Here is a 329,209-nt window from a genome sequence, read left to right as displayed (position 1 = left end):
GCCTCAGAAGCCGAACGCCGCGCCGCCCTTGACCCCTGGCTACACATGTACAACCATCACCGCGGACACACCGCGCTGAAAGGCCAGCCACCCATCAGCCGCGTCACCAACCTCCCAGGGCAGTACAGCTAGGTAACCCCTGCCAGCGACTCACTCGTCAACCGATCGGAACAGCGACCACCCTGCGGAGGCAAGAACATGTTCCGACCGTCTGTCATGGCCGCACTGCTCGCAGCCGCACTACTGACCGGCTGCAGCGACTCCACCGGCACAGCCCTGGCCACCTCACCGCCCACCTCGGTCTACACCCCGAGTTCCTCTCTCACCCCGATCCCGAGCGAGACGCCCGCCCCGACCCCGGTAGCGGCCGTCGCCTCCCATACGCCGGCACCCCCCAGGCTGAAGCCAATGAAAGCCCGATCAGCACCGAAGCCGAAGAAGACCCGATCGGCACCGAAACCGACGCCAAGGAAAACCAGGCGCCCACCCCAGCCATCTGTACGCTCCAGTGTCCACCCCGGAGCCTTCTGCTCCCCCGAAGGGGCACTGGGACGCACCAGCGCGGGCACCTCGATGCGTTGTACGTCCCGTCCCGGGGATCGGGCCCGCTGGCGCAGAGCCTGAGTCGAGTCGCCCCGTCGGCGTGATGCTACAAGCGCTGATCGACGCGCACGCCCTCATCCGGACCGAACGGCGCTCAGGAGATCGGGCGGCAGCGGAAATCACGCGTCCCTGCTGCGCGGTCGCACAGATAGGGCGGTCACGGCGACGGTCACGTGCCGACGCGGTCCTGCACGAGTCGCACGCACGCGGCCGCGACCCGTCGCGGCCAGGTCGGCTCACCCAGGTCGGCTCACCCAAGATGGCCGCGGAACCTCGGCCGTCGCGGCCCGGGCCCCAGTTCACGTGATCGTCACATCGCTCCCCTACAGTAGCCTCGTGCGCCCCCCACTGGCCGTGGCCGGCCACACCGACGATGTGCTGGACATGGTCTCCGGCACACTGAGCGAGGCCGAGCGAGAGCGCGCCGAACGTTTCACCCGCAAACGGGACCGCCTCGACTTCGTCGCCGCCCACCTGCTCGTACGGCACTGCGCCGCGGAGCTGCTCGGCGCCCGCGTCCGCACGCTGACCGTGGTGCAGCGCTGCGAGGGGTGCGGGCAGGCCCACGGACGGCCCTGGCTGGCCGAGGCACCCGAGGTGTCGATCAGCCTGGCGCACACCTCGGGCTACGTCTGCGCGGTCGCCGGGTTCGGCCGGGTGGGCGTGGACGCCGAGCACGCCACGAACGGCCCGGCCGACGAGAGGCTGGTGGAGCTCGCGCTGACCCCCGCGGAGGCGAAGCTCGTCGGTGACGACAACCGCAGGCTGATCCGGCAGTGGGTACGCAAGGAGGCGCTGGTCAAACGGGGAGAGCTCACGCTCGACCGGCTGCGCGAGGCGGACCTGTCGGCCCTGTCGCTGGAGGACGGGCTGTCGATCACGCTGGAATGGCGGGGCCGTCACTTCGTCGAGTGGACGGCCGGCACCGTGATCGCCTCCGCGGTCACCGACGAGCCCGCCAAACTACGCCTTCTCGGCGGCTGACCGCCCCGGGGTGGGGTCGAGGAAGACCTGCCGGATCTCCGGGAACCGCTCGGTGAGCCGTCGCTCCACCTGGTCGGAGGCGAGTTCGAGCCGCTGCCCGGACGTCTCGTCGCGGAAGTCGACCTTCGCCGCCACCATGACCTGGCCGGGGCCCATCATGACCGTGACCAGCTCGACGACGGCCTCGACCTCCGGATGGGCGACCAGCTCGCCGCGGATCTCCTCCTGCAACCCGCGCGGCGCCGCCTGGCCGATGAGCAGCGAGGCGTTGGTCCTGATCAGGGTCAGCGCCACGCCGAGCAGCAGCAGCCCGATGACGATCGAGGCGATGCCGTCCCACACGGCCGAGCCGGTGAGCTGCGACAACAGCAGGCCGACGGCGGCCGTCGCGATGCCGATCAGCGCGGCGGAGTCCTCCAGCACGACGGCCTTGAGCACGGTGTCGGAGGTGCGCCGCAGCAGCCGCCCGGGGCTCACCCGCCAGCGACCGGCCTCGCCGCGAAGCTGCCGCAGGGCCTTCCACAGGGAGACCGACTCGATCGCGAAGGACACCGCGAGCACGAGGTACGACACGCCGATGTCACCCAGGCTCTCCCCCGCGGTGATCGTGTGCCAGCCGTGCGTCAGGGAGAACCCGGCCCCCACGACCAGCGTGAAGCAGGCCGCCACGATCGCCCACAGGTAGGCGGCCCGTCCGTGGCCGAGCGGATGGCGGGAGTCGGCGGGGCGCTCACCGTGCCGGACCGCGGCGAACAACACGACTTCGGTGGCCGTGTCGGCCGCCGAATGCGCGGCCTCCGACAGCATCGCCGAGGAGGAGCTCATCAGACCGGCGGCCAGCTTGGCCAGCGCGATGGCGAGGTTGGCCGCGCCCGCGACCACGACGGTGCCGAGGCTCTCACCGTTCTCGCTGTCAGGCATTCCGCTCCGTTCGTTCAAGTGATCTTATGCTGGGCATCATGGACGCCCCTCATTGGCTCACCCCGCAGGAGCAGCGCGCCTGGCGGGCACACCTGGCCGCTCATCGCCTGCTCTTCCACCAGCTCGACCGGGAGCTGCAGGCCATCGGGCTGTCGCTGAACGACTACGAGATTCTCGTGAACCTCTCGGAGAGTCCCGGCCGGCGCATGCGCATGAGCGAGCTGGCCGACGCCACGATCCAGTCGCGCAGCCGGCTGTCCCACCAGATCTCCCGGATGGAGGCCGCCGGCCTGGTGACCCGGCAGGACTGCGAGGACGACCGGCGCGGCACGTTCGCCGTGCTGACCGACCCCGGCTGGGAGATGATCCAGCGGGTGGCGCCGGACCACGTGGCGAGCGTCCGCCGGCACTTCGTCGACCTGATGACCCCCGAGGAGGTGTCCACCCTGGAGCAGATCTACACGCCGATCATCGATCGTCTCCAGGCGCTCCGCGGCATCAGGTGAGGAGGCTGCGGGGCGGCACGGGGTAGGCACCCGGTCCCGACTTCCCGCGACCGGCCGCGCCAAACCGATTCCCGAGGGAGCGCGTACCGGCCACGCCCGCTCGCTACGATCCGGCTGTGCGAACAATCCTCGGGCTCGTCGTGGCCGGCCTGCTGCTCGTGACCGCGTGCAGCGCGAAGAGCGAGGCCGCCCTGCCGGACGGTCCCGCGTTGCTGAAGCGCTCGGCCGAGGCCATGCGGACGGTCACGACGGTCGCCTTCACGATCGCGACCAAGGGCAAGCCCGCCGTACCGGTGCGGCACGCCGAGGGCAGCCTCACCCGGGAGGGCGACGCCAAGGGCACCCTGCAGATCGAGATCGCTGGACTGCAGGAGATCGAGTTCGTGCTCGTCGGCGACAAGGTCTATTTCAAGGGACCCACCGGCGGCTTCCAGACGATGACCCGCCAGCAGCTCCTGGCCCTTTACAACCCCTCCGCCGTGCTGACCGGTGTGCCCGGGCTGCTGTCCACCGCGAAGGACGTACACACGCAGGCGGAGGAGAAGGTCGGCGACGCCACCGCCTACCGGGTGGCGGCCACGCTGTCGCAGGATGTGCTGGCCACGCTGGTTCCCGGCATTCAGCAGGGAGTCACCGGCACGCTCTGGATCGACAAGGCCACCAGCCGCCTGCTCAAGCTCGACCTGCCGCTCACCGGCGGCTCCGTGGCCGTGACCCTGGGGGACTACGACGCCCCCGTGACCATCGCCCCGCCCGCGTCGTGACGGACGCCACCGACGCCACCGACGCCGGCGACGCCACGGACGCGGACGGCGCGGCCGGGCAGACCCGGGCGACCGGAACCGCCGGGCCCTCCGCCCGGCACCGGCGTCTCGCGCTGAGCGTCGGCGGCGCCGCCGTGCTGCTCGCCGCACTCGACGCGTACGTCGTCGTCACCGTGCTCGTGGACGTCGCCGCCGACGTCGGGGTGCCGCTGAACCACCTGGAGCGGGCGACCCCGGTCGTGACCGGGTTCCTGCTCGGCTACGTCGCGGCGATGCCGCTGCTCGGCCGCCTGTCCGACCGGTACGGCAGGCGCGCGCTGATCCACGCCTGCCTGGCCGGGTTCGCCTCCGGTTCCCTCGTCACCGCCCTGGCGGGGAGTGTGCCCGCGCTGGTCGCGGGCCGTACGCTGCAGGGCGTCGCGGGCGGCGCGCTGCTGCCGATCACCATGGCCCTCATCGGTGACCTGTGGGACGAGCGCGCCCGGCCGGTGGCGCTCGGGGTGGTCGGCGCCGCGCAGGAGCTCGGCAGCGTGCTCGGCCCGCTTTATGGCGCGGGCCTGGCCGCGCTCGCCGGATGGCGCGGCATCTTCTGGGTCAACCTCCCGCTCGCGCTGCTGGCCGCCGTCGCCGTGCAGGTGGCCGTCCCCGGCGGGCGAGAGCCGTACGGCCGGCCCTCCGGCGAGTCGGACGCGGGGACGGCGGACGCGAGGACGGTCGACACGGGGACGGCGGGCGCGAGGAGGGCGGACGCGGGGACGGCCGACGCGCGGAAGGCGAACGCCGGGACGGTCGACGCGGGTGGCGGCGTCCTGCTCGCGCTGGCGCTCGGCCTGCTTGTCGCCGGGCTCTACAACCCCTCCCCCGACACGGCCGTGCTGCCGCCGTGGGGACTGCCGTGCGTGGCCGCCGGGGCGGTCGCGGCGGTGCTGTTCGTGCTGTGGGAGATCCGCTCCCCGGTCCGCCTGCTCGACCTGACGGGCGTGCCCAGGACACCGCTGCTCGCCACGCTGGCGGTGAGCCTGCTGGCCGGTGCGGCGCTGCTGGTCACGCTGGTCGACGTACAACTGGCCGCGCAGACGCTGCTCGGTGAGGACGCGGTGGGCGGCGCCCTGGTGCTCACCCGGTTCCTCGCCGCGCTGGCGGTCGCGGCGTTCCTCGGCGGGATCCTGGTGCGGCGGTTCGGCGAGCGCCCGGTTGCCGTCGCGGGGATGGCGGTGGCCGCCGCCGGCTACTGGCTGATCTCCCGGTGGCCGCTCGACCTGGCGTCGGCCGGCGTGCGGATGGACGCCGACCTCGTGGTCGCCGGCCTCGGCCTCGGGGGGGTGATCGCCCCGGTCTCGTCGGCGGTGCTGCGCCTGGTCCCGGCGGCGCGGCACGGCGTGGCGTCGGCGGCGGTCGTGGTGGCCAGGATGATGGGCATGCTGCTGGGCGTGGCCGCGCTGTCGGCCTGGGGCTTCCACCGGTTCCAGTCGCTCACCGCGCACCTGGACACGCCGCTGCCGTTCGGGGTGGACGCGGCCGAGTACGCCCGCAGGCTCGCGGACTACACGGCGCAGGTCCAAGCGGCGCTGCACGCGGAGTACACCGAGATCTTCCTGATCACGTGCGGCCTGTGCGTGCTCGGCGCGGCCACGTCCCTGGCCCTGCCCCGCCGCCGCTCCTGATCCCTGCCGCTCCTGATCCCCGCCTTGGATCCCCGCCGCTGGATTCCCGCCGCTCCTGATCCCGGCCTTACCGCTCCCGCTCCCGCCGGCCGCCGCCCCACCGCGCCCGATCCCGCACCCCTGCCGGGTCAGGCGCCGAACCAGCCGGGCACGTCGAGGCGGAAGACGTCCTGCGGCGTCACCTTCCGCAGGTCGGCCTCCAGGTCTCTGAGCCGCTCGTCCCCGATGACGGCGGCCCAGCGCGCCCGCAGGTCGTCGAAGATCCGGGCCGAGCGCGCCAGGACGTCCACCCCCGACGGCGTGAGCCGTACGATCTTGCGGCGCGTGTCGCGGGAGTCGCGGGCGCGCTCCACGTAGCCGAGGCGTTCGAGCGTCTCGATGGTCTTGCCCGCCGCCTGCTTGCTGACGCCCAGCGTGCGGCCCAGGTCCACCGCGGTCGTGCCCTCCGTGCCGATCGCCTGCATGACGAAGCCGTGCATGGGACGGGCATGCGGATGCCCCTGACGGGCGAGCTCGGCGTGCAGTTCGTCGATGAGAACGCGAAACCCCAGGAAGAGCCGCAGGGGCAGCTCGAAGCCGGGCGGGTCGATTGACACAGATAGACAACCTGGTTCACTATTACCGACAACAACGTTGTCTATCTTAGGAGACGCCGACGATGTCTGTCATCCGTCATGCCCAATCCCGCAGATCCGAGACCCCGGCCGGGGTCATGACCACCTTCGCCTCGCCCACCCTGGGCGGCGCCACGCGGGCCGTGTGGCGCGTCGAGGCGACCCCCGCGACGAGCGGGCCGCCGCACGACTTCGACGCCGAGCAGGTGTGGACGTTCCTCGACGGCACCGCCACCGTCGAACTCGGCGGCGAGACGTTCACGGTCGCGCCCGGCGACACCGTGGTCATGCCGCCCTCGACCCCACGGCGCGTCACGGCGGGCGCCGACGTGGGTTTCACCGCCGTCGTCACCGCCCCCGCCGGGGCCAGGGCCATCCTGCCCGACGGCACGGTGCACGGCGTGCCGCCCTGGATCGCCTGACCTCTGCCCCTCCTCCTTCTCTCGCCCTGCCCCCCGTGGACCGGCCCGGCGACCCGTCCGGCACCCGGCCACCGCTCCGTCTCCAAGGAGTCACGCATGCCTGTCATCCGTTCCGCCGACAGCCGCAGGAGCACCACTCCCAACGGCGTCATGACCACCCTCGCCTCGCCCACCCAGGGAGGCGCCACCCAGGCCGTCTGGCGGGTGGACATGCCCGCCGGGAACAACGGTCCCCACCACGCGAGCGACGGCGAGCAGGTGTGGACCTTCCTCACCGGCGGCGCGACAGTCGAACTCGGCGGCGAGACCGTCGCCGTCGAGGCCGGGGACACCGTCGTCATGCCCGCCGACGTCAGCCGCCGGGTGCGCGCCGACGCGGAGGCCGGCTTCAGCGCGATCGTGGCCGCGCCGGCCGGCTGCGAGGTCTACAACCCCGGCGGGATCACCGCCGCGGACGCCTGCGACCTCGCGCCCAAGGGGACCGACCGGCTCGTGCCGCCCTGGGTCCGTTGACCGGCCCGTGACCGGCCCGCGCGCCGGCGGGCGCGCGGGATCGGCCCGCCTCTGACGGGCCAGGGCCGGCCCTACCGGGTCGACTCGATGAAGCGGTTGACGATCGCGGCGAGTTCGGGGCCCCGATCTTCCTGGACGAAGTGGCCCGCGTCGGCGATGGTGGTGTGCGGTTGACCTTGGGCGCCCGGAATGCGCTCGCGTAGCCACTGGTCCGGTTGGGGGACGGCATAGCTCGGGTCGTCGGTGTTCGGCGCCTGCGGCAGCAGGATCACGTGGTCGCTGAACGCGCACAGGAACGGCACGGACAGCGTTTGCAGCACAGCCCACGCGTTGCGGTTGGGAACGGTGGCCTCGTCCCATGCCGTGATGGGCACCAGGAGGGGGAACTGGCGGGCGCCCTGCCGATAAGTCTCGTCGGGGAACGGTGCGTCGTATCCGGCCTTCACCGCTGGACTGAGCTCGCTGATCGTGCCCGCCTCGACGACGGTTCCGGCGTCGAACGGGTCGGCCCGCTGGCTGTACTGCGTCCACGCGTGGAAGGCCCGGCCGACGTCCTGATCCCCGGTTGGAAGATAGGTGTTCGTCGCCACCACGCGGCGGAACCGGCCGGGATGTTCGGCCAGCAACCGCAGCCCCAAAAGGCCTCCCCAGTCATGACACACCATGGTCACGTCGAGCAGGCCGAGCCTTTCGAACACGGCTTCGCGCAGCCAGTCCACATGACGCTGGTAGGTATACGCGAAACGGGACGCGGGCTTGTCGGAGCGGCCGAAGCCGATCAGGTCGGGGGCGATGCAGCGATGCCCGGCGGCCACGAGCGGCGGGATCACGTGCCGGTAGAGGTAACTCCAGGACGGTTGCCCGTGAAGAAGCAGGATCGTCTGCCCGGACGGCTTCACCGCGCCCGCCGGCCGCTCGTCGACGTAGTGCATCCGCAGCCGGGCACCGGTGCCGTCGCCGGCGTCGACATGGACGTAGCGCGGCTCGAACGGGTAGTCGGCCAGGTTCCGGAATCGGGACTCCGGCGTACGCAACACCTTCATGTGGGGGTCCGGCGCCGATTGCGGCTGCCCGTTGTGCACCGGGGGCGGGAAGCGGAGCAGACCGCTCGCCGCGGCGGCGGTCCCGACGCCGAGCATGTGGCGGCGAGTCAGGAAGGCCGGCGCGGGAGCGTCGTCACGGTCGTCAGGGCCGTCTGCGGTCATCGGTAGTCCTCGCTGTCGTGGCCGATCCGTCGGCCGGGTTGGGGTTGTGGCAGTGCGGCAGGAACGCCCCCTGGTAGTCGGCGAACCGCCCAATCAGCCGTCAACCTGAACAAACGTGTTCGAGTTCTGACACTACCATCAACTCGAACACAAGCGTTCGACTTAGCGTTCGCACGGCACGGCGGCAACGTGAACTAAACTGTTCGAGTTACTCGGGAACGTCGGCTCAGGGAGTGCAGGAGCGGAAATGGCAGCCACACCGCGCGGCGCCGGCGACAGGTCGCGGTCCGCGCAGCGCCCCGCGCCGCAGGCCGAGCGGCGAGCCGACGCCCGGCGCAACATCAAGTCCATCCTGGACGCGGCCCAGCTCTGCCTGGCCCGCGACGCCGACGCCAGCGTCGCCGACATGGCCAAGGCGGCGGGGGTCGGCCGGGTCACGCTCTACGGGCACTTCAAGACTCGGGCGGATCTCGTCGACGCCGTCCTGACCCGCACGATGGAGCAGTCCGACGCCGCGCTCGACGCGACCGACACCACCGGTGACCCGCGCGAGGCGCTGACCCGGCTCGTCGGCGCCTCATGGCGGATCGTCCACCAGCTTCACTCCGTGCTCCGGGCCGCCCACCGCGAACTACCCCCGGAGCGAATCCGGGCCGTCCACGACCGGACCCTGCAGAGGGTCCAGACGATCATCGATCGCGGGCGGGACGCCGGCGCCTTCCGCGACGACCTGCCCCAGAGGTGGATGGTCACGACCGTGTTCAGCCTGATGCACGCCGCGGCGGAGGACACCGCCGCCGGCCGGCTGGACGCCGACGATGCCGCACGGGTCATCTCGGCGACGCTGCTCGCCGCCCTTACCGCGCCCGGCACGGCCGTACCCGCACCGGCTCCTTAACCGCCGACCTCACCGTCCGCCCTGCACGCCCACGCCGCACGCCCACGCCGCACGTCCACGCCGCGGCGGCGCGGCTCGGCATGGGCTCCGCCAGGTGAAATCTGAAGGCGTCAGACCTCCTCGCCACCGCGTCGCCACCGCGTCGCCACCGCGCCGCGACCGCCGACGCCTCTTTCCGGTGACAGCGACCTGGAGACTTCGCCGTACCAAACCCGAACACCTATGTACGAATTAGATGTTAGCCTGAAACCCGAACACGGCTGTTCAGGTTGATTCGGGAACCGTGAACACCACCCACCGACTCGGCGGCACTCGGGGTCGCCGTCCCGTCCGCCGTCACCGCCGACGGCCGACCGGCGTCACCCTGGCCTCGGCTTTCCGCGCCGTCGTCGCGCCGGCCGCCCCGCCGAGCCACGCACCGGACGGGCACCGCAAGGCAACAAGATCCAGGAGAACGACGATGAGCAGCCACCGCTCGGCACACGATGACGCCGGCACGACGACACCGCCCCCACCCCTCCGCCACCACAACACCGAGGACGGCACCCGGAGCGTACGGGTGACGGTGAAGCTCACCGCGATGATCGGGGGCCCGCTCTTCCTGCTCACCGTCATCCTGCACCCGGCCCGCGACGGGCACGACATCGCGGCGGGCGCCCAGTGGTACGCCTTCACCCATTCCATGGAGGCCATCAGCCTGCTGGTCCAGGCAACCTGTCTGGCCGGTGTCCTGGCTCTGGTCATGAACAGGTTCGGTTCGCGCGCGGTCACCACGCTGTACACCGCCCTGGCCGGGACCATGCTCTGGTTCGGCCTGATCGTCTTCGACGGCGGCCACAACCCGGTGACGGCCAAGTACGCGCCCGACCTCGTGCACACCCCCAAGGACATCGACGTCGAGGGCGGCATCATCGTGCTGGCCGCGAACATCGTCTTCCCTCTGGGATGCGTGCTGCTCACCCTGCTGCTCAACCGGTACGGCCAACGGTGGGCCGGCCTGCTCCTGGGATTCGGCGGCGTCGTGTACGCGATCGGCGGGACCGCGTCCCTGTTCGGATTCGGACCGCACTCCATGATCACATCCGTCTTCGAGATCATCGGCGCCGCCCCGTACGCGTTGGGCTACGTGCTGCTCGGCCGCACCTTCGGACGGGCCCGCCAACTCTCCACCTGATGCACTCCGGCGCGCTCGCCGAGCCGCCGGCCGACCTCACCGACGCGGAGCTTCCGGGCACAGGCATCACCACCATGCCCGGCGGCGAGACCGTCACCGGCCCCGGCAACGGACTCTTCTCCTCTTTGGAGCGACAGCGCACTATGACCGTCGTCACACAGCAATCCGAACACCGATGTACGACTTAGTGCTAGAGTGAAACTCGAACACAGTTGTTCAGGTTAGTCGCGGGTCATCGCTCCCGCGACCACCCTCAGCCTCCAGGACTGCCTACCCATAGGGAGGTGAATTTCCAATGACCTCGATCCCCAAGGGCTGGTTTCCCTAATAGACAGGCATGACCCAAGAAGTTGATCTCGGTCCGACTCGGTCACGAGATCGTCGTACCGGGTCCGAGGGGCAGGATGCCTCGGCTGTCGCGCCGCCCCCGGACCCGGCTTCGGCGCCCGCGGACACCTGCTGTGACCGCGATGACAGGGAAAAGCGAATCTCCGCATGGCAGAACCCTCCTCCACGACCGAATCGCCGGACGCCCCAGCGGCCGCAGGAAGCCGGGCACGCGTCAACGCCGGATACGGCGCCGTGTTCGTGGTCAGAGAATTCCGGGCGATTTTCGCGGCCCATGTCCTTTCCATGCTGGGAGGCGTCTTCGCCGACGCGTCGCTGGCCGTGCTGGTATTCCAGCGGACCGGTTCGGCGCCGCTGACGGCGCTCGTCTTCGCCCTCGGCTTCCTGCCCTACGCCCTCAGCGGGATCCTGCTCTCCGGCATCGCCGACCGTTACCCCGCCCGCCGGGTGCTGGTGGCCTGCGACCTGCTCTCGGCCGGCTGCGTGACGTTGATGGCCGTTCCGGTGACTCCGCTCGCGGCGCTGTTCGTCCTCCGCTTCGCCGTCTCGATGATGTCGCCGTTGTTCACCGGCACCCGGGCGGCGAGCCTGGCCGACATCCTGCCGGGCGACTTGTACGTCCTGGGCCGTTCGCTGGTGCGGATGGTCTCGCAGGGGTCCCAGATCATCGGCTACGGACTCGGCGGACTGGCCCTGGTGTGGCTGTCACCCCGCACCGCGCTCTACGTGACCGTCGGCACGTTTCTCGGTTCCGCGCTGCTCCTGCGTCTGGGCACCCGCGGCCGCCCGGCCCGGGCATCGGGGGGCGGGGCGATGATGCGCGCTTCGATCGCCTCGACCCGGCGGTTGCTCGCCGTCCCCCGGGTCCGCGCGCTGCTGCTGATGTGGTGGATCCCGCCGATGTTCTTCATCGTGGCCGAAGGAACCGCCGCACCTTACGCGGACGCCGCGGGTGCGGGCTCGGTGGGGTTCGGGCTCTTCATGGCCGCGATGCCCGCGGGGACCGCGGTGGGCGAGGTGCTGGCCGGCACCCTGCTCGGGGCGGCCGCCCGCGAGCGGATCGCACTGCCGCTGGCAGCGGGGTCGATGCTGCCGATGGCCGCGTTCGCCGTCCGTCCGCCGTTGTCGGTCGCGGTCGCGCTCCTGGTGCTCACGGGGCTGTGCGCCGCCTACACGCTCGGCATGGACCAGTGGTTCGTGCAAGCGGTGCCTGCGGCGATGCGGGGCAGCGCCATGTCCCTGCTGGGCGCCGGGCTCATGACCCTCCAGGGGCTCGGCGTGGCCGCCGGCGGCGCCGTCGCCGCGCTGGTCCCCCCGTACGTGGTGATCTGCGGAGCCGGCGCGGCCGGGACGGCCTGTATGTTCGCCATCCTGCGATCGGTGCGCGCGACGCGGACGACGGCGCCGGCCACGGACGCGGAACCGTAGGCGCGAGACTCCGCCGCCGCTCCGCGCGTCTTGACCGGGAAACTCCCGCGGCGAACGCGTACGCCGCGAGCGGCGGCCAGCCACCCGGCCTGACGCGTGTGGTCAGGAGCGGAGGTAGGCCAGCACCGCGAGGACGCGGCGGTGCTGGTCGCCGTCCTCGGCGTGCAGGCCGAGCTTGGCGAAGATGCCGCGAATGTGCTTTTCCACCGCGCCCTCGGTGACGACGAGGCGGCGCGCGATCGCCGGGTTCGACCTGCCCTCGGCCATCAGCGACAGGACCTCGCGTTCACGCGGTGTCAGCGACGCCAGCGGGTCGTCTCGCCGCCGCCGCACCATCAGCTGGGCGACGACCTGGGGGTCGAAGACCGTTCCCCCCGCGGCGACCCGCCGCAGGCCGTCCATGAACTCCTCGACGTCGACCACGCGGTCCTTCAGCAGATAGCCGACCGCCCCGCGAGCGTCGGCCAGCAGGTCGTCGGCGTACGACACCTCGACGTACTGCGAAAGGATCAGCACGGGCGTGCCCGGCACCTTCTCCCGCGCCTCGACGGCGGCGCGCAGGCCCTCGTCGGTGAACGCCGGCGGCATCCGCACGTCGACCACCGACACGTCGGGCCGGTGGGCGATGACGGACTTGACCAGGTCCTCCCCCGTGCCCACGGTCTCGACGACCTCGCAGCCGAACTCCTCAAGCAGGCGGACAAGCCCCTCCCGGATGAGGACGGCGTCGTCGGCCACCACTACGCGCACGGAACCTCCGCCGTGATCAGTGTCGGCCCGCCCACCGGCGATCTCACCGACAGCTCGCCGTCGACGGCCCGCAGCCGGTCGGCCAGGCCGGACAGGCCGTGTCCCTTGGCGACGTGTGCGCCGCCGACCCCATCATCCCCGATCGTGAGGAGGAGCGTGTCACCGATCCTGATCAGGCCGACCGAGCAGGACGTCGCCCTGCTGTGCTTGGCCACGTTGGTGAGCGACTCGGCCGTCACGAAGTAGATCGTGTTCTCGATGAGCGCGGTATACCGCTCGGCCGTCTGGACGTCCAGCTCCACGGGCACGGTGCAGCGGCCGGCCAGGGCGGCGAGCGCCGGGGCGAGGCCGCGGTCGGCCAGGATCGGCGGGGCGATGCCGCGCGACAGCGCCCGCAGCTCGTCCAGGGTCTCCCGGGTGGCGCTGATGGCCTTGCCGATCGTCTCGTGCGCGGCCGTGGCGTCCTTCTGCAGTTCCCGCTGGGCCCGCGACAGCTCCATCGCCAGGTGGACCAGGCGTTGCTGGGGCCCGTCGTGGATGTCGCGCTCCAGGCGGCGCAGCGCGTCCGCCTCCGCGTGGGCGGCGGCGTGACGGCCCTCGGTGAGGTCGTCGATGCGCTCCTGCAGCTCGGCGACGCCGGTCAGCAGCGCCCGGCCCAGCGACGCCTTGATGAGGGCGCAGGAGCGGACGACGGGATAGAGGGTGATCGCGGCGATCAGCCCGATCGTGCCGTAGAAGACGCTGTCGACCACGTAGCCCCGGCCGAGGCCGAGGAGCTCGGGCAGCTCGGTGTTGCCGGGGATGTTCGAGGTGATCCAGCCGTACAGCGGATAGGTCAGCCCGGCGATGGCCACCACCCACCAGGTGACGGTCACGCAGAACGCGACGATCGCGACCGGGAAGGCCAGCAGCCCGTGCAGCACGTCGAGCCAGGGCTGGCCCCCGGCGAGCGGGGTGATGGTCTTCCGGAACACGCCCGCCCCGGGCGGCGACGTGGGATAACGCGGCCGGGGCAGGTCTCTGCCCAGCACCCCGCGCATGCGGAGCCGTTCGACGTCGCCCATGCCCCGGGCGACGAGGAGGGTGAGAGCGAGGACGGGCACGCCCAGCCAGACCACCAGCAGGCCGGCGCCCGCCGACAGGCCGACCGTCGTGAGGCAGAACGTGATGACCGCGAGGGGAAACCCCACGAGGACGTAGACCGTGTCGCCGCCGAGGCGGGAGAGAAGTCGGCGCATGTCCCCAACGCTATTGACCCGCCCGCCGCGAATCGATCCGGCGGACGGCAGTCCCGTTGGTAGGGCAGCCCCTACCAACGGGCCCCGGTCAAGATCTTCAGCAGGTCCTCCGGGGCGTCCCGCATGAGGTTGTGCCCGCCGTCCAGCGCGTACGTGGTCCACGCGGGGTCCTCGCGCAGCCGCTCGTACGTCGCGGTGAAGGGGGACTCGCCCTGCCAGCGCGCCGCGTACACGTAGACGCGGCGCGCGATGCGCGCGGGGTCGCCGGTCAGCCGGAGCGGCTGGAGCAGCGAGGCGATCGGGTGAGGGGTGGCACGGGGGTCGAAGAACGGCAGCGGCCGCGTCGCGTAGCCGGTCTCCACCACGTCGGCGTACCACTGCCGTTCCCGATCGGAGACCAGGCTCCAGCAGGAATCGCCGTCCCCCGGCACGACGGCGTCCAGGTAGACAAGACCGGCCATCCGGCCGGGCAGGCGGTCGGCGACGCCGGTGATCACCATTCCCCCGTAGCTGTGGCCGACCAGCACGGCGTCGCGGACGTCCTCGGCCTCCAGCACCCCGGCGACGTCCCGGATGTGCGTGTCCAGGTTCACTCCGCCGTCCAGCAGGTGGGCGCGTTCCGCGAGCCCGGTCAACGTCAGCGCGACGGCCCGGTGCCCGTGATGGCGCAAGTCCTCGCACAGCTCGCGGAAACACCAGCCGCCGTGGCACATGCCGGGGATCAGGACGAACGTGGTCATGGTGTGCCTCACTGTCTCGTGGACGCTTCCGCGTCGGGTGTCTTCCCGGCCGAACCCGCTCTGGCCCGGCGGGAGGGATTCGCGAACGCCGCGATCACCGCCGCGGCGGCGCACAGGATCGCGGTCCACGCCAGGGCCGCGGCGGTCGAGGTGTGGTCGGCGACGAGCCCGGCGAGCCACGGGCCCGCGGTCTGCCCGCCCGCGAAGATCGTGGTGAACGCCGCCAGGGTGGCCGTCCAGTCGGCGGGCGGGGTGTTCGCCTTGATGAGCGCGGTGACGGCGGCGGGCACACCCATGAACGTCGCCCCGTAGAGGATCGCGGAGGCGAGGATGACCGGCGGCGCGGGCGCCGCCATCGCCAGCGCCGCGCCACCGCCCAGGAGACCGAGCAGCGTGGCCAGGGCCCGGGTGCCGGGCCACTGGGCGGTCGGACGGCTCCACAGCGCGGGCGCCGCCACCACGGCCAGGCCGAGCGCCGTCCAGGTGAGCACCACCTGCCCGAGCGGTGCGTGCCGGTCGGCCAGGTAGGCGGACAGGAAGGTGATGTAGGTGATGTAACCGGTGGCGAACAGCAGGTAGGCCACGGCGATTCCCCACAGCGGCCGCACGTGGACCCGCCCGGCGGTCGCGGCCTGTGGGTCCTCCCCCGGCTGCGCGTCCTCCCCGGCCTTGGCGGCGGTCCAGCTCAGCAGCGCCGCCAGTCCGGCGGCCAGGCCCAGACCGGCCCAGGCCAGGTGAAGGCGGTCGCCCAGCGGCGGGATACCGGCGCCGCCGACCACAATGCCCAGCCCCGCGCCCGCGAAGTACACGGTGATGGGCGAGCCGGAGGCGGCGCGAGCGGCGAGGCGCGAGGCGATGACGCCGCCGGTGACGAATACCGCGGCGCCCGCCACTCCGGCAGCGGCTCGCGCGGCAAGCAGCACCGGATAGGCGTCGCTCGTCGCGGTGACCGCCAGCGCCAGCGCGGTGAGGACCATGCCCCACCGGAAGGTGGCCGCCGTACCCAGGCGGCGTACGACGACCGCGGTCACCAGCGCGCCGAGCAGATAGCCAAGCCCGTTGGCGGCGCTCATCGCCCCTGCTTCGGCCAGGGACCAGTGCAGTTCCTCCCGCATCGCCGGAAGGAGCAGCCCGTACGCGAAACGCGCCAGCCCGAGCGCCGACGCGGTGCCGAGAGCCAGCCGCGCCGCCTGCCGTGTCTCCCGCCGGGCCGGCGTGCCGAGGGCGATGAGGTCGGACATGACGGACTCCCAAAGATCGAACCGATCGGTACCATCTCGGAGCGTAGCAGTGCATCGAACCGGTCGGTACCATCCTGGTATGCCGGTTCCCAAGGGCTCGACGATCGACCCGGAGCGCACCCGCGCCGCCATCCTGGAGGCGGCCACCGCCGTACTGTACGAGCGCGGACTCGACGGCGTCGGCGTCGCCGAGCTGTGCGCCCTCATCGGGGTGTCGAAGGAGACGCTCTATCGGCACTTCGGCACGAAGGACGGGCTCGTGGAGGCTGTGCTCCTGGCCCGCAGCGAACGGGTGAGCCGCTGGCTGGCCGACTCCGCCGCGGCGGCCGGGGACAACCCCCGCGACCAGCTCGCCGCGGTGTTCGACGCACTGCGGGAGTGGTACGAGGACCCCGTCTTCCGCGGCTGCGCGATGGTGAACGCGTCGGCCCAGCACCACGTCGAGGCCGTGCGCGCCATCACCGCACGCCACCTCGACCGCTACCTCGACCTGCTGACCGGCATCGCCGAGCGCGCCGGAGCCGCCGATCCGCCCCTTCTGGGGCGCCAGTTGCTCATGCTGGTCGAGGGCGCCACGGTCGTCGCCGCGCACCACGGCACGGCCGGAACGGGCGAGCAGGCCCGCCAGGCCGCGCTCGCCCTGCTGTCGGCCGCCGCCCCGGCGAGCGGCGACGACTGAGGCCCCGGAACCGGCAGGAGGTTACTTCTTCTTGCGCTTCTCGCGGATCTTCATCGTCACCTCGATCGGAGAGCCCGCGAAGCCGAACTCCTCGCGGATGCGGCGCTCAAGGAACCGGCGGTAGGTCTCCTCCAGGAACGCCGAGGTGAACAGCACGAACTTCGGCGGCTCCGTGGACGCCTGGGTGGCGAACAGGATCTTCGGCTGCCGGCCGCCTCGGACCGGGGGCGGGGTGGCCTGCAGCAGTTCGGTGAAGAACTGGTTGAGCCGGGCCGTCGGCACCCGCGTGCCCCACGACTGCAGCGCCCGTTCGATGGCCGGGGCCAGCCTCTCGACGTGGCGGCCGGTCTTCGCCGAGATGTTCACCCGCAGCGCCCAGGGCGTGCGGACGAGCTGCCGGTCGATCTCCTTCTCCAGGTAGTATCGCCGGTCCTCGTCGACCAGGTCCCACTTGTTGAACGCGACCACCATCGCCCGGCCCGACTCGATGACCAGGCCGAGGATCCGCAGGTCCTGCTCGGTCAGCACGTCGGAGGCGTCGATCAGGACGACCGCGACCTCCGCCCGCTCCAGCGCGGCCCGCGTGCGCATCGCCGCGTAGAAGTCCGCGCCCTTCAGCTCGCGGTCCCGCCGCCGGATGCCGGCCGTGTCGATGAACCGATACGTCGTGCCGCCCAGCTCGACCAGCTCGTCGACCGGGTCGCGGGTGGTGCCGGCCATGGGGTCGACGAGCACCCGCTCCTCCCCGGCGAGCTTGTTGAGCAGCGACGACTTGCCCACGTTGGGCTTGCCCAGCAGGGCGATCCGGCGCGGGCCCCGCCGCTCGCCGAACGTCTGCGGCGGCGTCTCGGGCAGCGCGTCGAGCACGATGTCGAGCAGGTCGCCACTGGCGCGGCCGTGCAGGGCGGAGACGGGGTGCGGCTCGCCGAGGCCGAGCGACCAGAGCCCGGTCGCCTCCAGCTCCATCTGCTGGTTGTCGACCTTGTTGGCGGCCAGCACGACCGGCTTGCCCGAGCGGCGCAGGACCGCGCCGACGGCCTCGTCGGAGTCGGTGACCCCGACACCGGCGTCCACCACGAAGAGGATCACGTCGGCCAGCTCGGCCGCGATCTGCGCCTGCTCGGCGATGCGCAGGGCCATGCCGGTCGCGTCGGGGTCCCAGCCGCCGGTGTCGACCAGCGTGAACCGCTTGCCCCGCCAGGTCGCCTCGTACGTGACCCGGTCGCGGGTCACGCCGGGCACGTCCTCCACGACCGCCTCACGACGGCCGATGATGCGGTTGACCAGTGTCGACTTGCCGACGTTGGGGCGCCCAACCACGGCGACGACCGGCAGCGGGCCCGCGTCGGGCTCCTGCTCCGTCTCCTCCGGGGAAAGCCCGGCGAGCTCGGCCTCGATCCAGCCGCCCTCGTCCTCGTCGTAGTCCCCCGTCACGTCCATACCCTGCCTCATCGGCTGCTCTTCCCGTTCTCCCCGGCCTCCCGTGAGGCCTCCCGGCGGACCGCTTCCGGGGCCGGGCTCGTTCGTACGTCGCACCGCGTGGCCCTCTCCGGCGCGGCGGACGCGGCGCGGGAGGCGGTCAGGCGGGGCGTGCGGGCGTCAGACCCGCTCCTTGACGAGCCGGAGCACCTCGGCGATCACCTCGTCCAGGTCCAGCGGCGTCGTGTCCAGCTCCACCGCGTCGGCGGCCATCGCCAGCGGATCGGCCTTGCGCGTCGAGTCGAGGGCGTCGCGCCGGGCCATCGCGGCCTGCTGCGCCTCCACCGTCGTCCCGTCCAGCTCGGCCGTACGGCGCAGGGCGCGCGCCTGAGCGCTCGCCGTGAGGTAGATCTTGACCGGCGCGTCCGGCGCGACCACGGTGCCGATGTCGCGGCCCTCGACCACGATCCCTCCGCCAGGCAGGGACTCGGCGATGATCTCCCGCTGCAGGGCCACCAGCCGGTGGCGCACCTCGGGCACGGCGCTCACTGCCGACACCGCGCCGGTCACCTCGGGGCCGCGGATCGGCCCGTTGACGTCGACGCCGTCCACGGTGACGCCCGGCGCGTCGGGGTCGGTGCTCATCACCAGCGTGGGCTCGGCGGACCTCGCGGCGATCTCGGCGGCGTCCTCCAGGTTCACGCCCCGCTGGAGCATCCACCAGGTGACCGCGCGGTACATGGCGCCCGTGTCGAGGTATCGCAGGCCCAGCGCCCGCGCGACGCCTCGCGAGGCACTCGACTTGCCCGATCCCGAAGGACCGTCCATGGCGACGACCAGACCCGACACCGGCTCTCCTTCTCCCCTTCGAATCGTCGTCCCCGAGGCTACCGGGATACCGGCGGAAAGCATGCATCGGCGGCGGACAGGGCCCCCCGAGCGATCATCGCGCTTTCGCCGGCGGGACCCGCGAGCCGGCTCTCAGGAGGTGTCCTCGGCGGTCCCGCCGAGGAGCCGGGCCGCCCGCGCCTCCTGGGCCAGGCGGCGCAGGGAGGCGATCACGGGGTCGCCGAGAGCGGTCCAGATCACGACCGCCTCGGCCATGGAGTGCAGGTCACCCCGCCGGCTGATCGCCCGCACCTCCGTGTCCGCCAGTTGCTCGGCGGTCTCGGCGTAGGTCTCCAGCAGGTCCAGGTAGTCGTCCTCGCCGAGGCGCCGCAGGGTCGCCAGCGCGTCGGCCAGCGTCCGCCTGGCCGGGTTGCCCGGCTTGACCTGCCAGCCCCGCCGGGCGATCAGCTCGTCGACCTGCGCGGCGGCCTCGTCCCCAGCGTCGTCGCCGGCGCCGTCGCCGGCGCGTTCCCTGGGCGGGGTCAGCGCGTACTGCGCCTTGCCGAGCACGTCGAACTCCGAGACGCCGGAGGAGAAGATCAGCGCGAGCGCCTCGCGGGCCGAGGCCACCGGCAGCCCGCCGACCTCGACCAGCGCCCTGGCCAGCCGAAGCCGCCTGACGTGCTCCTCGCCGTACCGCGCCTGGTTGGGGCCGGTCCGCTCTCCCTGCGGGAGCAGTCCCTCCCGCATGTAGTACTTGATGGTGGGGATCGGGACCCCGGTCCGCCTGCTCAGCTCCGCGATCCGCATGTCCCTCTCCCTCGCCGCACCCTCCCAGGATAGGCCCGGGGCTTGCCCGCGCCCACGGATATGGATAGCGTCACTATCGGCATAGTAGATAGTGACACTGTCCGCTATCCGGAAGGGAGAAGCGCATGTTCGGCGCTCTCGGCCGCTTCGCGGTCCGTCGTCGTCGCCTGATCCTGCTGGGCGCGCTGCTGTTCACCGTGGTCGCGGGCGTGTGGGGCGCCGGCGTCTTCGGCCGCCTCGGAGGCGGCGTCGGGTTCGACGACCCCGGCAGCCCGTCCTCGCACGCCGACCGCCTGCTCGCCGGACCCCTGGGCCGGCACACGGCCGACGTCGTCGTGCTCTACGAAAGCGACCGGCTCACCGTGGACGACCCCGCCTTCGCCGGGCCCGTGCGCCGGGCCCTCGACGCGCTCCCCCGGCAGGACATCGTGCGGCTGGAGTCGTACTGGTCGACCGGCTCCCCCGGCTTCGTGTCGGGGGACCGGCACGCGACGTACGTCACCGTGCAGTTCCGCTCCCCCGACGACCAGGAGCGCGTACGGGTCCTGCGCGGCATCCGGGACAGGTTCGAGGTCGAGGGCCCGACCGTGCGGTTCGGCGGCGTCACCGCGATGACCGATCAGGTCAACAGCACGATCGCGCGCGACATCGGCCTGGCCGAGGCGATCTCGGTTCCGATCCTGCTGATCGTGCTGGCGGTGGTCTTCCGCAGCCTCCTGGCCGCGGCGCTCCCCCTGGCCGTCGGCGTGGTCGCCGCGCTCGGCACGATGGCGGTGTTGCGCCTGGTCACGCTGGTCGCCGACGTCTCGACGTTCGCCATCCAGGTCGTCACGGTGCTCGGCCTCGGCCTGGCGATCGACTACGCGCTGCTCGCGGTCACCCGGTTCAGGGAGGAGCTCGGCAGGGGCGCGTCCGTCGCGGCGGCGGTGGAGCGGACGACGGCCACGGCGGGCCGGACGATCGCGTTCTCCGGCGCGGTCGTGGCGCTGTCGTTCGCGGGGCTCGCGGTGTTCCCCTCGCGGTTCCTGCTGTCGATGGCGTACGCGGGCGCCACCACGGTCGTCCTCGCCGTGCTGACTGCCCTCACCGTGCTGCCCGCCCTGCTGGCGGCCCTCGGCCGGCGAGCCGGCCAAAGCGGGCTCGGCCGGCGGGCCGGCGAAAAGGAGCTCGGCCGGCGCGTGGGCCAGAGCGGGCTCGGCCGCGCCCGGCCCGGCGCCTCCGGCGTGCGCTGGTATCGCCTGGCCCACGCCGTCATGCGGCGGCCCCTCGCGAGCGCGCTCGCCGTCGTCGCGGTGCTCGTGGCGCTCGGCCTGCCGTTCCTCGGGGTGAACTGGGCCAGGCCCGGCGACTGGGTGCTGCCGGCCGGCGCCGACGCGCGCACCGTGACCCGGGAGCTCGCCGAGCGCTTCACCGCCGACCCCGCCAAGATCGTGACGGCCGTCGTCGAGGCGCCGCGCGCCCGGGACAGGGCGGCGCTGAACAGGGGGGCGCTGGACGGCTACGCCGCCCGCCTGGACGCCGTGCCCGGGGTGGAGGGCGCGTCCGTCACCGGGAGCACCGGCGCTCTCGCCCGGATCACCCTCGGCTACGCGATGGACCCGATGTCCCGCGAGGCCGTGCGGATGGTCGAGGACCTGCGGGCCGTGCCGCCTCCGGCCGGGGCCGTCGCGTCGTTCACCGGGATGCCCGCCTCGCGCGTGGACATCGTGAATATGGTCGTCTCCCGCCTGCCGTGGATGGCGCTGTTCGTGGCCGTCGTGTCGACCGCGCTGATGTTCCTCGCGTTCGGCTCGCTGATCCTGCCAATCAAGTCGGTGCTGCTGAACCTGTTGTCGCTGTCTGCGTCCTTCGGCGCCATCAAGCTGATCTTCCAGGACGGCCGGCTCGCCGGGCTGCTCGGCTTCGAGCCGGTCGGGGCCGTCGACGTGAACTTCCCCGTGCTGATCGTCGCGATCGCCTTCGGGCTGGCGATGGACTACGAGATGTTCCTCCTGTCGCGCGTACGCGAGGAGCGCGAGCGCGGGGCCGATCCCGCGGAGGCGATGGCGCGCGGGCTGGCCAGGACGGCCGGGGTGGTCACCGGCGCCGCCCTCCTCGTCGCCGTGTCCGTCGCGGGCTTCGCCTTCTCCAACGTGGCGCTCATGAAGATGATCGGCGTCGGCCTGGTGATCGCGGTCGTCGTGGACGCCACGATCGTGCGCGGCCTGCTGGTGCCCGCCACCATGCGGCTGCTCGGCGAACGGGCCTGGTGGGCGCCCCCGCCCCTGGCCCGATGGTGGCGGCGGCGCGGCACGCATGAGCACGCTCCTACGACGCCGCGCCCCGAGGAGGCCGTCACCAGCCGCTGAGATCGGGCCTTCCGCGCGCCGGTTCGGGCACGTTCCGGGCTCCGCGCATCCCCGTGTAGCTTCCTCCGCGTGTTGACCTTGCCCCTGGGTGAAGCCCCAGCATCGTCGGCACCGGCCATGGCGGCCGGGACGAGGAGGAGTGGTGCGGGAGCTGCTGACCATCGGAACGTTCGCGCAGGCCGCCCGGCTGTCGCCCAAGGCGTTGCGGCTGTACGACGAGGTCGGGCTGCTGCGGCCGGCCGCGGTGGACGGCGAGTCGGGATACCGCTACTACGACCCGGCCCAGCTGGAGCGGGCCCGCCTGATCGCCCGGTTGCGGCGGCTCGGCATGCCGTTGGCACGAATCCGGCGGGTGTGCGACCTGCCCGTGCCGGACGCGGCCGAGGAGGTGGCCGACTATTGGCGGCACGTCACGGCCGAGACCGAGGCCCGGGGCCGGCTCGCCGCCTTCCTCGTCGACCACCTGTCGGGAAGGGGCAGCGCCGTGAAGGACACCACGACCATGCCGGGGATCCGTTACGCCGCCCGGTCGGAGCCGGGGGCGGTGCGGACGAGCAACGAGGACGTCGCGTACGCCGGTGAGCGGTTGCTGGCGGTGGCCGACGGGATGCGCGGGCCGGGCGGCGACCGCGCCGCCGCGGCGGCCGTCGACGCGCTCAAGCGCCTGCGGCCCCTGTCCACGCTTCCCGAGGACCTGCTCGGCGCGCTCACCGACGCCGTCGCCGACGCCGAGCGGGCGATCCGGGACATCGCCGCCTCGACACCCGCGGGGCAGGTGGTCACCACGCTGACCGCGCTGGTGTGGTCCGGGTCACGGCTCGCGCTGGTGCACATCGGCGACAGCCGGGCGTACCTGTTCCGCGACGGCGGACTGTTCCAGATCACCCACGACCACTCGTACGTGCAGTCGTTGATCGACGAGGGCCGGCTCACCCCGGAGGAGGCCGTGTCCCACCCCCGGCGCTCGCTTCTGGTACGCGCGCTGACCGGCACCGGATCCTCCCTGCCCGACCTGTCGGTGCACGAGGCCGTCCCCGGCGACCGTTACCTGCTCTGCACGGACGGCCTGCCGGGTGTCGTGCCGGTCAGCGTGCTGCGCGAGACGCTCGCAGGTTCCGGCGGGCCGCGGCAGGTCGTCGACGAACTGATCGACCGGGCGTACGCCGCCGGCGCCCCCGACAACGTGGCCTGCGTGGTCGCCGACGTGGTGGCCGACGTCGTGGCCGGCACCACGGCCGGCCCGGCGGCCGACCTGGCGGCTGACCCGGTCGCCGAGCCGGGGGCTGGCCCGGTGGCCGACCCGGCGGCGCAGGAGGGATCCCCGGCCGGCGGCGAGGGCGGGTCCGCGCGATGAGCGCCACGACGGCGCGGCCGCCCCGTTCTTCCGCCTGTTCCTCCAGGCCGGCCTCCGCGTGGGCCTTCACCGTCGACTGCCGGCCGCTGGCCATCCCGGCGTTCCGCCGGATGTGGGCCGCCTCGGTGATCTGTGCGGTGGGCGGATCCTTCAGCGTGGTCGCGGTGCCGACGCAACTGTTCACGGTCACCGGCTCGTCGGCGGCCGTGGGAGCGGCCGCGGGGGTGTCGTTCGCCGCGCTGGTCGCCGCGGCGGTGTGGAGCGGTGCCCTCGCCGACAGGATGGACCGGCGGACGATGCTGCTGGCCGCCCACCTCGGCCTGGCACTGACATACGCGGCGCTGTGGCTCCAGGCGGTCCTGGGCGGCCGCTCCGTCCCCGTCCTGCTGGTGGCGGTGGCCTTCCAGGGACTGACCTACGGGACGGTCCTGACGACGACGGGGGCCACCGTGCCCCGCCTCGTCCCGGCCGGGTTGCTGCCGGCCGCCAACAGCCTCAGCTCGCTGGTCCGCTACGGCGGGTCGGTCCTGGGGCCGATGCTCGCCGGTGTGCTGGTCCCGGTCGTGGGGCTCGGCACGCTGTATCTCTTCGACGCCGTCGCGCTGCTCGCCGTGGTGGGGGCCGTCGCCATGTTGCCACCGCTGCCGCCGCTGCCGCCTCCGACCACGGGCACGGGCACTGGCACGGGCACGGAGGAGAGCGCAGTGGGCACGGAGGGCGGCGGCCGGGGCACCTCGGCGGCCCGCCGGACGCTGGCCGGGTTCCGATACCTGGCGGCCGACAGGCTGCTGGTGGCGGTGCTGGCCGTGGACCTCGCGGCCATGATCTTCGGCATGCCGTCGGCGCTCTTTCCCGAGCTGGCCCGTCACGTCTTCGGCGGCACGGCGGGAGGCGGCACCCAGACGGGACTGCTCTACGCGGCCTACCCCGCCGGAGTCTTCGCGGCCGGGCTGCTGTCGGGCGCGTTCACCCGCGCCCGGCGCCACGGCGCCCTCGTGGCGGTCGCCGCCGTCGCGTGGGGCATCACCGTCGTGCTCGTCGGCCTGGCCCCCGAGCTGTGGATCGCGCTGGCGGCGCTCATGCTCGGCGGCGCGGTCAACTTCGTGCTGAGCACCTTCCGCACTACGATCGTTCAGGCGCACACCGGTGACGCCGTACGCGGGCGCGTGCAGGGCGCGCTCACCGTCGTGCTGGTGGGAGGGCCGCAGATCGCGAATGTGCTGCACGGTTCCGCCGGCGCCGCGCTACAGGGCGTCACCGGCCCCCTGCACGACGCCGCCAGCGCGTTGTCCGGCCCGCGCATCGTCATCTGTGCGGGCGGGCTGCTCACCGTAGTCACCGTGACGGCGATCGCCTGGGCGATCCCCGACCTGCGCCGCTACATCGCCCCCGCTCCCGCCCCCGCTCTCACCCGCGCCCCCGCCCCCGCCCCCGCCCCCGTCCTGGGGCCGGTGGCCGGTCCGGCATCACCGGTGGTGCCGGCAGACCGGGTCAGCCCGGCATCTGCCAGCCGCGCTCGCGCAGGCCGTGGGTGAGCGCTTCCGCCGCCTCCGGCCGGACGTACAGCTCGGCCGCGCCGAGCTCCAGCCCGGTGGCGTGCTCCAGGCGGATGTCCTCGATGTTGACGCCCGTCTCGCCCGCGGCCTGGACCAGCCGGGCCAGCTCGCCGGGTCGGTCGCCGATGAACACCTGGACCACCGCGTACGTCCGCGCCGGACCACCGTGCTTGCCGGGGATCCTGCCGGTGCCCCGCACGCCGCGCGACAGGAGGTCGGTGACCTGCCTCATGGCCGCGCCGTCGCCCGCCAGCGCGCGAAGCGAGCGCGCGGCGGCGCTCAGGTCGGCCACAAGCGCCTCCAGCACCTCGGCGACGGGTAGCGCGTTGCCCTCAAGGATGCCGGCCCACAGCGCGGGGTCGCTGGCGGCGATGCGGGTCACGTCGCGCACACCCTGCCCCGACAGCCCGAGCGCCGTCTCCGACGCCTCCGCCAGCCGGGCCGCCACCGCGGCGGCCGTCACATGCGGGGCGTGCGAGACGACCGCGACGGCGCGGTCGTGCTCGGCCGCGTCCACCCGCACGGCGTTGCCCCCGCACAGCGAGATCAGCCGCTCCACCGCGGCCACCGCCCGCGGGGACGCCTCGTCCGTCGGACAGTACGCCCACGGACGGCCGAGAAACAGGTCGGCGCGGGCCGCCGCCGGGCCGGACCGCTCACGACCCGCCAGCGGATGCCCCGCGACGTACGCCGTCAGGTCGCAGCCGAGCTGCGCGGCCTGCGCCAGCGGGAGCGCCTTCACACTCGCCACGTCGGTGTAGAAGCGGGCGCTGTCGCGCTTTTGCAGGTCGAGCAGTTGCTGCGCGACGAACTGGGGCGGCACGGCGACGACCGCGAGATCCACCCGGTGCTCGCCGGTCCAGTCCTCCCCCGCGCCCAGTTCACGCGCGAGCCGTACGGCTCCCGCGTCCCGGTCGGCCAGGAAGACCCGCACGTCCCGCAGCCGCAGCGCCAGTGCGATCGACGTGCCGATGAGGCCCGTCCCGACAACGACCACACTGCCGACCTCGGCGTCCTCGATGGGAGTCATCGTGTTCTTCCTGCCGTCGCCGTCCCCGGGTGCGCTGCCCGCGACGGCTGTCTCGTGGGTGGATGATGATGGTTCCCCGGGCGGTCGTCCCTGTGTGGTCGTGCCTGTGTGGTCGTGCCTGGCGACGCCTGCCGGGGAATGCTCGAAGGACGGCCCCATCAGAGCCGGTCGAGGCCCGTCGGGTCCGTCAGGGCCTTGTCGGGGCCTGTCCGCTGCGCCTGTCCGGGCCCCTCTGGGTCAACTCACTGGGCGATGTCCACGCGCAGCGCCACGGCGCCGCGCAGATACACGTGCTGGATCTCCTGCCGGGGACGGTCGGTCTGCACGTGGGCCATCAGCCGCACCACGCGCGGAAGCGCGCCCGGCACGTCGATCTCGGTCGCGCACAGCAGGGGCACGTCGTGGAACCCGAGCTTGCGCGCGGCCAGCGCGGGGAACTCTGCGGTGAGGTCGGGCGTGCACGTGAAGATCACACTGATCACGTCGTCGGTCGTGAGGTTGTTGCGCCCCATCACCTCGGTCACCAGCTCGGTCGCCCCGGCGAGGATCGCGTCACGATCGTTGCCGTCGACCTGGATGGCTCCGCGAATCGCCCGCACCATAACGTTCCCCTCTCGCTGGGACGGGCCGTCTCCTGCGGAGACGAGCCCGACCCATCTACGTGACTTTCAGCCAATTCTGCCCGACTTGCGGCTTTCGCCCGTCGCGCGGAAAGGCTACAGGCCGACCGCCGCGTACAGGTCACCGATTTCCTGCACGGTGAGCGTCCGGATGGTTCCCGGCTTGAGCCGGCCGAGCTTGACCGGACCGAACTCGATGCGGGCCAGGTCGATCACTCGGTGCCCGACCGTCTCCATCAGCCGCCGGACGATGTGCTTGCGGCCCTCGTGCAGGATGACCTCGACCAGCGCCTGCTGGCCGTGCTCCTGCACCACCCGGAACTCGTCCACCTTGGCGAGGCCGTCCTCCAGCTCCACGCCCTTGCGCAGCACCTTGTGCAGGTCGCGCGCGACGGGACCGGGCACCTTGGCCCAGTACTTCTTCTGCACGCCGTAGCTCGGGTGGGTCAGCCGGTGAGCCAGCTCGCCGTCGTTGGTCAGCAGCAGCAGGCCCTCGGTCTCGGTGTCGAGACGCCCCACGTGGAACAGCCGGGGCGCGAGGTCCTGCACGTAGTCGTTCAGGCACGGCCGGCCGTCGGGGTCGTCCATCGTGCTCACCACACCGATCGGCTTGTTGAGCGCGTAGTAGACGGTCTCCGAGGACGTGGGGATGCGCTTGCCGTCGACGCGGATGATTTGCTTGGCCGGATCGACACGCGCGCCGAAGCGGCGCACCGTCTGCCCGTCCACCGACACCCGGCCGTCGCCGATCATCTCCTCGCACGCCCGCCGGCTGGCCACTCCGGCCTGGGCGAGCACCTTCTGCAGCCGGTCACCGCCCGGCACCTCGGTCGTGTCGCGCTCGTCGGTGTAGTTCTCGTCGTAGAAGTCCGGGTCGCGCAGCGGCTGCCGGGACGTCTTGAACGGGTTGCCCGCCGAGCCGCTCGCGCCAGGACGCTTGGAACCTCCCGCGGGCCGTACCGCGCCGCGCGAGCCTCCGCTCGCTCCGGCACCGCCGGACCGGCCGCGCTCACCGCCCAGGCGGCCGATCGTCTGCACCTCGTCACGGCTCGCACGGCCCCTGCCGCCGCCGCGCGCCGCGCGGAAGTCGCCGCGCCCGGGCCGCGCGCTTCGAGTCTCACCGTCGCCGCGCCTGCCACCGCTCTCACGGTCGCCACGCCCGCTCCATGCCCCACGGTCGCCGCGGTCGCTCCGTACCTCACGGTCGCCGCGCGGGCTCCGGCCGTCGCGGTCCTCGTCGCGGAAGGGTGCCCGCTTCGTCTCACGCGTCGTCTCGTAACCGCCGTCGCGGTCGCGCGGCCGATCCCGGCCGCCCTCCGGCCTGCCGTACCGGCCGCGCGAACCGGCCCCGTCCGCACGGAACGAGGGACGGTCGGCACGGTCGCCAGAGAAGGCGTCCCGGGCGCCGCGCTCCCGGCCGGAACCGCGATCGCCGTCAAAGCCGCGATCGAAACCACGACCACCATCACGGGCAGGCCCACGGTCGAAACCACGACCACCATCACGGGCAGGCCCACGATCGAAACCACGACCACCGTCACGGGCAGGCCCACGGTCGAAACCACGACCGCCGTCGCGGCCAGGCCCGCGATCGAAACCACGACCACCGTCGCGGTCGCCGGAACGGCCGCCCTCGGGCCTGCCGTACGTGCCGCGAGAACCGCTCCGCTCGGCGCGGAAGGGGGCCCGGTCGTTGTCGCGATACCGCTCGCCGCCGGAACGCGCGTCGCGGCGGCCCGTGTCACCGTAACGACCGGTGTCACCCTGACGGCCGCGGGAGCGGTCGTCGCGGCCGTCGCCGGAACGGCGGTCGCCGTACCGGTCGCCGCGCGGGGCCTCCTCGTCGCGGAACCGCCTGGAGTCCGGCCTGTCGGACCGGGAGTCGGGCCGGGAATCGGACCTTGAGCCGGACCTGGAGTCGAAACCGTACCCGGGCCGGGAACCAGGGACGCGGGAACCGCCGCGCCGGTCGCCCTGGGGGCGGAAGCCGCCGGATCCGCCACGGGATCCACTCTGGCTCGCGCCCTGCTGACCGGTGCTCCGGCTCCGACCGCGTCCCTCACCGGACGGGGTGCCACGCCTGTTGTCCACTACTTCTGCTCCTCAAGAATTTCCACGTCGTCCGGGAGGAACGGGGCGAGTTCGGGAAGCTCGTCGAGACTCCGCAGCCCCAGTCTCTCCAGGAAGTAACTCGTCGTCCGGTAGAGCACTGCCTGGCTCTCCGGGTCGGTTCCGGCCTCTTCCACGAGGCCTCGTGCGACCAGCGTCCGCATGACGCCGTCGCTGCTCACGCCGCGCACCGCCGCCACCCGGGCCCGGCTGACCGGCTGCCGGTAGGCGACCACGGCGAGGGTCTCCAGCGCGGCCTGTGTCAGCCGCGCCTGCTGGCCGTCCCTGATGAACCTCTCCACCAGAGCGGCGCATTCCGCCCTGGTGTAGAAGCGCCAGCCTCCGGCCACCTCTCGCAGGTCGAAACCCCGTCCGGCGGCCGTGTATTCCTCCGACAGCGCGCGGAGCGCGGCGGCGACCTCCGCCGTCGGGCGTTCGAGCACCTGAGCCAGGGTCACCTCGGCGACCGGCTCGTCCACCACCATCAGGATCGCTTCGAGGGCCGCGGCGAGCGTGGCCCCCTCGACCGGCGGCTCCGCCTCGGGCTCCCGGGCGACGGGGGCCGGATCCGGCGATCCGAGGCCGGATGACGCGACCGCGCCGCCGTCGCGCCCCGTCACATCGCCGGCGGAGCCGGAGAGACCGTCGCCGGAGAGGTCGTCGCCGGAACCGGGGGTGTCGCTCGCTTCCATCGCTCCTCGCTCGTCGTACGGCTCACGTATCCGCCGCGCCACTCGTTCGGCGTCCTGGCTCGGCGCGGCCTCAAGTGACCGGGCGCGGCGGCCCGTCTCACTCGTCCCGTGCGGCAGCCGCCTCGGCGGGCCGCTCCTCGCGCCGGCCCTCGTCGTAGTCGTCGCCCACCGTGACGTCGCCGTCGGCGGTTCCCGTCCAGGTGACGTAGAGGTCGCCCAGCGGTTCGAGCTGCTCGAAGGAGACCGCGGCCTCCCGGAACAGCTCAAGGACGGCCAGGAAGCGGGCGACGACCTCGAAGGTCCCCGTGCAGTCGGCGGTCAGCGCCCGGAAGGTCGCCGTGTGCAGCCGCCTCAGCCGCTCCACAAGAATAGCGGCTTGCTCCTTGACGCTGGCCAGCGGTTGGTAGATGTGCGAGACCGACACCGACGGCGGGGCCTTGGGAGTGAAGGCCCGTGCCGCGATCTTGGCGAGTTGCTCGGGCCCGATGCCGAGCACGAGTTCCGGCAGCAGGTCGGCGAAGCGCTTTTCCATCGGCACGGCGCGCGGGAAGCGCAGCGCCTCCTCCGCCATCCGGCCGGAGAAGATCTTCGCGACCTCCTTGTACGCCCGATACTGCAGCAGCCGGGCGAACAGCAGGTCGCGGGCCTCCAGCAGGGCGAGGTCCTCCTCGTCCTCCACCTCTCCGGTGGGCAGCAACCGGGCCGCCTTGAGGTCGAGCAGAGTCGCCGCGACGAGCAGGAAGTGGCTGGTCTGGTCGAGGTCCCACTCCGGGCCCCGCGACCGGATGTACGCGATGAACTCGTCGGTGACCTTGTGCAGGGACACCTCGGTGATGTCCAGCTTGTGCTTGGAGATCAGCCCGAGCAGCAGGTCGAACGGCCCTTCGAAGACGTCCAGGTGCACCTGGAAGCCGCTCGGGGCGCTCTCCTCGCTCCCCCGGTCGGTGTCCGGGCCGGTCGTCACGCCTGCCATTGTCGCCTACCGGCCCGATCGCGCGGCACCTGTGCCGACATCACCGTCAGACGCGGGCGGGCCACCTGGCCAGCAGCTCACGGGCCAGCTCACGGTAGGCGGTGGCGCCCATCGAGCCGGGGTCGAACTGCGTGATCGGCTCCCCCGCCAGGGTGGCGTCGGGGAAGCGCACCGTCCGGTTGATGACCGTGTGGAACACCTTGTCGCCGAAGCCCTGCATGATCGTCTGCAGCACCTCGCGGGCGTGCAGTGTGCGGGGGTCGTACATCGTGGCGAGCAGGCCGTCGATCTCCAGGCTCTTGTTGAGCCGCTCCTGGACCTTGCCGATCGACTCCATGAGCAGCGCGACGCCGCGCAGCGCGAAGAACTCGCACTCCAGCGGGATGATCACGCTGTGCGCGCAGGTCAGCGCGTTGACCGTCAGCAGGCCGAGCGAGGGCTGGCAGTCGATCAGGCAGATGTCGTAGTGCGGCAGGAGAGGCTCCAGCACCCGTTGCAGCGCGTACTCACGCGCCACCTCGTTGACGAGCCGGATCTCCGCGCCGGACAGGAAGATGTTGCTCGGCAGGAGTTCCATGCCCTCGACGGTGGTGTCGAGCAGCACGTCCTCGACCGTGACGTCGGGCTCCTCCATGAGCAGTTCGTAGACCGTCGACTCCAGCGGCCGGGGGTCTATGCCGAGACCGACCGACAGCGCGCCCTGCGGGTCGAAGTCCACGAGCAGGACCCGCTGGCCGACCTCGGCGAGCGCGGCCCCCAGATTGATCGTGGTCGTCGTCTTGCCGACGCCGCCCTTCTGGTTCACCATCGCGACGATGCGCGCGGGGCCGTGTGACTCCGGCGGGGTCGGATCGGGGAACACCGGGCGGGGACGACCGGTAGGCCCTATCGTGCTGGGAGCTCCCACCCACGTCCCCTCTGTGGTCGCAGTCACCTGTTGGTCCTCCCTGACGGCCCTCGAACCTGATCGAATCTAAAGGGTAGGCACGTGGTGGGCAAGGCGGCGCGCCAAAGGCCCGCGAGATGGGCCTTCTAATGCAGCGCGCGGGGATGCGCCGCCGCGTAGACCTCCCGGAGCTTGTCGACCGTCACCAGGGTGTACACCTGCGTGGTGGTCACGGAGGCGTGGCCGAGCAACTCCTGGACAACCCTAACGTCGGCGCCCCCGTCCAGGAGGTGGGTTGCGAACGAATGGCGCAACATGTGCGGCGATACCCCGGAAAGTCCGGCTCGTTCCGCCGCCGCCTGCAGCACCTCCCAGGCGCCCTGCCGCGTGAGCCGCCCGCCCCGCGCGTTGAGGAACAGCGCGGGTGTCCCCCTGCCGTGCGCGGCCAGCAGGGGCCTGGCCCTGACCAGGTACGCGTCGAGCGCTTGGCGGGCGAAGCGGCCGAGCGGCACGATCCTGGTCCGCCCACCCTTGCCGTGCAGCCACACCTGGTCGTGGTCTCCGTCCTGGTCCCGGTCCCCGTCCTGGTCCCGGTCCCCGTTGTGGGCATGGGTCCCGTTGTGGGCATGGGTCCAGTCGCGGGCGTCGTCTTCGTCGTGAGCCGGCCCGGTGGGCACGTCGTCGACCGCCAGCCCCACGGCCTCGGAGATCCGGGCGCCCGTGCCGTACAGGACCTCCAGCAGCGCGCGGTTGCGCAGGGCGAGCGGCGAGTCCTCCGGGCCGCAGGCGGCGATGAGCCGCTCGACCTCCGCGACGGTGATCGCCTTGGGGAGCCGCCGGAGCTGGCGCGGCGGGCGCACCTCGTGCGCGGGGTCGTGCCCCGCCACCCCCTCACGCAGGGCGAAGCGGTGCAGCCCGCGTACGGCCGACACGGCGCGGGCGGCCGAGCTGGCGACCAGCGCCGGGTGGTCCTCGTCGCCCTCCCGCAGCGCGGCGAGGAAGGCGACCACGTCCGACTCGGCGACCTGCGCGAACGTCTCGAGCCCGCGCGCCCGGAGATGTTCGACGTATCGGCGCAGGTCGCGCCGGTAGGAGGCGAGCGTGTTGGCAGACAGCCCCCGCTCCACCGCCAGATGGGCGAGGTAGCTGGACAGCACCGCCTCGGGCTCGCTCAGGACGTCTCCCTACGGACTCATGCCTCCGGGGCGTCGGCGGGACGAAGGCCCTTGAATCCGTCGGCGGAAGCAGTGTATGCGGCGAGGATACCGGCGACGGCAGGAGAATTGTGGATCATCCCGCTCAGCACCTTGTCGACCGCCGCGCCCAGGGGAATCCAGACCACCGGCATGTCGGTCTCTTCGTGGTGGCGCACGTAGGTGTTCTCCTCATCGGGGATCGCCTCCACGTCGCGGGCCAGGAAGACCCGGATCCGCTCGTCCGACATGCCGGGGGAGGTGCGCAGGTCGACCAGCGTGTGCCACGTACGCGCCCGGTAGGCGGCCTCCTCGGCGAGCTCGCGCGCCGCGCACTCCACCAGCGGCTCGCCCGGCACGTCGCGGATACCGGCCGGCAGCTCCCACAGCAGGCGCCGCGCCGGATGCCGATACTGGCGGATCAGCAGCACGCGGTCCTCGTCGTCGAGGGCGAGCACCGCGACCGCGCCGGGGTGGACGACGTAGTCGCGGTCGGCGGTCACCCCGCCGGGCATCTCCACCGTGTCGGTGCGCACCGTGATGACCCGCCCGGAGAAGTGCTCGGCGGAGGCGACGACGTTCCAGGACTCTTCGGTGTCTTCGATCTTCACCGTGTTCTCCGCCGTCACTTGGCCCGGCCCGCCTTCGCCACGTTCTCCCGCCGGCCCGCGTACTCCAGCGCGGCCTGGACCAGTCCCTTGAACAGGGGGTGCGACCGGGTCGGGCGGGAGCGGAACTCCGGATGGGCCTGCGTGCCGATGAAGAACGGGTGCTGGTCGGTGGCCAGCTCGGCGTACTCGACGAGGCGGCCGTCGGGCGACAGGCCGGAGAACACCATGCCGACCTTCTCCAGCCGGTCCCGGTAGGAGTTGTTCACCTCGTAGCGGTGCCGGTGGCGCTCCTCCACCTTGGCCTTGCCGTACATGCGACGGGCCAGCGAGCCCTCCACGAGCTTGGCCGGGTAGAGGCCGAGCCGCATGGTGCCGCCCATGTCGCGCTCACCGGCGACGACGTCCTTCTGGTCGGCCATGGTCGAGATGACCGGATTGATGGTCTCGGAGTCGAACTCGGTGCTGCCCGCGTCCTCGATCCCGGCCAGATGGCGAGCCGCGTCGATGACCATGCACTGCATGCCGAGGCAGATCCCGAGCAGGGGGACGCGCTGCTCGCGGGCGTGGCGTACGGCGCCGACCTTGCCCTCGATGCCGCGCACCCCGAAGCCGCCGGGGATCAGCACGCCGTCGACGCCGTCCAGCTCGCGGGCCGCGCCCTCGGGAGTCTCACAGTCGTCGCTCTTGACCCAGCGGATGTTGACGCGCGCGTCGTTGGCGAAGCCGCCCGCGCGCAGCGCCTCGGTGACCGACAGGTACGCGTCGGGCAGGTCGATGTACTTGCCGACCAGCGCGATCGTGACCTCCTTGGCGGGCCGGTGGACCCGGCGCAGGAGCTGGTCCCACTCGGTCCACTCCACGTCGCGGAACGGCAGGCCGAGCCGGCGCACCACGTACGCGTCGAGACCCTCGGCGTGCAGGACCTTCGGGATGTCGTAGATCGAGGCCGCGTCGACCGCGGAGACCACGGCGTCCTCGTCCACGTCGCACATGAGGCTGATCTTGCGCTTGAGCGAGGTGGTGATGGGGCGGTCCGAGCGGCAGACGATCGCGTCGGGCTGGATGCCGATGCTGCGCAGCGCGGCGACCGAGTGCTGCGTGGGCTTGGTCTTCAGCTCCCCGCTCGGGCCGATGTACGGCAGCAGGGAGACGTGCAGGAAGAAGACGTTGTCGCGGCCGACCTCGTGGCGCACCTGCCGGACGGCCTCCAGGAACGGCAGCGACTCGATGTCGCCGACCGTGCCGCCGACCTCGGTGATGACCACGTCGACGTCCGTGCCCGCCATGCCGCGGATGCGGTCCTTGATCTCGTTGGTGATGTGCGGGATGACCTGGACGGTGTCGCCCAGGTACTCGCCGCGCCGCTCCTTGGCGATCACGTTCGAGTAGACCTGGCCGGTGGTGACGTTGGCGGAGCCGTGCAGCTCCGTGTCGAGGAAGCGCTCGTAGTGGCCGATGTCGAGGTCCGTCTCGGCCCCGTCGTCGGTGACGAACACCTCACCGTGCTGGAAGGGGTTCATCGTGCCGGGGTCGACGTTCAGGTAGGGATCGAGCTTCTGCATGGTGACGCGGAGGCCGCGAAGCTTGAGGAGACGACCGAGGCTGGAGGCCGTGAGTCCCTTGCCGAGACTGGAGGCGACGCCGCCGGTGACGAACAGATGCTTGGTTTGTGCGGCGCTGCGCAAGAAGAACTCCCGTGGTCGTTGTCGATCCGGCCGTCCGGATTGGACGCCGCGATGCCCACGGGCTCTCAGAATATCAAACGCTGGGCAACATTGGGCTTGCCACGTGCACTAACCCCACATGACGGACAAGCCGACCTAACGGTAACTTGTCGCGCTATGTCGTTCGTGAAGCGCGCCGTCGGCCGTCTGGTCCACCGAGGGTGGGCCTACGTGCGGGAGGCCGCGGCGATCAGCCCTGCCGCCCCGGGCGGCTACCGGTTCCGCCGCATGGGCGAGGGAGTGTGCCTGTCCTTCCCCCAGGGCGCCATCTTCGGCGAGCAGTGGATCGAGATCGGCCCGCACACCCTCGTCGGGGAGCGGGTGTCGATCTCCGCCGGCATGGGCCCCGGAGTCGACCTCGGGCCCGACTCGATCGTGCGGATCGGCAGGGGCTGCTCAATCGGCAGGGGCAGCCACATCGTCGGCCACCAGTCGATCGACATCGGCGACGACGTCTTCACCGGCCCCTACGTCTACATCACCGACCAGAACCACGTGTACGACGACCCCGAGACGCCCGTCGGGCGGCAGTGGCCGCGCAACAAGCCGGTCTCCATCGGCTCGGGATCCTGGATCGGAACGGGGGCGATCATCCTGCCGGGGACGCGGATCGGCCGCCAGTCGGTGGTCGCCGGCGGCGCCGTGGTGCGCGGCGAGTTCCCCGACCACTCGGTGATCGCCGGGGTCCCCGCCAAGGTCGTCCGCCGGCACTCCCCCGACCTCGGCTGGCACAGCCCCTCGGCCGCACGCCTCACCTCACCCTTTCCCGCCGACACCGGCCCCCGCCCGCACCCCCACCCTCGCCCCGAGCACGAGTCACGTACGGCCTGACCGAACGCCGGCACTTGCAGCCGCCTCTGGGCCTGCGGCAGCGGCCGGAACCGGACGTCCCTGTCGTCAGCCGGGCGGCGCGGCGACTCGGGCCCGGCGGGCCGCCCGGTAGCGCCGCACCCTGCGGATGAGCCGCCAGGCCACGAAGGCCAGCACGGCCAGCGCCACCACCACCAGGACCGGCAGGAAGATCGCGATCAGACTCATGCCGAGCGAGCCCACGTCCTCGACCGTGCTGATGACCGGTGCGCCCACGCCCGCCGTGGTGGCGTTCACCACCGGTCGCGTTGTGGCCTTGATCACGTGCACGGCCAGGGCGACGGCGATCCCCAGCAGCCAGCCGACCGCCGGGTGCTCGGCCATCCACGCCGAGTTGTCGACCTTCGCCGCGGCCGCCGTCGCGCTGAAGACCACACCGCCCGAAGCGGGCCGCACCGCTGTCTGGATCATGTCGTTGACGTGGTCGACCACGGGCACCTTGTCGAGGACGAACTCGGCGACCAGCAGCACGGCGACGATCGCGAGGACCCAGGTGTCGGACAGCCAGGCGAACTCGGCCGGCAGCCGCACGGCATCGGTGATCCGCGCGAGCACGCCGACGAGCAGCAACGGGATGTACGCGTTGAGCCCGGCCGCGGTCGACAGTCCGAGCCCGGTGAGCGCCGCGAACATGAGCAACCTCCTCCGGCCGGCGGGACGATCCCGCCTTTCCGTCAACGGACGGCCCCGGCGCCGTGTCCCCGGTTACTCCCGGGAATCGGGCTTGCGACTCCCATGGGCGTGCGCCGGGCGCGGCGACCACCGGGCCGACGGCTCGATCTGCGCTGCGGCGGCTGCGGTGCGGCTCGGCCCGGCGACTGGTGCGACGGTGCCACGCCTCGGCCCGGCGGCTGCCATGCGGCGATGCGGCGGTGCCAGGGCTCGGTGCGGCGGATGCGATGCGGGGGTGAGGCGATGAGGTGGTTCGATGCGGCCGGTCTGCCGAGCCGTCCGGTCGATGTCCGGAGGCGCCGTCAGCCAGTCGCGGAGGCGAGTCCGTCGATCGCCACGGCGAGGTCCTCGGCGCGGGCACCGCGCTTCGCCAGCGCGCCCTCTTCCACGATGGCGTCGACCAGCTCCGCACACCGCGGGCAATCGGGGGCACCGCCGCACTCCCAGCCGCCACAGGACGGGCACCGCCGCAGCGGCTCCCCCACCGCAGGTCGCATGGCCACCTTTCCGCGTGGACGCTCCCGCGCGCTCGCCGCATCGGACGGATCCTTCGCCGGGGACGGCCTTTCCGGCGCCGACCTGCCGGGACTTCACTCCCAGGCGTTACCCGACGCGGTAGCACTCATAGCCTGGCGGTCGGCGCGCGGGCCAGATGTTCCTCCTGGCCCTGACCGCCGTTTCCCCGGGCGCGAAGGTCCACTTTCCTGCGGCTCCCGCCGTTCCCACCAGCGGCAACATCAGCACGAACCGGGCGCCTACCGGCGAGTCCTCGATGCGCAGGGTGCCCTTGTGGGCGCGGGCGATGTCGCGGGAGATGGCAAGGCCGAGTCCGCTGCCGCCGGAATCCCGGCGACGTGCCTCGTCCAGGCGGACGAAGCGCTCGAAGACACGCTCGCGGTCCTCCGGGGGAACGCCCGCCCCGTCGTCGGTGACCGCGACGAGAGCCTGGCCGCCCACGGAGTCGACCGATACCGTGACGGCGCTGACCGCATGCCGCCGCGCGTTGCTCAAAAGGTTGCCGACCAGTCGGGCCAACTGGATCCGGGAGCCGTGGACGCGCACGTCGCGCCCCGCCCGTACGCGCACCGGCACCCCGGGGCCCAGGGTGGCCACCTCCCCCGTCACCAGCGCGCCGAGCTCTATAAGCTCCGGCGAGGCCGCATCGGGCCCGCGCAGCCGGGTCAGCAGCAGCAGGTCGTCGACGATCTCTTCGAGCCGGTCGGTGGCCCGCAGGGCTCCCTGGATGGTGTCGCGCGGGTCGACGTCGTCGGGATAGAGGAGAGCCTCCTCCAGTCGTGCCCGCAGGCCGGCGATCGGCGTCCTGAGCTCATGAGAGGTGGTGGAGGCGAACTGGCGCTCCCGCTCCACCGGGCGAAGGGTCCGGCCCACCGCCCACCACGTCACCCAGGCCACCGAAACCAAGATCAAGATGCCACCCGCGGAGATGACGTACTCCAGATTGTGCGTGGCCAGAAGGGACGGCTGCGCCGTTCCGGCGTAGACGACCGGCGAGTCCACCGCGGGAGAGACCCGATTGGCCATGAGCATGACGCACCGGCCCCGCCCGGAGCACTCGGTGCGCTTTTGGAGGCGATCGTCGGCCGGCGGCCGCAGCGTGCTGAGCGGCGGCATGCCCGCGGCCTGCAGGCTGGAGTTGACGACCCTGCCGCGGGCATCCACGAACTGGACGAGGGGGATGTCGGTGAGGGTGGGGATCGGACGGGGCACGGCGCCGTTGCGCGCCGCCGCGCTCCATCGTGCGGCGGCCTGCTCGGCCGCGAAGAAGACTTGGTTCTGGATTCTGTAGCGGATCGCCAGGTCGAGGGCGACGCCTCCCACGATCAGAGCCACCAATAAGAGCCCTGCCGTCGCGATCGTGGAGCGCGTTTGTATGGACTGCGGATTCACCTCCGGCTTCCCCTCCCCGATGTCGGCGAACAGCTCTACCTCATGACGATCAGTTCTGCTCGTACCAGCGACGGATCACTTCGCCCGCCTGGGGCGCACGGCGGTTCGCCGCGGCCTGCACGTCGGCCAGCGTCTGCGCGGTCAGCGCCTGCCGCCACGCCAGCTCGGCCTTGCGCATCGCGGTCGAGACCGCGCACGGGGCGCGGAACTGCGATTCCGGCCTCGCCACGCCGGCCCCACGCCGCCGGATCTCCGTGCACTGGAACGCCTCGCCAGGTCCTTCGATCGCCATGACGACGTCCATGACCGTGATCTCCTCCAGTGGCCGGGCCAACCGGAACCCGCCCCTCGCTCCCGGAGTGGATGTCATGATCCCGGCCCTTGCCAGCGCCTGGAGTTGCTTGTTCAGGTACGCGGACGGCAGTTCGAACCCAGCGGCGAGTTTCGCCGTCGAGACCGGCACCTCGTTGCCGAGCCATGCCAACGTCAGGCAACAGTGCATCGCCCACTCGACGCCTTCACTCATCCGCATAACTGGATACTACACATCCAGGTTGAAATCGGGAACCATCGTGCCTGGTCAGAAGGGGTGCTGCCACCGTGCGCGGACCGGAGCGCGGACCGGAGCGCGGGCCGGAGCGCGGGCCGGAGCGCGGTTCAGTCGCCTTGCCGGGTAGCGGGCTCGAGCACCAGCACGGCGGTATCACCCGCGACCTGTGCGAGCCGCAGGCCGACGTCGCCGACGCGGCCCGGCCTGCTCGTGCCGATCGTCACCGCTCCGCTCACCCGGCAGCGGTCGTTGTAGCAACTGCGGCTGATGTTGATGTTCGCGCCGTCGACGACCGTCGAGGTGCCGGTGAAGGCGAGCCTGACCGCGTCTCCCCGCAGACCCATCACGGTGATCTCGTCCACGCCCAGTCTCGGGTCGATCGGGATGCCGGCCCCTTCACGCACCCGCACCTCGCAGTCGCCGTCCCGGCATCCGGCGAGGTCGCTCGGCGTCGCCGACGGGCTGGGCGTCGCCGACGGGCTGGGCGTCGCCGATGGGCTGGGCACCGGCGGCGGCGCAGGCGTCACGGACGAGCTGGTCATGACCGGGGCGAGCGTGACCGGCCGGTTCACCGGCACTGCGGCGAACGACCGCGCCGGAACCTCACCGCAACCGGCGAGAAGCACGGTCACCGACCCGGCGGCGAGCACGAGGCCGGCGGCGGAGTTGGACGCGACGGTCGTCGAACGCATGATTTCCCCGATTGCCGCAGACGGATTCGCCCGGCGGGATCCGCTCGAATACACCGCCCCCGTGGCACGTGGACGTGAATCCACGCGCCGACGAATGCCTTCCCCGCGAAAGACCAGGTCAACCGCGCCCGGAGCCGCACCCACGCTCATTTCCCCGCAGTCGGCGGGATTCTCAGCGGGATGAGTACGTCATAACTCCAACCGGTATCCACATGTCACTCACCGGCAGTTCCAGCGCACAATTCCACCAAAATTCGCCGAAATTGCGCGACACGGGTGCCGCCGTCACTTCACGCCGGCCTCGCGCATGTCGCGCACCTCCCGCTTGAGCTCCTTAATCTCGTCACGCAGCCGGGCCGCCACCTCGAACTGCAGGTCGGCGGCGGCGGTGTGCATCTGCTCGGTCAGCGACTCGATCAGCGACTCCAACTGGGCCCGTGGCATCTCCCCCGCGATCGCCTTCGCGTGCTGGCCCGCCCCGCGGGACGCGAGGCCCGGCACCGGCGCCTTGCCGCGAGACTGCTGGCGCCCGGCGCCGCCGAGAAGTTGCGCGGTGTCGGCGTCCTCACGAACCAGGCTGTCCAGGATGTCGGCGATCTTCTTGCGCAGCGGCTGCGGGTCGATGCCGCGCGCCTCGTTGTAGGCGATCTGTTTGGCCCGGCGCCGGTTGGTCTCCTCGATCGCCCGCTCCATGCTCGGCGTGATCTTGTCGGCGTACATGTGAACCTGACCGGACACGTTGCGGGCCGCGCGGCCGATCGTCTGGATGAGCGAGGTCTCCGAACGCAGGAAGCCCTCCTTGTCGGCGTCGAGGATCGACACCAGCGACACCTCGGGCAGGTCGAGGCCCTCACGCAGCAGGTTGATGCCGACCAGCACGTCGAACTCGCCCATGCGCAGCTCGCGCAGCAGCTCGATGCGGCGCAGCGTGTCGACCTCGCTGTGCAGGTAGCGGACCCGGATGCCGTTGTCGAGCAGGTAGTCGGTGAGATCCTCGGACATCTTCTTGGTCAGCGTGGTGACCAGGACCCGCTCGTCCCGCTCGGCCCGGGCCCGGATCTCCTCCATGAGGTCGTCGATCTGGCCCTTGGTGGGCTTGATGATCACCTCGGGGTCCACCAGGCCGGTGGGACGGATGACCTGCTCCACCACCTCGCCCTTGCTGCGGCCCAGCTCGTACGGACCCGGCGTGGCGGACAGGTAGACGGTCTGGCCGATGCGCCCCAGGAACTCCTCCCACTTGAGCGGGCGGTTGTCCATCGCCGACGGCAGGCGGAACCCGTGGTCGACCAGCGTCCGCTTGCGCGAGGCGTCACCCTCGTACATCGCGCCGATCTGGGGGACGGTCTGGTGCGACTCGTCCAGCACGAGCAGGAAGTCGTCGGGGAAGAAGTCGAGCAGCGTGTGCGGCGCGGTGCCCGCCTCGCGGCCGTCGATGTGCCGCGAGTAGTTCTCGATCCCGGCGCAGGTGCCGACCTGGCGCATCATCTCGATGTCGTAGGTGGTGCGCATGCGCAGCCGCTGGGCCTCGAGCAGCTTGCCCTGCCGCTCCAGGTCCGCGAGCCGCTCCGCGAGCTCCGCCTCGATGCCGGCGATCGCCCGCTCCATCCGCTCGGGACCGGCCACGTAGTGGGAGGCGGGGAAGATGTGCAGCTCGTCGTCCTCGGCGATGACCTCGCCGGTCAGCGGGTGCAGCGTGGCCAGTTTCTCGATCTCGTCGCCGAACATCTCGATGCGGACGGCCAGCTCCTGGTAGACCGGGATGACCTCGACCGTGTCGCCGCGCACCCGGAACGTGCCCCGGGTGAAGGCCAGGTCGTTGCGGGTGTACTGCATGTCGACCAACCGCCGCAGCAACTGGTCGCGCTCGATCTGCTGGCCGACCTTGAGCCCGACCATCCGGTCGACGTACTCCTGCGGCGTGCCCAGGCCGTAGATGCAGGAGACGGAGGCGACCACCACCACGTCACGGCGCGACACCAGCGACCAGGTCGCCGAGTGGCGCAGCCGCTCGACCTCCTCGTTGATCGAGGAGTCCTTCTCGATGTAGGTGTCGCTCTGCGGGACGTACGCCTCGGGCTGGTAGTAGTCGTAGTAGGACACGAAATACTCGACCGCGTTGTTGGGCAGCATCTCGCGCAGCTCGTTGGCGAACTGGGCGGCGAGCGTCTTGTTCGGCTGCATGACCAGTGTCGGGCGTTGCACCCGCTCGATGAGCCACGCCACCGTCGCGGTCTTGCCCGTGCCGGTCGCGCCGAGCAGGACGGAGTCCTTCTCCCCGGCCCTGACCCGGCGCTCCAGCTCCGTGATCGCCGTGGGCTGATCGCCGGACGGCGTCATGTCGGTGACGACCTGGAAGGGCGCGACCTTCCGCTTCAGGTCCATCATGGATGTCATCGGCCGTTCAGCTCCTCACTTGCCCCGTCCACCGGCGCGGGCGGGCTCACAGAGACACGCGCCCGTTCCGGTTCACATGCATAACCTATGCGCGGCCACCGACAATTCCGGTCCCGATGCCGGACCGCCCCTCGCTTCCGGACAGCCCTCGCTTTCGGACAACGCTCGCATCCAGACCGCCGATCGCCGCCGCTCCGAGCCGCTGCCGCCCAGAGTCCCTGCCGCCCGGAGCCGCTACCACCCCCGGCCGGTCGCCGAGGCCCGTTCAGTCGTCGAGGCCGCGCGCGGCGAGCGCCTCGCCCAGCGCGTCGGCGTGCCGCAGGGCGCCCACCACCAGCGGCACGGCGAAGGCGCGCGGGCTCCGCTCGACCCCTCTGGCGCGCTGGGCCTCCCGCACCCGGGTGACCAGATCCGCGATCACCGGGACGCTGCGCAGCGTGAGGGACAGCAGCAGCGACAGGCGGAACGGATCGAGGCCGGCGAACCTGACAGGCGCGAGGCAGCGCTCCAGGCAGGCCATGAGGGCGCCGGTGCGCGTTGTGAGGGTGACCAGCCCGGCCAGGGCGACGGCGAGCACCACCCGGAGCGTCGAGGACACCGCCGTGGGCAGGTCCGCGAACACCAGTTGCACGCCGAACAGGGCCACGGCGAACCAGCGGACAGGCCGCACCTGCGCCCAGGCCGCGGCGAGCCCGACCCCGGAGACGGCGTACAGCAGGATGACGGCGGCCGCGGCGCCCGCCAGCGCCGCGGGCGAGCGCAGCAGCAGAAGCACCGTGCAGGACACGGCGAGCCCGGCGAGCTTGGCCCCCGCGGGCAGCCGGTGCAGGAGCGAGCGGCCGGGCACGTAGGCGCCGGTGAGCCCGCTCACGCCATCATCTTCCTGTAGTGGCCGATCGCGGCGGCGGGCTCGGCGTCGGCGACGATCCGCCCCTCGTCGACCACGAGCACGCGGTCGAAGTCCTCCAGCAGCGGGAGGTCGTGGGTCACCACGACCACCTGCTGCGAAAGAGTCGGCAGCAGCGCGGCGACCTGCCGGGAGTGGCGCAGATCGAGCAGCGTGGTCGGCTCGTCCATGATCAGGATCTCCGGTTCGAGCACCAGGACCGAGCAGAGGGCGAGCAACTGCTTCTGCCCGCCGGACAGGTGATGCGCGGGGTGGTCGGCGTGCTCCGCCAGGCCGTACCTCTCCAGGACCTCCCGCACCCGGCGCTCGACCTCGTCGCGCGCCAGCCCCTTGCGGCGCAGCGAGAATGCCACGTCCTCGGCCACCGTGGGCATCACGATCTGCGCGTCCGGGTCGGTGAACAGGAACCCCACGCCGCGCCTGATGCGGGCCGCGTGCCGGCGGGTGTCGAGCCCGGACACCGTCACGGTGCCCGAGGACGGCAGGACCAGCCCGTTGATCAGGCGGGCGAGCGTGCTCTTGCCCGAGCCGTTGGCCCCCACCACGCCCACGCGGCGCTCGGTCAGCGAGGCCGTGACACCGCGCAGCACCTCGCGCTGCCCGAGCCGCACATGAACGTCGTCCAGCCGGATCACTCACACCACCTCGAACAGGGCGGCGATCCCGAGACCGCCGCCGACCGCGACCGCCGCCAAACCCAGAGTCCCCGGCGGCGCCCCGGCGAGGCGGCTGAACAGCCGGGTCACCACCACCGCTCCGCTCGCGCCCCAGGGGTGGCCGAGGGCGAGCGCGCCGCCGTCGGCGCACACGCGCTCGGAGTCCGCGCCGAGCGGATCGAGGCCGAGCGCGTCGGTGACCGCGAGCACCTGCGCCGCGAACGCCTCCACGATCTCCACCGCCGCCACCCTCTCCAGGTCCGCTCCGGCCCGCCGCAGCACGCGCCGTACGGCGGGCACCGGTCCCCACCCGGGCAGCGCGGGGTCACAGCCGGCGACGGCGCCCGCCAGCAGGCGCAGGCCGGGCAGGCCGGCCGCCGCGCGCAGCCGCTCGGGCACGATCGCGACGGCCGCGGCCCCGTCGCTCACCGGGGAGGAGTTGCCGGCCGTCACCGTACCCCCCGGCACGAACGCGGCGGGCAGCCGGGCCAGCGAAGCCGGCCGCAGCACGCGCGGGCGCTGGTCGTCCACACGTCCGCCGATCGGGACGATCTCGCGCGCGAACCGGCCGGCCTCCCGGGCGGCCAGCGCCCGCGCGTGGCTCCGGCAGGCGTACGCATCCTGGCGCTCCCTGGTCACGCCGCGCGCGGCGGCGAGCGCCTCGGCGGCCGGGCCCATGTCCGGGTCGGGGTGTCCCTCGGGGGCGAACGGCGCCCGCTCGTACGGCACGGCCGGCTCGCCCTCGCGCCGGCGGTGCGCCCGCAGCGGCGCGGTGGACGCGCTCTCGACACCCCCGGCGACGACGAGGTCCGCCTCTCCGCAGCGGACCGCCTGGGCGGCCAGCAGGATCGCGGCGAGCCCGCTGCCGCACTGCCGGTCGACGGTGACGCCGGGCACCTCGTGCCCCATCCCGGCGGCCAGCGCGCAGACCCGGGCGAGGTTGCCCCCGGGTCCCGTGCAGTTGCCCAGCACCACGTCGTCCACCGGAACGCCGAGAGGCGCCACGTCGCGGGCGACCGCCTCGATGACGGGCGCGGCGAGCCGGTCGGGCGTCAGGCTCCGGAACGCGTGGCCGGCGGTGCCGATGGGGGTGCGGCGGGCCGCCACGACGACGGCGTGCTCATCCATGTCAGGCGAGCCGCCGCAGACCGGGGTCGTCGCCTGCGGCGAGACGGGCGGCGATGAGGCCGCGGGCCGGCTTGCCTGTGGAAGTCCGGGGCAGGGACTGGGCGGCGTACCAGCGCCGGGGGCGCTGGGCCGGGTCGAGTTCGGCGCGCGCCGCCGCCTCCAGCGCGGCCCTCACCAGGCCCTCGCCCTCGACGGCCCCCTGAACAGCCCACTGGACGGCCCCCTCGACGACCGCGGTGACCACGGCGCCCAGGTAGGGGTGCGGTGTGCCGACCACGACCACGTCGTCCACTCCCGGCACCTTCCTCAGCACCTCCTCGACGTCCTCGGGCACCACCGTCGCGCCGCCGGTCTGGATCGCGCCGTCGCCCCGGCCGCGCAGCCGCAGGACCTCGCCGGGCCGGTGCGGCTCCGCCAGGTCGCCGACCGTCATCCAGCCGCCGTCGTCCTGCCGCAGGGGGCCGGTCGCACCGGCCAGGTAACCCTCACAGAGCCACGGGGAGCGCACCCACACCTCGCCCAGGACCTGCCCGGGCGGCACCCTGACGTCGATCTCGACGCCGGGGAAGGGCCGTAGCCCGGCGCCGTCGGCGTCCGCGGCGACGAACGACAGCTCGGTGGCGCCGTAATAGGACAGCACACGCACTCCGGCCGCCGCCGCCCGGGTCCTGGCGGCGGCGTCCAGGGCGGCCCCGCCGACCACGGCGGTGCGCAGCGGGCCCCCGGCCGCGTCGTGCGCGGCTTCCAGGGCGTCCAGCACGGCCGGCAGGCGGTGGGGCACCACGTGGACGACGGTGGCCCGCCGCAACTGCTGCGCCAGCTCGCCCGGGGACCACCGGCCCGGGACGACGGCCGTCGCGCCCGCCGCCAGCGCGTGCACGGCGGCGAAGCCGTACAGGGAGGAGACCAGCGGGCCGGGGATCAGCACGACGTCGCCGGGGCCGATCCCGGTCATCTCGTCGAGGTGGCCGAACGAGCCGGTCCAGGAGTCTCGGGTGCGCACCACGGCGCGGGGCCGGCCGGTGCTGCCGGAGCTGAAGCAGGCCCAGGTGAGGTCGTGCGGCGCGGGGCGGTGCCGTACGGGCGGGCCGTCCGCCTCGGGGAGCGGGACGTCGAAGCGGGCGGCGACCGGCACCGCGGCCATGACCTGCGCCCGCCGCTCCTCGCTCCAGGCGTGGTCGCACAGCAGCGGCGTGACCCCCGCCAGGTCGGCGGCGAGCACGGCGACGAGCAGGGCCACCGGGTCGGCCTGGGCGACCGCGACGAGCGCGCCGGGGCCGATGCCCTCGCCGGCCAGACCGCGGGCGGCGCGGGCGGCCCTGGCCGCGAGTTCGGCGTAGCTGAGGTCGCCTCCGGGACCGGACACCGCGATCCGCCCGGGGCAGGCGGAGGCGTGCCGCATGACCTGCGCGGCTACCGGCACGGGCGCGTCACCGTCCTCCCGCCCGCAGCCGCTCGCGGTGCACCGCGGGGACCGCGTCCGGGTAGGCCCGCTGGGTGCCGCGCGCCACGATCGACGCGAGCACCGCCTTGGCCAGGTCGCCGGGCAGGAAGGCGGCGCTGAGCACCGCGGTCTTGCCCAGGGACAACCCGGTGACCAGGGCCTGCACGGGGATGCCGCACAGGTAGACCACGCCGACGCCGCCGGCGAGGCAGGCGGTCACCAGCCGCACCGTGGACGGCGTGCGCCCGCCGCGTTCGACGATCCACCCCGTCAGGGCCGCGCCGGGGAGCCAGCCGATCAGGAAGCCGGCCGAGGGGCCGGTGAAGACGCCGAGCCCGCCGCGCCCGCCGGCCAGCAGGGGCAGCCCGGCGGCGACCAGCACGATCAGGACCACGACGGCGAGGGCGGACCGCCACGTGCCGAGGATCGCCCCGGCGAGCATGACGCCGAGCGTCTGCAACGTGATCGGCACCGCATCGCCGAAGATGTTCAGCGCACCCGGCATGCCGAGCACGGCGATCAGCGCGGCGAAAACGCTGACCCTGGCGATGTCCGCCGCGGGGAAGCGCCGCCGAGGCGGACTCTGTTCATCTGTCACGGATCGATCCCATACCAAGACCCTCCGTACGGCGAATGAGGATTCCCACAACATTCCGCCGTGTCGTTCTCACCGGTGCCCATAGCGGTAGGCCGCTCCGCGACCGGGACGCCGGAGGCGACGGTGTCGCCGTCTGCCGTCTACCGGAAGGCTTCGGCGTTGCGGCGGGCCCACTCGGCGAAGGGGCGGGGCGCGCGGCCCAGCACGTGCTCGACGTCCGGGCTGAGCTTCAGTTCGGCGGCGTTGGGCTCGCCGAGGACGGCCAGCGAGGTCTCCACCGACGCCTCCGGCATGAACGGCGCCATCCGCGCCCGCGCCTCGGCCCGGGTCAGCTCCACGAACCGCACCGGCTCACCGAGGGCCGCCCCGATCGCCTCGGCCTGCTGCCGGGGCGTGACGGCCGCCGGCCCGTTCAACACGTAGACACGGCCCGCGTGCTCGTCCTTGCGCAGGGCCACGGCCGCGACCTCCGCGATGTCCGCAGGATCGATCACCGGGATCCCGACGTCGCCGAACGGCGCGGCGACCGTCCGCTCGGCGCGCACCGACTCCGCCCAGGCGTAGGCGTTGGACGCGAAGACGCCGGGCCGCAGGATCGTCCAGCCCAGGCCCGACTCGCGCACCGCCTCCTCGACCGCCCGCATGACGCCTCCGTGCGACACCGACTCAGGCCTGGTCACCACGCCTTGCGAGGAGAGCAGCACCACCCGCCGGACCCCGGCGGCCTCGGCCACGTCCAGGATGGCTCTCGGGTCGAGCCCGACGCCGCCCGTGCCGCCGTCGTGCAGGAACAGAGCCTCGGCACCGTCGAGGGCGGGCCGCAGGGTCTCCGGCGCGGCCAGGTCGGCCCGTACGTGTCCGGTCGCACTCGGCAGGCTCACCGGGGCTGTTCCCCGCGACACCGCCGTCACCCGCTGGCCGGCCTCCGCCAGGGCCCGCACCAGCCACCGACCGACGTTTCCGGTCGCACCCGTCACCACAATCATGATCAACTCCAGCGTCTTCCCTGTGGCCTCTCGCGACGACGGCGACGCTAACACCCTCCGTATAGTAGGTACCTAGAGGAAAGTGACTACCTCACAGGGGTGTGACCATGGCGGGCGAGACGAGCAGACCGGCGGCCGATGCCACGACCGACCCCGAGCTGGCCTGCCCGATCTCCCCGGTCGTCGACATCGTGTTCAGCCGGTGGACCTCGCCCATCCTCTGGTCGCTCCACGCCTTCGGCCGCCAGCGGTTCGTCGAGCTGGAGCGGCGCATCGAGAAGATCACCCCCAAGGTGCTCACCCAGCGTCTGCGCCAACTGGAGCGCGACGGCCTGGTCGTCCGCACCTACCATCCCGAGGTGCCGCCGCGCGTCGAATACGAGATCAGCGAGCTCGGCCGCACCCTCTCCCCCCTCTTCGCCCAGATCGCCGAGTGGGCCGCCGCCAACCTCGATCACGTCGAACGGGCACGGCGGCACTACGACGAGGCGGGGGCGCCCCGCGGCTGAATGATCTGGCCCGCACCGGCGGCGACGAACCGTTCTGACGGCGGAGGGTTCAGTGCTCGCGGGCGGTGCGCAGCCCGGCGATGACCATGCGTGCCAGCAGGGCGTGGCTCTCGTCGAGATCCTCGGCGAGCCGGAACGCGCCGGCCGCCTCCAGGACGGCGAAGCCGTGCATCGCGGCGCGCAGACAGCGGACCGCGTGGATCGCGGCCGAGCCCTCCAGCCCGTACGCCCGCAGCGCGGCGAGCATGATGCCGACCAGCCGGTCGCCCACGTCGGCCGTCTCGGGGCGCGGCGCCTGGATCATCGCCGAGTAGCGGTGCGGATGCCGGGCGGCGTAGGAGCGCCAGCCGTCCATCAGGGCGCGCAGCGCCTCGTCGCCCGACCGGCCGAGCGCCGCCTCGCTCGCGATCTCCGTCAGCTCGCCCATCACCCGTACGGAGACCAGGGCGCGCAGCTCGGCGAGGTTGCGTACGTGCTTGTAGAGGGAGGGCGTGGCGACGCCCGCCCGCGCGGCGACCGCGGACAGGGTGAGCGCGTCGGGGCCTTCCTCGTCCACGATGCGCAGCGCCAGGTCGACGACGGCGTCCGGGGACAGAGCCGCCCTAGCCACGGACCCGCTCCTTGAGGAACGCGAGCGTCGCGGCGGCGACCTCGCCGGGGTGCTGCGCGTGCGGGTAGTGTCCGGCGCCGTCGATCATCACCGCCTCGCCGAGCCCCGGCGGCATCTCGGCGACGATGCCGTCCGCCTCGGCCCGGGGGTCGGCCCAGTCGGGGTCCCGGGTGCCCATGACGACCAGGGCGGGGCAGCCGATGCCGCCGAGATGGGCGCCGGCGTCCGTGGGCGCGGACAGGCCCATCGCGCTCACCACGGCCATCCGGCCCGGCCTGCGCAGGTCGCTTCCCAGGGCGTCGAGGTAGTCGGTCCAGTCGGCGGGCTTGACCCCGGGATAGGCGTGATCGAGGTAGCTCTTCCACAGCCCGGTGCTGCGCAGGAGCGCCACGCCCATGAGCCGCGTCATGCCCCTGCGGTAGCGGCCGTTGCTCAGCAGCGCGCGCAGGTCGGGCTGCTGCTTCCGGGTGAAAGGGCCGATCTCCACCAGGGCGGTGACCAGCTCGGGCCGCCGCGCCGCGGCGATGGTGGCCGCTCCCCCGGCGAACGAGTGCCCCACGACGACGGCGGGCCCGCCCAGGTGCTCGATCAGGGCGACGATGTCGCCCGCGGTGTCGGCGCGGGTGTAGGAGTCCCAGCCGAGGCTCGACTCGCCGTGCCCGCGCAGGTCCATGGTCGCCACGCGATACCCGGCCTCGGCCAGCGCCGGTGCGAGGAAGCGGTAGGCGCGCCGGCTGTCGCCCATGCCGGGCACCATCACGACCAGCGGGCCCTTCCCCGCCACGTCGTACGCGATCTCGCCTTCGCCGATCTTCAGGAACTCGGTCACGCCATCCTTCAGGCTTACGTTCATAGCTGCCAGGCTAATAGCATTAGCCGATGCGTGTCAACACGGATCCACCCGGTCCGCGGGCGCCGACGCCGGCGGCCGACCGGTGACACCGTTGGCAGCCGCCGCACGCCGCACCGCGAGCCGGGCCGAGCCGCCGAGCCGAGCCGGAGATCGCAGCGGTCCCTGAAGCTGAGCTGGACGCGCCTCCCCCCGCCGTTAAGGTTGTGGACGTGAGTCCGAGGCCCGTGCGCGCGATGGACGCCGACGAGAAAGTCGACCGGCAGGCGCGGATTCTCGATGCGGCCCTCCGGCTCCTGTCCCTGCAGGGCATATCCGGAGTCAGCATGCGCGCCGTCGCGCGTGAGGCCGGGGTCTCGCTGGGGCTGGTGAACTACCACTACGAAGACAAGACAAGCCTGATCCGCGCCGCCCTGCACCGCATCGAGGAGCAGGACGTCTCACTGGTCGAGCCGGACCCCGCCCTTGGACCGGAGGAGCGGCTGCGTGCCGCGCTGACGCGCGTGGCCGACCCGGAGTTCCTGACGACGGAGTATCTGTCCCTGCGACTTCAGCTCTGGGCGCTCGCCCAGGCCCACGAGGACTTCGAGCACATCAACACGGAGGCCCAGAAACGCTACCGCGCCGGGCTTGCCGCCCTCATCGGCGCCGCCCGCCCCGAGCTGTCACCCGACGAGTGCGGTGAGCGGGCCGCCGACATCGACGTCATCCAGAACGGCCTGTGGCTCACGGCCCTGCTGGGGCTCGACCGCGCCTCCATCAGCAGGAGCGTCGCCCGCTGCGAGCAGATCGCACTCGCCGGGTGACCGGCGGCCCTGAACGAACGTCCAGGAAATATTGAACGATCGTTCAGGCCCTCGTATGCTCCCCCCATGGCATCAGTAACGACCGCCGATGTACGCCGTGTCGGCACCGGATACCACAAGGACCCAGGACGATCGATGTCACTGCGGGCGGAGGCGTACACCGACCCGAGGTGGCTCGACGTCGACGTCCAGGCGGTCTTCGCCCGCACCTGGCAGTGGGTCTGCCACGTGGAGCGGCTCTCGTCGCCCGGCAGCTACGTGTCGGCCACCGTGGCCGGCATGCCGATCGCGATCGTGCGCGATCGCGACGGAGCGCTGCGCGCGTTCTACAACGTCTGCAAGCACCGCGCCCACGAGCTGCTCACGGGCTCCGGCACCACGCGCGCCATCGTCTGCCCCTACCACGCCTGGACCTACGGCCTGGACGGGCGGCTCAAGGCGGCCCGTCGCGCCGACAGGATGGCGACCTTCGACAAGAACGAGATCTGTCTCGATCAGGTGCCGGTGGAGGAGTTCGGCGGCTTCGTCTACGTGAACCTGGATCCGTCCGCCGCTCCCCTGGCCGAGCAGGCCGCGGACCTGGCGGCCGACATCGCCAGATGGGCCCCCGACGTGGCCGGCCTGACCCATGCCAAGCGGTTGACCTACGACATCGCGTCCAACTGGAAGAACGTCATCGACAACTTCCTGGAGTGCTACCACTGTCACGTCGCGCACAAGGAATTCGTCGACCTCGTCGACATGGACACCTACGAGGTGAAGACCCACGGCATCTGGTCGAGCCACTTCGCCGAGGCCGGCAAGCAGGAGAACGCCGCGTACGACGTCGCGGGCGCGTCGGTCACCCAGCACGCGGTGTGGTGGCTGTGGCCCAACACCTGCCTGCTGCGCTACCCCGGCCGCGGCAACTTCATGGTCTTGCAAGCGATTCCAGCCGGTCCCGGCCGGACCCTGGAGACGTGGGACTTCTACTTCGAGACGGCCGAGCTCATGGACGCCGAGGTGGAGGCGGTGCGATACATCGACGAGGTGCTGCAGCAGCAGGACATCTCCATCGTGGAGAGCGTCCAGCGGGGCATGAACACTCCGGCCTTCGACCAGGGCCGCATCGTCTACGACCCGGCCGGCTCGGGCCTGTCCGAGCACGGTGTGCACCACTTCCACGGCCTCGTCCTCGACGCCTACCGGTCATGGGTGGAAGGCGCCGCCGCCGGCTTTACGCTGTAGATTCGCAAGGGCGCCGGGCGTCCCTGCGACCTCCGCACATGGACAGCTCGTTCAGCCCCTTGGGAGGACCCGGGCGTTGAGGTCCTGCCAGACCTTGTCGACCTCGGCGTCCAGGTCGCCCAGGGAACCCTCGTTGCCGATCACGATGTCGGCGATCCTCAACCGCTCCTCGCGGGAGGCCTGGGCGGCGATCCGGGCGCGGGCGTCCGCCTCCCGCATGCCGCGAAGCCGCAGCAGACGCTCCAGCCGCACCTCGTCCGGCGTGTCCACGACGATGACCACGTCATACCGGGCGGCCAGGTTGTTCTCGGCCAGCAGCGGCACGTCGTAGACGACGACCGCGTCGTCCGGGGCCTCACGCTGGAGTTGCTCGCTGCGCTCGCCCACCTTCGGGTGGACGATCCCGTTGAGGACCTTCAGCTTCTCGGCGTCGGCGAACACGATCGCGCCGAGCCGTTCCCGGTCGAGCGTGCCGTCGGGGCGGAGCACGCCCTCTCCGAACGCCTCGACGATCTCCGCGAGCCCGGGGGTGCCCGGCTCCACGACCTCTCGGGCGATCTTGTCCGCGTCGACGACGACGGCGCCGCGGGCCGCGAGCCGGCGCGACACCTCGCTCTTGCCCGAACCTATGCCGCCCGTGAGCCCAACCTTCAGCACGTCCCGCAGCCTACCGGGCGGTTCACCGCGCCCGGCCGGCGGCGCCGATCAGCCGGCCGCGCCGCGAGCGCGGCGGAACCACCGGTCGACATGACGACACCCGACGAGGGGTGCCGGCTCGCCTGAACCACTCAGGACGTGCTCGCCCCGGGCTCGCGGCGCAGGTGGACCAGCATCAGATGGTCCTGCACCCTTTCCCGCTGGGTCTCCCGGTAGCCGAGGCGGCGGTAGAGCCGCAGGTTCCCCTCCGACAGGTGCCCCGTGAACAGGTCGAACGCCGCCGCCTCGGGCACGGCCTCGTGCATCGCGGCCAGCAGCGCGCTGCCGATCCCCCGTCCCTGCCGATCGGGCGCGACCACGAGACGGCCCACCAGGCAGGTCGAGCCGGACATCTGGCCGCGGACCGCGCCGACCAGCCGACCGCCGTCCGTCGCCTTCAGCACGACCGCTGTCTCGATCACCGTACGTACCTGGTCGAGCGACTCGACGAGCGGCGCGATGAACGGGTCGCCGTAGAGCTGCGCCTCGGTCACGTACGCGGCCCGCTGCAGGGTGAGGATCTCCCCCGCTTCCGCGGGCAGGGCCCTCGTGATCTCCACCACGGGGCCAGCCTATCGGCACCGCCGGCGGAGAACGGCGATCGCGGGAGGCCCGCGCCCTCGACCACGCTCACCGGAGAAAGGCCCCCCGTGCGATGGCCCCCGCGCGCGAGGGACCGCGGACAGGGACGCGAGGGATCGCGGAAAAGGGAAAGGCCCCGCCGGAGCGGGGCCTTTCGTGGTGCTGTGGAGGACTCGGCTGAACCTCCGGTCCGGAGACCGGGTGTCAGCTCTGGCCGCCCGCCAGCTTCTCGCGCAGGGCGGCGAGGGCCTCGTCGGAGGCGAGAGCGCCACCGCCGCCGCCACCGCTGCTGCTGCTGGACTGCGAGGTGCTGGTCTCGCCGCTGTAGGTCGACGGAGCGGCCTCGCTGGCCGCCGCCTCCTCCTGACGAGCCTTCTCGATCTGCGAGCGGTGCGCGTCGAAGCGGGCCTGCGCCTCGGCGTACTGCCGCTCCCACTCCTCACGCTGCTTGTCGAAGCCCTCGAGCCACTCGCCGGTCTCGGCGTCGAAGCCCTCGGGGTAGATGTAGTTGCCCTGGTCGTCGTAGGTCGCCGCCATGCCGTACAGCGTGGGGTCGAACTCGACCTCGGCGCCGGCGCCCTCGTTGGCCTGCTTGAGGGACAGCGAGATGCGGCGGCGGTCCAGGTCGATGTCGATGATCTTCACGAAGATCTCGTCGCCGACCTGCACGACCTGCTCCGGGATCTCCACGTGGCGCTCGGCCAGCTCGGAGATGTGGACCAGACCCTCGATGCCCTCCTCGACCCGGACGAACGCACCGAACGGCACCAGCTTGGTGACGCGGCCGGGCACGACCTGGCCGATCTGGTGGGTCCGGGCGAACTGCTGCCACGGGTCCTCCTGCGTCGCCTTGAGCGACAGCGAGACCCGCTCGCGCTCCATGTCGACGTCGAGAACCTCGACCGTGACCTCCTGGCCCACCTCGACGACCTCAGACGGGTGGTCGATGTGCTTCCAGGACAGCTCGGACACGTGCACCAGGCCGTCGACGCCGCCGAGGTCCACGAACGCACCGAAGTTGACGATCGAGGACACGACGCCCTTGCGGACCTGACCCTTCTGAAGGGTGTTGAGGAACGTCTGGCGAACCTCGGACTGCGTCTGCTCCAGCCAGGCACGGCGGGACAGGACCACGTTGTTGCGGTTCTTGTCCAGCTCGATGATCTTGGCCTCGAGCTCGCGCCCGACGTACGGCTGCAGGTCGCGGACGCGGCGCATCTCGACCAGGGAGGCGGGAAGGAAGCCGCGCAGCCCGATGTCGAGGATCAGGCCGCCCTTGACGACCTCGATGACCGTGCCGGTGACGATGCCGTCCTCGTCCTTGATCTTCTCGATCGTGCCCCAGGCGCGCTCGTACTGGGCGCGCTTCTTGGACAGGATGAGGCGGCCTTCCTTGTCCTCCTTCTGGAGAACCAGGGCCTCGACGTGCTCGCCGACCTCGACGACTTCGGCCGGGTCGACATCGTGCTTGATCGAGAGCTCGCGCGACGGGATAACGCCCTCGGTCTTGTAGCCAATGTCGAGCAAGACCTCGTCTCGATCGACCTTGACGACGGTGCCTTCAACGATGTCTCCGTCGTTGAAGTACTTGATGGTCTCGTCGATCGCGGCGAGGAAGGCCTCCTCGGAACCGATGTCGTTGACCGCTACCTGCGGGGTGCTCGAGGTGGCCTCAGTGCTGCTCGTCATGTGTGGAATTGCTCCGAACCGGACAGATGTCGTTGTGACAGGAGCGCGGCGGGCCGTTTTCGTTCACTGGATGATGCTGCTTCCTGGTAGCCACCAGATGACCGAGCGCGAGCCCGCTCCGTCCGTGACGCGCGCGAGCCCACAGCGCAGCGATCAGCATATGAGACGGAGCGAGCTGGGTCAATCCGAGGCAACCAGACGAACCCCTAGTACGCGATCACCGACTTCGCGCGGGCGGGTGAGAGCGTTGCCCGGAGTTTGCGTGGCACCGACACCCGGGCCGGATCCCCATCCGACGTATAGCGCTCTCGTGGATGTTTGTCGAGCCAGTCGAGCCAGTAGGTCGTGCACCAGCGCCGGCAGTCGCCGGATTTTCCGTTGGACTGGATCCTCGGGATCGCGTAACGCGGGAAACTTTTCGCGTAGGGCGAAACCGTGGGCTGCGCCCCGGCCAGGAAGACGGCGTCGAAGTGGTAGCGGGTGCCGTCCCACGTGCCGTCGTGCGCCCTGCTCAGCTTCCTCGGCTGCGACCCGTACGGCAGCGCGAAGGTCGTCGAGGGCGGCGCGCCGGCCTTCTTCAGAAGCCGCTCCTGCCGGACGATCTGCTCGCTGACCCGCTTGTCGGAGAGCCGGCGGAGATCGGGATGGGAGTAGGTGTGGTTGGCCACCTCGAAGCCGTGGTCGACCAGCCACTTCACCGCCTGCTTCTGCCGCTCCCGGTCGCGCAGGCCGAAGGGGGCCCGGGTGACCCAGAAGGTGGCGGCGGGCCGGAAGCTCGGGTATTTCGCCGCGACCTCGTAGATGATGCCGACGGCCGTGTCCTTCTTCGGCCTGCCGCTCTGGTCCAACGCGAAGTGGCCGGGATGACCGTCGTCGAAGGTCAGGACGACCGGATGCGCCCCGGGCGGGATGTCGATCTTCCCGGCGACCAGTTCGGCCGCGGTGATCGGCACGTAGCCGTCCTTGGCCAGGCGCTCCAGTTCCTTGCGCAGCTGGGCGGGGGTCCGGTCGATCGACGCCAGTCGCTTGGGCAGGATGCGGTGATACATGATCACGGGCACCAGGCCGGCCTCGTTCGCCTTGACCTTCCTGGCCGACGCGGCGGTCGCCTTCGGCGGGGCCACGCTGGGCGTGGGCGACGGCGAGCGCGGCTGCGCCCGCACCGGTGACCGTTCCTCGCCCGTGGACCGGGGCAGCAGCACGAGCGCGACCAGACCGATCACGACAACGACGACGTTGGCGACTGCGGTCATTCGGGCAAGGTTGCGCACAGTTATTTGACCTTACTGCCCGACGTGTCCCGTATTCATATGTGTTGCAATTTTCCTGTGGACTGGAGCCTGCGTGCCTGCGGACGGCACGGGCACGTCACATACGCCCCGGACGAGGAGGCGCTGCGGAGCCGCCTGCGCGCCGAGACCGCGCTGGGCGAGGCATGGCGCTGCCTGCGCTGCGGCGACTTCACCGTGGGCCCGCCGCGCGGGGCCGGACCGGCCGGCGCCGCACCCGTCGTGCTGCGGGGCCGGGCGCTGCGGGACGCCGCCGTGCTACGGCTGATCGCCGTCTTCCGCTGGGCCAAGGTCGTGCTCCTGATCGCCGGAGCGTACGGCGTGTGGCGGTTCCGGGTCCACCACGACGCCGTACGGCGGGCGTTCGACCAGGACCTCCCGCTGGTCCAGCCGCTGGCCCACAAGCTCGGGTGGCACCTCGACCAGTCGGGTGTGGTGCACACGCTGCGGACCGCGCTGACCGCGCGGACGACGACCCTCACCTGGATCTTCCTCGCCCTGCTCGCCCTCGCGGCGCTGCTGCTGACCGAGGGGATCGGCCTGTGGCTGCTGAGGCGATGGGGCGAGTACTTCTCGGTGATCGTCACCTCGGTGTTCATCCCGGTGGAGATCTACGAGATCGCCGAGAAGGTGAGCCCGTTCCGGATCGTGATCCTTGTGATCAACATCGCAGCCGTGCTGTACATCGCGCTCAGCAAGCGCCTGTTCGGACTGCGCGGCGGGCGTGCGGCGTACGAGTCGGAGCGGCACGAGGCGAGCCTGCTGGAGGTCGAACAGGCGGGCCTGACCATGGCCAGACGGGACCACGGGCCGACCCGCCCGACCGGCCACCCCTGACCCGCCGCCTTGCGAGCCGACCCCGTACGACGAACCCGATCTGATGAGCCCGGTGTGGTGCCCGGCGCATCCCGGAACGGGCCGTGGTCAGTGGCCGGCGTCCTCCCAGTTGGTCCCCACGCCCACGCTGACCTCCAGCGGCACGCTCAGGTCGTAGGCCCGGCACATCTGGGTGCGCACGACGTCGGTCAGCTCCTCCAGCTCGCCCGGCGCGACCTCGAACACCAACTCGTCGTGGACCTGGAGCAGCATGCGGGAGCGCATGCCCTCGATCGCCTTCTGCACGTTCAGCATGGCGACCTTGATGATGTCGGCGGCCGAGCCCTGGATGGGCGCGTTGAGCGCCATCCGCTCGGCCATCTCCCGGCGCTGCCGGTTGTCGCTGGTCAGGTCGGGCAGGTAGCGGCGGCGGCCGAGGATGGTCTCGGTGTAGCCGTCCTTGCGGGCCAGGGCGACGATCGACTCCAGGTAGTCGCGGACGCCGCCGAACTCCTCGAAGTACTCCTCCTTGAGGGCCCTGGCCTCCGCGACGGGGATGTTGAGCTGCCCCGACAGGCCGAAGTCGGACAGGCCGTAGGCGAGGCCGTAGTTCATGGCCTTGATGCGGGCGCGCAGGTCGGCGTCCACCTGCTCGGCAGGCAGGTCGAAGACACGGGACGCGGTGGCCTGGTGGAAGTCGTGCCCCGACTCGAAGGCCGCGATCAGCGACTCGTCCCGGGACAGATGGGCCATGATCCGCAGCTCGATCTGGCTGTAGTCGGCCGTCAGCAGCGTGTCGTAGCCCTCCCCCACCACGAAGCCCTTGCGGATGCGCCGGCCCTCGACCGTGCGGATCGGGATGTTCTGCAGGTTGGGCTTCTCGCTCGACAGCCGCCCGGTGGCCGCCACGATCTGGTTGAACGTGGTGTGGATCCGCCCGTCGTCGGCGATCTCCTTGATCAGGCCCTCGACCGTGGTGCGCAGCTTGGTCTGGTCGCGGTGGCGCAGCAGGATCACCGGCAGCTCGTTGTCGGTCTGCTGGGCCAGCCAGGCGAGCGCGTCGGCGTCGGTCGTGTAGCCCGTCTTGATCTTCTTGGTCTTGGGCAGGCCGAGCTTGCCGAACAGGATCTCCTGCAACTGCTTGGGCGAGCCGAGGTTGAACTGCTCCCCCACCGCCTGGTGGGCGGCCTCGACCGCCTGCTTGACGGCCGCGCCGAACTCGGCCTCCAGCGCCGCCAGATACTGCCGGTCGGCGGCGATGCCGTCCCGCTCCATCTCGGCCAGCACGCGCACCAGCGGAAGCTCGACGTCGGTCACCAGCCGCGTGCCGCCGCGCTTGGACAGGTGCTCTTCCAGCGCGTCGGCAAGGTCGCGCACGGCCTGGGCCCGCAGGGCCAGGTCCCGGGCCGCGCCCTCGTCGGCGTCCTCGAACAGGGAGGTCTGCCCGCCGGGCGTGGACTCCGCCCGCAGCTCGCGGTGGAGGTAGCGCAGGACCAGGTCGTCGAGCGGGAACGACCGCTGCCCCGGCATCGCGAGATACGCGGCGAGCGCCGTGTCGCAGGTGAGGCCGCGCAGGTCGTGCCCGTGCGCCCACAGCGCGAGCAGCGGCCCCTTGGCGTCGTGCACGGCCTTCGGCCGATTCTCGTCGGCCAGCCAGGCGTGCAGCGCCGCCTCGTCCTCCTGGGTGAGGCGCGTGGGGTCGAGGTGGGCGGCGCCGCCCGGCGAGGCGATCGCGAGGCCCTCGAACCGCCCGGTGCCACTGCCGTAGGCGCCCTGGAAGGCCAGCCCGGCGCGGCCCTCGGGGAGGGCGGCCAGCCAGCCGGCCACCTGGCCCGGCTCGAGCACGGTCACTTCCAGCTCGAAGCCCTCGCCCGCCTCCGGTTCCGTGGTGCCAAGGGTCTTGAACAGGCGCTCGCGCAACTCCCCGCGGATCTGCAGCGCGTCGAGGAGCTTGTTGACCTCCTCGCGGTCCCACAGACCCATGGTCAGCGCGGACACCTCGGCGTCGACCGGGGCGTCGCGCTTCAGCTCGGTGAGCATCCGGTTGTGGATCACCTGGCCGAGGTGCTCGCGGAGCTTGTCGCCGACCTTGCCCTTCACCTCGTCGGCCCGCCGGACCAGCTCGTCCAGCGAGCCGTACTCGGAGATCCACTTGGTGGCGGTCTTCTCTCCCACGCTCGGGATGCTCGGCAGGTTGTCACTCGGGTCGCCGCGCAGGGCCGCGAAGTCCGGATACTGCGCCGGGGTCAGGCCGTACTTCTCCACCACGGCCTCGGGGGTGAAGCGGGTCATGTCGCTGATGCCGCGCCTGGTCATCAGCACCGTGACCCTGTCGTTGACGAGCTGGAGCGCGTCGCGGTCGCCGGTCACGATGAGCACGTTCATGTCCTCGCCGGACGCCTGCGTCGCCAGCGTCGCGATCAGGTCGTCCGCCTCGAAGCCGGCCACGGACATGCGGGGGATCCGCAGCGCGTCGAGCAGCTCGAAGATGAGCTGCACCTGGCCGCGAAAGTCCTCGGGGGTCTCCGCCCTGTTGGCCTTGTAACCGTCGTACGCCTCGTGCCTGAAGGTCGGCTCACTCCGGTCGAAGCAGACCGCGACGTGGCTCGGCTGCTCGTCGCGCAGGATGTTGGCCAGCATCGAGGTGAAGCCGTACACCGCCTCGGTGTGCTGACCGTCGGTGGTCATGAGATTCGCGTCCTTCAACGCGTAGAACGCGCGATAAGCAAGAGAATGCCCGTCCAGGAGCAGCAGACACGGACGGGTGGGGGTCGCTTCACTCTTCGGCACACCCGCAGCCTAGTCTCCCTGTACGACAGAAAACCCGTGCTCTTGCCACAGGAGGCGTCCCCTTGACCTTGACGGATCCCGAGGAGTTGGCGGCGTGGATGAACGCGTCCGGGGAGGACCGTCTGCACCGGCGGATGGGCATCGAGATCCTTGAGGCGAGCGCCGAGCGGGTGGTCGGCCGCATGCCCGTAGAGGGCAACGTCCAGCCCTACGGCCTGCTGCACGGCGGCGCGTCCTGCGTGCTGGCCGAGACCCTCGGCTCGACCGGCGCCGCCCTGCACGCCGGCCCGGGCAGGATCGCCGTCGGCATCGAGATCAGCGCCACCCACCATCGCTCGGCCACCTCGGGGCACGTCACCGCCGTCGCCACCCGTGTGCACGGCGGGCGCACGCTCGCGACGTACGCCATCGAGATCGCCGACGACGAGGGCCGGGCGGTCTGCACGGCCCGTCTGACCTGCATGCTCAGGGACGCTCGCTGAGGCCGCCCGGCTCGCGGGCCGCGCTCGCCGGCGAGCCGGCCGGGCAAGCACCACGAAACCCTCTTATGACGCATTGGGCCTGATAACGGACCGGCTTGCGACTCTCTTTGCACGGGAGTCGCTCCGGTCGCTACCGTTGTGGCTCCAGAGCCCGTGGGAGACCGAGTAGACAACGTGCGGAGCCGGGGAAGCTGTGTACGGTCCCAAAGGTCCTCCCACGGGCTCATGCTCTTTCACAGCACCGACCCCGCGGTTGACTCCTTACACGTCCTGACCTGCGAACCCTTTCTCACGTCAGTGACACACCATGGTCACCAATTGGTGACGAACGACCCCGAAACGGGCGTCTCAGGCTTATGCTCCGGCCACAACATCGCAGCAACCTGCCGATGTTGCGCGTCCGCAGTGGGGGGCACGACCCCGCCATGACCTGAATACAGAGGGAGCACCATTGCGCAGAGCCGTGATCGCGTTCACGGCCTTCCTGGGTGGACTCGTCTTTCTCCTCTCCTCCCCCGCCTGGGCGGACGGGGAGGCGCTGAAGGGCACACTCCAAAACCAAGGCCAGCCGGTGAACGGCGTGAAGATCAGCGTGGCAGGCGAAGACGGCAACCCCGTCGGGGACGCCACCACGGGTGCGGACGGCAAGTGGGAGGTGCCGGTCCCCAAGGCGGGCAAGTACAAGGTCACGCTTGACCAGTCGACGCTCCCCAAGGACGTCGGGCTGAAGTTCCAGAACCGGGCCACCCTGGACGTGCAGGTCTACGAGGGCAGCGAACGCAACGTCCTGTTCGCTCTCGCGCCCGCCGGCAAGCAGGGCGAAGGCGCCGCGCAGACGTCGGACTCCTCCTCCTTCTGGGACCGCGTCGCCCAGCTCACCTTCGAGGGCTTCAACCTCGGGCTCATCATCGCCCTCGCGGCCATGGGCCTGTCGCTGGTGTTCGGCACCACCGGGCTCACCAACTTCGCCCACGGCGAGTTGCTCACATTCGGCGCCATGTGCGCCTACTTCTTCAACGTGGTCATAGGACTCCCGCTCATCGTGGCCGCGGTGATCTCGGTCGTGATCGGCGGGGCCTTCGGGTACTCCCAGGACCGGTTCTTCTGGGGCGTGCTGCGCAGACGAGGCAGCAGCCTGGTCGCCATGATGATCATCTCGATCGGTCTGGCCCTGTTCCTGCGCTACGTCTTCCTCTTCTTCTTCGGCGGCGAGGGCGCCTCGTTCGCGGACTACAACGCCCAGCCCGGCATCCAGGTCGGCCCGATCTCCGCCGCGCCGAAGAACTTCATCGCGATGGGCATCGAGCTCGCCGTGCTCATCGTCGTCGGGCTCGCACTGCTCAAGACCCGGGTCGGCAAGGCGGCCAGGGCCGTCGCCGACAACCCCGCCCTGGCCGCCTCCTCGGGCATCAACGTCGACGGGGTCATCCGGATCATCTGGACCGTCGGCGGCGCCGTCGCGTCGCTCGCGGGCGTCATGCTCGGCCTGTCGCAGAACGTCAGCTACCAGATGGGCTTCCAGATCCTGCTGCTCGTCTTCGCGGGCGTCACCCTCGGCGGCCTCGGCACCGCGTTCGGCGCCCTGGTCGGCTCCATCGTCGTGGGCCTGTTCATCCAGCTGTCCACCGTCGTGGTGCCGACCGAGCTGAAGACGGTCGGCGCGCTGCTGGTGCTCATCCTCGTCATGCTCTTCCGGCCGCAGGGCATTCTCGGCCGGCGCGAGCGCATCGGCTGATCGGAGACCACACGTGGACTGGAACACCATTTTCGTGACCACGGTCAAGGCCTCGATCGGCCTGGAGACCGTCGTCTACGCGCTCGCCGCGATCGGCATCAACATCCAGTTCGGCTACGCCGGGCTGCTCAACTTCGGCCAGGCGGCCTTCCTCGGCGTCGCCGCGTACGGCATGGCCGTCACCGTGGCCACCTTCCACCTGCCGTTCTGGCTCGGCATCCTGATCGGCCTGGCGGCCACGATCGTGCTGGCCTTCCTGCTCGGCATCCCCACCCTGCGACTGCGCGCCGACTATCTCGCCATCGTCACCATCGCGGCGGCCGAGATCGTCCGGCTCGTCTTCAGATCGGTCAAGTTCAGCAGCGTCTTCGGCGGCTCGGACGGCCGGCAGAACTTCTCCGGCGACTTCTTCGCGATGAACCCCTACTCCCCCGGCACCTACGGCATCGGCCCGATCAGCTTCAACGAGCGGGTGACGTGGGTGCTGACCGTCGGCTGGGTGCTCATCGCGATCACCTGCGGACTGGTCTACCTGCTCATGAAGAGCCCGTGGGGCCGCGTGCTCAAGGCCATCCGCGAGGACGAGGACGCCGTGCGCAGCCTCGGCAAGAACGTCTTCTCCTACAAGATGCAGGCGCTCGTGCTCGGCGGCGTGGTCGGCTGCCTCGGCGGCTTCCTGTTCGCGCTCGGCCAGGCGTCGGTGCAGCCCGACCTGTTCAGCACGGAGTTCACCTTCTACGCGTACACGATCGTGATCCTCGGCGGCGCGGCCCGCGTCTTCAGCCCCGTCGTCGGCGCCGCGCTCTTCTGGGTGCTGCTGGTCTTCGTGGGGAACACGCTCAGCGAGGCCGTGAGCGCCGGACTGCTCCCCTCGTTGTTCACCGTGAACAACATCGGCGCGGTCCGCTTCATGCTGGTCGGCCTCGGCCTGATGCTCCTGCTCATCTTCCGGCCTCAGGGCATCTTCGGCGACAAGAGGGAGATCGCGCTCGATGCACGCTGACACCACCCCGGCCAGGAAGGCGGCGGCACTGGCCGCCTTCGCGGGCCTCGACCGCGAGCCCGGCGTGGCCAAGCCCGACCCCATCCTCGTCGTCGACAAGGTCGTACGCCGGTTCGGCGGCCTCACCGCCGTCGACGTCGATCACGTGGAGGTCCAGCGCGGGTCGATCACCGCGCTCATCGGCCCGAACGGCGCCGGCAAGACCACGTTCTTCAACCAGCTCACCGGCTTCGACAGCGCCGACGAGGGGTCCTGGGCCTTCAACGGCAAGCAGCTCAAGGGCGTGCCCGCCCACCGGGTGGCCCGCGCCGGCATGGTCCGCACGTTCCAGCTCACCAAGGCCCTGTCGAAGCTCACGGTGATGGAGAACATGCGGCTCGGCGCGCAGAACCAGCGCGGCGAGAACTTCTTCCGCGCGCTGATCCCCGGCAGCTGGCGCCGCCAGGAGGACGAGATCACCGAACGCGCCGAGGAGCTCCTCGAACGCTTCAAGCTCGACGCCAAGCGCGACGACTTCGCCGGCTCGCTGTCCGGCGGCCAGCGCAAGCTGCTGGAGATGGCGCGGGCCCTGATGGTCGGTCCCGAGCTGGTCATGCTCGACGAGCCCATGGCGGGCGTGAACCCGGCCCTGACCCAGTCGCTCCTCGGTCACGTGAAGGACCTGCGCGAGGAGGGCATGACCGTGCTCTTCGTGGAGCACGACATGGACATGGTCCGCGACATCAGCGACTGGGTGATCGTGATGGCCCAGGGCAACGTGATCGCGGAGGGGCCGCCGGACACCATCATGTCGGACCCGCGCGTGATCGACGCCTACCTGGGCGCCCACCACGACGCGCCCATGTCCGCCGAGGAGTTCGAGGAGCAGCTGCAGGAGGCCGAGGCCGAGCTGGAGTCCGAGATCGAGGAGAAGGCATGACCGCCCCCACGCCGGAAGACCACGCAGAGCCGGACCGCGCTTCCACACCGGACGCGGCCGCCGAACCGGGCCGCACCGGCACGCCGGACGACGTCGCCGCGACGGGCGGCGCCGGCGTGGCCGAGCCGGACGCGGCGGCCGGCGAGGACGACGCCACGGCCGGCTCGCGGGCGGCCGTCGTCGACCGCTCCGACCACCTCGCCGGAGCCGAGAACGCGCTGCTGCGGGCCGACGAGCTGTATGCCGGCTACGTCCCCGGCGTCAACATCCTCAACGGCGCCGATCTGTACGTGAAGAAGGGCGAGCTGATCGGCATCATCGGCCCGAACGGCGCCGGCAAGTCGACCCTGCTGAAGACCCTGTTCGGGCTCGTGCCGGTGCGCACCGGCTCGGTCACCCTGAACGGCGAGGACATCACCAACCTCAAGGCCCACTCGCTGGTGGCCCGCGGGGTCGGCTACGTCCCGCAGACGAACAACGTCTTCCCCAGCCTCACCATCGAGGAGAACCTGGAGATGGGCGCCTTCCAGGTGCCCGGCAAGTTCAAGGAGCGGTTCGAGTTCGTCTGCGAGATCTTCCCCGCCCTCCGGGAGCGCCGCAAGCAGCGCGCCGGCTCGCTGTCGGGCGGTGAGCGGCAGATGGTCGCCATGGGCCGGGCGCTCATGACCGAGCCGTCGGTCCTGCTCCTTGACGAGCCGTCCGCGGGCCTGTCGCCCAAGCTGCAGGACCTGGTCTTCATCCAGGCCCAGCAGATCAACAAGGCCGGCGTGACCGTGATCATGGTGGAGCAGAACGCGCGCCGCTGTCTGCAGATCTGCCACCGGGGCTACGTGCTCGACCAGGGCCGCAACGCCTACATGGCCAGCGGCAGCGATCTGATCAACGACCCGAAGGTCATCCAGCTCTACCTGGGCACGCTCGCCCGGGCCTGAGCCGCTCTCGCGAGGGCCCCGGCGGAGGATCCGCCGGGGCCCTCGTCGTACGTCTGTGACCTGATTTCCATCTGATCGGCAACCGCCGGGCTGACAATGAGCCGTATGACCCGAACCCCCCTCCGCACGGCACTGGTCGTCTCGGCGCTCGCGGTGGGCCTGTCCGCCTGCCAGTCGCCGTCCCCGCGGCCCTCAGCCTCGCCGGCCGCCGTGTCGTCCGCGAGCACCGCGTCCGGGACCACCAGCGGCGCCGTCTACGTCACCGGCGCGAAGGCCGGAGACGACCCCTGCGCCCGCGTGGTGTCCGCCATCGGCTACCTGGGGCTGTCACTGCTGCCCGCCGGGCAGGAGGAGGCCCAGCACTGGGACGGGGACGTACGCGGCCGTTTCGGCTATCTGCGCGGCGCGCTGGCGATGTACGGCCCCCACCTGCCGGCCTCGGCCCCCGTCGCGACCGTCGACGGCCTCGCCGAGACCCTGTCCCGGGCCGACACGGCCGGCTCCCGGCGCACGGACCTGCTGCGCCGGTATCGCAAGGCGTCCGCCGCCGTCCTCGGCGCCTGCGGCCGTTCCTGACCCGCCCGGGGGACGTACGCGGCCGTTCCCGGCCCGGCGCGGTGAGTACGCCCGGGACGTCCCTCCACGGCGGCGGAAGGTCCCGGGGACGCGGAAGGGCCCGCTCCATGGGAGCGGGCCCTTCGTGCTCGCGATCAGCCGGCGATCTTGCCGGTGTTGAAGGCGACGTTCTTGTTGGTGTTGTCGGCGCCGTACTCGTAGACGCCGATCGTCGCCTCGGCCGGGTCACCGGCCTCGTTGAACTCGATCGGGCCGGAGGCGCCGTCGAAGTCGATGTCCTTGCCCGCCGTCAGCAGGTCGTTGCAGGACTTGAAGTCCTTGCACTTCTCCCCGCCCGTGGAGACCTCCGACAGATGGGCCGCGATGTCCTTGGGCGCGTCGCTCTTGGCCGCGATCGCCGCGAGCGCGGTCAGGATGGTCGCGTCGTACGACTCGGGACCGTAGTTGTAGTCCTTCAGGTTCGCGTCGATCGTCCCCAGCTTGGCCTTGAAGTCGTCGGAGACCTGGGCGCCCGGCTGGGTGCCCTTGGCGCCGTCGAGCGTGCCCTTGGGGAAGCCGTCCTTGCCCGTGCCGTAGTTGGACAGGTTGCCGTCGACGAAGTAGTACTTCACCTTCTTGGCGGTCAGGCCCTGCTTGACGAGCTCAGGGATGATCTTCTTGGTCTCGTCGAAGCCGATCAGCGCGACGGCCTTCGGGTTGGCTTCCTTGATCTTGGCGACGTCCGCCGAGTAGTCGGCCGCCTTCGGGTCGTAGATGACCTTCTCCACGACCTGGCCGCCGCCGCCCTCGACCGCCTTCTGCACGTTGTCCGCGAGGCCGGTGCCGTACGCGTCCTGGAGGGCCAGGATGCCGACCGTGTCGTTGCCGTCGGCGAGGATGAGGTCGCCCAGGACACGGCCCTGCAGCACGTCCGGCGGAGCCGTACGGAAGTAGAGGCCCTTGTCGTTGTAGGTGGTGAACTGGTCGGAGGTGTTCGCCGGCGAGATCTGGACAACACCGGCGCCCGTGATCTTGTCGATCACCGACAGCGACACCGAGGACGAGGCGGCACCGATGACCACGTCGGCCTTCTGCTGCAGCAACTTGTCGACAGACTGGGACGCAATGTTGGTCGACGTGTCACCCGAGTCGGTGTCGATCTGAACCACCGGCTTGCCGAGGACGCCGCCGGCGTCATTGATCTCCTTCACCGCCAGCCCGACACCCGCGAACTCCGGCGGACCGAGGAAGGCGAGCGAACCGGTCTGCGGCAGCAACGTGCCGACGGTGAGAACGCCATCGCCCTGGGCGGTGGCGGCAGCGGGAGCAGAGGACTCGGCCGCCGGCGCCGAGGAAGCCGGCGCGGCACTGTCCTCACCACCGCCACAGGCCGTCAGCGCGAGGCTGGCGGCCGCGGCGACGGCCAGCGCCCGTCCGAGGGGGGCAATGCGGATCATGAAGCATCTCCTTCATCCAGGCCCGGGAATCGTCAGCGCTGCCGACTGGTCCCGATCGAATGGCTGAAAGGTACATAGGCCGGGCATGGCCCGACCAGGGATGCATCAGAACTGTCCGCACTTGGATGCGGAGTCGTAATAACTCCTCAACTTAGCGGGACGGCCCCTGACCAGGAGTCTTCTCTCCCGCGATCAGCAGGGGGGCGGTCAGGCGGGCGGCTGGGCCTCGCCGCCGTTCTCGTTCACCACGATCTGGGCCACCTGGCGCATGCTCATGCGCCGGTCCATGGACGCCTTCTGGATCCACCGGAAGGCCTGCGGCTCCGTCCACCCGTGCTGGGCCATGAGCAGGCCTTTCGCGCGTTCCACGAGCTTCCTGGTCTCCAGCCGCTCCGACAGCGTGGAGACCTCCTTCTCCAGCGCGGCGATCTCCTCGTGCCGGCTGACCGCCATCTCGATGGCCGGAACCAGGTCGCCCTTGGTGAACGGCTTGACCAGGTAGGCCATCGCGCCCGCGTCCCTGGCCCGCTCGACCAGGTCGCGTTGCGAGAACGCGGTGAGGATGAGGCACGGCGCGATGCGTTCGGAGACGATCCGCTCGGCCGCGGAGATCCCGTCGAGCACGGGCATCTTGACATCCAGGATCACCAGGTCGGGCCGGAGCTCCATGGCGAGTTTGACCGCCGTCTCACCATCGCCGGCCTCGCCGACCACGGCGTAACCGTCCTCCTCGAGCATCTCCTTCAGGTCGAGGCGAATCAACGCCTCGTCTTCCGCGATCACCACTCGCCGCTGCGTACTCACGCACAAGAGGTTACCGACGTCCGCTACATTAGGACCACGGCAGGGGACGCCCTAAGCGATCTCGAAGCAAGATCGATTGCTGTCTGGTATCCATTGCCGAAACCGGACAAATCCGGAAATAGCCCCGATAGACCAATCGGCAGAGTCGATGGCCTCAAAATCCATTCAGTGTGGGTTCGAATCCCACTCGGGGCACTTGCGCCAAAAGTGGCCCCCTGAGAAGCCGTCAGGACGACGAGGGGGCGTGGTTGCACGCCAGCGGCATGCGGCTTCGTGGTCTCCAGGCCGGACGCCACGAGGAACGGTCACAGGAACTCGATCCCGCGCCGGATGATGTCGAAGCTCTCACCCTCGCCGCCGAGCCACCACACGACGCTGCCCACGAGTACGTCGGCGAGCCAGAGCAGCGGCTCGTCCGTCGATCTCCTCCACCGCGCTCGCAGGCCTCGCTCGACTCGACCGGCCCCGAACGCCAAGAGAGCCACAGTGGGCCAGATGGTACGCCATGTAACCGACACATCACCCTTAGTGTGCGAGATCAGGTGTCGGGGAGGAGACGGACGGCGTCGAGGGCGAGGGAGAGCTCGACGACGTCCAGGGGACGGGCCGGCGACCGGCCGGTGAGCTGCTCGATGCGGCGCACCCGGTTGAAGACGGTGTTGCGGTGGCAGTAGAGCTCCGCCGCCGCCCGGGCGGCGGACCCCTCGCAGCGCAGCCACGCCTCCAGCGTCGCGAGCAGCACACCGCCGTCGGGTGAGGCGATGACCGGGCCGAGAACGCCGTCCGCGAGGCGCTCGGCCAGCTCCGGCTGGCAGACCACCAGGGCCGCGGGCAGCCGCCGGTCGAGCCGCGCGATCTCCGGCGCGGTCCCCGAGCAGGTGCGCATGGCCACCTCCGCCAGGCGGCGGGCCGTGCCGAGGTCGGCGAGGCTGTCCACCACCGGGCTGACGCCGGCGCTCGCGCAGACGACCGGGGTGAGCGCGGCGACCAGGTCGTCCAGCTCCCGGTCGCCGAGGTGCACCACCGCCATCTCCAGGTCCGGGCGCATGCGCCACAGGAAGCGCAGCCCGCCGATCTCGTCGGGGCGGTGCACGCGGTCGGGCTGCGCGGGCAGCCGCGTTGCGACGACCGCATAGCGACCGTGCTCCGGCAGGCCGAGGGCGTCGGCGGCCACCCCGGCCACGGCGGAGTCGGCGCGCCCCTCCAGGAGGGCGTCGAGCATGGCGTTGACGCGCTGGTTGGTCCGGCCGAGCAGCTCGTTCTCCCGGCGGCGGTAGGCGTCGGCCGCCGCCACGGCCTGGCGGTCGATGGCGTGCCACAGGTGGGTGGCGCTGCGCAGCAGTGCGGGCAGCCGCTCCTGACCCTGGTCGCCGATGATGTCGATGACGCCGTTCCAGGTGACCTGCGCGGCCAGGCGGTAGCTGCGCATGAGCGAGTCCAGCGGGAGCCCGAACTCGGCCCGCCTGCGCCCGACCGTCTGGGCGTACGCGACGTCGCGCCGCTCGTGCCGCGGCTGCAGGATCGCGGTGATGCCGATGCGCAGCCCCTCGTGGGTGCTCTTCCAGTGGTCCTCGAAGGGGACCGTCATGCGGTAGGCCTCGTCGCTTTCCCTGCCGCGCCTCACCAGCTCGTCGGCGAGCTCGGGGAGCCGTTCCAGCAGGCCTGCGGCGGAGGTCCGCAGCAGTTCCCGGACTTCGGATTCCGTCCTGGACCTCATGTCCCGAATGTGCCAGCCGGCGGCGTCCGGAACAAGGTTCGGTTTTCGTTTCGTGATGCGGGATTGTGCTGGAGCACAGGGCACCGCCGGCGGGCATGGGCTGGGGTCCCGACTTGACTCCCGGCGCTGGACGCCCCTCGACCACGGTGGGTTGGGTGTGCCTTCATCGAAGTCACAGGAGGCGCGGATGTCTGGTGAGGCGGGTCCGGGGATCGGCGGCCCGGAGACGGTGGGGCCGGGGACCGCGGCTCCGGGGACCGTCGACCCGGGGATCGCGGCTCCCGGGACTGTGGATCAGAGGAGTGAGGGCCTCGACATCAGGGGCTTGGAGGTGCGGTATGGCCCCGTGCGCGCCCTGCGGGGCGTCCACCTGGCCGTGCCCCGGGGCGCGGTGGCGGCGGTGCTCGGCGCGAACGGCGCGGGCAAGACGACGCTGCTGCGCGCCGTCTCGGGGACGCTGCGGTTCCACCGGGGCGCGATCACGTCGGGAACGGTCGCCTTCGGCGGATCCCGCCTCGACGGAGTGCCGGCCGCGGCCGTCGTACGACGCGGCGTGGTCCAGGTGCCGGAGGGACGGCGGGTGTTCGCCCGGATGACGGTGGCCGAGAACCTCCGCGCCGGAGCGCTGAGCGTGCCGGGCAGGCGCGCCGCGGCGGCCCGTGAGCGGGTGCTGGAGCTCTTCCCGGTGCTGGCCGAGCGGGCCCACCAGCGGGCGGGACTGCTGTCGGGCGGCGAGCAGCAGATGCTGGCGATCGGCCGGGCGCTCATGGCCGGGCCCTCGCTGCTGCTGCTCGACGAGCCCACGCTCGGGCTCGCGCCGCTGATGGCGGCCCGGATCGCCGACACCGTGCGCCAGATCAACGCCCAGGGGACGTCGGTGCTGCTCGTGGAGCAGAACGCCGCGATGGCGCTCGCGCTGGCCGAGCGGGCGTACGTGCTTGAGGTGGGCGAGGTGACGCTGTCGGGACCGGCGGCGGACCTCGCGGCCAGCGACGAGGTGCGCCGCCGTTACCTCGGCGTCGGCGTGCCCGAAACAGACCGACCGGTCGGTACCGACCCCGGCCCAGCTCACGAGAGGCCCGAGAGGACCAGGTTGGCGAGATGGACGGCATGACCCTCCGCCGCGGCGAACCGCACGCACACCCGTTGAGGCGTCCGCGCGCGCCCAAGAGAAACCAACCGGTCGGTTCGGCCAGCGGCGACGGCCCGCCGGAACTCGTGGTCAGCGAGGTGACGGTCCGCTTCGCCGGGCTCACCGCGCTCGACGCGGTGAGCTTCACCGTGGCCCCCGGCAGCGTGCACGCTCTGATCGGTCCGAACGGCGCGGGCAAGTCCACCTGCTTCAACGTGCTGTCGGGCGTCTACCGCGCCGCCTCCGGCAGCGTCCGCTTCGGCGGCGCCGAGCTGACCTCGCTGCGCCCGCACCGGGTGGCGGCGCTGGGCGTGGCGCGGACGTTCCAGAACATCGCCCTGTCGCCGCACCTGACGGTCCGCGACAACCTCATGCTCGGCCGGCATCGCCTGACCCGTGCCGGCTTCGTCTCGGCCGGCCTGCGGCTGCCCTCGGCCAGGCGCGAGGCCGTACGGCACGGCGCGCGCGTGGCGGAGATCGCCGAGTTCGCCGGCGTCGGCGACGCGCTGACCATCGCGGTGGGGCTGCTGCCGTACGGCGTGCAGAAGCGGGTGGAGCTGGCCCGGGCGCTGTGCATGGAGCCGCGGCTGCTCCTGCTGGACGAGCCGGTGGCGGGGATGAACGGCGGCGAGCGGCGGGAGATGGCCGGCCTCATCGGGTCGGTGCGCGAGAGCCTCGGCATCTCGATCCTGCTGGTCGAGCACGACATGGGCATGGTCATGCGGATCGCCGACGCGGTGACCGTGCTCGACTTCGGCAGGCGGATCGCGGACGGGCCGCCCGAGGAGGTCCAGCGCGACCCCGAGGTGATCCGCGCCTATCTGGGCGACTACGGAGAGGGCGACTCCGGCGGCCCCTCCGCCGGGCGGGAGCAGGCGTGATGGCGGTCTTCCTGGAGCTGCTCGTCAACGGGATCTCGGTCGGGGCCGTGTACGCGCTGATCGCGCTCGGCTTCGTGGTGATCTTCAAGGCGACCGAGGTGGTCAACTTCACCCACGCGTCGCTGCTGCTGGCCGGCGGCTACGCGATCGCCTGGCTGCACCCGCTGATCGGGTTCTGGGCGGCGGTGGCGGCCGGGATCGCGGCGGCGGCGCTGGTCGGCGCGCTGGTGGAGTTCCTGATCCTGCGCCGGGCGCACGTCGGCTCGCGCGGCGTGCTGGCCATCGTCACGATCGGCGTGGACATCCTGCTCACGACCGAGCTCACCCGCCGGATCGGCACCGAGGTGCTCGCCCTCGGCGACCCCTGGGGCGACCGGGTGCTGCGTATCGGCCCGGTCACGGTCGCCGAGACCCGCGTCGTGGCCCTCGCGGTCGCCGCCGCGCTGATTGTGGCGTTCCTGCTCGCGTTCAAGTTCACCGGCTGGGGTGTGGCGATGCGCGCCACGGCCGAGGACGCGGAGACCGCAGCGCTGATGGGCGTGCGGCTCGGCCGGGTCTCGCTCAGCGCGTGGGCCGTCGCCGGGGCGCTGGCCGCGGTCGCGGCGATGTTCCTGTGCGTCTTCCCGACGCCGGGCCTGGACAGGGGAACGGCGGCGGCGGCGATGAAGGCGTTCCCCGCCGCCATCCTCGGCGGCCTCGACTCGACCACGGGCGCGCTGGCCGGCGGGCTGATCGTGGGCGTCACCGAGACGCTGATGAGCGGCTACCAGAGCGAGCTCGCCTTCCTGGGCCGCGGCATCGGCGACGCGGCGCCGTTCCTCGTGATGATCGTGATCCTGCTGCTGCGGCCCTCCGGGCTGTTCGGCACGAAGGAGCCGGCCCGTGTCTGAGCCCACGCCCACAGCCGTAGCGCGGACCCTGCGGGCCGCGCTGTGCGTCGCGGTGCTCGCGGCGGCCGTCGCGGTGCCCTTCTACCTGGAGGGGTTCTGGCTGCAGGCGGGGCTGTTCGCGATGTCGGCGGCGATCGGCGCGATCGGGATCAACCTGCTGACCGGGGCGACCGGGCAGCTGTCCCTCGGGCATGCCTTCTTCCTCGCGGTCGGGGCGTACTCCTACGTCTTCCTGTCGTCCGACCTGGGGCTGCCGACGCCGCTCGCGGCCGTGGCGGCGGTGATCGTCGCGGGGGTGTCCGGCGGTCTGTTCAGCCCGATCGCGGGCCGCCTCAAGGGCGCCTACCTGGGCATCGCCACGCTCGCCCTGATCTTCGTCGGCCAGCACATCCTGTTCAACGCCGAGCCGGTGACCGGCGGCTTCAACGGACGGCCGGTGCCGCCGATGGAGTTGTTCGGCCTCGTCTTCGCCGACACCCCTGAGCTGGTGGTGCTGAACGTGCCGTTCGGCTCGCTCGAACGGCTGTGGTTCCTCGGGATCGCGCTGCTCGCGGGCGCGGCGGCGTTCGCCAGGGGCGTGCTGCGCGGCCGTCCCGGCCTGGCGATGAACACGATCAGGGACCACGAGATCGCCGCGGGGGTCATGGGCGTCCCGGTGGCCCGATACCGCGCGGGCGTGTTCGTCCTGTCGTCCATGTACGGCGGGCTCGCCGGGGTGCTGGTCGCCCTGGTCTTCCAGCAGGTCGTGCCGGACTACTTCGGCATGCTGCTGTCGCTCGACTACCTCGCGATGATCACGATCGGCGGCCTGGGATCGGTCGCCGGCGCGGTCGTCGGCGCCGCGTTCGTCTCCCTGCTCCCCCAGCTGCTCACGCGCTACAGCGACGCCCTGCCGCTGGTGGCCGAGCCGGGTTCCGGCGGGGTCTCTCCCGCCGAGGCCGCGCGGATTCTCTACGGCGCCGCCGTCGTCGCGGTGGTGCTGTTCCTGCCCGGCGGTCTGGCCGGGCTCGCCATGCGGCTCGGCCGCGTTCGATCCAAGGAGCTCAGATGGGCAAAATCGGCACCCGCACCGGCGTCGCGGCGTTAGCCCTGCTGTCCCTGGCCGTTGCCTCATGCGCGAGCGGCAAGGCCACGGGCGGTGACGCAGGCGCCGGCGCGGCGGCCGGCGGTGACGGGGTCACGACCGGCCCCGGCGTCACCGCCACCACGATCACCGTGAGCGCGCTCACCGACCTCACCGGCCCCTACGCGTCGTTCGGCAAGAGCCAGACGCAGGCGCAGCAGCTCTACTTCGACCAGGTCAACGCCGGCGGCGGGGTCTGCGGCCGCACCTACGAGCTGGTCGTGCGCGACCACGGCTACGACACGCAGAAGGCGGTGGCCGCCTACACCGAGGTCGCGCCCAAGTCGGCGGCGATCGTGCAGTTCATCGGTTCCCCGATGATCACCGCGCTGAAGCAGCGCATCGACGGCGACAAGCTGCTCACGATCCCGATGGCGTGGGCGACCACGCTGCTCGGCAGCCGGGCCATCCAGGTGACCGGCACGACGTACGACGTGGACATGATCAACGCCGTCGAGTTCCTCACCAAGGAGAAGGGGATCAGGTCCGGCGACAAGATCGGGCACCTGTACTTCGAGGGCGACTACGGCGAGAGCTCGCTCGACGGCTCGAAGTACGCCGCGGGCAAGCTCGGCCTGCGGATCGTCGAGCAGAAGATCAAGGCGACCGACCAGGACATGAGCGCCCAGGTGGCGGCGTTCAAGGCGGCCGGGGTGAAGGCCGTGCTCGTCTCGGTGGGGCCGCGGCAGACGGCCTCGCTGGTCGGCGTGTCCCTGGCCAAGGGCATGGACGTGCCGTTCGTCGGCAGCAACTCGGCCTACGCTCCGCAGCTTCTCGCGACCCCGGCCGGGCCGGCGCTGCTGAAGGACTTCTACTACGTGTCCGCGGGGACGCCGGTCAGCGCGCAGAACCCGGGGATGCAGCGGCTGGTGGCCGACTACCAGGCGAAGTATCCCGGCCAGACGCTCGACAGCGGCATCCCGACCGGCTGGAGCGCGGCGATGATCGTGGACGAGGCGATGAAGAAGGCGTGCGCGGCCAAGGACCTCACCCGGGAGGGCGTCCTGAACGCGCACCGCTCGCAGTCGAGCTTCGGCGGCGACCTCGGCACTCCGATGGACTTCACGTTCTTCGACAAGCCCGCCTCCCGGTCGTCATACGTGCTCAAGCCCGACAAGGCGGCGCTCGGCGGCGCTGTGGTCTTCAGGGAGGCGGCGGTCTCCGAGCTGGCGAAGGACTACCCGGTGCCGGTGGGCTGAGCGCGACGGCCGCCGTGTCCACGCCGTGATGACTCGCTAGTATCCCCATGCCGAACAATCGTCTGGAGAATCGATGCGACGCACCATCTACGGCGAGGACCACGGGGCCTTCCGCGACCGCGCCCGGCGGTTCGTGACGCCGTTCGCGGTCGAGGAGGGCGTGCCCGGCTTCCACCGGGGGCGCGAGACGCCCGAGACCGCCGGCCGGGACCTCGGACGGTGAGCGGTCCCGCCAACGACCGGCCGGCGTATCCCCACTGGCGGGACGTGCCCACCCGGTGGAAGGACAACGACGTCTACGGGCATGTCAACAACGTCGTGCACTACTCGCTGATGGACACCGTGATCAACACCTGGCTGATCGAGGAGGCCGGGCTGGACGTCCACGAGGGCCGGGTGATCGGGCTGTGCGTGGAGTCGCGCTGCTCCTACCGGGCCTCGGTGTCCTTCCCGCAGGTGATCAGCGTGGGCCTGCGGATCGGACACCTCGGCCGCTCCAGCGTCCGCTACGAGCTCGCGCTGTTCGCCGGCGACACGCTGGTCGCCGAGGGCGACTTCACGCACGTCTTCGTGGACCGGCACACCCGCCGCCCCGTGGAGATCGGCCCGCCCCTGCGTCCCGCGATGGAACGCCTCCTCTCCCCACCCCCCGTGTAGCGGTTTCAGCGACCGTGGACGTTGACGGCCACGCCGCTCAGATGGCCCCCCTCGGCGATGTCCAGCAGCGCGGTCGCCACATCCGCCCGGGTCAGGCCGCGCGGCTTGGCCAGCAGCTCGCGACGGATCACGACCGCCCCTACGGCGGGCCGGTCGGTGAGCCGGGTCAGCCGGACGATGGTCCAGTCCAGGTCGCTGGCGTTCACGGCCTGCTCCAGGTCGCGAGCGTCGGCGTAGGGGGTGGCCAGCAGGCGGCGCAGCAGCCAGATGAGCAGGAACGGCTTGCGGGCGACGATCGGGTAGGGGGTGGTGACGATCAGCCGCTCGACCCCGGAATCGGTCATGGCCTGGATGATGGTGCGGGTGGCCTCGGCCGCGCGGTGCGGGTCGTCGCGGTCGCCGCCGTTGATGATGGAGATCACCGCGTCCGCGCCTTCCACGGCCGTGCGCATCTTGTCCAGGTCGCGGCCGTCGCCTTCGACGACGGCATGCGGCCGCGCCTCCAGGGCGGCGGCGTTGCGGGTGAAGGCGGTGACCCGGTGGTCGCGGCGCAGCGCCTCGGCCAGGACGTAGCGTCCGGTGCGGCCGGTGGAGCCGACGAGAGTGAGGTTCACGGCGTCACCGTCCGGGTGATCGACTCGACGCGCCGCGCCGGTCCGCCGGGCGCGGACCGCGCCACCCCGCACACGACGCTCATCGTGAGCATGCCCTCGGGTTCTGGGGTGTCCACCCCGCCGGGCTCCGGAGGTCCGGCGGCACGGTGACCAGGACGGCGACGGAACATGAGTGTTCTCCTTAGCGGCTGGAAGGCCGGTTGACGACGGCGATGGTGATGATCAGGATGAAAGCGGCCAGCGCGGTCAGGGTGCGCAGGTCGTGGAACAGCTCCCACCGCCGGAAGACCTCGGCGTAGCCGTCCGGGACCGGACCGGCGGCCCACTCGCGGAAACGCGCATGCAGCGGGACGTTGCCGAACACGGTGACGAGCAGCGAGGTCAGCGCCAGCGCACCGGCGCCGAGCGCCAGCCCGCGCGCCCGGCCGCGGCCGGCGATCGCCAGACCGAAGGTCGTGAGGATGGCCAGCGCCATCGCGCTCTGCATGACCGGCTCGTTGACCTTCATCATCGTGGTGTGGAAGGTCAGCCGCACATCCAGCGGAACGGCCCCGAACGTGGGGATCACGTTGGCCGCGCCGTACGCGAACGCGCCCGCGAGCAGGCCGGTGGCCAGCAACGCCGCCCCGTGGATATACCTGAATGGGGTTCCCATGAACGGCTATCGTCGTCCAGCCGGGGTTCGGCGGCGTCCCACCCACGGAGTCATCTGCCGCTACCCCACCGGGATCACCCCGCCCGCCCGGGGCTAGGACGCCGGGAGTAGTCCGCGACGGCGGGCGTCAGGCGAGGCTGTCGAGCCAGGCGCGGTGGAGGCGGGCGAACCGGCCCGCGCCGGCGACCAGGCGCTCCGGCGGGCCGTCCTCCACGATCCGGCCGTGCTCCATGACGAGCACCCGGTCGGCGATCTCCACGGTGGACAGGCGGTGAGCGATGATCAGTGCGGTCCGGTCGGCGAGGATCGTCCGCAGCGCCCGCTGCACGAGGCGCTCGCTGGGCACGTCGAGGCTGGAGGTGGCCTCGTCCAGGATCAGCACGGCGGGGTCGGCGAGGAACGCCCGGGCGAACGCGACGAGCTGCCGCTGCCCCGCCGACATGCGGCCGCCGCGCTTGCCGACCTGGGTGTCGTACCCGTCGGGGAGCGCGGAGACGAACGTGTGGGCGCCGATGGCCTCGGCGGCCCGCTCGATCTCCGAATCCGGCGCGCCGGGCCGCCCGAACCGCACGTTGTCCGCGACCGTCCCGCTGAACAGGTAGTTCTCCTGGGTGACCATCACCACGTGGCGGCGCAGGGTGTCCTCGTCCAGGTCGCGCAGGTCCACACCGTCGAGGAGCACCCGCCCGGCGACCGGGTCGTGGAACCGGGCGATGAGCTTGGCCAGCGTCGTCTTGCCCGCGCCCGTGGTGCCGACGACGGCCACGGTCTGCCCGGCGGGGATCACCAGATCGAGCAGCGGCAGCACCGGCGGGCCGTCGGAATAGGCGAACCGGACGGCCTCGAAGCGCAGCGCCCCGGCGGCGCGCGGCAGCGGCGCCGGGCTGCGGGGCTCGGCCACCGAGGGCCGCTCCTCCAGCACGCCCGACAGCTTCTCCAGCGCCGCCCCCGCCGACTGCAGGGCGTTGTAGAACTGGCTGATCTCCTGCATCGGCTCGTAGAACTGGCGCAGGTAGAGCAGGAAGGCGGCGAGCACGCCGACCGTGACGGTGCCGCGCAGCGCGAGCAGGCCGCCGTACAGCAGGACGGCGGCGACGGTGACGTTGCCGATCAGCTTGATCCCGGGCATGAACACGGCGACCAGGCGCATGCCGCGCGTGTTGGCGGCGCGGTAGTCCGCGTTGAGCCGCTCGAAGATCTCCTGGTTGCGCGGCTCCCGCCGGAACGCCTGCACCGCGCGGACCCCGGTCATCGACTCCACGAAGTGGACGATGACCAGCGCGACCGCCTCCCGCGTACGGCGGTAGGTGACGCTCGACTGACGACGGAACCACCGGGTGAACAGCAGCAGGACCGGCAGCGGCAGCAGCGCCACCAGGCCGAGGCGCACGTCGAGCACGAGCAGCATGACCGCGGTGCCGCAGAGCGTGAGCACGGCCGTGACCAGGCCGTCGAAACCGGAGTCGAGCAGCTCCGCGATGGCGTCCACGTCGGAGGTGAGCCGGGAGATGACCCGCCCGGAGGTGTACTTCTCGTGGAACGACAGCGACAGGCGCTGGAAGTGGCCGAAGACCCGGCGGCGCAGCTCCAGCAGGATGTCCTGACCGATCCGGCCCGACATCTGCAGGAACGCCTGCCGGGTGAGCGCCTGGGTGAGCGTGGCGGCCACGACCGCGCCCACGATCGCGAGCAGCGTGCCCGCGCCCTGCCCGCGCAGCATGGGCGGGATGCCGTCGTCGATGCCCGTCTTCACCAGGTACGGCAGGGCCAGCCCGGCGGCGTTGGACACCACGATGACCGCCGTGAGCACGCCGATGGCCCGGCGGTGCGGGCGCAGCAGGTCGCCGAGCAGGCGGCGCGACCGGGTGCGCAGCAGCAGGGAGACGCGCTCGGAGATCTCGTCGCGGTTCTCGGCGGCGACCCCGCGCCACACTTCCGTGTTCCCCGCGTCGCCTTCCGCGTCGCCTCCCGCGTCGCTGCCGGTCTCCTGAGTCATCGCATCGAGCCTTCGGGGTCGAGGTCGGCGTCCTGTGCGAGCAGTTCGCGATACTCCGGCACGGCCGACAGCAGGTCGCCGTGGCGGCCCACGTGGGTGACGGTGCCGTCGCGCAGCAGCGCCACCCGGTCGGCGAGCAGCACGGTCGAGGCGCGGTGCGCCACGACGATGCCGGTCGCCTCGGCGAGCACCCGCCGCAGCGCCTCCTCGACCAGCGCCTCGGTCTCCACGTCGAGCGCCGACAGGGTGTCGTCGAGGACGAGCACCCGCGGCCTGCCGATGACCGCCCTGGCCAGCGCGAGCCGCTGCCGCTGACCGCCCGACAGCGACATCCCCTGCTCTCCGATGCGGGTGTCGAGCCCCCACGGCAGGTCGTAGGCGAAGGTCGCCTGCGCGATCTCCAGGGCCTGCCTGATCTCTCCCTCGGTGGCGTGTCCGTGGCCGAGCGTCACGTTCTCGCGGACGCTCATCGAAAACAGCGTCGGCTCCTCGAACGCCGTGGCGACCACCGAGCGCAGCGAGGTCAGCGACAGGTCCCGCACGTCGTGCCCGTCCACGGTGACGCGGCCCGAGGTGACGTCGAGCAGGCGGGGCACGAGCGCGGTGAGCGTCGTCTTGCCCGACCCCGTGGCCCCCACGAGGGCGAGGGTCTCCCCCGGCCGCACCTCCAGCCACACGTCGCGCAGCACCGGCCGGTCGGCGCCGGGGAAGCGGAACCCGACGCCTTCGAAGCGCACGTGGCCGCGCGGGCGCTCGATGGCGGCCGGGCCGCCGCTGATCGCGGGCACGGTGTCGAGCACCTCGACGACCCGGTCGGCCGAGGTCATGGCCTCCTGGCCCATGGCGAGGATGTAGCCGAGCGAGGCGACCGGCCAGACGAGCTGGAGGACCAGCGTGGTGAAGGCGACCAGGGTGCCGAGCGTCAGCGCGCCGGCGCCGACCGCGATCGCGCCGAGCAGCAGGACCAGGGCGAGGGTGACGTTCGGCACGACTTCGAGGAAGGTGAAGAACCGGGAGGACAGCCGCACCTTGGCCAGCGAGGTGCGGCGGATCTCGCGGGCGGCGGCGGCGAAATTCGCGAAGACGTGCTCGCGCCGCCCGAACGCCTTGACCGTGCGGATTCCCACGGCCGACTCCTCGACCAGTGTGGCGAGGTCGCCCTGCTGGTCCTGCACCTGCCGGGAGATGACGATGTAGCGCCGTTCGAAGCGCAGCGCCAGCACCACGACCGGGACGGCGGAGACGGCGACGAGCAGGCCGAGCGGCCAGTACATCCGCAGGAGCACCACGGTGACCGCGGTGAGCTGCAAAATATTCATGATCAGGAACAGGACGCCGAAGCCGAGGAACCGGCGGATCGACGACAGGTCGGTCGTCGCCCTGGACAGCAGCTGGCCGGACTGCCATCCGTCGTGGAAGCTCATCGGCAGCCGCTGGAGATGACGGTAGAGGTCGTCGCGGATCGCGGTCTCGAGGCCGAGGACCGGCCCCGCCTGGGACCAGCGGCGGACGAACGTGAGGACCGCCTCGGCGACGCCGAGGCCGAGGGCCAGCAGCCCGAGGGGAACCAGCCCGCCGAGGTCCCCGTGGGCCACCGGGCCGTCGATGATCTCCTTGCTCACCAGCGGGATCACCGTGGCCGCGGCGATCCCGAACAGCGCGGCGAGCCAGGACACCACCAGGCTGGACACGTACGGGCGCAGGTAGGACCGCAACCGCCACAGCGAGCGCCACGACGACCGGCGGACAGCGTCGTCACCCGCGTCGGGCCCGGGTGCCTGAGGGGAGTCCAGTGCCTGAGGGGAGTCCATCAACGGGCGCAGCGCTCCTCCGGCATCTGACAGGAAAGGTCGACTCGCTCCTGCCATGCTCCGTCGAAGGGCGCCGCGCCTTCAAGGGGTTTTCTCCCGCCGCCGGGTGCCCCAGGCCGTGCGGCCCGGGGGAACCGGCCGCCTGGATCAGGTCGACGGGTGGGCGACCGCCGAGCCGATCGTGTGGACGCGCAGGGCGTTGGTGGAGCCGTGGTTGCCGGGCGGCGAGCCGGCGACGACGACGACCTTGTCACCCTTCTCGCAGACGCCGAGCGACAGCAGCGAGGCCTCCACCTGGCGCACCATGTCGTCGGTGTGATGCACGAACGGCACCTCGAACGTCTCCACGCCCCAGGTCAGCGCGAGCTGGCCGCGCACCTGCGGGTTGGAGGTGAACGCCAGCAGCGGGATCGACGAGCGGTAGCGGGCCAGGCGCCGGGCGGTCTCGCCGGACATCGTGAACGCCACCAGGGCCTTGGCCCCGACGATCGCGCCGACCTCGGCCGCGGCGCGGGCGATGGCGCCGCCGGTCGTCTCGGGCAGGCGATCCAGCGTGTGGGTGGCCTGCAGCGTGGTGCCCTCGGCGGCGACCGCGATGCGGGCCATCGTGGAGACCGACTCGATCGGGTAGGTGCCGACCGAGGTCTCCCCGGACAGCATCACCGCGTCCGCGCCGTCCATCACCGCGTAGGCGACGTCGGACGCCTCGGCGCGGGTGGGCCGGGGGGCGCTCATCATCGAGTCGAGCATCTGGGTGGCCACGATGACCGGGTGGGCCTTCTCCCGGCACAGCTCGATGATGCGGCGCTGGACGATCGGCACCTGCTCCAGCGGAAGCTCGACGCCGAGGTCGCCGCGGGCGACCATGACGCCGTCGAAGGCGTCCACGATCTCCTCGAGGCAGTCGACGGCCTGCGGCTTCTCGATCTTGGCGAGGATCGGGAGCCGGACGCCCTCCTCCTCCATGATCGTGTGGATGAGCGCGGCGTCGTCCGGCGACCGGACGAACGACAGGGCGATCATGTCGAAGCCGGTGCGCAGCGCCCAGCGCAGGTCCTCCTCGTCCTTGTCCGTGAGCGCCGGAGCGCTGACGGCGACGCCGGGGAGGTTGAGGCCCTTGTTGTCGGAGATCATGCCGCCGACGACGACACGGGTGACGACGCGCGGCCCCTCGACCGCGGTCACCTCGAGGTTCAGCCGGCCGTCGTCGACGAGGATCGTGTCGCCGGGCTTGACGTCGCCCGGCAGGCCCGGGTACGTCGTGGACACGAGGTCGCGGTCGCCGGGGACGTCCTCAGTCGTGATCGTGAAGACGTCGCCGAAGCCGAGCCGTACGGGGCCGGAGGCGAAACGCCCGACGCGGATCTTGGGGCCCTGGAGGTCGGCGAGGACGCCGACGGCGCAGCCCAGCTCGTCGGCAGCGGCTCTGACCCGGTCGAACACCTCCTTGTGCAACTCGTGGCTGCCATGCGAGAGGTTGAAGCGGGCGACATTCATGCCCGCCTGGATGAGCTCGCGTAGGCGCTCCGGTGAGGAGGTGGCGGGCCCGAGGGTACAGACGATCTTTGCTCGACGACTCACAGCACTACCCTAATTGGTACAGACCACTTGCAATGACGGCGCACACAGCTGTCGCCAAATGTTCAGACACTTCACGCGATCATCCGCGTGCCCTAGCCTAGGCAGCCATGGGACGTACCCGGACCTGGGGGGTAATAACGGCGCTGTTCACCCTGGCCGCGTGCGGAGGCCAGGGTACCGAATCGGGCGCACCCCCTGCGGGCGTTTCGGTGTCGCTGAACCAGTGGCGCAGCGATGAGACGGCCCACGAGCTGGAGGTGTCCGTGCGCAACGACGCCGGAACGCAGGTTCGTTTCCTGGACGTCCAGCTCGTGACCGGCTCGTTCGCGACGCTCCCGCCGACCCGCATGGACACCGCCCTCGGCCGGACGCCGCGCACGGACCTGCGGATCCCGTACGGCGAGGCGCGCTGCGACCCGGCGACGATCCCGCCGGTCAAACCGGCCACGGTGGTGGCGCACATCCAGGTCGGCGACGGGACGCCGCGCAAGGTGGTGTTCCCGGTGCACCACCCCGATCCCACGCTGGACGGGCTGGTGAAGGCCGAGTGCGGGGCCTACATCCTGCGCCGGTCGGTGGACGTGACGTTCGGCGACACCTGGACCCGCGTGGGCCGGACCCTCCAGGGGAACCTCGTCGTCACCAGGAAGGGCGGAGCGGAGCCGATCACCATCGACGACCTCGGCGCCACCACGCACTACACGATGCTCCCCCGCTCCCGGCACCCGCGCGGCGGCGAGCGCGGGCTGGTGGCCGTGCTCGCGGCGGACGCCACGCGGCTGGAGATCCCGGTGGAGGTCACCCCCATGCGCTGCGACTGGCACGCCTTCGCGGAGGCCAAGAAGGCCTACCTGTTCCCGATCTACGGCACCGTGGGCGGCGGCGAGAAGCGTTACCTCATCGCAACGCCCCCGGCTCCGGTGCAGCAGGCGTTCCTGTCGTACGCCCAGGACGTGTGCGGCGTCGGCGGATCCTGATCGCGAGACCGGCCCAGGAGACGAGCACCACGGCGATCACCGCACACCGCACGTGCCAGACGTACGCCTCCGGATAGACGACGCCCTCGATGTAGGTGTCGATGAAGCCGCCGGGCAGCAGGCCGCGCTCCCCCGCCCCGGCCCGCCCCCAGTTCTCCAGCGCGGTCAGCGGGCACTCCGCGAGCCCGGCGAGCTGCACCAGCCCCCAGGCGCACAGCGCGAGATGCGGCCAGATCAGCCGGGGCCGCCGCCAGGCGAGGAAGCCGCCCAGGGCGATGTAGGCGATGACGAGGAAATGCGCCGCCATCGTTGCCTGCCAGACGAGCCGGTAGATCATCGTTCTGCCCTCCTCCGCGAAGGAGGGTAGGCCGCCACGGCCCGCCGGGCATCCGGCGGACTACTCAGGCGCGTACTCAGGTGCGGACGAGCCCCAAGGCCGCCCGGGCAGGCCCAGGGCAGCCCCAGGAAGCGGCCCAGGAGAGAAGCACAGGGCAGCCCCCGGGCGGACCCGGGAAGAGCGCCCCGGGAAGGCTCAGGGCGCGGCGGTGGCGGCCCGGGCGGCGTCGACCAGGCCGTGGCCGAAGAAGCCGTTCTTGGCCGTGGGCCCCTCGCAGACCTGGCTCTCGCCCGTGCCGTACCGGTAGGTGCGGGGCGCCGGGCAGCCCTTCGGCGTCGCCGTCGCGTACAGCAGGCGCTCCACCTGCGCGGGGTCCATCTGGAGCCCGCCCTTGCCCGGCTTGCCGAACCGGCCGATGATCAGCGCCGCCACCCCGGTGACGTGCGGCGCGGCCATGGAGGTGCCCTCCATGTACTGGTAGTAGGCGCACGTGCCGTGGTGACAGTCGCGGATCACCGAGGACGTCTTCGGCTTGCCCGCGGCGTCGATGAGGCCCTTGGCGCGCATGACGTTCTCGGGAGCGGCGGCCAGGATCTCCCGGCTCGTGCCCTTGAGGTCGGTGCCCCCGTCGAACATGTCGCCACCCGGCGCGGCGATGTCGGTCTGCTCGACGCCGTAGTCGGAGTACGACGCCTTGCGCCCGCCGGGGCCGACGGAGGACACCGAGATGACGCCGTCCAGCTCGGCCGGGACGTTGAGGCAGGTGTTGTCGACGGACCGCTTCTTCTCCACGCCCTTCGGGAAGTCGGGGCTGGAGGAGTCGGTCTTCACCTTGCCGAGGTCGAGGCCCTCGTTCCCGATCGCGCTGACGAGCGTGACGCCGTGCGCGCGGGCGTACTTGACCGCGCGGCGCATGCCCTCCAGGATCGCCCGCTGCTCCAACTGCTCCCTGTTCGTGTCGCTCGGGTTGCTCGCGCAGTTGAACGTCCAGGGGTCCACGTAGAAGCTCATGTTGACCACGTCGACGCCGACGTCGGCGGCGTATTCCAGGGCGTCCATGGTGGGCTTGAGGAAGAAGAAGCCCGAGTCGGTGCCGGCGCGGAGGTTGACCAGCGACACGTCGGGGGCCACCCCGCTGACGCCGATGCCGTTGATCGGCGAGCCGATGGTACTCGCGACGTGGGTGCCGTGGCCGTCGTCGTCCACGTCGGCCGGGTCCTTGCAGCCCTTGTGCTCGCAGGGCCCGTCGAGCGCCTTGCCGTTGTCGTCGGTCGGCTGGTCCACGACGAAGTTGCGGCTGAGCGCCCGATTGAAGTTGGGCGCGATGTCGGGATGCCTGCCGTCGACGCCCGTGTCGATGACGCCCACCAGCACCTTGTGGCTGCCCCGGGCCTTGGCGTACGACCCGGCCGGGGTGGCGCCGATCATCTTCATATCCCACTGGCGGCCGGAGAGCGGGTCGCCGCCCTGTGCTGACCTGACATGCTTCGCGGCCGACCGGGCGTGCTCGGCGGCCCCGACGTGCTCGATGGGGCCGACGTTCTCGGCGGGCCGGACGCCGGAGGGCGCGGGCACGTCGGCGATCTTGCCGATGGGACGGTCGAGTGTCACGCCGATCACGGAGGGGTCGGCGCCGATCCTCTCGGGGTCGGACGCCCGCACGATGAGGTAGCCGAGCTTGTCGTCCCGCGCTTGGACCGTTCCTCCGGCCGTCTCGGCCGCCCGCTGCGCCGCGGCCGAGCCGCCGTCCTTGTAGAAGACCAGGTAGTTCTGCGCGGGCTCGGGCGCGGCCGCCGCCCCCGGCGGTGCCGCGGCCCCCAGCCCGCCGAGCAGCGTGATGGACATGATGGCCCCGGCGAGCCGCCCCCGTGCGTACAACGATCCTCCTCGATGGCGGGCCCCTGGTGCCGGGGCCCTCGTCCGGGCTCAGCATCCTCCCGGCAGCCGTATGCGCTCGCAACCCCGGCCACCGAAATGGCATATGCCCGCTTTATCACCTTGAGAGTGCCTGGCACGACCCAATCCCGGCGGCCGTGGTCCGGTCCCCTGGGACCACGGCCGCCGGCATCCCTCAGACGAGAGGCCGCGCCGTCGGCGGAATGGGAACGGGCAGGACGGTCCGCCCGCTCAGGTGGCGGTCCACGGCCGCCGCCGCCGACCGGCCCTCGGCGATCGCCCACACGATCAGCGACTGGCCGCGGCCCATGTCACCGGCCGCGAACACGCCCTCGACCGACGTCTCGTACGACGCGTTCCTGGCCACGTTCCCCCGGGCGTCGAAGAACGACTCCGGGTCACCGGACAGCGCCGCGAGGTCGTTCAGCAGCGGGCCCTTCTCCGGGCCGAGGAAGCCCATGGCGAGCGTCACCAGCTCGGCCGGGATCTCCCGCTCGGTGCCGGGGATCGGCGCGAACCCCGCCGCCGGGCCCTGGACCTCGACCAGGCGAAGCGCCCGCACGTTGCCCTCGTCGTCGCCGGCGAACCCGGTGGTGGACACCGCGTACACCCGGTCGCCCGCCCCGGCCTCCAGCTCCTCGTGCGCGCTCTCCATCTTGAACAGCATCGGGTAGGTCGGCCACGGCTGGCTGCCCGGACGGTCCACCGGCGGCCTCGGCATGATCTCCAGCTGGGTGACCGACAGGGCGCCCTGGCGGATCGCCGTGCCGATGCAGTCGGCGCCGGTGTCGCCGCCGCCGATCACGACGACGTGCTTGCCCTCGGCCGAGATCGGCGACTCGGCGTAGTCGCCCTCCTGGGCCTTGTTCGAGGGCGGGAGATACTCCATCGCCTGGTAGACGCCCTTGAGCTCGCGGCCGGGCACCGGCAGGTCACGCCAGGCCGTGGCTCCGCCCGCCAGCACGACGGCGTCGAACTCCTCGCGGAGCCGGTCCACGGTGACGTCGACGCCGACGTCGACGCCGGTGCGGAACTCGGTGCCCTCGGCCTCCATCTGGGCGAGGCGGCGGTCGACGTGCCGCTTCTCCATCTTGAACTCGGGAATGCCGTAGCGGAGCAGCCCGCCGATCCGGTCGGCCCGCTCGAACACGACGACGTCGTGCCCGGCGCGGGTGAGCTGCTGCGCGGCGGCGAGGCCGGCCGGGCCCGAGCCGACGACCGCGACCTTTCTGCCCGTCTTGGCGGCGGGTGGCTGCGGCGTGACCCAGCCCTCGGCGAAGGCGCGGTCCACGATCTCGACCTCGACCCGCTTGATCGCGACCGGGTCGGAGTTGATGCCGAGGACGCACGCCGACTCGCACGGCGCGGGGCACAGGCGGCCGGTGAACTCGGGGAAGTTGTTGGTCGCGTGCAGCCGCTCGATCGCCTCACGCCAGTCGTCGCGGTAGACGAGGTCGTTCCACTCGGGGATGAGGTTCCCGAGCGGGCAGCCGTTGTGGCAGAACGGGATGCCGCAGTCCATGCAGCGGGCCGCCTGCTTGGCGAGCGCGGGCCGGGGGAAGTCCTCGTAGACCTCGCGCCAGTCGCGGATGCGGACGTCGACCGGGCGGCGCGCCGGCAGCTCGCGCCCGTGTGTCAGGAACCCCTTCGGGTCAGCCAACGGTGTTACCCCCCTCTATCCCTGCAGGGAAACGGTCACGGAAACGGTCGCGGTGATTCGCATCGGCGTCACCCGTGGGCGGCGGACATGACCGCCTCGTCGATGTCGCGGCCTTCGGCCTCGGCGGCGGCCCGCGCCCGCAGGACCCGCTTGTAGTCGGACGGCATGACCTTCCCGAACCGGCCGAGCGCGGCGTCCCAGTCGGCGAGCAGCGCCTTGGCCACCGTAGATCCGGTCTCCGCGAAGTGCTTGTCGACGATCTCCCGCAGGAACTCGGCGTCGTCGTCGTCCAGCGCCTCCAGCTCGACCATCTCGCGGTTGACCCGCTCGGGCCGCAGGTCGAGCACGTACGCGACGCCGCCCGACATGCCGGCCGCGAAGTTGCGGCCTGTCGGCCCGAGGACGACGACCCGGCCGCCGGTCATGTACTCGCAGCCGTGGTCGCCGACGCCTTCCACGACGGCGGTCGCGCCGGAGTTGCGCACGCAGAACCGCTCGCCCACGACGCCGCGGACGAAGACCTCGCCGGACGTCGCGCCGTACAGGCCGACGTTGCCGGAGATGACCTGCGTCTCGGCCTCGAACGGCGCGTCGGGGTGCGGGCGGACGATGACGCGGCCTCCCGACAGGCCCTTGCCGAGGTAGTCGTTGGCGTCGCCGGTCAGCCGCAGCGTGATGCCGCGCGGCACGAACGCGCCGAACGAGTTGCCCGCCGAGCCGGTGAACGACACGTCGATCGTGTTGTCCGGCAGGCCGGCCCCGCCGTACCGCTTGGTCACCTCGTGGCCGAGCATCGTGCCGACCGTGCGGTTGACGTTGCGGATGGGCAGCTCCAGCGTGACCGGGTCGCCGAAGTTCAGCGCGCCCTCGGCGAGCTGGATCAGCGTGTTGTCCAGCGCCTTGTCGAGCCCATGGTCCTGGTCGACGACCTTGCGCCGCGGGGTGCCCTCGGGCAGCTCCGGCTGGTGCAGGATCGGCGACAGGTCGAGGCCGGAGGCCTTCCAGTGGTCGACCGCCCGGGTGGTGTCGAGCAGGTCGGCCCGCCCGATGACCTCGTCGAGCGAGCGGTAGCCGAGCTCGGCGAGGTACTCCCGCACCTCCTGGGCGATGAACTCGAAGAAGTTCACCACGAACTCGGGCTTGCCGCTGAACCGCTTGCGCAGCTCGGGGTTCTGGGTGGCCACGCCCACCGGGCAGGTGTCGAGGTGGCAGACCCGCATCATGACGCAGCCGGAGACGACCAGCGGAGCGGTGGCGAAGCCGTACTCCTCGGCGCCGAGCAGCGCCGCGATGACCACGTCGCGACCGGTCTTGAGCTGGCCGTCGGCCTGGACGACGATGCGGTCGCGCAGTCCGTTGAGCAGCAGCGTCTGCTGGGTCTCGGCCAGACCGAGCTCCCAGGGCGCGCCCGCGTGCTTGACCGAGGTCAGCGGGGAGGCGCCGGTGCCGCCGTCGTGGCCGGAGATCAGCACGACGTCGGCGTGGGCCTTGCTGACGCCCGCCGCCACGGTCCCGACCCCGACCTCGGCCACCAGCTTCACGTGGACGCGGGCGCGCGGGTTGGAGTTCTTCAGGTCGTGGATGAGCTGAGCCAGGTCCTCGATCGAGTAGATGTCGTGGTGCGGCGGCGGGGAGATGAGGCCGACGCCGGGCGTGGAGTGCCGGGTCCTGGCGATCCACGGGTACACCTTGTGGCCGGGAAGCTGGCCGCCCTCGCCGGGCTTGGCGCCCTGCGCCATCTTGATCTGCAGGTCGTCGGCGTTGACGAGGTATTCACTGGTCACGCCGAAGCGGCCGGAGGCCACCTGCTTGATCGCGCTGCGCCGCTCGGGGTCGTACAGCCGCTCGGGGTCCTCGCCGCCCTCACCGGTGTTCGACTTGGCGCCGAGCCGGTTCATCGCGATGGCCAGCGTCTCGTGCGCCTCCATGGAGATGGAGCCGTACGACATGGCGCCGGTGGAGAACCGCTTGACGATCGACTCGACCGGCTCGACCTCGTCGATCGGCACGGGCGCGCCGGCGGGACGCAGCCGGAACAGGCCGCGCAGCGTCATGAGCTTCTCGGACTGCCCGTCCACCAGGGACGTGTACTCCTTGAAGATCTCGTAGCGCCGGGTGCGGGTGGAGTGCTGCAGCTTGAAGACGGTGGTCGGGTTGAACAGGTGCGGCTCGCCCTCGCGGCGCCACTGGTACTCGCCGCCGACCTCCAGCCGCCGGTGCGGGTTCTCCGCGCGGGGGTAGGCCCGCGCGTGCCGCTCCAGCGCCTCCTCGGCCAGGACGTCGAAGCCGACGCCGCCGAGCCGGGAGGTGGTGCCGGCGAAGCACTGCTCGATGACCTCGGCGCCGAGGCCGAGGGCCTCGAAGATCTGCGCGCCGGTGTAGGAGGCGACCGTGGACACGCCCATCTTGGACATGACCTTCACCACGCCCTTGCCGTACGCCTTGATCAGGTTGCGCACGGCCTTGCGCGGGTCCAGTTCGAGGATGCCGAGATCCCCGCACATGTCCTCGACCGTCTCCAGCGCGAGGTAGGGGTTGATCGCGCTGGCGCCGTAGCCGATGAGCAGGGCCATGTGGTGGCACTCGCGGGCCTCGCCGGTCTCGATCACGAGGCCGACCCGGGTGCGGGACTTCTCCCGGATGAGGTGGTGGTGCACGGCGCCGGTGAGCAGCAGCGACGGGATCGGCGCCTTCTCGCGGGAGGACCCGCGGTCGGACAGCACGATGATCCGCGCGCCGTCCTCGATGGCCCGGGAGACCTCCTGGCGGATCTCCTCCAGCCGCCGCACCAGCGCCTCGCCGCCGCCGGCCGCGTCGAACAGGCCGGACACGACGTGCGGCTGGAAGCCGGGCAGCGCGCCCTCGTCGTTGATGTGGACGATCTTGGCGAGCTCGTCGTTGTCGATCACCGGGTAGGGCAGCACGAGCCGGCGGCACGAGGCCGGGCCGGGGTCGAGCAGGTTGCCCTCCGGGCCGATCGTCGACTGCAGCGAGGTGACGAGCTCCTCGCGGATGGCGTCCAGCGGCGGGTTGGTGACCTGCGCGAACAGCTGGCTGAAGTAGTCGAACAGCAGCCTCGGCTTCTCGCTCAGCACGGCCACCGGGGTGTCGGTGCCCATCGAGCCGATCGGCTCGGCGCCGTTCTTGGCCATCGGCGTGAGGATGACCCGCAGCTCCTCCTCGGTGTAGCCGAAGGTCTGCTGCCGCTTGACCAGCGCCTCGTGGGTGGGGTGCTCGTGCTCGCGCTCGGGCAGCTCCTCGAAGCGGACCAGGCCCGCGTGCAGCCACTCGCCGTACGGCTGGGAGGCGGCGAGCTCGGCCTTGATCTCGTCGTCCTCGATGATCCGGCCGCGCGCGGTGTCCACCAGGAACATGCGGCCCGGCTGCAGGCGGCCCTTGCGGACGATCTTCTCCTGCGGGATGTCGCACAGCACGCCCGCCTCGGAGGCGAGCACGACCAGGCCGTCGTCGGTGACCCAGAACCGGCCCGGGCGCAGGCCGTTGCGGTCGAGGACCGCGCCGACCAGCGTGCCGTCGGAGAAGGTGATGGACGCGGGGCCGTCCCACGCCTCCATGAGGGTGGAGTGGAACTCGTAGAAGGCCCGGCGGGCCGGGTCCATCTCGGTGTGGTTCTCCCACGCCTCCGGGATCATCATCAGCACGGCGTGCGGCAGCGACCGGCCGCCGAGGTGCAGCAGCTCCAGCGTCTCGTCGAACGAGGCGGTGTCGGAGCCGTCGGGGTCGCAGATCGGGAACAGCCGCCGCAGGTCGCCCGGGATCAGGCCGGTGGCGAGCATGGCCTCGCGGGCGCGCATCCAGTTGCGGTTGCCGCGCACGGTGTTGATCTCACCGTTGTGGGCGATGTACCGGTACGGGTGGGCCAGCGGCCAGGAGGGGAAGGTGTTGGTCGAGAAGCGCGAGTGGACCAGCGCGATGGCACTGACGTAGCGCTCGTCGGACAGGTCGGCGAAGAACGGCTCGACCTGCAGCGAGGTCAGCATGCCCTTGTAGACGATGGTCCGCGAGGACAGCGAGGAGAAGTAGACGTCCGCCTCGTGCTCGGCCCGCTTGCGGAAGGCGAACACGATGCGGTCGAGGTCGACGCCGCTCTCGCCGCCGGGCGAGGTCACGAACAGCTGCGCGAAGTGCGGCATGACCGCGCGCGCGGTGGCGCCGGGCAGTTCGCGGTCCACCGGCAGGCCGCGCCAGCCGAGGATGGTCACGCCCTCCTCGGCGGCGATCTGCTCGATGAGGCCGATCGTGGTCTGCCTGGCCTGCTCGTCCAGCGGCAGGTACGCGGTGCCCGCGGCGTACGCGCCCTCGGGCGGCAGCGCGAAGTCCACGACCCCGCGGAAGAACGCGTCGGGGATCTGGGTGAGGATGCCCGCTCCGTCGCCGGTGTCCGGCTCGCTGCCGCTCGCACCCCGGTGATCGAGGTTGCGGAGCGCGGTCAGTGCCTTGGCGACGATGTCGTAGCTGCGGCGACCGGCGACATCGGCCACCATGGCTACGCCACAGGCGTCGTGCTCGAATCCGGGGTCGTAGAGTCCCTGGGGCTCGGGGAGACCTCCGGGAAGGCCAAGGCGGGCAGCAGGCATGTAGTCACTCCCGTCGTCAACGTCTGCGTGGAACAGAGGGACGACGCTGGCCCTGCTGCGGTTGTAGTGCTTAGAGATTACAACACGCTGCCGGAATAGTGCCCCCCAGGTCCGCTTCGCGAACCTTCACAGGTCAGCGCCGTGGATATGGTTTGCGCATGAGTGGTCATGAGGCGATCGACGAACTGCTGGCGGAGGCCGGCGTGGACGGCCTGCGCCTGCGCGGAGCGCTGGCGCTCCTGTCCGGCGGCCGCTGGTGGACTCTGGGCGACCTGGTCAGGGAGACCGCGACGTCGCGGCGGACGATCGAGTCGCTGCTGCGTGTGCTCCCCCTTGAGCACAGCGGCGACCGTGTCCGTATCCCCAGTGATCAGGTCAACCGCTACAACGTCAGTATTGTTACGGATATTTCCGGTCTTGGGAATCCGGTCGCCGGAATGGTCGCGGAGCACTCCGCGACGCTCGAACGCCTGGAGACGCTGATCGCCGGGGCCCCCCGGGGACGGCACGCGCTCGACCACGTCTCCGCGACCGCCGAGACCGTGCTGCGCCGCGCCCTCCTGCTGGGGCGGCGGTTCTGGCTGCCCGGCGCCCGCCTGCTGTGCGTCGGCGACCACGACCTGACCTCGCTCGCCGTGCGGATGATCCACCCCGAGGCCGAGGTCGCCGTGGCCGACGTCGACGACCGCATCCTCGAGTACATCGACGCCCAGGACCTGGGGGTGCGCACCCGCTGGACCGACCTGCGCCTCGGCCTGCCCCCGTCGCTGCGCGGCTGGGCCGACCTCGCGATCACCGACCCGCCGTACACGCCCGAGGGGATCGGGCTGTTCGCCGCCCGCGCCGCCGAGGGCCTGCGCGACCGCGACCGGGGGCGGATCCTCGTGGCGTACGGCGCCTCGGAGCGCACCCCGATGCTCGCGCTGAAGGTACAAAAAGCCCTCTTCGACCTCAACTTGCTAAACGAGGCGATATTTCCGCACTTCAACCGGTATCACGGGGCGGAGGCGATCGGCAGCGCGGCGGACCTGTACGTCCTGCGGCCCACCACGAAGACGTGGCCGGCGATCGCCGCCCGGCTCGACCGCCTCGCCACGGCCATCTACACCCAGGGCCCCCAGTCCGTCGAGTCCGCCCCGGCGGCGCCGCCGGACGAGGCGGCCGTGACCGCGTTCGGGCCGGACCTGCTCGCCGGAGACTGGCCGCGCGGCCTGCTGCCGCAGGTGCCGCGCACCCGGCTCGCCACCCTGCTGGCCAAGCCGTACGCCGCCGACCCCGAAAGGGTGGCGATCGCCCTGCCGGCGGGGCTGGAGGCCGCGCTGCCCCGCCTGCTGCTCGCGACGCGCGCCCGGCATGTACGCGTGCTCACCGCGGGCCCGGTGGCGGACACGGTCGCCGACCTGCCCGAGCTCGCCGACCTGCTCGCCCCCGTCTATCGCCTGACCGCCGCGCCTTCGGAAGCGGGCCACGCCCTCGACGCCGTACGGCTCTCGCCCCCGGACGGCGGACCGGACCGGGTGGTGCGCAGGATCATGGACAGCGCCCACGGCAAGGTCGCCAACACCTGGCGCGAGGCGCTCACCGAGCCCGGGGCGACAGGATCGGCAGGGGCGGCGGGGCCCGCAGGGCCGGCAGGGGCGGCAGGGGCGGCAGGGCTCACCAAGCGGCAGGCCAGGGCCGCCGTCGAGGAGGCCGCGCCCTGGGCCCTCGACGCCACCCTGCTGGAGCTCCCCCTCCACCGCCTCGCCTGGATGAGGGCGCGAATCGACGCTCCCAGCCCGGCCTGACGACACCGGGCCGGGCGGATCGCGCCGGTCCTACCGCGCCAATCTGCCGTATGGGGCTGCCGTGTGGGGCTGCCGTGCCGGGCTATCGCGCGGCGGGGACGGACGGCTCCACGGACGTGCTCGCGCCGGGCGCGGACACGGCAGGAGAGGCGCCCGGCTCGGAGGGGGGCTCCTCGGTGGGCTGGGCGGTGTCGGCGGGGCCCGGCGGCTGCGCGGGGTCCGACGGCACTCCGGTCACCTTGACCACGCGGCGGAACAATGCCTTCTCGGCCTCCCGCGCGGCCAGGCCGAGCATGATGAAGTCGTCCTTCTCCCCCGGCTCCGCCCCGTCGGCACGGCCGATCCAGGTCACCCCGAGGTAGTGCCCCAGGACGTAGGCGTTCGCCTCGCTGTAGGCGCCGAACTTCGCCCGCGACGACTCCAGCGGCTGCACCCAGGCGCCCCGGTAGAGCGACTCCATCGACTTCGCCAGCGACTGGGCCGCCGTGGCGTCCGTGAGGTTGAACAGGGTGTACTGCGTGACGTACATCCCGTCGGCGGTGGCGTACAGGCCGCGGACGGCCTGACCGCATCCGGCCTCGGCCAGGGCCTCGCTGAGGTCGGCGCCCCACACGGCGCCCGCGCAGGCCTGGTCCAGACGGCTGGCCAGTCTGCGCAGCGTGACCTTCCCGGCCGTGAGCGTCCGCGCGCCGAACACCTCCTGGACGGTCAGCGGCGCGGTGTCGGCCTTCCTGTCGGCAATCGGGGCCAGTTCCTTGAGGGACGGCCAGGACTGGAAGGACGCGGGCAGGCCCTCCCCCGGCACCTCGCCCGACCCCTGCGCCGACTGCGACTGCCCGCCCCCGATCGCGTTGACCACCAGCGTCAGCACCAGGGCGATCGCCAGCACTCCCCCAGCGGTGACCGACCACACGACCACACGCTGCTGCCGGTCGTCCAGCCCCAGATCGGCGAGGGCGGCCCCGGTCCGCCCCTCGGCCTGCGCGGACGAGCGGCGCTTACGCTTGGTCATAGACCGCCGGTTCCAATCAGCGAGCCCAGGCCCCAGGTCAGCGCCGCAGCCACGGCCCCCACCAGGAGCTGGCGCAGGCCGCTGAACCACCAGCTGCGGGCCGTCACCCGGGAGACCACGGCGCCCGCGGCGAACAGCGCCACCATCGACACCGCGGCGGAGATCCACAGCCCCCGCACGCCCAGCAGGTAGGGCAGGAGCGGGACCAGCGCGCCGAGGCTGAACGACAGGAACGACGACACGGCGGCCAGCACGGGCGAGGGCAGGTCGTCGGGGTCCACGCCCAGCTCGGCCCGCGTGTGGACCGCCAGGGCCTCCTCCGGGTTCCGGGAGATCTGCCGGGCGACCTCTCTGGCGGTCTCCGGGTCCACACCCCGTTGCTCGTACATCCGGGCGAGCTCGGCCTCCTCGGCCTCGGGGTGCCGCTCCAGCTCCCGGCGCTCGACGGCGATCTCCGCCTGGGCGAGCTCGCGCTGGCTGGCGACCGACACGTACTCGCCGCCCGCCATGGAGAACGCTCCGGCGGCCAGGCCGGCGATGCCGGCGAGGGCGACGATCCTGGTCTCCGCGGTGCCGCCGGCGACACCCGCGATCAGCGCGAAGTTGGAGACCAGCCCGTCCATCGCGCCGAAGACCGCGGGGCGTAACCAGCCGCCGGTGACGTCCCGGTGCTCGTGGTGAATCTCGGCCCGCGCCCCCGTCGTGGCCCCCGTCATCGCTGGCCGGCCTCTGGTTCCACCGCCGCGCCGTCGCTCGCCGCGCCCGCTCTCGCGGTCGCCGCCGGTGTGCCGGAACCCGGCTCGCCGTCCGGTGGGGGCGGATCGCCGGCGCCGCCTGGCGTCTCCCGGTCCTCCCGCTCGTCGTCGCGCAGGAGTTCCGGCTCGTCGGCCTGGTCCCGCCCGTGGCCGGGGTCGGCCTGGTCCCCCCCATGGGCGAGGTCGCCGTTGACCGCGCCGGTGTCTCCGGCCTGCACGCCCAGCGGCTCCTCGCCCTTGCGATTGCGGGCCAGCCACAGGTACGCCAGGGCGCACAGGAAGATGACGACCGAGGTCCACTGGTTCAGCCGCAGGCCGAGGATGTGGTGGGCGGGGTCCACCCGCAGCCCCTCGATCCAGAACCGGCCGAGCGTGTAGCCCGCGACGTACAGCGCGAACACCCGGCCGTGCCGCAGGCTGAACCGGCGGGCGGCCAGGATCAGCACACCGGCGAGCGCGAGGTCCCACAGCGACTCGTACAGGAACGCCGGGTGGTAGGTGGTCGCGCCGGGGATGGTTCCCGGGCGGCCCGGCTCGATCTCCAGGCCCCACGGGAGGCTCGTGGGGCCGCCGAACAGCTCCTGGTTGAAGTAGTTGCCCCACCGGCCGATGGCCTGGGCCACGGCGACGCCGGGGGCGAGGGTGTCGGCGATGGCGGTGAAGGAGATGCCGCGCCGGCGGCAGGCGATCCAGACGCCGAGCGCGCCGAGGGCGATCGCGCCCCAGATGCCGAGGCCGCCCTCCCAGATGAACAGCGCGTCGATCGGCCGCTTGGGCGCATCCGAGCCGAAGTAGATCTGCCAGTCGGTGATGACGTGATAAAGGCGTCCGCCGACAAGGCCGAACGGCACGGCCCAGACCGCGAGGTCGGTGATCGTCCCGGGGGCGCCGCCACGGGCGCGCCAGCGGCGTTCGCCGATCCAGACGGCGACGATGACGCCGAGCACGATGCACAACGCATACGCGCGGATCGGGATCGGTCCGAGATTCCAGACCCCCTGTGACGGGCTGGGAATCGAGGCGAGGAGGGGCATGTAACGTGACGTTACCGCAAGAGAGGGCGGGCCCGGAGCGAGGCGCGGACAACCGTCCCGCGACCTGCGCCGACCACTCGCCGCACCGCGCTCAGGGCCCGGCGGAGGGTGCCCCGCGGAGGGCGGCCAGGTGCGCGGCGAGGTCCCCCAGGCCCGGATACTCGCAGCGTCAGAGCTGCTCGCGCACGCCCGCCTCGCGCGCCAGCCCCTTCGTCTGGTCGCGCAGGCCGCCCCGGACCGCCGTACGGGCCCGGCCGAGGCGGGCCACGGGGAGGAGCGCGTGCCCGTGCGCGTCCTCCAGCTCGAACGCCAGGGCGGCGTAGTAGGCGACGACCGCGAGCACCAGACCGGCGACGCCCGCCGTAGTCCTCCATTCCGCGGACGCGGTGAGCTCGTAGACACCGGTGATCGCGAACCTGGCGGCGGACATCCCCATCACGGCGGCGGCCACCAGCTTGGGCAGGCCCGCGAGGGCCGGGACGAGCATCGCCGCGGCGGCCGTGAGCAGGACGACGCCCAGCGCCGCGCTGGTGGTGCCGGAACCGGAGGTGAGCGTGACGCCGCCGATCACCGCCCACGTGCCGGAAAGGACGCCCATCGCGGCCCCGGCCACCGAATCGCGGGGGCTCATCGCCCCGGCGGCACCGGCATCGGCCGCCGCCCGGTCACGAGCGGTTGTCCGGCTCTTGGGTGCGGCTGTCGAACTCGGTGTGGCCGTTCGGGCACTTCGGAATCGTGTCGCCCTCGCGGACCGGCACCTTCTCCCCGCAGACGGCGCAGTGGAAGACGCCGGTCTTGCGGGCCTTCTCACCGGTGTGGGCGGGCACGGCGCCTCCTCGCTCAGCTCATCGCGGCGGAACCGCTCGTGGCGGGCGCGGGCGGGACTCCGGTCGAACCGGCCCCTCCTTCACCCTGTGCGGAGCTCGTGACATCGCGCTCGATACCCCCGTGACGGGAGAACCACGCGGCCCTTTCCCGACTCTTGGCCGGCGCGGGACGGGCGCAGGCCGGGCGCGGGACGGCCCACCGGTGGGCCGTCCCGCGGGAGGTCACTTGCCGGCCTTCTCCACCGCGTCGCGCAGCGAGCTCGGCGCGAAGGCGACGTTGGTGTCGAGTTCCTTGCCGTCGAGCTTGACGGTCGGTGTGCCGCTCAGCTTCTGCGCGCTCATGGTCTGCGCGGAGAACTGCTGGTGCGCGGCGACGTTGCGCTGCTGCCGTACGCAGTTGTCGAAGTCCTCGGCGGTGACGCCGGCCTGCTTGCCCCACTTGATCAGCTCGTCGGCGCTGAACCCGGACACGGTCTCGCTCGGCTGGTTCTTGTAGAGCGCGTCATGGAACGCCAGCCACTGCCGGCCGTCGGTGATGCAGCGGGCGGCGGAGGCCGCGCGCAGCGAGTTGCCCTTGGTCGGCTCCTCCGTGAAGATCGTGATCGGGTGATACACGACCTTGGCCTTGCCCTCGGCGGCCAGGTTCTTCAGCGTCGAGCCGCTGGTCTCCTCGAACTGCTTGCACGCGGGGCACTGGAAGTCCTCGAACACGTCGACCACGGGCTTGGTCACGCCGGAATTGGCCATCACGACCGTTCCGTCCTTCTCCACGGTGACGGGAGCGGCGTTCCCCGAGGCCTCCTCCGCGCTTCCCTGCCGCACCGACCACACCGTGAAGGCGACGGCGATCACGGCGATCACGGCGATGGTGACGATCATCGTGATGCGCTTGCGCTGCTCCTGCTTGCGCAAGGTCTCCCGCTGGGCCGCGATCCGGGCCCTGGCCGCCTCACTCGTCCGCTTGCTCACGAAGCTTCCCCCCTGGCTGTCTTCTCGGCGACGTTCCGCGGTCGTCCGCGGTCACGCACCGTCGTCCTCCCCGCCGTCCGAGTCGTCCTCGTCCGCCGTTTCCCGCTCCCCCGTGAAGCCCAGCGCGGAGTCCAGCGACAGGCGGCCCGCCGGTCTGACCACGATCCACGCCGCGCAGACCAGCAGCCCGAGGTCGCGCATCAGCTCCCAGAAGTAGTTGGGGTCCTGTCCCGCGGCGAGCGTGCCGTCGCCGCCGAAGCAGCCGCAGTCGATGCGCAGCCCCCTGGCCCAGGCGGACGCGATGCCGATGACGAACGCCACCATCAGCACCCCGCCGACGATCGCCACCGCCCGCGTGAACAGGCCGACGAGCAGCAACAGGCCCGTGATGATCTCCAGGACGGGCAGGCCGTACCCCACCACCTGCGCGACGGAGTCCGGCAGGAGCTGGTAGGCCCGCACCGCCTGCACCGACAACGCGGGCGCTCCGATCTTGAGCGCCCCAGCGACGATCAGTACAGCGGCGAGCACGACCCGTGCGGCGGTCGTGACCCAGGAGAGCACGGGTTTCGCGGGCTGTAACCGTTCGGACACCGAGGCGCCGGATGCCAACTGAACCATGAGTCTCCTCGCCCGGTAGGCAACACCGACTGAACAGTACCGGGACTCAACCTCACCATGTGCTGGATAAGAGCATGGTAAGCCGCCTCATCTCGCCTGCTCACGGCGCATGTACGGGAAGGAACCCCCAGGGCGCCTCAGCGTCGGACACCCCGGGCTAGTTCGGACGCGAGCTCACGTACCGCCGCGAGACCGGACTTCTCGTCGGGAGCGTCGAGCAGGCGCCGGATGAAGGCGGACCCGACGATGACGCCGTCGGCGTACGCCGCGACCTCGGCGGCCTGAGCGCCGTTCCCGACGCCGAGCCCGACGCAGACGGGCAGCGGCGTGTTCGCCTTGGTCCGCTTGACCAGACCCTCCGCCGCCGCGCCGACGGTCTCCCTGGCGCCGGTCACGCCCATCAGCGAGGCCGCGTAGACGAAGCCCGTGCAGCAGGCGGCGACCCGGGCGATCCGCTCGTCCGGCGAGCTGGGCGCGACGAGGAAGACCGTGTCGATGCCGGCCTCCTTGCTCGCGGCGAGCCAGGGCTCGGACTCCTCAGGCGTCAGGTCCGGCGTGATGGTCCCGACGCCGCCCGCCGAGGCGAGGTCGCGGGCGAAGCGCTCGGCGCCGTAGCGGTCGATCGGGTTCCAGTACGTCATGACCAGCGTCGCGGCCCCCGACTTCGCCACGCCCTCGACGGTGCGCAGCACGTCGGCGATGCGGGTGCCGTTGATCAGCGACCGGTGCACGGCGTCCTGGATGGTCGGGCCGTCCATGAGCGGATCGGAGTACGGCAGGCCGATCTCGATCACGTCGCAGCCGGCCTCGACCATCGCGGTCGCGGCGGCGACCGCGCCGTCCTTGGTCGGGAACCCGGCCGGGAGGTAGCCGACCAGCGCGGCCCTGTCCTCGGCGCGGGCCTTGTCGAACACCGCGTGGAGTGTCGTCATCGGGATGCCCTATCGATGCTGATCAGAGGTTGAAGTACTTCATGGCGGTGCCCATGTCCTTGTCACCGCGGCCCGACAGATTCACCAGGATGACGGCGTCCGGGCCGAGCTCGCGGCCCAGCCGCAGCGCGCCCGCGAGCGCGTGCGAGGACTCGATGGCCGGGATGATGCCCTCGGTGCGGGCGAGCAGGGCGAAGGCCTGCATGGCCTCCTCGTCGGTCACGCCCTCGTAGGTGGCCCGGCCGGTGTCCTTCAGCCACGCGTGCTCCGGGCCCACGCCGGGGTAGTCGAGGCCGGCCGAGATCGAGTGCGACTCGATCGTCTGGCCCTCCTCGTCCTGGAGGACGTAGGTGCGCGCGCCGTGCAGCACGCCGACGCTGCCCTCGGTCAGGGTCAGCGCGTGCTCGCCGGACTCCAAGCCCCGGCCGCCGGCCTCGTAGCCGTACAGCCGGACGCCCTCGTCCTCGATGAAGGCGTGGAAGACGCCGATGGCGTTCGAGCCGCCGCCGACGGCGGCGCAGACCGCGTCCGGCAGCTTGCCGGTGAGCTCCAGCATCTGACGGCGGGCCTCGACGCCGATGATCCGGGCGAAGTCCCGCACGATCTCCGGGAACGGGTGCGGACCGGCGACGGTGCCGAACAGGTAGTGGGTGTGGTCGACGTTGGTGACCCAGTCGCGGAACGCCTCGTTGATGGCGTCCTTGAGGGTCTGGCTGCCGTTGGTGACCGGCACGACCGTCGCGCCGAGGAGCTTCATCCTGGCGACGTTGAGCGCCTGGCGCTCGCAGTCGACCGCGCCCATGTAGATGACGCACTCCAGGCCCATGAGCGCCGCGGCGGTGGCGGTGGCGACGCCGTGCTGGCCCGCCCCGGTCTCCGCGATGACGCGCCGCTTGCCCAGCCGCTTGGTCAGCAGCGCCTGGCCGAGCACGTTGTTGATCTTGTGCGCGCCCGTGTGGGTCAGGTCCTCGCGCTTGAGCACGATCCGCGCGCCGCCCGCGTGCTCGGCGAAGCGCGGCACCTCGGTCAGCGTCGTGGGACGGCCTGCGTAGGTGCGCAGCAGATGGTCGAACTCGCGCAGGAAGTCCAGGTCGGTCTTGGCCTTCTCGTACTCCGCGGCGACCTCGTCGAGGGCCGGGATGAGCGCCTCCGGCACGTATCTGCCGCCGAACCTGCCGAACTTGCCGTGGACGTCCGGGTCGTTTCCGTGGACCCCGTTGCCGGCCAGGTCGGCGGAGGTGAGGATGGTCCCCTCCGTCGCGGTCACGCGGCCTCCTTCCGCTGCGCTGTCGTTCACGAGTGCCTCTCGGAGCCGGTGTCCTGCCGGGAGGCCGGGTGGGCGCCCGCGGTCACGAGATCGTTGACCGCCGCCTTGGGGTCCCTGCCGGTGACCAGGCTCTCGCCCACCAGCACGGCGTCCGCCCCCGCCCGCGCGTACGCGAGCAGGTCGTGGGGGCCGCGCACTCCGGACTCGGCCACCTTGATGACGCCGTCCGGCACCTTGGGCGCGAGCGTGGCGAACACCTCGCGATCCACCTCAAGCGTCTTGAGGTCGCGGGCGTTCACCCCGATGATCTTCGCTCCGGCGTCGACCGCGCGGACCAGCTCCTCCTCGGTGTGCACCTCGACGAGCGGGGCGAGCCCGATCGACTCGGCCCGCTCGATCAGCGAGACGAGCGCCTCCTGGTCGAGGGCGGCCACGATGAGCAGGGCGAGGTCCGCACCGTGCGCCCTGGCCTCCCACAGCTGGTAGGAGGTGACGATGAAATCCTTGCGCAGGACGGGGATGTCCACGACCGCGCGCACGGCCGCGAGGTCGGCGAGCGTCCCGCCGAACCTGCGCTGCTCCGTCAGCACGCTGATGACGTGGGCGCCGCCCTCCTCGTAGTCCGCCGCGAGGGCGGCGGGGTCGGCGATGGCGGCGAGCGCCCCCTTGGAGGGGCTCGACCGCTTCACCTCCGCGATGACCGACACCCGGTCGCCGCCGAGCGCGGCGTAGGCGTCCCGGGGCTCGGGTGCACGGGCGGCGAGCCGCTTGAGCTCCTCGATCGGCACGTTGCGCTGCCGCTCCTCGAGGTCCTCCCGCACGCCCAGGATGATGTCCTCAAGAACACTCACGCGTCCTCCTCGCCTTCGGCTCGGAGCTCGCGCGATTTGCCTGTCCGCTCGCTCACGCGTAAGGGTCCCTCCGGTCGGCTGCTCTGCGTGTCCTGCCCTGCGATGGTATCGGCCCGTCTCGCGTCGATCCGCCACCGGGTCGATTCACGGTGCGAGGAGTTGCCCGAGAGGCGTATTACGCACCACCGTGAAGACGGCCGCGACGACGAGGAGTCCCCACAGGTATGCGGGGCGCGCGATGTCCGGGCGCGTGGGCCGTCCCTGCCATGATCGTAACGCCCAGCGCGCCCACAACGTGATAACGACAGGAACGCAGAAGACAAAGAGCAGGTTCATCCGCGCCGCCCCGGCGAGGTCGGCGTGGGCGAGGTCGTGCACGGCGCGCAGCGCCCCGCACCCGGGGCAGTACAGGCCGCTCAGGTAATAGAGGGGGCAGACGGGGTAGTGACCCGGCTCGTGCGGGTCGACCACCGCCAGGAAGGTCACCGCCGCGGTCAGAGCGGCCGCGGCGCCGAACGGCGCGCGCAGCGACCACACCCGGTCCCACCCGCGCCGTCCGGTCACTTCCATGGAGGTCAGCCTAACGCGGGGCGCGCACGACCACCGTGCCGACGATCTTGTCGGCGAAGGTCTGCCGCTTGGCGTCCCAGAGCGGCCACAGGTAGCCGACGTAGCAGGGCAGGCCGTCCACGATGTGGCAGATGCCCCGGACGACGGCCATGCCGAAGCCGATGTACTCGCCGGTCTGCTCCTTGACCGTCTGGATGCCGACGACCTTCTTGCCCACCGTCTGGCCGGTCGTGCCCTCCTTGTGCTTCAGCCACAGGGCGAGGCCGATGCACACGACGAGGGCCACGAGGGAGAGCAACAGGCCGATGCCGAAGCCGGAGCCGACCTGGCCGGTCTCCTGGTCCACCGAGCCCGCGCTCAGGGCGCTGCCGATGATGCTCAGAATCCAGGTGGGGACGCCGACGATGAGGCCGTCGATCAGCGTGGCGCCGACGCGCAGGCCCCAGTGCGCGAGCTCGGGAGCCGGGTATCCGCCGTACTGATTGCCGTACTGATTGCCGTACTGACCGCCGTACTGGTCACCGGCGGGCGGGGCCGGGTAGGAGCCCTGCGGCGGCGGATAACCGCCGCCCTGCGGGTAGCCCCCCTGGGGAGGCGGCGGGTAGCCACCCTGAGGCGGGGGGTAGCCACCCTGAGGGCCGGGCTGGTTCTGGGGGTTACCACCCGGGTTGTAGCCCGGATCGTTGCCGTACGTCATGTGGTGCTCCTGCGTGAGTGGGGAAAAGGAGTCTCGGATCTTCTTCAGCGCGATGAGACCGGAGACGACCCCGAGGATCCGCGGAGCACCGTATGGGGACGGGCCGGGGACGCCGGGGAGGAGCGACGCGACGACCATGCCGTTTCCGCCGGCGCCGGTGGGTGACCGGTGCCGGTGCGGACCGGCCGGAGCGGGTGGCGATGGCCGCCGGAGGCCGGAGGCCGGTCACTCCGGCCGGACGGGTGGCCGTGGCCGCCCGTGCCGCCCGGCCGACTCCCGTGGCTCATTCGGTCTCCTGTGCGGTGATCAGATGTCGGCGCGAAGCCTATCGGCAGCAGGGCGGCCAGTCCGGGCCATAATCCGCTTTGTGGATGATTTGTAATCTGAGCCGGGAACGGTCCAACTCGCGCGGGAGGACTCCCCCGCCGGCGCACCGTTACGCGGTGGTCCTCTACGCGGTGGGGTCCTCGCCCTCGTCGATCGCGTCCCACATCGCCCTGTCGGCGTCCTTCACCCGGGTGGCGCCGCTCGTGCCCGCGCGCCCGGCCCCCCGCTCGTACCTGCTCGACATGCCGGGCCAGCGCACGCTCAGGGCCGCCGCCGCCACGCCCGCCCCGGCGAGGACGAGCCCGCCCACGGCGGCCAGCACCGGCCAGACCCAGGCGCGCGACTGCACCGAGATGTGACCGGAGGACGTCACCGCGGTCGTCATGTGCCGCGCGGCCACGGAGGCGATCGTCGCGCCCCGCGTGCCGTCCCACGCCCCGGCCGCCACCGCCGCGCCGAGGAGGGCGACCACCACGCTCGTCACCCGCCGCGCGACCGCCCTGGTCGCCAGCACGGCCAGCACCGCGGCGAGCGCGGCCAGCGCCGCGGGAGTGAGCCACGCGACCAGGTCGTTGCCGGTGAGGGAGCCGCCGCCCGCTCCCGCGGGGCTGTCCGCCGTGCCGAGCGTGACCCACACGCGGCCCGCGGCCAGCAGCGCGAGGCCACCTCCGACGGCGCAGGCGGCCAGCCAGGCGAGCAGCGTGCGCCGGGCCGTACTCGCCTGGTCGCGGGCGGGCGCCGGAGCGGTCACGGCGCGCCGATCACGTCGAGGACGTCGGCGTCGAAGCAGGTGCGGTCGCCGGTGTGGCAGGCCGCCCCCACCTGGTCGACCTTGAGCAGGATCGTGTCGCCGTCGCAGTCGAGCGCCACGTGCCTGACCCACTGCACGTGGCCGGAGGTGTCGCCCTTCACCCAGTACTCCCCGCGGCTGCGGGACCAGTAGGTCGCCCGGCCGCTGGTGAGCGTGCGGTGCAGCGCCTCGTCGTCCATCCAGGCGAGCATGAGCACCTCGCCGGTGTCGTGCTGCTGGACGATCGCGGGCACCAGGCCGTCCGGCGTGCGCTTCAGCCGGTCGGCGATCTTGGGGTCGAGGGCCATGAGGCCAATTGTGCCGCAGGCCCCGGCCGCCACCGCCGCCGCTACCCCGTCTCCCCGCTGCGCACCCAGCCTCCCCGCCGCCGCTCCCCTGCCTCCCCCGCCGCCGTTATGGGGGCCCGCCCGGCCGGCGTGGTCACCAGCGACGACGGCAGGTCGCCCACCCGGCGCACGGCGTGCTCCCGTCGGCGACGTCGCTGACGTCCCACGTCGGTGACGTTCAATGTCACCGACGGGAGGTTCAGCGGGCGGTGGTGGCGGTGGTCCAGGACGCGTAGAGGTCGGCGTACACGCCGGGCTGCTCGACCAGGACGGCGTGCGGGCCGCGCTGGACGATCCGGCCGTGCTCGAACACCACGACCTCGTCGGCCGCCTGGGCGGTGGACAGGCGGTGGGCGATCGAGATGGCCGTACGACCGCGGGTGACGCCGTCGAGGGCGCGGGCGAGGCGCACCTCGGTGGCGGGGTCGACGGCGGAGGTGGCCTCGTCGAGCAGCAGCAGGTCGGGGTCGGCGAGGTAGGCGCGGGCGAGCGCGACGAGCTGCCGCTCCCCGGCCGACAGGGACTCGCCCCGCTGTCCGACCGGGGTGTCCAGCCCGGCGGGCAGGCCGTCGAGCCAGTCGGCCAGGCCGAGCTCGGTCAGCGCCCGGGTGATCTCCTCCCGGGTCGCCGCGGGCCGTCCGAAGCGGATGTTGTCCTCAAGCGTCGAGTCGAACAGGAACCCGTCCTGCGGGACCATGACGATCCGCTCCCTGAGCGAGGAGAAGCCGACCGTGCGCAGGTCGATCCCGTCCACGAGGATCCGGCCGGAGGTCGGGTCCATGAGCCGGGTGAGCAGCTTGGCGAAGGTCGTCTTGCCCGAGCCGGTCTCCCCCACCACCGCGACCCGGGTGCGCGGCGGGATCTCGGCCGACACGTCGTGGAGGACGGGCGGGCCGCCGGGGTAGGCGAAGCCCACGCCGTCGAAGCGGACCGAGATCGGGCCGCGCGGCAGCACGGCGCCGTTCTCCGGGTCGGCCACGTCGGCCGGGGTGTCGAGCACGCCCAGGATGCGCCGCCATCCGGCGATGGCGTTCTGCGCATCGTTCAGCACCTCGGTCGCGGTCTGCAGCGGGCTGATGAACAGCGTGATCAGGAACAGGAACGCGATGAGCCGCCCCGCCGTGATCGAGCCGGACACGCCCAGCCCGGCCCCCGCCACGACCACCAGCGCGACCGTGATCGAGGCGATCAGCTCGGTGGCCGGGAACGTGAACCCGACGATCTTCTGCGCCCGGGTCTGCGCCGCGCGCATCCCGTCCACCGCCGTGTCGATCCGCTCGGCCGTGCGGTCCTCCGAGCCGTACGCCCGGATCACCGCGCTGCCGACGACCGACTCGCTGACGGCGGCGAGGACGTCGCCGGCCCGCTCGCGCACCCGGGTGTACGCCTTGGCCACCAGCCGCTGGAACCGGGGCAGGGCCAGCACCAGCGGCAGGAAGCAGGCCCACACGATCAGCGTGAGCTGCCAGGAGTAGACGGCCATGAGCACGGTCGCCACCACCAGCTGACCGGCGGACACGATGACCATGAGCCCGCCCCACTGCATGAACGTGCTGATCTGGTCGACGTCGCCGGTCACCCGGGAGACCAGGCCGCCGCGCCGCTCGGTGTTCTGCGTCAGCACCGACAGGTCGTGCACGTGGCGGAAGCCCTTGCCGCGCAGGGCCGCCAGGCCCGACTCGGTGGAGCGGTAGAGCCGGACGTTCATCAGGTAGCCGCACAGCGCGGTCAGCACGACGGCGAGCGCGCACAGGGCCACGGCGTTCCGGATGAACGGCAGGTCGGGCTCGCCCGGGCCCAGGCCGCGGTCGATCACCTGTTGCACGGCGATCGGTACGACGACCTTGCCCAGTGTCGCCAGCACGGCCAGCACGAGCGTCCCGGCGAGCCCGCGGCGGAACTCCGGCGACAGCCGCAGGCCCTGCCTGAGCGTCTCCAGGGCGCCCCGGTCGGCCGACCGCAGGGACGAGGTCTCCCCTGCGGCCGTGTCGGTCACGGCGGTCACCGCGTCACACTCCTCGTCAAGGGCTTCGGGCCGTGCGTCATGCGACGACCTCCTCATCGGTGTCGAGCGCGGCCCGCTCGGCCTCCTCGCGCTCGTAGGCGGTGACGAGGTCGCGGTAGCCCGCGCAGCGGACCAGCAGCTCCTCGTGCGTGCCGTGGTCGGCGATCACGCCCTGCTCCAGGTAGACGACCTCGTCGGCCAGCGCGATCGTCGCCATCCGGTAGGCGACCACGATCACCGTGGCCTCGGCGGCGCCGTCGCGCAGGCCGTACAGGATGCGCTTTTCGACCTGCGGGTCGACGCTGGAGGTGGCGTCGTCGAGGATGAGCAGCCGGGGCTCGCGCACGACCGCGCGGGCCAGCGCGAGACGCTGGCGCTGGCCTCCCGACAGCGTGGCGCCGCGCTCGCCGATCTGGGTGTCCAGGCCGGACGGCAGCGCGCTGACGAAGCCGTCGGCCTGCGCGAGCCGCAGCGCGGCCCAGACCCGCTCGTCCGGGACCTGCCCGCCGAGCGCGATGTTGCCCCGCACGGTGTCGTCGAACAGGAACGTCTGCTGCGGGACGAGCGCCACCGCGGCGCTCACCTCGCCCTTGGCAACCTCGCGCAGGTCGACGCCGTCGACGCGCACGACGCCCTCGCCGGGGTCGATCAGGCGCGCGAGCAGCTGGGTGAGCGTCGACTTGCCCGCCCCGGTCGGCCCGACGAGCGCGATCGTGCGGCCCGGCGCGACGGCGAGGCCCACGTCCCTCAGCACCGGGCTCCCCGGCACGTACGCGTAGGAGACACCCTCGGCCTCCACCCGGGCAGGCCCGGGGGCGTCCAGGCGGGCGGTGCCGTACTCCATGGAGCCGGTGGCGTCGAGGACGTCCCTGATCCGCGTCCAGCCGACGACGCTGCGCGGCAGCTCGGCCAGCACCCAGCCGAGCGCCCGTACGGGGAAGGCGAGAAGGGTGAACAGGTAGGCGACCTGGATCAGGTCGCCGGCGGCGACGCCGCCCGACTCCAGCCGCAGCGACCCGACGAGCAGCACGGCGAGCACGCCCAGTGTGGGCAGCGCCTCAAGCAGGGGGTCGAACAGCCCGCGGACGCGGCCGACGGCGACGTTCGCGTCCCGCAGCGCGTCGGCCTTCGCCTGGAACCGCGCGGTCTCCGCGTCCTCCCGGCCGAGGGTCTTGACGACGAGCGCGCCGTCGAAGCTCTCGTGCGCGACCTCGCTCACCTCGGCCCGCAGCTGCTGGGCCCGCATCGCGAGGGGTGAGAGCCTGCGCTGGTAGACCAGGTTGAGCACGGCCACGGCCGGGAAGATCAGGAAACCGACGACGGCGAGCACCGGGTCGACCAGCACGATCGCCACGGCGGCCGTCACGAGCATCACGACCACGCCCACCGCCATCGGCAGCGGGGCGAGCGGCCCCCAGGCCGCCTCGACGTCGGAGTTGGCGTTGGACAGCAGCTGCCCGGTCGGGTGACGGTGGTGCCAGGCGAGGGGCAGCCGCAGATACTGCCGGGTGACGGCGCGGCGGGAATGGGCCTGCATGCGGTACTGGTGGATCCCGGCCATGATGCGCCGCCCCATGATCCCCGCGGCCTTGAGCACCGCCACGCCCACGATCAGCAGGGCCGCCACGGTCAGCGCGCCGGTGCTCGCCGCGCCGTCCGCGAACGCGGGCAGCACCGCGTTGTCGGTCGCCCAGCCGAGCGCCCAGGAGGCGGCGACGGTCATCCCGCCGTAAAGGGCGCTGGCGAGGACCGCGCCGGTGAAGATCCTCGGCTCGGTTCTGATCGACACGCCGATGACCTTGAGACCCTGGAGCATGACTGAGCTGCCGGGCCGCGCGGGGGACTCCTTCGTCGGCACGCGGTGCGTTCCTTCCGATCGGGGGACCAACCGGGGCCGCTCCCTGCGAGCGCCCCGGAGGGGGACGTTACTCACTCGGGGACGCCACCGGATCGGTCACCGGACCGACGCCACCCAAGCCCTTGGTCCTAGTTACTCCCTATCATTCTGATCAACCGGTTTATTCCTCGGTGATGCGCGACCGCCGGTCCGGCCGGGATCACGGACGCATAGGCTGATCAGGTGACACACGCCCAGACGGAGCGCGCGGCGCTCTGCGACCTGCTCGACCGCCTCGGCCCCGGGGCGCCCACGCTGTGCGAGGGGTGGTCGACGGAGGATCTCGCCGCCCATCTCGTCCTGCGCGAGCGCAGGCTCGACGCCGCGCCCGGCATCGCGCTGCCTTTCCTGGCGGGCTACACCGCCTCCGTGCAGGACCGCATCACGCGGAGCCACCCCTATCCCGAGCTGGTCGGGCTCGTCCGTCACGGGCCCCCGCGCTGGACGCTGTACGGACTGGTCCCCCGCCTGGACCAGATCGTCAACACGATAGAGCTCTTCGTCCACCACGAGGACGTGCGCCGGGCGCAGGCCGGCTGGGAGCCCCGAGTCATCCCGCGGGACCTGCAGGAGGCGTTCTGGAGCCGGCTGCGCGGCGGCGCCCGGCTCTTCCTGCGCAAGGCTCCGGTGGGGGTCGTGCTCCGCCGTCCGGACGGGGCCAAGGCCGCCGGGCGGATGGCGGAGCCCGCCGTGGTGGTCACCGGTGAACCGTCGGAGCTGCTGATGTTCGCGTTCGGACGGCAGGAGCACGCCCGGGTGACGTACGACGGAGACGCCGCGGCGGTCGCCCGGCTCCAGGAGGCCCGATTGGGGCCATGAGAACGAAGTCGTGAGAGTTGTCCGGAATCCTCCACGTAAAGGCCGTGCAATGGGGCAGCATGAGACCGGAGCACGATGTGTAGGAGCGTTTGGGAGCCCGGATGAACCTCAAAAAGGTCCTGACCTACCTGGCCATCGCGTTCGTGATCTTTTATTTGTTCACGCAGCCCGCGAACGCCGCCGACGCGGTCAAGAACCTGTTCGGGGGCATCGGCACGGGAGCCGAACGCCTGTCCGCGTTCTTCACCTCGCTCGTTTCGGGCTGAGCCCGGCCCATTGCGGGCCGGACCTCGGCCGTTCCCGGCCGAGCCCCGCCCATCCGGGCTGAGCCCTGTTCATCCGAGCCGAATCCTGCCCATTCACGCCAGATCCTGCCCATTTCGGGGCGAACCCGGTGCATTCGGGCTTTTCCGCGTTCTTTCCGGCCTCGGCTTCGGCCTCGGCCGCGCTCTTTCTGGCCGTGGCCCGCGGTGTCCCGGCAGGCCCGCCCGGACTCCCCGGCGCGCCGCGAGAAGCCCGCCCATCCCGCCGTCTCACGATGAGGGCGGAACGGCCTCATGTCCTCTCGGCTAGTTATGATCAACACTGCCGCCGGGTACAAACAACCGGGATACCGATTGCAGGAGGCCCCCCGATGAAGGTGAAGAAGGTTCTTACGTACGCGGCCATCGCGTTCGTGGTCTTCTACCTCTACAGCCAGCCGCACGCGGCGGCAGGCGCCGTGCGAGGCGTTTTCGACACCGTCAACACCGGAGCCAGCCGACTGGCGACCTTCTTCACCTCGGTCCTGAGTTGAGGCCGCGGACCGCCCGGCCCCGCTCTCCCTCAGGCAACCCCGACCACGACGACCCCAGGCGGCGACCGACGACCGCCGGACCGCGCTGACAGTCAGAGCCACGGCTCTGCGCGCACAGGCCGGCAGGGCATCCGCCCTTGCTCCGCCGGCCTCTCCTTTCGCATCCCTACGCAACCGGCGACCGCCGCACCCCCCACGGCCGGCACCTCTGCCCCCGCATCCCATTCCCACACCCGCGCGCCCCCGGGGCTCCGGTGGCGAGAGCGGGCGCGCGGCGACCCCGCTACCCGCGCTGCCGGTGCTCCGTGAGCTCGTACTCCACGAACGCCCCGATCATCGCCCGCCAGACGGCCTCGGCTACCTCCGGAGACAACCCCTCGCGCTCCGCGCGTTCCCGCGCCGCGGTCACGACCCGCTCCACCCGGTCCGGAGCCCGCACGGCCTGCTCGTCCGTCTTGAAAGCGGCCGCGGCGCGCACGAGACGCTGGCGCTCGGCCAGCAGCGTCGTCAGGCGGGCGTCGAGCTCGTCGATCCGGCGGCGGACGTCGTCGAGCGAGGTGGGGCCGGACACATGTTCCTCCGCGTGGCGAGACGATGATCACCGGCCACTCTAGGGCTCGTGGGGGGAGAGTCCGTACATCCGCTCCCCCGGGCCCTCGCGGCCCTGGCCCTCGCGCCCCTGACAGACGCTCGCGATAAAAGGCCCCACAACGGCCTATGCCGGTTTTCGCCCACTATCGCCCTATTTGGGGTGATTGGTATGGACGGTTGTGTGATGTCCGGCCGACCATTGAGTAGCGCGGACTCCGAGCGCCGCACTATTCATTGACGGACAGGAGACAGCTATGCGTGCCAAGCGTTTCCCGAGCCTGCTGGGCCTGGCGTTCCTCGCCGCCGTCGGCCTCGCGGCGGCCCAGCCGGCCCACGACGCCTCCGCGGCCACGACCTGCTGGGGCGACAACGGGTGTGGCCACGGCGGCTTCCAGGGACAGTGGCAGTACCAGTCGATGGCGTCCTCCTCGCTCGGCACCGGCCCGGACGCCTACCCCACGGCGATCGTCGACATCGACTGAGGACCCACCGGCCGGGGGCCGGATCCCGGCCCCCGGCGGGCGCTCAGCGGACCGGGTGACCGGCCGCGCGCAGCGTGTCCTTGACCTCGTGGATCTTGAGCTGGCCGAAGTGGAAGACCGAGGCGGCCAGCACGGCGTCCGCCCCGGCGTCCACCGCGGGCGGGAAGTCCTCCAGCCGCCCGGCGCCGCCGGAGGCGATCAGCGGAACGCTCACCGCCGCCCGTACGGCCCGCAGCATCTCCAGGTCGTATCCCGACTTGGTGCCGTCGCCGTCCATCGAGTTGAGCAGGATCTCCCCGACGCCGAGCTCCTGCCCGCGCCGGGCCCACTCCACCGCGTCGATGCCGGTCCCCCGGCGCCCGCCATGGGTCGTCACCTCGAACCCGGAGGGCGTGGGCGGCCCGTCGACCACCCGGCGCGCGTCCACCGACAGCACGATGCACTGCGACCCGAACCGGCGGGAGGTCTCGGTCAGCAGTTCCGGCCGGGCGATGGCCGCGGTGTTGATGCCGACCTTGTCGGCGCCGGCGCGCAGCAGCCGGTCCACGTCGTCGGCCGACCGCACGCCTCCGCCGACCGTCAGCGGGATGAACACCTGCTCGGCCGTGCGGCGCACCACGTCGAGCATGGTCTCGCGCTCGCCCGAGGAGGCGGTGATGTCGAGGAAGGTCAGCTCGTCGGCCCCCTCGGCGTCGTAACGCGCGGCCAGCTCGACGGGGTCGCCCGCGTCCCTGAGGTTCTCGAAGTTGACCCCCTTGACGACCCGGCCGGCGTCCACGTCAAGGCAGGGGATCACCCGCACCGCCACCGTCATCGCTCAGCCCTCGTCGTCGCCACGTTCCGCCGCCCGGTAGGCCTCGACCTCGACCTCGACCAGCATGCGCTCGTCGACCAGCCCGGTGATCTGCACGCTCGTGCAGGCGGGCCGCACGTCGCCGAAGATCTCACCGTGGGCTCTGCCCACCGCGTCGAAGTCGGCGGCGTTCACCACGTACAGGCGGGTCCGCACCACGTCGGCCCGGGTGATCCCGGCCTTCTCGACGGCGTCCAGCGCGATGGAGAAGGCGGTGAGCGTCTGCTGGTAGGCGTCACCCACATGCTGGACCTCACCGCCCACGGTGGCGGTGCAGCCGGACACGAGCACGTGCGGCCCGGCTACGACCGCGCGGGCGTAGCCGTAACGGTCTTCCCAGGGGCCGCCGGAGGAGATCCGCCCTTCGGGCATCGGAGTGCTCATGCCACCGTCACCGCCGCGAGCGCCTCTTCCAGCGTGAACGCCTGGGCGTACAGCGCCTTGCCCACGATGGCGCCCTCGACGCCGTCCGGCACGAGCGTGGCGATCGCTCGCAGGTCGTCCAGTGAGGACACCCCGCCGCTGGCGACGACCGGGCGGTCGGTCCGCGCGCAGACCTCGCGCAGCAGGTCGAGATTGGGACCGCGAAGCGTGCCGTCCTTGGTGACGTCGGTGACGACGTAGCGCGGGCAGCCCTGCGACTCCAGCCGGTCGAGCACCTCCCACAGGTCGCCGCCCTCCTGGGTCCAGCCGCGGGCGGCCAGCGTCGTGCCGCGCACGTCGAGCCCCACCGCGATGCGATCCCCGTGCTCGGCGATCGCCTTGGCGCACCACTCCGGGTTCTCCAGCGCGGCGGTGCCGATGTTGACCCGGCGGCAGCCGGTGCTCAGCGCGGCCTCAAGCGAGGCGTCGTCGCGGATCCCACCGGACAGCTCCACGTTCACGTCGAGCGCGCCGACGACGGAGGCGAGCAGCTCGCGGTTGTTCCCCCGGCCGAACGCCGCGTCGAGGTCGACCAGGTGGACCCACTCCGCGCCCGCCTTCTGCCAGGCCAGGGCGGCGGCGAGCGGATCCCCGTACGAGGTCTCCGTCCCCGCCTCACCCTGCACGAGGCGGACGGCTTGGCCGTCGGCGACGTCGACGGCTGGGAGCAATACGAGCGACATTTGGTCATGACCTCCGGTCGAAAACGATGGTGACGAGCACCGGGAGAAGCAGGATCGAACCGAGGAACACGCCCAGGCGGGCCATCCACGAGTCGAGCAGAATCCAGGCGAGCGCCTGGACCAGGAACCACAGCACGACGGCGACGGCGTTCTCCGTGCGGCGGCGGCGGGCGAGATACCCCCGCTGCCGGGCCACCCGCACCGGCCTGGCCGGCCGCGGCAGCACCGCGGCCACGGCTCCGGTGACGGGCCCGACGAGCCGTGCGCGCATCTCGCGCCGCCTGGCGGCCCTCGCGTCGCGCTCGGCCCGGGCCGCCGCGAGGCGTTCGCGCTCGGCTTCGCGCTCCGCCCTCCGGCGGGCCCGTTCCTTGCTCATCGGGCCTCCCGCTCAGGTCCGGTCACGGCCTGGACGGCCGCAGGCGCCGCGGCCCCGATCGAGGGAACACCGTGTCCACGAGCGGGAACACCGCGCCCTCGGAGAGGGACGCGTGCCCACGGGTGGAAGCCGTCGCGTGCCGCAGGTTCCCAGTGTCGCACCGCTGCCTCGAGATTTCGCGTGCCGGACACGCTCACAACGTGCTCAGCCAGTTGGACAGCAGCACGGCCCCGGCGTCCCCGGACTTCTCGGGGTGGAACTGGGTGGCCATGAGAGGACCGTTCTCGACGGCGGCCACGAAGGGCGCGCCGTGCTCGGCCCAGGTCACCAGCGGCCGGCGGAAGCCGTCGCCGGCCTCCAGCCGCCAATCGCGCACGCCGTAGGAGTGGACGAAATAGAAGCGCGTCCCCTCCTCCAGGCCGCGGAACAGCACGCCGCCCTCGGGCGCGGTCACGGTGTTCCACCCCATGTGGGGCAGCACGGGCGCGTCGAGCCGCTCGACCACGCCCGGCCACTCGCCGCAGCCCTCGGTGTGGACGCCGTGCTCGACGCCCTTCTCGAACAGGATCTGCATGCCGACGCAGATCCCCAGCACCGGGCGCCCGCCGGCCAGGCGGCGGCCGACGATCTGGTCGCCGCGCACCGCCTTCAGCCCCTCCATGCACGCGGCGAACGCCCCGACACCGGGGACGACGAGCCCGTCCGCGCCGAGGGCCGCGTCGAAGTCGGCGGTGACGGTGACGTCCGCCCCCACCCGGGCCAGCGCCCGCTCGGCCGAGCGGAGGTTGCCCGAGCCGTAGTCGAGCACGACCACGCGCTTGCTCATTGCCACCACATCACTCCCGCGGTGATCGCCGCGGCGGCCCCGACGCCGGCGAGCGCCGCCAGTAGCTTGAGGCCCTGCCGGATGCCCGAGATGACCCCGCCGATCAGGAAGAGGCCGATGAAGATCATCCCGCCGGACGCCAGAGTCATCAGAGCACTCCCTTGGTGCTGGGCACGCCGGTCGCCCGGGGGTCCCGCTCCGACGCCGCGCGCAACGCCCGCGCGAGCGCCTTGAACTGCGCCTCCACGATGTGGTGGGCGTTGCGCCCGTACGGCACGTGCACGTGGAGGCAGACCGCCGCCTGCGCGACGAACGACTCCAGAATGTGCCGGGTCATGGTGGTGTCGTAGTCGGGCCCGATCATCGGGGCCATGCCCTCGGGCTCGGTGTGGACGAGGTACGGCCGGCCGGACAGGTCCACCGTGACCTGCGCGAGCGCCTCGTCCAGGGGGCAGGAGGCGCTGCCGAACCGCCGGATGCCCGACTTGTCGCCCAGGGCCTCGCGGAACGCCGCGCCGAGCGCGATCGAGGTGTCCTCGATCGTGTGGTGGGCGTCGATGTGCAGGTCCCCCTCGGTCTTCACGGTCAGGTCGAACAGGCCGTGCTTGCCGAGCTGGGCGAGCATGTGGTCGTAGAATCCGACGCCGGTGGACACCTCGACGATCCCGGTGCCGTCGAGGCCCACCTCGACCAGCACCGACGTCTCCTTCGTCGTGCGCTCGACGCGGCCGCGGCGCTCGTTGAGCTCGGTCATGCGAGGACCCCTTCCAGCGCGGCGCGGAACGCCGCCATCTCTTCCGGCGTGCCGATCGACACGCGCAGCCAGCCGGCGGGGCCGGTCTCCCGGATCAGCACCCCGCGATCGAGCAGTCCCTCCCACACGGACCGCCGGTCCGCAAACGTACCGAACAGCACGAAGTTGGCGTCGGAGTCGGCGGCCGCCAGGCCATGCCCCCGCAGCCAGTCCACGGTGGCGTCCCGCTCGGCGCGCAGCGCGTCCACCGCGCCCAGCAGTTCCTCGCGGTGCGCCAGCGCCACCCGGGCCGCCGCCTGGGTCAGCGTGGACAGGTGGTAGGGCAGGCGGACCAGCAGCATGGCGTCGACCACCGCCGGGTCGGCGGCGAGGTAGCCGAGCCGGGTGCCGGCCATCGCGAACGCCTTGGACATGGTGCGCGTCACGATCAGCCGGGGGTTGCCGGGCAGCAGCGTCAGCGCCGACGACGTGCCCGCGCGGGCGAACTCGGCGTACGCCTCGTCCACCACGACCATGCCGGGCGCGGCGGCGAGGATCCGCTCGATGACCTCCAGCGGCAGGGCCGTGCCGGTCGGGTTGTTCGGCGAGGTCAGGAACACCACGTCGGGGCGGTGCTCCTCGATCGCGGCCACGGCCGCGCCGGGGTCGATCGCGAAGTCCTCCCCCCGCAGGCCCTCGATCCAGCGGGTGTTCGTGCCGCCCGTGATGATCGGATGCATGGAGTACGACGGCTCGAACCCGATCGCCGAGCGGCCGGGGCCGCCGAACGCCTGGAGGATCTGCTGGATGATCTCGTTGGAGCCGTTGGCCGCCCACAGCTGGCGTGCCGTCAGCCCGTGGCCGAGGTAGTCGGCGAGATCCTTGCGCAGCTCGACGGCGTCCCTGTCGGGGTAGCGGTTCAGCGTCGCCGCGCCCTGCCGCACGGCGCGGGCGAGATCGTCGATCAGCGCGGCCGACGGAGGGTAGGGGTTCTCGTTGGTGTTGAGCTGCACCGGCACGTCGAGCTGCGGCGCGCCGTAGGGCTGTTTGCCGCGCAGGTCGTCGCGGATCGGCAGGTCGTCGAGCGTCGTCATGCGGGCACTTCCCAGTCGAAGCGGGCGCGGATCGCGGCGCCGTGGGCGGGCAGGTCCTCGGCGTCGGCGAGCGCGCACACGTGCGGTGCGGCCCCGGCCAGCGCCTCGCGGCTGTAGTCCACCACGTGGATGCCGCGCAGGAACGTCTGCACCGACAGTCCCGAGGAGTGGCAGGCGCAGCCGCCGGTCGGCAGCACGTGGTTGGAGCCCGCCATGTAGTCGCCGAGCGACACCGGCGCGTACGGCCCGACGAAGATCGCACCGGCGTTGCGCACCCGGGCGGCGACCGCGCGGGCGTCGGCCGTCTGGATCTCCAGGTGCTCGGCGGCGTAGGCGTCCACGACCTTCAGCCCGTCCTCGACGTCCGAGACGAGCACGATGCCCGACTGACGGCCGGCGAGCGCCTCGGTGATCCGCTCGCCGTGCCGGGTCGCGGCCACCTGGCCGGGCAGTTCCTTCTCCACCGCGTCGGCCAGCTCCACGCTCGTGGTGACCAGCACGGAGGCGGCGATGACGTCGTGCTCGGCCTGGCTGATCAGGTCGGCCGCGACGTGCACGGGGTCGGCGGTCTCGTCGGCGAGGACCGCGATCTCGGTGGGCCCGGCCTCGGAGTCGATGCCGATGCGGCCCTTGAGCAGGCGCTTGGCCGCGGCCACCCAGATGTTGCCGGGGCCGGTCACCATCGTGGCCGGGGGGCACTCCTCGGTGCCGTAGGCGAACATCGCCACGGCCTGGGCGCCGCCCACGGCGTACACCTCGTCGACGCCGAGCAGCGCGCAGGCCGCGAGGATGGTGGGGTGCGGCAGGCCGCCGAACTCCTTCTGCGGAGGCGAGGAGACGGCCAGCGAGGGCACGCCCGCCTCCTGGGCGGGCACCACGTTCATGACCACGCTGGAGGGATAGACGGCCCGGCCGCCGGGGACGTACAGCCCCACGCGGTCGACCGGCACCCAGCGCTCGGTGACCGTGCCGCCCGGCACGACCTGCGTCGTGGTGTCGGTGCGCCGCTGGTCGCGGTGGACCAGCCGGGCGCGGCGGATCGACTCCTCCAGCGCCGCGCGCACGGCCGGGTCCAGCTCCTCCAGGGCGCGGGTGAGGGCCTGCGCAGGCACCCGGGCGGACTCCAGCTCGACGCCGTCGAATCTCGCGGTCAGCTCCCGTACGGCTGCCGCGCCACGATGGCGTACGTCCTCACAGATGGGCCGCACCTTCTCCAGGGCGGCCTCGACGTCGAGTTCGGCGCGGGGCAGCACGTCGCGCAGGTCGGCGGGAAGGGACCCGCGCAGGTCGATACGGGAAATCACGGTCCCAGTCTACGGACGGCCGGGGACGGACCAGCGGGTGTCCAGCATTCGGGACGGGCGTTTCACCGGTGCGCACACCACTCCGGAGCTGGGGTTCTTCGCCGACGTCCGTTTTCCGGGCCGGTTCCTTGACAGGTTTCCGGGCATCGATCCACACTCTCGGGCAACATCAGTCACATTCGGTCAAGGCGGATCTCTTGCTTCCGGCACAGCGCCACCAGCGGATCATCGAGGCCCTCGGGCGGAAGGGGACCGTACGCACCGAGGACCTCGCCGCGCTGCTCGGCGTCTCTCACGAGACCGTCCGGCGCGACCTGGCGCTCCTGGAGCGCCGGGCGCTGCTCGTCCGCGTGCACGGCGGGGCGACCCCGGCGCCGTCCGGCACCGGCGAGGAGCGGTCCTACCTGGAGCGCTCGACCAGCCAGTCGGAGGCGAAGGCCGTGATCGGCGAGCTCGCGGCGCGGCTCCTGCGGCCGGGCCAGACCGTGATCGTCGACGCCGGCACCACCGCCGTCCACGTCGCCAGGGCCGTCCCCCCGTCCTTCCGGGGGGTGGTCGCCACCTGCTCGCTGCTGGTGGCGGCCGAGCTCGCGGGCCGTCCCGGCGTGGAGGTGCTGGTGGCGGGCGGGCGCGTCCGGCAGGGCGACCTCGCCGTCTCCAACGCCCAGACGCTGGGGTTCTTCCAGGACCTGCGCGCCGACGTGGCGTTCCTCGGCTCGGGCGGGGTGGACGCCGAAGCGGGGCTCACCGACTACTTCCTGGACGAGGTCGCGACCAAGCGCGTGATCCTCGCCGGCACCGCCCGGACGTACGTGCTCGCCGACAGCTCGAAGCACGGCAGGGTCGCCGCCCACCGGGTGTGCGCCCTGGACGGCCTGTCCGGCCTCATCACGGACGAGGAACCCCCTCCCGCGCTCGCGTCCGCGCTGGTCAGGGCGAGTGCCGAGGTGATCGGCCCGTAGGGCGGCCCGGCGGCCGATCACCGTCTCACCGGGCCGAGGCCGCCGCCGCCGAACCCGGCACTCCCCCCACCGCCGCGGACGGCACTCCGCCCGCCACCGGCCCCGGCACTCCGCCCGCCGCCGCGGACGGCGCGGCGATCGGGGGCGCGACCAGCGGGAGCGTCCTGGCCAGCACCAGGGCGAATCCGAGCTGGAACGTCGCCTCGCCGTGGATGAGCAGCCCCTCGGCCTGGAGCACGTACACCGCGGCGAGGACGCCGCCGCCGAGCTGCAGCAGGAGGAACACCACGCCGGCCGCGTCACCGTGAGCCCACGCGACGAGCCGTCCGGCCAGCAGGAGCTGGAGCGCGAACAGGGCCGCGCCCAGCCCCCGATGCGCCCAGTCGACCATCCCGCCCAGGGTGTACGGCGTCAGGATGATCCCGGCCAGCAGCGCGACGAACGAGTCGGCCATCCACCGCAGATGGGCCGGGGACGGGGTGCGGGCCGCCGCGTCGCGCAGCGCCCGGTGGGTGAACAGCGCGGCCCCGGCCAGGCCCGCGGCGTACGGCAGCGCGGTCTGCCAGTGGGCCCCGTAGTAACTCATGCCGTGGTTGGCCCCCAGGCCTTCCGGCCGGAGAGTGAGACACACCCCCAGTCCGCCGAACAGGAATGCCTGTCCCTTCGCGACACCACCTGCGAGATCCCCGACCGTCCCCATCTGCCGCCCCTCCGCGCTCGGCCCCTCCCCATCGACAAAGGCCGTCTAAAGATTGTCCCCTTTAGATCGTTTTGCCGTACGCCGGGTGGGCATGAGGACCCGTTTGCCCGCAGCTGGGCGGGACAATGGCCGCATGGAGATCTGGATCAACCCGGCCTGCTCGAAGTGCCGATCGGCCCTGTCGCTGCTCGACGCCGAGGGCGCGGGGTACACGGTCCGTCACTACCTGGAGGACCCGCCGGGCGCGGAGGAGTTCTCCGAGGTGCTGCGCCGCCTCGGGCTGGAGCCCTGGGACGTCGCCCGCCTCGGCGAGCCCGTCGCGGCCGAGCTGGGCATGGAGTCGTGGCCGCGTGACCGGCCGTCCCGTGAACGCTGGATCGAGGCCATGGCCGCCCACCCGATCCTGATCCAGCGGCCGATCATCACCGCGGACGACGGCACCGCCGTGGTGGCCCGCTCCCCCGAGGCTGTGCGCTCCGTCCTGCCCGCGGTGCCCCCGGCGTGCGGCGAGAGTCACACTAGGCTTGCCGTCGTGAGCAAGACCAAGAGCAAGGGCGGCCAGGGCACTCCGGCGACGGTCGCCCTCACGCAGGCGAAGGCGGAGTTCACCCTGCACCCCTACGACCACGACCCGAACGCCCAGGCGTACGGTGAGGAGGCGGCGGACGCGCTCGGCCTGCCGTACGAGCGGATCTTCAAGACGCTGGTGGCGGAGACCGAGGCGGGGCTGGCGGTCGCGGTCGTGCCGGTGGCGGGCAAGCTCGACCTCAAGGCGTTCGCGGCGGCGCTGAAGGGCAAGCGGGCGGCGATGGCCGACGCGGCCAAGGTGGAGCGGGTCACCGGCTACGTGGTCGGCGGCATCAGCCCCATCGGGCAGCGCAAGCGGCTGCCGACCGTGGTGGACGAGTCCGCGCTCGGCTTCGAGACGATCTACTTCTCCGCCGGGCGGCGCGGCCTGCAGATCGAGACGGCGCCGGGCAACCTCATCCGGATCGTCCAGGCCGTGACCGCCCCCATCGCGAAGCTCTGAGCCTGTCTACTGTTGCCGTCGCCCGTACGGCTCACCGGCCACAAGACTGGCCGGGAACCGCACCGAACGGGGGAAACGTGAACGAGCTGGTCGACCTCACCGCGACGGAGATGGCCGCGCTGCTGCGGGCGGGCGAGGTGAGCGCGGTCGAACTGACCGAGGCCTGCCTGCGCCGCGTCGAGGAGACGAACCCGCGGGTCAACGCCGTCGTGACGCTGACCGCCGAGCGGGCGCTCGACCAGGCCGCACGCGCCGACGAGGACCTGCGGCGCGGCCTGGTGCGCGGCCCGCTGCACGGCATCCCGGTCGTGCACAAGGACCTCGCCGACACCGCGGGCGTGCGGACCACGTACGGCTCGCCGGCCTTCGCGGAGCACGTCCCCACCGAGGACGACCCGCTCGTGCGGCGCATCCGCGAGGCGGGCGGGATCGCGCTCGGCAAGACGAACACCCCGGAGTTCGGCACCGGCTCGCACACGGTCAACGAGGTGTTCGGGGCGACCCGCAACCCCTACGACCTGTCGAAGAGCGCGGGCGGCAGCAGCGGCGGCGCGGCGGCGGCGCTGGCGTGCCGGATGGTGCCGCTCGCCGACGGTTCCGACATGGGCGGGTCGCTGCGCAACCCGGCGTCGTTCTGCAACGTGGCGGGCCTGCGGCCGACCCCGGGACGGGTGCCGGCGAAGTCGGCGACGGCGGCCTGGTTCACGCTCAGCGTGCCGGGGCCGATGGCCCGCACGGCCGGCGACCTCGCGCTGTTCATGTCGGCCGTCGCCGGGTTCGACCCGGTCTCGCCCTTCTCGATCCGCGAGGACGGCTCGGCGTTCGCGGCGTCCCCCGACATGGACCTCGCCGGAGTCCGCGTCGCCTTCAGCCCCGACCTCGGCGGCCTTCCGGTCGACCCCCGCACGGCCACGACGACGGCGCGGGCGGCCGAGACGCTGGCCGCGCTGGGAGCCGAGGTCGAGCGGGTGGACCTGGACCTGTCCGACGCTGAAGAGGCGTTCCGCGTCTACCGGTCGTGGTACTACGCGCTCGCCTTCGGCGACCTCCCCCAGGTGGGCCCCAACGTGGCCTGGAACGTGGCGCAGGGGCGGAAGGTCACCGGAGCCGATCTCGCCAGGGCCGAGCGGCTGCGCACCGGCCTGTTCCACCGCATGCGAAAGTTCTTCGGCCGCTACGACTTCCTGGTGGCGCCCGTCAGCCAGGTGCCGCCGTTCCCCGTCGAGCAGCCGTACGTCACGGAGGTGGCCGGGGTGGAGATGCCCGACTACCTGGCCTGGATGCGGTCGTGCTACTGGATCAGCGTGCTGCACGCTCCCGCGATGTCGGTGCCGTGCGGTTTCACGCCCGACGGCCTCCCGGTCGGCCTGCAGATCGTGGGCAGGCCGTGGGCCGACATGGACGTCCTGCGCCTCGGGCACGCCTTCGAGCGGGCGACCGGCTTCTGGCGGACCGAGCCGGGCCTCGGCACGGCGTAGGCAGGGCTTAGACGGCTGAGTCCGGCGGCACGGCGTAGGCGGCGGGGCTTGCGGCAGGGCTTGCGGCAGGGCTTGCGGCAGGGCTCAGCGGCTTCTCTCGTTGTAGCTCACGGCGAACTCGACGACCCAGAACACCGCGGTGGCCACGAGCGGCCAGGCGAACAGCACGCCGTGCGCGGTCAGGTCCAGCGACGTCGTGGTGGTGTAGCCGCGCGGTCCCGCCGCCTGGACCCCGCCCTCGGCCGTGCCGCCGACCAGCATCGCGACGTATCCGGCGAGCAGCCCGCCTGCGGCGAGCCCCACGAGGACCTCGATCGCCCTGCCCCGCGACAGCACGTACCCCGCGATCCCGCAGACCAGGCCGAAAGCGGCGGTGACGACGGCGAACCAGCCGTCGGCCTCGATGAGCGACTGCGTCTCGGGATCGGCCAGGTGCGGCGTCCCGTCGACCAGCACGTACTGCGCGGTGGGGGCGAGCGCCGACCACACGTATCCGGCGACCACCCCGAGGACGGCGAGCACGAGGACGGTAAGGCCGGTCGTCGCCAGATTGCCCCTCAGATGCCGCACCGTCCCGATAGTACCCACGTGGTGATCGGTGCCGATCCCGTTACTCTTGCTGAAGCCGGGTTCAGGGGATGCACGGCGTCAGTGTGGGCCAAGGAGGCCGAGTGAGCGAAGAGGTATGGCAGATCGACCCGTCCGGCCCGTTGCGGGGGGACGTGGAGGTCCGTGGATCGAAGAACGCGGTCTCCAAGCATATGGTGGCGGCGATGCTCGGCACGGGTCCGAGCACGCTGCACAACGCCCCCGAGGTCGGCGAGGTGGGGCTCACCGCGGCCATGCTCGAAGCCCTCGGCATCCATGTGGAGATCACCCCGGGTGAGATCACCATCGAGCGGGGCAGCGAGATCCGGCCGCGGGTGCCGGAGGAGTACACCGGGCTCAACCGCATCCCGATCCTGATGCTCGGCCCGCTGCTGCACCTGGCGGGCGAGGCGTTCGTCCCCCTCGTCGGCGGCGACCCGATCGGCAGGCGGCCGGTCAACTTCCACGTCGAGGCGCTGCGGTCGATGGGCGCGGAGATCGAGGTGGGCGACAACGGCATCACGGCCAAGGCGGCCCGGCTGCGCGGCAGCCGCATCACGCTCCCCTATCCCAGCGTGGGCGCCACCGAGACGATCCTGATGACGGCGGTGCTGGCGGAGGGCAAGACCGTCATCAAGGGCGCGGCGATGGAGCCCGAGGTGGTGGAGCTGGCGCTGTTCCTCCAGCGCATGGGCGCCATGATCGAGCTGAGCCCCGACCGCCGCATCGTCATCGAGGGCGTCGAGCGGCTGCACGGCGCCTCCACCTGGCTGGCCGGCGACCGCATCGAGGCGTTCTCCTACCTCGTGGCGGGTCTGGTGACCGGCGGCGAGGTCCGCGTGCACGGCTGCCACCAGGACCGGCTCGTCACCGCCATCACCACGCTGGCGAGGATGGGCGCCCGGTTCGAGATAACCGACGACTGGCTGTGCGCCTCCGCGCCGGACGGCCTGCGCGCCGCGGCGGTGCAGACCGACACCCACCCCGGCTTCATGACGGACTGGCAGACGCCGCTGATGGTGCTGTTCACTCGCGCCGAGGGCATGTCGGTGCTGCACGAGACGGTGTTCGAGAACCGGCTCGTGTACGTGCCCGCGCTGCAGAAGATGGGGTGCGAGATCGAGGTGTTCGCCCAGTGCCTGGGCGGACCCGCGTGCCGCTACCACGACACCAACGCCAAGCACTCGGCGGTCGTACGCGGAATCTCCCACCTGCGCGGGGCCGACGTCACGCTCCCCGACATCCGCGCCGGGTTCTCCGCGGTGCTCGCCGCCGCCGTGGCCGAGGGCACCTCGACCCTGCGGGGCGTCAACCACATCGAACGCGGCTACCACAGACCGTTCGAACAGTTCACCTCCCTCGGATTGAAGATAAACAGACTCACGTAAAGCTTTGTGGCCCCTGGGTTTGGAGAAACGCCAGAGGTCGCACTGATATCCCGTGACCTCTCGTCTTGCCGGCCAGGCCGGTCTCGGGCGCGCCGTCCTCGCCCTGGGCATGTGCGGCGCGGCCGGGGGCGCCCTGGTCGCCGGGCTGGTGCTGCCCTTCGCGGGCGGGGCCGGTCTGGCGGCCAGGAGCGCCGCGTCCGTCCTCACCGACCTGCCCGTGCCCCTGCGCGAGGAGCCGCTGCCCGAGGTGACACGGCTGCTCGACCGCAACGGGCACCAGATCGCCCAGTTCTACTACCAGAACCGGCAGTCGGTGCCGCTGAGCGCGGTCGCCCCGGTCATGCGCCAGGCCATCGTGGCCATCGAGGACGCCCGGTTCTACGAGCACGGCGGCCTGGACCTCAAGGGCACGCTGCGCGCCTTCGTCACCAACACCCGGGCCGGCGGGATCCGGCAGGGCGGCTCGTCCATCAGCCAGCAGCTCGTCAAGAACATCATGCTGAGTCAGGCCGAGTCGGAGCAGGAGCGCGCGCAGGCCCTCGTCCGCTCGTTCCGCCGCAAACTGGACGAGCTGCGGTACGCGCTGGCGCTGGAACGCAAATACACCAAGGACCAGATCCTCGAGCGCTACCTCAACATCGCCTACTTCGGCGCGGGGGCGTTCGGCGTCCAGGCGGCGGCCAAACGGTTCTTCGGCGTCGACGCCGCCGACCTCACGCTCACGCAGGCCGCGACGCTCGCCGGCGCCGTGCGCACGCCGTACGACACCGATCCCACGCTGGGCGACGAGCACCGTGACCGGCTGCGGGCGCGGCGCGACCTGGTCCTGGGCCGGATGGCCGAGCTCAGGGTGATCGGCAAGGACGCGGCACGCACCGCCGCGGCCGATCCGCTGGCGCTGCACCTGCGCCCCGAGCCCGGCGGCTGCGCGGGCAGCGCCCACCCCTTCTTCTGCGTGTACGTGGAGCGCGAGGTGCTCACCAACCCCGCGTTCGGATACACCAGGGCCGACCGGGAGCGGCGCCTCCAGCGGGGCGGGCTGACCATCTGGACGACCATCGACCCGGTCGCGCAGCGGGCCGCGGAGCGTGCCATCGCCTCGCGGGTCAGCCCCCGCGACAACCAGGTGGCGTCGGAGACGATGATCGAGCCGGGCACCGGGCGCATCCGCGCGATGGCCGTGAGCAAGCGCTATGGGCGCAACCCGCACGACCGCGACCTCGGACCCGCCACCACCTACAACCTGGCTGCCGACATGGCGCACGGCGGCGGGCTCGGCCTGCAGGCGGGGTCCACGTTCAAGGTGTTCACCCTGGCCACCGCGCTGAAGCAGGGGATGCGGTTCGGCGACGGCTTCACGATCCCCGGCGCGTACGTCCCGTCGTACGGCTATCGCGACTGCTCGGGCAAGTCCGTCAACGATCCGAACACGGTCATCCACAACGCGGGCGGCGAGGGCGGCGGCGGGCCGTTGAGCCTGGAGATGGGCACCTGGCAGTCGGTGAACATCTTCTACATGCGGCTGGAGCGCGAGGTCGGCCTGTGCGACGTCGTGCAGACGGCCAAGTCACTCGGCATCAGGCGGGCGGACGGCACGTCGCTCCACGAGGTGCCGACGTTCACGCTGGGCGCCAACGAGATGGACCCGACGACCGTGGCGGCGGCGTACGCGGCGTTCGCCGCCCGGGGGCGCTACTGCCGGCCGATGGCCGTCACCGCCGTCGTGGAGCGCGACGGCACCCGCACCGAGACACCGCCCGCCTGTGTGACCGCGCTCGAACCCGCGGTCGCCGACGCGGTGAGCCATGTGCTCACGGGAGTCTTCACCAAGGGCACGATGCGCGGCCAGTCCATCGGCCGGCCCGTCGCGGGCAAGACGGGCACGAACAACGGCTACACCTCGGCCTGGTTCGCCGGATACACGCCCGCCCTCGCCGCCGCCGTCAGCGTGGGCGACATCCGCGGCTCCTACCGCTATCCGCTCACCGGCGTCACCATCGGCGGCCGCTACTACGGGGCGGTGCAGGGCGCCTCGCTGCCCGGCCCCATCTGGGTGGACTCGATGCACGCGGCCCTGCGGGACACCCCGGCGTACGGCTTCGTCCCACCGGATATGGCCCGGTTCGGCGGCGGCTTCACGCCCGGTCTGAAGGAAGCGCTGGAGAAGCAGCGCGAGAAGGAGAAGAAGAAGCGGGAGGCCGAGCGCAAGAAGCACGACGACGGCGACGGCGCCTCGGCGTCCGACGAGGACGCGACGGACGGCGCGGCGAGCGGCGGCGAGCATGCGTCCGGCAGCACCGGGACCACCCCCCTGGCCGGGGGCGCCGGGGGCGCCGGGACCGCCCCCACCGCCCTCCGGGCCGCCCCCGCCGCGCCCGCCGCCCCCGCGAGCCGCTCCACCGTGGTCCGCGCCGCCGCGAGCCGCTCCACCGTGGTCCGCTCCACCGTGGTCCGCCCCGCCCGCGACTCGCCGATCGCCGCCGCAGCCCGCTCGGCGGCCCGTGGCTCCTCGCCCCGTGCGCCACTCCGCAGAGGGCCCGGCGGCGTGCCGGCGACGACCGGCAGGACGGGCTGGGCGAGCCTCGCCCGCCACCGCGCCGCTCCCCCGGCGGCGCCGCCCGCCGTCCGACGCGCCGAAGCCCCGCGCGCCGGAACCCGCCGTGACACGGCCCGTGACACGGCCCGATCCGGCACGGCGGAGCGCGGGACCCGGAAACACGGGATCGCCGACCACGCGACAGCCGACGCGACGGCAAAACGCCGCGCGGCGGTCCCGCACCGCACGCCCCGGGGCCGGCACAGCGCGGTGAGCCACGAGGGCACGAACCCGCCGGCGACCCACAACGCGAACCGCAGCACGACCCACAACGCGAAGCAAAGCGCTGTTCACGACGCGAACCGCAGCGCGCCCCACGACGCGAACCGCAGCGCTGCCCACGACGCGAAGCCCAATGCGAACCACGCGGCGAAGCCTCCGGCACGAAGCCCGGCACCCCGCCGAGCCGGATCACCGACTCGACGCCACCACCCCGCCCACCCCGTGCGGCGCCGCGCCTGAGCGAGTGGATGCCGCGGCCGCCGTGCGCGGTGCCGTGACCGCCGTGCGCGGTGCCGCGGCGGCCATACGCAGTGCCGTGGCCACACGGCGCCGCAGGAGGATCGACGAGGCGGGCCGCCGGGCGGCCGGCCTCGTCACGTCGTGGACCGGGCGGCCGGTCAACCGGCCAGGCAGGCCGGGCCGAGGAGCTGCTTGAGGTCGCCCATCAGGGCGGGCGACGGGCTCACGCGGAGCCGGTCGTCCAGCCGCATGACCGTCGTGCGCGGCCCGTTGTGCACCTGGAAGTGGACCTCCGTGGTCCCGGGGTGGGTGGTCAGCACCTTCTTGAGCCGGCCGACGACGGGCGGCGTACAGCGGTTGATCGGCATGCTCACCACCAGCGGCCCGCCCTACTCGGCCGTGAGCTCCGGCGCGGCCACCTCCATCGCGATGATCTTCGCGACGTCCTCCCGCTTGTCGATCCTGCCCTTGACGAAGACGATCGCGTCCTCGGCGAGCACGGTCGCGCAGAGCTGGTAGGCCGACGGGAAGATCATGACCTCGATGGAGCCCTCCAGGTCCTCCAGCATGGTGAGGACCCAGGTGTCGCCCTTCTTGGTCACCTTCCGCTGCAGGCCCGACAGGATGCCGCCGACCGTCACAATCTGCCCGTCGGAGCGGCTGTCGTCCTGCAGCGCGGCGATCGAGCAGTCGGCGCCGGCCGCCAGGATGTGCTCGACGCCGAACAGCGGGTGGTCGGAGACGTACAGGCCGAGCATCTCCCGCTCGAACTGCAGCAGCGTGGTCTTGTCCCACTCCCCCGGCGGGATCTGCACGTCGAAGGTCTGGTCCTCGCCGCCGTCGATCGCGCCGAACAGCGAGTCCTGGCCGATCGCCTCGTTCTTCTTGATGTCGATGATCGCGTCGACGGCCTGCTCGTGCACCATCAGCAGGCCCTTGCGCACGTGCCCGTAGGAGTCGAACGCACCCGACTTGATCAGCGACTCGATGACGCGCTTGTTGCAGACGACCGCGGGGACCTTGCGCAGGAAGTCCTTGAAGTCGGTGAACCTGCCCTTCTCCCCGCGCGCCGCGATGATCCCGTCCACGACGTTCGCGCCGACGTTGCGGATGGCCGACAGGCCGAACCGGATGTCGGTGCCGCGCCGGGTGAAGTCGAAGTCGGAGTCGTTGACGTCCGGCGGGAGCACCTTGATGCCCATGCGGCGGCACTCGTTGAGGTAGAGCGCCGACTTGTCCTTGTCGTCCTTGACGCTGGTCAGCAGCGCCGCCATGTACTCGGCCGGGTAGTGGGCCTTGAGATAGGCGGTCCAGTAGGACACCAGGCCGTAGCCGGCGGTGTGCGCCTTGTTGAAGGCGTAGTCGGAGAACGGGAGAAGGATGTCCCACAGGGCCTTGATGGCCGCCGCGGAGAACCGGTTCTCCTTCATGCCCTTCTCGAAGAACTCGAACTGCTTGTCCAGCTCGGACTTCTTCTTCTTGCCCATCGCGCGGCGGAGCAGGTCGGCGCCACCGAGCGTGTAGTTGGCCACCTTCTGCGCGATGGCCATGACCTGCTCCTGATAGACGATCAGGCCGTAGGTCGTGTTGAGGATCTCCGTGAGCGGCTCCTCCAGCTCGGGATGGATCGGGATGATCTCCTGCTGGCCGTTCTTGCGCAGCGCGTAGTTGGTGTGCGAGTTGGCGCCCATCGGGCCGGGCCGGTAGAGCGCGAGGGCCGCGGAGATGTCCTCGAAGTTGTCGGGCTTCATCAGCCGCAGCAGCGTGCGCATGCCGCCGCCGTCCAGCTGGAAGATGCCGAGCGTGTCGCCCTTGGCCAGCAGCTCGTACGTCCTGGTGTCGTCGAGCGGGAGCTCCAGCAGCTCGATCATGTTCCCGGTGTTGCCCTCGATCATCTTCAGGCAGTCGTCGATGATCGTGAGGTTGCGCAGGCCCAGGAAGTCCATTTTCAGCAGGCCGAGCGTCTCGCAGGTCGGGTAGTCGAACTGCGTGATGATCGCGCCGTCTGAGTCGCGGCGCATGATCGGGATGTGGTCGGTCAGCGGCTCGGCCGACATGACGACGCCCGCGGCGTGCACGCCGGTCTGCCGGATCAGGCCCTCCAGCCCGCGCCCGAGGTCGATCGTCGCCCTGACGTCGACGTCCTCGTCGTACAGCTTGCGCAGCTCACCCGCCTCCTTGTAGCGCGGGTGGCCGGAGTCGAAGATGCCCGACAGCGGGATGTCCTTGCCCATCACCGCCGGGGGGAAGGCCTTGGAGATGCGGTCGCCCAGCGCGTACGGGTAGCCGAGGACGCGGCCGGCGTCCTTCACGGCCGCCTTCGCCTTGATGGTGCCGAACGTGGCGATCATGGCGACCTTGTCGGCGCCCCACTTCTCGGTCACGTAGCGGATCACGTCGGCGCGCCGGCGCTCGTCGAAGTCGATGTCGATGTCGGGCATCGAGACCCGCTCGGGATTGAGGAACCGCTCGAAGATCAGGCCGTGCGGGATCGGGTCGAGGTCGGTGATGCCCAGCGAGTACGCGACCAGCGAGCCGGCGGCCGAACCACGGCCCGGACCGACCCGGATGCCGTTGTTCTTCGCCCACATGATGAAGTCGGCGACCACGAGGAAGTAGCTCGGGAAGCCCATCTGGAGGATGACGCCGATCTCGTTCTCGACCCAGGTGCGGTGCTCCTCGTCCACGCCGCCGGGAAAGCGGCGCCCCATGCCCTCCCAGACCTGCTGCCGGAAGTACTCCTCCTCCGTCTGTCCCTCGGGGATCGGGTAGGTCGGCATCAGGTTGCGGTAGGGGAAGAAGCCCTCGGGCTCGACCTTCTCGGCCACCAGCAGCGTGTTGCGGCACCCCTCCTGCCAGACGCCGGAGGAGTCGACCGCCCGCATCTCGTCGGCCGTCTTGACGTAGTAGCCGCTGCCGTCGAACCGGAACCGGTCGGGGTCGCTGAGCTGCTTGCCGGTCTGGATGCACAGGAGGGCGTCGTGGCCGGCCGCGTCCGACTCGTAGGTGTAGTGGGAGTCGTTGGTGACGACCGGCGGGATGTCCAGCTCGCGGCTGATCCGGATGAGGCCGTCGCGGACCCGCCGCTCGATGTCGAGCCCGTGGTCCATGATCTCCAGGAAGTAGTTGTCCTTCCCGAAGATCTCCTGGAACTTCGCGGCGGCCTTCAGCGCCTCGTCGTACTGGCCGAGCCGCAGGCGGGTCTGCACCTTGCCGGAGGGGCAGCCGGTGGTGGCCATCAGGCCCTCGGCGTGCTCGGCGAGGATGTCGGCGTCCATCCGGGCCCACTTGCGGACGAAGCCCTCGGTGTAGGCGCGCGAGCTGAGCTTCATCAGGTTCTGCAGGCCGGTCTTGTTCCGCGCCCAGATGGTCATGTGGGTGTAGCAGCCGCCGGTCGAGACGTCGTCGCTCTTCTGGTGCGGCTCGCCCCACAGCACCGGCTTCTTGTGCATGCGCGACTCGGGCGCGACATAGGCCTCGATGCCGAGGATGGGCTTCACACCGGCGGCGGTCGCCTGCGTGTAGAAGTCGTAGGCGCCGTGCATGTTGCCGTGGTCGGTGATCGCGATCGCGGGCATCTCCAGCTCGCCCACGAGTTTGAACATCTGCTTCAGCCGCGCCGCTCCGTCGAGCATCGAGTACTCGGTGTGGACGTGCAGATGCACAAACGGATCACCCATGCGACCCCCATCGTCACCGGACCGCGGACCAGGGCCTACGCCGTGATCGCGAGCCGGTGGGACTCAGGTGAAACAGAATTCTATCCCCGCTCCCCGCCGTCCCGCCGCTCCTCCGACAGGCGCAATCCGGCCTCGATCACAGCGTTCATGATCGGGGCGAGCAGCACGGCGCCGAGGCTGGGAGCACGGCGGGCCATGGCCGCGACGAGGCGGCGCTCGCGGTCCATGTCCCGCCCCCGGAACCCGCCGACGGGCTTGAGCCGCTGGATCCGCCCGGCCAGCGCGGCCCGGCGTTCGAGGAGCGTGGCGAGGGCCGCGTCCACGCGGTCGATCGCGCCCCGGGCCGCGTCGAGGGTCTCGGGATCGTCCGGCCGTACGAGCGCCGCCATGACGGTCGCCGCCTCGTGCGCCGCCGCGAGGGCTCGCTCGGGCGCGCCCGGGTCGATCAGCAGGCCGTCCGCCCCCGCCGCCACCGCCGCGTCCGCGAGCCCGCCGTCGCCGCCCAGTCCGGCCAGCACGGGGCGGCCGACGCGCTCCCGGGCGGCGCGCATGAGCCCGAGGTCGGGCGCGGCGTCCTGCGGTTCGCCGCGGCCGCCGCTCTCGCAGAGCACGACCGCCTCGTTGCCCTCGGCCGCGCAGTCATCCACCGCGGCCAGCCACTCCACCAGCGTCGCCGGCCGCCCATGCCGGGCGCTTCCCCGCTGGAGGACGACGGGAAGCCCGAGCCGGGCCGCGGCGCGGACGAGATCGGGGTCGGCCGCCCAGGCCGCCCCGACCACCACTCCGTCGGCGTGCCGGGCCACGGCGGACAGGTCGGCGACCGTGGCGGGCTCCACCAGCAGCGGGCCCGCCCACCGCGCTCTGGCCTCGGCGACCGCCCCGTCCGCGCACGACCCGTCCTTCGAGGAGTCTCCCGGCCCGTCCTGCACGATCTCCGCTCCGTCGACGGGAGGGCCGCCGTCGCCGCGCAGGCGCAGCCAGCGGGCGTCCCGGCCCCCGATCACCACAACGGGGCGCCCGTCGCCGATCACGAGGTCGCCGATCCGTACGGCGTCGCGGTCGAGTTGGGCTGCCTTCGACATGTGGGCTCCTCCGTGCGCCGGCCCCGCGGAACCGGCCGTCTGCCATGGGGATTCGCTGAGATCGGACCTCCGAGAGAACGAAAAAGGCAGAGACGCTGGCGTCCCTGCCTCAAGCCGGTCCCGGATGGTCGCTAGCTCACGTCACGCGACCGGCCCTCCCGGAACCGGCCTCGTAAACAAGCTGTACCTACCCATAACAAGGACCTTAGCAGCGAGCGGCCACGACTCGAACCGATTTGTCTCGGATTTCGGGATCGTCAGTCATGTACGCGGTTGATCCCTTTGCCATCCGTGGGACGATTCATTGGTCCAGGAAGGGGTTCGAGTGTCGCGTGCGGAAGGCCGGCTCGTCGGAGGCCGGTACCAGTTGGTGGAGCCGATCGGCCGCGGAGGCATGGGCGTCGTCTGGCGCGCCCACGACCAGTTGCTGGACCGCGAGGTCGCGGTCAAGGAGGTCCGCTACGACAGCGCCATGGGCGACGAGCTCAGCGACCTCAATCGCCGGACCATGCGCGAGGCCAGGGCCGCGGGCCGCCTCACGCACCCGAACGTGGTGGTCGTCCACGATGTGATCGAAGAGGACGACCGCCCCTGGATCATCATGCAGTTGGTGACGTCCCGCTCGCTCGGGCAGGTGATCAGGGAGGACGGCCCGCTGCCCGCCCAGCGCACCGTCGAGATCGGCCTGCAGATCCTGGACGCGCTGCGCGCCGCCCATCGCCAGGGCGTGCTGCACCGCGACGTCAAGCCCGAGAACGTGCTGCTCACCGATGACAGCCGGGTGGTCCTGACCGACTTCGGCATCGCCAGGCTCGAAGCCGACTCCACCATGACCCGCACCGGCCTCGTCGGCACCCCCGCCTTCATCGCCCCCGAACGGCTCCGCGGCGAGGCCGCGCAGCGCGAATCGGACCTGTGGTCGCTCGGCGCCACGCTCTACACGGCGGCGGAGGGCAAGCCCCCGCACGACCGGGGCATGGCGATGGCCACCATGCACGCCGTGCTGAACGACGCCCCGGCCCCGCCGCGACGCGCGGGCGCGCTGGGCCCCGTGCTCCTGCGGATGCTCGCCAAGGAGCCCGCCGACCGGCCCGGCTACGACGAGCTGACCCGGCTGCTCAAGCGCGCCTCGCGGGAGCTGTCCTCGCCGCCCGCACCCGGCGCCGCGCCCGCCGAGCCTGCTTCGCCGCGCCCCGAGAGGCCGGAGGCCGCGAAGCCCAAAACGCCCGCCTCACGGGGCGCGGCGCCGTACCCGCCGGTGTCTCCCCCGCCCGGGTCTCCCCCGCCCGGATCCTCCGCCCGGCGGGACGATCGTCACGAGCAGGGCGACGAGGAGGCGGGGGCGGACCATGCGCCCGCCTCCGGCAGGGGAGCGGCGGCCGGGCGCGGTGGGACCGGGGCCGCAAGCGAGGCAGCGGGCCCCGGCGAGATCACCTCGCCCCTCCCGGTCATACGCGACGACGGGCCGCCGGAGCAGGGGGACGGCCCGGCTCAGGAGAAGGCGGAGAAGGCGCCGGGCGCTGTGCCTGGCGCTGTGCCGGAGACCATGCCGGAAGGCATGCCGGAAACCGGAGCGCAGGCCGCCCCGCCCGCCCGTACGAAGCCCTCGACCGGCGTCCCCGCCGAGGAGCGGCCCGGGAGGCAAGCCGGTCCGGCGGAAGCGGACGCCGGCGACGGCACCGTCAAGGTCAGCCCCGCTATGGGCTCCGGCGCGACCTCCGGCGCGGAGGACCGCAAGGCGCCGGAGGGCTCGGCCGCCTCAGGCACGGCGAAGGGTCCCGGCACCTCCTCCGGCGAGCGCTCGCCCACGACGCCCCAGTCTTCGGCATCGCAGACTTCGGCATCACAGTCTTCGGCATCGCCGTCCTCGGCGGCCTTCGGCGCGAGCGCGACAGCGAAGGGCGCCGCGGGAGGGGCCACCGGATCCAAGGGCACGACGGGGCCGGCCTCGTCCGCCTCCTCCGGGGCCACCGGCTCCGGCGCGGCGGGCGGGAGCGACAGCCGTACGGACCGGGCCGGCGAGCGCGCCGGAGCGGCCCGCGCCGGGACCTCGCGGCCCTTCTCGAACGGCGGGTCCACGCCGGGCGCGGGCGACGAGCGGCGCACGGCCATGGAGGACCGGGCGCAGGACGGCTCGGGCGCGGCCGGGATCGCCGGAGCCGGCAGCCCGATGGCCGGGCTGCGGCAGGCGCCCGCCACGGTGCCCGCGCAGGGCGGGGCGGCCTGGCACCCGGTGTCCACCAGCCCGGTCCCGCAGCGGTCGTCGAACGGCATGCTGAAGGTCGCGCTGATCCTCATTCCCGCGCTGCTGATCATCGCGGGTGTGGCGGGCTACCTCGGCCTGATGGCAGGCGAGGGCGACCAGGGGGGCGACCCCGCTTCCGGGTCGGACGCGGCCCCCGCCGCGACGGGGAAGACCGCCGACAAGCCCTCCGACGCCGCGTCCTCCGCCGCACCATCCTCCGCCGAGCCGTCCTCCGCCGAGCCGTCCGCCTCGGACGAGGCGACGTCCCCGTCCCCCGAGCCGTCCCCGAGTGCCACGACCTCCGAGCCCGCCGGCGTTCCCGAGGGCTGGCACAAGTACAAGCACTCGAGCGGGTTCTCGCTCGCGCTGCCGAAGGGGTGGCACGTCGACGGCAGGGGCAACGGCGAGGTCCGCTTCCGGGGGGACTCGCACACCTATCTTGAGGTCCACCACACCACGAGCCCCGAGTCGGACGCGTTGAAGGTCTGGCGGCGCGATGTGCCCGGGATGAGCCGGAACTTCCCCGGCTACAAGCTGGTCGAGATCAGAGACGTCAAGGGGTACTGGAAGACCGCGGCCGACTGGGAGTTCACCTTCGGCGACAGCCGCTACCGGTCCCGCGTGATCGACCGCGGCTTCGTCACCGACAAGCACAACGGCTACGCGCTGCTCTACAAGACCCAGGACAAGGACTGGAAGAAGAAGAAGGAGCTCTTCGAGACCATCGCCGCCACCTTCAAACCGGCGAAGTAGTGACCGGCGGGCGTGTCACGCCGGTGACCGCGGGCACCCCTGCGCGGGTGCCCGCAGTCACGGCACGGCGGCGACGCGATGCGGGTCAGGGCTGGCCGACGTAGTCGACGAGGACGGTCGCCTGGCGGGCGGTCCAACTGTCGGCCACGGGCGTGAACGTCACCTTCCCTGAGCCGTAGCACGGCAGTGTCGCGGTGGCCGGGATCTCGGCCTTGACCCCGTAGTAGCGCAGCACGAGCGCCCTCGCGACGGTCGACGGGTCGCCCATGTCCACCGCGATCGGCCCGCCGCCGCTGCCGGTGTAGCCGATACTCGCCGACGACGACGAGATCGCGACGGGCCGCACCTCCACCGTCTGCCCGGGGAACGGATGACCGGTCTGTCCCGGGAACACCGGCCCGTAGCACGCCATCTTGATGATCGTGTGGCCGGTCTGGCCGTTGACGAAACCGTAGAAGTACTGGTGGGGGCCGATGGGAGCGGGGTCGGCGACCTCGGCCGAGGCGGGGAGCGCGGTGGCCGCCACGAGGACGGCGACGGCCAGGGGGGCGAGGCGCGCTGCGGCGGTGCGGAACACGGAACCTCCGGCTGACGGCGGGTGCGGGGGCGGGCGACCCGGACGGTAGGCCGGCCCCTCCTGCCGGTCAACGTTCGCCCTCCCCCGCTCTGCTCGGTGCTCGGGAGACGCGGCGGAACGGGTGAAAGGTTCACCCCGCGAGCAGCGCCCCCGCGACCCGGCCCGCCTCTGCCCGCCGTGCCGGACGAGCTCAGCCGGCCTGGCGGGCCTGTTCCAGGTAGGCCACCAGGCCCGCCATCCGCTCGACCGGCCAGGGCAGGCTCCCTCCGATCTCCGCGCTGTTGTCCTGCCACATCCTGCGGGCCGCCGCCCTGGTCCGTTCGCCGTCCGCTCCGTCGGGGTGGAACCCGCCCGCCAGCGCGTCCCAGCGGCGTACCAGGTCCCGGGCGCGCTCGTCCTCCGCGGGCACGCCGCTCTCCACGAGCCGCAGGCCCTCCTCGACGAGCCCCGCCCACTCGTGCTTGGCCGCTTCGACGCCCTCGCCGCCCAGCGCGTTCCTGCGCTCGGCCAGCCGCTCGCGCTGCTCTTCGGTGAAATAGGTCTCGAACACCGACATCAACTCCAATGTGGTCATCAACCGGTCCGGATCGGGGCCGGACGAGTCGCCGGCCTGCCGGAGCAGGCCGCGGATCCGCCGGCGCAGCATTCCGATGAGCTCGGCGTGCTCGTCGAGCCTGCGCAACTGCGCCGTCAGCAGCTCGCGCATCGACTCGGGGTCGTCCGCGGCGCCGTCGAGAACACCCGCGATCTCCTCCAGCGACAGGCCGAGCGCCCGAAGCGCGCGGACCCGGTACAACCGCCGCAGGTCACGCTCGGTGTATCGGCGGTGCCCGGCGGGCGTACGCTCGCTCGCGCTCAGCAGCCCGATCTCGTCGTAGTGGTGCAGCGCGCGCACCGTCATCCCGGCCGCCCGCGCCAGTTCGCCGATCGACCATCGCCGTCCGGCGTCGTCTGCCCCGATCACGCCCGAAACGCTACGACCTCCCCCGGCGTGAGGTTCAAGCCCCCGCGAGGGCGGAAGCCCGCCTGACTACACTGCGGCTGCGACAATCCCCGGTCACGACCCCGCCGACGGCTGGTCACCGGCTCTCACCCCCGCACACACGAAGGGCACGCACCATGGCCGACCACGACACCGTCACACTCGACGACCCGGTCGGTGAGTCGCTACGCGGTCACCACGCCCACCTGGCCCGCCGGCTCGGCCGGGCGGCCAACTACATGCCGGAGGTCGCGACCTTCTCCGCGGTGCCCGCCGACCCCGGCCCGGCCGAGTGGGCCGACCTCGCGCGCCTGCTCGGTCGCGGCGCGTTCGCCGATCTGTTCAGCTGCCCGGCGACCCCGCCTGCGGGCTGGGAGCCGGTCTTCACTCTCGACGGCTTCCAGATGATCTGGCCCGCGGGCGCCCACCCGGGTCGCGCCGATGCCGAGTCCGGCTCGCGGACGGTCGAGCTGGGCGTCGACGACGTGCCCGAGATGCTCGATCTCACCGCGCGGACCCGGCCGGGTCCGTTCTGGCCCCGTACGCATGAGCTCGGCACCTATCTGGGGGTCCGTGAGAACGGCGCGCTGGTCGCCATGGCGGGCGAACGGCTCCGCCCGCCCGGGTGGACCGAGATCAGCGCCGTCTGCGTCGCCCCGGAGGCCCGCGGCCGAGGTCATGCCTCGCGCCTGGTACGCGCCCTGGTCACCCGGATCACGGCTCGGGACGAGCGCCCGTTCCTCCACGTGGCCGAGGCCAACGTCGACGCGCTCGCGCTCTACGAGCGGCTCGGCTTCGTGATCCGCACGCGCGTGACGTTCCGCGGGTTCCGTACGCCGTGACGGCCCCGTCACGACAGGCCGTCGTCCGGAGGTGTCACCACACGACGGCATCGCGGCGGGTGAAGCGCCACAGTCCGTCGCGCCCTGTCCACCGGCGCATTGAGCGGCGGATAGACGCGGGTATGACCATGGTCATGGTTCCTGTGGGCGATTGCATCCGATCCGAAACGCTCTAGGGTCGGGACCATGGCGCGCTTCGACTGGCTTCGCGACGCCGACCGGCCGTTCCTGTTCAACCTCGTGTTCTGGACGGTGACGGCCCTGCTGGCCACCGGCCTCGCGCAGGCGGCCGTGATCGGCGCCGCCCCGCTGCAGTGCGCGCTCTTCGGCGCCAACCTGGTGCTGGTCGTGGCGCTCTGGCTGGCGCTGCCCTGGAGCCGGGCGCGGGGCCGCCTCTGGGTGGGGCCGCTGTTCCTGGTGGCGACGCTCATGATGGGGGTCACCGGTGCGGCCGTCTACCACATGCCCCTGATCCTCGTCGCGGTGGCCAACCTGGCCTTTCTCCATGGCATTCGCGTCGCGACGGCCACCCTGTCCTGCGTCACCGTCATATGCGCCGTGATGCCGCCGCTCCTGGGCTCGACGATCGCCGACGGCATCGTCCAGGCCACCGCGATGGCGGTGTTCTCCGCGTTCGTCCTGGGCATGGCGGCCTCCACGCTGGAAGCACGGCGCAGACGTGAGGAGGCCCAGGGCCTGCTGGAGCGGATCAGGGAGCTGGCCGTCGCCGAGGAGCGGGCCCGGATGGCGGCGGAGATGCACGGCTCCGTCGGCCACCATCTGACCGTCATCAAGATGGGCTTGGAGAACGCCGAGCGGTTCCGCGGGCGCCGCCCCGACGCCGCCTGGGCGGAGGTCCGCCAGGCCAAGGAGCTCACCGTGGAGGCGCTGGCCGACGCGCGGCGCTGGGTGCGCGCGCTGCGGCCGCTCGCGCTGGACGGCCGCGTCGGCAGCGCCGCGCTCGAACGGCTGGCGGCGTCGTTCGACGGCACCGGCATCACCGTGAGCTTCGAGGTGCGGGGCGAGGAGCGGCATCTGAAGGCCGACACCGAGCTCGTCCTCTACCGGGTGCTGCAGGAGGGGCTCACCAACGCGCTGCGGCACGCGAAGGCCGAGCACGTGCACGGCACGCTCACGTTCGGCGATGACCAGGTGGCACTCGTGGTCAGAGACGACGGAACGGGCAGGGACGACCGGGCCCGCGGCGGCTTCGGGCTGACGTCGCTGGCGGATCGGGCCAGGGCGCTCGGCGGCACGCTGGCCGGCGGCAACAGGCCGGGCGGCGGGTTCGAGTTGCGCGCCGAGCTGCCGCTGGGGGTGCGGGCATGACGCCGGTCAGGGTGGTGCTGGTGGACGACCAGGCGCTGCTGCGCCAGGGACTGCGCAAGCTGCTGGAGGTCGAGGACGGCATCGAGGTCGTCGGCGAGGCGGCCGACGGCCACGAGGCGCTGCGGGTGATCGGCGAGTGCCGTCCGCACGTGGCGCTCGTGGACATGCGCATGCCGGGCATGAACGGCGTGGAGCTGATCGTCCGGCTGGCCGACGAGCACCCGGAGGTGGCGGTCGTCGTGCTCAGCACGTTCGACGAGGACGAGTTCATCTTCGGCGCGCTGTGCGGCGGCGCGACCGGCTACCTGCTGAAGGACTGCTCGCCGGAGGACCTGGTCGCGGCCGTGCACCGGGCGAGCCGCGGGGAGACCGTGCTGGGCAGCCCCGTCGCGGCCCGCCTGGTCGCCGAGCTGCGGCACCTGCCGGTGAGCCCGGTCGCCTTCCGCGGGCAGGAGTCGCTGTCGGCCCGCGAGGTGGAGGTGGCGCGGATGGTCGCCGCCGGTGCCGCCAACAGGGAGATCGCGGCGCGCCTGCTCATCACCGAGGGCACGGTCAAGAACCACGTGTCCAGCGTGCTGCGCAAGCTGGGCCTGCGCGACCGCATCCAGCTCACGCTGCATCTGCGTCCCTGAACCGCGTCCCCGCCCGTGTCTTCCGGAAACCGGCGGCCCCCGCGAGCGGGAGCCGCCGGAACGGGTTTACCAGGAGGCGGGCTTGCCCTTCTGGAACAGCCACACGTCGAAGAACGCCTTGAGGTCCATGCCCGAGACCTTCTCCGCCGCCCGGATGAAGTCGGCGGTGCTCGCGTTGCCGTACCGGTGCGTCGTCGCCCAGTCCTTGATCAGCGTGAAGAAGGCGGCGTCGCCGATCTTGCCGCGCAGCGCGTGCAGCGTCATCGCGCCGCGGTTGTACGGCACGTTGCCGAACATGTCCTCGGGGCCGGGGTCGGCCGTGACGACCTGCCAGAACGACGAGGTCGCCGCCCGGCCGTAGTTGCTGGAGCTGTCGAACGTCTGCTGCGCGGTGGCGCCGCCGGTGTGCTCGGTCCACAGCCAGGTCGCGTACGTCGCGAAGCCCTCGTTCAGCCAGATGTCGGACCACTTGCCGACGCTCACGCTGTCGCCGTACCACTGGTGCGCGAGCTCGTGCGCCATCGTGCCGACGCTGGGCGCGCTGGAGAAGATCGGCTTGGTCTGGCTCTCCAGGGCGTAGCCGACGTCGGGCGCGCGGTCGATGATGGCGCCCGTCTGGTTGAAGGGGTACGGCCCGAAGATCGAGGAGAAGTAGTCGACGATGTCGGGGATCTTGGCGACCGCCGCGGCCGACTGGGTCACCAGGCGGGGGTCCACCGCCGTGTAGACGGGGATGCCGCCGGGCGTGGTCGTCTCGTCGACGACGAAGTTACCCAGGGTCACCGTGGCGAGGTAGGTCGCCATCGGCTCGGCCGAGTCCCAGACGAACGTGGTCTTGCCGTTCGCGGTCGTCTTGGACGCCAGGCGGCCGTTGCCGACCACCGTGACGCCCTCGGGGACCGTCGCACGGAAGGTGAACGTCGCCTTGTCCGCGGGGCTGTCGTTGGCCGGAAGCCACGCCGGGGCGCCCTGCGGCTCGCCCGGCACGAAGGCGCCGTCGTCCGTCGGCACCCAGCCCTCGATCGAGCCGTCGGGGTCGGTGACGACCGGCGGCGTCCCGGCGTACGTCACCGTGACCGTGAAGGTCTCCCCGGTCTTGAGCTTCGGCCGCGGGGTGACGACGAGCTCCTGCCCGTCCCGCCGGTAGAAGGCCGGGTGCTTGCCCACCGTCAGCGACGTGATCTGCGGGCCGCGGAAGTCCAGGTCGAACTGGTCGAGGTCCTGGGTGGCGACCGCGGTGATCACGGTCGTGGCGTCCATGACCTTGGTGGCGGGGTCGTAGGTGAACGTGACGTCGTAGTGCCGCACGTCGTAGCCGCCGTTGCCCTGGTCGGGGAAGTACGGGTCGCCGAGCGAGGGGGCGCCCGCGGAGTAGCGCGGCGCACCGGGGTTTCCGGGAGCCGCGAGAGCCGTGGTCGCCTGGGTCGCCGTGAGCAGCGCGGCCGCGAGGGCGGCGCCGCCGAACCGCGCCGCCCGGCGCGAACGAGACGATGTCATGAGTGTCCTTTCATGGGACCGAGCGGCCGGGGGCCGGCCGCTCGGTCCGGTTTCCTGCGTGGGATCAGGCGACGACGGAGCGGAGCGGGATGCCCGCCGCGCCGAGGTCGCGGACCAGGTCGCGGACGAACGGGTGCTCGTCGGCGGGCAGTCCGTCGGGGTTCGGGATCGTGACGTAGGACGAGCCGTCCGCGGACGCGGTCAGCGCCGTGTCCGTGTAGCGCTCGACCACCGCCTGGGTCCGCGCGAGGTCGGCGTCGGCCACCTGGATGACGATCGGCCGCCACTCCCCGCCGAGGTTCGGCGGCTCCTGCGCCGTCGCGGCGGCGCTGCGCAGCGCGTCCGGGGCCGCGGCGGTCCGCTGCTTGGCCTGCGGCTGCGGCGCGCCCGCCGGGTACAGCAGCGCGTTGGCGAGGAGGTGGATGCCGTTCTCGTTGTACGCCCGGAACAGCGGGTTGTAGGCGAACAGCACGGCGTGTCCCGCGCCGGTCGGCTCGTCGACGAGAGAGGTCGTGCCCTTGAGCGCCTCGGCGCCCACGGTGTAGCCGTTGGACCAGAACGTGTCATCCGAGGGGTAGGTGAGCACGTTCGCCCCGGTCTGGCTGGGGTTGAGGATCGGGTCGCCGTTGTTGAACTGGAAGTCCTCCGCCGGTCGGCCGAGCGACACCGGGCTGTCCTGGGCCACGTCCACCCGGAAGTGCGAGCCGATGACCTGGTAGCCGGTCGGCTTGGCCTTCTCGGTCGTGGAGGTGAGGCCGGCGGCCCTGGCGACCCGGGTGCCCTCGTTGCGCAGCCCGACGTACGTGCCGCCCGCGGCCACCCACTGCCTGAGGTTGGCCAGGCCCTGCGCGGTCAGCCCGCCGTTGGCGCTGCTGCCGTCCGGGACGAGCAGGACGGACCGCTCGGTGAAGGCCGGGGTGTTGTCGTTGATGTCGGCCGTGGTCACCGGCGTGAGCCCGAGGCCCCATCGGTCGCCGAGCACGTAGCGGGCCTCGCCGTAGGAGCCGGAGGTGGTGGAGACGCCGGTGCCGGCGAAAAGGCCGACGTCGGGCGTGCGCAGCGCGGTTCCGGAGGCCGGGGCGGCGCCGCCCTCGACCGTCACGCCCAGCGAGCGGGCGAGCTTGTCCAGCTCGCCGCGGTTCATCGCGGTGGCGGCCAGGCTGACGACCCCGGTCCGCGCGTCACGCGTGAGCGGCACGCCCGCGCCGAGCAGCCGGAAGGTCAGCTCGGACGCGGCGGCCGAGTCCATCGGGTAGGAGTACGACCCGCCCCGGGGCGCGGCGGCGGCCACCCCGCCGTCGACGTCCTTGACGAGGTCGGCCTTCGGCGACAGCTTGTCACCGGTGGAGATGGTGTCGACGCCCGCGAGCAGCGGGTTGCTCCACGAGGAGACGTCGTAGAAGTAGGGGAACGGGACGTACGGGTCCTCGCCCATGACGGCCTGGATCCAGTGCTTCTGCGGCTGGTCCATCGGGATCCAGTAGGCCCCCTCGGGGACCGTCACGTCACTGGCCGTCCGGCCGCCGAAGACCCGCGCGGAGGGCACCTTCACCGGCTTTTTCACCCGGTAGACCTCGACGTCCATGCGGCGCAGCCGCTCGACCAGCCGGCGCACGTCGCCGAGCTGCCGGTCGGGCAGCAGGAAGTACGACCGGATCGCGATGTCGGGCACCGGGAACCGGACGGTGTTCGCCGGCTGGACGACCTCGTTCGGCTCCAGGGCGCCGGCGGCCCCCTCGGCGAGCGCGGTCTGCCAGATCGAGTAGTAGCCGTTCAGGACCTCGCGCCTGTTGTCGGCGGCCCAGCCGGTCGTCGCCCACTGGGTGTTGAACTGCTGCTGCACCCGGTCCTCGACCGCCGACGAGCTGCCCTTCTCGAACGTCATGCCGGCGGCGCCGAAGCCCGCCGCCGGGACGCTGTCGCCGTAGCCCATGTAGAACAGGTCGTACGTCGCGTAGTTGAAGTAGCACTCGGTGGTGACCGCGTCGCCGCAGGCGCCGTTGTAGCCGAAGCCCGCCGCGTTCGCCGCGCCGATCCGGTTGATCCAGTTCACCGGCTGGTCGGCGATCTCGTGGTGGATCGGGTCGGCGTTGGGCGGGAAGAAGTACTGCCGCCCGCCCATCTCGTGCGCGTCGACGAAGACCTGCGGCGGATACCGGCGCAGCATTTCGAGCTTGCCGTCGGTCTCCGGCTGGGTGCGGGCGAACCAGTCCCGGTTGAGGTCGAAGCCGTACTCGTTCGTCCTGCGGCTCGCGTCGCGGCCGTCCGGGTTCTGGGTCGGCATGATGACCGTGACCAGGTTGTCGTTGCGCTTCGCGACGTCGCAGGACAGGCCACTCGCCAGCTCGTACAGGGTCTTGAGCGCGGCGTCGGCGCCGCTCTTCTCGCCGCCGTGCACGTTGCCGGCGATCCAGACCACGGCGGGCGAGTCCTCGGCGATGCGCGCCGCCTTGTCGGCCCGCAGCGACCTCGGGTCACGCAGCGAGCGGATCTGGTCCGCGATCTTCTTGAGCTGACCGGGGACCATGTTGTGGGAGTCGGACACGATGGCGTACGGCAGGTCCTGGCCGGTCACGCTGTGCGCCACGGTGCCCGTGACCACGCGGTCCGAGGCCCCTCCCACGGCTTCGACGTACTTGCCGATCTCTTCGGTCGTGAGCACCCGGGGCTGTCCCTTGCCCAGCGGGAAGCCGAAGAACTGCTCAGGGGCCGGCACCGCGCCCAGGTGGGCGTCCGGGTCGGTGTTGCACCGTCCGGGTGCCTTGTGCGGGTCGACCGGGCCGGCCTGCGCGGGGGACGCGGGCGTCAGGGTGAGCGCCGCCGACACCAGTAGCGCGGCGCCGAGCGCCATGCCGTAGGGGGATCTTCCGCACAACGTGGTGCGTAACCGCATCTCGCCTCCAGGCGGGGGGACGGGGTGACGTCTCGGGGAGAGCACCCGTCCGGGAAACGACAAAGTCCCTACGGACAGTATTAGAAGTGAATAAATCGGACAAGCTGCGGCGAAACATAACCATACGTGAATGGAAACTGTGAGCAATGACGTTTCCGCAAGTGAATGCGGCAGCGGCCGACCGAATCACCCTTCCATAACGTCCGATAACAACTGCGCATCGAGTTCGCCCGCCACGGAGGCGGTCCCCGTCCGCCGTCACGGCCTGCGAGTTTCACCACCGGCGCACGGTGTCGTGAGATCGAAGACAGACGGCCGCGTACCGGCCTGTGGGACCATTCAGGGGGTTTCGAGGAGGACAGGGTGGACGAGGAGCGTCGGGTCGCGGGCAGGTACCACCTGCTCGAACCGATCGGCCGCGGAGGCATGGGCGTGGTCTGGCGTGCCCACGACGACCTGCTCGACCGCACCGTCGCTGTGAAAGAGGTGCTCTACCACCCCACCTCCGAAGAGGACAGCGAGACGTTCACCCGGCGCACCATCCGCGAGGCCCGGGCGGCGGGCCGCATCGACCACCCGAACGTCGTCGTCGTCCATGACGTGATCGAGGAGGACGGCCGCCCCTGGATCGTGATGCAACTCGTGCAGTCGCGGTCGCTGGGCGAGGTGCTGCGCGACCAGGGCGCCCTCCCGCCCGGCCGGGTCGCCGCGATCGGGCTGCAGGTGCTCGACGCGCTGTGCACCGCGCACGCCGCGGGAGTGTTGCACCGGGACGTTAAACCGGAGAACGTGCTGCTCAGCGGGGAGACCCGGGTGGTGCTGACCGACTTCGGCATCGCGACGATGCCGGAGGAGACCGGACTGACCATGACCGGCGGCATCACCGGCACCCCCGCGTTCATACCGCCCGAGCGGCTGAACGGTGACCCCGCGACCCCCGAGTCCGACCTGTGGTCCCTCGGCGCGACGCTGTACGCGGCGGTCGAGGGCAGGACCCCCTTCGAGCGCAACTCCCCCGTGGCCACGATGGCGGCCATCCTGCACGACGACCCCGCCCCGCCCCGGCGGGCGGGCGCCCTGACGCCGGTGCTCGAAGGCCTGCTGCGCAAGGACCCGGCCCGGCGCATCGGCGCGGCCGAGGCCGCCGCCCTGCTCAACGCCGCCGTCGCGGCCACCCCTAATCCTCTGGCGAACCGGCCCGACCCGGGCCCCTGGAGCGGCTCCCCGTCCGGGCCGCCCCAGCCGGGGCAGCCCGGCCCCTGGAGCCAGAGCCCGGCCGGCCCCCCGCAGCCGTACGGCGCTTCCCAGTCGTACGGCGGCTCGCACCAGGCCGGTGGCCCGCAGCCGTACGGCGGCCCACCGCAGTCCGGCGGCTCCGCCTCCTGGCCGGGGGCCACCGGCCACCCGGGACCGACGGGCCCCGGCGGACCCGCCGTCCCGCCGGGAGGCCACCCCCGCGCGTATCCCGCACCGGGTGCGCGCCCTCCGGGGCACGGCTCCGCTGCCAAGGTGACCCTGTTCGTCCTGTTACCGCTGCTGCTCGTGATCGTCGTCGCCGGCGGTTGGTACGGCTACAACTCGCTGGCCGGCGGCGGGACCCTCGCCGAGGACCCCGTACCCGCGAGAACCGATCCCACCTTGGGCTCCGATCACACGTCGGGGGACACCGAGCCGAGCGCCTCCGGCGAGCCGTCCGCGCTCCCGTCCGAGCCGACGCAGCAGCCGGCAGAGGATCCCACGGAGAAGCCGACGGAGGAGCCCTCGGAGGAGCCGTCGCCGAAGTCCCCCACGCCGACGGCGGCCACGGTGCCCAAGGGGTGGAAGACCCACCACGACCCGCTCGGCTTCGCGATCGCCCTGCCCTCCCGCTGGGTCCCGTTCCACAGGGAGGCCACCCGGGTGCGCTTCCACGACCCCGGCGGGCGGGACTACCTACAGGTCGACTTCACCCCCTGGGAGACCACGGACCCGGTGGCCGCCCTGCGCACGGTCGAGGCGACCTCGACCAAGAAGGGCTACCTGCGCGGCTACGAGCGCATTGGACTGACGGCCAGGAAATACCTCGGTGTTCCCGCCGCGGACTGGGAGTTCACCCACACGACCGACGCCGGCAAGGTGCGGGTGCTCGACCGCGCCTTCAGGCTCGACGACGGCCGCTGCGTCGCTCTCTACTGGCAGGTCGCCGACTCCCGGTGGACCTCCGGTTTGTCGTATTTCAACGCCTTCGCTCGCACCTTCCAGCCTTGATAACGATTTGATGAAGATCCGCAGGTCGAGAAGGATTTTGCCCCAGAACAGTAACGATGTCGCATGCGTTCGCCCACGAGGGGTAGCGCGACAATCATGGCTGAAGCGCAGACCTCCGAACGTGTCGTGGCAGGACGCTATCGCCTGATCAAGCCGCTGGGACGGGGCGGCATGGGCACCGTGTGGCGCGCCGTCGACCAGGTGCTCGAACGAGAGGTCGCCGTCAAGGAGCTGCTCGCGTCGGCCGAGCTCACCGGTCCGGAGCGGGAGGTCTTCACCATCAGGACCTTCCGCGAGGCCAGGGCCGCCGGGCGGTTGAGCCATCCGAGCGTGGCGGCAGTGTACGACGCCTTCGAGGAGAACGGCTACCCCTGGATCGTCCTCGAACTGATCCCGTCCCGGACGCTGGGATCGGTCATCCGCGAGGAGGGCCCCCTGCCGCCGCGGCGGGTGGCGGAGATCGGATCCCAGGTGCTGGCCGCGCTACGCGTCGCCCACGCGAACGGGGTGCTGCATCGGGACGTGAAACCCGACAACGTGCTGCTCGCCGACGACGGCCGGGTCGTGCTGACGGACTTCGGCATCGCCGCGATGGAGGACGACTCGCCGGTCACCCGCACCGGCATGCTGATCGGCACCCCGGCGTTCATCGCTCCGGAGCGGGCGGCGGGACAGCAGGCGCAGCGGGCGTCGGACCTGTGGTCGCTCGGAGTGACGCTGTTCCTGGCCGTCGAGGGGCGCTCGCCGTTCCACCGCGGTCACGCGCTGGCGACACTGGCCGCGGTCATGTACGAGGAGGCCGGCCCACTGCACAATGCCGGACCGCTGGCACCGGTGATCGAGGGTCTGCTCATCAAGGACCCGGCCCGCAGGATGACCGCGGACTACGCGGCCCAGCACCTGCACGCCGTGGCCAGCGGGCAGGTGACCGATTCGGTCGTGCCGCGCCCGCGACAGCCGCCCCGGCTCGCCCGGCTGATGCCCATCTTCGACACCGCGCCTTCGGAGCCCGTGTCCGCGCCCGTGCCCATACCCTTCGGCGAGGGCACCCCGACGCCGGTCCGGGTGCCCGCGCCCGTACCGGTGGGCGGACGCCGCAGGCCCTGGGCCCTGGCGGCGGGTTCCGGGGCACTCGTCGCGTTCGTCGGGCTGGTGGCCGGCGCCGTCGCGTTCACCACCGCCAGGCTTCCGGCCGACCCGAGGGGGACCGCCGTGGTGAGCACGCCTACGGTGACGGTCTTCGCGACGAAGACCGCCGAACCCCGGGCCACCGAACCCAGGACCGCCGAGGCCGGCAAGCGGACCGAGAGCCGCGACGTGAGCAGGACGGCCACCCAGCCGGTGACGAATACCGGGAGCGGCGCCGCGGGCGGGCACCGTATGGAGGAACGCGGCAGGCCAACGGACAGGTCCGCCGGGAGGCCACCCGGCAAGCCCGGCGGGGGGAAACCCAAGGGCAAGCCCACCGGGGCCGCGTCCAAGGGGGCGGGCAAGCCCAAGAAGTCTCCCCCCGGACAGCAGACAGGCAAGGGGAAGCCCTCCGCGCCCAAGCCCGGGGCCGGCGGCGGAAGCGCCGAGCCGCCCCAGGGCAAGAGTGGGGGCCAGGGAAAAGGCGAGGGCCAGGAGGCCACCACGGACGACCTCGGTGACATTCCCGACGGCTACACCCAGCCGGAGAACGACAGGGATGCCTGACCGCGCCATCACCGCCTGACCACGCCGTCACGGCCTGACCGCGCCATCAGCACCTGGCCGCGCCATCAGCAAGCACCGCAGGACCGCCGCAGGACGGACGCAGCACGGGCGCCGGATGGGATGAATGCCCGGAGCGCGGCGTCAGCCCTCGTCCGCGAGGATCTCCAGCGCGTTGGCCAGGTCTGCGGGGTAGTCGCTGGTGAAGGTCATCCACTCCCCCGTCGCCGGGTGCTCGAACGACAGCGAGGCCGCGTGCAGCCACTGCCGGCCCACTCCGAGGCGGGCGGCGAGGGTGGGGTCGGCGCCGTACAGCAGGTCGCCCACGCACGGGTGCCTGAGCGCGGCCATGTGGACCCGGATCTGGTGGGTCCTGCCGGTCTCCAGCTTGATGTCGAGCAGCGACGCCGCCCGGAACGCCTCGATCGTGTCGTAGTGCGTGACCGAGTCCTTGCCGCCTGCCACCACGGCGAAGCGCCCGTCACCCGCCGGATGCCGGTCGATCGGGGCGTCCACGGTGCCCCGCAGCGGGTCCATGTGCCCCTGCACGAGCGCGCGGTAGCGCTTGTCGACCGTGCGTTCCTTGAACGCCCGCTTGAGGTGCGAGTAGGCCCGCTCGCTCTTGGCGACGACCATGACGCCGGTGGTGTTGGCGTCGAGCCGGTGCACGATGCCCTGCCGCTCGGCCGCGCCGCTGGTGGACACCCGGTGCCCGCCGCCGAGCAGGCCGCCGATCACGGTGGGGCCGGTCCATCCGACGGTCGGGTGCGCCGCCACGCCGATCGGCTTGCTCACCACGACGACGTCGTCGTCCTCGTACAGGATCGCCATGCCCGGCACGGGCTCGGCCACGGGCATCGGCGCGGCGGGCGGCGGCGGGATCGTGACGTCCAGCCACGCCCCGGCGTGGACGCGGTCGGACTTCGCCGGGACGCCGCCGTCGACCAGCACGTCCCCGGAGGCGATCAGTTCGGCCGCGCGGGTGCGGGAGAAGCCGAAAAGCCGGGCCAGGGCGGCGTCGAGGCGCTCGCCCTCCAGGCCGTCCGGCACGGGCAGGCTGCGCTGGTCACCCATCGGCCCGCTCCCCCGCCCGTTCGCCGGCCTGCTTGCCCGACTCGCCCTCCGCGTGGTCCTGCGCACTGTCCTGCGTGTGGTCCTCGACGGACCCGTCCATCTGGCGGGTGCCGTCGATCTGGTAGCCGCGCCAGGCGAGGAACACGGCGAGCACGCCACCGCAGACGATGCCCGAGTCGGCGACGTTGAACACCGGGAACCGGGTGACCGGGAACACCTGGATGAAGTCGACCACGTGCCCCTGGAACGGGGCCGGCCACCGGAAGATGCGGTCGGTCAGGTTGCCGACCGCCCCGCCCAGCAGCAGGCCCAGCGTGATCGCCCAGGGCAGGCTGCGCAGCTTCCGCGCCGTACGGACGATCGCGACGACGACGGCCAGCGCGATCACCGTGAACACGATCGTCATGCCGGTGCCGATGCTGAAGGCGGCCCCGGCGTTGCGGATCACCGTCAGCACCAGCGCGCCGGGCACGACGGTGACAGGCCCCTCGTGCTCCAGGAACTCCACGACGAGGAACTTCGCGACCTGGTCGAGCGCGTACACCACCGCGGCCACGGCGACGAGGAGAGCGATCCTCCGCGCCCGGTCGGGCCGCGCGGGTTCACCGCTCAGCGGCGCTCCTCCCGCTGCTTGCACGCTACGCACAGCGTCGCCCTCGGGAATGCCCGCAGGCGCTCCTTGCCGATCGGCTTGTGGCACGATTCGCACTCTCCGTAAGTCCCTGCCTCGACGCGGGCGATCGCCCGCTCGTTCTGCGCGAGCAGGTCGCGCGCATTCAGGGTAAGGGCGATCTCGCGCTCACGCTCATACGTCTTGGCTCCGGCGTCCGCCGGATCGTCCCCCGCGCCCTGGCTCACATCTCCGGAGGCGAGCTGTTCCTCCGCCCGGGCGATGTCGGCGCGCAACTCCTCGATCTCGTGCCGCAGCCGCTCACAGACTTCGGCGAGCTCCTCTTCGGACCAGACGTCGTCACTGATGGCGGTTCTCGCCGTGCGCGTCGTCATTGCGGGCCTCCCCTTCGCCCAGAACCCTTCGGCCCCGTGGCACCCTTCGAGTGGGTGCGATTCGAGCCCGTCCGGGCAGAATAAGTCGCCGATAACGGATCGGCAACGGACTCGCTGAGGCTTTTACCCCACCCGTAACCGGGTGGCGCCTTCGCGCAGCTCCTCCTCGTCGCCCTCTATTTCGATCGTTTTGTCGTGGGTGGTGCCACCCGGACCCACGCCCCGGGTCCCGGGGCGGCGGCCCACGCGGGGCCGCCTCCGTCGCCGTTTCGCCGGCCACGGCGCCCACCCGCACACCCCCACAACAATCGCGGAGCCTGCGCGTGTTCCTCCCACGTATTCCCGCGACGAGCCGGGTCTCACCCGGGACGTCACCCGCATATCGGGAAGCCCTTCCGGCCGGGTTGCGTTATCGTCATAGTCTGCAAGGTGTTGATGGGGACGAGTACCTCCACATCCGCCCGCTCAGCGACCCGGGGACGGTGCAAGCCCGGGGCGGGCCGTGAAGGGAAGATCACCCCGGAGCCGCCGGAAGAAAGGCCGTCCCGGCCGAGTAGAACCGGCAGCGGAAAGCGAAACGAGAGGGCGTCCGGCACCGGCCGGGCGTCAAGAAGGGTGGTACCGCGGAGCCGTCCGGCGGCTTCGTCCCTTCACGCCATGTCAGCAGGCTGTCACAGCCACCGCGTGGAGGTCCCGCCCGACGATGTCTTCCCACTATTTCCGCTCACTTCCCGCGCAGGTCGACCTGCCGGCCCTCGAGCACGAGGTCCTCGAACGCTGGCGGGACGGGAAGGTCTTCGAGCGCTCGCTGCAGCAGAACGCCGACGGCCCCTCCTGGGTGTTCTTCGAGGGCCCGCCCACGGCGAACGGCATGCCCGGTGTGCACCATGTCGAGGCCCGCGTCTTCAAGGACATCTTCCCCCGCTACAAGTCCATGCGCGGCTACCACGTGCCCCGCAAGGCCGGCTGGGACTGCCACGGCCTGCCCGTCGAGGTCGCCGTCGAGCAGGAACTCGGCCTGTCCGGCAAGCCCGAGATCGAGTCGTACGGCATCGCCGAGTTCAACGCGCGCTGCCGCGAGTCGGTGCTGCGGAACGTCGACGCGTTCGAGGAGATGACCGAGCGGATGGGCTACTGGGTCGACATGTCCCAGGCCTACCGCACCATGGACCCCCAGTACGTCGAGGCCGTCTGGTGGTCGCTCAAGGTCGTCTGGGACAAGGACCTGCTGTTCCGCGACCACCGGATCACGCCGTACTGCCCCCGCTGCGGCACCGGCCTGTCGGACCACGAGCTCGGCCAGCCCGGCGGCTACGAGACCGTCTCCAGCCCGTCGGTGTACGTGCGGATGCCCGTCGTCTCCGGCCCGCTGGCCGAGATGGGCGCCTCGCTGCTGATCTGGACCACCACGCCCTGGACCCTGGTGTCCAACACCGCGGTCGCCGTACACCCCGACGTCACGTACGTCGCGGCCCGGCGCGGCGACGAGGTGCTGGTGGTGGCCGAGCCGCTGCTGCGGCGGGTCCTCGGCGAGGACGCCGAGGTGCTGGCCACCTACCAGGGCTCCGAGCTGGAGCACACCGTCTACCGGCGCCCCTTCGACCTGGTGGACATCGAGGGCGCCCACTACGTCGTGCTCGGCACGTACGTCACGGTCGAGGACGGCACCGGCCTGGTCCACCAGGCCCCCGCCTTCGGCGCCGACGACATGACCGTCTGCAAGCGCTACGGCCTGCCGGTGGTGAACCCGATCGGCCCGGACGGGCGCTTCCTGCCGGACGTGCCGTTCGTGGGCGGTCAGTTCTTCAAGGACGCCGACGAGCCGCTGACGGAGAACCTGCGCGAGCGCGGGCTGCTGTTCCGCGGCGAGCACTTCGAGCACAGCTACCCGCACTGCTGGCGCTGCCACACCCCGCTGCTCTACTACGCGCTCCCGTCCTGGTACATCAGGACCACCGCGATCAAGGACCGGCTCCTCGCCGAGAACGAGCGCACCAACTGGTTCCCCGAGACGATCAAGCACGGCCGGTACGGCGAGTGGCTGCGGGGCAACGTCGACTGGGCGCTGTCGCGGTCCCGCTACTGGGGCACGCCGCTGCCGCTGTGGGTCTGCTCGGAGAACGAGGACCACGTCACCTGCGTCGGCTCGCTGAAGGAGCTGGGTGAGCTGGCGGGCCACGATCTGACCGGCCTCGACCCGCACCGCCCGTTCGTCGACGATGTCACCTTCCCCTGTCCCACGTGTCAGGCCGAGGCGCGCCGGGTGCCCGACGTGATCGACGTCTGGTACGACTCGGGCGCCATGCCGTTCGCCCAGTGGGGCGCGCCGCTGGTGAACAAGGACGTCTTCGAGAGCTCCTTCCCCGGCCAGTTCATCTGCGAGGCGATCGACCAGACCCGCGGCTGGTTCTACTCGATGATGACCGTCGGCACGCTGGTGTTCGACCGGTCGTCGTACGAGAACGTGCTCTGCCTCGGCCTGATCCTCGCCGAGGACGGCCGCAAGATGAGCAAGCACCTGGGCAACGTGCTGCGCCCGATGCCGCTCATGGACCAGCACGGCGCTGACGCCCTGCGCTGGTACATGGCCACCTCCGGGTCCCCCTGGGCGCCCCGGCGGATCGGGCACACCGCGCTGGAGGAGATCGTCCGCAAGGTCCTGCTGACCTACTGGAACACCACGTCGTTCTTCGCGCTCTACGCCAACGCCGAGTCGTGGTCGCCAGCCCGGATGGCCGACGCCCCGGCGTACGCGGAGCGGCCGCTGATCGACCGGTGGGCGCTGGCGGAGCTGCACCGCACGGTGGCCGAGGTCACCGCGTCGTTGGAGGAGTTCGACACCACCCGGGCCGGGCGACGGCTCACCGAGTTCCTGGACGACCTGTCCAACTGGTACGTCCGCCGCTCGCGCCGCCGCTTCTGGTCCGGTGAGGCGTCGGCCTTCGCGACGCTGTACGAGTGCCTGGAGACCGTCACCCGGCTCATGGCCCCGCTCGTGCCGTTCGTCACCGACTACCTCTGGGACGTGCTGCGCGACCCGGACGCCCCGGCCTCGGTGCACCTGGCCACGTGGCCGGAGGTGAACGCGGCGCTGCTCGACCCCGAGCTGTCGGAGCGGATGGCGCTGGTGCGCCGGCTCGTGGAGCTGGGCAGGTCGGCGCGTGCCTCGTCGTCGGTCAAGACCCGCCAGCCGCTCGGCCGGGCCCTGGTCGGCGCCCCCGGCTGGGCCTCGCTCCCCGGCGAGCTGCGCGACCTGATCGCCGACGAGCTCAACGTCCAGCGGCTGGAGGACCTGTCCGGTTTCTCCGCCGACCTGGTGACGTTCACGGTCAAGCCCAACTTCCGCAGCCTCGGCAAGCGGTTCGGCTCGCAGACCAAGCTCGTCGCCGCGGCCGTGTCGGGCGCCGCCCCGGCGGAGCTGGCCCGCGCCCTGCGCTCGGGCGGGCCCGCGACCGTCGAGGCCGGAGAACTTGGCACGGTGGAGCTGGGCGCGGACGACGTGATCGTGACTGAGCAGCCGAAGTCGGGCTGGGCCGTGGAGACCGGCGCGGTGGACACCGGCACCGGCGAGACCGTGGCGCTGGACCTGGCGATCACCGACGAACTGCGCCGGGCCGGCCTGGTCCGTGACGTGATCCGGCTCGTCCAGGAGGCCCGCAAGTCCACCGGCCTGTCCATCACCGACCGCATCCACCTGTGGTGGTCGGCCGGCGGTGAGCTGGCAGCGGCGCTGCGCGAGGGCGGCGACGCCGTCGCCGACGAGGTGCTGGCGGTGAGCCTCGCCGAGGGCGTTCCTGACGAGGACCTGCCGGTCCACGAGGATGCCGACCTGGGCCTGTCCTTCCGCCTCCGCAAGGCCTGATCCCGCGACTGACGGGGCCGGTCACCGACCGGCCCCGTCAGCGTTCCACCGGCGTTCCATCAGCCTTCGGCGTTCCATCGGGGACGGCCACGGCCGCGCCGCGCCGGGGTTGGCGTCCGGCACCGCCTCGGAGACGACAGGAGTGTCGCCCCGCACACCGCGCCGCACAGGCCGGCTACCCGGCCCTCACGCCGCAGAGCGCGTCAACGGTCGTTCTGGCAGACCGAGCAAGGGGTGAGGTTCGCCTCGTCGGCCTCGGCCCGTGTCATGGTCTCGATGCCCGAATCGCCCATTCCGCTGATCAGGGGGCAACCGGCCTCGTGGTAGCGCCGGGTGCCGATCATTACCCGCACCAGCGCGTCCCCGTCCGCGGACGGCTGAGCCGCGTCGGCGGTGCGATCCTCACCGGTCTCGCTTCCCGACCCGCTGCGGTCCTCGCCGTCCCTGCCCGTGCTGGCTGGGCTGCCGGAACCGGACGTGGCCGCCTTTGCGCCGCGGGTCGCCGCGGCGGCGCCGTCACCCTTGCCGGCGCCGTCCTCACGGGCGGAGCCGGTCTTCTCAGCGCTCTTCTTGGCGCTCTTCTCAGCACCGGTCTTCTCAGCACCGGTCTTCTCGGTGCCGGCCTTGTCAGTACCGGCCTTGTCAGTGCCGTTCCCGGAGCCGGTCTTCTCCGCGACGCCCTTGTTCGCGGTGCTCTCGGCGGCGGACGCCGAGCCGGAGGTGGAGCCGGCCGAGGCCGCGGATCCGGCGCGCCCGGATCCGGGGGTCTCTGCCGGCTCCACCGGCTTTCCGGGCCCCGCACGCCGGGGCGTGGGGGCGTCCTCCGGGCGGGACGCCGCCTTCGCGTCCGCCGCGCCGGAGGCGCTCTGGTCGTCACCGGGCTGCTCGTCGTCCGCCCGGGAAGCGGTGGCCTTCGGCAGCGAGGCCGCAGGCGAGCCGGGAGCCTGGTCCACGGCCGTGGATCCATCGGGCTCGCCGTCCCCCGGCGACGAAGTTTCCTTCCCTGCCTCCCCGGTCGCCTTGGACCGGGCGGGGTCCCACGGCAGGGGAACCCTGCCGGGCACGAACCAGTCGTGCTCCGCGGTGTCGGTCAGCGAGTCGTCCGTCTCGTCGTCCGCCTGGTCCGACGCCGATCCTGCCGCCGGCGGAGACCAGGCCGGTGCGGACCATGACGTGGCGGAAGGCCAGGACGGCGCGGAGGATCCGGACGACGATCCCGAAGACGCGGCGGAAGGCGAGGACGGCGGCGTGGCGGACTGCGAGGTGGAGGACGGTGAGGTGGAGGACGGCGGGGTGGAGGGGGACCGCGGCACCGCCGTCCCGGCACCCGACTCCGGCGACGTGCCCCGGCCGAACCAGTTCACCGGCGTGTGCCCGTCGCCCTCGGTCCCGGCATCGGCCTCGGAAGCCGTGTCGCGCGCCGGACCGTCGTGCTCATCGACCTCGCCCGCGTCGGCGGTCTTCCCTGACGTCTTTCCGGACGCCTTCTCCGCCGTCTCACCGGTCTTTTCGCGCGCTACGTCGTCGGACGGCCTGCCGCCGGGGGGCGTGGACGGGGCGGCCGTGGAAGGGCCCGACGCGGGCGGAGCGGCGGCCGGCGACGCACCGGGATCTGAGGCACCGGGAGCGGACGACTGGAGGCCGGACAGTTCGGAGACGGACGACTCGGGCAGGCGCGGCCCCGGGACGCCGGGCTGAGGGAACCGCGCGACGGGCGGCTCTCGATCAGCGGGCGTGGAACGGGACGGTTCCCGGCCGGTCGTGCCGGAGGTTCCGGCCGAAGGCGTAGTGGTCGTCGGAGCTTCCGCGCGCATGCTCTCGTCGCGGGCCGTGTCGTCGCGGGCTGCGTCACCGCGGTGAGGGGTCTTGTCCGGCTCCGCCGTACGGGTGGAGCTCTCGGGGAGACAGGTGGTGCACGGGGTGAAGCCCTCCTCGCGGGCCTCCTCGTGCGTGAGCTCCTCGGTTTCACGCCCGACGAGTTGGCGGCAGGTGGCCAGGTGGAAGCGCTTACGCCCGGGGATCACGAGAACGATCGCGTCGGGGGCGAGGCCGCGGCCGGAACCGGCCGGCGACCGCGTGATCGGTCCCGTCCGCTGGGGCGGGAAGGTCTGTGGGGGCAATGCCCCGTGATGCGTGACCGGCGGTGCCGCCACCATGGGCGTCGCCACCGGATGCGCCGGTGCCCCGACGAGGGCTCCACCGTACGCCCCGCTCACGGCACCGACGTGCGCGAGCTGGGGCACGGACGAACCCTGGGGGGTGGGAGCGGTTCCTTCGGCGGCACGCCCACCGGCGGGGAACAGCTCATGGCGCCTCAGCAGTGCCCCGATCAGCAGACAGACCGCCGACAGCACGCTGACGACGATCGACCACATCACGAGAGGGGGCGTTCCCAGCACGACGCCCGCGATGAGCAGGACGATTGCGGCGAGGACCAGTGCGGCACTGATGAGGATCACGGGGGGTTCTCCGAGCTATCGGGTCCCTGTGAGGACCCGCCACTTCTTACCGGCGGTCGTTGTGGGGGCCGTCGGGTCCGGGGAAGGCGCCGGAGTGCTGCGAGGGCTCCTGACCGAACGGGTTGGGGGCGGCGCCCATCTGCTGGGGGCCGGGTGCGACGGCGTGGGCCATGGCCGGGGCGGCGCCCACGATCGGGAACCCTCCACTGCCCTCACCCGCGACGTTCAGCTCGGCGAGCTGGTTCTCCAGGTACAGCTTGAGACGGCTGCGGTACTCGCGCTCGAAGCTGCGCAGCTCTTCGACCTTGCGCTCCAGCTCGTCACGGGTCTGCACGAGGGTGCCCATGGCCTGGCGGTGCCGCTCCTGGGCGTCGCGCTCCAGCGTCTCCGCGCGCGCGCGAGCGTCGCCGATGATCTGCTCGGCCTGGCGGCGGGCCTTGCCGAGGATGTCGTCGGCCTCACGCCGGGCGCGGGTCACGGTCTCGTCCGCCTCGCGACGGGCGTCGGCGATCGCCTGGTCGGCCGTCTGCTGGGCGAGGGCGAGCACGCGGGCCGCGGTGTCCATGTTGTCCTCGGCGGGCGGCAGACCCATGCCGACGGGCACCGGCTCGGGGCGGGCCGGCTCCGGAGGTTTGATCGGCTCCGGCTGGGGGGCCATCATCTCGGGCTTAGGCTCTGCCACGGGAGCGGGCGCCATCTGCATGGAGCCGGGCATGCCCATGCCCCCGGGAACCTTGCCCCTGAGGCACTCGGCCAGCTTCGCGCGGAGTTCCTCGTTCTCCTGGATGAGGCGGTCCAGTTCGGCCTCGACCTCGTCGAGGAACGCGTCGACCTCCTCCTCGTCGTACCCCGGCCTCAGCCGGGTGGTACTGAACTGCTTGTTCCGCACATCAGCGGGCGTCAACGGCATTTGGGTCTCCTTGGCGCGCTTGGAGTCTGTCCGGTCGGACGGTACCCGATCAACGAAGCGCGTTCACGACTTGGATCAAGACCAAAACCACAATGAACAGCACTGTGAAGCTCAGGTCAAAGGCCACCGTACCCAACCTGAGGGGCGGAATGAAACGGCGGAGGAACTTGAGAGGCGGGTCGGTCACTGTGTAAACAACCTCCGCCAGCACCAGGACGACCCCGGTGGGCCGCCAGGCGCGGGCGAACGCCTGCACCGTATCTATGATCATTCTGCCGATCAGCAGAACCAGGAAGAGGGTCAGGGCGATGACCAAGATCTCACTAATGATCCCCACGGTCGAGCCCCGCCTCCCCTCGGTCCAGCCGCCCTCGGGCCGCACGGGCACCGCTCAGCCGGTCACTGTTCATGTATGGAACTCTAGCTCTGGTTGAAGAAGCCGCGTTCCGCGATTCTGGCCTTGTCCTCGGCGGTCACCTCAACGTTGGCGGGGGACAACAGGAACACCTTGTTGGTAACACGTTCGATGCTGCCGTGTAGGCCAAAGACGAGACCTGCCGCGAAATCGACAAGGCGCTTGGCGTCGCTGTCGACCATCTCTGTCAGATTCATGATGACGGGCGTGCCCTCGCGGAAGTGCTCGCCGATCGTCCGCGCCTCGTTGTACGTGCGGGGATGCAGGGTGGTGATGCGCGCCAGATCGGTGGTGCGGCGCTCCAGCACGGTTGTGGGGGGACGCGGAGCGGGGACGGCGGCCTCGGTGTCGTCCTCGCGCTCAAGGGGCCCGGCATGCGTGCCCGAGGGGCCGGCGAAGCCGCGCCGCGGCGACTCGTACTCCTCGTCGCCGTACTCCTCGTCGGTGCCGTATTCTGCCGCGTACCTGTCTTCGTAGCGGTCGTCCTCCACGAGACCGAGGTAGACCGCCATCTTGCGCATCGCGCCGGCCATCGCTCGTCGTCCTCCGCTTTGCTGGTGCCTTCAAGGTCCCTTCGGAAGGCCAGGGCGGTAGCCGTACCCCCCTTGGAGCTCACCGCTGATCGACCTCTACCTGTGCGCGGACACCACGGTCCACTTGGGGGACATTACCTGACGAAGGGCTTTCTGCGGCCGAGCAACGCCGTACCGACTCGCAGGTGTGTCGCGCCGTTCGCCACAGCCTGGGGGATATCTCCGCTCATCCCGGCCGATATCACATCGGCCGCGGGGTGTTCCTCGCGGACCCGCTCGGCGACGGTCCGCAGCCGGGCGAACGCGGCCGCCGGATCCTCCCCCTGCGGGGCGACCGCCATGACCCCCCGCAGGCGCAGCCCCTCCGCCTTCGCGACGAGCCCCGCGAGCGCCGGCACCTCCTGCGGCGCGGCGCCGCCCCGCCCGGCCCCGCCCTCGCCCGGCGCGGCGTCGAGGGCGACCTGGATGAGGCAGTCCACCTCACGCCCCACGCGTACGGCCTCGCGGCCGAGCACGTCCACCAGACGGGGACGGTCCACCGAGTGGACCATGTGGGCGTAGGAGGCGACCGAGCGGACCTTGTTCGTCTGTAACTGGCCGATGAAGTGCCAGGTGAGGCCGAGACCGGCGCACTCGGCCGCCTTGGCCGCCGCCTCCTGGTCGCGGTTCTCGCCGACGTGCGACACGCCCAGCTCCGCGAGCAGCCGCACGTCGGAGGCCGGATAGGTCTTCGTCACCGCGATCAGAGTGATCTCCGACCGCGACCGGCCCGCGTCCCGGCAGGCGTCGCCGACGCGCCGCTCCACCTCGGCCAGCGCCGCGGCCAGCTCCTCACGCCGGTCACCCACGGACCGTGCCCCCGGCCGTACGGATGCCCAGCGTCACTTGAGGAAGTCCGGCACGTCGAGCTCCTCTTCCTGCTCCTCGAACACCACCGGACGCCGGGGACCCGGCTGAACGGCCCTGGAGGTGATCGGGGTCGGCGGCTCGGGGGCCGGGCGCGGGATCGGCAGCGGCCCGGTGGCGCCCTGGTCGCGCCCGCCGTCCGCCGCCGTGTCACGCGGGAACGACGTGACCGCCTCGGCCTGCGGGGCCTCCGGCGCGGACGCGGCCTGCGACGTCGCCTGCTGGACCGGCTGACTCACGGGCTGGGCCGGCGGCGGCACGGGGTTGGCCGTGAACGCGTTCACCGGGAACTGGGTCGCCGGCGGAGTCGGGGGCTGCGCCACGCCGCTCGCCGGACGCACCGGCTGGGCGGGCTCCGGACGCGGCTCGGGCTTGGCCGGGGCGGGCGCGGGACGGGCCGCGGGCGCGGCCGGCGCCGGACGGGCCTGCTGGGGCCGCGACAGCGGCGCGGCCGCCGGCTTGACCGGCTCGGGCTCGTCGAACCCTGCCGCGATGACCGTCACCCGCACCTCGTCGCCGAGCGCGTCGTCGATGACCGTGCCGAAGATGATGTTGGCGTCGGGAGCGGCGGCGTTGCTGACGAGCTGGGCCGCCTCGTTGATCTCGAACAGGCCCAGGTCGGAGCCGCCCGCGATGGACAGCAGCACGCCATGGGCGCCGTCGATGCTCGCCTCCAGCAGCGGGCTGGAGACCGCCATCTCGGCGGCGGCGACCGACCGGTCGTCGCCCCTGGCGTGGCCGATGCCCATGAGGGCCGAACCCGCGCCGGACATGACCGACTTCACGTCGGCGAAGTCCAGGTTGATCAGACCGGGTGTGGTGATGAGGTCGGTGATGCCCTGCACACCGGACAGCAGCACCTGGTCGGCGGCCTTGAACGCGTCGAGCACGCTCACCTGGCGGTCGGAGATCGACAGCAGCCGGTCGTTCGGAATGACGATCAGCGTGTCGACCTCCTCGCGGAGGGTCTCGATGCCGGCCTCGGCCTGCATGGCCCGGCGCTTGCCCTCGAAGCTGAAGGGCCGGGTGACTACTCCTATCGTCAGCGCGCCGAGCGAGCGGGCGATGCCGGCCACGACCGGCGCGCCGCCGGTCCCGGTGCCGCCGCCCTCGCCCGCGGTCACGAAGACCATGTCGGCGCCCTTGATGACCTCTTCGATCTCCTCCCGGTGGTCCTCGGCGGCCCTGCGGCCCACCTCCGGGTTGGCGCCCGCGCCGAGGCCTCGGGTGAGCTCACGCCCCACGTCGAGCTTGACGTCGGCGTCACTCATCAGCAGCGCCTGGGCGTCAGTGTTTATGGCGATGAACTCGACGCCCTTGAGTCCCTCCTCGATCATCCGGTTCACGGCGTTCACTCCGCCGCCGCCGATGCCGACGACCTTGATGACCGCGAGGTAGTTCTGCGGTGCTGCCACGACGAGGGGCCTTTCCGCTCGTTTGCGTTTCCTGCGGGCAGGGCCCGCCGTCTTCTGAACTCTCACCCTCAAGTTGAGATTTAGAGTTATGTCAACCTGAAGATTGATACGGACAGTAGGGTTGTGCGTCCCCCAGGGTCAACTAACCGCGCCGCAAGGCCGTCCGGCGTGTCGCGCACTGTCCTATTCGCATGCCGCCGTGCTGACAGGCGGTCCCTGATCAGGCGCCCACGGCCCGTGAGAAATCTCACCTGACCGTCACCACCTGCGGCGAGCTGACATCGTAGCTGGTTCCCGGCTTGGCGAGGGCGGCGAGCAGGACTCGTCCCTTCTGCGCCGAGCGCCCCGCGTCCCCCCATACGACCGTACGGCCGTCGGTGAGTTTGAGCGTGATCGACCTGGGCGAGGGGACGCGCAACTCCTGCAAGCGCTGCAGGACGGTGTCCGGCAGCGCCCGCAGCACGGTGAGCCCGGCCCTGGTGGCGGAGTCGTCCACAGCGGCCCGCTGCACGCGCAGCACCGGCAGCCGGGGCGGGGCCACGGTCACCTCCTGCAGGACGACGCCGTAGCGGTCGATCACCGCCGTCGTCACCCCCAGGGGCACGGCGGCGGCGGGGACGCGCTCGACCACGCTGATGCGCAGCGTTCCCGGCCAGCCGCGGTCGGCGGTGACCGACTCGACCGCGCGCATCGCCCGCAGCCGCCCTTCCACCCCCGCGAGGTCGACGGTGGCGAGCGGCGTGCCGGTGCGCACCCCCGCGGCCTGCCGCAACTGCTCGGCGGGGATCCGGTTGTTGCCGGTGATCTCGACCTCCCGCACGCCGAGGACGGGCGAGAAGAACACGACCCACGTGGCGACGCCCACCACTCCGCCGGTCAGCAGGGTGGCGAGGGCCGAACGGCGGACGGCGCGCCTCACCGGTCCCCCACGCTCCGGATCGCGGCCCGGACGACGGCCCGCGTCACCGGGCGGACAGCTCCGCGACGATCTTCGGGCCGAGCTCCGTCACGTCTCCCGCGCCCATGGTCAGCACGATGTCCCCGGGGCGGGCCCGGTCGGCGACGAGCGCCGGCACGGCCTGCCGGTCGGGCGCGTAGACGACCCGCTCGACGGGAAGCGGGATCTTCCCCGCGACCAGCGCGCCGGAGACCCCCGGCTCGGGGTCCTCGCGCGCGCCGTACACGTCCAGCACGACCACTTCGTCGGCGAGGCCGAGCGCCGCGCCGAACTCGTCGGCGAAGAACCGGGTGCGCGAGTAGAGATGCGGCTGGAAGACCGCGATGACCCGGCCGTCGCCGGTCACGACGTCGCGAGCGGCACGCAGGTCGGCGGTCAGCTCGGTCGGGTGGTGGGCGTAGCTGTCGAAGACCGTCACGCCCGCGGCCTCGCCCTTGGACTCGAACCGCCGCTTGGCCCCGGTGAAGGCGGCCAGGCCTCCCTTGACGTCGTCGAAGCGCAGGCCGAGGTGTAGCGCCACCGCGATCACCGCGGTGGCGTTGAGCGCGTTGTGCCGGCCCGGCACGGCGAGGCGCACCTCGCCGTGTCCCGCTCCCCCGGGCACGTCGGGGCCGAGCTCCACGCCGAACTCCACGCCGAGGCCGCGCGGCACCACGTCGGTCGTGCGCAGGTCGGCGCCGGCGCTCTCGCCGTACGTGACGACGGTGAGGCCGCGCTCGCGCGCGATGGGCACGAGGGCGGCGGCGCCCGGGTCGTCGGCGCACACCACGAGCAGCGACCCGATCCGCTCGACGAAACGGGCGAAGCTGTCGTGGACTGCCTGGGGGTCGCCGTAGTTGTCGAGGTGGTCGGCCTCGACGTTGGTCACCACGGCGATGCGCGGCGCGAGCATGAGGAACGAGCCGTCGCTCTCGTCGGCCTCCGCGACGAACACCTCGCCCGCGCCGTCGTCGGCGCCGAGCCCGGTCGTCACGAGCTGCCCGCCGACGCAGTACGACGGGTCCTCGCCGCACTTCTGCAACGCCACGGTCAGCATCGAGGTGGTCGTGGTCTTGCCGTGCGTGCCGGCGACGGCGATGCCGTTGCGGCCGGTCATGACCGAGGCCAGCGCGGCGGCCCGCGGGATCACCCGCAGGTTCTGCCGCAGCGCCTCCCCCAGCTCGGGGTTGGAGTCGCGGATGGCGGTGGACACCACGACCGTGTCCACGTCCTTGACGTGGGACGCGGCGTGGCCGACGTGGATGACGGCGCCCAGCTCGCGCAGCTCGGCCAGCAGTTCGGACGGCCGCGCGTCGCTGCCCGACACCGGCACGCCGCGCTTGAGCAGGATCCGGGCGATGCCGGACATCCCGGCGCCGCCGATGCCGATGAAGTGCACCCGCCCCAGGTCGGCCGCCGGGACGGGGTCCACGAGCTTGACGAGACTCATCGGTGGGCGATCTCCAGCACCTTGCGGGCGAGCGTCATGTCGGCGTCCTTGCGGCCCATCCGCGATGCGGCCTCGGACATCGCGACCACGCGCTCGGGGTCGTTCAGGATCGGCAGCAGCGTCTGGACGATCCAGGCGGCCGACAGGTTCGCGTCGTCGACCATCAGGCCGCCCCCGGCCCGCACGATGGGCTCGGCGTTGAGGCGCTGCTCGCCGTTGCCGTGCGGCAGCGGCACGAACGCCGCGGGCAGCCCCACGGCGGTGAGCTCGGCGCAGGTCATGGCGCCCGCGCGGGACAGCACGAGGTCGGCGGCGGCGTAGGCGAGGTCCATCCGGTCGACGTACGGCAGGACGACGTACTGCGGGTCGCCCGGCGGAAGCTCCGCCTCGACGGTGTTCTTGGGCCCGATCACGTGCAGCACCTGGACGCCCGCCGCCCGCAGGTAGGGCGCGGCCTCCAGCGCCGCCTGGTTGATCGAGCGCGCGCCCTGGGAGCCGCCGAACACGAGCAGCGTCACCCGGTCGGACTCCAGCCCGAAGTACGACCGCGCCTTGTCGCCCATCGACAGTCGGTCCATCGTGCTGATCTCGCGGCGCAGCGGGATGCCGATGTACTCGGCGTTCTGGAGCACGGCGTCCGGGTGGCCGGTGAAGACATGCTCGGTGAGGCGGGCGCCGAGCCGGTTGGCCAGGCCGGGCCGGGGGTTGGCCTCGTGGACCACGATCGGCACGCCGCGCCGCCGGGCGCCGAGGTAGCCGGGCGTGGCGACGTATCCGCCGAAGCCGACCAGGACGTCCGCGCCGACCTTGTCGAGGATGCCCGCGGCGCTGCCGATGGACCCGGCGAGGCGGCCGGGCACGGTGAGGAGCTGGGGACTGAGCGAGCGGGGCAGCGGCACGGCGGGCACGAGTTCGAGCTCGTAACCCCGGGCGGGCACCAGGCGGGTCTCCAGGCCGCGCTCGGTGCCGAGGCAGGTGATGCCGATCCTCGGGTCGAGCCGGCGAAGCGCGTCGGCCAGCGCGAGCGCCGGCTCGATATGGCCGGCCGTCCCGCCGCCGGCGAGGACCACCCTCATGTCACTCCCTGCTTTCGCGGATGTCTTCGCGGATGTTCTCGCGGACGTCTTCCCGGATGTTCTCGCGAATGTTCCCGCGTCCGCTCCCTGTCGTTCCTCTTCGTGCCGCCCGCGGCCGTGCCGACTGCTGACGGGCCGGCGTCCGCGAGGTCGCGGGCCGCCGCCCGGCGCGGCCGCTCAGGCCAAGCCAGCTTAGAGCCCGCGCGGCCGGTCCCGGGCCACGGGCGGCCAGCGCCTCGGGCGCTCCGGGCTCCTGTTTGGCGAACGACACCAGCATGCCGAGCGCGGCTAGCGTCGGGAGCAGCGCCGATCCGCCGTACGACACCAGGGGCAGCGGGATGCCGGTGACCGGGAAGACCCCGATGACCGCGCCGATGTTGACGACGGCCTGCCCGGCGATCCAGGCGGTGACCGCGGCGGCCGACAGCCGGATGAAGGGGTCCTTAGTCCGGATGGCGATCCGCAGCCCGGCGTACCCGAGCAGGCCGAACAGCGCGACCACCACGAGCGTCCCCATCAGCCCGAGCTCCTCGCCCAGAATGGAGAAGATGAAGTCGCTCTCCGCGTGCGGAACATAGTTCCACTTCTGCCGGCCCGCGCCGAGCCCGAGGCCGAACCAGCCGCCCGAGCCGATGGCCATCAGTCCCTGGGCGGACTGGAACCCCTCCTTCTGCGCGGTCTCCCACACGTGCATGAAGCCGGTGAGGCGGCCGAGCCGGTACGGCTCGACGACGATCATAGTGGCGGTCGCGAGCACGAGCAGCGCGAGGATCCCGCCGAACAGCCGCACCGGCGCGCCGACCACCCACAGCAGCGCCAGGAAGATCATCATGAGCACCAGCGTCGTGCCGAGGTCGCGCCCGAGCATGACCAGGACGGCCAGCAGGGCCACGCCCGGCATCAGCGGGATCAGCAGCTGGCGCCACTCGATGCGGCCGACGCGCGCCCGCGTCGCGAGCAGGTCGGCGCCCCACAGCACCAGGGCCAGCTTCGCCGGCTCCGACGGCTGGACCGAGAACGGGCCGACGACGATCCACCGCTGAGCGCCCAGCAGTTCCTGGCCGAGGAAGATGACCATCAGCAGGCCGAGGATCGACAGGCCCATCAGCGGATAGCCGGCCAGGCGGAAGAACCGCTGCGGCAACCGGGAGCACACCCACATCAGGGGAAGCCCGATCGCCACCGACGTGACCTGCTTGAGGAACCAGTAGAACGGGTCGCCGGTCCGCTGCAGCGCCTCGATGCTCGACGCCGACAGCACCATCATCAGCCCGAGCGCCAGCAGCAGCGCGCTGCAGCCGAGCACCAGGTGATAGGAGGTCAGCGGGCGGCCGAGCAGCTCGCGCAGCGCGGCGAGCTGGGCGGCGGCCCAGCCGACGGGCTCGGGCCCCTGACGCTCCGCCTTCCGCTCGGTCGCGGCGCCGGCGGTCGCCGGGCCGGTCGCGGGGCCGGTCGCGGGGCCGGTCGCAGGGCCCGTCACCGGGCCGCCAGCCGCCGCACGGCTCGGGCGAAGGCCTCCCCACGCGCTCCGTAACTGGCGAACATGTCCAGCGACGCTCCGGCGGGGGCGAGCAGCACGGTGTCACCCGGGGTGGCGAGCCGGGCGGCTTCGGCGACGACACGGTCCATGACCCCAGTGTCTTGCCCCGGCACGTCCACCACGGGGACATTCGCGGCGTGTCGCGCCAATGCGCGGCGGATCACATCCCGGTCGGTCCCCAGCAGCACCGCCCCGCGCAGCCGGGGCGCGGCCTGCCGTACGAGGTCGTCGATCTCGGCGCCCTTGAGCTGGCCGCCCGCGATCCACACGATCGACTCGTAGGCGGCGAGGGACGCGGCGGCCGCGTGCGGGTTGGTGGCCTTGGAATCGTCCACGTAGTCGACCTCGCCGACCCGGGCCACGTGGGCGATCCGGTGCGGGTCGGGCGTGAACTCCCGCAGGCCGCGCCGTACGGCCTCGGGCGGCACGCCGTACGCGCGGGCCAAGGCGGCCGCGGCGAGCGCGTTGGCGACGTTGTGCGGCGCGAACGGCCGCACGTCGGCGAGGCAGGCCAGCTCCTCCGCCGAGGTCGCCGGGTCGGCCACGAAGGCCCGGTCGACCAGCAGGTCCTCCACGACTCCCAGCTGCCCGGGCCGGGGGACGGCGAGCGTGAAGCCCACCCGCGAGGCGTACGGCTCGGCCAGGCGGGACGACGACGCGTCGTCGGCGTTGTAGACCACGGTCCCCGCTCCCGCGAAGATGCGCGCCTTGGCCGCGGCGTACTCCTCCATGGAGCCGTGCCAGTCGATGTGGTCGGGCGCCACGTTGAGCACGGCCGCCACGCGCGGGGCGAGGGTCGAGGACCAGTGGAGCTGGAAGCTCGACAGCTCCACGGCCAGCACGTCGTACGGCCCGTCGACGGCCTCCACGATGGGGACGCCGACGTTGCCCACGGCCACGGCCTTGTGCCCGGCGGCCGACAGCATGGACGTGAGCATGCGGACGGCGGTGGTCTTGCCGTTGGTGCCGGTCAGCGCCAGCCAGGGGGCCGCGGGCTCCTGCCGCAGCCGCCAGGCCAGCTCGACCTCCCCGATGACCTCGACGCCCGCGTCCGCGGCGGCGACGAGCAGCGGGTGGGTGGGCCGCCAGCCCGGCGAGGTGACCAGGAGCGAGGTCCCGGCGGGCAGGGCGGGCTCGCCGAAGCGCACCTCCACGCCCAGCTCCGCGAGCCCGGCGGCCGTCGCGCGCTGCCGCTCGCCGTCCGCGGACTCCAGCACGGTCACGCGCTCGCCGCGCGCCGCCAGGGCCCGCGCCGCGGCGGCGCCCGACACGCCGAGGCCGGCGACGACGACGTTCACTACTTCGGCATCCATTCGAGGTAGAACAGCCCGAGACCGGCGGCGACGCACAGGGCCGCGATCAGCCAGAAGCGCACCACGATCGTCGTCTCGGCCCAGCCCGACAGCTCGAAGTGGTGCTGCAGCGGCGCCATCCGGAAGACGCGTTTGCGGGTCAGCTTGAAGGACCCGACCTGGATGATCACCGACATCGTGATGATCGCGAACAGGCCGCCCAGGATGACGAGCAGGAGCTGGGTCCGGGTGGTGAAGGCCAGGCCGGCGATCACGCCGCCGAGGGCCAGCGAGCCGGTGTCACCCATGAAGATCTTGGCGGGCGGGGCGTTCCACCACAGGAAGCCCAGACAGGCGCCGAGGACCGCCGCCGCGACCACCGCCAGGTCGAGCGGATCTCGCACCCAGTAGCAGTTGGGGCCGAAGCCGACCGTCGTGCAGCTGTTGCGCAGCTGCCAGTTGCCGATCAGCACGTACGCCGTGAGGACCATGCAGGTGGCGCCGGAGGCGAGGCCGTCGAGGCCGTCGGTCAGGTTCACCGCGTTCGAGAAGCCCACGATGAAGAACACGACCCAGATCATGAATCCGATCAGGCCGATCGACGGCCCGATGTCCCGCAGGAACGACACGCGCGTCTCCGCGGGGGTCACCGCGTAGGCGTTGGGGAAGCGCAGGACGAGCACCGCGAAGATCGCCCCGATGACGAGCTGCCCGCCCGCCTTGGCGCCGCTGCGCAGGCCCAGGCTCCGCTGCTTGTAGATCTTGATGAAGTCGTCGAGGAAGCCGACCGCGCCGAGGCCGGTCATCAGGAACAACACCAGCAGTCCCGATGCCGTCGGGGGGTCGCTGACGGCCGAGAAGACGGTCGCCCCGTGGGCCGCGAAGTAGCCGATCAGCGCCGCGATGACGATCACCGTGCCGCCCATCGTGGGAGTGCCCTTCTTGTCGTAGTGTCCCGACGGGCCCTCCTCCCGGATGTTCTGGCCGTAGCCCCTGCGGGCGAACAGCCGGATGGCCAGCGGCGTGCCGACCATGGAGAGAATCAGCGAGATCGCCCCCGCGATGAGGATGTTCCTCACCGGGCGTCACCTCCGAGGATCGCCTCGGCGACCCGCTCGAGCGCGGCCGCACGCGGCCCCTTCACCAGCACCACGTCGCCCGGCGCGAGCCGGTCCGACAACTCCCGCGCCGCCGCCGAGGCGTCCGGCACGTGGATCGCGCCTGGCGCGCCCCGCAGCACCGGCTCGGCGTCCTCCCCCACGACGACGACCGCCTCCAGGCCCGCGCCCGCGGCCAGCCGCCCGAGATCCTCGTTGAGCGCCGGGCCGTCCTCGCCGAGTTCGCGCAGCGCGGCGATCACGGCGAACCGTCGCCGCCCCTCTCCCATCACCGCCAGGCTGCCGAAGGCGGCCCGCATGGAGTCGGGGTTGGCGTTGTAGGCGTCGTTGATCACGGTCACGCCGTCGGCCCGCTCGGTGACCTCCATCCGCCAGCGGCTGCGCGGCTCGGCCGCCGACAGCTCCTCGGCGATGTCGCTCACCGGCAGCCCCAGCTCGTGCGCGGCCGCCGCGGCGGCCAGGGCGTTCTCCACCGTGTGCGCGCCGTACAGGCGCAGCCGGACCGGAGCGGCGCCGGACGGCGTGCGCAGCGTGAACGAGGCGCGGCCGGTCGCGTCGAGCGTTTCGTCCTCCGCCCGCACGTGCGCCTCCGGCGAGCGCCCGAAGTAGGTCACCCGCGCGCTCGTACGGCCGGCCATCGCGCGCACCAGCGGGTCGTCGGCGTTGAGCACCGCGACTCCGCCGGCGGGCAGCGCCTCGACGAGCTCGCCCTTGGCCTGCGCGATCGCCTCCTTGCCGCCGAACTCCCCGAGGTGCGCGGTGCCGACGTTGAGCACCACGCCGATGCGGGGCGGGGCGATCCTCGCGAGGTAGGCGATGTGGCCGATGCTGCGCGCGCTCAGCTCCAGGACCAGGAACCGGGTGGCCTCGTCGGCCTTGAGCACGGTCAGCGGGTGGCCGATCTCGTTGTTGTACGAGCCGACGGGGGCGACCGTGGGGCCGAGCCGGGCGGCGAGACCGGCCAGCAGGTCCTTGGTCGTGGTCTTGCCGGCTGAGCCGGTCACCCCGACGACGGTCGTGCCGGGCAGCTCCGACAGTACGGCGGTGGCGAGCGAGGCCAGGGCCGCGAGCGGGTCGCCCACGATCACGGCCGGCGCGTCGACGCGCCGGGTGGCGAGCACGGCGGCGGCGCCGGCGTCGCGGGCCTGCCGGGCGAAGTCGTGCCCGTCGGCCCGTTCACCCTTGATCGCCACGAACAGCGAGCCCGGTCCGGCCGCCCGTGAGTCGATCACGACGGGCCCCCGGACCACGGCCGCGGGGTCCGCCGCTCCGTTCAGCGCTCCGGACGTGATCTCGGCGACCCGGGCCAGCGGCAACGGGATCATGGTGTCTTTCCTGCTCTCTTTCGCGTCGCTAACTCAGCCGCCGGGGCACGGCCCGGCATCGGCTCACGCATCGGCGTCTCGCGCCGCCCGCCGCGCCCGGCTCCGCTCGGCGACGGCGGCGGCGGCCACCTCACGGTCGTCGAAGGGAATGACCTCGGCCCCGACATACTGCCCCTGCTCGTGTCCCTTGCCGGCCACAACTACCACATCTCCGGGCACCGCACCGCCGACGGCCAGGCGGATGGCGTCCGCCCGGTCCGGCTCCACGACCACGTGGGCCCGTTCCTTGATGGGTACCCGCAGTGCGCCCTCCAGCATCGCGGCGAGGATCGCGAGCGGATCCTCCGTACGGGGATTGTCGCTGGTGAACACGGCCAGGTCGGCGAGACGGACGGCGGCCTCGCCCATCATCGGGCGCTTGCCGCGGTCGCGGTCGCCGCCGCAGCCCAGCACGATCACCAGGCGGCCTCCCGGCCCGTCGTCCAGCACGGCGCGCAGCGAGCGCAGGACCGACTCCACCGCGCCCGGCTTGTGCGCGTAGTCCACGATCACCTGGACGTCGTCCGCGCCCGGCACCCGCTCCATCCGGCCCGGCACGCCGCCGAACTCGCTCACGCCGGTCACCGCGGCCTGTAGCGGGACCCCGGCCTCCACCAGCGCCACCAGCGCGCCGAGCGTGTTGTCCACGTTGAACGGGCCGGGCAGGGCCACCGACACCTCGGCCTCGACCCCGCCGGGACCGACCAGGCGGAACGTGCTGCCGGCGGAGCCGAGGCGCACGTTCTCGGCGCGCCAGTCGGCCTCCGGCGCCCCCGCGGCGGAGAACGTCGTGATCGGGATCTTGGCCGTGGCGGCCAGCTCCCGTCCGTGGGCGTCGTCGATGTTCACCACGCCCACCCGGCTGAACTCGGGGGTGAACAGCCGGGCCTTGGCCGCGAAGTAGTCGTCCAGGTCGCGGTGGAAGTCCAGGTGGTCCTGCGAGAGGTTGGTGAAGATCGACACGTCGTAGAACAGGCCGTCCACGCGGCCGAGCGCCAGGGCGTGGCTGGAGACCTCCATCGCCGCCGCGCTCACGCCCCGCTCGCGCATCAGCGCGAACAGCCCCTGCAGGTCGGTCGCCTCCGGAGTGGTGAGCTCGGGGGTGAACCGCGCGTCGCCCGCGCGGATCTCCACGCCGCCGACCAGGCCGGTACGGCGGCCCGCCGCACGCAGGCCCGCCTCCAGCAGGAACGTCGAGGTGGACTTGCCGCTGGTGCCGGTGACGCCGATGAGCGTGATGCCGGCCGCCGGCCTGCCGTACACCCAGGCGGCGACCTGTCCGAGCACCGCCCTCGGGTCGGGCACGACGAGCACCGGCAGCCCGGTGGCGACGGCCTGGTCGCGGCCGTCGGCGTCGGTCAGGATCGCCGTCGCGCCCGACGCCAGGGCGTCGGCGGCGAACTCCGCGCCGTGCCGGGCCTTGCCGGGCGCGGCCACGTACAGGTCGCCGCGCCGCACCCGGCGCGAGTCGAGGGTGATGCCGGTGACGGTGCCGCGTACCGCCCGCGCTCCGGGGGACGGGACGGCCGACGAGGTGCCGAGCAGGGACGCCAGCGCGGACAGCGGGCGAGCCTGGACGGCCTCGGGACGCATGGACGACGGGGAACGCACGGCGAGAGCGTACCCCTCTCCGCCGCTCGCCCCGGCCACTCCTGCTCCGGTCACTCCGCCGTCACTCCGAGGGGCGAAGGACCATCGCGGGCGCCTTCGTGCCGGTCGGCGGGATCTTCCTGCTCTTCAACGCGAAAGTCATGACGTCCTTGAACACCGGGGCGGCGACGGAGCCGCCGTAGTGGTCCTTCTTCGGATCCTGTATCACTGCCAGGGCCATCAACCGGGGCTGGTCCGCGGGGGTGAAGCCGACGAACGTGGCGGTGTACCCGCAGTATCCCGCGCACTTCTCGTCGTACCGCATGGCGGTGCCGGTCTTGCCCGCGACGCGGTAGCCCTCGATCGAGGCCTCCTCTCCCGTGCCCTCGTGGCCCACCACGGCCTCCAGCATCAGCGCGATCTTGTCGGCGGTGGTCTGGCTGATCACCCTCGTGGCCTTGGCCGCGGGGCTGGGGACGAACGCGCCGTGCTCGTCGGTGGTGCCCGCCACGATCGAGGGGGTCATCCGCACTCCGCCGTTGGCGATCGTCTGGTAGACGCTGGCCATCTGCAGCGCGGTGACCGAGATGCCCTGGCCGTAGGCGATCGTACAGCGCTGGCTGCCCGACCATGTCTGCCATTGCGGCAGCAGGCCCGCCTGCTCGCCGGGGATCCCCGACCCGATGCGCGCGCCGAATCCGAAGGACCGGAACATGTCGTAAAGCTGCTGACTGGAGATCTTGTCGGATACCATGATCGTGCCGACGTTGCTCGACTCGGCGAGGATCCCGGTGAACGTCAGCGGCTCGGGCTTGTGCGGGTGGGCGTCCTTGAGCTGCTGGTCGGCGCACTGGATGTGGTCGGGCACGCGGAGCACGGTGTCGGGGGTGACGACGCCCGCCTCCATCGCCGCCGCGGCCGTGATCACCTTGTTGGTGCTGCCCGGCTCGAACACCTCGGACGCCGCGCGGTTGGCGCGGTCGTCGGCCGGGGCCGACTGCCAGTCGTTGAGGTTGGCCTGAGGCGCGTTCGCCATGGCGTAGATCTGCCCGGTCCGCACGTCCATGACGATCACGCTGCCGCTGCGCGCACCCGTCGCCCGGACCTGCCGGTCCAGCGCCTGCTCCGCGGCCCACTGGATGTCCCTGTCGAGGGTGAGGCGCACGTTCCGCCCGGGCACCGGCGCCTCGCGCTGGCTGCGCGTCATCGGGATGCGCTGCCGGTTCGCGCCGAGCTCCACGCTCTGCTTGCCGTCCTTGCCCGCCAGGATGTCGTCGTAGGCGCTCTCCAGGCCCTCCAGGCCCCTGCCGTCGACGCCGACGAAGCCGAGCAGGCCGCCCGCGAGCGAACCCCCGGGATAGAGGCGGCGGTAGGTCTCCTTCATGCCCACGCCCTTGAGCTCGAAGCCCATGATCCGCTTGGCCCGCGGCGGCTCGATGTCGCGGGCCAGCGGGATGTACCGCTGGGTGGTCTTGGCCAGCGCGGCGGCGATCTCCTCCTTGGGCTTGTTCAGCTCACGCGCCAGCGTGGTGGCGACCAGGTCGCGCTTGTCCGGGTCGACGTCCTTGGGGTCGACGTATATCTCCCTGGCCTCGACCGTCACCGCGAGGTCGTGTCCCCCGGCGTCGGTGATCGAGCCGCGCCGCGCCGGTAGCGTCTCGGGCCGCACGCGCTGCTCGGCGGCCCTCGCCTGGAGGACCTTGGAGTCGAAGCCCTGGAGCTGGACCAGCCGGCCGGCGAACAGCGACAGCACGATCGCCATCACCACCAGCGCCGCCCTCAGCCGCCGGGCGGGGTTGCCCAGCCGGAGCACGGCGGGCGGACGTGGCGGACCCGGAGGACCCGGAGGGCGCGGAGGACGTGGCGGTGCCGCAGAACGCTGGGGTCCCTGCGGACGCTGGGGGCGCGGCGGGGCGCCACCGGGGCGGGGACGGCCCGCTCCGGCCCCGCCTGTCCCGCCGGGCGCTCCCGGCGCGGACGGTCGCGCAGCGCCGGTCCTGCCCGGGGCCCCCGCCTTCGCCGAAGCGCCGTCTCCGGACGTCCCCGACGTTCCCGTGACACCGGGTCTGCCGGGAGCGCCGGACTTCCCTGGGGTGCCGGACTTTCCGGGAGCACCGGGCTTTCCGGGAACACCGGGCTTCCCGGAGGCACTCGACTTCCCGGAGGCGCCGGGCTTTCTGGGAGCACCGGACTTCCCGGAGGCACCGGGCTTCCCCGAGGCGCCGGGACGCGGATCGCCGGCGGTCGCGGGGCGTGGGCGGCCGGGAGCGCCGGACGCGGCTCCCCGAGCGCCGTGACCCGGCGCGCCGCCACGCGGACGGCCGGAGCTCTCCGGCGCACCCGCCCGCGGCTGCCCGGGTCCCGCGCCACGCGGACGCCCCTCACCCGGGGCCGGATGCTGCGCGCCGGCGCGGCGCGGGCCGCCGCCGGGCACGCCGGGCTCGCCACTTCGCGGCGCGCGAGAGGGCGGGACGGATCCGCCCGGCGCGGCCCGGCGCCTCCCGGACGACTCGCCGGTGCGGCCATTGCGGGAGTCGTCGCGCTCGCCCGCGGCGTCGCGCGCACCGTCCGCACGGCCGCCGCCCTGCTTGCCTCCGCCTTCCGGGGATCCGCCTTCCGGGGATCCACCGGTCCTGCCGCGCCGTGCCGTGCCGCCTGTCCTGCCGCCCGCCGGCCCGCCTGTCATGCCGCCGGTCGGCCCGCCCGTCGCGTCGTCGCGTCCGGGGTCGGCAGGCCGGCCGGGACGGCCCGGCCTCGACGGCCCGTCCTGACGGGACGGCCGCCCCGGGGAGCCGGGGCTCCTCCTGTCACCGCCCGGGCCCTGGCCACCGCCTCGCCCGCTGGGACCCCCGCGGCCGGGACCCGGGTTCCGGCCGCTGTCTCTCACCGGTCCGTGCCCTCCTTCTGGGCCTGCTCCTGCGCCGCCTCACCGCCGCCGGCGTCGATGAACTGCGGCGCGGACTTGTCGCGCTCGAGGCCCTGCGCCGCGGCCTGATCGCCCAGCGGGCCCGGCTGCGTCCACTGGCGGAGCTGGTTCTCCTGCTCCGCGGCCTGCTCGTGCAGCTCGTCGATGCTCGACTGCAGGTCGCTCAGCCTGAACGAATCCTGTGAGAGGACCACGTTCAGCAGCAGGAGGGTCACCAGGCCACCGCACATGAGGCCCACGACGAGCAGCACGAAGGGCGCACGTGGCGGCCGCCGGAACGCCCGCCGCGCCATTGTGGCACGTGGGGTCGCCGCCGGCCGGGTTTCCGGGCCGCCGTGTCCGGCGCGCCGCGAAGGAGCGGGCGCGACCTCGGTGAGGCCCCTGGCCTCACGGGACGGCGCGGGACGGGCGACCGTGCGAGATCCGGCCGTGCGGGATCCGGCCGTAATGGAAGCGGCCGTACCGGAAGTCGCGGGGGCGGCCTCACGGCGGAGCCGGCCGTCCACGCCACCGGGCCGGGAAGCCGGGGCCGCCTCGCGGCGACGGCCCTCCGCGCCGCGGGGAGCCGGGACGGCCTCGCGCGTGCGGGCGTCGGCTGCCGTGGGCGCGCCGGGGCGGACGCGGCGCTTGTCCGGAGCGGCGACGGCCTCGCCTGCCGGCGCGGCGGTCCGGTCCGGCGTGCGGGGCGGCGCGGCCGTGCGCCCGGCCGCCCTCCTGCTCTCCTGCTCTGTCCTCATCCCTCGCGGATCCTCTCTGCCGCCCGCAAGCGGGCCGAGGCCGCCCGCGGGTTGCGGGCCACCTCTTCGTCGTCCGGGAGCTCCGCTCCCCTCGTCAGAAGGCGGAACCGGGGCTGGTGAGCCTCCAGAGGGATCGGCAGCCCGGGAGGGCCGGTGTCCCTGGTTCGCGCCACGAGGACCTGCTTGGTGAGCCGGTCCTCCAGGGAGTGGTAGGCGAGCACGACCACGCGCCCGCCCAGCGCCAGCGCGTCGAGCGCGGCGGGGAGCGCGAGCTCGAGCGCCGACAGCTCTCCGTTCACCTCGATGCGCAGCGCCTGGAACGTTCTCTTCGCCGGGTTGCCCCCGGTCCGCCTCGTGGCGGCGGGTATCGCCGCGCGTACCAGATCGGCAAGCCGTTTCGTGCTGGTGATGGGGTCCTTGGCGCGCTCCTTGACGATGAGGTTCGCGACGCGTGACGCGAAGCGCTCCTCGCCGTAGACGCGCAGGATGCGGATGAGGTCCGCGGCCGAGTAGGTGTTCACCACACGCTCGGCGGTCAGCTCCTGCTCGCGGTCCATCCGCATGTCGAGGGGGGCGTCGTAGGAATAGGCGAAGCCGCGCTCGGCCTCGTCGAGCTGAGGGGAGGACACGCCGAGGTCGAACAGCGCGGCGTCCACGCGGGGCCGTCCGGCGTCACGGAGCACGTCGGCCAGTTCGTCGGAGACCGCGCGCACCAGGGTGATCCGGTCCGCGTACGGCGCGAGCCGGGCGGTGGAACGCTCGATGGCGGTGGGGTCGCGGTCGATGCCGATGAGATGGAGAGAGGGGTGGGCCGCCAGAAGCGCCTCGGCGTGCCCGCCGAGACCGAGGTTGGCGTCCACGGCCACCGGCTCCGGTCCGGACAACGCCGGAGCGAGCAACTCCAGCACGCGATCGAGCATGACCGGAACGTGACCACCCGGCTGACCGGGCTCGTACGACAACGCTTCCAACCCCCATTTATGCCGCATTACTCGCGGATTCGCGGCTGTGCCGCCGGTGACTACCCAACGGACCCCCACCCATGCCGGTTCCCGGGGAACCGACCCGTCCGGCCAGGTCCCCATCCGCGTCACCGGCCGTGGCGTCTGACACCGGGGAAGGTGCATCAGCTGTCACACGGGAGCGGGTGGAGACCTCGCCGAACGTCACCGACGGGTCAATTGATCAGAAAAGGACCGTTCTACAGAATCCCGGGCAGCACCTCCTCCGACAGATCGGAGAATGCCTGCTCCTGGGCCTCCAGGTAGGTGTCCCATGCCTGGGCGTCCCAGATCTCCAGCCGCGTGTTGGCGCCGATCACGACGCAGTCACGTTCCAGCCCGGCGTACCGCCGCAGCGTCTGGGGAATCGTGATGCGCCCCTGCTTGTCCGGCACCTCGTCGGACGCGCTGGCGAAGAAGACACGGCTGTAGTCGCGGACCGCCTTCGCCGTCACGGGAGCGGTACGCAGGGCCTCGGTGATGCGCTGGAACTCCTCTACGGGGAAGACGTAGAGGCAGCGCTCCTGGCCTTTGGTGATCACCAGACCCTCCGCCAGCTCCTCGCGATACTTCGCCGGCAGGAACAGCCGTCCTTTGTCGTCGAGGCGCGGGTGGTGGGTGCCGAGGAACACCGGACCCACCTCCTGTGCCTTGCGGAGCGCTCAGCGCTATAGCCCCTGCCCTCCACTGCGCACCACCATACTCCACTTCTCCCCACCGTCAACTGATTCTGAGTGTGTCCGCATTCAAAATCGGCGGCGTTTTCGCAGGTGAAATGGGGTGGGCCGGAGTGGGGCGCCACGGGCCCCCCGGCCCGCGCACGGGCGTGTCGGCTCGCCGGAAACCCCGGCGCGTACGGGGTTCCCGGCGGCGGGCGGAGCCAGGTGGAGGAAAGCGGTGGGGGGAAGTGGAGTGCGCCGGGGGCGCCGCGGCTTCATGTGTCACGGGATTCGGACGAACGCGCCACGCGACTGTGAAGAGACACCACAACACTGTGGGCAGTTCACCCGGATTTCCGGACAAAGTCGCCCTAGAACCAGAGGGGACATAAGGTCAGTACGCAGAATGGAAAAGGAACGTTTAGCACCCCATTCTCGGGGACGCACCCTCATGGAGGCCTGGTGGCAGTAACTCCCGACGTCACCGATGCTTCAGCCCGGCTCGAGGATCTGATCGACACCGCCCACCGGATCCGCAACTCGATCGAATCAGTGATCGAGGGCAAGAGCGACGTCGTCCGCCTTACTCTCACCGTGCTCCTGGCGGAGGGCCACCTGCTGATCGAGGACGTGCCCGGCGTGGGCAAGACGATGCTCGCCAAGGCCCTGGCGCGCTCGCTCGACTGCCCGGTCAAGCGCGTCCAGTTCACCCCCGACCTGCTGCCGAGCGACATCACCGGAGTCAGCGCGTACAACCAGCAGACGCGGGAGTTCGAGTTCAAGCCCGGACCGGTCTTCGCCAACATCGTCGTCGGAGACGAGATCAACCGCGCCTCCCCCAAGACGCAGTCCGCCCTCCTGGAGTGCATGGAGGAGCACCAGGTCACGGTCGACGGCGTGACCTACGTCCTGGAGTCGCCCTTCATGGTCATCGCGACGCAGAACCCGATCGAGATGGAGGGCACCTATCCCCTCCCCGAGGCGCAGCGCGACCGCTTCACCGCCAAGATCGCGATGGGGTATCCGGAGCCGGCCGCCGAGTTGGAGATGCTCGACGTGCACGGCGCCTCCCAGCCGCTGGACAAGATGGAGCCGGTCGCGACCACGGCCGACGTGGCCGCGCTGATCCAGGCCGTCCGCGCCGTCTACGTCTCCCAGCCGGTCAAGCGCTACGCCGTCGACATGGTGGCCGCCACCCGGCACTCCCCCGACCTGCGGCTCGGCGCCTCCCCGCGGGCCACCCTTCATCTGGTGCGAGCCGCGCGGGCGCACGCCGCGCTGTCCGGCCGCGACTACGTGATCCCGGACGACCTGCAGGAACTGGCCGTCCCCGTGCTGGCGCACCGCCTGCTGCCGAGCCTGGAGGCGCAGGGTCAGCGCCGCCACCCGGAACAGCTCGTCGGCGAGCTGGTGCGGCGCGTCCCCGTCCCCGACGCCAATTAGCGGACGCGAGTGGATCCGGGCGCACGCCCGGCGATGTGACAGTGAGCAAGTGACGGAGGGCCCATGACCGGGCTGAAGGCTCTGACCCCGCGAGGACGCTCGTTCCTCGCCTCCGGCGTGGCGGCCCTGCTGTGCGCCCTCGTCCTCGGGGAGCACGACCTGCTGCGCGTGGCCGTGCTGATCATCGCGATGCCGTTGATCGCGTCGATGGTCGTGACGCGCACGCGATACCGTCTGGCCTCCACCCGGCGGCTCGGCCCGGCCCGGGTGCAGGCCGGCGAGGAGAGCACGGTCACCCTGCGGCTGGAGAACGTCACCCGGCTGCCCACCGGGCTGCTGCTGGTGGAGGACACCCTGCAGTACGCGCTGGGCACGCGGCCGAGGTTCGTCCTCGACCGGATGGAGTCGCGCGGCGTCCGGGAGATCGACTACAAGGTGAGCTCGGACCTGCGGGGACGCTTCCCGGTCGGGCCGCTCTCGGTGCGGATCGCCGACCCGTTCGGGCTGGTCGAGCTCACCCGCTCGTTCACCGTCACCGACACTCTGGTGGTCACCCCCGAGGTGGTGCCGCTGCCGCCGGTGCGCCTGTCGGGCGAGCACAGCGGCGGCGGCGACAGTCGTACGCGGTCGGTCGCGGCGGCGGGCGACGACGACGTGGCGCCCCGCGAGTATCGCCAGGGCGACGACCTGCGCCGGGTCCACTGGCGCTCGACCGCGCGGCGCGGCGAGCTGATGGTGCGGCGCGAGGAACAGGAGTTGCAGAGCCGGGGCGCGCTGCTGCTCGACACCCGCAGGCACGCCCACCGGGGTGAGGGGCCGCGCTCGTCGTTCGAGGTCGCGGTCTCGGCCGCCGCGTCCATCGGCGTGCACCTGTCCGCGGAGGGGCTCGCCCTGCGCCTGGTCACCGACCAGGGCGCGCGGCACGTGGTGGACAGCGGTCAGTCGTGGTCGCTGCTCGACACGCTCGCCGTCATCCGGCAGAGCACGGCGCGCTCGCTGGAGCACGGCGTCGCCGCGCTGCGCCAGGGCGGCGGGGACGGGCTGATCATCGCGGTCCTCGGGGCGCTCGACCTGGAGGAGGCCCAGGCGCTCGCCCAGCTCAGGCGTCCGGGCGTGACCGCGGTCGCGGTCCTGCTCGACCTCGCGTCCTGGGACCGGGCTTCCGGGAACGGGGCCTCCTGGGACGCCGTCGCGGACGACGGCGCGCGGGCCGCGCGCTCGGTCCTGACCGGCGCCGGGTGGCGGGTGCTCGGCCTGCCCGCCGGCGCCTCGCTCGCCGGCGTGTGGCCGGAGGCCGGAAACAAGAGGAGCGCGGCCTGAGCCGGCCGCTCCGGCGTGACGGAGGATGAAGCAATGAAACTGCCGGTTGCGGCGGGGTTGGCCACGGCGGCCGTCACGGTCACGCTCTACCCCCTCTTCGAGGGCGGCACCTGGTTCTGGTCCTGCTTGGGGGCGATCCTCGTCACCACCGCGGCCGGGGCGCTCGCCTCCCACCTGGGCGCCCGTCCGTGGGTGGCGCCCACCGTGACGCCGGTCGCGGTCCTGCTCTACCTGACGCTCATCTTCACTCCCGACGAGGCGTGGCTGCGGATCGTCCCCACCAAGGACTCCCTCGCCCTGCTGGCCGAGCTGATCGGCTCCGGGTTCGACGACATCCAGCGCTATGCCGCCCCCGTGCCGGACGATCCCGGCATCACGCTGCTCACCACGGCGGGCGTGGCGCTGATCGCCCTGTTCGTGGACGTCTTCGCGGTGCGGCTGCGCCGGGCGGCGCTGGCCGGGCTGCCGCTGCTCGCCCTGTTCACCGTGCCCGCGGCGGTGCTCACGGAGCCGATCGGGTGGATCGCGTTCGTCGTCGCGGCCTTCGGCTACATCGGCCTGCTCGTGACCGACGGGCGGGAGCGCCTGAGCGGCTGGGGCCGGGCCGTCGTGGTGCGCCGTTCCTCCGGCTCCGCGCGCGGCGCCGCCCCCGACACCGAGCGGCTCGCCCTGTCCGGCAAGCGCATCGGCGTGACGGCGATCGCCCTGGCGGTCCTGGTGCCCGCGGTGCTGCCGGCGCTCTCCCCCGATCCGCTGTTCGGCTTCGGCGTCGGCAACGGCCTCGGAGGAGGCGGCGGCAACATCGGCATCCCCGACGCCATCGCCAAGCTCGGCGGCCAGCTCAGGCAGCAGCGCAACGCGACCGTGCTCACCTACACCAGCAGCGACGACGTGCCGCGCTATCTGCGGATCTACTCTCTCGACATCTTCGACGGGGCGAAGTGGACGCTGTCCCCGCTGCGGGGGCTCTCGGAGGACCGCGTGTCGGAGGGGCCGCTGCCGCCCGTCCCCGGGCTCCGTCCCGGGATAACGGTGAAGCGCGCCGAGATGCGGGTCACGATGAGCGACGACCTCGACAAGCTCAACTTCCTGCCGCTGCCGTACCCGGCCCGGCAGGTCGAGGCGGACGGCGACTGGCGCGCGGACCGGTCCTCGCTCATGGTCTTCTCCACCGAGGACGAGGCGTCCGGGCTGGATTATCGGGTGGTGACCGAAGAGCCCGAGCCCACCATGACCGAGTTGCGCACGGCGGTGACCCTCCCGGAAAGCGACCGCTATCTGCAGCTGCCCGACGGGCTCGACCCCCGGGTGGCCGACCTCGCGCGCCGGGTCACCGCCGACGCCGCCACGCCGTACGAGGCCGCGGTCGAGCTGCAGGAGTGGTTCACCCGGGGCGACCGGTTCACCTACGACGTGCGCGCGTCCGGTTCGGGCGCGCAGGCGCTGTCCCGCTTCCTGCTGCGCGACCGCACCGGCTACTGCGAGCAGTTCGCCGGGGCGATGGCCGTGATGGCGCGTCTGCTCAACATCCCGGCGCGGGTGTCGATCGGTTACACGGGCGGCACCAAGATCGACAACGTGTGGACGGTGCGCACCCACGACGCCCACGCGTGGCCGGAGCTGTTCTTCGACGGGATCGGCTGGCTGCGGTTCGAGCCAACCCCCGCCGGGGCCGGCGGGCAGGGCACGGCCCGGGTGCCGCTGTACTCGCTGCCGGTCACGCCGACCGACGGTCCCACGACGGGCCCGTCCGACGGTCCGTCGGCGGACGAGAAGGACGACAGCGGCCAGAGCGCCGGGCCGGCCCGGCCGAACCCGCGCCAGCTCGACCGCGACCTCGACGGCACGGCCATCGCGGCCGACTCCGGCACGCCCACGGCCGTCAAGATCGGTATCGGCGTCGCCGCCGCGCTCGCGCTGCTGTTGCTGCCGGCCGCCGCGCGGCTCGTGGTGCGCCGCCGGCGCCTTCGCCGGATGACGCGGACGGCGGCCGGAGGTCACGCGGCCTGGGCCGAACTGCGTGACATGCTCACGGACCTGGGAATGGCCGGGGAGCCGAGCGAGACGCCGCGTGCGCTCGGCCGCCGGATCGGCGAGCGCTACGCGCTCGGACCACAGGCCGCCGAGTCGCTCACCCGCGTCGTCACGTCCGAGGAGCGGCTCAGGTACGCTCCCACGCCTTCGGCGTCTGGGCCCGTCGCCGCGGACCTAAGCCGGATCAGGCGCGATCTGGCGTCGCGGGCCTCACGGTGGCGGCGCCTGGGGGCCGTGCTCGCCCCGATGTCCGTCCTGCTGCGGGTGCGCGCGGCCGGCGAGGGCGCGCTCGACGTGTTCGACCGGCTGGAGGGACTGCGCCTGCGGCGGCCGGGCGCGACGCGGGCGGCCGCTACGCCGCGACGCCCCGGCGGCGCGCGGGCCGAGGCCGGGGAGTCCGCGAGGGAGCGGACCCTGACCGGCTCCCGCCGCTGATCGGCCGGCTCCCGCCGCAGACGAATCGGTGGGCCCGCGACACGGGCCCACCGGCGTTGCCTCGGATGGGGGGCGGTGATTCAGATGGGGATCAGTGCTCGTCGTGGCGGCGGCGCCAGCGCTCTTCCATTCGCTCCATGAAGCTCTGGCGCTGGGGGCGGCGGCCGCGCTCGCGGGACGGCGGGGAGTCACCGAACCCGTTCATGCGCTTCCAGCTCGACAGGCCCCACAGGCAGGTGGCCAGCATGACCACGAAGCCGGCGGCACCGAGCCAGATCTGGGCCGCGACGACGCCGACCATCAGCAGGACCACGCCGAGTGCGAAGCCTATGGAGGCCTTCACCAGGCGGCGCTTGTAGTGGCTGCGCGGATCGCTGATCCGTACGGTGTTCGCCCACTTCGGGTCCTCGGCATAGAGGGCCTGCTCGATCTGGTCGAGCAAGCGCTGCTCGTGCTCAGATAGCGGCACGGCGCCTCCCAAGGACGGCCCCATTCAGGGGAAGACGGCAACGGACGACACGGGGTGTCCGAACCTCGCGGTCGGTTATCCCCAGAATACGAGGCCTCAGACGTAGGCGAAAGAAAACGTCCAACGCGGTCCAAACCGGAGGTGACGTCATGGACCTATTGGACCAAACGGACGACGAACAAGCGATGCCGGCTTCACCGCGTCCGGACCGAAGCGGCGGGCCGCCCGGTCCATGGCCTGTTCGGCCTCCCGCCAGCCGGTCTCCCGCTCCCCCAGCCCCAGCTGACGCGTCGCGGCGGCGGCCGGGATCAGGTTCTCCATGCGCACGCCGACCAGCCGCAACCGCACCCGCTCCAGCCCGGCGGCCTCGTAGAGCTCGCATGATGTGTCGAAAATCTCCTTCGCGACGTCGGTCGCCTCGCGCAGCGTACGCGACCGGGTGATGGTCGTGAAGTCGGATCGGCGGAGTTTGACGCTGACCGTGCGGCCGACGTGCCCGCCGGCCCGCAGGCGCGCGGCCACGCGCTCCGACAGCCGCAGCAGTTCACGCCTGATCGTCGCGGGGTCGTCGACGTCGTGCGGGAACGTCTCCTCGTTGCCGATGCTCTTGTCGGGCGCGTGCGGCACCACCCGGCGCTCGTCGCGCCCCCAGGCCAGGGCCGCCAGATGCGCGCCGACGGCGCCGAACTCGCGCTGGAGGGTCGCCGCCGGCACCTGGGCCAGATCCCCCACGGTGCGGATGCCGAGCCGTACGAGGGCCTGCTCGGTGCGCTCTCCCACCCCCCACAGAGCGGCGACGGGCAGCGGGTGCAGGAACTCCACCACCCGGTCGGCCGGGACCACGAGCAGGCCGTCGGGCTTGCACTGGCGCGAGGCGAGCTTGGCCACGAACTTGGTGCTCGCCACCCCCACCGAGCAGGTGATGCCGTGCCGCTCGGCGACCTGGGCGCGGATCATCCGGGCGATGGCCGCCGGGCTGCCGAGCCTGCGGCGGGCCCCGCCGACGTCGAGGAACGCCTCGTCGGAGGCGATCGGCTCCACTTCGGGGGTGACCGCCTTGAAGATCTCCATGACGCCGCGGGACACCTCGGCGTACATGGCGTGGCGGGGCGGGATGACCGTGGCCTGCGGGCAGATGCGCCGGGCCCGGGTCATCGGCATCGCCGAATGGACCCCGAACCTGCGGGCCTCGTAGGTGGCGCTCAGCACGACCCCGCGCACGCCGGTGGCGCCGACGATGACCGGGGTGCCCCGCAGCTCCGGGCGGTCGAGCAGCTCGACGCTGGCGTAGAAGGCGTCCATGTCCACGTGCAGGATGGGGCAGCCGCTGTCGTCGACCGGACCGTCCGGCGGTGGCGACGGATCCCGAGGCAGCAGCTGGTTCCGGGACATGAGGTCACCCTACCCGACCACCGTGCTACCCGAACGTTTTTTCTACTGGCGGTAGGCGATGACGTGGATCTGGGTGGCGACGTCGCGGAGCACGGGATGGGTCGCCGCCGCCCGCTCCAGCGCGACGAGGCCCTCGGGGTCGCTGTCGGCCAGCATGCCCGGGACGAGGTCGGCGAAGATCCGCACGCCGTGCACCTCGCCGACGGTGAACCCGGCGCCGGCCAGCAGCGCGCCCAGCGTCTCCCGGGAGAAGCGGCGCGGCGTGGGGTCGCGGTCGCCCCAGCGGCCCGCCGGGTCCGACAGCACCCGGCGCGCCTCGTCGAAGTTGCCGGCCAGCGAGCGGTGGACGGCCGCGGCGACCGAGTTGGCGGCCAGCACGCTCACCACGCCGCCCTGCCGCAGGATGCCGCCGACCGCGCCGAGCGCGCCCGCCGGGTCCTCGACGTACTCCAGCACGCTGTGGCACAGCACCAGGTCGGCGCTGCCGGGATCCAGCAGGTCGCCGAGGTCGGCGGCGTCGCCCTGCAGGCCCTTCACGCCGACGCCCGTCTCGGCGGCGCGGCGCTCCAGCGCGGCCAGCGAATCAGGGGTGGGGTCGACCACGGTCACGGCGTGTCCGAGCGTGGCCAGCGGCACGGCGAAGCCGCCCGTGCCGCCGCCCGCGTCCACGATGTCGAGCGTGTCGCGCCCGGTGGCGGCCGTCCGCTCGGCCAGGAGCGCGCGCAGCGCCTCCCAGACGACGGCGCGGCGTGTGGCGTCACGCACTTGCGGCCTCCCTGTCGGCCTCTCGAACGAACTGTCGACCTCTCGGAACCGCCGGCCTCTCGGCACTGCCAAGGGCCGGCGTCGAGGACCGAGGGCCCTGGGGTCAGAGCGAAAGCGAGGGCTTGAGCTGCTTGAAGCGAGCCAGCAGCCCGTTGACGAACTGCGGCGACTCGTCGGTCGACAGCTCCGCCACCAGGTGCACCCACTCGCTGATGACCACGCCCTCCGGGACCTCCTCCGACCACAGCATCTCGTAGGTGCCGCCGCGCAGGGCGTTGCGGTCCACGGCCGGCATGCGCTCCAGAGTCCAGCCCTCGGCGTACGTCGAGATCAGCTCGTCGATGCGGTCCAGGTGCCGGACCACGCCCTCGATGAGGAAGGAGGTGTACTCGTTGACCGGCGGGTCCGCCCGCTCCACCCGCTCGGCGAGCACGTTGAGCGGGCTCAACTGCCGGGCCTCGGCCTCGAAGAGGACGTCCAGCGCGCGGCGGCGGGCCTTCCCCCGGGCCGACACGTCAGGCCCGACCGAGGTACTCGCCGGTGCGAGTGTCGACCTTGACCTTCTCACCGGTCGTGATGAAGAGCGGGACCTTGATCTCGGCGCCGGTCTCCAGGGTGGCGGGCTTGGTGCCGCCGGTGGAGCGGTCGCCCTGCAGGCCCGGGTCGGTGTGCGAGATCGTCAGCTCGGCGGCCGCCGGGAGGTCGACGTACAGCGGGTTGCCCTCGTTGAAGGCGATCGTCGCGGTCGTGTTCTCCAGCATGTAGTTGGCGGCGGTGCCCACCACCTCGCGCGGGATGTTGACCATGTCGTAGGTCTCGGTGTCCATGAAGACGAAGTCGTCGCCGTCGAGGTAGGAGTACTGCATGTCCCGCTTGTCGACGTTCGCCACTTCGACCTTCACGCCGGCGTTGAAGGTCTTGTCGACGACCTTGCCGGACATGATGTTCTTGAGCTTGGTGCGGACGAACGCACCGCCCTTACCCGGCTTGACGTGCTGGAACTCGACAACGGTCCACAGCTCCCCGCCGTCGAGCTTGAGCACGAGTCCGTTCTTCAGGTCGTTCGTCGTCGCCACGTAGAGTCTCCCGCGTGCGGCTGCCCTACAGGACGAGCAGCTCCTTGGTCGTCAGTGTGAGAAGCTCCGGCCCGTCACCACGCGTCACCAGCGTGTCCTCGATGCGCACACCGCCCCTGCCCGGAAGATAAACCCCCGGCTCGACGGTGATCGGAACTCGATCCTCTAGTCTACCGGTCTTGCCAGGGCCCAGGAACGGCAGCTCGTGGATCTCCAGGCCGACTCCGTGGCCCAGCCCGTGGCCGAACCGCTCGGCGTGACCCGCCTCCGCGATCACGTCGCGCGCCGCGGCGTCCACCTCGTGCGCCGTCGCCCCCGCCCGTACGGCGTGGCGGCCGGCCCGCTGGGCCTGCCGTACGAGGTCGTAGAGGTCGCGCTGCCACGTCGCGGGCGGGCCCACCGCGACCGTGCGGGTCATGTCGGCGTGGTAGCCGTCGTAGCGGGCGCCGAAGTCCATGGTCACCAGGTCGCCCCGCCCGACCGGCCGGTCCGAGGGCGAGTGGTGCGGGATCGAGCCGTTGGGGCCGCTCGCCACGATGGAGTCGAAGGCCGGCTTGTCGGCGCCGAGCTCGACCATGGCGGCCTCCAGCCACCGGGCGATCTCCCGCTCGGTGACGCCGGGGGCGACGCGCTCCACGACCAGGGAGAACGCCTCATCGGTGATCGCGCAGGCGCGCCGCAGCGCCGCGATCTCCCCCTCGTCCTTCACGGCCCTGACGGCCTCCACGAGACCGCCGACCGGCACGAGGCCCGCATGCTCGGCGGCCAGCCGCTGGAACAGCCCCACCGGCATGTGGTCGGCCTCCACCGCGACCCGCGCCGCGCCCTGCCCCCGCTTGAGCAGGGCTCCCGCCACGTCGCGGTCCTCGATCACCTCGACGCCCGAGCACACCGCCCGCGCCGCCTCCAGGTAGCGCGAGTCGGTGGCGAGTGCGGCCTCGCCCGTCGCGGTGACGAGCACGGCGGCGTTGGAGCTCGCCAGGCCGGTCAGGTAGCGGACGTTGACCGGCCAGGTCACGAGGACAGCCGCCGCCTCGTGTTCGCGCAGCGCCTCGGCCAGCCGCGCGCGGCGGGATGTGTGCGTCACGCCCGGGACTCTACGCCCACGCGGCGCGGGCCGGACGGTCCCCCGCGCCGCCGGACGGCTCAGGAGGCCAGGTCGCGGATCTTCTCGATGAGCTTGACGCGCTCCTCGTGGGTGCGGCCCATGGGGGCGACATTGAGCGTGGTGACGCCGGCCTCGCGCAGCGCGGCGAGCCGCTCCCTGACGTGCCCCTCGGGACCGACCAGGGACATGCGCTCCAGCAGCTCCATCGGCACCAGCGCCTCGGCCTCCTTCTTCCTGCCCTCCAGGTAGAGGTCCTGGATCCGCTCGGCCTCCTTCTCGTAGCCGTAGCGGCGGGCCAGGTCGTTGTAGAAGTTCTTCCCCTTGGCGCCCATGCCGCCGATGTAGAGGGCGGCCATGGAACGGCCCAGCTCCAGCATGTCGCCGGTGTCGTCGCCGATCGCCAGCATGGCCTGGGCGATCACGTCCAGCTCGCCGAGCGCGGGGTCGCGGCGCTCCCGCCCGGCGGCGAGCGAGGCGCCCCACACGTCGCCGGCCTTCTCGGGCACGAAGAAGATGGGCTCCCAGCCCTCGGCCAGCTCGGCGGCCAGCTGCACGTTCTTGGGCCCGATGGCCGCGATCACGATCGGGACGCGTTCGCGCACCGGGTGGTTGATCAGCTTGAGCGGCTTGCCGAGGCCGGTGCCGCCCTCCAGGGGCAGCGTGTAGTGCTTGCCCGCGTACTGCAGCCGCTCGCGCCGCCAGACCTTGCGGCAGATCTCGATGACCTCGCGGGTGCGGCCGAGCGGCGCGGTGTACGGCACGCCGTGGAAGCCCTCGATGACCTGCGGGCCCGAGGAGCCGATGCCGAGCGTGAACCGCCCGTCGGAGACGTAGTCGAGGCCGGCGGCCGTCATGGCCAGCAGAGCCGGTGTGCGCGAGTAGATGGGCAGGATGCCCGAGGCGATCTGCAGCCGCTCGGTCCTCGCCGCGATGTATCCGAGCTGGCTGACGGCGTCGAAGCTGTACGCCTCGGCCACGAACACGATGTCGAGCCCGGCCTTCTCGTAGTCGGCCAGCTCGGCGACGGTCTCTTTGAAGCCCCCCGAGTAGTTGAGGGCCATCCCGATCCGCATCCGCTTCGTCCTTCCACGCGTGAACCCGCCAGTAACCGAATGATGTTCCGTATTCGGGTCCCAAGGCTAGTGCCGCGACCGACAAGATGCGCTCGGACGGAGCGGTGTCCGGAGCGCCGCATCAGGCGGACGGGCATGCCCGCCGTCAGGGTCTGCGTCCGACGCCTCCGAGCACCGGCAGGAAGCCGCCGCGCAGCGGCAGCGCGTCGAGCTCGGGACGCCACTCGTTCAGCGGGACCGCTCCGGGCTCGACCATGTCGAACCCGTCGAAGAACCCGGCGATCCGCGCCGCCGGCCTGGCCTCGAAGGGCGCGTTGGCCCTGCCGTACACGCCGCCCGCCGCGGCCATCGCCTCCGGGACGGGGTCGGAGCAGGCGTGCGAGATGACGAGGACACTCCCGGAGGGGAGCAGTTCGCGGTAGGCCGCGACGATCCCCTCCGGGTCCTCCTCGTCCGGCACGAAGTGGAGGCAGGCCACCATCAGCAGCGCGACGGGCCGCTCGAAGCTGAGACCGCTCTCCGACGCCGCGGCGAGGATCTCCTCGGGGCTGCGCAGGTCGCCCAGCAGGAAGCGCACACGCGGATCGCCTTCCAGCAGCGCCCGCGCGTGCGCCGCCACCACCGCGTCGTTGTCCACGTACGTCACGAGCGCGTCGGGGGCCTCCTTCATCGCGATCTCGTGGACGTTGCCCTGCGTCGGCAGCCCGGCGCCGAGGTCGAGGAACTGGCGGATGCCGCACTCGGCCGCCAGGTAGCGCACGGCCCGGCCGAGGAACGCGCGGTTCTCAAGCACGGCCTCCCGTACGTGCCCATCGGACAGCTCGATGATCCGCTCGGCCGCCGCCCGGTCGGCCGGGAAGTGGTTCTTGCCGCCCAGGTAGTAGTCGTACATGCGGGCGACGTTGGGTTGAGTGACGTCGAACCCGCCGGGCGCCTGCTTCGTCATGACACGCTCCGCTCGGCCGGACTGTTTTTCCGATCATTGTGACGGAGCCCACTAAGAGCGGCGAATCGGGCGAATTATCACTTATGGAGTCGGCGCAGGTCAGCGGGGGTGTCGATGTCCGCGGGGTCGCCCACGTCGTCGCAGGGCACGGCCGTGACCAGTTCGGGGTGCGCGCGCAGGAAGGGCCGCGCCCCCACGTCGCCCTCGGCGAGCGCGGCCACCTCCGCCAGGTGCTCGCGGGCGATGAGCACCGGATTGCGCGGCGTCCCGCCGTACGCCGCGGCGGCGACGCGGGCGCCGGCCTCGAACGCCGCGATCAGCCGGCGCACCGCCTGGGGCCGCACCAGCGGCTGGTCGGCCAGCGCGATCACCAGCGCGGGGGCGGCCGGCGGGAGCGCGCGCAGCCCGGCCCGCAGCGACGACCCCATGCCGGTCGCCCAGCCGGGATTGCGCACGACGACCGCGCCGGCGACCGGCACGTCGGCCGCCCCGACCACGATCAGCACCGGCCGGCATCCGCCCTCGGCGAGCAGCCGCACCCCGCGGTCGGCCAGCCGCTCCCCCTCGAACTCCACCAGCGCCTTCGGCCCGCCGAACCGGCTGCCGCCACCGGCGGCCAGCAGCAGCCCGGCGACCGCCGCACCGCTCACCGCGACTCGCCGTGGATGCGGCCCGACGTCTCGGTGAGCGACCTGCCGCTGCCGCCCCAGCGCAGCTGGATCAGCTCGGCCGCGATCGACACGGCCGTCTCCTCCGGCGTGCGCGCCCCGAGGTCGAGCCCGATCGGCGACCTCAGCCGGGCCAGCTCGTCCTCGGTCAGGCCGGCCTCGCGCAGCCGCGCCAGCCGGTCCGCGTGCGTGCGCCGCGACCCCATCGCCCCGACGTACGCCGCGGGGGTGCGCAGGGCCGCCTCCAGCAGCGGCACGTCGAACTTCGGGTCGTGGGTGAGCACGCAGATCACGGTGCGCTCGTCGACCTCGGCGCTGGCCAAATAATCGTGCGGCCAGGCCACCACGACCTCGTCGGCCTCCGGGAACCGCTTGGCCGTGGCGAAGACCGGCCGCGCGTCGCACACCACCACGTGGTAGCCGAGGAAGCGGCCGATCCGCGCGACGGCCGCGGCGAAGTCGATCGCGCCGAAGACCAGCATGCGCGGCGGCGGCGCGAACGACCGCACGAACACCCCAAGGTCGTCCAGCCGCCGCTCGCCCTCGGGGCCGTAGCGCCGCACGCCGGTCAGGCCCTGCGCGAGCATGCCGCGCACGTCGTCGTCCACCTCGTCGTCGAGCCGGGCCGAGCCGAGCGAGCCCGCCGCCCGGTCCGGCCAGACCAGGCGGCGGGCCCCCAGGCGACCGGGGCCGGCGATGATCGTGGCCACCGCGACCGGCCGCCGCGCGGCCACGTCCGCGGCGAGCTCCCCCAGCTCCGGATAGTCCTCCTTCGAGACCGGCTCCACGAACACGTCGATGATCCCGCCGCAGGTCAGGCCGACCGCGAAGGCGTCGTCGCCGCTCACGCCGTACCGCTGCAGCACCGGCGTCCCGGTGGCGACGACCTGCGCGGCGAGCTCGTAGACCGCTCCCTCGACGCAGCCGCCCGACACGCTGCCGGCCACCTCGCCGTCGAGGACGGCCATGGCCGCCCCCGGCGGGCGCGGCGCGCTGCGAAAGGTGCCGACGACGGTGGCGAGGCCGAACCGCCGCCCCTGCCCCCACCAGCGCATCACCTGGTCCAGCACGTCACGCATCGGCCCCTCCCCTCCTCACAGCCCGCGCGGGCCGGTCGCCGGCCAGCAGCGCGGCCAGGTCCTCGTACGCGGCCAGGCTGTGCCCGGCGACGAAATCCGTGACGTACGGCAGCGCCGCGCGGATGCCCGCGGTCAGCGGCCGGTACGCCGGGTCGCCCTTGTGCGGGTTGACCCACACGACGCGGTGGGCCACCCGGGACAGCCGGGCCATCTGCGCGCCCAGCAGGTCGGCCGGGCCCCGTTCCCACCCGTCGGAGGCGATCACGACGATCGCGCCCCGGGGATCGGGCAGGCGCAGCAGCGCCCGCACCTCCTCCCCCAGCCGGGTGCCGCCGCTCCAGTCCGGGATCGCCGCCGAGCACTCGTCCATCGCGAGGCCGGGGTCGCGGTGGCGCAGCCCGGCCGTGATCCTGGTGAGCCGGGTTCCCACGCTGAACACCTCGGTCGCCCCCGGCTCCGCGCGCACCAGCGCGTGGGCGAAGCGCAGCAGCGTGTCGGCGTAGGCGGCCATCGAGCCGCTGACGTCCACGAGCAGGACGACCCGCCGCGGGCGTTGCCTGCGCACGCGCCGGCGCAGCCGGGCCGGTTCCCCGCCGTGCCGCAGGATCTCCCTGACCGTGCGGCGCGCGTCGGTCGCGCCGCCGTGACGCGACGGGCGGTGACGCCGCGACCTGCGCGGCTGCCGCGCGCCGCGCAGCAACGCGAGCAGGCGGTGCGCCTCCCGCCGCTCGGCCTCGCTCATCCGCGCCACGTCCCGGTGCCGCAGCACCTCGATCTCGCTCGCCGTGGCCGGGGGCGCGCCCGGCTCGCCCGTCGTCTCCCGCTCCCCACCGGCGCCGGGCGCCGCCACCGGACGGGTCACGGACACGGTCGTCGCGCGCACACGGCGCGGCGCGGGGAAGCCGGCGGAGAAGTAGGCCGCGAAGCAGCGGTCGTAGCGCGGCAGGTCGTCGGGCCCGGCGCACAGGGTGAGACGCCCCGCCCAGTAGACGTTCCGCCCGTCGGCCGCGTCGAGGTGGCCGAGCGCCGCGAGGAAGCTCTGGGTGCGATGGTGGTCGGCCGCGACCCCCGCCGCCCGCAGCGTCCGGGCGAACCCCGTCAGCACCGCGACAGGCTCGGGACCGGGCGGCGCGAGCAGGCCCGGACGGCGTCCGCCCCCGCCCCGGTCAGCCACGGCCGCCGTCCGGCGTGAGCAGCCTCCGGGCCCGGACGGTCTCCTGGTCCTCCCGGTGCTTGAGCACCGCGCCCAGGGTGGCGGCGGCCAGGGCCGGATCGAGCTCCACCGCGCCGAGCGTGAGCAGTGCCTCGGCCCAGTCGAGGGTCTCCGCGATGCCCGGCGGCTTGACCAGGCCGGCCTCGCGCATCCGGCCCGCCGTCCGCGCCACGTCGGCCGCGAGCCGCTCCGCGCACGCGGGCAGGCGCCGCCGCAGGATCGCCACCTCCCGGTCGAACCCCGGGTGCTCCAGCCAGTGGTACAGGCAGCGCCGTTTGAGCGCGTCGTGCACCTCGCGGGTCCGGTTGGAGGTCAGGACGACGACCGGCGGAGTCGCCGCGCTGATCGTCCCGATCTCCGGCACCGTGATCGTGAAGTCGGACAGCACCTCAAGCAGGAACGCCTCGAACTCGTCGTCGGCCCGGTCGATCTCGTCCACGAGCAGCACGCCGGGCTGCGTCTCCAGGGCCCGCAGCAGCGGCCTGGCGATGAGGAACCGCCGGTCGTAGATCTCGCCCTCGAGCGCGGCGACGTCGGCCCTGCCGGCCGCCTCGGCCGCCTTGAGGTGCAGGAGCTGACGCGGGAAGTCCCAGTCGTACAGCGCCTGCGCCGCGTCGAGCCCCTCGTGGCACTGCAGCCTGATCAGCGGCGCGCCCAAAATCGCCGCCAGCGTCTTGGCCAGCTCGGTCTTGCCGACGCCCGCCTCGCCTTCCAGGAACAGCGGCCGACCCATCTTCAGGGCGAGATAGGCCGCGGTCGTCACGCCCTCGTCGGCCAGGTAGTCGTGGTGGTCGAGCAGCTCCGCCAGCCTCGCCGGCGCGTCGATGTCAGAGACCGTGGTCGTCCGCCGCAGCACACGGACAGGGTACGTGGCGACTGTTCCGCAAGGCTCTGGCCGAATCCACCAAAGCCGGGCGTGTCACAGGGGGCCGCGTCGCCACGATCGCACAGATCCGCCCGGGTTCTACTCCCCGTTCCCGCCCAGCACGGCGTCCAGCAGGCCGGGGAAGCGGTCGTCCAGGTCCTCCCTGCGCAGGCTCACGTACCGCTGCCGGCCCTCCGGGACGTTGCGGACGACACCGGCCTCGCGGAGGGTCCTCAGGTGGTGCGACAGCGTCGACTTCGGCACCTCTCCCCCGGTGGGCTGGCACGCCGCCACCTCCAGCGGGCCCTGCGCGAGCCGCCGCACGAGCGCCAGCCGCGAGGGGTCGCTGAGCGCGAACAGCACGTCGGTCAGCACCAGGGTCGCGGCGTCGGGGTGCGGTAGGTCCCGGGCTCCAGGCATAGTTCCATAATAGTTGAACGATCAGGCACCCCGCGCTGATCGCGGCCCTGTTCGTGGGCGGGCTCTTTAGGATTCGGCACCATGACCGACGATCGGAGCCTGCCCCGGCCCGGCTGCCTCACCGGCTCGCCGGCCGGGCGGGCCCTCGCCGCCGAGCTGGAGGCCCGCTGGGCGCAACCGCACCGGCGCTACCACACCACGGCCCATCTGCGGGCGGTCCTGGCCGCGATCGAGCCGCTCGCCGCCCAGGCCGCCGACGCCGACGCCGTACGGCTGGCCGCGTGGTTCCACGACGCCGTCTACGACGGACGGCCGGGAGGGGACGAGGAACGCAGCGCCCAGCTCGCGCAGTCCCGGCTGCCCGCCTGCGGCCTGCCCGCGGAGCGGGTGCGGGAGGTGGCCCGGCTCGTGCGGGTCACGGCGGGGCACTCCTACGAGCCCGGCGACATGAACGCGGCCGTCCTGTGCGACGCCGACCTGGCGATCCTCGCGGCGCCGCCCGGCGCCTACGAGGCGTACAGGAGGGCCGTGCGCGAGGAGTACCGGCACGTGCCGGACGCGGCTTTCAGGGCCGGACGGGCCGGGGTGCTGCGCGGGTTCCTCGGCAAGGCCCGCCTGTTCGGCACCCCGGTGGGCCGGGACCTGTGGGAGCGGCGGGCACGCGAGAACATCGCCGCCGAGCTCGCCGGCCTCTGAGACGCCGGGAGCCTTTACAACGTAGATTCCGACCGGGTCTTCCGCCGGCGCAGGCCCGCGTCCGTCAGCCGCCGCACCAGCTCCCGGCTGCCGACAGGCTCGGCCCCGAGGACCACGGCCCGGTCGTAGACCGTCTCCGGCACGTCGTAGTGGTCCCGGTCGAAGGCCCGTACGGGCACGCCGAGCAGGCGGGCGAACGCGTGCAGCTCCTCCAGCGAGGAGTCGCTGACCAGGTGGGACCACAGCAGGCCGCGAGGCCCCGGCCAGTTCGGCCGGTCAATCAGCACCGCCATGCACCCCTCCCCGTTCGACGCGAGCTTAGCCGTCCCCGGAGCGCCGCCGTGGCAGCGGGCTTCCGCCACGGCGACGCGTACCGGCGATCAGAGCCAGCCCGGCAGCGGGGGCCCGGCGACCACGCTGGGACGCCCCAGCAGGTAGGCCGTGACCTCCGCCAGCTCCCCGTGAACCGGCACCGGCACCGTCGCCGTCACAGGCACCGTCGCCGCCGGCGGCGGGCAGCTTTCCCGCATGCCTAGCTCGAATCGGTCGCCGGTGTCGGCGGCGGTGAGAGTGACGAGTGGGACCTCCGCGTTGCCGGAGAGCCCGGCGACGGCGTCCGCGGCGAGCGCCCGGAGCAGGTCCGCGGGCAAAGTCGCGCAGGCTCACGCGCGCAGGTCGCCGGCCGGCAGCGCGGCGCCCGCGTCGATGTCGGCCGTCCGCTGCCGCGGTGAGGAATACATCGGGTTCTCCACCCCGGTGCGCGCCCAGCCGAGCAGGTTGACCAGGGCGTCGGCGTTGCAGGCGACGTGCGCGACGACCTCGCGGCGGCGCCAGCCCGGCAGCGCCGAGGGCTCGTCGAGACCGGCGTCGCCGATCCCGCCCAGTGTGTTCTCGAACAGGGCGGTGCCCTCTTCTACCCGGGCCAGCGCGCGCGCGGTCACGCCTTCTCCCGCCGGCAGACGTTGCGGCACTCGCCGATCAGCGCGCGGCTGTACTTGGCGAAGATGGTCGGATGCGAGGGCAGCTCGCGCCCCCTCTCGAGGATGTGGTTGCGGTAGTTCTGCCCGACACAGATGATCTTTTCGGGTGCGATCACGAGAGGGGCGTAGTCCAGCTCTTCGAGCAGGTGGGCGGGGCCCTCGGCGACGGCGACGGCGCCGCACCAGTCCGGCCCGCGCAGCACCTCCACCAGGTCGGCGGCGCCGAGCTCGATCGCGGCGTCGACGTGCTTCCCGGCGAGGAACTGTGCGCCCTCTACCCTCGGGGCGTCTCGCGCGGCGCCACCGCGATCGGCGACCTGGCCGGTCCCCTGCGCGCCTGCATCGCCCGCATCACCGCGGCCCTGGGGGTTGGGCCGCGACGCCCCTCCTCCTCGGGTCCGGGCATACGGCCGATTTCACGACCTTCGTTTCTCGCCCTGCCATCAGGCGAATGTGACCGGCGAAAACCGGGCCGGTCACACTCGAGCGCCGGACGGCCGAGGAGAGGCGGTGGGTCACGCAAGGGCCACCGCGATGTGCACCGGCTCCCCGTTCCGCGGCGATCTACGCCCGCATCCACTCCCTAGCATTTCCCCTTTATCCGCGTGCACTTGGGACAGCATTTGAACTTACGGTGGTTCGTGCATCGGTAGGTGCACCGGGGCGGCTTCGGCTTCACATAGGAATTGCCGGGATCCGCCTGTGTGACGGCCGCGCCACTGACGCTCGCCGGCGCCGACGCCGACGCCGCGGACGCCGCGGCCGGCCAGAGCGCGATCGCGCCGAGGAGCGCCGAGCCGGCGATCATGCTGAGTCGTCCACCTCGCATGGCCGTTCTCCCTGTCGATCAAGCCGCGGTGCGGCGAATTGTTTCGCTTCTCGCTCATTGTCCGAATTTCTGGCCGGAGGCGTCCAGCCCAGCACCCGCCACGCGGATGATCCAGGGAAAATCCGATGCGATTCCCGATCCGGCGATTGGCATGGATCGATGAATGACGGACCGGGCCGGCTCCCGAATGGTCCCGCCTCCGGTTTCCGCTGACGCGGGATCTACGTCCGCACGAGGCGCCGGATCTCGACGGGCCGCATTTTCCGGCGAATTCACAGCGCCTTGCGTGCTTTCGCCATGCCAATCGTGCGGCGGCCCCAAAATGTCCCTCCGGGCACGGCATGGAAATCGCCCCGACCCGGCAAAAGCCCGCATAGACGCCACCCGGACGGCAACCGTCGTCCAGGACGCCCTCACGGAGGAGGGCCGGCACGGCCCCGCGACATCCGCGACCCCGTGAGCGGCGCGGCGATGGGCGCCGATCACCCACCCGCGACGGCCCTGATTCGGCACGCCACCCGGCGCACGGGCCGGTGCACGGGCCGGGTGCGCGAGACGGTGCACGGGCCGGGTGCGCCGCCGCTCAACCACAAGGTCCACACGATCCACTGGTTCACAGGGGGAAACGATGGCTGGACGAACTGTTCGATCCCTGACCGCGCTCGCGGCGGCGGCCGTGCTGACGATGGCGCTGCTCGTCGGCTGCGGCGGCACGACCACCGCCCCGGCCTCCGGGAACGCCGCCGCGGCCGGCCCGGCGGCGCGCGTCACGCCGACCGCGGCCGACAGCGAGTACAGCTCGCCGTGCCCGACCGGCGGCAACGCCAAGAAATTCGCCAAGACCCGGTTCGCGCTGCACGCGGGTCTCGCGCTCGGCGCCTTCCACCGCTATGTCTACAAGCCGCTGCGCAGCGGCGGCTTCAAGGCCGGAGCCGACAAACGCAAGCGCACGATCGCCAAGGCAGTGATCGCCGGCGCCTTCGCCCTGCACCAGCTGAAGGTCGCCAGGGGCTTCGCCGCGGCCAATCCGACGTTGTGCAAAGCCGTCGAGGGCGTGAGCAACCAGTTCTCCGCACTGACCGGCAAGCTGCGGAACGGCACCGTCACGGCGGCCGACGTCGACGCCGGCAAGAGTTCGATGGACGGCCTGCAGCGCGACGCCGCGAAGACCGGCTACAAGTTCGAGGAGCAGAACGTCTCCATCCCGGGCGTGAGCTGACCGCCGTGTAAGACGGCCGCGGGCCCGGCCGGCGTCCCGCGCACCGGCCGGGCCACCGGTCACCCCTGACCCGCCGCTGGCGAGCCGGCCTGTACGACGAGCCCGGTTCGTACGACGAGCCCGGTTCGTAAACCTATTGACTTGGTAGGAAATACAGGTAACCCTGGTGGCGAATCCTTCGTCATCGACTGCGAGGTGTGTCCATGTCCGTCGTCGAACTCCGTAGCGAGTTGAGAGGCGCGGTCCGGGCGGATCCCCAACCGCGTCCCCGGCCGCAGCTCCGCTCCGCCGGGGCCCGCGGCCCGCGGAGGGGGTGGCACCGGTGGGTCAGCCCGCTCGCTGTCGTGCTGCTGTGGCAGCTCGCCAGCGCGCTCGGGCTGCTGCCCGCCCGGCTGCTCGCCGCCCCGTCGCAGATCGCCGTGACCGCGCTCGACCTGGTGCGCTCGGGAACGCTGCCCACGGCGATCGCGGTGTCCCTCGAACGGGTGCTCCTCGGCTTCGCCGCCGGAGCGGTCGCGGGCGTCGGCCTCGCGCTGGTCGCCGGGCTGAGCCGGCCCGGCGAGAACGCCGTCGACCCGCTCATGCAGATGCTCAGGGCACTGCCCTTCTTCGGGCTGATCCCGCTGTTCATCCTCTGGTTCGGCATCGGGGAGACGCCCAAGGTGCTGCTGGTGGCGCTCGCCGTCTCCTTCCCGCTCTATCTCAACACGTTCGCGGGCATCCGCGGCGTGGACGGCAAGCTCGCCGAGGTCGCCCGGACGCTCAGGCTCGGGCGGACCGCGCTCGTGCGGCACATCGTGCTGCCCGGCGCGCTCCCCCAGACGCTCGTCGGGCTGCGGCAGAGCCTCGGGGTGGCCTGGCTGGCGCTGATCGTGGCCGAGCAGGTCAACGCCGACGCCGGCCTCGGCTACATGATCAACGATGCGCGGGAGTTCCTGCGCACCGACGTGATCGTGGTCGGCCTGCTCGTCTACAGCGCGCTCGGCCTGCTCACCGACGCCCTGGTCCGGCTCCTGGAAAGGAGGGCACTGGTATGGCGGCGCGAGTTCCTGTCCCGGTGAGCGTCCCCGTGGATGTCCCCGTGGATGTCCCCGTGGGTGCGCACGCCCCGGGCGCCGTACAGCCGGCGGAGGCCGCACTGGCCACCGTGCGCGGGCTCACCCGGCGCTTCGGCGACCGTACGGTGCTCGACGGCCTCGACCTGACGATCTCGCGCGGCGAGTTCGTCGCGCTCCTCGGCCGCAGCGGCTCGGGCAAGTCCACGCTGCTGCGCGCACTCGCCGGCCTGGACGAGGAGGCCGAGGGCGGCCTGGAGGTGGACGGCTCGGTGGCCGTGGCCTTCCAGGAGCCCCGGCTGGTGCCGTGGAAGCGGGTGCGCGACAACCTCACGCTCGGCCTGGCCGCACCCGACCCGACCGGCCGGGCGGACGCGGCGCTGGCCGAGGTGGGCCTGGCCGACCGGGCGCGGGCCTGGCCGCTGACGCTGTCCGGCGGCGAGGCGCAGCGGGCGAGCCTGGCCCGCGCGCTCGTCCGCGACCCGGGGCTGCTGCTGCTCGACGAGCCGTTCAGCGCGCTCGACGCGCTGACCCGGATCACCGTGCACCGACTGGTGCTCGACCTGTGGGCGGCGCACGGCCCGGCCGTGCTGCTGGTGACCCACGACGTGGACGAGGCGCTGCTGCTGGCCGACCGGATCCTGGTGCTCGACGGCGGGCGCGTCGCACACGAATGGACCGTCACCGCGCCGCGCCCCCGGCACCGCGACCACCCCGACCTGCTCACCCTGCGCGCGGCCCTGCTGTCCGCGCTGGGCGTCACCCCGGAAGGACCCGCATGACCAGGAGAGCGCTCGTCGCGCTGCTGATCGCCCTGGCGTCCGCCGCCACGGCCTGCGCCGGGACGGGACAGGGCGCGTCCGGGGGGAAGGACGGACAGGCCACGGACCGCGTCACTCTCCGGGTCGGCGACCAGAAGGCCGGGTCGCAGGCTTTGCTCAAGGCCGCCGGGCTGCTCGACGGCACCTCCTACGCGATCACGTGGTCGCAGTTCACCTCTGGGCCGCCGCTGCTGGAGGCGGTCAACGCGGGCGCGGTCGACATCGGCGGCGTGGGCAACACCCCGCCCGTCTTCGCCGCCGCGTCCGGCTCGAAGATCAAGATCGTGGCGGCGTACCGGCAGAGCGCCAAGGGATCGGCGATCCTCGTCCCCGGCGGGTCCGCGATCACCTCGCCCGCCCAGCTCAAGGGTAAGAAGATCGCGGTCGCCAAGGGCAGCTCGGCCCACTACCACCTGCTGGCGGTCCTGAAGAAGGAGGGCCTGACCTTCAAGGACATCCAGCCGCAGTATCTCCAGCCCGCCGACGCCCTGGCGGCGTTCTCGTCCGGCACCGTCGACGCCTGGGCCATCTGGGACCCCTTCACCTCCCAGGCCGAGATCCAGCACAAGGCCCGGCTCTTGGTCGACGGCGCGGGCCTCGTCAACGGCCTGGGCTTCCAGGTCGCCGCTCCCGCCGCGCTCGACGACGCGGGCAGGCGAACCGCGATCGGCGACTTCCTCACCCGGCTGGGAAAGGCGCGCAACTGGGCCGCCACCCACCTGGACGAGTGGGCGCAGGTGTGGGCGCAGGAGACCGGCCTGCCGATCGAGGTAGCGGACGCGGCCGTGGCCAACGCCGTCGCCACCCCCGTCGTGATCGACGAGTCGGTCGTCTCCTCGGAACAGGAGATCGCCGACGCGTTCACCGCCGAGGGCCTCGTGCCGGGCACCATCACGTTCTCCCAGTTCGTGGACGACCGCTTCAACGACGTCGTCAGGAAGGCGCAGCAATGAAATTCCACTGGTTCCTGCCCACCTCGGGCGACGGCAGAGCGATAACCGGCGGCGGGCACGGCCTGCGCCGCGCGCACGGGCGGTCTCCGGCCACCGCGTTCCGGCCGCCCACGATCGACTACCTCGCCCAGGTGGCCCGCGCGGCCGAGCAGGTGGGGTTCGAGGCCGTGCTCACCCCCACGGGCACCTACTGCGAGGACGCCTGGCTCGTCACCGCCGCGCTGACCCAGGTGACGACCCGGCTGAAGTTCCTGGTCGCGTTCCGTCCCGGGGTGCTGTCCCCCACGCTCGCGGCGCAGATGGCCGCCACCTACCAGCGGATCTCCGGCGGCCGGCTGCTGCTGAACGTCGTGACCGGCGGGGAGGCGGCCGAGCAGCGGCGGTTCGGCGACCACCTGGGCAAGGACGAGCGGTACGCGCGGACCGCCGAGTTCCTGTCGATCGTGCGCGGCGCGTGGGACGGGCCGTTCGACTTCACCGGCGCCTACTACGACGTCGAGGGGGCGACGGTCGCCGAACGGCCCGACCCCGTGCCCGAGCTGTACTTCGGCGGCTCCTCGGCCGCCGCGGGCCCGGTCGCCGCCCGGCACGTGGACGTCTACCTCACCTGGGGCGAGCCGCCGTCCCAGGTCGCGGCCAAGCTCGACTGGATGCGGGAGCTGGCCGCCGCCGAGGGCCGCACGCTGCGCTTCGGTATCCGCCTGCACGTGATCACGAGGGACACCTCCAAGGAGGCGTGGGCGGAGGCCGGGCGGCTGCTCGACCAGATCTCCCCCGAGGACATCGCGTCGGCGCGGGCCGTCCTGGCCCGCAGCGAGTCGGTGGGGCAGCAGCGGATGCTCGCGCTCCACGAGGGCTTCCACGGGAGCCGCAACGGGAACCTCAACGACGGCCGCGACGGGAACCTCAACGGGGGCCGCAACGGCGGCAGGGTCAGGGACCTGGAGATCCACCCCGGGCTGTGGGCGGGGGTCGGCCTGGTGCGGGGCGGCGCGGGCACCGCGCTCGTCGGCAGCCACGCGGAGGTCGCCGACCTCGTCGAGGAGTACGCCTCACTCGGCGTGGAGGAGTTCGTCCTGTCCGGATACCCGCACCTGGAGGAGGCCTTCTGGTTCGGTGAGGGCGTGCTGCCCGAGCTGCGCCGGCGGGGCCTGCTCGGCGCCGGCGATCCGGTACGGCTGAGCGCCTGACGGCGCACCGGGGCACCCGCGCGCACCGCGTCGGTGCCATCTCGGTGCCGCGTCGGTGCCGCGTCGGTGCCGTGTCGGTGCCGTGTCGGTGCCGTGCCGCCCTGGCCACCCGTGCCGCCCCGGCCGCCCCCGCCGCGTCACAGGCGGTCGGGGGCCTCGCCGTGCTCGCGGATGAGGGCGGTGAGCTGGGCCACCGCCCGTCGCGATCGTTCCCGCTCGGTGCTCTGGATGCCCATCGCGCCCAGGCTGAGCCCGTTGGCGAGGTCCAGCTTGGGCCAGGGGTCGCCCTCCACCATGGTGACGTCCAGCACCTCGGCCCACTCGAAGCGGTGGACCCGCAGGGGGTTCACGACCGTGATCCCCTGCTCGTCCGCCCGCACCCGCAGGCGGCCGAGCAGGTGCAGCACGCACGCCACCGCCAGGCCGAAGGCGACCATGCCCAGCCGGTCGGGGAGCTTGAACTGCTCCGGCAGGCCGACGGCCAGCAGGACCGAGCCGATCACCATCACCGCCGCCATGCCGTACGCCATGATCGTCGTGATGCGGGGACGCCAGGTGACCGGCAGCGGAGGCGTGCTCTCAGGCATGACGGCCCCCGCGAGTGGACACGGCGCGGGGGCGTACGGCGTGCCGGGCCCGCGGGGCCGCGGGCGGATACTGCGAGATCACCAATCAAGTCTTCCCGGCTCGGCGCTGCGGATGCGAGGGCTGCGTGTGCGTGGGCCGCGGATGCGAGGGCTGCGGATGCGAGGGCTGCGGCTAGGAGGATCGGGCGAGGCCGGCCGGCGAGGCGAGGCCGCGAAGGAGGAGGGCGGTCTCCAGGGCGGCGATCGTCGCCTCATACCCCTTGTCCTCCTTGCTGCCCGGCACGCCGGACCGCTCGACCGCTTGATCAAGGGTGTCACAGGTGAGCACCCCGTTGCCCACCGGGGTCGACTCGTCGAGCGCGACCCTGGTCAGACCGGCGGTCACCGAGTCGCAGACGTAGTCGAAGTGGGCCGTGTCCCCCCGGATCACCACGCCGAGCGCAACGACGGCGTCGTAGCGCCGGGCCAGGGCCTGCGCGACCACCGGGATCTCCAGCGACCCGGCCACGCGGGCCGTGACCACGGCCGCGCCGCTGTCCCGCGCGGCCCGCTCCGCCCTCGCGAGCAACTGGTCGGTGATCTCCTCGTGCCACCGGGCGGCGACGATGCCGACGGTCAGCCCGCCCGCGTCCACCGCCGCCGCGTCCGGCCGTCCCTCACCGCTCATGCGTTCCTCCTCGTATGACCACCCGAAGTGCTGATGCGCCCGTTCATGAGGCCTCCTTGCCGAAGTGCTCGCCGTGGATGTCGCGGGGGACGCCGCCCGAGATCTCGTGGCCGAGCCGGTCGCGTTTGGCGGTGAGATACCTCTCGTTGTACGGGTTCATCGCCACCGGCATGGCCTCGCGGCCCAGGACCTTGATGCCGTACCCATCCATGCCCCGCACCTTGGCCGGGTTGTTGGTCAGCAGCCGCACCGACTTCACGCCGAGGTCGGCGAGCATCTGCCCGGCGTTGGAGAACTCCCTGGCGTCCACCGGCAGCCCCAGCTCCAGGTTGGCGTCGACGGTGTCGCTGCCGTTGTCCTGCAGGCTGTAGGCGCGCAGCTTGGCCAGCAGGCCGATACCCCGCCCCTCATGGCCGCGCAGGTACACGATCACGCCGCGCCCCTTCTCCGCGATCATGCGCATCGCGGTGTCGAGCTGCACGCCGCAGTCGCAGCGCAGCGAGCCGAGCACGTCGCCGGTGAGGCACTCCGAGTGCGCCCGGACGAGCACGTTCTCGCCGTCGTCGATGTCGCCGTACACCAGCGCGACATGCTCGCCGCCGTCCAGCGCGCTGGCGTAGCCGTATGCCCGCCAGACGCCGTAGCGGTTGGGGATGCGCGTCTCGGCGACCCGGGTGACCATCCGCTCGGACCTGCGGCGGTGCTCGATGAGCTGCTCGATCGACACGAGCGCGAGGTCGTGCTCGTCGGCGAACTCGCGCAGGCGGGGCAGCCGCGCCATCGTGCCGTCGTCGTTGACGATCTCGGCGAGCGCGCCGGCCGGGGTCAGCCCGGCGAGCCTGGCGAGGTCCACCGACGCCTCGGTGTGCCCAGGCCGGGCCAGCACGCCGCCCTCGCGGTAGCGCAGCGGGAAGATGTGGCCCGGCCGGACCAGCTCGTACGGCTCGGTGGCCGAGTCGCACAGCGTCCTGATCGTCTTGGCCCGGTCGGCGGCGGAGATGCCCGTCGTCACGCCGTCCCTGGCGTCCACGCTGATCGTGTACGCGGTGCGCAGACGCTCGCGGTTGTCCTGCACCATCAGCGGCAGGCCGAGCCGGTCGAGCGTGGCCCCCTCCGTGCCCACGCAGATGACGCCGCTCGTGTAGCGGATCATGAAGGCGACCAGCTCGGGCGTGGCCTTCGACGCCGCGAAGATGAGGTCGCCCTCGTTCTCGCGGTTCTCGTTGTCCACCACCACGACGGGTCTGCCGTCCCTGATGTCGTTGACGGCCCGCTCGATCGGGTCCAGCCTGATCTCGCTCACGCGGTCACCGCCCGCAACTCGCGCGACTGCCGCAGCCAGCCGCGGAACCCGATCAACACCATCACGAAGAACACTCCGTAGACCAGGCCGGAAACCACGAGCCCGGAGTTGAACGCCAGCGGAACCCCCACGAGGTCCACGGCGACCCAGATGATCCAGAAGTCGACCAGGGCTCTGCCCTGCGCCCAGGTGGCGACCGCGCTGCCGACGAAGATGTACGCGTCGGGCCACGGCGCCCAGGAGATCTTCCAGCCCCGGGAGTTGAGGAGGACGAACAGCAGCGCGACCGCGACCGTCCCGGCGATCATGACGCTGACGAGCGCCACGCGCTCCCGGACGCGCGCCGAGCGGATCGGCAGCTCCGCGCCGCCGCGCATGCCGCGCGTCCACCTCACCCAGCCGTAGACCGCCAGGACGCCGAACAGCGCCTGCTTGAGCGCGTTGCCGGTGATGTGCGCGCTGACCGACGCCACGAACAGCAGCGCCGACCCGAGTAACTGCACCGGCCAGGTCCAGATCGTCCTCCTGATCGCGAGCCAGACCGTGCCCAGCGCGCACACGTTGCCCACCAGGTCGGTCCACAGCACGGGCTTGCCGAACGCGTAGAAGGCCGCCGCGTCGGTCCAGCTCATGCCACCTCCTCGCCTTCGGCTCGGAGTGGCATGCGCCAGACGCTGTGCCTATTGATTCGCTCGCTACGCTCGCTCATGCCGAGGCTCCCCTGGCGGTCGCCGCGGTGAGCTTCTCGACGTACTTGGCGATCACGTCCACCTCGAGGTTGACCGGCTCGCCCGGCTGCTTGCGGCCGAGCGTGGTGAGTTCGAGGGTGGTGGGGATCAGGCTGACGGACAAGGAGTCGTCCGTCACGCCGGCCACGGTGAGGCTGACGCCGTCCACCGCGATCGAGCCCTTCTCCACGACGTACCGGGCGAGGTTCGCGGGCAGCGAGAACCGCACGACCTCCCAGTGCTCCCCGGGCTCGCGCGACAGCACCTGCCCGGTCCCGTCGACGTGGCCCTGCACGATGTGCCCTCCGAGCCGCTGGTCGGCCCGTACGGCGCGCTCCAGGTTGACCCGTGAGCCGGGGCGCAGGGCCCCGAGCGAGGACCGGTCGAGGGTCTCCTTCATCACGTCGGCGGTGAAGGAGTCCGCCTCGGCGCCGGCGACGGTGAGGCAGACGCCGTTGACGGCGATCGAGTCGCCGTGCCCGGCGTCGGCCGTGACGACCGCGCCGCGCACCGTGAGGCGCGCGGAGTCGCCCTGCGCCTCGAGTGCCACGACCTCGCCGAGCTCCTCGACGATTCCGGTGAACATTCAGCTCTCCTTAGGGGACTGCGGGCCGGAGGACTCCGAAGGCACAGGGGCGGGAGACCCGGGGGTGGAGGACACAGGGGGTGGCGGCACGGGGTGCGATGAAGCAGGGTGCGGCGGCACCGGGGTTGACGACACAGGGGACTTCGGACGCAGGACCAGCTTGAGGTCCGGCCCGACGGGAGTGACTTCGGCGAACTCCAGCCGGTGGATCTCGGTGATCGTCGAGACGCCCGCGGGGCCGAGCGCGGCCGCCCCCGCCCCCAGCAGCGCCGGGGCGAGGTAGCCGACGACCCGGTCGACCAGGCCCTCACGGAGGAAGGCGCCGGCGAGGGTGGGCCCGCCTTCGATCAGCACGCTCACGACCTGCCTGTCGTGCAGCTCGGCCAGGAGGGCGCGCAGGTCGATCCCGCCGGGGACGCGCGGGAGCCGTACGGCGTGGGGGGACAGGTGGGCGGGCACGGCCGCGTCCTCGGCCACGGCGACCAGCGTCGGCGCCTCGCCGTCCAGAACACGGGCGGCGGCCGGGGTGCGGGCGCCCGAATCCACGACCACACGCAGCACGGGCGCCGCGCGTGAGGGGGCGGGGACGCCGGCGGTGAGCCCGGCTGTGAGCCCGGCGGTCAGCCGGACGGTCAGCCGGGGGTCGTCGGCCAGCACGGTGCCGATTCCCGCGACGACGGCGTCGCTCTCGGCCCGCAGGCGGTGCACGTCGGCCCTGGCCTCTGGCGAGGTGATCCACTGACTCGTGCCGTCCTCGGCCGCCGAGCGGCCGTCCACGGTGGCGGCGAACTTCCAGGTCACATGCGGCCTGCGGGCCCGCACGGAGGTCAGCCAGGCGGCGTTGACCTCCTCGGCCTCGGCGGCCAGCACGCCCTCGTCCACCACGACGCCGTGCCGCCGCAGAACGGCCGCGCCGCCCGCGGCCTTCGGGTTGGGATCGGAGACGGCGACGACGACCCGGGCCACGCCCGCCTCCAGGAGGGCGCCGGAGCAGGGGCCGGTCCTGCCGGTGTGGTTGCACGGCTCCAGCGTCACGTAAGCCGTGCCGCCCCTGGCTCGCTCGCCGGCCTCGCGCAGCGCCACGACCTCGGCGTGCGGGCCGCCGGCGTAGGCGTGGAAGCCCTCCCCCGCGACCTCGCCCGACGGGTCGAGGATCACACAGCCGACGACGGGATTGGGGCTGGTGCCGCCCAGGCCCCGGGCGGCGAGCGCGATCGCGCGCCGCATGTGAAGGATGTCCCCTGAGGTCACCCCGGTCTTCCTCTCGCCGTTGTCTACGGCGGGCCCCGGGGATCGTTCGGGATGCGGCCTCGCATCACCTGCACGGACGGCCTCGCTGCCGGTGCGGCCACACGGCCGTCCGGCGGCACCACGGCCACCCGCTCGCGCGCTTCCTCCCATCCGGACTTTCACCGTCGGTCCTGGAATCTCACCAGGTCCACCGGCCGATGGCTTCGGCCGGGTCGCGGACTGTCACCCCTGAAGACAGGGGTGTCACCGCCGGTTCGGAATTACACCGACCCCGGAGCACGCTGCTCTGCTACCCGTCAGTGTAGCCGCGCCCGACTCGTGGCCGTAGGGCGGGATTGTGGTGATCTGCGGCACACAGGTTTCCCGATCCGGTTTGGTCTCAGGCGTGTGCGGGTTGTGTCACAAAGCTGTGACACAAAAGCATTTGTGTAATAAGGAGTGTTCCCTGCCGCGTATACCGAGGTCAATGCAGTCGCAGGACACAAGGTGATTTACTTTGCACAACGAAGCAAGCAAGTGGCGAACTGCCCGCCTCAAGTGATTGACCCCTGCAAAATTAGTTGCCAGGGTTCCCTATAGTCGGATCTCTTCCGATCGTTAATGGTCCATCCGGGAGCACCGCACCATGACGTTCCCCCCTTCGACCGCGACCGACGCCGCCGCGGAGTCCGCGGACACCGCGGCCACGGCCGGTTCCGGTCCCGCCGTCGTCGGCCGCTCGCCCGGCCAGCTCATGTGGCGCCGTTTCCGGCGCGACAAGACGGGCATGGCCTCGGCGATCATCGTGATCGCCTTCTTCCTGATCGCGCTGCTGGCTCCCGTGATCGCGGCGCTGTACGGCAAGGATCCGTACACGACCTACGGCCAGAACCAGCCAGGTCTGCTCAACGATTTCGGCTACCCGATCGCGCCCAACGGCGGCGTGAGCGGCGACTTCTGGTTCGGCCTTGAGCCGGGCCTGGGCCGCGACGTGTTCACGCAGCTCGTGTACGGCATCCGCACCTCGCTGAGTATCGCGATGATCGTGACCGTCGTTTCCACGATCGTCGGCATCACGATGGGCATCACCTCGGGCTACATCGGCGGCAAGACCGACTACGTGATCGGGCGGGTCATCGACACGCTGCTCGCCTTCCCCTCGCAGCTCTTCCTGATCGTCTTCCTCCCCGTGGTCGAGGCGGCGTTCGTGCTGCCCGAGGAGGAGACGCCGGTCTGGCTGCGATACGTGTCCATCTGCGTCGTCCTCACCGTCCTCGGCTGGGCCACGATCGCCCGCCTGCTGCGCTCCCAGGTGCTGTCGCTGCGGGCTCGTGAGTTCGTGGAGGCCGCCCGCGTCACCGGTGCGTCGCCGGCACGGGTGATCTTCAAGGAGCTGCTGCCCAACCTCTGGACGCCGATCATCATCCAGGCCACACTCGCGCTCCCGCTGTACGTCGGCGCGGAGGCGGGCCTGGGCTTCCTCGGCGTCGGCATGACCGAACCCACCCCCGACTGGGGCCGGATGTTCCAGGTGGGCGCGAACGTCTACCACTCCGACGTGACCTACCTCCTGTTCCCCGGCGTGTCGATGCTGATCTTCGTCGTCGCCTTCAACCTGCTCGGGGACTCCATCCGCGACGCCTTCGACCCCAAGACAAAGCGCTGACCACACGCGCTCTCCCCCATAGGAAGGACCACATGAGATCGCACAGCAGGCGGATCGCCTCGATGACGGCCGTGCTCGCGGCGGGCGCGCTGGCCCTGGCCGGCTGCGCCAAGGGCGGAGGGGGCGGAGCGCCCCAGAGCGCGGGGGGCGCCTCCCAGAAGCCGCTGGAGAACAAGGCCGTCAGCGCCATCTCGGTCGGGACCGCGGCCGACTCCACCGGCCCCGCCCCCGAGGTGGCCGGCGCCAAGCCCGGCGGCACGGCCTACATGATCGACCGTGACGACTTCAGCCACCTCGACCCGGGCCGGGTCTACCTGAACTACAACTCCTCGGTTTCGTCGCTGTTCACCCGGCAGCTCACGAACTACAAGGAGGACGACGCGGGCAACATCAAGCTCGTCGGCGACCTGGCCACCGACACCGGCACCACCACCGACGGCGGCAAGACGTGGAAGTTCACGCTCAAGGACGGCCTGAAGTGGCAGGACGGCACGCCGATCACCTCCGCTGACATCAAGTACAGCTTCGAGCGCCTGTTCGCCGACTTCATCACCGAGGGCCCGGACTACGCCGAGACCTGGCTGGTGCCGGACGCGAAGAAGCCGTTCCGCGACCAGTACAAGGGCCCCTACGACGGCAAGGAGCTCGACACGATCGAGACTCCGGACGACAAGACGGTGGTCTTCCACCTCAACGCGGAGCACCCGGACTTCAACTTCACCGTGGCCATGACCGGCTACGGCGCCGTGCCCAAGGCGCAGGACACGAAGCAGAAGTACGACAAGCAGCCGTTCTCCTCGGGTCCCTACAAGATCGTGAGCCACATCACGGACAAGTCGCTGGACCTGGAGCGCAACGAGAACTGGGACCCGAAGACCGACCCCATCCGGCACGCGTACCCGGACAAGTTCCACATGGAGTTCGGTCTCCAGTCCCAGCAGACCACCGAGCGCTTCATGGCCGACACCGGCAACGACAAGCAGGCGTTCACCTTCCACAACCCGGTCGCGCCCGAGCGCACCCAGGAGGTGCTGAACGACTCCGAGCTGATGAAGCGGTCGCTGCAGGGCCTGACGCCGTTCACGACCTTCTACAACATCAACACCAAGCGGATCACCGACGTCAACGTCCGCAAGGCCATCATCACGGCCTGGCCGTCCAAGCAGATCCAGCAGCTCCAGGGCGGCGAGATCTCCATCGGTAAGATCGCCACGACGGTGATGAGCCCGACGGTGCTCGGCTACGAGGCGTTCGACCTGTACAACAAGCTGGCCAAGCCCGAGGGCGACCCCGAGGCGGCCAAGGCGCTGCTCGCCAAGTCGGGTGACCCGAACCCGACCGTGGTCTACGCCTACAACCAGACGCCGGTCCAGGAGAAGGTCACCGTCGCCATCAAGGAGGCGCTCGGCAAGGCCGGCTTCAAGGTGGTGGGCAAGCCGCTGAACGCGGGCACCTACTATGACGCCATCGGCCCGGTGGACAACAAGTACGACATCTACTGGGGCGGCTGGGCGGCCGACTGGCCGACCGGCTCGACCGCGATCCAGCCGCAGTACGACGGCCGCCTGATCGCGGACAACGCGCCGAACTACACGCACCTCAACCTGCCCGAGATCAACGACGCCATCGACAAGGCCAACGCGATCGCCGACGCCACCGAGGCGGGCAAGGCGTGGGCCGCGATCGACCGGCAGATCATGGACCAGGCCGCGATCGTGCCCGAGTTCTACCAGACGTACTTCGGCCTGTACGGCTCCGGCCTCGGCGGGGTCAAGTTCGACCCCATCACGGGCGAGCAGTCGGCGCTCGGCATCTACGTCAAGTAGCAGCACCCCGGGTCCGCCGCCCCTCCGCGGGGCGGCGGACCCCGGGCCCGTCCCGCCCGCAGGAGCAAGTGCGAGACCATGACCAGCTATCTGGTACGCCGCGTCGCCGGCGCACTCGTGATCTTGATGATCATCAGCGCGATCACGTTCTACCTCTTCTACGCCGTGCCGCGCGACCCCGCCCGGGCGTTCTGCGGCAAGATCTGCCAGCCTGAGACGCTGACGCTGATCCGGCACAACCTGGGCATGGACGAGCCACTGTTCGTGCAGTACTGGCACTGGCTCGTCGGCATCTTCGCCGGCCGGCAGTTCGTCCAGTTCGGCGACTGCCCGGCGCCCTGCCTCGGCTACTCCTTCGCCACCCAGGAGCCCGTCTTCAGCGCCATCGTCGACCGTTTCCCGGTGACGCTGTCGCTCACCCTGGGCGCATCGGTGGTCATCCTGGCGTTCGGCATCCTCACCGGCATGATCGCGGCCTGGAAGGTCGGGCAGCCGCTCGACAAGATCGCCAGCTCGTCGTCGGTCATCGGGGCCTCGCTCCAGATCTACTTCGTCGGACCGCTGCTGGCGTTCTACCTGGTGGACACCCTGCAGCTGATCCCGCGCCCGTCCTACGTGCCGATCACCGAGAACCCGCTGGGCTGGTTCACCCATCTGATGCTGCCGTGGGTGGTGTTGTCGATCATCTTCACCGCCAACTACACCCGCATGACCCGCTCGCAGATGGTCGAGCAGCTCGCCGAGGACTACGTCCGCACGGCGCGCGCCAAGGGCATGTCGAGCCGGTCGGTGTTCTTCCGCTTCGCCTGGCGCGGCGCGATGATCCCCATCCTCACGATCTTCGGTGTCGACCTCGCCACGCTCCTGGGCGGCGCGATCATCACCGAGCAGACGTTCAGCCTCCACGGCATCGGCGAGCTGGCCGTACGCGCCGTGCAGAACACCGACCTGCCGATGCTGCTCGGCGTGACCATCGTGGGCGCGGCGGCGATCGTCCTGCTGAACATCGCCGTGGACATGCTCTACGCGTTCATCGACCCGCGGGTCCGCCTGAGCTGAGCCCCGCCCTACCAAGCCCAACGCCTAATCACGTCGAACCGGGAACTGGAGCAGCAAGTGACCACCGTGTCGTGGAGCGGCGAGCCGGGGACCTCGCGCGGCCCCGGGCCGTTCCTGTCCGTCCGCGACCTGAGCGTCGAGTTCAGCACCGAGGACGGCATCGTGCACGCCGTCGACGGCCTGTCCTTCGATCTGGAGAAGGGCACCACGCTCGGCATCGTCGGCGAGTCCGGATCGGGCAAGTCCGTGACCAACCTCGCCATCCTCGGCCTGCACGACCCCGCCCACACGAAGATCGGCGGGGAGATCTGGCTGGAGGACCAGGAGCTGATCTCGGCGAGCCGCGGTTCGATGGAGAAACTCCGCGGCAACCGCGTCGCCATGATCTTCCAGGACCCGCTCACCGCGCTGTCGCCGTTCCACACGATCGGCCGGCAGATCGGCGAGGTCTACCGCAAGCACAAGGGCGCGAGCAAGAAGGAGGCCCGCGACCGGGCCGTCGAGATGCTCCGGCGCGTGGGCATCCCCCAGCCGGAGACGCGGGTTGACCACTACCCGCACGAGTTCTCCGGCGGCATGCGGCAGCGCGCGATGATCGCGATGGCGCTGGTGTGCGACCCCGACCTGCTCATCGCCGACGAGCCGACGACCGCGCTCGACGTCACCGTGCAGGCGCAGATCCTCGACCTGCTCAAGGAGCTTCAGCAGCAGTTCGGCACCGCGATCATCCTGATCACCCACGACCTCGGCGTCGTGGCCGGCACCGCCGACAACGTCCTGGTCATGTACGCCGGGCGGGCGGCCGAGCGCGGCACCGTCCGCGAGGTGCTGCGCGAGCCGCGCCACCCCTACACCTGGGGCCTGCTGTCGTCGATGCCGCGCCTGAACTCGTCCGTGGACGTCCCGCTGATGCCGGTGCGCGGCACTCCCCCGAGCCTGCTGAACCCGCCGTCCGGCTGCCCGTTCCACCCGCGCTGCGACTACCCGAAGCTCGCCGGGCCGGAGCTGTGCTTCAACCAGCGGCCGTCGATCTCCCCGGAGACCGGGCACGGCGACGCCTGCTACCTCACCCTCGAGCAGAAGAGGGAACTCCGCACCGCGAAGACCGAGGACCACGCATGAACGAGACGCTGCTGGAGCTCAAGGGGCTGGTCAAGCACTTCCCCGTGCGGGGCGGCACACTGATCAAGCGTCAGGTCGGGGCCGTCCACGCGGTGGACGGCATCGACCTCGCCGTCGGCCCCGGCGAGACGGTCGGCCTGGTGGGCGAGTCGGGCTGCGGCAAGTCCACCACCGGGCGCCTGGCGTCCCGCCTGCTCGAACCCACCTCGGGTGAGATCCTCTACCGGGGGCGGGACATCAGCCACAGCTCGCGCAAGCAGCTCAAGCCGATCCGCCCCGAGATCCAGATGATCTTCCAGGACCCCTACAGCTCGCTCAACCCGCGCCAGACCGTGGGCACGATCATCCGCGGGCCGATGGAGGTCAACGACATCAACCCGTCCGGCGGGCGCAAGAAGCGGGCCCAGGAGCTGCTGGAGATCGTCGGCCTCAACCCCGAGCACTACAACCGCTTCCCGCACGAGTTCTCCGGCGGCCAGCGGCAGCGCATCGGGATCGCCCGGGCCCTGGCGCTCAACCCCACGCTCATCATCGCCGACGAGCCGGTGTCGGCGCTGGACGTCTCCATCCAGGCTCAGGTGGTCAACCTGCTGCAGGAACTGCAGCGTGACCTCGGCATCGCGTTCCTGTTCATCGCGCACGACCTCGCCGTCGTACGGCACTTCTCCCAGCGCGTCGCCGTCATGTACCTCGGCAAGATCGTCGAGGTCGGCGACCGTCAGTCGATCTACGAGCGGCCCCGGCATCCGTACACGCACGCCCTGCTGTCGGCCGTGCCCGAGCCGGACGTGTCGAGCGAGCCGCGCGAGCGCATCCGCCTGGCCGGCGACGTGCCCTCGCCGATCAACCCGCCGTCCGGGTGCCGCTTCCGCACGCGCTGCTGGAAGGCCCAGGACAAGTGCGCCACTGAGGTGCCGCCCCTGGTCAGGCTCAGCGGCAACCGCGAGGGCCACCTGACCGCCTGCCACTTCCCCGAGGCGCCCACCACGCAGGGCGAGGACGTGGTCCTCGACCCCGCCCTCGCCTAACCCCCCCTGTCCGCGTGATCTTGCAGTTTGTCGCAGAAAGCCCTCCGACCTCGGCCTCCTTACGCCGCGATCTTGCAGTTTGTCGCAGGCTTCTTTTCTGACCTCGGCGAACGCTCGGCGTGATCATGCAGAGTAGTCCGGCACGTCCGGCCTACCTTCGCTTTCACCGTCCGTGATCTTGCACTCAGCGGCACATTGCAAGATCACGGACGGCGCTTTCCCTGCTCGGGTGCATGAAGCAGTGGAACGCTGCAAGATCACAAAGTGTGGAGCGGCAGGTCAAGCCATGCGACTGTGACAAACTACAAGATCACCACCTGGGTGGGGTGGCTTGTTCGGCGAGGGTCCTGAGCTCCTGGACGGCGCGGGCGGGATCGTCGGCGCCGTAGACGGCGTTGCCGGCCACGAAGACGTCGGCCCCGGCCTCGGCGCAGCGCTCGATCGTGTCCGCGGAGACGCCGCCGTCGACCTGGAGCCACACCTCGCCGCCATGCTTGTCGATCAGCGCCCGGGCCCGCGCCAGCTTCGGCAGCACGATGTCGAGGAAGCGCTGCCCGCCGAAGCCCGGCTCGACGGTCATGACGAGCATCATGTCGATCTCGGGCAGCAGGTCCTCGTACCCCTCGACGGCGGTCGCCGGGTTCAGCGCCAGACCGGCCCGCGCTCCGGCGGCGCGGATCGCCCGCAGCGTGCGCACGGCGGCCTTGGCCGCCTCGGCGTGGATCGTGACACTGGCCGCACCCGCCTCCGCGTAGTCCGGCGCCCACCGGTCCGGATCCTTGATCATGAGGTGGCAGTCGACCGGCGTCGCGGTGGTCTTCAGCAGCGACTCGACGACCGGCAGGCCGAGCGTCAGGTTCGGCACGAAGTGGTAATCCATGACGTCGACGTGGAGCCAGTCGGCGACGTTCTCCACCCGTGCGGCCTCGTCGGCGAGGCGGGCGAAGTCTGCGGACAGGATGCTGGGCGAGATCTGAACGGCCATAGTGCCTGCAGTCTATTTCGCCCGGGCGTCCGTCCCGCCCCTCCCCGGCGGCCTCCAGTCCGAGGCCGCCGGCAGGGCGGCGACGCCGGCCGCCCACGCCGCCTCTGCGCCGCCTCCGCGCCGCCTTCGCGGCGGGGCTCATCGGCGCGGCGCGCTCACCGCTCAGCGCTCACCACTCAGGGGAATCCCGTCGAGGCCAGGACCCCGGACCACTCGCTCACAGGCGGCGCAGCAACGCCAGAAACATCGCGTCCGTGCCGTGCCGGTGCGGCCAGAACTGCGCGTGCGGGCCGTCTCCGAGGCCGGACACCTCGGGCAGGAACGCGCGGGCGTCCAGCACCTCGACCCGGTCGCGCACGTCCTCCACCACGGCCCGGGTCTCGGCCAGGTGCGGCGAGCAGGTCACGTACGCCACGACGCCGCCCGGCCGGACGGCCTCCAGCGCCGAGTCGAGCAGTTGCCGCTGCAGCGCGGTGAGCTCGGGGATGCTCCTGGGGTCGCGCCGCCACCGGGCCTCCGGCCGCCTGCGCAGGGCGCCGAGCCCGGTGCAGGGGGCGTCGAGCATGACCCGGTCGAACGCGCCGGGCCGCCAGGCGGGCCGCGTGCCGTCGGCCGTGATCACCTTCGCCTCGCGGGTGGTGCCCCACACCAGCCGGGCGCGGTGATACTGCACGTCGGCGCCGAGCACCCGGGCGCCCCGCTGCGCCGCCACCGCGTCGAGCAGCCCGGCCTTCCCCCCGGGGCCGGCGCACATGTCCAGCCACGTGGAGTCCCGGTCGAGCGGCACGCGGGTCAGCGCGAGCGCGACGAGCTGGCTGGCCTCGTCCTGCACCGCGGCCCGCGCCTCCCCGACCGCGGGGATGGAGCCGGGGTCGCCCTCCGGCAGGTAGGCCGCGTACGGCGAGTAGGCGGCCCGCTCGGCCCCGGCCGCGACCAGCTCCTCCACCGTGGCCCGTCCCGGCCGCGCCACCAGCGCCACGCGGGGCCGCTCGTTGTCGGCCTCCAGCAGCGCGGCCGCCTCGTCCACGTCCCCGCCCACGGCGTCGCGCAGGGCGGTGACGATCCAGCGCGGATGGCTGTAGGTGATCGCCAGGTTGCCGACCGGATCCTGCGCCCGCGGCGGGGCGACGATCTCCAGCCACTCCTCCAGCGTGCGGCCCGCGACCTTGCGCAGCACGGCGTTGGCGTAACGGGACGGGCCCGCCCCGACGCGCAGCCGTACGAGGTCGATGGTGGCGCTGACCGCCGCGTGGGGCGGGATCCGCGTGCGCAGAAGCTGGTGGACGCCGAGACGCACCGCGTCGAGCAGCGGCGGGTCGACCTCCTCCGGCGGCCGGTCGCTGCACGCGGCGATGACCTCGTCGTAGGTCCCGAGGCCGCGCAGCGTGCCGTACGCCAGCTCGGTGGCGAGGGCCGCGTCGCGTCCCGTGATGCGGCGCTGCCGCAGCAGGGCCGGCATGAGCAGGTTGGCGTAGGCGTCTCGCTCGTCGACGGCCCGCATCAGGTCATAGGCCGCGTTGCGCGCCTCGTCGCGGGGCGGGCGCCCGCGGCCCTGCCTCGGCTGGCCGGGCTTCGCCGCCGGCCCGCCGTGGCCCGTCCTGCCGCCGCGGCCCGGACGGACCTGCCCAGTGCCGCCACCGGTGCCGCCACCAGTGCCTCCGCCTGTGCTACCACCGGCGCCGCCGTCTTTGCCGCCGCTCTGGCCGCGCCGCCCGCCGCCGCCCTGACCTCTGCCCTGCTTCACGGTGTCACCCTCGACCCTGCCACCCTCGACCCTGCCACCCTCGGCCCTGCCATCTTCGGCCCTTCGGCCCTCGTCCCTGTCACCCTCGGCGCTGCCCGGGGTCGGCGCTGCCCGGGGGCCGGGATGCCGGCGGGCAGGGCCCTTCAGACCAGGGTCTCACCGTCCGCGAACCGGACGCCGCGGCCCCATTCGGCCGCGCTCATCTGCCGCTTGCCCTGCGGCTGCACCTCGCCGAGCTCCACGGGGTGGGTGCCGGTCCCCACGAGGACGGCCTTCCGCGTGGCCGCGATCTGTCCCGGGGCGAGCGGGCCCGCGTCGGGCGCGAGCAGCACCGAGCCGATCTTGATTCGCTGGCCGCGGAACTCGGCCCACGCACCAGGAGCCGGAGCGCAGGCCCGCACCAGCCGGTCCACCCGCATCGCGGGCGTGGTCCAGGCGATCCTGGCGTCCTCGACCGTGATCTTCGGGGCCAGGCTGACGCCGTCCGCCGGCTGCGGACGGGCCTCCAGCGTGCCGTCCTCGACGCCGTCGAGCGTGGCCAGCAGCAGGCCCGCGCCCGCATCCGCGAGCCGGGCCAGCAGCGCGCCGCTCGTGTCGTCCGGGCGGATCCGCTCGGTGAGCACGCCGAACACCGGTCCGGCGTCCAGCTCCTTCACGATGCGGAAGGTCGAGGCGCCGGTGACGTCGTCGCCGTGCAGCACGGCGTGCTGCACCGGCGCCGCGCCGCGCCAGGCGGGCAGCACGGAGAAGTGCAGGTTGATCCACCCCTGCGGGGGGATGTCAAGCGCCGCCTGCGGCAGCAGGGCGCCGTACGCGACCACGGGGCAGCAGTCGGGGCCGATCGCCCTCAGCCGGGCGAGGAACTCCGGGTCCGCGGCCTTCGCCGGTCTGAGCACCTCGATCCCCGACTCCTCGGCGAGCTGGGCCACCGGGCTGGGGTGCATCTTGCGTCCCCGGCCCGACTGCGCGTCCGGCCGGGTCACCACGGCCGCCACCTCGTGACGGGGCGAGTCCAGCAGGGCACGCAGCGATGGGAGCGCGGTGTCGGGCGTGCCGGCGAAGACCAGGCGCACTACAGGGCCCTTCCCTGCGTGCTGTGCGGCGAGATCTTCACCACCGGCGACGACAGGCCGCTCCACTCGGCCTCGCGGATCGCCTTCATGGCGAGCTTGCGCTGCTTGGCGTCCAGCCGGTCGATGAACAGCACGCCGTCAAGGTGGTCGGTCTCGTGCTGGAAGCAGCGCGCCATGAGGTCCGTGCCCTCGATCGTCACCGGCTCGCCGTGCATGGTGAAGCCCTTGGCCACCGTGCTGATCGCGCGGGGCGTCGGGAAGGTCAAGCCGGGGAAGGACAGGCAGCCCTCCTCGCCCTCCTCGTCCATCTCACCGCCGAGGTCGAGATCGGGATTGATGAGGTGCCCGAGCTGCTCGTCGATGTAGTAGGTGAACACACGAAGGCCGACGCCGATCTGCGGCGCCGCGAGGCCCGCGCCCGGCGCGTCCATCATCGTGTCGGTCAAGTCCTTGACGAGCTTGCGCAGTTCCTTGTCGAAGTCGACCACCGGCTCGGCCGGAGTGCGCAGCACCGGGTCGCCGAACAGGCGGATCGGCTGAATGGCCAAGGGTTGGCTCCGTTCACGTCACGTACACGAGGAGGATCGCCCCAGTCTACGGGCGTGAACGCACCTTCATCGCCGTCTTCCTGGCGGTCTTCGCGATCACCGGCTCGGGATGGTGCCTGCCGAGCATCTCCAGCACCGCGAGGGCGTCGGGGTGGTCGGCCCGGCCCATCTCGGGCACCAGCGTGAGCAGGTCCTCTCCGAGGAGGTCGAAGTGGGCCACCGAGCCGACCGGGGCGCCGATGTAGAGCAGGGCGGCGAGGGTGTCCACCGCCACCCAGGCCCCGTCACCCTCGCCGAGAGCCGGCGCCTCCAGGTCCCGCACGCCCAGCCAGGCCGCGGCGTAGCGCCACATCATCGGCTCGTCCAGGGCCTCCCGCACGGCCTGCGCGGCCTCCGGGCCCAGTTCCTCCAGCACGGTCCCGGCGGTGCCGCGCTGGGCGGCGTTACCCGACGCGGCGATCTTGATGAGCTCGCGCGCCGCGTCCTCCGGTACCCGGCGCTCCAGCCACAGCGTGGCGGCGCTGGCGGAGGCCCGGCCGGTCAGCATGGCGTCGATGAGATCGGCGGCGCCCAGCTCCGCGAGCGCGGCCACCTCGCCGAGCGACGGCGCGTCGTGGCCCTCCCTCAGCAGGTCGCGGCGCACGGCCCACACGCCCGGCTGGGTGAGCCGGACGAGCTCCCCGGTCAGCTCGATCAGCCCGCAGTACTCCAGCAGCGCCATGGCCGCCGCCAGCTCGCCCGGCAGGGTCATCCGCAGCCGCCGCAGGTCCGCCGGCCGCGCCTCGCAGCCCACCTCGTGGGCCTGGAGGATGCCACCGGCCAGGGCGGCGAGCGGCATGCCCTCGCGCACCGAGTAGATCGTCGCGAGGATCTCCGTGAGGTGCTCGTCGACGACGGCCGAGCCGGTCAGACCCTCCTCGGTCCGGTCGAGCACGTCCATGACCACGCCGTCCCAGAACTCCATGGGGTCGGGCACGCCGGGCCCGGGGCGGGCGCCCTGCCGGGTGACCTCCACGAGACGGCCGTTGACCGCGACCACCCACAGCAGGCGGAGCCTCGCCGGCTCCAGGCCCAGCTCGGCGACGGCCGCCTCGGCCTCGGCGGGGTGCGGCAGCCCCTGCTCGGTCACCTCGCACACATTCCGGGGCGAGGCGGCGCAGCGGGCCCCGACCCACTCGGCGACGCGGCGGGCGTCCCGCACGAGCGGGACCTCCCGCACCGCGTGGACGAGCTGCTCGTCCGGGGCGATGTCGACCGGCGGGAAGGTGAGCACGTCGCTGTCGGCCATTCCAGCAACTTACTGCACAGCAGTCACCTGATGCCCCGCGAACGAGCCTTGAACGCCGCTTTCCGGGCGGCTTTGGCGGCCGCCTGGTCCGGCAGCGTGCTGCCGAGCAGTTCGAGAACCTCGACCACGTCGGGATGGTCCACCCGCCACATGTCCTCGATCAGATGGGCGGGCGGCCCCGAGGCCGCGATGTTCTCCGCGAAGCCGTCCGGGTCGGCCTCGGCGGCGGGCAGCGCGAGCGCGAGCATGTCGACGCTCACCCACAGGACCTCCTCAGGGGTGAGCGCGGGCGCGTCCAGGCCCCGCGAGGACAGCCAGTGGATGGCGTGCGGGCGCAGCTCGGCGTCGTCCAGGAAGGACCGCACGACCGGCGCCGCCTCGACGTCCAGCCGGTCCACGATGGTCACGGCGACCCCGCGCACCTCCGCCGGGGCGCCGGCCACGGCGGCGAGCAGCTCCGACGCCGCCTGCTCGGGAGTGCGCCGCGACAGCCACTCGGCGATGTCCCGCTCGGCCGCCTCGTCCGCCGTGCCGTCGCCGATCAGGAAGGCGATCAGCCCGCTCGCGTCGCCCTCGGCCGGGGCGGGCGCGAGCGGCGCGTCCAGGCCCATGCCGGCGTACAGCTCCCGCAGGCCCCACAGGGCGTGCGAGGTCAGGGCCAGGCCGTCCTCGGTGCGCTGGACCGTTCCCGCGTACGTAAGGGCGGTCAGCGCCTCGTCCAGCCTGCCGACCGGCCTCCCGGCGGCCACCTCGCGCAGGTAGTCGGCGAGCGCGTCCACCGGGACGGGCGACTGCAGCCGGTAGAGCAGGTCGTGGATCTGGGACATCCCCTCGTCCACCACCGCCTCCCCGGTGAGCCGCACGGACCTCTCGACGAGGAACTCCAGCGCCGACCGCCACAGGTCGAGCAGCTCGTCCTCACCGCGCGTGCCCAGCTCGCGGAAGTCCTCCGCGACCACGACGGCCGTGCCGTCGAGCCGGGCCAGGCCCAGATCGAGCGCGAGACGCCACGCCGGTTCGGGACACTCGACGCCCAGCTCGGCCGTGCACGCCCGCGCGTCCCTGACCCGCAGCGACCGGCGCGTCGTCACCGTGCGGCCGCCCTCCACCAGCCACGTCACCACCCGGTGGGCGTCGCGCAACAGCGGCACCTCGCGCACGGCCAGCGCCACCTCCTCGCGCGGCGCGAGCCGTACGGGCGGCAGGGGCGCGCAGCCGGGGCAGTCGCACTCGTCGCCGTCCGCCGTGTCCTGCGCCCCCGCGCCCCGGCCCGCGTCGAGCTCCAGGGAATCGGGCCCGATGGCGCTGAACAGGCTCTTGGCCATGCCGAACTTGGACGTGTCCGCGAGCGCCTGCGGCATCTCCGGCTCGATGTGGTCGATGGTCTCCCGCATCCGGGCGGCCGTCTTGATGCCGATCTCGCCCGTGTCCAGCAGGAACTGGACCAGTGTCCGCGCCGCGGCGACCGTCTCCTGCGCGCTCTCCGGCGGCGCGATGACCTTGCGCGGATAGATTTCGAGCAAGAGCTCCTCGAAGGTGCCCGGCCGGAAATCGCCCAGTTCGTTCACCTCCAGGTAGTCGCTGGCGTAGTCGCACAGCAGACGTACCTCGTCGACGTCGACCTCGACGTTCCGCTCGCGCCCCCAGGCGCGCAGGCCGTCGACGGCCCGGTTCACCCATTCGATCGACACAGAGGCACGCTAACGGCTCGCTTTGTGCGAGGCGAATCGGTCAGATGAGGTCGAGCGGATCAATGTTCACACGTACCACGTCCGGCGCCTTGCGCGCGGAGCGCACACCGGAGGCGCCCTTGAGCGCACGGGCCAGCGCGGACCCGAGGTGGCGTGGCACCCGGACCATGGCCCGTTCCAGCCCGTCCTCGACCGGCACCGGCCCCAGCACCTGCGCCGCGGGAGGCAGCCCGGCGCTCGCCAGCGTCTCCCTGACCGCCGCGCCCGGGCCCGTCAGCGTCGCCATCCGCACCGCCGGGGGGAAACCCAGCTCGGCCCGCTCGTCGAGCTCGCGCTCGGCGAAGGTGACAGGGTCCCAGCGCAGCAGAGCCTGCACGGCGGGCACCGCGGCGTCGGCCAGGACGACCAGTTCCCCCGCCGGCCGCAGCAGGGCGGCGGCGTTCATCCAGCGCCGCAGTGCCTCCTCGGCCGCGCGCAGATCGGGGCGGCCCAGCAGCGCCCATCCGTCGAGCAGCACGGCGGCCGCGTAGCCGCCGTCCGGCACCGGCTCGGCCCCCGGCGTCGCCACGACCAGCGCGGGTGCGCCGCTCACCGTCGCGAGCACGCCGTCGCGCCCGCTGGTGCGCACGGCCACGGAAGGAAAAGCCCGGCCCAGCTCCTCGGCGGTGCGCCGCGCGCCCACGACGACGGCCCGCACACCGGTCCCGCCACAGGACGGGCAGCGCCAGTCGCCCGCGATCCGGCCGCACCAGCGGCAGTACGGCACGGCGTGCCCGCCGCGCAGCGCGAGCGGGCCCGAGCACACCGGTCCGGCGGCCCTGGGTTCCGCGGGCGCGGATCGCGCGAGCCCCGATCTCGTCACCACAGGTTCCGTGGACCCAGAGCCCGTCACCACGGGGTCGGTCAACACAGGATCCGCCGACACGGGTTCCGCGAGCACAGGATCGGCGGCACCGGGCGCCGGCACCGGGCGCACCGCCGGCAGGCCGGAGCAGCGGGCGGGGGCACGGCAGTGGCGGCACGCCAGCGCCGGCAGGTAGCCCCTGCGCGGCACCTGGACGAGCACAGGACCGTGCTCCAGCCCCTCCCGCAGCGCCCGCCAGGCGAGGCTGGGCAGGCGGGCCGCTCGGGCCGCATGGTCGCGGGCCAGCTCCGCGTCACCGCCCGCCGGGCGCACCCGGGGCGCCCGCGCCCTGACCGCCGCCCGGTCGGGGACGAGCGGCACCGCCCAGCCCGTCTCGGCGAGGGCCGTGGCCTCGGCGGTGCGCGAGTAGCCGCCGACGAGCAGGCCCGCCCCGGCCTGGTACGCCCGCAGGCCGAGGACCTCGCGCGTGTGCGGGTAGGGCGCGTGGCGCTCGGCGTGCAGGTCGTCCCCGTCGTCCCAGACGACCGCCAGCCCGAGGCGGCGCACCGGCGCGTACGCCGCGGGGCGGTTGCCCACCACGATCCCGATCTCGCCGCGCAACGCCTTGAGCCAGCGCCGGTAGCGCTCCGCCGGCCCGAGGTCCGCCGTGATCGCCACGTGCGGCGTCTCCCCCAGGGCCGCGGTCACCAGCGCCACGTCCTTGCCGTCGGGCACCACCACGACGACGCCCCGCCCGCCGTCCAGCGTCGCCCGCGCGGCGGCCGCGATGGCGAGCGGCCACGACGGGCCCGCGGCGTCCGTGCCGGGCAACGCCGTCCACACGGCGCGCGGCGCCCTGCCCTCGGCCAGCGCCTCCAGGAAGGAGGCACCCGCCGGGTAGGCCCTCCAGGCGTCGCCGTACGCCCGCGCCGCCCGCCGCCCCGCCGCCTCATGTGGCGCGGCCTCCCCCGGCGTCGTCTCCCCGTGGATCGACGCGGCGTGGATCGACTCGCCATGGATCGACGCGGCGGGCACCGCGTCTTCGCGAGGCCCGTCCTGCTCTGTGGGCCCCGCATCCTGCCCCGTGAGCCCCGTGAGCCCCGTGCCCTGGTCTGTGGGCACCGCGTCTTCGCGGGCCCCATCCTGCTCTGCGGGCCCCGCGCCCTGCTCTGTGGGTCCCGCGCCCTCGATGGGACCTGACGGCGGGCCGCCGACGTCCGCCGTCTCGTCTAAGGGCTCAGCGGCAGGCGGGGAAACGTCACCGCCGGCGACGCCGGGGGACGCCGCCCGGCGTGCGGGAGTCCTCGCCTCGGCCTCGACCCGGGCGTGCCGCGGCGGAACGGCCAGCCGCAGGACGTCCGGCATGGTCCCGGCGTACCGGTCGGCCACAGCGCGGGCCAGCCGCGCGATGTCCGGGGTGAGGACGGGCTCCGGGGAGATCACTCGTTCCAGGAAGGACAGCCGGCCCTCGTGCTCGCTGTCGGAGAGCCGTTCGAGCAGGTAGCCGTCGGCGAGCTGCCCGGCGAAGCGGACGCGCACCCGGCAGCCCGGTACCGCCTCGGCGTCCATCGTGGTGGGAACGAGGTAGTCGAAGGGCCTGTCGAGGTGCGGCAGCGGCGTGTCCACGACGACCCTGGCGACGGGAAGGTCCGGCGCCGCCTCGCGCGCGCCCTTCGCGGCGCCCGCCCGCGATGCGCTTCCGCGCGCCCGCTCTGCCGTCCCCCGTGCCCGCTCAGCACTTCCCCGCGTCCGCTCAGTGCCTCCGCGCATCCGCTCAGTGCCACCGCGCATCCGCTGCGGGGCGGCCGGGGGCGCCGGAATGAGCGCCTCCTGAGGATGCGGGGCGCGGGTCGGCTCGGTCACGTCTCCGTCCTACCAGACCCGGCGAGCCGCAATCACACATACGCCCGCCGCCTGTGGACGTCCGGGTGTCCACCGGGCACGCGTGAGCGGCGCCCGCCGTCAGAGGCGGGCGCCGCCCGGTGCGACGATGCTCGCGGTGCCCGTCAGGCGCAGGTCACAGACCCGCGGCCTCGCGCAGAGCGTCGGCCCGGTCCGTGGACTCCCACGAAAAGCCCTCACGGCCGAAGTGGCCGTAGGCGGCGGTCTCGGAGTAGATCGGGCGCAGCAGGTCGAGGTCGCGGATGATCGCGGCAGGACGCAGGTCGAAGACCTGGAGCACCGCTTCCTGGATCACGCTGACCGGCGCCTTCTCGGTGCCGAACGTCTCGACGAACAGACCGACCGGCTGGGCCTTGCCGATGGCGTAGGCGACCTGGACCTCGCAGCGGTCGGCCAGGCCGGCCGCGACGACGTTCTTGGCGACCCAGCGCATGGCGTAGGCGGCCGAGCGGTCGACCTTGGACGGGTCCTTGCCGGAGAAGGCGCCACCGCCATGGCGGGCCATGCCGCCGTACGTATCGATGATGATCTTGCGGCCGGTCAGCCCGGCGTCGCCCATGGGCCCGCCGATCTCGAAGCGGCCGGTCGGGTTGACCAGCAGGCGGTAGCCCTCGGTCTCGATCTCCAGGTCGGCCAGGATCGGCTCGACCACGTGCTCGCGGATGTCGGGCGCCAGCATCTCCCGCAGGTCGATCTCCGGAGCGTGCTGCGTCGAGACGACCACGGTGTCGAGGCGGACAGGCCGGTCACCGTCGTACTCGATGGTGACCTGGGTCTTGCCGTCCGGGCGCAGGTACGGAACCGTGCCGTTCTTCCGCACCTCGGACAGGCGCCGGGCCATCCGGTGCGCGAGCTGGATGGGCAGCGGCATCAACTCGGCGGTCTCACGGCAGGCGTAGCCGAACATCAGGCCCTGGTCGCCCGCACCCTGGCGGTCGAAGTCGTCGGCGCCCTCGCCCGCGCGGTGCTCGTAGGCGTCGTCCACGCCCTGCGCGATGTCCGGCGACTGCGCGCCGATGGACACCGACACGCCACAGGAGGCTCCGTCGAAGCCCTTGTGGGAGGCGTCGTAACCGATCTCGAGGATCTTCTCGCGGATCAGGGCGGGGATGTCGACATAGGTCTCCGTCGTCACCTCGCCGGCGACGTGGACCTGGCCAGTAGTGATCATTGTCTCGACGGCGACCCGGCTCCTCGGGTCGTCCTTGAGCATGGCGTCGAGAATCGCGTCACTGATCTGGTCGGCGATCTTGTCCGGGTGGCCCTCGGTGACCGACTCGGAGGTGAACAGGCGACGGGACAACTCAGGGCTCCTCATGCAGCGGCTGCTGACGTCCATGAGCGACCGGCGGCAGGGCCCAGCCCCACCGCGGCCACTCGATGCTCACGCGAGTCTAGCCTTAGGCGCCGCGGAGCGGCGAAGCCATCCGGGTTCCCGTCATCCGGCCGTCACCCCACGAGAGGGTTCTCCGCGCTCGCGGACGGCCCCTCAAAGGTCGGGTAACGGATCTCTGGGCAGGTCACCGGGCGAAAAGGCCTCGGCGTCCGCCGCCGCCACCACCGCGGCGTACTCGTCGTCGACCTCCAGGGTCATGCCGCCGATTTCGATCCGAGGTCCCGACCCGAACTCGACGGGCCCGAGGCGGGTGCGGCGGGGGTAGCGCGCCCACACCCCTGACGGCTCGTCCCTGCCGAAGATCTTCGTGGACAGCAGCGTGATCGACCGGTCCGTCACCACGACGAGGAAACCGATCATGGCGGGAGGCGGCAGGGCCACCGCGGGAAACACGTAGCGGATGTCCTCGCCGGGGCCGAGCATCGCCCGGCAGCGCACCCTGATCGTGGCGGACACCGGCATGGCGATCGCTCCCTCGACGCACGACCTGTGGGGGCGGGGCGGGCGCCCGCGCCGGCACCCCGCGAAGGTCAGGCGAGACGCTGCACCACCAAGTCCCACACTACGTCGGCGAGATCCTCTTTGGGACCCCTCGAAATCTCCACGGATCCGCCCTCCGCCGTGAGGACGACGGCCGCGTTGTCCGGCGTGCCGAACGCCAGGTTCTCTCCGACCTGGTTCACCACGAGCAGGTCGCAGCCCTTGCGCTCTAGCTTGGCCCGCCCGTTGGCCAGGACGTCGTCGGTCTCCGCCGCGAATCCCACGATCACCCGCGGATGCGGCCCGTCCCCCGGCGCCTGCGTCGCGGCGCCCGGCCCGTCGCCGGTCTCGCGCCCACCGGCCGCCGCCGCGCCCCCTGCGTCCCTCGTGGCGTACGCCTCCCGCCTGGCCCGGCGGACCTCCCCCAGCTCAGCCAAGATGTCCGGATTTTTCACCAGATGGATTGGGTCGGGCTCGGCGGACGACTTCTTGATCTTCGTGTCGCTCTGCCGTACGGGCCGGAAGTCCGCCACCGCGGCGGCCATCACGACCGCGTCGGCGTGCTCGGCCGCCGCGAGGACCGCCTCGCGCAACTGCCGCGCCGACTCCACCCGCACGACCTTCGCGCCCGCGGGATCGGGCAGCGTCACGTTCGCCGCCACGAGCGTGACCTCCGCGCCCCGGGCGACGGCCGTACGGGCGAGGGCGTATCCCTGCAGCCCCGAAGACCGGTTGCCGATGAAGCGCACGGGGTCGATCGCCTCGCGGGTGCCGCCGGCGGACACGACGACGTGCCGTCCGGCCAGGTCCTCGCGCGGGCCCGCCAGCACACGGCGGCACACCTCGAAGATCTCGGCGGGGTCGGGCAGCCGCCCGGGACCGGTGTCGGCACCGGTGAGCCTGCCGACGGCGGGCTCGACCACGATCGCGCCGCGCTCGCGCAGCGTCGCCACGTTCGCCCGCGTGGCAGGGTGCTCCCACATCTCGGTGTGCATCGCGGGCGCGAACACCACCGGGCAGCGCGCCGTGAGCAGGGTGTTGGTGAGCAGGTCGTTGGCCATGCCGTGCGCGGCGCGGGCCAGCACGTCCGCCGTCGCCGGCGCGACGACCACCAGATCGGCGGACTGCCCGATCCGCACGTGCGGCACCTCGTGCACCGACTCCCACACCTCGGTGGTCACCGGATTGCCCGACAGGGCCGCCCAGGTCGGCTCTCCCACGAACCGCAGAGCGTCCCGGGTCGGCACGACGCGCACGTCGTGTCCCGACTCGGTGAACAGGCGGAGCAGCTCGCAGGACTTGTAGACCGCGATGCCGGCGCTCACGCCCAGCACGACAGACGTCATCGGCGGAAGTGGTGTCAGCCTTCGATGGGCTCAGAGGTGAGCAGGCCCTCGGAGACCTCGCGCAGGGCGATGGACAGCGGCTTCTCCTGGGCGTGGGTCTCCACGAGGGGCCCCACGTACTCCAGCAGGCCCTCGCCGAGCTGAGAGTAGTAAGCGTTGATCTGGCGCGCCCGCTTCGCACCCATGATCACAAGGCTGTACTTGCTGTCGACGATGTCGAGAAGCGCGTCGATCGACGGGTTGGTGATGCCTTCCGCGTAGGCGGAGCTGCTTGCCACGTCAGTGATTCCCCTAGCTAGGTGAGTTTCCCAGCAAGGTTATCAGCCGGTGGCACACGTCCTTGACGGACGTGTTGACGATCGTGAGATCGAACTCCTTCTCCGCCGCCAGTTCGATCCGGCCCGCGTCCAGACGTCGGGCGATCACCTCGGGAGGCTCGGTGCCGCGGCCGCGCAGCCGCCGCTCCAGCTCCTCCCAGCTCGGCGGGGCCAGGAACACCAGCAGGGCATCGGGCATCGTCGTACGCACCTGCCTGGCGCCCTGCAGGTCGATCTCCAGCAGAGTGGGGACGCCTGCCTCCAGCTTCTCCAGCACCGGCCGCCTGGGCGTGCCGTACCGGTTGCCGGCGAACTCGGCCCACTCCAGAAGCTCGCCGGAGGCGACGAGCTCGTCGAACTCGTCGTTGCCGGCGAAGAAGTACTCCACGCCGTGCCGCTCCCCCGGACGGGGCTTCCGGGTTGTCACCGAGACCGACAGCCACACCTCAGGGTGGGACCGCCGGAGCTCGGCGACGACCGTGGACTTCCCCACACCCGACGGACCGGACAGGACCGTCAGGCGCGGGCGAGGCATGGAGTCACCGCCACGCGTCCTGAATCCGCTGGTCGCGACTGCCTCGTGGGCCCGATCTCCAGCGGACCGGGACGTGTCGGTCACTCCGTACCCCCGTGAACTCGCTCGTACGTCGCCGAGATCAGCTCTCGGCGCCGCCGAACTCACGCTCCAGGGAGGCGCGCTGGTTGGCGCCGAGACCCCGCACACGGCGGGATTCGGCGATACCAAGGCGCTCCATGAGCTGCTTGGCGCGGACCTTGCCGACGCCAGGGAGCGACTCCAGCAGAGCCGAGACCTTCATCTTGCCGATGACGTCGTCGGTCTGCCCATCCTTCAGCACCTCAGCCAGAGAAACCGCGCCGTGCTTGAGCCGGTTCTTGACCTCGGCACGCTCCTTGCGTGCCTTGGCAGCCTTCTCAAGAGCTGCGGCGCGCTGCTCGGGGGTCAAGGGAGGAAGAGCCACGCCGGGTCACCTCGAATTTCTTGTCGATGTACTCGGACGGGAGGGGAAACTAGCTGGTCTTGGCCGTAACGGCAACGTCAAGGGCGGTTTCTCGGACTACAAAATTGATTTTACTACTTTTGGTATTGGAAAAGTCACTCTTCGTAGATCAAAACCGCCTCAGCAGGCGCGGAGCGGGATGACCCAAGGTGACGGCGCCAAGGCCGCCCGGCGCTCCCTCACAGGCTCACGCGGCGCAGTGCGGCGGCGATCCCGGCGGCCGCCGCACCCGGGTCGGGCGCCCCGGTGATGGGCCGTCCGATCACGAGGAGATCGGCCCCGTTGGCGATCGCGTCCTCCGGGGTGGCCACCCTCGCCTGGTCCTGGGTGTCGGCGCCGACCGGCCGCACGCCCGGAGTGATCAATGTCACGTCCGGGCCGACCTCCGCGCGTACGGCGGCGACCTCTCTGGGCGAGCAGACGAGGGCCTGGGCGCCCGCGCCGACGGCTACGGCGGCCATACGGCGCGCGGCGTCCGCAGGGGGTCCCTGGACACCGATCTGCCGGAGATCGGCCTCAGAAAGCGACGTCAGGAGCGTCACGGCCGCGATCCGGGTGTTGGGGGCCCCCTCGACGGCCGCCCTGACCATCGCGGAGCCCCCTGCGGCGTGCACGGTGAGGTAGGTCGGCTTGAGCCGGGCGACCGCCCGGGCGGCGGCGCCGACGGTGTTCGGGATGTCGTGCAGCTTGAGGTCCAGGAAGACCTGCACGCCGCTGGCGCCGCGGACCGAGGCGATCACGTCGGGCCCGTACCGCAGGTAGAGCTCCAGTCCCACCTTCACCGTGGAAACGTGCGGGGTGACCAGGCCGGCCCAGCGGGCGGCGGTCTCCAGGTCGGGCGCGTCGAGGGCGACGGCGATGGGAGCGGGCGTGGTCAAAGCGAACTCTCCTCGAGATCTGATCGCGATCGTGTTTGCGCGCCCGCCGGGCGGTGGGCCAGGCCCACGGCGTCGGCGAGCCGGTCGAACCCGCGCTCCTGCAGGAGCTCCTCAAGCTCCCTCAGAACGCGCGGGCAGGCGTAGGGGTCGTGGAACAGCGCCGTGCCCACCGCGACGGCGCAGGCGCCCGCCAGGACGAGCTCAAGGGCGTCCCTGCCGGTCGAGACGCCGCCCATGCCGATGATCGGCACTCCCGGCAGCGCCGCGTGGACCTGCCACACGCAGCGCACCGCCAGGGGCCGTACGGCGGGGCCGGACAGGCCGCCGGTGCCCGCCGCGAGCGAGGGGCGCATCGTGTCCACGTCGATGCTCATCCCGACCGGGGTGTTGATCATCGCGAGGGCGTCGGCGCCGCCGTCCACGCACGCGCGTGCGACCGCGACGACGTCCGCGACGTCCGGGGACAGCTTGGCGATCACCGGCACCTCGTACGGCGTGGCCGCGCGCACCGAGGCCACGACCTCCGCCGCGGCGGCTCCGTCGCGGGCGAACACCCTGCCCCGGTCCTCGACGTTGGGGCACGACAGGTTGATCTCCACGGCGGTGATGCCGTCGGCGCCGGCCAGGCGCCGGGCCAGCGCGGTGAACTCGGTCACGGTGCCGCCGCCGATGGACACGACGGTGCGGGCCCCGCGCTCGGCCAGCCAGGGCAGCTCGCGCTCCAGGAACGCCTCGACGCCCGGGCCCTGCAGGCCCACGGCGTTCAGCAGCCCGGAGGGGGTCTCGGCCATCCGCGGCGTCGGCCGGCCCGCGCGCGGGGCCATGGTGATCGACCGGGTGACGAACGCGCCCAGCCGGTGGACGTCGGAGAACTGCGCCAGCTCGCGGCCGGTCCCGCCGCAGCCCGAGGCGGTCAGCACCGGGTTGGGCAGCTCCACATGGGCCAGGTAGGTCCGCAGGTCGGCGGTCACGGCCGCCTCCCCCGCCCCGGCTCAGACATGCCGTCCGCCGGGCGCGCCGAGCGCGTCGAACGGGATCGTCCCGACGTCGTCGAACCGCACCCGCTCGCCCCGGAACACCGGCCCCTCGGTGCAGGCGCGGACCATGCGGGTCACGCCGTCGTCGCCGATGACCGGCACCACGCAGGTCATGCAGACGCCGATGCCGCAGGCCATGGACTCCTCCACCGCCACCTGCACGGGGACGCCGAGCTCGACGGCGATCGCCGTGACCCCCCGCAGCGTCTCCATCGGCCCGCACGCGTAGAGCGCGTCGGCCCGCGCGTCGGCGATCACGCCGGGCAGCACGTCGGTCACCTTGCCGCGCATGCCCAGCGAACCGTCCTCGGTCGTCAACGTGGTCGTCTCGCCCATCCGGCGGGCCCGCAGCGCCCCGAAGACCCGGTCGGCCGACGGCGCCCCCAGCACGAAGTCGATGCGGCAGCCCCGCTGCTGCAGCGCGTCCGCCAGCGCGAACATCGGCGCCGCGCCGTGCTCGTCGCCGACCAGCACGCAGGTGCAGGGGTCGCGGGGCAGGGGGAAGGGACGGCCGAGCGGGCCGACCAGGTCGAGGGTGTCGCGCGCCCGCAGGTCGGCGAGCCACGCCGTCCCGGGACCGCGCACGCCGAAGACGAGCTCCACCGTGCCACCGTAGTCCGGCTTCACGTCGTGGATCGTGAAGGCCCGCCGGGTGAGCAACGAGGAGTCGCGGCCCCCGACGGCGACCGTGACGAAGTGGCCGGGCCGGAACCGGTCCGCGATGCCCGGCGCGACGACGGTGAGCGCATGGTAGGCGTCCACCCGGCGCGTCGTCAGCACCGTGCCCGTGACCTGAACCGGACTGCCGGCCACTCCCTTCCTCCCTGATCGTCGCGCCGCTGACCCTACCGGCTACGGGCGCCTGAGCCGGTGAGGTCGTGCCGGGGGCGCGCGATGCGTACGGCCCTCCGCGCCCATGGCACCCTCCGCGTGTCTCGGGCTAGTCTCGCAGCCTCCTGGCGTGCTCCTGGAGCGAACGCACGTCGATGTCGCCCCTGACGATGTGCTGGATGCCCTGCACGGCGGCGGCCAGGCCCTGCACGGTCGTGACGCAGGCGATACCGCGGTTGACGGCGGCGGTGCGGATCTCGTACCCGTCCAGGCGCGGCCCGGACTGGCCGGGGCTGCCGAACGGGGTGTTCACGATGAGGTCCACCTCCCCGTCGAGGATGCGCCGCACGATCGTCGGCTCGCCGTCGGGACCGGCGCCGTCGCTGTGCTTGCGCACGATCTTGGCACGGACGCCGTTGCGGCGCAGCACCTCGGCGGTGCCCTCCGTGGCCAGGATCTCGAAACCGAGGTCCGCCAGCGCCTTCACGGGGAAGATCATGGCCCGCTTGTCCTTGTTGGCGACCGAGACGAACGCCCGGCCCTTGGTCGGCAGCGCGCCGTAGGCCGCCGACTGCGACTTGGCGAAGGCCGTGCCGAAGAACTCGTCGATGCCCATGACCTCGCCGGTCGAGCGCATCTCCGGCCCGAGCACGATGTCCACGCCGCGGAACCGGTTGAACGGCAGCACCGCCTCCTTGACCGCGACCGGCGCGTCCAGCGGCAGCGTGCCGCCGTCGTAGTCGGCGGGCAGCATGCCCTCGGCGCGCAGCTCCGCGATCGTCGCGCCCATCGTCAGCCGCGCCGCCGCCTTGGCCAGCGGCACCGCCGTCGCCTTGGACACGAACGGCACCGTACGGCTGGCCCTGGGGTTGGCCTCCAGGACGTACAGCACGTTGGAAGCCATCGCGTACTGGACGTTCAGCAGGCCGCGCACGCCGACGCCGCGGGCGATGGCCTCGGTGGCCGCGCGGATCCGCTTGATGTCGAAGCCGCCCAGCGTGATCGGCGGCAGCGCGCACGCCGAGTCGCCGGAGTGGATGCCGGCCTCCTCGATGTGCTCCATGACGCCGCCGAGGTAGAGCTCCTCGCCGTCGAACAGCGCGTCCACGTCGATCTCGATGGCGTCGTCGAGGAACCGGTCGATCAGCACCGGGTGCTCGGAGGCCGCCTTCGCCATGTACTCCCCGAGGGTGTCCTCGTCGTACACGATCGCCATGCCGGCGCCGCCGAGCACGTACGACGGCCGCACGAGCACCGGGTAGCCGATCTCCTCGGCGACCGCCCGCGCCTCCTCCACGGTCGTCGCGGTGCCGTGCCGGGGCGCGGGCAGCCCGGCCTCGGCGAGGACCTGCCCGAACGCGCCCCGGTCCTCGGCGAGGTGGATCGACTCGGGCGAGGTGCCGACCACGGGCACCCCGGCGTCCTTGAGCGCCTGGGCGAGCCCGAGCGGCGTCTGGCCGCCGAGCTGCACGATGACGCCGGCGACCGGCCCGGTCTCCTGCTCGGCGTGCACGACCTCGAGGACGTCCTCCAGCGTGAGCGGCTCGAAGTAGAGCCGGTCGGAGGTGTCGTAGTCGGTCGAGACGGTCTCGGGGTTGCAGTTGACCATCACGGTCTCGTAGCCGGCCTTGGCCAGCTCGAACGACGCGTGCACGCAGGCGTAGTCGAACTCGATGCCCTGGCCGATGCGGTTGGGCCCGCTGCCCAGGATGATCACCTTGGGCCGGTCCCCCACCGGCACCTCGTTCTCCTCGTCGTACGTCGAGTAGAGGTACGGGGTGCGGGCGGCGAACTCGGCGGCGCAGGTGTCCACGGTGTTGTAGACGGGCCGGACGCCGTGCTCGTAACGCCTGGCCCGCACCTCGGGCTCCGGCACGCCCAGGATCTCGGCGATCTGCGCGTCGCTGAAGCCGTTCCGCTTGGCCAGCTCGAGGGTGGGCCGGTCGAGCGCGGTGATCGACCGGGCGACCTCGTCGATCGCGAAGAGCTGGTCGACGAACCACGGGTCCACCGACGTGGCCTCGTGGACCTGCTCGGGGGTCGCGCCCGCCCTGATGGCCTGCTGCATGGTGCGCAGCCGCCCGTCGTGCGGCCTGCGGCAGGCCTCCAGGAGCTCGTCCAGGTCGCCGGGCTCGCCCGTCCAGCTGAACGACGACCCCTTCTTCTCCAGCGACCGCAGCGCCTTCTGCAGCGCCTCGGGGAAGGAGCGGCCGATCGCCATCGCCTCGCCGACCGACTTCATGTGGGTGGTCAGCGTCTCGTCGGCCCCGGCGAACTTCTCGAACGCGAACCTCGGCACCTTGACCACGATGTAGTCGAGCGACGGCTCGAACGACGCCGGGGTCTCCTTGGTGATGTCGTTGGGGATCTCGTCGAGGGTGTAGCCGATCGCGAGCTTGGCGGCGATCTTGGCGATGGGGAAGCCGGTGGCCTTGGACGCCAGCGCCGACGACCGCGACACCCGCGGGTTCATCTCGATGACGATCATCCGGCCGGTCTCCGGGTCGACCGCGAACTGGATGTTGCAGCCGCCGGTGTCGACGCCGACCTCGCGGATGACCGCGATCGCGACGTCGCGCATGTTCTGGTACTCGCGGTCGGTCAGCGTCAGCGCGGGCGCCACGGTCACGCTGTCGCCGGTGTGGACGCCCATCGGGTCGATGTTCTCGATGGAGCACACGATGACCACGTTGTCGTTGCGGTCCCGCATGACCTCGAGCTCGTACTCCTTCCAGCCGAGGATCGACTCCTCCAGGAGCACCTCGGTGGTCGGGGACGCGTCGAGGCCGGCGCCGGCGATGCGGCGCAGCTCCTGCTCGTCATGGGCGAAGCCGGAGCCGGCGCCGCCCATGGTGAAGCTCGGGCGGACGACGACCGGGTAGCCCAGCTCGCCGGCCCCGCGCAGGCACTCGTCCATGGTGTGGCAGATGACGCTGCGCGCCGACTCGGCGTTGAGGCCGTGCTCGGCGGCGACCTTGGCGACGATCTCCTTGAACCGCTCGCGGTTCTCCCCCGCCTGGATGGCGTCGATGTCGGCGCCGATCAGCTCGACGCCGTACTTGTCGAGCACGCCCGCCTCGTGCAGCGCCACGGCGGTGTTGAGCGCCGTCTGGCCGCCCAGCGTGGGCAGCAGCGCGTCGGGCCGCTCCTTGGCGATGATCTTCTCGACGATGTCCGGCGTGATCGGCTCGACGTAGGTGGCGTCGGCGAACTCCGGATCCGTCATGATCGTCGCGGGGTTGCTGTTGACCAGGACGACCCGGAATCCCTCGCTGCGCAGGACGCGGCAGGCCTGGGTGCCGGAGTAGTCGAACTCACACGCCTGTCCGATGACGATCGGGCCGGAGCCGATCACCATGACGGACCTGATGTCCGTACGCTTAGGCACCCTCGGCCCCCTTCTTGTCCGTGTTCCCGGTCGCGCTCCGTCGCGCCTGGGGCGCGCCAAATGACTGAGCCTCGCTCGCAGGGGAGACACGCCGCGCGCCGCTCCCTCGCTCCATCAGCTCGCAGAACTCGTCGAACAGGTACGCGGCGTCGTGCGGGCCCGCGGCCGCCTCGGGGTGGTACTGCACGCTGAACGCGGGGCGCTCCAGCAGGCGCAGCCCCTCCACGCAGTCGTCGTTGAGGTTGACGTGGCTCACCTCGGCCGCGCCGTACGGGGTCTCGAAGGGCCCGTCGAGCGGCGCGCGCACGGCGAAGCCGTGGTTGTGCGCGGAGATCTCGACCTTGCCGGTCCTGCGGTCCTGCACCGGCTGGTTCACTCCGCGGTGGCCGTAGCGCAGCTTGTAGGTGCCGAGGCCGAGCGCCCGGCCGAGGATCTGGTTGCCGAAGCAGATGCCGAAGAACGGCACCCTCTCGTCCAGCACCTCGCGCAGCGACTCGACCGCGTATTCGGCCGCGGCGGGGTCGCCCGGGCCGTTGGAGAAGAAGACGCCGTCGGGATTGAGGGCGAGGATGTCGGCCGCCTTGACGGTCGCCGGCAGCACGTGCACCTCGCATCCCCGCTCGGACATCCGCTGCGGGGTCATGGCCTTGATGCCGAGGTCGACCGCGGCGACGGTGAAGCGCTTGCGCCCGGCCGCCGGCACGACGTACGGCTCTGCCGTGCTGACCTCGCGGGCCAGGTCGGCGCCCTCCATGCCGGGCGAGCGCCGCACCCGCTCGACCAGGTCGGCGATCTCGCCGCCCTCGCTGAAGACGCCCGCGCGCATCGCGCCGCGCTCGCGCAGATGGCGGGTGAGGGCGCGGGTGCCGGGCATCGCGATGCCGACCACGCCCTGGTCGCGCAGGTAGTCGTCGAGCGTCCTGCGGGAGCGCCAGTTCGACGGGATCCGGGACGGCTCGCGCACCACGTAGCCCGCGACCCAGACCCTGCGGGACTCGGGGTCCTCGTCGTTGACACCGGTGTTGCCGATGTGCGGGGCGGTCATCGCGACGATCTGGCGGTGGTAGGAGGGGTCGGTGAGCGTCTCCTGGTAGCCGGTCATGCCGGTGTTGAAGACCATCTCGCCGAACGTCTCGCCCACGGCGCCGTACGGCGTCCCCTCGAAGACGCGTCCGTCCTCAAGCACGAGCAGGGCTGTCATACGAGCTTCCCTTCGAGAACGGTGGGACGGCCGCGCAAGAACGTCGCGACGACGCGGCCGGGCAGGGTCAGCCCCTCATAGGGGGTGTTGCGGCTCTTCGACGCCATCGCGGCGGGGTCGACGGGCTGCCGGACCGACGGGTCGAACAGCGTGAGGTTGCCGGGGGCGCCGGGCTCGACGGGGCGGCCGTGCCCGGCCAGGCGGCCGATCGCGGCCGGCCGCGCGGACATGCGGTCGGCGACGCCGGCCCAGTCGAGCAGCCCGGTCTCGACCATGGCCTCCTGGACCACGGACAGGGCGGTCTCCAGGCCGATCATCCCCATGGCCGCCGCGGCCCACTCGGTCTCCTTGTCCTCGACCGGGTGGGGCGCGTGGTCGGTGGCCACGCAGTCGATCGTGCCGTCGGCCAGCGCCTCGCGCAGCGCCCGCACGTCCTCGGCGGTGCGCAGCGGCGGGTTCACCTTGTAGATCGGGTTGTACGGCCCGAGCGGCGACCTCTCCGCGCAGGAGTCGGTCAGCAGCAGGTGGTGCGGGGTGACCTCGGCGGTCACGTCCCAGCCCTTCGACTTGGCCCAGCGGATGATCTCGACGGAGCCCGCGGTGGAGACGTGGCAGACGTGCAGCCGGGAGCCGACGTGCGCGGCGAGCAGGCAGTCGCGCGCGATGATCGCCTCCTCGGCGACCGCCGGCCAGCCGATCAGGCCGAGCCTGGCCGACACCTCGCCCTCGTTGAGCTGGGCGCCCTCGGTCAGCCGGGGCTCCTGGGCGTGCTGGGCCACGACGCCGTCGAACGCCTTAACGTACTCCAGAGCCCGGCGCATCAGCACGGCGTCGGACACGCACTTGCCGTCGTCGGAGAAGACCCGCACGCGGGCCGCGGAGTCGGCCATCGCGCCGAGCTCGGCCAGCTGGCTGCCCCCGAGGCCGGAGGTCACGGCGCCCACGGGCTGCACGTCGCAGTGGCCGTATTCCTGGCCGAGCCGCCAGACCTGTTCCACCACGCCGGCGGTGTCGGCCACCGGGGAGGTGTTGGCCATGGCGTGGACGGCGGTGTACCCGCCCCGCGCCGCGGCCTGGGTGCCGGTCTCCACGGTCTCGGCGTCCTCCCGGCCGGGCTCGCGCAGGTGGGTGTGCAGGTCCACCAGGCCGGGCAGGGCGATCAGCCCGTCGGCGTCGACCGTCTGGTCGGCCCTGACACCCGCGAGGTCGCCGATGTCCGCCACCACGCCGTCGCGCAGCAGGATGTCGCTCGGGGCGCCGCCCAGGATCCGGGCTCCCCTGATGAGGATGGTGGTCACAGTCCCCTCGTGAAGGTCGTAGGTGCTCATTCGGCGCCTCCGATCGCGGGCTCGGAACCGCCGAGCAGCAGGTAGAGGACGGCCATCCGGACCGTCACACCGTTGGCGACCTGCTCGACGATCGTCGAGCGCGGCGAGTCGGCGACCTCCGCGGAGATCTCCATGCCGCGGTTCATCGGGCCGGGGTGCATGACGATGGCGTCGTCGTGCAGGCGGGCGAAGCGGTCGCGGTCGAGGCCGTAGCGGCGGCTGTACTCCCGCGCCGAGGGGAAGTAGGCCGCGTTCATCCGTTCGAGCTGGACCCGCAGCATCATCACGACGTCCGACTTGGGCAGCACGGCGTCGAGGTCGTACGAGATCTGGCAGGGCCAGGTCTCGACCGTCACCGGCAGCAGGGTCGGCGGCGCGACCAGCGTCACCTCCGCGCCGAGCGTGTGCAGCAGCAGCACGTTGGACCGGGCGACCCGGCTGTGCAGCACGTCGCCCACGACGGCGATCTTCAGGCCCTCCAGCCGGCCCAGCCGGCGGCGGATGCTGAAGGCGTCGAGCAGCGCCTGGGTGGGGTGCTCGTGGGTGCCGTCCCCGGCGTTGACCACGCTGCCGCGCACCCAGGTGGCCAGGCGGTGCGGCGCGCCCGAGGCGCTGTGCCGGATCACCACGGCGTCGGCGCCCATGGCCTCCAGGGTGAGCGCGGTGTCCTTCAGCGACTCGCCCTTGGACACGCTCGACCCCTTGGCCGAGAAGTTGATCACGTCGGCCGACAGGCGCTTGGCCGCGGCCTCGAAGGAGATGCGGGTCCGGGTGGAGTCCTCGAAGAAGAGGTTCACCACAGTGCGGCCGCGCAGCGTCGGCAGCTTCTTGATGGACCTCTGCGAGACCCGCGCCAGCTCCTCGGCCGTGTCGAGGATGAGGAGCGCGTCGTCGCGGGTGAGGTCGCCGGTCGAGATCAGGTGACGCTTCATCGGTCGTCCTCCTTGATGAGCACGACCGCGTCGCGCCCGTCCGTCTCCTCCAGGAAGACCTTGACCTTCTCGCTCTTGGATGTCGGCAGGTTCTTGCCGACGTAGTCGGCGCGGATCGGCAGCTCCCGGTGGCCGCGGTCGACGAGCGTGGCGAGCTGGACGGCCCTGGGCCTGCCCACGTCGTTCAGCGCGTCGAGCGCGGCGCGCACGGTGCGGCCGGAGTAGAGGACGTCGTCCACGAGGACGACGGTCCTGCCGTCCACGCCGTCCGGGGGCAGTTCGGTGCGGCCGAGCGGGCGCGCGGGCCGCAGGCGCAGATCGTCGCGGTACATCGTGACGTCGATGGCCCCGACGGGGACCTTGATTCCTTCGAACTGGGCGATGCGCCCGGCGATGCGGTGCGCGAGGGTGGCGCCGCGGGTGGGGATGCCGAGCAGGACGACGCTCTCCGCGCCCCTGGTGCGTTCGAGGATCTCGTGCGCGATCCGGGTGAGCGCCCGATGGATGTCGGGCCCCTCCAGAACGGCACGGGCCTGATTTCGGGCATCAGACATGAAAAAGTCACCGCCTTTCCCGCCTCACTGGACGGGTCTTAAAAGGGTGTCGGTTGTGCTTAGAGTATCAGGACCGTCTGCGAACCCCCCTCCCGCCAGGGGTGATGCCCGCGGAGGAGCCGCTCGCCCTCGGCGTGACGAGGACGTGCCGGGGGTCTTCGGGGACCTTCGGGAATCTTCCGGTGACGTTCCGGGACGTTCGGAGGGCGGGCCGGGGATCGGAAGCCACATCACGCCGGTGTCGGTGATTTCGGTGAGAGCACTGTTTGACGCTCTTTTTTCCAATCAGCTTGACCTTTGGGAGTGTCGGCTTTACCGTCACTGTCCGTAACCACAACACGCGACCTTCCTGGGTAAAACCCGACGCAGCGGTCACCGAAGGTGCCGGTCACGGGCACCAGCCCCGGTGTTCGGAACGCTTGGGACAAGGACGCACAATCAAGTGAGAAGAGCCATAGAAAGCCGGGGGCCACACGATGCCGTCTGACTACGCCAAGTCGCTGGGCGCGCGCCTGCGCGCAATCCGGACCCAGCAGGGGCTGTCCCTGCACGGTGTGGAGGAGAAGTCCCGCGGACGGTGGAAGGCCGTCGTCGTGGGCTCCTACGAGCGCGGCGACCGCGCGGTGACCGTGCAGAAGCTCGCCGAGCTCGCGGATTTCTACGGAGTGCCGGTGTCGGAGCTTCTTCCGGGCGGAGCCGCTCCGAGCCCGCTTGCGCCCGCTCCCAAGCTGGTCATCGACCTGGAGCGGCTGTCACAGCTGCCGAAGGACAAGGCCGGCCCGCTTGCCCGTTACGCCGCCACCATTCAGAGCCAGCGGGGCGACTACAACGGCAAGGTGCTGTCCATCCGGCAGGAGGACCTGCGCTCGCTCGCGGTCATCTATGACAAGTCGCCGGTCGAGCTGACCGAGGAGTTCATCCACTGGGGCGTGCTCGACGCCGAGGCCCGCCGCGCCGTCGAGTCCTTCTGACCTTCCGCCCGGTTCGCGCGCGGCTCCCCGCGCCGACGTCCGTCCTGCCCGGCTCCCCTCGTGTCTGTCGCGCCTGACGGACCAGGCCCTGCGGCGCGTGGCCCGCGCTCGCGCCGGGCGGCGTCAGGCACCGCCTCGCCACCGGCGACGCTCCGGCAACGGAGAGCCGCCGGTGACGAGTGATTGCCGCCACGCGGGGATAGGCAGGACATGACGTTTCACGTGGGCTCCGAGGTGGGCAGGCTTCGCCAGGTCCTGGTCGACATACCCGAACTCGCGCTCAAGCGGCTCACCCCGGGCAACAAGGACGGCCTGCTGTTCGACGACGTGCTGTGGGTGCACCGCGCGCTGGAGGAGCACCGGGAGTGGTGCGAGGTGCTCGCCGGGCGCGGCGTCACGGTGCACCACCTCGGCGATCTCCTGCGGGAGGTCATCGAGATCCCCGACGCGCGCAAGCACATCCTCGACGGCAGCGTCGACGAGCACTGGTTCGGCCCCCTGGCCGCCGACGCGATCCGCAACACGTTCGACGCCCTCGACGCGGACGCGCTCGCGCCCCTGCTGACCGGCGGGATCACCAAACGCGAGATCATGGAGCTGGGCTGCGACCCCGGCTCCATCGCGTTCCACACCCTCGGCATGGACGACTTCGTCCTCCCGCCGCTGCCCAACCACCTGTTCGCCCGCGACACCTCCTGCTGGGTGTACGACGGGGTGTCGATCAACCCGATGCGGAAGAAGGCGCGCAGGCGGGAGACCGTCAACTACGAGACGGTCTACCGGTGGCACCCGCTGTTCGCCGCGGGCTACGACAACCCCGACGCCGGCGGGTTCAACGTCTGGTACGAGGGCGTGCGCATGGCCCCGGCCACCATCGAGGGCGGCGACGTCCTGGTGCTCGGCAACGGCGTCGTGCTCGTCGGGGTGAGCGAGCGCACCCAGCCGCAGGCCGTGGAGATGCTGGCGACCAACCTGTTCCGGACGGGGTCGGCGGCCCGCATCGTGGCGCTCGACCTGCCCAAGACCCGCGCGTTCATGCACCTCGACACCGTGATGACCAACGTCGACGTGGGCGTGTTCACCAAGTACGCCGGGCTCGGCATGCTCCCGTCGTACACGGTGGAGCCGGGCGACACCGACAAGGAGCTGAAGGTCACCGACCACCCGCCGGAGGACATGCACAAGGCGATCGCGCGGGCCCTCGGCCTCGACGACATCAAGGTCCTCACGCCGACGCAGGACGTGCACGCGGCCGAGCGCGAGCAGTGGGACGACGGCTGCAACGTGCTGGCGCTGGAACCCGGCGTGGTCGTGGCCTACGAGCGCAACACCACGACCAACAACCACCTGCGCAGGCACGGCATCGAGGTCATCACGATCCGGGGCAGCGAGCTCGGCCGCGGACGCGGCGGGCCGCGGTGCATGAGCTGCCCGCTGGAGCGCGACCCCCTCTGATCACCGTCGCCATCTGATCACCGTCCCCTGCCGATCACCGTCTCCGTCCGATCACCGTCTCCGTCCGATCACCGTCCACGGCCATGCTGAACGGGCGCGCGGGATCAAGGGCGGGGACGGAGGTCAGCCGGCCATGGGCAGAGTGGGACGGCCGGGCAGGCCGAGGATCGACTCGACCTCGCCGACGAACCTGTCCGCCTCCGCTATGATCTCCTCTGCGTCGTTCGGCGTGACGGACCGGACCATGCCGGCCTCGGCCGCCGCACGCTTGGCCGCGCTCACCGCGAAGTAGGCCGCCCAGTCCGCGAGCTTGGGCTCGGCCTCCGGCAGCAGCTCCCAGGCGCTGCGCAGCCGCCGCCTGCGGCCGTCCATCGGCCGCGGACGAGCCGCGAGGATCCCGGCGGCCGCACGGAGGGCCGCCAGGTGGGCCGACACGTAGCGGTCCGCGGGAGTGGGCCCGACGGTGGCGTCCGCGAGGCATGCCCTGGCGTCCGCGAGGTGTGCCAGAACCGCCTGCGAGAGCCGGGGCCCGCTCTTGTGATCGTCGTCGTTCTGCTCGGTCATGCCCGCCTCCTTGAGTCGTGGCACTCCGGCGAAGTCGCCGGTGACTTCACAGTCGCAGATCGCACCGACAATTTCGCCGGCCGGGAGATCCCGTGAACCGCTCGAGATCGCCCGACGCATTCTCAGGCTCCCGTGGGCGGCCGGACGAGGAGCTTCCCCTCTCCCCGTCCGGCCCACGCCGCAGGCCGTGCCGCATCCGTCTCCGCCGACGACGAAGGCACGAGTCCAACGGGGTGGGCGCGAGCCGCGAGTCCCACGCCCACCCCATCGAACATAGATTCGACCCCGCCACCTGTCAAGGCTGTCAACGAATACGTGTTCGAGGATCGCGTTCGAAACGCCGGCCGCGAACGGCGGAGGGGCCCCGCACGACCATCTCGCGCGGGGCCCCTCCGGAGCCGGCGTCAGCGCCTGAAGGCGCCCCTGACGTGCACGGGAACGCCCTTGCCGAGCATGCCCGGCAGAAGCTCCGCCACGTTCATCGGCAGCCGCACGCAGCCGTGCGACGCCGGGTAGAGCGGCACCGACAGCGCGCCGTGGAGCGCGATGCCGCCGTTGAAGAAGATGGGGTTGTAGAGCTGCCCGAGGTAGGACCGGTGCCAGCCCTTGACCCGCCAGGTGGTCTTGTAGTCGCCGGTCGGCGTGCGGGCGCTGCCGGAGAACCGCTGCCGCTTGCCGTTCCAGGTGGCGTACTCGGTGTAGGGGATGCCGCTGCCGCTGGAGATGTGGCTGATCAACACCGGCACGCCGCCCCGGTACAGAACCATCACCTGCTTGGTCAGGTTCACCTCGACGCGGGTCGCCTTGCCCCTGGGCACCAGGACCTTGGGCGCGCGGGGGTTCTCCAGCGCCCTCCAGGTGCGGGCGGCGACCGTGCTGGTCGGCGTGATCCCCTGCACCTTCTGGAACGCCCAGAGAGCCGTCAGCGTGGCCCCGCCGTACCGGCCGTCGACGCTGCCGGGCACGTACCCGAGCTCCTTCAGCCGGGCCTGCAGCGCCTTCACGACCGAGCCCTTGGCGCCGAGCTTGAGCGTCTTGCCCGGGGCGGTGAACGGCGGATAACCCGTGGCGCGGGCGGGGACGGCGCTTCGCGCCGGGAGCACGGTCCCCGTGGTGATGGTCCCGGTGGCGACGGTCCCCGTGGTTATGGTCCCGGTGGCGACGGTCCCCGTCGGCGCGGCGGCGCGCGCCTGCGCCGGGCCGCTCACGCCGGCAACCGCGAAGGCGGTCGCGAACGTCGCCGCCCCCGCCACGACGAGCAGTCGCCGTCTACCCCTCATCATGACCAACCCCCTCATAAGCCCGCTTCTCGATCAAAGGACTTACCTTACGGTCCGATTGTGAGCCGCGTGATCGTAAGTGGCCATAATCGGCCGCGTATGTCCTGGCAATCCGTTTAGAGTGACCGGGTGGCAGAAAAGTTGCATCCGAACGTCGTCCGCGTTCAGGAGGCCCTGCGGGCCCACGCGGTGACGGGCGAGGTCGTCGTGCTCGACGAGGCCGCCCCGACGGCCGCCACGGCCGCGGCCCAGCTGGGCTGCGAGGTCGGCGCGATCGCCAACAGCCTGATCTTCGACGCGGACGGCGCGCCGTTGCTGGTGCTGACCAGCGGCGCCCACCGGGTGAACACCGATCTGATCGCGCGGCTCGTCGGCGCGGCGAAGGTGCGGCGGGCCACTCCGGAGTTCGTCCGCGAGCACACCGGGCAGCCCATCGGCGGTGTCGCCCCGGTCGGGCACCCCGCGCCCGTGCGCACGCTGGTGGACACCTGGCTGAGCAAGCACGACGTGGTGTGGGCCGCCGCGGGGCACCCCCACACCGTCTTCCCCACGTCCTACGACGAACTGCTGCGCACCACCGGGGGCACGGCCGCCGAGGTGGAGTGACGCTGCCGGACCAGCCCGGCGTCGTTTTGCTAGTGTGCGACGAGTGATCCAACTGCGACGGGTGGGGCCCGACGAGTTCAGGGCGGCACTGGACACCGTGCTGGAGATCTACGCGGTCGCCATGCGCCCGCCGTCGGACCAGCTCGCGGGCCGCATGGCGATCATGCGCAACCACGCCACCTATCCCGACTTCGACTGCGTGCTCGCCGAGGACACGCAGGCCTCCGGTGTCGCCGGCTTCGCGTACGGCTTCCACGGCGGCCAGGGGCAGTGGTGGCACGAGGTCGTACGCGGGGCGCTGCAGGACCGGGCCGGGCCGGTGGTGGCGAACGCCTGGTTCGGCGACGCCCTGGAGATCGCCGAGATCCACGTGCGCCCCGAGTACCAGGGCCGGGGAATCGGCCGGCGACTGATCCACACGCTGTGCGAGGGCCGCCCGGAGCGCACGGCCGTGCTGTCGACGCACGACGCCCCCACCGTGGCCCGGCACCTCTACCGGGACGTCGGGTTCGCCGACCTGATGACCCGGTTCGTCTTCCCGGGCGGTTACGAGGAGTACGTCATCGCAGGGGTGCGGCTGCCACTGCCGCTGCCCGAGGGCGCGGCCCTCGAAGGCTGATCGGGACCGGCCGGCTCAGCCGGCCACGGCGGCGGGCACGCCGTGCAGCGCCTGGAACACCTCGCGGGTCGCGCTCGACCGGTTGAAGGTGATGAAGTGGATGCCGGGAGCGCCCTCGTCGAGAAGCTTCCGGCACATCTCGATGGCGTGCTCGATCCCGAGGCGACGGACCGCGGCCGGGTCGTCGGCGACGGCCGCGAACCGCTCGGCCAACTCCGGCGGGAACGGCGCACCGGACAGCTGCTCCGACCGGGCGATCGTGCTCATCTGCGTCACGGGCATGATGCCGGGGATGATCGGGGTGTCGCACCCGCGGGCGGCCACGCGGTCACGCAGCCGCAGGTAGTCGTCCGCCTCGAAGAACATCTGGGTGATCGCGTAGTCCGCGCCGGCCCGGCACTTCTGCACGAAGTACTCGGTGTCCGACTCGATGGTCGCCGACCTGGGGTGCTTGTAGGGGAAGGCGGCCACTCCCACGCAGAAGTCCCCCGCCTGGCGGATCAGCCGCACCAGCTCCTCGGCGTAAAGGACGCCCTCCGGGTGCTTCACCCACTCGTCCAGCGGGTTGCCGCCGCGCGGGTCGCCGCGTACGGCGAGGATGTTGCGCACGCCCGCGTCGGCGAACCTGCCGACGAGGTGGCGCAGCTCGCGGATCGAGTGGTCGACCGCGGTGAAGTGGGCGACGGGGGTGAGCGTCGTCTCGTGCGCCAGCCGCTCGACGATGTCCACCGTACGGTCCCGGGTCGAGCCGCCGGCGCCGTAGGTCACGGAGACGAACGTCGGCCGCAGCGCTTCCAGCTCGCGGATCGCCCGCCACAGCTGGCGCTCCCCCTCGTCGGTCTTCGGTGGGAGGAACTCGAACGAGAACGAGCGCTCGCCCGCGGCCAGCAGTTCGCGGACCGTCGGGACGCGATCAGGAAGCCGCGAGGGCAGACCGAGAGCCATACCGGCAAGGGTACAGCGATAGCGGTTTTCGCCGCCCTCGCGGTCTTGCTATGTGGACATTTGTCCTATGAGGGCGAGTTGGCCCACTTGGATGGGATCTGCTGCTGGGTGACCGGATCAACCCCGGTTAGTCTCTCAGTATGACCGCTTCCGCCGCCTCGCTCGATTCCATCCGTACGGAGGTGGACCGCGCGCTCCGGGACTTCCTCGACCGGCAGCGACCACACTTCAGTGACCCTCATCTGGCCGCCCTGCTGTCCGCCGCGGAGGACTTCATAGCGGGCGGCAAAAGGCTGCGCCCCGCCTTCTGCCACTGGGGCTGGCGGGCCGCCGGCGGAGGCGACGACCCGGGACTGCACGTCGCCGCCGCCTCGCTGGAACTCCTCCAGGCCAGCGCGCTCATCCACGACGACGTCATGGACGCGAGCGACGTGCGCCGGGGCATGCCGTCGGCACACCGCCGGTTCGAGCGGATGCACGCCGAGGCGGGCTGGCACGGCTCCGGACGGCAGTTCGGCGAGGGCACGGCCGTGCTGCTGGGCAACCTGCTCCTGGTGTGGTCCGGGGAGATGTGGCGCACCAGCGGCCTGGCGCCCGAGGCGATCGCCGCCGCCCAGCCGCTGCACGATTACATGCTCACCGAGCTGATGTGCGGGCAGTACCTCGACCTGCTCGAACAGGCGCAGGGCGAGAGCACGTTCGACAGCGCGCTGCGGGTGGCGCTGTACAAGAGCGGCAAATACTCGGTCGAGCAGCCGCTCAGGCTCGGGCTCGTCCTCGCCGCCCAGGCTTCGCACGCCTGGATCGACCGGCTCTGCGTGCAGTACGGCCAGCAGGTGGGCATCGCCTTCCAGCTCCGCGACGACATCCTCGGCGTGTTCGGCGACCCGGCGGAGACCGGCAAGCCCGCCGGGGACGACCTACGCGAGGGCAAGCGGACCGTGCTGATCGCGCGTGCGCTCGCCTCGGCCACCCCCGCCCAGACCGCGGTCGTACGCTCCCTGCTCGGCGACCCCGCGCTGGACGCCGAGGGGGTCGCGCAGCTCCGGACGGTGATCGAGGAGACCGGCGCGCTGGCCGCGTGCGAAGGCATGATCAAGCGCTACCTCGACGACGCGCTGCACGCCCTCGACCAGGCGCCGATCGAGGAAGAGGCCCGCACGGCACTGGCCGCCCTGGCCGTGGCCGCCACGTCCCGCCGCACCTGACGCGAGGCGCCGGCCGGACCGGCCGCGACATGAGTGGACGGCTCCGCGTCGACGCCACCGGGCCGCGTCGCGGGCGCCGGCCGGACGGGCCCGGAGGAGGCCGTTCCGATCAGAGCGGGACGGCCGACAGCCGGGCCTTGAGCGCTGCGGCGGCGGCGCCGGGGTCGTCGGCCTCGGTGACGGCCCGGACGACCACGGCGCGGCGCACGCCGTGCGCCATCACCTCGTCGAGGTTGTCCGGGCCGATGCCGCCGATGCCGAACCACGGCCGGTCGGCGCCCAGGCGCGCGGCGTGCTCCAGCAGCGCGGGGCCGGGCGCCGGACGGCCGGGCTTGGTGGGCGTGGGCCAGATCGGGCCGCAGCAGAAGTAGTCCACCCCCGGCTGCACGGCCGCGGCCGACGCCTCGGCCGCCGAGTGCGTGGACCTGCCGATCAGGACATCCGGACCGAGGATCTCCCGGGCCACCGGGACCGGGAGATCGTCCTGCCCGAGGTGCAGGATGTCGGGCCGGGCGGCGTAGGCCACATCCGCCCGGTCGTTGACCGCGAGCAGCGCACCGTGCCTGTCGCAGGCCGCGCGGAAGACCTCCAGCAGGTCCAGCTCCTCGCGCGCCTCCAGGCCCTTCTCCCTGAGCTGGACGATGTCCACCCCGGCGGACAGGACCGCGTCGAGGAACTTCTCCAGGTCGCCGCGGCCCCTCCTGCCGTCAGTGCAGAGGTAGAGCCTGGCCTGCGCGAGCCGCTGTCGCCGGATGTCGTTCACCCGACCACAATGCCACGCGCCGGAGGGGTCAGAAGCCCAGGGCCTGGGCCCTGCGCTTGACCTCGGTGTGCCGGCCCCCCACGATCGCGTCGATCGGGGACCCCGGTAGCGAGTCGTCCGGGGTGAACAGCCACCGGATCGACTCCACCTCGTCGTACCCGGCGTCGGCCAGGACCGTGAGCGTGCCGGGCAGGCCCTTGAGCACCTCGCCGTCCGCGATGAACACCGCCGGGATCTGCGGCTCGCCGCCGCCCCGCCGGACGCCGACGAGCTTCTTGTCCTTGAGGAGTTGCTTGGCGCGGCCGATGCTGAGCACCAGCTTCTCGGCGGCCTCCGAGAGGGGGAGCCACTCCCCTACGAGCTGGTCGGTCTCCCGGTCGATCTTCGCAACAGTAAGCGTCACGGGTCCACCATTACCACACACGAGCTCCGGGGATACACCTCGATTAGGCCATAATGCAGTCGCGAAGCGCCACGGCCGCGTCCGCGACCCGCAGGGGATCGAGCCGCCGGCCACTTTCGACGATCTTGCGACCCTGCACCACGTCGCGCGGCCGGTCGACGGTGAGCACCGCGGCGAGCCGGTCGTCGGCCGTCAGCCAGCACACCGACCACTTCGGGTCCCTGCGCGGGTCGCCGCGCAGCACCATGCGGTCGCCGGCGTCCCGATGACCGGCGAACTGCACCATGTGACCGAACTGCTCGGACCAGAAGTACGGCACGGGGTCGTAGACCGCCTCCTCACCCAGCAGGGTGGCGGCGGCCGTGTCGGGGGCCTGAAGCGCGGTGTCCCAGTGTTCGACCCGCAGCCGGGCGTGGAACCTGCGCGACCACCAGTTCGCGCAGTCGCCCACCGCGACCACGTTGGGCAGCGACGTGCGCAGGTGCTCGTCGACCACCACCCCGTCGTCGAGCCGGACCGCCGACCCCTTCAGCCAGTCGACGGCCGGGCGCACGCCGATGCCGGTGACGACCACGTCGGCCGGCACCCGGGCGCCGGACATGAGCGTGAGACCGTCGGCGTCCACGGTGCCGACCATCGCGCCGAGGCGCAGCTCGACGCCCGCCCGCGCGTACCAGTCGGTGGTGTGGCTGCCCACGGCGGGCCCGAGCGCCACCGCGAGCGGGCTCTCCCCCGCCTCCACCACGGTCACCGCGCAGCCCGCCCTGGCCGCCGCGGTGGCGACCTCGGCGCCGATCCAGCCGGCCCCGACGACGGCCACGCGGGCGCCGGGGACCAGCCGCTCACGAAGCGTGAGCGCGTCCTCGATCGTGCGCAGCACGTGCTGGCGGCCCTCTCCGCGCAGGCGGATCGGCGTGGCGCCGGTGGCGATGACCAGGCCGTCGTACTCCAGCTCGCCCTCGGTCGTCTCCAGCACGCCGTCGCGCAGGCCCTTGGCCGCCGTGCCGAGGCACAGCCGCACGTCGAGGGCGTCGAGATCGGAGTCGACCACGGTGGAGTCGGTCTCTCCGAGCAGCACCGCCTTCGACAGCGGCGGCCGGTCATAGGGGCGATGGTGTTCCTCGCCGATGAGCGTGATGCGGCCGGTGAATCCACCGGCCCTCAACGCCTCGATGCTTCGCACGCCGGCCAGGCCGGCACCCACCACCACGACGTGATCCACAGCTTGACCATAGATTGTGAACGGGGGCCCTGGCCAACGGGCCCCTCATAACGAGTTGGGCAATTGACGCGCACTTATGCCGGGGCCCGCGTTGTGAAGGACGCCGGATCCTCACCGGCGTTCTACCGGACCACGCGCATCCAGATGTTCGTGGCGTGCGGCACGTGCGTGAGGCTGATCCGTTCGAGCCGGACGCGGTCGCCGCCGGGGCGGGAGAACAGCCGGACGCCGTCGCCGAGCATGACCGGCGCCACGCACACGAGGATCTCGTCGAGCAGGCCCGCGTCGAGGCACTGCGCGGCGACGTCGGCGCCGAGCATGTTGACGTACTTGTCCCCGGCGGCCGCCGTGGCCGCCTCGACGGCCGCGCCGAGGTCCGTCACGAAGGTCACGCCGGGCACCGGCGCGGCCGGGAGGTCGTGGGTGAGCACGAACTGCGGCCCGCTCCACACGCCGCCGAACGCGCCCTCCTGCGAGGTGCCGCGATTCGGATCGTCACCCCGGAAGGTGCGGTTGCCGACGAGCAGCGCGCCGATGTCGCCGACCAGCCCGTCCACGTCCGGGTTGGGTCCGAGATGTTCGGTCAGCCAGGACATGTCGCCGTCCGGCCCGGCGATGAAGCCGTCCAGGGACATGGTGGCCGAGTAGAGCAGCGTGGCCATGGCATACCTCCGTCGAGTCGATCCACGTCGCGCCATCATGCGCCTGCGGGCGGCTCCGCACCCGCCGGTCCGGCGATCGGCCGTTATGGGCGGCGTACTACCCTTGTGGGAGTAAGACGCGCGGGAGCCCGGCGGACCGGGCTGAGAGGAGAGCGTGAGGCTCTCGACCGCCCCGACCTGATCCGGGTAATGCCGGCGAAGGGAGCGCTGTGTCCCGCACACCGCCGTCCGGAGTCCGGTCCGGCTACGACGTCGTGATCGTCGGCGGCGGGGTGGAGGGCCTGGCCGCGGCCTGGCGCACCGCCCGGCGGGGCCTGTCGGCGGCGGTGGTGGACCCCGCGCCCGGAGGCGGCGCCACTCACGCCTCCGCCGGGATGCTCGCGCCGGTCAGCGAGGTGACCTACACGGAAGAGCCGCTGCTGCGGCTCGGCCTCGCGTCGCTGGCGGCCTGGCCGGCGTTCCGGGCGGAGCTGGAGGACGAGACCGGCGACGACCTCGACTACCGGACCGAGGGCACGCTGGAGGTCGCCCGCGGCGCGGACGACATGGCCGTCCTCGACGACCTCGCGGCCTTCGAGCGGACGCTCGGTCTGCGGGTCGAGCGGCTCACCGGGCGCGAGTGCCGCTCCTACGAGCCGATGCTCTCCCCCTCCGTACGCGGTGGGCTGCTGGCCCGCGACGACGCGTGGGTCAACCCCCGCAGGGTCGTGCGCGCCCTCCTCACGGCGTTCGAGAAGGCGGGCGGCACGCTGGTGACCGAGCGCGTCGCCGGGATCGACGCCCCGGGCCCCGGCGCTCCGTGCGTACGGCTGGAGTCCGGCGGCGTCATCGCGGCCGGCCAGGTCGTCGTGGCGGCCGGGTCGTGGTCGGCGTCCCTGCTGCCCAGCCTGCCGGTGCGCCCGGTCAAGGGCGAGATCCTCCGGCTGCGCGGGCCCCGTGGCTTCCTCACCCGGTGCGTCAGGGGACTGGTGCACGGCTCCCCCGCCTACCTGGTCCCCCGGGGCGACGGAGAGATCACCGTGGGCGCCACGACCCAGGAGATGGGGTTCGACCCGAGGGTCACCGCCGGAGGCGTGTACGAGCTGCTGCGCGACGCCCGCGAGCTGGTGCCCGGCATCACGGAGCTCGAACTGGCCGAGACGACGACCGGCTTCCGGCCCGGCACGCCCGACAACCTGCCGATCATCGGCCCGGCCGGGCCGCCCGGCGTGCTCGCGGCGACCGGGCACGGACGCAACGGGGTGCTGCTGTCCCCGATCACCGCCGACGCCGTCGCCGCGTTCCTCACCGGCGACGAGGTGCCCCCGGTCGCCCGGTTCTGCGATCCAGGGAGATTCAGTCAATGAAAGTCACGATCAACGGAGGCGCGGCCGAACTGCCGGACGGCGCCACGATCGGCGACGCCGTACGGACCCTCACGTCCCTCACATCCGGGGTCGCGGCGGCGCTGAACGGCGAAGTCGTGAGCCGGAGCGCCTGGGACACGACCCCGGTCGCCGACGGCGACGGCGTCGAGGTGCTCACGGCCGTGCAGGGAGGGTGAGCATGACCGACGACGTCTTCGTGCTGGGCGGGGAGAAGTTCACCTCGCGGCTCGTCATGGGCACCGGCGGCGCGCCGTCGCTCGAGGTGCTCGACCAGGCGCTGGAGGCGTCCGGCACCGAGCTGACGACCGTCGCGATGCGCAGGCTCGATCCTGAGTCCCGCGGCTCGGTGCTCGACGTGCTGCGCTCCCGCGGCATCAAGGTGCTGCCGAACACGGCGGGGTGCTTCACCGCCGGGGAGGCGGTGCTGACCGCCCGCCTGGCCCGCGAGGCGCTGGAGACCGACTGGGTCAAGCTGGAGGTCATCGCGGACGAGCGGACCCTGCTGCCCGACCCGATCGAGACCTTCGACGCCGCCGAACGGCTGGTCGCCGACGGTTTCACGGTGCTGCCGTACATCGGCGACGACCCGGCGCTGGCCCGCAGGCTCCAGGACGCCGGGTGCGCCGCCGTAATGCCGCTCGGCGCCCCCATCGGCTCCGGGCTGGGCATCCGCAACCCGCACAGCATCGAGCTGATCGTCGAGGCCGCCACGGTGCCGGTGATCCTCGACGCCGGCATCGGCACGGCCAGCGACGCCGCGCTGGCGATGGAACTGGGCTGCGACGCGGTGCTGCTGGCCAGCGCCGTGACCCGGGCGCACCGGCCCGGCCTGATGGCCGCGGCCATGCGGCAGGCGGTCACGGCGGGCCGGCTGGCCCGCCTCGCCGGGCGCATCCCCCGCCGCCGCTACGCCGAGGCGTCCTCCCCCGCCCGCACGTCCTGAACCCGCCACCGTCCTTCCCGCCCGTTCCGGACCCTTCGCGGGCCGGGCGGGAAGGCGCGAAACCCGCGTCTGGTAAGGCCGGTTTTCCAAATCGGCACGGCTTTTCGGACGCCTCGGACCGCGCCCGAATAGGTCTCGGTTTGGGATTCGGGAACACGCCGGGCGGCAAATCACCCGTAAACTCTGGCGGGTGGACACGACGCTAACCGACCCGCTCGTGGGGCAGGTGCTCGACGGGCGCTACCGCGTCGAGTCCCGGATCGCCCGGGGCGGCATGGCCTCCGTCTACCTGGCTCTGGACGTCCGGCTCGACCGCACGGTCGCCGTCAAGGTGATGCACCGCTCCCTGGCCGAGGACCCGCAGTTCGTGCGGCGGTTCATCGGCGAGGCCAAGTCGGTGGCCAGCCTCTCGCACCCCAACATCGTGCAGGTCTTCGACCAGGGCACCGACGGGGCGAATGTCTACCTGTCGATGGAGTACGTCCCCGGCAGGACGCTGCGCGACGTCCTGCGCAAGCGCGGTCACGTCCCGGCGCGCGAGGCCCTGGAGATGGTCATCCCGGTGCTCGCCGCCCTCGGCGCGGCCCACCAGGCCGGGCTCATCCACCGCGACGTCAAGCCCGAGAACGTGCTGCTCGCCGACGACGGCCGGGTGAAGGTCGTGGACTTCGGCCTGGCCCGCGCGATCGAGGCGACCAACCAGACCAAGACCGGCATGATGATCGGCACGATCGGCTACATGTCGCCCGAGCAGGTCACGACCGGCACGGCCGACGCACGAAGCGACGTGTACGCCGCCGGGATCATGCTGTTCGAGCTGCTCACCGGACGGCAGCCGTACGCGGGCGAGACGCCGATGTCGGTCGCCTACCGGCACGTGCACGAGACCGTCCCAGCGCCGTCGCTGTCGGTGGCCGACGTGCCGCCGTCGATCGACGCGCTCGTCGCCGCGGCCACCGACAAGGACCCCGCCGCGCGCCCGGCGGACGCGACCGCCATGCTCGTCGCGGCCGTCGAGATCCACCGTACGCTGCCCAGGACCGGGCACACCGGCGCGCACTCCGCCCTCCACGGAGCCCCGCACGGAACCCCCCACGGAACCTACGACAGCGGTGCCCACAGCGGGGTGCGGACGGGCGCGCATCGGACCCTCCCGCCGCCCGGCGGGTCCTCCCCGTTCGGCACGGCGCAGCACGCGCGCCCGGAGCACGAGCCGCCGGCCGACCGGACGATGATCCAGCCGCGCTCGGAACTGCTGACCGGCCGCGCCGAGGCGGGGCGCCGCCGCCGGCGCGGGATCAGGCCCGTCTGGTTCGTCGCCGCGCTGGCCCTCGTCATGCTGGCGGGCGTCGCCTTCACCGGCTGGTGGTTCTCCCAGGGCCGCTACACGAAGGTCCCCGACCTGGTGAACAAGCCCGTCACGGTCGCCAGGCAGGCCGCGCAGCAGGCCGGTTTCGAGGTCAGGATCGGTGAGGCGCGGTTCGACGACAAGGTGCCGAAGGACATCGTCCTGGACACCGATCCGGGACTGGGCGCCGAGGTGGTCAAGGGCTCGGTGCTCACCCTCATCCCGTCGGCCGGCCCGGAGACTGTCCCCGTGCCGAAGGTCGAGAACGTCAGCCTGGCGGACGCCCGGGCGAAGATCGCCGACGCCGGCCTGACCCCCGGACGGGTGAGCAAGAGCGCGAGCGACACCGTCCCCCGCGATCAGGTCATCCGAACCAACCCGCCGGTGGGCAAGCGCGTCAAGAAGGGCAGCACGGTCAACTTCGTGGTCAGCGCCGGGCTGCTGATGCCGGACGTCACGCAGATGATGCGCGACCAGGCGGAGAAGTTCCTGCGGGAGAAGGGCTTCAACGTCCAGATCGACGAGACCACCGACGACACCCCGCCGGGCACCGTGATCGCGCAGGACCCTCCCGGGGGCGCCGAGGTCGTGGCCGGGGGGACCGTCCATCTGACCGCCTCGCGCGGACCGGACCAGGGCTTCCACTGGCCGTGGGAGGTCAATCCCGCCGACCCCGGCCAGAGCCCGCCCGCCGTCGTCAACGTGCCCAACGTGATGTTCAAGTCGGTGAAGGACGCGGTGAACGAGCTGAAGGCGGCCGGCTTCAACGTCAAGACCCGCAAGATGGTGGGCACCGACCGCGTGGTCGGCGAGAATCCGCTCGGCCAGCAGCCGCCGGGCGCCACCATCACGATCTGGCACTGACGCCCAGGACGGGCGTTCCCGCCGCCGTACCGGTCGCGGAGTTCTCCGAGGCCGCTCCCCGGTGCGGAGCGCGGCCGGCTCCGCCTCGTCCGCTCCCCCGCCGAGCTCGCGCGGCTCAGCGGGCCCCACGCCGACTACCTGGAACCGGTCGTCCGCCGGTACGCCGCGCAGCGGTCGTGATCCTCCGCGAGCACCCCGCAGAAAACACTTCACTGAGCGTGAATCGTCAAGCCCGACGTCAGGGCGGGGACCAGGGGGCGAGGGTGCCGAGGAGGCGGAGGCGGGCGAGGCCGCCGTCGGGGTGGATGTCGAGCCGGGCGTGGGTGATCCGGCGGTCGTCGTCGAGACGGAAGCGGTGGCGGGTGTCGGGCTGCAGGCGCGTCATGGGAAGCAGCGGGAACCAGGCGTCCTCGTCCTCCAGCGGCGCCCGGTCCGCGTCCACGCCCTTGAGCGACACCCAGCCGGGGGCGTTGAACACCAGGTTGGTCGTGTCGAGCTCGGCGACGGCCACCCGGCCGGGACCGGCCAGGGCGACGACGAGCCAGTCGTTGCCGCCGTCGCGGCGGCGGGCGGTCTCCCAGCCCTCGGCCTGGTTGCGGGCCAGGCCGGGCGCGAGGACGTTGTTCGGCGAGGAGTAGAACTCGTCGGAGCACGCCGTCACCAGTCCGCCGTTCTCGAGCGCGGCGAGGTCGACGGTGAGGCCCTCCAGGAACGTCCGGTCGGGCACCACCCGCCCGTGGACCCGCAGCCGGGCGACGCCGCCGTCGGGGAAGATGTTCAGCCGCACATGGGTGAAGCGGCGGGGGTCGGTCACGGCGAACTCGTGGACCGTGTCGCCCTTCAGCGGGCTCTTCGGCACGATCTCCACCCAGCCGTCCAGCTCGTCCGGCGCGGGATGGCCCTCGGCCGCGCACGCCTCGACCGACGCGTACGGCGGGTAGTTTCCGCGGAACCACGCGGTGTCCACGACCACGCCCCTGATGATCCCGGGCAGGCCTAGCCGCACGATCGCCCAGTCGTGGCCGGGCTCGCGCCGCCGCCTGGTCTCCCAGCCGTCGTAGACCTGGCCCTTGGCCCCGAAGGTGTGCGGCCGGAACTCGGCCGGTCCCGGCCGGATAAGGGCCTCCCGTTCGGCGAACGACTCGTCGTTGGCGGCCACGACCGACCCGCCGTACGTGCGCAGGGCGAGGTCGGGTAGGCGGGTGAAGCCGGTCATCGGGCTCCCCTCGTCAGCAGCCGGCCGCGCGGGGTGTCGAAGTCGACGGGTGTGCCGCGCAGCCAGGTGGTGCGCACCACGCCCGCCAGCCGCGCGCCGTGGTAGGGGGACACCGGGTTGCGGTGGTGCAGCGCCGCGACGTCCACCGTGAACTCGGCGTCGGGGTCGAAGGCGACGAGGTCGGCGTCGTCGCCCTCCCTGATCGCCCCCTTGCGGGGCAGGCCGGCCAGGCGGGCCGGTCCCTCGGCCATCCAGCGCGCCACGTCGGCCAGGCCGTGCCCGCGGGCGCGTGCCGCGGTCCACACGGCGGGCAGGCCGACCTGGAGCGAGGAGATGCCGCCCCAGGCGGCGGCGAAGTCGGGCACCTTGAGGTCGGGCGTCGACGGGGAGTGGTCGGAGACGATCCCCATGAGCACGCCGTCGGCCAGCGCCTGCCACAGGGCGTCGCGGTTGGCGGCCTCCCGGATCGGCGGGCAGCACTTGTAGGCGGGCCCGGTGACCTGCTCGGCCGCCAGGGTCAAATAGTGCGGGCAGGTCTCGGCGCTGACGCGCACCCCGGCCGCCTGGGCCGCGCGCAGCGGTTCGACGCAGGCGGCGGCCGACACGTGCACGATGTGGGCCCGCGCGCCCGTCTCCGCCGCGAGGGCGATCACCTGCTCGACCGCCCGGCGCTCGGCCTCCTGCGGGCGGGACCTGAGGAAGTCGCCGTACGCGGGGCCGCCGGGGTCGGACAGCAGCCCCGGGTCCTCGGCGTGCGCGATCAGCAGGCCGTCGAAGGCGGCCACCTCCGCCAGCGCGGCCCGAAGCCCGTCGCGGTCGAGCGCGGGGAACTCGTCCACTCCGGACGGGGACAGGAAGCACTTGACGCCCATCGCCCCGGCCTCGTGCAGGGGCCGCAGGTCGGCGAGGTTGCCGGGGATCGCGCCGCCCCAGAAGCCCGTGTCGACGTGGCACCGGCCCTCGGCGGCCTTCCGTTTGACCTCCAGCGCCGCCACGTCCACGGTCGGCGGCAGCGAGTTGAGCGGCATGTCCACGATCGTGGTCACGCCCCCGGCCGCCGCCGCCCTGGTGGCGGTCGCGAAGCCCTCCCAGTGGGTGCGGCCGGGCTCGTTGACGTGCACGTGGGAGTCGACCAGCCCGGGCAGCAGCGGCAGGTCGCCGAGGTCGGCGGACTCCTCGGCCGCCAGCGGCTCGTCGTAGGGCCGCAGGGCCGCGATCACGCCCCCTCGCACGGCGACCGCCAGGGGGCGCTCCCCCTGCGGGGTCACGGTCCGCCGGGACCTCACCACCAGGTCGTACTCCCCCCCTCCCCCCGTGATCTTGTAGTTTGTCGCAGACCATGCCGCCGACCTGCGGCGATCACCTCCGTGATCATGCACGAAACCCGCCTCTCCCCTCACGAGCTGGGCATTGTCCGTTCGTGATCTTGCACCAGATGCGCGGTGGCGATCCGGGCCGCGAGCCGCTCAAGCAGCGGCCCGGCCTCGGCCATGCACCGCCGCACGTCGGGCTCCACGTCGGTCAGCGCGTACGCCGCCTCGATGCCGGCCGCCCTCAGCTCGTCGTCGCCGACGGTGCGCCGCCCGCAGACGGCCACGACCGGCACGCCGTGCTTGGCCGCGGCGGCCGCGACGCCGACCGGGGTCTTGCCGCGCAGGGTCTGCTCGTCGATCGAGCCCTCGCCCGTGATCACCAAGCGGGCGCCCTCCACGTGGCGGTCGAACCCCACCAGGTCAAGCAGATAGCCGATGCCGGGGCGGATCTCGGCGTCGAGGAACGTCAGCGCGCCGAAGCCCACCCCGCCGGCGGCGCCCGCCCCCGGCCGCCCGGCCACGCCCATTGCGCGCACGACGCCGTCGTGCTCGGCGGCGCCGGTCAGGCCGTGGGTGTGCACGGCGACGGCCGCCAGCCGGGTCAGCCCGGCCTCCAGCACGGCCACGTCCTGCGGGCTCGCGCCCTTCTGCGGGGCGTACACCGCCGCCGCGCCGTACGGCCCGAGCAGCGGGTTGTCCACGTCGCTCGCCACGATCACCTCGAACCCGCGCAGGCGGCCGGAGGCGTCGATCGTGTGCAGGTCGCGCAGCGCGGCGCCGCCCGGCGGCAGGTCGTTTCCGGCCCCGTCGAGCAGCCGCACGCCGAGGGCCTGGGCCATCCCCGCGCCGCCGTCGGTGCAGGCGCTGCCGCCGAGGCCGAGCACGATCCGCGTCGCGCCGTGCCGTACGGCGTGGGCGATCAGCTCGCCGGTGCCGCGGCTGGTGGCGGTCAGCGGCGCCGGGTCGCCGGGCAGCCGGCGCAGGCCCGACGCCTCGGCCAGCTCGATCACCGCGACCCGCGCGCCGGGCTCGTTCCGCACGGCGTAGCTCGCGGTGACCGGATCGCCGACCGGCCCGGTCACCTCCGTCTCGACCCGGATGAACCCGCTCGCCACGACCGCGTCCACGGTGCCGTCGCCCCCGTCGGCCACCGGCAGCTCGACGACCGGGACGTTCCCCAACCCGGCGGCCACGTGCGCGGCCACCTCGGGCGAGGTGAGCGACCCCCGGAACTTGTCCGGTGCGATGACGACGTGTCCTGTCATGGTGTGGCTCACCTGTGGCCCTTCGATCGTGTCCGGGAACGCCTCAGACATGATCCACGGTGGTCAGCCGCCGATGGGCGCCGACCCCGGCCCGCGCGGCCTCGTCTCCCGGTACGGTGCGCAGTTCGCCGTCGTCCACGACGGTCCGGCCGCCGACGAGCAGCCGGGCGAGCGGCGGGGTCGCGCCGTACGCGAACGCGACGACGGGATCGTCGATCGCGGCGTGGAAGCCGCCGAGCCGCCACAGCGCCACGTCGGCGAGCTTGCCGGGCTCCAGCGAGCCGATCTCGGCCTCTCGGCCGAGGCAGCGGGCGCCGCCGAGCGTGGCCATCTCCAGGGCCTGGCGGGCGGTCAGCGCCCGCGGGCCGTGACGGGCCCGCTGCATGAGCACGGCCATGCGGATCTCCCCGGCCAGCGGGGTCATCTCGCTGGAGGCCGCGCCGTCGACGCCGAGCCCGACCGGCGCGCCTGCGGCCAGCAACTCGGAGATCCGCGCGATGCCCGCGCCGAGGCGTCCGTTGGACGACGGGCAGTGCGCCGTACCCGTGCCGGTCTCGCCGAAGCGCCGCACGTCCTTGTCGGTCAGATGGACGCAGTGGGCCAGCCACACGTCGGGGCCCAGCCAGCCGAGCCGGTCGAGGTATTCGACGGGCAGCACGCCGAACTGCTCCCTGCAGTGCTCGTCCTCGTCGGCCGTTTCCGCCACGTGCGTGTGCAGCCGTACGCCGTGGGAGCGGGCGAGCTCGGCCGAGCGGGTCATGAGTTCGCCGCTGACCGAGAACGGCGAGCAGGGGGCGACCGCCACGCGCAGCATCGACCCGAACGACGGATCATGATATTTGCGGATCGCGTCGTCGGTGGCCCGGAGGATCTCGTCGATGTCCTCCACGACCTCGTCCGGCGGCAGTCCTCCCTGCGAGGCCCCCCGGTCCATCGACCCCCGGCAGGGGTGGAAGCGCAGCCCGACCCGCCGCGCGGCCTCGATCTCCGCCGCGAAGAGGTCTCCCCTGCCCTTGGGGAAGACGTAGTGGTGGTCGGTGGAGGTGGTGCAGCCCGACAGGGCCAGCCAGGCCAGCCCGGCCGTCGCGGCGCCCGACACCACCTCGGTGTCCATCCGGGCCCACAGCCGGTAGCTGGCCACCAGCCACTCGAACAGCGTGCCGTCCGGGGTCACCCCCTGGGACGCCCACTGGTAGAGGTGGTGATGGGTGTTGACCAGGCCGGGAGTGGCCAGGCAGCCGGAGGCATCGACGCGTTCCGCCCCCTCCGGCACGACCGGCGCCGGGCCCGGGCCGACCGAGGTGATCAGGCCGTCCTCCACCACGACATGGCCGGACGGGATCTCCTCTCCCACGACCGGGACGACGTAGGCGTTCTCGATGACCACTCCTCGTGGTGCGAGATCACGCAATGGAGACTCCCTGGTCAGGTGCGGCGAGCACAATTATCTGCATGATCACGGAGGGTTCCGGCGCAGGTGGCGGCGCGTGAGTGCGACAAACTACAAGATCACGGCGGGGGGTGGGGGTGGCGGCGGGAAGCGGCGAGGCGCACCGCGTCGAGGATCTTCTCGTATCCGGTGCAGCGGCACAGGTTGCCGGCCAGCGCCTCCCTGATGTCGGCGTCGGGCGGCACCCCGTCGGCGCCCGCGAGCAGCGCGTGGGCCTGGACGACGAGACCCGGCGTGCAGAAGCCGCACTGCACGGCCCCGGCGTCCGCGAACGCGCGCTGCACCTCGTTCAGCCCGCTGTCCGGCCCCCTGTTCAGCCCGCGGCCCGGCCCGCCGTCGCGTTCACCGTCGCGTTCACCGTCGCGTTCACCGTCCGGCCCGTCGCGGAGTTCGCCGCCCGGCCCGCCGGCGGCCGCCAGGCCCTCGACCGTCACCACCTCGCGTCCCTCCGCCTGACCGGCCGCGACCAGGCACGCGCAGACCGGGGCGCCGTCGAGATAGATCGTGCAGGAGCCGCATTCGCCCTGCTCGCAGGCGTTCTTGGCACCCGGCAGGCCGAGCCGCTCACGCAGGACGTACAGCAGGCTCTCGCCCTCCCACACGTCGTCGGCCGTCATCGGGCGGCCGTTCACCGTGAGGTTCACCCTCATGCGCTCCCCCTGCGGTCACCAGCTCTGACGTCGTCCCATGCCCAGCCGAGCGCGCGGCACGCCATCACGGCCAGCGCGTGCGTGCGGTAGGCGGCGCGGCCCCGCACGTCGTCGATCGGCGCGGCGGAGGCGGCCACGAGTTCGCCGAAGCGGCGCGCCACGCCGGAATCCAGCGGGCCGCGGCCGTCCCAGTCGAGTTCCCCTGCCGCGAAGTCCTCGGCCCTCGGGGCGTGGCGCGGGGTCGGCGCGGCCGAGCCGATGCCGGTGCCCACCCGCCGCACGGACGGGTCCAGCGCGACCGCGAACGAGCACACCGCGATCACCATGGCGTTCCTGGTGCCGATCTTGGAGAAGTACTGCGGGCCGGTGGCGGCCGGGACGCGCACGGCGCGGATCAGCTCGTCGGGGGCGAGCGCGTTGCGCTTCACGCCGGTGTAGAACTCCCCGATCGGGATCAGCCGGGTGCCGCGCACCGACTCGGCCTCCACGACCGCGCCGCAGGCCAGCAGCGGCGGGTGGCTGTCGCCCGCGGGCGAGGCCGCGCCGAGGTTGCCCGCGACCGTGCCCCGGTTGCGGATCTGCGGCGACCCGACCGTGCGGGACGCCTGGGCCAGGCCAGGCAGATCGGCCCCGAGCTCGGCGATCAGCCGGGAGTAGGTCACGCCCGCGCCCACGCGGATCTCACCGCCCTCCCGCGACCAGTCCCGCAGGTCGCGGACCGGCGTGAGGTCGAGCAGTGCGGCCGGGCGGCCTTTGTCGAGGTTGATCTCCACCATGACGTCGGTGCCGCCCTGGATCGGTGTGGCCTCGGGCCGCTCGGCCTTCAGTGCCAGGGCCTCCGCCCAGGTCAGCGGTCGCAGGAAGTCCATCGGCTACTCCCAGGCCGGGCCGGCGGCGGGCGCGTCCTCACGCAGCACCGTGCCCTCGATCAGCCCGTACGGCCGGTCGGCGGCGAAGAAGACCTCACCGTCGTTGTCCAGCCCGAAGGGCGCGAGGTCCACCAGGAAGTGGTGCTTGTTCGGCAGCGACAGCCGCACCTCGCAGACCCCCGGGCACTCGGCCAGCACCCGCGTGCCCATGGCGTACAGGGTCTGCTGCAGGGACAGGCTGTAGGTGTCGGCGAAGGCGGCGAGCAGGGCGCCCCGCGCGTTCTCGTAGGTCTTGTCCCAGTCCTGGGGGGCCTCCGCGTGCCGCCACGCCGCGTCCACAGCGGTGGCGAGGACGCGGTCGCGGGTCTCCGGCAGCGTCGTGTACTCGTCCTTGGCGAAGCCCCAGAACTCGGAGTTGGTCGTGTTGAGCACGACGAGGTCGCGCAGCCCGGACACCACCCACGACCGCGTCCCGTCGTGGTGGGCCACGCAGGTGCGCACCTCCCGGCCCGAGCGGACGAACGAGTGCCCGAACGCGCCGTTGCGCTCCCAGGCGTGTTCATCGACGGCGACCCTCGCGTGGTGGATCGCGGGCCGGGAGTCCGCGAAATGGCGCGCCAGCAGCAGCGCGAAGTCCTCGATCGCCCCGACGCCGTGCTTCTTGGCGAACGCGAAGACCGTGTTCTTCTGCGTGTCGGTGGGCAGGACGGCGGAATTGTCCCCGCTCAGGTGCACCTCGGCCATGTCGCCCGACAGCGACGTGCTGACCGTGAGGTCCTTGATCCGGTGGGCGTCGCCGTGCCGGGTCACCCGCACGACCCTCGTCTCGGCCTTGCCGTACCTGTTCGGCCCCAGAACGGCCACGTCAGCTCCCCCGGTAGGTCGAGTAGGCGAACGGGCTCAGCAGCAGCGGCACGTGGTGGTGCTCGCCGGCCTCCCGGATGACGAACACGACGCTCACCTCGGGGAAGAACGCCTCGTCCCCCAGGTAGGCGCCGGTGTCGAACACGAGCCGGTAGGTCCCCGGGCGCGGATCCTCGGCCGGGTTCCACTCCCGGCCCAGCGGCGTCCACTCCCGGATGCGACCGTCGCCGTCGGTGCGGCCGTCGGCGACCGGCACGAACCCGTGCGCGGCGCGCCGCGACAGCCGTACGAACAGGTCCTTGGCCGGGTGCCCGGCGGCGGTGTCGAGCACGTGCGTCGAGAGGCTCACCGGCCCTCCCAGAGCTTGCCCAGCCGTACCGCGACGATCTTCGACAGTTCGTCCCTGACGACCTCGCGCTCGGTCTCCTCGTCGTTGCCGAGCCGGTCGCGCAGCAGCGCCAGCAGCTCGCCGGCCTCCCGGCCCGTCGCGCAGACCAGGTAGACGTGACCGAACCGGCTCTCGTAGGCGGCGTTGCCCTCGCGCAGCGCGCCGAGCGTCTCCCGGCCGGCGTCCGCGGTCCCGGACTGCTCGGACCGCGACCACGCGGCCTCGCGTCCCGCGCCGTCGGGCCGCTCGCCGATCCTCGGGTGCGCCGCCAGCGCCTCCAGCACGTCGTCCCAGGTCAGCGCCGCGACAGCCGTCTCGCTCGCGCGGCGGAGCCCGTCGAGATCGCGGAACGGCCCGCGCGCGGCGACCGCCTCCAGCCATCTGGCGGAGGCGCAGCAGGACCGCAGGTCCTCCGGGCCGAGTTCGCGCATGCCCGTCAGTCAACCGCCGGGCCCGGCGCGATTCCAGCGGCGCGAAGTCCGAACCGGACGCCCCGCTCCGACGGTCTCTTTGTACGTTGTGACAAAGGGACTGTGACAAAGGGACTGTGGTGCAAGAGGCCGTGGCGGAAGAGGCCACACGGGGCCGCGGCAGAAGGCGCCGTGGCGAAGAGGGCTGCGGCGAAGGGAGCTGCGGCAGAACGGGGCGGCACCAGCCTGCGCCAATGTCCTGTGCCAATACTCTGGGGGCATCATGACTCCTTCCACTCTCATCGGCGGGCACGTCTTCGTCGCCGGCGGCCTCGCCAAGGGCGGGCTGAAGTACGCGGCCGACATCGGCGCGGAGATGATCCAGGTCTTCGTCACCAACCCGCGGGGCTGGGCGCTCAGCGAGGGGAACCCCGCCGAGGACGCCAAGCTCCGCGAGTCGGGCGTGCCGGTCTTCCTGCACGCCGCCTATCTCGTGAACTTCGGGTCGCCGACGCCGGAGACCCTGGAGAACTCGATCGCGGTGGTCCGCCACACCCTGCGCAGGGGCGCCGAGACCGGCGCGCTCGGCGTGGTCGTCCACACCGGCTCGGCCGTGAGCCAGTCGCGCGAGGCCGCGATGCGCCAGATCCACGAGCACCTGCTGCCGGTGCTGGACGAGCTTCCCGACGACGGCCCGGACCTGCTGCTCGAACCGATGGCGGGCCAGGGCCAGATGCTCTGCGCGACCGTGCAGGACCTCGGTCCCTATCTGGAGGCCCTCGGCCACCACCCCAAGGTGGGCGTGTGCCTCGACACCTGCCATGCCTTCGCGGCGGGGCACGACCTGGCCGCGCCGGGCGGGGTGAAGGAGACGATGGACGCGCTGAACGACGTCGCTCCGGGCCGGCTCAAGCTGATCCACGCCAACGACTCGAAGGACCTCTGCGGCTCGAAGCGGGACCGGCACGAGAACATCGGGGCCGGGCACATCGGCGCCCAGGCGTTCGGCGAGCTGATGCGTCACCCCACGGCCGCCGGGGTGCCCCTCTGCATCGAGACGCCCGGCAAGGTGGAGAAGCACCGCGAGGACATCGAGCTGCTCAAGAAGCTGCGCGGCGCCTGACCTGCGCGTGCCCTGCGCGTGCCCTGCGCGTGCCCTGCGCGTGCGTGCCCGGGGCCGCCGGTCACCGCCCGCCGCGGCGGGTCTGCCGGCCGCGTTCAGGAGTGGCGGCCCTCGCGGGGAAAGCGAGGATGGGGCGTTCGCGGCGATCCGGCGCCCCCGTATGGCCGGATCGCCGCGCACCCCCCGATACGCGTAGGCGGGGCCCTTCCCCCCCGAGTAGGGCCCCGCTTAGTAGCCACTCGGTGACAACCTGCTCACTTTGTGATTACCCCGCGTGTCTTGCGACGTGCGAAAGACTACGAGGTGTAATCGGGCGGGTGGATGGCCGTTCGGACGAGTGGTCTCTAGTTAGCGCCATGCGGCCCGCTCCCGCACGACGAGCGGGCTCCAGGAGACGACGAGCGGTAGATCGGGGCGCGCGAAGCCGCCCCGGCCCAGCCGTACGCCCCGGCGACGTGTGCACGGCTCAGCCACCGAGGCGGCGGTAGCGGCGGGCCGACAGCGGCAGGAAGACGAGCGTGATCAGCAGCGGCCAGCCGATCGCCAGCGCGAGGGCGTGCTCGGCGGCCCAGGAATCGCCCCGCCATCCGGGGTTGCCGAACAGCATCCGGCACGAGGCGACCGTCGCCGACAGCGGGTTCCACTCCGCGATCGTCCCGAGCCAGCCCGGCAGGAGCGCCGGGGACACGAAGGTGTCGGCCCCGGCCACGACCGCGCGGCCGGAGGACGGCCGCGCCGGCGTGGTCAGCACGTGGACGGCAGTGGTCTTGCCCGCGCCGTTCGGACCGAGAAGCGCGCACACGCTCCCCCCGGCGACCCGCAGGCACGGTGACCCGTGCCTTCGAGAGCGGCATGGCCGTGTCCCCGGCTCGCCACTGAGGCGCCGTACGTGCGAAGTGAACGCGTGGAGGCTCAGGGGCGGAACTGGCGGACGAGCTGCTCGCGCACCTGCCGGGTGTGCCGCCTGCTCACCGGCAGCGTCTCGCCTCCCACCTGCAGGACCACCCGCCCGGCGTCGAAGCGCAGCTCGCTCACGTGCCGGGCGTTGACGAGGGTGCTGCGGTGGGCCCGGACGAACCCGGCGCCCGCCCAGCGGCGTTCCAGCGCCGCGAGGGACATCCGCACGAGGTAGATGGCGTCGCCCGTGTGCAGGCGTACGTAGTCGCCGTGGGCTTCGGCGTAGCACACGTCCTGCCGGGCCACGAACTTCGTGCGGCCCCCGAGCTCGACCGGGATCATCTCCAGGTCCTCCTCTGTGCCCGGAGGCGCGACGGCGGCCGAGAGCCGGCGTACGGCCTCCGCCAGGCGTTCCGGGCGTACGGGCTTGAGCAGGTAGTCGACGGCCTCCAGCTCGAACGCCTGGACGGCGCAGTCGTGGGCGCTGACGAAGACCAGGCGGGGAGGCGCGGGGAAACCGCCGATGAGCCGGGCCAGGTCGAGGCCGTCGAGGCCCGGCATGCGCACGTCCAGGAAGACGCCGTCGAGGCGCTCCCCGTCGGCGATCATCTGGACCATGTCGTGCAGCGCGGCGCCGCCGTCGGTCGCCGTGCTCACGTGCTCCACCCGGGCGTCCTGCCGGAGCAGGAAGGCGAGCTCGGACAGGGCGGGGACCTCGTCGTCCACCGCGAGCACACGCAGCATGGCGTCCACCGTGCCGGGTGTCCTGCCTTCCGCGCAAGGGGTAACCGAGCGGTAGGTAACATTCCCGATACTCTCCGCCACCATGCGGTAAGCGCCGAGGCAAGCTTCGGGCCAAGTCTGGGTAGACCTATTCGTCCATAGCCGCCTAAATGGCATTTCATCCGCTACGACTACTTACGGTTGACAAGGAGACCAGGCCGACCGAGGAACTTTGATGAGCATCAGACCGGCCATGTTCCTTCCCTTCTCCCACTCCATCCAGGCGCGCGTGACGCTGGCCGTGGCGGCGGTGTCCGTGCTCGTCGCCGCCGTGATCGCGGCCGGCCTGTGCCTGCTGCTGCGGCACCGGATCGAGAGCGAGATCTTCAAGGAGACGCGTCACGTCGCCACCGAGTGGATGGGCCTGATGGAACGTGGAGAGGTTCCGCCGCCGACGCCGACGGCGCGGGTCCCGCTCGTCCAGCTCGTCGACTCGCGGGGCCGAGTGGTGAAGGCCGGGCCCATGGCCGGCGATCGGCCGCTGAGCACGGTCAGGCCGACAGAGGAAGAGCGCTTCCGGGACGTGACCGAGTGCCCCGAGAACGATCAGTGCGTCATGCTCACCGCCAGCCGGGTCTCGCCGTTGCGGTCCTGGGAGCTCTGGCAGGGCGAGCCCCACTTCGTCTACGCCGGCACGGACCAGCCGCCCACCCTGCGCGGGCAGCGGCTGGAGCTCCTCGTCGGCGCCGCCGCGGCGCTGCTGGCGGTCCTGTGGACGTTGACGACCTGGCGGTCGACGGGCCGCGTCCTGCTCCCCATCAACGCGATCCGGCAGCGGGTGTCCGAGATCACCGCCAACGACCTGTCCCTGCGGGTGCCGCAGCCGCCCGGCCGGGACGAGGTCGCCCAGCTCGCCCGCGCCGCGAACCAGACGCTCAGCCGGCTGGAGTGCGCGGTCAGACGGCAGCGGGAGTTCGCCGCCATCGTGTCCCACGAGCTCAAGTCCCCGCTCACCGGCCTGCGCACCAGGCTGGAGGAGGCGCTGCTCTACCCGGAGATCGACGCGCGGGAGGCGATCGCCAGGGCGCTGCCCGCCGCCGACCGCATGCAGCTGATCATCGACGAGCTGCTCGCCTTCGCCCGGCTCCGCAACACGCCGTGCTCGTCCGAGCCCGTCGACCTCGGGGAGCTCGTGCGCGCAGAGGCCGCGGCGCGCACCACGGACGTGCCGGTGCGCGCCAGGACCGAGCCGGACGTCCGGGTCCTCGGCAACCGCGTGCAACTGGCCAGCATCGTGACGAACCTGCTGGTGAACGCGCAGCGCCACGCCAACGGTCAGGTGGACGTGAGCGCCGAGCGCGCCGGAGCCCAGGCGCTGGTGGTCGTGCTGGACGACGGCGACGGCGTCGACGAGGTGGACAGGGAGCGCATCTTCGAACCCTTCACCCGTCTGGAGGCGGGGCGGCGCCTCGATCCCACCGGCAGCGGCCTCGGCCTGGCCCTGTGCCGGGCGATCGCGGTGGCGCACCAGGGGAGCCTGTGCGTCGAGGACTCCCCACGCGGTGCCCGGTTCGTCCTCCGGCTCCCGCTCCTGACCAACTAAGCGCCCGGCCCGGCCGTCTCGTGGGCGCGGTGATCCGCTAATGAGCCGGGACGGCCCGGGGGCGGCTCTTGGGGATGCGCAGCCGGATGCGGGTCCCCTTGCCCGGCGCCGTCTCGACCATGAGCCCGTAGTCCGGGCCGTAGAGGTGGCGCATGCGCAGATCCACGTTGCTCAGCCCGATCCCGCTGCTCTCCTCGGCGAGCGCGGCCCGCAGATGCTCGGGGTCCATGCCGACGCCGTCGTCCTCGACCCAGATGTGCGCCTCCGGCCCGGCGTCCCTGATCACGACCCGGACCTCCCCCGGCATGCCGTGCTTGATGGCGTTCTCGACGAGGGGTTGCAGGCACAGGAAGGGCACGTCGACCCGCAGCACCTCGGGCGCGACCTGGACGGTGAAGCGCAGCCGGTCGCCGAACCTCGCCTGCTCCAGCAGCAGGTAGCGGTCGACGCAGCTCAGCTCGTCGGCGAGCGAGGTGAAGTCGGCCGCCCGGCGCAGCGCGTACCGGATGAAGTCGGCGAAGTCGAGCAGCAGCTCGCGGGCGCGCTCGGGATCGGTCCGGACGAACGAGGCGATCGTGGTGAGCGAGTTGTACACGAAGTGGGGCGAGATCTGTGCCCGCAGCGCCCGCGCCTCCGCCTCCAGGGTCCGCCTGCGGGAGGCGTCGAGCTCGGCGAGTTCGAGCTGGCCGGACATCCAGCGGCCCACCTCGGCCGCCGTGCGCGTCAGGGCGACGCCGATCTGCGCGTCGTACGCCGCGAGCGCGCCGACCGCCCGCCCCTCCACCGTCAGGGGGACGACCACCCCGTACCGGTCACCGCCCGCGGCGCGGGCGCGGCGTGGCCTGCCGCACTCCATGGCCGCGCGCACCTCGGCGAGGACCACCTCGTCCGCCGGCACACCTGTGCCGTCCCTGGCCAGGACACGGTCGCTCGTGGCGACCACCAGGCCGGCGGTGCCGAGCAACGTCCGCAGGTGCCGGGCGGCGCGGCGGGCGGAGCCGCCGGTGAGCCCCGCGCGCAGCGAGCGTGCCGCCAGCCCGGCGACACGCAGGGCGAGGAACGTCGACTCTCCCGGCGGTTCGCCGGGGGCCGGCCCGCGGCAGGCGAGGGCGCGACCCAGTGCGCCGCCGCAGACCCCGCAGAGCGCGCACAGCGTGACCCAGACGGCTGAAGACACGCCGGACACCGTAGCCGCTCGGCGGCCTCAGGGAGGGCCGTCGCCCGGGTCCTCCTGATATGAGTAGCGCTGCTCCTTCCAGGGATCGGCCACGTTGTGGTACCCGCGGTCCTCCCAGAAGCCGCGCCGGTCCTCGGTCAGGTACTCGACCGCACGCACCCACTTCACGCTCTTCCAGGCGTACAGGTGCGGCACCACGATCCGTACGGGATGGCCGCCCTCGGGCGACAGCGGGTTCTCGCCGAGATGCGTGGCGAACAGCGTGGCCGGGCGATCGAAGTCGGACATGCGCATGTTCGCGCTGTAGCCGTACTCGGCCCAGACCATGACGTGGCGCACGCCCGGCGCCGGGGGGACGCGGTCGAGCAGCACCGACGGGGACACGCCACCCCACTCGTTGCCCATGAGGGAGAACTTGGTGACGCAGTGGAAGTCCGCGACGACCGTCGTCCTGGGCAGCGCGGAGAACTCCTCCCACGAGAACTCGTGGACCCGGCCCGAGGCCGTCGCGCCGAACACCTGGAAACGCCATGTCCCAGGACGGAACGCCGGGACCCGCCCGTAGTGGACGACAGGCCGTCCGCGTGGGACGTACTGGCCCGGGGGCAGGCGCGTCTCCTCCTCAGGATTCTCCGGCACGCAGGCCATCCTGCCATCCGCCGCGAGGACGACCGCACCGGCCCCCTGACGCGGAGTGCGGCATGATCAAGAAAGCATGCGCTATATTGCGTCACATGCGCACCGCTTGGTCGTTTTGGTATGGCGACGGACCCGTGAGGACCGATCGCCTCCATGCGCTGCGCTGACAGCCACGGCGAACGAAGGCCCCGGGTCCACAGGACCCGGGGCCTTCGTCGTTTCCGACCCGCACCGTTCACCGCGACAGGAGTCACCATGGTCATCGTCATGACCCCCGAAGCCACCCAGGACGACATCGAGGCGATCACCGACCTCGTCGCCGCGGCCGGAGGGGAGGCGTTCGCGAGCCGCGGCGTGAACCGCACGATCGTCGGCCTCGTCGGCGACGTCGAGCAGTTCGCCACGCTGAACCTGCGCGCCATGCCGGGCGTCGCGGACGTCGTGCGGGTCTCCACGCCGTACAAGCTCGTGAGCAGGGAGAACCATCCGCAACGCTCCACGGTGACCGTGCGCGGCGTGCCGATCGGGCCGGACACCGTCACCCTCATCGCGGGCCCGTGCGCGGTCGAGACGCCGGAGCAGACGCTGGAGGCCGCGCTGATGGCCAAGGCGGCGGGCGCGACGCTGCTGCGCGGCGGCGCCTACAAGCCGCGCACCTCGCCGTACGCCTTCCAGGGACTGGGCGAGAAGGGCCTGCGGATCCTGGCCGACGTACGCGAGCAGACCGGGCTGCCGATCGTCACCGAGGTCGTGGACGCCCACGACGTGGCGCTCGTCGCGTCGTACGCCGACATGCTGCAGGTCGGCACCCGCAACGCGGGGAACTTCGCGCTGCTGCAGGCCGTGGGCGCGGCGGGCAAGCCGGTCATGCTGAAGCGGGGCATGACGGCGACCATCGAGGAGTGGCTGATGGCGGCCGAGTACGTCGCCCAGCGCGGCAACCTCGACATCGTGCTGTGCGAGCGGGGAATCCGCACCTACGAGCCCGCCACCCGCAACACCCTCGACATCTCGGCGGTCCCGGTCGTGCAGCGGCTGTCGCACCTGCCGGTGATCGTGGACCCGTCACACTCCGGCGGCCGGCGCGACCTCGTGCTGCCGCTGTCGCGGGCCGCCGTCGCGGTCGGGGCCGACGGCCTGATCGTCGACGTCCACCCCCACCCCGAGCAGGCCCTGTGCGACGGCCCGCAGGCCCTGGTGAACGGGGACCTGGACGACCTCGCGACGGTCATGCGCGACTTCCCCCCGCTGCTGGGCCGGACGGCGGCCGTCACGCCCACCGGGGTCGCGGCGCCCGCCCTCGCCTGACCCGCGCGACTCGAAACCACCGGCCCCCGGGCGACGCCCGGGGGCCGGCACCGGCTCAGACGTCGAGCTTGTACGGCTGGATGGAGTCGGCCAGCTGGGCGGCGAGATCCTCCGCGTCGAGGCGCCGCTCGATCTGCTGGAGGTCCTCGATCTTCGCTCGGGTCTCGGCCTGCCGGGGCGCGAGCAGCGTGCAGCAGTCCTCGTCCGGCAGCTCGGAGATCTCCAGCGTTCCGATCCGGCGGGCCTCGGCCATGATCTCGGTCTTGTCCAGGCCGATCAGCGGGCGCAGGATCGGCAGGTCCACGGCGTGGTCCTGGGCCGTGATGTTGGCCAGGGTCTGCGAGGAGACCTGGCCGAGGCTGTCACCGGTGACCAGCGCCTCGGCGTGGATGCGGTGGGCGACCTCCTCGGCCGTCTTGAGCATCAGCCGCCGCTGCGCGATCACCGCGAGCCGGTCCTGGCCGGAGTTCTTGATCGACTGCTGCGCCTTGCCGAACGGCACCACCCACAGCCGCGACTTGCCCTGGAACTTGTCCAGGTTGCGCACCAGCGCGTACGCCTTATAGATCGACTCCGACGTGGTGAACGGGATGCCGGAGAAGTGCAGGAAGTCGACCCGCAGGCCGCGGCGCATCATGCGGTAGGCGGCGACCGGGGAGTCGATGCCGCCGGACAGCAGCGCCAGCGCCCGGCCGCTGGAGCCGACCGGCAGGCCGCCCTGGCCCGGGCGGCCCTCGGTGAACAGGAACGCCTCGTCCCTGTCCACCTCGATGTGCACGGTCAGTTCCGGCTTGCTCAGGTCGACCGGCAGCCCGTAGGTGTCGTTGATCGCCCCGCCGACGATGCGGTCCAGCTCGTTGGAGCGCAGCGGGAAGCGCTTGTCGCGACGCCGCGCCCGTACGGCGAAGCGCGCCTTGCGGGCCACCTCGTCGCTGTCCCTGATCAGCTCGATGGCGGCCTTGGTGATCGTGTCCAGGTCCTTCGGCACCCGCCACGCGAGATGGACCAGCACGATCCCGGGCACGTCGGCGACGCGGGCCGCCACCGCCTCGGCCTCCTCCACCTCGGTTCCCGAGGGCAGGAACAGGGCGATCACCCCGTGCCGCTGGCGGATGTCGACCCGGTGATCCTTGAGAGCGTGCTTGATGTTCGCCCGCAGGCGCATCTCGAAGATCTCGCGGTTCCGGCCCTTGAGAACCACCTCGCCTAATTTGAGCAGCACCGAGGGCTCTCCGAGGGCGGTCATGGTCATATGTGGAAACCTCCGGACGGACATGGACGGCCGTCACGCCGGGGAAAGGGCGCGGCCAGGGGACATACGCCAAGGACAACGCGTCACAGCGATGCGGGCTTCCCCACTGTAATGCCGTCGCCGCGACAGAGACGATTACCGTCTAGTCGAGTTCGGCCAGGCCCTTGTCTATCGCGTAGCGGACCAGCTCGACCCGGTTGTGGAGCTGGAGCTTGCTCAGCGTGTTCTGCACGTGGTTCTGCACGGTGCGATGCGACAGCACCAGACGTTCGGCGATCTGCCGGTACGTCAGGCCCTTGGCGACCATGCGCAGCACCTCGGTCTCCCGGTCGGTCAGCCGGGGGCCGTCCTGCGCGGCGTCCGGGCCCGGGCCGGCAGGCCGGTGGGCCAGCCTGCGGTACTCCCCCAGCACCAGCCCGGCCAGGCCGGGGGTGAAGACGGCGTCGCCCTCGGCGGTGCGCCGGACCGCGTCGAGGAACTCCTCCCGGCTCGCCGATTTCACGAGATATCCAGAGGCGCCCGCCTTGACCGCCTCCAGCACGTCCGCCTCCTCGGCACTGGCCGACAGGACCAGCACGCGCGGCGGCGCCGCGGACGCGCCCAGCCCCCGGGCCACCTCCACGCCCGGCAGGTCCGGCAGCCGCAGGTCGAGCACGACCACGCCCGGCCGCACCGCCGCCGCGACGCGCAGCGCCTGGCGGCCCTCTCCGGTGGCGGCGACGACGTCGTATCCGGCCTCGGTCAGGTCCCGGGCGACCCCCTCCCGCCACATCGGGTGGTCGTCCACCACCATGACCCGCACCCGCGGGCGTTCACGGCCGTCTGCCGCCCCCGCGACCTCGGCCATCGCGTCTACCGCCCCCGCGTCCTCGGCCCGCGCATCCTCAGCCCGCGCATCCTCGGGCTCTGTGCCCGCGGCCCGGCGCGCGGCATCATCCGCGCGCAGCCGTCCGTCTCCGCTCACGACCGCCTCTCGCTTCCTTCGTCCGCCCGCACCGGGACCGACAGCTCGATCTCCGTTCCCGTCCGCGACGAGGTGATCGCCACCGTGCCGCCGAGGTCGGTCACGCGGCCCCGGATCGAGCGGGCCACGCCCATGCGCCCCTCGCGGGCCGCCTGCTCCAGCCGGCCCTCGGCGATGCCCGGCCCGTCGTCGCGCACGGTGACGACCACCGCGCCGCCGTCCTCCTCCGCGAGTATCCACGCGCGGGCGCCGTCGGGACAGTGCCGCACGACGTTGTCGAGGGCCGCGCCGACGGCCGCCGCCACCTCCCGCGCGCTCTCGGCAGGCAACGACAGCGGTGTCGCGGGCGCGGACACGGTCACCCGGGAGGTGCCGTACGGCCGCAGCAGGTCACGCAGATCGACCTCGGGCTCCGCAGGGCCGGTTCTCGTGAGGCCCGTTTCTGGACATCCAGCGCCGTCGAGGTGACGGCGAGGCCGCGCCGGCGACCTGAGCCGGCCGCGAAGGCCCGGCGGTGGCGCAGGGTCCGGCGCCTCAGCCACCGGCGGGGCCTGCACCAGCGCCCGCAGCGCCGCCTCCTGCTCCCCCGCGAGCCTGCCCAGCTCGGCCGCCTCGCCGCCGATCTCCGCGCCCCTGCGCTGCACCAGGGCCAGCACCTGAAGCACCGAGTCGTGGATGCCCCGGGCCAGCCGCTCCCGCTCGCGGCCCGCCGCCTCGATCCGCGCGGCGCGCCGCATGCGCTCCTCGGCCTCCCGCGCGAGCCGGGCGACGTGCCCGACGACGACTCCGGCCATGAACATGAGAACGGCGCCGTTCACCGGGATCGAGGCGAGGTCGACCCCGTGGCCGCTGCGCAGCCACAGGTCGGCCGCCGACATGATCGCGGCGGCGACGGCGCCGGCCCGGCGTCCCCGCGCCACGCCGTACGCCAGGACAGGCCCGGCCACCCAGGTCGCCGTGATCGGCAGCGCACCGTCCAGGATGTCGCCGCTACTTTGCGCGTACGGCGTGGCCAGCAGGCATCCCGCCGTGACGACGAGATCGGCGGCCAGCAGCGGCCCACGCCGCGCGGCGGGAGGCGGGACGAGCATGACGACCGTCCAGACGGCCATCACCCCGACGACGGCCCAGGCCGCGGCGGGACGGGCGTAGCCGCCGGCCCTGAGCACGAGCAGCGCGGCGTACGCGAGCGACGCCACGCGGAAGACCCCGATCGCCCGCCAGAACGGTCCCTCGATGCCCATCGCGGCGCCCTCTCCTGATCGCGAGCCGGGAGGGCCGGGCCCTCCGCTCACATGATCGGGCAATCGCCACGCTTTCGCGCGTGCATCCGGCGCCCTTCGGGGCCCCGCATGCGTACGGCTCCCGCGGGGCGACGCGGGAGCCGTACAGGATCGTGCCCGGGCCGCGGTGACGGGCCCGTGACCGATCAGCCGAAGAAGACCTCGGCCTCCTCGTAGCGGGAGGGCGGCACGGTCTTGAGCTCGGCGGTCGCGTCGGCGAGGCCGACGCGGACGATGTCGGTGCCGCGCAGCGCGATCATCTTGCCGAAGTCGCCCTCGTGCGCCGCGTCGATCGCGCCGAGACCGAAGCGGGTCGCGAGCACGCGGTCGTAGGCGGTCGGGGTGCCGCCGCGCTGGATGTGGCCGAGGACCGTGGTGCGGGCCTCCTTGCCGGTGCGCTTCTCGATCTCCTTGGCGAGGAGCTCGCCGATGCCGCCGAGACGCACGTGGCCGAACGCGTCCAGCTCGCCCGCCTGCAGCGCCATCTGGCCCTCAAGCGGGTGGGCGCCCTCGGCGACGACGATGATCGGCGCGTAGCGGGTCTTGAACCGCGACTCGACGTAGGCGCAGACCTTCTCGATGTCGAAGGGCTTTTCCGGGATCAGGATGACGTTGGCGCCGGCGGCCATGCCCGCGTGCAGCGCGATCCAGCCCGCGTGACGGCCCATGACCTCGCAGATCAGCGCGCGGTGGTGCGACTCCGCGGTGGTGTGCAGCCGGTCGATGGCCTCCATCGCGATGTTGACCGCGGTGTCGAAGCCGAAGGTGTAGTCGGTGGCGTTGAGGTCGTTGTCGATCGTCTTGGGCACGCCGACGACCTTCACGCCGCGGTCGAACAGCTGCTTGGCCACGCCCAGCGTGTCCTCACCGCCGATGGCGATGAGCGCGTCGACGCCCTGCGCCGCGAGATTCTCCTTGATCCGCTCGACACCGCCCTCGATCTTGATCGGGTTCGTGCGGGAGGAGCCGAGGATCGTGCCGCCACGCGGCAGGATGCCACGGACGGCCTGGATGTCGAGCGGCATGGTGTCGCCCTCCAGAGGGCCACGCCAGCCGTCCCGGAACCCGACGAACTCGTGCCCGTACACGCCGACGCCCTTGCGGACGACGCCGCGGATCACCGCGTTCAGCCCGGGGCAGTCGCCGCCGCCGGTCAGGACTCCAATACGCATGACGGGTTCTTCCTCCATCTGGGATTACGCGCGGAATGGCGCGGCCGGCCCGACGCGGACCCCGGCGCTCCACCGCACCGATTCCGCCCGAGCCTATCTCAATGGTCTAGACCAAAAGGAGAGGCTACGCCACCCGGCCGACCAGACCAACTCAGTCTCGCACGGCGAGACCGCCCGCGTCGCGAGACAGGCGTCTTCCCAACGGCCCTCCGTGGTTCTATGTTTGACTCCGTCAATCATTTCCTTGAGTTAGGCAAAGGAAAATGGACATCGTTTCGGAAGTCCGGGCCTTCAACCGCTTCTACACGTCCGTCATCGGCGTGCTCGGAGCGGGAATGCACGACACCCCCTACTCCCTGACCGAGGCGCGAGTGCTGTTCGAACTCGGCACCACGGAGGCGGCGGACGCCGCCAGCGTCAGGGCCGTGCTCGGTCTCGACCCCGGCTACCTGAGCAGGATTCTCGCCAGGTTCGAGACCGACGGGCTCGTGTCCCGGGAGCGCTCGGCCGAGGACGCCCGCCGCCAGGTCGTACGGCTCACCCCCAAGGGCCGCGACACCTTCGCCGTGCTCGACCGGCGCTCGGCCGGCGAGATCGAGACCCTGCTGTCGAAGCTGACCGATCCCGAACGCCGCCGGCTCGTCTCCGCGATGGGCGCCGTGCGGAGCCTGCTGCAGCCCGTCGAGCGGCACGAGCCGTACGTGATCAGGCCCCCGCGGGCGGGCGACCTCGGCTGGGTGGTGCACCGGCACGGGGTCGTCTACAGCGAGGAGTACGGCTGGGGCGCCGCGTTCGAGGCCCTGGTCGCACGGATCGTCGCCGACTACGTCGAGAACCACGACCCCAGCGGGGAGGCATGCTGGATCGCCGAGGTGCGCGGCGAGCCGGTGGGGTGCGTCTTCTGCGTGCGCAAGGACGACACGACGGCCCAGCTCCGCCTGCTGCTGGTCGAGTCGTCCGCGCGCGGCAGGGGCATCGGCGGGCGGCTGGTCGAGGAGTGCCTGCGCTTCGCCTCGGCGGCCGGCTACCGGCGGATCATGCTCTGGACCCGCGACTCGCTCGCGAGTGCCCGCCGGATCTACCAGGCGGCGGGGTTCGAACTGATGGAGCAGCACCCGGGCGAGGAGGCGGGCGTCCCCGTCAACGATCAGATATGGGCCAGGGACCTGTAACCTCCCAGGACCGTCCGGGCGGCCGTGATCCCCATGCCGGAATCGGTGGAGCGGAACCCGTGAGCGGCGGCCCGCTCCGTGTGCGTGGCCGTCGATCAGGCATGGCGGACGCGCCGCTCGTCACGGCCGGGGAGCCTCCCGGCGGTGCGGGCCGAGCTGCGACGAGCGACCGTTCCGGCGATGCGGAGCGACGGCCGGCCTGCCGGTTCAGGCCCGGACGAGATCGCGGAACGGCCCGCTGACCTCGACGGTCACGGCGGCCGGGACGGGCCGGGCATCCCGCGGTGGACGGCAGGAGAAGTAGAGCCTGTCGCCGGCCGGTGACATCGAGGAGCCCGCGACGGTCCAGCCGCCCGTGACGCGCAGGAACGGCACCGTCCGGTCCCCGCCGACGAGGGTGATCTCGCCGTCCGCACCGCCGCCCGGCCCCCCGCACGCATCGCCAGCCGCATCGCCGTCCGCACCGCCGGCCGTCCGATGCAACACCGTCAGGCGTTCGCGGGCGGCGTCGTACGCCCACACGCGGCCGTCGCCCTCGGTGACAAAGCAAACCAGGCCGCCGGAATAGCGACAGTCACCGCCGCCCGCGAACTTCCTGGCACCCTTCACCTGCTCACGCAGGGGAACATGGTCGCGAAGAGCCGGGATCGGCACCCGTTCCCAGGCCACGGACTCCTCGCCGGGGTCGCCGGCCATCACCTCAAGAACGCCCGTCGTGAGATCGCCCCAGTCGTCCGGACGGAACCGGTACAGGCATCCGTCCGCCTCACCTTCGGTGAGGTAGACGACGCCCCGGTCGGGATCACAGGCCACGCCGCCGTGCGCGAACAGCCCCATCGCGAGCCGGGGCATGGGGGCGCGCAGGCCGTACGGGTCGCATTCGAAGACCCGGCCGTACGGCGTCCGCTCGCCCGACACCCAGGTGTGCCACGGTGTCGCGACGCCGGCCCCGCAGCGGTCGGCGCCGGACAGGATGCGATATCCGCTGCGCAGGGCCCCGTCCGGGGCGAACCGCAGCGCCGTCACGCCGCCCAGCAGCGGCAGCGCGCAGTTGGACACGTATATCCAGCCGTCCCCGTCCGGGAAGCATCCACCGCCGTCCGGCGCCGCGTGCCAGGCCACTCCCCCGGCCCGCTCTCCCGACCGCGCCACGATCCGGCCGGCGAAACCCTGCGGCAGGGCCCCCAGCACGTCCGCCGGGAACGGGCCGTCCGGATCCCCCTGCCCGTACGACTCGCTCCCGCCGCTCGGCTCGCATCGGCCGTCGGGCCGTGCGAACGTCGCGCGCCACAACGCCCCCGGCAGCGCCGAGAGCGCCGCCGATCGGATGGAGATACCCTGCACCGCCGGCCGCCTCCTTGACCTGCTCCCCGGACATGCCGGTCCGCCCACCGGCGGGCCGTTCGCTCGTTCCCGCGCCGCCGCCGCCGTGCCCGGACCGGATCGCTTTCGTGTCCCCCGGCGGTCCGCCGCACACATCGAGGCGACCAGTCGACCCGTCTCGTGTGAACGGCGGGACAAGCGCCGTGCCTCGCCGAGACGAACTTCTCGAAAACCATGGCGCCGCATGACGGAAGGCGATGTTGACAGTGTCAGTGTGACAGTGTCATCGTGGAGGCATGAGCGACACCTGGACGATCGGCGAGCTGGCGGAGCGGGCGGCAGACCTGCTCGGCCAGGAGCGGCACGTCCACGGGCAGGAGCCCAAGGACGATCGCGACGACGGTCCTGAGCCGGGCAGCGTCAAGGGCCAGGAGCCATGCGTCAGCGGCCCGGAGTCGCGCGCCAACGGCCCCCGGCAACAGGCCAACGGCCCCGAGCAACGCGTCGACGGCCCCCAGCAGCGCGCCAATGGCAGGGTCCGCGAGTTGCCGAACGAACGTCTCATCCGCTGGTACACGACGATCGGGCTGCTCGACCCGCCGCTGGGCCGGCGCGGCCGGGTGGCCCTCTACGGCCGCCGCCACCTGCTCCAGCTCGTGGCCGTCAAGCGCCGTCAGGCGGAGGGCCTGTCCATCGCCGCCATCCAGGCGGAGCTGACGGGCGCGACCGACGCCATGCTCCAGCGCGTTTCCGGGCTCTCCGGACTGCCACCCGAGTCGCCACCCGAGTCGGCGGCCGAGCCGGCGCTCCGGCCGCTCGTCCCGCCTTCTCCGCGCATCGCGGCGGCCCCGGCCACGGCGAGCGACACGAACCACCTTCCGGGCGCGCCGGACACCGTGGCACCTCCGGCGCCCGGTTGGCGCGACACGATGCCGGAAACCGGCACCGCATCCGCCATACCGGACGTGGCGCGGCCGGCGGCGCGCGACCGCTTCTGGGCACGCCCGGCCTCGACCGCCGCCACGGCGGACTCCGGCCACTTCGCGACCGCGAACAGCGACACCACGGACGGGGACATCGCGCGCAGGGAGACCGTGCCCGTGAACCCCGTGGCCGTGACCCCCGCGCCCTCGAACGCCGCGCCCGTGGCTCCCGTGCCAGTGAACCCCGTGCCCTCGAACGCCGCACCCGTCAACGCCTCGCTCCCGGACGTCGTGCACGGGGTACGGCTCGCGCCCGGGGTGACAGTCCTGCTCGATCCGGCCTACCGGTTTCCGGACGGTCACGAGGTGGCCGCGCTGCGCCGGGCCGCGGCGCCGCTCCTCACAGCCCTCGCCACGCTCGGTCTGACCGGGCCATTCGACGGCGCCCATGCCACTCACGACGCCGATGCCACTCACGACGTCCCGGCACTCGATCCACACGCTTCCGACACGCTGGAGAGATGACGCCATGACCGTTCCCATCACACCTCTGCGGCCGGAGGAGTGCCGGCCCGTGCCGGACGCCGGGCTCGGAGCGCTGGAGACCGAGAAGGGGAACCTCCCGCTGGAGAGCGTGGACGTCGCCGCCCACGTCACCGGACTGGTGGCAGGCGTCGAGGTCGTCCAGACCTTCCGCAATGCCTTCGACGTGTCGCTGGAGGCGACGTACGTCTTCCCGCTGCCGCCGCGGGCCGCGGTCACCGCCTTCCGGATGGAGGCGGACGACCGGGTGGTCGACGGCGTGCTCAAGGAGCGCGGGCAGGCACGGGCCGACTACGACCAGGCCCTCGCCGAAGGCAGGCGCGCGGCGATCGCCGAGGAGGACCGGCCCGATGTGTTCACGATCAGGGTCGGCAACGTCGTCCCCGGAGAGCGGGTGGTCATCCGCCTCACGCTGAGCCAGCCGCTTCCCTACGAGGACGGCGCGGCCGAGTTCCGCTTCCCGCTGGTCGTGGCGCCCCGCTACATTCCCGGCGCTCCGCTGCCCGGGCCTGCGGCCGGTGGCGGCGTGGCGCCCGACACCGACGCCGTGCCCGACGCCTCCCGGATCACGCCGCCCGTCCTGCTTCCCGGCTTCCCCTATCCCGTACGGCTGTCGCTCGCGACGACGATCGACCCCGCCGGGCTCGGTCTGCGGGAGGTCCGTTCGAGCCTGCACGAGGTCGGCCGGGAGGGCGACACGATCAGGCTGCGGCCCGGCGAGCGGCTCGACCGTGACTTCATCCTGCGCCTGGCGTTCGACGCATCCTCGTCGCTCGCGCTCGTCCCGGACGACGCCGCGGACACCGGTTCACCCGGAGCGGGCCCGGCCGACGGAAGCGGCCCTGCGGAGGGCAGGGCGAAGGACACGGCAGAGGGCACGGCAGAGGGCGTGGCGAAGGACGCGACGGGCTCCGAAGGAACCTTCGTGCTGACCCTGCTGCCGCCGCAGGAGGACGCCACCCGGACCGCGTCCCGTGACGTCGTCCTGCTGCTCGACCGCTCCGGCAGCATGACGGGCTGGAAGATGGTGGCCGCACGCCGCGCCGCCGCCCGGATCGTCGACACGCTGACCCGGCATGACCGGTTCGCCGTGCTCTCGTTCGATTCGGTGGTGGAGCGGGCCTTCTCGGGTGGCCTGGTGGACGCGAGCGACCGCAACCGATACCGCGCCGTCGAGCACCTGTCCCGGCTCGACGCCCGAGGGGGCACAGAGATGCTCGCCCCCCTGCAGGAGGCGCTGCGACTGCTCGACGGCCAGGACGCGCCCGCCCCGGGGGCGGCCACCGGCACGGACTCCGGCCGGTTCCGTGAGGACGACGACCGGCCCGGCGAATCCGGGCTGTCCCGCGAGCAGGCGCGGGATCGGGTGCTCGTCCTGGTGACCGACGGCCAGGTGGGCAACGAGGACGAGATCCTCGAACGCATCGGCGCCCGGCTGCACGGCATCCGGGTGCACACCGTGGGCATCGACAGGGCGGTGAACGCCGGGTTCCTCGGACGGCTGGCCCTGCTGGGCTCGGGCCGGTGCGAACTGGTCGAGTCGGAGGACCGGCTCGACGCGGCGATGGAGCACATTCACCGCCGCATCGGCTCGCCGCTGGTGACGGACGTCGCGCTCAAGGCCGAGGGCATGGACCTCGTGGCGGACACCGTCACGCATGCCGGTTCGCTCTACCCCGGCGTCCCTCTGGTCGTGAGCGGGCGTTACCGGGGACAACGCCCCGCCGGAGCCCTCACCGTGCAGGGCCGCACGGCCGACGGCCGCCCCTGGGAGGAGCGGATCGAGGGCCGTCCCGCCCACGGCCCGGCCGCCCGGGCCGTGTGGGCGCGGGCGCATCTGCGCGGTCTGGAGGACCGGTACGCCACGGGAGACCACTCCCTCGAACAGCGGATCGTCGACACCTCGCTGCGTTTCGGCGTGCTGTGCCGGTTCACCGCCTTCGTGGCCGTCGACACCCGCGTCACGGGTGAAGGCGGCCCGGCGCATCGGGTGATCCAGCCGGTCGAACCACCGAGCGGCTGGGAGATGCCGACCGCGATGCCGCTGATGGCGGCGGGCGCTCCGATGATGGCGAAGATGGCCACCTTCACCACGACCGGACCGCCTCCCGGCTCGGCGGCGGACCGGCCCGTCGCAGCGGCCCCGCCGCCCGGCGCACCCCCCGCCCCGCCTTTCGCCGCCGCGCCCGCACCGGCTCCCAGACGGGCCGCCCGCGGCTTCTCCATCGGCCGTTTCCTTCCCCATACCGGCGAGGGGACCGCACAGGTCACGGACTTCGACGGCATCCGGCCGCTGCTGGCCGAGGAGCTCACGAAGCTGGGTCAGGCGGAGTCGCTGCCCGAGCGGGAGCGGCGGCGCTATCTGGCGGATCTCGCCAGTCGCCTGCGGGTCGTCGACCAGATGGTGGGCGGCCACCCGGACCTCACCGTGCTCGCCGCCGACCTGGAGAGGGCCGAGTGGGCCGAGGTCTCACTCGACGAGCTCTGGCAGCGGACGACCGACCTGCTGACCACCCTCACCGGCGGCTCCGCATCCGCGGGCTCCACGTCTCCCGCGTCCCCGGGCTCCACGTCCCCGGGCTCCACGTCTCCCGCGTCCCCGAGCTCCACGTCCCCGGGCTCCGCGTCCGGCGCGGAGAAAGGCCGGCGTCCCTTCTGGAAGCGGTCGTGAGCCGGCACGCAAGAGGTCGCCACCGTGGCAGGCGGCAGGGCAGGCAGCACGCCCGTCAGCACGGCCGGGACACCGGCGGGCAGCACGGCCGGGACGCCGGCGGGGAAGCCGGGCCCGGCCGCACCGGTTCGGGTTTCGCCGTGGGCGAAGCCCCTACGAGGGTTCGGGTAGGCGAATGACATCGGACGGCGGGGTGGGTGCGGGACGCCGCGGCTCCCTCACCCCTCCCGTGTCGGGCCGATCGTCGCGTCCACCTGCGGGGACGGGAGACCGGCGGCGCAGCAACCGATTGATGAGCCCTTTCAGCCCCATGTGCCGCCAACGCATGGGATCCCCGATCGGTTCCTCTCCCGGAGAGTGCCTCGGCCTCACCCCGGGGAAGAGCCCGGGCCGCTCCGGCGATCGCGGCGTTCAGGGCGGCGTGCAGAGCGCCGTGGAGGGTGGCGGGCAAAGTGCCGTGAAGGGTGGCACCGGAGGCGCCCGGGCACTGGTCCCAGCACTGGTCCTACCGTCGGCGACGCCGCCACGCCCGTACCCCGCATGAGCACGTAGTGTTGCCCGATATGAACGCAATCGTCCTCGATGGCGGCCTCGCCACTCACTTGGAGACACTCGGCTGCGACCTGAGCGACGACCTGTGGTCGGCACGGCTGCTCACCGACGATCCCGGCGTCATCCGTCAGGCGCACCTCGACTACTTCAGGGCCGGGGCCGACGTCGCCACCACGGCGAGCTACCAGGCGAGCGTCCCCGGGTTCGTACGGCACGGCCTCACCTCTGAGGGGGCCCGCGACCTCATCCGGCTGTCGGTGACGCTCGCCGTACAGGCGAGGGACGAGGCCGGGCACGGGCTCGTCGCCGCGAGCGTCGGACCGTACGGCGCCTACCTGGCCAACGGCGCGGAGTACACCGGCGACTACGACCTCGACGAGGACGGCCTGACCGAGTGGCATCGGGAGCGGTTCGAGATCCTCGCCGACGCAGGGGCCGACCTGCTGGCGTGCGAGACGATCCCCTCGCACGCCGAGGCGCGGGCGCTCGCGCGGCTCCTGCGCGAGACGCCGTCCGTTCGGGCGTGGGTCACCTTCTCCTGCCGGGACGGCGAGCACGTCAGCGACGGGACGCCGTTCGAGGAGTGCGCGGCGGTCTTCGCGGACCTCCCCCAGGTGGTCGCCGTGGGAGTCAACTGCACCGCGCCGCGGTTCATCCCCGAGCTGATCAAGCACGGCGCCTCGATCGTCTACCCCAACTCGGGCGAGACCTGGGACGCCGCGAACCGGCGCTGGCTGGGTCTCGCCGATCCCGTCGAGTTCGGCAGGGCGGCGGCCGGGTGGGCCGCGCACGGCGCCCGTTACGTCGGCGGCTGCTGCCGCACCACCCCGGCACACATCCGCGAGATCCGCTCCCACCTCGCCTGAGCCCGCTCTGTGCGAGACCACTCGCCATGCCGGCGGCGAACCGCCCGCCCCGGGCCGTACGCCGCCGGCCAGGCGCGGGGTCAGCCCACGGCGGCCGGGCCCTCGGTGTTCCGCGAGGCGAGCGGGATCTCCTTGAGGAAGAAGGCCACGACCAGCGCGAGGGCGACGAAGGGCAGGCTGGCGAGGAACACGTCGTCGATCGCGTTGGTGAACGCGACCAGCACGTGATTCTTGACCGGCGGCGGCAGCTGCTGAATCGCCTGCACGTTGTTGGCGTCCACGCGCCCCGGCGGCATCCTGCCGCCGAACTCGGCGGTCAGATGATGGGCGAGCCGGTTGGTGAGGACCGCACCCATGATCGCCGTACCGATGGCGGCGCCCATCATGCGGAAGAACGTCGCCGAGCTCGTCGCCACGCCCATGTCGCTGCGCTCCACCGCGTTCTGGATCGCCGTGACGATCGTCTGCATGGTGAACCCGAGCCCGGCGCCGAAGAGGAAGGCGTAGACCGCCACCTGCAAGTACGGCGTGTCCACCTTGATCGTGGACAGCAGCCACATGGCCACCAGGAGGACCGCCCCGCCCAGGATCGGGAAGATCTTGTATCGGCCGGTCCGGCTCATGATCTGGCCGGAGGTGATCGACGTGGAGAAGATGCCGAGGACCGCCGGCAGCAGCGCCAGGCCCGACACGGTCGGCGACATGCCCTGGACCGCCTGGAGATAGACCGGCAGGAAGATCATGCCGCCGAACATCGCCAGGCCCGCGAGGAAGCTGAAGCCGTTGCCCACGCTGAAGATCTTGTTGCGGAACAACCGCATCGGCAGGATCGGCTCGGCCGCCCGCAGTTCGACGAACACGAACAGGGCCGCGAGCGCCACGAATCCGGTCAGCAGGGCCAGCGAGCCGGGAGCGGTCCAGCCCATCTCGCCGCCCGCCCAGTCGAGGTACAGCAGGAAGCACGACACCCCGGCCACGATCAGCGCCGCACCCAGGTAGTCGATGCGGTGACTGCGGCGGGTGAAGGGGATCCGCAGCGCCACCGAGGTCACGACGAGTGAGATCAGCCCGATCGGCAGGTTGATCCAGAAGATCCACCGCCAGCCGGGGCCGTCGGTGAAGAAGCCGCCCAGCAGCGGCCCGGCGACGCTGGAGGTGCCCCAGACGGCCCCGAAGTAGCCCTGGTACCGGCCGCGCTCGCGCGGCGGGATGACGTCACCGATGATGCTGAACGCCAGCGCCATCAGGCCGCCGCCGCCCAGGCCCTGGATCGCCCGGAACCCGATGAGCTGGCCGATGTTCTGGCTCAGCCCGGCCAGCACCGAGCCGAGCAGGAAGATGCCGATGGCGACCTGGAAGATCGTCCGCCTGCCGTACAGGTCGGAGATCTTGCCCCACAGCGGGGTCGCCGCGGTCGAGGTGAGCAGGTAGGCGGTGACCACCCACGACAGCTTGTCGAGGCCGCCGAGTTCGCTGACGATGCGCGGCAGGGCCGTGCCGACGATGCTCTGGTCGAGGGCGGCCAGCAGCATTCCGGCCGCCACGCCGGAGAGCACGACCAGGATCTGGCGGTGCGGCAGATACCCGGTGTCGGCCTGCTGCTCCTCCCGGACGCTCATGCGGGGCATCCACGAGCGGCGTGCCGGGCAGCGAGACCGCGAGCGGCGTCCCGGGATCCGGCTTCGCGAGCGGTGTCCCGAGCTGATTCCGCGGCCACGTGCCGGGCTGTGTCCCCGGCCGCATGGCGGCTTACAACCCCGGCCGCGTACCGGGTTGTGGCCCCGGCCCGGTGCCGGGCCACGGCCCCGCCGGACGCGGCGGACCTGCTCGCCGGAATCGTGGACGGGCCGCCCGGTCCGTCGTCCGCTCCGTTCCTCGCCGCGCCGGGCTGGGCCCATGCGCGGTGCCTGCGTGCTGGCATGCTCCTACGCCTTCCGATCCGAACGTGTCTGAACGTCCCAATGTGCGCGGCGAACACCGCCACGTTACCCGTCCGGTCCGGAAGTATTAGGAATTCTCGCGAGCTGCCCCGGTCGTTTCCGTCTTGGCCGCCGCGGCGTACTTGTCGACGTACTCCTGACCCGACAGCTCCATCAGCGCGTACATGATCTCGTCGGTGACCGCGCGCAGCACGAGGCGGTCGTTTTCCATGCCGTAATAGCGGGAGAAGTCGAGCGGCTTGCCGTACCGGACGCCGGGGCGGATGCCGAACTTGGGGAGCGGCCGGCCGGGGGGCATCATCTCGAACGTGTTGACCATGGCCCACGGGATCACCGGCGCCCGGGACTCCAGCGCGAGCCGGGCCACGCCCGTCTTGCCCTTGTAGAGGCGGCCGTCGGGCGACCGGGTGCCCTCGGGGTAGATGCCGAGGACCTGGTTCTCCCTGAGGATGCGCAGGCCGGTGCGGAGCGCCGCCTCGCTCGCCTTGCCGCCGGAACGGTCGATCGGGACGGTGCCGACGCCGGAGAAGAAAGCGCGGCTCACCATTCCTTTGAGCCCGCGGCCGGTGAAATACTCGGCCTTGCCTAGAGAAATCACCTTGCGCGGCAGGAATCCGGCCCCGAAGAAGTGGTCGGCGAACGACAGGTGGTTGCCGGCCAGGATGACCGGGCCCTCCTTCGGCACGTTCTCCAGCCCCTCGGCCCAGGGGCGGAACACGAAGCGGAGGATCGGCCAGATGATGGCCTTCACCACCCAATAAAACACGCGGGCACCCCCTCGGCTCGGATGTGCAGTCATCTTCGCACGCCCTGCCCTCTCGCACTAACGCTGACCAACGTGCGAGTATCGGGCGGAACACGCCGCCGTTTCACGGAGGTCACCCATGCCAGTGCTGCCCGGCGCGGAGCCGTATCACCACGACGGCGGCGACATCGGCGTCCTGCTCTGTCACGGGTTCACCGGCTCGCCGCAGTCGCTGCGGCCGTGGGGTGAACACCTGGCCGGGGCGGGGATGACGGTGTCCCTGCCGCGCCTGCCCGGACACGGAACGACGTGGCAGGAGATGAGCCGCACGCGGTGGGAGGACTGGTACGCCGAGCTGGACAAGGCGTTCGCCGACCTGCGCGGGCGGTGCGCGGAGGCGTTCGTGATGGGCCTGTCCCTCGGCGCCTGCATGGCGCTGCGCCTGGCGGAGGTCCACGGTGACGCCGTCTCGGGCGTCGTGGTGGTCAACCCGTCCGTGATCAACGACGTGCCGCTGCTGCACCTGGCCCCGGCGCTCAAGTACGTCGTACGCTCGACCCCGGGGGTGGCGGGCGACATCAAGAAGGAGGGCGTGAGCGAGCTGGGCTATCCGCGCACACCCGTCCGGGCCGCGTCCACGCTGCCCCGGTTGTGGAGGCTCGTCCAGTCCGACATCGCGAAGGTGACCCAGCCGGTGCTGGTGTTCCACAGCAGGAACGACCACGTGGTAAAGCCGGGGAGCGTCGCGTTCCTGCGGGCGAGAATGGGAAACAATCTGGAGGTCAGAGAGCTGGCGGACAGCTATCACGTCGCCACCCTCGACAACGACGCGCCTGTGATCTTCGAAGGGAGTCTGGAGTTCATCCGCTCCCACGCCTCGGTACCCTTGACGAAGGACTTGTGAGCCGGGATCGACGTGACGCCGCAAAGTGACGAGGACGAGGTCTGGCGCCAGATCGTCGCCTCGTTCAATGAGACAGCCGAGGACGCCTCGGCCGAACAACCATGGCCTGACCGGGAGAACGTCACCGAGGAGCCCGACGCGGGCGAGGACGACGGCGCCACCGGCGACGCGGCTCCCGGCGACGGGATCCGGGACGAGGACGGGACCGGCGACGGCACCGGCGAGATGCGGGCTTCCGCCCCGGCCGACGACCACTACATCCCGCCGGCCCCTCCGCCGCTTCCGCACGGCGACACCCTCAGCAGGCTCTCCTGGCTGGCGCTGTTCGGCGGCCCCGCCTACCTGCTCCTGGCCGCCCTGCTGCAGTGGCCCATGGACGGCTGGATCGTGTTCGCCGCGGTGGCGGCGTTCATCGCGGGGTTCGTGATCCTCGTCGTGCGCATGGGCGACGGTCCTCCTGCCGACTCCGGCTGGGACGACGGCGCGGTCGTCTGACCGCGGCACCTGTTCCCCGCCGGTCCGGGCCACGACCACGGCTGGTCACGGCCCGCCGGTGTTCATTCGGCTTCGCCGGCCGCCTTCACGGTGCCGGCGTCGGCGGGAGGCGGGCCGAACCGCTCCACCAGGTCGGTGTAGCGGCCCTTGTCGTCCAGCGTGTGGCCGACGCCCATGGTGAGGTCGCCGACGTGCGCGACCGCCTGGAGCCGCACCGTTCGCTCCTCGTCCGGCGCCGTGCCCCGCAGCGTGGTCCAGTGCGATCCGTCGTACCGGAGAAGGAAGCCCTCGGCCTCATGCCGCGGGTCGTACCCGGAGATCCAGAACACGCCGTCGCCGTCCCCCGTGACACCGTAGAGCTCGGCGCGCCGCTCCGGCGGCGTCACTCGTTTCCAGTGCTTGCCGTCCCAGTCGAGGACCAGCGGGGCGATGCCGCCGCCGCTCTGGTAGACGCCGCCGACCGCGACCGCGCGCTTGCGGCCGTCCGCGTAGACGTCCCGCAGAAAGCCGCCCTTGATCGCCGGCAGGGCGGCCTGTTTCCACCCGCTGCCGGTCAGGCGCATGGCCAACGGCCCGGCACCGGAGTCGCCCACCGCCCAGCCGTCCGACCGGCCCGCGAGCGCCACGCCGTACAGCGCGCCCGCGGGGCCCTGATCGGTCTTCCAGGTCGTGCCCTTGGAGGAGCCGCCGCTGCTCAGCAGGAACGTCTTGCCGTCCCGGCTGCCGGCCGCGACCACCCTCCCGGACGAGGCGGCGACCCCGCCGAGCCAGTCCCCGGTGCGCAGTTGCGGCACGCCGACGCGGTCGAACCCGTCGCGCGAGCCCTTCGCCACGTACGGCAGGCCGTCGTGGCCATCGCCGACGGCCCAGATCTCGGCGGCGGAGGCGGCGGCGATCGACCGCAGGTGGCCGGCGCCGGTGGCGTCGCCCCGGATCGGCACCTCGCTCCAGGAGGAGCCGTTCCAGTGGGTGATGATCCCCTGGTTGCGCCAGAAATCCCAGGCGTTCTGCTGGCCCACGGCCCAGATGTCCTTGACCGACAGGCCGGCCACGTCGGACAGCGAGCCGTCGGGCTGGAGCCGTCCCGTGGAGGAGCCCTCGTCCTGTGCGGCCTCGTCCCCCGATGGGCTGCGCTCCGCCTGGGCACGTGCGGTCCCAGCGTGCGCGACCGATGTGGCGCGCGGGAGGAGCCCGGCCAGCAGGCCGGCGGACAGCACACACAACGGCACCGCACGCCGTATGAGGCGGCGGGTCATGAAACGATCGTACGGGGGCCCGGCCACTCCCCGTCACACAGGCCGCGAATCCGATTACCCGCCGACGCGGGAACGCGACCGTCTCCGGCCGCCTCCTCGCGTCTTCGGCCGAGCGGAATCCGCGGGGCTGTGGCCCGGCAACGGCCCAGCAACGGCCCAGCAACGGCCCGGCCCCTCAGCCGCGTGTCAGGCCCGGGCGGACGGTGTGCGGGCGATCTCGGCGACGACCGGCCGGTGGTCGCTCGCGGCGGTCAGGTCCTCGGCCGGGACGGCCGCGCCGCCGTACGACACGACGGTCAGGCCCGGGCCCGCGAAGATCGCGTCGATCCGCACCCGGGGATCGCGGGCCGGGAACGTCGCACCGGCCCGGCTCTCGTCCTCGTCCGCCCCGATCCGCGGCGCGGGGCCTCGCACGGCGGCGAAGCAGTCCGTGTAACGGCCCCCGAGAAGACGCCAGACCGGGGCGCCGGGGATCTCGTTGAGGTCCCCGGCGAGCACCGGCGCGGCCCCGAACTCCCCGGCCGCGCGCTCCAGGAGCGCGACGATCTGGGCGGCGTGTCTCAGGCGCGCCCCCGCCAGGAGGTCGAGGTGGGCCGAGCACACGGCGTACCTCTCGCGGTCCTTCTCCACCGTCTTCTCCACGACGGCGAGCGCGGTGGAGCGCCATTCGAGCCCGGGGAACCACCGCAGGCGGTGCCCCCGCCCGTGCAGGAGCCGTACGGCCGGGGCGGTGAGCACGGCGGTCCCGCCGACGCGGCCTCCGGCGGCCACGGACAGACCGGCCGCGCGGACCAGCGCCCGCCGTTCCCGCCGCCAGCCGGGCAGGCGGGGCGCCTCCTGCAGGCACAGCACGTCGGGCCGCAGGGCCCGGATCACCCGGACCAGCGCCTTCCTGTCGTCCTTCAGTCCCCGCACGTTGTAGGTGGCGACGCGCAGCACGCCGTCAGCGGAGCCGGGCGAGGTCGGCGGCTCCCACCAGCCCCGCCGACGGGCCCATCTCGGCCACCCTGATCTCGGCGAGGGGGCGGTGGCCCCGGCCGGTCAGCCGCGCGGCGAACTCCTCGCGCACCCGGTCGACGAACAGGTCCGCAGCGCCGGAGACGCCGCCGCCGATGATGAAGCACCCGGGGTCGAGGACCGCGGCCATGTCGGCCAGCCCCTGGGCGAGCCATCGGGCGAGCGACTCGAAGGCGGCCAGCGCCGCCCGGTCGCCCTGGCGCGCCGCCTCGGTCACGTGCTCGCCCTGGACGCCCTCGGCCGAGCCGCCGCCGAGCCGAAGCAGGTGCGCGGCGCCCTCGGGGTCGGCCTGCGCGTTGTTCCTGGCCTCCATCAGCAGCGCGCTGCCGCTGGCGTACCGCTCCCAGCAGCCCTCGTTGCCGCAGCCGCAGGCGCGGCCGCCCGGCACCGCCTGCATGTGCCCGAACTCGGCGCCCATCCCCCACCGTCCGCGGTAGAGCTCGCCACCGAGCACGATGCCGCCGCCGATGCCCGTGCCCACGGTGACGCACAGGACGTGGCTCTCGCCCCGGCCCGCGCCGAAGCGGTACTCGCCCCAGGCCATGGCGTTGGCGTCGTTCTCGACCACGATCGGCAGGCCGACCAGCTCGCCCACCTTCTCGCGCAGCGGCTCCTCGCGCCAGGCGAGGTTGGGGGCGAAGCGGATGACCGATCGGGTCTCGTCGACGAAGCCCGCCGCGCCGATGCCGACGGCCTCGACGGAGTGCCGTGCCGCGAGCTCGGTCACCGCATCGGCGATCGTGAGCGCCATCTTCTCCGGGCTGCCTGCCGGGCTGTGCCGCAGGCCGCGCTCGATGATGGCGCCGTGCTCGTCGACGACACCATACGCGATCTTGGTACCGCCCACGTCCACACCGATGGTCAGCGCCATGCCGTCTTCCTTCCGCCCGATCCGCTTACGCCCGATCCGCGAGCGCCCGGGCCGTCACCCGCCCGAGCCATCACGCCGCGCCGATTGAAGCCGATCAAGACGGGTTGTGGCAATCCCGCCGTCCCCCGCCCTCACCCGCCCTCACCCGCCTTCGACCGGCCCGTCAGCCCAGATCGATGTGCTCGACCTTCGGCTCGCCGGAGCGGCGCTCCCCGGCCGGTCGCGCCCCGCCGCTCGCCGGGGGGCGCTGCAGGGCGTCGACCGCCTCCCGGAACGCCGTGAACAGCTCTCCGCCCGCCGCGATCAGGTGGCCGGTGACGTCGCCCCCGGACTCGCGGCGCGCCGCGATGACCCGGCACACCGGGCAGGCCCGGCAGACGTACTCGTCGTGGTCCTCCGAGACGGCCTCGCTCCACACGTCGCCGCCCCGGTCGCTCGCGCCGGCGCCGCCGAAGGCGGATCCGAAGCCGCTCACGCCGCCCTTCACGAGCCCCTTGCCGAACTCGCGGCCCATCCGCCGCTGCACGGCGTCCAGCAGCTTCATCGCCTCCTCCGCGGCCGACCCGAGTGGGTCCCGGCTACGCGGAGTGGTGTCGTTCGAATCCGTCATTTCGCCCCTCCTGCCTCGAACCGTACCCGGAGCCGGCCGTCCCGGAGCGCGGCCGAGGAGATCTCACGCCGGGCGAGGGCGGCGGGCAGGGTGATGACGCGCCGATAGGGCCCCGCGGTGACGATGATGTCGTCCCCCTTGCGGGCGAGGTCGAGGTCGTCCCGGTCCGCGAGCGGCAGGGACAGCGCCAGCTCGTCGGCCGTGAACCTCAGCGGCGGCTCGACGTCGGGGCGCGCGAGGGGATCCCGGTCCGCGTACATCCGCGCGGCGAGGCCCGAGAGCGCCGCGGTCCCGACCGGCTCCGCCGGGAGATAGGGGACGGTGAGGACGGGCAGCGGCGCGAACGACTCGTGCACCGTGGCGAGCTGCCTGGCCTGGGCCTCCACCCAGCCCAGCCGCCACTCGTCGGCGCCCTCCGCGGGGAAGACCCGGTTGGCGATCACCGCGTCGACGCGGTAGCCGTACAGGCTGAGCGAGGTGAGGGTGCGGCGGGCCTCGGCGACGACCACGGCCTCGGGGGTCAGCACGAGCCGCACGGACGCGTCGTCGCCGGTCAGCAGCGCGCGCACTTCCAGCAGGCCGCGGTGCAGCCGCTCCCCCGCCGAGACGACCTCGCCCTCGGGCACGCTCACCTTGGCGACGTGCCGGATGAACGGCGACAGCGCCCTGAGCATCCGCCTGCCGGCAGGGAGCAGGCGGTTGACGTGCCAGTCGAGCGCCTCCGGCAGAGCGAGCAGGCGCAGCGTCTCCGCGGTCGGGGCGCAGTCGACGACGATCACGTCCCAGCGGCCGGTGCGGGCCTGTTCACGCAGTTCGAGCAGCGCCAGGATCTCCTCGGCGCCGGGCAGCACGGTGATCTCCTCGGCGGTGATCTCGTCGAGACCGAGCTCGGCCAGCACGTTGCCGGCGTAGTCGCGTAACTCGCCCCAGTGCCGCTCCAGCGACTTCTGGCTGTCCACCTGCTGCAGGTGCAGGCCGGGCGCGACCTCGACCGGCTCGGCCGAGGGCGGCACGCCGAGCGCGTCGGCGAGCGAGTGCGCGGTGTCGGTGGAGACGATCAGCGTCTTGCCGCCCCGCTCGGCGGCGAGCGTGGCGGTCGCGGCGGCCGCCGTGGTCTTGCCGACCCCGCCCTTGCCGGTGAACAGGAGGATCCTCATCGGCTCTCGACGCGCCGCTTGAGCCCTTTCAGCGCGGTGTCGACGATGACCTTCTCGGCCTTGCGCTTGATCATGCCGATCATCGGGACCTTCAGGTCCACGGCGAGGTCGTAGGTGACCTCGGTGCCGCCGCCGTTGTCGGTCAGGCGGTAGCTGCCGGTCAGGCCCGAGACCATCTTCCCGGCCTCGGCCATCCGCCAGCTCACGCCCGCGTCGTCGTCCCAGTCGTACCCGAGGACGTACTCGTCGCTGATCACGCCCGCGTCGAGGACGAAGCGGACCCGGGAGGCCCGGCCGTCCGCGCCCGTCTCCAGGACCTCGGCCTTCTTCACCTGGCCGGCCCACTCCGGATAGGCCGGGAAGTCCGCGACGACGGCCATGATTGTCGACCGGCCGGCGCCGATCGTGATGCTCGACGAAGTGCGATCAGCCATGCGCCAACCGTACTTCACCATTCCAGGGCGAAAGGCGTGCCACGGCCGCGGAAATGGCCGACGTTGACGCACTCCGTGCGCCCGACACGGGTGCGGCCGACCAGCGGCTGGTGGACGTGGCCGAACAACGCGAAGCGGGGCTGCGTCCTTCTGATCGCCTCCAGCGTGGCCTCGCTGCCCCGCTCGAACCTCCGGGCCACCACGTCGTACAGCAGATCGGGGATGGCGGGCGGGATGTGGCAGCACAACACGTCCACCTCGCCGACCGCCTCGACCTTGCGCGCGTACTCCTCGTCGTCGATCTCGTACGGCGTGCGGTAGCGGGTGCGCAGGCCGCCGCCGACGAACCCGAAGGTCAGCCCGCCGATCTCGACCACCTCGCCGTCCAGGACCCGCTGCCCGGGCCGCAGGTGGTCGGCCCACAGGCGCGGCATGTCCACGTTGCCGTAAGTGAGGTAGGCCGGCGTCGGCATGGCGGAGAAGATCTGCTCGTACTGGCGGCGGACCGCCGCCTCCATGAGGTCGCGGGGGTCGCCGTCGAGGGAGGCCCACAGGCCGGCCGACAGCTGCCGCGCCTCCTCGAAGCGGCCCGCCGCGCGCAGTTCCACGTACTCGCTCGCCTTGTCGGCGCCGAACAGGCCGGGGAAGATGCCCTGCGAATGGTCGGCGTAGTCGATGAACAGGAGCAGGTCGCCGAGGCAGATCAGGGCGTCGGCCCCGTCGCCCGCACGGGCGAGCGCGTCGGCCCGGCCATGGACGTCGCTGACGACGTGGATGCGCATGGGGGACATGGTAACGGCCGCTTTACCTAGCATCCGCTTGGGTAACGGAAAGGTGTCGGGCCCGCCGCGCGGGGGGACACTGATAGCGTCGATTCGTCCCCGGATAACGCCTGGGTGACGGACCTACCCATGCGTAACATCCCACGGTAGCGTCCGGTGGGACACAAAGAGTCATGCCCGCAACGCGGTCCCCGCCCTGCGCTTCGGGGGTCGCGCGGCCGTGCCCCAAGGAGTGGCCCGTGCGCGAGTTCAGCGTTCCCGTGCTGGTGGACGTGCCCCCGTCCGCGAACTGCACCGACGTGGTGTTCCAGCGCGGCGTGGACGAGCCGGACGCCGTCGTCATCCGCCGCAAGGAGGGCGAGGACCCGGCCGCGCCGTGGACGCCGGTCACCGCCGCGCAGTTCAGGGACCGGGTGGCGGCCGTCGCCAAGGGACTGATCGCCGCCGGGATCGAACCCGGCGACCGGGTCGGCCTGATGTCGCGCACCCGCTACGAGTGGACGGTCGCCGACTACGCCATCTGGGCGGCCGGCGCGGTCGGGGTGCCGATCTACGAGACCTCCTCCGCCGACCAGGTGAAGTGGATCCTGACCGACAGCGGGGCCAAGGCCGCGTTCGTGGAGACGGCCGCGCACGAGGAGACCGTCCGCGAGGCCGTGCCCGGGCTGCCGCTGCTGTGGCGCATCGACGGCGCCGGGGTCGCCGAGCTGGAGCGCCTCGGCGCGGAGGTGACCAACGACACGCTCGCCGAGCGCCGGACGAGCCGGGGCGGGCTCGACCTCGCCACGATCATCTACACCTCCGGCACCACCGGCATGCCGAAGGGCTGCCGCCTGACCCACGACAACCTGCTGTTCACCGCGCGCAACGTCTCTCGCGGGCCGCTTGAGGCGCTCTTCGACGTGGAGGGCAGGGCCGCGCTGCTCTTCCTCCCCCTGGCACACAGCTTCGCCCGGCTCATCCAGATCGTCCTGATCGAGACCGGCACGGTGCTCGCGCACAGCCCGAACATGAAGAACGTGGCCCCCGACCTGCGGGAGTTCAAGCCCACGTTCCTGCTGGGCGTGCCGCGCGTGTTCGAGAAGGTCTACAACGCCGCCGAGCAGAAGGCCGACGCGGAGGGCAAGGGCAAGATCTTCCACGCCGCCGTGCGGACCGCTATCGAGTGGAGCAGGGCCGAGAGCTCCGGCGGGGCCGGCCTCGGCGCCCGGCTCAAGCACGCGGCCTTCGACAAGCTCGTGTACGGCAAGCTGCGGGCGGCCACGGGGGGCGCGCTGACCGCGGCGGTCTCCGGCGGGTCGGCCCTCGGCGAGCGGCTCGGCCACTTCTTCCGCGGCGTGGGGATCGAGGTGTTCGAGGGCTGGGGGCTGACCGAGACCAGCGCGCCCTCGACCGTCAACATCCCGGGCGCCAACAAGATCGGCACGGTCGGCAAGCCGTTCCCGGGCGTGAGCATCCGCATCGCCGACGACGGCGAGATCCTGGTGAAGGGCCGCCACGTCTTCGACGGCTACTGGAACAACGAGCGCGCCACCAAGGAGGCGATCGACCCGGAGGGCTGGTTCCACACCGGGGACGTCGGCCGCCTCGACGAACACGGCTACCTGAGCATCACCGGCCGCAAGAAGGAGATCCTCGTCACCGCCGGCGGCAAGAACGTCGCGCCCGCGCCGCTGGAGGACGCCATCCGGGCGCACCGCCTGATCAGTCAGGTCATGGTCGTCGGCGACGGCAAGCCGTTCATCGGGGCGATCGTCACTCTCGACCACGAGGCGATGGAGCAGTGGAAGCAGGCCAACGGCCGCTCCGGCGCCTCCATGGCCGAGCTCTGCTCCGACCCGGGCGTCGTCGCGGAGGTGCAGCAGGCGGTGGACGACGCCAACCGGATGGTCTCCAAGGCCGAGCAGATCAAGAAGTTCGGCATCCTCGACATCGAGCTGAGCGAGGAGACCGGACACGTCACGCCGAAGCAGTCGATCAAGCGGCACGTCGTGGCCCGCGACTTCGCCAAGCAGATCGACGAGCTGTACGGCGACTGACCGAGCGGGTGCGCCGAAACATGTCGATGGTCAATGAAAAGTTTCGACCGATTCGGCGCACCGCCCGCGCGGAGCGCGACAACGGCCGCGCGGCCTTCGACGCAGCGTGAATCGGGCAACCGGATCGGATCTATCGGTGCGGGTCTTCTGAGCCCCTGGCCGAAGACGACCTGCGGCGATGCCCGATGAAACGCGCGGACCGCCGAAAATATCGTTGTCGCCCCGCAATGTTGCGCTTTGCTTGGTTATGCTCCAGACGCATCCATGATCGAGACTGGAGAAGAGCGGGCGATGGGCGACAGGGTCGGCAACTGGAACTGGACGCACCGCGATCCCGACTACCTCCCGCCGGAGATCGACACGACCAAGCCCAGCATCGCGCGGGTGTACGACGCGTTCCTGGGCGGCAAGGACAACTTCGCCGTGGACCGCGCGGTCGCCACGGAGGGCATGCGGCACTTCCCCGACCGCGGCGAGGGCGCCCGTAACAACCGGGCCATGCTGTTCCGCGGCGTGAAGTACATGGCCGAGCAGGGCATCGACCAGTTCCTCGACATCGGCTCGGGCCTGCCCACGATGGACAACACCCACTCGGTCGCGCAGCGGATCAACCCCGCCGCGAAGGTCGTCTACGTGGACAACGACCCCATCGTGCTGGCCCACGCGCGGGCGATCCTGCAGACCGACGAGCGTACCCGCGTGATCACCGCGGACCTGCGCGAGCCCGAGGTGATCCTCGACCACCCCGAGGTCGACGGTTTCCTCGACTTCTCCCGTCCCATCGGCCTGCTGCTGGTGGCCGTGGTCCACCACCTCGCCGACGCGGAGGACCCGAACGGCCTCGTGGACACCTACAAGGCGCGCCTGGCCCCGGGCAGCTACATGCAGCTCACCCACTTCTGCTCCTGCGCGCCGGAGATGCGCGAACTGGAGGCGGTGCTGCTGCAGATGCTCGGCACCGGCCGGGCCCGGGACATGCCCGAGATCGTGCGGTTCTTCGACGGCCTCGACCTGGTCGAACCCGGGGTGGTGCACGTGCCCGAGTGGCGTCCCGAGGAACCCGTGAGCCACCCCCTCGACCTCGGCGGCGTCTGCGTCGCCGGCGGGATCGGCCGCAAGGCCTGACCGACCGGCCCGCGCTCCTCCTGACCCGCTCGCGCGCGGCGCTGTGTCGGATATGCGCGAACAGCTGGCTCTTCGCACCCAATCAGGGCATGGGGCGGCACCTGTCCATCCATTGGGTCCTTCGTTAGGTGTCGCTCCTGTGGTCCCGTTGCGCCACGTGTTGGGATTTATGCGTGACCCCCCACCACTTGCACCAGCGGGGTCGCACCCTTCGCCCGCGTAAGGCCTGCGGCTCCCTGTGGTTTCCTACGCGAGGAGTCCCATGTTCCGGCACAACCGCCGCCTGCAGTTCGAGGCCAAGCCAGAAAAGCCCGACCCGGTGTACGCGCGCAAACTCCAGGAGCTCATCGGCGGCGCCTTCGGTGAGATGACGGTCACCATGCAGTACCTGTTCCAGGGCTGGAACTGCCGCATGCCCGGCAAGTACAAAGACCTGATCATGGACATCGCCACCGAGGAGATCGGGCACGTCGAGATGCTCGCCACGATGGTCGCCCGCCTCCTCGAAGGAGCGCCCTCCACCGCGGTCACGAAGATGGCCACCGCCGACCCAGTGGTCGGCGCGGTCCTGGGCGGGATGGACCCGCAGCAGGCCATCGTGGCCGGCGGGGGCCCCCTGCCCGCCGACAGCAACGGATACCCCTGGAACGGCCGCTACATCGTCGCGAGCGGCAACCTGCTGGCGGACTTCCACGCGAACGTCGCGGCAGAGGCGCACGGCAGGCTGCAGACCGCCCGGCTCTACCACATGACGGACGACCGGGGCGTGAAGGACATGCTGAAGTTCAACCTCGCCCGCGACACCCTGCACCAGAACCTGTGGCTCAAGGCCATCGAGGAACTCCGGACGGACGGCCTGGAGGACGTCGTCGTGCCCGACGCGCTGTTCGACGAGGAGCACGCCGAGCACGCCGAGACGATCTGGGACCTGTCCGACGGCGCGGAGGCCCAGGCGGGCGGCTGGGCGAGCGGGCCGCAGCCCGACGGCCGCCACCAGTTCGCCTATCTCCTCAACCCGGAGCCGCTCGGGGATCTCGCGATGGCGCCGCCGCCCGACCCGAAGCTGTACGACACCTACGACGGCAGCATGGGCGAGCCCAAGAGCCCGGCCCTCGGCACCGAGGTGGGCCCCATGGGCAAGCTCAAGGACAAGCTCACCTGACCGAGCCCCGTCGAGCCGGCACGCACAGGCGGAGGCCGGTCGGACACCGGCCTCCGCCCTTTCCGCCGCGCCACGCTCGGCCCCGCGCCACGCTTGGCCCCGCGCCGCGCTCGGCCCACGGCGTCTGCGCCGTTCCGCAGGCGCCGCACCGCACCGCGGGGCTGCCGCCTCCGGCCGCCGGAGAACGCACCCGGGCCGGCGTGGGGCAGCCGCCGTGCCGCACGCCATATTTCCCGCCTGTGAGGCTTTCGTGTTTCCTGTGAGGCTTTCGTGCTCGACTCCCGCCGTCCCCTGAACGGGCCCGCGCCCGCCGCACCCGCCGAGGGGCGGGCGGCGCCGGGCCGCCTGGCGCGGCTGGCCGGCCTGTGCGGTCCCGCCTTCGTCGTCTCCGTGGCGTACATCGATCCGGGCAACTTCGCGACCAACATGGCGGGCGGCGCCCAGTACGGGACGATGCTGCTGTGGGTGATCGCCCTCGCGAACGTGCTGGCCATGTTCGTGCAGGCGCTTTCGGCCAAGCTCGGCATCGCCACCGGCCGCAACCTGCCCGAGCTGTGCCGCGACCACCTGCCGCGCCGGGTGAGCCTGCCGCTGTGGGTGCAGGCCGAGCTGGTCGCCGCCGCCACCGACCTGGCCGAGTTCATCGGCGGGGCGATCGCCCTGAACCTGCTGTTCGGCGTGCCGCTGCTGCCGGCCGCGGCCGTCACGGCCGTCGTCTCCTCGCTGCTGCTCATGCTCGCGCCGCGCGGACGCCGCCGGTTCGAGGCGACCGTCGCCGCGATGCTCGGGGTGGTCCTGGCCGGGTTCGCCTACCAGGTGCTGCTGTCGGGATCCCTCGCGGGCGTGGCCGGCGGCTTCGTGCCCCGCCTGGCCGGGACCGACAGCCTGCTGCTGGCCACCGGGATCATCGGGGCGACCGTCATGCCCCACGTCGTCTACCTGCACTCGGCCCTCACCCAGCACCAGGGCGCGGACGGCGGTCGCCGGGAGGCCGTGCGGGCCAGCAGGATGGACATCGCGGTCGCCCTCGGCACCGCCGGGCTGGTGAACATGGCGATGCTGACCGTGGCCGCCGCCACGTTCGGCGGCGGCGATCCCGGCAGCCTGCAGGCCATCCACGCGGGTCTCGGGCGGGTCCTCGGCCCCGGGGCGGCCGTCGCGTTCGCGCTCGCCCTGCTCGCCTCGGGCCTGGCCTCCTCCAGCGTGGGGACCTACGCCGGGCAGGTGATCATGGCGGGGTTCCTGCGCCGCCGCGTGCCGCTCCTGGCGCGGCGGCTGGTCACGATCATCCCGGCCATGGCGGTCCTGGCCGCCGAGGTGGATCCCACGCGGGCGCTCGTGCTGAGCCAGGTCGCGCTGTCCTTCGGCATCCCGTTCGCCCTGGTCCCGCTCGTGGCGTTCACCGGCAGCAGGAAGCTGATGGGCGATCTCGTCAACCGCCGCCTCACCACCGTCGCCGGCGTCGTCGTCGCCGGCGTGATCTGCGCGCTGAACGGTTTCCTCCTCGTGGAGGTGTTCACCGGCTGAGCCGCCGACGCCTTCCCCTGGTGCTCGGCCTCGTCGATTGGTGCCCGGCCTCGCCGGTCACCTCCGCCGTGGTCGCGTCGAGATCGCGAAGTGGCACGGGAGTGTCAGGCGGGAGACGAGGTCAGAGCAGTGCGGCGAACCGGGCCGCGACGAGGTCCCAGCGCCACTCCTCCTCGATCCAGGCCCGGCCCCGCCGCCCCATCTCGCGGGCGCGGGCCGGGTCGGCCAGTAGGTCGCCCAGGGCGCCGGCCACCGCCGTGTGCGACGTGCCGTCGACCACCAGGCCCGTCTCTCCGTGCCGTACGGCGTCGGGGGCGCCGCCGGAGGAGCCCGCGACCACCGGCAGTCCGGTGGCCGACGCCTCCAGGTAGACGATGCCGAGACCCTCGACGTCGAGCCCCCCGAGCCTGCTGCGGCACGGCATGGCGAACACGTCGCCCGCGTCGTAGTAGGCCGGGAGGGACGCCCAGGGGACGGACCCGGTGACGACCACCGAGCCACGCAGCCCGGCCCGGGCGGCCGTCCGCTCCAGCGTCCGCCGCGAGGGGCCACCGCCGACCAGGAGCAGGACCGCGCCGGGAACCCGCCGCAGGACGAGCGGCCAGGCCCGCAGCAGCACGTCCTGGCCCTTGCGCGGCACCAGCCGGGAGACGCACACGACCACCGGCCGATCGTCCAGGCCCAGGGACGCGCGGACCCGGTCCCCGCCCGCCCCCGGGCGGAAGACGGCGGTGTCCACGCCGGGCGCGAGCCGTACGAGCCTGGAGGCGGAGACGACCCGCGCGATCCGGCGACGCGTGTAGTCGCCGAGGTAGGTCACGACGTCGGCCCCCGCGCCGATGCGGCGCAGCAGGGCGCGCGCGCCCGGCAGGCGGGCCCACGACGCCTCGTGCCCGTGGGTGAGCATGACGATCCGGCCCGCGCCCGCGGCGCGCAGGACGGGAGCGAGCAGCCCCAGCGGCGCCGCCGCCCCGAAGACGACGGTGGCGCCGTCCTCGACCAGCGCCGCCGCCCTCTTCGCCACCGAGCGTGTCGGCAGCATCAGCGAGGAGGGATGACGGACCACCTCGTACGGCTGGCGCGCGTCGAACTCCTCGCACCCCTTCCAGCGCGGGGCGTACACGACCACGGAGCCGGGCGGCCTGCGCGAGGCGAGGCCGTGCACGAACGCCTGGATGCCGCCCGGTCTGGGCGGGAAGTCGTTCGTGACGATCAGCGTCCGCTTCGTCATCCTCACCCCCGCTGCCGGCATGGTCGCGCGGTCCGCCCGCGCCGCCCGAGAACGCATTGTCGCAGCCGTGGTCGTGCCCGCACCTCAAGGAATCAGGCGCCCTCGCGGAGGTCAGGGCCGGGCGAGCCGCTCGTGCGCGTACGACCGCCATTCGCGGGTCAGGCCGTCGGCGGTCAGCCCGAGAACCTCCCGCAGCGCCGGGCCGATCCCCTCGCGCAGTGTGGCGCGGTAGAGGGCGACCAGCCTCCGCTCACCGAACCGGGCCGCGATGTAGCGGCAGGCGAGCCACGCCTCCTCGTACGCCTGGGCGGGTCTGGCGGCGAAGTCGGCGGGCCCCGGCAGGGCGTTCAGCGCCGCCGTCCCGGCGGCCCCGTCCGCGGTCCCGTCGGTGGTCCCGTCGGTGGTCCCGTCTGCGGCGACGTCGGCGGCGAGTTCGGCGGCGATCGTGCGGACCGGCAGTCCGCTGTCCAGATAGCCCACGTAGTCGGCGAAGCCTTCCATGAGCCACATCGGCACCGTAGGGGGACCGGCGGTCGCGACGTGCGTCAGCTCATGGGTCACGACGACCATGCGGCCGGTCGCGGACAGGCGGGCGAACGCCGCCGGCTGCACGATCACGCGGCCGCCGGTGGCGACGGCCGCCAGACCGTCCACCTTCGCCGGCGCGGCCAGCACGGCGGCCTGCTCCTCGGTGCGCGGCACGAGGACCACCGCGCCGCCGTACCCGCCCCAGACCCTCGTGACCGTGCGGCCCGCGCGATCGGCCAGCGCCGCGATCTCGGCGACCAGCCGCCGGGGCGACCCCACGACGACGGCGCGCTCGCCGCGGGCGACGGAGGCGCCGATCCACATGCCCGGTCGCTCCCGCACGGCGGCCCGGGCGTCCAGCCGCGGGGCGAGCAGCGGGTCGGGCGGGGCCGCGGCGGCGGACCCGGCGAGCAGCGCGGCCAGCGCGGCGGCCACGGCCGCGATCCGGCGGCGGGGAAGGACCCCGCCGGGCGGAACTTCGGGCCGGCGCCGACCGGCCTCGGCGCGCACGCTCGGCACGCCCACAGGCACGGGCACAGGCACAGGCACAGGCACAGGCACAGGCACGGGCACGGGCGCGCCGCTCGTGGCAGTCACGCCGTGCATGCTAACCGGCACGTGCCACGGCCCCGTCCACCTCGGCGAGGTGGACGGGGCCGCGAGGACGGCGCCGGTCGAGGGGGCTGGTGACCGGTGCCCGTCAGACGCCCGGACGGACGGCACCCACGAAGGTGCTCCTCCGATAGGCGTCCAGCTTGTCGATCCGCACCCGGGTGCCGGTGTGCGGAGCGTGGATCATCTTGCCGTGCCCGACGTACATGCCGACGTGGCCGCCGCCGCTGGTGAAGATCAGGTCACCGGGCTCGAAGTGACCCCAGGACACCTTCTTCCTGACCGCGCCGCGAATGGACCACGTCGTGCGCGGCAGCCGTACGCCCGCCCTGCGCCAGGCGTACTGGACCAGGCCCGAGCAGTCGAACGCGCCCGGTCCCGTCGCTCCGTAGCGGTAGGGGTCGCCGATCTGCTTTTCCGCGACCTTCACCGCGCGCAGGCCCTTGGCCCGCTGGAGCGAGGCCCTGCTGATCTTCCGCTTGGCGGTGGTCTTCTTGGTCTGCCGCTTCTTCGCGGCGGCCTTGCGGGCGGCGGCGTCCGCGCTCTTCTCGGTGCCCGTCTTCGTAGCCGTCTTCTTGGCTGGGGCCGTCTTGACGACCGTGACCGTCACCGTGTCGGCCGCCGCCGGATGTACTCCGGCGGCCCCTACGGATGCCGTCAAAGCAGCACCACCAAGGGCAATTCGGGCAAGACGGGACAGACTAGCGGGGGTGGTAGACAGGATCTCTCCTCGGGTCTTCCGCTCACGCCTACCGGGTTAGCTGACGGGTTCGGGCGGGGAAGTCGCCCTACGGCGCGCGATGCGCCGATTCACCCCGGACCTTCGCGTGAAGGTCGATGGTTCCCCGGCTCCGTGCCTCCTGACTGCACGGACTCGGCAGGCCACCGGCGCCGGAGGATCCCGCGAAGGGGAGGGTGATGAAGGGCGCCGATGACGGTGGATGACTGCGCGACCCGGCCGGCCGGACCGGGTGCGCCGCGGCGAGGCGTGCTCGCCGCGGCCCAGAAGCTACCCAGGACCCGCCGCATTCGGCAAAGTCCTCCCGCCGGATAAAGATCAGATAACGAAGGCCGCCGAGAAGAAAGCGCAGCGTACCCCGCACAGCAAACCGCTAATTGTGACTCTGCTCACAATCTCCACAACACCGGCCAAATCGGGGCACAGAAGCCCCAAAAGGCACAGAGATCACAGAGCCGGTCGAGCCCCTCAGGGGCGCACGGCTCCGATCGCGTGATACTCGGCGAGTGAGACAATCTTCACAACATCGCCGGTCTGCGGAGCGTGGACGACCTTGCCGTCGCCGGCGTAGATGCCGACGTGCCCGTACCCGGCGTGCCAGAGCAGGTCGCCCGGCTGGAGCTCGTCCAGCGAGACCCTGCGGCTCGCGCCCCAGGCCCACTGTTCGTAGCTGGTCCGGGGCAGCGTCACGCCCGCCGCCGCCCACGCGGCCTGCACGAGCCCCGAGCAGTCCCAGGAGGCCGGTCCCGTGCCCCCGTAACGGTAGGGCTTGCCGACCTGCTTGTAGGCGAACTGGAGGGCCGACAGCGCGTTGCCGGACGCCGGCCCGGTGTAGACGACGCCGGCGCTGTTGGGGTTGCCGGGGTTGAACGTCCCGAGCGAGCGCAGGAGCTTCATCTGCTCCCGGACGAGCTTGTCGACCTTCTCCTTCTCGCCGGCGAGCTCGCCCCTGACGTCGGTGGCCTCCTTGTAGACCACCTTGCTCTGGTCGCGGCGGTCCTTGAGGTCCTTGATGGCGCCCTCGTACTCCCTGAGCCGCCCGGCCCGCTCGGCCGACATGTGGTTGAGCGTGGCGAGGCCGCTGAGCATGGCGTCAGGGTTGGAGCTGTAGAAGACACCGCCCCACGAGCCCATATCGCCGACCTGGTAGCTGCTGACGGCCATCGAGACCAGCCCGGAGCGCAGCGCCTCGACCCGGGTGTTCTGCTTCTTGTAGTCGTCGTTGATCGCGAGGTACTTCTGCCGCGACTTCTTCCACTTCTCGTTGGCCGCGTTGTAGCGGTCGACGAGCTTGTCGGCCTGCTCGTTGAGCTTGCTCAGCTTCGCCTTGGCCTGCGCGACCGTGGGCTTCGGATCCGCCTGCGCGCCCGTCACCGGCGTAAGCAGGATCACGGCGGCCAGACCGGCGGCCACCGGCACACGCCCTCGCACTGAGCCCCCTTGAGGATCAACCTCTTAGATCGACGAAACCTGCGGCGCGACTCTATCTAGGCGATCTTGAAGCTTCAACCTATTCGCAGGTATTCGCGACAGTCATCACTCCTCGTGACGGCGTGGGTCCGGAGCGCGCGTACGGCGTTTCAGCCCCGGCCGAGGCGGCGCAGCAACAGGAGCGAGGGCACCGGCCGGGCGCCCATGCGGCGCACCGACTCGGCCACCTCCCGGTCGGAGGAGGCCACGGCGATGGCCCGCCCCGGCGGCTCCGCCCGCACCAGCGTGCGGATGAGGTCGTCGGCGATCTCCCCGGGCGCGCTGAACATCACCCGCACCCCGCGCGGCGCGGACACCTGGACGGGCCCGTTCAGCTCGGCGCCGTCGAACACGCACGTCACCTCCGCCCGCGTCTGCACGGCGAGCCCGCCGAGCCCGGTCAGCAACCGGGCCCGCTGGTCGGCGAGGGTCAGCGACGGATAACCGGTCTTGGTCACGTTGTAGCCGTCGACGATCAGATGCAGATGAGGGATGGCCAGGAGCTGATCGAGGAGCTGGGGATCGTCGTTGGCCAGCGCCCGCGCGGGCACGGCCGTCACTCCAGGCTCGCCCGGCACCACCGCGTTCACGTAGTCGGCCGGCCTGCTGATCGTCGTGGGCAGGCCGAGCTCCTTGCGCAGCCCGGCGGCGGTGTCCTGAAGCGCGTCCAGCAGCACCCGCACCCGGGCGTCCTCGACGCTGCGGCCCTCACGCGCGGCCCTGCGGCTGGCCTCCAGCTGGCGCTCGACGTCCGCCAGGCGCTCCCTGAGCCGCCGCAGCTCGGTCTCGGCCGCACCGTTGGCGCTCGCGGCCCTGGCCCGCGCCTCGGCCGTCCCCGCCTCCACCTCGGCCGCCCTGGCCTCGGCGGCCCTGACCCGCTCGCGGGCGTCGTGCAGCTTGCGCCGCAGGTCGGAGTTCTCCACCCGGGCCGCCTTGAGCTGCTCGCGCACCCGGTCGATCTCCTCCTTGGCGGAGGCGCGCTGCGCCGCGAGCTGCTCGCGCAGCCGCGTCTCCGCCTGCTCTCGCTGGGCGCCCGCGGCCGCGGCCTGCTCCAGGTCGGTCCGCGCCTGCTCGACCAGGTCCGGCCACCCGGGCGGGCGGGTCAGGTACGCCGCCGCCGCGACCAGCACCGGCTCGGCCGCGGGAGGCACCGTGCCCTCGGCCAGGCTCGCCACCAGCTCGGGCCAGGCGGTCTCCACCGCCTCGGCCACCCGCTCGCGGAACTCCTTGTCGTTCTCCAGCTGGGTCGCGATCGGCGCGCTCCCCAGGCGGGCGCGCTTGCGCGGGTCGAACCTGGCGATGTTGCGCAACGGGGGCGGCACGGCCGCGGCGGGCATCGAGCCCAGCACCTGCGCCGCGACCTCCACCACGTGTAAGCGGATCTGCTCGGGCAACGGACGAGACAGGCCTTCTCCGGCTGAACTCATCTCGTCGCTCCTCGGTCGTGTCCTAGAGATCTTCTGCCTACTGCGGTCGCCCCCGGCGGCGCCTCGCGGTGCTGTCGCCCCCGGGTGCGAGAAGGTCCCGATGCCCGCCGCCCGCGAGGCCCGGCCTCGCGGCGCGCTCACCAGACCGCCCTCACACGGCAAGATCTGCGAGACACTCCCCTGTCCATGTCTTCTTTTAAGGGTACGACCGTCGCACCGTGTCCATGTCGCGTTCATGATCTGTCACCGGGCCTCGCACCGGCGGGGCCGGGCGAGGCGCCCGCGACACCCCCTCCGCCCACCTGACCGTCGCTTTGCCTCCGCCGGGGGCGGGGGCGGCAATTGTCGGTCGGGACTTCTATGGTCATGGGCGTGGATGCGGTACAGGGCACGCTGGACGAGCTCGGCACTCCCCTGCGGGAGGTGACGTTCGTCGTCTTCGACCTGGAGACCACCGGCGGGTCCGCCGCTGAGCACGCCATCACGGAGATCGGCGCGGTGAAGGTGCGCGGCGGCGAGGTGATCGGCGAGTTCGCCACGCTGGTCGACCCCGGGGGCCCGATCCCGCCGTTCATCTCCGTGCTGACCGGCATCACCGACGCGATGGTCGTGGCCGCGCCGAAGTTCTCCGAGGTGCTGCCGAGCTTTCTGGAGTTCGTCGCCGGGGCGGCGCTCGTGGCGCACAACGCGCCGTTCGACATGTCCTTCCTGAAGGCGGCGTGCCAGGTCAACGGCTACCCGCCCCCGGCCAACCCGGTGGTGGACACGGCCGACCTCGCGCGCCGCGTGCTGACCCGCGACGAGACCCCCAACTGCAAGCTGGCCACCCTCGCGCGGGTCTTCCGAAGTTCCACCGAGCCCTGCCACCGGGCGCTCGCCGACGCGAAGGCCACGGTCGACGTGCTGCACGGCCTCATCGCGCGGGTCGGGTCGCTCGGCGTGCACACGCTGGAAGACCTGCGCGGCTTCGTGCGCGCCCCCACCCCGGAGCAGCAGCGCAAACGCCACCTCGCCGAGGGGGTGCCCGGCGCGCCCGGCGTCTACGTCTTCGAGGACGACAGGGGCGAGGCGCTCTACATCGGGAAGAGCTCCAACCTGCGCAACCGCGTGCGCAGCTACTTCACCGCGAGCGAGACCCGCTCGCGCATCCGCGAGATGGTCGGCATCGCCGAGCGGGTCAGGACGATCGTCTGCGCCACCGCGCTGGAGGCGGAGATCCGCGAACTGCGGATGATCGGGGTGACCAAGCCGCGCTACAACAGACGGTCCCGCTTCCCCGAGCGGGTGGTCTGGCTCAAGCTGACCGACGAGGCGTTCCCCCGGCTCAGCGTGGTGCGCGAGGTGAAGGACGACGGCGCGGCCTACCTCGGCCCGTTCGGCAGCAGCCGCACCGCCGACGACGCGCGGACCGCCATGCACGAGGCGCTGCCGCTGCGTCAGTGCACCGAGCGGCTGTCGGCCCGGGTGCGGCGCCCGGCCTGCGCGCTCGCCGAGATCGGCCGGTGCGGCGCGCCCTGCGAGGGCCGCGAGAGCGAGGAGAGCTACGCCGGCCACGTCCGCCGTGCCCGGCACGCGATGGAGCTCGACGCCGATGCGGTCTTCTCCGCGATGGAGGCGCGCATGAGCCGTCTGTCGGCCGAGCAGCGATACGAGGAGGCGGCCGTCGACCGGGACCGGCTCGCGGCCTACGTCAGGACCGCCGCGCGCATGCAGCGCCTGCGCTCGCTGACCGGCATCCCGCAGATGGTCGCGGCCAGCCCGGCCTTCGACGGGGGCTGGGACATCCACGTCATCCGGCACGGCAGGCTCGCCGCGGCCGGCGTGATGCCCCGGGGCGCCCACCCCACGCCGTACGTGGACGCGCTGGTCGCCACGGCGGAGACGGTCCTGCCCGGCCCCGGCCCCACCCCGGCCGCCAGCGCCGAGGAGACCGAGTGCGTGCTGCGCTGGCTCGACTCCCCCGGCGTGCGCCTCGTTCAGGTCGACGGCACCTGGAGCCTTCCCGCGTACGGCGCGGGGCGGCTGATCGAGCGCATCGAGCGCGCCTACCGGCACCAGCGGAGCGACCGCCGTGAGGGACGGCCTCTGCGGTGACGCGGCGGGGGTGGCACTAAGGTCGGGGGCGACAGACCCGAGCCGCGAGACAGCAGGAGAGACGCGAATGGTCACCGCGATCGTCCACATCAAGGCGGACGTCGACAAGATCCCCGAGGTCGCCGAGGCCATCGCCGAGATCGAGGGCGTCAGCGAGGTGTACTCGATCACCGGCGAGTTCGACCTGCTGGCCATGGTCAGGGTCGGCCGCTACGACGAGGTGGCCGAGGTCGTGCCCGGCCGCGTCAACAAGGTGCCCGGCGTGCGCCACACCGAGACGCACATCGCCTTCCGCACCTACTCACGCCACGACCTGGAGGCGGCCTTCTCCATCGGCCTCGCCGACGCGGACTGACCCCGCCCGGCCGAGCGGCGCGCGGCAGACCGGAGCGGGCAAGACAGGGCGCGGGGATCAGGCCGGACGCAGCAGCCGGACGCGGACCTCGAACCCGCCGGGAAGCGGACGCGCGGCGACCGAGCCGCCGAACAGCGCCGTGCGCTCCCAGGTGCCGACGAGCCGGTCGCGGGGGATCCCGTCGTCGTGAACGACGACCTCGACAACGGCGGGCAGCCACCGCAGCGTGACCGTCGCCGTGCGGGCCGTGCCGTACCACAGGGCGTTGCCCAGCGCCTGCTCCACGATGCGGTATGCCGTCAGCTCCAGCGTGGGGCCACTCCCCCGCTCACCGGCCTCGCCGAGCTCGGCGAACGAGACGGCGAGCCCGCTCGCACGGAAGTCGTCGATCATTCCGGGCAGGTCGCCCAGGCCCGGCTGGGCGCCGCGGCGCCGCCCGTCCGAGCACAGCAGAACCATCATGCGGCGCAGGTCGGACAGGACCCGGCGGCCCGACTCCTCCGCCTCGCGGAAGGTCCGCCGGGCCCGTTCCGGGTCCTTGTCCATGATCACCCGGCCTGCTCCCACACCCAGCGTCATCACGCTCAGGTCGTGGGCCACCAGGTCGTGCAGTTCCGAGGCGATCCGCAGGCGCTCCCAGACGGCGTCGTCCTCCGCGTCGGGGGGAACGGGGCGCCCGGGCCATGCGCCGTCCCCGCCCTCCGCCCGGACCTGCCGGTCGCTCCTGCCGCGGTCCCGTCCCGGGAAGGCCGAGCCGGGGCGAGAACCGGCCGAGGACGCGCCGCGGACACCGGCGGCGAGTACGGCCATCCCGCCGCGGGCCAACGCGGCCCATCGGCGGACGACGCGAAGGGCGAACAGACGCATCATGGCGGGAACGGTACGGCTCAGGCCGAACCATGCACGTCCCCATCAAGGCGGACGCCTGATCCGTCCAGCGGTGGAGGCGATCCGGATCAGGAGCCCGATCAGGCCTTACCGCCGAGCGTGCGGCTGATCTCGATCCAGCGCTCCAGGGTCTGCGCGGCCCTGCCCGAGTCGACCGCCTCGGCCGCGCGGTCGTACGCCACGCGCAGGTCGCCCGCCAGGTCGTCGCGAGGACCGTCGTAGGCGACCAGGCCGGCCGCCGCGTTCAGCAGCACCGCGTCGCGCACCGGCCCCGTCGCGCCGCGCAGCAGGTCGCGCACTGCCGCCGCGTTGAACTCGACGTCGCCGCCGCGCAGATCGTCCGGCTGGGAGCGGGGAATGCCGAGGTCGGCCGGGTCGAGCGTCGTCTGGGTCGCGGTGCCGTCCCGGACGACGAAGACCGTCGACGGGGCCGCGGTGGACAGTTCGTCCAGGCCGTCGTCGCCGCGGAAGACCAGCGCCGACACGCCGCGCTCGGCGAACACCCCGGCCATGACCGGCAGCATGCGCGCATCGAACACACCGATGGCCTGGGCGGCCGGGCGCGCCGGGTTGGCCAGCGGCCCGAGGAAGTTGAACACCGTCGGCACGCCGATCTCCTTGCGCGGCGGGCCGGTGAAGCGCAGCGCGGGGTGGTAGACGGGCGCGAAGCAGAAGGCGATACCCGCCTCAACCGCGACCCTGGCGGTGGTCTCCGGCGACAGGTCGAGGGCGACGCCCAGGTGCTCGAGCACGTCGGCCGCGCCGCACAGCGAGGAGGCGGCCCGGTTGCCGTGCTTGACGACCCGGGCTCCGGCCGCCGCCGCGACGATCGCGGCCATCGTCGAGACGTTGACGGTGTGCGCCCGGTCGCCGCCGGTGCCGACGATGTCGACCACCGGCCCCTCGACCGTGAGCGGGGTGGCGCGCTCGAACATGGTGCGGACGAGGCCCGTCACCTCGGCGACGGTCTCGCCCTTGGCCCGCAGGGCGACGGCGAAGGCGGCGATCTGCGCCGGGGTGGCCGACCCCGACATGATCTCCCCCATCACCCAGGCCGTCTCGTCGGCCGTCAGGTTCACACCCGCGAGCAGGGCGTTCAGCGTGGAGGGCCAGGTGGTGCGCGTGTCCATGGTGGGCTCCGCGGGATTCGATGTGGGGTCGGGTCGGCGGTTCGGTGTCGCTGGGCGGCGTCGGCGGTTCGGTGTGGGTTGGGCGGCGTCGGCGTGCCCGGGGTGAGGCGACGGCCCGATGACCCCGGGCCGGTGTGAGTCGCGAGTCAGTGAGTCGGGTGAGTCCGGTGAATCAGATGAGTCGGGTGAGTCGGTGACACGTGGGCCCCCGACCGGAGGCGACGGCGCCCGGCGTCGGTGCGCGCCCGGTGCCGCTCCCCACGGCTCCAGGACGCAAGGTTCCAGGAGCCGAGTTGCCAGGACCCGAGTCGCCAGGACCCGAGTCGCCGGAACCCGAGGTGCCAGGACCCAAGATTCCCGGGCCCCGAGGTTGCAGGCCTCAAGGTCCACGCCCAGGTTCCGGGCCTCCAGGTTTGGGGCCCCAGGTTCGGGCCTCCAGGTTCGGGGCCCGGCGCTGACGCGCCCGGATCGGTGCGCCCAGGTCAGTGCACCCGGATCGGTGCGCCCAGCTCAGTGCGCCCGGGTGAGGCTGAGGCGGCGCCGCATGAGATCGGCCACGGCCTCGGCGAAGACGACGGGGTCGATGGGCTGTGCGACGACGGCGTCGGCGCGGGACCAGTTGGCCAGCCACCGGTCGTCCCTGCGGGCGATGAGCAGCAGGATCGGCGGGCAGTTGTGCACCTCGTCCTTGGCCTGCCGGCTCACCCCCATGCCGCCGGCCGGCTGCGCCTCGCCGTCGAGGACGGCCACGTCGATGTCGCCGGAGTCGAGGTGCTTGATCACGGCCGGCTGGGTCGCGCACTCGACGATCTCGACGAGGGGCACGTCAGCGGCGGGGCGCCGCCCGATGGCCAGGCGCACCTTCTCGCGGGTGCCTGCGTCGTCGCTGTAGACGAGAACCCTCATTTCACGCTCACTGTCGAATCGCGGGGTATGGTCATCGTGATGCTACCGGCGCGGCTGCAGGACTCGCAGCCCCGGGGCGATTGGCATGACATGCCCGTTTCGTAGGCGCGTATGAACCCTAGCGGGGGGTCGTGGGGCGACCCGACCTGGGGAGCCGCAATAATGCTGGGCGTGGCGACAGCATCCGCAATTACTACGACGACGAGACCGCACGGGTCCAGCCGGCCGAACCTGGTTCAGGTCGGGACCATCGTGTGGTTGTCCTCTGAGCTCATGTTCTTCGCGGCGCTGTTCGCGATGTACTTCACCATCCGGTCGGTCAGCCTTGGGCAGGGCACGCACTGGCCCGAGGCGGACCTCAACGTCCCGTTCGCGACCTTCAACACGACCGTCCTGGTCCTCTCGAGCGTCACATGCCAGCTGGGCGTGTGGGCTGTCGAGAAAGGCCAGGTCAAGAAGCTGCGATTTTGGTATCTCGTAAGCTTCTTGATGGGTGCGTTCTTCGTGGGCGGGCAGCTCTGGGAGTACGGGCACCTGGCGGAGGAGGGTCACGTCCTGTCCCACTCCCCGTACGACTCGGTGTTCTACCTGACCACGGGCTTCCATGGCTTGCACGTGACGGGTGGTCTGATCGCGTTCCTGTTCATCCTGGGACGTACGTACGCCGCGAAGCGCTTGACGTATGAGCAGCAGACCAGCGCGATCGTCGTGTCCTACTACTGGCACTTCGTCGACGTGGTCTGGATCGGCCTTTTCGCGACCATCTACATCATCAAATGATCGGAACGGGGATTTCGGTGAACTCCATCACCGCCCGACGGCGCCATCCCCTCGCGCGAGTCGCCGTCCTGGCACTCGCGCTGGGCCTGCTCGGCGGCGGCTACGCGCTCGCGGCGCCGAACGGCAGCACCGCGGACGCCGCGATCGCGTCCGGCAAGGCCGACGACGTGGCGCAGGGCAAGAGCCTCTTCGTGGCGCACTGCGCGAGCTGCCACGGGTTGAACGCCGAGGGCACCAAGAAGGCTCCGACGCTCATCGGCGTCGGAGCCGCCGCTGTGAACTTCCAGGTGAGCAGCGGCCGTATGCCCGCCGCCGACGCCGGTCCCCAGGCTCCGCGCAAGCCGCGCGCCGAGTGGGCGACCGACCAGGCCGTCGACCAGCTCGCGGCGTACGTCCAGTCGCTGGGCGGCGGCCCGACGGTGCCCGGCGCCGAACAGGTCGACCCGGCCAAGGGCGACCCGGCCAAGGGCGGCGAGCTCTTCCGCGCCAACTGCATCCAGTGCCACAACTTCGTGGGCGCAGGCGGCGCGCTGACCTACGGCAAGTACGCGCCGCCGCTGAACCCGGCGACGCCGACGCAGATCTACGAGGCGATGGCCACCGGCCCGCAGGCGATGCCGGTGTTCAACGACTCGACCATCACGCCCGAGCAGAAGCGTGACATGATCGCGTACATCACCCACGTGCGGTCGCAGGTCGACCCGGGCGGTTCGGGACTGGGCCGTATCGGCCCCGTCACCGAGGGCCTTGTAGCGTGGGTCGTGGGTCTCAGCCTCCTGGTCCTGGCCTCCATCTGGATCACAGCGAAGAAGCGGCGTGCGGCATGACAGAGCAGAACGAGTACCCCGAGAGCAGCCGCGTGCCGACGCGCGTCCTCGGCACGCCGCCCGCAGACGCGCCGATCGTCGACAGCGACCCGATCCACGCGCCCGAGGGTGTTCCCGGCGTGATCCCGCAGGACCCCGTCAAGGCCCGCAAGGCCGAGCGCCTCGTCGCGCTGCTGTTCCTGATCACCTTCCTGGCCGGGGCCGGCTTCATCGCCTCGTACGTGATCTTCCAGGTCGGTACGATCGACAGGACGGCGACGTCGAACTACACGCTCGGCGGCACCCTGGCCCTGGCCCTGCTCGCGCTGGCCGCGGGCCTCACGGTCTGGGTTCGGCAGATCATGCCGAAGTACAACCTCGTCCAGGAGCGCCACGAGATGCGCTCCGACGACGAAACGCGTGAGTACGTCGGGGAGACCTTCCTCCAGGGCGCCGACGAGAGCGGGTTCGTCAAGCACCGGCTGCTGCGCCGCACGCTGCTGCTGGCCGCCGCTCCGCTGGGCCTGGCCCCGCTGGTGCTGCTGAAGGACCTCGGCCCGCTCCCCGGGACCGCGCTCAGGCACACCGTCTGGGGCGCGCCCACCAAGGACGGCAAGCCGCGCCGCCTCGTGGTCGAGGGCAGCGGCCAGCCGATCCGCGCGGCGGACTTCAACTCGCCCGGCGGCATCCTCTCCGTGGTCCCCGAGGGCTACGAGGAGGACCTGAACGCGCTGGCCAAGGCGACGCTGATCCTGCTCAAGTTCCGTCCGGAGGAGCTCAAGTCCGGCACGAACCTGAACTGGACGCACGACGGCATCGTCGCCTACTCCAAGATCTGCACCCACGTGGGCTGCCCGGCGGCTCTCTACGAGCAGACGACGCACCACATCCTCTGCCCGTGCCACCAGTCGACCTTCGACGCGGCGGACGGAGCGAGGGTCGTCTTCGGCCCCGCCGCCCGGCCGCTGCCGCAGCTCCCCATCGGAATCGACGAGGAGGGCTACCTCGTCGCGAAGTCCGACTTCAAGGTCCCCGTCGGCCCCAGCTTCTGGGAGCGTGGCGACGCTGAAGCGGAAGCTAGGGAGAACGCATCATGAACGCTCCCCCGAAAGCCATTTCCGGCGTATCGACCTTCGTCGACGACCGCATCGGCGCGGGGAACTTCCTCAAGCGCAACCTGAGGAAGATCTTCCCCGACCACTGGTCGTTCCTCCTGGGGGAGATCGCGCTCTACTCGTTCATCATCCTGCTGCTGACCGGCACGTTCCTGACGTTCTGGTTCAAGCCGAGTATGGGCGAGGTCACGTACACGGGCAACTACGCCCCGCTGTACGGCGTGAGGATGTCGGAGGCCTACGCCTCGGCGCTGCACATCAGCTTCGACGTCCGCGGCGGTCTGCTGATGCGGCAGATCCACCACTGGGCGGCGCTGCTGTTCGTGGGCGGCATGACGGTGCACATGCTCCGGATCTTCTTCACCGGCGCGTACCGCAAGCCGCGCGAGCTCAACTGGATCATCGGCATCCTCCTGCTCTCGCTGGCGCTCCTTGAGGGCCTCACCGGATACTCCCTCCCCGACGACCTGCTCTCCGGCGCGGGTCTGCGGATCACCCAGGGCGTCGCCCAGTCGATCCCGATCGTGGGCACCTACGTCTCGTTCTTCCTGTTCGGCGGCGAGTATCCGGGCCACGACGTCATCTCGCGGTTCTACTCGATCCACATCCTGCTGATCCCGGGCATCCTGCTCGCGCTCGTCTCGGCCCACATGATCCTCATGTGGGTGCAGAAGCACACGCAGATGCCGGGCAAGAACAGGACCGACAAGAACGTGGTGGGCGCTCCGTTCTACCCGGCCTTCATGATCAAGTCGGGCGCGTTCTTCCTCTTCACGTTCGGCGTCATCGCGCTGCTCGGCACGTTCGCCCAGATCAACCCGATCTGGCTGTTCGGGCCGTACACACCGGCGGACATCTCGGCCGGCTCCCAGCCCGACTGGTACATGGGCTTCCTGGAGGGCGCGCTCCGCCTCATGCCGTCGTGGGAGATCAACTTCCTCGACCACACGGTGACGTTCAGCGTGCTGATCCCGGCGCTGGTGCCGCTGGGCCTCGTCATGACGGGCCTGGCGCTGTACCCGTTCCTGGAGCAGTGGATCACGGGCGACCGCCGCGAGCACCACATCGCCGACCGGCCGCGCAACAACCCGCACCGCACGGCCATCGGCATCTCGGGCATGACGTTCTACGGCATCCTGTGGCTGCTTGGTGCCAACGACGAGATCTCGGCGAACTTCCACGTCGACCTGTACACCACGACCTGGTTCGGACGATTCGCCATCTTCATCGGCCCGGCCATCGCGTACTGGATCACCTATCGGATGTGCATCGGCCTCCAGCGCAAGGACGCCGAGGTGCTGTCCCACGGCGTGGAGTCCGGCGTCATCAAGCGGATGCCGAACGGCCAGTACATCGAGGTCCACACGCCGCCGGCGGAGGACATCGCCGCGCACATCCGCGGCAAGCAGGAGATTCCGGTTCTCGAAAGCGCCGAGGACGGCGAGGGCATCCCGCCCAAGGGCGCCCGCAGCGCGATCGGCCGGCTCCGCGCCAAGATGAGTGAGGCGTACGGAACCGACCGGGTCCCGCTGACCGACGGCCACCACGAGGAGGCCCACGAAGAGGAGCACGCGGGCGTCGGCGCCGGCGACCGCAAGGAGCTCCACTGACGGGCACCTGACCGACCGGCACGAAGCGGCCCGGCAGGGGGAACCACTCCCCTGGCCGGGCCGCTGTGTTTCCCGCTTCGCTCATCGGGGCGCTCTGCCGCTCAGACGGCCGGTGACACGAGGCCCGTCTCGTAGGCGATGATGACCAGCCGCACGCGGTCGCGGGCGCCGAGCTTGGCGAGCAGCCGCGTCACGTACGTCTTGACGGTGGCGGCGCTGATGAACAGCTCGGCGGCGATCTCCGCGTTGGACAGGCCGCGCCCGACGAGGGTCAGCACCTCGGCCTCCCGCTCGGTGAGCCCTGTGGCGCGCGGAGGCCGCGGGCCGGGCGCGGGACGGCCCGCGAACTCCTCGATCAGCCGGCGGGTCACGCGCGGGGCGATCAGGGCCTCACCGGCGGCGACCACCCGGATGGCGGCGAGGATGTCGTCCAAGGCCATGTCCTTGACGAGGAACCCGGACGCCCCGGCGCGCAGCGCGCCGTAGACGTACTCGTCGTCGTCGAAGGTCGTCAGGACGAGGACCTGGGCGCCACAGCCCACGGTGATCAGCCGGGTGGCCTCGATGCCGTCCATGCCGGGCATGCGGATGTCCATCACCACGACGTCGGGCTCGACGTCCTCCGCCATCCGCACCGCCTCCGCGCCGGTGCCCGCCTCCCCGGCCAGGTCGAGGCCGGGCGCATCGGCGATCACCATCCGCAGGGCGGCGCGGACCAGCGGCTGGTCGTCGGCGAGCAGCACCCGGACGGTCATCGCACTCCCGTGGGCACGGGCAGCCGGGCCGCAACCCGGAAGCCTCCCCCGGGACGCGGCCCGGCGGCGAAGGTCCCGTGCAGGACGCCGACCCGCTCGCGCATCCCGATCAGGCCGTAACCTCCTTCGGCGTCACCGCCGCGCCCGTCGTCGAGAACCTCGATGCGCACCTCGTCGTCCCGGTAGCCGATCGACACCCGGCACGATGTCGTGCCGGCGTGACGCACCACGTTGGTGACGGCTTCCTGGACGATGCGGTAGGCCGACACGTCGATCTCCGGCGGCAGTGGACGAGGCTCCCCCGACCGGCGCACGTCGACCCGTACGCCCGCCTGCGTGATCGTGGCGGCCAGCCGGTCAAGGTCGGCGAGCCCGAGCCCCGACTCCCGATGCCCCGACTCCGGATGTCCCGGCTTTGGATGCCCCGGTTCCATGGGCGCCGGTTCTAAGGGCGCCGGCTCCAGCGGCACGGGCGGCCCCGTACGGCCCTGCTCGGGGCCGCGCAGCCCGCCGAGCATCCGGCGCAGCCCGGAAAGCGTCTGCCGACCGGCCGTCTCGATCTCCCCGAGCGCGTCATGTGCCCGATCCGGCTGGGTGTCGATGACCCGCCGGGCCGCGCCGGCCTGGAGCGCGATGACGCCGATGCTGTGGGCGACCATGTCGTGCAGCTCACGGGCGATTCTGAGCCGCTCGTCGGTGACCGCCTGGGTCGCCGCGCGGACGCGCAGTTCCTCGGCGTGCTCGCGAGACTCACGCACCGAGTTGCCGAGGAGCCAGGCGATGACGGTCGTCAGGGCCACGGCCGTCTCGGACGACGTCGTGATCGGCCACCCGCACATCAGCCGCACCGCCAGGTAGCCGCCCAGCACGGCGAGGGCCAGGAGAACGGCGACGACACCGGTCGCGCGCGGCCGTCCGGCGGCGATGAAGAACACCGCGACCTCGGCCGCGAGGAACTGAGGCAGCGGGATCTCCGCCACGCCCAAGGGCATCGTCCCGAGAGCGGACGCGGTGAGCAGCAGGACCAGAGCCCACAGCGGGCGGCGGCGCAGCAGGGCACCTCCGGCCAGCGCCAGTGCGGTGGCCACCGCCATGTCGACCTGGCCGTCCCATCGGAAGAACTGCGCCGCCGGCCGGGCGGCGGGGTACCACTCGCCGGGAAGTTGCAGCCGCAGCAGGAACGTGAACGCCATGCCGCCACACCAGGCGAGGACCACCCAGGCCCCGGGCGGCAGCCGCTTCAGAAGCGGACTCGGAGGTGCGACCTGCATGATCAGATCGTAACCGGGCGTCCCTTTTGCAGGCATCCGACCAGGGGTCTACATCCGCGGTCTGACCGGTGCCGCGGTGAATGTCCCTGGTGGTCCGATGCGGCGCGGACGCGCCGCACGGCACCGTGAACCGGGTGATCGACACCCCACAGCCGACGGGCGTCCACGACCGTCCACCGGCGCCGCTCCCCCTCCCCCGCGGCGGCACGGGCGCACGCCCTCACCCCAGCCCCGCCGGGAGCCGCCTACGCCGGACCCTGCTCGCCGCACTCGTCGCCGCCGCGCTCGCCGTCCCGGTGACCGGCGCGGCACGTCCCGAGGCGGTCGCCGCGCCCGTCCCGCCTCCCCTCGCCCCGCTGCGCGCCCTGACCGCCGTGAGCCTGGCCGAGCGGTACGCCGCGAGCCGCGGCGCGATTGAGGCGGCGATGCGGACCGCCACGGCCGCGGGTCACCGATGGCGGGCCGCGATGCTGCGCGCGATGGCCGGCCCCGACCGGCACTTCCTGTCCTTCGACGGCCGTGACGGCGGCCGGGCCGCCGAGGTGTTCGGCGAGCTGGCGACCGCCGACCGGATCGCGGTGGTCGTCCCCGGCTCCGGCACCAGCCTCGACACGTACGGGCTCCTGCGGGGCGGCTCGATGCGGCTGCGGCGGGCGATCGGCGGCCGGGGGGCCGTCGTCGCCTGGCTCGGATACCGGACCCCGAGCACCGTGAGCCTCCAGGCGCTGACACCCGGCCGCGCGGACGAGGCCGTCCCCGCACTACGCGCCTTCGTCCGCGACCTGGCCCGGCTCAAGCCCGCCGCCCGCATCAGCCTGCTGTGTCACTCGTACGGCGGCGTGCTGTGCGGCCGGGCCGCGCCCGGGCTGAACGTCGCGGACATCGTCCTGTACGGCAGCCCGGGCGCCGGCGTGGACGACGTGGCGGCGATGCGCACTCCTGCGGCCGTGTGGGCCGCACGCGGCGCCGGGGACTGGATCGCCGATCTGCCGCACGTGGCGGTGCGCCTGCCCTTCGCCACGGTCGGGCTCGGGGAGGATCCCATGGATCCCCGGTTCGGCGCCCGGATCTTCGCCGCGGGCGACGGCGGGCACAGCGACTATCTGAAAGACGGATCGCCCGCGCTGGCGAACATCGCCCGGATCGTGTCGGGGCATACTGCGGCCGAGGTGAGCCATGCTTCGTGACCTCGTCCCGCGTCTCAAGGAGGCGGCAGCGGCCCGGCGCGAGCGCCTCTCGGAAACACCGCGCGAGCGCGCCGCGGAGACACCGCGCGACCGTGCCGTCGACGCGCTGCGTGCCCTCGCCATCGTGGGTGTGGTGCTCGGCCACTGGCTGGTGACCGCCCCGGTCGCCGACAGCGGCGTCCTCCGCGTGACCAGCCCGTTGAAGTACATGCCGCAGCTCGCGCCCGTCTCCTGGCTGTTCCAGACCATGGCCGTGTTCTTCTTCGTGGGCGGCCGGGTGGCCGCCGGGAGCCGCGGCCGCGCGCGGGACCGGGGCGTGGGCCACGGACGGTGGGCCGCCGCCCGGATGGCCCGACTGTTCCGGCCCGTCGTGCCCGTGCTGGGGGTGTGGAGCGCGGCGGCGGTCGCGATGCTCGCCTGGGGCGCCGATCCCGGGACCGTGTACGCGCTGGTCAAACTGGTGTGGTCGCCGATGTGGTTCCTGCTGGTCTTCGCGGCGCTGACGGCGGCGACCCCGCTCGCCGTCCGGCTGCACCCGGTGTGGCCGATCGCCGCCGTCGCGGTGGCCGACCTCGTCAGGTTCGGCCTGAGCGGGCCGTCCTGGATCGGCTGGGTCAACGTGGGGACCGGCTGGCTGGTGCCGTACTGCCTGGGCGCCCTGTGGGCGCGCGGGCGGCTGGACGGCCGGGTGACCGGATGGGCGCTGCTGCTCGGCGGGGCCGCCGCCACCGCCGGTCTCGTCCTGTGGGCCGGCTATCCGGCGTCGATGGTCGGGGTGCCGGGCGCGCCGGTCTCCAACCAGTCCCCGCCCACGCTTGCGGCCGTAGCGTTCGGGCTGGCCCAGTGCGGGGCGGCCCTGGTGCTGTCCGGGCCGTTGCGGCGGGTGCTGCGCCGTCCCGCCGCCTGGGCGCTCGTGGCGGCGGCCAACCTCTCCGCGATGACGATCTTCCTGTGGCACCAGACCGCGATGATCGCGGTCACGGCGGCGGCCCTGCGGCTCGCGGGCGGGGCGCTGCCCGGCCTGCACACCGTCCCCGGCGATCCCGGCTGGGTGGCCGCCCGTCTGGCGTGGCTGCCGGCGTTCGTGGCGGCCCTGGCCGTGTGCGTGGCGGCCTTCCGCCGCCACGAGACGCGCCGCCCGGCCGGTGGCGGAAAGCCGCTCAGAGGGCCTCGGCGGGAGCGGCACGCAGGCGGCTCCGCTTGAGCCAGGCCGGCCAGGAGTCCTGCCAGTAGCTCCAGCCGTTGGTCGCCTCCAGCCTGCGCGGCGTCCCGGTCACGACGATCGGGTCGCCGATCAGTGTGTTGTTCTTGAACCACTTGGCGTTCTCCGGGCTGACGTTCACGCAGCCGTGGCTGACGTTGGAGTTGCCCTGGTCGCCGACGGACCACGGAGCGCCGTGGACGTACTCGCCGGTGTTGGAGATGCGGACGCTGTTGTACACGGTCGTCTCGTAGTAGCCGGACTGCCCCGGCGAGGCGTCCGGAGACGTCATGACCGTGACGTCCTCCCTGGACATCGCCACGTGGATCCCGCTGGTGGTGTGGTGGCGGAGCACGCCGCCCATGCCCGCGCTGATCGGCATGTTCTTGATCTGCTTGCCGTCCCGCTCGATCTTCATGTAGTGGGTCTGGGTGTTGGCGACGCTGATCTGCGAACGGCCGATCTCGAAGTCCCGCACGTAGTCCTGCTTGCCGTACATGCCCTCGCCGCCCCTGATGCCGGCCATGAGTGCGGTGACGCGGACCTTGGTGTGCGTCGGCCAGTACTTCTCCGGCCGGAAGACCACGTTCTTGTCGTCGAGCCAGTGCCAGGCGCCGTCGATGGGCTTGGACGCCCGCACGATCAGGTTGCGCTCGACGGACACACGGTCGCCGATCGGCTTGTCGAAGGTGATGATGATCGGCATGCCGACGCCGACCGTCAGGCCGGTGTCCTGCTTGTTGGGCAGCAGGGTGGAGATGCCGAAGGTCTTGGCGGCCTGTTTCGTGGCGAAGCGTACCGTCCTGGTGGCCGAACCGCCGGAGCCCGCGGCCGTCGCCTCGACGCTGTAGGCCGTCCCGGGAGCCATCGGACGCTCGCTGCGCCACTGAGTGCGGTCGGGGCTGAAGACGCCCGCCACGGACCGTCCAGCAGCCTGTACGGCCACGTGGGTGAGTTTGCCGTTCGCCGCGCCGATCAGGATCGGAAGCTCGGGCGGCAGGTCGGCGGCCCCGTCGAGCGGACTGATGCTGATCGCCGTCCCCGCGCCTCGATCCTCGTCCCGCCCACCCGAGGTGGAACACCCGGCAACCATCACGAGAAGGGCCAGCGCCCCCGCCCCAGCAGCACGCACGTCCGTCCCCCTAGCGTCGCTTTCAGGGGTTATTCCCAGGTGACGTACCGTTCGGGCAGTCCAGGGACCGCGTGCCGGCAAAGAACGCGAACGGCCGGTCGGCGAGATCGCCGACCGGCCGCCCAGCGGGGTTCACGCGCTCAGTGCGAGAAGTTGCCCCGGTAGTACTGGAACACGAATCCGATCATGCTCATGACCGTGCAGAACACGCCGATGAAGAACAGCCACCAGCCGATCGCGAAGCCGAAGAACGTCAGCGCGGCCGACAGGCACACGAACAGCGGCCACCAGCTGTGCGGGCTGTAGAAGCCGATCTCGCCCGCGCCGTCGCTGATCTCGGCCTCCTTGTTGTCCTCCGGCTGGTCGCCGATGCGACGCGCGGTGAACAGCAGGTAATAGCCGATCATGAGGGCCAGGCCGACGGAGATCGCCATGGCGGTGGTGCCGGTCGGCTCCTTGGACCAGAACCAATAGACCACGTCCGCGGCGGCGAAGAAGACGCCGCAGAGCAGGAACATCCATCCCTGGATCTTCATCGGGACTCCTCCACCAGCTCCGGCTTGGCGGTGATGTGCGGGTACTTGAGATCGAACGCCGGGCGCTCGGACCGGATCCGCGGCAGCGACACGAAGTTGTGCCGCGGCGGCGGGCAGGAGGTCGCCCACTCGAGCGAGCCACCGAAGCCCCACGGGTCGTCCACGGTGACCTTGGGCGCCTTACGCCACGTCACCCAGACGTTGTAGAAGAACGGCAGGGTGGACAGGCCCAGCAGGAGCGCGCCGGCCGAGGAGATCATGTTCAGGTCGGTGAAGCCGTCGGCCGCCGAGTAGTCGGCGTACCGGCGGGGGAACCCGATGACGCCCAGCCAGTGCTGCACCAGGAAGGTCAGGTGGAACCCGAAGAACAGCAGCCAGAAGTGGAGCCTGCCGATCTTGTCGTTCAGCATCTTGCCGGTGAACTTGGGCCACCAGAAGTAGAAGCCGGCGAACATCGCGAACACCACGGTGCCGAAGACCACGTAGTGGAAGTGGGCCACGACGAAGTAGGTGTCGCTGATGTGGAAGTCCAGCGGGGGCGAGGCGAGGATGATGCCGGTCAGACCGCCGAACAGGAAGGTCACCAGGAAGCCGACCGCGAACAGCATCGGCGTCTCGAACGACAGGTGACCTCGCCACATGGTGCCGATCCAGTTGAAGAACTTCACACCGGTCGGCACGGCGATCAGGAACGTCATGAACGAGAAGAACGGCAGCAGCACCTGTCCGGTGACGAACATGTGGTGCGCCCAGACGGTGACCGACAGGCCGGCGATGGCGATGGTCGCGCCGACCAGTCCGACGTACCCGAAGATCGGCTTGCGGCTGAAGACCGGCAGGACCTCGGTGATGATGCCGAAGAACGGCAGCGCGATGATGTAGACCTCGGGGTGGCCGAAGAACCAGAACAGGTGCTGCCACAGCATCGGCCCGCCGGTGGGCGAGTCGAAGATGTGGGCGCCCAGCTTGCGGTCGGCCTCCAGGGCGAGCAGCGCGGCGGCCAGCACCGGGAACGCCAGCAGCACCAGGATGCTGGTCAGCAGGATGTTCCAGGTGAAGATCGGCATCCGGAACATCGTCATGCCGGGGGCCCGCATGGTGAGGATCGTGGTGATGAAGTTCACCGCGCCGAGGATCGTGCCGAGACCGGACAGTGCCAGGCCCATGACCCACAGGTCGCTGCCGAGGCCCGGCGAGGTCACCGCGTTGGACAGCGGCGCGTACGCGGTCCAGCCGAACGACGCGGACCCGTTCGGGGTGAAGAAGCCGGAGACGGCGATCGTGCTGCCGAACAGGTAGAGCCAGTAGCTCACCATGTTCAGCCGCGGGAACGCCACGTCAGGGGCGCCGATCTGCAGCGGCATCAGCTCGTTGGCGAAGCCGGCGAACAGCGGCGTCGCGAACATGAGCAGCATGATCGTGCCGTGCATGGTGAACAGCTGGTTGAACTGCTCGTTCGACACGACCTGCAGCCCCGGCTGCGCGAGCTCGGCCCGCATCACCAGCGCCATGAGGCCGCCGATGAGGAAGAACACGAACGACGTGATCAGGTAGAGATGCCCGATCACCTTGTGGTCGGTCGAGGACAGCCACTTGGCGATGACCGTGCCCTTGGTGTACGGCCGGGCGACGACGCCCGCCGGTTCCTGGATGGCGGTCACTGCGCACTCCCCGCCTGGCTCTTGATGTACTGGTCGAATTCGGCCTGCGGCACGAGCTTCACGGAGAACAGCATCTTGCTGTGGTCGGTGCCGCAGAGCTCGGCGCATCGGCCGACGAAGACGCCCGTCTTGTCGAGCGTCGTGATCTGGAACTGGTTGCGTACGTTGCCCGGGAAGACGTCCTGCTTGAACAGGAAGGCCGGCACCCAGAACGAGTGGATGACGTCGGGCGAGTGGAGGTCGAACTGCACCTGGGTGTTGACCGGCAGCACGAGCTGCGGACCCTGCGGGTTCTCCGCGCTCTGCTTGCTGAGGTCGACCGGCACGCCCGCGACGACAGCCTTCTGGCCCTGGTATTCGGTCGTGAAGCGCCAGCTCCACTGGTAGCCCTCGACGGCGACCTTGACCGGGGCGGCCTTGGTGATCCGCGTGATCTCGGTCTCGTCACGGGCCGTGAAGTAGAAGAAGACCGCGACCATGATGACCGGGACCACCGTGTAGAGGATCTCGATCGGCAGGTTGTAGCGCACCTGCGGAGGCAGCTGATCGGGGCTGTTCTTCTTCTTCCGGTGGAAGATGCACGCCCACAGGATCAGTCCCCAGACGACCACGCCGGTGGCGAGAGCCGCGATCCAGCTCCCGTTCCAGAGCGTCTGGACGATGTCGGCCTGCTTGGTGACACCTTCCGGCATGCCCCCACGGGACCACTGATCGATCGCCTGGTTGCTACACGCCGTCCCGGACGCCACCAGCAGCGCCAGGGCGGCGGCTCCGGGCAACCGGCGGCGTGCCCACGGTCGCCGTGTCGTACGGCGGGTCGGACTCACGGATCGCCTACCCCACAGATGAAGCCCAGGAGTTCCTCTCCTGGGTGGTTTTTCCAATTGACCCTTGGGTGAGACCGGCACCAGCCTTGTGACCGGTCTGCCCATTACTTTGTTGAGTTCACGCTGGGGGACACATTAGCGCGGACCGGCGCCGCCCCTCTGAGCAGCCCCCGTTAATGTCCTAACTGTGGCCTACCTCGACGCGGCGTCGACCGAACCTCTCCATCCCGCGGCCCGTGACGCCTTGCTGGCGGCGATCGACGCCGGCTGGGCCGATCCCGCCCGCCTGTACGGCACGGCGCGCCGCGCCCAGATGTTACTGGAGCGCGCGCGGGGAGAGGTAGCCGAACTGATCGGCGCCCGGCCCGACGAGGTGTCGTTCACCTCGTCGGGGACGCAGGCCGTCCACCTGGGAGTGCTCGGCACGCTGGCCGGCCGCCGCCGGGCCGGGACGCGCCTGGTGACGGGCGCCGTCGAGCACTCCAGCGTCCTGCACGCGGGCGAGGTCCACGAGCACGCCGGCGGCGAGATGGAGATCGTGGGCGTGAGCCGTACCGGCCGGGTGGACGCGGGCGCGTTCGCCGAGTCCGTCGCGCGCCCCGGCACGGCCCTGGCGTGCCTGCAGACGGCCAACCACGAGGTGGGGACCCTTCAGCCGGTCGAGGAGGCGGCGCGGGCCTGCCGGGAGGCGGGCGTGCCGCTGCTGGTCGACGCCGCCCAGTCGGCGGGCCGCCTGCCGATCCCCGAGGGCTGGTCGGTCCTCACCGCGAGCGCGCACAAGTGGGGCGGCCCGGCCGGGGTGGGCGTGCTGGCGGTGCGCAAGGGCGTGCGCTGGCGCTCGCCGCTGCCCGAGGACGAGCGGGAGCGACGGCGCGTGCCGGGGTTCGAGAACGTGCCCGCGATCGTGGCCGCCGCCGCGGCCCTGCGCGCCCGCTCCGAGGAGGCGCAGGCCGAGGGGCGGCGGCTGTCCGCCCTGGTCGACCGGATCCGCGCCGAGGTGCCCCGCCTGGTGCCCGACGTGGAGGTCGTCGGCGACCCGGTCCTGCGGCTGCCGCACCTCGTGACGTTCTCCTGCCTGTACGTCGAGGGCGAGGCGCTGCTGACCGAGCTCGACAAGGCCGGTTTCGCCGTCTCGTCCGGCAGCTCCTGCACGGCGAGTACGCTTCGTCCATCGCATGTTCTGGAGGCAATGGGCGTGCTTACGCACGGAAATGTGCGGGTATCGCTGCCCCGGGGCGCGTCCGAGGACGACATCGATCGTTTTCTCGCGGTGCTCCCGGACATCGTGCGGCGGATCCGGTCGAGCTTGGGGGTGCACTGATGTGGCGCAGACGGACGGGCGGCGCCCGGCGGTCTCCCGAGGCGGCTCAGGCCGAGCTCGCCGAGCCGGTCCAGCCGGTGGAGCCGCCCGCGCTGACGATCGACGCGCTGGGCCGCAAGTGCCCGATCCCGATCATCATGCTGGCCGAGCGGATCAACCAGGTGGCGACGGGCGGCGTGGTCGCCGTGCTGGCCGACGACCCCGCCGCGTTCACCGACGTCCCGGCCTGGTGCCGGTTGAAGTCACACGAGCACGTGGCGAGCTACGAGCTGCCGCAGGGCGGCTGGTCCATCCACGTGCGCCGCAACTACTGAGCCGCGCCTGACGGCTCGGCGTTCTCAGGCGTAGTGGCAGCGGGCGTGCGCGCCCACCTCGTCGGCCGCCGCGGAGCCGTACGCCCCGGCGAAGCGCTCCAGGAAGACGCGCTGGCCCAGCTCGTACTCCTGGCAGCCGACTCGCTCGAGCACGTGGGTGGCGGTGAGGTTGCCGATCTGGGCGCAGCGCTCCAGCGGCAGCCCCCAGGACAGGCCCGCGAGGAACCCGGCGCGGAAGGCGTCGCCGACACCGGTCGGGTCGGCCTTGCCCAGCTCCGGAGCCGGCGAGATGTGCAGCGACGGCTCGCCCTTGCGGTCGATCCTGGCGCCCTTGGGGCCGAGGGTGGTCACCCGGACACCGACCCGGTCAAGGATCTCCTCGCCGGACCAGCCCGTCTTCTGCTCGATCAGCCCGAGCTCGTAGTCGTTGCTGAACAGGTAGGCCGCGCCCTCCACGAGCTGGCGGATCTCCTCGCCCGGCATGCGGGCGAGCTGCTGCGACGGGTCGGCGGCGAACGGGATGCCCCGCCGGCGCGCCTCGTCGGTGTGCCGCAGCATCGCCGCAGGGTCGTTGGGGCTGATCAGCACGAGGTCGAGCCCGCCGAGACGCTCGGCGACAGGGCCCAGCTCGATCTCCCTCGCCTCGGCCATCGCGCCGGTGTAGAACGAGGCGATCTGGTTGTGGTCGTCGTCCGTGGTGCACAGGAAGCGCGCCGTGTGGTGCAGCTCGGAGACGTGCACCGAGGCGCAGTCGACGCCGTGGCGCTCCAGCCAGGAGCGGTAGTCGGCGAAGTCCGCGCCGACCGCGCCGACGAGGACCGGGGTGAGCCCGAGGCAGCCCATGCCGAACGCGATGTTGGCCGCGCATCCGCCGCGGCGGATCTGCAGATCGTCGACGAGGAACGACAACGACACCCGGTCGAGCTGCTCGGCGATGAGCTGGTCGCCGAAGCGGCCGGGGAACGTCATCAGATGGTCGGTGGCGATGGAGCCGGTGACGGCGATGCGCACGGGGTCATTCTCCTCGTTGTCAGCATCAGAGAGAAAGGGCCGGGACGTTGATCCCGCCGAACCTACTGAGCGTACCGTCTCAGGCATGACGACGCCCCGCACGGAACGTTCCGTACGGGGCGTTCGACCCACGCTCCACATGGCACGAGCCCGGCACCGCCGGGCGCGTGCCCGTCGTCAGCCGGACGACGTCAGTTGAACGAGTCGCCGCACGCGCACGACCCCGTCGCGTTGGGGTTGTCGATGGTGAAGCCCTGCTTCTCGATGGTGTCCACGAAGTCGACCGTGGCCCCGACGAGGTACGGCGCGCTCATCCGGTCGGTGACGACGTGCACGCCGCCGAAGGTGGAGACCACGTCGCCGTCCATCGAGCGGTCGTCGAAGAAGAGTTGGTAACGCAGGCCGGAACAGCCACCCGGCTGGACGGCCACCCGGAGCTGCAGCCCCTCCTCGCCCTGCTGCTCGAGCAGGCTCTTGACCTTGCCGGCGGCCGCGTCAGTCAGGATCAGGCCCTGCTGCGTGGTCTCGCTGCTCTCAACCGTCATGTACTGACTCCCGCGTCTGCGCCAACCGCCCTTCGGGGCGGTCGATTGGTTCCGACGTCCTATCTAGACGCTACCAACACCCGTGAAGCCTTACACATTCCACCTGGCTCACGGGCAACCCGCGCGACGAACCAGGCGGTGTGATGTGTAATCATTAGTCGTCAGTTAGACGATAAGTCCCCTAGGGGGTGTGGTCGTGACGATCACCGAGACCGGTCTTCCGCTCTTCATCCTCGGCCAGGGCACCGATCCGCACAGCGAACGCGGCGTCGACTGCCCGGGCGAGCTGCCTCCCGCGTCCGATCCGACCCTCGTGGAGCGCGCCCGCGCGGCCAAGGAGCGGCTTGGCGACCGGTTGTTCGTGCTCGGTCACCACTACCAGCGTGACGAGGTCATCCAGTTCGCCGACGTGACCGGCGACTCGTTCAAGCTCGCCCGCGAGGCCGCCGCCCGGCCCGAGGCCGAGTACATCGTGTTCTGCGGTGTGCACTTCATGGCCGAGTCGGCCGACATCCTGACCGGTGACACGCAGAAGGTGGTGCTCCCCGATCTCGCCGCCGGCTGCTCGATGGCCGACATGGCGACCTTCACCCAGGTCGAGGACTGCTGGGACGCCCTGGAGGACGCCGGCATCGCCGACCAGGTGGTGCCGATCACGTACATGAACTCCAGCGCGGACATCAAGGCGTTCTGCGGACGGCACGGCGGCGCCGTGTGCACCTCCTCCAACGCCAAGCGCGCCCTCGACTGGGCCTTCGAGCAGGGCGAGAAGGTGCTGTTCCTGCCCGACCAGCACCTGGGCCGCAACACGGCCGTGCTGGAGATGGGGCTGTCGCTGGACGACTGCGTGGTCTACAACCCGCACCGCCCGAACGGCGGCCTCACCCGGGAGCAGCTGGAGAACGCGAAGATGATCCTGTGGAAGGGCCACTGCTCGGTCCACGGGCGTTTCTCCGCCGAGTGCGTGGACGAGGTGCGGGCCCGCATCCCCGGGGTGAACGTGCTCGTGCACCCGGAGTGCCGCCACGAGGTCGTGACGAAGGCCGACTTCGTCGGCTCCACCGAATACATCATCCGCAAGCTGGAGGACGCCCCGGCCGGGTCCTCCTGGGCCGTCGGGACCGAGCTGAACCTGGTGCGCCGCCTGGCCGGCCGGTTCCCTGACAAGACCATCACGTTCCTCGACCGGACCGTGTGCTACTGCTCCACCATGAACCGCATCGACCTGCCGCATCTGGTCTGGGCCCTGGAGTCGCTGGCCGACGGCGAGGTCGTCAACCAGATCACCGTCGACGCGGACACCACCCACTGGGCCAAGGTCGCCCTCGACCGCATGCTTGCCCTGCCGTAGTCGCGGCCGTACGACGCGGGCGCCCCCGGGATCTCCCGGGGGCGCCCGCGTCTTCCCGCCCTGTTCTCAGCACCCGGCTCCGGATCCGCGCCGCAGAACCACGCATCAGAACCGCGCCTCGCATCCGCGCCGCAGAACCACGACTCGGAACCGCGCCTCAGATCCGCGCCTCAGATCTTGGCGCGCTCGCGCCACCAGTCCAGCAGCGCCGCGTCGCCCTCGGCCGCGCCGGGCTCGCGCCGTCCCCACAGCGTCAGCATCAGCTCGCCGGTCGTCTCCGCGCGCACGGTGACATCCGCCGTCACGGCCGGGACGTCGGACCGCTCGTACGTGAACCCCTCGGGCGTGAGCCGCACGAGCCACGCCCCGCCCGTCTCCGTCCGCCAGGAGATCGTCTCCCCGTCGCCCCTCAGCTCGGCGATCTGGGGCCGCCAGCGGGTATGCGGGAGCAGGTCGAAGAACTCCCCCACCCCGTCGGCGGCGACGTCCTCGTCCACCTGCGGGGCGATGCCCAGGGCGATCTCGGCGTCGGCGCGGTGGACGACGGTCTCGTGGAGCTGGCGGCGGGACCAGAACCGAGCGCTGCGGTCCCCCGTCCAGTTCCACACCTCGTCGTCCGGGTCGCGGCCCTTCAGCGCCTCGGCGAGCTGTACGGCTCCCGCCTCCAGCCAGTCCGCGTGGCCGGCGAAGTCCTCGGGGAAGCCGAGGTCCATCGCGGCGCGGTCGTATCGGCGGCGGGCGCCATCCCGCACCATCGCGGCGGCCCACCGGTGGATGGCGCCGGTGTGCTCGACCAGCTCCCTGAGGTCCCATCCCGGGCAGGTCGGCACGGGCGTGGCGCCGTCCCGTCCCCGTACGGCCTCGGCCATCCGGCCGATCTGCGCGCTCGCGGCCTCGGTGCGCCGCAGGTGGGTCCACTCGGTCATGAGGACTCCCGAAGGGTCACAGGCCGGGGGCGCCCCAGACGGGAAACCAGCTCGCCAGCTCGGGCTCGATCGTGAGCTCGTGGTCCAGCACGCCCCGCACCTGTAGTTCCAGTGCGTTGTCGCGGCGCGATTCGCCGGCGGGGGCGAAGGGGTAGAACGTGCCGCGCTTGTAGAGATACACGATCGCCAGCGTCCTGTGCGAGGGGTCGGCGAAGGTGACGAGCGAGCACAGCAGCGACGGGCCGAACCCGGCCGACTCCAGGGACGAGTTCGCGGCGTGGAGGTCGGTCACGAGCCCGGCCACGTCGGGGTTGCGCACCTGCAGCCAGGTGTAGCCGTAGGAGTCCCGGGAGACCTCGACCCGGCCCATCAGCGCCTCGATGTCCTGTTCGAGCCGGGCGAACGCGCCGCCCTCCGCGGCGCGGAAGCACACCGAGCCGGTGCCCGCCGGGGCGAATCCGGTGGCGGCCTGCAGCGTGACGGCGGCCGACGGCAGGCCGAACAGCGCGTCCAGATCGGGCCTGGCGGGCTTGGAGCGGCCGAGCAGGGCGTCGAACCAGCCCATCAGTGCCTCCTCATCAGCGGCCCAGGGCCGCGGAGATCCTGGCGAGCTGGTCCAGCCTGCGCTCCAGCGACGGGTGGGTCGACAGCAGCGAGGCGATGCTCTGTCCCGACAGGGCGGGCGCGAAGAAGAAGGCGTTGAACGGCTGCGCCTCGCGCAGGTCCCTGGTCGGGATCCTGCCGATGTCTCCGCTGATCTTGACCAGGGCGCTGGCCAGAGCGCTCGGCTGCTGCGTCAGCAGCGCGCCGGCGCGGTCGGCGGCCAGTTCGCGGTAGCGCGACAGCGCCCGCGTCAGCAGGAAGCTGACGGCGTAGACCAGCCCGGAGACCGCGAAGATGATCAGGCCGACCGGGGGCCCGTTGTCGTTCCTCCGGCCGCCCAGACCGGTGTAGAGCGCGAAGCGCGTCATCAGACCGGCCACGACCCCCAGGAACGAGGCGATCGTCATCACCGCCACGTCCCGGTGGGCCACATGGGACATCTCGTGGGCCAGCACCCCTTCGAGCTCCCGGGCGTCGAGCCTGCGCAGGATGCCGGTGGTCACGCAGACCACCGAGTGCTTCTGGTTGCGTCCGGTGGCGAACGCGTTCGGAAGGTCCGAGTCGGCGATCGCCACCCGCGGCTTCGGCATCCCCGCCATCGCGCTCAGCCGGTCGATGATTCCATGCAGCTCGGGGGCCTCCTGCGGGGAGACCTCCCGCCCGTGCATCGCGAACAGCGCGATCTTGTCGGACAGGAAGTACTGCGCCAGCAGGAAACCCCCGGCGATCACGAGCACGGTGACCGCACGCACGCCCATCGCGATGAGGAGGGCCACGAACGCGACGTAGAGCAGCCCGAGCAGGAACATCGTCACGGTCATCCGGACGGTGAGTCCGCGATCAGGGGCGAAGCGCGTGGATGCCATCAGCCAGGGATGAGCCCGGTGTCGCCGAGCATCTCCCGCACTTCCTCGATGGAGGCGTCGGCCGGAGGCAGGATCAGTTCGGACGGCTCGAGCGAGTCGTCCGGCAGGGCCTTGCCGACGTGACGCACCTTGTCGAGGAGCGCGTGCAGCTTGGTGCGGAACTCGATCTCGTCGTCAGACTCGATCGCGGCCTCCAGCTCGCTGTCGAGCTCGTTGAGGACGTCGATGTCGGCGGCGCCGATCTCGACCTGTCCCTCACCCATGATTCTGACGATCACAGTCCCTCCCCGGGCTGGCGCAGCTGCTGGGTGTGCTGCTGGCTGGACGGGGCGGCCTGGCCCTGCTGCTGACCGGGCTCGATCGCGCTCCTGGGCGCCGGGCCCTGGCCGAGCTCGGCCTTCATCTTGGCGAGCTCCAGCTCGACGTCCGAGCCGCCGCCCATGCGGTCGAGCTCCGCCTGGATGTCGTCACGCTGCCCGGTGAAGTCGTCCAGCGCGCCGCTGGCCAGCAGCTCGTCGATCGCGCCCGCGCGCGCCTGCATCTGCGCGGTCTTGTCCTCGGCCCGCTGGATCGCCAGGCCGACGTCGCCCATCTCCTCGGAGATGCCGGAGAACGCCTCGTTGATCCGCGTCTGGGCCTCGGCCGCCGTGTAGGTGGCCTTGATGGTCTCCTTCTTCGTGCGGAAGGAGTCGACCTTGGCCTGAAGCCGCTGGCTGGCGAGGGTGAGCTTCTCCTCCTCACCCTGCAGGTTGCCGTACTGGATGCGCAGGTCGGCGATCTGGGTGTTGAGACCGTTGCGGCGGGTCAGCGCCTCACGGGCCAGATCCTCGCGCCCGGCCGACAGGGCCTGCCTGCTCTGGTTCTCCAGCTTCGTGGCCTGCCCTTCGAGCTGGTTGATCTGCAGCTCCACCCGCTTGCGGCTGGTGGCCACGTCGGCCACGCCCCGGCGGACCTTCTGCAGCAGCTCAAGCTGGCGCTGATAGGAATAGTCCAGCGTCTCCCGCGGATCCTCCATCTTGTCCAGGGCCTTGTTGGCCTTGGACTTGAAGATCATGGAAAGTCTCTTCATCACGCTCATGCGCGTCGGCCGTCCCCTTCTCAGGTTGTGCGTGGGTGATCCCAGCCGTCTCAAACCCCTTGTCAGGCGGCGCAGCCGCCTGGGTTCACCCTACGCATAACGCGCGAGGGCGTCACTAAGTTGCACTCCCGGTAGGCTGGGCGACGTGTTCCGACGTCGCAGCCAGACCTCCGCGGAGGACTCCCCCGTCCCTGTAGAGGATCCTAAGCCCCACGGCACCCCGGGGAAGGGTCGTCCTACCCCGAAGCGGAGCGAGGCGCAGGGCCGCCGCCGCTCCCCGGTGACCGCTCCGGCCAACCGCAAGGAGGCCTACCGCCTGTCGCGCGAGCGCGACAAGACGCTACGCAGCAAGCAGCGCGAGGCCCTGCTGCGGGGCGACGAACGGGCGCTGCCGGCACGCGACCGCGGCCCGGTGCGCAAGTTCGCCCGCGAGTGGGTGGACTCGCGACGGCTGCCGGGGCAGTACTTCCTGCCCGTCGTGTTCGTCATCATGCTGCTGTCAATGGTGCCGTTCCCGATCCCGGTCCGCTCGGCCGTCCTGCTGGTCTACACCATGTCGCTGCCGGTCGTGATGGTGCTCGTGCTGGCGAGCTCCTTCTACGTGGCGGGGAAGGTGAAGAAGGAGGCGGCGGAGAAGTTCCCGGGCGAGGACCTCAAGGGCGTGGGCTTCTACGCGGCGATGCGCTCGTCCCAGATGCGCCGCCTGCGTTTCCCCAAGCCGGCCGTCCTGCCCGGCGGCCTCCCTGTCGCCCTCAAGAACACGGCCGGCGCGAAGAAGTGACCCGCACGGCCGCCTGACCCGGGCCGTCTCAGCCGGGCTGCCTGACCTGGGCCGCCTGGGCCGGGCCGCCTCACTTCCACTCCAGGACGCCCTCGCGTACCACGGGGACCCACCCGCCCACCGGGCCGCCCTCGGCGAGGGCGTCCGCGGTGCTCTTGAGCAGCGCGTAGTACGACGACCACTCGTCCTCGGCGTACGGCATCTCCCAGTCGGCCGAGCCCACGCCGCCGGTGGCGGAGCCCACGCCGCCGGTGGCGGAGTTCGTCACGAGATAGTCGCCGAAGTCGGAGTCGTAGGCGAAGGGGATGCCTCCGCCCAGCCCGCAGGCCTCGGGCCAGGAGGAGACCAGCCCGCGGGCGCCCATGATCTCGTAACTCGACGAGAACCGGAACGCCGCCGGGCCGCGGGCGCCGTCGTGCCGCAGCAGCGAGGCCCTGAGCGAGTCGGGGATGCGCCTCCCCAGCCGGGCCTCGGCCTTCGCCAGCAGCACATGACCGGCCGGGCCGTTCAGCGAGGCGTACGTCCTCGGCGCGTGCGCCTTCAGCCACCTCTCCATCCGCCGCCACTGCCGGTTGACCGCGGCCGTCACGCGCCGGGAGACCGGCCGCACGGCCGGGGCCGTGGAGCCCGTCTTCCTGAGCGCGCACGCCGGGTCGCGGGACGGCAGCGGCGGCTGGGCCGCGGGCACACCGGTGACCGGATCCGCCGACGGGACCGCGGTGGCGGGTTCGGCGTACGCGCCCGCGTACGCGGCCCGGCCGGAGGCCGTCCCGGCCTGCGGGCGGAACACGGCGTTCTCCAGCAACTGCGACGCGAGCACGAGCAGGCCGAGCGCGGCGAGCGCGGCCGTCCAGCGGCGCGCCTTCCTCCCGCGCGGCCGCTCGATCCGGGGGAGGCTG

General features: G+C 72.1%; 308 protein-coding genes, 1 tRNA gene, 3 pseudogenes and 3 riboswitches (1 of these 315 cut by a window edge). Of the genes and pseudogenes, 102 read left to right on the top strand and 210 right to left on the bottom strand.

Annotated features, from left to right (window positions below):
* Both FLX07_RS07490 and FLX07_RS07485 read left to right on the top strand, forming a co-directional pair.
* On the top strand, window positions 1–132 hold a 132-nt coding region (locus FLX07_RS07490), incomplete at its 5' end, for an integrase core domain-containing protein (RefSeq protein WP_142568859.1).
* Between the two features lie 807 nt (window positions 133–939).
* Entirely contained in the window at window positions 940–1,587 is a 648-nt protein-coding gene (locus tag FLX07_RS07485) for a 4'-phosphopantetheinyl transferase family protein (RefSeq protein ID WP_167748143.1), read from the top strand.
* Here FLX07_RS07485 and FLX07_RS07480 read toward each other — a convergent pair.
* On the bottom strand, window positions 1,567–2,508 hold the full coding sequence (locus tag FLX07_RS07480; RefSeq protein ID WP_142568857.1) for a cation diffusion facilitator family transporter: 942 nt from the start codon (window positions 2,506–2,508) through the stop codon (window positions 1,567–1,569). The genes FLX07_RS07485 and FLX07_RS07480 overlap by 21 nt on opposite strands.
* A gap of 38 nt (window positions 2,509–2,546) precedes the next feature.
* On the opposite strand from FLX07_RS07480, the gene FLX07_RS07475 reads away from it, so the two are divergent.
* The 3 genes from FLX07_RS07475 to FLX07_RS07465 all read left to right on the top strand — a co-directional run bounded on the left by FLX07_RS07475 (window position 2,547) and on the right by FLX07_RS07465 (window position 5,442).
* Window positions 2,547–3,014 carry a MarR family winged helix-turn-helix transcriptional regulator gene (locus tag FLX07_RS07475; RefSeq protein WP_142568855.1) on the top strand — a complete coding sequence of 156 codons (468 nt, stop codon included), beginning with the start codon at window positions 2,547–2,549 and terminating at the stop codon, window positions 3,012–3,014.
* Window positions 3,015–3,130: 116 nt separating this feature from the next.
* Window positions 3,131–3,778 (top strand): LppX_LprAFG lipoprotein, encoded by a 648-nt coding sequence (locus tag FLX07_RS07470; RefSeq protein WP_142568853.1) that lies wholly within the window; start codon window positions 3,131–3,133, stop codon window positions 3,776–3,778.
* A 134-nt stretch (window positions 3,779–3,912) separates the two neighbouring features.
* Window positions 3,913–5,442, top strand: a complete 1,530-nt coding sequence (locus tag FLX07_RS07465; protein ID WP_229689661.1) for an MFS transporter — start codon at window positions 3,913–3,915, stop codon at window positions 5,440–5,442.
* A 128-nt stretch (window positions 5,443–5,570) separates the two neighbouring features.
* Here the strand turns inward: FLX07_RS07465 and FLX07_RS07460 are convergent, their stop codons facing one another.
* The gene (locus tag FLX07_RS07460; protein WP_142568849.1) at window positions 5,571–6,038 is read right to left on the bottom strand and encodes a MarR family winged helix-turn-helix transcriptional regulator; all 468 of its coding nucleotides are present in this window, start codon (window positions 6,036–6,038) and stop codon (window positions 5,571–5,573) included.
* A gap of 62 nt (window positions 6,039–6,100) precedes the next feature.
* Here FLX07_RS07460 and FLX07_RS07455 point away from each other — a divergent pair, with 62 nt between their 5' ends.
* Both FLX07_RS07455 and FLX07_RS07450 read left to right on the top strand, forming a co-directional pair.
* Window positions 6,101–6,478, top strand: coding sequence for a cupin domain-containing protein (locus FLX07_RS07455; RefSeq protein WP_142568847.1), 378 nt, complete (start codon window positions 6,101–6,103; stop codon window positions 6,476–6,478).
* A 96-nt stretch (window positions 6,479–6,574) separates the two neighbouring features.
* A complete protein-coding gene (locus FLX07_RS07450) occupies window positions 6,575–6,991 on the top strand; it encodes a cupin domain-containing protein (RefSeq protein ID WP_142568846.1) in 417 nt (138 codons plus the stop codon).
* A gap of 71 nt (window positions 6,992–7,062) precedes the next feature.
* On the opposite strand, the gene FLX07_RS07445 is transcribed toward FLX07_RS07450, so the two are convergent.
* Window positions 7,063–8,130, bottom strand: coding sequence for a haloalkane dehalogenase (locus tag FLX07_RS07445; RefSeq protein ID WP_223852698.1), 1,068 nt, complete (start codon window positions 8,128–8,130; stop codon window positions 7,063–7,065).
* Between the two features lie 313 nt (window positions 8,131–8,443).
* Between FLX07_RS07445 and FLX07_RS07440 the strand changes: the two genes are divergently transcribed.
* The 4 genes from FLX07_RS07440 (at window position 8,444) to FLX07_RS07425 (ending at window position 12,044) form a co-directional block, all read left to right on the top strand.
* The gene (locus tag FLX07_RS07440; protein ID WP_142568844.1) at window positions 8,444–9,094 is read left to right on the top strand and encodes a TetR/AcrR family transcriptional regulator; all 651 of its coding nucleotides are present in this window, start codon (window positions 8,444–8,446) and stop codon (window positions 9,092–9,094) included.
* 460 nt (window positions 9,095–9,554) lie between these two features.
* Window positions 9,555–10,268 carry a hypothetical protein gene (locus FLX07_RS07435; protein WP_142568842.1) on the top strand — a complete coding sequence of 238 codons (714 nt, stop codon included), beginning with the start codon at window positions 9,555–9,557 and terminating at the stop codon, window positions 10,266–10,268.
* A complete protein-coding gene (locus FLX07_RS07430) occupies window positions 10,268–10,456 on the top strand; it encodes a hypothetical protein (RefSeq protein WP_142568840.1) in 189 nt (62 codons plus the stop codon). The genes FLX07_RS07435 and FLX07_RS07430 overlap by 1 nt, the downstream gene beginning before the upstream one ends.
* 307 nt (window positions 10,457–10,763) lie before the next feature.
* Complete coding sequence (locus tag FLX07_RS07425; RefSeq protein ID WP_142568838.1) at window positions 10,764–12,044, top strand: MFS transporter; 1,281 nt, start codon at window positions 10,764–10,766, stop codon at window positions 12,042–12,044.
* 102 nt (window positions 12,045–12,146) lie between these two features.
* Here the strand turns inward: FLX07_RS07425 and FLX07_RS07420 are convergent, their stop codons facing one another.
* The 4 genes from FLX07_RS07420 to FLX07_RS07405 all read right to left on the bottom strand — a co-directional run bounded on the left by FLX07_RS07420 (window position 12,147) and on the right by FLX07_RS07405 (window position 16,013).
* On the bottom strand, window positions 12,147–12,794 hold the full coding sequence (locus FLX07_RS07420) for a response regulator (RefSeq protein ID WP_142568836.1): 648 nt from the start codon (window positions 12,792–12,794) through the stop codon (window positions 12,147–12,149).
* On the bottom strand, window positions 12,785–14,032 hold the full coding sequence (locus FLX07_RS07415; protein WP_142568834.1) for a sensor histidine kinase: 1,248 nt from the start codon (window positions 14,030–14,032) through the stop codon (window positions 12,785–12,787). The genes FLX07_RS07420 and FLX07_RS07415 overlap by 10 nt, the downstream gene beginning before the upstream one ends.
* 71 nt (window positions 14,033–14,103) lie before the next feature.
* Window positions 14,104–14,772, bottom strand: coding sequence for an alpha/beta fold hydrolase (locus FLX07_RS07410; protein ID WP_142568832.1), 669 nt, complete (start codon window positions 14,770–14,772; stop codon window positions 14,104–14,106).
* Between the two features lie 8 nt (window positions 14,773–14,780).
* Window positions 14,781–16,013: a YbfB/YjiJ family MFS transporter gene (locus FLX07_RS07405; protein ID WP_142568830.1), complete on the bottom strand. Its 1,233-nt coding sequence runs from the start codon at window positions 16,011–16,013 to the stop codon at window positions 14,781–14,783.
* A gap of 79 nt (window positions 16,014–16,092) precedes the next feature.
* Here FLX07_RS07405 and FLX07_RS07400 point away from each other — a divergent pair, with 79 nt between their 5' ends.
* Window positions 16,093–16,692 carry a TetR/AcrR family transcriptional regulator gene (locus FLX07_RS07400; protein ID WP_142568828.1) on the top strand — a complete coding sequence of 200 codons (600 nt, stop codon included), beginning with the start codon at window positions 16,093–16,095 and terminating at the stop codon, window positions 16,690–16,692.
* A gap of 21 nt (window positions 16,693–16,713) precedes the next feature.
* Here the strand turns inward: FLX07_RS07400 and der are convergent, their stop codons facing one another.
* From der to FLX07_RS07385, 3 genes are all read right to left on the bottom strand, one after another.
* Window positions 16,714–18,132, bottom strand: coding sequence for a ribosome biogenesis GTPase Der (gene der / locus FLX07_RS07395; protein WP_223852699.1), 1,419 nt, complete (start codon window positions 18,130–18,132; stop codon window positions 16,714–16,716).
* 159 nt (window positions 18,133–18,291) lie between these two features.
* Window positions 18,292–18,939, bottom strand: a complete 648-nt coding sequence (gene cmk, locus FLX07_RS07390; protein ID WP_223852739.1) for a (d)CMP kinase — start codon at window positions 18,937–18,939, stop codon at window positions 18,292–18,294.
* A 153-nt stretch (window positions 18,940–19,092) separates the two neighbouring features.
* Entirely contained in the window at window positions 19,093–19,749 is a 657-nt protein-coding gene (locus FLX07_RS07385) for a MerR family transcriptional regulator (protein ID WP_142568820.1), read from the bottom strand.
* Between the two features lie 125 nt (window positions 19,750–19,874).
* On the opposite strand from FLX07_RS07385, the gene FLX07_RS07380 reads away from it, so the two are divergent.
* From FLX07_RS07380 to FLX07_RS07370, 3 genes are all read left to right on the top strand, one after another.
* A complete protein-coding gene (locus FLX07_RS07380; protein WP_142568818.1) occupies window positions 19,875–22,097 on the top strand; it encodes an MMPL family transporter in 2,223 nt (740 codons plus the stop codon).
* Between the two features lie 142 nt (window positions 22,098–22,239).
* A complete protein-coding gene (locus tag FLX07_RS07375) occupies window positions 22,240–23,451 on the top strand; it encodes a MerR family transcriptional regulator (protein ID WP_229689655.1) in 1,212 nt (403 codons plus the stop codon).
* The gene (locus tag FLX07_RS07370) at window positions 23,448–24,986 is read left to right on the top strand and encodes an MFS transporter (protein ID WP_142568814.1); all 1,539 of its coding nucleotides are present in this window, start codon (window positions 23,448–23,450) and stop codon (window positions 24,984–24,986) included. Before FLX07_RS07375 ends, FLX07_RS07370 begins: the two co-directional genes overlap by 4 nt.
* On the opposite strand, the gene FLX07_RS07365 is transcribed toward FLX07_RS07370, so the two are convergent.
* From FLX07_RS07365 to FLX07_RS07325, 9 genes are all read right to left on the bottom strand, one after another.
* A complete protein-coding gene (locus FLX07_RS07365) occupies window positions 24,943–26,037 on the bottom strand; it encodes a prephenate dehydrogenase (RefSeq protein WP_142568812.1) in 1,095 nt (364 codons plus the stop codon). The genes FLX07_RS07370 and FLX07_RS07365 overlap by 44 nt on opposite strands.
* 242 nt (window positions 26,038–26,279) lie before the next feature.
* On the bottom strand, window positions 26,280–26,639 hold the full coding sequence (gene aroH, locus FLX07_RS07360) for a chorismate mutase (RefSeq protein ID WP_142568810.1): 360 nt from the start codon (window positions 26,637–26,639) through the stop codon (window positions 26,280–26,282).
* Between the two features lie 114 nt (window positions 26,640–26,753).
* Window positions 26,754–27,695 carry a pseudouridine synthase gene (locus FLX07_RS37530; protein WP_229689654.1) on the bottom strand — a complete coding sequence of 314 codons (942 nt, stop codon included), beginning with the start codon at window positions 27,693–27,695 and terminating at the stop codon, window positions 26,754–26,756.
* Between the two features lie 1,052 nt (window positions 27,696–28,747).
* Complete coding sequence (gene scpB / locus FLX07_RS07350) at window positions 28,748–29,458, bottom strand: SMC-Scp complex subunit ScpB (RefSeq protein WP_142568806.1); 711 nt, start codon at window positions 29,456–29,458, stop codon at window positions 28,748–28,750.
* A 97-nt stretch (window positions 29,459–29,555) separates the two neighbouring features.
* The gene (locus tag FLX07_RS07345) at window positions 29,556–30,431 is read right to left on the bottom strand and encodes a segregation and condensation protein A (RefSeq protein WP_142568804.1); all 876 of its coding nucleotides are present in this window, start codon (window positions 30,429–30,431) and stop codon (window positions 29,556–29,558) included.
* 46 nt (window positions 30,432–30,477) lie between these two features.
* The gene (locus FLX07_RS07340; protein ID WP_373292520.1) at window positions 30,478–31,320 is read right to left on the bottom strand and encodes a ParA family protein; all 843 of its coding nucleotides are present in this window, start codon (window positions 31,318–31,320) and stop codon (window positions 30,478–30,480) included.
* A 143-nt stretch (window positions 31,321–31,463) separates the two neighbouring features.
* Complete coding sequence (locus FLX07_RS07335; protein ID WP_229689652.1) at window positions 31,464–32,474, bottom strand: site-specific tyrosine recombinase XerD; 1,011 nt, start codon at window positions 32,472–32,474, stop codon at window positions 31,464–31,466.
* Window positions 32,475–32,509: 35 nt separating this feature from the next.
* Window positions 32,510–33,121: an NUDIX domain-containing protein gene (locus FLX07_RS07330; RefSeq protein WP_229689651.1), complete on the bottom strand. Its 612-nt coding sequence runs from the start codon at window positions 33,119–33,121 to the stop codon at window positions 32,510–32,512.
* A 14-nt stretch (window positions 33,122–33,135) separates the two neighbouring features.
* Entirely contained in the window at window positions 33,136–34,806 is a 1,671-nt protein-coding gene (locus FLX07_RS07325) for a CTP synthase (protein WP_142568798.1), read from the bottom strand.
* A 156-nt stretch (window positions 34,807–34,962) separates the two neighbouring features.
* On the opposite strand from FLX07_RS07325, the gene FLX07_RS07320 reads away from it, so the two are divergent.
* Window positions 34,963–35,676: an acyltransferase gene (locus tag FLX07_RS07320; protein WP_142568796.1), complete on the top strand. Its 714-nt coding sequence runs from the start codon at window positions 34,963–34,965 to the stop codon at window positions 35,674–35,676.
* Window positions 35,677–35,742: 66 nt separating this feature from the next.
* On the opposite strand, the gene FLX07_RS07315 is transcribed toward FLX07_RS07320, so the two are convergent.
* The 12 genes from FLX07_RS07315 to FLX07_RS07260 form a co-directional block, all read right to left on the bottom strand.
* Window positions 35,743–36,348: a DUF4126 domain-containing protein gene (locus FLX07_RS07315; protein WP_142568793.1), complete on the bottom strand. Its 606-nt coding sequence runs from the start codon at window positions 36,346–36,348 to the stop codon at window positions 35,743–35,745.
* Between the two features lie 341 nt (window positions 36,349–36,689).
* Entirely contained in the window at window positions 36,690–36,884 is a 195-nt protein-coding gene (locus tag FLX07_RS07310) for a hypothetical protein (RefSeq protein WP_142568791.1), read from the bottom strand.
* A 106-nt stretch (window positions 36,885–36,990) separates the two neighbouring features.
* Window positions 36,991–38,238, bottom strand: a complete 1,248-nt coding sequence (locus tag FLX07_RS07305) for a sensor histidine kinase (protein WP_229689650.1) — start codon at window positions 38,236–38,238, stop codon at window positions 36,991–36,993.
* A 106-nt stretch (window positions 38,239–38,344) separates the two neighbouring features.
* Window positions 38,345–38,827, bottom strand: coding sequence for an RrF2 family transcriptional regulator (locus FLX07_RS07300; protein WP_142568788.1), 483 nt, complete (start codon window positions 38,825–38,827; stop codon window positions 38,345–38,347).
* Window positions 38,828–38,952: 125 nt separating this feature from the next.
* Window positions 38,953–39,537 (bottom strand): hypothetical protein, encoded by a 585-nt coding sequence (locus FLX07_RS07295; RefSeq protein WP_142568786.1) that lies wholly within the window; start codon window positions 39,535–39,537, stop codon window positions 38,953–38,955.
* Window positions 39,538–39,822: 285 nt separating this feature from the next.
* Window positions 39,823–41,934 carry an excinuclease ABC subunit UvrB gene (gene uvrB, locus FLX07_RS07290; RefSeq protein WP_142568784.1) on the bottom strand — a complete coding sequence of 704 codons (2,112 nt, stop codon included), beginning with the start codon at window positions 41,932–41,934 and terminating at the stop codon, window positions 39,823–39,825.
* A 265-nt stretch (window positions 41,935–42,199) separates the two neighbouring features.
* A complete protein-coding gene (locus FLX07_RS07285) occupies window positions 42,200–42,805 on the bottom strand; it encodes an energy-coupling factor transporter transmembrane component T family protein (protein WP_142568782.1) in 606 nt (201 codons plus the stop codon).
* On the bottom strand, window positions 42,802–43,476 hold the full coding sequence (locus tag FLX07_RS07280) for an energy-coupling factor ABC transporter ATP-binding protein (RefSeq protein ID WP_142568780.1): 675 nt from the start codon (window positions 43,474–43,476) through the stop codon (window positions 42,802–42,804). The genes FLX07_RS07285 and FLX07_RS07280 overlap by 4 nt, the downstream gene beginning before the upstream one ends.
* On the bottom strand, window positions 43,477–44,625 hold the full coding sequence (locus tag FLX07_RS07275; RefSeq protein WP_142568778.1) for a thiolase family protein: 1,149 nt from the start codon (window positions 44,623–44,625) through the stop codon (window positions 43,477–43,479).
* Window position 44,626: 1 nt separating this feature from the next.
* Complete coding sequence (locus tag FLX07_RS07270; protein ID WP_142568776.1) at window positions 44,627–46,048, bottom strand: AMP-binding protein; 1,422 nt, start codon at window positions 46,046–46,048, stop codon at window positions 44,627–44,629.
* A gap of 7 nt (window positions 46,049–46,055) precedes the next feature.
* Window positions 46,056–46,667 carry a biotin transporter BioY gene (locus FLX07_RS07265; protein ID WP_229689649.1) on the bottom strand — a complete coding sequence of 204 codons (612 nt, stop codon included), beginning with the start codon at window positions 46,665–46,667 and terminating at the stop codon, window positions 46,056–46,058.
* A 140-nt stretch (window positions 46,668–46,807) separates the two neighbouring features.
* The gene (locus tag FLX07_RS07260) at window positions 46,808–47,653 is read right to left on the bottom strand and encodes an NAD(P)H-binding protein (protein ID WP_142568772.1); all 846 of its coding nucleotides are present in this window, start codon (window positions 47,651–47,653) and stop codon (window positions 46,808–46,810) included.
* A gap of 107 nt (window positions 47,654–47,760) precedes the next feature.
* Here FLX07_RS07260 and FLX07_RS07255 point away from each other — a divergent pair, with 107 nt between their 5' ends.
* Window positions 47,761–48,162 (top strand): winged helix-turn-helix transcriptional regulator, encoded by a 402-nt coding sequence (locus FLX07_RS07255; protein WP_142568770.1) that lies wholly within the window; start codon window positions 47,761–47,763, stop codon window positions 48,160–48,162.
* Between the two features lie 49 nt (window positions 48,163–48,211).
* Here the strand turns inward: FLX07_RS07255 and FLX07_RS07250 are convergent, their stop codons facing one another.
* Together FLX07_RS07250 and FLX07_RS07245 are read right to left on the bottom strand one after the other, a co-directional pair.
* Window positions 48,212–48,772, bottom strand: coding sequence for a TetR/AcrR family transcriptional regulator (locus FLX07_RS07250; RefSeq protein ID WP_142568769.1), 561 nt, complete (start codon window positions 48,770–48,772; stop codon window positions 48,212–48,214).
* On the bottom strand, window positions 48,765–49,625 hold the full coding sequence (locus tag FLX07_RS07245; protein ID WP_223852701.1) for an alpha/beta fold hydrolase: 861 nt from the start codon (window positions 49,623–49,625) through the stop codon (window positions 48,765–48,767). Before FLX07_RS07245 ends, FLX07_RS07250 begins: the two co-directional genes overlap by 8 nt.
* Window positions 49,626–49,834: 209 nt before the next feature.
* Here FLX07_RS07245 and FLX07_RS07240 point away from each other — a divergent pair, with 209 nt between their 5' ends.
* Both FLX07_RS07240 and FLX07_RS07235 read left to right on the top strand, forming a co-directional pair.
* Window positions 49,835–50,428 carry a TetR/AcrR family transcriptional regulator gene (locus FLX07_RS07240; protein WP_229689648.1) on the top strand — a complete coding sequence of 198 codons (594 nt, stop codon included), beginning with the start codon at window positions 49,835–49,837 and terminating at the stop codon, window positions 50,426–50,428.
* A gap of 135 nt (window positions 50,429–50,563) precedes the next feature.
* Window positions 50,564–51,655 (top strand): aromatic ring-hydroxylating oxygenase subunit alpha, encoded by a 1,092-nt coding sequence (locus FLX07_RS07235; protein WP_142568767.1) that lies wholly within the window; start codon window positions 50,564–50,566, stop codon window positions 51,653–51,655.
* Window positions 51,656–51,706: 51 nt separating this feature from the next.
* On the opposite strand, the gene coaE is transcribed toward FLX07_RS07235, so the two are convergent.
* The 4 genes from coaE to FLX07_RS07215 form a co-directional block, all read right to left on the bottom strand.
* On the bottom strand, window positions 51,707–52,312 hold the full coding sequence (coaE, locus tag FLX07_RS07230) for a dephospho-CoA kinase (protein ID WP_142568765.1): 606 nt from the start codon (window positions 52,310–52,312) through the stop codon (window positions 51,707–51,709).
* 131 nt (window positions 52,313–52,443) lie between these two features.
* The gene (locus FLX07_RS07225; RefSeq protein ID WP_142568763.1) at window positions 52,444–52,914 is read right to left on the bottom strand and encodes a GNAT family N-acetyltransferase; all 471 of its coding nucleotides are present in this window, start codon (window positions 52,912–52,914) and stop codon (window positions 52,444–52,446) included.
* A 223-nt stretch (window positions 52,915–53,137) separates the two neighbouring features.
* On the bottom strand, window positions 53,138–54,622 hold the full coding sequence (gene rpsA, locus FLX07_RS07220; RefSeq protein WP_142568761.1) for a 30S ribosomal protein S1: 1,485 nt from the start codon (window positions 54,620–54,622) through the stop codon (window positions 53,138–53,140).
* A gap of 206 nt (window positions 54,623–54,828) precedes the next feature.
* On the bottom strand, window positions 54,829–55,875 hold the full coding sequence (locus FLX07_RS07215; protein ID WP_142568759.1) for a polysaccharide deacetylase family protein: 1,047 nt from the start codon (window positions 55,873–55,875) through the stop codon (window positions 54,829–54,831).
* A 75-nt stretch (window positions 55,876–55,950) separates the two neighbouring features.
* Here FLX07_RS07215 and FLX07_RS07210 point away from each other — a divergent pair, with 75 nt between their 5' ends.
* Window positions 55,951–56,748: a DUF2127 domain-containing protein gene (locus FLX07_RS07210; protein ID WP_189104946.1), complete on the top strand. Its 798-nt coding sequence runs from the start codon at window positions 55,951–55,953 to the stop codon at window positions 56,746–56,748.
* A gap of 87 nt (window positions 56,749–56,835) precedes the next feature.
* Here the strand turns inward: FLX07_RS07210 and polA are convergent, their stop codons facing one another.
* Window positions 56,836–59,517: a DNA polymerase I gene (gene polA, locus FLX07_RS07205; RefSeq protein WP_142568755.1), complete on the bottom strand. Its 2,682-nt coding sequence runs from the start codon at window positions 59,515–59,517 to the stop codon at window positions 56,836–56,838.
* Window positions 59,518–59,579: 62 nt separating this feature from the next.
* Between polA and FLX07_RS07200 the strand changes: the two genes are divergently transcribed.
* From FLX07_RS07200 to FLX07_RS07175, 6 genes are all read left to right on the top strand, one after another.
* Window positions 59,580–59,999, top strand: a complete 420-nt coding sequence (locus FLX07_RS07200; RefSeq protein WP_142568753.1) for a PaaI family thioesterase — start codon at window positions 59,580–59,582, stop codon at window positions 59,997–59,999.
* A gap of 451 nt (window positions 60,000–60,450) precedes the next feature.
* Window positions 60,451–61,734 carry a branched-chain amino acid ABC transporter permease gene (locus FLX07_RS07195; protein ID WP_223852702.1) on the top strand — a complete coding sequence of 428 codons (1,284 nt, stop codon included), beginning with the start codon at window positions 60,451–60,453 and terminating at the stop codon, window positions 61,732–61,734.
* Window positions 61,735–61,747: 13 nt separating this feature from the next.
* A complete protein-coding gene (locus FLX07_RS07190) occupies window positions 61,748–62,737 on the top strand; it encodes a branched-chain amino acid ABC transporter permease (protein WP_142568751.1) in 990 nt (329 codons plus the stop codon).
* Window positions 62,727–63,656: an ABC transporter ATP-binding protein gene (locus FLX07_RS07185; RefSeq protein ID WP_142568748.1), complete on the top strand. Its 930-nt coding sequence runs from the start codon at window positions 62,727–62,729 to the stop codon at window positions 63,654–63,656. Before FLX07_RS07190 ends, FLX07_RS07185 begins: the two co-directional genes overlap by 11 nt.
* Window positions 63,653–64,588 (top strand): ABC transporter ATP-binding protein, encoded by a 936-nt coding sequence (locus FLX07_RS07180; RefSeq protein WP_223852703.1) that lies wholly within the window; start codon window positions 63,653–63,655, stop codon window positions 64,586–64,588. Before FLX07_RS07185 ends, FLX07_RS07180 begins: the two co-directional genes overlap by 4 nt.
* A gap of 105 nt (window positions 64,589–64,693) precedes the next feature.
* Complete coding sequence (locus tag FLX07_RS07175; protein WP_142568746.1) at window positions 64,694–65,164, top strand: hypothetical protein; 471 nt, start codon at window positions 64,694–64,696, stop codon at window positions 65,162–65,164.
* Window positions 65,165–65,298: 134 nt separating this feature from the next.
* On the opposite strand, the gene FLX07_RS07170 is transcribed toward FLX07_RS07175, so the two are convergent.
* Together FLX07_RS07170 and FLX07_RS07165 are read right to left on the bottom strand one after the other, a co-directional pair.
* Window positions 65,299–66,600 carry an ABC transporter substrate-binding protein gene (locus FLX07_RS07170; RefSeq protein ID WP_142568744.1) on the bottom strand — a complete coding sequence of 434 codons (1,302 nt, stop codon included), beginning with the start codon at window positions 66,598–66,600 and terminating at the stop codon, window positions 65,299–65,301.
* A gap of 207 nt (window positions 66,601–66,807) precedes the next feature.
* A complete protein-coding gene (locus FLX07_RS07165; protein WP_142568973.1) occupies window positions 66,808–67,386 on the bottom strand; it encodes an ANTAR domain-containing response regulator in 579 nt (192 codons plus the stop codon).
* A 139-nt stretch (window positions 67,387–67,525) separates the two neighbouring features.
* On the opposite strand from FLX07_RS07165, the gene FLX07_RS07160 reads away from it, so the two are divergent.
* Window positions 67,526–67,599 (top strand) — tRNA-Leu (locus FLX07_RS07160).
* A 110-nt stretch (window positions 67,600–67,709) separates the two neighbouring features.
* Here FLX07_RS07160 and FLX07_RS07155 read toward each other — a convergent pair.
* Entirely contained in the window at window positions 67,710–67,889 is a 180-nt protein-coding gene (locus FLX07_RS07155; RefSeq protein WP_142568742.1) for a hypothetical protein, read from the bottom strand.
* A gap of 53 nt (window positions 67,890–67,942) precedes the next feature.
* Window positions 67,943–69,121, bottom strand: a complete 1,179-nt coding sequence (locus FLX07_RS07150) for a PucR family transcriptional regulator (protein ID WP_142568740.1) — start codon at window positions 69,119–69,121, stop codon at window positions 67,943–67,945.
* Window positions 69,122–69,308: 187 nt separating this feature from the next.
* Here FLX07_RS07150 and FLX07_RS07145 point away from each other — a divergent pair, with 187 nt between their 5' ends.
* The 7 genes from FLX07_RS07145 (at window position 69,309) to FLX07_RS07120 (ending at window position 75,003) form a co-directional block, all read left to right on the top strand.
* On the top strand, window positions 69,309–70,235 hold the full coding sequence (locus FLX07_RS07145; RefSeq protein WP_142568738.1) for an ABC transporter ATP-binding protein: 927 nt from the start codon (window positions 69,309–69,311) through the stop codon (window positions 70,233–70,235).
* The gene (locus FLX07_RS07140) at window positions 70,223–71,134 is read left to right on the top strand and encodes an ABC transporter ATP-binding protein (protein WP_229689647.1); all 912 of its coding nucleotides are present in this window, start codon (window positions 70,223–70,225) and stop codon (window positions 71,132–71,134) included. The genes FLX07_RS07145 and FLX07_RS07140 overlap by 13 nt, the downstream gene beginning before the upstream one ends.
* Window positions 71,134–72,024 carry a branched-chain amino acid ABC transporter permease gene (locus tag FLX07_RS07135; protein WP_142568736.1) on the top strand — a complete coding sequence of 297 codons (891 nt, stop codon included), beginning with the start codon at window positions 71,134–71,136 and terminating at the stop codon, window positions 72,022–72,024. The genes FLX07_RS07140 and FLX07_RS07135 overlap by 1 nt, the downstream gene beginning before the upstream one ends.
* Entirely contained in the window at window positions 72,017–73,111 is a 1,095-nt protein-coding gene (locus tag FLX07_RS07130) for a branched-chain amino acid ABC transporter permease (RefSeq protein WP_142568734.1), read from the top strand. The genes FLX07_RS07135 and FLX07_RS07130 overlap by 8 nt, the downstream gene beginning before the upstream one ends.
* A complete protein-coding gene (locus FLX07_RS07125) occupies window positions 73,072–74,346 on the top strand; it encodes an ABC transporter substrate-binding protein (RefSeq protein ID WP_142568732.1) in 1,275 nt (424 codons plus the stop codon). The genes FLX07_RS07130 and FLX07_RS07125 overlap by 40 nt, the downstream gene beginning before the upstream one ends.
* 73 nt (window positions 74,347–74,419) lie before the next feature.
* Entirely contained in the window at window positions 74,420–74,569 is a 150-nt protein-coding gene (locus tag FLX07_RS36345) for a hypothetical protein (protein WP_167748141.1), read from the top strand.
* Window positions 74,566–75,003, top strand: coding sequence for an acyl-CoA thioesterase (locus FLX07_RS07120; protein WP_142568730.1), 438 nt, complete (start codon window positions 74,566–74,568; stop codon window positions 75,001–75,003). Before FLX07_RS36345 ends, FLX07_RS07120 begins: the two co-directional genes overlap by 4 nt.
* A 5-nt stretch (window positions 75,004–75,008) precedes the next feature.
* On the opposite strand, the gene FLX07_RS07115 is transcribed toward FLX07_RS07120, so the two are convergent.
* The 6 genes from FLX07_RS07115 to pyk form a co-directional block, all read right to left on the bottom strand.
* Entirely contained in the window at window positions 75,009–75,617 is a 609-nt protein-coding gene (locus FLX07_RS07115; RefSeq protein ID WP_167748140.1) for an NAD(P)-dependent oxidoreductase, read from the bottom strand.
* A complete protein-coding gene (locus tag FLX07_RS36340; protein WP_167748139.1) occupies window positions 75,614–75,787 on the bottom strand; it encodes a hypothetical protein in 174 nt (57 codons plus the stop codon). Before FLX07_RS36340 ends, FLX07_RS07115 begins: the two co-directional genes overlap by 4 nt.
* Window positions 75,788–75,798: 11 nt before the next feature.
* Window positions 75,799–76,272 (bottom strand): anthrone oxygenase family protein, encoded by a 474-nt coding sequence (locus FLX07_RS07110; protein ID WP_142568726.1) that lies wholly within the window; start codon window positions 76,270–76,272, stop codon window positions 75,799–75,801.
* A gap of 127 nt (window positions 76,273–76,399) precedes the next feature.
* A complete protein-coding gene (locus FLX07_RS07105) occupies window positions 76,400–78,268 on the bottom strand; it encodes an ABC transporter ATP-binding protein (RefSeq protein ID WP_142568724.1) in 1,869 nt (622 codons plus the stop codon).
* On the bottom strand, window positions 78,265–80,079 hold the full coding sequence (locus FLX07_RS07100; RefSeq protein WP_142568722.1) for an ABC transporter ATP-binding protein: 1,815 nt from the start codon (window positions 80,077–80,079) through the stop codon (window positions 78,265–78,267). The genes FLX07_RS07105 and FLX07_RS07100 overlap by 4 nt, the downstream gene beginning before the upstream one ends.
* 147 nt (window positions 80,080–80,226) lie before the next feature.
* The gene (pyk, locus tag FLX07_RS07095) at window positions 80,227–81,660 is read right to left on the bottom strand and encodes a pyruvate kinase (protein ID WP_142568720.1); all 1,434 of its coding nucleotides are present in this window, start codon (window positions 81,658–81,660) and stop codon (window positions 80,227–80,229) included.
* Between the two features lie 107 nt (window positions 81,661–81,767).
* Between pyk and FLX07_RS07090 the strand changes: the two genes are divergently transcribed.
* Complete coding sequence (locus FLX07_RS07090; protein WP_142568718.1) at window positions 81,768–82,637, top strand: hypothetical protein; 870 nt, start codon at window positions 81,768–81,770, stop codon at window positions 82,635–82,637.
* On the opposite strand, the gene FLX07_RS07085 is transcribed toward FLX07_RS07090, so the two are convergent.
* The 4 genes from FLX07_RS07085 to gltB form a co-directional block, all read right to left on the bottom strand.
* Window positions 82,558–82,974, bottom strand: a complete 417-nt coding sequence (locus tag FLX07_RS07085; RefSeq protein ID WP_142568716.1) for a DUF2784 domain-containing protein — start codon at window positions 82,972–82,974, stop codon at window positions 82,558–82,560. The genes FLX07_RS07090 and FLX07_RS07085 overlap by 80 nt on opposite strands.
* Before the next feature lie 195 nt (window positions 82,975–83,169).
* The gene (locus FLX07_RS07080; RefSeq protein ID WP_223852705.1) at window positions 83,170–84,852 is read right to left on the bottom strand and encodes a S8 family peptidase; all 1,683 of its coding nucleotides are present in this window, start codon (window positions 84,850–84,852) and stop codon (window positions 83,170–83,172) included.
* 193 nt (window positions 84,853–85,045) lie between these two features.
* On the bottom strand, window positions 85,046–86,530 hold the full coding sequence (locus FLX07_RS07075) for a glutamate synthase subunit beta (RefSeq protein ID WP_142568714.1): 1,485 nt from the start codon (window positions 86,528–86,530) through the stop codon (window positions 85,046–85,048).
* A 68-nt stretch (window positions 86,531–86,598) separates the two neighbouring features.
* Window positions 86,599–91,128: a glutamate synthase large subunit gene (gene gltB / locus FLX07_RS07070; protein WP_142568712.1), complete on the bottom strand. Its 4,530-nt coding sequence runs from the start codon at window positions 91,126–91,128 to the stop codon at window positions 86,599–86,601.
* A gap of 158 nt (window positions 91,129–91,286) precedes the next feature.
* Between gltB and FLX07_RS07065 the strand changes: the two genes are divergently transcribed.
* Window positions 91,287–92,915: a bis-aminopropyl spermidine synthase family protein gene (locus tag FLX07_RS07065; protein ID WP_142568710.1), complete on the top strand. Its 1,629-nt coding sequence runs from the start codon at window positions 91,287–91,289 to the stop codon at window positions 92,913–92,915.
* Between the two features lie 82 nt (window positions 92,916–92,997).
* Here FLX07_RS07065 and FLX07_RS07060 read toward each other — a convergent pair whose 3' ends face one another.
* The 17 genes from FLX07_RS07060 to FLX07_RS06980 form a co-directional block, all read right to left on the bottom strand.
* Window positions 92,998–93,927 (bottom strand): hypothetical protein, encoded by a 930-nt coding sequence (locus FLX07_RS07060; protein ID WP_142568708.1) that lies wholly within the window; start codon window positions 93,925–93,927, stop codon window positions 92,998–93,000.
* The gene (locus FLX07_RS07055) at window positions 93,924–94,643 is read right to left on the bottom strand and encodes a VIT1/CCC1 transporter family protein (RefSeq protein WP_142568706.1); all 720 of its coding nucleotides are present in this window, start codon (window positions 94,641–94,643) and stop codon (window positions 93,924–93,926) included. The genes FLX07_RS07060 and FLX07_RS07055 overlap by 4 nt, the downstream gene beginning before the upstream one ends.
* Window positions 94,640–95,716 carry a prolipoprotein diacylglyceryl transferase gene (gene lgt / locus FLX07_RS07050; RefSeq protein ID WP_223852706.1) on the bottom strand — a complete coding sequence of 359 codons (1,077 nt, stop codon included), beginning with the start codon at window positions 95,714–95,716 and terminating at the stop codon, window positions 94,640–94,642. The genes FLX07_RS07055 and lgt overlap by 4 nt, the downstream gene beginning before the upstream one ends.
* A gap of 169 nt (window positions 95,717–95,885) precedes the next feature.
* Window positions 95,886–96,347: a hypothetical protein gene (locus FLX07_RS07045; RefSeq protein ID WP_142568704.1), complete on the bottom strand. Its 462-nt coding sequence runs from the start codon at window positions 96,345–96,347 to the stop codon at window positions 95,886–95,888.
* Window positions 96,348–96,381: 34 nt separating this feature from the next.
* Entirely contained in the window at window positions 96,382–96,543 is a 162-nt protein-coding gene (locus tag FLX07_RS07040; RefSeq protein WP_142568702.1) for a zinc ribbon-containing protein, read from the bottom strand.
* Between the two features lie 222 nt (window positions 96,544–96,765).
* Entirely contained in the window at window positions 96,766–97,512 is a 747-nt protein-coding gene (locus tag FLX07_RS07035; RefSeq protein ID WP_229689646.1) for a DsbA family protein, read from the bottom strand.
* 51 nt (window positions 97,513–97,563) lie between these two features.
* A complete protein-coding gene (locus tag FLX07_RS07030; protein ID WP_142568700.1) occupies window positions 97,564–98,133 on the bottom strand; it encodes a DoxX family protein in 570 nt (189 codons plus the stop codon).
* Between the two features lie 137 nt (window positions 98,134–98,270).
* A complete protein-coding gene (gene trpA, locus FLX07_RS07025; protein WP_142568698.1) occupies window positions 98,271–99,065 on the bottom strand; it encodes a tryptophan synthase subunit alpha in 795 nt (264 codons plus the stop codon).
* A gap of 22 nt (window positions 99,066–99,087) precedes the next feature.
* Entirely contained in the window at window positions 99,088–100,293 is a 1,206-nt protein-coding gene (gene trpB / locus FLX07_RS07020) for a tryptophan synthase subunit beta (protein WP_208762116.1), read from the bottom strand.
* Window positions 100,294–100,358: 65 nt separating this feature from the next.
* Window positions 100,359–101,183 (bottom strand): indole-3-glycerol phosphate synthase TrpC, encoded by an 825-nt coding sequence (trpC, locus tag FLX07_RS07015; RefSeq protein WP_142568694.1) that lies wholly within the window; start codon window positions 101,181–101,183, stop codon window positions 100,359–100,361.
* Between the two features lie 144 nt (window positions 101,184–101,327).
* Window positions 101,328–101,753 (bottom strand): DUF2752 domain-containing protein, encoded by a 426-nt coding sequence (locus FLX07_RS07010; protein WP_142568692.1) that lies wholly within the window; start codon window positions 101,751–101,753, stop codon window positions 101,328–101,330.
* A gap of 10 nt (window positions 101,754–101,763) precedes the next feature.
* Window positions 101,764–102,588 carry an RDD family protein gene (locus tag FLX07_RS07005; protein ID WP_208762102.1) on the bottom strand — a complete coding sequence of 275 codons (825 nt, stop codon included), beginning with the start codon at window positions 102,586–102,588 and terminating at the stop codon, window positions 101,764–101,766.
* 313 nt (window positions 102,589–102,901) lie between these two features.
* A complete protein-coding gene (locus tag FLX07_RS07000) occupies window positions 102,902–103,528 on the bottom strand; it encodes a Trp biosynthesis-associated membrane protein (RefSeq protein ID WP_167748138.1) in 627 nt (208 codons plus the stop codon).
* Window positions 103,525–103,875, bottom strand: coding sequence for a phosphoribosyl-AMP cyclohydrolase (gene hisI / locus FLX07_RS06995; protein WP_142568688.1), 351 nt, complete (start codon window positions 103,873–103,875; stop codon window positions 103,525–103,527). The genes FLX07_RS07000 and hisI overlap by 4 nt, the downstream gene beginning before the upstream one ends.
* A 41-nt stretch (window positions 103,876–103,916) precedes the next feature.
* The gene (locus FLX07_RS06990) at window positions 103,917–104,102 is read right to left on the bottom strand and encodes a hypothetical protein (protein ID WP_142568686.1); all 186 of its coding nucleotides are present in this window, start codon (window positions 104,100–104,102) and stop codon (window positions 103,917–103,919) included.
* 11 nt (window positions 104,103–104,113) lie between these two features.
* Window positions 104,114–105,919 (bottom strand): ABC transporter ATP-binding protein, encoded by a 1,806-nt coding sequence (locus tag FLX07_RS06985; protein ID WP_229689645.1) that lies wholly within the window; start codon window positions 105,917–105,919, stop codon window positions 104,114–104,116.
* Window positions 105,920–105,956: 37 nt separating this feature from the next.
* Window positions 105,957–107,735 carry an ABC transporter ATP-binding protein gene (locus tag FLX07_RS06980; RefSeq protein ID WP_142568963.1) on the bottom strand — a complete coding sequence of 593 codons (1,779 nt, stop codon included), beginning with the start codon at window positions 107,733–107,735 and terminating at the stop codon, window positions 105,957–105,959.
* A gap of 264 nt (window positions 107,736–107,999) precedes the next feature.
* Here FLX07_RS06980 and FLX07_RS06975 point away from each other — a divergent pair, with 264 nt between their 5' ends.
* The 3 genes from FLX07_RS06975 to FLX07_RS36330 all read left to right on the top strand — a co-directional run bounded on the left by FLX07_RS06975 (window position 108,000) and on the right by FLX07_RS36330 (window position 109,431).
* The gene (locus FLX07_RS06975; protein ID WP_142568682.1) at window positions 108,000–108,635 is read left to right on the top strand and encodes a TIGR03085 family metal-binding protein; all 636 of its coding nucleotides are present in this window, start codon (window positions 108,000–108,002) and stop codon (window positions 108,633–108,635) included.
* 101 nt (window positions 108,636–108,736) lie between these two features.
* A complete protein-coding gene (locus tag FLX07_RS36335; protein ID WP_167748137.1) occupies window positions 108,737–108,901 on the top strand; it encodes a hypothetical protein in 165 nt (54 codons plus the stop codon).
* A 368-nt stretch (window positions 108,902–109,269) separates the two neighbouring features.
* Window positions 109,270–109,431, top strand: coding sequence for a hypothetical protein (locus FLX07_RS36330; protein ID WP_167748136.1), 162 nt, complete (start codon window positions 109,270–109,272; stop codon window positions 109,429–109,431).
* A 283-nt stretch (window positions 109,432–109,714) separates the two neighbouring features.
* On the opposite strand, the gene FLX07_RS06970 is transcribed toward FLX07_RS36330, so the two are convergent.
* Window positions 109,715–110,002, bottom strand: coding sequence for a chorismate mutase (locus FLX07_RS06970; RefSeq protein WP_079319720.1), 288 nt, complete (start codon window positions 110,000–110,002; stop codon window positions 109,715–109,717).
* Between the two features lie 274 nt (window positions 110,003–110,276).
* Here FLX07_RS06970 and FLX07_RS06965 point away from each other — a divergent pair, with 274 nt between their 5' ends.
* Window positions 110,277–110,504, top strand: a complete 228-nt coding sequence (locus tag FLX07_RS06965; RefSeq protein ID WP_142568680.1) for a hypothetical protein — start codon at window positions 110,277–110,279, stop codon at window positions 110,502–110,504.
* Window positions 110,505–110,547: 43 nt separating this feature from the next.
* Here the strand turns inward: FLX07_RS06965 and hisF are convergent, their stop codons facing one another.
* From hisF to hisD, 9 genes are all read right to left on the bottom strand, one after another.
* Complete coding sequence (gene hisF / locus FLX07_RS06960) at window positions 110,548–111,318, bottom strand: imidazole glycerol phosphate synthase subunit HisF (protein ID WP_142568679.1); 771 nt, start codon at window positions 111,316–111,318, stop codon at window positions 110,548–110,550.
* 3 nt (window positions 111,319–111,321) lie between these two features.
* A complete protein-coding gene (locus FLX07_RS06955) occupies window positions 111,322–111,741 on the bottom strand; it encodes a RidA family protein (protein WP_208762101.1) in 420 nt (139 codons plus the stop codon).
* Window positions 111,738–112,463: a bifunctional 1-(5-phosphoribosyl)-5-((5-phosphoribosylamino)methylideneamino)imidazole-4-carboxamide isomerase/phosphoribosylanthranilate isomerase PriA gene (gene priA, locus FLX07_RS06950; protein ID WP_142568677.1), complete on the bottom strand. Its 726-nt coding sequence runs from the start codon at window positions 112,461–112,463 to the stop codon at window positions 111,738–111,740. The genes FLX07_RS06955 and priA overlap by 4 nt, the downstream gene beginning before the upstream one ends.
* 4 nt (window positions 112,464–112,467) lie before the next feature.
* A complete protein-coding gene (locus FLX07_RS06945; protein ID WP_142568675.1) occupies window positions 112,468–112,839 on the bottom strand; it encodes a hypothetical protein in 372 nt (123 codons plus the stop codon).
* Window positions 112,840–113,032: 193 nt separating this feature from the next.
* Window positions 113,033–113,665 carry an imidazole glycerol phosphate synthase subunit HisH gene (gene hisH, locus FLX07_RS06940; RefSeq protein ID WP_142568673.1) on the bottom strand — a complete coding sequence of 211 codons (633 nt, stop codon included), beginning with the start codon at window positions 113,663–113,665 and terminating at the stop codon, window positions 113,033–113,035.
* Window positions 113,662–113,814 (bottom strand): hypothetical protein, encoded by a 153-nt coding sequence (locus tag FLX07_RS36325; protein ID WP_167748135.1) that lies wholly within the window; start codon window positions 113,812–113,814, stop codon window positions 113,662–113,664. The genes hisH and FLX07_RS36325 overlap by 4 nt, the downstream gene beginning before the upstream one ends.
* Window positions 113,814–114,419, bottom strand: coding sequence for an imidazoleglycerol-phosphate dehydratase HisB (gene hisB / locus FLX07_RS06935; protein WP_142568671.1), 606 nt, complete (start codon window positions 114,417–114,419; stop codon window positions 113,814–113,816). The genes FLX07_RS36325 and hisB overlap by 1 nt, the downstream gene beginning before the upstream one ends.
* On the bottom strand, window positions 114,416–115,492 hold the full coding sequence (locus FLX07_RS06930; RefSeq protein WP_142568668.1) for a histidinol-phosphate transaminase: 1,077 nt from the start codon (window positions 115,490–115,492) through the stop codon (window positions 114,416–114,418). Before FLX07_RS06930 ends, hisB begins: the two co-directional genes overlap by 4 nt.
* Window positions 115,489–116,796 (bottom strand): histidinol dehydrogenase, encoded by a 1,308-nt coding sequence (hisD, locus tag FLX07_RS06925; protein ID WP_142568666.1) that lies wholly within the window; start codon window positions 116,794–116,796, stop codon window positions 115,489–115,491. The genes FLX07_RS06930 and hisD overlap by 4 nt, the downstream gene beginning before the upstream one ends.
* 197 nt (window positions 116,797–116,993) lie before the next feature.
* Here hisD and FLX07_RS06920 point away from each other — a divergent pair, with 197 nt between their 5' ends.
* Window positions 116,994–117,758: a DeoR/GlpR family DNA-binding transcription regulator gene (locus tag FLX07_RS06920; protein WP_142568664.1), complete on the top strand. Its 765-nt coding sequence runs from the start codon at window positions 116,994–116,996 to the stop codon at window positions 117,756–117,758.
* A gap of 25 nt (window positions 117,759–117,783) precedes the next feature.
* On the opposite strand, the gene FLX07_RS06915 is transcribed toward FLX07_RS06920, so the two are convergent.
* Window positions 117,784–118,458, bottom strand: a complete 675-nt coding sequence (locus FLX07_RS06915; protein WP_142568662.1) for a hypothetical protein — start codon at window positions 118,456–118,458, stop codon at window positions 117,784–117,786.
* A 91-nt stretch (window positions 118,459–118,549) separates the two neighbouring features.
* Here FLX07_RS06915 and FLX07_RS36915 point away from each other — a divergent pair.
* From FLX07_RS36915 to FLX07_RS06905, 3 genes and pseudogenes are all read left to right on the top strand, one after another.
* A pseudogene (locus tag FLX07_RS36915) lies at window positions 118,550–118,924 on the top strand (arsenate reductase family protein); the annotation flags it as partial.
* Window positions 118,925–118,990: 66 nt separating this feature from the next.
* On the top strand, window positions 118,991–119,488 hold the full coding sequence (gene ybaK, locus FLX07_RS06910; RefSeq protein WP_189104959.1) for a Cys-tRNA(Pro) deacylase: 498 nt from the start codon (window positions 118,991–118,993) through the stop codon (window positions 119,486–119,488).
* A 77-nt stretch (window positions 119,489–119,565) separates the two neighbouring features.
* Complete coding sequence (locus tag FLX07_RS06905) at window positions 119,566–120,966, top strand: amidase (protein ID WP_142568661.1); 1,401 nt, start codon at window positions 119,566–119,568, stop codon at window positions 120,964–120,966.
* Between the two features lie 84 nt (window positions 120,967–121,050).
* Here the strand turns inward: FLX07_RS06905 and FLX07_RS06900 are convergent, their stop codons facing one another.
* Entirely contained in the window at window positions 121,051–121,536 is a 486-nt protein-coding gene (locus tag FLX07_RS06900; protein WP_142568659.1) for a hypothetical protein, read from the bottom strand.
* A 101-nt stretch (window positions 121,537–121,637) separates the two neighbouring features.
* On the opposite strand from FLX07_RS06900, the gene murA reads away from it, so the two are divergent.
* Window positions 121,638–122,942 (top strand): UDP-N-acetylglucosamine 1-carboxyvinyltransferase, encoded by a 1,305-nt coding sequence (gene murA / locus FLX07_RS06895; RefSeq protein WP_142568657.1) that lies wholly within the window; start codon window positions 121,638–121,640, stop codon window positions 122,940–122,942.
* A gap of 52 nt (window positions 122,943–122,994) precedes the next feature.
* A complete protein-coding gene (locus FLX07_RS06890) occupies window positions 122,995–126,000 on the top strand; it encodes a transglycosylase domain-containing protein (protein WP_229689644.1) in 3,006 nt (1,001 codons plus the stop codon).
* Between the two features lie 158 nt (window positions 126,001–126,158).
* Here FLX07_RS06890 and dnaE read toward each other — a convergent pair.
* The 3 genes and pseudogenes from dnaE to FLX07_RS38685 all read right to left on the bottom strand — a co-directional run.
* Window positions 126,159–129,680 (bottom strand): annotated as a pseudogene (gene dnaE, locus FLX07_RS06880) (DNA polymerase III subunit alpha).
* An 80-nt stretch (window positions 129,681–129,760) separates the two neighbouring features.
* A complete protein-coding gene (locus tag FLX07_RS37525; protein WP_223852764.1) occupies window positions 129,761–130,069 on the bottom strand; it encodes a chorismate mutase in 309 nt (102 codons plus the stop codon).
* 207 nt (window positions 130,070–130,276) lie between these two features.
* Window positions 130,277–130,762 (bottom strand): annotated as a pseudogene (locus FLX07_RS38685) (hypothetical protein); the annotation flags it as partial.
* Window positions 130,763–131,087: 325 nt separating this feature from the next.
* Between FLX07_RS38685 and FLX07_RS06870 the strand changes: the two are divergent.
* Complete coding sequence (locus FLX07_RS06870) at window positions 131,088–133,760, top strand: serine/threonine-protein kinase (RefSeq protein ID WP_142568651.1); 2,673 nt, start codon at window positions 131,088–131,090, stop codon at window positions 133,758–133,760.
* A gap of 85 nt (window positions 133,761–133,845) precedes the next feature.
* Here the strand turns inward: FLX07_RS06870 and FLX07_RS06865 are convergent, their stop codons facing one another.
* Together FLX07_RS06865 and FLX07_RS06860 are read right to left on the bottom strand one after the other, a co-directional pair.
* Complete coding sequence (locus FLX07_RS06865; protein ID WP_142568649.1) at window positions 133,846–134,337, bottom strand: hypothetical protein; 492 nt, start codon at window positions 134,335–134,337, stop codon at window positions 133,846–133,848.
* Window positions 134,338–134,527: 190 nt separating this feature from the next.
* Window positions 134,528–135,301, bottom strand: coding sequence for a MerR family transcriptional regulator (locus FLX07_RS06860; protein WP_142568647.1), 774 nt, complete (start codon window positions 135,299–135,301; stop codon window positions 134,528–134,530).
* 155 nt (window positions 135,302–135,456) lie between these two features.
* Here FLX07_RS06860 and FLX07_RS06855 point away from each other — a divergent pair, with 155 nt between their 5' ends.
* The 3 genes from FLX07_RS06855 (at window position 135,457) to FLX07_RS06845 (ending at window position 138,122) form a co-directional block, all read left to right on the top strand.
* A complete protein-coding gene (locus FLX07_RS06855; RefSeq protein ID WP_142568645.1) occupies window positions 135,457–136,161 on the top strand; it encodes a GNAT family N-acetyltransferase in 705 nt (234 codons plus the stop codon).
* A 186-nt stretch (window positions 136,162–136,347) separates the two neighbouring features.
* On the top strand, window positions 136,348–137,490 hold the full coding sequence (locus FLX07_RS06850; protein WP_142568643.1) for a sensor histidine kinase: 1,143 nt from the start codon (window positions 136,348–136,350) through the stop codon (window positions 137,488–137,490).
* Entirely contained in the window at window positions 137,487–138,122 is a 636-nt protein-coding gene (locus FLX07_RS06845) for a response regulator (protein WP_142568641.1), read from the top strand. The genes FLX07_RS06850 and FLX07_RS06845 overlap by 4 nt, the downstream gene beginning before the upstream one ends.
* A gap of 66 nt (window positions 138,123–138,188) precedes the next feature.
* Here the strand turns inward: FLX07_RS06845 and FLX07_RS06840 are convergent, their stop codons facing one another.
* On the bottom strand, window positions 138,189–139,619 hold the full coding sequence (locus FLX07_RS06840; RefSeq protein WP_142568640.1) for a M1 family metallopeptidase: 1,431 nt from the start codon (window positions 139,617–139,619) through the stop codon (window positions 138,189–138,191).
* 64 nt (window positions 139,620–139,683) lie between these two features.
* Window positions 139,684–142,512: a M14 family zinc carboxypeptidase gene (locus FLX07_RS06835; protein WP_208762100.1), complete on the bottom strand. Its 2,829-nt coding sequence runs from the start codon at window positions 142,510–142,512 to the stop codon at window positions 139,684–139,686.
* 363 nt (window positions 142,513–142,875) lie between these two features.
* Between FLX07_RS06835 and FLX07_RS06830 the strand changes: the two genes are divergently transcribed.
* Together FLX07_RS06830 and FLX07_RS36910 are read left to right on the top strand one after the other, a co-directional pair.
* A complete protein-coding gene (locus tag FLX07_RS06830; protein ID WP_142568638.1) occupies window positions 142,876–144,759 on the top strand; it encodes a serine/threonine-protein kinase in 1,884 nt (627 codons plus the stop codon).
* Between the two features lie 96 nt (window positions 144,760–144,855).
* On the top strand, window positions 144,856–146,454 hold the full coding sequence (locus FLX07_RS36910) for a serine/threonine-protein kinase (protein WP_208762099.1): 1,599 nt from the start codon (window positions 144,856–144,858) through the stop codon (window positions 146,452–146,454).
* 141 nt (window positions 146,455–146,595) lie between these two features.
* Here the strand turns inward: FLX07_RS36910 and FLX07_RS06820 are convergent, their stop codons facing one another.
* The 3 genes from FLX07_RS06820 to FLX07_RS06810 are packed head-to-tail and all read right to left on the bottom strand — an operon-like array spanning window position 146,596 to window position 148,530.
* Window positions 146,596–147,525, bottom strand: coding sequence for an RluA family pseudouridine synthase (locus FLX07_RS06820; protein WP_142568636.1), 930 nt, complete (start codon window positions 147,523–147,525; stop codon window positions 146,596–146,598).
* Complete coding sequence (gene lspA / locus FLX07_RS06815) at window positions 147,518–148,162, bottom strand: signal peptidase II (protein ID WP_317984464.1); 645 nt, start codon at window positions 148,160–148,162, stop codon at window positions 147,518–147,520. The genes FLX07_RS06820 and lspA overlap by 8 nt, the downstream gene beginning before the upstream one ends.
* Window positions 148,135–148,530, bottom strand: coding sequence for a TraR/DksA family transcriptional regulator (locus FLX07_RS06810; RefSeq protein WP_142568633.1), 396 nt, complete (start codon window positions 148,528–148,530; stop codon window positions 148,135–148,137). Before FLX07_RS06810 ends, lspA begins: the two co-directional genes overlap by 28 nt.
* 703 nt (window positions 148,531–149,233) lie before the next feature.
* Here FLX07_RS06810 and ileS point away from each other — a divergent pair.
* Entirely contained in the window at window positions 149,234–152,392 is a 3,159-nt protein-coding gene (ileS, locus tag FLX07_RS06800; RefSeq protein WP_142568629.1) for an isoleucine--tRNA ligase, read from the top strand.
* Between the two features lie 203 nt (window positions 152,393–152,595).
* Here ileS and FLX07_RS06795 read toward each other — a convergent pair whose 3' ends face one another.
* The 18 genes from FLX07_RS06795 to mraZ all read right to left on the bottom strand — a co-directional run bounded on the left by FLX07_RS06795 (window position 152,596) and on the right by mraZ (window position 174,693).
* Window positions 152,596–154,851 carry a hypothetical protein gene (locus FLX07_RS06795; protein ID WP_142568627.1) on the bottom strand — a complete coding sequence of 752 codons (2,256 nt, stop codon included), beginning with the start codon at window positions 154,849–154,851 and terminating at the stop codon, window positions 152,596–152,598.
* Window positions 154,852–154,897: 46 nt separating this feature from the next.
* Window positions 154,898–155,761, bottom strand: coding sequence for a DivIVA domain-containing protein (locus FLX07_RS06790; RefSeq protein ID WP_142568625.1), 864 nt, complete (start codon window positions 155,759–155,761; stop codon window positions 154,898–154,900).
* Between the two features lie 49 nt (window positions 155,762–155,810).
* Window positions 155,811–156,077 carry a YggT family protein gene (locus FLX07_RS06785; RefSeq protein WP_205829672.1) on the bottom strand — a complete coding sequence of 89 codons (267 nt, stop codon included), beginning with the start codon at window positions 156,075–156,077 and terminating at the stop codon, window positions 155,811–155,813.
* Window positions 156,078–156,181: 104 nt separating this feature from the next.
* Window positions 156,182–156,709 carry a cell division protein SepF gene (locus tag FLX07_RS06780; protein ID WP_142568623.1) on the bottom strand — a complete coding sequence of 176 codons (528 nt, stop codon included), beginning with the start codon at window positions 156,707–156,709 and terminating at the stop codon, window positions 156,182–156,184.
* Window positions 156,710–156,843: 134 nt separating this feature from the next.
* Window positions 156,844–157,557 (bottom strand): YggS family pyridoxal phosphate-dependent enzyme, encoded by a 714-nt coding sequence (locus FLX07_RS06775; protein ID WP_142568621.1) that lies wholly within the window; start codon window positions 157,555–157,557, stop codon window positions 156,844–156,846.
* Between the two features lie 33 nt (window positions 157,558–157,590).
* On the bottom strand, window positions 157,591–159,030 hold the full coding sequence (gene ftsZ / locus FLX07_RS06770) for a cell division protein FtsZ (RefSeq protein ID WP_142568620.1): 1,440 nt from the start codon (window positions 159,028–159,030) through the stop codon (window positions 157,591–157,593).
* A 247-nt stretch (window positions 159,031–159,277) separates the two neighbouring features.
* Window positions 159,278–159,949, bottom strand: coding sequence for a cell division protein FtsQ/DivIB (locus FLX07_RS06765; protein WP_142568617.1), 672 nt, complete (start codon window positions 159,947–159,949; stop codon window positions 159,278–159,280).
* Window positions 159,950–159,992: 43 nt separating this feature from the next.
* Window positions 159,993–161,417, bottom strand: a complete 1,425-nt coding sequence (gene murC, locus FLX07_RS06760) for a UDP-N-acetylmuramate--L-alanine ligase (protein WP_142568615.1) — start codon at window positions 161,415–161,417, stop codon at window positions 159,993–159,995.
* Window positions 161,414–162,493, bottom strand: coding sequence for an undecaprenyldiphospho-muramoylpentapeptide beta-N-acetylglucosaminyltransferase (gene murG / locus FLX07_RS06755; protein ID WP_142568613.1), 1,080 nt, complete (start codon window positions 162,491–162,493; stop codon window positions 161,414–161,416). The genes murC and murG overlap by 4 nt, the downstream gene beginning before the upstream one ends.
* 1 nt (window position 162,494) lies before the next feature.
* Complete coding sequence (gene ftsW / locus FLX07_RS06750) at window positions 162,495–163,973, bottom strand: putative lipid II flippase FtsW (RefSeq protein WP_142568611.1); 1,479 nt, start codon at window positions 163,971–163,973, stop codon at window positions 162,495–162,497.
* Window positions 163,970–165,346: a UDP-N-acetylmuramoyl-L-alanine--D-glutamate ligase gene (gene murD / locus FLX07_RS06745; RefSeq protein WP_142568609.1), complete on the bottom strand. Its 1,377-nt coding sequence runs from the start codon at window positions 165,344–165,346 to the stop codon at window positions 163,970–163,972. The genes ftsW and murD overlap by 4 nt, the downstream gene beginning before the upstream one ends.
* Window positions 165,331–166,404, bottom strand: a complete 1,074-nt coding sequence (gene mraY / locus FLX07_RS06740) for a phospho-N-acetylmuramoyl-pentapeptide-transferase (RefSeq protein WP_142568607.1) — start codon at window positions 166,402–166,404, stop codon at window positions 165,331–165,333. The genes murD and mraY overlap by 16 nt, the downstream gene beginning before the upstream one ends.
* Window positions 166,401–167,768 (bottom strand): UDP-N-acetylmuramoyl-tripeptide--D-alanyl-D-alanine ligase, encoded by a 1,368-nt coding sequence (locus FLX07_RS06735; protein WP_142568605.1) that lies wholly within the window; start codon window positions 167,766–167,768, stop codon window positions 166,401–166,403. Before FLX07_RS06735 ends, mraY begins: the two co-directional genes overlap by 4 nt.
* Window positions 167,769–167,831: 63 nt before the next feature.
* Entirely contained in the window at window positions 167,832–169,400 is a 1,569-nt protein-coding gene (locus FLX07_RS06730) for a UDP-N-acetylmuramoyl-L-alanyl-D-glutamate--2,6-diaminopimelate ligase (protein WP_142568954.1), read from the bottom strand.
* A 79-nt stretch (window positions 169,401–169,479) separates the two neighbouring features.
* Window positions 169,480–171,210 carry a peptidoglycan D,D-transpeptidase FtsI family protein gene (locus FLX07_RS36905; RefSeq protein WP_229689642.1) on the bottom strand — a complete coding sequence of 577 codons (1,731 nt, stop codon included), beginning with the start codon at window positions 171,208–171,210 and terminating at the stop codon, window positions 169,480–169,482.
* A 1,070-nt stretch (window positions 171,211–172,280) separates the two neighbouring features.
* Window positions 172,281–173,060: a cell division protein FtsL gene (ftsL, locus tag FLX07_RS06720; RefSeq protein ID WP_142568603.1), complete on the bottom strand. Its 780-nt coding sequence runs from the start codon at window positions 173,058–173,060 to the stop codon at window positions 172,281–172,283.
* Window positions 173,057–174,049, bottom strand: coding sequence for a 16S rRNA (cytosine(1402)-N(4))-methyltransferase RsmH (gene rsmH, locus FLX07_RS06715; protein WP_142568601.1), 993 nt, complete (start codon window positions 174,047–174,049; stop codon window positions 173,057–173,059). The genes ftsL and rsmH overlap by 4 nt, the downstream gene beginning before the upstream one ends.
* A 212-nt stretch (window positions 174,050–174,261) precedes the next feature.
* On the bottom strand, window positions 174,262–174,693 hold the full coding sequence (gene mraZ / locus FLX07_RS06710; protein WP_079318531.1) for a division/cell wall cluster transcriptional repressor MraZ: 432 nt from the start codon (window positions 174,691–174,693) through the stop codon (window positions 174,262–174,264).
* A gap of 489 nt (window positions 174,694–175,182) precedes the next feature.
* On the opposite strand from mraZ, the gene FLX07_RS06705 reads away from it, so the two are divergent.
* The 3 genes from FLX07_RS06705 (at window position 175,183) to FLX07_RS06695 (ending at window position 179,952) form a co-directional block, all read left to right on the top strand.
* Window positions 175,183–176,163, top strand: coding sequence for an AAA family ATPase (locus FLX07_RS06705; protein WP_142568599.1), 981 nt, complete (start codon window positions 175,183–175,185; stop codon window positions 176,161–176,163).
* 63 nt (window positions 176,164–176,226) lie between these two features.
* Window positions 176,227–177,483 (top strand): DUF58 domain-containing protein, encoded by a 1,257-nt coding sequence (locus FLX07_RS06700; RefSeq protein WP_142568597.1) that lies wholly within the window; start codon window positions 176,227–176,229, stop codon window positions 177,481–177,483.
* Between the two features lie 33 nt (window positions 177,484–177,516).
* Window positions 177,517–179,952, top strand: a complete 2,436-nt coding sequence (locus FLX07_RS06695; RefSeq protein ID WP_142568595.1) for a transglutaminase TgpA family protein — start codon at window positions 177,517–177,519, stop codon at window positions 179,950–179,952.
* Between the two features lie 91 nt (window positions 179,953–180,043).
* Here the strand turns inward: FLX07_RS06695 and FLX07_RS06690 are convergent, their stop codons facing one another.
* From FLX07_RS06690 to FLX07_RS06630, 13 genes are all read right to left on the bottom strand, one after another.
* The gene (locus FLX07_RS06690) at window positions 180,044–180,421 is read right to left on the bottom strand and encodes a DUF3040 domain-containing protein (protein ID WP_142568593.1); all 378 of its coding nucleotides are present in this window, start codon (window positions 180,419–180,421) and stop codon (window positions 180,044–180,046) included.
* A 147-nt stretch (window positions 180,422–180,568) separates the two neighbouring features.
* Window positions 180,569–181,813 (bottom strand): DNA polymerase IV, encoded by a 1,245-nt coding sequence (locus tag FLX07_RS06685; protein ID WP_142568591.1) that lies wholly within the window; start codon window positions 181,811–181,813, stop codon window positions 180,569–180,571.
* A gap of 42 nt (window positions 181,814–181,855) precedes the next feature.
* Window positions 181,856–182,578 carry a methyltransferase domain-containing protein gene (locus tag FLX07_RS06680; RefSeq protein WP_142568589.1) on the bottom strand — a complete coding sequence of 241 codons (723 nt, stop codon included), beginning with the start codon at window positions 182,576–182,578 and terminating at the stop codon, window positions 181,856–181,858.
* A gap of 103 nt (window positions 182,579–182,681) precedes the next feature.
* The gene (nusB, locus tag FLX07_RS06675; RefSeq protein WP_142568587.1) at window positions 182,682–183,092 is read right to left on the bottom strand and encodes a transcription antitermination factor NusB; all 411 of its coding nucleotides are present in this window, start codon (window positions 183,090–183,092) and stop codon (window positions 182,682–182,684) included.
* A gap of 1 nt (window position 183,093) precedes the next feature.
* The gene (gene efp, locus FLX07_RS06670) at window positions 183,094–183,654 is read right to left on the bottom strand and encodes an elongation factor P (protein WP_142568585.1); all 561 of its coding nucleotides are present in this window, start codon (window positions 183,652–183,654) and stop codon (window positions 183,094–183,096) included.
* Window positions 183,655–183,679: 25 nt separating this feature from the next.
* The gene (locus tag FLX07_RS06665) at window positions 183,680–184,741 is read right to left on the bottom strand and encodes a M24 family metallopeptidase (RefSeq protein WP_142568582.1); all 1,062 of its coding nucleotides are present in this window, start codon (window positions 184,739–184,741) and stop codon (window positions 183,680–183,682) included.
* A gap of 59 nt (window positions 184,742–184,800) precedes the next feature.
* Window positions 184,801–185,835: an LLM class F420-dependent oxidoreductase gene (locus FLX07_RS06660; protein ID WP_142568580.1), complete on the bottom strand. Its 1,035-nt coding sequence runs from the start codon at window positions 185,833–185,835 to the stop codon at window positions 184,801–184,803.
* Window positions 185,836–185,980: 145 nt separating this feature from the next.
* A complete protein-coding gene (locus FLX07_RS06655; RefSeq protein ID WP_142568579.1) occupies window positions 185,981–186,781 on the bottom strand; it encodes an SAM-dependent methyltransferase in 801 nt (266 codons plus the stop codon).
* Window positions 186,782–186,858: 77 nt separating this feature from the next.
* Window positions 186,859–187,431 carry a nucleotidyltransferase family protein gene (locus tag FLX07_RS06650; protein ID WP_142568576.1) on the bottom strand — a complete coding sequence of 191 codons (573 nt, stop codon included), beginning with the start codon at window positions 187,429–187,431 and terminating at the stop codon, window positions 186,859–186,861.
* The gene (locus tag FLX07_RS06645) at window positions 187,428–188,528 is read right to left on the bottom strand and encodes an XdhC family protein (RefSeq protein WP_142568574.1); all 1,101 of its coding nucleotides are present in this window, start codon (window positions 188,526–188,528) and stop codon (window positions 187,428–187,430) included. Before FLX07_RS06645 ends, FLX07_RS06650 begins: the two co-directional genes overlap by 4 nt.
* Window positions 188,521–189,702, bottom strand: coding sequence for a vWA domain-containing protein (locus tag FLX07_RS06640; RefSeq protein WP_308424398.1), 1,182 nt, complete (start codon window positions 189,700–189,702; stop codon window positions 188,521–188,523). Before FLX07_RS06640 ends, FLX07_RS06645 begins: the two co-directional genes overlap by 8 nt.
* Entirely contained in the window at window positions 189,695–190,597 is a 903-nt protein-coding gene (locus FLX07_RS06635; RefSeq protein WP_142568572.1) for an AAA family ATPase, read from the bottom strand. Before FLX07_RS06635 ends, FLX07_RS06640 begins: the two co-directional genes overlap by 8 nt.
* A gap of 108 nt (window positions 190,598–190,705) precedes the next feature.
* Entirely contained in the window at window positions 190,706–191,026 is a 321-nt protein-coding gene (locus tag FLX07_RS06630) for an ArsR/SmtB family transcription factor (protein ID WP_142568570.1), read from the bottom strand.
* 81 nt (window positions 191,027–191,107) lie between these two features.
* Between FLX07_RS06630 and FLX07_RS06625 the strand changes: the two genes are divergently transcribed.
* Window positions 191,108–191,722: an HD domain-containing protein gene (locus FLX07_RS06625; RefSeq protein ID WP_142568568.1), complete on the top strand. Its 615-nt coding sequence runs from the start codon at window positions 191,108–191,110 to the stop codon at window positions 191,720–191,722.
* A 14-nt stretch (window positions 191,723–191,736) separates the two neighbouring features.
* On the opposite strand, the gene FLX07_RS06620 is transcribed toward FLX07_RS06625, so the two are convergent.
* From FLX07_RS06620 to FLX07_RS06605, 4 genes are all read right to left on the bottom strand, one after another.
* Window positions 191,737–192,015, bottom strand: coding sequence for a DUF4031 domain-containing protein (locus tag FLX07_RS06620; protein WP_142568567.1), 279 nt, complete (start codon window positions 192,013–192,015; stop codon window positions 191,737–191,739).
* 87 nt (window positions 192,016–192,102) lie between these two features.
* Window positions 192,103–192,372 (bottom strand): DinB family protein, encoded by a 270-nt coding sequence (locus tag FLX07_RS06615; RefSeq protein WP_142568565.1) that lies wholly within the window; start codon window positions 192,370–192,372, stop codon window positions 192,103–192,105.
* A gap of 12 nt (window positions 192,373–192,384) precedes the next feature.
* On the bottom strand, window positions 192,385–192,663 hold the full coding sequence (locus tag FLX07_RS06610; RefSeq protein WP_142568563.1) for a maleylpyruvate isomerase N-terminal domain-containing protein: 279 nt from the start codon (window positions 192,661–192,663) through the stop codon (window positions 192,385–192,387).
* Window positions 192,660–192,905: a hypothetical protein gene (locus FLX07_RS06605; protein ID WP_142568561.1), complete on the bottom strand. Its 246-nt coding sequence runs from the start codon at window positions 192,903–192,905 to the stop codon at window positions 192,660–192,662. The genes FLX07_RS06610 and FLX07_RS06605 overlap by 4 nt, the downstream gene beginning before the upstream one ends.
* A gap of 501 nt (window positions 192,906–193,406) precedes the next feature.
* On the opposite strand from FLX07_RS06605, the gene FLX07_RS06600 reads away from it, so the two are divergent.
* The 6 genes from FLX07_RS06600 (at window position 193,407) to FLX07_RS06575 (ending at window position 198,769) form a co-directional block, all read left to right on the top strand.
* Window positions 193,407–193,694, top strand: a complete 288-nt coding sequence (locus FLX07_RS06600) for a hypothetical protein (RefSeq protein WP_142568559.1) — start codon at window positions 193,407–193,409, stop codon at window positions 193,692–193,694.
* Between the two features lie 465 nt (window positions 193,695–194,159).
* A complete protein-coding gene (locus FLX07_RS06595) occupies window positions 194,160–194,750 on the top strand; it encodes a hypothetical protein (RefSeq protein WP_223852709.1) in 591 nt (196 codons plus the stop codon).
* 203 nt (window positions 194,751–194,953) lie between these two features.
* Window positions 194,954–195,811, top strand: a complete 858-nt coding sequence (locus tag FLX07_RS06590) for an ABC transporter permease (protein WP_142568557.1) — start codon at window positions 194,954–194,956, stop codon at window positions 195,809–195,811.
* A 20-nt stretch (window positions 195,812–195,831) separates the two neighbouring features.
* Window positions 195,832–196,587 carry an ABC transporter ATP-binding protein gene (locus FLX07_RS06585; RefSeq protein ID WP_373292517.1) on the top strand — a complete coding sequence of 252 codons (756 nt, stop codon included), beginning with the start codon at window positions 195,832–195,834 and terminating at the stop codon, window positions 196,585–196,587.
* Window positions 196,584–197,579 carry an ABC transporter substrate-binding protein gene (locus FLX07_RS06580; protein ID WP_142568554.1) on the top strand — a complete coding sequence of 332 codons (996 nt, stop codon included), beginning with the start codon at window positions 196,584–196,586 and terminating at the stop codon, window positions 197,577–197,579. Before FLX07_RS06585 ends, FLX07_RS06580 begins: the two co-directional genes overlap by 4 nt.
* On the top strand, window positions 197,576–198,769 hold the full coding sequence (locus tag FLX07_RS06575) for an LLM class flavin-dependent oxidoreductase (RefSeq protein WP_142568552.1): 1,194 nt from the start codon (window positions 197,576–197,578) through the stop codon (window positions 198,767–198,769). The genes FLX07_RS06580 and FLX07_RS06575 overlap by 4 nt, the downstream gene beginning before the upstream one ends.
* 137 nt (window positions 198,770–198,906) lie before the next feature.
* Here FLX07_RS06575 and FLX07_RS06570 read toward each other — a convergent pair whose 3' ends face one another.
* From FLX07_RS06570 to ribD, 6 genes are all read right to left on the bottom strand, one after another.
* Window positions 198,907–199,356, bottom strand: a complete 450-nt coding sequence (locus tag FLX07_RS06570; RefSeq protein ID WP_142568550.1) for a PH domain-containing protein — start codon at window positions 199,354–199,356, stop codon at window positions 198,907–198,909.
* 172 nt (window positions 199,357–199,528) lie between these two features.
* On the bottom strand, window positions 199,529–200,023 hold the full coding sequence (gene ribH, locus FLX07_RS06565; RefSeq protein ID WP_142568548.1) for a 6,7-dimethyl-8-ribityllumazine synthase: 495 nt from the start codon (window positions 200,021–200,023) through the stop codon (window positions 199,529–199,531).
* 43 nt (window positions 200,024–200,066) lie between these two features.
* Window positions 200,067–201,326, bottom strand: coding sequence for a bifunctional 3,4-dihydroxy-2-butanone-4-phosphate synthase/GTP cyclohydrolase II (locus FLX07_RS06560; RefSeq protein ID WP_142568546.1), 1,260 nt, complete (start codon window positions 201,324–201,326; stop codon window positions 200,067–200,069).
* Window positions 201,323–201,958, bottom strand: a complete 636-nt coding sequence (locus FLX07_RS06555; RefSeq protein ID WP_142568545.1) for a nicotinamide mononucleotide transporter family protein — start codon at window positions 201,956–201,958, stop codon at window positions 201,323–201,325. The genes FLX07_RS06560 and FLX07_RS06555 overlap by 4 nt, the downstream gene beginning before the upstream one ends.
* Window positions 201,959–202,031: 73 nt before the next feature.
* Window positions 202,032–202,640 (bottom strand): riboflavin synthase, encoded by a 609-nt coding sequence (locus FLX07_RS06550; protein ID WP_142568543.1) that lies wholly within the window; start codon window positions 202,638–202,640, stop codon window positions 202,032–202,034.
* On the bottom strand, window positions 202,641–203,891 hold the full coding sequence (gene ribD / locus FLX07_RS06545; protein WP_229689640.1) for a bifunctional diaminohydroxyphosphoribosylaminopyrimidine deaminase/5-amino-6-(5-phosphoribosylamino)uracil reductase RibD: 1,251 nt from the start codon (window positions 203,889–203,891) through the stop codon (window positions 202,641–202,643).
* Between the two features lie 132 nt (window positions 203,892–204,023).
* A riboswitch (FMN riboswitch) is annotated at window positions 204,024–204,175 on the bottom strand.
* Between the two features lie 341 nt (window positions 204,176–204,516).
* On the opposite strand from ribD, the gene FLX07_RS06540 reads away from it, so the two are divergent.
* From FLX07_RS06540 to FLX07_RS06520, 5 genes are all read left to right on the top strand, one after another.
* The gene (locus FLX07_RS06540; protein WP_142568541.1) at window positions 204,517–205,536 is read left to right on the top strand and encodes an ABC transporter permease; all 1,020 of its coding nucleotides are present in this window, start codon (window positions 204,517–204,519) and stop codon (window positions 205,534–205,536) included.
* A 32-nt stretch (window positions 205,537–205,568) separates the two neighbouring features.
* Window positions 205,569–207,362, top strand: a complete 1,794-nt coding sequence (locus FLX07_RS06535) for an ABC transporter substrate-binding protein (protein WP_142568539.1) — start codon at window positions 205,569–205,571, stop codon at window positions 207,360–207,362.
* Between the two features lie 78 nt (window positions 207,363–207,440).
* Entirely contained in the window at window positions 207,441–208,421 is a 981-nt protein-coding gene (locus FLX07_RS06530) for an ABC transporter permease (protein WP_142568537.1), read from the top strand.
* Window positions 208,422–208,478: 57 nt separating this feature from the next.
* Window positions 208,479–209,543 carry an ABC transporter ATP-binding protein gene (locus tag FLX07_RS06525; protein WP_142568535.1) on the top strand — a complete coding sequence of 355 codons (1,065 nt, stop codon included), beginning with the start codon at window positions 208,479–208,481 and terminating at the stop codon, window positions 209,541–209,543.
* On the top strand, window positions 209,540–210,571 hold the full coding sequence (locus FLX07_RS06520; RefSeq protein WP_142568533.1) for an ABC transporter ATP-binding protein: 1,032 nt from the start codon (window positions 209,540–209,542) through the stop codon (window positions 210,569–210,571). The genes FLX07_RS06525 and FLX07_RS06520 overlap by 4 nt, the downstream gene beginning before the upstream one ends.
* A gap of 310 nt (window positions 210,572–210,881) precedes the next feature.
* Here FLX07_RS06520 and rpe read toward each other — a convergent pair whose 3' ends face one another.
* From rpe to pyrR, 21 genes are all read right to left on the bottom strand, one after another.
* Window positions 210,882–211,556, bottom strand: coding sequence for a ribulose-phosphate 3-epimerase (rpe, locus tag FLX07_RS06515; RefSeq protein ID WP_142568531.1), 675 nt, complete (start codon window positions 211,554–211,556; stop codon window positions 210,882–210,884).
* 217 nt (window positions 211,557–211,773) lie between these two features.
* On the bottom strand, window positions 211,774–213,300 hold the full coding sequence (locus FLX07_RS06510) for an RsmB/NOP family class I SAM-dependent RNA methyltransferase (RefSeq protein ID WP_142568530.1): 1,527 nt from the start codon (window positions 213,298–213,300) through the stop codon (window positions 211,774–211,776).
* 143 nt (window positions 213,301–213,443) lie between these two features.
* Entirely contained in the window at window positions 213,444–214,373 is a 930-nt protein-coding gene (fmt, locus tag FLX07_RS06505) for a methionyl-tRNA formyltransferase (protein WP_142568527.1), read from the bottom strand.
* The gene (gene def / locus FLX07_RS06500) at window positions 214,373–214,921 is read right to left on the bottom strand and encodes a peptide deformylase (protein WP_142568526.1); all 549 of its coding nucleotides are present in this window, start codon (window positions 214,919–214,921) and stop codon (window positions 214,373–214,375) included. The genes fmt and def overlap by 1 nt, the downstream gene beginning before the upstream one ends.
* A 46-nt stretch (window positions 214,922–214,967) precedes the next feature.
* Window positions 214,968–216,209, bottom strand: a complete 1,242-nt coding sequence (locus FLX07_RS06495; protein WP_142568524.1) for a hypothetical protein — start codon at window positions 216,207–216,209, stop codon at window positions 214,968–214,970.
* A gap of 23 nt (window positions 216,210–216,232) precedes the next feature.
* Window positions 216,233–217,900: a hypothetical protein gene (locus FLX07_RS06490; protein ID WP_142568522.1), complete on the bottom strand. Its 1,668-nt coding sequence runs from the start codon at window positions 217,898–217,900 to the stop codon at window positions 216,233–216,235.
* 40 nt (window positions 217,901–217,940) lie between these two features.
* Window positions 217,941–220,607: a primosomal protein N' gene (locus FLX07_RS06485; RefSeq protein WP_229689639.1), complete on the bottom strand. Its 2,667-nt coding sequence runs from the start codon at window positions 220,605–220,607 to the stop codon at window positions 217,941–217,943.
* 154 nt (window positions 220,608–220,761) lie between these two features.
* Complete coding sequence (gene metK / locus FLX07_RS06480) at window positions 220,762–221,949, bottom strand: methionine adenosyltransferase (RefSeq protein WP_142568520.1); 1,188 nt, start codon at window positions 221,947–221,949, stop codon at window positions 220,762–220,764.
* Between the two features lie 186 nt (window positions 221,950–222,135).
* Entirely contained in the window at window positions 222,136–222,504 is a 369-nt protein-coding gene (locus FLX07_RS06475) for a hypothetical protein (protein ID WP_142568518.1), read from the bottom strand.
* Between the two features lie 68 nt (window positions 222,505–222,572).
* Window positions 222,573–223,868 carry a bifunctional phosphopantothenoylcysteine decarboxylase/phosphopantothenate--cysteine ligase CoaBC gene (coaBC, locus tag FLX07_RS06470; RefSeq protein WP_142568516.1) on the bottom strand — a complete coding sequence of 432 codons (1,296 nt, stop codon included), beginning with the start codon at window positions 223,866–223,868 and terminating at the stop codon, window positions 222,573–222,575.
* 14 nt (window positions 223,869–223,882) lie between these two features.
* On the bottom strand, window positions 223,883–224,146 hold the full coding sequence (rpoZ, locus tag FLX07_RS06465; RefSeq protein ID WP_030508986.1) for a DNA-directed RNA polymerase subunit omega: 264 nt from the start codon (window positions 224,144–224,146) through the stop codon (window positions 223,883–223,885).
* Between the two features lie 13 nt (window positions 224,147–224,159).
* Entirely contained in the window at window positions 224,160–224,720 is a 561-nt protein-coding gene (gmk, locus tag FLX07_RS06460) for a guanylate kinase (protein ID WP_142568514.1), read from the bottom strand.
* Window positions 224,721–224,841: 121 nt separating this feature from the next.
* Window positions 224,842–225,165 carry an integration host factor, actinobacterial type gene (mihF, locus tag FLX07_RS06455; protein WP_030450375.1) on the bottom strand — a complete coding sequence of 108 codons (324 nt, stop codon included), beginning with the start codon at window positions 225,163–225,165 and terminating at the stop codon, window positions 224,842–224,844.
* Window positions 225,166–225,383: 218 nt separating this feature from the next.
* Window positions 225,384–226,082 carry an orotidine-5'-phosphate decarboxylase gene (pyrF, locus tag FLX07_RS06450; protein WP_142568513.1) on the bottom strand — a complete coding sequence of 233 codons (699 nt, stop codon included), beginning with the start codon at window positions 226,080–226,082 and terminating at the stop codon, window positions 225,384–225,386.
* Complete coding sequence (locus FLX07_RS06445; RefSeq protein WP_142568511.1) at window positions 226,079–227,053, bottom strand: dihydroorotate dehydrogenase; 975 nt, start codon at window positions 227,051–227,053, stop codon at window positions 226,079–226,081. Before FLX07_RS06445 ends, pyrF begins: the two co-directional genes overlap by 4 nt.
* A gap of 21 nt (window positions 227,054–227,074) precedes the next feature.
* Window positions 227,075–227,932 carry a dihydroorotate dehydrogenase electron transfer subunit gene (locus FLX07_RS06440; protein WP_142568509.1) on the bottom strand — a complete coding sequence of 286 codons (858 nt, stop codon included), beginning with the start codon at window positions 227,930–227,932 and terminating at the stop codon, window positions 227,075–227,077.
* Between the two features lie 127 nt (window positions 227,933–228,059).
* A complete protein-coding gene (gene carB, locus FLX07_RS06435; protein ID WP_142568507.1) occupies window positions 228,060–231,338 on the bottom strand; it encodes a carbamoyl-phosphate synthase large subunit in 3,279 nt (1,092 codons plus the stop codon).
* Window positions 231,331–232,539: a glutamine-hydrolyzing carbamoyl-phosphate synthase small subunit gene (carA, locus tag FLX07_RS06430; protein ID WP_142568505.1), complete on the bottom strand. Its 1,209-nt coding sequence runs from the start codon at window positions 232,537–232,539 to the stop codon at window positions 231,331–231,333. Before carA ends, carB begins: the two co-directional genes overlap by 8 nt.
* Window positions 232,536–233,867, bottom strand: a complete 1,332-nt coding sequence (locus FLX07_RS06425) for a dihydroorotase (RefSeq protein WP_223852711.1) — start codon at window positions 233,865–233,867, stop codon at window positions 232,536–232,538. The genes carA and FLX07_RS06425 overlap by 4 nt, the downstream gene beginning before the upstream one ends.
* Window positions 233,864–234,799, bottom strand: coding sequence for an aspartate carbamoyltransferase catalytic subunit (locus FLX07_RS06420; RefSeq protein WP_142568504.1), 936 nt, complete (start codon window positions 234,797–234,799; stop codon window positions 233,864–233,866). The genes FLX07_RS06425 and FLX07_RS06420 overlap by 4 nt, the downstream gene beginning before the upstream one ends.
* Window positions 234,796–235,353 carry a bifunctional pyr operon transcriptional regulator/uracil phosphoribosyltransferase PyrR gene (gene pyrR / locus FLX07_RS06415; RefSeq protein ID WP_139574481.1) on the bottom strand — a complete coding sequence of 186 codons (558 nt, stop codon included), beginning with the start codon at window positions 235,351–235,353 and terminating at the stop codon, window positions 234,796–234,798. Before pyrR ends, FLX07_RS06420 begins: the two co-directional genes overlap by 4 nt.
* Before the next feature lie 476 nt (window positions 235,354–235,829).
* On the opposite strand from pyrR, the gene bldD reads away from it, so the two are divergent.
* Both bldD and FLX07_RS06405 read left to right on the top strand, forming a co-directional pair.
* Window positions 235,830–236,324, top strand: a complete 495-nt coding sequence (gene bldD / locus FLX07_RS06410; RefSeq protein ID WP_030508976.1) for a transcriptional regulator BldD — start codon at window positions 235,830–235,832, stop codon at window positions 236,322–236,324.
* Window positions 236,325–236,534: 210 nt separating this feature from the next.
* Window positions 236,535–237,779 (top strand): arginine deiminase, encoded by a 1,245-nt coding sequence (locus tag FLX07_RS06405; protein ID WP_142568502.1) that lies wholly within the window; start codon window positions 236,535–236,537, stop codon window positions 237,777–237,779.
* Between the two features lie 123 nt (window positions 237,780–237,902).
* Here FLX07_RS06405 and FLX07_RS06400 read toward each other — a convergent pair whose 3' ends face one another.
* Together FLX07_RS06400 and FLX07_RS06395 are read right to left on the bottom strand one after the other, a co-directional pair.
* Entirely contained in the window at window positions 237,903–238,343 is a 441-nt protein-coding gene (locus FLX07_RS06400) for an SAV_6107 family HEPN domain-containing protein (RefSeq protein ID WP_142568500.1), read from the bottom strand.
* Window positions 238,344–238,747: 404 nt separating this feature from the next.
* On the bottom strand, window positions 238,748–239,626 hold the full coding sequence (locus tag FLX07_RS06395; RefSeq protein WP_223852712.1) for a L,D-transpeptidase family protein: 879 nt from the start codon (window positions 239,624–239,626) through the stop codon (window positions 238,748–238,750).
* Window positions 239,627–239,752: 126 nt separating this feature from the next.
* On the opposite strand from FLX07_RS06395, the gene FLX07_RS06390 reads away from it, so the two are divergent.
* Both FLX07_RS06390 and FLX07_RS06385 read left to right on the top strand, forming a co-directional pair.
* Window positions 239,753–240,229 carry a YbaK/EbsC family protein gene (locus tag FLX07_RS06390; RefSeq protein WP_142568498.1) on the top strand — a complete coding sequence of 159 codons (477 nt, stop codon included), beginning with the start codon at window positions 239,753–239,755 and terminating at the stop codon, window positions 240,227–240,229.
* A 43-nt stretch (window positions 240,230–240,272) separates the two neighbouring features.
* Window positions 240,273–240,848, top strand: a complete 576-nt coding sequence (locus tag FLX07_RS06385; protein WP_142568497.1) for a GNAT family N-acetyltransferase — start codon at window positions 240,273–240,275, stop codon at window positions 240,846–240,848.
* A gap of 15 nt (window positions 240,849–240,863) precedes the next feature.
* Here the strand turns inward: FLX07_RS06385 and metF are convergent, their stop codons facing one another.
* On the bottom strand, window positions 240,864–241,793 hold the full coding sequence (metF, locus tag FLX07_RS06380) for a methylenetetrahydrofolate reductase [NAD(P)H] (protein WP_142568496.1): 930 nt from the start codon (window positions 241,791–241,793) through the stop codon (window positions 240,864–240,866).
* A 140-nt stretch (window positions 241,794–241,933) separates the two neighbouring features.
* Between metF and FLX07_RS06375 the strand changes: the two genes are divergently transcribed.
* Window positions 241,934–243,001: a polyprenyl synthetase family protein gene (locus tag FLX07_RS06375; protein ID WP_142568494.1), complete on the top strand. Its 1,068-nt coding sequence runs from the start codon at window positions 241,934–241,936 to the stop codon at window positions 242,999–243,001.
* 109 nt (window positions 243,002–243,110) lie between these two features.
* On the opposite strand, the gene thiE is transcribed toward FLX07_RS06375, so the two are convergent.
* The 4 genes from thiE to FLX07_RS06355 form a co-directional block, all read right to left on the bottom strand.
* On the bottom strand, window positions 243,111–243,755 hold the full coding sequence (gene thiE, locus FLX07_RS06370; RefSeq protein ID WP_142568939.1) for a thiamine phosphate synthase: 645 nt from the start codon (window positions 243,753–243,755) through the stop codon (window positions 243,111–243,113).
* Window positions 243,756–243,792: 37 nt separating this feature from the next.
* Window positions 243,793–244,167: an Rv2175c family DNA-binding protein gene (locus FLX07_RS06365; protein ID WP_142568492.1), complete on the bottom strand. Its 375-nt coding sequence runs from the start codon at window positions 244,165–244,167 to the stop codon at window positions 243,793–243,795.
* 43 nt (window positions 244,168–244,210) lie between these two features.
* Window positions 244,211–245,389 (bottom strand): NAD(P)/FAD-dependent oxidoreductase, encoded by a 1,179-nt coding sequence (locus FLX07_RS06360; protein WP_142568491.1) that lies wholly within the window; start codon window positions 245,387–245,389, stop codon window positions 244,211–244,213.
* 122 nt (window positions 245,390–245,511) lie between these two features.
* Entirely contained in the window at window positions 245,512–246,051 is a 540-nt protein-coding gene (locus FLX07_RS06355) for a dihydrofolate reductase family protein (protein ID WP_142568489.1), read from the bottom strand.
* Window positions 246,052–246,161: 110 nt separating this feature from the next.
* Window positions 246,162–246,272: riboswitch (TPP riboswitch) on the top strand.
* On the opposite strand from FLX07_RS06355, the gene thiO reads away from it, so the two are divergent.
* The 4 genes from thiO to pknB all read left to right on the top strand — a co-directional run bounded on the left by thiO (window position 246,261) and on the right by pknB (window position 250,573).
* Entirely contained in the window at window positions 246,261–247,397 is a 1,137-nt protein-coding gene (gene thiO / locus FLX07_RS06350) for a glycine oxidase ThiO (protein ID WP_142568488.1), read from the top strand. Its footprint overlaps the riboswitch before it by 12 nt.
* Window positions 247,394–247,594: a sulfur carrier protein ThiS gene (thiS, locus tag FLX07_RS06345; RefSeq protein ID WP_142568487.1), complete on the top strand. Its 201-nt coding sequence runs from the start codon at window positions 247,394–247,396 to the stop codon at window positions 247,592–247,594. The genes thiO and thiS overlap by 4 nt, the downstream gene beginning before the upstream one ends.
* A gap of 2 nt (window positions 247,595–247,596) precedes the next feature.
* Complete coding sequence (locus FLX07_RS06340) at window positions 247,597–248,361, top strand: thiazole synthase (RefSeq protein ID WP_142568486.1); 765 nt, start codon at window positions 247,597–247,599, stop codon at window positions 248,359–248,361.
* A 190-nt stretch (window positions 248,362–248,551) separates the two neighbouring features.
* On the top strand, window positions 248,552–250,573 hold the full coding sequence (gene pknB / locus FLX07_RS06335) for a Stk1 family PASTA domain-containing Ser/Thr kinase (protein ID WP_142568485.1): 2,022 nt from the start codon (window positions 248,552–248,554) through the stop codon (window positions 250,571–250,573).
* Between the two features lie 238 nt (window positions 250,574–250,811).
* Here the strand turns inward: pknB and alc are convergent, their stop codons facing one another.
* The 9 genes from alc to uraD all read right to left on the bottom strand — a co-directional run bounded on the left by alc (window position 250,812) and on the right by uraD (window position 259,019).
* The gene (gene alc / locus FLX07_RS06325) at window positions 250,812–251,789 is read right to left on the bottom strand and encodes an allantoicase (protein ID WP_142568484.1); all 978 of its coding nucleotides are present in this window, start codon (window positions 251,787–251,789) and stop codon (window positions 250,812–250,814) included.
* Window positions 251,786–253,078 carry an allantoinase AllB gene (allB, locus tag FLX07_RS06320; protein ID WP_229689638.1) on the bottom strand — a complete coding sequence of 431 codons (1,293 nt, stop codon included), beginning with the start codon at window positions 253,076–253,078 and terminating at the stop codon, window positions 251,786–251,788. The genes alc and allB overlap by 4 nt, the downstream gene beginning before the upstream one ends.
* Window positions 253,079–253,185: 107 nt before the next feature.
* A complete protein-coding gene (locus FLX07_RS06315; RefSeq protein WP_167748133.1) occupies window positions 253,186–254,367 on the bottom strand; it encodes a glycerate kinase in 1,182 nt (393 codons plus the stop codon).
* A 43-nt stretch (window positions 254,368–254,410) separates the two neighbouring features.
* On the bottom strand, window positions 254,411–255,778 hold the full coding sequence (locus tag FLX07_RS06310) for an 8-oxoguanine deaminase (RefSeq protein ID WP_223852713.1): 1,368 nt from the start codon (window positions 255,776–255,778) through the stop codon (window positions 254,411–254,413).
* Between the two features lie 98 nt (window positions 255,779–255,876).
* On the bottom strand, window positions 255,877–256,467 hold the full coding sequence (locus FLX07_RS06305; RefSeq protein ID WP_142568482.1) for a (2Fe-2S)-binding protein: 591 nt from the start codon (window positions 256,465–256,467) through the stop codon (window positions 255,877–255,879).
* On the bottom strand, window positions 256,464–257,336 hold the full coding sequence (locus tag FLX07_RS06300; protein ID WP_142568481.1) for an FAD binding domain-containing protein: 873 nt from the start codon (window positions 257,334–257,336) through the stop codon (window positions 256,464–256,466). The genes FLX07_RS06305 and FLX07_RS06300 overlap by 4 nt, the downstream gene beginning before the upstream one ends.
* A 3-nt stretch (window positions 257,337–257,339) precedes the next feature.
* Window positions 257,340–258,200 carry a factor-independent urate hydroxylase gene (gene pucL / locus FLX07_RS06295; RefSeq protein ID WP_142568480.1) on the bottom strand — a complete coding sequence of 287 codons (861 nt, stop codon included), beginning with the start codon at window positions 258,198–258,200 and terminating at the stop codon, window positions 257,340–257,342.
* A gap of 1 nt (window position 258,201) precedes the next feature.
* Entirely contained in the window at window positions 258,202–258,549 is a 348-nt protein-coding gene (gene uraH / locus FLX07_RS06290; RefSeq protein ID WP_142568479.1) for a hydroxyisourate hydrolase, read from the bottom strand.
* On the bottom strand, window positions 258,546–259,019 hold the full coding sequence (gene uraD / locus FLX07_RS06285; protein WP_142568478.1) for a 2-oxo-4-hydroxy-4-carboxy-5-ureidoimidazoline decarboxylase: 474 nt from the start codon (window positions 259,017–259,019) through the stop codon (window positions 258,546–258,548). Before uraD ends, uraH begins: the two co-directional genes overlap by 4 nt.
* Before the next feature lie 262 nt (window positions 259,020–259,281).
* Here uraD and FLX07_RS06280 point away from each other — a divergent pair, with 262 nt between their 5' ends.
* Entirely contained in the window at window positions 259,282–260,121 is an 840-nt protein-coding gene (locus FLX07_RS06280) for a deoxyribonuclease IV (RefSeq protein ID WP_142568477.1), read from the top strand.
* 348 nt (window positions 260,122–260,469) lie between these two features.
* Here the strand turns inward: FLX07_RS06280 and FLX07_RS38305 are convergent, their stop codons facing one another.
* The 3 genes from FLX07_RS38305 to FLX07_RS06270 form a co-directional block, all read right to left on the bottom strand.
* Window positions 260,470–260,595, bottom strand: a complete 126-nt coding sequence (locus FLX07_RS38305; RefSeq protein ID WP_263407582.1) for a hypothetical protein — start codon at window positions 260,593–260,595, stop codon at window positions 260,470–260,472.
* Complete coding sequence (locus FLX07_RS38300; RefSeq protein WP_189104956.1) at window positions 260,588–260,944, bottom strand: ATP-binding cassette domain-containing protein; 357 nt, start codon at window positions 260,942–260,944, stop codon at window positions 260,588–260,590. Before FLX07_RS38300 ends, FLX07_RS38305 begins: the two co-directional genes overlap by 8 nt.
* 89 nt (window positions 260,945–261,033) lie before the next feature.
* A complete protein-coding gene (locus FLX07_RS06270; RefSeq protein ID WP_142568476.1) occupies window positions 261,034–261,762 on the bottom strand; it encodes a LytR/AlgR family response regulator transcription factor in 729 nt (242 codons plus the stop codon).
* A 214-nt stretch (window positions 261,763–261,976) separates the two neighbouring features.
* Here FLX07_RS06270 and FLX07_RS06265 point away from each other — a divergent pair, with 214 nt between their 5' ends.
* Window positions 261,977–263,344 (top strand): sensor histidine kinase, encoded by a 1,368-nt coding sequence (locus FLX07_RS06265; protein ID WP_142568475.1) that lies wholly within the window; start codon window positions 261,977–261,979, stop codon window positions 263,342–263,344.
* Between the two features lie 37 nt (window positions 263,345–263,381).
* Here FLX07_RS06265 and FLX07_RS06260 read toward each other — a convergent pair whose 3' ends face one another.
* Entirely contained in the window at window positions 263,382–264,521 is a 1,140-nt protein-coding gene (locus FLX07_RS06260) for a sensor histidine kinase (protein ID WP_142568474.1), read from the bottom strand.
* Window positions 264,522–264,548: 27 nt separating this feature from the next.
* Window positions 264,549–265,169, bottom strand: coding sequence for a molybdopterin-dependent oxidoreductase (locus FLX07_RS06255; protein WP_142568473.1), 621 nt, complete (start codon window positions 265,167–265,169; stop codon window positions 264,549–264,551).
* 246 nt (window positions 265,170–265,415) lie between these two features.
* On the opposite strand from FLX07_RS06255, the gene aroF reads away from it, so the two are divergent.
* Window positions 265,416–266,468 (top strand): 3-deoxy-7-phosphoheptulonate synthase, encoded by a 1,053-nt coding sequence (gene aroF, locus FLX07_RS06250; protein WP_142568472.1) that lies wholly within the window; start codon window positions 265,416–265,418, stop codon window positions 266,466–266,468.
* 55 nt (window positions 266,469–266,523) lie between these two features.
* On the opposite strand, the gene thiI is transcribed toward aroF, so the two are convergent.
* The 4 genes from thiI to FLX07_RS06230 all read right to left on the bottom strand — a co-directional run bounded on the left by thiI (window position 266,524) and on the right by FLX07_RS06230 (window position 271,139).
* Window positions 266,524–267,720 (bottom strand): tRNA uracil 4-sulfurtransferase ThiI, encoded by a 1,197-nt coding sequence (gene thiI / locus FLX07_RS06245; protein WP_142568471.1) that lies wholly within the window; start codon window positions 267,718–267,720, stop codon window positions 266,524–266,526.
* 142 nt (window positions 267,721–267,862) lie between these two features.
* On the bottom strand, window positions 267,863–268,567 hold the full coding sequence (locus FLX07_RS06240) for a response regulator (protein ID WP_142568931.1): 705 nt from the start codon (window positions 268,565–268,567) through the stop codon (window positions 267,863–267,865).
* A 113-nt stretch (window positions 268,568–268,680) separates the two neighbouring features.
* On the bottom strand, window positions 268,681–269,928 hold the full coding sequence (gene macS, locus FLX07_RS06235) for a MacS family sensor histidine kinase (protein WP_142568470.1): 1,248 nt from the start codon (window positions 269,926–269,928) through the stop codon (window positions 268,681–268,683).
* A gap of 185 nt (window positions 269,929–270,113) precedes the next feature.
* Window positions 270,114–271,139, bottom strand: a complete 1,026-nt coding sequence (locus FLX07_RS06230; protein WP_142568469.1) for a 6-phosphofructokinase — start codon at window positions 271,137–271,139, stop codon at window positions 270,114–270,116.
* Window positions 271,140–271,402: 263 nt separating this feature from the next.
* Here FLX07_RS06230 and FLX07_RS06225 point away from each other — a divergent pair, with 263 nt between their 5' ends.
* Window positions 271,403–272,311, top strand: coding sequence for a bifunctional helix-turn-helix transcriptional regulator/GNAT family N-acetyltransferase (locus FLX07_RS06225; protein ID WP_142568468.1), 909 nt, complete (start codon window positions 271,403–271,405; stop codon window positions 272,309–272,311).
* 207 nt (window positions 272,312–272,518) lie between these two features.
* Here FLX07_RS06225 and FLX07_RS06220 read toward each other — a convergent pair whose 3' ends face one another.
* Window positions 272,519–273,655, bottom strand: coding sequence for an alkaline phosphatase PhoX (locus FLX07_RS06220; RefSeq protein WP_229689637.1), 1,137 nt, complete (start codon window positions 273,653–273,655; stop codon window positions 272,519–272,521).
* Between the two features lie 275 nt (window positions 273,656–273,930).
* Between FLX07_RS06220 and FLX07_RS37515 the strand changes: the two genes are divergently transcribed.
* The 3 genes from FLX07_RS37515 (at window position 273,931) to mmuM (ending at window position 279,189) form a co-directional block, all read left to right on the top strand.
* A complete protein-coding gene (locus FLX07_RS37515) occupies window positions 273,931–275,082 on the top strand; it encodes a MerR family transcriptional regulator (protein ID WP_223852714.1) in 1,152 nt (383 codons plus the stop codon).
* Between the two features lie 4 nt (window positions 275,083–275,086).
* Window positions 275,087–277,771 (top strand): VIT domain-containing protein, encoded by a 2,685-nt coding sequence (locus tag FLX07_RS06210; protein ID WP_142568466.1) that lies wholly within the window; start codon window positions 275,087–275,089, stop codon window positions 277,769–277,771.
* Window positions 277,772–278,334: 563 nt separating this feature from the next.
* Window positions 278,335–279,189, top strand: a complete 855-nt coding sequence (mmuM, locus tag FLX07_RS06205; RefSeq protein WP_142568465.1) for a homocysteine S-methyltransferase — start codon at window positions 278,335–278,337, stop codon at window positions 279,187–279,189.
* Between the two features lie 80 nt (window positions 279,190–279,269).
* Here the strand turns inward: mmuM and FLX07_RS06200 are convergent, their stop codons facing one another.
* Entirely contained in the window at window positions 279,270–280,808 is a 1,539-nt protein-coding gene (locus FLX07_RS06200; protein WP_223852715.1) for an MDR family MFS transporter, read from the bottom strand.
* 388 nt (window positions 280,809–281,196) lie between these two features.
* On the bottom strand, window positions 281,197–281,895 hold the full coding sequence (locus FLX07_RS06195) for a lysophospholipid acyltransferase family protein (protein WP_142568463.1): 699 nt from the start codon (window positions 281,893–281,895) through the stop codon (window positions 281,197–281,199).
* Between the two features lie 118 nt (window positions 281,896–282,013).
* On the opposite strand from FLX07_RS06195, the gene FLX07_RS06190 reads away from it, so the two are divergent.
* Window positions 282,014–282,778: an alpha/beta hydrolase gene (locus tag FLX07_RS06190; protein ID WP_142568462.1), complete on the top strand. Its 765-nt coding sequence runs from the start codon at window positions 282,014–282,016 to the stop codon at window positions 282,776–282,778.
* A gap of 12 nt (window positions 282,779–282,790) precedes the next feature.
* Window positions 282,791–283,273 (top strand): hypothetical protein, encoded by a 483-nt coding sequence (locus tag FLX07_RS06185; RefSeq protein ID WP_142568461.1) that lies wholly within the window; start codon window positions 282,791–282,793, stop codon window positions 283,271–283,273.
* Between the two features lie 62 nt (window positions 283,274–283,335).
* On the opposite strand, the gene FLX07_RS06180 is transcribed toward FLX07_RS06185, so the two are convergent.
* From FLX07_RS06180 to FLX07_RS06150, 7 genes are all read right to left on the bottom strand, one after another.
* Window positions 283,336–284,529 carry a hypothetical protein gene (locus FLX07_RS06180; RefSeq protein ID WP_189104944.1) on the bottom strand — a complete coding sequence of 398 codons (1,194 nt, stop codon included), beginning with the start codon at window positions 284,527–284,529 and terminating at the stop codon, window positions 283,336–283,338.
* A gap of 186 nt (window positions 284,530–284,715) precedes the next feature.
* Window positions 284,716–285,468: an endonuclease/exonuclease/phosphatase family protein gene (locus tag FLX07_RS06175; protein ID WP_142568460.1), complete on the bottom strand. Its 753-nt coding sequence runs from the start codon at window positions 285,466–285,468 to the stop codon at window positions 284,716–284,718.
* A gap of 4 nt (window positions 285,469–285,472) precedes the next feature.
* On the bottom strand, window positions 285,473–286,417 hold the full coding sequence (locus tag FLX07_RS06170; protein ID WP_142568459.1) for an ROK family glucokinase: 945 nt from the start codon (window positions 286,415–286,417) through the stop codon (window positions 285,473–285,475).
* Window positions 286,418–286,580: 163 nt separating this feature from the next.
* Window positions 286,581–287,027 carry a DUF5304 family protein gene (locus tag FLX07_RS06165; protein WP_142568458.1) on the bottom strand — a complete coding sequence of 149 codons (447 nt, stop codon included), beginning with the start codon at window positions 287,025–287,027 and terminating at the stop codon, window positions 286,581–286,583.
* Window positions 287,024–288,184 carry an ArsA family ATPase gene (locus FLX07_RS06160; RefSeq protein ID WP_142568457.1) on the bottom strand — a complete coding sequence of 387 codons (1,161 nt, stop codon included), beginning with the start codon at window positions 288,182–288,184 and terminating at the stop codon, window positions 287,024–287,026. Before FLX07_RS06160 ends, FLX07_RS06165 begins: the two co-directional genes overlap by 4 nt.
* Window positions 288,181–288,618: an SRPBCC family protein gene (locus tag FLX07_RS06155; protein ID WP_142568456.1), complete on the bottom strand. Its 438-nt coding sequence runs from the start codon at window positions 288,616–288,618 to the stop codon at window positions 288,181–288,183. Before FLX07_RS06155 ends, FLX07_RS06160 begins: the two co-directional genes overlap by 4 nt.
* Window positions 288,619–288,632: 14 nt before the next feature.
* Entirely contained in the window at window positions 288,633–289,400 is a 768-nt protein-coding gene (locus FLX07_RS06150) for a metallophosphoesterase family protein (protein ID WP_142568455.1), read from the bottom strand.
* Window positions 289,401–289,639: 239 nt separating this feature from the next.
* Between FLX07_RS06150 and FLX07_RS06145 the strand changes: the two genes are divergently transcribed.
* From FLX07_RS06145 to FLX07_RS06130, 4 genes are all read left to right on the top strand, one after another.
* The gene (locus FLX07_RS06145) at window positions 289,640–291,439 is read left to right on the top strand and encodes an AMP-dependent synthetase/ligase (RefSeq protein WP_142568454.1); all 1,800 of its coding nucleotides are present in this window, start codon (window positions 289,640–289,642) and stop codon (window positions 291,437–291,439) included.
* A 264-nt stretch (window positions 291,440–291,703) separates the two neighbouring features.
* A complete protein-coding gene (locus FLX07_RS06140) occupies window positions 291,704–292,564 on the top strand; it encodes an SAM-dependent methyltransferase (RefSeq protein ID WP_223852717.1) in 861 nt (286 codons plus the stop codon).
* 262 nt (window positions 292,565–292,826) lie between these two features.
* Window positions 292,827–293,726, top strand: coding sequence for a manganese catalase (locus tag FLX07_RS06135; protein ID WP_142568453.1), 900 nt, complete (start codon window positions 292,827–292,829; stop codon window positions 293,724–293,726).
* Window positions 293,727–293,996: 270 nt separating this feature from the next.
* Window positions 293,997–295,253 (top strand): Nramp family divalent metal transporter, encoded by a 1,257-nt coding sequence (locus FLX07_RS06130; RefSeq protein WP_229689636.1) that lies wholly within the window; start codon window positions 293,997–293,999, stop codon window positions 295,251–295,253.
* A 121-nt stretch (window positions 295,254–295,374) separates the two neighbouring features.
* Here the strand turns inward: FLX07_RS06130 and FLX07_RS06125 are convergent, their stop codons facing one another.
* The 5 genes from FLX07_RS06125 to FLX07_RS06105 form a co-directional block, all read right to left on the bottom strand.
* Window positions 295,375–296,484, bottom strand: a complete 1,110-nt coding sequence (locus FLX07_RS06125; RefSeq protein ID WP_142568452.1) for a glycosyltransferase family 4 protein — start codon at window positions 296,482–296,484, stop codon at window positions 295,375–295,377.
* A gap of 111 nt (window positions 296,485–296,595) precedes the next feature.
* The gene (locus FLX07_RS06120; RefSeq protein ID WP_142568451.1) at window positions 296,596–297,549 is read right to left on the bottom strand and encodes a hypothetical protein; all 954 of its coding nucleotides are present in this window, start codon (window positions 297,547–297,549) and stop codon (window positions 296,596–296,598) included.
* A gap of 163 nt (window positions 297,550–297,712) precedes the next feature.
* Entirely contained in the window at window positions 297,713–298,285 is a 573-nt protein-coding gene (locus FLX07_RS06115) for a C40 family peptidase (RefSeq protein ID WP_223852718.1), read from the bottom strand.
* A gap of 74 nt (window positions 298,286–298,359) precedes the next feature.
* Window positions 298,360–298,514, bottom strand: a riboswitch (cyclic di-AMP (ydaO/yuaA leader).
* A gap of 317 nt (window positions 298,515–298,831) precedes the next feature.
* The gene (locus FLX07_RS06110; protein ID WP_142568450.1) at window positions 298,832–299,794 is read right to left on the bottom strand and encodes a C40 family peptidase; all 963 of its coding nucleotides are present in this window, start codon (window positions 299,792–299,794) and stop codon (window positions 298,832–298,834) included.
* 149 nt (window positions 299,795–299,943) lie between these two features.
* A complete protein-coding gene (locus FLX07_RS06105; protein ID WP_142568449.1) occupies window positions 299,944–301,260 on the bottom strand; it encodes an NYN domain-containing protein in 1,317 nt (438 codons plus the stop codon).
* 372 nt (window positions 301,261–301,632) lie between these two features.
* On the opposite strand from FLX07_RS06105, the gene FLX07_RS06100 reads away from it, so the two are divergent.
* Together FLX07_RS06100 and FLX07_RS06095 are read left to right on the top strand one after the other, a co-directional pair.
* Complete coding sequence (locus FLX07_RS06100) at window positions 301,633–303,354, top strand: DEDD exonuclease domain-containing protein (RefSeq protein WP_142568448.1); 1,722 nt, start codon at window positions 301,633–301,635, stop codon at window positions 303,352–303,354.
* Between the two features lie 67 nt (window positions 303,355–303,421).
* Window positions 303,422–303,709 (top strand): Lrp/AsnC family transcriptional regulator, encoded by a 288-nt coding sequence (locus tag FLX07_RS06095; protein ID WP_142568447.1) that lies wholly within the window; start codon window positions 303,422–303,424, stop codon window positions 303,707–303,709.
* A 57-nt stretch (window positions 303,710–303,766) separates the two neighbouring features.
* On the opposite strand, the gene FLX07_RS06090 is transcribed toward FLX07_RS06095, so the two are convergent.
* The 3 genes from FLX07_RS06090 to FLX07_RS06080 form a co-directional block, all read right to left on the bottom strand.
* Complete coding sequence (locus tag FLX07_RS06090) at window positions 303,767–304,579, bottom strand: sensor histidine kinase (protein ID WP_142568446.1); 813 nt, start codon at window positions 304,577–304,579, stop codon at window positions 303,767–303,769.
* A 98-nt stretch (window positions 304,580–304,677) separates the two neighbouring features.
* The gene (gene trpD, locus FLX07_RS06085; protein ID WP_142568445.1) at window positions 304,678–305,727 is read right to left on the bottom strand and encodes an anthranilate phosphoribosyltransferase; all 1,050 of its coding nucleotides are present in this window, start codon (window positions 305,725–305,727) and stop codon (window positions 304,678–304,680) included.
* Between the two features lie 510 nt (window positions 305,728–306,237).
* On the bottom strand, window positions 306,238–306,633 hold the full coding sequence (locus tag FLX07_RS06080) for a hypothetical protein (protein ID WP_142568444.1): 396 nt from the start codon (window positions 306,631–306,633) through the stop codon (window positions 306,238–306,240).
* A 111-nt stretch (window positions 306,634–306,744) separates the two neighbouring features.
* On the opposite strand from FLX07_RS06080, the gene ctaE reads away from it, so the two are divergent.
* The 4 genes from ctaE to qcrB are packed head-to-tail and all read left to right on the top strand — an operon-like array spanning window position 306,745 to window position 310,944.
* Window positions 306,745–307,413, top strand: coding sequence for an aa3-type cytochrome oxidase subunit III (gene ctaE, locus FLX07_RS06075; protein ID WP_435822318.1), 669 nt, complete (start codon window positions 306,745–306,747; stop codon window positions 307,411–307,413).
* A gap of 17 nt (window positions 307,414–307,430) precedes the next feature.
* Window positions 307,431–308,240: a cytochrome bc1 complex diheme cytochrome c subunit gene (gene qcrC / locus FLX07_RS06070; protein ID WP_142568442.1), complete on the top strand. Its 810-nt coding sequence runs from the start codon at window positions 307,431–307,433 to the stop codon at window positions 308,238–308,240.
* Window positions 308,237–309,316, top strand: a complete 1,080-nt coding sequence (qcrA, locus tag FLX07_RS06065) for a cytochrome bc1 complex Rieske iron-sulfur subunit (RefSeq protein ID WP_142568441.1) — start codon at window positions 308,237–308,239, stop codon at window positions 309,314–309,316. Before qcrC ends, qcrA begins: the two co-directional genes overlap by 4 nt.
* Window positions 309,313–310,944 (top strand): cytochrome bc1 complex cytochrome b subunit, encoded by a 1,632-nt coding sequence (gene qcrB, locus FLX07_RS06060; protein WP_142568440.1) that lies wholly within the window; start codon window positions 309,313–309,315, stop codon window positions 310,942–310,944. Before qcrA ends, qcrB begins: the two co-directional genes overlap by 4 nt.
* Before the next feature lie 101 nt (window positions 310,945–311,045).
* Here qcrB and FLX07_RS06055 read toward each other — a convergent pair whose 3' ends face one another.
* Entirely contained in the window at window positions 311,046–311,699 is a 654-nt protein-coding gene (locus FLX07_RS06055; protein ID WP_142568439.1) for a response regulator, read from the bottom strand.
* The gene (locus FLX07_RS06050; RefSeq protein ID WP_142568438.1) at window positions 311,696–312,970 is read right to left on the bottom strand and encodes a sensor histidine kinase; all 1,275 of its coding nucleotides are present in this window, start codon (window positions 312,968–312,970) and stop codon (window positions 311,696–311,698) included. The genes FLX07_RS06055 and FLX07_RS06050 overlap by 4 nt, the downstream gene beginning before the upstream one ends.
* Before the next feature lie 80 nt (window positions 312,971–313,050).
* Here FLX07_RS06050 and FLX07_RS06045 point away from each other — a divergent pair, with 80 nt between their 5' ends.
* On the top strand, window positions 313,051–314,157 hold the full coding sequence (locus FLX07_RS06045; RefSeq protein ID WP_142568437.1) for an alpha/beta hydrolase: 1,107 nt from the start codon (window positions 313,051–313,053) through the stop codon (window positions 314,155–314,157).
* Complete coding sequence (locus FLX07_RS06040) at window positions 314,147–315,361, top strand: acyltransferase family protein (protein WP_208762097.1); 1,215 nt, start codon at window positions 314,147–314,149, stop codon at window positions 315,359–315,361. The genes FLX07_RS06045 and FLX07_RS06040 overlap by 11 nt, the downstream gene beginning before the upstream one ends.
* Here FLX07_RS06040 and FLX07_RS06035 read toward each other — a convergent pair.
* From FLX07_RS06035 to ctaC, 4 genes are all read right to left on the bottom strand, one after another.
* The gene (locus tag FLX07_RS06035) at window positions 315,318–316,490 is read right to left on the bottom strand and encodes a L,D-transpeptidase (protein WP_142568436.1); all 1,173 of its coding nucleotides are present in this window, start codon (window positions 316,488–316,490) and stop codon (window positions 315,318–315,320) included. The genes FLX07_RS06040 and FLX07_RS06035 overlap by 44 nt on opposite strands.
* A 140-nt stretch (window positions 316,491–316,630) precedes the next feature.
* The gene (locus FLX07_RS06030; RefSeq protein ID WP_142568435.1) at window positions 316,631–317,026 is read right to left on the bottom strand and encodes a cytochrome c oxidase subunit 4; all 396 of its coding nucleotides are present in this window, start codon (window positions 317,024–317,026) and stop codon (window positions 316,631–316,633) included.
* On the bottom strand, window positions 317,023–318,687 hold the full coding sequence (gene ctaD / locus FLX07_RS06025; RefSeq protein ID WP_229689635.1) for an aa3-type cytochrome oxidase subunit I: 1,665 nt from the start codon (window positions 318,685–318,687) through the stop codon (window positions 317,023–317,025). The genes FLX07_RS06030 and ctaD overlap by 4 nt, the downstream gene beginning before the upstream one ends.
* On the bottom strand, window positions 318,684–319,514 hold the full coding sequence (gene ctaC / locus FLX07_RS06020) for an aa3-type cytochrome oxidase subunit II (protein ID WP_142568433.1): 831 nt from the start codon (window positions 319,512–319,514) through the stop codon (window positions 318,684–318,686). Before ctaC ends, ctaD begins: the two co-directional genes overlap by 4 nt.
* 187 nt (window positions 319,515–319,701) lie before the next feature.
* Here ctaC and FLX07_RS06015 point away from each other — a divergent pair, with 187 nt between their 5' ends.
* The gene (locus FLX07_RS06015; protein WP_142568432.1) at window positions 319,702–320,835 is read left to right on the top strand and encodes a cysteine desulfurase family protein; all 1,134 of its coding nucleotides are present in this window, start codon (window positions 319,702–319,704) and stop codon (window positions 320,833–320,835) included.
* A complete protein-coding gene (locus FLX07_RS06010) occupies window positions 320,835–321,149 on the top strand; it encodes a sulfurtransferase TusA family protein (RefSeq protein WP_142568431.1) in 315 nt (104 codons plus the stop codon). The genes FLX07_RS06015 and FLX07_RS06010 overlap by 1 nt, the downstream gene beginning before the upstream one ends.
* A gap of 24 nt (window positions 321,150–321,173) precedes the next feature.
* Here the strand turns inward: FLX07_RS06010 and FLX07_RS06005 are convergent, their stop codons facing one another.
* Entirely contained in the window at window positions 321,174–322,160 is a 987-nt protein-coding gene (locus FLX07_RS06005) for a carbohydrate kinase family protein (RefSeq protein WP_142568430.1), read from the bottom strand.
* 191 nt (window positions 322,161–322,351) lie between these two features.
* The gene (erpA, locus tag FLX07_RS06000) at window positions 322,352–322,705 is read right to left on the bottom strand and encodes an iron-sulfur cluster insertion protein ErpA (RefSeq protein ID WP_142568429.1); all 354 of its coding nucleotides are present in this window, start codon (window positions 322,703–322,705) and stop codon (window positions 322,352–322,354) included.
* A 196-nt stretch (window positions 322,706–322,901) separates the two neighbouring features.
* Between erpA and nadA the strand changes: the two genes are divergently transcribed.
* Window positions 322,902–324,056, top strand: coding sequence for a quinolinate synthase NadA (nadA, locus tag FLX07_RS05995; protein WP_208762096.1), 1,155 nt, complete (start codon window positions 322,902–322,904; stop codon window positions 324,054–324,056).
* 170 nt (window positions 324,057–324,226) lie between these two features.
* Here nadA and FLX07_RS05990 read toward each other — a convergent pair whose 3' ends face one another.
* Genes FLX07_RS05990 through FLX07_RS05970 form a run of 5 tightly spaced genes read right to left on the bottom strand, consistent with a single transcriptional unit; the run spans window position 324,227 to window position 327,529 of the window.
* A complete protein-coding gene (locus tag FLX07_RS05990) occupies window positions 324,227–324,982 on the bottom strand; it encodes a maleylpyruvate isomerase family mycothiol-dependent enzyme (protein WP_142568427.1) in 756 nt (251 codons plus the stop codon).
* A 16-nt stretch (window positions 324,983–324,998) separates the two neighbouring features.
* A complete protein-coding gene (pspAB, locus tag FLX07_RS05985; RefSeq protein ID WP_142568426.1) occupies window positions 324,999–325,547 on the bottom strand; it encodes a PspA-associated protein PspAB in 549 nt (182 codons plus the stop codon).
* Between the two features lie 13 nt (window positions 325,548–325,560).
* On the bottom strand, window positions 325,561–326,451 hold the full coding sequence (gene htpX, locus FLX07_RS05980; RefSeq protein WP_142568425.1) for a zinc metalloprotease HtpX: 891 nt from the start codon (window positions 326,449–326,451) through the stop codon (window positions 325,561–325,563).
* The gene (pspAA, locus tag FLX07_RS05975) at window positions 326,451–326,729 is read right to left on the bottom strand and encodes a PspA-associated protein PspAA (protein ID WP_142568424.1); all 279 of its coding nucleotides are present in this window, start codon (window positions 326,727–326,729) and stop codon (window positions 326,451–326,453) included. The genes htpX and pspAA overlap by 1 nt, the downstream gene beginning before the upstream one ends.
* On the bottom strand, window positions 326,726–327,529 hold the full coding sequence (locus FLX07_RS05970; protein WP_142568423.1) for a PspA/IM30 family protein: 804 nt from the start codon (window positions 327,527–327,529) through the stop codon (window positions 326,726–326,728). The genes pspAA and FLX07_RS05970 overlap by 4 nt, the downstream gene beginning before the upstream one ends.
* 145 nt (window positions 327,530–327,674) lie before the next feature.
* Between FLX07_RS05970 and FLX07_RS05965 the strand changes: the two genes are divergently transcribed.
* Window positions 327,675–328,310 (top strand): DUF3043 domain-containing protein, encoded by a 636-nt coding sequence (locus FLX07_RS05965; protein WP_142568422.1) that lies wholly within the window; start codon window positions 327,675–327,677, stop codon window positions 328,308–328,310.
* A 70-nt stretch (window positions 328,311–328,380) separates the two neighbouring features.
* On the opposite strand, the gene FLX07_RS05960 is transcribed toward FLX07_RS05965, so the two are convergent.
* Window positions 328,381–329,209, bottom strand: the 3' portion of a protein-coding gene (locus FLX07_RS05960) for an SMI1/KNR4 family protein (protein ID WP_142568421.1). It continues 254 nt past the right edge of the window; 829 of the gene's 1,083 nt are visible here — the last part of the coding sequence; its start codon lies beyond the right edge, outside the window — the gene reads right to left on this strand; it ends in the stop codon at window positions 328,381–328,383.

The sequence above is a fragment of the Microbispora bryophytorum genome (genome assembly GCF_006874465.1).
Taxonomy (GTDB): domain Bacteria; phylum Actinomycetota; class Actinomycetes; order Streptosporangiales; family Streptosporangiaceae; genus Microbispora; species Microbispora bryophytorum.
This window is presented reverse-complemented; position numbering and strand designations above follow the sequence as displayed.

Excerpts from the sequence above, each read along its gene's own strand:
- priA (WP_142568677.1), bottom strand. The coding sequence starts at position 112,463 with ATGTCGCTCGTATTGCTCCCAGCCGTCGACGTCGCCGACGGCCAAGCC.
- murD (WP_142568609.1), bottom strand. The coding sequence starts at position 165,346 with ATGGATGCCGAAGTAGTGAACGTCGTCGTCGCCGGCCTCGGCGTGTCG.
- FLX07_RS07030 (WP_142568700.1), bottom strand. The coding sequence starts at position 98,133 with ATGGTTCAGTTGGCATCCGGCGCCTCGGTGTCCGAACGGTTACAGCCC.
- FLX07_RS36325 (WP_167748135.1), bottom strand. The coding sequence starts at position 113,814 with ATGACTCTGGCGTCCGGCGGGATGATCTTCATCGGCCTCTTCCTGATC.
- lgt (WP_223852706.1), bottom strand. The coding sequence starts at position 95,716 with ATGCCCCTCCTCGCCTCGATTCCCAGCCCGTCACAGGGGGTCTGGAAT.
- trpD (WP_142568445.1), bottom strand. The coding sequence starts at position 305,727 with ATGGACACGCGCACCACCTGGCCCTCCACGCTGAACGCCCTGCTCGCG.
- hisI (WP_142568688.1), bottom strand. The coding sequence starts at position 103,875 with ATGGCCCTCGACCCCAAGATCGCCGACCGGCTGAAGCGCACGCCGGAC.
- FLX07_RS05990 (WP_142568427.1), bottom strand. The coding sequence starts at position 324,982 with ATGACCGAGTGGACCCACCTGCGGCGCACCGAGGCCGCGAGCGCGCAG.
- scpB (WP_142568806.1), bottom strand. The coding sequence starts at position 29,458 with ATGGAAGCGAGCGACACCCCCGGTTCCGGCGACGACCTCTCCGGCGAC.
- FLX07_RS06590 (WP_142568557.1), top strand. The coding sequence starts at position 194,954 with ATGTCCGTCGTCGAACTCCGTAGCGAGTTGAGAGGCGCGGTCCGGGCG.
- FLX07_RS06405 (WP_142568502.1), top strand. The coding sequence starts at position 236,535 with ATGACGTTTCACGTGGGCTCCGAGGTGGGCAGGCTTCGCCAGGTCCTG.
- FLX07_RS06200 (WP_223852715.1), bottom strand. The coding sequence starts at position 280,808 with ATGAGCGTCCGGGAGGAGCAGCAGGCCGACACCGGGTATCTGCCGCAC.
- FLX07_RS06425 (WP_223852711.1), bottom strand. The coding sequence starts at position 233,867 with ATGAGCACCTACGACCTTCACGAGGGGACTGTGACCACCATCCTCATC.
- FLX07_RS06170 (WP_142568459.1), bottom strand. The coding sequence starts at position 286,417 with ATGGCGCTGACCATCGGTGTGGACGTGGGCGGTACCAAGATCGCGTAT.
- FLX07_RS06150 (WP_142568455.1), bottom strand. The coding sequence starts at position 289,400 with ATGCGCATCCACGTCGTCAGCGACGTCCATGGCCGGGCCGACGCGCTC.
- FLX07_RS07365 (WP_142568812.1), bottom strand. The coding sequence starts at position 26,037 with ATGACTCCCATCGAGGACGCCGAGGTCGGCAGTGTGGTCGTTGTCGGG.
- FLX07_RS07400 (WP_142568828.1), top strand. The coding sequence starts at position 16,093 with ATGCCGGTTCCCAAGGGCTCGACGATCGACCCGGAGCGCACCCGCGCC.
- FLX07_RS06395 (WP_223852712.1), bottom strand. The coding sequence starts at position 239,626 with ATGATGAGGGGTAGACGGCGACTGCTCGTCGTGGCGGGGGCGGCGACG.
- FLX07_RS06040 (WP_208762097.1), top strand. The coding sequence starts at position 314,147 with ATGCTTCGTGACCTCGTCCCGCGTCTCAAGGAGGCGGCAGCGGCCCGG.
- FLX07_RS07430 (WP_142568840.1), top strand. The coding sequence starts at position 10,268 with ATGCACTCCGGCGCGCTCGCCGAGCCGCCGGCCGACCTCACCGACGCG.
- FLX07_RS06280 (WP_142568477.1), top strand. The coding sequence starts at position 259,282 with ATGACTCCTTCCACTCTCATCGGCGGGCACGTCTTCGTCGCCGGCGGC.
- FLX07_RS07405 (WP_142568830.1), bottom strand. The coding sequence starts at position 16,013 with ATGTCCGACCTCATCGCCCTCGGCACGCCGGCCCGGCGGGAGACACGG.
- coaBC (WP_142568516.1), bottom strand. The coding sequence starts at position 223,868 with ATGACGTCTGTCGTGCTGGGCGTGAGCGCCGGCATCGCGGTCTACAAG.
- FLX07_RS07440 (WP_142568844.1), top strand. The coding sequence starts at position 8,444 with ATGGCAGCCACACCGCGCGGCGCCGGCGACAGGTCGCGGTCCGCGCAG.
- trpA (WP_142568698.1), bottom strand. The coding sequence starts at position 99,065 with ATGACGACACTCCACGCGGTGTTCGACAAGGCCCGCGCCGAGGACAGG.
- FLX07_RS06780 (WP_142568623.1), bottom strand. The coding sequence starts at position 156,709 with ATGGCCGGCGCGATGCGCAAGATGGCGGTCTACCTCGGTCTCGTGGAG.
- cmk (WP_223852739.1), bottom strand. The coding sequence starts at position 18,939 with ATGGACGGTCCTTCGGGATCGGGCAAGTCGAGTGCCTCGCGAGGCGTC.
- FLX07_RS07180 (WP_223852703.1), top strand. The coding sequence starts at position 63,653 with ATGACCGCCCCCACGCCGGAAGACCACGCAGAGCCGGACCGCGCTTCC.
- FLX07_RS07060 (WP_142568708.1), bottom strand. The coding sequence starts at position 93,927 with ATGACCAAGCGTAAGCGCCGCTCGTCCGCGCAGGCCGAGGGGCGGACC.
- alc (WP_142568484.1), bottom strand. The coding sequence starts at position 251,789 with ATGACCGGCTTCACCCGCCTACCCGACCTCGCCCTGCGCACGTACGGC.
- FLX07_RS07105 (WP_142568724.1), bottom strand. The coding sequence starts at position 78,268 with ATGACTCAGGAGACCGGCAGCGACGCGGGAGGCGACGCGGAAGGCGAC.
- FLX07_RS06355 (WP_142568489.1), bottom strand. The coding sequence starts at position 246,051 with ATGGCCACGCTGCTCTACTCGGCCACCATGTCCCTGGACGGCTTCATC.
- FLX07_RS06955 (WP_208762101.1), bottom strand. The coding sequence starts at position 111,741 with ATGAGCACTCCGATGCCCGAAGGGCGGATCTCCTCCGGCGGCCCCTGG.
- murC (WP_142568615.1), bottom strand. The coding sequence starts at position 161,417 with ATGAGTCTCGTCAAGCTCGTGGACCCCGTCCCGGCGGCCGACCTGGGG.
- FLX07_RS36340 (WP_167748139.1), bottom strand. The coding sequence starts at position 75,787 with ATGTTCCGTCGCCGTCCTGGTCACCGTGCCGCCGGACCTCCGGAGCCC.
- FLX07_RS06255 (WP_142568473.1), bottom strand. The coding sequence starts at position 265,169 with ATGGCCTGCGTGCCGGAGAATCCTGAGGAGGAGACGCGCCTGCCCCCG.
- FLX07_RS06400 (WP_142568500.1), bottom strand. The coding sequence starts at position 238,343 with ATGACCGAGCAGAACGACGACGATCACAAGAGCGGGCCCCGGCTCTCG.
- ribH (WP_142568548.1), bottom strand. The coding sequence starts at position 200,023 with ATGAGCGGTGAGGGACGGCCGGACGCGGCGGCGGTGGACGCGGGCGGG.
- FLX07_RS06160 (WP_142568457.1), bottom strand. The coding sequence starts at position 288,184 with ATGAGGATCCTCCTGTTCACCGGCAAGGGCGGGGTCGGCAAGACCACG.
- FLX07_RS06930 (WP_142568668.1), bottom strand. The coding sequence starts at position 115,492 with ATGACGACGCTCGACGACCTGCCGATCCGCGACGACCTGCGCGGCAAA.
- FLX07_RS06050 (WP_142568438.1), bottom strand. The coding sequence starts at position 312,970 with ATGCAGGTCGCACCTCCGAGTCCGCTTCTGAAGCGGCTGCCGCCCGGG.
- FLX07_RS07185 (WP_142568748.1), top strand. The coding sequence starts at position 62,727 with ATGCACGCTGACACCACCCCGGCCAGGAAGGCGGCGGCACTGGCCGCC.
- qcrA (WP_142568441.1), top strand. The coding sequence starts at position 308,237 with ATGACAGAGCAGAACGAGTACCCCGAGAGCAGCCGCGTGCCGACGCGC.
- FLX07_RS07410 (WP_142568832.1), bottom strand. The coding sequence starts at position 14,772 with ATGACCACGTTCGTCCTGATCCCCGGCATGTGCCACGGCGGCTGGTGT.
- FLX07_RS06730 (WP_142568954.1), bottom strand. The coding sequence starts at position 169,400 with ATGCGTCCCGAGGCCGTCCAGGCTCGCCCGCTGTCCGCGCTGGCGTCC.
- FLX07_RS07090 (WP_142568718.1), top strand. The coding sequence starts at position 81,768 with ATGGGACGTACCCGGACCTGGGGGGTAATAACGGCGCTGTTCACCCTG.
- FLX07_RS06210 (WP_142568466.1), top strand. The coding sequence starts at position 275,087 with ATGACCGTTCCCATCACACCTCTGCGGCCGGAGGAGTGCCGGCCCGTG.
- FLX07_RS06030 (WP_142568435.1), bottom strand. The coding sequence starts at position 317,026 with ATGAAGATCCAGGGATGGATGTTCCTGCTCTGCGGCGTCTTCTTCGCC.
- FLX07_RS36335 (WP_167748137.1), top strand. The coding sequence starts at position 108,737 with ATGAACCTCAAAAAGGTCCTGACCTACCTGGCCATCGCGTTCGTGATC.
- FLX07_RS06180 (WP_189104944.1), bottom strand. The coding sequence starts at position 284,529 with ATGACCCGCCGCCTCATACGGCGTGCGGTGCCGTTGTGTGTGCTGTCC.
- FLX07_RS36910 (WP_208762099.1), top strand. The coding sequence starts at position 144,856 with ATGGCTGAAGCGCAGACCTCCGAACGTGTCGTGGCAGGACGCTATCGC.
- FLX07_RS06735 (WP_142568605.1), bottom strand. The coding sequence starts at position 167,768 with ATGATCCCGTTGCCGCTGGCCCGGGTCGCCGAGATCACGTCCGGAGCG.
- FLX07_RS06850 (WP_142568643.1), top strand. The coding sequence starts at position 136,348 with ATGGCGCGCTTCGACTGGCTTCGCGACGCCGACCGGCCGTTCCTGTTC.
- FLX07_RS07145 (WP_142568738.1), top strand. The coding sequence starts at position 69,309 with ATGTCTGGTGAGGCGGGTCCGGGGATCGGCGGCCCGGAGACGGTGGGG.
- FLX07_RS36330 (WP_167748136.1), top strand. The coding sequence starts at position 109,270 with ATGAAGGTGAAGAAGGTTCTTACGTACGCGGCCATCGCGTTCGTGGTC.
- FLX07_RS37515 (WP_223852714.1), top strand. The coding sequence starts at position 273,931 with ATGAGCGACACCTGGACGATCGGCGAGCTGGCGGAGCGGGCGGCAGAC.
- FLX07_RS07245 (WP_223852701.1), bottom strand. The coding sequence starts at position 49,625 with ATGAACGTAAGCCTGAAGGATGGCGTGACCGAGTTCCTGAAGATCGGC.
- FLX07_RS07315 (WP_142568793.1), bottom strand. The coding sequence starts at position 36,348 with ATGTTCGCGGCGCTCACCGGGCTCGGACTGTCGACCGCGGCCGGGCTC.
- FLX07_RS06225 (WP_142568468.1), top strand. The coding sequence starts at position 271,403 with ATGGACATCGTTTCGGAAGTCCGGGCCTTCAACCGCTTCTACACGTCC.
- FLX07_RS07310 (WP_142568791.1), bottom strand. The coding sequence starts at position 36,884 with ATGCGACCTGCGGTGGGGGAGCCGCTGCGGCGGTGCCCGTCCTGTGGC.
- FLX07_RS06620 (WP_142568567.1), bottom strand. The coding sequence starts at position 192,015 with ATGGCGGTGCTGATTGACCGGCCGAACTGGCCGGGGCCTCGCGGCCTG.
- FLX07_RS06125 (WP_142568452.1), bottom strand. The coding sequence starts at position 296,484 with ATGACGAAGCGGACGCTGATCGTCACGAACGACTTCCCGCCCAGACCG.
- FLX07_RS06555 (WP_142568545.1), bottom strand. The coding sequence starts at position 201,958 with ATGAGCTGGACCGACGCGGCGGCCTTCTACGCGTTCGGCAAGCCCGTG.
- FLX07_RS06845 (WP_142568641.1), top strand. The coding sequence starts at position 137,487 with ATGACGCCGGTCAGGGTGGTGCTGGTGGACGACCAGGCGCTGCTGCGC.
- FLX07_RS06820 (WP_142568636.1), bottom strand. The coding sequence starts at position 147,525 with ATGGGTGACCAGCGCAGCCTGCCCGTGCCGGACGGCCTGGAGGGCGAG.
- erpA (WP_142568429.1), bottom strand. The coding sequence starts at position 322,705 with ATGACGGTTGAGAGCAGCGAGACCACGCAGCAGGGCCTGATCCTGACT.
- FLX07_RS06945 (WP_142568675.1), bottom strand. The coding sequence starts at position 112,839 with ATGAGCAAGGAACGGGCCCGCCGGAGGGCGGAGCGCGAAGCCGAGCGC.
- FLX07_RS06595 (WP_223852709.1), top strand. The coding sequence starts at position 194,160 with ATGGCTGGACGAACTGTTCGATCCCTGACCGCGCTCGCGGCGGCGGCC.
- FLX07_RS06230 (WP_142568469.1), bottom strand. The coding sequence starts at position 271,139 with ATGCGTATTGGAGTCCTGACCGGCGGCGGCGACTGCCCCGGGCTGAAC.
- ileS (WP_142568629.1), top strand. The coding sequence starts at position 149,234 with ATGTCTTCCCACTATTTCCGCTCACTTCCCGCGCAGGTCGACCTGCCG.
- FLX07_RS06645 (WP_142568574.1), bottom strand. The coding sequence starts at position 188,528 with ATGCGTGACGTGCTGGACCAGGTGATGCGCTGGTGGGGGCAGGGGCGG.
- FLX07_RS07175 (WP_142568746.1), top strand. The coding sequence starts at position 64,694 with ATGACCCGAACCCCCCTCCGCACGGCACTGGTCGTCTCGGCGCTCGCG.
- FLX07_RS07100 (WP_142568722.1), bottom strand. The coding sequence starts at position 80,079 with ATGGACTCCCCTCAGGCACTGGACTCCCCTCAGGCACCCGGGCCCGAC.
- FLX07_RS06625 (WP_142568568.1), top strand. The coding sequence starts at position 191,108 with ATGACCGACGATCGGAGCCTGCCCCGGCCCGGCTGCCTCACCGGCTCG.
- FLX07_RS06315 (WP_167748133.1), bottom strand. The coding sequence starts at position 254,367 with ATGACAGGACACGTCGTCATCGCACCGGACAAGTTCCGGGGGTCGCTC.
- ftsL (WP_142568603.1), bottom strand. The coding sequence starts at position 173,060 with ATGAGGACAGAGCAGGAGAGCAGGAGGGCGGCCGGGCGCACGGCCGCG.
- FLX07_RS07055 (WP_142568706.1), bottom strand. The coding sequence starts at position 94,643 with ATGACGGGGGCCACGACGGGGGCGCGGGCCGAGATTCACCACGAGCAC.
- htpX (WP_142568425.1), bottom strand. The coding sequence starts at position 326,451 with ATGGCATCCACGCGCTTCGCCCCTGATCGCGGACTCACCGTCCGGATG.
- FLX07_RS06835 (WP_208762100.1), bottom strand. The coding sequence starts at position 142,512 with ATGCGGTTACGCACCACGTTGTGCGGAAGATCCCCCTACGGCATGGCG.
- FLX07_RS06090 (WP_142568446.1), bottom strand. The coding sequence starts at position 304,579 with ATGATGCGTCTGTTCGCCCTTCGCGTCGTCCGCCGATGGGCCGCGTTG.
- FLX07_RS06685 (WP_142568591.1), bottom strand. The coding sequence starts at position 181,813 with ATGTCCCGGAACCAGCTGCTGCCTCGGGATCCGTCGCCACCGCCGGAC.
- bldD (WP_030508976.1), top strand. The coding sequence starts at position 235,830 with ATGCCGTCTGACTACGCCAAGTCGCTGGGCGCGCGCCTGCGCGCAATC.
- FLX07_RS06105 (WP_142568449.1), bottom strand. The coding sequence starts at position 301,260 with ATGAGTTCAGCCGGAGAAGGCCTGTCTCGTCCGTTGCCCGAGCAGATC.
- FLX07_RS07480 (WP_142568857.1), bottom strand. The coding sequence starts at position 2,508 with ATGCCTGACAGCGAGAACGGTGAGAGCCTCGGCACCGTCGTGGTCGCG.
- FLX07_RS06980 (WP_142568963.1), bottom strand. The coding sequence starts at position 107,735 with ATGCTCCAGGGTCTCAAGGTCATCGGCGTGTCGATCAGAACCGAGCCG.
- FLX07_RS06300 (WP_142568481.1), bottom strand. The coding sequence starts at position 257,336 with ATGGACTTCCTGCGACCGCTGACCTGGGCGGAGGCCCTGGCACTGAAG.
- FLX07_RS06265 (WP_142568475.1), top strand. The coding sequence starts at position 261,977 with ATGAGCATCAGACCGGCCATGTTCCTTCCCTTCTCCCACTCCATCCAG.
- FLX07_RS06155 (WP_142568456.1), bottom strand. The coding sequence starts at position 288,618 with ATGGCTGATCGCACTTCGTCGAGCATCACGATCGGCGCCGGCCGGTCG.
- FLX07_RS07045 (WP_142568704.1), bottom strand. The coding sequence starts at position 96,347 with ATGAGCCCCCGCGATTCGGTGGCCGGGGCCGCGATGGGCGTCCTTTCC.
- macS (WP_142568470.1), bottom strand. The coding sequence starts at position 269,928 with ATGGGCATCGAGGGACCGTTCTGGCGGGCGATCGGGGTCTTCCGCGTG.
- FLX07_RS06655 (WP_142568579.1), bottom strand. The coding sequence starts at position 186,781 with ATGACGAAGCAGGCGCCCGGCGGGTTCGACGTCACTCAACCCAACGTC.
- FLX07_RS07150 (WP_142568740.1), bottom strand. The coding sequence starts at position 69,121 with ATGAGGTCCAGGACGGAATCCGAAGTCCGGGAACTGCTGCGGACCTCC.
- FLX07_RS06475 (WP_142568518.1), bottom strand. The coding sequence starts at position 222,504 with ATGCCGGTGTCCGCCACGATCAGGGTGCGCTGCCGGGCGATGCTCGGC.
- der (WP_223852699.1), bottom strand. The coding sequence starts at position 18,132 with ATGGACGTGACGGGGGACTACGACGAGGACGAGGGCGGCTGGATCGAG.
- FLX07_RS07295 (WP_142568786.1), bottom strand. The coding sequence starts at position 39,537 with ATGCGTTCGACGACCGTCGCGTCCAACTCCGCCGCCGGCCTCGTGCTC.
- qcrB (WP_142568440.1), top strand. The coding sequence starts at position 309,313 with ATGAACGCTCCCCCGAAAGCCATTTCCGGCGTATCGACCTTCGTCGAC.
- FLX07_RS07450 (WP_142568846.1), top strand. The coding sequence starts at position 6,575 with ATGCCTGTCATCCGTTCCGCCGACAGCCGCAGGAGCACCACTCCCAAC.
- FLX07_RS06190 (WP_142568462.1), top strand. The coding sequence starts at position 282,014 with ATGCCAGTGCTGCCCGGCGCGGAGCCGTATCACCACGACGGCGGCGAC.
- FLX07_RS05970 (WP_142568423.1), bottom strand. The coding sequence starts at position 327,529 with ATGAGCGTGATGAAGAGACTTTCCATGATCTTCAAGTCCAAGGCCAAC.
- FLX07_RS06550 (WP_142568543.1), bottom strand. The coding sequence starts at position 202,640 with ATGTTCACCGGAATCGTCGAGGAGCTCGGCGAGGTCGTGGCACTCGAG.
- FLX07_RS06520 (WP_142568533.1), top strand. The coding sequence starts at position 209,540 with ATGAACGAGACGCTGCTGGAGCTCAAGGGGCTGGTCAAGCACTTCCCC.
- uraD (WP_142568478.1), bottom strand. The coding sequence starts at position 259,019 with ATGCGCGAACTCGGCCCGGAGGACCTGCGGTCCTGCTGCGCCTCCGCC.
- murG (WP_142568613.1), bottom strand. The coding sequence starts at position 162,493 with ATGAGGGTGGTCCTCGCCGGCGGCGGGACGGCCGGCCATATCGAGCCG.
- FLX07_RS06700 (WP_142568597.1), top strand. The coding sequence starts at position 176,227 with ATGACCGGGCTGAAGGCTCTGACCCCGCGAGGACGCTCGTTCCTCGCC.
- rsmH (WP_142568601.1), bottom strand. The coding sequence starts at position 174,049 with ATGCGGCATAAATGGGGGTTGGAAGCGTTGTCGTACGAGCCCGGTCAG.
- FLX07_RS07260 (WP_142568772.1), bottom strand. The coding sequence starts at position 47,653 with ATGATTGTGGTGACGGGTGCGACCGGAAACGTCGGTCGGTGGCTGGTG.
- FLX07_RS06270 (WP_142568476.1), bottom strand. The coding sequence starts at position 261,762 with ATGCTGCGTGTGCTCGCGGTGGACGACGAGGTCCCCGCCCTGTCCGAG.
- FLX07_RS37525 (WP_223852764.1), bottom strand. The coding sequence starts at position 130,069 with ATGGCGGCGCTCGTACGGCCGGACGATCCCGAGACCCTCGACGCGGCC.
- FLX07_RS06240 (WP_142568931.1), bottom strand. The coding sequence starts at position 268,567 with ATGGCCGAGGTCGCGGGGGCGGCAGACGGCCGTGAACGCCCGCGGGTG.
- pyrR (WP_139574481.1), bottom strand. The coding sequence starts at position 235,353 with ATGTCTGATGCCCGAAATCAGGCCCGTGCCGTTCTGGAGGGGCCCGAC.
- FLX07_RS07455 (WP_142568847.1), top strand. The coding sequence starts at position 6,101 with ATGTCTGTCATCCGTCATGCCCAATCCCGCAGATCCGAGACCCCGGCC.
- aroF (WP_142568472.1), top strand. The coding sequence starts at position 265,416 with ATGGTCATCGTCATGACCCCCGAAGCCACCCAGGACGACATCGAGGCG.
- FLX07_RS07135 (WP_142568736.1), top strand. The coding sequence starts at position 71,134 with ATGGCGGTCTTCCTGGAGCTGCTCGTCAACGGGATCTCGGTCGGGGCC.
- FLX07_RS06055 (WP_142568439.1), bottom strand. The coding sequence starts at position 311,699 with ATGACCGTCCGGGTGCTGCTCGCCGACGACCAGCCGCTGGTCCGCGCC.
- FLX07_RS06660 (WP_142568580.1), bottom strand. The coding sequence starts at position 185,835 with ATGCGGATCGGGATGGCCCTCAACTACTCGGGGGGCTTCAAAGAGACC.
- FLX07_RS06305 (WP_142568482.1), bottom strand. The coding sequence starts at position 256,467 with ATGAGGGTGAACCTCACGGTGAACGGCCGCCCGATGACGGCCGACGAC.
- FLX07_RS06630 (WP_142568570.1), bottom strand. The coding sequence starts at position 191,026 with ATGCCTGGAGCCCGGGACCTACCGCACCCCGACGCCGCGACCCTGGTG.
- FLX07_RS07385 (WP_142568820.1), bottom strand. The coding sequence starts at position 19,749 with ATGCGGATCGCGGAGCTGAGCAGGCGGACCGGGGTCCCGATCCCCACC.
- FLX07_RS06965 (WP_142568680.1), top strand. The coding sequence starts at position 110,277 with ATGCGTGCCAAGCGTTTCCCGAGCCTGCTGGGCCTGGCGTTCCTCGCC.
- FLX07_RS07255 (WP_142568770.1), top strand. The coding sequence starts at position 47,761 with ATGGCGGGCGAGACGAGCAGACCGGCGGCCGATGCCACGACCGACCCC.
- FLX07_RS07235 (WP_142568767.1), top strand. The coding sequence starts at position 50,564 with ATGTCACTGCGGGCGGAGGCGTACACCGACCCGAGGTGGCTCGACGTC.
- FLX07_RS06495 (WP_142568524.1), bottom strand. The coding sequence starts at position 216,209 with ATGGCCGACAGCGACGTGCTCACCTTCCCGCCGGTCGACATCGCCCCG.
- aroH (WP_142568810.1), bottom strand. The coding sequence starts at position 26,639 with ATGGTGCGGGCGATTCGCGGAGCCATCCAGGTCGACGGCAACGATCGT.
- FLX07_RS06580 (WP_142568554.1), top strand. The coding sequence starts at position 196,584 with ATGACCAGGAGAGCGCTCGTCGCGCTGCTGATCGCCCTGGCGTCCGCC.
- FLX07_RS07320 (WP_142568796.1), top strand. The coding sequence starts at position 34,963 with ATGTCGTTCGTGAAGCGCGCCGTCGGCCGTCTGGTCCACCGAGGGTGG.
- FLX07_RS06530 (WP_142568537.1), top strand. The coding sequence starts at position 207,441 with ATGACCAGCTATCTGGTACGCCGCGTCGCCGGCGCACTCGTGATCTTG.
- FLX07_RS06695 (WP_142568595.1), top strand. The coding sequence starts at position 177,517 with ATGAAACTGCCGGTTGCGGCGGGGTTGGCCACGGCGGCCGTCACGGTC.
- FLX07_RS07475 (WP_142568855.1), top strand. The coding sequence starts at position 2,547 with ATGGACGCCCCTCATTGGCTCACCCCGCAGGAGCAGCGCGCCTGGCGG.
- thiS (WP_142568487.1), top strand. The coding sequence starts at position 247,394 with ATGAAAGTCACGATCAACGGAGGCGCGGCCGAACTGCCGGACGGCGCC.
- FLX07_RS06135 (WP_142568453.1), top strand. The coding sequence starts at position 292,827 with ATGTTCCGGCACAACCGCCGCCTGCAGTTCGAGGCCAAGCCAGAAAAG.
- FLX07_RS07370 (WP_142568814.1), top strand. The coding sequence starts at position 23,448 with ATGAGCGCCACGACGGCGCGGCCGCCCCGTTCTTCCGCCTGTTCCTCC.
- FLX07_RS06010 (WP_142568431.1), top strand. The coding sequence starts at position 320,835 with ATGTGGCGCAGACGGACGGGCGGCGCCCGGCGGTCTCCCGAGGCGGCT.
- gmk (WP_142568514.1), bottom strand. The coding sequence starts at position 224,720 with ATGCCTCGCCCGCGCCTGACGGTCCTGTCCGGTCCGTCGGGTGTGGGG.
- FLX07_RS07415 (WP_142568834.1), bottom strand. The coding sequence starts at position 14,032 with ATGCGCCGACTTCTCTCCCGCCTCGGCGGCGACACGGTCTACGTCCTC.
- FLX07_RS07425 (WP_142568838.1), top strand. The coding sequence starts at position 10,764 with ATGGCAGAACCCTCCTCCACGACCGAATCGCCGGACGCCCCAGCGGCC.
- FLX07_RS06375 (WP_142568494.1), top strand. The coding sequence starts at position 241,934 with ATGACCGCTTCCGCCGCCTCGCTCGATTCCATCCGTACGGAGGTGGAC.
- FLX07_RS07110 (WP_142568726.1), bottom strand. The coding sequence starts at position 76,272 with ATGGGAACCCCATTCAGGTATATCCACGGGGCGGCGTTGCTGGCCACC.
- FLX07_RS07125 (WP_142568732.1), top strand. The coding sequence starts at position 73,072 with ATGGGCAAAATCGGCACCCGCACCGGCGTCGCGGCGTTAGCCCTGCTG.
- FLX07_RS06420 (WP_142568504.1), bottom strand. The coding sequence starts at position 234,799 with ATGAAGCGTCACCTGATCTCGACCGGCGACCTCACCCGCGACGACGCG.
- FLX07_RS07435 (WP_142568842.1), top strand. The coding sequence starts at position 9,555 with ATGAGCAGCCACCGCTCGGCACACGATGACGCCGGCACGACGACACCG.
- hisH (WP_142568673.1), bottom strand. The coding sequence starts at position 113,665 with ATGAGCAAGCGCGTGGTCGTGCTCGACTACGGCTCGGGCAACCTCCGC.
- FLX07_RS07345 (WP_142568804.1), bottom strand. The coding sequence starts at position 30,431 with ATGGCAGGCGTGACGACCGGCCCGGACACCGACCGGGGGAGCGAGGAG.
- ctaE (WP_435822318.1), top strand. The coding sequence starts at position 306,745 with ATGAACCCTAGCGGGGGGTCGTGGGGCGACCCGACCTGGGGAGCCGCA.
- rpe (WP_142568531.1), bottom strand. The coding sequence starts at position 211,556 with ATGGCCGTTCAGATCTCGCCCAGCATCCTGTCCGCAGACTTCGCCCGC.
- FLX07_RS06165 (WP_142568458.1), bottom strand. The coding sequence starts at position 287,027 with ATGACGGATTCGAACGACACCACTCCGCGTAGCCGGGACCCACTCGGG.
- thiI (WP_142568471.1), bottom strand. The coding sequence starts at position 267,720 with ATGACCATGACCGCCCTCGGAGAGCCCTCGGTGCTGCTCAAATTAGGC.
- FLX07_RS07140 (WP_229689647.1), top strand. The coding sequence starts at position 70,223 with ATGGACGGCATGACCCTCCGCCGCGGCGAACCGCACGCACACCCGTTG.
- FLX07_RS07215 (WP_142568759.1), bottom strand. The coding sequence starts at position 55,875 with ATGACCGCAGTCGCCAACGTCGTCGTTGTCGTGATCGGTCTGGTCGCG.
- FLX07_RS07005 (WP_208762102.1), bottom strand. The coding sequence starts at position 102,588 with ATGGTCGTCGCGTCGCTCCTCCCCGGCGTCCCCGGCCCGTCCCCATAC.
- mmuM (WP_142568465.1), top strand. The coding sequence starts at position 278,335 with ATGAACGCAATCGTCCTCGATGGCGGCCTCGCCACTCACTTGGAGACA.
- FLX07_RS06535 (WP_142568539.1), top strand. The coding sequence starts at position 205,569 with ATGAGATCGCACAGCAGGCGGATCGCCTCGATGACGGCCGTGCTCGCG.
- hisB (WP_142568671.1), bottom strand. The coding sequence starts at position 114,419 with ATGACCGAGCTCAACGAGCGCCGCGGCCGCGTCGAGCGCACGACGAAG.
- FLX07_RS07275 (WP_142568778.1), bottom strand. The coding sequence starts at position 44,625 with ATGGATGAGCACGCCGTCGTCGTGGCGGCCCGCCGCACCCCCATCGGC.
- FLX07_RS06855 (WP_142568645.1), top strand. The coding sequence starts at position 135,457 with ATGGCCGACCACGACACCGTCACACTCGACGACCCGGTCGGTGAGTCG.
- FLX07_RS06540 (WP_142568541.1), top strand. The coding sequence starts at position 204,517 with ATGACGTTCCCCCCTTCGACCGCGACCGACGCCGCCGCGGAGTCCGCG.
- FLX07_RS06810 (WP_142568633.1), bottom strand. The coding sequence starts at position 148,530 with ATGACGACGCGCACGGCGAGAACCGCCATCAGTGACGACGTCTGGTCC.
- gltB (WP_142568712.1), bottom strand. The coding sequence starts at position 91,128 with ATGCCTGCTGCCCGCCTTGGCCTTCCCGGAGGTCTCCCCGAGCCCCAG.
- FLX07_RS36345 (WP_167748141.1), top strand. The coding sequence starts at position 74,420 with ATGCGACGCACCATCTACGGCGAGGACCACGGGGCCTTCCGCGACCGC.
- FLX07_RS06340 (WP_142568486.1), top strand. The coding sequence starts at position 247,597 with ATGACCGACGACGTCTTCGTGCTGGGCGGGGAGAAGTTCACCTCGCGG.
- FLX07_RS07380 (WP_142568818.1), top strand. The coding sequence starts at position 19,875 with ATGTTCGGCGCTCTCGGCCGCTTCGCGGTCCGTCGTCGTCGCCTGATC.
- FLX07_RS06570 (WP_142568550.1), bottom strand. The coding sequence starts at position 199,356 with ATGCCTGAGAGCACGCCTCCGCTGCCGGTCACCTGGCGTCCCCGCATC.
- FLX07_RS06790 (WP_142568625.1), bottom strand. The coding sequence starts at position 155,761 with ATGCCGTTGACGCCCGCTGATGTGCGGAACAAGCAGTTCAGTACCACC.
- hisF (WP_142568679.1), bottom strand. The coding sequence starts at position 111,318 with ATGACGGTGGCGGTGCGGGTGATCCCCTGCCTTGACGTGGACGCCGGC.
- FLX07_RS07085 (WP_142568716.1), bottom strand. The coding sequence starts at position 82,974 with ATGATCTACCGGCTCGTCTGGCAGGCAACGATGGCGGCGCATTTCCTC.
- carA (WP_142568505.1), bottom strand. The coding sequence starts at position 232,539 with ATGACAGCCCTGCTCGTGCTTGAGGACGGACGCGTCTTCGAGGGGACG.
- uvrB (WP_142568784.1), bottom strand. The coding sequence starts at position 41,934 with ATGACATCCATGATGGACCTGAAGCGGAAGGTCGCGCCCTTCCAGGTC.
- FLX07_RS06575 (WP_142568552.1), top strand. The coding sequence starts at position 197,576 with ATGAAATTCCACTGGTTCCTGCCCACCTCGGGCGACGGCAGAGCGATA.
- FLX07_RS06915 (WP_142568662.1), bottom strand. The coding sequence starts at position 118,458 with ATGGGGACGGTCGGGGATCTCGCAGGTGGTGTCGCGAAGGGACAGGCA.
- FLX07_RS06095 (WP_142568447.1), top strand. The coding sequence starts at position 303,422 with ATGGTCACCGCGATCGTCCACATCAAGGCGGACGTCGACAAGATCCCC.
- pspAB (WP_142568426.1), bottom strand. The coding sequence starts at position 325,547 with ATGGGCTGGTTCGACGCCCTGCTCGGCCGCTCCAAGCCCGCCAGGCCC.
- FLX07_RS06140 (WP_223852717.1), top strand. The coding sequence starts at position 291,704 with ATGATCGAGACTGGAGAAGAGCGGGCGATGGGCGACAGGGTCGGCAAC.
- metF (WP_142568496.1), bottom strand. The coding sequence starts at position 241,793 with ATGGCTCTCGGTCTGCCCTCGCGGCTTCCTGATCGCGTCCCGACGGTC.
- FLX07_RS07010 (WP_142568692.1), bottom strand. The coding sequence starts at position 101,753 with ATGGAAGTGACCGGACGGCGCGGGTGGGACCGGGTGTGGTCGCTGCGC.
- FLX07_RS07445 (WP_223852698.1), bottom strand. The coding sequence starts at position 8,130 with ATGCTCGGCGTCGGGACCGCCGCCGCGGCGAGCGGTCTGCTCCGCTTC.
- FLX07_RS06080 (WP_142568444.1), bottom strand. The coding sequence starts at position 306,633 with ATGAGGGTTCTCGTCTACAGCGACGACGCAGGCACCCGCGAGAAGGTG.
- FLX07_RS07300 (WP_142568788.1), bottom strand. The coding sequence starts at position 38,827 with ATGCGGATGAGTGAAGGCGTCGAGTGGGCGATGCACTGTTGCCTGACG.
- FLX07_RS07170 (WP_142568744.1), bottom strand. The coding sequence starts at position 66,600 with ATGATCCGCATTGCCCCCCTCGGACGGGCGCTGGCCGTCGCCGCGGCC.
- rpsA (WP_142568761.1), bottom strand. The coding sequence starts at position 54,622 with ATGACGAGCAGCACTGAGGCCACCTCGAGCACCCCGCAGGTAGCGGTC.
- FLX07_RS06045 (WP_142568437.1), top strand. The coding sequence starts at position 313,051 with ATGTCCCTGGTGGTCCGATGCGGCGCGGACGCGCCGCACGGCACCGTG.
- FLX07_RS06840 (WP_142568640.1), bottom strand. The coding sequence starts at position 139,619 with ATGACATCGTCTCGTTCGCGCCGGGCGGCGCGGTTCGGCGGCGCCGCC.
- FLX07_RS07065 (WP_142568710.1), top strand. The coding sequence starts at position 91,287 with ATGAGTGGTCATGAGGCGATCGACGAACTGCTGGCGGAGGCCGGCGTG.